At 60.3% G+C, this 461,373-nt stretch carries 372 protein-coding genes, 7 tRNA genes, 6 pseudogenes and 1 riboswitch (2 of these 386 running past the window's edge); of the genes and pseudogenes, 192 read left to right on the forward strand and 193 right to left on the reverse strand.

Features of this window, described 5'->3' with window-relative positions:
- The 11 genes and pseudogenes from ACWKWE_RS18835 to ubiE form a co-directional block, all read right to left on the reverse strand.
- On the reverse strand, positions 1-808 hold the 5' portion of the coding sequence (locus tag ACWKWE_RS18835; RefSeq protein WP_483851621.1) for a methyl-accepting chemotaxis protein. Its footprint begins 56 nt before the window's first position; the window shows 808 of its 864 coding nt (coding positions 1-808); it begins with the start codon at positions 806-808; its stop codon lies off the left edge, out of view.
- Positions 800-1,861, reverse strand: a pseudogene (locus ACWKWE_RS18840) (methyl-accepting chemotaxis protein); the annotation flags it as partial. The gene ACWKWE_RS18835 and the pseudogene ACWKWE_RS18840, both read right to left, overlap by 9 nt.
- A 180-nt stretch (positions 1,862-2,041) precedes the next feature.
- Positions 2,042-2,749, reverse strand: coding sequence for a 16S rRNA (uracil(1498)-N(3))-methyltransferase (locus tag ACWKWE_RS18845; RefSeq protein ID WP_483851370.1), 708 nt, complete (start codon positions 2,747-2,749; stop codon positions 2,042-2,044).
- Positions 2,746-3,540 carry a twin-arginine translocase subunit TatC gene (tatC, locus tag ACWKWE_RS18850; protein ID WP_483851371.1) on the reverse strand — a complete coding sequence of 265 codons (795 nt, stop codon included), beginning with the start codon at positions 3,538-3,540 and terminating at the stop codon, positions 2,746-2,748. The genes ACWKWE_RS18845 and tatC overlap by 4 nt, the downstream gene beginning before the upstream one ends.
- A complete protein-coding gene (gene tatB, locus ACWKWE_RS18855; RefSeq protein WP_483851372.1) occupies positions 3,537-4,049 on the reverse strand; it encodes a Sec-independent protein translocase protein TatB in 513 nt (170 codons plus the stop codon). The genes tatC and tatB overlap by 4 nt, the downstream gene beginning before the upstream one ends.
- A 10-nt stretch (positions 4,050-4,059) precedes the next feature.
- Positions 4,060-4,332: a twin-arginine translocase TatA/TatE family subunit gene (locus ACWKWE_RS18860; protein WP_166598150.1), complete on the reverse strand. Its 273-nt coding sequence runs from the start codon at positions 4,330-4,332 to the stop codon at positions 4,060-4,062.
- A gap of 42 nt (positions 4,333-4,374) precedes the next feature.
- Positions 4,375-4,707 carry a phosphoribosyl-ATP diphosphatase gene (locus tag ACWKWE_RS18865; protein WP_166598151.1) on the reverse strand — a complete coding sequence of 111 codons (333 nt, stop codon included), beginning with the start codon at positions 4,705-4,707 and terminating at the stop codon, positions 4,375-4,377.
- 2 nt (positions 4,708-4,709) lie between these two features.
- The gene (hisI, locus tag ACWKWE_RS18870; protein ID WP_166598152.1) at positions 4,710-5,114 is read right to left on the reverse strand and encodes a phosphoribosyl-AMP cyclohydrolase; all 405 of its coding nucleotides are present in this window, start codon (positions 5,112-5,114) and stop codon (positions 4,710-4,712) included.
- A 56-nt stretch (positions 5,115-5,170) separates the two neighbouring features.
- Positions 5,171-6,790: a ubiquinone biosynthesis regulatory protein kinase UbiB gene (gene ubiB / locus ACWKWE_RS18875; RefSeq protein ID WP_483851373.1), complete on the reverse strand. Its 1,620-nt coding sequence runs from the start codon at positions 6,788-6,790 to the stop codon at positions 5,171-5,173.
- Positions 6,787-7,410, reverse strand: coding sequence for a ubiquinone biosynthesis accessory factor UbiJ (locus ACWKWE_RS18880; RefSeq protein WP_483851374.1), 624 nt, complete (start codon positions 7,408-7,410; stop codon positions 6,787-6,789). Before ACWKWE_RS18880 ends, ubiB begins: the two co-directional genes overlap by 4 nt.
- Complete coding sequence (ubiE, locus tag ACWKWE_RS18885; protein ID WP_110951120.1) at positions 7,410-8,180, reverse strand: bifunctional demethylmenaquinone methyltransferase/2-methoxy-6-polyprenyl-1,4-benzoquinol methylase UbiE; 771 nt, start codon at positions 8,178-8,180, stop codon at positions 7,410-7,412. Before ubiE ends, ACWKWE_RS18880 begins: the two co-directional genes overlap by 1 nt.
- A gap of 141 nt (positions 8,181-8,321) precedes the next feature.
- On the opposite strand from ubiE, the gene ACWKWE_RS18890 reads away from it, so the two are divergent.
- From ACWKWE_RS18890 to ACWKWE_RS18900, 3 genes are all read left to right on the forward strand, one after another.
- Complete coding sequence (locus ACWKWE_RS18890) at positions 8,322-8,600, forward strand: polyhydroxyalkanoic acid system family protein (protein WP_166598156.1); 279 nt, start codon at positions 8,322-8,324, stop codon at positions 8,598-8,600.
- A gap of 263 nt (positions 8,601-8,863) precedes the next feature.
- Positions 8,864-9,301 carry a phasin family protein gene (locus ACWKWE_RS18895; RefSeq protein ID WP_483851375.1) on the forward strand — a complete coding sequence of 146 codons (438 nt, stop codon included), beginning with the start codon at positions 8,864-8,866 and terminating at the stop codon, positions 9,299-9,301.
- A gap of 10 nt (positions 9,302-9,311) precedes the next feature.
- Positions 9,312-10,235: a phasin family protein gene (locus ACWKWE_RS18900; RefSeq protein ID WP_483851376.1), complete on the forward strand. Its 924-nt coding sequence runs from the start codon at positions 9,312-9,314 to the stop codon at positions 10,233-10,235.
- A 127-nt stretch (positions 10,236-10,362) separates the two neighbouring features.
- On the opposite strand, the gene ACWKWE_RS18905 is transcribed toward ACWKWE_RS18900, so the two are convergent.
- The 10 genes from ACWKWE_RS18905 to ACWKWE_RS18950 all read right to left on the reverse strand — a co-directional run bounded on the left by ACWKWE_RS18905 (position 10,363) and on the right by ACWKWE_RS18950 (position 23,888).
- Entirely contained in the window at positions 10,363-10,977 is a 615-nt protein-coding gene (locus ACWKWE_RS18905) for a TetR/AcrR family transcriptional regulator (RefSeq protein WP_401147190.1), read from the reverse strand.
- Positions 10,978-11,138: 161 nt separating this feature from the next.
- Positions 11,139-12,821 carry a class II poly(R)-hydroxyalkanoic acid synthase gene (gene phaC, locus ACWKWE_RS18910; RefSeq protein WP_483851377.1) on the reverse strand — a complete coding sequence of 561 codons (1,683 nt, stop codon included), beginning with the start codon at positions 12,819-12,821 and terminating at the stop codon, positions 11,139-11,141.
- A 162-nt stretch (positions 12,822-12,983) separates the two neighbouring features.
- Positions 12,984-13,838, reverse strand: coding sequence for a poly(3-hydroxyalkanoate) depolymerase (phaZ, locus tag ACWKWE_RS18915; protein ID WP_166598161.1), 855 nt, complete (start codon positions 13,836-13,838; stop codon positions 12,984-12,986).
- A gap of 242 nt (positions 13,839-14,080) precedes the next feature.
- Positions 14,081-15,760 (reverse strand): class II poly(R)-hydroxyalkanoic acid synthase, encoded by a 1,680-nt coding sequence (gene phaC / locus ACWKWE_RS18920; RefSeq protein ID WP_341960492.1) that lies wholly within the window; start codon positions 15,758-15,760, stop codon positions 14,081-14,083.
- A 532-nt stretch (positions 15,761-16,292) separates the two neighbouring features.
- Positions 16,293-16,670 (reverse strand): gamma-butyrobetaine hydroxylase family protein, encoded by a 378-nt coding sequence (locus ACWKWE_RS18925; RefSeq protein WP_166598163.1) that lies wholly within the window; start codon positions 16,668-16,670, stop codon positions 16,293-16,295.
- Positions 16,671-16,802: 132 nt separating this feature from the next.
- On the reverse strand, positions 16,803-18,140 hold the full coding sequence (hslU, locus tag ACWKWE_RS18930; RefSeq protein ID WP_166598164.1) for an ATP-dependent protease ATPase subunit HslU: 1,338 nt from the start codon (positions 18,138-18,140) through the stop codon (positions 16,803-16,805).
- 66 nt (positions 18,141-18,206) lie between these two features.
- Positions 18,207-18,737, reverse strand: coding sequence for an ATP-dependent protease subunit HslV (hslV, locus tag ACWKWE_RS18935; protein WP_037016051.1), 531 nt, complete (start codon positions 18,735-18,737; stop codon positions 18,207-18,209).
- A 263-nt stretch (positions 18,738-19,000) separates the two neighbouring features.
- Entirely contained in the window at positions 19,001-19,693 is a 693-nt protein-coding gene (locus ACWKWE_RS18940; RefSeq protein WP_166596137.1) for an SPOR domain-containing protein, read from the reverse strand.
- Between the two features lies 1 nt (position 19,694).
- Positions 19,695-21,431 carry an arginine--tRNA ligase gene (gene argS / locus ACWKWE_RS18945; RefSeq protein ID WP_483851622.1) on the reverse strand — a complete coding sequence of 579 codons (1,737 nt, stop codon included), beginning with the start codon at positions 21,429-21,431 and terminating at the stop codon, positions 19,695-19,697.
- A gap of 237 nt (positions 21,432-21,668) precedes the next feature.
- On the reverse strand, positions 21,669-23,888 hold the full coding sequence (locus ACWKWE_RS18950) for a primosomal protein N' (protein ID WP_483851378.1): 2,220 nt from the start codon (positions 23,886-23,888) through the stop codon (positions 21,669-21,671).
- Between the two features lie 168 nt (positions 23,889-24,056).
- Here ACWKWE_RS18950 and rpmE point away from each other — a divergent pair, with 168 nt between their 5' ends.
- The 3 genes from rpmE to ACWKWE_RS18965 all read left to right on the forward strand — a co-directional run bounded on the left by rpmE (position 24,057) and on the right by ACWKWE_RS18965 (position 26,554).
- The gene (gene rpmE / locus ACWKWE_RS18955) at positions 24,057-24,278 is read left to right on the forward strand and encodes a 50S ribosomal protein L31 (RefSeq protein WP_062379238.1); all 222 of its coding nucleotides are present in this window, start codon (positions 24,057-24,059) and stop codon (positions 24,276-24,278) included.
- Between the two features lie 11 nt (positions 24,279-24,289).
- On the forward strand, positions 24,290-25,105 hold the full coding sequence (locus tag ACWKWE_RS18960) for a thermonuclease family protein (RefSeq protein WP_483851623.1): 816 nt from the start codon (positions 24,290-24,292) through the stop codon (positions 25,103-25,105).
- A gap of 180 nt (positions 25,106-25,285) precedes the next feature.
- The gene (locus tag ACWKWE_RS18965; RefSeq protein WP_166596133.1) at positions 25,286-26,554 is read left to right on the forward strand and encodes a malic enzyme-like NAD(P)-binding protein; all 1,269 of its coding nucleotides are present in this window, start codon (positions 25,286-25,288) and stop codon (positions 26,552-26,554) included.
- A gap of 187 nt (positions 26,555-26,741) precedes the next feature.
- Here the strand turns inward: ACWKWE_RS18965 and ACWKWE_RS18970 are convergent, their stop codons facing one another.
- A complete protein-coding gene (locus ACWKWE_RS18970) occupies positions 26,742-29,216 on the reverse strand; it encodes a penicillin-binding protein 1A (protein ID WP_483851624.1) in 2,475 nt (824 codons plus the stop codon).
- 209 nt (positions 29,217-29,425) lie between these two features.
- Between ACWKWE_RS18970 and ACWKWE_RS18975 the strand changes: the two genes are divergently transcribed.
- From ACWKWE_RS18975 to hemE, 11 genes are all read left to right on the forward strand, one after another.
- Positions 29,426-30,490, forward strand: coding sequence for a type IV pilus assembly protein PilM (locus tag ACWKWE_RS18975; RefSeq protein WP_166596131.1), 1,065 nt, complete (start codon positions 29,426-29,428; stop codon positions 30,488-30,490).
- Positions 30,490-31,077 (forward strand): PilN domain-containing protein, encoded by a 588-nt coding sequence (locus tag ACWKWE_RS18980; protein ID WP_166596130.1) that lies wholly within the window; start codon positions 30,490-30,492, stop codon positions 31,075-31,077. Before ACWKWE_RS18975 ends, ACWKWE_RS18980 begins: the two co-directional genes overlap by 1 nt.
- Positions 31,074-31,721 carry a type 4a pilus biogenesis protein PilO gene (pilO, locus tag ACWKWE_RS18985; protein ID WP_166596129.1) on the forward strand — a complete coding sequence of 216 codons (648 nt, stop codon included), beginning with the start codon at positions 31,074-31,076 and terminating at the stop codon, positions 31,719-31,721. The genes ACWKWE_RS18980 and pilO overlap by 4 nt, the downstream gene beginning before the upstream one ends.
- Positions 31,718-32,245: a type 4a pilus biogenesis lipoprotein PilP gene (gene pilP / locus ACWKWE_RS18990; protein ID WP_166596128.1), complete on the forward strand. Its 528-nt coding sequence runs from the start codon at positions 31,718-31,720 to the stop codon at positions 32,243-32,245. Before pilO ends, pilP begins: the two co-directional genes overlap by 4 nt.
- Before the next feature lie 53 nt (positions 32,246-32,298).
- Complete coding sequence (locus ACWKWE_RS18995; RefSeq protein ID WP_166596127.1) at positions 32,299-34,389, forward strand: type IV pilus secretin PilQ; 2,091 nt, start codon at positions 32,299-32,301, stop codon at positions 34,387-34,389.
- 4 nt (positions 34,390-34,393) lie between these two features.
- A complete protein-coding gene (gene aroK / locus ACWKWE_RS19000) occupies positions 34,394-34,912 on the forward strand; it encodes a shikimate kinase AroK (RefSeq protein WP_110950932.1) in 519 nt (172 codons plus the stop codon).
- Between the two features lie 130 nt (positions 34,913-35,042).
- Positions 35,043-36,146: a 3-dehydroquinate synthase gene (gene aroB / locus ACWKWE_RS19005; RefSeq protein ID WP_166596126.1), complete on the forward strand. Its 1,104-nt coding sequence runs from the start codon at positions 35,043-35,045 to the stop codon at positions 36,144-36,146.
- A 10-nt stretch (positions 36,147-36,156) separates the two neighbouring features.
- Positions 36,157-37,791, forward strand: a complete 1,635-nt coding sequence (locus ACWKWE_RS19010) for an AAA family ATPase (protein ID WP_483851379.1) — start codon at positions 36,157-36,159, stop codon at positions 37,789-37,791.
- Between the two features lie 357 nt (positions 37,792-38,148).
- Positions 38,149-42,594: a glutamate synthase large subunit gene (gene gltB, locus ACWKWE_RS19015; protein WP_483851380.1), complete on the forward strand. Its 4,446-nt coding sequence runs from the start codon at positions 38,149-38,151 to the stop codon at positions 42,592-42,594.
- A 119-nt stretch (positions 42,595-42,713) separates the two neighbouring features.
- Positions 42,714-44,132, forward strand: coding sequence for an FAD-dependent oxidoreductase (locus ACWKWE_RS19020; protein WP_483851381.1), 1,419 nt, complete (start codon positions 42,714-42,716; stop codon positions 44,130-44,132).
- A gap of 271 nt (positions 44,133-44,403) precedes the next feature.
- A complete protein-coding gene (gene hemE / locus ACWKWE_RS19025) occupies positions 44,404-45,468 on the forward strand; it encodes a uroporphyrinogen decarboxylase (protein ID WP_166596122.1) in 1,065 nt (354 codons plus the stop codon).
- A 57-nt stretch (positions 45,469-45,525) separates the two neighbouring features.
- Here hemE and ACWKWE_RS19030 read toward each other — a convergent pair whose 3' ends face one another.
- The 3 genes and pseudogenes from ACWKWE_RS19030 to ACWKWE_RS19040 all read right to left on the reverse strand — a co-directional run bounded on the left by ACWKWE_RS19030 (position 45,526) and on the right by ACWKWE_RS19040 (position 47,485).
- The gene (locus ACWKWE_RS19030) at positions 45,526-45,825 is read right to left on the reverse strand and encodes a HigA family addiction module antitoxin (RefSeq protein ID WP_166596121.1); all 300 of its coding nucleotides are present in this window, start codon (positions 45,823-45,825) and stop codon (positions 45,526-45,528) included.
- Positions 45,826-45,839: 14 nt separating this feature from the next.
- Positions 45,840-46,118: pseudogene (locus tag ACWKWE_RS19035) on the reverse strand (type II toxin-antitoxin system RelE/ParE family toxin).
- Positions 46,119-46,219: 101 nt separating this feature from the next.
- Positions 46,220-47,485 carry an MFS transporter gene (locus ACWKWE_RS19040; protein WP_483851382.1) on the reverse strand — a complete coding sequence of 422 codons (1,266 nt, stop codon included), beginning with the start codon at positions 47,483-47,485 and terminating at the stop codon, positions 46,220-46,222.
- A gap of 115 nt (positions 47,486-47,600) precedes the next feature.
- Here ACWKWE_RS19040 and ACWKWE_RS19045 point away from each other — a divergent pair, with 115 nt between their 5' ends.
- On the forward strand, positions 47,601-48,491 hold the full coding sequence (locus tag ACWKWE_RS19045; protein WP_483851383.1) for a LysR family transcriptional regulator: 891 nt from the start codon (positions 47,601-47,603) through the stop codon (positions 48,489-48,491).
- Positions 48,492-48,662: 171 nt separating this feature from the next.
- On the opposite strand, the gene ACWKWE_RS19050 is transcribed toward ACWKWE_RS19045, so the two are convergent.
- The 20 genes from ACWKWE_RS19050 to ACWKWE_RS19145 all read right to left on the reverse strand — a co-directional run bounded on the left by ACWKWE_RS19050 (position 48,663) and on the right by ACWKWE_RS19145 (position 66,313).
- The gene (locus ACWKWE_RS19050) at positions 48,663-49,109 is read right to left on the reverse strand and encodes an excinuclease (protein ID WP_166596117.1); all 447 of its coding nucleotides are present in this window, start codon (positions 49,107-49,109) and stop codon (positions 48,663-48,665) included.
- 34 nt (positions 49,110-49,143) lie between these two features.
- Positions 49,144-50,370: a beta-ketoacyl-ACP synthase gene (locus ACWKWE_RS19055; protein WP_483851384.1), complete on the reverse strand. Its 1,227-nt coding sequence runs from the start codon at positions 50,368-50,370 to the stop codon at positions 49,144-49,146.
- Complete coding sequence (fabG, locus tag ACWKWE_RS19060) at positions 50,370-51,098, reverse strand: 3-oxoacyl-ACP reductase FabG (RefSeq protein ID WP_483851385.1); 729 nt, start codon at positions 51,096-51,098, stop codon at positions 50,370-50,372. Before fabG ends, ACWKWE_RS19055 begins: the two co-directional genes overlap by 1 nt.
- A complete protein-coding gene (locus ACWKWE_RS19065; RefSeq protein WP_483851625.1) occupies positions 51,091-51,555 on the reverse strand; it encodes a hotdog family protein in 465 nt (154 codons plus the stop codon). Before ACWKWE_RS19065 ends, fabG begins: the two co-directional genes overlap by 8 nt.
- A gap of 5 nt (positions 51,556-51,560) precedes the next feature.
- Entirely contained in the window at positions 51,561-52,757 is a 1,197-nt protein-coding gene (locus tag ACWKWE_RS19070) for a beta-ketoacyl-[acyl-carrier-protein] synthase family protein (RefSeq protein WP_483851386.1), read from the reverse strand.
- Complete coding sequence (locus ACWKWE_RS19075) at positions 52,754-53,242, reverse strand: hypothetical protein (RefSeq protein ID WP_341960442.1); 489 nt, start codon at positions 53,240-53,242, stop codon at positions 52,754-52,756. Before ACWKWE_RS19075 ends, ACWKWE_RS19070 begins: the two co-directional genes overlap by 4 nt.
- On the reverse strand, positions 53,239-53,985 hold the full coding sequence (locus ACWKWE_RS19080; RefSeq protein ID WP_166596112.1) for a class I SAM-dependent methyltransferase: 747 nt from the start codon (positions 53,983-53,985) through the stop codon (positions 53,239-53,241). Before ACWKWE_RS19080 ends, ACWKWE_RS19075 begins: the two co-directional genes overlap by 4 nt.
- Positions 53,982-55,229: an NAD(P)/FAD-dependent oxidoreductase gene (locus ACWKWE_RS19085; protein ID WP_483851387.1), complete on the reverse strand. Its 1,248-nt coding sequence runs from the start codon at positions 55,227-55,229 to the stop codon at positions 53,982-53,984. Before ACWKWE_RS19085 ends, ACWKWE_RS19080 begins: the two co-directional genes overlap by 4 nt.
- The gene (locus tag ACWKWE_RS19090) at positions 55,216-57,597 is read right to left on the reverse strand and encodes an MMPL family transporter (protein WP_483851388.1); all 2,382 of its coding nucleotides are present in this window, start codon (positions 57,595-57,597) and stop codon (positions 55,216-55,218) included. The genes ACWKWE_RS19085 and ACWKWE_RS19090 overlap by 14 nt, the downstream gene beginning before the upstream one ends.
- Complete coding sequence (locus tag ACWKWE_RS19095; RefSeq protein ID WP_483851389.1) at positions 57,587-58,207, reverse strand: outer membrane lipoprotein carrier protein LolA; 621 nt, start codon at positions 58,205-58,207, stop codon at positions 57,587-57,589. The genes ACWKWE_RS19090 and ACWKWE_RS19095 overlap by 11 nt, the downstream gene beginning before the upstream one ends.
- A 59-nt stretch (positions 58,208-58,266) precedes the next feature.
- Positions 58,267-58,695 (reverse strand): acyl-CoA thioesterase, encoded by a 429-nt coding sequence (locus ACWKWE_RS19100; protein WP_166596109.1) that lies wholly within the window; start codon positions 58,693-58,695, stop codon positions 58,267-58,269.
- Complete coding sequence (locus tag ACWKWE_RS19105; RefSeq protein ID WP_483851390.1) at positions 58,688-60,232, reverse strand: HAL/PAL/TAL family ammonia-lyase; 1,545 nt, start codon at positions 60,230-60,232, stop codon at positions 58,688-58,690. Before ACWKWE_RS19105 ends, ACWKWE_RS19100 begins: the two co-directional genes overlap by 8 nt.
- On the reverse strand, positions 60,213-61,094 hold the full coding sequence (locus ACWKWE_RS19110) for an LpxL/LpxP family acyltransferase (RefSeq protein WP_483851626.1): 882 nt from the start codon (positions 61,092-61,094) through the stop codon (positions 60,213-60,215). The genes ACWKWE_RS19105 and ACWKWE_RS19110 overlap by 20 nt, the downstream gene beginning before the upstream one ends.
- A gap of 59 nt (positions 61,095-61,153) precedes the next feature.
- The gene (locus ACWKWE_RS19115) at positions 61,154-61,888 is read right to left on the reverse strand and encodes a glycosyltransferase family 2 protein (protein WP_483851391.1); all 735 of its coding nucleotides are present in this window, start codon (positions 61,886-61,888) and stop codon (positions 61,154-61,156) included.
- A 191-nt stretch (positions 61,889-62,079) separates the two neighbouring features.
- Positions 62,080-63,759 (reverse strand): ApeI family dehydratase, encoded by a 1,680-nt coding sequence (locus tag ACWKWE_RS19120; RefSeq protein WP_483851392.1) that lies wholly within the window; start codon positions 63,757-63,759, stop codon positions 62,080-62,082.
- Positions 63,756-64,301 (reverse strand): COG4648 family protein, encoded by a 546-nt coding sequence (locus ACWKWE_RS19125; protein WP_483851393.1) that lies wholly within the window; start codon positions 64,299-64,301, stop codon positions 63,756-63,758. The genes ACWKWE_RS19120 and ACWKWE_RS19125 overlap by 4 nt, the downstream gene beginning before the upstream one ends.
- A complete protein-coding gene (locus tag ACWKWE_RS19130; RefSeq protein WP_166596104.1) occupies positions 64,298-64,552 on the reverse strand; it encodes an acyl carrier protein in 255 nt (84 codons plus the stop codon). The genes ACWKWE_RS19125 and ACWKWE_RS19130 overlap by 4 nt, the downstream gene beginning before the upstream one ends.
- Positions 64,553-64,561: 9 nt before the next feature.
- The gene (locus tag ACWKWE_RS19135; protein ID WP_166596103.1) at positions 64,562-64,822 is read right to left on the reverse strand and encodes a phosphopantetheine-binding protein; all 261 of its coding nucleotides are present in this window, start codon (positions 64,820-64,822) and stop codon (positions 64,562-64,564) included.
- Complete coding sequence (locus ACWKWE_RS19140) at positions 64,797-65,609, reverse strand: lysophospholipid acyltransferase family protein (protein WP_166596102.1); 813 nt, start codon at positions 65,607-65,609, stop codon at positions 64,797-64,799. Before ACWKWE_RS19140 ends, ACWKWE_RS19135 begins: the two co-directional genes overlap by 26 nt.
- Complete coding sequence (locus ACWKWE_RS19145; RefSeq protein ID WP_483851394.1) at positions 65,585-66,313, reverse strand: beta-ketoacyl synthase chain length factor; 729 nt, start codon at positions 66,311-66,313, stop codon at positions 65,585-65,587. The genes ACWKWE_RS19140 and ACWKWE_RS19145 overlap by 25 nt, the downstream gene beginning before the upstream one ends.
- Positions 66,314-66,662: 349 nt before the next feature.
- Between ACWKWE_RS19145 and ACWKWE_RS19150 the strand changes: the two genes are divergently transcribed.
- Positions 66,663-67,442 carry a ParA family protein gene (locus ACWKWE_RS19150; protein ID WP_166596100.1) on the forward strand — a complete coding sequence of 260 codons (780 nt, stop codon included), beginning with the start codon at positions 66,663-66,665 and terminating at the stop codon, positions 67,440-67,442.
- A gap of 46 nt (positions 67,443-67,488) precedes the next feature.
- On the opposite strand, the pseudogene ACWKWE_RS19155 reads toward ACWKWE_RS19150, so the two are convergent.
- Positions 67,489-67,851: pseudogene (locus ACWKWE_RS19155) on the reverse strand (PAAR domain-containing protein); the annotation flags it as partial.
- A gap of 137 nt (positions 67,852-67,988) precedes the next feature.
- A complete protein-coding gene (trxC, locus tag ACWKWE_RS19160; RefSeq protein ID WP_166596098.1) occupies positions 67,989-68,423 on the reverse strand; it encodes a thioredoxin TrxC in 435 nt (144 codons plus the stop codon).
- A gap of 360 nt (positions 68,424-68,783) precedes the next feature.
- Between trxC and ACWKWE_RS19165 the strand changes: the two genes are divergently transcribed.
- From ACWKWE_RS19165 to ACWKWE_RS19175, 3 genes are all read left to right on the forward strand, one after another.
- Entirely contained in the window at positions 68,784-69,722 is a 939-nt protein-coding gene (locus ACWKWE_RS19165) for a hypothetical protein (RefSeq protein ID WP_483851395.1), read from the forward strand.
- A 157-nt stretch (positions 69,723-69,879) separates the two neighbouring features.
- A complete protein-coding gene (locus tag ACWKWE_RS19170) occupies positions 69,880-70,167 on the forward strand; it encodes a type II toxin-antitoxin system HigB family toxin (RefSeq protein ID WP_401147308.1) in 288 nt (95 codons plus the stop codon).
- Positions 70,168-70,171: 4 nt separating this feature from the next.
- Positions 70,172-70,573 carry a helix-turn-helix domain-containing protein gene (locus ACWKWE_RS19175; RefSeq protein WP_401147310.1) on the forward strand — a complete coding sequence of 134 codons (402 nt, stop codon included), beginning with the start codon at positions 70,172-70,174 and terminating at the stop codon, positions 70,571-70,573.
- A gap of 18 nt (positions 70,574-70,591) precedes the next feature.
- Here the strand turns inward: ACWKWE_RS19175 and selO are convergent, their stop codons facing one another.
- The 3 genes from selO to ACWKWE_RS19190 are packed head-to-tail and all read right to left on the reverse strand — an operon-like array spanning position 70,592 to position 77,251.
- Positions 70,592-72,055 (reverse strand): protein adenylyltransferase SelO, encoded by a 1,464-nt coding sequence (gene selO / locus ACWKWE_RS19180; protein WP_483851396.1) that lies wholly within the window; start codon positions 72,053-72,055, stop codon positions 70,592-70,594.
- 48 nt (positions 72,056-72,103) lie between these two features.
- The gene (mscK, locus tag ACWKWE_RS19185; RefSeq protein ID WP_483851627.1) at positions 72,104-75,472 is read right to left on the reverse strand and encodes a mechanosensitive channel MscK; all 3,369 of its coding nucleotides are present in this window, start codon (positions 75,470-75,472) and stop codon (positions 72,104-72,106) included.
- A 36-nt stretch (positions 75,473-75,508) separates the two neighbouring features.
- Positions 75,509-77,251 carry a potassium/proton antiporter gene (locus ACWKWE_RS19190; protein WP_166596094.1) on the reverse strand — a complete coding sequence of 581 codons (1,743 nt, stop codon included), beginning with the start codon at positions 77,249-77,251 and terminating at the stop codon, positions 75,509-75,511.
- Between the two features lie 264 nt (positions 77,252-77,515).
- Here ACWKWE_RS19190 and ACWKWE_RS19195 point away from each other — a divergent pair, with 264 nt between their 5' ends.
- Positions 77,516-80,890, forward strand: a complete 3,375-nt coding sequence (locus ACWKWE_RS19195; protein WP_483851397.1) for a dermonecrotic toxin domain-containing protein — start codon at positions 77,516-77,518, stop codon at positions 80,888-80,890.
- Between the two features lie 51 nt (positions 80,891-80,941).
- Here the strand turns inward: ACWKWE_RS19195 and ACWKWE_RS19200 are convergent, their stop codons facing one another.
- Entirely contained in the window at positions 80,942-82,744 is a 1,803-nt protein-coding gene (locus ACWKWE_RS19200) for an acyl-CoA dehydrogenase (RefSeq protein ID WP_483851398.1), read from the reverse strand.
- Positions 82,745-82,990: 246 nt separating this feature from the next.
- A complete protein-coding gene (gene putA, locus ACWKWE_RS19205) occupies positions 82,991-86,944 on the reverse strand; it encodes a trifunctional transcriptional regulator/proline dehydrogenase/L-glutamate gamma-semialdehyde dehydrogenase (protein WP_483851399.1) in 3,954 nt (1,317 codons plus the stop codon).
- A gap of 344 nt (positions 86,945-87,288) precedes the next feature.
- Here putA and putP point away from each other — a divergent pair, with 344 nt between their 5' ends.
- Positions 87,289-88,773 carry a sodium/proline symporter PutP gene (putP, locus tag ACWKWE_RS19210; RefSeq protein WP_166596090.1) on the forward strand — a complete coding sequence of 495 codons (1,485 nt, stop codon included), beginning with the start codon at positions 87,289-87,291 and terminating at the stop codon, positions 88,771-88,773.
- 108 nt (positions 88,774-88,881) lie between these two features.
- On the opposite strand, the gene ACWKWE_RS19215 is transcribed toward putP, so the two are convergent.
- On the reverse strand, positions 88,882-89,553 hold the full coding sequence (locus ACWKWE_RS19215; protein WP_483851400.1) for a polysaccharide lyase family 7 protein: 672 nt from the start codon (positions 89,551-89,553) through the stop codon (positions 88,882-88,884).
- 315 nt (positions 89,554-89,868) lie between these two features.
- Here ACWKWE_RS19215 and ACWKWE_RS19220 point away from each other — a divergent pair, with 315 nt between their 5' ends.
- From ACWKWE_RS19220 to ACWKWE_RS19230, 3 genes are all read left to right on the forward strand, one after another.
- The gene (locus ACWKWE_RS19220; RefSeq protein WP_483851401.1) at positions 89,869-92,010 is read left to right on the forward strand and encodes a putative bifunctional diguanylate cyclase/phosphodiesterase; all 2,142 of its coding nucleotides are present in this window, start codon (positions 89,869-89,871) and stop codon (positions 92,008-92,010) included.
- Positions 92,011-92,068: 58 nt separating this feature from the next.
- Positions 92,069-92,560 carry a M48 metallopeptidase family protein gene (locus ACWKWE_RS19225; RefSeq protein WP_371928554.1) on the forward strand — a complete coding sequence of 164 codons (492 nt, stop codon included), beginning with the start codon at positions 92,069-92,071 and terminating at the stop codon, positions 92,558-92,560.
- A gap of 71 nt (positions 92,561-92,631) precedes the next feature.
- Positions 92,632-92,928 carry a winged helix-turn-helix domain-containing protein gene (locus ACWKWE_RS19230; RefSeq protein WP_483851628.1) on the forward strand — a complete coding sequence of 99 codons (297 nt, stop codon included), beginning with the start codon at positions 92,632-92,634 and terminating at the stop codon, positions 92,926-92,928.
- A 137-nt stretch (positions 92,929-93,065) separates the two neighbouring features.
- Here the strand turns inward: ACWKWE_RS19230 and ACWKWE_RS19235 are convergent, their stop codons facing one another.
- Entirely contained in the window at positions 93,066-93,524 is a 459-nt protein-coding gene (locus tag ACWKWE_RS19235; RefSeq protein WP_483851402.1) for a GNAT family N-acetyltransferase, read from the reverse strand.
- Between the two features lie 312 nt (positions 93,525-93,836).
- Here ACWKWE_RS19235 and ACWKWE_RS19240 point away from each other — a divergent pair, with 312 nt between their 5' ends.
- Positions 93,837-94,574: a substrate-binding periplasmic protein gene (locus ACWKWE_RS19240; RefSeq protein WP_483851403.1), complete on the forward strand. Its 738-nt coding sequence runs from the start codon at positions 93,837-93,839 to the stop codon at positions 94,572-94,574.
- Here ACWKWE_RS19240 and yccS read toward each other — a convergent pair.
- The 12 genes from yccS to ACWKWE_RS19300 form a co-directional block, all read right to left on the reverse strand.
- Positions 94,555-96,765: a YccS family putative transporter gene (yccS, locus tag ACWKWE_RS19245; RefSeq protein WP_483851404.1), complete on the reverse strand. Its 2,211-nt coding sequence runs from the start codon at positions 96,763-96,765 to the stop codon at positions 94,555-94,557. The two genes, ACWKWE_RS19240 and yccS, sit on opposite strands and share 20 nt — an antisense overlap.
- A gap of 261 nt (positions 96,766-97,026) precedes the next feature.
- Entirely contained in the window at positions 97,027-98,205 is a 1,179-nt protein-coding gene (locus tag ACWKWE_RS19250) for a BaiN/RdsA family NAD(P)/FAD-dependent oxidoreductase (RefSeq protein ID WP_483851405.1), read from the reverse strand.
- A gap of 141 nt (positions 98,206-98,346) precedes the next feature.
- Positions 98,347-99,726: an ATP-dependent RNA helicase DbpA gene (gene dbpA, locus ACWKWE_RS19255; RefSeq protein ID WP_166596082.1), complete on the reverse strand. Its 1,380-nt coding sequence runs from the start codon at positions 99,724-99,726 to the stop codon at positions 98,347-98,349.
- Between the two features lie 283 nt (positions 99,727-100,009).
- Positions 100,010-101,452 carry a multidrug transporter subunit MdtD gene (mdtD, locus tag ACWKWE_RS19260; protein ID WP_166596081.1) on the reverse strand — a complete coding sequence of 481 codons (1,443 nt, stop codon included), beginning with the start codon at positions 101,450-101,452 and terminating at the stop codon, positions 100,010-100,012.
- A 60-nt stretch (positions 101,453-101,512) separates the two neighbouring features.
- Positions 101,513-102,838, reverse strand: a complete 1,326-nt coding sequence (locus tag ACWKWE_RS19265; protein ID WP_483851406.1) for a TldD/PmbA family protein — start codon at positions 102,836-102,838, stop codon at positions 101,513-101,515.
- On the reverse strand, positions 102,838-104,280 hold the full coding sequence (locus ACWKWE_RS19270) for a TldD/PmbA family protein (RefSeq protein WP_483851407.1): 1,443 nt from the start codon (positions 104,278-104,280) through the stop codon (positions 102,838-102,840). The genes ACWKWE_RS19265 and ACWKWE_RS19270 overlap by 1 nt, the downstream gene beginning before the upstream one ends.
- Before the next feature lie 190 nt (positions 104,281-104,470).
- On the reverse strand, positions 104,471-106,174 hold the full coding sequence (gene betA / locus ACWKWE_RS19275) for a choline dehydrogenase (protein ID WP_483851408.1): 1,704 nt from the start codon (positions 106,172-106,174) through the stop codon (positions 104,471-104,473).
- Between the two features lie 230 nt (positions 106,175-106,404).
- Entirely contained in the window at positions 106,405-107,877 is a 1,473-nt protein-coding gene (gene betB / locus ACWKWE_RS19280) for a betaine-aldehyde dehydrogenase (protein ID WP_483851409.1), read from the reverse strand.
- Between the two features lie 91 nt (positions 107,878-107,968).
- On the reverse strand, positions 107,969-108,562 hold the full coding sequence (gene betI / locus ACWKWE_RS19285) for a transcriptional regulator BetI (RefSeq protein ID WP_401147355.1): 594 nt from the start codon (positions 108,560-108,562) through the stop codon (positions 107,969-107,971).
- 266 nt (positions 108,563-108,828) lie between these two features.
- Positions 108,829-110,010 carry a choline ABC transporter ATP-binding protein gene (choV, locus tag ACWKWE_RS19290; protein WP_483851410.1) on the reverse strand — a complete coding sequence of 394 codons (1,182 nt, stop codon included), beginning with the start codon at positions 110,008-110,010 and terminating at the stop codon, positions 108,829-108,831.
- Complete coding sequence (choW, locus tag ACWKWE_RS19295; RefSeq protein WP_178115732.1) at positions 110,007-110,855, reverse strand: choline ABC transporter permease subunit; 849 nt, start codon at positions 110,853-110,855, stop codon at positions 110,007-110,009. Before choW ends, choV begins: the two co-directional genes overlap by 4 nt.
- Before the next feature lie 64 nt (positions 110,856-110,919).
- Positions 110,920-111,867 (reverse strand): choline ABC transporter substrate-binding protein, encoded by a 948-nt coding sequence (locus tag ACWKWE_RS19300; RefSeq protein ID WP_401147359.1) that lies wholly within the window; start codon positions 111,865-111,867, stop codon positions 110,920-110,922.
- Between the two features lie 478 nt (positions 111,868-112,345).
- Between ACWKWE_RS19300 and ACWKWE_RS19305 the strand changes: the two genes are divergently transcribed.
- On the forward strand, positions 112,346-113,722 hold the full coding sequence (locus ACWKWE_RS19305; protein ID WP_483851411.1) for an L-serine ammonia-lyase: 1,377 nt from the start codon (positions 112,346-112,348) through the stop codon (positions 113,720-113,722).
- A 425-nt stretch (positions 113,723-114,147) separates the two neighbouring features.
- On the forward strand, positions 114,148-115,251 hold the full coding sequence (gene gbdR, locus ACWKWE_RS19310) for a choline metabolism transcriptional regulator GbdR (protein WP_166596071.1): 1,104 nt from the start codon (positions 114,148-114,150) through the stop codon (positions 115,249-115,251).
- A gap of 152 nt (positions 115,252-115,403) precedes the next feature.
- On the opposite strand, the gene ACWKWE_RS19315 is transcribed toward gbdR, so the two are convergent.
- Positions 115,404-115,670, reverse strand: a complete 267-nt coding sequence (locus ACWKWE_RS19315; RefSeq protein ID WP_483851412.1) for a hypothetical protein — start codon at positions 115,668-115,670, stop codon at positions 115,404-115,406.
- Positions 115,671-115,998: 328 nt separating this feature from the next.
- On the opposite strand from ACWKWE_RS19315, the gene ACWKWE_RS19320 reads away from it, so the two are divergent.
- Positions 115,999-116,841: a 23S rRNA (adenine(2030)-N(6))-methyltransferase RlmJ gene (locus ACWKWE_RS19320; RefSeq protein WP_341960390.1), complete on the forward strand. Its 843-nt coding sequence runs from the start codon at positions 115,999-116,001 to the stop codon at positions 116,839-116,841.
- A gap of 130 nt (positions 116,842-116,971) precedes the next feature.
- Here ACWKWE_RS19320 and msrA read toward each other — a convergent pair whose 3' ends face one another.
- The 4 genes from msrA to aceE form a co-directional block, all read right to left on the reverse strand.
- Positions 116,972-117,631, reverse strand: coding sequence for a peptide-methionine (S)-S-oxide reductase MsrA (gene msrA, locus ACWKWE_RS19325; protein WP_166596068.1), 660 nt, complete (start codon positions 117,629-117,631; stop codon positions 116,972-116,974).
- A gap of 135 nt (positions 117,632-117,766) precedes the next feature.
- Positions 117,767-120,460: a putative bifunctional diguanylate cyclase/phosphodiesterase gene (locus ACWKWE_RS19330; RefSeq protein WP_166596067.1), complete on the reverse strand. Its 2,694-nt coding sequence runs from the start codon at positions 120,458-120,460 to the stop codon at positions 117,767-117,769.
- Positions 120,461-120,832: 372 nt separating this feature from the next.
- Positions 120,833-122,488 carry a dihydrolipoyllysine-residue acetyltransferase gene (aceF, locus tag ACWKWE_RS19335; RefSeq protein ID WP_166596066.1) on the reverse strand — a complete coding sequence of 552 codons (1,656 nt, stop codon included), beginning with the start codon at positions 122,486-122,488 and terminating at the stop codon, positions 120,833-120,835.
- Between the two features lie 151 nt (positions 122,489-122,639).
- Positions 122,640-125,288, reverse strand: a complete 2,649-nt coding sequence (gene aceE / locus ACWKWE_RS19340; RefSeq protein ID WP_341960388.1) for a pyruvate dehydrogenase (acetyl-transferring), homodimeric type — start codon at positions 125,286-125,288, stop codon at positions 122,640-122,642.
- A 386-nt stretch (positions 125,289-125,674) separates the two neighbouring features.
- On the opposite strand from aceE, the gene glnE reads away from it, so the two are divergent.
- The 8 genes from glnE to ACWKWE_RS19380 all read left to right on the forward strand — a co-directional run bounded on the left by glnE (position 125,675) and on the right by ACWKWE_RS19380 (position 135,990).
- Positions 125,675-128,626: a bifunctional [glutamate--ammonia ligase]-adenylyl-L-tyrosine phosphorylase/[glutamate--ammonia-ligase] adenylyltransferase gene (gene glnE / locus ACWKWE_RS19345; protein ID WP_483851413.1), complete on the forward strand. Its 2,952-nt coding sequence runs from the start codon at positions 125,675-125,677 to the stop codon at positions 128,624-128,626.
- Positions 128,627-128,859: 233 nt separating this feature from the next.
- Positions 128,860-129,894 (forward strand): lipopolysaccharide heptosyltransferase II, encoded by a 1,035-nt coding sequence (gene waaF, locus ACWKWE_RS19350; RefSeq protein ID WP_166596063.1) that lies wholly within the window; start codon positions 128,860-128,862, stop codon positions 129,892-129,894.
- Between the two features lies 1 nt (position 129,895).
- A complete protein-coding gene (gene waaC / locus ACWKWE_RS19355) occupies positions 129,896-130,960 on the forward strand; it encodes a lipopolysaccharide heptosyltransferase I (protein ID WP_483851414.1) in 1,065 nt (354 codons plus the stop codon).
- Positions 130,960-132,084 carry a glycosyltransferase family 4 protein gene (locus tag ACWKWE_RS19360; RefSeq protein ID WP_166596061.1) on the forward strand — a complete coding sequence of 375 codons (1,125 nt, stop codon included), beginning with the start codon at positions 130,960-130,962 and terminating at the stop codon, positions 132,082-132,084. The genes waaC and ACWKWE_RS19360 overlap by 1 nt, the downstream gene beginning before the upstream one ends.
- A complete protein-coding gene (rfaP, locus tag ACWKWE_RS19365) occupies positions 132,081-132,887 on the forward strand; it encodes a lipopolysaccharide core heptose(I) kinase RfaP (RefSeq protein WP_483851415.1) in 807 nt (268 codons plus the stop codon). The genes ACWKWE_RS19360 and rfaP overlap by 4 nt, the downstream gene beginning before the upstream one ends.
- Positions 132,887-133,621 (forward strand): lipopolysaccharide kinase InaA family protein, encoded by a 735-nt coding sequence (locus ACWKWE_RS19370; RefSeq protein WP_483851416.1) that lies wholly within the window; start codon positions 132,887-132,889, stop codon positions 133,619-133,621. Before rfaP ends, ACWKWE_RS19370 begins: the two co-directional genes overlap by 1 nt.
- Positions 133,618-134,373 carry a lipopolysaccharide kinase InaA family protein gene (locus tag ACWKWE_RS19375; RefSeq protein WP_166596058.1) on the forward strand — a complete coding sequence of 252 codons (756 nt, stop codon included), beginning with the start codon at positions 133,618-133,620 and terminating at the stop codon, positions 134,371-134,373. Before ACWKWE_RS19370 ends, ACWKWE_RS19375 begins: the two co-directional genes overlap by 4 nt.
- A gap of 177 nt (positions 134,374-134,550) precedes the next feature.
- On the forward strand, positions 134,551-135,990 hold the full coding sequence (locus ACWKWE_RS19380; RefSeq protein ID WP_483851417.1) for a lipopolysaccharide kinase InaA family protein: 1,440 nt from the start codon (positions 134,551-134,553) through the stop codon (positions 135,988-135,990).
- Between the two features lie 106 nt (positions 135,991-136,096).
- Here the strand turns inward: ACWKWE_RS19380 and ACWKWE_RS19385 are convergent, their stop codons facing one another.
- Positions 136,097-142,186 carry a dermonecrotic toxin domain-containing protein gene (locus tag ACWKWE_RS19385; RefSeq protein WP_483851418.1) on the reverse strand — a complete coding sequence of 2,030 codons (6,090 nt, stop codon included), beginning with the start codon at positions 142,184-142,186 and terminating at the stop codon, positions 136,097-136,099.
- A gap of 340 nt (positions 142,187-142,526) precedes the next feature.
- Between ACWKWE_RS19385 and ACWKWE_RS19390 the strand changes: the two genes are divergently transcribed.
- The 7 genes from ACWKWE_RS19390 to ACWKWE_RS19420 all read left to right on the forward strand — a co-directional run bounded on the left by ACWKWE_RS19390 (position 142,527) and on the right by ACWKWE_RS19420 (position 150,980).
- Positions 142,527-144,284, forward strand: a complete 1,758-nt coding sequence (locus ACWKWE_RS19390; protein WP_166596055.1) for a carbamoyltransferase family protein — start codon at positions 142,527-142,529, stop codon at positions 144,282-144,284.
- On the forward strand, positions 144,268-145,398 hold the full coding sequence (locus ACWKWE_RS19395) for a glycosyltransferase (protein WP_483851419.1): 1,131 nt from the start codon (positions 144,268-144,270) through the stop codon (positions 145,396-145,398). The genes ACWKWE_RS19390 and ACWKWE_RS19395 overlap by 17 nt, the downstream gene beginning before the upstream one ends.
- The gene (locus tag ACWKWE_RS19400) at positions 145,398-146,294 is read left to right on the forward strand and encodes an antimicrobial resistance protein Mig-14 (RefSeq protein ID WP_341960370.1); all 897 of its coding nucleotides are present in this window, start codon (positions 145,398-145,400) and stop codon (positions 146,292-146,294) included. Before ACWKWE_RS19395 ends, ACWKWE_RS19400 begins: the two co-directional genes overlap by 1 nt.
- On the forward strand, positions 146,291-147,700 hold the full coding sequence (locus ACWKWE_RS19405; protein WP_483851629.1) for a PIG-L deacetylase family protein: 1,410 nt from the start codon (positions 146,291-146,293) through the stop codon (positions 147,698-147,700). Before ACWKWE_RS19400 ends, ACWKWE_RS19405 begins: the two co-directional genes overlap by 4 nt.
- Before the next feature lie 68 nt (positions 147,701-147,768).
- On the forward strand, positions 147,769-148,725 hold the full coding sequence (locus tag ACWKWE_RS19410; protein ID WP_166596052.1) for a glycosyltransferase family protein: 957 nt from the start codon (positions 147,769-147,771) through the stop codon (positions 148,723-148,725).
- 159 nt (positions 148,726-148,884) lie between these two features.
- A complete protein-coding gene (locus tag ACWKWE_RS19415) occupies positions 148,885-149,769 on the forward strand; it encodes a glycosyltransferase family 2 protein (RefSeq protein ID WP_166596051.1) in 885 nt (294 codons plus the stop codon).
- On the forward strand, positions 149,766-150,980 hold the full coding sequence (locus ACWKWE_RS19420) for an O-antigen ligase family protein (protein WP_483851420.1): 1,215 nt from the start codon (positions 149,766-149,768) through the stop codon (positions 150,978-150,980). Before ACWKWE_RS19415 ends, ACWKWE_RS19420 begins: the two co-directional genes overlap by 4 nt.
- 11 nt (positions 150,981-150,991) lie before the next feature.
- Here the strand turns inward: ACWKWE_RS19420 and ACWKWE_RS19425 are convergent, their stop codons facing one another.
- A complete protein-coding gene (locus ACWKWE_RS19425; protein ID WP_166596049.1) occupies positions 150,992-151,651 on the reverse strand; it encodes a protein kinase family protein in 660 nt (219 codons plus the stop codon).
- Between the two features lie 106 nt (positions 151,652-151,757).
- Here ACWKWE_RS19425 and msbA point away from each other — a divergent pair, with 106 nt between their 5' ends.
- Entirely contained in the window at positions 151,758-153,560 is a 1,803-nt protein-coding gene (msbA, locus tag ACWKWE_RS19430; RefSeq protein WP_483851421.1) for a lipid A export permease/ATP-binding protein MsbA, read from the forward strand.
- A 317-nt stretch (positions 153,561-153,877) separates the two neighbouring features.
- Positions 153,878-155,299, forward strand: coding sequence for a bifunctional D-glycero-beta-D-manno-heptose-7-phosphate kinase/D-glycero-beta-D-manno-heptose 1-phosphate adenylyltransferase HldE (gene hldE / locus ACWKWE_RS19435; RefSeq protein ID WP_483851422.1), 1,422 nt, complete (start codon positions 153,878-153,880; stop codon positions 155,297-155,299).
- 183 nt (positions 155,300-155,482) lie between these two features.
- Here the strand turns inward: hldE and ACWKWE_RS19440 are convergent, their stop codons facing one another.
- From ACWKWE_RS19440 to ACWKWE_RS19455, 4 genes are all read right to left on the reverse strand, one after another.
- A complete protein-coding gene (locus tag ACWKWE_RS19440; protein WP_166596046.1) occupies positions 155,483-156,454 on the reverse strand; it encodes a metal ABC transporter ATPase in 972 nt (323 codons plus the stop codon).
- Between the two features lie 37 nt (positions 156,455-156,491).
- On the reverse strand, positions 156,492-157,313 hold the full coding sequence (locus tag ACWKWE_RS19445; RefSeq protein ID WP_483851423.1) for an aldo/keto reductase: 822 nt from the start codon (positions 157,311-157,313) through the stop codon (positions 156,492-156,494).
- Positions 157,310-158,485 carry an NAD(P)/FAD-dependent oxidoreductase gene (locus ACWKWE_RS19450; protein WP_483851424.1) on the reverse strand — a complete coding sequence of 392 codons (1,176 nt, stop codon included), beginning with the start codon at positions 158,483-158,485 and terminating at the stop codon, positions 157,310-157,312. Before ACWKWE_RS19450 ends, ACWKWE_RS19445 begins: the two co-directional genes overlap by 4 nt.
- Positions 158,486-158,561: 76 nt before the next feature.
- Positions 158,562-158,894, reverse strand: a complete 333-nt coding sequence (locus tag ACWKWE_RS19455) for a DMT family transporter (RefSeq protein WP_166596043.1) — start codon at positions 158,892-158,894, stop codon at positions 158,562-158,564.
- Positions 158,895-159,001: 107 nt separating this feature from the next.
- Here ACWKWE_RS19455 and ACWKWE_RS19460 point away from each other — a divergent pair, with 107 nt between their 5' ends.
- Both ACWKWE_RS19460 and waaA read left to right on the forward strand, forming a co-directional pair.
- Entirely contained in the window at positions 159,002-159,886 is an 885-nt protein-coding gene (locus tag ACWKWE_RS19460) for a LysR family transcriptional regulator (protein WP_166596042.1), read from the forward strand.
- Between the two features lie 14 nt (positions 159,887-159,900).
- Positions 159,901-161,172, forward strand: a complete 1,272-nt coding sequence (waaA, locus tag ACWKWE_RS19465; protein ID WP_483851425.1) for a lipid IV(A) 3-deoxy-D-manno-octulosonic acid transferase — start codon at positions 159,901-159,903, stop codon at positions 161,170-161,172.
- Positions 161,173-161,329: 157 nt separating this feature from the next.
- Here the strand turns inward: waaA and ACWKWE_RS19470 are convergent, their stop codons facing one another.
- Positions 161,330-162,769, reverse strand: coding sequence for a TolC family outer membrane protein (locus tag ACWKWE_RS19470; protein WP_166596040.1), 1,440 nt, complete (start codon positions 162,767-162,769; stop codon positions 161,330-161,332).
- Between the two features lie 166 nt (positions 162,770-162,935).
- Positions 162,936-163,040, forward strand: a riboswitch (TPP riboswitch).
- A 170-nt stretch (positions 163,041-163,210) separates the two neighbouring features.
- On the opposite strand from ACWKWE_RS19470, the gene thiC reads away from it, so the two are divergent.
- Together thiC and cytX are read left to right on the forward strand one after the other, a co-directional pair.
- Positions 163,211-165,097 (forward strand): phosphomethylpyrimidine synthase ThiC, encoded by a 1,887-nt coding sequence (thiC, locus tag ACWKWE_RS19475; protein WP_483851426.1) that lies wholly within the window; start codon positions 163,211-163,213, stop codon positions 165,095-165,097.
- A 212-nt stretch (positions 165,098-165,309) separates the two neighbouring features.
- Entirely contained in the window at positions 165,310-166,599 is a 1,290-nt protein-coding gene (cytX, locus tag ACWKWE_RS19480; protein ID WP_166596038.1) for a putative hydroxymethylpyrimidine transporter CytX, read from the forward strand.
- Here the strand turns inward: cytX and ACWKWE_RS19485 are convergent.
- Positions 166,568-167,314, reverse strand: a complete 747-nt coding sequence (locus ACWKWE_RS19485) for an RsiV family protein (protein ID WP_166596037.1) — start codon at positions 167,312-167,314, stop codon at positions 166,568-166,570. The two genes, cytX and ACWKWE_RS19485, sit on opposite strands and share 32 nt — an antisense overlap.
- Positions 167,315-167,545: 231 nt before the next feature.
- Here ACWKWE_RS19485 and ACWKWE_RS19490 point away from each other — a divergent pair, with 231 nt between their 5' ends.
- The 9 genes from ACWKWE_RS19490 (at position 167,546) to ACWKWE_RS19530 (ending at position 176,981) form a co-directional block, all read left to right on the forward strand.
- Complete coding sequence (locus ACWKWE_RS19490) at positions 167,546-168,163, forward strand: NUDIX domain-containing protein (RefSeq protein ID WP_166596036.1); 618 nt, start codon at positions 167,546-167,548, stop codon at positions 168,161-168,163.
- On the forward strand, positions 168,154-168,606 hold the full coding sequence (locus ACWKWE_RS19495) for a DUF1249 domain-containing protein (protein WP_081563841.1): 453 nt from the start codon (positions 168,154-168,156) through the stop codon (positions 168,604-168,606). The genes ACWKWE_RS19490 and ACWKWE_RS19495 overlap by 10 nt, the downstream gene beginning before the upstream one ends.
- A gap of 143 nt (positions 168,607-168,749) precedes the next feature.
- Complete coding sequence (gene cpdA, locus ACWKWE_RS19500) at positions 168,750-169,559, forward strand: 3',5'-cyclic-AMP phosphodiesterase (protein WP_483851427.1); 810 nt, start codon at positions 168,750-168,752, stop codon at positions 169,557-169,559.
- Between the two features lie 191 nt (positions 169,560-169,750).
- Entirely contained in the window at positions 169,751-170,317 is a 567-nt protein-coding gene (locus tag ACWKWE_RS19505; protein ID WP_218576238.1) for a YqiA/YcfP family alpha/beta fold hydrolase, read from the forward strand.
- 90 nt (positions 170,318-170,407) lie between these two features.
- The gene (gene parE, locus ACWKWE_RS19510) at positions 170,408-172,312 is read left to right on the forward strand and encodes a DNA topoisomerase IV subunit B (protein WP_166596033.1); all 1,905 of its coding nucleotides are present in this window, start codon (positions 170,408-170,410) and stop codon (positions 172,310-172,312) included.
- Positions 172,309-173,307 (forward strand): esterase-like activity of phytase family protein, encoded by a 999-nt coding sequence (locus tag ACWKWE_RS19515; RefSeq protein ID WP_371928549.1) that lies wholly within the window; start codon positions 172,309-172,311, stop codon positions 173,305-173,307. Before parE ends, ACWKWE_RS19515 begins: the two co-directional genes overlap by 4 nt.
- On the forward strand, positions 173,304-173,825 hold the full coding sequence (locus ACWKWE_RS19520; RefSeq protein ID WP_166596032.1) for a retropepsin-like aspartic protease family protein: 522 nt from the start codon (positions 173,304-173,306) through the stop codon (positions 173,823-173,825). The genes ACWKWE_RS19515 and ACWKWE_RS19520 overlap by 4 nt, the downstream gene beginning before the upstream one ends.
- A gap of 10 nt (positions 173,826-173,835) precedes the next feature.
- Positions 173,836-176,094 (forward strand): DNA topoisomerase IV subunit A, encoded by a 2,259-nt coding sequence (gene parC / locus ACWKWE_RS19525; protein WP_166596031.1) that lies wholly within the window; start codon positions 173,836-173,838, stop codon positions 176,092-176,094.
- A 179-nt stretch (positions 176,095-176,273) separates the two neighbouring features.
- Positions 176,274-176,981 carry a PqiC family protein gene (locus ACWKWE_RS19530; RefSeq protein ID WP_166596030.1) on the forward strand — a complete coding sequence of 236 codons (708 nt, stop codon included), beginning with the start codon at positions 176,274-176,276 and terminating at the stop codon, positions 176,979-176,981.
- Positions 176,982-177,210: 229 nt separating this feature from the next.
- Here the strand turns inward: ACWKWE_RS19530 and ACWKWE_RS19535 are convergent.
- Positions 177,211-177,939 (reverse strand): annotated as a pseudogene (locus ACWKWE_RS19535) (histidine kinase); the annotation flags it as partial.
- A 74-nt stretch (positions 177,940-178,013) separates the two neighbouring features.
- Positions 178,014-178,743, reverse strand: a pseudogene (locus tag ACWKWE_RS19540) (histidine kinase); the annotation flags it as partial.
- 131 nt (positions 178,744-178,874) lie between these two features.
- Here ACWKWE_RS19540 and serB point away from each other — a divergent pair.
- Positions 178,875-180,092 carry a phosphoserine phosphatase SerB gene (serB, locus tag ACWKWE_RS19545; protein WP_483851428.1) on the forward strand — a complete coding sequence of 406 codons (1,218 nt, stop codon included), beginning with the start codon at positions 178,875-178,877 and terminating at the stop codon, positions 180,090-180,092.
- Between the two features lie 129 nt (positions 180,093-180,221).
- Here serB and ACWKWE_RS19550 read toward each other — a convergent pair whose 3' ends face one another.
- The 4 genes from ACWKWE_RS19550 to ACWKWE_RS19565 all read right to left on the reverse strand — a co-directional run bounded on the left by ACWKWE_RS19550 (position 180,222) and on the right by ACWKWE_RS19565 (position 185,614).
- On the reverse strand, positions 180,222-182,009 hold the full coding sequence (locus ACWKWE_RS19550) for a molecular chaperone (protein ID WP_483851429.1): 1,788 nt from the start codon (positions 182,007-182,009) through the stop codon (positions 180,222-180,224).
- A gap of 281 nt (positions 182,010-182,290) precedes the next feature.
- Complete coding sequence (gene asd / locus ACWKWE_RS19555; RefSeq protein WP_483851430.1) at positions 182,291-183,154, reverse strand: archaetidylserine decarboxylase; 864 nt, start codon at positions 183,152-183,154, stop codon at positions 182,291-182,293.
- Between the two features lie 64 nt (positions 183,155-183,218).
- The gene (locus ACWKWE_RS19560; RefSeq protein WP_166596025.1) at positions 183,219-184,034 is read right to left on the reverse strand and encodes a rhodanese-like domain-containing protein; all 816 of its coding nucleotides are present in this window, start codon (positions 184,032-184,034) and stop codon (positions 183,219-183,221) included.
- 44 nt (positions 184,035-184,078) lie between these two features.
- Positions 184,079-185,614 (reverse strand): HDOD domain-containing protein, encoded by a 1,536-nt coding sequence (locus ACWKWE_RS19565; protein ID WP_483851431.1) that lies wholly within the window; start codon positions 185,612-185,614, stop codon positions 184,079-184,081.
- Between the two features lie 211 nt (positions 185,615-185,825).
- Here ACWKWE_RS19565 and motA point away from each other — a divergent pair, with 211 nt between their 5' ends.
- Together motA and motB are read left to right on the forward strand one after the other, a co-directional pair.
- Entirely contained in the window at positions 185,826-186,677 is an 852-nt protein-coding gene (gene motA / locus ACWKWE_RS19570) for a flagellar motor stator protein MotA (RefSeq protein WP_166596023.1), read from the forward strand.
- 3 nt (positions 186,678-186,680) lie between these two features.
- Positions 186,681-187,718, forward strand: a complete 1,038-nt coding sequence (gene motB, locus ACWKWE_RS19575) for a flagellar motor protein MotB (RefSeq protein WP_166596022.1) — start codon at positions 186,681-186,683, stop codon at positions 187,716-187,718.
- Between the two features lie 59 nt (positions 187,719-187,777).
- On the opposite strand, the gene rsgA is transcribed toward motB, so the two are convergent.
- Positions 187,778-188,809, reverse strand: coding sequence for a small ribosomal subunit biogenesis GTPase RsgA (rsgA, locus tag ACWKWE_RS19580; protein WP_166596021.1), 1,032 nt, complete (start codon positions 188,807-188,809; stop codon positions 187,778-187,780).
- 107 nt (positions 188,810-188,916) lie between these two features.
- Here rsgA and orn point away from each other — a divergent pair, with 107 nt between their 5' ends.
- Both orn and ACWKWE_RS19590 read left to right on the forward strand, forming a co-directional pair.
- Positions 188,917-189,453, forward strand: coding sequence for an oligoribonuclease (gene orn / locus ACWKWE_RS19585; protein WP_166596020.1), 537 nt, complete (start codon positions 188,917-188,919; stop codon positions 189,451-189,453).
- Positions 189,454-189,557: 104 nt separating this feature from the next.
- Positions 189,558-190,169 (forward strand): trimeric intracellular cation channel family protein, encoded by a 612-nt coding sequence (locus tag ACWKWE_RS19590; RefSeq protein ID WP_166596019.1) that lies wholly within the window; start codon positions 189,558-189,560, stop codon positions 190,167-190,169.
- A 106-nt stretch (positions 190,170-190,275) separates the two neighbouring features.
- On the opposite strand, the gene queG is transcribed toward ACWKWE_RS19590, so the two are convergent.
- Positions 190,276-191,394 carry a tRNA epoxyqueuosine(34) reductase QueG gene (gene queG, locus ACWKWE_RS19595; protein WP_483851432.1) on the reverse strand — a complete coding sequence of 373 codons (1,119 nt, stop codon included), beginning with the start codon at positions 191,392-191,394 and terminating at the stop codon, positions 190,276-190,278.
- A 62-nt stretch (positions 191,395-191,456) separates the two neighbouring features.
- Between queG and ACWKWE_RS19600 the strand changes: the two genes are divergently transcribed.
- The 12 genes from ACWKWE_RS19600 (at position 191,457) to ACWKWE_RS19655 (ending at position 206,543) form a co-directional block, all read left to right on the forward strand.
- Complete coding sequence (locus tag ACWKWE_RS19600) at positions 191,457-192,953, forward strand: NAD(P)H-hydrate dehydratase (RefSeq protein WP_483851433.1); 1,497 nt, start codon at positions 191,457-191,459, stop codon at positions 192,951-192,953.
- Positions 192,941-193,411 (forward strand): tRNA (adenosine(37)-N6)-threonylcarbamoyltransferase complex ATPase subunit type 1 TsaE, encoded by a 471-nt coding sequence (gene tsaE / locus ACWKWE_RS19605; protein WP_166596017.1) that lies wholly within the window; start codon positions 192,941-192,943, stop codon positions 193,409-193,411. The genes ACWKWE_RS19600 and tsaE overlap by 13 nt, the downstream gene beginning before the upstream one ends.
- 2 nt (positions 193,412-193,413) lie before the next feature.
- The gene (locus tag ACWKWE_RS19610; protein WP_218576229.1) at positions 193,414-194,853 is read left to right on the forward strand and encodes an N-acetylmuramoyl-L-alanine amidase; all 1,440 of its coding nucleotides are present in this window, start codon (positions 193,414-193,416) and stop codon (positions 194,851-194,853) included.
- Positions 194,854-194,879: 26 nt separating this feature from the next.
- Positions 194,880-196,850 carry a DNA mismatch repair endonuclease MutL gene (gene mutL, locus ACWKWE_RS19615; RefSeq protein WP_483851630.1) on the forward strand — a complete coding sequence of 657 codons (1,971 nt, stop codon included), beginning with the start codon at positions 194,880-194,882 and terminating at the stop codon, positions 196,848-196,850.
- Complete coding sequence (gene miaA, locus ACWKWE_RS19620) at positions 196,850-197,821, forward strand: tRNA (adenosine(37)-N6)-dimethylallyltransferase MiaA (protein WP_483851434.1); 972 nt, start codon at positions 196,850-196,852, stop codon at positions 197,819-197,821. The genes mutL and miaA overlap by 1 nt, the downstream gene beginning before the upstream one ends.
- An 89-nt stretch (positions 197,822-197,910) precedes the next feature.
- Positions 197,911-198,171 (forward strand): RNA chaperone Hfq, encoded by a 261-nt coding sequence (gene hfq, locus ACWKWE_RS19625; RefSeq protein WP_010221594.1) that lies wholly within the window; start codon positions 197,911-197,913, stop codon positions 198,169-198,171.
- A 12-nt stretch (positions 198,172-198,183) separates the two neighbouring features.
- Complete coding sequence (gene hflX / locus ACWKWE_RS19630) at positions 198,184-199,485, forward strand: ribosome rescue GTPase HflX (RefSeq protein ID WP_166596014.1); 1,302 nt, start codon at positions 198,184-198,186, stop codon at positions 199,483-199,485.
- A 96-nt stretch (positions 199,486-199,581) separates the two neighbouring features.
- Positions 199,582-200,760, forward strand: coding sequence for an FtsH protease activity modulator HflK (hflK, locus tag ACWKWE_RS19635; RefSeq protein WP_166596013.1), 1,179 nt, complete (start codon positions 199,582-199,584; stop codon positions 200,758-200,760).
- Positions 200,760-201,629 carry a protease modulator HflC gene (hflC, locus tag ACWKWE_RS19640; protein WP_166596012.1) on the forward strand — a complete coding sequence of 290 codons (870 nt, stop codon included), beginning with the start codon at positions 200,760-200,762 and terminating at the stop codon, positions 201,627-201,629. The genes hflK and hflC overlap by 1 nt, the downstream gene beginning before the upstream one ends.
- Positions 201,630-201,923: 294 nt before the next feature.
- Positions 201,924-203,111, forward strand: coding sequence for an ATP phosphoribosyltransferase regulatory subunit (locus ACWKWE_RS19645; protein ID WP_166596011.1), 1,188 nt, complete (start codon positions 201,924-201,926; stop codon positions 203,109-203,111).
- Positions 203,112-203,165: 54 nt separating this feature from the next.
- Positions 203,166-204,458, forward strand: a complete 1,293-nt coding sequence (locus ACWKWE_RS19650; RefSeq protein ID WP_166596010.1) for an adenylosuccinate synthase — start codon at positions 203,166-203,168, stop codon at positions 204,456-204,458.
- Positions 204,459-204,608: 150 nt separating this feature from the next.
- Entirely contained in the window at positions 204,609-206,543 is a 1,935-nt protein-coding gene (locus ACWKWE_RS19655; RefSeq protein WP_483851435.1) for a methyl-accepting chemotaxis protein, read from the forward strand.
- 159 nt (positions 206,544-206,702) lie between these two features.
- Here the strand turns inward: ACWKWE_RS19655 and ACWKWE_RS19660 are convergent.
- Both ACWKWE_RS19660 and ACWKWE_RS19665 read right to left on the reverse strand, forming a co-directional pair.
- Positions 206,703-206,789: transfer RNA gene (locus tag ACWKWE_RS19660), tRNA-Leu, on the reverse strand.
- A gap of 219 nt (positions 206,790-207,008) precedes the next feature.
- Positions 207,009-207,095 (reverse strand) — tRNA-Leu (locus ACWKWE_RS19665).
- Between the two features lie 226 nt (positions 207,096-207,321).
- On the opposite strand from ACWKWE_RS19665, the gene rnr reads away from it, so the two are divergent.
- The 8 genes from rnr to ACWKWE_RS19705 all read left to right on the forward strand — a co-directional run bounded on the left by rnr (position 207,322) and on the right by ACWKWE_RS19705 (position 217,078).
- Entirely contained in the window at positions 207,322-209,955 is a 2,634-nt protein-coding gene (gene rnr, locus ACWKWE_RS19670; RefSeq protein WP_483851436.1) for a ribonuclease R, read from the forward strand.
- Complete coding sequence (gene rlmB / locus ACWKWE_RS19675; RefSeq protein WP_166596007.1) at positions 209,952-210,713, forward strand: 23S rRNA (guanosine(2251)-2'-O)-methyltransferase RlmB; 762 nt, start codon at positions 209,952-209,954, stop codon at positions 210,711-210,713. Before rnr ends, rlmB begins: the two co-directional genes overlap by 4 nt.
- Positions 210,714-210,964: 251 nt before the next feature.
- On the forward strand, positions 210,965-211,387 hold the full coding sequence (gene rpsF / locus ACWKWE_RS19680; protein ID WP_062379020.1) for a 30S ribosomal protein S6: 423 nt from the start codon (positions 210,965-210,967) through the stop codon (positions 211,385-211,387).
- A 28-nt stretch (positions 211,388-211,415) separates the two neighbouring features.
- Entirely contained in the window at positions 211,416-211,646 is a 231-nt protein-coding gene (gene rpsR, locus ACWKWE_RS19685; protein WP_037015707.1) for a 30S ribosomal protein S18, read from the forward strand.
- 42 nt (positions 211,647-211,688) lie between these two features.
- Positions 211,689-212,585 (forward strand): hypothetical protein, encoded by an 897-nt coding sequence (locus ACWKWE_RS19690; RefSeq protein WP_483851437.1) that lies wholly within the window; start codon positions 211,689-211,691, stop codon positions 212,583-212,585.
- 20 nt (positions 212,586-212,605) lie between these two features.
- Positions 212,606-213,052 carry a 50S ribosomal protein L9 gene (gene rplI / locus ACWKWE_RS19695; protein WP_166596005.1) on the forward strand — a complete coding sequence of 149 codons (447 nt, stop codon included), beginning with the start codon at positions 212,606-212,608 and terminating at the stop codon, positions 213,050-213,052.
- A gap of 160 nt (positions 213,053-213,212) precedes the next feature.
- Positions 213,213-214,610 (forward strand): replicative DNA helicase, encoded by a 1,398-nt coding sequence (gene dnaB / locus ACWKWE_RS19700; RefSeq protein ID WP_166596004.1) that lies wholly within the window; start codon positions 213,213-213,215, stop codon positions 214,608-214,610.
- 164 nt (positions 214,611-214,774) lie between these two features.
- Entirely contained in the window at positions 214,775-217,078 is a 2,304-nt protein-coding gene (locus ACWKWE_RS19705) for a YgiQ family radical SAM protein (protein WP_483851438.1), read from the forward strand.
- 50 nt (positions 217,079-217,128) lie between these two features.
- On the opposite strand, the gene ACWKWE_RS19710 is transcribed toward ACWKWE_RS19705, so the two are convergent.
- Positions 217,129-217,617 (reverse strand): Hcp family type VI secretion system effector, encoded by a 489-nt coding sequence (locus tag ACWKWE_RS19710; protein ID WP_166596002.1) that lies wholly within the window; start codon positions 217,615-217,617, stop codon positions 217,129-217,131.
- 363 nt (positions 217,618-217,980) lie between these two features.
- On the opposite strand from ACWKWE_RS19710, the gene ACWKWE_RS19715 reads away from it, so the two are divergent.
- The 4 genes from ACWKWE_RS19715 to azu all read left to right on the forward strand — a co-directional run bounded on the left by ACWKWE_RS19715 (position 217,981) and on the right by azu (position 225,568).
- Positions 217,981-221,274, forward strand: coding sequence for a transglutaminase family protein (locus ACWKWE_RS19715; protein WP_483851439.1), 3,294 nt, complete (start codon positions 217,981-217,983; stop codon positions 221,272-221,274).
- Positions 221,275-221,407: 133 nt separating this feature from the next.
- Positions 221,408-223,909 carry a circularly permuted type 2 ATP-grasp protein gene (locus ACWKWE_RS19720; protein WP_483851440.1) on the forward strand — a complete coding sequence of 834 codons (2,502 nt, stop codon included), beginning with the start codon at positions 221,408-221,410 and terminating at the stop codon, positions 223,907-223,909.
- A complete protein-coding gene (locus tag ACWKWE_RS19725; RefSeq protein WP_166595999.1) occupies positions 223,909-224,805 on the forward strand; it encodes a transglutaminase family protein in 897 nt (298 codons plus the stop codon). The genes ACWKWE_RS19720 and ACWKWE_RS19725 overlap by 1 nt, the downstream gene beginning before the upstream one ends.
- Positions 224,806-225,121: 316 nt before the next feature.
- Complete coding sequence (gene azu, locus ACWKWE_RS19730; protein ID WP_483851441.1) at positions 225,122-225,568, forward strand: azurin; 447 nt, start codon at positions 225,122-225,124, stop codon at positions 225,566-225,568.
- 123 nt (positions 225,569-225,691) lie between these two features.
- On the opposite strand, the gene ACWKWE_RS19735 is transcribed toward azu, so the two are convergent.
- The 4 genes from ACWKWE_RS19735 to ACWKWE_RS19750 all read right to left on the reverse strand — a co-directional run bounded on the left by ACWKWE_RS19735 (position 225,692) and on the right by ACWKWE_RS19750 (position 230,264).
- Positions 225,692-226,714 carry a 2-oxoadipate dioxygenase/decarboxylase family protein gene (locus tag ACWKWE_RS19735; RefSeq protein ID WP_483851442.1) on the reverse strand — a complete coding sequence of 341 codons (1,023 nt, stop codon included), beginning with the start codon at positions 226,712-226,714 and terminating at the stop codon, positions 225,692-225,694.
- Between the two features lie 223 nt (positions 226,715-226,937).
- The gene (nadE, locus tag ACWKWE_RS19740; RefSeq protein ID WP_166595996.1) at positions 226,938-227,765 is read right to left on the reverse strand and encodes an NAD(+) synthase; all 828 of its coding nucleotides are present in this window, start codon (positions 227,763-227,765) and stop codon (positions 226,938-226,940) included.
- Positions 227,766-227,828: 63 nt separating this feature from the next.
- Positions 227,829-229,028: a nicotinate phosphoribosyltransferase gene (pncB, locus tag ACWKWE_RS19745; protein ID WP_166595995.1), complete on the reverse strand. Its 1,200-nt coding sequence runs from the start codon at positions 229,026-229,028 to the stop codon at positions 227,829-227,831.
- Positions 229,029-229,358: 330 nt separating this feature from the next.
- A complete protein-coding gene (locus tag ACWKWE_RS19750) occupies positions 229,359-230,264 on the reverse strand; it encodes a LysR family transcriptional regulator (RefSeq protein ID WP_483851443.1) in 906 nt (301 codons plus the stop codon).
- Positions 230,265-230,427: 163 nt separating this feature from the next.
- Here ACWKWE_RS19750 and amaB point away from each other — a divergent pair, with 163 nt between their 5' ends.
- The 8 genes from amaB to ACWKWE_RS19790 all read left to right on the forward strand — a co-directional run bounded on the left by amaB (position 230,428) and on the right by ACWKWE_RS19790 (position 240,634).
- On the forward strand, positions 230,428-231,918 hold the full coding sequence (amaB, locus tag ACWKWE_RS19755; RefSeq protein ID WP_483851444.1) for an L-piperidine-6-carboxylate dehydrogenase: 1,491 nt from the start codon (positions 230,428-230,430) through the stop codon (positions 231,916-231,918).
- Between the two features lie 159 nt (positions 231,919-232,077).
- Positions 232,078-233,361, forward strand: coding sequence for an L-pipecolate oxidase (gene amaA, locus ACWKWE_RS19760; RefSeq protein WP_483851445.1), 1,284 nt, complete (start codon positions 232,078-232,080; stop codon positions 233,359-233,361).
- A 357-nt stretch (positions 233,362-233,718) separates the two neighbouring features.
- Positions 233,719-234,852, forward strand: coding sequence for a branched-chain amino acid ABC transporter substrate-binding protein (locus tag ACWKWE_RS19765; protein ID WP_483851446.1), 1,134 nt, complete (start codon positions 233,719-233,721; stop codon positions 234,850-234,852).
- Between the two features lie 183 nt (positions 234,853-235,035).
- Positions 235,036-235,950 (forward strand): ABC transporter permease subunit, encoded by a 915-nt coding sequence (locus ACWKWE_RS19770; RefSeq protein WP_166595990.1) that lies wholly within the window; start codon positions 235,036-235,038, stop codon positions 235,948-235,950.
- A 2-nt stretch (positions 235,951-235,952) separates the two neighbouring features.
- Positions 235,953-237,248, forward strand: a complete 1,296-nt coding sequence (gene livM / locus ACWKWE_RS19775) for a high-affinity branched-chain amino acid ABC transporter permease LivM (RefSeq protein WP_166595989.1) — start codon at positions 235,953-235,955, stop codon at positions 237,246-237,248.
- On the forward strand, positions 237,248-238,123 hold the full coding sequence (locus ACWKWE_RS19780) for an ABC transporter ATP-binding protein (RefSeq protein ID WP_166595988.1): 876 nt from the start codon (positions 237,248-237,250) through the stop codon (positions 238,121-238,123). The genes livM and ACWKWE_RS19780 overlap by 1 nt, the downstream gene beginning before the upstream one ends.
- Positions 238,120-238,836 (forward strand): ABC transporter ATP-binding protein, encoded by a 717-nt coding sequence (locus tag ACWKWE_RS19785; protein WP_166595987.1) that lies wholly within the window; start codon positions 238,120-238,122, stop codon positions 238,834-238,836. The genes ACWKWE_RS19780 and ACWKWE_RS19785 overlap by 4 nt, the downstream gene beginning before the upstream one ends.
- Positions 238,837-239,860: 1,024 nt before the next feature.
- On the forward strand, positions 239,861-240,634 hold the full coding sequence (locus ACWKWE_RS19790) for an SDR family oxidoreductase (RefSeq protein ID WP_483851447.1): 774 nt from the start codon (positions 239,861-239,863) through the stop codon (positions 240,632-240,634).
- A gap of 135 nt (positions 240,635-240,769) precedes the next feature.
- On the opposite strand, the gene ACWKWE_RS19795 is transcribed toward ACWKWE_RS19790, so the two are convergent.
- From ACWKWE_RS19795 to ACWKWE_RS19825, 7 genes are all read right to left on the reverse strand, one after another.
- Positions 240,770-241,906, reverse strand: a complete 1,137-nt coding sequence (locus ACWKWE_RS19795; RefSeq protein ID WP_483851448.1) for an AGE family epimerase/isomerase — start codon at positions 241,904-241,906, stop codon at positions 240,770-240,772.
- 225 nt (positions 241,907-242,131) lie between these two features.
- A complete protein-coding gene (locus tag ACWKWE_RS19800) occupies positions 242,132-242,719 on the reverse strand; it encodes a HupE/UreJ family protein (protein WP_166595984.1) in 588 nt (195 codons plus the stop codon).
- 25 nt (positions 242,720-242,744) lie between these two features.
- A complete protein-coding gene (gene ureG, locus ACWKWE_RS19805; RefSeq protein WP_062378949.1) occupies positions 242,745-243,359 on the reverse strand; it encodes an urease accessory protein UreG in 615 nt (204 codons plus the stop codon).
- Positions 243,360-243,415: 56 nt separating this feature from the next.
- Entirely contained in the window at positions 243,416-244,090 is a 675-nt protein-coding gene (locus tag ACWKWE_RS19810) for an urease accessory protein UreF (protein WP_483851449.1), read from the reverse strand.
- 10 nt (positions 244,091-244,100) lie between these two features.
- Complete coding sequence (gene ureE / locus ACWKWE_RS19815; RefSeq protein WP_483851450.1) at positions 244,101-244,601, reverse strand: urease accessory protein UreE; 501 nt, start codon at positions 244,599-244,601, stop codon at positions 244,101-244,103.
- Between the two features lie 296 nt (positions 244,602-244,897).
- On the reverse strand, positions 244,898-245,530 hold the full coding sequence (locus ACWKWE_RS19820; RefSeq protein ID WP_166595981.1) for a TetR family transcriptional regulator: 633 nt from the start codon (positions 245,528-245,530) through the stop codon (positions 244,898-244,900).
- A 141-nt stretch (positions 245,531-245,671) separates the two neighbouring features.
- Positions 245,672-245,941, reverse strand: coding sequence for a hypothetical protein (locus ACWKWE_RS19825; RefSeq protein ID WP_483851451.1), 270 nt, complete (start codon positions 245,939-245,941; stop codon positions 245,672-245,674).
- A gap of 317 nt (positions 245,942-246,258) precedes the next feature.
- On the opposite strand from ACWKWE_RS19825, the gene ACWKWE_RS19830 reads away from it, so the two are divergent.
- On the forward strand, positions 246,259-248,325 hold the full coding sequence (locus tag ACWKWE_RS19830) for an AsmA family protein (protein ID WP_483851452.1): 2,067 nt from the start codon (positions 246,259-246,261) through the stop codon (positions 248,323-248,325).
- A gap of 224 nt (positions 248,326-248,549) precedes the next feature.
- Here the strand turns inward: ACWKWE_RS19830 and ACWKWE_RS19835 are convergent, their stop codons facing one another.
- Together ACWKWE_RS19835 and osmE are read right to left on the reverse strand one after the other, a co-directional pair.
- The gene (locus ACWKWE_RS19835; RefSeq protein ID WP_166595978.1) at positions 248,550-249,083 is read right to left on the reverse strand and encodes a ferritin-like domain-containing protein; all 534 of its coding nucleotides are present in this window, start codon (positions 249,081-249,083) and stop codon (positions 248,550-248,552) included.
- A 272-nt stretch (positions 249,084-249,355) separates the two neighbouring features.
- Entirely contained in the window at positions 249,356-249,694 is a 339-nt protein-coding gene (osmE, locus tag ACWKWE_RS19840; RefSeq protein ID WP_166595977.1) for an osmotically-inducible lipoprotein OsmE, read from the reverse strand.
- Between the two features lie 308 nt (positions 249,695-250,002).
- Between osmE and ACWKWE_RS19845 the strand changes: the two genes are divergently transcribed.
- Together ACWKWE_RS19845 and ACWKWE_RS19850 are read left to right on the forward strand one after the other, a co-directional pair.
- Positions 250,003-250,893 carry an esterase/lipase family protein gene (locus tag ACWKWE_RS19845; RefSeq protein ID WP_166595976.1) on the forward strand — a complete coding sequence of 297 codons (891 nt, stop codon included), beginning with the start codon at positions 250,003-250,005 and terminating at the stop codon, positions 250,891-250,893.
- 59 nt (positions 250,894-250,952) lie between these two features.
- Complete coding sequence (locus ACWKWE_RS19850; RefSeq protein ID WP_166595975.1) at positions 250,953-251,189, forward strand: hypothetical protein; 237 nt, start codon at positions 250,953-250,955, stop codon at positions 251,187-251,189.
- A gap of 3 nt (positions 251,190-251,192) precedes the next feature.
- On the opposite strand, the gene ACWKWE_RS19855 is transcribed toward ACWKWE_RS19850, so the two are convergent.
- A complete protein-coding gene (locus ACWKWE_RS19855; protein ID WP_341960269.1) occupies positions 251,193-252,077 on the reverse strand; it encodes a DMT family transporter in 885 nt (294 codons plus the stop codon).
- 149 nt (positions 252,078-252,226) lie between these two features.
- Between ACWKWE_RS19855 and ACWKWE_RS19860 the strand changes: the two genes are divergently transcribed.
- A complete protein-coding gene (locus tag ACWKWE_RS19860) occupies positions 252,227-252,517 on the forward strand; it encodes a PsiF family protein (protein ID WP_166595973.1) in 291 nt (96 codons plus the stop codon).
- Positions 252,518-252,766: 249 nt separating this feature from the next.
- Entirely contained in the window at positions 252,767-253,777 is a 1,011-nt protein-coding gene (locus ACWKWE_RS19865; RefSeq protein ID WP_166595972.1) for an AI-2E family transporter, read from the forward strand.
- A 214-nt stretch (positions 253,778-253,991) separates the two neighbouring features.
- On the opposite strand, the gene ACWKWE_RS19870 is transcribed toward ACWKWE_RS19865, so the two are convergent.
- A complete protein-coding gene (locus ACWKWE_RS19870) occupies positions 253,992-255,257 on the reverse strand; it encodes an Hsp70 family protein (protein ID WP_483851453.1) in 1,266 nt (421 codons plus the stop codon).
- Between the two features lie 296 nt (positions 255,258-255,553).
- Between ACWKWE_RS19870 and cbpA the strand changes: the two genes are divergently transcribed.
- Together cbpA and ACWKWE_RS19880 are read left to right on the forward strand one after the other, a co-directional pair.
- On the forward strand, positions 255,554-256,513 hold the full coding sequence (cbpA, locus tag ACWKWE_RS19875) for a curved DNA-binding protein (protein WP_166595970.1): 960 nt from the start codon (positions 255,554-255,556) through the stop codon (positions 256,511-256,513).
- A 2-nt stretch (positions 256,514-256,515) separates the two neighbouring features.
- Positions 256,516-256,815: a chaperone modulator CbpM gene (locus ACWKWE_RS19880; RefSeq protein WP_483851454.1), complete on the forward strand. Its 300-nt coding sequence runs from the start codon at positions 256,516-256,518 to the stop codon at positions 256,813-256,815.
- Between the two features lie 154 nt (positions 256,816-256,969).
- On the opposite strand, the gene ACWKWE_RS19885 is transcribed toward ACWKWE_RS19880, so the two are convergent.
- The 21 genes and pseudogenes from ACWKWE_RS19885 to cbiE form a co-directional block, all read right to left on the reverse strand.
- The gene (locus ACWKWE_RS19885; protein WP_483851455.1) at positions 256,970-258,103 is read right to left on the reverse strand and encodes a sensor histidine kinase; all 1,134 of its coding nucleotides are present in this window, start codon (positions 258,101-258,103) and stop codon (positions 256,970-256,972) included.
- A gap of 224 nt (positions 258,104-258,327) precedes the next feature.
- Positions 258,328-260,028: an urease subunit alpha gene (gene ureC, locus ACWKWE_RS19890; protein ID WP_483851456.1), complete on the reverse strand. Its 1,701-nt coding sequence runs from the start codon at positions 260,026-260,028 to the stop codon at positions 258,328-258,330.
- A 120-nt stretch (positions 260,029-260,148) separates the two neighbouring features.
- Positions 260,149-260,454 (reverse strand): urease subunit beta, encoded by a 306-nt coding sequence (locus ACWKWE_RS19895; RefSeq protein ID WP_401147570.1) that lies wholly within the window; start codon positions 260,452-260,454, stop codon positions 260,149-260,151.
- Positions 260,451-260,987, reverse strand: coding sequence for a GNAT family N-acetyltransferase (locus ACWKWE_RS19900; RefSeq protein WP_166595966.1), 537 nt, complete (start codon positions 260,985-260,987; stop codon positions 260,451-260,453). The genes ACWKWE_RS19895 and ACWKWE_RS19900 overlap by 4 nt, the downstream gene beginning before the upstream one ends.
- 51 nt (positions 260,988-261,038) lie before the next feature.
- Entirely contained in the window at positions 261,039-261,590 is a 552-nt protein-coding gene (locus tag ACWKWE_RS19905; RefSeq protein WP_483851457.1) for an N-acetyltransferase family protein, read from the reverse strand.
- A 31-nt stretch (positions 261,591-261,621) separates the two neighbouring features.
- Complete coding sequence (locus tag ACWKWE_RS19910; protein WP_081563993.1) at positions 261,622-261,924, reverse strand: urease subunit gamma; 303 nt, start codon at positions 261,922-261,924, stop codon at positions 261,622-261,624.
- A gap of 157 nt (positions 261,925-262,081) precedes the next feature.
- Positions 262,082-262,927, reverse strand: a complete 846-nt coding sequence (locus ACWKWE_RS19915) for an urease accessory protein UreD (protein ID WP_483851458.1) — start codon at positions 262,925-262,927, stop codon at positions 262,082-262,084.
- 49 nt (positions 262,928-262,976) lie between these two features.
- Entirely contained in the window at positions 262,977-263,675 is a 699-nt protein-coding gene (urtE, locus tag ACWKWE_RS19920; RefSeq protein WP_166595963.1) for an urea ABC transporter ATP-binding subunit UrtE, read from the reverse strand.
- Between the two features lie 129 nt (positions 263,676-263,804).
- Positions 263,805-264,659, reverse strand: coding sequence for an urea ABC transporter ATP-binding protein UrtD (gene urtD / locus ACWKWE_RS19925; RefSeq protein WP_483851459.1), 855 nt, complete (start codon positions 264,657-264,659; stop codon positions 263,805-263,807).
- Complete coding sequence (gene urtC / locus ACWKWE_RS19930) at positions 264,656-265,735, reverse strand: urea ABC transporter permease subunit UrtC (RefSeq protein WP_341960244.1); 1,080 nt, start codon at positions 265,733-265,735, stop codon at positions 264,656-264,658. Before urtC ends, urtD begins: the two co-directional genes overlap by 4 nt.
- Entirely contained in the window at positions 265,735-267,327 is a 1,593-nt protein-coding gene (gene urtB / locus ACWKWE_RS19935; RefSeq protein ID WP_483851460.1) for an urea ABC transporter permease subunit UrtB, read from the reverse strand. The genes urtC and urtB overlap by 1 nt, the downstream gene beginning before the upstream one ends.
- Before the next feature lie 213 nt (positions 267,328-267,540).
- Positions 267,541-268,806 (reverse strand): urea ABC transporter substrate-binding protein, encoded by a 1,266-nt coding sequence (gene urtA / locus ACWKWE_RS19940; RefSeq protein WP_166595959.1) that lies wholly within the window; start codon positions 268,804-268,806, stop codon positions 267,541-267,543.
- A gap of 352 nt (positions 268,807-269,158) precedes the next feature.
- Complete coding sequence (locus ACWKWE_RS19945; RefSeq protein WP_483851461.1) at positions 269,159-270,532, reverse strand: PepSY-associated TM helix domain-containing protein; 1,374 nt, start codon at positions 270,530-270,532, stop codon at positions 269,159-269,161.
- Positions 270,533-270,616: 84 nt separating this feature from the next.
- Positions 270,617-271,063, reverse strand: a complete 447-nt coding sequence (locus tag ACWKWE_RS19950; protein WP_483851631.1) for a DUF2946 domain-containing protein — start codon at positions 271,061-271,063, stop codon at positions 270,617-270,619.
- Positions 271,064-271,101: 38 nt separating this feature from the next.
- The gene (locus tag ACWKWE_RS19955; protein ID WP_341960239.1) at positions 271,102-271,578 is read right to left on the reverse strand and encodes a copper chaperone PCu(A)C; all 477 of its coding nucleotides are present in this window, start codon (positions 271,576-271,578) and stop codon (positions 271,102-271,104) included.
- Positions 271,579-271,632: 54 nt separating this feature from the next.
- The gene (locus ACWKWE_RS19960) at positions 271,633-272,049 is read right to left on the reverse strand and encodes a DUF2946 domain-containing protein (RefSeq protein WP_483851462.1); all 417 of its coding nucleotides are present in this window, start codon (positions 272,047-272,049) and stop codon (positions 271,633-271,635) included.
- Positions 272,050-272,119: 70 nt separating this feature from the next.
- A complete protein-coding gene (locus tag ACWKWE_RS19965; protein WP_483851463.1) occupies positions 272,120-272,443 on the reverse strand; it encodes a helix-turn-helix domain-containing transcriptional regulator in 324 nt (107 codons plus the stop codon).
- A pseudogene (locus ACWKWE_RS19970) lies at positions 272,443-272,783 on the reverse strand (type II toxin-antitoxin system RelE/ParE family toxin). Before ACWKWE_RS19970 ends, ACWKWE_RS19965 begins: the two are co-directional and overlap by 1 nt.
- A 95-nt stretch (positions 272,784-272,878) precedes the next feature.
- Positions 272,879-273,610 carry a cobalt-precorrin-6A reductase gene (locus tag ACWKWE_RS19975; RefSeq protein ID WP_483851464.1) on the reverse strand — a complete coding sequence of 244 codons (732 nt, stop codon included), beginning with the start codon at positions 273,608-273,610 and terminating at the stop codon, positions 272,879-272,881.
- Positions 273,607-274,704: a cobalt-precorrin-5B (C(1))-methyltransferase gene (locus ACWKWE_RS19980; RefSeq protein WP_483851465.1), complete on the reverse strand. Its 1,098-nt coding sequence runs from the start codon at positions 274,702-274,704 to the stop codon at positions 273,607-273,609. The genes ACWKWE_RS19975 and ACWKWE_RS19980 overlap by 4 nt, the downstream gene beginning before the upstream one ends.
- Positions 274,704-275,906 carry a precorrin-6y C5,15-methyltransferase (decarboxylating) subunit CbiE gene (gene cbiE / locus ACWKWE_RS19985; RefSeq protein WP_483851466.1) on the reverse strand — a complete coding sequence of 401 codons (1,203 nt, stop codon included), beginning with the start codon at positions 275,904-275,906 and terminating at the stop codon, positions 274,704-274,706. The genes ACWKWE_RS19980 and cbiE overlap by 1 nt, the downstream gene beginning before the upstream one ends.
- A gap of 414 nt (positions 275,907-276,320) precedes the next feature.
- On the opposite strand from cbiE, the gene ACWKWE_RS19990 reads away from it, so the two are divergent.
- The 9 genes from ACWKWE_RS19990 (at position 276,321) to ACWKWE_RS20030 (ending at position 285,576) form a co-directional block, all read left to right on the forward strand.
- Positions 276,321-277,295: a hypothetical protein gene (locus tag ACWKWE_RS19990; protein WP_483851467.1), complete on the forward strand. Its 975-nt coding sequence runs from the start codon at positions 276,321-276,323 to the stop codon at positions 277,293-277,295.
- A gap of 493 nt (positions 277,296-277,788) precedes the next feature.
- A complete protein-coding gene (locus ACWKWE_RS19995) occupies positions 277,789-278,163 on the forward strand; it encodes a hypothetical protein (protein WP_483851468.1) in 375 nt (124 codons plus the stop codon).
- Between the two features lie 397 nt (positions 278,164-278,560).
- Positions 278,561-279,997: a precorrin-3B synthase gene (gene cobG, locus ACWKWE_RS20000; RefSeq protein WP_483851469.1), complete on the forward strand. Its 1,437-nt coding sequence runs from the start codon at positions 278,561-278,563 to the stop codon at positions 279,995-279,997.
- A complete protein-coding gene (locus tag ACWKWE_RS20005) occupies positions 279,990-280,616 on the forward strand; it encodes a precorrin-8X methylmutase (RefSeq protein ID WP_166595946.1) in 627 nt (208 codons plus the stop codon). Before cobG ends, ACWKWE_RS20005 begins: the two co-directional genes overlap by 8 nt.
- Complete coding sequence (locus ACWKWE_RS20010; protein ID WP_401147624.1) at positions 280,613-281,347, forward strand: precorrin-2 C(20)-methyltransferase; 735 nt, start codon at positions 280,613-280,615, stop codon at positions 281,345-281,347. Before ACWKWE_RS20005 ends, ACWKWE_RS20010 begins: the two co-directional genes overlap by 4 nt.
- Positions 281,347-283,062, forward strand: coding sequence for a precorrin-3B C(17)-methyltransferase (gene cobJ / locus ACWKWE_RS20015; protein WP_483851470.1), 1,716 nt, complete (start codon positions 281,347-281,349; stop codon positions 283,060-283,062). The genes ACWKWE_RS20010 and cobJ overlap by 1 nt, the downstream gene beginning before the upstream one ends.
- A gap of 336 nt (positions 283,063-283,398) precedes the next feature.
- Positions 283,399-284,169: a hypothetical protein gene (locus ACWKWE_RS20020; protein WP_483851471.1), complete on the forward strand. Its 771-nt coding sequence runs from the start codon at positions 283,399-283,401 to the stop codon at positions 284,167-284,169.
- Between the two features lie 49 nt (positions 284,170-284,218).
- Positions 284,219-284,935, forward strand: a complete 717-nt coding sequence (locus ACWKWE_RS20025) for a hypothetical protein (protein WP_483851472.1) — start codon at positions 284,219-284,221, stop codon at positions 284,933-284,935.
- Entirely contained in the window at positions 284,932-285,576 is a 645-nt protein-coding gene (locus tag ACWKWE_RS20030; RefSeq protein WP_483851473.1) for a hypothetical protein, read from the forward strand. Before ACWKWE_RS20025 ends, ACWKWE_RS20030 begins: the two co-directional genes overlap by 4 nt.
- A gap of 3 nt (positions 285,577-285,579) precedes the next feature.
- Here the strand turns inward: ACWKWE_RS20030 and ACWKWE_RS20035 are convergent, their stop codons facing one another.
- The 12 genes from ACWKWE_RS20035 to ACWKWE_RS20090 all read right to left on the reverse strand — a co-directional run bounded on the left by ACWKWE_RS20035 (position 285,580) and on the right by ACWKWE_RS20090 (position 300,879).
- Positions 285,580-286,176 (reverse strand): MarC family protein, encoded by a 597-nt coding sequence (locus tag ACWKWE_RS20035; protein ID WP_166595941.1) that lies wholly within the window; start codon positions 286,174-286,176, stop codon positions 285,580-285,582.
- A gap of 66 nt (positions 286,177-286,242) precedes the next feature.
- A complete protein-coding gene (locus ACWKWE_RS20040; RefSeq protein ID WP_483851474.1) occupies positions 286,243-289,038 on the reverse strand; it encodes a response regulator in 2,796 nt (931 codons plus the stop codon).
- A gap of 94 nt (positions 289,039-289,132) precedes the next feature.
- Positions 289,133-290,428, reverse strand: coding sequence for a phosphoribosylamine--glycine ligase (gene purD, locus ACWKWE_RS20045; protein WP_483851475.1), 1,296 nt, complete (start codon positions 290,426-290,428; stop codon positions 289,133-289,135).
- A gap of 204 nt (positions 290,429-290,632) precedes the next feature.
- On the reverse strand, positions 290,633-292,240 hold the full coding sequence (gene purH, locus ACWKWE_RS20050; RefSeq protein WP_483851476.1) for a bifunctional phosphoribosylaminoimidazolecarboxamide formyltransferase/IMP cyclohydrolase: 1,608 nt from the start codon (positions 292,238-292,240) through the stop codon (positions 290,633-290,635).
- A 79-nt stretch (positions 292,241-292,319) separates the two neighbouring features.
- Positions 292,320-292,640, reverse strand: coding sequence for a DNA-binding transcriptional regulator Fis (gene fis / locus ACWKWE_RS20055; RefSeq protein WP_007907419.1), 321 nt, complete (start codon positions 292,638-292,640; stop codon positions 292,320-292,322).
- Complete coding sequence (gene dusB / locus ACWKWE_RS20060) at positions 292,637-293,650, reverse strand: tRNA dihydrouridine synthase DusB (RefSeq protein WP_166595937.1); 1,014 nt, start codon at positions 293,648-293,650, stop codon at positions 292,637-292,639. Before dusB ends, fis begins: the two co-directional genes overlap by 4 nt.
- A gap of 292 nt (positions 293,651-293,942) precedes the next feature.
- Positions 293,943-295,322: a DUF3426 domain-containing protein gene (locus ACWKWE_RS20065; protein WP_483851477.1), complete on the reverse strand. Its 1,380-nt coding sequence runs from the start codon at positions 295,320-295,322 to the stop codon at positions 293,943-293,945.
- A gap of 49 nt (positions 295,323-295,371) precedes the next feature.
- On the reverse strand, positions 295,372-296,250 hold the full coding sequence (gene prmA, locus ACWKWE_RS20070) for a 50S ribosomal protein L11 methyltransferase (protein WP_483851478.1): 879 nt from the start codon (positions 296,248-296,250) through the stop codon (positions 295,372-295,374).
- 279 nt (positions 296,251-296,529) lie between these two features.
- Entirely contained in the window at positions 296,530-297,894 is a 1,365-nt protein-coding gene (accC, locus tag ACWKWE_RS20075) for an acetyl-CoA carboxylase biotin carboxylase subunit (RefSeq protein WP_166595934.1), read from the reverse strand.
- Positions 297,895-297,911: 17 nt separating this feature from the next.
- The gene (gene accB / locus ACWKWE_RS20080; RefSeq protein ID WP_166595933.1) at positions 297,912-298,367 is read right to left on the reverse strand and encodes an acetyl-CoA carboxylase biotin carboxyl carrier protein; all 456 of its coding nucleotides are present in this window, start codon (positions 298,365-298,367) and stop codon (positions 297,912-297,914) included.
- Positions 298,368-298,447: 80 nt separating this feature from the next.
- Complete coding sequence (aroQ, locus tag ACWKWE_RS20085) at positions 298,448-298,900, reverse strand: type II 3-dehydroquinate dehydratase (RefSeq protein ID WP_166595932.1); 453 nt, start codon at positions 298,898-298,900, stop codon at positions 298,448-298,450.
- 164 nt (positions 298,901-299,064) lie between these two features.
- Positions 299,065-300,879, reverse strand: coding sequence for a protein-disulfide reductase DsbD (locus ACWKWE_RS20090; RefSeq protein ID WP_483851479.1), 1,815 nt, complete (start codon positions 300,877-300,879; stop codon positions 299,065-299,067).
- Between the two features lie 189 nt (positions 300,880-301,068).
- On the opposite strand from ACWKWE_RS20090, the gene ACWKWE_RS20095 reads away from it, so the two are divergent.
- On the forward strand, positions 301,069-302,040 hold the full coding sequence (locus ACWKWE_RS20095; protein WP_483851480.1) for a hypothetical protein: 972 nt from the start codon (positions 301,069-301,071) through the stop codon (positions 302,038-302,040).
- Positions 302,037-302,411: a hypothetical protein gene (locus tag ACWKWE_RS20100; RefSeq protein WP_483851481.1), complete on the forward strand. Its 375-nt coding sequence runs from the start codon at positions 302,037-302,039 to the stop codon at positions 302,409-302,411. The genes ACWKWE_RS20095 and ACWKWE_RS20100 overlap by 4 nt, the downstream gene beginning before the upstream one ends.
- Before the next feature lie 26 nt (positions 302,412-302,437).
- On the opposite strand, the gene ACWKWE_RS20105 is transcribed toward ACWKWE_RS20100, so the two are convergent.
- Complete coding sequence (locus tag ACWKWE_RS20105) at positions 302,438-303,031, reverse strand: HD domain-containing protein (protein ID WP_483851482.1); 594 nt, start codon at positions 303,029-303,031, stop codon at positions 302,438-302,440.
- A gap of 161 nt (positions 303,032-303,192) precedes the next feature.
- Here ACWKWE_RS20105 and gcvA point away from each other — a divergent pair, with 161 nt between their 5' ends.
- Together gcvA and ACWKWE_RS20115 are read left to right on the forward strand one after the other, a co-directional pair.
- The gene (gene gcvA / locus ACWKWE_RS20110; protein ID WP_483851483.1) at positions 303,193-304,107 is read left to right on the forward strand and encodes a transcriptional regulator GcvA; all 915 of its coding nucleotides are present in this window, start codon (positions 303,193-303,195) and stop codon (positions 304,105-304,107) included.
- A gap of 180 nt (positions 304,108-304,287) precedes the next feature.
- Positions 304,288-305,430 (forward strand): alpha/beta fold hydrolase, encoded by a 1,143-nt coding sequence (locus ACWKWE_RS20115; protein WP_483851484.1) that lies wholly within the window; start codon positions 304,288-304,290, stop codon positions 305,428-305,430.
- A 9-nt stretch (positions 305,431-305,439) separates the two neighbouring features.
- On the opposite strand, the gene ACWKWE_RS20120 is transcribed toward ACWKWE_RS20115, so the two are convergent.
- Positions 305,440-307,101 carry a diguanylate cyclase gene (locus tag ACWKWE_RS20120; protein ID WP_483851485.1) on the reverse strand — a complete coding sequence of 554 codons (1,662 nt, stop codon included), beginning with the start codon at positions 307,099-307,101 and terminating at the stop codon, positions 305,440-305,442.
- 424 nt (positions 307,102-307,525) lie between these two features.
- On the opposite strand from ACWKWE_RS20120, the gene ACWKWE_RS20125 reads away from it, so the two are divergent.
- The 6 genes from ACWKWE_RS20125 to ACWKWE_RS20150 all read left to right on the forward strand — a co-directional run bounded on the left by ACWKWE_RS20125 (position 307,526) and on the right by ACWKWE_RS20150 (position 314,287).
- Positions 307,526-308,629, forward strand: a complete 1,104-nt coding sequence (locus tag ACWKWE_RS20125; protein ID WP_166595924.1) for a DUF2333 family protein — start codon at positions 307,526-307,528, stop codon at positions 308,627-308,629.
- Between the two features lie 3 nt (positions 308,630-308,632).
- On the forward strand, positions 308,633-309,178 hold the full coding sequence (locus ACWKWE_RS20130) for an NUDIX hydrolase (protein WP_483851486.1): 546 nt from the start codon (positions 308,633-308,635) through the stop codon (positions 309,176-309,178).
- A 186-nt stretch (positions 309,179-309,364) separates the two neighbouring features.
- The gene (locus ACWKWE_RS20135; protein WP_092407562.1) at positions 309,365-309,736 is read left to right on the forward strand and encodes a translation initiation factor Sui1; all 372 of its coding nucleotides are present in this window, start codon (positions 309,365-309,367) and stop codon (positions 309,734-309,736) included.
- A 184-nt stretch (positions 309,737-309,920) separates the two neighbouring features.
- The gene (gene speA, locus ACWKWE_RS20140; RefSeq protein ID WP_166595922.1) at positions 309,921-311,834 is read left to right on the forward strand and encodes an arginine decarboxylase; all 1,914 of its coding nucleotides are present in this window, start codon (positions 309,921-309,923) and stop codon (positions 311,832-311,834) included.
- A gap of 296 nt (positions 311,835-312,130) precedes the next feature.
- On the forward strand, positions 312,131-313,378 hold the full coding sequence (locus ACWKWE_RS20145) for a contractile injection system protein, VgrG/Pvc8 family (RefSeq protein WP_483851487.1): 1,248 nt from the start codon (positions 312,131-312,133) through the stop codon (positions 313,376-313,378).
- Positions 313,379-313,417: 39 nt separating this feature from the next.
- Positions 313,418-314,287, forward strand: coding sequence for an alpha/beta hydrolase (locus ACWKWE_RS20150; protein ID WP_483851488.1), 870 nt, complete (start codon positions 313,418-313,420; stop codon positions 314,285-314,287).
- A gap of 44 nt (positions 314,288-314,331) precedes the next feature.
- Here ACWKWE_RS20150 and ACWKWE_RS20155 read toward each other — a convergent pair whose 3' ends face one another.
- Entirely contained in the window at positions 314,332-315,669 is a 1,338-nt protein-coding gene (locus ACWKWE_RS20155; RefSeq protein ID WP_483851489.1) for an MATE family efflux transporter, read from the reverse strand.
- A 284-nt stretch (positions 315,670-315,953) separates the two neighbouring features.
- Here ACWKWE_RS20155 and ACWKWE_RS20160 point away from each other — a divergent pair, with 284 nt between their 5' ends.
- Positions 315,954-320,876: an alpha-2-macroglobulin family protein gene (locus ACWKWE_RS20160; protein ID WP_483851490.1), complete on the forward strand. Its 4,923-nt coding sequence runs from the start codon at positions 315,954-315,956 to the stop codon at positions 320,874-320,876.
- 197 nt (positions 320,877-321,073) lie between these two features.
- Here ACWKWE_RS20160 and ACWKWE_RS20165 read toward each other — a convergent pair whose 3' ends face one another.
- Complete coding sequence (locus ACWKWE_RS20165; protein WP_166595917.1) at positions 321,074-321,367, reverse strand: hypothetical protein; 294 nt, start codon at positions 321,365-321,367, stop codon at positions 321,074-321,076.
- Positions 321,368-321,507: 140 nt separating this feature from the next.
- Here ACWKWE_RS20165 and pbpC point away from each other — a divergent pair, with 140 nt between their 5' ends.
- The 3 genes from pbpC (at position 321,508) to ACWKWE_RS20180 (ending at position 327,846) form a co-directional block, all read left to right on the forward strand.
- Positions 321,508-323,808 carry a peptidoglycan glycosyltransferase PbpC gene (gene pbpC, locus ACWKWE_RS20170; RefSeq protein WP_483851632.1) on the forward strand — a complete coding sequence of 767 codons (2,301 nt, stop codon included), beginning with the start codon at positions 321,508-321,510 and terminating at the stop codon, positions 323,806-323,808.
- A gap of 501 nt (positions 323,809-324,309) precedes the next feature.
- Complete coding sequence (locus ACWKWE_RS20175) at positions 324,310-325,986, forward strand: collagen-like triple helix repeat-containing protein (RefSeq protein ID WP_483851491.1); 1,677 nt, start codon at positions 324,310-324,312, stop codon at positions 325,984-325,986.
- A gap of 183 nt (positions 325,987-326,169) precedes the next feature.
- A complete protein-coding gene (locus ACWKWE_RS20180; RefSeq protein ID WP_483851492.1) occupies positions 326,170-327,846 on the forward strand; it encodes a ShlB/FhaC/HecB family hemolysin secretion/activation protein in 1,677 nt (558 codons plus the stop codon).
- Positions 327,847-327,932: 86 nt separating this feature from the next.
- On the opposite strand, the gene ACWKWE_RS20185 is transcribed toward ACWKWE_RS20180, so the two are convergent.
- Both ACWKWE_RS20185 and ACWKWE_RS20190 read right to left on the reverse strand, forming a co-directional pair.
- A complete protein-coding gene (locus ACWKWE_RS20185) occupies positions 327,933-328,340 on the reverse strand; it encodes a response regulator (protein ID WP_483851493.1) in 408 nt (135 codons plus the stop codon).
- A 60-nt stretch (positions 328,341-328,400) separates the two neighbouring features.
- Positions 328,401-328,610 (reverse strand): Flp family type IVb pilin, encoded by a 210-nt coding sequence (locus tag ACWKWE_RS20190; RefSeq protein ID WP_483851494.1) that lies wholly within the window; start codon positions 328,608-328,610, stop codon positions 328,401-328,403.
- A 331-nt stretch (positions 328,611-328,941) separates the two neighbouring features.
- On the opposite strand from ACWKWE_RS20190, the gene cpaB reads away from it, so the two are divergent.
- The 8 genes from cpaB (at position 328,942) to ACWKWE_RS20230 (ending at position 336,431) form a co-directional block, all read left to right on the forward strand.
- The gene (cpaB, locus tag ACWKWE_RS20195) at positions 328,942-329,889 is read left to right on the forward strand and encodes a Flp pilus assembly protein CpaB (RefSeq protein WP_483851495.1); all 948 of its coding nucleotides are present in this window, start codon (positions 328,942-328,944) and stop codon (positions 329,887-329,889) included.
- Positions 329,890-329,958: 69 nt separating this feature from the next.
- A complete protein-coding gene (locus tag ACWKWE_RS20200) occupies positions 329,959-331,167 on the forward strand; it encodes a type II and III secretion system protein family protein (RefSeq protein ID WP_256665235.1) in 1,209 nt (402 codons plus the stop codon).
- Positions 331,164-332,363 (forward strand): CpaE/TadZ family protein, encoded by a 1,200-nt coding sequence (locus ACWKWE_RS20205; protein ID WP_166595910.1) that lies wholly within the window; start codon positions 331,164-331,166, stop codon positions 332,361-332,363. Before ACWKWE_RS20200 ends, ACWKWE_RS20205 begins: the two co-directional genes overlap by 4 nt.
- On the forward strand, positions 332,360-333,622 hold the full coding sequence (locus tag ACWKWE_RS20210) for a TadA family conjugal transfer-associated ATPase (RefSeq protein WP_166595909.1): 1,263 nt from the start codon (positions 332,360-332,362) through the stop codon (positions 333,620-333,622). The genes ACWKWE_RS20205 and ACWKWE_RS20210 overlap by 4 nt, the downstream gene beginning before the upstream one ends.
- 20 nt (positions 333,623-333,642) lie before the next feature.
- Complete coding sequence (locus ACWKWE_RS20215; protein ID WP_483851496.1) at positions 333,643-334,527, forward strand: type II secretion system F family protein; 885 nt, start codon at positions 333,643-333,645, stop codon at positions 334,525-334,527.
- Between the two features lies 1 nt (position 334,528).
- Entirely contained in the window at positions 334,529-335,416 is an 888-nt protein-coding gene (locus ACWKWE_RS20220) for a type II secretion system F family protein (protein WP_483851497.1), read from the forward strand.
- Between the two features lie 8 nt (positions 335,417-335,424).
- Positions 335,425-336,153: a tetratricopeptide repeat protein gene (locus ACWKWE_RS20225; protein ID WP_483851498.1), complete on the forward strand. Its 729-nt coding sequence runs from the start codon at positions 335,425-335,427 to the stop codon at positions 336,151-336,153.
- Positions 336,150-336,431, forward strand: a complete 282-nt coding sequence (locus ACWKWE_RS20230; protein ID WP_483851499.1) for a DUF3613 domain-containing protein — start codon at positions 336,150-336,152, stop codon at positions 336,429-336,431. The genes ACWKWE_RS20225 and ACWKWE_RS20230 overlap by 4 nt, the downstream gene beginning before the upstream one ends.
- Before the next feature lie 160 nt (positions 336,432-336,591).
- Here ACWKWE_RS20230 and ACWKWE_RS20235 read toward each other — a convergent pair whose 3' ends face one another.
- Both ACWKWE_RS20235 and ACWKWE_RS20240 read right to left on the reverse strand, forming a co-directional pair.
- On the reverse strand, positions 336,592-337,353 hold the full coding sequence (locus ACWKWE_RS20235) for a response regulator (protein ID WP_483851500.1): 762 nt from the start codon (positions 337,351-337,353) through the stop codon (positions 336,592-336,594).
- Between the two features lie 151 nt (positions 337,354-337,504).
- On the reverse strand, positions 337,505-337,975 hold the full coding sequence (locus tag ACWKWE_RS20240) for a prepilin peptidase (RefSeq protein ID WP_483851501.1): 471 nt from the start codon (positions 337,973-337,975) through the stop codon (positions 337,505-337,507).
- Between the two features lie 75 nt (positions 337,976-338,050).
- Between ACWKWE_RS20240 and ACWKWE_RS20245 the strand changes: the two genes are divergently transcribed.
- Together ACWKWE_RS20245 and ACWKWE_RS20250 are read left to right on the forward strand one after the other, a co-directional pair.
- Positions 338,051-338,521: a TadE/TadG family type IV pilus assembly protein gene (locus ACWKWE_RS20245; RefSeq protein ID WP_166598345.1), complete on the forward strand. Its 471-nt coding sequence runs from the start codon at positions 338,051-338,053 to the stop codon at positions 338,519-338,521.
- Complete coding sequence (locus tag ACWKWE_RS20250) at positions 338,511-341,288, forward strand: PAS domain-containing sensor histidine kinase (RefSeq protein WP_483851502.1); 2,778 nt, start codon at positions 338,511-338,513, stop codon at positions 341,286-341,288. Before ACWKWE_RS20245 ends, ACWKWE_RS20250 begins: the two co-directional genes overlap by 11 nt.
- Before the next feature lie 10 nt (positions 341,289-341,298).
- Here ACWKWE_RS20250 and ACWKWE_RS20255 read toward each other — a convergent pair whose 3' ends face one another.
- The 7 genes from ACWKWE_RS20255 to ACWKWE_RS20285 form a co-directional block, all read right to left on the reverse strand.
- The gene (locus tag ACWKWE_RS20255; protein WP_483851503.1) at positions 341,299-343,308 is read right to left on the reverse strand and encodes a pilus assembly protein TadG-related protein; all 2,010 of its coding nucleotides are present in this window, start codon (positions 343,306-343,308) and stop codon (positions 341,299-341,301) included.
- Positions 343,309-343,549: 241 nt separating this feature from the next.
- Positions 343,550-344,116 carry a DUF4136 domain-containing protein gene (locus ACWKWE_RS20260; RefSeq protein ID WP_483851504.1) on the reverse strand — a complete coding sequence of 189 codons (567 nt, stop codon included), beginning with the start codon at positions 344,114-344,116 and terminating at the stop codon, positions 343,550-343,552.
- A 30-nt stretch (positions 344,117-344,146) separates the two neighbouring features.
- The gene (locus ACWKWE_RS20265) at positions 344,147-344,758 is read right to left on the reverse strand and encodes a DUF4136 domain-containing protein (RefSeq protein ID WP_166598349.1); all 612 of its coding nucleotides are present in this window, start codon (positions 344,756-344,758) and stop codon (positions 344,147-344,149) included.
- Between the two features lie 20 nt (positions 344,759-344,778).
- Positions 344,779-345,528, reverse strand: coding sequence for a methyltransferase (locus ACWKWE_RS20270; protein ID WP_483851505.1), 750 nt, complete (start codon positions 345,526-345,528; stop codon positions 344,779-344,781).
- Positions 345,525-345,830, reverse strand: a complete 306-nt coding sequence (locus ACWKWE_RS20275) for a nucleotide pyrophosphohydrolase (protein ID WP_166598351.1) — start codon at positions 345,828-345,830, stop codon at positions 345,525-345,527. The genes ACWKWE_RS20270 and ACWKWE_RS20275 overlap by 4 nt, the downstream gene beginning before the upstream one ends.
- A 203-nt stretch (positions 345,831-346,033) precedes the next feature.
- Positions 346,034-346,891: a MaoC family dehydratase gene (locus tag ACWKWE_RS20280; RefSeq protein WP_483851506.1), complete on the reverse strand. Its 858-nt coding sequence runs from the start codon at positions 346,889-346,891 to the stop codon at positions 346,034-346,036.
- Between the two features lie 19 nt (positions 346,892-346,910).
- Positions 346,911-348,266 carry a 3-oxoacyl-ACP reductase gene (locus tag ACWKWE_RS20285; RefSeq protein WP_483851507.1) on the reverse strand — a complete coding sequence of 452 codons (1,356 nt, stop codon included), beginning with the start codon at positions 348,264-348,266 and terminating at the stop codon, positions 346,911-346,913.
- A gap of 104 nt (positions 348,267-348,370) precedes the next feature.
- On the opposite strand from ACWKWE_RS20285, the gene ACWKWE_RS20290 reads away from it, so the two are divergent.
- Together ACWKWE_RS20290 and ACWKWE_RS20295 are read left to right on the forward strand one after the other, a co-directional pair.
- A complete protein-coding gene (locus tag ACWKWE_RS20290) occupies positions 348,371-349,648 on the forward strand; it encodes an acetyl-CoA C-acetyltransferase (RefSeq protein WP_166598354.1) in 1,278 nt (425 codons plus the stop codon).
- A 398-nt stretch (positions 349,649-350,046) separates the two neighbouring features.
- Positions 350,047-350,853, forward strand: coding sequence for an AraC family transcriptional regulator (locus tag ACWKWE_RS20295; protein WP_483851508.1), 807 nt, complete (start codon positions 350,047-350,049; stop codon positions 350,851-350,853).
- Positions 350,854-350,907: 54 nt separating this feature from the next.
- On the opposite strand, the gene ACWKWE_RS20300 is transcribed toward ACWKWE_RS20295, so the two are convergent.
- From ACWKWE_RS20300 to ACWKWE_RS20310, 3 genes are all read right to left on the reverse strand, one after another.
- Positions 350,908-351,771: a hypothetical protein gene (locus ACWKWE_RS20300; protein ID WP_483851509.1), complete on the reverse strand. Its 864-nt coding sequence runs from the start codon at positions 351,769-351,771 to the stop codon at positions 350,908-350,910.
- A gap of 41 nt (positions 351,772-351,812) precedes the next feature.
- Positions 351,813-354,083: a hypothetical protein gene (locus tag ACWKWE_RS20305; RefSeq protein ID WP_483851510.1), complete on the reverse strand. Its 2,271-nt coding sequence runs from the start codon at positions 354,081-354,083 to the stop codon at positions 351,813-351,815.
- 101 nt (positions 354,084-354,184) lie between these two features.
- Positions 354,185-356,212 carry a hypothetical protein gene (locus tag ACWKWE_RS20310; RefSeq protein ID WP_483851511.1) on the reverse strand — a complete coding sequence of 676 codons (2,028 nt, stop codon included), beginning with the start codon at positions 356,210-356,212 and terminating at the stop codon, positions 354,185-354,187.
- A gap of 524 nt (positions 356,213-356,736) precedes the next feature.
- Between ACWKWE_RS20310 and ACWKWE_RS20315 the strand changes: the two genes are divergently transcribed.
- Positions 356,737-359,289: an autotransporter outer membrane beta-barrel domain-containing protein gene (locus ACWKWE_RS20315; protein WP_483851512.1), complete on the forward strand. Its 2,553-nt coding sequence runs from the start codon at positions 356,737-356,739 to the stop codon at positions 359,287-359,289.
- Between the two features lie 304 nt (positions 359,290-359,593).
- On the forward strand, positions 359,594-360,487 hold the full coding sequence (locus ACWKWE_RS20320; protein ID WP_341960123.1) for a PA4780 family RIO1-like protein kinase: 894 nt from the start codon (positions 359,594-359,596) through the stop codon (positions 360,485-360,487).
- Between the two features lie 37 nt (positions 360,488-360,524).
- Here the strand turns inward: ACWKWE_RS20320 and cueR are convergent, their stop codons facing one another.
- From cueR to ACWKWE_RS20335, 3 genes are all read right to left on the reverse strand, one after another.
- Entirely contained in the window at positions 360,525-360,929 is a 405-nt protein-coding gene (gene cueR / locus ACWKWE_RS20325) for a Cu(I)-responsive transcriptional regulator (protein WP_166598361.1), read from the reverse strand.
- On the reverse strand, positions 360,926-363,124 hold the full coding sequence (locus ACWKWE_RS20330; RefSeq protein ID WP_483851513.1) for a heavy metal translocating P-type ATPase: 2,199 nt from the start codon (positions 363,122-363,124) through the stop codon (positions 360,926-360,928). The genes cueR and ACWKWE_RS20330 overlap by 4 nt, the downstream gene beginning before the upstream one ends.
- Before the next feature lie 102 nt (positions 363,125-363,226).
- Positions 363,227-363,607 carry a hypothetical protein gene (locus ACWKWE_RS20335; RefSeq protein WP_341960113.1) on the reverse strand — a complete coding sequence of 127 codons (381 nt, stop codon included), beginning with the start codon at positions 363,605-363,607 and terminating at the stop codon, positions 363,227-363,229.
- A 154-nt stretch (positions 363,608-363,761) separates the two neighbouring features.
- Here ACWKWE_RS20335 and ACWKWE_RS20340 point away from each other — a divergent pair, with 154 nt between their 5' ends.
- Positions 363,762-363,959 (forward strand): heavy-metal-associated domain-containing protein, encoded by a 198-nt coding sequence (locus tag ACWKWE_RS20340; RefSeq protein WP_483851514.1) that lies wholly within the window; start codon positions 363,762-363,764, stop codon positions 363,957-363,959.
- A 207-nt stretch (positions 363,960-364,166) separates the two neighbouring features.
- On the opposite strand, the gene ACWKWE_RS20345 is transcribed toward ACWKWE_RS20340, so the two are convergent.
- Together ACWKWE_RS20345 and ACWKWE_RS20350 are read right to left on the reverse strand one after the other, a co-directional pair.
- Positions 364,167-366,026 carry an Lnb N-terminal periplasmic domain-containing protein gene (locus ACWKWE_RS20345; RefSeq protein WP_483851515.1) on the reverse strand — a complete coding sequence of 620 codons (1,860 nt, stop codon included), beginning with the start codon at positions 366,024-366,026 and terminating at the stop codon, positions 364,167-364,169.
- Between the two features lie 75 nt (positions 366,027-366,101).
- The gene (locus tag ACWKWE_RS20350; RefSeq protein WP_166598365.1) at positions 366,102-366,590 is read right to left on the reverse strand and encodes a DUF3015 domain-containing protein; all 489 of its coding nucleotides are present in this window, start codon (positions 366,588-366,590) and stop codon (positions 366,102-366,104) included.
- Positions 366,591-366,872: 282 nt separating this feature from the next.
- Here ACWKWE_RS20350 and ACWKWE_RS20355 point away from each other — a divergent pair, with 282 nt between their 5' ends.
- The 5 genes from ACWKWE_RS20355 (at position 366,873) to bamJ (ending at position 371,647) form a co-directional block, all read left to right on the forward strand.
- The gene (locus ACWKWE_RS20355) at positions 366,873-369,305 is read left to right on the forward strand and encodes a Lon protease family protein (RefSeq protein ID WP_483851516.1); all 2,433 of its coding nucleotides are present in this window, start codon (positions 366,873-366,875) and stop codon (positions 369,303-369,305) included.
- Between the two features lie 185 nt (positions 369,306-369,490).
- Positions 369,491-369,823, forward strand: coding sequence for a PA4575 family protein (locus ACWKWE_RS20360; protein ID WP_483851633.1), 333 nt, complete (start codon positions 369,491-369,493; stop codon positions 369,821-369,823).
- A gap of 183 nt (positions 369,824-370,006) precedes the next feature.
- Positions 370,007-370,495 (forward strand): TIGR00645 family protein, encoded by a 489-nt coding sequence (locus ACWKWE_RS20365; protein WP_166598367.1) that lies wholly within the window; start codon positions 370,007-370,009, stop codon positions 370,493-370,495.
- A gap of 129 nt (positions 370,496-370,624) precedes the next feature.
- The gene (locus ACWKWE_RS20370; protein WP_483851517.1) at positions 370,625-370,930 is read left to right on the forward strand and encodes a DUF6482 family protein; all 306 of its coding nucleotides are present in this window, start codon (positions 370,625-370,627) and stop codon (positions 370,928-370,930) included.
- A gap of 99 nt (positions 370,931-371,029) precedes the next feature.
- Positions 371,030-371,647: a BamJ family beta-barrel-assembly machinery protein gene (gene bamJ, locus ACWKWE_RS20375; protein ID WP_166598369.1), complete on the forward strand. Its 618-nt coding sequence runs from the start codon at positions 371,030-371,032 to the stop codon at positions 371,645-371,647.
- A gap of 118 nt (positions 371,648-371,765) precedes the next feature.
- Here bamJ and ACWKWE_RS20380 read toward each other — a convergent pair whose 3' ends face one another.
- Both ACWKWE_RS20380 and ACWKWE_RS20385 read right to left on the reverse strand, forming a co-directional pair.
- Positions 371,766-372,008: a PA4570 family protein gene (locus ACWKWE_RS20380; protein WP_166598370.1), complete on the reverse strand. Its 243-nt coding sequence runs from the start codon at positions 372,006-372,008 to the stop codon at positions 371,766-371,768.
- 281 nt (positions 372,009-372,289) lie between these two features.
- Positions 372,290-373,258: a polyprenyl synthetase family protein gene (locus ACWKWE_RS20385; protein ID WP_166598371.1), complete on the reverse strand. Its 969-nt coding sequence runs from the start codon at positions 373,256-373,258 to the stop codon at positions 372,290-372,292.
- A 241-nt stretch (positions 373,259-373,499) separates the two neighbouring features.
- Between ACWKWE_RS20385 and rplU the strand changes: the two genes are divergently transcribed.
- The 5 genes from rplU (at position 373,500) to ACWKWE_RS20410 (ending at position 377,296) form a co-directional block, all read left to right on the forward strand.
- A complete protein-coding gene (gene rplU, locus ACWKWE_RS20390) occupies positions 373,500-373,814 on the forward strand; it encodes a 50S ribosomal protein L21 (protein WP_093464734.1) in 315 nt (104 codons plus the stop codon).
- Positions 373,815-373,850: 36 nt separating this feature from the next.
- Positions 373,851-374,123: a 50S ribosomal protein L27 gene (gene rpmA, locus ACWKWE_RS20395; protein ID WP_166598372.1), complete on the forward strand. Its 273-nt coding sequence runs from the start codon at positions 373,851-373,853 to the stop codon at positions 374,121-374,123.
- A 246-nt stretch (positions 374,124-374,369) separates the two neighbouring features.
- Positions 374,370-375,593, forward strand: a complete 1,224-nt coding sequence (cgtA, locus tag ACWKWE_RS20400) for an Obg family GTPase CgtA (protein WP_483851518.1) — start codon at positions 374,370-374,372, stop codon at positions 375,591-375,593.
- Between the two features lie 86 nt (positions 375,594-375,679).
- A complete protein-coding gene (proB, locus tag ACWKWE_RS20405) occupies positions 375,680-376,798 on the forward strand; it encodes a glutamate 5-kinase (RefSeq protein ID WP_483851519.1) in 1,119 nt (372 codons plus the stop codon).
- A gap of 27 nt (positions 376,799-376,825) precedes the next feature.
- Positions 376,826-377,296 (forward strand): CreA family protein, encoded by a 471-nt coding sequence (locus ACWKWE_RS20410; RefSeq protein ID WP_166598375.1) that lies wholly within the window; start codon positions 376,826-376,828, stop codon positions 377,294-377,296.
- Positions 377,297-377,420: 124 nt separating this feature from the next.
- On the opposite strand, the gene rpsT is transcribed toward ACWKWE_RS20410, so the two are convergent.
- A complete protein-coding gene (gene rpsT, locus ACWKWE_RS20415) occupies positions 377,421-377,696 on the reverse strand; it encodes a 30S ribosomal protein S20 (protein WP_166598376.1) in 276 nt (91 codons plus the stop codon).
- A gap of 250 nt (positions 377,697-377,946) precedes the next feature.
- On the opposite strand from rpsT, the gene murJ reads away from it, so the two are divergent.
- A complete protein-coding gene (gene murJ, locus ACWKWE_RS20420) occupies positions 377,947-379,491 on the forward strand; it encodes a murein biosynthesis integral membrane protein MurJ (RefSeq protein WP_483851520.1) in 1,545 nt (514 codons plus the stop codon).
- Here murJ and ACWKWE_RS20425 read toward each other — a convergent pair.
- Positions 379,484-379,702: a hypothetical protein gene (locus tag ACWKWE_RS20425; protein WP_166598341.1), complete on the reverse strand. Its 219-nt coding sequence runs from the start codon at positions 379,700-379,702 to the stop codon at positions 379,484-379,486. The two genes, murJ and ACWKWE_RS20425, sit on opposite strands and share 8 nt — an antisense overlap.
- Between ACWKWE_RS20425 and ribF the strand changes: the two genes are divergently transcribed.
- The 5 genes from ribF to ispH all read left to right on the forward strand — a co-directional run bounded on the left by ribF (position 379,610) and on the right by ispH (position 385,373).
- Positions 379,610-380,545, forward strand: a complete 936-nt coding sequence (gene ribF / locus ACWKWE_RS20430) for a bifunctional riboflavin kinase/FAD synthetase (RefSeq protein ID WP_166598378.1) — start codon at positions 379,610-379,612, stop codon at positions 380,543-380,545. The two genes, ACWKWE_RS20425 and ribF, sit on opposite strands and share 93 nt — an antisense overlap.
- A 13-nt stretch (positions 380,546-380,558) precedes the next feature.
- Positions 380,559-383,390 carry an isoleucine--tRNA ligase gene (gene ileS, locus ACWKWE_RS20435; RefSeq protein WP_483851521.1) on the forward strand — a complete coding sequence of 944 codons (2,832 nt, stop codon included), beginning with the start codon at positions 380,559-380,561 and terminating at the stop codon, positions 383,388-383,390.
- On the forward strand, positions 383,383-383,898 hold the full coding sequence (gene lspA, locus ACWKWE_RS20440) for a signal peptidase II (RefSeq protein ID WP_483851522.1): 516 nt from the start codon (positions 383,383-383,385) through the stop codon (positions 383,896-383,898). Before ileS ends, lspA begins: the two co-directional genes overlap by 8 nt.
- On the forward strand, positions 383,891-384,343 hold the full coding sequence (gene fkpB, locus ACWKWE_RS20445; protein WP_483851523.1) for an FKBP-type peptidyl-prolyl cis-trans isomerase: 453 nt from the start codon (positions 383,891-383,893) through the stop codon (positions 384,341-384,343). Before lspA ends, fkpB begins: the two co-directional genes overlap by 8 nt.
- A gap of 82 nt (positions 384,344-384,425) precedes the next feature.
- Positions 384,426-385,373: a 4-hydroxy-3-methylbut-2-enyl diphosphate reductase gene (gene ispH / locus ACWKWE_RS20450; RefSeq protein WP_341960087.1), complete on the forward strand. Its 948-nt coding sequence runs from the start codon at positions 384,426-384,428 to the stop codon at positions 385,371-385,373.
- A gap of 5 nt (positions 385,374-385,378) precedes the next feature.
- Here ispH and ACWKWE_RS20455 read toward each other — a convergent pair whose 3' ends face one another.
- Entirely contained in the window at positions 385,379-385,882 is a 504-nt protein-coding gene (locus tag ACWKWE_RS20455) for a GspH/FimT family pseudopilin (protein ID WP_483851524.1), read from the reverse strand.
- A 169-nt stretch (positions 385,883-386,051) separates the two neighbouring features.
- Here ACWKWE_RS20455 and pilV (ACWKWE_RS20460) point away from each other — a divergent pair, with 169 nt between their 5' ends.
- Genes pilV (ACWKWE_RS20460) through ACWKWE_RS20475 form a run of 4 tightly spaced genes read left to right on the forward strand, consistent with a single transcriptional unit; the run spans position 386,052 to position 388,132 of the window.
- Complete coding sequence (gene pilV, locus ACWKWE_RS20460) at positions 386,052-386,507, forward strand: type IV pilus modification protein PilV (protein ID WP_483851525.1); 456 nt, start codon at positions 386,052-386,054, stop codon at positions 386,505-386,507.
- Positions 386,504-387,205, forward strand: a complete 702-nt coding sequence (locus tag ACWKWE_RS20465) for a PilW family protein (protein WP_483851526.1) — start codon at positions 386,504-386,506, stop codon at positions 387,203-387,205. Before pilV (ACWKWE_RS20460) ends, ACWKWE_RS20465 begins: the two co-directional genes overlap by 4 nt.
- Positions 387,206-387,215: 10 nt before the next feature.
- Positions 387,216-387,704 carry a pilus assembly PilX family protein gene (locus ACWKWE_RS20470; protein ID WP_483851527.1) on the forward strand — a complete coding sequence of 163 codons (489 nt, stop codon included), beginning with the start codon at positions 387,216-387,218 and terminating at the stop codon, positions 387,702-387,704.
- An 11-nt stretch (positions 387,705-387,715) separates the two neighbouring features.
- Complete coding sequence (locus tag ACWKWE_RS20475; protein ID WP_483851528.1) at positions 387,716-388,132, forward strand: type IV pilin protein; 417 nt, start codon at positions 387,716-387,718, stop codon at positions 388,130-388,132.
- 2 nt (positions 388,133-388,134) lie between these two features.
- On the opposite strand, the gene ACWKWE_RS20480 is transcribed toward ACWKWE_RS20475, so the two are convergent.
- From ACWKWE_RS20480 to ACWKWE_RS20505, 6 genes are read right to left on the reverse strand one after another with little or no spacing between them, the layout of a single operon-like run.
- On the reverse strand, positions 388,135-388,563 hold the full coding sequence (locus ACWKWE_RS20480) for a type IV pilin protein (RefSeq protein WP_166597130.1): 429 nt from the start codon (positions 388,561-388,563) through the stop codon (positions 388,135-388,137).
- Between the two features lie 13 nt (positions 388,564-388,576).
- Positions 388,577-393,127, reverse strand: coding sequence for a pilus assembly protein (locus ACWKWE_RS20485; RefSeq protein WP_483851529.1), 4,551 nt, complete (start codon positions 393,125-393,127; stop codon positions 388,577-388,579).
- Complete coding sequence (locus ACWKWE_RS20490) at positions 393,127-393,696, reverse strand: pilus assembly PilX family protein (RefSeq protein WP_256665329.1); 570 nt, start codon at positions 393,694-393,696, stop codon at positions 393,127-393,129. Before ACWKWE_RS20490 ends, ACWKWE_RS20485 begins: the two co-directional genes overlap by 1 nt.
- Positions 393,693-394,478 (reverse strand): PilW family protein, encoded by a 786-nt coding sequence (locus ACWKWE_RS20495; RefSeq protein WP_166597129.1) that lies wholly within the window; start codon positions 394,476-394,478, stop codon positions 393,693-393,695. The genes ACWKWE_RS20490 and ACWKWE_RS20495 overlap by 4 nt, the downstream gene beginning before the upstream one ends.
- Positions 394,475-395,014, reverse strand: coding sequence for a type IV pilus modification protein PilV (gene pilV, locus ACWKWE_RS20500; protein ID WP_166597128.1), 540 nt, complete (start codon positions 395,012-395,014; stop codon positions 394,475-394,477). The genes ACWKWE_RS20495 and pilV (ACWKWE_RS20500) overlap by 4 nt, the downstream gene beginning before the upstream one ends.
- A complete protein-coding gene (locus ACWKWE_RS20505) occupies positions 395,014-395,547 on the reverse strand; it encodes a GspH/FimT family pseudopilin (protein ID WP_166597127.1) in 534 nt (177 codons plus the stop codon). The genes pilV (ACWKWE_RS20500) and ACWKWE_RS20505 overlap by 1 nt, the downstream gene beginning before the upstream one ends.
- Before the next feature lie 190 nt (positions 395,548-395,737).
- Between ACWKWE_RS20505 and thiO the strand changes: the two genes are divergently transcribed.
- Complete coding sequence (gene thiO, locus ACWKWE_RS20510) at positions 395,738-396,841, forward strand: glycine oxidase ThiO (RefSeq protein WP_483851634.1); 1,104 nt, start codon at positions 395,738-395,740, stop codon at positions 396,839-396,841.
- Positions 396,842-396,923: 82 nt separating this feature from the next.
- Here thiO and ACWKWE_RS20515 read toward each other — a convergent pair whose 3' ends face one another.
- The 4 genes from ACWKWE_RS20515 to ACWKWE_RS20530 form a co-directional block, all read right to left on the reverse strand.
- Positions 396,924-398,264: a sigma-54-dependent transcriptional regulator gene (locus ACWKWE_RS20515; protein ID WP_483851530.1), complete on the reverse strand. Its 1,341-nt coding sequence runs from the start codon at positions 398,262-398,264 to the stop codon at positions 396,924-396,926.
- A 2-nt stretch (positions 398,265-398,266) separates the two neighbouring features.
- A complete protein-coding gene (locus ACWKWE_RS20520; protein ID WP_166597125.1) occupies positions 398,267-399,859 on the reverse strand; it encodes an ATP-binding protein in 1,593 nt (530 codons plus the stop codon).
- Complete coding sequence (locus ACWKWE_RS20525) at positions 399,849-400,088, reverse strand: PP0621 family protein (protein WP_256665328.1); 240 nt, start codon at positions 400,086-400,088, stop codon at positions 399,849-399,851. The genes ACWKWE_RS20520 and ACWKWE_RS20525 overlap by 11 nt, the downstream gene beginning before the upstream one ends.
- 144 nt (positions 400,089-400,232) lie before the next feature.
- Positions 400,233-401,249 (reverse strand): outer membrane protein assembly factor BamD, encoded by a 1,017-nt coding sequence (locus ACWKWE_RS20530; protein WP_166597124.1) that lies wholly within the window; start codon positions 401,247-401,249, stop codon positions 400,233-400,235.
- Positions 401,250-401,400: 151 nt separating this feature from the next.
- Between ACWKWE_RS20530 and rluD the strand changes: the two genes are divergently transcribed.
- From rluD to ACWKWE_RS20575, 9 genes are all read left to right on the forward strand, one after another.
- Entirely contained in the window at positions 401,401-402,363 is a 963-nt protein-coding gene (gene rluD / locus ACWKWE_RS20535) for a 23S rRNA pseudouridine(1911/1915/1917) synthase RluD (RefSeq protein WP_166597123.1), read from the forward strand.
- A gap of 8 nt (positions 402,364-402,371) precedes the next feature.
- A complete protein-coding gene (pgeF, locus tag ACWKWE_RS20540; RefSeq protein WP_483851635.1) occupies positions 402,372-403,109 on the forward strand; it encodes a peptidoglycan editing factor PgeF in 738 nt (245 codons plus the stop codon).
- Positions 403,110-403,402: 293 nt separating this feature from the next.
- The gene (gene clpB / locus ACWKWE_RS20545; RefSeq protein WP_166597122.1) at positions 403,403-405,967 is read left to right on the forward strand and encodes an ATP-dependent chaperone ClpB; all 2,565 of its coding nucleotides are present in this window, start codon (positions 403,403-403,405) and stop codon (positions 405,965-405,967) included.
- A gap of 339 nt (positions 405,968-406,306) precedes the next feature.
- A tRNA-Asn gene (locus ACWKWE_RS20550) sits at positions 406,307-406,382 on the forward strand.
- 20 nt (positions 406,383-406,402) lie between these two features.
- Positions 406,403-406,479: transfer RNA gene (locus tag ACWKWE_RS20555), tRNA-Pro, on the forward strand.
- A 6-nt stretch (positions 406,480-406,485) separates the two neighbouring features.
- Positions 406,486-406,561: transfer RNA gene (locus ACWKWE_RS20560), tRNA-Lys, on the forward strand.
- Positions 406,562-406,656: 95 nt separating this feature from the next.
- A tRNA-Pro gene (locus tag ACWKWE_RS20565) sits at positions 406,657-406,733 on the forward strand.
- A 388-nt stretch (positions 406,734-407,121) separates the two neighbouring features.
- Positions 407,122-407,337 carry a hypothetical protein gene (locus tag ACWKWE_RS20570; RefSeq protein ID WP_166597121.1) on the forward strand — a complete coding sequence of 72 codons (216 nt, stop codon included), beginning with the start codon at positions 407,122-407,124 and terminating at the stop codon, positions 407,335-407,337.
- Between the two features lie 515 nt (positions 407,338-407,852).
- A complete protein-coding gene (locus ACWKWE_RS20575) occupies positions 407,853-424,208 on the forward strand; it encodes an autotransporter-associated beta strand repeat-containing protein (protein ID WP_483851531.1) in 16,356 nt (5,451 codons plus the stop codon).
- A gap of 63 nt (positions 424,209-424,271) precedes the next feature.
- Here the strand turns inward: ACWKWE_RS20575 and pstS are convergent, their stop codons facing one another.
- Entirely contained in the window at positions 424,272-425,291 is a 1,020-nt protein-coding gene (gene pstS / locus ACWKWE_RS20580) for a phosphate ABC transporter substrate-binding protein PstS (protein ID WP_483851532.1), read from the reverse strand.
- A gap of 170 nt (positions 425,292-425,461) precedes the next feature.
- On the opposite strand from pstS, the gene ACWKWE_RS20585 reads away from it, so the two are divergent.
- The gene (locus ACWKWE_RS20585) at positions 425,462-426,862 is read left to right on the forward strand and encodes a diguanylate cyclase domain-containing protein (protein ID WP_483851533.1); all 1,401 of its coding nucleotides are present in this window, start codon (positions 425,462-425,464) and stop codon (positions 426,860-426,862) included.
- Between the two features lie 305 nt (positions 426,863-427,167).
- Here the strand turns inward: ACWKWE_RS20585 and ACWKWE_RS20590 are convergent, their stop codons facing one another.
- From ACWKWE_RS20590 to ACWKWE_RS20605, 4 genes are all read right to left on the reverse strand, one after another.
- On the reverse strand, positions 427,168-428,466 hold the full coding sequence (locus ACWKWE_RS20590) for an NAD(P)/FAD-dependent oxidoreductase (protein ID WP_483851534.1): 1,299 nt from the start codon (positions 428,464-428,466) through the stop codon (positions 427,168-427,170).
- Between the two features lie 63 nt (positions 428,467-428,529).
- Positions 428,530-428,703: a DUF3094 family protein gene (locus ACWKWE_RS20595; protein ID WP_483851535.1), complete on the reverse strand. Its 174-nt coding sequence runs from the start codon at positions 428,701-428,703 to the stop codon at positions 428,530-428,532.
- 131 nt (positions 428,704-428,834) lie between these two features.
- The gene (locus ACWKWE_RS20600) at positions 428,835-429,464 is read right to left on the reverse strand and encodes a DUF1780 domain-containing protein (protein ID WP_081566644.1); all 630 of its coding nucleotides are present in this window, start codon (positions 429,462-429,464) and stop codon (positions 428,835-428,837) included.
- Between the two features lie 245 nt (positions 429,465-429,709).
- A complete protein-coding gene (locus ACWKWE_RS20605) occupies positions 429,710-430,612 on the reverse strand; it encodes a helix-turn-helix transcriptional regulator (RefSeq protein ID WP_483851536.1) in 903 nt (300 codons plus the stop codon).
- 322 nt (positions 430,613-430,934) lie between these two features.
- On the opposite strand from ACWKWE_RS20605, the gene ACWKWE_RS20610 reads away from it, so the two are divergent.
- The 4 genes from ACWKWE_RS20610 (at position 430,935) to ACWKWE_RS20625 (ending at position 435,069) form a co-directional block, all read left to right on the forward strand.
- Positions 430,935-432,278: an MFS transporter gene (locus ACWKWE_RS20610; RefSeq protein ID WP_166597114.1), complete on the forward strand. Its 1,344-nt coding sequence runs from the start codon at positions 430,935-430,937 to the stop codon at positions 432,276-432,278.
- A 297-nt stretch (positions 432,279-432,575) separates the two neighbouring features.
- Positions 432,576-433,277, forward strand: coding sequence for a fumarylacetoacetate hydrolase family protein (locus tag ACWKWE_RS20615; RefSeq protein ID WP_483851636.1), 702 nt, complete (start codon positions 432,576-432,578; stop codon positions 433,275-433,277).
- A 41-nt stretch (positions 433,278-433,318) separates the two neighbouring features.
- Positions 433,319-434,083, forward strand: a complete 765-nt coding sequence (locus ACWKWE_RS20620) for an SDR family oxidoreductase (protein ID WP_483851537.1) — start codon at positions 433,319-433,321, stop codon at positions 434,081-434,083.
- Positions 434,084-434,115: 32 nt separating this feature from the next.
- Complete coding sequence (locus ACWKWE_RS20625; RefSeq protein WP_483851538.1) at positions 434,116-435,069, forward strand: 2-hydroxyacid dehydrogenase; 954 nt, start codon at positions 434,116-434,118, stop codon at positions 435,067-435,069.
- Positions 435,070-435,129: 60 nt separating this feature from the next.
- Here ACWKWE_RS20625 and ACWKWE_RS20630 read toward each other — a convergent pair whose 3' ends face one another.
- Positions 435,130-436,029, reverse strand: coding sequence for a LysR family transcriptional regulator (locus ACWKWE_RS20630; RefSeq protein ID WP_166597111.1), 900 nt, complete (start codon positions 436,027-436,029; stop codon positions 435,130-435,132).
- A 155-nt stretch (positions 436,030-436,184) separates the two neighbouring features.
- Here ACWKWE_RS20630 and ACWKWE_RS20635 point away from each other — a divergent pair, with 155 nt between their 5' ends.
- The gene (locus ACWKWE_RS20635; RefSeq protein ID WP_166597110.1) at positions 436,185-436,829 is read left to right on the forward strand and encodes a hydrolase; all 645 of its coding nucleotides are present in this window, start codon (positions 436,185-436,187) and stop codon (positions 436,827-436,829) included.
- A gap of 111 nt (positions 436,830-436,940) precedes the next feature.
- Entirely contained in the window at positions 436,941-437,624 is a 684-nt protein-coding gene (locus ACWKWE_RS20640; RefSeq protein WP_483851539.1) for an energy-coupling factor ABC transporter permease, read from the forward strand.
- Between the two features lie 165 nt (positions 437,625-437,789).
- Here the strand turns inward: ACWKWE_RS20640 and yacG are convergent, their stop codons facing one another.
- Genes yacG through pilB form a run of 5 tightly spaced genes read right to left on the reverse strand, consistent with a single transcriptional unit; the run spans position 437,790 to position 442,411 of the window.
- Positions 437,790-437,993: a DNA gyrase inhibitor YacG gene (gene yacG / locus ACWKWE_RS20645; RefSeq protein WP_166597108.1), complete on the reverse strand. Its 204-nt coding sequence runs from the start codon at positions 437,991-437,993 to the stop codon at positions 437,790-437,792.
- Complete coding sequence (gene coaE, locus ACWKWE_RS20650) at positions 437,990-438,625, reverse strand: dephospho-CoA kinase (RefSeq protein WP_483851540.1); 636 nt, start codon at positions 438,623-438,625, stop codon at positions 437,990-437,992. The genes yacG and coaE overlap by 4 nt, the downstream gene beginning before the upstream one ends.
- On the reverse strand, positions 438,622-439,494 hold the full coding sequence (locus ACWKWE_RS20655) for a prepilin peptidase (RefSeq protein ID WP_483851541.1): 873 nt from the start codon (positions 439,492-439,494) through the stop codon (positions 438,622-438,624). Before ACWKWE_RS20655 ends, coaE begins: the two co-directional genes overlap by 4 nt.
- A gap of 2 nt (positions 439,495-439,496) precedes the next feature.
- Entirely contained in the window at positions 439,497-440,714 is a 1,218-nt protein-coding gene (locus ACWKWE_RS20660) for a type II secretion system F family protein (RefSeq protein WP_483851542.1), read from the reverse strand.
- A 2-nt stretch (positions 440,715-440,716) separates the two neighbouring features.
- Positions 440,717-442,411 (reverse strand): type IV-A pilus assembly ATPase PilB, encoded by a 1,695-nt coding sequence (pilB, locus tag ACWKWE_RS20665; RefSeq protein WP_483851543.1) that lies wholly within the window; start codon positions 442,409-442,411, stop codon positions 440,717-440,719.
- Positions 442,412-442,636: 225 nt separating this feature from the next.
- Between pilB and ACWKWE_RS20670 the strand changes: the two genes are divergently transcribed.
- The 5 genes from ACWKWE_RS20670 (at position 442,637) to ACWKWE_RS20690 (ending at position 447,067) form a co-directional block, all read left to right on the forward strand.
- The gene (locus ACWKWE_RS20670) at positions 442,637-443,053 is read left to right on the forward strand and encodes a pilin (RefSeq protein WP_483851544.1); all 417 of its coding nucleotides are present in this window, start codon (positions 442,637-442,639) and stop codon (positions 443,051-443,053) included.
- 146 nt (positions 443,054-443,199) lie between these two features.
- Entirely contained in the window at positions 443,200-444,585 is a 1,386-nt protein-coding gene (locus tag ACWKWE_RS20675; protein ID WP_483851545.1) for an O-antigen ligase family protein, read from the forward strand.
- Positions 444,586-444,628: 43 nt separating this feature from the next.
- A tRNA-Thr gene (locus ACWKWE_RS20680) sits at positions 444,629-444,704 on the forward strand.
- A 199-nt stretch (positions 444,705-444,903) separates the two neighbouring features.
- The gene (locus ACWKWE_RS20685) at positions 444,904-446,139 is read left to right on the forward strand and encodes an oligosaccharide flippase family protein (RefSeq protein ID WP_483851546.1); all 1,236 of its coding nucleotides are present in this window, start codon (positions 444,904-444,906) and stop codon (positions 446,137-446,139) included.
- 319 nt (positions 446,140-446,458) lie between these two features.
- Positions 446,459-447,067 (forward strand): hypothetical protein, encoded by a 609-nt coding sequence (locus tag ACWKWE_RS20690; RefSeq protein WP_483851547.1) that lies wholly within the window; start codon positions 446,459-446,461, stop codon positions 447,065-447,067.
- Between the two features lie 176 nt (positions 447,068-447,243).
- Here the strand turns inward: ACWKWE_RS20690 and ACWKWE_RS20695 are convergent, their stop codons facing one another.
- Together ACWKWE_RS20695 and nadC are read right to left on the reverse strand one after the other, a co-directional pair.
- Entirely contained in the window at positions 447,244-447,663 is a 420-nt protein-coding gene (locus tag ACWKWE_RS20695) for a hypothetical protein (protein ID WP_483851548.1), read from the reverse strand.
- Between the two features lie 217 nt (positions 447,664-447,880).
- Complete coding sequence (nadC, locus tag ACWKWE_RS20700) at positions 447,881-448,729, reverse strand: carboxylating nicotinate-nucleotide diphosphorylase (RefSeq protein WP_483851549.1); 849 nt, start codon at positions 448,727-448,729, stop codon at positions 447,881-447,883.
- 387 nt (positions 448,730-449,116) lie between these two features.
- Here nadC and ACWKWE_RS20705 point away from each other — a divergent pair, with 387 nt between their 5' ends.
- From ACWKWE_RS20705 to ACWKWE_RS20730, 6 genes are all read left to right on the forward strand, one after another.
- Positions 449,117-451,375 carry a DUF1631 domain-containing protein gene (locus ACWKWE_RS20705; protein WP_166597099.1) on the forward strand — a complete coding sequence of 753 codons (2,259 nt, stop codon included), beginning with the start codon at positions 449,117-449,119 and terminating at the stop codon, positions 451,373-451,375.
- Positions 451,376-451,591: 216 nt separating this feature from the next.
- On the forward strand, positions 451,592-452,140 hold the full coding sequence (ampD, locus tag ACWKWE_RS20710; RefSeq protein ID WP_483851550.1) for a 1,6-anhydro-N-acetylmuramyl-L-alanine amidase AmpD: 549 nt from the start codon (positions 451,592-451,594) through the stop codon (positions 452,138-452,140).
- Positions 452,141-452,155: 15 nt separating this feature from the next.
- Positions 452,156-452,992 (forward strand): regulatory signaling modulator protein AmpE, encoded by an 837-nt coding sequence (gene ampE / locus ACWKWE_RS20715; RefSeq protein ID WP_483851551.1) that lies wholly within the window; start codon positions 452,156-452,158, stop codon positions 452,990-452,992.
- Between the two features lie 193 nt (positions 452,993-453,185).
- Entirely contained in the window at positions 453,186-453,959 is a 774-nt protein-coding gene (surE, locus tag ACWKWE_RS20720) for a 5'/3'-nucleotidase SurE (RefSeq protein ID WP_483851552.1), read from the forward strand.
- Positions 453,960-454,221: 262 nt separating this feature from the next.
- Positions 454,222-455,646, forward strand: a complete 1,425-nt coding sequence (gene potE, locus ACWKWE_RS20725) for a putrescine-ornithine antiporter (protein WP_483851553.1) — start codon at positions 454,222-454,224, stop codon at positions 455,644-455,646.
- On the forward strand, positions 455,643-457,928 hold the full coding sequence (locus tag ACWKWE_RS20730) for an Orn/Lys/Arg family decarboxylase (RefSeq protein ID WP_483851554.1): 2,286 nt from the start codon (positions 455,643-455,645) through the stop codon (positions 457,926-457,928). The genes potE and ACWKWE_RS20730 overlap by 4 nt, the downstream gene beginning before the upstream one ends.
- A gap of 127 nt (positions 457,929-458,055) precedes the next feature.
- Here ACWKWE_RS20730 and ACWKWE_RS20735 read toward each other — a convergent pair whose 3' ends face one another.
- Positions 458,056-458,481 carry a hypothetical protein gene (locus tag ACWKWE_RS20735; protein WP_483851555.1) on the reverse strand — a complete coding sequence of 142 codons (426 nt, stop codon included), beginning with the start codon at positions 458,479-458,481 and terminating at the stop codon, positions 458,056-458,058.
- Positions 458,482-458,533: 52 nt separating this feature from the next.
- Between ACWKWE_RS20735 and ACWKWE_RS20740 the strand changes: the two genes are divergently transcribed.
- A complete protein-coding gene (locus tag ACWKWE_RS20740) occupies positions 458,534-459,397 on the forward strand; it encodes a LysR family transcriptional regulator (RefSeq protein ID WP_483851556.1) in 864 nt (287 codons plus the stop codon).
- 9 nt (positions 459,398-459,406) lie between these two features.
- On the opposite strand, the gene ACWKWE_RS20745 is transcribed toward ACWKWE_RS20740, so the two are convergent.
- The 3 genes from ACWKWE_RS20745 to ACWKWE_RS20755 all read right to left on the reverse strand — a co-directional run.
- Positions 459,407-460,252: an HPP family protein gene (locus ACWKWE_RS20745; RefSeq protein WP_483851557.1), complete on the reverse strand. Its 846-nt coding sequence runs from the start codon at positions 460,250-460,252 to the stop codon at positions 459,407-459,409.
- A 388-nt stretch (positions 460,253-460,640) separates the two neighbouring features.
- On the reverse strand, positions 460,641-460,922 hold the full coding sequence (locus ACWKWE_RS20750; RefSeq protein ID WP_483851558.1) for a hypothetical protein: 282 nt from the start codon (positions 460,920-460,922) through the stop codon (positions 460,641-460,643).
- A 433-nt stretch (positions 460,923-461,355) separates the two neighbouring features.
- Positions 461,356-461,373: the 3' end of a sugar transporter gene (locus tag ACWKWE_RS20755; RefSeq protein ID WP_483851559.1), read on the reverse strand. Its footprint extends 1,161 nt past the window's final position; the window shows 18 of its 1,179 coding nt (coding positions 1,162-1,179); the start codon falls outside the window, past its right edge; its stop codon occupies positions 461,356-461,358.

The raw sequence follows: 461,373 nt of genomic DNA on the forward strand, positions 1-461,373 counted from the left end.
CCACGCTGGATGCCGCGGTTTCTTCACTGGCCGCTGAGGTCTGTTCCGACACATCCCGCACGTTCAGCACACTGCGGTTGATCTCTTCGGCCGTTGCACTTTGCTGCTCGGCGGCCGCCGCAATCTGCTGGTTCATGGACTGGATCGCGGACACGGTTCGGGTAATGCTTTCCAGCGCGCCACCAGCCCGACGGGTCAGTTCCACGCTGCTGGTCGTTAATTCACGGCTGTTGTCCATGATCGTCGCCACCTGTTGCGTGCCGTTCTGCAAGCCCGCGATCAGGTCTTCTATCTCTTCGGTGGATTTCTGCGTGCGCTGGGCCAGGCTGCGCACTTCATCGGCCACTACGGCGAAGCCGCGACCCGCTTCACCGGCCCGGGCGGCTTCGATGGCCGCGTTGAGCGCCAGCAAGTTGGTCTGCTGCGCGACCGACTTGATCACGTCCAGCACGCTGCCGATTTTGTCGCTTTCGCGCTTGAGTTCACCCATGGCCTCGGTGGAATGCCCCACTTCGGTGGCCAGACGCTCGATTTGAGCGATGGCCTCGCTCACGACCTTGTCGCCTTCACGGGCCTGCTGATCGGCCGCCACAGCGGCTTCTGAAGCCTCCTCGGCATTCCGTGCGACTTCTTGCACCGTGGCCGTCATCTGGTGCATGGCCGTAGCGACCTGGTCCGTCTCGACTTTCTGATTGTTAACCCCGGCGCTGGTCTGCTCGGTCACCGCGGACAGCTGCTCAGCGGCGCTGGCGATTTGCGTGACACCGTCGCTGATGCCGCCGATCAGCTCGCGCAGGTTCACTGTCATGCGCTGAATGCCGCCTTGCAGCTGACCCAGTTCGTCACGGCGATCAATGCTCAAGTTGTGGGTCAAGTCGCCGGACGCGACGCGATCCACCGCGACGAGCGTGTGTTTCAACGGGAGGGTAATCTGGCGAGTAATGGCCCACGCCGCAAGGACCCCGAAAAACAGAGCCAGCGCTGTCGCCAGACTCAGCATCGATTGCGCCTGCGCACTGTCGGCGTCTCGCTTGGTATTTTGTGAGGTGGTCAATTTGTCACTCAGGTCGAGCAACTGCTGACCGAACCCCTCCATCTTCTGCAGCGCCTGGCGGCTCACCAGCTGGGCGTCGCGGTATTGTGCGACTGCAGCGCCGTAACTTTTGAGGGCCAGATTCGCCCGTTGCAGCTGAGGGATGTATTGGGACGAGACATCGCCCGCCAAGGTGTTCACGCCAACGATGGCTTCTTCGATGGCGGCTGTGGCGCTCTTTTCGAAATCTGGATTGCCGCTGAAGGTGTAGCCGCGTACTTGAAAACGCGCCTGCTGAATCAGCTTGCTCACGCCCACGGCGCTGTTGAATTGCAGAATGTTGTCGTGCTGGATCAACGCCTCTTCGATCTTGTTGACCTCGTCCACGGCGGCATCCGCGGCTGCGCCCAAGTTCACGCGGCTGGCTTCACGGGCCTGAATAGCTTTGGCCATGTCCTCGAATGCGCGACGGTAGTCAGTGGCGGCCTGGGTCTGAGCGTCCAGCAGCTTCAGATCGCTCCCGACCACGAGCTTGCCGTGGGCCGTCTTGAGCTCCGCGTCGAGATGGTCCAGCGCGGTCATGACGGCCTTCGCCGTATCAGGGCTGGCTTGGGTTTCGTAATTCATGCGTGCAATGCGTAGCGCCAGGGAATACTCATTGATCTGGGAGATCGTCGCGAGCTTCTCGCCGCGATCAATCAACGACCTCACGCCCGACCAGCCTGTTGCGGTGATGACCAGCGTCAACAGCAAAACCAGCCCGAACCCGATCCCGAGCTTACGACTGACACTGATATTTCCAAGACGTTGGGCGGTCCAGCGATACATGACGATTCCTTGCTGATTGTTTTTTGGGACGTCACGCTATCGGCAAGTGCGCACCAATCTGAAGCAGAGCGAGGATGGCATATCGGCCAAGAGTCGTTGCAATGGGAAGAGCCTGGAATCGAAGACGTTGGAATCGCGCCGCGATGCCGCCTCTGCCTTCGGCAGAAGCCTGAGCCCGGCTTAGAACAACCGGGCGAGGAGGGCAGTCACGGCGGTTTCGACCCGCAGGATGCGGTCGCCGAGCTGCACAGGGTTCAGGCCGGATTCGCGCAGCAGGTCGACTTCGTAGGGAATCCAGCCGCCTTCCGGGCCGATGGCCAAAGTGACCGGCTCATTGACCGCACGCGGGCAGGCCGGGTAATCGCCGGGATGCCCAACCAACCCAAGCGTCCCCTCAACGATGGCAGGCAGCCGGTCTTCGACGAACGGCTTGAAGCGTTTCTCGATGATGATCTCAGGCAACACGCTGTCCCGGGCCTGTTCCAACCCCAGGATCAGTTGCTCACGAATCGCCCCAGGCTCCAGAAACGGCGTCTGCCAGAAGCTTTTCTCGACGCGGTAACTGTTGACCAGAATGACCTTGGGCACGCCCATGGTGGCGACGGTCTGAAACACCCGGCGCAGCATTTTGGGGCGGGGCAGGGCGAGCACCAGGGTCAGCGGCAGTTTGGCGGGAGGCTCACGGTCGAAACTGACAGACAGTTCCGCCTCGCGGGGTTCGAGACGCAGTAACTGCGCGCTGCCGAGCAAACCGCCCACGCGTCCAACGCGCAGGCTGTCGCCGACCTCCGAACGATGCACCTCTTGCATGTGCTTGAGGCGTCGATCACGCAACACCACCCGATCAGCCGAGATGAAGTCGGCCTCTTCCAGAAGCAGCAGGTTCACGGCTGGGTCGCTGGCGGCTGGTCTTGCTCGTCTTCGGCTTTCTCGTCGTCTTCGTGGTCGCCGCGTTTGGTGACCATCGAGCTGCACAACACGCCGATTTCAAACAGCAGCCACATCGGCACGGCCAGCAGCGTCTGCGAGAAAATGTCCGGCGGGGTCAGGATCATGCCGACCACGAAGCACCCGATCACCACATAGGGGCGAATCTTCTTCAGGTACTTCACATCAACGATGCCGATCCACACCAGCAACACGACCGCGACCGGGATCTCAAACGCCACGCCGAACGCCAGGAACAGCGTCATGACGAAATCCAGATAACTGGAGATGTCCGTCATCATCGACACCCCTTCCGGGGTCACGCTGGCGAAGAAGTGAAAGATCAGCGGGAACACCAGCAAGTAGGCGAAGGCCATCCCGGCGTAGAACAGAATGATGCTGGAAATCAGCAGCGGCACCGCCACGCGTTTTTCGTGTTTGTACAGGCCTGGCGCGATGAAGCCCCAGATCTGGTACAGGATGACCGGCATTGCCAGGAACAGCGCCACCATCATCGTCAGCTTGAACGGGGTCAGAAACGGCGAGGCCACATCAGTGGCGATCATCGTCGCGCCTTCGGGCAAGAACTTGCGCAGTGGCGCCGAGACGAAGGTGTAGATCTTCTGCGTGAAGTAGAACAGCGCACCGAAGATCACGAAGATCGCCAGCACGCAACGCAACAGGCGCGAGCGCAGCTCAGTGAGGTGCGAGACCAGCGGCATTTGCTGGTCGTTTTCCGGGATTTCGCTCATGGGGCTCGTGGGGGCTGTGTCGAATCGTTGGCGGAGGGCGCGCCCGGCACGGCCGTGGGCGTAGTGGCCACCGGAGCGGGCGCAGGTGTCGCGACAGGCGGAGCAGGCTCGGGCTGCGCAGCGGGCGGCGTGACCGACGCGCTTTCAGCAGGCGCTGCCGGGCCAATGTCGGCGCTCGGTGGCGTAGGCGCGGCACCCATGATCGGCGCGGCGGGCTCGCTGACCGGCTGAACCGCTGGCGGCACGACGGGCGCCGCCGCTTGCTGCGGTTGCATGATTTTGCGCGCTTCTTCTTCCAGCGAAAGAATGTGCTCGTTGTGCAATTGACGACGAATTTCATCGGCGCCGATTTCGCGCTCAACTTCCTGTTTGATCGCGTTGAAGCTGCGTTTCAGACGCCCGATCCAAAGCCCGGCCGTCCGCGCCGCCCCCGGCAAACGCTCGGGGCCCAATACCAGCAGGGCAACGAGGCCGACCAGCAGCAGTTCAGAGAAGCTGATACCAAACATGCGTCACGACCTAGTCTTTGCGGATGGGCTCTTCGACTTTCTGCGCAGTGCCGTCGATGGTGTGCGGCTGATACGGCGGCTGAGTCGGTGGAACAGGCTGCGCGGTCGGCTGTGGCTGAACAGGCGGTTGTTCGGTCGGTTTTTCTTCGTCGTTCATGGCCTTGCGGAAGCCTTTGATCGACTCGCCAACGTCAGTGCCCAGGTTTTTCAGTTTCTTGGTGCCGAAGACCAATACGACGACCACAAGAATGACGATCCAGTGTTTCCAGTCAAAAATGCCCATGACGCGTTCCTCACAATGATTTCAGGGCTCGCAGGCCCGTGTTTAATCCGTCGAACGAGCAGCTTTTTCGACGTGTCCGGACAGGCCGAAGCGGCGGTCCAGTTCATCGAGTACGGCTTGCGGGTGCTGGCCCAGCGCTGCGAGCATCACCAGGCTATGAAACCACAAGTCTGCCGTTTCGTAGATGACATCGCTGCAGTCCCCGCTGACGGCGGCGTCCTTGGCAGCGATGATGGTTTCGACCGACTCTTCACCGACCTTCTCCAGAATCTTGTTCAGCCCCTTGTGATAGAGACTGGCGACGTAGGAGGAGTCGGCAGCCGCGCCTTTGCGCTCTTCGAGCACTTGGGCGAGGCGAGACAGGGTATCGGTCATGTTCAGTGTCCTGCGTGATAAATGGCGTGCGGGTCTTTGAGGACCGGGTCCGCGGTCTTCCAGCCAGCATCGTCGCCTGCACCGTCAAAAACCCGGTAGAAACAGCTTTCGCGGCCGGTGTGGCAGGCGATTCCGCCGATCTGCTCGACCATCAGAATGATGACGTCGGCGTCGCAGTCCAGACGGAGTTCGTGCAATTTCTGCACATGGCCCGATTCTTCGCCTTTGCGCCACAATTTGCCACGGGAGCGCGACCAGTAGATGGCGCGGTTCTCGGTGGCCGTCAGGCTCAGCGCTTCGCGGTTCATCCAGGCCATCATCAGGACGCGCCCGGTCTTGTGGTCCTGCGCAATCGCTGGCACCAAACCGTCACTGTCCCATTTAATCTCGTCCAGCCAGTCTTTCATCGTCGGCTCCGGCCGATGGGTGGGTGGGTTAGTGTGCCAGCGGCTTGCCCCGATGGCTATCGGCGCACGACCAGATAGAGCCCGGCGACCAGCATCAGCAGCGCGGGCCAGGCACTCAGGGCGATCAATTCTTCACCTGATTGAGTATGGGCCGTCGCCAGCACCACGCCACCGCCCAGCAATGCCGCGCCGATCAGACGCAACGCCCAGTGGTCGCCCTTGCGCGTGTACGGAGGCGCGGGATCGGAAGTGTGCGGCTGCGAGAGGCGCTCCAGCAGATCGCGTGTCATGTTCGCCAGATGTGGAATCTGTTCGACCTGGGATTGCAGGTTGCCGATCAGCGTTTTAGGACTGACGCGCTCGCGCATCCAGCGTTCCAGAAACGGCTGCGCGGTGCTCCACAAGTCCAGTTCCGGGTACAACTGACGGCCCAGGCCTTCGATGTTGAGCAGGGTTTTCTGCAACAGCACCAGTTGCGGCTGCACTTCCATGTTGAAGCGACGCGCGGTCTGGAACAGGCGCATCAGCACCTGACCGAAGGAAATGTCTTTGAGCGGTTTCTCGAAGATCGGCTCGCACACGGTACGAATCGCGGCTTCAAACTCGTTGAGTTTGGTCTCAGCGGGCACCCAGCCTGAGTCGATGTGGAGCTGTGCGACGCGGCGATAATCCCGCTTGAAGAACGCGAACAGGTTGCGCGCCAGATAGTCCTGGTCTTCCGGCGTGAGGCTGCCGACGATGCCACAGTCGATGGCGATGTATTGCGGGTCCCACGGCGAAACCGTGCTGACGAAAATGTTGCCAGGGTGCATGTCGGCGTGAAAGAAGCTGTCTCTGAACACTTGGGTGAAGAACAGCTCCACACCGCGCTCGGCGAGTTTCTTCATGTCGGTGCGCTGATCGGCGAGCGTCGCCAGATCGGTCACCTGAACGCCGTAAATCCGCTCCATGACCAGCACTTTCGGGCGGCACCAGTCCCAATAGACCTGAGGCACGTACAGCATCGTCGAGCCTTCGAAGTTGCGGCGCAGCTGGCTGGAGTTCGCCGCTTCGCGCAACAGGTCGAGTTCGTCGTAGATGGTCTTCTCGTAGTCGGCGACCACGTCCACCGGGTGCAGCAAGCGGGCGTCGGCAGACAAACGCTCGGCGATCTTGGCGAGGATGAATAGCCACGCCAGGTCCGAGCCGATGACCGGTTTGAGGCCCGGACGCACGACTTTCACGACGACTTCTTCGCCGGTCTTGAGGCGAGCGGCGTGAACCTGCGCCACCGACGCGGACGCCAACGGCGCAACATCGAAACGGCTGAACACGTCGTTGATTTTCGCGCCCAACTGCGACTCGATCAGGGCAATGGCCTTTTCGGATTCGAACGGAGGCACGCGGTCCTGCAGCATCATCAGCTCGTCGGCGATGTCTTCGGGCAGCAGGTCTCGGCGGGTCGAAAGCAACTGGCCGAACTTGATGAAGATCGGCCCCAGGTCCTGCAACGCCAAGCGAAGGCGCGCACCTCGGGTCAGCTCGCTTTTGCGTCGGGGAATCCAGCGCCACGGCAGCACGAAGCGCACGGCGAGCAGCCACCACGGCAGTGGCAGGGCGAACAAAAGATCATCGAGGCGGTAACGGATTACGACACGCTGGATGCGAAACAGGCGGCGGACGGCAAGCAGGCTCATGCGTTATCGCTGGATTTGAGGGAGTGGGCCAGACGCTCGAAGCGGGCTTCGAGGCGTTCCAGGTCTTGTTGGGTCTGATCCAGTTCGGCGAAGCGGGCTTCAGCCTCGCGTTTGCCGACCAGGGTGCGGGATTCTTCGGCCAGGTATTCGGCCAGGTTGTGGCTCAGGCTCGCCATGCTCTCGCGGGTCCAGCGTGCGCTGTTGCGCAGGTGGCCACCCATCAGCGGCGTGGCGACTGGGCCGAGCCAGCGTTGCAGCTCGTATTCCCAGTCGAGGTCGAGATCCTGCATTACGCCCACCAACTCCAGCAGCACGGCGCTTTCGCCATCCAGCTCGACCTCCGGGCTGTGCAGCACGGCGTTCTTGTCCTTGCTCAGCGCAAGGCGCATGAGGCTGGCAGCCGGGGCGCGCAGGGTCACGTCAGCGCCTGCTTCCCAGCGCGAGGCCAACATCAGGCCTTCGTCGCTGGGCAGAATGTGCAGGTGAAACGCCGGGCTTGTGCATTCGACCGCAATCACCTTTCCGCTCAGGCGCTCAAGGCGTGGCAGGGCGGTGCTGTCCATTTGCAGCACACGGTTGATGCCGTGCTCGGCACTGGCGAGCAAGCCGCTGATCAGCATCAGGGCTTGATACCACGGTGCAGGGCTACGATGCCGGACGTCATGTTGTGGTAGGTCACGCGGTCGAAACCGGCCTCTACCATCATTGACTTCAGGGTTTCCTGATCCGGGTGCATGCGGATCGATTCGGCCAGGTAACGATAGCTTTCCGAATCATTGGTGATCAGCTTGCCCGCCAACGGCATGAACGCGAACGAATAGGCGTCATAAACCTTGGACATGACTTTGTTGGTCGGCTTGGAGAATTCCAGCACCAGCAGGCGGCCACCCGGTTTAAGGACGCGCAGCATCGAGCGGATGGCGTCTTCCTTGTGCGTGACGTTGCGCAGGCCGAAGGCAATGGTCACGCAGTCGAAATGGTTGTCCGGGAACGGCAGCTTTTCAGCGTCGGCCTGGACGAACTTGATATTGCCCGCCACACCACGGTCGAGCAGGCGGTCGCGACCGACTTTCAGCATCGACGCGTTGATGTCGGCCAGCACCACTTCACCGGTCGGACCGACCAGGTGGGAGAATTTCTTGGCCAAATCGCCCGTACCGCCTGCGATGTCCAGCACGCGGTTGCCGGTGCGCACACCGGAAAGCTCGATGGTGAAGCGTTTCCAAAGACGGTGCATGCCGCCGGACAGCACGTCGTTCATCAGGTCGTACTTGGCCGCCACGGAATGGAAAACCTCGGCGACTTTCTCGGCCTTCTGGCTTTCAGCGACGGTTTTGTAACCGAAGTGGGTGGTGGGTTCGGCATCGCTGCCTTTGCGCGGATCGTTCATATCGCTGTCACCGGAATAAAGTGCCGCCATTCTAATCGTCGGGGCTGGCTTTGTCTTGACAAGGCTCACCGCCAACAGTTTCTTCGCCGAACGCCGCTGGTATAGTGGCCCGACGATTTACGCCGATGAAGGAGCCCGCCGATGGCCCGTATTACCGTGGAACGCCCGCATGCACTGGGCAAGGACAAGGCTCGCGAGAAAGCCGAGCTGCTGGCTGAGAAGCTGGGCGACAAATATGGCATCGAGCACAGCTGGAACGGCGACACCGTGTCGCTGGAAGGCAAGGGCGCCAAAGGCACCGTTGAGGTGGAAGACGCGCTGGTGCGGGTCAACATCGAGCTGAATTTCTTCCTGTCGGCGATGAGCACCACGATCCAGTCTGAGGTCGAGCGGCAGCTGGATAAAGCGCTTATTGCCTGACGGCCTATTTTTAGGAGCGTGGCTTGCGGGCGCTAGCGCTGTAACGTAGGCCGAAAGTCTGTAGGAGTGAGCTTGCTCGCGATAGCAGTTCGTCGGCCCTCGATGCGTCTACAGACATACCGCTATCGCGAGTAAGCTCACTCCTACAGTTGCTCGTCGTGCTCATCGTCTAGGGTGAGCTTTCTAATTTTTCTCTCTACTTTGTGCCCATGCCCCCGTCTGCGGGGTGGTTCCTCCTATCCCATTCGAGCGTGAGGTGCACCATGGCCAAAGTGATTCTGAAGAAAAAAATCGAAGCCGAAGATGCGAAGACGTTCTCCGAGGTTCGTCTCTACGCCCGCAAAATCTGGCTCGCAGGCCTGGGTGCCTACGTGAAGGCCGGGCAGGAAGGCGCTGAGTACGTCAAAGAGCTGATCAAGACCGGCGAGCAGACCGAAAAGAAAGCCAAGAAAGTCATCGACGAAAAAATCGAAGCCGCGAACAGCGAAATCGATTCGGCGAAGGATGAAGTCACCGGCGAAATCACCAAAGCCAAAGGCCGTGTGGAAGTGCAACTCGACAAAATCGAGAGCGCCTTCGACCGCCGTGTGGCCGGCGCCTTGAATCGCATTGGCATTCCGTCTAAACATGATGTTGAGACACTGTCTGCTAAGCTCGATGAGCTGACGGCATTGCTTGAACGTGTCGCGCGTAAACAATAAGGAGAGCGGGATGGCTGGCAAAAAGAAAACCGAAAAAGAAGGCGGCTCCTGGATTGGTGAAGTGGAGAAATACTCCCGCCAAATCTGGCTGGCTGGTTTAGGCGCTTACTCGAAGATCAGCAATGACGGCAGTAAGCTTTTCGAAACGCTGGTGAAAGACGGCGAAAAAGCCGAGAAAGAAACCAAGGCCACCGTCGGTAAAACCGTCGACACGGCCAAGGCTTCGACCAAGTCCCGCGTCGGTGACGTGAAGGACCTGGCGCTGGGCAAATGGGGCGAACTGGAGGGGGCTTTCGACAAGCGTCTGAACAGCGCGATTTCTCGCTTGGGTGTACCGAGCCGCAACGAAGTCAAAGCCCTGCACAGCAAAGTTGATCTGCTGACCAAGCAAATCGAAAAACTGACGGGCGCCTCGGTGCCTTCGGCGTCGAAAACGGCAACGGCGAAACCTGCCACTAAAACCGCCGCCAAACCCGCTGCCAAGCCGTTGGCGAAAGCTGCGGCTAAACCGGTCGCCAAAGCCGCAAGCGCCGCCGCCAGCAGAACCGCAGCGGCCAAGCCGGCGGTCGCAAAAACAGCGGCCAAGGCCGCCGCCAAGCCGGTAGCCGCTGCGTCGAAAGCCGCTGCGTCCACCGCCGCCAAGGCGAAAACCGTTGCTGCGAAACCGGCGGCCAAACCCGCCCCGAAAGCAGCGGCCAAGCCTGCTGCGGCAAAACCGGCAGCCAAGCCTGTCGCGGCCAAACCCGCCGCTGCGAAAAAGCCAGCCGCTGCCAAGAAACCCGCAGCACCGAAGCCCGCCGCAGCCGCCAAACCGGCCGCAGCATCCACTCCTGCTGCAACCACCAGCGCCGCGTCTGCCTCCCCGGCACCGTCCGCGCCCGCCGCTGCACCGTCGACCAATTCCGCCGCGTCGACCCCTTCCAGCCAGTCCTGATTCACGGCTGGTTGGACCGAAGCCCGATCTGTGAGAACAGGTCGGGTTTTTTATTGCGATAGAGGGGAGATAAATACCAAACATCTGTGCCATCCGACCGGCAGCGAAGGGGATGTTTCGGCTGACATCAATCCTCCAGATAATGCAAAGCCAACCGCTCTGCCGCATGCCTCGCGCCCGGTTTCAGGTGCGGCGCGACGAGCATCATGATCTGGTACACCACCACCCGAGTTTCACCCTCACGGTCGAGGATGCGTTGGTAATCCAGCGAGAACAGCAGCGTCATCGTGATCTGTTCGACCAGTTGCCCCAGCGCCTGCGTGTCGCTGGTGACTTGCCCTTCGGCCTTCAACCGCGCCAGCAGCGAGGCAAGGGTGCGTTTGATGGCGTTGAGCAGATTACGAATGCCCCGTGCGAGCTTCGGCAGGCGGCTGGCGAGGTTCGACAGGTCCTGGAACAGAAAGCGGTAATGGGACAAACGCTCGACGATCAGGTGCAGAAACAGCCAGTAATCCTCGGCGTCCAGGCGCGCATCGGCGGGTGGGTCGAGCAGCGGCGCGAGCTCGGACTGGAAGCGCTCGAACAGCTCCATCACCAACGGCTCCTTGCCGTGAAAGTGGTAGTAGAGGTTGCCGGGGCTGATCTCCAGCTCGTTGGCGATTTCCAGGGTTGAAACATTGGGCTCGCCTTGCTGATTGAACAGCAGCAGGGCGCATTCGAGTATTCGGTCGCGGGTCTTCATCCGGTCTTCTTAATTCGGCACTGAGGTATTCGAATGCTCCTGTAGGAGTGAGCTTGCTCGCGAAAGCGATTCGTCAGGTTTGAATGTGTTCAGAGACACACCGCTATCGCGAGCAAGCTCACTCCTACAGGAGCAACGTTCAGCAAGAGTCCGTGGTGCTTCTAGCGAACTCTGACATACGTCCCGGGCGCCGCCTCCATCGGCGGGTAATTCTGATTGCCCAGCGCCATCAGCGTTTCGCGCTGCGCGCCCGAGCGCTCTTGAATCCAGCTCAGCCAACTCGGCCACCAACTGCCGTCCGTGCGGTGGGCGTCGTAATACCAGGCGCGGGGATCACTGCTGAGCTTGCCGTTCTCAACGAAGTTCGCCTTGGGGTTGCCGGGCGGATTGAGAATGCTCTGCACGTGGCCACTGTTCGACAGCAGGAAGCGCCGGTTGCCGCCGAGCAGCAAGGTCGAGCGGTAGACCACGTCCCACGGCGTGATGTGGTCGTTGATGCCCGCGACGCTGAAACTGTCCACCGTCACTTTCTGCAGATCGATGGGTGTGCCGCACACTTCCAGTCCACCCGGACGGGTCAGCGGGTTGTGCTTGAAGAAGTCCAGCAGATCGCCGTGCAGCGCAGCGGGGAGACGCGTGCTGTCGTTGTTCCAGTAAAGGATGTCGAACGGCGGCGGCGCCTTGCCCAGCAGGTAATTGTTCACCCAGTACGTCCAGATCAGATCGTTGGGGCGCATCCACGCGAAGACCTTGGCCATCTCGCGACCGTCGAGCACGCCGCGCTGGTAAGAGCGGCGCTTGGCGGCTTCGAGGGTTTGTTCGTCGATGAACAACGTCGCTGGGCTTTCAATTTCGCTGTCCAGCAAGCTCACCAGGTAACTCGCGCTCGACACCCGCCTCAGTTGCCGCTTGGCCTGCAGATGGCCCTGCAGCGCCGCGATGGTCAGGCCGCCCGCGCAGGCGCCCATCAAGTTGACTTCCCGCGCGCCGGTGATCGCACGGCACACGTTCATCGCTTCTTCAACCGCCTGTACGTAACTGGAAAGCCCCCATTCCCGATGGCGGACGTCCGGATTGCGCCAACTGATGATGAAAGTCTGCACGCCGTTTTTCAGGGCGTACTGCACGAAGCTGTTGGTGGGGCTCAGGTCGAAAATGTAGAACTTGTTGATCTGCGGCGGCACGATCAGCAGCGGTCGGGCGTATTGCTTTTCGCTCATCGGCGAATACTGGATCAGCTCCAGCAGCTCGTTGCGAAACACCACGGCGCCGGGAGTGACGGCCAGGGTGCGACCGATCTCGAACGCGTCCTTGGTGGTCTGGCTCGGCAGGCCGTTGTTGTGCATGAAGTCGTCGAGCATGTGGCTCAGGCCCTTCACCACGCTGGTGCCGCCGGAGTTGAACAGCTCCTTCACTGCCAACGGGTTGAGCAGGGTGTTCGTCGGCGCCAGTGCATCGTTGAGCAGGGAGAAAATGAATTGCGCGCGAGAACGGTCGTCTTCGGGCAGGTCGCTGTGGTCGATCCAGGCGCGCACCTGATGCTGCCAGCTCAGATACGCCTGCAAGCCGCGACGGTACAGCGGATTGTGCGTCCAGGTCGGATCGTTAAAGCGGGCGTCATTCGGGTGTGGCTGGTGAGGCGTATCGCCCAGCATCACACGCCCCAACTGACCGCCGAGGGCAATCGCATGGCGCGCCGTGTAAACCGGGTGCTTGAGACCTTGCAAGGCCACGCTGCGCAAGGTCGACAGCAGATCCCGACCGCGCAGGCCGGTGATCGCGCTTTGCGCATTGATGTAGGTCGCTGGCGTCGGATAACTATTCTTCGCCGGTTTGTCTCGCATGGATCAACACTCCTTCGTCTGGCCATCAGCAAATACAGCGGCGCACCGCTCGACCTCCCCTGAGCAGTGCGCTGTTCCACGTCTGGCAATCCCGCCGATAACGCAGTCAGTGAAGCGATTTCTCTTTGATGTGAGGCACGAATGCGCCCCTTATTCCTTGGGTTATCGCACGGTCGGTGCAGGTTGTGGATGCATGACGGCGCGTTGCCGCTCCTGTTGCAGAAACTTCATGATGATGGGGGCCACGGCTTCGGCCCGGGTGATCAAAAACAAGTGACCATCGTCGATTATGTGTAGCTGGGCATTGGGGATACGCCAGGCCAGCAGTCGCATATTGATCAGCGGAATCAGCGGGTCGTCATCCCCTGCCAGCACCAGCGTCGGTTGCTGGATCTTGTGCAGCCAATGAATGCTGGTCCAGCCCATGCCCGCGAACAACTGCCAGTAATAGCCGAGCTTTCCGGATGAGCGGACTTTCGCCGCGTGGTTTGCGGCCAGGTTCGGATCACGACGAAAGGCGCCACCGTAGATGTCCGGCGCGATGCGGATCACGTGCGACGGCTGAATGTAACGACGCGGGCTCGCCATCATCCACAGCACTTTCGGTTTGCCCGGCACCATCACCGCGCCCGCCGCTGTGGCCGCGAGCACGAGTTTTTTGCAGCGCTCGGGGTAGTCGTGGGCGAACTGCTGGGCCAGCGCTCCGCCCCACGAAACGCCAATCGCGTTGACCTGTCCGTAGTCCAGATAATCCAGCATCCGTGCCGCAAGTTTCGCCAGACCAGGAAAGCGATAGGGACGGTTTGGCGTCGATGAACCGCCAACACCAGGCACGTCGAAGGCGATGACTTCGAGGTCAGGGTCCAGCGCATCGACGAACGGAAACACCAACTCCAGGTTGGCGCCGATGCCGTTGAAAATCAGCAGCGGCGTGAGATGGCTCTTGCCGGGGCGCACTGCGGTGCGGATGTTGTGACCATCCAGATCGATGGTGCGAAATACGAACGGTTGCGGCATGCGCGAAGCCCTGTTGGTTAAACGCCGGTAAAGCAGTCCTGCGCGTCTTCCGGTCCTGAAACCGCGTGGGCGGTTTCTGTGTGTTCGATGCTTGCCGTCAGTGGCGAATCAGAGCTCACAGTTGCCTGAAAAACCTGTAGGAGTGAGCTTGCTCGCGATTGCGATAGTTCAGTCAGTGTTATATCGACTATCCCGACGACATCGCGAGCATGCTCACTCCTACAGGTGGTAGTTAATCCAGATCAACGCTCATGCACATACGTGCCCGGAGACGCTTCGCCTGCGGGATACGCCTTGTTGCCCAATGTAGCGGGAGATTTTTTCAGTTTGCCGGAGCGCTCGGCTTGCCACGCCTGCCAGTGCAGCCACCACGAGTCAGTGTGTTTGCTGGCGTCCTCCTGCCAACGAGTGGCTTCTTCGGGCAGGTCCGGGTTGGTCATGTAGCGCGCCTTCGGGTTGCCCGGCGGGTTCAGAATGCTCTGGATATGCCCACTGTTGGACAGCACGAATTCGGTCTTGCCGCCGAACAGTCGAGCCGACTTGTAGCACGACACCCACGGCGTGATGTGGTCGTTGGTGCCTGCGAGACAGAAGATGTCACTTTTGACCTGTTTCAGATCAATCGGCGTACCGCAGACCTCCAGCGCGTTTGGACGAATCAGGGGATTGTTCTTGAACATCTCGATCAGATCGCCGTGAAACGCGGCGGGCAGGCGCGTGGTGTCGTTGTTCCAGAACAGGATGTCGAACACCGGCGGCTCGTTGCCCAGCAGGTAGTTGTTGACCCAGTAATTCCAGATCAAGTCGTTGGGGCGCATCCAGGCGAAGACCTTGGCCATGTCCTTGCCTTCCAGCACGCCCGCCTGATACGAATGGCGCTTGGCCGATTCCAGCGTCTGCTCATCCACGAACAGCGCGACCTGCGTGTCGAGGGTGGTGTCGAGCACGCTCACCAGCAGGGTCAGCGCGTTGACCTTCTGCTCGCCCAGCGCCGCATAGTGGCCGAGCAAGGCAGTGCAGGTGATCCCGCCGGAGCAAGCACCCAGCATGTTCACGTCCTTGCTGCCGGTGATCTTGCAGACCACGTCCACCGCTTCTTTAACGGCGTCGATGTAGGTCGACAGGCCCCATTCACGCTGGGCCTTGGTCGGGTTGCGCCAACTGATGATGAAGGTCTGCACGTTGTTGCGCAGGCAGAAGCGCGCCAGGCTTTTGTCCTGGCTGAGGTCGAACACATAGAATTTGTTGATCTGCGGGGGCACCACCAGCAGAGGGCGTTCGTGGACCTGCTCGGTGATCGGCTTGTACTGGATCAGTTCCAACAGGTCGTTGCGAAACACCACAGCGCCTTCGGTGGTGCCGAGGTTTTTGCCGACCTCGAAGGCGTCCATGTTGACCTGGCTCGGCATGCCGCCGTTGTTCACCAGATCTTTCGCCAGGTGCGAGAGCCCATCGAGGACGCTCTTGCCGCCCGTCTCAAAGAAGCGTTTGACCGCCGCCGGGTTGGCCGCGCCGTTGGTGGGCGACATGGCTTCGGTCATGAGGTTGATCACGAAGTGGCCGCGGCTGATGTCTTGTTGCGAAAGGCTGCTGTCGTCGATCCAGTCGTGCAACTCCTTGCGCCAGGCGAGGTAGGTTTGCAGGTAGCGACGATAGAGCGGGTTCTGGCTCCAGGCCGGGTCGGCGAAACGACGGTCGTCGCTGTCGGGCACCAGACTGGATTTGCCGAGCAGCACGTTTTTCAGTTCCAGCCCGAAATGGGCCACGTGCTTGGCGCTGTGGATCGGTTGCTTGATGGCCTGGGTCAAGACCATGCGTGCCGTGGTGAGCAAATCCTTGCGCCGCAAGCCGACGACGGGGTTCAACCCCAGGGTGTGTTCAGAGGCTTGACGCGGCAGATCATCATTACTCTTGTTACTCATCTACGACGCTCCATTGTCCTGAGACGAGCGCTGGCATCCCTGTGAAAACACGCCACGGGCAAACGCCAGCACTGCTCTCGGGTGACCGATGATTAACACAACGGGTGTGAATGCTCCTGCAAGGCGCCGTATTTTTCGATGGCGCTGCATGCGACTGCTGCGGTTCACACCGACAGGCTTCTGCTAAAACTCCGATGCAGATGGCTTGCCAGAATCATTGGTTACGCGAGATTTATAAAAATCGCAAGCAGGGCCAGTCATTGACCGCTGCGCGGAGCATTGAAGCAGATGGAATTAGAAAGTGCGTCCTAAAGTGCCCATCGGTCACCAAGGCGCGGACCAGACTGTTTAAAAACTACTGCAGGCTTTGCGCCTTCGGCGTTACGCACATGATGCTGCGTTAAAAACAGGCGAAAAATGCTCATTTAGAACACCTAGAGTCGGTCGCGACCCCGGCCGTTTTTCGCCTGTTTTTGCCTTGCCTCATCATCGCTCGTGACGTTTTTAAACACTCTGGGACTAGAGCGGCAGCTCAGAGCATGAGTCGGACGACTTGCTCGGAAGGGTCGCGGGATTTGCCCGCAGCTTTCAGTTCAGCCAGGTAATCGTCCCACAGGGCTTCCTGACGTTGTGCCAGTTGTTCGAGGTATTCCCACGTGAACAGACCGCTGTCATGACCGTCATCGAAGGTCAATTTCAGTGCGTACTGACCGGCCGGTTCAACTTTCGTCAAACCAACGCCCAGCTTGCCGAATTGCAGAATCGGCTTGCCGTGCCCCTGCACCTCAGCGGACGGCGAATGCACCCGCAGGAACTCGGCGGGAAGGTGGTATTCCTCACCAGGGCCGTATTTCAGCGTGAGGATTTTCGAGGCTTTGTGAAGCTGGATGGCGGAGGGAATGCGTGTCATCGACGGTATGCCTTGCGCGTTACATTGTGGGAGTGAGCTTGCTCGCGATAGGGTGGGGCAGGCAATGATGTGTTGACCTGATCCAATGCAATCGCGAGCAAGCTCACTCCTACAGGGGGGGGCGTGGGCTGATTAAAGAATGTAGCGAGACAGATCTTCGTCTTCCGCCAACTCGCCCAAGTGGCTGTTGACGTACGCCGCGTCGATCTGAATTGTGCCGCCATCCTGCGCGCCGGCCAGGTCGCCCGCACTGAAAGACACTTCTTCCAGCAGGCGTTCCAGCAGGGTGTGCAGACGACGGGCACCGATATTTTCGGTCTTCTCGTTCACTTGCCAAGCGATCTCGGCCAGGCGCTTGATGCCTTCCGGCAAGAATTCGATGTTCAGGCCTTCTGTCTTCAGCAGCTCGCGGTATTGCTCGGTCAGCGACGCGTGTGGCTCGCTCAGGATGCGTTCGAAATCCTGAGGGCTCAGGGCTTTCAGCTCGACGCGAATCGGCAGACGGCCTTGCAGCTCAGGCACCAGATCGCTCGGCTTGCTCAGGTGGAACGCACCGGATGCGATGAACAGGATGTGGTCGGTCTTGACCATTCCCAGTTTGGTGTTGACCGTGCAGCCTTCGATCAGCGGCAGCAGGTCGCGCTGCACACCCTCACGGGAGACGTCCGCGCCGCCGACGTTGCCGCGCTTGGCGACTTTGTCGATTTCATCGATGAACACGATGCCGTGCTGCTCGACTGCCTCCAGCGCCTTGCCCTTCAGCTCTTCGTCGTTGACCAGACGGCTCGCTTCTTCATCGCGGACCATCTTCAGCGCGTCCTTGACCTTCAGCTTGCGGCTCTTCTTCTTGCCCTTGCCCATATTGGCAAACAGGCTTTGCAACTGGTTGGTCATCTCTTCCATGCCCGGAGGCGCGGAGATATCGACGCCGCCCATTTCCGCGACTTCGATTTCGATTTCCTTGTCGTCCAGCTGGCCTTCACGCAGGCGTTTGCGGAACAACTGGCGGGTGTTGGAATCGGAGCCGCCCGCTGCGTCTTCGTTGAAACCCACGCGCGCAGGGGGCAGCAGGGCGTCGAGGATGCGATCTTCGGCGGCGTCTTCGGCGCGATGACGGACCTTGGTCATTTCCTGTTCGCGCAGCAGCTTCATGGCGGCGTCAGCCAGATCACGAATGATCGACTCGACGTCACGGCCCACGTAGCCGACTTCGGTGAACTTGGTGGCTTCGACCTTGATGAAAGGTGCGTTGGCCAGCTTGGCCAGACGACGGGCGATTTCGGTTTTACCGACGCCGGTCGGGCCGATCATCAGAATGTTTTTCGGGGTGACTTCAACGCGCAGCTCTTCAGGGAGCTGCATCCGGCGCCAGCGGTTACGCAGCGCGATGGCGACGGCGCGCTTGGCATCGTCCTGGCCGATGATATGGCGATTGAGTTCGTGGACGATTTCACGGGGAGTCATGGACATGGTTTTCAACGGTCCTCTTGAGCGAATGAGTCCGGCAGCCGCGATGAGTTGCGGCGCCTGTCGGGCTTATTCAGCGAGGTCCTGCTCCTCAATGGTGATGTTGTGGTTGGTGAACACGCAGATGTCGCCCGCGATGTGCAGCGCGGTTTCGGCGATTTCGCGCGCCGACAGTTCAGTTTTCAGCAACAGGGCGCGGGCAGCGGCTTGGGCGAACGCACCGCCGGAGCCCATAGCGATCAGGCCATCTTCAGGCTCAACGACGTCACCGTTGCCGGTGATGATCAGGGACGCGTCTTTGTTGGCGACGGCGAGCATGGCTTCAAGACGGCTCAGGGAACGGTCGGTCCGCCAGTCTTTGGCCAACTCGACGGCTGCGCGAACCAAATGCCCCTGGTGTTTTTCCAGCTGGGCTTCGAAACGTTCGAACAGGGTGAAGGCGTCAGCGGTGGCGCCCGCGAAACCGGCGATCACCTGGCCGTGGTAGAGGCGGCGGACTTTCTTGGCGTTACCTTTCATGACGGTATTGCCCAGGGAAACCTGGCCGTCACCGGCCATGACGACTTTGCCTTGGCGGCGCACTGAAACGATGGTGGTCAAGGGGAGAGTCTCCACGCGAGGGGGCGAAAATGCCCTGATGGAAACTCATATGGGGGTGGGGGCGGGTATTTCAACTGCGGGGGATGAATGGCAGGGGCTGCCGCGAATCAACTGTAGGAGCTGGCTTGTCCTGCGACCGGCGACGAAGTCGTCGTAAAACCTGTGAGCGCGGTGTACCTGAAACAACCGCGCCGCCTGATTTTACGACTGCTTCGCAGCCGGTCGCAGGACAAGCCACGCTCCTACAAGGGATTGTGTGAACGTTAGCGGGCCTGGCGTTGTTGCAACAGAAGGTTACTGAATCCACCACTCGCCAGTTGCTTCTGCGCGGTCGTCAGTTGTTCGCGGTTGCTGAACGGGCCGACCAATACGCGATACCACGTCTCGTCCTTCACCGTCCCGGATTCAACCGTCGCGGCTTGCCCCAACAGAATGATCTGCGCGCGGACCTTGTCAGCATCCGTCTGCTTGCGGAACGAGCCCGCCTGCAGGAAGAACGTCGTCACCGGCGCAGGTTTCGCCACCGGGGGCGCTGGTGGTGGTGTCAAGCCGCTAAGCGCTGCCTGGGCACGTGCGGTGTCGATCTTCGCGGCGACCTCAGGAGTAACCGGTGTGGTCGGTGCGGCCACGGACGGCGGCGTTTTCTCCGGCACGGCTTCGTTCGGCACGATGACTTCCGATTCCGGCAGCAGCGTGTAGAAATCGTACTTCGGCTTCACCGGCGCAGTCGGACTTGGCGGCGTCTTGTTCGCTTCGGCGATCTTCGCGGCCTTGGCTTCGGCCTTGTTCCGCTTGATGTCATCGCCGCTGCCAGGCTCCAGTTTCATCAGGAAGACGATGAATGCACCGACGGACAGGCCGACCGCCAGCCACACCCATCCCGGAATCGGCTTCTTTGCGGGGGCCTCGTACCGGCTGGCACCGCGCTTGGGAGCAGGTTTCTTTTTGACTGCCAAGTTACATACGCTCCAGAGTTTCCAGACCCAGCAGTTGCAGGCCTTGCTTGAGGGTGCGACCGGTCAGGTGCGCGAGGCGCAGACGGCTTTGCTGTTGCTCGGGGTTTTCCGCGTTCAGGATCGGGCAGTTCTCGTAGAAGCTGGAGAACAGACCGGCCAGATCGTACAGATAGGCGCACAACACGTGCGGCGTGCCTTTTTCGGCGACGTTGTTCACGGTTTCACCAAACTGAGCCAGACGCGCGGCCAGGTCCTGCTCTTGCGGCGCTTCGAGGATGATCTGGCCTTTGCTCGCATCGAACGCCTCGCCCAGCTTGCGGAACACGCCCACCACACGGGTGTAGGCGTACAGCAGGTACGGCGCAGTGTTGCCTTCGAAGCTGAGCATCTGATCGAAGTTGAAGCTGTAATCGCTGGCGCGGTGCTTGGACAGGTCGGCGTATTTCACCGCGCTGATGCCCACGGCCTTGGCGATGGTGCGCAATTCGTCTTCGGCGACTTCCGGGTTCTTTTCTTTTACCAGTACGTAGGCGCGCTCTTCGGCTTCATCCAGCAGGTCAACCAGCTTCACGGTGCCGCCATCGCGGGTCTTGAACGGGCGGCCATCGGCGCCGTTCATGGTGCCGAAGCCCATGTGTTCCATCTGCATGCCGTTGGTGACGAAACCGGCGCGGCGCGCCACTTCGAACACCTGCTGGAAGTGCAGGGCCTGACGCTGATCGACGAAATACAGCGCGCGATCAGCTTTCAACACGTTGCTGCGGTAGCGCACGGCAGCGAGGTCGGTGGTCGCATAGAGATAACCGCCACCGGCCTTTTGCACAATCACCGGCAGTGGCGTGCCTTCGGCAGTCTTGAATTCTTCGAGGAACACGCATTGTGCGCCATTGCTCTCAACCAGCAGACCGGCTTTTTTCAGGTCGGCGACGACGTTGGCGAGGTCGTCGTTGTAGGCGCTTTCGCCCATGACGTCTTTCGGCGTCAGTTTGACGTTCAGGCGCTCGTACACTTCCTGGCAGTGGGACAGGGAGATGTCTTTGAAACGGGTCCACAGCGTCAGGCACTCAGGGTCGCCTGCTTGCAGCTTCACCACCAGGCCACGTGCGCGCTCGGCAAACTCTTCGGACTCGTCGAAACGGCCCTTGGCAGCGCGGTAGAAGTTTTCCAGGTCCGACAGCTCGTCGCTGGTCGCCGGGGTTTCCTGCAGATAGGCCAGCAGCATGCCGAACTGGGTGCCCCAGTCGCCAACGTGGTTCTGACGAATGACGGTGTCGCCGAGGAACTCAAGCACGCTGGCCACGCCGTCGCCGATAATGGTTGAGCGCAGGTGGCCGACGTGCATTTCTTTGGCGAGGTTCGGCGCGGACAGGTCAACCACCACGCGTTGGGCGGGACCGTTCTTGCGCACCGACAGGGTGGCATCGGCCAGGGCTTCGTCGAGACGCGAAGCGAGGGCCTGAGTGTTCTGGAAGAAGTTGAGGAAGCCAGGACCTGCGATGTCGACTTTGGTGATCTGCTCGTCGGCGGGCAGCGCGGCGACGATCTTCTCGGCCAGGTCACGAGGTTTCAGGCCCGCAGGCTTGGCCAACATCATGGCGATATTGCTGGCGAAGTCGCCGTTTTTCTTGTCCTTGGCGTTTTCCACCTGAATCGCCGGCGTCAGCCCTTCCGGCAAGACGCCTTCGGTGACGAGTTGGCTCAGAGCTTGTTGGATCAGCTGGCGAATGGTGTCTTTCATGAGGCTCTCTTTCGACCGCAAGCGCGGCAGCGCTTCGATGCGCGGGTGGAAAAACTGGGCATTATCCGTTGCCGGAGCCACCTTGCCAACCGCGATGGATGCGCGGTTGTGTTTTGCATTGCTATCGGCGTTGCCTCTGTAGGAGTGAGCTTGCTCGCGATTGCGATGTGCCATTCAGCATTTTCGTCGCTGACACTCCCTAATCGCGAGCAAGCTCACTCCTACAGGGTATCTGTCTTAATACAAATCCACAGGGTCCACATCCAGCGACCATCTCACCTGCCGCCCGCTAGGCATGGCTTCCAGCGCCAGCAGCCAGGTTGTCAGCAGCTTGTGCAGCGGTGCCCGAGCGTTGGCCTGGACCAGCAGCTGGGCGCGGTATCGCCCTGCGCGGCGCTCCATGGGAGCCGGAACCGGGCCGAGCAGTTCAATGCCGCCCAGCGCCATCTCCTTGAGCAGGTGCTCGGCTTCGGTACAGGCCTCGTCGAGAAACCCTTCAGCCTGTCCCGGTTTATGCGCTTCAGCGCGCAACAGCGCCAGATGCGAAAACGGCGGCAGGCCCGCTGCGCGACGCTCGCTCAACGCCTGCTCGGCAAAAGCGAAATAGCCCTGCTCGGTGAGCTGGATCAGCAGCGGGTGCTCGGCCAGGTGCGTCTGGATGATCACCTTGCCCGGCTCTTCGGCACGCCCCGCACGGCCCGCGACCTGCACGATCAGCTGGGCCATGCGCTCGCTGGCGCGGAAGTCGCCTGAAAACAGCCCGCCGTCGGCGTCCAGAATCGACACCAGCGTCACGCGGGGGAAGTGGTGCCCTTTGGCGAGCATCTGCGTGCCGACCAGAATGCAGGGATGCCCTTTCTGGATCGTTGCGAACAGCTGATTCATCGCGTCCTTGCGCGAAGTGCTGTCGCGATCCACTCGCAGCACTGGATAGTCCGGAAACAGAATCGCCAGCCGCTCTTCGGCCCGTTCCGTCCCCGCACCGACGGGGCGAAGGTCGACCTTGCCGCAGGCCGGACAGTTGCGCGGCACGCGCTCAACGTGGCCGCAATGGTGGCAGCGCAGTTCGCCGGAACGCTGGTGAACGGTCATGCGCGCATCGCAGCGGGTGCATTCCGACAACCAGCCGCAGTCGTGACACAGCAACGTCGGCGCGAATCCTCGGCGATTGAGGAACACCAGCACCTGTTGTCCGGCCGCCAGTGTCTGTCCGATGGCTTGCTGCATCGGGCCGGAAATGCCGCTGTCCAGCGGACGGCTTTTCACGTCCAGGCGCAGGAAGCGTGGCTGTTGGGCGCCGCCTGCGCGTTGGTTCAGGCGTAGGAGGGCGTACCGGCCGGTGTAGGCATTGTGCAGGCTTTCCAGCGAAGGCGTGGCCGAGCCGAGCACGATCGGGATATCTTCCTGGCGGGCGCGGACCAGTGCCAGGTCCCGCGCGTGATAACGCAGGCCTTCTTGCTGCTTATAAGAACCGTCGTGTTCTTCGTCGATGATGATCAGGCCAGGGTTCTTCATGGGCGTGAACAGCGCCGAACGCGTACCGATGATGATGTCCGCTTCGCCGTCGCGGGCGGCGAGCCAAGCGTCCAGGCGGTCCCGGTCGTTGACCGCCGAATGCAACAACGCGATCCGCGCATTGAAACGCTGCTCGAAACGAGCAAGGGTCTGCGGGCCGAGATTGATTTCCGGAATCAGCACCAGCGCCTGTTTGCCTGCCTCCAGCGTCTCGCGGATCAGTTGCAGGTAAACCTCGGTCTTGCCGCTGCCGGTCACGCCTGCGAGCAAAGACGCATGGAAGCTGCCGAAGCCCGAGCGAATGGCTTCATACGCGGCGCGTTGTTCAATGTTCAGCGGCAGTTCCGGTTGCGCCAGCCAATGCTCATGCCGCGCCACCGGGGCATGGCCGCGCACTTCCACCGTCACCAACTCCTTGGCCAGCAACAGATTGAGGCTGTCACGGTTGAGCATCAGCTTGCTTAGCAGTTGATGGGCGACGCCGTGGGGGTGCTGGGCCAGGGTTTGCAACGCTTCTTTCTGTTTCGGTGCTCGGGCGATGCGCGGGTCATCGATGCTGGCGCCGGTCGCGATCTGCCAGAAGCGCTCTTGCCGGGCCTCGGCGGGCTCTCCTTGACGCAGCAAGACCGGCAACGCCCAGCTCAACGTGTCACCGAGGCTGTGCTGATAATACTGGGCCGTCCACAGACACAGCTTGAACAGGGCGGGTGGCAGCGGCGCTTCGTGGTCGAGCAGCGCAATCGCGGGCTTTAGTTTGTCCTCGGGCACATCGCTGTGATCGGTGATCTCAACCAGGATGCCGATCATCTCCCGACGCCCGAACGGCACCCGCAACCGCATGCCCGGTTGCAGCGCACTGCGCGCAATCCCGGCGGGGGCGCGGTAGTCGAACAGGCGGCGCAAGGGGGAGGGCAGGGCGAGGCGCAAAATGGCGTCGGGCACGCGGGGGATGTCCTGTTACGGAGTATGACCAAGGGCGCGATCTTAGCAGACGACCGGCGATAACGTTCTCTTGCGTGATCGGCATTGTCTGTTAATATGCGCGGCCTAATTCCGTGCGGTATTCAACAATAGTGTTGGGTGGCGGCACGCTAGCCTGAGGAAATACCGATGAAAGCTGATATCCATCCAGTTTACGAAGACGTCGTTGCAACCTGCAGCTGCGGCAACGTCATCCACACCCGTTCCAACCTGGCCAAGCCTCTGAGCCTGGACGTTTGCAACGAGTGCCACCCGTTCTACACCGGTAAGCAAAAGACTCTGGACGTTGGCGGTCGCGTCGACAAGTTCAAGTCGCGTTTCGGTGCGTTCGGCGCAACCAAAGCGAAGTAAGAGTGGATTTTCTGGATCGCTCCCCGAGCTTATCCAGGCTGCTCAAGAAGGCGTCCCTTGCGGGCGCCTTTTTTGTGCCTGCGATTTGGCTCTCTACCGCCCAGGCCTTGTGCCCGTCGCCTTCCAATTTGCCCACCGCGCAGGTTCAGCGCGTGGTGGATGGCGATACCCTTCGTTTGAGTGATGGACGCAGCGTGCGGATGGTTGGTCTCAATGCGCCGGAAACTGGCAAAAAAGGTCAGTCCGCCCAACCGTTTGCCGAAGCCGCCAAGCGCCGACTGCAAACGTTGGTAGATGAAAGCGACGGTCAGATCAGTCTGAGGATCGGTGAGCAGGCCGCTGATCATTACGGACGTACCCTGGCCAACGTCTATGGCCGCAATGGCGCCAACCTGGAAGCGCAGTTGCTCGCGGAAGGGCTGGGCTATCTGGTGGCGGTGTCTCCGAACGTGGCGCTGGTCGAATGCCAGCAGGCCGCGGAAAAGACCGCGCGCCAAGCGGGCGTTGGGATATGGCGCAATTCCCTGGTGCAATCCCCCGAGCAAATCAGCAGCGGTGGATTCGCCCTCGTGTCGGGGCGCGTGACGAATGTTCAGCGCAATGGCGGGGGTATCTGGATCGAGTTCGGCGATGCGCTGGTATTGCGTATTGCTCCCAATCTTGTAGGGCAGTTCGACAGTGCTGGCCTGCAACGTCTGAAAGGTCAGCAGGTAGAAGCGCGGGGTTGGGTCGTTGACCGATCCCGTCGAGGCGGTCTTAAGTCCGGTCAGCCACGTTGGATGATGCCGATCACGCATCCTGTCATGTTGAATACAACTTCAACCTAAAATTGTGAACATTTTTTCCATGAATTGTTTTTCTCTGGAGGCCTTTAAAGACGTGGCTCTACGCTGAAAGTCGTAGATGCGGCCTCTTGACACACCTGACCCGGTAGTCTTGTTAGGACTTTCTGACTTGCGTATGCTCGTTCGTCCGTCTGTCCAACAGCAAAAAAGCGGAATGCCCCCATGTCAGATTTGAAAACTGCCGCGCTCGACTATCACGCCAACCCTCGCCCTGGGAAATTGAGCGTAGAACTCACCAAAGCCACCGCCACTGCGCGTGACCTCTCTCTGGCCTACAGCCCGGGTGTGGCTGAGCCAGTGCGTGAAATCGGTCGCGACCCTGAGCTGGCGTACAAGTACACCGGCAAGGGCAACCTGGTTGCGGTCATCTCTGATGGCACCGCGATCCTCGGTCTGGGCAATCTTGGCCCGCTGGCGTCCAAGCCGGTCATGGAAGGCAAAGGCGTTCTGTTCAAGCGTTTCGCTGGCATCGACGTGTTCGACATCGAAGTCGATTCGGAAAGCCCGCAAGCATTCATCGACACCGTCAAGCGCATCTCTATCACGTTCGGTGGTATCAACCTTGAAGACATCAAGGCACCCGAGTGCTTCGAGATCGAAAAAGCGCTGATCGAACAGTGCGACATTCCGGTGTTCCACGATGACCAGCACGGCACGGCCATCGTGACCGCAGCGGGCATGATCAATGCCCTGGAAATCGCTGGCAAAACGCTGGAAGACGCGAAGATCGTCTGCCTCGGCGCTGGCGCCGCCGCCATCTCCTGCATGAAGCTGCTGGTGAGCATGGGCGCGAAGATCGAAAACATCTTCATGATTGACCGTAACGGCGTGGTGCACTCCGAGCGTTCCGATCTGAACCAGTACAAGGCGCAATTCGCTCACTCGACCGACAAGCGCACCCTGGCTGACGCACTGAACGGTGCTGACGTGTTCGTCGGCCTGTCGGGTCCGAACCTGCTGAGCCCGGAAGGCTTGAAGTCCATGGCTGCCAATCCGATCGTGTTCGCGTGCTCGAACCCTGATCCGGAAATCTCGCCGGAACTGGCTCACGCCACGCGCAGCGATGTGATCATGGCGACAGGCCGTTCGGACTACCCGAACCAGGTCAACAACGTCCTGGGCTTCCCGTTCATCTTCCGTGGTGCTCTGGACGTTCGCGCCAAGCGCATCAACGAAGAGATGAAAATCGCCGCGGCCAATGCTCTGCGTGAACTGGCCAAGCTGCCGGTGCCGCAGGAAGTCTGCGACGCCTACGGCGGTATCAAGCTGGAATTCGGCCGTGAATACATCATCCCGAAACCACTGGACGTGCGTCTGCTGACCGTTGTTTCCGATGCCGTTGCCAAGGCTGCTATCGAAAGCGGCGTCGCGACTCAGCCGTATCCGAAGCACTACCCACTGACCAACGTGGATCAAGTCTTCAACGGCTGATCACACAACGGCAAACAAAAAGCCCTGCAGCGACGTAGGGCTTTTTTGTGTCTTGGGTCGAGCGGACAACTGTAGGAGTGAGCTTGCTCGCGATAGCGACGTGTCTGCCGACGATGATGCTGACTGTTATGCCGCCATCGCGAGCAAGCTCACTCCTACAGGTCGACGTAATCCTTGAGCCGCCTCCTCAAAACAGATCGATCGGCGCCGACTCGTCCGCTGGCAACGGGCTGCCCGGTGCGGGGCCGCCGTTCAATTCGTTCACGCTCGGTGGAGTGTCTTCGCTTTTGAACAGTTCGAAGAACGCGCCTGCCGTGCTGGGTGTGGCGGAGCGGCCGCTCACCGGGTCGATGCGCAGGCTGAGGATGCCATCGGGCTCTGCCTGAACGTGCGGCGGCTTGTCCTTGAGCGCTGCACTCATGTAGTTCATCCAGATCGGCAACGCGACGGTGCCGCCGAACTCGTGACGACCGAGGCTTTCGGGCTGGTCGAAGCCGGTCCACACCGTAGTCACGTAATCGCCGTTGTAACCGGAGAACCAGGCGTCTTTCGAGTCGTTGGTCGTACCGGTCTTGCCTGCGATGTCCGGACGGTTCATCGACAAGGCGCGACGCCCGGTGCCGCGTTTGATCACGTCCTGCAGCATGCTATTGAGGATGTAGGTCGTCCGGCCATCGACAATGCGCGGGGCCACTGCCGGGGTCGGTGGTGCGCCACTGGTGTCGAGTGCGTTGGGTACGGTGTTCGCGGTCAATGCTGGCGTTTCAGGCGCCGCGTAGGTCGTGGCATTGCTGACCATGGCCTCGTTGACGGCTTTCGGGTTCGGGTCATTGGCCGGGACCGTCGGCGGGTTGGCGACGAACAGCGTCTTGCCTTCGCGGTCTTCGATCTTGTCGATCAGGTACGGGCTGACCTTGTAACCGCCGTTGGCGAACGTGCTCCAGCCGCTGACGATTTCCATCGGGGTCAAGGTTGCCGTGCCGAGGGCCAGCGACAGGTTCGGCGGCAGGTCCTGCTTGTTGAAGCCGAAGCGGGTGATGTAGTTGATCGCGGTGTTCACGCCCAGGCTTTGCAGCAGTCGGATCGACACAAGGTTGCGCGACTTGTACAACGCCTCACGCAAGCGAATCGGGCCGAGGAAGGTGCCGGTGTCGTTCTTCGGACGCCAGACCTTGTCCACCGCTTCGTCGACGAACACGATCGGCGCGTCGTTGACCAGGCTGGCGGCGGTGTAGCCGTTGTCCAGCGCGGCGGAGTACAGGAACGGCTTGAAGCTCGAACCTGGCTGACGCTTGGCCTGCATCGCACGGTTGTAATTGCTCTGCTCAAACGCGAAGCCACCCACCAGAGCACGGATTGCGCCGTTGTGCGGGTCCAGCGACACCAGCGCGCTTTGCGCCTGCGGGATCTGGCTGAATTTGAGCGAATTGTCGGGTTGCCGTTGCACACGCACCAGATCGCCGACGTGGGCGACGTCCGAGGGCTGTTTCGGGTTCGCGCCGACGCTGTTGGTGTTCAGGAACGCCTTCGCCCATTTCATGCTGTCCCAGGCGACGGTTTCTTCTTTCTCGCCGTTGCGGGTCAGGACGTGAATGCCGGTCTTGTCGACCTGGCTGACGATGGCCGGTTCGAGGGCACTGATCGGTCGCTGCTTGGTCAGCTCCTGTACCCAGCCGTCGCGGGTCAGGCCGGGGAAACGGCTTTCCGGACCACGGTAGCCATGACGCTGGTCGTATTCGATCAGGCCATCCTGCACGGCTTTATTGGCGTCTTCCTGAAGATTGCTCGGAACAGTAGTGGTGACGCGGAAGCCTTCTGTGTAGGCTTCGCTGCCGTAACGGCCGACCATCTCGGCGCGGGCCATTTCGGCGATGTACGGCGCGTTCACTTCAGGGCTCTGAACGTGATAGCTGGCGTTGATCGGCTCGGCCAGCGCGACCTGATAGGTGTTCTGATCGATTTTGCCGAGCTTGAACATGCGGCCCAGAATCCAGTCGCGACGCTCTTTGGCGCGCAACGGGTTGGCCAGTGGGTTGAATCGTGACGGTGCCTTGGGCAGACCGGCGATCATTGCCATCTGGGCGACGCTCAGGTCACGAATGGATTTGCCGTAATAAACCTGTGCTGCGGCCTCGATACCATAAGCCCTGTTGCCCAGGTAGATCTTGTTGACGTAGAGCTCCAGAATCTCGTCTTTTGTAAGTTGGCGCTCGATTTGCAAGGCCAAGAGAATCTCGGTGGTTTTGCGCGAAAAACTGCGCTCGCTGGTCAGGAAGTAGTTCTTCGCGACCTGCATGGTGATGGTCGAGCCGCCGGACTGAATGTGACCGCTCTTGACCAGTTGGCTGGCGGCGCGCATCAGGCTGCTGGGGTCAACGCCGTAGTGGTTGGCGAAGTTGTCGTCTTCGGCGGACAGCAAGGCGTGGATGAAATTGGGTGGAATGTCGGCGAAACGGATCGGGGAGCGGCGCATTTCGCCAAACTCTGCAATCAGCTTGCCGTCGCTGCTGAAGACGCGCAGCGGGATTTGCAGCTGAATGTTGCGCAGTGCGTCGACCGAAGGAAGATTCGGAGACAGGTAAAGGAAGGCACCGCTCAAGCCGAGCAGCAGCCCGCAGACGACAGCGACGATGGACCACCAGAAAAACTTCAGCAGGCGTATCAAGGCTTTTGGATTTCCAGAAAAAAGAATGGGTTAAGCGCAGGCATTCACAAATGAACACGCCTTGAAGCTTTGCTACACGAAAAAAACGCTGGGCATTATAAGCATTTTTCGTCGCCGAGCGTTATTTGCGCTACTGTCAAGGCTGCCGACAGTGGTGTTGGACAAAAAAATATCCGTAAGTGACGGAAACGCATAGGGAATCGGTTGTGTTCGAACTCTTCAGTAAGAAGGCCAATACCCTTCTAGGGATCGATATTAGCTCCACCTCGGTGAAACTCCTTGAACTGAGTCGTTCCGGCACCCGCTACAAGGTCGAGTCTTACGCGGTCGAGCCACTGCCCGCCAACGCGGTGGTGGAAAAAAACATTGCCGAACTGGAAGGGGTCGGCAATGCGTTGACGCGGGTGTTGGTAAAAGCCAAGACAAACGTCAAAATCGCGGCGGTTGCAGTGGCGGGTTCGGCGGTCATTACCAAGACCATCGAGATGGATGCCGGTCTTTCCGACGACGAGATGGAAAACCAGCTCAAGATCGAAGCCGACCAATACATTCCCTATCCGCTTGAAGAAGTCGCTATCGACTTCGAAGTGCAAGGCTATTCGGCACGCAATCCCGAGCGTGTCGATGTGCTGCTCGCTGCCTGCCGCAAGGAAAACGTCGAAGTCCGCGAAGCTGCGTTGGCGCTGGCCAACCTGACCGCGCGTGTGGTCGATGTTGAAGCCTACGCGCTGGAGCGCTCCTTCGGCCTGTTGTCCGCTCAGTTGGGTCAGGATCACGAACAACTGACCGTCGCGGTCATCGACATCGGCGCCACCATGACCACCCTCAGCGTGCTGCACAACGGCCGCATCATTTATACCCGCGAGCAACTGTTTGGCGGGCGTCAGCTCACTGAAGAAATTCAGCGCCGTTACGGCCTGTCCCTCGGCGAAGCCGGGCTTGCGAAGAAGCAGGGCGGCTTGCCGGACGACTACACGCTGGAAGTGCTGCAGCCGTTCAAGGACGCCGTGGTTCAGCAGGTTTCCCGCTCGTTGCAGTTCTTCTTCGCCGCCGGCCAGTACAACCGTGTCGACTACATCATGCTGGCAGGCGGGACGGCATCCATTGCCGGACTGGACCGTCTGATCCAGGAACGCCTGGGCACCCCGACCATGGTCGCCAACCCTTTTGCCGACATGGCGCTCAGCGCCAAGGTGAACGCGGGCGCGCTGGCGAGTGACGCCCCGGCTTTGATGATCGCGTGCGGTCTGGCGTTGAGGAGCTTCGATTAATGGCACGGATCAACTTACTTCCCTGGCGGGAACAGCTGCGCGAAGAGCGCAAGAAACGCTTTCTGCTTTCCTTGGCCGGCGTATTGGTAGCCGGTGTCGGCGCCATTTTCCTGGCTGATCAATATTTGAGCAGTGCGATCAGTCATCAAAACGCGCGCAACCAGTTCATCAAGACCGAAATCGTCCAGCTCGATGCAAAAATCAAAGAGATCAGCGAGCTGAAGGCCCGTCGCAAGCAGCTGCTGGAGCGGATGAAGATCATTCAGGACTTGCAAGGCAACCGGCCGATCATTGGCCGCGTCTTCGATCAACTGGCGCGTACGTTGCCGGACGGGGTGTATTTCAACGAAGTGAAAATGACGGACAAGCTGATCAGTATTTCCGGCGCGGCTGAATCCAACAACCGCGTCTCGGACCTGTTGCGTAACCTTGAAGCGTCCGACTGGCTGGAGTCGCCGAGCCTGACCGAAGTGAAGGCGAACAGCGCGGCGGGATCGGCTGATCAGTCCAATGCCTTCCAATTGACGGTGCGTCAGACGCAACCTCCTGCTGAGCCCACCACTCCGGCGAAGGGGGTCAAGCCATGAACATGAATGAATGGCTGGACAGCCTGCGCAAGATCGACATCAACGATCTGGACATCAATAACCTCGGTTCCTGGCCCGCAGCGGTCAAGACCATCGCGGGCGCCCTGTTGCTCGTGCTGGTGCTGGCCGGTGGCTACTTCTTCTACATTCAGGACATGCAGACCCAGCTGGACCAGGCACGCAATGACGAGACCGCGTTGAGAGAGCAGTTCTCCAACAAGGCTTATCAAGCGGCCAACCTGCCGGCTTACAAGTCGCAGATGGTCGACATGGAGAACACTTTCGGCGCGCTGCTGCGGCAACTGCCCAGCGACACCGAGGTCCCGGGCCTGCTGGAAGACATCACCCGCACCGGCCTGGGCAGCGGTCTGGAGTTCGAAGAGATCAAGCTTCTGCCTGAAGCGGCCCAGCAGTTCTACATCGAGCTGCCGATACAGATCACAGTCACTGGCGCTTATCACGATCTCGCCACCTTCGTCAGCGGCGTGGCCAGCCTGCCGCGGATCGTGACGCTGCATGATTTCGAAATCAAACCGGTGGACCCCAAGTCTCCTGGAAAACTGCGCATGAGCATTCTCGCCAAGACCTATCGCTATAACGACAAGGGACTTCAGAACATCGACAACAAGGGGCCCGCGAAATGAGGGCCGTGCATTGGTTGTGCCTCGGCGCCGCGCTGATGGGGTTGGCAGGTTGCGACAGTTCCAGTGATTTCGACGACTTGAAGCAGTTCATGGCCGAGGTCCGCGCGCGGCCGGTGGGCAATATCGAGCCGATGCCGAAGTTTCGGCCTTATGAAGCGTTCACCTACGCGGCTGCCAGTTTGCGCAGCCCGTTCCAGCCGCCGATCAAGGTCGATCTGATCGCCCGGCAGAAAGGCACGCATCTGGTCCAGCCAGACCCGACGCGGGTCAAGCAGTTCCTGGAAGGCTTCAACATCGACGGCTTTGAAATGGTCGGCACGTTGAGCAACGAAACCGGTACGTTCGCGTTGCTGCGTGGCGCGGGCGGGGTTCATCGGGTCAAGGTGGGCGATTATCTGGGCCGCAACGATGGCCGGATCGTCTCGATCACCGACTCCGAAGTGCAGGTGATCGAAATCGTGCCTGATGGAGAGGGGGCGTGGCTTGAGCGGCCGCGCAGCATATCCCTGAAAGAACGCTCATGAAGACGGCAAGCAAGCGAAACACCTTCGGATCTGCACAGTGGTGGAATGTGAACATGACTAGGATTCTTTCGATTATCGGCGTGTCGCTATGGATGGCGATGCTTTCACCGATTCTCCAGGCGGCCAACCTCAAGACGCTCGATGTCGCCGCATTGCCGGGGGATCGGGTCGAGTTGAAACTGTCCTTCGACGGCCCTGTGGCCGCCCCGCGCGGCTACACCACCGAGCAACCGGCGCGCATTGCGCTGGATTTGCCCGGCGTGACCAGCCAACTGGCGATCAAGAGCCGGGACCTGGGGTCGGGTAACGCCCACAGTGTCGTGGTGGTCGAAGCCAAGGATCGCACCCGTGTAATCATCAACCTGACCACGCTCGCGCCCTACAGCTCCCGCGTGGATGGCAACAACCTGTTCGTCGTCGTAGGTCAAGGTGCCGCCGCCGCGCAAGGTTCACAGCCAAGTACCGCCCAAGGCGCGCCGCGCGTGAGCGTGCCTCCTGCAACGGCCAGCGCCGCGCAAGCCAAACCGGCCCCGCGTTCCTTCGCGCCGGGCCCACGCTCGATCAAGAACGTCGATTTCCAGCGCGGCGAACTGGGTGAAGGCAACGTTGTGATCGAGCTGAGCGATGCAGGCATTGCGCCGGACATTCAGGAGCAGGGCGGCAAAATTCGTGTGGATTTTGCCAAGACTCAGCTGCCTGATCCGTTGCGCGTACGCCTCGACGTGAAGGATTTCGCCACACCGGTCCAGTTCGTCAATTCCAGCGTGAGCGGCGACAAGGCGAGCATCTCCATCGAGCCGTCCGGTGCGTTCGATTACTCGGCCTATCAAACCGAAAACAAACTGACCATCAGCGTGCGTCCGTTGACCAACGAAGACGTCGCTCGCCGCAATGCCGACAAACTGGTCTACACCGGCGAGAAACTGTCGCTGAACTTCCAGGACATTGACGTGCGCTCGGTGCTGCAATTGATCGCCGACTTCACCAATCTCAATCTGGTGGCCAGTGACACCGTTCAAGGCGGCATCACCCTGCGTCTGCAAAACGTGCCGTGGGACCAGGCGCTTGACCTGGTGCTCAAGACCAAAGGCCTGGACAAGCGCAAGATCGGCAACGTGTTGCTGGTCGCGCCTGCTGACGAGATTGCCGCTCGTGAACGTCAGGAGCTGGAATCGCTGAAGCAGATTGCCGAGCTGGCACCGCTGCGTCGTGAACTGCTGCAAGTGAACTATGCCAAGGCTGCGGACATCGCCAAGCTGTTCCAGTCGGTGACCAGCGCTGAGTCGAAGACCGACGAGCGCGGTTCGATCACCGTCGATGAGCGGACCAACAACATCATCGCCTATCAAACGCAGGACCGGCTCGATGAGCTGCGCCGTATCGTCTCGCAGTTGGACATTCCCGTGCGTCAGGTGATGATCGAGGCGCGCATCGTCGAAGCCAACGTCGACTACGACAAGGCGCTGGGCGTGCGTTGGGGTGGTTCAACTACCGGTGGCAAATACACCACAGGCGGCAATGGCACGGTGACGGGCGCTGGTAACACCAATGGCCCATACGTGGACATGGGAGTGGCCAACCCAACGTCTTCGATTGGTCTGGGCTTCCTGACCAACAACACGATTCTCGACCTTGAACTGACCGCCATGGAAAAAACCGGTAACGGTGAGGTGGTGTCGCAACCCAAGGTCGTCACTTCGGACAAGGAAACCGCGAAAATTCTGAAGGGTACGGAAGTGCCGTATCAGGAAGCGAGTTCCAGCGGTGCGACGTCGGTGTCGTTCAAAGAGGCGTCGTTGTCCCTGGAGGTGACCCCGCAGATCACCCCGGACAACCGCATCATCATGGAAGTGAAGGTGACCAAGGACGAACCTGACTACGTGAACACCGTGTTGGGCGTACCGCCGATCAAGAAAAACGAAGTCAACGCCAAGGTGCTGGTGGCCGACGGCGAAACCATCGTGATTGGTGGCGTGTTCTCCAATACACAGAATAAAGTCGTCGATAAGGTGCCATTTTTGGGCGATGTGCCGTATGTTGGCCGCCTTTTCCGGCGGGATGTTGTCTCGGAGAAAAAATCCGAGCTGTTGGTGTTCCTCACTCCGCGTATCATGAACAACCAGGCGATTGCTGTGAGTCGTTGATTCTGTGCGAAATTTAATACTTGTGGGACCGATGGGGGCTGGCAAAAGCACCATCGGTCGTCTGCTGGCCAAAGAGCTTCGACTGCCGTTCAAGGATTCCGACAAGGAAATCGAACTGCGAACGGGCGCCAATATCCCGTGGATCTTCGACAAGGAGGGTGAAGCGGGCTTTCGAGATCGCGAACAAGCCATGATTGCCGAGCTGTGCGCCTTTGATGGCGTGGTGCTTGCGACCGGTGGCGGCGCGGTCATGCGTGAAGAAAACCGTCGAGCCCTGCACGCGGGTGGGCGGGTGGTGTATCTGCACGCTTCCGTGGAACAGCAAGTCGGCCGTACGTCCCGTGATCGCAATCGGCCGCTTCTGCGCACCGCAGACCCGGCACGGGTGTTGCGCGAGCTATTGGCCATCCGCGATCCGTTCTATCGGGAAATTGCCGACGTCATTATTGAAACCGATGAGCGGCCTCCACGCATGGTGGTGCTTGACATCCTCGCCCTGTTGGCCGAGCTTCCTCCCCGTTAAAGCGCAGGCGGAAATGCGCTATCCTCGGCGACCATAAAAAGCAGGGTCGCCAAAAGGCCTTGCGCCATGGTCCGTATCGATGCGCTGGCGTCGAACAGGCATCCAATTGTTATAAAGAGTGTGGGGATACATGCAGACACTTAAGGTCGAGCTTGGCGAGCGGAGCTACCCGATTCACATTGGCGAAGGCTTGTTGGATCAACCTGAACTGCTCACGCCGTACATCGCAGGCAAACAGGTCGCGATCGTTTCCAACAGCACCGTCGCGCCGCTCTACATTGAGCGCCTGACCAAGACGCTGGCCGGTTACAACGTGCTGCCTATCGTGTTGCCCGATGGCGAGGCCTTCAAGAACTGGGAAACCCTGCAGCTCATCTTCGACGCCCTCCTGACCGCACGTCATGACCGCCGCACCACCGTGATTGCACTCGGTGGCGGTGTGATTGGTGACATGGCCGGTTTTGCTGCCGCGTGCTATCAGCGGGGCGTGGACTTCATCCAGGTGCCGACTACGCTGCTGTCGCAGGTCGATTCGTCCGTGGGTGGCAAGACCGGCATCAACCATCCGCTGGGCAAAAACATGGTTGGCGCGTTCTATCAGCCGAACGCCGTGCTGATCGACACCCTCTCGCTGAACACCCTGCCTGAACGCGAGCTGTCTGCCGGGCTTGCCGAGGTCATCAAATACGGTCTGATATGTGACGAGCCGTTCCTGACATGGCTCGAAGAGAATATGGACAAGCTGCGTGGTCTGGATCAGGCCACGTTGACCACCGCCATCGAGCGTTCCTGTGCGGCCAAGGCTGCCGTGGTCGGTGCCGATGAGCGAGAGTCGGGCGTGCGCGCCACGTTGAATCTGGGCCACACCTTCGGCCATGCCATCGAAACCCAAATGGGTTACGGCGTCTGGTTGCACGGTGAGGCGGTGGCAGCCGGTACGGTCATGGCGCTGGAGATGTCCTCGCGCCTGGGCTGGATCAGTGAACAGGAGCGGGATCGTGGTATCCGTCTGTTTCAGCGCGCCGGTTTGCCCGTGGTGCCCCCTGAAGACATGACGCCTGAGCATTTCCTTGAGCACATGGCGGTGGACAAGAAGGTGATCGATGGTCGTTTGCGCCTGGTGCTGTTGCGCCGGATGGGCGAAGCAGTGGTGACCGACGAATATCCAAGAGAAGTACTACAGGCCACACTGGTCGCGGACTACCGCGCCTTGGTGGATCAGCTTAGAGGTTAATGAGAAATCCATGACTAGCTTGCACGCCGATGAGGCCTTTCTCGGTCACTACCAATTGAGTCATGACCCCTTTGCCACTCGGGTCCCGGGCTTCAAGTTCTTCCCGGCCCAGCGCAAGCCCGTGCTGGGTCAACTGCACCACCTGGCCCGCTACAGCCAGTTGCTGCTGTTGGTCACCGGCCCACATGGCAGCGGCAAGACGCTGCTGCGTCAGGCGCTGGTCGCCAGCACTAACAAACAGTCCGTGCAGAGCGTTGTGGTGTCCGCCCGTGGCGCCGGTGATGCGTCGGGCGTGCTGCGTCAGGTGGCTCAGGCGCTGAACGTTGCTCAGCCGGAAATGCAGTCCATCCTGTCGCAGGTCGTGCAGTTGGGCCTGACCGGTCAGGAAGTCTACGTGTTGGTAGACGATGCCGAACAACTGGGCGAATCCGCACTCGAAGCGTTGTTGGGATTGGCGGCAGGCACCCCTGAGGGGCGTCCGCACGTCTTCCTGTTCGGCGAGGCTTCGATCATTGATCGTCTGGATCAGCTGTGCGCCGAGAGCGGTTCGGACGAAGAGCGTTTTCACGTCATCGAGCTGGCACCGTACACCGAAGAAGAAACCCGTGAGTATCTGGCTCAACGCCTCGAAGGCGCCGGTCAAGGCATTGAAGTGTTCAGTGCCGAGCAGATCACCGATATTCACGAACAGTCCAATGGATGGCCGGGCGCGATCAACCAGGTCGCGCGCGATTCGATGATCGAAGCCATGATCGCCAGCCGCTCTGCGGTCAAGCGTCCAAGTATGGGGTTCAAGATGCCTAAGAAACACGTGTTGGCTTTGGGTGGGGTTGTGGTCGCGGCAGTGCTCGCGGCGTGGTTGATTCCAGGGCGCAACACCGCGCCAACGGCTCCGGCCAGTTCCCAGGCACAACTGCCGCTGGGCCAAGGCAAAGCGCCTGCTCAGCAATCGAACAACGGTGGCCCGGCCATTGAGTTCGCCGGTAATTCGCAACCGATGCCGCTACCGTTGGTCGGTAACTCGCAGCCGGTGATGCGCGGTCCTTTGGCCGAAGCCGCGGGGTCAGGCGAAGGTGATGGCGAAGACGGTGGCCCGGCCGCCAATCAATCGCTGCAGCCGCCGACTGTGACGACGACCGCTCCACCGGCCGGTGCTGCTGCGGGCCCAGCGCCACAGATGGCGCAAACCCAGGTCCCGACGCCACGTCCTGCGCCGGCGCCTGCCGCCAAGCCGACACCGGCTCCTGTGCCCGCTGCCAAGCCCGCTCCAGCGCCTGCGCAGGTCGCGACGGCCAAGCCAGCGCCCAAGCCAGCCGAGAAGCCAGCAGCGCCTGCCGCTGCCGCGCCAGCTTCTGCAGGTGGCACGTGGTACGCCGGTCAGGCACCGACGCATTTCGTCGTGCAAATCCTCGGTACCAGCTCCGAAGCCACGGCCCAGAGCTACGTGAAAGAGCAGGGCGCCGAGTACCGTTATTTCAAGAAAACCCTGCAAGGCAAGCCGTTGTACGTGGTCACCTACGGCAGTTTTGCCGACCGCAATGCAGCACTCGCCGCTATCAAGAACTTGCCAGCGAAGGTTCAGGCTGGTAAACCTTGGCCTCGCACTGTCGGCAGTATCCAACAGGAACTCGCCGCAGCCCGCTGAAGACGCAGCGACCTTATCCGGGTCGCTCGCTTGGCTCCCCAATTTCAACGCATGAGCGTGCTGACAATGAGCAGCGCGCCTTGCGGTGTCTGCGTCTCAGACACGCATTGAACTTTGGGCTCTCTTTGGTCAGACTCGCAACAAAGCTCTGGCTAGCATGAGAATCGATAAAAACCTTTCACGAATGCGACATGAATTTGCGACATTTCGTCGCTAAATTTGTGAGGCTTTGTGTCGGTGTGTACAATGACCTCCCTTTTGCTCCCGCAAAGCCGGCGTACGTTCGGCGTGGATGGTAAATGGCTGAATTGAAAAGAAATTTGTCTCGATAAGAGGCAGCCTGGTGAGAATGTGTCTATGAAAGCAGGTCTGTACCAACCAGAAGAATTCAAGGATAACTGCGGCTTCGGCTTGATTGCCCATATGCAGGGCAAGCCCAGTCATCATCTGTTGCAGACGGCGATTGAAGCCCTGACCTGCATGACCCACCGTGGTGGGATCAACGCCGACGGCAAGACCGGTGACGGTTGCGGTCTGTTGATTCAAAAACCCGACACGTTCCTGCGTGCCGTGGCTCACGAGCACTTCGGTGTCGAGCTGCCGCGCCAGTATTGCGTGGGCATGGTGTTCCTCAACCAGAACGACGCCAAGGCCGAAGCCGCTCGCGAGAACATGAACCGCGAAATCCTTGCGGCCGGTCTGACCCTCGTGGGTTGGCGTCAGGTGCCGATCGACACCAGGGTCCTCGGCCGTCTGGCGCTGGAGCGTCTGCCGAAAATCGAGCAGGTGTTCATCGGCGGTGAAGGCCTGAGCGATCAGGAATTCGCGATCAAGCTGTTCACTGCGCGTCGCCGCTCGTCGGTCTCCAACGCCGCTGATACCGACCACTACATCTGCAGCTTCTCGCACAAGACCATCATCTATAAAGGCTTGATGATGCCGCGTGACCTCACGGCATTCTATCCAGACCTCAACGACGAACGCCTGCAAACCGCGATCTGCGTGTTCCACCAGCGCTTCTCGACCAACACCCTGCCGAAGTGGCCGCTGGCTCAGCCATTCCGCTTCCTCGCCCACAACGGCGAGATCAACACCATCACCGGTAACCGCAACTGGGCTCAGGCCCGTCGCACCAAGTTCACCAACGACCTGATGGACCTCGATGAGCTGGGGCCGTTGGTCAACCGCGTCGGCTCCGACTCTTCGAGCATGGATAACATGCTGGAGCTGATGGTGACTGGCGGGATCGACCTGTTCCGTGGCGTGCGCATGCTCGTGCCGCCAGCGTGGCAGAACGTCGAGACCATGGACCCGGATCTGCGTGCTTTCTACGAATTCAACTCCATGCACATGGAGCCGTGGGACGGCCCGGCCGGTATCGTGATGACCGAAGGTCGCCACGCAGTCTGCCTGCTCGACCGTAACGGCTTGCGCCCGGCGCGTTGGGTCACCACCAAGAACGGCTACATCACCCTCGCGTCGGAAATCGGCGTGTGGAACTACACCCCCGAAGACGTCATCGCCAAAGGCCGCGTCGGTCCGGGCCAGATCTTCGCCGTGGACACCGAAACCGGTCAGATCCTTGACACCGACGCCATCGACAGCCGTTTGAAGTCGCGCCATCCGTACAAGCAATGGCTGCGCAAGAACGCGCTGCGCATTCAGGCGACGCTGGAAGACCACGACCACGGTTCGGCGTTCTACAACCCGGATCAGCTCAAGCAGTACATGAAGATGTTCCAGGTCACGTTCGAAGAGCGTGATCAGGTGCTGCGTCCGCTGGGCGAGCAGGGCCAGGAAGCCGTGGGTTCCATGGGCGACGACACGCCAATGGCCGTGCTGTCCCGCCGTGTGCGCACGCCGTACGACTATTTCCGTCAGCAGTTCGCGCAGGTCACCAACCCGCCGATCGACCCGCTGCGTGAAGCCATCGTCATGTCGCTGGAAGTCTGCCTCGGTGCTGAGCGCAACATTTTCCAGGAGTCGCCTGAGCATGCGTCCCGCGTTATCCTCAGCTCGCCGGTCATTTCCCCGGCCAAGTGGCGTTCGCTGATGACGCTGGATCGCCCTGGCTTCGACCGCGCCATCATCGACCTGAACTACGACGAAGCCACCGGCCTTGAAGCCGCTGTGCGCAACGTCGCTGATCAGGCGGAAGAAGCTGTGCGCGCCGGTCGCACCCAGATCGTTCTGAGCGACCGCCATATTGCCCCCGGCAAACTGCCGATCCACGCCTCGCTGGCCACCGGTGCGGTACACCACCGCTTGACCGAAAAAGGCCTGCGCTGCGACAGCAACATCCTGGTTGAAACCGCGACAGCCCGCGATCCGCACCACTTTGCCGTGCTGATCGGGTTCGGTGCGTCGGCGGTCTATCCGTTCCTGGCCTATGAAGTGCTGGGCGACCTGATCCGCACCGGCGAAGTGCTGGGCGATCTGTACGAAGTCTTCAAGAATTACCGCAAAGGCATCACCAAGGGCCTGCTCAAGATATTGTCGAAGATGGGCATCTCGACCATCGCGTCGTATCGTGGCGCGCAACTGTTCGAAGCCATCGGCCTGTCCGAGGAAGTCTGCGACCTGAGTTTCCGTGGCGTCCCAAGCCGCATCAAAGGCGCGCGTTTTGTTGATATCGAAGACGAGCAGAAAGCACTGGCCGGTGAAGCCTGGAGTCCGCGCAAGCCGATCCAGCAAGGCGGTCTGCTGAAGTTCGTCTACGGCGGCGAATACCACGCCTACAACCCTGATGTGGTGGCGACGTTGCAAGCCGCCGTGCAGCAGGGCGACTACAGCAAATTCAAGGAATACACCGCGCTGGTCGACAACCGTCCGGTGTCGATGATCCGCGACCTGTTCAAGGTCAAGGAACTCGACACACCGCTGTCGATTGACGACATCGAGCCGCTGGAAGCGATCCTCAAGCGATTCGACTCGGCGGGCATCTCGCTGGGCGCACTGTCGCCTGAGGCTCACGAAGCGCTGGCCGAGGCGATGAACCGTCTGGGCGCACGCTCCAACTCCGGCGAAGGCGGCGAAGACCCGGCGCGCTACGGCACCATCCGCAGCTCCAAGATCAAGCAGATCGCAACGGGTCGTTTCGGCGTGACCCCTGAGTACCTGGTCAACGCTGACGTGTTGCAGATCAAAGTCGCTCAAGGCGCCAAGCCGGGCGAGGGCGGTCAACTGCCGGGTGGCAAGGTCAACGGTCTTATTGCCAAGCTGCGTTATGCAGTCCCAGGCGTGACCCTGATCTCGCCGCCGCCGCACCATGACATCTACTCGATTGAAGACTTGTCGCAGCTGATTTTCGACCTCAAGCAGGTCAACCCATCGGCGCTGGTCTCGGTCAAGCTGGTGGCAGAAGCGGGCGTTGGCACCATCGCCGCCGGTGTGGCCAAGGCCTATGCCGACCTGATCACCATTTCCGGTTACGACGGCGGTACCGGTGCATCGCCGCTGTCGTCGATCAAATACGCGGGCGCGCCGTGGGAAATCGGCCTGGCCGAAACCCACCAGACCCTGCGCGGCAACGACTTGCGCGGCAAGGTCCGGGTGCAGACCGACGGTGGTCTGAAAACCGGTCTGGACGTGATCAAGGCCGCAATCCTCGGCGCTGAGAGCTTCGGCTTCGGTACGGCGCCGATGATCGCGCTGGGCTGCAAATACCTGCGTATCTGCCACCTGAACAACTGCGCCACCGGCGTCGCGACTCAGAACGACAAGCTGCGCAAGGATCACTACATCGGCACCGTCGACATGGTGATCAACTTCTTCACCTACGTGGCGGAAGAAACCCGCGAGTGGCTGGCCAAGTTGGGCGTGCGTTCGCTGGAAGAGCTGATCGGCCGTACCGACCTGCTGGACATCCTGCCGGGCGAAACCGCCAAGCAGCAGCATTTGGACCTGACGCCTCTGCTGGGCAGCGATCACATCCCCGCAGACAAGCCTCAGTTCAGCCTCGTGGACCGCAACCCGCCGTTCGACAAGGGCCTGCTGGCCGAGAAAATGGTGGAGCTGGCCAAATCGGCCATCGAGTCCAAAGCCGGCGGCGAGTACGAACTCGACATCTGCAACTGCGACCGCTCCATCGGTGCTCGCATCTCCGGTGAAATCGCCAAGCTGTACGGCAACCAGGGCATGAAAGACGCCCCGGTGACCTTCCGCTTCAAGGGCACTGCCGGTCAGAGCTTCGGCGTATGGAACGCCGGTGGCCTGAACATGTACCTGGAAGGCGACGCCAACGACTACGTCGGCAAAGGCATGACCGCTGGCAAGCTGGTGATCGTGCCGCCGAAAGGCAGCCCGTTCAAAACCCAGGACAGCGCCATCATCGGCAACACCTGCCTATACGGCGCCACCGGTGGCAAGCTGTTTGCAGCGGGTACGGCAGGCGAGCGTTTCGCCGTGCGTAACTCGGGTGCCCACACCGTTGTGGAAGGCACGGGCGATCACTGCTGCGAGTACATGACCGGCGGTTTCGTCTGCGTTCTGGGCAAAACGGGTTACAACTTCGGCTCTGGCATGACCGGCGGTTTCGCCTACGTGCTCGACCAGGACAACACCTTCGTTGACCGGGTCAACCACGAACTGGTCGAGATCCAGCGCATCAGCGGCGAAGCGATGGAAGCCTATCGCAGCCACCTGGAGCGCGTCCTTGCCGAATACGTGACCGAGACGGATAGCGAATGGGGCCGTAATCTCTGGGAAAACCTGGATGACTACCTGCGCCGCTTCTGGCTGGTGAAGCCTAAGGCGGCCAACCTCAAGTCCTTGCTGTCGAGTACGCGCGCTAACCCGCAATAAAGCAGCTGCAAGCGGCGAAGCTTCAAGCCGCAAGCTAACGGCAGTGCGCGAGTGCCTGCGAAACATGATTCTTGCAGCTTGAAGCTCGTCGCTTGAAGCTGCGACCAGAGGTTTGAAAAATGGCTGAACGTCTGAGTAATGACTTCCAGTTCATCGATGTCGGGCGCAAAGATCCGAAGAAGAAACTGTTGCGTCAACGCAAGAAAGAGTTCGTGGAAATCTACGAACCCTTCAAACCCCAGCAATCGGCCGATCAGGCCCACCGCTGCCTGGGTTGCGGCAACCCGTACTGCGAATGGAAATGCCCTGTGCATAACTTCATTCCCAACTGGCTGAAGCTGGTGTCCGAGGGCAACATCCTCGCGGCCGCCGAGCTGTCGCACCAGACCAACACGCTGCCGGAAGTCTGCGGGCGTGTGTGCCCGCAGGATCGTCTGTGTGAAGGGGCGTGCACCCTGAACGACGGTTTCGGTGCGGTCACCATTGGTTCGGTGGAGAAGTACATCACCGACACCGCATTCGCCATGGGCTGGCGTCCGGACATGTCCCGCGTAGTGCCGACCGGCAAGCGCGTGGCAATCATTGGAGCAGGCCCGGCGGGTCTGGGCTGCGCCGACGTGCTGGTGCGCGGTGGTGTGACGCCGGTGGTGTTCGATAAAAACCCGGAAATCGGCGGTCTGCTGACCTTCGGTATCCCTGAGTTCAAGCTCGAAAAAAGCGTGCTGAGCCACCGTCGTGAAGTCTTCACCGGTATGGGTATCGAGTTCCGCCTCAATACCGAGATCGGCAAGGACATCACTGTCGAGCAACTGCTGCAGGAATACGATGCCGTGTTCATGGGCATGGGCACCTACACCTACATGAAAGGCGGCTTCCCGGGCGAAGACTTGCCGGGCGTGCACGACGCGCTCGACTTCCTGATCGCCAACGTCAACCGCAACCTGGGCTTTGAAAAAACGCCAGAAGATTTCGTCGACATGAAAGGCAAGAAGGTTGTGGTACTGGGCGGTGGTGACACCGCGATGGACTGCAACCGCACCTCGATCCGTCAGGGTGCCAAGGCTGTAACGTGCGCTTACCGTCGTGACGAAGAAAACATGCCGGGCTCGCGTAAGGAAGTGAAGAACGCCAAGGAAGAAGGCGTGAAATTCCTCTATAACCGCCAGCCAATCGCCATCGTGGGTGAGGACAAGGTCGAAGGCGTCAAAGTCGTCGAAACCCGTCTGGGCGAGCCTGATGCGCGCGGCCGTCGCAGCCCTGAGCCGATTCCAGGCTCCGAAGAAATCATCCCGGCCGACGCCGTGGTTATCGCTTTCGGCTTCCGCCCAAGCCCAGCGCCGTGGTTCGAGGAGCACAGCATCGAGACCGACAGCCAGGGCCGCGTCGTCGCGCCGGAACAAGGCAAGTTCAAGCACCAGACCAGCAACCCGAAAATCTTCGCGGGTGGCGACATGGTGCGCGGTTCCGACCTCGTCGTAACCGCGATCTTCGAAGGCCGTAATGCGGCTGAAGGGATTCTGGACTACCTGGGCGTCTGATTTCCGGATCGGGATGCGGTTCAAACTGTGGGAGCGAATTCATTCGCGAGACGCCGGTACATCCGACATATCTCTGTCGGCTGTACTCCCGCTTCGCGAATAAATTCGCTCCCACAGGGGTTGTATGCACCGCTGGCAAGCGGGTTTGCACATGGAATCCGGTGCGACATTTGCGCGACAAATTGACCCCATAGACAAAAGGCACGGTACTTACCGTGCCTTTTGCGTTGGTGTCTGAGAAAATGCCCGCACTTTTTTCCCGGATCCTGCCATGACTGCCCTGAAGAACGACCGTTTCCTTCGCGCCCTGCTCAAGCAACCCGTTGACGTCACGCCGGTATGGATGATGCGTCAGGCCGGTCGCTACCTCCCGGAATACCGCGCCAGTCGTGCCAAGGCCGGGGATTTCATGAGCCTGTGCATGAACCCGGCGTTCGCCTGTGAAGTCACCCTGCAACCGCTTGAGCGTTACCCGCTGGACGCCGCGATCCTGTTCTCCGACATCCTCACCGTGCCTGACGCCATGGGCCTTGGCCTGTACTTCGAGACCGGCGAAGGCCCGCGTTTCAAGAAGACCGTCAGCACCCTGGCCGACATCGAAGCGCTGCCGATCCCGGACGCGCAGAAGGACTTGGGCTACGTCATGGACGCAGTCAGCACCATCCGCCGCGAGCTGAATGGCCGCGTGCCGCTGATCGGCTTCTCCGGCAGCCCGTGGACCCTCGCGACTTATATGGTCGAAGGCGGCTCGTCCAAGGACTTCCGCAAATCCAAGGCGATGCTCTACGACAACCCGCAAGCCATGCACCTCTTATTGGATAAGCTAGCGCAGTCGGTTACGGCTTATCTGAATGGTCAGATTCTGGCGGGCGCTCAGGCCGTGCAGATCTTCGACAGTTGGGGCGGCAGCCTCTCGGCGGCGGCGTACCAGGAATTCTCCCTGGCCTACATGCGCAAGATCGTCAGCGGCCTGATCCGCGAACACGACGGTCGCAAAGTCCCGGTCATCCTCTTCACCAAAGGCGGCGGTCTGTGGCTGGAAAGTATCGCTGACGCCGGGGCTGACGCGCTGGGCCTGGACTGGACCTGCGACATCGGCGAAGCCCGCCGTCGCGTCGGTAGCAAAGTCGCCCTGCAAGGCAACATGGACCCCACCGTCCTCTACGCCAACCCCCAGGCCATTCGCCAGGAAGTCGCCAACATCCTCAAAAGCTACGGCAGCGGCACCGGCCACGTCTTCAACCTCGGCCACGGCATCACCCCTGAGGTCGACCCGGCCAATGCAGGCGCGTTCATCAACGCAGTGCATGAGTTGTCGGCGCAGTATCACCAGTAAGCGCTGAGCGTCAGACACAAGAACGCCCGGATTTACCGGGCGTTTTTGTGTGGGGTGTCATACCGCAGTAAATGTCGGGCGGGTATACATCGGGGTGATGGATGGCTGCTCACGGTGTTCCGCCTGCCATAGGTCATGGCTCATCTGCGCGGCAAGCCAAAAGCGTGCAGTACTCAACCCTGCTCGCTCCAGTCGGACCGCAAGATCCGGACTTATAGGGGCGCGGCCGTTGATGACGCGAGACAACATTTCTCGGGAGAAGTGAAGCCGACGTGCCATTTCGGCAATCTTGATATTCAACTCCGGCAGCATTTCCTGAATCACTTCGCCGGGGTGTGGAGGGTTATGCATTCTCATGCAAATGACTCCTGTCAGTGGTAATCGAGATAATCGACCAGCTCGACATCGTTCTTGATAAATCTAAAAATAATTCGCCAGTTCCCGCTCACCCAGACTTACCAGTACTGATCCAGATCGCCTTTCAGCGGATGCAACCTCAGGCCTGCCAAGCTCAATTCATCAGGGCACATGGCTATATCCAAAGCCAGCAAGATGGATCGAAGGCGCTTTGCATGGTCTGCGCGAATCCCTTTGGTTGTTCCCGTGTAGAAAAAGGCCCTGAGATCTTTGTGTTGGAATGTTCTGATCATAGCAGTAAAGCGTGAATTAATTGTTCACGCTTTACTGTCAGGCGATGTGGATACGAGAGATGTGAAACGAAGCCAGGTTTTGTATGAAAACGCCCGGACCATCAAACCTGCACGTTCACCGGCAGTGGCTTCACCTTCGCCAGCTTGAGCGCCGCACCTAACGCGGCGGCGAGCAGCAGCGCGATAAATACGCCGATCCCGTTCCACCCCGCGTAATGCCAGAAGAACCCGCCGCCGGTGCCCGCCACGCTAGAGCCAACGTAGTAGCTGAACAGGTACAGCGACGAGGCCTGGCCCTTGGCTTTGATGGCGCGGCGGCCGATCCAGCTGCTGGCCACCGAGTGGGCGCCGAAGAAGCCGAATGTGAACATGACGACGCCAATGACCAAGATGGCCAACGGGGTGAACATGGTCAGGGCAAGACCGGCGATCATCAGGACGATCACGGCCCAGAGCACGTTGCGACGCCCCAGTTTGTCGGCCAGAGCGCCGACTTTCGCCGAGCTGTAGATCCCGGACAGGTAGACCACCGAGAACAGGCCGACCACTGCCTGGCTGAGATTGTAGGGATCGGCCAACAGGCGATAACCGATGTAGTTGAACAGCGTGACGAAGGCGCCCATCAGCAGGAAGCCTTCCAGGAACAGCCACGGCAGACCGGCATCACGGAACTGCAACACGAAGCCGTCCAGCAGGCTGCGAGCGTTGAGCGGGCGAGGACGGAAGTTGCGCGAGGGGGGCAGGATCTTCCAGAACACGCAGGCGCCTGCCAGTGCGATGAGACCCATGATCGACAGCGCGATGTGCCAGCTCACGTAATCGCTGAGGACGCCGGTGATCAGCCGCCCGCTCATCCCGCCAATCGCGTTGCCGCCGATGTACAAGCCCATGGCCAGGCCGATGTGTTGCGGGTGGATCTCTTCGCTGAGGTACGTCATCGCTACCGCCGCCAAGCCACTCAGCGAAAGCCCGACAAAGGCCCGTGTCACCAACACGCCCTCCCAACTGGGCATGAACGCGCTGGCAATGGTGAACAAAGCGGCGGAGAACAAAGAAAAGACCATCACTGATTTGCGTCCCATACGGTCGGAAATCGGGCCGGTGATCAACAGGCCGATGGCGAGCATCGCCGTGGCCACCGAGAGAATCAGGCTGCTCTCGGCGGCGTTGATGGAGAACTCGCGGGACAGCACCGGCATCATGGGCTGTACGCAGTAGAGCAGGGAGAAGGTGGCGAAGCCGCCGGAAAACAGCGCGAGAACGGTGCGGATGAAGGCCGGGGTGTCTTTCTCGATGTAGGTATCACCCAGCGGGATTGCGACATTGATCTCGGGCGCAGACGTCGCGGGGGATGCAGCAGTATTCACGGGTAACCTCAAACGATGTGAAGCAGCGATGGGGAAAAGCATATAGCCAGCTAACGTTTTCCTCCAATATATTGTTCGACCTGTTTGATAGCTTTAACGACTCAATGGTGAGGCCATGGAATTACGTCATCTTCGCTACTTTATTGCGGTGGCTGAAGAGCTGCATTTTGGCAGGGCTGCGGAGTCACTCGGCATCTCTCAGCCTCCGTTGAGCCAGCAAATTCAGGCGCTGGAACATGAATTGGGTGCCCGACTGTTCGAGCGGACCAACCGACGAGTGGCATTGAGCGAGGCCGGGCGACTGTTCCTCGACGAAGCGCGGCTGGTGCTGGCGCAGGTCGAGAAAGCCTCCGACGTGGCACGCCGGGCGCAATTGGGGGAATTGGGCGAATTGAAGATCGGCTTTACGGCGTCAGCGCCGTTCACATCGAGCATTCCTCAGGCGATCTTTGCTTTTCGCCAACGTCATCCCGCCGTGCACTTGGCTTTACAGGAAATGAGCAGCAAGGAAGTGGCCGAGCGACTGGTGGAAGAGTCGATGCAAGTTGGCATCATGCGCCCCCTGCCGTTGCCGGATTCTTTGGTGGCGGTCGAGCTGTTACGTGAGCCGCTGGTGGCCGTTTTCCGCTCCGAACACCCGATGGCTCAGGGCAGCGAACAGGGGATTTACCTCAAAGAGCTGGCGACCGAGCCGTTTGTGTTCTTTCCACGAAGCTATGGCAGTGGCCTGTACGCGCAGCTGCTGAGCCTGGCGCGTGATGCGGGGTTCACGCCGTTGTTCGCCCAGGAAGCCGCCGAGGCTATGACGATCATCGGGCTGGTCGCGGCGGGGCTGGGCGTGACGGTGCTGCCTGCGTCGTACCAACGCATGCGGATCGATGGCGTGGTCTATCGCACCCTCTTGGACGAGGCCGCAACGTCGGCGGTGTGGCTGGTGCAGCGCAAGGACCAGAAGTCGCCCATGGCCAAGGCGTTCGTTGAGTTGGTGACGCGCAAGGCGGGCTAGTAAGGACGCACGAGATGCGCAATTCGAACTGTGGGAGCGAATTCATTCGCGAAAGATGCAACAGGCGATGCACCTCTATCGGCTGAAGTTTGTTCGCGAATGAATTCGCTCCCACAGGTGAACCGTTCGTGCCATCGGGCGCCGCAGAAAGCCTCGCCCCATTAGAAAGCTTTACTGCACCTTCGCCAGGTCACCTTTCAACGCAACGCCTGCCATGACGGCCCCGGCGTGGCATTCGTAGGTTGCAGGGTCTTTGCGTTCGATCTTCTTGTAGTAACTGGCGATGTTAACCACGGCATTTGCCCCTGCGCCTTTCGCCGCTTCGTTCAATTGCAGGATGGCTGATTGCAGCGCCCATTCGCAGGCGTCGTTGTCGCTTTTGTTGAAGGCGTTGGTTTTCTTGTTGGTCACAGCGTTCGGCGATAGCACCGACACTTTCCCTTTTGGCGTGACACCCGCCAGGTAGAACTTCACGCTGCCGTCCAGTTTCTTCTCTTGAAGCATTTGTGCAACGACCTTGTCGAACGGCAGATACAGCGCGGTATCCCGTGCCTGACTGATACCGGGCAGCGCGCCCAGAACGATTGCAGCGGTGGCCGCCCAGACTTTCAGTTTCATGCTTTCACTCCTTGAGGGATCAACTAAAAAACGCTCACGGCCAGCGACGGAAAATCAACGACGTGTTGACCCCGCCGAAGGCAAAATTGTTGTTCATCACGTACTCGTGGCTCATGGCGCGGGGCTCGCCGCGCAGGTAATCCAGCGCCCCGCAACGGGCATCGACGTCGTCCAGATTGAGGGTATGGATGTAGCGGTCGTGCTTCATCATTTCGATGGTGAACCACGACTCCAGCGCACCGCACGCACCCAGCGTGTGGCCGAGGAAACTCTTCTGCGAGCTGATCGGCATGCGCGCACCGAACAGGCTATGGGTGGCCAGGGTTTCAGCGATGTCCCCTTGCTCGGTTGCGGTGCCGTGGCCATTGACGTAACCGATGGCATCCGGAGAAAGGCCCGCGTCTTCCAGCGCCAGCTCCATCGCCCGGCGCATCGTGCTTTGCTCAGGGCGGGTGGTGTGTACGCCGTCTGCGTTGCTGCCGAAACCGACGATTTCGGCGTGGATGCGCGCGCCACGGGCCAGTGCATGTTCCAGCTCTTCAAGGACCAGCATGCCGCCGCCTTCACCAATCACCAGCCCGTCACGGCCACTGTCATAGGGACGCGGACTGGTGTGGGGCGCATCGTTTTTCAGGCTGGTCGCATACAGCGCGTCGAACACCATGGCTTCCGTTGGGCACAGCTCTTCTGCACCGCCCGCAAGCATCAACGGCAGGCGCCCGAACTTGATCGCTTCATAGGCATAGCCCACGCCCTGACTGCCGCTGGTGCACGCGCTGGACGTCGGAATGAGACGGCCCGTGAGGTTGAAGAAGATGCTGATATTCGCCGCCGTGGTGTGGGGCATCATGCGCACGTACGAGTTGGCGTTCAGCCCTTCGGCCACCGAATTGAGCAGCATGTTGCCGAACGCCTTGATCTCGTCGGTACTGCCGGTGGAAGACCCGCACGCCACCCCCATGCGCCCGTCACGGATGACCGGATCGCCCAGCAAACCAGCGTCGCGCAACGCCTCTTCCGAGGCGCCGACCGCCAGCCGTGACACGCGGCCCATGCTGCGCAGTTGTTTGCGCGTCCAGTGCGTGGGCACCGCGAAATCGTCGATGGGGCCGGCCAGACGAGTGTTCAATTCGCTGAAACGATCCCACTCATCCATGCGCCGGATGCCGCTGCGATTGGCGCTGAAATTGGCCTCAATGCTGGCCCAGTCGCTGCCCAGCGAGGTGATGCCGGCCATGCCGGTGACGACAACGCGCTTCATCAGCACAAGCCTCCGTTCACGGCCAGCACCTGTCGGGTGATGTACGACGCTTCCGCCGACATCAGGAAATTCACGGCACCGGCGACTTCTTCCGGGGTGCCCATGCGCTGCGCAGGAATCATTTTCAGCAACTCTTCCACCGGCACGTTTTCATCCAGCATCGCGGTGTCGATCAGGCCCGGCGCGACACAGTTGACCGTGATCTTGCGCTTGCCCAACTCGATGGCCAGCGCCTTGGCGGCCCCGATCACGCCCGCTTTCGAGGCGCTGTAATTGACCTGTCCGCGATTCCCGATCAGTCCGGAAACCGAGGTGATGCAGACAATCCGACCCGCCGCGCGGCGGCGGATCATCGGCATCATCACCGGGTGCAGCACGTTGTAGAAACCGTCCAGGTTGGTGCGCATGACCACGTCCCAATCCTCGTCGGTCAACGCCGGAAAGGCGCCATCGCGGGTCAGGCCCGCGTTGCAGACCACGCCGTAATAAGCCCCATGGGTTTCGACGTCCTCTTCAAGCACGGCTTTGCAGGCGGCGCGATCCGCCACGTCGAATTGCAGCACCCGTGCATCCCGGCCCAATGCACGAATCTCAGCCTGCACGGCCTCGGCTTCAGTGCGGCCGCTGCGGCAGTGCAACACGATGTCATAGCCGGACCGTGCGAGGCGCAGCGCGATGGCGCGACCAATGCCACGGCTGGAACCGGTGACCAGGATTGAATCAGTCATTCACGGCTCCTTCGGCCAGATAGCCCGCCGACTGGGGCGGACGGTAAACGTTCAGACGTGCGCTGGCGTGAATGCCGGGCCCGCTCAGGTGGCATTCGAAGACGCCCATGCCGTTGTCATCCTCTAACGATCGGAGGGCATGAATGATCAATTCGCTGCCCATTGGAAACCCTTCGACATTGCATTCGAATTTCCGGGTGCCCAACAAGAATCCCAGTTCGACAGGCTCACGCTTCACTCGGGCCTGACACCCCGCATAAGCGGCGACACTTTGAGCCATCAGCTCAATGCCAGCCCAGGCGGGCAAGCTGCCATCGGCGCGATTGAACAGTCCGCCAGCTCGTACGTTCAGGCGGGTTCGGATCTGCTCTTCGTCGAATTCGATCACCTCGTCGATGAGGATCATGTCGCCCGCATGGGGTACCAGTTCGGCGACGGGCCACTGGCAGGAAATCAGGGCGGTCACGGGGCGTCTCCGATGATCAGGCTGACGTTGTTGCCACCGAAGGCAAACGAATTGCTCATCAATCGGCGCGGTGTGCGAGGTGGCCATTCATCGCCGGGTTTGACCCACGCCAGCGCGGGCAGGCTTGTATCGGCCTGTTCGTCCCACACATGAGGCGGCAGCCGATGCCCGTCGTTTTCGGAGGAGAGCGTGAGCCAGCAAAACGCTGCTTCCAGCGCGCCGGCCGCGCCGAGGGTATGGCCGCTCATGGGCTTGGTCGACGAGCATGGCACGCCGTCCGGGAACAGGGCGTCTACAGCCAGGCACTCCATCGAATCATTGTGTGGAGTCGCGGTGCCGTGCAGGTTCAAGTAGCCGATGTCGGCGGCGTCCAGGTGCGCATTATTCAGCGCTTTTTGCATCGCAGCCATGGCGCCGCGCCCTGTGGGTTCCGGGGCGGAGATGTGATGCGCGTCCGAGCTGGCCCCCGCGCCGAGCAGGGCAATCCGATGGTCCGCGCTTGCTTCGCGGGTCATCAGAAACAGCACCGCTGCTTCGCCAATATTGATGCCGTTGCGATTGACGGAAAACGGATTGCAGCGCTCGCCGGACACGGCTTCGAGGGATGAAAAGCCGTTGAGTGTCAGCTTGCACAGGCTGTCGACGCCGCCGCACAACACGGCGTCGCACAAGCCCATGTCCAGCAGGCGACGGGCGCTGAGCAACGCGCGGGCGCTGGACGTGCACGCCGTGGAAATCACGTAGGCCGGGCCGCCTACGTCCAGCCAGGTCGCCAGAAAATCCGCAGGCGCGCCGAGCTCTTGCTGACGATAGTCGTAATCGCCGGGAAACGCGTCGTCACGAAGATAGCTGGCAATGCCCCGGCTGGCTTCATCGATCCCTGATGTGCTGGTGCCAAGAATCACGCCGACCCGCGCAGCGCCGTAATGCCCGATGGCTTCACGGATTTCGGGTTCGATCTGCAACGCCGCCGCCAGTAGCAATTGGTTGTTACGGCTCGACTGCCCGCGCAGCGCATCAGGAATCTCGGGAAGCAGGGCCTTCACGGACGCGACGGGCAGTGATCGTTCAGGCACCCAGCCGCTTTCAGTCCGCATGCCTGAGGTATCGCCCGCGAACAACGTCCGTGCCACGCTTGCGCGGTCATCGCCCAGCGAGCAGATAAGACCCAGTGCATTGAGGTAAGCGGTCATTTCGAGGCCTTGCCTTCGAGCGGGCTGACGACGTATTTCAACTCGCCGCTTTCCAGGGTGAGGCGGAAAACCCCTTCCGAGGCATAATCGACCCGCCAGCGCTCTTCGAGGGTGCGGCCGTGAGGCAATAACACGACGCCGGGATAGTCGAAGCGCGCCTCTTCATTGGAGGTCAGCGCGAACAACACGGCTGCAAACAGCTCCCGGGCTTCGGGATTGGGTGGCAGCAGCCCATCGGCTTTCCAGGTTTCCTCCTCCAGTTGCTGACGGGCGACGGGGATGCCCAGCGGGTCCATCAGCGAGAAACGCAGACCGTGGCGTTCCTTCTGGATCACCAGCAGCCAATCCTGTCGCTGGCCAGCCTGTTCACGCAGGACGTGCAACTGCTTGGGAAATTTGATGTGCGGAATTTGCGCGGGCAGTGGCGCGTGGCTGGTGCAAGCACTCAGCAGCACGACGCAAAACAGCAAAAGTGCGCGGATCATGGTGTCTCACCTTCGAATGGTGCCTGTAGCGGTTTACGTGCGACGGCATTCACCAGCGTCTCTTCACGTTCGCCAAAGGGCTTGGGTTTAACCAGCTTGAAACGCTCCAGCAGGCCGAAATCCCTGGCGCGGCTCCACCACAGGTAGGGGTAGGAGACGTTCTTCGCGGTAAATTGAAAACCTTGTCCGTGCAGCATGTCCAGATAATGCGCAGCGCTCTTCTGTACGTGCATCGGATGGCGGAAGAACCAGCGAATCACCCACGTGTCGATGTAGGCCTCGGTGGATTCCGCGAACAGCAAATAACCACCTGGCTTGAGCACGCGGTAGAACTCGGACAGCGCCTGTTCCTGCTCGACCAGATGATGGAAGGTTTGGTGGCAGAACACCATGTCAACGCTGGCGTCGGGCAGTTTAAGCGATGCGCAGTCGCTGCCGATCAATTCGACGTTCAAGCGTCGCCGCTCCGCTTCCTCAGCACTGAGACGCAGGCTGAGCGGATCGGCGTCGACACCCAGGATTTTTACCGGGTTGAATACGCTGTGCAGGTACTGGAAGGATTTTCCCTGACCGCAACCCGCGTCGAGAATCACCGGATTTTCGGGTGGGTGTTCGCTGAACAGGCCGCGCAGGTCGTTGATTGCTACCCGAAGGACGTGATGCTGCCAGGTGTGGCTGCGCAGGAACAGAAAACCCAGGCGAGTCTCTTCGACGTAGCTGGGAGAGAAAAACGGCTCGCTCATCGGCTGGCACCCCCGCAGATTTCCGCGAGCATGCGCAGGCGGCGGGAGGGTTCGGCCACGAAGGGGTTGCGTTCGTCCCACGCGTAACCGGCGAGGATCGAACAGATCATGCGGCGAATGTCATCGCTGCTGCCGGGGTAAAAAATGACGTCCTGAAAACTGCCGTCGTACCAGCCTTCGACATAGGCCCGGAAGGTATCGACGCCTTTCTTGAGCGGGACGGCGAATTCGTTTTCCCAGTCCACGGCTTCCCCCTGCAACTGACGATGCAGTACAGCGGCGGCCATGCTGGCCGAACGCATGGCGATGGTCACCCCGGAGGAGAACACCGGGTCCAGGAATTCCGCCGCGTTCCCCAACAGCGCGAAGCCTTTACCGTGAAGGGTTTTGACGTTGGCCGCGTAGCCGCCGATCGTCCTTGCCGGGGTGTCCCAGACCGCGTTTTGCAGGACGCGCTGAAGGCTGGGCGTTTCATCGATGAAGGCGCGCAGGCAGGCGTCGAGGTCGGTGGGTTTGTCCTTGAAACGTTCGGCAGAAGCCACCACGCCCACCGAGCAGCGCCCATTGCTGAACGGAATCGACCAGAACCACACGTCGCGCATCGTCGGATGTACGCTGACCAGAATTTTTTCTCGGTCGAAACCCGGATCGTCGATGCGGTCTTCGACGTGGGTGAACACGGCCTGACGCAGCGGGAAGTTTGAGGGTGCTTCAAGGTCGAGCAAACGAGGCAGGACGCGACCGTAGCCGCTGGCGTCGAGGACGAAGTCGGCTTGCAGGCGGTACTGACTGCCATCCTCGCGCTGCACGTCGAGCACAGGCTGTTCGGCCGTGAAGTCAGCCGCGATGAGGGTTTCCTGAAAGCGAACGTCCACGCCCTGACGCACCGCTTCGTCGGCCAGCAGTTGGTCGAAATCGGCTCGCTGAACCTGAAACGTCGTCGGCTTGCCGTTGCTGAACGTCTCGCTGAAATCGAACGCACTGTATTGCTCGCCGCACGCAAACGCCGCGCCGTTCTTCACCTGAAAGCCCGCCGCGTGCACCGCGTCGAGCATGCCCGCTTCTTCGACGAAGTCTAGGCAGTGCGACAACAGGCTTTCGCCGATGGAGAAGCGCGGAAAGGTCTGGCGTTCGATGATCAGCACGTCATGGCCGCGACGTTTGAGGAGCGCAGCGGCAATGGCCCCGGCGGGACCGGCGCCGATGACGACGATCTGGCGAGATTCCCTATCAGCTATTGGCACAGGATTTCCTTTTCGAGTGTTTGACGGCGTCGGCGTCTTGCCGGGCAGAGGGTTCGGAATGACTGCCCGCCCACGGCGCCAGGATGAAGCTGAAGGCAAGCCCCAGGCTTACCGACAGGCCAAAGTTGCTCACCGCTGGCGTGCTGGAGATGGCCAGCAGCCCGAACGATAACCACGTGGTCGCGGCGGCCAGCAACGTACCCAGCAGGCTGACCGCAGCACCGCCGATCTGCTCACGCATCAGGATCGCGTAATCGACGCTGATAGCCGTCACCAGCAGCAAGCCGAACAGGCTGAACAGCGTCAGCGGTTGGCCGAGCCAGCCCAGACTTGCCAGGCTGCACAGCGCCGCCAGCAACGGCAGGGCGACGACTCGGAGGGCACCGCGCAGGCCGAATGGCAGGATCAGCAGCAGGACGATCAGCACGCACGACAGCAGTTTCAACTCGGCAGCGCTGACCTGCGTGGCGGCGAACACTTTGTTCAAGTCGCCCAAGCGGTCCACCAACTGCACGCCGGGCAAACCCTCGGCCTGGGCTTGCAGCAACACAGCGTTGTTGAGCCCTTGCAGGCTGACGATGCCCGCGACACCCTCGGTATCACGTCCCATCCACAACAGTCGCCAGGGTTCACCGAGCGGGCCGGCCAGCACCTCATCGATGCCCTGATTCGGCAACGCGCGCAGCGTGGCCAGTTCGTTGTTTAACGCTTCAACCGGTACGCCGAGGTCCAGCAAGGGCTGCCACCGGGCAGGCAGGGCATCGAGCGCCTGACGCGTGGCGTCCTGTTCGGCGGGCGTCGCGACCAACTGGCTCAAGGACAGATAACCTTGCAGCGCCTTCTGATTCACCAACTGATCGAGGCGCTGACTCAGTGCGCTCTGACGCTCCAGCAATTGTTGCTGATCGGCGCCGCGCACCAGAAAGAACTGGCTGGTGGGCTGATAACCCGTAATGCGCGCAACGGTCCGGGCCTCATCGGTGAGACTCGGTGGTGCCGCGATCCATTGGCGAATGTCGTTCTTGGTCGTCAACTGCCATAAACCTGCCGCGCAGAACGCCAGCAACAGGCCCAGCAAGACGGGTGTGCCGACGCGTGCGATCAGTCGAGCCCGCAGATGAATCAGGCGTTCGGCAATCTTGAGCGGCCACTGCGCGGGGTATAGATCGACACCGTTCAGCAGCGCAGGCAGCAGGCACACTGCGCACAGATAGGCTCCGATCAAGCCAGCGGCGGAGAACACGGCAATTTGGGTCAGCGCCGGGAAGGGCGTCCAGGCCAAGGCGAGGTAACCGATGCAACTGGTGGCGAGGCTCAGGCTCAACCCCGACAGCGTCAGACGTAACGCTGGCCAACTGCGCCACGGCTTCAGGCTCCAGCCTTTGGAAAGATAGTGCAGCGGATAGTCCACGGCGACACCGATCAGGCTCGACCCCAATACCAGCGTCATCACGTGCATCTTGCCGAACAGCGCGATGCACGCCGTGGCGCCGAAGAGCATGCCGACGACCACCGGCAGGAACGCCAACAACACCCGCCAACGTTTGAACGCCAACAGCAGTAACAACAAAATGCCGAGGGTCGCGCCGCCGCCGACCCAGGTGATTTCCCGTGCAGCTTGCTGCTGGCCATGGGCGGCGTACAGAAGCCCGCTGGCGGCGAGCAATTGCGCATCGGTCTTGTCGGCTTCAGCGCGGGCGGCGTCGAGCAGAGCCGAGACCTTCAATGGCAGGCTCATGTCGAACGCGTCGGCCTGCGTGCGCGCCCGCAACAGCACCCAATGCTTGCCGTCAGCCTCGGCGATGAGGGCGCCGCTGCCTACGTCCAGTTGCACCGCGCCGTGAGTCGGCTGGTTGTTCTGGATACGCGCCGTCAGCCCCAGCCAATCGTCCTGACTGGCTACCAGACTGAAACCGCCAAAGGGGTCGAACAGGTTCTGCACGCGCTTCTGAATAAAGGCGTCCGGCTGGTCGATCAGCTCGGTGCGGTCGCTGTTCGAGAGCATCGACAGGCGGCCTTTCAACAACTGCTCACGCAAGGCCGGGAGATCAGCCTGAAGGTTCCACTGGACCTTCTCGAACAGACCGCTGGCTTGCCATTGCTCGCTGATCCTGCGGGCCAGCGCGATGGCCTGCTCTTGATCGGCGTGTCCCACCAGCACCAGCATTTCGCGATTCAACGGTTCCTGAATCCGCTGCTCGGCGCGCAATTCCAGCGCATCAGGACTGCTGCCGGGCACCAGTTCCATCAGGTTCGCCGACAGTGGCGCACCGCCACGCCATTGCCAGCCTGCCAGCGCGAGAATCGCCAGCAGCAGGATCAGGAACAGGCGGGGCAGCAGGCGCTGCAGTGTCGGGTCAGCGGGCAAAGTCGGCGCGCTCCGAGTCGCTCAGCGGCTGGGCGCTTGTGCTGTCGATCATCTTCAGCAGTGTTCGATCACCTTGAGTTTCCAGCAGCTCAATGCGCTCGACCAGTGCGCCGCCGTCGATGTTGATCTGCTTGAACACCTGTTGAAGCATCAGCGAACGTGGCACCAGCGTCAGTTGCCATGCCTTTGAATCGCCACTGACGTGCAGCTCAAAATCTCGCTCCAGCCCGCTGCTGTCGCCTTGCAACACGGCGAGGAACAGCCGGTTTTGTTGGGCGCCTGCGGTTTTGCCGGGGATGATTTGCCAACTGCCGTCGGCGTCACGACGGGCGATGCCCGCAGCGCTGATTCGGTAGTCCTGTTTGAGCGGCGTATTTAATAGCCACAGAAGACCGAAATCCTTGGCCAGCACGAAGTTGCCTTTGCTGGTCAGCGGCTGAGGCAAGGAACGCAGGTGTTTTTCCTGAATGAAGCTGCCGTGGATCACGCTCGGTTTGGCCAGTTGCTCGCTGAGCTGGTGCAGGTCGAAGGCGTGGGCATTGAAGCTCAACAACATCGCAACTGTAGGAGTGAGCTTGCTCGCGATGGATTGTTTCAGCCGCCTCATCATTGCCTGGCCAGCCCTCATCGCGAGTAAGCTCACTCCTACAGGGGTGTGTGATGTGGCTGTCAACATTGCAAGGCCCTCTCGACCGCTTCGACGAAGACCTTGGGCGAGGCCAATTGCATTTCACGCGTCTCTATCTCGACCGCAACTTGCACCGTGCTGGCGCGGGTCAGTCGTTCGCCAGTGGCTTTGTCGGTGATCAGGTAGTCGATTTTCAGGCGGTTTTCCCATTCCACCAGGCTGGCGCGCACGTTGATCCGCTGACCGAACACCGCGCCGCGCACGTAACGCAGTTGCAGGTCGATCACCGGCCACGCATAGCCCGAGTCGCGCATCTGGGTGTAGTTGTGGTTCAGCTTGTCGAGCAACGCGCAGCGCGCCACTTCCAGGTATTTTACGTAGTGCCCGTGCCAGACGACGTGCATCGTGTCGACGTCGAAAAACGGCACCAGCACTTCGGTGTCTTCATGGATCACGCCTTTGCTACGCATGCAGCCTCCAGTGTTGATCGGCGATGCGTTGCAGGCACAGGCGAAGTTCACCCTCCAGCGCGCGGTCTTCGATGACGGGGGGGAAGTCCTCGCGCAGTTGCTCGTGCATGGCGGCCAGCGCCGGCGGCAGCGGGCGGGCCTCGGGATCACGGCTGCGTAGCCATACCCCCTGGTTGGCGGCGATCAGCGTGGCGGCGGCGACCTGCTCGGTCAGCTCGAGCACACGAATCGCATCCCGCGCCGCGATGGTGCCCATGCTGACCTTGTCCTGGTTATGGCATTCGGTGGACCGCGAAAACACGCTGGCGGGCATGGTGTTTTTCAGGGCCTCGGCGGTCCAGGCGCTGGTGCCGATCTGCACGGCCTTGAAGCCGTGATTGATCATCGCGCGGTCTGCTGGCGAGCCAGACAGGTTACTGGGCAGGCCGTGGTTGTAACGTTCGTCCACCAGCAACGCGAGTTGGCGATCCAGCAGGTCGGCAACGTTGGCAACGAGGGTCTTCAGGCTGTCCATGACGAACGCGATGTGGCCGCCGTAGAAATGCCCGCCGTGCAGCACGCGCTCGGCTTCGGCGTCGATGACCGGATTATCGTTGGCGCTGTTCAGCTCTATTTCGATGAAGCCCCGCAGCCAGTTCAAGCTGTCAGCCAGCACGCCCAACACATGGGGGGCGCAGCGCAGGGAATAGCGATCCTGCAGGCGATGCAGCGGGGCGGTCGGCGCATTGATCGCCAGATCCTCGCGCAGCCACGCCGCGACCTGCATTTGGCCCGGATGAGGCTTGGCAGCGAACAGGCGCTCGTCGAAGTGTTCCGGATTGCCTTGCAGCGCGACAACGTTCAGCGCTGTGATGCGGGTCGCAAGCTTCAACAGGTAATCGGCGCGGGCGAAGGCCAGGCACGCGAGCCCGGTCATGACAGCCGTGCCGTTCATCAGCGCCAGCGCTTCTTTGGGACGCAGCACCAGTGGGTCCCAACCCAGCTCACGATGCACCTCGGCAGACGTGCGACGCTCGCCCTTGAACATCACGTCCCGCTCACCGGACAGGGTCGCTGCGACGTAGGAGAGCGGGGTCAGGTCGCCACTGGCGCCCACCGAACCCTCTTCCGGGATCAGCGGCAGGATGTCGTGTTCAAGAAAAGCTTGCAGGCGTTCCAGCAGTTCGACCCGCACGCCCGAGACGCCGTGGCACAACGAGCGCAAGCGGGCGGCCAGTACCGAGCGCGTCGCCTGTGCGTCGAGCAGTTTCCCGAGGCCGCACCCATGAAAGGTATACAGATGACGAGGCAAGGCTTCGACGTGTTGCAGCGGCACGGCCACCACACAGGAATCGCCATATCCGGTGGTCACGCCGTAGATGACGCCTTCTTTGTCCAGCAGCGAGTCGAGAAACTGCGCGCCTTTGGCAATGCGTTGACGATAGGCGTCATCGTTTTGCAGCGCGGTGGGCCGCTGGCGATTGGACAGGGCAAGGACGTCCTCGATGCTCAGGGGACGTTCGCCGAAGATGATCGGCTCAGGTGCTGGGTTCGTCATCGGATTTCCAGAACGGGTAGAAGTTGAACCACTGTTGCGGTGCTTGCAGGCAGTAGTGCGCCAGGCGATCGGCGTAACGTTGAGTCCACTGTGCGATCACCTGTTGGCGATCACTGCGCCGCCATTCGATGGCGCGGGCGAACGGCTCAAGCACCACGCGATAACCGCCGGGGCCCTTGAAGCAGAAAATCAGGTTGATGGGGCATTTCAGCAGCCCTGCCAGCAGCCACGGGCCTTGAGGAAATGCTGCCGAATGGCCGAGAAAGTTGACCCTGACGTTGCGTCCGCCGTGCAGCGGAACGCGGTCGCCAGCAATCGCCAGCCACTCGCCTTCATCGAGACGCTGGCTGAGTTGCAGCATGATCGCCGGGTCCAGTTCGCTGACCTGAATCAGCCGCAGATTGGTTGCGCCTGCCTCACCCAGGAGACGATTGAAACGCTCGGCGTGTTTAGTGTGCACCAGCACGTTCATCGTGACTTTTTCGCCAAGTTCGGCGAGCGCTCGACAGACTTCAAGATTGCCCAAGTGGGCGCCCACCAGCATCTGCCCGCGCTCGCCGCGCAACTGATCACGCAGATGAGCGTCGTCGACGATTTCAATCTGGTCCAGCCCCAGCTTGCCGTTCCACACGTCGAGCTTGTCGAGCAATGCGTCGGCGAACGCCATGAATTGCCGGAACACGCGCCAGGTTGTAGGGCGCAGTTCGGGGCGCTGGCTCCAGTCTGAAAGCCGGTGCTGGTATTGCCACGCACTGCGCCGTGCGCTGCGGCCAAACAGGAAGAAGTACAACACGATGCCGTGGAGGATCGGACTCAGCACCCGGCGCCCAAGGACCTTTACGCCCCAAGCGGTGAGTTTCATCAGCAGGAAACTGCCGCGCTCTTCATGCTCGGCCCAATGCTGCTTCTGGTCGGCGTCGCTCACGGCAGCCACCGTCGCCAGAGGATCAGCGGGAAGCGCCCAAGCATGCCGAAAAACAGCTTGGCGTGCATTTTCGAAATCAGCGCGTTGTCGTGAAACAAACGGAAATGGGAAAGGCCGTCCTGGGGGTAATGCACCTTGGTCGGCAACCAGCGCATCGGCTGGTTGCGCCACGACAGGCGCACGAGAATTTCGGGATCGAAGTCCATGCGTTTGCCGAGGTTTACGGTGTCGATCAGGTGAAGGACCGGCTTGAGCGGGTACACCCGGAAGCCACACATCGAGTCGGGAATCTGCAGCGACAGGCTGTTGATCCACACCCAAACGTGGGTCAGGTAGCGTGCGTACAGACGACCTTTCGGCACGCTGGCGTCGTATTGCGGGTAGCCACAGATCAACGATGTCGGGTGTTCGCGGGAGTGGTCGAGAAACACCTGAATGTCGTTCAAGTCGTGCTGGCCATCGGCGTCCACTTGCAGGGTGTGGCTAAAGCCCAGCCTTGCGGCCTCGCGCAGACCCGCCATCACGGCGCCGCCCTTGCCTTGGTTGACCGGGAGCTGGACCAGAAACACCTTGTCCTGCTCGGCAAGCGACCCGAGTACCGCCGCACAGGCCGGGCTGCTGGCGTCATCGACCAGCACGCACGGCAGGCCAGCGTTCAGCAGTTCCTGAACCACGGCAGGGACGGCCAGTTCATGGTTGTAGACCGGGATGACGGCACAGGGGTTATGCATAGGGAAGTCCTTTTCGAGCGCTGCGATACGTCACTGCCGACCGCAAATCCTGTGGGAGCGAATTCATTCGCGATACAGAGGTACATCCGATAGCGATGGGTGGACTGTACCGGCCTCTCGCGAATGGATTCGCTCCCACAGGGTTATCGCCAGACACATAATCCGTGTCGGGCATGGAGCTTGTGGTCTGCTCACGCATCGGCTTCACTCCACAAAATCCGCCCGCTGGAGCAGGCCGCATCGCCGTTGCGATAGGTGAAATACAACTTGCTGCGTTCCTGATCGAAGCGCAGGGTCAGCGTGATGCGGTCGCCCGGGCGCACCAGTTGCTGGAATTTCAGCACTTCCATTCCAGCAAAGCGCGGTGGCAGGTCCATCAGGCGCTGGCCGAGGGCGATGGCCCAGTCGACCTGTACCACGCCGGGCAGAATCGGCGTGGTGGGGAAGTGGCCACTGAAATGCGCCAGATCCAACGGGACGATCAGCTCCAGCCGAAGCCCTTCGTCGGTGTCTTGCTGATTGACCAACTCCGGCTCATGGACTCGCGGTGCCACGAGCAGCGCTTCAACCTGTACCTGAGGCAATTTGCCTTGGGTGTTCAGCGGCAATTGGCTCAGGATCCGCCAGCGGCGGGGCAGGGCGAGGGTTTCGCAATGAGGCACCAGATGCTGTCGGAGCGCGGCCGTTACCACGCGACGGCCCTGATTTCGCAGTGCATGCACGCCTTGGGCGCTAAGGACGACCAGCGCACCCAGTGACGCACGGTTTTCCCGGACAACACCTAACCGGGCTTCGCTGACCCATTCATGGGTGGCCAGCGCTTGCTCCAGCAGCGGCAGAGAGATGCGCTTTTCTTCCAGCTTGACGATGCGGTCCAGTCGTCCGAGCAGTTCAAAGCGGCCATCTTCAGTGAAACGTGCCGCGTCAGCGGTTTGTTCGACATGGCCCACGGGCAAGTAGGGGGACTCGATACGCAGCGCGCCGTCTTCGTTCTGACTGAGTTTCACGTCGTCGAACGCGCGCCACAACGGATCGCCCTGGCGCCAGGCGATACCGCCGGTTTCCGAGCTGCCAAGAACCTCCGTCGGCCACTGATCGAGACGCTGACGCAGGCTCTGTGCTGCGTCACTCGGCAAGGCGCCACCCGAAGAAAACACCCGGCGCACGGCGCTCAAGCTATCCCAGTCAAGGTTGTCGCCCATGCGCTTGAGCAACGCGGGGCTGGCGACCCATGCAAAGGCTTCATGCTCGCGACTGGCGCGTTGCAGGTCTTCTGGAAACGGGAGCTGCTTGCGCACGAAGCTACGTCCGGCACACAGAGGCCACAACACACGAAACAACAGGCCATAGATGTGCTGAGCGGCAACGCTGCCAATGATGCAGGCCCGGCCAAGGTCGGCGCCCCAGAGTCGTTCCAGTGCTGCGATTTCGTTGGCCAGCTGGCGCGCTGTTTTTTCGATCAATTTGGGCTCGCCGCTGGAGCCTGAGGTGCACAGGCTCAACAAGCACGTGTCCAGATTGAGAGGCATCGGCTTGAACGGTGGGGCGTTCAGCTCATCGAGACGGGTATCGCCTTCGGCGTCCGTCAACCAAAGCTCGGCGAGGGAAGCCCAGCGTTTGCGGCTCTGGGCCTGCAAGTCCGAGGGCAACAGCACACTGGCGCCCGCATGCCAGGCGGCGAACACGGCGATGGCCAGTTCCGCCGCGTCTTCGAGGTGAATCGCGACACAGGTCACGGCGCGTTGTTGCAGCGCCGCCGCGACTGACAATGCGCGCTCGCGCCATTCTGCGTGGTTCATCCCCGGGGCGTGAGTGATCGGGCGTTCAGGGTGTGGCGCCAGCAACAGCCGATCAATGCTCAGCCAACTCATGCACGCCCCCGCACACGTTGGCGCACGACCCATTCACCGGCGAACAGCAGGCCCATCAAACCGTAGGCAATCAGCCCGGTGTACAGCGCCCACCAGCTCAGCGGCGCCCAAAGGGTCAAGGCTGCGGCGACGATGCCATTGAACAGAAAAAACAGGCACCAGATCTGGGTCACGTGACGCGTGTAACGGACCGCGACGTCCGGCAGCTCGGGATCGGTCAGGCGTGCGAGGCGTTCGACCACAGGCATGCCGTGCATCAGGCTCAAGCCAAACAGTGCCAGCATGAAACCGCTGATCAACACCGGGTACCAGCGCAGCAATTGCGGGCTGTTCACGATGCCCAGCAGCAGGCAGAAGCCGATGGCGACCGACGCCATGCCAAGGCTGCCCGGACGACGCTCGGCCGTCAGCGCACGGGCAGCCCACAGCACGCCCAGCAGCAATGCGAATTGCCACGGCGAAAAGTGCCCCATGCCGAAATACACGGCGAAGGGGTACAGCACCCCTGCGAGCACCAATACCAGACCCATCAGGCGGTTCATGCGGCGGTGTTGACCAGCCGGTGTACCGCTTCGACGACGTCATTGACGGTGCGAACGGACTTGAATTCTTCGGCGGCGATTTTCTTGCCGGTCTTGCGCTTGATGTGGTCGATCAGATCGACCGCGTCGATGCTGTCGATTTCCAGATCCTGATACAGATTGGCATCCAGCGTGACCCGCTCGGGCTCCAGCTCGAACAGCTCGACCAATGCGGTGCGCAGGGTTTCGAAAATCTCTTCACGGGATTGCATGTTCAGTCCTCAGGCCACTTGGCGAGCGCTGACGAATGCCGCGAGGCTGTCGACGCTGGTGAAGTGGGTGCGTGTGTCTTTGGCGTCGGCGTCGATCTTGATGCCGTAGCGTTTCTGAATGGCCAGGCCCAACTCCAGGGCGTCCACCGAGTCCAGCCCGAGGCCTTCGCCGAACAGCGTCTGGTCATTGCCGATGTCGTGGGTGCTGATGTCTTCGAGGCCCAGGGCATCGATGATCAGCTGTTTAATTTCCAGATGCAGATCGCTCATCTGTGGCGAGCTCCTTGATGAAGTGGTGATGCAGATAGTCATTGAGCTTGCGCGATGCCACAGGGGCGGGACCGAGCAGGGCAAACGTCGCCGGGTCGATGTCGTTGCCCACTCGCAGGTGAAAGTGCGGACGACGCTGAGGGATGCGATACCAGGGCTCTGCCTTGGTCAGGGTGGTCGGTGAGACATGGATCGTGACCGGAGTAATGATCTTCGCGCCACGCAAGGCGATCGCCGCCGCGCCACGATGGAAGGCAGGGGCTTTGCCCGGGCAGGTGCGAGTGCCTTCGGGAAAGATGATCAGAGTCTGGCCGGTCTGGAGGAGATACGCGGCGTTTTCCAGCATGTCGGCGCTGCCATCGTTGCTGACGTAGCCAGTCGAACGAACGGGGCCTCGCGTGAACGGGTTCTGCCAGAGGCTTTCCTTGACCACGCAGTTGGCATCCCTGACGAGGCCGATCAGAAACACCACGTCGATGAGCGACGGATGGTTGGCGATGATCATCTGCCCAGGACGGCCCAGTCGCTCTGCACCTTGGACCTCGTAGGTGAGGACGCCTGCCCTGGCCATGAAGCGAATGAACGTCCAGAACAGGCGGCTGATGGTTCGACGCGCACGACGCTGATGACTGCACGAATCGCCGGGCAGCCATGCCAGTACGGGAAAAATGAACAGGCGCAGGCACAACCCGCCCAGCCCGAACAGGGCGAAGCTCAGGGCAGTGGTCAGCAACCGCCAATAGTAGGCGTTGCGACTTTTGCTCAGCGGTTGCGTTGCCAGTTCCATAGCCGATTCTTCCAGGGATGTTGCAAAGCGTTTTGTTGTGTCGACAGTGCGCGCAGCAGATTGAGGGCGTGCGGCCACTCGTGGGGTGATTTCGCGTCGTCCTTAGACTCGTTCACGCCCAAGGTCAGTTGCCATTCGTCGCCCGCTGTCAGCAACAGGCCGAGCGCGTAGGGAAATGGCACATCGTCGATCCAGGGCGCATAGGCCATGGGCGGGTTTTCCTCGGCAATGACCAGCAATACCGCTGGAGCCCCTTCGTTTAACAGGCCCGCCGCTTCCAGCACGCCATGCTCCAGACCGTCGCCTGCCGCTGCGAGGGCCGTCATTTCGCTGGTTTCGCCGCGCATGATCGACCACAGGCCGATGACCGCGTTATGCACGGACAGGCTGAATTGGGTCGGGGACAACGGCTGTTCGGCCGCCAGGTCGCTGAGAATGTCGAAGGTCCGGGGTGTTTCACCGTGTCTTGAAACGAATACCAGCGGCAGGTGTTCAAGCCGTTCTGCCAGCGGCCAGCCGACGCTGAAGGCCATACGCGCCAGGCGGCTCAGGCGCCTGCGTTGCATGGCGGGCAGGAACGAGACATCGGGGGCCTCATCCTGATGGCAGGGCACGACCGGTTTTTGGCTCCAGTGCCGCCAATCTTCGACCGTGGTCAATCCCGGCGCCCAAGCGCGCCACTGTGCAATGTTGAAATTGATCACGATTCTTTTCCCGCCCCTGCGGGCTTACTTCCTGGCTTCGAGTATCCGAAGTGACACCAACCATGGCGCGGCGCTATCACCGAGTGCCGGGCATTATCCCGGCGTAAAAGCACAGAGGCAAACGCTGAAACAAATAGTTTATTTACTTGGGATATTTCCTACTGTAACGGCAGTCGCTGTCTGGCAAAGGTCTGTAGGATGTTGCGACTTGATAAGCGCGGGGGTTTCGGGCCGACTATCGGAATTTTCCGAAGCGCTCGCCTGACATGTCTCGTTTGCCTAGACTCGATACCATTCATCGGGTCACGAGACGATCCATTCATTCAAGACAGCGACAGGGAGTTTTCAAATGCGGCGTGTGGTGTTCAATCAGAAGGGCGGGGTCGGGAAATCGAGCATCGCCTGCAATCTGGCAGCCGTCAGCGCCCACGAGGGCTACAGGACGCTCTTGATCGACCTTGATGCTCAGGCGAACTCGACGCAATACCTCACAGGCCTGACCGGCGAAGACATTCCCATGGGCATCGCCGATTTTTTCAAGCAGACGTTGTCTTCCGGGCCGTTCTCCAAGAAGAATCAGGTCGATATCTACGAAACACCCTTCGACAATCTTCACGTCGTCACCGCGACGGCCGAGCTGGCGGACCTGCAACCCAAGCTCGAAGCCAAGCACAAGATCAACAAGCTGCGTAAGTTGCTCGAAGAGCTGGACGAGGACTACGACCGCATCTATCTGGACACGCCACCCGCGCTGAATTTTTACGCCGTCTCAGCATTGATTGCGGCGGATCGGGTGTTGATCCCTTTTGACTGCGACAGCTTCTCCCGGCAGGCCTTGTATGGGCTGCTGAAGGAAATCGAAGAGCTGAAAGAAGACCACAACGAAGGTCTGGAGGTGGAAGGCATTATCGTCAACCAGTTCCAGTCACGTGCCAGCTTGCCGCAGCAGATCCTCGACGAGTTGATCGCCGAAGGCCTGCCGGTGCTCCCGGTGTACCTCAACAGCTCGGTCAAAATGCGCGAATCACATCAGGCGAACATGCCGCTGATTCACCTGGACGCTCGTCACAAGCTGAGCCAGCAATTCGTCGAGCTGCATCATTTGTTGGAAAACAATACGGCGCATTGATCGGCATCTCCCGAGCTGCGCTGGCCTCGTCATCCTGCGTCAGCGGACTTTCCTGACGCAGTGCCTTGGTGAGCTGTCTGGCCCGTTTGCGCGCCTTGCGAGCGAGGTCCTTGGGGATGTCGATGGCGGCGTTCATGTCCGCCTGTAAACCCTCCTGGCTCGCGATCAAACGATGATCTTCGTCCGGACATTCACACCGCACGCGTTGTCCGTTCGTCGCGACAGCCACAAGATCATCGATGTAGGTGGGGTTGCCTTGCGCGATGTACCCCACCTGCTCGCAGGCCGCGCACCAGACCAGATCGCCCATGCGTGCGAGCCGACGTTCTTCGTAGGTCTGCGTGCCGGAGGTTTGCAGCACCACGCCGCCTGTTGTGGTTGTGTCGCCTTCTCTGATTACTGATGCCATCGCTCATCGCCTCTGGATCAACCGTGAGAGTGGCTAACCCTAGGCGCTTTCTTTGAGCTCGGGATGTCCGCCAGGCGTTTTCAGACGCGTCTTACGAACATTGCAGCCGCGGGCTTCGACGTGAGGCGAATCCGCCCTCAAATCCCCTGACTGGCAAGCCAGGCGGTCAACTGCTGGAGCGGCATGGCCCCGCTTTGACGCGCCACTTCGCGACCGTTCTTGAACAGAATCAGACTCGGAATCGACCGGATACCCAGCTGTGCCGACAGCTGCGGGTGCGCTTCACTGTCCAGCTTCGCCAGACGCACCCGCCCGCTCAACTGCACAGCTGCTTGCTCGAACGTCGGCGCAAAGGATTTGCACGGCCCGCACCACTCCGCCCAGACATCCACCAGCAACGGCAGATCACCCTTGATCTGACTCGCATAATCGCCCTGAGTCAGCGTGAACGGTTTAGACAACAGCACCGGCTGCTTGCAACGCCCACACTTGGGCTGATCCCGCAGCCGCTCGGCGGGGATGCGATTGAGGCCGTTGCACTGAGGGCACGGGATGACGAGAGGTTCGGACATGGCGGATACCTGGAGGAAGGCTGATGCTCGGTAAGTGAGGCCGCGGGGTGGGTTTATCAAGTTGGGCGGGTTGGTCTAATTCCCTCGAACTCAGTGTGTAACCGTTCACGTTCCTGAACATGGGCGCGTCCGCTGGGCCATTCTTTTCACTGTACAAAGACACCCAGCATTTCTTTGGCGTCTCGATGAAGCGTCCATGCGCAGCGCTTTCCACGCATCCTGCCCCGCATTTTTATCCGAAAGAGCGACCCGTTTGGCCAGCTAGCACCTGGTAAAGCCTGCGCATAGCTTCTGCCCTGAAGGGGTGTCGATTCGTTGTGAGTCAGTGGCCCCTGTTCATTCATGGTCAGGGAGATGCCAATGATCAATCAGTTACAGGCTGCATTCTCAGCGATCACCTCCGGCAAAGTCCCGGCGACCGTTTCCTCCGAAACGAAAAAGGGTCCGGAGCTCGCCGTCGAGAGCCCTGAGAAGACCGAGAAGAAAGCAACGGACAAGGCGAGCTTTTCGACGCTGGCGAGCCAGTTGAATGAAAGCGCTGCCCGTGCTGCCAAGCGTGATGCGGGCATGACCCATGCGGAATTGGGGAAGTACGGCCTGAGCCGGATCAACGAGTTTTTGTCTGAAACCCCGAAAGCCAATAGCCACACACGGGCGATGGAAGTGCCGGATACGACCGACCCCGAATTGTTGGATCGCGCACGAGCCGCCACGGCTTTCGTCACCCAAACGCTGGCAGGGCATCAGAATGCGAAGAGTCCGTTCGATGCGCTGTCCCGCGAGCAACTGAACCTGGTCGCCTATGACGACAGTGGCTCGTTCACCCTTAACGAACGACGCGCCGCGTGGCACGGCATTCAGAAGATGGACGACGCCTGGCGCAAGGTGGCGATCCCCGAAGGGCTCATCGAACAAACCCGCACAGGCAAGGCGTCGAAGTTTTACCAAGAGGCCCTGAGCTACTTCAAATCGCTGCCGACCATCGAGAAGGCGGTGGACTATCCCAAGGATGCAGAAGCGATTCTGGAGGCGCGGATCAAGAGCAAGCCAACCTTGCCGGAGCCAGCGACTTTACCCGGCCTCGTAGAGCGACGCGCGGCCGACCGGAAGCTGACGCTGTACGACATCCTCGCAGGTATGGTCGATACACAGAAAGACAAAGTCGACCCGAACACCCCGGCCCGCACCAAGAAATTCAGCCCACGCACATCGCCGACGCCGATGACGTGGACGGAGTCGTACGCGAAGAGGGTTGAGGCGATGGAGACAGCCAAGCCTGCCGTGGCGGCAAAGGTTTAAGCGCGGTAGAAAGGGGCTGCTTGTGACCCGGTGATGTGCCGCTCACCTATAAACTCGTTCGCGATGTAAGGTTGGCCGGGCATGCTTTTATCGCAACTTGCGATTTTTCCCGTTTCTGACTAACATGCGTATCGCAAAGTGCGATATGGACTGTCAGATGCATGTGATTACTGAAAAGAGGATTTGGGAGGCCAAGGCTAAATGGCCTCACTCTGCAAAGGCCTTGGACGCGTGGTATCGGCTCGTCAAGGCTTGTAGGCCCTCGGATTTTGCGGCTATGAAGGCGATTTTTCCCGCTACGGATAAGGTAGGACCGTTTCACGTGTTTGATATTGGGGGCAACAAGATCAGGCTTATTGCTTCAGTCAATTATTCAGCCCATCGTCTTTTCATTAAGCACGTCCTGGATCACCGCGAATACGACAAAGGCAAATGGAAGGTGTAAGTCAATGAGCGCTCTCATCAAACACGCAACGGAGCACTGGCACCACGTAGCCCCCTTGCTTAACAAGCCAGAAACGGAAGACGAATACGATCTGTTGGTCAGTGGCCTGGATGAGTTACTGGAAATCATTGGCGAAGATGAAGGGCATCCGCTTAACCGTCTCGCCATCCTCATCGGCGACGCAATTGAGGCTTACGACCATGAGAATCGCCCGATGCCGGTTGCTTCGGGGGTCGAGGCATTGCGCTATCTCATGCGTGAACATGGTCTGAATCAGGGAGATCTTCCTGAGGTGGGTACTCAATCAGTGATTTCCGAAATTCTTTCAGGTAAGCGTCAGCTCAATTTGAGGCAGGTTCGCCAGCTCGCGGATCGCTTCGGGGTGCCTGTCGAGGTCTTCATCTGACCTCGATTTCAAAAATCCTCACGACGAACAACTGATCTCCAGATGCTTGCCCCAGTCCGGCGGCCGCTGGGCATAACTCTCCATGCCGTCCTGCGCTTCAAACGGTTTGCACAGCACCTGATGCAGCCGCCGAACCTCGCTGTAGTCGCCTTGTTCGGCGGCTTCGATGGCGCGTTGGGCGAGGTAGTTGCGCAGGATGTAGAGCGGGTTGACGGCGTGCATGCGGGTGTGGCGTTCGTCTTGAGTGCTGGCGGAGTCGCGGGTGATGCGGGCTTTGTAGGTCTCGGCCCAGGCGTCGAAGCCGAGCATGTCGACGAAGTCGTCGCGTAAATGACGTACGGCGATGTCGGCGGAATCTTCGCCCAAACGGCGAAAGAACAGGCTGTAGTCGACGCCGCTGTTTTGCATCAGTTGCAGCAGGCGTGCGATGAGGTCGGCATCGGCGTCTTCGGCCGTGGTCAGGCCCAAACGGCGGCGCATGAGGTCCAGATAGTGGGCCTGATACAGCGGCAGGAACAGGTCCAGCGCTTCGCGCAGCGCTTCGACACTGATGAAGGGGGTCAGCGCCTGGGCCAGTGCGCTGAGGTTCCACTGGCCAATCGGCACCTGATTGCTGAAGGAGTAACGGCCTTCGTGATCGGAGTGGTTGCAGACGAAGTGCTGGTCAAAATCGTCGAGGAAGGCGAACGGGCCGAAGTCGAAGGTGATGCCCAGGATCGACATGTTGTCGGTGTTCATCACGCCGTGGCAGAACCCATAGGCCTGCCATTTGGCGATCAACTCGGCCTGACGCTCGACGATGACGCGGAACATGGCCAGATAGGGTTCAGGCTGTTCGAGGCATTCGGCGTAGTGCAGCGACAGCACGTGATCGGCCAACTGTTTCAGCTCGTCGTGCTGTTTGGTGTAGTAGAAATATTCGAGGCTGCCGAAACGCACGTGGCTCTGGGCCAGACGCAGCACAATCGCCGCGCGTTCCTGGGTTTCCCGCCAGACCGGCGTGCTGGAGCCGATCACGCAGCCTGCCCGACTTGTTGGAATGCCTAGCGCATGAAGCGTTTCGGAGGCGAGAAATTCACGTATTGACGAACGCAACACGGCGCGACCATCGCCCATGCGGGAAAACGGCGTCTGCCCGGCGCCCTTGAGGTGCAAGTCCCAATGCTCGCCCGCCTCGTTATAGACCTCGCCCAGCAGCAAGCCACGGCCATCGCCGAGGCGCGGGTTATACGAGCCGAACTGGTGACCGGAATAGACCATCGCCCGCGGATCGGCGTCTTCCCACAGCTTGTGACCGCTGAACAGCTCGGCAAATACTGGCTCTTCGGCCTGCGCAGGGGCCAGGTCCAGCAACGCCAAGGCCGATTCGCTGGCGACCACGAGGCGCGGTTCGGCAATGGGTTCGGGCAATACGGACGTGGAAAACGTATCGCCGAGGCGGGCGAAACGGTTGTCGAAGGTCAGTTCGTCGAGGGCTTTCACAAGACAGCTCCAGCAGAATGTCCGAGCATTCTGCTGGGATTTGTCGCGTCAGTCGAGCTTGGCTTCCGGCGGCTCCGGGACATCCTTCGGCGCCGCAGGTACGGTGGTAGGCGTTGCGATCGTCTTCTGCTCTTGCTCGATCGGCACCATTTTGTACTCCTGCCCCTGCATGTTCTTGAGGTAAACCTCCATCTGCCGGAACGAGATGTTGATGTGCTGCTTCTTGAATTCCTTGTTGATGAACCGGTTGATCTCATCGAGCACCGGGTTGCGGTCGCCAAGGTCGCGCACGTGCATGCGCAGTTCGTGGTCGAGCGTGCTTTCGCCGAAATTCAGGAAGTAGACGATCGGCTCAGGCTCTTTCAGGACGCGAGGGTTTTCCCGAGCGGCCTTGAGCAAGAGGTTGCGAACCAAGTCCAGATCCGAGCCGTAATCCACGCCGAGCTTGAGCGTGACGCGAGTGATGGTATCGGTGAGCGACCAGTTGATCAGTTGCCCGGTGATGAACGTCTTGTTCGGGACAATGATGTCCTTGCGGTCGAAGTCGGTGATGGTGGTCGCGCGGATGCGGATTTTGCTGACTGTGCCCGACAGGTTGCCGATGGTGATGGTGTCGCCGATCCGCACCGGGCGTTCGAACAGGATCATGATGCCGGAGATGAAGTTCGCGAAGATCTCCTGCATCCCGAAACCCAGACCTACGGACAGCGCCGCCACCAGCCATTGCAGCTTGTCCCAGCTCACGCCGAGCGCGGACAGCGTCGAGACGAAACCGACACCAGCAATGATGTAGGACAGCAGGGTGGTGGTCGCGTAGGAACTACCCTGTTTGAGGTTCAGCTTTGACAGCACGAACACTTCCAGCAGGCCCGGCAAGTTACCGGCCAGCACAAAGGTGATGCCGATGATCACCAGCGCGCCGATCATGTCGCCGAGGCTGATCGGCACCATGCTCATGGTTGCGCCGGTGCCGCTGGTGTATTCGTACAGGGTGATGTTGTCGAGGTATGAGAACACCGTGATCAGGTCGGCCCAGACCAGATACAGCGCGCCGATGAACCCGGCGATCAGGGCCAGACGAATCAGGCGTAACGACTGTTGGTTGACCTGTTCGATGTCCAGCGTCGGCTCTTCGACCAGCGCCTCACCCTCGCCGGCTTCCTTGGCGGCGTTACGTTTCGCCAGAGCGCGCTGGTAGGCCAGGCGTCGGGCTGCGACGCCCAGGCCGCGAACGAACGTCGCTTCGATCACCAACCACAGCATCAGCAAATAGAGGGTGTCGATCAAGCGGTCGCTGAGTTTCAGCGCGGTGTAGTAGTAGCCGAAGCACACGGCGAGGAACAGCGCGACCGGCAGAGCGGTGAACGCCAAACCTACCGTGCGGCGGAACAGCGACGCACTTTCGTGGGTCGGGCTGGTCAGCAACAGGCGGGCGAGCAGCCAGGTCATCAGTGCGTAGCAGGTCAGGACGACGGCAATGCCGATCACATCGTCCGCCAGCGCGGACGGCTCATGCTCGGCCACGGCGACCACCGTCACCAGCGCCAGCACCACCAGCCCCAGGCGACGAATCCAGCCCCGCAGGAATTCCACCTGGGACTTCTCCCAGCGAAAATGCAGCTGTGCAACGCCACCCGGCGCCAATACCCGGTAAGCCGTGTAGAACACCAGCCAGGCCAGCGAGATTTGCATCAGCGCCGCGCCGAGATTGATGTTCTGTTCACGGGCGTCGATCTGCAGCGCGAGTGCACACGACGCCAAGGCCAACGACAACGGCATCGCCAGCAGGATGTTGATGAAGATTGCCAACGGCGTCTGCCACTGCCGGTCACGCTTGAAGTGGCCGATGTCGGCGTGCAGGCGGTTGAGCTTGTCGTACAGGGCCTTGCGCTTCCACATCAGGCCGCCGATCACCAGCAACAGCGGCAGGAATATCAGCGGGCGCTGGGTCAGGCCATCACCCAGTTCGCTGAATGTCGAGGTCCACGGCAGGGTGGTGACTTGTTTTGTCAGGCGCGGTTTGATGCGCTCGAACCACTCCAGGTCCAGCGGCTTGTTGCTGGGAATCCAGAACATCTGCTCATCCAGCGTCTGGCGCAGGCTGATGGCCGTGCTGACCAGCTGTTTCTGGTTGAGCTGCAAGGTGATGGATTCGTTGAGCAGCGCGCTCAGCTCGCGGTTCAACCGCTCCAGCAGGTCGGTGCGGGTGGTGGCGAGGTCCAGCAAGGTTTTGCGCAAGGCTGGGGTGACGTCTTCCGGCTTTTGAGTCGCGAGCAACGTGTCGACGTAATTCGCCGGGTTGCTCATCTGTTCGCGTTGCTGATTGACCTCGAACTGGTACAGGCGAATATCGGCGATTTCGTCCGCCAGGCCGCTGTCGAGCTTGAGCTTGGGCAGCGATTGCTTCTGCTTGTAGAGAATCTTGGAGAGCAACAGGCTGCCGCTCAACACGTTGATCTGCTCGTCCAGCGCCGCATCGGTCTGGGTGATGGCGTCGAGCTGGGTTTTGGTCTTGAGGTTCTGCTGGGTCAGTTCGTTCAGGCGATCGGTGCCGCGCAGCAGGTAGTCGGATAACTTGAGATTGGCCGCGCTTTCGGTGGCGAGCAGGCTGCTGCCTCCGGCTTTCTGCGCTTCGATCGACAGCTGCGTCACGGTTTCCTGGGACTGTGCGCGGCGTTTGTCGTTGATCAGCGTTTGCAGATCCTGGATTTCCTGATCCTGACGGGCCACTTTCTCGGTCAGCAGATCACGCTGGCTGCCGCCCAAGTCCTGCAATTGACTGTTGCCTGCCAATTCCTGACGACGCAGGGCAATCAACGCGTTGATCGACGCCAGCTCAGCGTTCAACTGATTGCGCTGGTCGCTGCTGATCGCCTTGCCCCCGTCCTTGCCGGATTTGAGGATGCCGTTGATCGTTTGAATGCGGGTCTGGCTGGTACTGATCTCGGCCTGAGCGCGCTCCGGGCGAGTCTGTGCCGTGATCGTCATGCTGTTGGCGTCGTTCAGCGCCTTCTGCAAGTCAGCCTGTTGCGCGCTGCGTTGGCTCAGCATCCCCTCAAGCTGAGGCACGTCCTGATTGGTGTAGCGCTGGGCAACCGGAACCGTTTTGCTGGCTTTGAGCTTGGCCAGTTCACGCTGGTTCTCGCCGGTCTGCTTCGGCGCATCGGCCAGTTGCTTCTTCAGGTCCTCCAGCTTTTGCTGGTTGTCCTTTTGGCTGGCGATGAAAGCGAGCGTCTGTTCCAGCACCTGTTGCAGGGCTTTCTGGTCATCAGCCGACAGTTTGCGGTCGGCGATCCGGTCCAGGCTCTGCTGAACGGCGTCGCTGCTCGGTGGGGGAGTGTCAGCGGCAAATGCCGGGACGTTGGAAAGGCAAAGCCCGAGCAAGGCTGAGGCAAAAAAGGTACGCAGCGAGAACATAGACACCGGGTTGCACGATCAGGAAAGAGGAGCAGTTTAGAGGAACAACCCGGGACCCGGGCGGCTTCCTTCGGGGAATCTGACGCCCACTTTGAGGATCTTGTTCCCTTCCATAACCGCAACTGTCCAAATAGTTCCGTTCCATTCGATCTGGTCGCCGACAATTGGCGCACCGCGATTCTTCTGAATGATGAACTGGCTCAGCGGCATGTTCGAATCCAGGCCGTCGAGTTTCAAACCGTACAATGCCGCGACAGCCCCGAGCTGAGCGTCTCCCTCAAGGACGAAGTCACCGAAAAAGCGCAGATCCAGACCCCGTTGCGGCGCCTGGCTGAACAGCTTGCCAAGGGCGGGAAGGTCGTGTTCGTGGCCGATGACGCACAGCAGGTCGCCCGTCTCCAACACCGTACTACCCGACGGATGGAGCAGTTGCTGACCCCGAAACAGGGCCGCGATCCGGGTGCCTTCCGGCATTTTCAGCTCGCGAAGGGCCGCACCGATGCACCATTTCTCGGCACCGAGTCGGTAAACGAACAGCTCCCACTCGCTGGTCACGTGCACTTCGAGCGCTGCGCGAGAGATGGGTGCAGGATCAGGCGGAACCGTCACCTTCAGCCATTTCGCCATCCACGGCAGGCTCGTGCCCTGCACCAGCAGCGACACCAACACGATAAAGAAGGCGAGGTTGAAGAACAGCTGCGCCTGCGGCAGACCCGCCATCAGCGGGAACACCGCCAGAATGATCGGGACCGCCCCGCGCAGGCCGACCCACGCGATGAAGGCTTTTTCGCGACCATGAAACACGCGGAACGGCAGCAGGCCTGCGAGGACTGACAGCGGGCGCGCCACCAGAATCATCCACAGCGCCAGGCCCAAGGCCGGCAGCGCGATGGGCAGCAAATCATGGGGCGTGACCAGCAGGCCCAACACCAGGAACATACCGATCTGGGCGAGCCACGCCATGCCGTCGAGCATGTGCAGGATGCCGTGGCGGCTACGAATCGGCTTGTTGCCGAGCACCAGACCGCACAAGTAGACCGCCAGAAAGCCGCTGCCGTGGATGGCGTTGGTCAGCGCAAACACGGCCAGGCCCCCCGCGATCACCAGAATCGGGTACAGGCCGTTGGCCAGGTTGATGCGGTTGACCAGCTGCAGCATCAGCCAGCCACCGCCGAGACCGAGGATAGCGCCGATGCCGAATTCCTGGATCAGATGACCCAACAGGCTCCAGTGCAGGCCGGTCTGGCCGCTAGACAGCATGTCGATCAGCGTGACGGTCAGGAACACCGCCATCGGGTCGTTGCTGCCGGATTCGATTTCGAGGCTGGCCGTGACCCGCTCGTTGAGGCCCTTGCCGCCCAGCAGCGAAAACACCGCTGCGGCGTCCGTGGAGCCGACGATGGCGCCGATCAAAAGGCCTTGAATGATGTTCAGGTCGAACAGCCAGGCCGCGATCATGCCGGTCAGACCCGTGGTGATCAGTACCCCGACCGTGGCCAGCGACAAGGCCGGCCAGAGCGCAACCCGGAAACTCGCGACCCGGGTTCGCAGGCCGCCGTCGAGCAGAATCACCGCCAGCGCAAGGTTGCCGACCAGATAGGCCGTCGGGTAGTTGTCGAAGATGATGCCGCCACCATCCACGCCCGCCGCCATGCCGACCGCCAGGATGATGACCAGAATCGGGATGCCGAGCCGGGACGACAGCGAGCTGACCAGAATACTTGCGCCCACCAGCAACGCGCCGATCAGGAACAGGCTGTTGATGGTCGTCGCATCCAAGGGCGGTACTCCAGACAAAAGCAGAAATGAACGCGTGCGTGAACTGACATGCAGTCCACGTGCCAAGGGATTTAACCCGTTGAATTGGCACGCTGTCAAAGGCTTCTGCCAGCGGAAGGCTTAACGCTTGCTTCGGTGTGAGAGAACCAACAGCCGTGCACAATGCCATTAATAGGGTGTGCAGAGTGCGGTAATTATGTAGTGCATGTTCGGATCTTTAGTTGACTACTGTGGGGCTTCTGATCACTGACAAGGATGTCGACGATGAAAAAAAATCTGGAGTCCTCCACATACCCGATGCCGTCGGGCGTTCGGCCACGTAGCCTTGGTTCGATTTTTTATCCAGAGCCTGATCTTGAGGTAGATGAAGTTGCCGAAGGCATCGGCTACGAAGTCGGGCTACCCGAGGGGGAGGGGCCGGGAATCGTGCCGATTGAAGAAGGAGGGCGTGACCCACATCACGCCTTGCTGCTGACAGAGTTCCTGGCCAGCAAGGATTTAAGCTTTCCGTCCCCCAAAGACTTCGCTCACGACAAGGCCAAGGCCTACGTTCTGGAGCATCTGGAGCTGGACATCGATCCCGATGACCTGATCATTGCCACGCTCTACATCGACGCCGTGGACCACGGCGATCAGCGTGCGAACCTTGCCTACTCGATGACGCTGACTGAAGCCTTGATGCGCAATTGGCAACAGGAGGGCGATGGCCACTTCTACGATCATCTCGGAACGCTGGAGGACTGGCGGCTTGAAGGGTATCCCGCGGTCATTTCGGAAGAACCTCTGTCGCTCGACCAGTGTTTTGCCTATGAAGCGATCTACCGTAAAACCACCCCCCAACACTTCGACGGTTCCGCTCAGGTCCATCTGGACCCCAAGCCGTTCAAGCGCTTCATTTGGGAGGCTGATCTCCAGTCCCACTACGAGGAGCTGCTCAACGATTTCTGGGCCGCGCACCGGGATGACTATCACTTGTTCATCAAGGCTTCGCTTCTGCGGGCGGCCTATGTTCAGCATGAGGAAGGCTCGCTCAGTGACGAGGATAAGGCGCTTGTCCTCGACGCTGTAGGCCTGAAGCCTGAACAGCCGTGGGAAACGTTGGCGTTCGAGGCATTTCGGGATGCGCCGCTGAATCCTCAGAATGTGACAATTCGCGAGCTCGACATTTATTGCTACACCGCCACCGACATCATTGTGCTCAAAGATGAGCGCACTGAAAGGCTCGTGATGTACATCCCCGGCAACTCTTCGCCGCTGCACGGTTTCGACGACATGGCCGCCTTGCGTGACTGGTTTGCGTTGCAATGTCGGTACACCGAGCGACGAACAGCGCTGGAAGGGCACTTTCGAGTCGAGGACGGACCTGATGGCATTTTTTACAGCGGCCTACGGTCGTCCCTCAAGGGTTTGGGTGCCTACCCGAACTGGTTCATCGGCAACACGCATTACTGGAATCCCGCCACGGAAATCAACTTGGGCCCCGCGCTCTCCCCATGGCCGTTTTCTCACTTCAGGAAAAGTCTTCAGCGTCGGCTGAAATCCGATGCAAACCGTTTGATCCGCAGTCGTGCGGATTACAACAAGGAAACGGCGGCGGAGATCCTGTCTGCCGCGATCAACGTCACCGGCGTTATCGCGATGGTGGTGCCAGGTTTGTGGGCGCCCCTCGCGGTGATGTCTGTGGCGCTGATCGGCTTGGGAGCCGATCAGGTGATCGAGGGGACTGTCGAAGAACAGCATGAGGGCGCTGGCCGAATCGTCTTTGGTGTTCTCAATGCTGTACCGGCACTCGCCGAGGGCGCTGGAAAAGTATTGGGCGCGGCAGCGGTGAAAGGGGAGCCAGTTGCCGCAGGTGCGGCCGACGAGATTGGACAGAAAATCAGCAGTGCAACTGAAGAAGAGCAGACTGCAGCCTCGGCCGAAGCGGAACGCGCAGAAGCGCATGCGGCGGAAGAGAAGCAAGCGCGAGCGATTGAGTCCGAAGATGAACGCGAGGCGCGACGGGATCAGGAGGAGCAGCGTCGAGCAGACCTGAGAGCGCATCACGCGGCCCACTTCGACGCCGTGAAAGCCTTTGGTGTGGAGCCTGCGGGGTTGCGCTCGCTGAGTCCGGGGCTGAGGGCGGATCTCGCCAGCTTCGAATATGTCGATGAACTGCCTGCTGGCGGAGAGTGGAAAAGTCTGGATGAAGGAAACGTCTACAGCGTTCTTGACGACGCCTCCGGAAAGGACATCCATTTCACTCGTGTCCACGCAAAAATCTACCGTGTGGAGTTTGTTGAAAATGCTCGCCAGTATCGGATCATTTCGACGAGCGATTCGACGCTCAAGGGACCGTACGTCAAAAAGCTGAAAGGCTTTTATTCCGACATTGATGTCAGGCCTGGACTGAGGGGTGGCGACAGCTACGTACCTGGGGGCGAACCTGTTCCCGAGATCGCGCCGGTCAAAGAGGACATTCCACTGGTGCGCGCGCAGCCGCCCTTGTTCGTGGAGATCCCGCTGGACGGTATCGAGGTACGGCCGGTGGTGGGCGATGACGGTCAGGAAATCGATCAGTTCTTCATTCCCAATCCACCGAAAGACGTCCGGGTGTCCTATGACGTGGATCTGGGTTGCTGGAAAAAGAACGCCGTCGAGTTCCGATGGATGGACAACAACGGCGTCTGGAAATCGGGGAGCGAAGACAAGTTTCTCAAAGTGAGGAGCAGACTGCTGCCGCCGGTGAAAAGCGAGATTTACAAGTTTCCGCGCGTGCCGGGGCTGGCAGAAGACACACAGGCGGTGAACCGCACCGTTCACCACGTCTGGCTAGGCAGCAGGCTTCCGGATGAACATTTGATCGCCGGGATGAAAGCCAACATGGAGACCAGCCCGGACCTCAGCTTCACTCTGCATATCCAGATCGATGACACTGCCATCGTTGACGGAGTCAGCCCTCAGGAACAATTGCAGGCCGCGTTTGCGGGCCATCCGAACATGACCATTTCGAACCTCGAAGAAGAGCCGTTTTTTGCCCATTTCAGGGAAAGCCCATACACCGCCGAACCCTTCAATTATTTCCGGGAAGGCAGTGGCCAGAACTACGCAGCGGCGTCGGACGTGTTGCGCTATTCGCTGCTGCACGAGTACGGCGGTATTTACATGGATTGCGACGACGTGATCAAGGTGTCGTTCGAGGGGCAAGCGCTGAATGCGGGGCCGAACGATGTGTTGATGGGGGAGGCTGTTTCGTCTCCGCGCATGGATTTCTTCGGTCCTGGCAACAGTCATTTCGCCAGCCACGCCGGTAATCCAGTATTGCTGGAAGTGCAGAGCACGTTGTACGCGCGCTTCAAGGACGAGCTCGACGCGCTTGTCATCATGGAAGCAGACAAGTCTCAAGTGATCGACGGGAAAAATCCTTACATGACCAAGATATTTTTCGTGACAGGGCCGCGCCTGTTGCTGGACACATTGAAGAGCGTTCGCCCGGACTACGCGGCCTTGCTCGACAATTCCCTCCACGCAAAATCAGGCATTTCTTCGCTCACCTATCAGGAGTACGTGATAGAAGCTCAAGACTTTTATGTCCCATTTGGCCGACGGCTGAAAATCACAGCGGGTGCCGAAAACTCGTGGCACTCGGCGGCCAGTTGAGAAGGTGATCGATAGGCGGCGAAATGAGCCTCTGCTCACGCGCCGCTTATCTCAGAACCAGCTGTCCTGCATCGTCAGGCAGACGTCATCACGAGCCTGGAGAATCGCCAGTTCGTGATGACACGCCGGGACTTCCCACGTCAGGAAGAATCGTGCGGCCGCGAGTTTGCCGGTATAGAAATCCGTGTCGGCCGGCTGGTCTTTATTCAGGCCTTCTTGCGCCCGAATCGCCTGCTCCAGCCAGCGCCAGCCGATGACCGTGTGGCCGAACGCCTTGAGGTAAAGCGCGGAGTTAGCCAGCGTCGCGGTTACATTGCCTTGCGCCAAGTCCGTCAACAGCTCAATCGTCACCGCCTGCAAACGCGCTACCAGTTGTTCCAGTGGCTGGCGCAATGAACTCAACGACGCGTGTTCCTGCGCCCGTTGGCAGGTGTCTGCGATCAGACGGACCAATTGCTTGAGACCGGTGCCGCCGTTCTGCGCCAGTTTGCGTCCCAGAAGATCCAGCGACTGAATGCCGTGAGTGCCTTCGTGAATCGGGTTCAGGCGGTTGTCGCGGTAGTACTGCTCCACCGGATATTCGCGCGTGTAACCGTGGCCGCCGAGGATTTGAATCGCCAGCTCGTTGGCCTTCAAGCAAAACTCTGAAGGCCAGGATTTGACGATGGGGGTCAGCAGGTCCAGCAGTTCATGGGCCAGCTTGCGCGCTTCTTCGGTGTCGCCCGTTTGCGTGTCGTCGAACAGGCGAGCGGCGTAGAGCCCCAAATCGAACGCGCCCTCGACGTAGGCTTTTTGCGTCAGGAGCATGCGTTTCACGTCCGCGTGTTGAATGATCGACACCGGCGCGCTTTCGGGATTTTTGCTGTCGGGCAGGCGACCCTGAGGGCGTTCGCGGGCGTACTCCAACGAATACAGATAACCGGCGTAACCGAGCATCACGGCGCCCATGCCCACGCCAATCCGTGCCTCGTTCATCATCTGAAACATGTAGCTCAAGCCCTGATGGGGCTTGCCCACCAGATAGCCCACGCAGTTGCCGTTATCGCCGAAATTCAGCGCGGTGGAGGTGGTGCCGCGCCAGCCCATTTTGTGGAACAGCCCGGCGAGCAGCACGTCGTTGCGGGGTCCGAGACTGCCGTCTTCGTTGACCAGAAACTTCGGCACGATGAACAGCGAAATGCCCTTCACGCCGGGTGGCGCGTCCGGGAGTTTGGCCAGCACCAGATGCACGATGTTTTCGGACAGCGGATGGTCGCCGCCGGAAATGAAAATCTTGTTGCCGCGCAGGCGATAGCTGCCATCGGCAGCAGGTTCTGCGCGGGTTCGAATGTCCGACAGCGACGATCCGGCGTGAGGTTCGGTCAACGCCATAGTGCCGAAAAAACGCCCCTCGATCATTGGTTGCAGAAACCTCTGCTTTTGTTCTTCGCTGCCGAAGTTTTCGATCAGGTTCGCCGCGCCCATCGTCAAGAACGGATACGACGTCGACGCCGCGTTGGCAGACTGAAAGTGAGCGAAGCAGGCCTGCGACAGCAGCGTCGGCAACTGCATGCCACCCGCTTCGAAATCCCGCGCCGCGTTCAAAAAGCCTGCTTCAAGAAACGCATCGACAGCGGGTTTCACCTCGGGGATCAACACCGCTTCGCCGTTCTCAAAGCGCGGCTCGTTATCGTCGTTCTTGCGGTTGTGGGGCGCGAAGTATTTCTCCGCAATCGCCCGCGCCGTGCCAATGGCGGCATCAAACGTCTCACGACTGTGCTCGGCAAACCGCGCACGCTGAGTCAATGCCTCGGCGTCCAGCACCTCGTACAGCTCGAAAGCCAGATTGCGGGAACTGAGCAGCGTCTCGGACATGGCGGCGTACCTTTTGTTGGATTGCCGAGGAGTCTAGGGGCGAGGGGAAGGGGTGAACAGGAAGATTGATGTGGGTGATGGAGGGCTAGAACACAGGGTGAATGCAGGCCGGGTAGAGAGCGTCGCACGGTTTCCGACCGTGGGAGCGAATTCATTCGCGATGAGAAGGTATACCCGACGAAGGTCATCGGGTGTACAGACGTCTCGCGAATGAATTCCCCCCTACAGGAGGGACGTAGCGCCGGCTTACCCGATCGTCATCAGACTCGCATTACCCCCTGCTGCGGCGGTGTTCACGCTCAATGCACGTTCGATCACCAAACGCTCCAGCGCAATGCCGGTTTCGCCTTTGGACAAGCCGTGAACGCCGATGATGGCGCCAGCACGCTGAGCGACTTGCTCGCAGATGGCGCGCAGCTGGTCGGAGTCGCCGTGGTGCAGGACGGCTTCGATGGCGATGTCGTCCTTGCTCCAGTCACTCACCAGCTTGATGCGCGCCTGCACGTCTTTCGGCAGGCGCTTGTACAGCGGCTTGCTGAGTTCGGTGTCAGGCACGATAGCGGTGCTCCCAACGGCCAGTACGGCAGCCAGTTGCGTCAGCAGGTCGGCTTCGTCTTCGGCCAGGCACAGCACGTGCTCACGGGGCAGGATGGTGTAGCTGTTGCGCTCGCCGGTTGGGCCTGCCAGCAGTCGTGAAATACCGCTTTGCGATTGTTCGGCGAACTGATCACAGGTCGCTTCCAATTCCGCTTGTTGCTGGCTCGACGCCCAGGCTTTCAACGCGGTCAGCGGTTTGAGCAGGTTGTCGCGCAGGCGCACGTCAGGCTTCGTCGCGGCGTCACCTTGAGCGAACGATTTCTGCACGGCGTCGGCAGGGCGAGTCGAGAGCAGGCGATACAGGTACAGCGGGCCGCCCGCTTTCGGACCGGTGCCTGACAGGCCTTCGCCGCCGAACGGTTGAACCCCGACCACGGCACCCACGATGTTGCGGTTGACGTACATGTTGCCGGCGTTCACCGAGTCGATCACCTTGGCGATGGTTTCGTCGATGCGGGTGTGAACACCCAGCGTCAGGCCGTAGCCCGACGCGTTGATCTGGCCAATCAGCTGATCCAGTTCCTTGCGCTTGTAGCGAACGACGTGCAGCACCGGGCCGAAGATCTCGCGTTGCAGTTCGTCGAAGCTTTCCAGTTCGATCAGGGTTGGCATTACGTAGGTGCCGCGCTTGATTTCGTCGCTGTCGGCGATCGCCACCTGATACACGTTACGGCCTTTGTCACGCATGGCCTGGATGTGTTTCTCGATGCCTGCCTTGGCTTCGGCGTCGATCACCGGACCAATGTCTACGGACAGGCGCTCCGGGTTGCCCAGACGGCTTTCGGCCATGGCGCCTTTGAGCATTTCGATGACGCGGTCGGCGGAGTCTTCCTGCAGGCACAAAACGCGCAATGCAGAGCAGCGTTGGCCTGCACTGTCGAACGCCGAGGACACCACGTCGATCACCACCTGTTCGGTCAGGGCTGACGAATCGACGATCATCGCATTCTGGCCGCCGGTTTCGGCGATCAGCGGGATCGGACGGCCCTGCGAGTCGAGACGACCGGCGATGTTGCGTTGCAGCAGGCGGGCGACTTCGGTGGAGCCGGTGAACATCACGCCTTTGACGCGATCGTCGCCGACCAGGCGGGCCCCGACGGTTTCGCCACGGCCTGGCAGCAGTTGCACCACGCCCTCAGGAATACCGGCTTCCAGCAAAATGCGCACGGCTTGAGCCGCGACCAGCGGGGTTTGCTCGGCCGGCTTGGCCAATACCGGGTTACCTGCGGCCAACGCTGCGGCGACCTGACCACTGAAAATCGCCAGCGGGAAGTTCCACGGGCTGATGCAGACCACCGGACCCAGTGGACGGTGAGCGTCGTTGGTGAAATCGTTGCGAGCCTGCACAGCGTAGTAACGCAGGAAGTCCACGGCTTCACGCACCTCGGCGATGGCGTTGGCGTAGGTCTTGCCTGCTTCGCGAGCCAGCAGGCCCATCAACGGCTGGATGTCGGCTTCCATCAGATCAGCGGCCCGTTCCAGTATCGCGGCGCGCTCGGCCGGTGGCGTCGCTTGCCAGATCGGGCCTGCGCTCAGGGCGCTCAGAAGGGCGTTATCGACGTCTTCCAGACTGGCTTCCTGAACATGGCCCACCACGTCACGCAAGTCGGATGGGTTCAGCACAGGGTTTGCAGCGCCTGCGCTGACCGGGCTGCCCAGCATCGGCAGGGCTTTCCAGTCGTTGTGTGCGGTGGCCAAGAGTGCGGACGACAACGACGCCAGACGGTGTTCGTTGGCCATGTCGATGCCGGCCGAGTTGGCGCGCTCGCTGCCATACAAATCGCGAGGCAGCGGAATGCGTGGGTGAGGCAGACCAAAGCCGCCTTCCTGCGTGGCCATGCGCTCGATGCTGGAAACGGGGTCGGCCACCAGTTCCTGAATCGAAATGGACTGGTCGGCGATGCGGTTGACGAACGAAGTGTTGGCGCCGTTTTCCAACAGGCGACGAACCAGATACGCCAGCAGCGTTTCGTGTGTGCCAACCGGAGCGTACACGCGGCACGGTCGATTCAGCTTGCCGTCAGCGACCTTGCCCACGACTTGTTCGTAAAGAGGTTCGCCCATGCCATGGAGGCACTGGAATTCGTACTGGCCGGGGTAATAGTTCTGACCGGCGATGTGATAAATCGCCGACAACGTGTGGGCGTTGTGCGTGGCGAATTGCGGGTAAATGACTTCCGGCACCGACAGCAATTTGCGGGCGCAGGCGATGTAGGACACGTCGGTGTACACCTTGCGGGTGTAGACCGGATAGCCTTCCAGGCCTTCGACCTGGGCGCGCTTGATTTCGCTGTCCCAGTACGCGCCCTTCACCAGGCGGATCATCAAGCGATGACGGCTGCGGCGGGCCAGATCGATCACGTAGTCGATCACGTATGGGCAGCGCTTTTGATAGGCCTGAATGACGAAGCCGATGCCGTTCCAGCCGGTCAGTTGCGGTTCGAAGCACAGGCGTTCGAGCAGGTCCAGTGACAGCTCAAGACGGTCCGCTTCTTCGGCGTCGATGTTCAGGCCGATGTCGTACTGCTTGGCCAGCAGCGTCAAGGACAGCAAGCGCGGGTACAGCTCTTCCATCACGCGCTCGTATTGCGCGCGGCTGTAGCGCGGGTGCAGGGCGGAGAGCTTGATCGAGATGCCCGGGCCTTCGTAAATGCCGCGACCGTGGGAGGCTTTGCCGATGGAGTGGATTGCTTGTTCGTACGACGCCAGGTATTTCTGCGCATCGTGTTCGGTTAGCGCCGCTTCGCCGAGCATGTCGTAGGAATAGCGGAAGCCTTTGGATTCGAAACGGCTGGCGTTGGCGAGGGCTTCTGCAATGGTCTCGCCTGTCACGAACTGCTCGCCCATCAGGCGCATGGCCATGTCGACGCCCTTGCGGATCATCGGTTCGCCGGACTTTCCGATAATGCGGCTCAGCGAAGAGGTCAGGCCTGCTTCGTTGTGAGTGCTGACCAGCTTGCCAGTCAGCAGCAGCCCCCAGGTCGCGGCGTTGACGAACAGCGACGGGCTGTTACCCAAGTGCGGGTGCCAATTGCCGGTGCTGATCTTGTCGCGGATCAGTGCATCGCGGGTGCCTTTGTCCGGAATGCGCAGCAGCGCTTCGGCCAGGCACATCAGCGCCACGCCTTCTTGGGACGACAGCGAGAACTCTTGCAGCAGGCCCTGCACGATGCCCGCGCGGCCCCCGGCGCTTTTTTGATTGCGCAGTTTTTCGGCAATCGACGCGGCCAGCTTGTGGGTGGCGTCTGCCATGGCTACTGGCAGGCGGGCCTGTTCCAGCAGCATTGGCACGACTTCAGGCTCAGGGCGACGATAAGCCGACGTGATCGCGGCGCGCAGCACTGACTGAGGCAGGATGCTTTCAGCGAATTCAAGAAACGCCTGATGGCCGTTATCCGCAGGCAGTTCACCGTGGTCGTCGGCGTCTTTGCTGACCAGCCCATTGAGCTCGTTGAGGGTGGCGCCAGCTTCGAGCTTCTCCAGGTAATTGAAAATCGCCTGTTTGATAAGCCAGTGGGGAGTCCGGTCAATGGACTGCGCAGCTGCTTTCAATCGCTCGCGGGTCGGGTCGTCGAGTTTGACACCGAGGGTGGTGGTCGCCATGTCTTGTCCTCATCAGAGCCACATTGGGCGTGGCTGTCACTGCGGGCAAGATTAGCCTGTGGTCGGGGCTGGGTGCAACCGGGTGCAACCCGTTTTTTCAAGATATTTCCAAAGGTATCGTCAATGCACGATGCCCCTCAAAAAAGGGTTTGAGCACCGTCATTTGGTGGGATTTCGGCTATCAATGGTTCAAAAAAGCGCATAAAAACCAATGGGATACATTTTGACTCAGAAAAAGAGCGGCTCAGTGTTCCGAAAGGTTGCACCTTTTCCGTTCTGTTCCCTAGGATGCCCGCCTTTGGTGCAACCCGTTGTGCCTCCTTTCACCAAGGCATGGACAGACGATGAACATTAGCAACCCTACGTTGATCACTTTTGTGATCTACATCGCTGCCATGGTCCTGATCGGACTCATGGCTTATCGCTCCACCAATAACCTTTCGGATTACATACTCGGCGGTCGAAGCCTGGGCAGCGTTGTGACCGCGCTGTCGGCGGGGGCCTCGGACATGAGTGGCTGGCTGCTGATGGGGCTTCCAGGCGCGATTTACATGTCCGGCCTGTCGGAAAGCTGGATCGCCATCGGCCTGATCGTCGGCGCCTACCTGAACTGGCTGTTCGTGGCCGGTCGCCTGCGGGTGCAGACCGAGCATAACGGCGACGCACTCACACTCCCGGATTACTTCTCCAGCCGCTTCGAAGATACCAGCGGCGTGCTGCGGATCATTTCGGCGATCGTGATCCTCGTGTTCTTCACGATCTATTGCGCCTCGGGCATCGTGGCCGGCGCGCGTCTGTTCGAAAGCACGTTTGGCATGCCTTATGAAACCGCGCTGTGGGCCGGAGCCGCCGCGACCATCGCGTACACATTCATCGGCGGTTTCCTCGCCGTGAGCTGGACCGACACTGTGCAGGCCACGTTGATGATCTTTGCGCTCATCCTGACGCCCATCATCGTCCTGCTGGCCACGGGTGGCGTCGATACCACGTTTCTGGCCATTGAAGCCAAAGACCCGGCTCACTTCGACATGCTCAAGAACACTACCTTCATCGGCATCATTTCTTTGATGGGCTGGGGCCTGGGGTATTTCGGGCAGCCGCATATCCTGGCGCGTTTCATGGCGGCCGATTCGGTGAAGTCGATCGCCAAGGCCCGTCGCATCTCCATGGCGTGGATGATCCTGTGCCTGGGCGGCACCGTGGCCGTCGGCTTCTTCGGTATCGCCTATTTCTCCGCGCATCCTGAAGTCGCCGGGCCGGTGACGGAAAACCCCGAGCGCGTGTTCATCGAGCTGGCAAAGCTGCTGTTCAATCCGTGGGTGGCCGGCGTGCTGCTGTCGGCGATCCTGGCAGCTGTCATGAGTACGTTGAGTTGTCAGTTGCTGGTGTGTTCCAGCGCGTTGACGGAAGACTTCTACAAGGCATTCCTGCGCAAACGTGCCTCGCAACTTGAACTGGTCTGGGTTGGACGTGCAATGGTGCTGCTGGTGGCCCTGATCGCCATCGCCATGGCCGCGAATCCTGAGAACCGAGTCCTGGGTCTGGTGAGCTACGCGTGGGCAGGTTTCGGCGCGGCATTCGGCCCCGTGGTGCTGATTTCCGTTCTATGGAAAGGCATGACCCGCAACGGTGCGCTGGCAGGAATTCTGGTGGGGGCCGTCACGGTCGTCGTCTGGAAGCACTTCGAGTTGCTGGGCCTGTACGAAATCATTCCGGGTTTCATCTTCGCCAGCCTCGCCATTGTGCTCTTCAGTGCGCTGGGCAAAGGACCGACGGCGGGCATGTTGCAGCGTTTCGAAGCGGCGGAGAAAGAGTACAAGGCTGTGTAATGTCGCTGTAGCAGCCGGCCTGCTGGTGAAGACGGTGGGTCCGATGCATTGGGATGTCTGCCGGAACGCTTTCGCCGGCAGGCTCGCCGCTACAGTCGCATGGCAAGCTCAACCCTTGTTGTGATCCACATCGAGGTTGAAGAACATCACCTTGCCGCCTTCGCTGGTGTAACCGGTATTGTCTTGGGTATAAACGCCTGCCTTGAAGTACAGCTGCTGTTTGCTCCACATAGCGCTGATGCGATCGTTCCAGTACATGTTGTTGGCCCTCACACTGAGCAAACCGGCTTTGTTCAGATGAATCTGATACTTGAAGGTTTCGTTGAGTGGTACGCCTTCGGCGACCGTGAAGATGCGCGCTTTCTTGTCGGTGGGATGAAACCTGACCTTCGCAACGATGATGCCGTCCTTGGTCGCGTCCTGATATTGGTACTCGACTTTGAGTAACGGCTGGGTGCTCTCATATACATGGATCTGACCAATCACGACGCGGCCGGATGAAGGCACCTGAATGACCTTGAGCTTGGCCGTGAGGAAATTGTCGGCGTCAGGATAGAACCAGTTATGCAGGGTGCCGTTCGACCAGGTCTCCCGCAATTCTGTGCGAGGGTACTTGGCGTTGGCGGTCTTGGTGCCGGTGACCGGCGCCCAGAAGGTGACATTGGAAGCACTGGAGGTGAAGTACTTGCCGTCGTAGCCTTGAAGCAGTTGGCGGGTTTCAATGGTGGCGGGGGGCGAGCCCACAGGAATGCTCAGATTCCAGGTTCCCAAATCAATCATTGTTCAGTTCGTCCGAGGTGTCTCATTGCCAGTCAAACATCTGGCGCAAGGCGGAAAGGGGCGATTCTTATACGTTCCAAGTCCCTGCCTGTTAACGTGAAACCGTCGAACGGGTAGCGTCAATGTGCCGCTAATTTCCACGCAGGCCAGCGCAGGACTGCACCTCAGGGCTGATACCGTTAGTCGGTTCGATTACACTTTTGAGATGGCATAACGGTGGCCCAGCTTCACTTTTCCCTATTCGGGTCTAGAGTAAGGGCCATTCGGATCATGGGCGGAGCCCTCTCACCGGGCAGTGAAGTAATGAGTAGCAGCATGGAATGCGTGCAACCCCTGCCACCTAATGGCAAATCGGTTCTGTTGGTAGTCGATGACTACCCGGAAAATCTCGTCACGATGAGAGCGGTCCTGCAGCGACAGGACTGGGAAATCGTCACGGCCAGTTCCGGCATGGAAGCGCTGGGCCTGCTTCTGGATGTGGACGTCGACATCGTCCTGCTGGATGTGCAGATGCCGGAAATGGACGGCTTCGAAGTCGCGCGACTGATGCGCGGCAGCCAACGAACGCGCCTGACCCCCATCATTTTCCTGACCGCCAACGAGCAGTCCCGAGATGCCGTGCATAAAGGCTATGCCAGCGGCGCGGTGGATTATCTTTTCAAACCCTTTGACCCGAACATCCTCAAACCCAAGGTTCAGGCGCTACTGGAGCAGCAGCATAACCGTCGTGCTCTGCAGAAACTCAGCCGGGAGCTGGAGTCGGCAAGGGCGTTCAATGCGTCGGTGCTGGCGAACGTTGCCGAAGGCATTCTGGTGGTCAACGAAGACGGCATCATCAGTTTCGCCAACCCGGCGATCTGTCGGCTGCTGGGCATGATCGATGGCGAGCTGCGAGGCACCGAGCTGTGCTGTTATCTCGAAGAGCCGTGTGTCGCTGAGTGGACAGAGTCCGGGTTTTATCACCACTACCGACGTGCCGATACCTATCGCATTCATGACGCCATCATGCGCACCCCTGAAGGGCGGCAAGTGCCGGTGGCGCTGTCTTGCGCGCCATTACCTGAAGAGCAGAAGGCGATGGTGTTGAGCGTGCTCGACATGTCGGTGGTGCGAGACCTTTATAGCCAACTTGAACATCAGGCCGTCACGGATTCGTTGACCGGGTTGCTCAACCGCCGAGGCTTTTACCAAACGGTTGAAGGCATGCTGCTGCGCAATGAGAATGCCGGGAAATACCTGGTGGTCCTCTATCTGGATCTCGACGGCTTCAAGCACGTCAACGATTCGCTGGGGCATGACGCGGGTGATCAGGTGTTGATCTGGGTCGCCGAGCAATTGAAGGAATGCTTGCGGCCGTATGACGTGCTGGCGCGGATGGGTGGCGACGAATTCGTCGTTGTGGTCGATGGGCTGGACTTCCCCGAACACGCCGCCAAAGTCGCCGAAAAGCTCATCGAACGGGTATCGGTGCGACGTCAGGTCGACGGGATCGAAGCCACGTTGGGCGCGAGCATCGGCATTGCGATTTACCCGGATTGCGGCACCAATCTCGATGGCCTGCTGCGTGCCGCCGACATCGCGATGTACGAAGCCAAGCGCGCGGGTCGCCATCAATACCGTTTCTACGACCAGTACATGAATGGCCGTGCGCGTTCTCGATTGATGCTCGAAGAAAGCGTGCGCACCGCCATTGAGGGCAAGGATTTCTCTATCGTCTATCAGCCGCAGATCAACGTGTTGACGGGGCGTACCCGAGGTTTTGAAGCCTTGCTGCGCTGGAACCACCCGGATGCGGGCGACGTGCCGTCCAGCCTGTTCATCCCGTTGCTGGAAGAAACGCGGCTGATCAACAAACTGGGCAGTTGGATCTACGAGCAAGGCGCCGCGCAGCGCCAGCGTTGGGAGGGGGTGTTCCCGGATGACCTGGTGATCAGCGTGAGCGTGAGTCCGGCGCAGTTCAGCATGCCGAATCTCGCTGCCGAGCTGCAGCGGGCGATCCAGATTCACGGGCTGAAACCGCGACAGTTGGAGGTGGAAATCACCGAGCCGTCGCTGGTCCACAACCTTGTTCACAGTCGTAAACAGCTGCAAAGCCTGCACGACATTGGCGTTCGGGTGTCGCTGGATGATTTCGGCGCAGGCGACAGTTCACTGGCGCACCTGCGAAACCTGGATCTGGACACGCTCAAGATCGACCGGCATTTCATCAGCGGCATGATGAATTCCCCACGTGATCTGGCCGTAGCACGCAGCATCATCGATCTGTGCCGACTGCTGGATATCGAAGTGATCGCTGAGGGGGTCGAGAATCTGGAGCAATATCACTGGCTCGTCGACAGTGGCTGCGAAATCATCCAGGGGTTCCTGCTGGCGCATCCGATGACGCCGGACGAAGCCTTGAGTTTCGTCGCGCCAATCACGTTGCCGAGTCGTGAGTCGCTGCTGGGCAAAGGCTGACGCGGTAGACTGATGCCTTTTCGAGCCACACGATCAGACCATGACCGCCAACGCGCCAATGATGCTCAAGTACCTGCAGGCCTACCCGGCCTCTTTGCAGGATCAGGTCCGCCACCTGATTGCCCAGGACAAACTCGGCGATTATCTGGAGCAGCGCTACCCCGGACGCCATGACGTGCAGAGCGACAAAGCGCTCTACGCCTACGCGCTCGCCCTCAAGCAGGAACACCTTCGCAACGCGCCGACCATCGATAAAGTGCTGTTCGACAACCGCCTGGACCTCACCCATCGCGCCCTTGGCCTGCACACCACGGTTTCACGCGTGCAAGGCGGCAAGCTCAAGGCCAAGAAAGAAATCCGCGTGGCCTCGCTGTTCAAAGAGGCGGCGCCTGAGTTCCTCAAGATGATCGTCGTGCATGAACTGGCGCACTTCAAAGAGAGCGACCACAACAAGGCCTTCTACAACCTGTGTGAGCACATGCAGCCGGGGTATCACCAGCTGGAATTCGACCTGCGCGTGTACCTGACGTGGCGGGACATGCAGGGCTGAGGGCGTGATGGTTGGTCGTTATCGGAATTGGTGAGAGCATGGGCGCACCTCTCATCGACAAGGACCTGACGATGGACGTCAGCAAAACCAAAAGCAGCTTTTACCGCCGCTTGTATGTGGCGTATTTGATCGACAGTGGCATCGCCAGCAGCGTCCCGGCCCTCACCGACGTCACCGGCATGCCCCGTCGGACGGCGCAAGACACTATCGCTGCGTTGGCGGATCTGGACATCGTGTGTGAGTTCGAACAGGAAGAGGGCGCGCGCAATCACGCGGGGTCGTACCGGATTCGCGAGTGGGGCGCGATCGACAAGCGCTGGATTGCGAAGCATCTGGCGCAGATCAAATCGGTGCTGGGTTATCCCTGAGTCGGGCGACTGACGCTGAACACCTGTGGGAGCGAATTCATTCGCGAAAGTAGATCAGGCGACAGAGATGTATCGGCTGTACTGGCCAATCGCGAATAAATTCGCTCCCACAGTTCGACCGCGGAGTGCCCCAAGGCTCAATCCAGGTCCCGACGCATCCCGATGTGCGGAATGCCGTCCTCGACGTACACCTCACCCACCGGGTTGAACCCGTAACGGCTGTAGTAGCCCTGCAAATGCGCCTGCGCCGACAGATAGATCGGTTGATCGGGCCAGTTGCGTTCGGCGTGTTCCAGCGCTTGCACCATCAATTCGTTGCCCATGCCTTTGTTGCGCATTGATGGGGCAGTCACCACGCGTCCGATGGTCACGTCGCCGTCCTGCTGGATCGGGTCGAGCAGGCGCAGATAAGCCACCAGTTCATCGTCTTGCCAAGCCATCAGATGGCGCGTATCGCCCAGCAAGTCCTGGCCATCGACATCCTGATAAAAGCATTTCTGTTCGACCACGAACACCTGCGCGCGCAGCTGCAAAATGGCGTACAACTGTTCCTTGCTCAGGGCGGTATGGTGTTTGCAAATCCAGTTGATAGACATGAAGCCGGCTCGCGAAAAGAAGTCGATCCCGGATACTAAACGCATATTGCTGTAAGCCCAACGTCAACGCGTGGTGACAGTTGTGACAACGATCAGGGCATCGCGCGATTTCTTGAACTGCGGCACAAACATTGGCCACTTATGTGTTGTGGAAAAACAGCAACCGGTCTTCAATGAAGGCCACTTGCTACCCCAGAAAATCGTCTCCATTCGGGTCATGCAATGACCTTTTGCTCGCACCAGGGATGTCACAGTGTCGCTTGATTGCCGCTGAAAAATCGCAGGCCATCCACCTGCCTAAGGATCTTGAGCATGCCGCGTTTGCTTCGAGCCATGGCTTTGCTGGGAATGCTGTTGATTGCGCAAGGCGCGTCGGCGCAGAAACTGCGTATCGCCGGTGACGCCTGGGCCCCTTATTCGGATCTGACGTTGATCAATGGTGGGCTGTCCACCGACCTGATTCGCACAGCGCTGGGCCGCGCCGGTTACACCACTGAATACGATCAGGTGCCGTGGGCCAGAGCCGTTCATGGGGTCAGTGAAGGGCGTTATGACATCCTGATCAACGCGTGGTACAGCAAAGATCGCACAGAGATTGGCGAGTTTTCCGGCGAGTACCTGGTTAACCGTTTGCGGTTTCTCAAGCGCAAAACGTCGGACATCCAGTACAAAAGCCTGCCTCAGTTACACCCCTATTCCATTGCCATCGTCCGCAGCTATGCCTACTCCCCCGAGTTCGATAACGATCCCGATCTGAAAAAAATACCGGTCGCGAGCTTTTCGACGGCGGTCCGGATGTTGGCGGCGGGGAGGGTGGAGCTGACCGTCGAGGACGAATACGCGGCGCGTTTCGCCCTTAGTCACGAGCCGGAAGACGTGCGAGACAGCGTCGACTTTTTGCCCCAGTCATTGAGCGAAAACAGCCTGCACATTCTGGTCAGCCTGAAGAACCCCGATCACGCGAAAATCGTCGCCGATTTCGACAATGCCATCGCCGCCATGAAAGCCGATGGCACCTACGACAAGTTGTTCAAGCTGCACGGTCTGTAACGGCTGTCTCGTCCTTGGATGGCTCTTTGATCAAGTGAGCCGCCAAGGTGCGCAGCGGCCCCAGCTGACGGCAGATCAGCGCCAGTTGTGTTTGCACCAGACGCTGCCCTTCATCGATCTCTTCCGGCATCTGCTCAAGGTCCGCCGCCAGGGCTTCCTCGGCATCGCTTTGTACCGCCACGGGGTGACGGGTGGCCAGGCTCTGGGCGATCTCATCGATGCTCGACGCCAGATTGGCGCCCGCACCTTCGATCAACTGCTCGCGCACTTCGTTAGGGAGCTGGGTCTCGCGGTGGGCGCCGAGCCCTGACAAATAGCTCAGCAATGTGTGCGAGAGCACCAGGAAGCGGAAGCCCACGTCGGCCTCTTTGCGGAAATGGCCGGGCTCCATCAGCATGTTCGCCAGCGTCGTGGACAGCGCGGCGTCGGCGTTGTGGGCGTTGCGTCGGGCCAAGCGATAAGCGAGGTCGTCGCTCTTGCCTTGGGCGTACTGCTGCATGATCTGGCGCAGATAAATGCTGTTGCAGGACAGCGTGTTCGCCAGCACTTTGTTCAGGCGTCGGCCCTGCCAGTCCGGCAGGAACAGGAACACCGCCAGGCCCGCGATCAAGCTGCCGAGCAGCGTGTCCATCAGGCGCGGCAGGAACAGCCCGTAGCCGTTGCCGACCTGATTGAAGCAGAACAGGATCATCACCGTGATCGCTGCCGTGGACAGTGTGTAACGCGTGGTGCGGTTGACGAAGAACACAACCCCCGCGAGCACTGCGCACATCGATTGCAGCACCGGCGTGGTGATCAGGTCGAACAGAATCCAGCCCGCCGTCAGGCCAATGGCCGTGCCGATGATCCGCTGCCCCAGCTTGCGCCGGGTGGCGCCGTAGCTCGGCTGGCAGACGAAAACCGTGGTCAGAATGATCCAGTAGCCTTGCGACGGGTGGATCAGGTGAACCATGAGATAACCGATCACCAGCGCCAGCGGCAGACGCAGGGCGTGGCGGAACAGCAGCGAGGTCGGGGTCAGTTGCAGGCGCAAGCGGGTCCAGACGTCTTTCAGGTTACGCGGAGAACGGTCCAGCAGGCTGCTGTCGGAGGCGTCGGCCAGCGCGTCGGGATTGCTCGCGTCGCTGAGCAGTCGGTCCAATGTGCCGAGGTTATTCGCCAGTGCGCGCAGGGAGCGCAGCAGGCCACGCCACGCCGGGTTGCTCTGGATGCGCAGGTGTTCGAGGGACGCGCGCAGGTCGTCCAGCGCATGGGCGAAGCTGTCGTCGTAAACGAACGGTTGGCGCAACTGGATCGACACTGACAGGTCGCGGCAGGCGTTGCCCTGCTGACGCAGCAAGCGTTGGCAGCGGAACAATACGTCGCTGTGGAAGAACGCTTCGGCCAGCGAGTTGTAGGGATAGTGCGAGGAGCTGGCGCGTTCGTGGATGTCCTGAGCGAGAAAGTACAGCTTCAGGTAGCGACTGACCTTCGAACCGGGTCGACCGCTGCCGACGCGGTTGAGGATGATTTCCTTGGTCACGTTCAGCGCGGCGACGACCTTGCCGTTCTGCTTGGCCAGCTCCAGACGCTTGGCTTCGATGTCCAGCGTGCGAATCGGCTCAAACAGCTCGGACTTCAGTTTCAGGTACAGGCCCAGTTCCCGGAACAGTCGCGCCAACGCCTGCTGCACCGGCTGGTTGGAAAACAGCATCTGCCACAGCACTGACAGCAGTCCGTACCACGCGGCGCCGGCCACCAGAAGCATGGGCTCGTGCCAGAAATCCGTGACCTCGCCACCGCGCTGGTCCACGCCGATCATGGTGTAGACCGAGAGAATGAGCGTCGCGTAAGCGATGGCGCCGTATCGTTCGCCCAAGGCGCCGAGCATCGTCAGGCAGAACGCCGCGAGGGCGAAGGCGCTGATGAACAGCACGGGGTAGGGGAACAGCAATTCAACGGAGAGCGCCGCGATACTGAAACACACCAGCGTCACGGCCAGTGCATTGAGGCGGCCCTGCCAGCTGTCGTCGGTTTCGGAGAGGGCGCTGGCGATAATCCCGAGGAACAGCGGGATGACCAGCGACATTTCGTTTTGATACCAGCACAGCGCCATGCTGCCGGTCAGCGCGATAAACACCCGCACGCTGTAGGAAAATTTGTCCAGCGCCCACAGGCGGCGGAAGGTATTGCGCAACGATTTCGATGCCATGAACGCGGACGGCCTTTTTCGCGACTGATTCTGCTGATGGATATGTACAGCGCCTGATGCGCGCTGTACATCTGATTAGCAAAATTTATTCCGAGAGAGCCAGATGGCACTGATCTTCAGGGGGAGAGCAGTTCAAACTGTGGGAGCGAATTCATTCGCGAAAGGCCGATACATCCGACGCATCTCTATCGCTCATACCTACGCATCGCGAATGAATTCGCTCCTACAGGGGTTCTGCGTCGTCAGCCAAATAGATGAACGTTAGACAAACTGCGCTGCCGCATACGCCGACGCCCAAGCCCACTGGAAGTTGAAACCGCCCAAATGCCCGCTGACGTCCAACACTTCGCCGATGAAATACAGCCCCGGTGACTTCAGCGATTCCATCGTTTTCGAGGACACTTCCCGCGTATCGATGCCGCCCAGCGTTACCTCCGCCGTGCGATAACCCTCGGTGCCCGCCGGAACCACCTTCCAGCTCGCGAGTTTCTCGGCGATGTCGGCCAGTTCGGCGTGGGTGTATTGCTTCATCGGCTTGGAGACGAACCACTGATCGGCGATCAGGTTGGCCATTTTCTTGGTGAAGATCTCGCCCAGCAGGGTCTTGAGTTCGCTGTTCGGGCGCTCGGCCTGGTGCTCGGTCAGCCAGCCGTGGGCGTCGTGGTCGGGCAGCAGGTTGATCTCAACCGTGTCACCGGGGTGCCAGAACGAGGAAATCTGCAGGATCGCCGGCCCGCTCAGCCCGCGATGGGTGAACAGGATGTTCTCGCGGAAGCTCGTGTCGTTGCAGCTCACCAGGCAATCCACCGACGTGCCCGACAGCTCGGTGCACAGCTCTTTCAACTGATCGGTGATGGTGAACGGCACAAGGCCGGCGCGGGTCGGCAGCAGGGTGTGACCGAACTGCTTGCCCACCTGATAACCAAAACCGGTAGCGCCCAGCGTCGGAATCGACAGGCCGCCCGTAGCGATCACCAGCGAGGTGCAGTTGATGTTGCCCAAGGTGGTTTGCAGCAGGTAGCCGGATTCGATTTTCTCGATGGCCTGCACCGAGGTGTCCATATGCAGGGCAACGCCCGCGTCATCGCATTCGCTGAGCAGCAGGCCGAGGATGTCGCTGGACTTGTTGTCGCAGAACAGCTGGCCAAGCTTCTTCTCGTGGTACGGCACGCCGTGCTTGATCACCAGTTCGATGAAATCCCACTGGGTGTAGCGGGCCAGTGCCGATTTGCAGAAGTGTGGGTTCTGCGAGAGGAAGTTGGCGGGCTCGGTGTACATGTTGGTGAAATTGCAGCGCCCGCCGCCCGACATGAGGATTTTCTTGCCCGGCTTGTTGGCGTGATCGATCAGCATCACCTTGCGACCACGATTGGCGGCGATGGCGGCGCACATCAAACCTGCGGCGCCAGCGCCGATGATCACAACGTCAGTAACGGGCAAAGCGGTGTCCTCGGGTGTTCTGTGGTGTGTCAGAAGGTTTTGCGGTGTTTGTGAATACGTTTCGCGAATGAATTCGCTCCCACAGGTTGAGCGCGGTCAGTCTGTGAGAGCGAATTCATTCGCGATGCGGTTTGCGGGTTCTCAGAGAATCCGGACCCGCAACGATTTGCCCTTGATCTTGCCGTTGTTCAGACGATCCAGCGCCTGTTTGGCGATGCCACGTTCCACGGCGACGTAGGCCTGGAAATCGAAGATCGCAATCTTGCCCACCTGAGTGCCGGGAATGCCCGCTTCGCCGGTCAGCGCGCCGAGGATGTCGCCCGGACGCAGTTTGTCCTTGCGGCCCGAACCGATGCACAGGGTGGTCATCGGTGGCAGCAGCTTGCCGCCTTCCTTGCGAGTCAACTGGTCGTACTGCTGCCAGTTCAGTGGCGCTTTTTGCAGCTCTTCGACGGCGCGGGCGCGCTGGCTTTCGCCCGGGGCGACGAGGCTGACGGCGATGCCGGTTTCGCCCGCACGACCGGTCCGGCCCACGCGGTGAATGTGGATTTCCGAATCACGGGCCAGCTCGACGTTGATCACCATGTCCAAAGCGTCGATGTCGAGACCGCGCGCGGCAACGTCGGTGGCGACCAGCACTGAGGTGCTGCGGTTGGCGAACATCGCCAGCACTTGATCGCGATCACGCTGCTCCAGATCGCCATGCAGACCAACGGCCGACATGCCCTTGGCGGTCAGGTGGTCGACCACTTCTTGCACCTGCTGCTTGGTGAAGCAAAACGCCACGCAGGATTGCGGGCGGAAATGATCGAGGACTTTCACCACCGCTTCGAGGCGTTGCTCGGGCGAGATTTCGTAGAAAATCTGCTCGATCTGGCTATCGGCGTGCAGCGCTTCGACCTTCACGGTCTGTGGGTCGCGCATGAACTTGGAGGCCAGCTGTTTGATGCCGACCGGGTACGTGGCCGAGAACAGCAGGGTCTGACGACGCTCCGGGGTCTGCTCGATGATGTCGGCGATGGCGTCGTAGAAACCCATGTCGAGCATGCGGTCGGCTTCGTCGAGGACCAGCGTGTTCAGGCCGTCGAGGACCAGCGAGCCTTTGCGCAGGTGCTGCTGAATGCGGCCCGGCGTGCCGACGATGATGTGCGCGCCGTGTTCCAGCGAGGCGATTTGCGGGCCGAAGGACACGCCGCCGCACAGGGTCAGGACTTTGATGTTGTCTTCGGAACGCGCCAAACGACGGATTTCCTTGGCGACCTGATCCGCCAGCTCACGGGTCGGGCAAAGCACGAGTGCCTGGCAGCCGAAGTAGCGCGGGTTGATCGGGTTGAGCAGGCCGACGCCGAACGCGGCGGTCTTGCCAGAGCCGGTCTTGGCTTGAGCGATCAGGTCCATGCCCTTGAGCATCACCGGCAGGCTCTGCGCCTGAATCGGCGTCATCTCGGCATAACCAAGGGACTCCAGGTTAGCCAGCATGGCGGCGGAAAGGGGCAGCGAGTTGAAAGCGGTGTTAGTCACGGGACGGGCCTGCAAAACAAAATGTCGCGCAGTGTATCAGGTCGCGGCCCATGGCTTGGGGGTGGGGGCGATAAATGGTGGGGGTTGTCTGTCGTTGTTCGACGATGCTGGATGCGCGGCTGATCTCTCTGTTGGCACAGGGCCCACTGTGGGAGCGAATTCATTCGCGAATGGGCGGTCCATCCGACCCATCTCCACAAGCCGGACAATTTTTCGCGAATGAATTCGCTCCCACAGAGGGGTTTGCGTCCGGCAGGGAGTCCGGTGCGTGCCTCTCAGACGATCACGCCTCGATCTCAGGCTCCGTCTGCGGCTTGCGCGGTGGATTCTCGGGGGGCATGCGTGGCGAGAGTTGCAGGAAGATCGACGCTGCGAGCATCGCCAACACGCCCACGCACAGGAACGTCAGCTGGAACGCGCCCAGCACGCTGCTCACTTCGCCCGTCGACACATCATCGGTAAAGCCCCCCAACAATGCCGCCGCACACGCAACGCCCAAGCTCAACGACAACTGCGCCACCACCGACAACAGGCTATTGCCGCTCGCTGCGCTGGCATCGTCGAGGTCGATCAGCGTCACGGCATTCATCGCCGAGAACTGCAACGAGTTGACCCCGCCCAGGAACGCCAGGTGGATCAGCAGCAGCCAATACGGCGTGTCGGCGTCCACCAACGCCATGCTCGCCAGCAGCGCGCCGAGCAGGAGGGTGTTGCCGGTCAGCACGATGCGATAGCCCAGACGCTCGATGGCGCGGGTGGCCAACGGCTTGGCGAACATCGCGGCCAAGGCCAGCGGAATCATGCTCATCCCGGCGTGGGACGGCGAATAACCCAGCGCCACTTGCAGCATCAGCGGCACCAGAAACGGCAACGCGCCGCTGCCCAGACGGGCGAACAAGTTGCCCATGATCCCGACCGCGAAACTGCGGGTGCGGAACAGCGATGCAGAAAACAGCGGGGATTCGACATGCCCGGCCCGCAGCCAATACGCCGCCAGACAGGCCATGCCGCCAAACAGCAGCATCACCACACGCAGGTGCGGCAGGTGCAGTTCGCCCAAGCCTTCCAACGCGATGGTGATCAGAACCATCGAAGCGCCGAACAGCGAGAACCCCACCAGATCGAAACGCGTGCGTCCGCCGCCCACGAGATCAGGGATGAACTTGCGCACCGCAAAGCAGCCCAGAATCCCCACGGGAATGTTGATCAGGAAGATCCAGTGCCAGCTCAGGTATTCCACCAGCCAGCCGCCAACCGTAGGCCCCATCAGCGGACCGAGCAGGGCGGGCATGGTGATGAAACTGAGGATGCGCACCAGCTCCGTCCGCGGATAGGCCCGCAGCACGATCAGCCTGCCGACCGGCATCATCAACGCGCCGCCCAAACCCTGAATCACCCGGGCCGCGACCAGCATGCCAAGGGTGTTGGCCGCTGCGCACAGCAATGAGCCGAAGCTGAACAACAGAATCGCGCTGAAGAAAATCCGCTTGATCCCGAAACGGTCAGAGATCCAGCCCGACGCCGGAATCAGCAGGGCGATGGTCAGCATGTAGGCGATAATCACCGACTGCATGCGCAACGGGTCTTCGGACAGCGAACGGGCCATGGACGGCAGCGCGGTGTTGAGGATCGTGCCGTCCAGGCTTTGCATGAAAAAGGCGATGGCAATGACCCAAGGCATCCAGCGCAGAGTTCTGGCGTCCAGTTGCGGCGTGTTGGTCGGCATGTGGATCGTGGGTCCTTTTGGTTTTGTTGGTTGGCGCACTGCGTTCGGGTGTTTGCCGCGCTACAAAGTCAACGTCAACCTACTGATCAGCGCCCCCGGCAGCAGATTCGACGCCGTCTGACGTTGACTGTAGGTGCTTGCCGACAAGATGAGTTCCCTTTCCTTCGTCAATTGCTCCAACGCCCCTCCCAGCAAACTGAAAATGCTGTCGTCGAAACGCATGGTGCTGACTGGGGCCTTGATTTGGCCGTCCTCGACCCAGAAGGTCGCGAAGCGGGTCATCCCGGTGATGCGCCCGGCGGTGCGGTCGGAGAAGTTCAGGTACCAGAGGTTGCTGATGTACAACCCCGTGCCCAACGCCTTCAACACCTCGTCCAGAGCCAGTGCCCCGCCGCTCATGCTCAGCGCGCCAGGCGCTTCACCCCAACCGGCACCGTTGGCGGTGAGGCCGTATTCGGCGGCGCTGCGCGAGTCGATCAGCCGGTCTTTCGCGAGGCCCTCGACCACCAACGACAGGTCCGAGCGCGGATAGCCTTCGCCCGAAAACGCCGGAGACAGGGAGCCGGTCACCTGTTCGTCCAGGCTCACCAAGGGATTCAGCGTCGCGTGACCGTCGTACAGACGTTGCAACGGACTGGTTTTGTCCGCCAGCGATTGCGCCGAAAACCCGCCCCAGCACAGCATGCTCATCACTTCTTCCAGTGCCGCTGGTGCCAAGTACGCGCGGTATTGTCCAGGCGCCAGGGTGTGCGACGGCTGACCCAAAAACGCCAGTTGCTCGCGGGCCAAGGCAAAGCGCTTGGCGAACGCCTCATCGCTCCATTCGTGGCCGGCGTAGTTGGCCTTTACCGCCTGACCGTTCTCGTGAAACAGGCTCCAGTCGAAGTTGAAGCTGTTCGCCTGGTGCCAGCCCAGCGCGCCGTTGGAGCTGGCGAAACCGCGATAGATCGGCCCTGCGGCGTAGATCCCGACCAGATCCAGCCCTTCGCCCAGTTGCGCGATTTGCTCGACCACATGGGCGCTGTCCGGCAGCGGCGCATCCTGCAGGTTGCTGCTCTGCCAGGCGTCGTCGTTGAGCAGCAGATAGGGATCGGCAGGCAGCAGCGTCAGGGTTTCGCGCAGTTGTTGCAGCGCTTCGCCCAGGCGCTGGCGATCAACGGCTTCATCACCCGACAGCGTCAGGTTGAGGTCCGCGTGGCGGCCGTAGTCGATCAGCTTGAAGTACACGCTAGCCTGCTGCACATGCCCGGCCTGACGGACCTTGGCGTGGTTGAAGCGAATGAAATCCGAGGCCTCGGCGTTGTAGCTGAGGGTGAAGCGCTCCTTCGGTGTGATCGCGCTCTGCAGCCAGTCGACCAGCGCCGTGAATTGGGCTTGATGGGACATCAGGCGTCACCTCCGAAAACATCGACGTTGGCGAACACGCAGGCGGGCGAGGCATGGCCCACACGCACCACCTGATTGGGTTCGCCCTTGCCGCAGTTCGGCGTGCCCAGCACTTTGAAGGTGCTGGCGTCGCCAACCGCGCTGAGGTTGCGCCAGAACTGCGCGGAGATCGCCCGGTAGTTCGGGTTTTTCACCACGCCCTTGAGTTCGCCGTTCTCAATCAACTGGCCCCACTCGCAGCCGAACTGGAATTTGTTGCGTGCGTCGTCAATCGACCACGAGCGGTTGGTGCTCATCAGAATGCCGTGCTCGATGCCGCCAATCAGCTGCGGCAGGGTCTTGTCGCCGGGCTCGATGTTGAGGTTGGCCATGCGGTCGATCGGTGCGCGGTTCCAGCTGCAGGCGCGGCTGTTGGCGACGCCTTCCATGCCGCTGCGGAACTGCGACAGCGCGCCGCCCAGCGGACGCTCGAGCACGCCATCCTTGATCAGGAACTGCTTGCTGGCCGGGGTGCCGTCGTCGTCGAAAGCGTAGCTGGCCAGTTGCTCGGGGATCTCCGGGTCGAAGGTCACGTTGAGCAGATTCGAGCCGTATTGCAGGCTGCCGAAGTCGCTCGCCTTCACAAAACTGGTGCCCGCGTAATTGCGCTCGTCGCCCAGGATGCGGTCCAGCTCCAGCGGGTGGCCGATGGATTCGTGGATCTGCAGGATCATCTGGTCCGGCGTCAGCAACAGGTCGCGCGGCCCGGTCGGGGTGTTGGGCGCCATGATCAGTTGCAGCGCCTGATCGGCGACGTTGGCCGCAGCGCCGATGATGCCGCAAGAGGTGATGACTTCCGCGCCGCCCTGCTGGCCGAAGTTCTCGCGGCCCAGGCTGCGGGTCTGGCTGTCCTGACCGTCGTAGGCGGTGACACTCAGGCCGGGAAAGACGAAGCGCTGCGCCTGACGGATCTCGGCGCCTGCGTTGTTGAGGTAGATCTGCTCGACGTTCTCAAGCCCCAGGCTGACCTGCCAGTTCACCAGCCGCTCGTCCCTGGGCACCGACGCGGATTCCTGACCGAGCAGGGCGTAGCAGTCGCAGAGGGAGGGGAAGGCGTTGGTGAGGTTCGGCGACAGGTAATCGGCGCGGCTGGTGGCCACGGCGTGGTCGCGCAGGTCGAGCAGGGAATGCCCGGCGAGCAAGCGTGCCTGGGCTTCGGCCCGTTCAAGGGCGGCCTGCAGGCCTCGTTGCGAAATGTCGTTGGTGGCCGCGTAGGCTTCGACGCCGTCGATGCGCACGGTCAGCATGGCGCCTTCGTCGGTGCTCAGTTGCGGCGGTTCAGGGACGTTCTTGCGTACGGACAGGTGTTGGCTGGTCTGTTTGACATAGCGCAGGGAGAAAAACCGGGCGCTGCTCTGCAGGGCGGCGAAGCGCTGCTTGAGTTGAGTGGAGAAGTCGAACATGCAGGAAAGCTCCTTGGCCATTCGCAGAGGCAATGCTGCGAATCATAGCGCGGAAGGACTCTGCGGCGGGGGAGAGATGTCCGATGACTTTTTGGGTGGGGCGAGGCACCTGTAGCAGTACGGCTTGCCGGCGGCGGTGTCCTTGTGATCGCTACCGCCGGCAAGCCGGACTGCTACAGGTCAGCACACATCAGTGGGCGGTTGGGCTGATCTCACGCATCGGCTTGCCACGCACTGGAGTATCACCTGCCACGAAATACTTGGCGGTGCTGCGCGGCAACGGGGTGCGGCCACGGATCTTGTCGGCGATTTTCTCGGCGATCATGATCGTCGGCGCGTTGAGGTTGCCGGTGGTGATGATCGGCATGATCGACGCATCGACCACCCGCAGACCCTGCATCCCATGCACGCGACCTTCAGCATCGACCACCGCCATCTCGTCGGTGCCCATCTTGCACGAGCACGACGGGTGGAACGCGGTCTCGGCATGCTCGCGCACGAACTGGTCCAGCTGCTCGTCGGTCTGCACCTCAACGCCAGGGCTGATCTCGCGACCCCGGTATGGGTCCAGCGCAGGCTGTTGCATGATCTCGCGGGTCAGGCGGATGCCGTCGCGGAATTCCTGCCAGTCTTGCTCGGTGGCCATGTAGTTGAAGAGGATGCTCGGGTACTCGCGCGGGTTCTTCGATTTCAACTGCACGCGGCCACGGCTCGGCGAGCGCATCGAACCGACGTGGGCCTGGAAACCGTGCTCTTTCACGCCATTGCTGCCGTTGTAATTAATCGCCACCGGCAGGAAGTGGTACTGAATGTTCGGCCACTCGAACTCCTCGCGGGAGCGGATGAAACCACCGGCTTCGAATTGGTTGCTGGCGCCGATGCCTTTGCCGAGGAACATCCACTCGGCGCCGATTGCCGGCTGGTTCCACCAGAGCAGCGACGGGTACAGCGAGACCGGTTCTTTGCAGGCGTATTGCAGGTACATCTCCAAGTGGTCTTGCAGATTTTCACCGACGCCGGGCAGGTCGTGGACCACCGGGATGTCGAGCTTTTTCAGCAGCTCAGCGGGGCCGACGCCGGAGCGTTGCAGCAGTTGCGGCGAGGCAATCGCGCCGCTGCTGACGATGACTTCCTTGCGAGCGCGGGCTTCGATGCGGGTGTCGCTGTCGCCGACCAGATAGGCCACGCCGACGGCGCGTTTGTTGTCGAACAGGATGCGGTCGGTCAGTGCGTGGGTGACGATGGTCAACGTCGAGCGCTGCTTGGCTTCGTCCAAGTAGCCGCGAGCGGTGCTGGCGCGACGGCCATTCGGCGTGACAGTGCGGTCCATCGGACCGAAGCCTTCCTGCTGATAACCGTTGAGGTCTTCGGTGCGCGGATAGCCCGCTTGCACACCGGCCTCGACCATCGCGTGGAACAGCGGGTTGTTGCCCGCTTTCGGCGTGGTCACGCTGACCGGGCCGTCGCCGCCGTGGTAATCGTTAGGGCCGATGTCGCGGGTTTCGGCCTTGCGGAAATAGGGCAAGCAGTCGAGATAGGTCCAGTTTTCCAGCCCTGGCAGTTTCGCCCAACCGTCGTAGTCCATCGCGTTGCCGCGGATGTAGCACATGCCGTTGATCAGCGACGAACCGCCCAGGCCCTTGCCACGACCGCACTCCATGCGACGGTTGTCCATGTGCGGTTCAGGGTCGGTTTCGTACGCCCAGTTGTAGCGCCGGCCTTGCAGCGGGAAGGCGAGGGCGGCGGGCATTTGCGTGCGGAAGTCAGCGCGGTAATCCGGGCCACCGGCTTCAAGCAAAAGGACCGTGACACCAGCGTCTTCGGTGAGACGGGCGGCCAGGGTGTTACCGGCCGAGCCTGCGCCGATGATGATGTAGTCGAATTCCTGGGACATTGAAGAACTCCCTCTGGAGAAAATGGCCAATGAGAGAGGGGAGGGGGAGCGGTGTGGCTGCTCTACCCCTAGCACCCCATGCTAGTGCGCTAGCCGAAGCGAGATCTGGACCTGTAGGAGTGAGCTTGCTCGCGATAGCGGCGGGTCAGCCGGCAAAGATGCAAATTGTGCCAACGTCATCGCGAGCAAGCTCACTCCTGCAGAGATCGGGTCATGGCGTAAGGCCGGGTTCAGAACACCGAAACGTAATCGCCCAGCTCGACCTGCACCGATTTGATCCGGGTGTACTGCGCCAACGAGCTGATCCCGTTTTCGCGACCGACGCCCGATTGCTTGTAGCCACCGACCGGCATTTTCGCGTCGGATTCGCCCCAGGCGTTGATCCAGCAAATGCCTGCTTCAAGCTGATGAATCACGCGGTGGGCGCGGGTGATGTCGCGGGTGACGATACCGGCGGCGAGGCCGAACTCGGTATCGTTGGCGCGGCGGATCACTTCTTCTTCGGTCTCGTAGCTGAGGATGCTCATGACCGGGCCAAAGATTTCCTCTTTGACGATGGTCATGTCGTCGCTGCAATCGGTGAACACGGTGGGTGCCACGAAGGCGCCGTGAGCGAATTCACCCTCGGTCAGGCGGTCGCCGCCGATCAGCAGGCGCGCACCTTCTTCCTTGCCCTTGGCGATGTAGCCCAGCACGCTTTCCATGTGGGCGAAGCTGACCAGCGGACCGAAGTTGGTGTTGTCGTCCTGCGGGTTGCCGACGCGGATGCGCTTCACACGCTCGACGATCTTGGCTTCGAACGCAGCCTTCAACGCGCTCGGCACGAACACGCGGGTGCCGTTGGTGCAGACCTGACCCGAGCTGTAAAAGTTGGCCATCATCGCGATGTCGGCGGCGCGGTCCAGATCGGCGTCGTCGAAGATGATCAGCGGCGACTTGCCGCCCAGTTCCATGGTCACTTCCTTGAGCGACGAACTCGACGCGCTGGCCATGACTTTCTTGCCAGTGTCGGTGCCTCCGGTGAACGAGACCTTCTCGATGCGCGGGTGCTCGGTCAGCCAGGTGCCGACTTCACGGCCGCTGCCGGTCAGTACGTTGAACACGCCATTCGGCACGCCCGCTTGGGTGTAGATTTCGGCAAGTTTCAGGGTGGTCAGTGAGGTGACTTCGCTCGGCTTGAAGATCATCGCGTTACCGGCGGCGAGGGCTGGGGCGGACTTCCACAGGGCGATCTGGATCGGGTAGTTCCACGCGCCGATGCCGACGGTCACGCCCAGCGGCTCGCGGCGGGTGTAGACGAACGCGGTGTCGCGCAGCGGGATCTGTTCGCCTTCGATGGCAGGGACCAGACCTGCGTAATATTCCAGCACGTCGGCGCCGGTGACGATGTCGACGTATTTGGTTTCGGAGATCGCTTTACCGGTGTCGAGGGTTTCCAGTTCGGCGAGTTCGTCGTTGCGCTCGCGCAGGATATCGACGGCGCGGCGCAGGATGCGTGAACGCTCCATGGCGGTCATCGCGGCCCAGATTTTCTGGCCCTTTTCAGCGCTGGTCACGGCACGTTCGACGTCTGCCTGAGTGGCCCGCTGGACCTTGGCGAGCACTTCGCCGTTGGCCGGGTTGATGGCTTCGAAGGTCGCATCGCCGCTGGCGTCGACGTAACCACCGTCAATGTAGAGTTTTTGCAATTCGAAACGGGCCATAAAGTCCTCGCAGTTGTCTGTGATGGGCGTTGACCGGATGCGCCGAGCGCAGTGCCAATCGTTGTCGGGCCGCTTGCCGTCCCTATCAGGATCAGCGCGCCGCTTTTGCCAGTTGGAAATCCATGTATTCGTAGGCGATCTGTTGCGCCTGTTCGGTATCGAAGGCGTCACCCGAAAGCGCGCCACGCAGCCACAAGCCGTCAATCAAGGCCGCCTGACCGCGAGCGGCGGTGCGCGCCTGCTCCAGCGGCAAGACGCGGCGGAACTGGCAGCACAGGTTCGAATACAGGCGGTGATCGTTGATCCGCTGTAAGCGATGCAGCGTCGGCGAATGCATGCTGGTGGCCCAGAAGGCCAGCCAGGTTTTCATTGCCGGGCCGTTGACCTGGCTGGCGTCGAAGTTGCCCTCGATGATCACTTTCAGATGCGCGCGCGGGCTGTCATCGGTCAGCGCCTGACGCCGCTCGGCGACGTTGACGATCAGCGCGTTCATCAAGTGGCGCATGGTTGCGGCGATCAGGCCGTTCTTGTCCTGAAAGTAGTGACTGATGATGCCGTTGGAGACCCCTGCCAGTTTGGCGATCAACGCAATGCTGGCGTCGCCCATGCCGACCTGGTCCACCGCCGTGAGCGTGGCCTGGATCAGTTGTTGGCGCCGAATGGGTTGCATACCGACCTTGGGCATCTGTGAGTCTCCTTGGCTCGCCGAGTGATCGTTAAGGACTGAAAAACGGCCTCCAGTCTATTGCTTTTTAATTGAACGTTCAATCAACAAAAAAGGATGGGCGCGCGGAAAGGGCACGAAATATGCCGAATCAGCTTGTTGAAACGATCAATTGTAGGAGTGAGCTTGCTCGCGATTGCGTTCTGTCAGTCACTCCATTTGTTGGATCTACTGACGTTTCGCGAGCAAGCTCACTCCTACAGGTTTTGCGTGAAGCGTTTGTGCGGTCAGCCGTGATTCTTGCCCAGCAACGCGTGATACAGCTCGCTGTCGCCGAGGATGCCGACCAACTGGTTGTTCTCTTGCAGCACCAGCTTGTTGCCGGTGTGGTAACGGATCTGTAGGGCTTCGCGCATGCCGATGTCCGAGTGCACGACGGTCGGTCTGCGGCCCAGGTTCTCTACCGACTGACCCGGTTCCCAGCTTTGCAGGTCAACCGGCGCGCCGTGTTGATGCAGGCCTTTGATGGTGTTGCCGTCGGCCAGATCGATCCACGAATCGTTGCCCGGGTCCAGGCACACTTGGGAGCCGTTGATGCGGGTGCAATCGTTGATCGAACGCATCAGGCTGCGACCGCACAGCACGTTCAGCGGGTTGGTGTGGGCCACGAAGGTCCGCACGTATTCGTCCGCCGGGTTGAGCACGATTTCTTCCGGCACGCTGTACTGGATGATCCGGCCGTCTTTCATGATCGCGATGCGGGTGCCGAGCTTGAGGGCTTCGTCCAGGTCGTGACTCACGAACACGATGGTCTTGCTGAGTTTCTTCTGCAGGGCCAGCAGTTCGTCTTGCAGGCCTTGGCGAATCAGAGGGTCGAGCGCCGAGAACGGTTCGTCCATCAGCAGAATGTCGGCGTCCATCGCCAGCGCACGGGCCAGGCCCACACGTTGCTGCATGCCGCCGGACAGTTCGTCGGGCTTCTTGTTGCGCCATTGGGTCAGGCCGACCAATTCGAGCTTCTCGTCTACCAATTGGCGACGTTCTTTCTCGGGACGACCCTGCATTTCCAGACCGAAGCTGATGTTCTCGCGAACGGTCAGCCAGGGCATCAGGGCGAACTTCTGGAACACCATCGCGATGCGCTTGGTGCGCATCATTTTCAGCTCGGCGGGCGTGCAGTTGGCGATGTTGATCTGCTTGCCTTCGTGCTCGACGAACAGCGAGCCACGGCTCACGGTGTTCAGGCCGTTGATGCAGCGCAGCAGACTGGATTTGCCCGAACCGGACAGGCCCATCAGCACGCAGATCTCGCCTTTGTTGATTTCCAGACTGGCTTTTTCAACACCGACGATCTGGCCGGTTTTCTTCAGGATTTCCGGCCGCGCAAGGCCTTGGTCCAGCAGCTTGAGAGCCTCACGCGGGTCTTTGGAGAAGACGACGTCTACCTGGTCGAATTTGATGATGCTCATGCGTCGGCCCTCACTTTAGCGTCGGGTTGTTTGCAGATACGGTCGAGCATGATCGCCAGCAGTACGATCGCAAGGCCCGCTTCGAAGCCCAGTGCGATATCAGCAGTGTTCAGTGCGTTGACCACGGGTTTGCCCAGGCCGTCGGCGCCCACCAGTGCCGCAATCACCACCATCGACAACGACAGCATGATGCACTGGGTGATACCGGCCGCGATGCTTGGCATGGCGTGGGGCAGTTCAATACGGGACAGCAGTTGACGGCGGGAGCAGCCGAAGGCTTTACCGGCGTCGAGCAGTTCTTGCGGGACATCGCAGATGCCCAGATAGGTCAGACGGATAGGCGCGGCAATCGCGAACACCACCGTCGAAATCAGACCCGGCACCACGCCCAGCCCGAAGAGGGTCAGGGTTGGAATCAGGTAAACGAAAGTCGGGACCGTCTGCATCAGGTCGAGGACCGGGCGCATCGCGGTGTAGAACCACGGTTTATGTGCGGCGACGATGCCCAGCGGCACACCAATGACCACGCAGACCAGGGTGGCGAACAGCACTTGCGCCAGGGTCTCCATGGTTTCCTGCCAATAGCCCAGGTTCAGGATCAGCAGAAAGGAAATCACGACAAAGGCGGTCAGGCCCCACTTGCGCTGAATGAAGTGAGCAAGCAGAGCAATCAAGCCGATCAGAACGAAAGGGTTAAACCAGGTCAGACCACCGGTAAGCCCATGAATCATGGATTCCAGCGACGAAGCGATGGCGTCGAAGGTGCTGGCGCCGTGTTGCGTCAGCCATTCGACAAAGCCTGCGATGTACTGGCCTAGGGGGATTTTATGATCAGTCAGCATGATATCGATTGTCCGCGTGCGGGATGAAAAGAGGACAACAGGCGGGCGCGCCCGCCTGCGTGTCGAGTTACTTCGTCAGCTCGGCTTTAGCGGCATCCAGGCCAGGTTTACCGTCCACTGTGGTGACACCCGCCAGCCAGGTGTCGAGTACTTTCGGATTCTTTTTGATCCACGCCTTGGCGGCGGCTTCAGGCTTCATCTTGTCGTCGAGGATGTTGCCCATCAGCTCGCTTTCCATGTCGACGGTGAATTCCAGGTTCTTCAGCAACTGACCCACGTTGCTGCATTCCTGGCTGTAACCCTTGCGTGTGTTGGTCGCGACGGTTGCAGCGCCGAAGTCAGGTCCGAAGAAGTCGTCGCCGCCGGTCAGGTACTGGATCTTGAAGCGCTTGTTCATCGGGTGCGGTGCCCAGCCAAGGAACACCACGGCGGTGTCGCGTTTGGAGGCGCGGTCCACTTGCGACAGCATGCCGGCTTCGCTCGATTCGACGACTTTGAAGCCTGCGTCTTTCAGGCCGAAGGCGTTCTTGTCGATCATGCTCTGGATCAGGCGGTTGCCGTCGTTGCCAGGCTCGATGCCGTAGATTTTGCCGTCGAGGTCTTTCTTGAATTTGGCGATGTCGGCGAAATCGTGCAGGCCCTTGTCATAGAGCGCTTGCGGGACCGCCAGGGTGTATTTGGCGCCCTTTAGGTTGGTGCGCACCACTTCGACAGTGCCTGCGTCACGGTAAGCCTTGATGTCGTTTTCCATGGTCGGCATCCAGTTACCGAGGAACACGTCCATGTTCTTGCCATCGGCCAGCGATTTGTAGGTCACGGGCACGGAAATCATCGTGGTCTTGGTTTTGTAGCCCAGCGACTGGAGGACAACGCTGGTAGTGGCCGTGGTGGCCGTGATGTCGGTCCAGCCGACATCAGAGAAATTGACCGTCTGGCAAGCGGCGGGCTCTGCGGCCTGGGCCAGCATCGGCAGACTCAACGCAACGCCTAGCAATAGCTTATGTGAACCTTTCATGGTTGGACTCCTTAGGTGCTTTCTTCTCGTCATCAGTCAGGGCTGACGCGTTTTTTTGGTGTCGGCGAGTCAAGTGGAAAAACAGCTCTATCACTGCGTCTGGCGATTGAGTCGACAACGATCATGTAACAGCCAAAATCAAACGCCTACAGGGTGCGTCGTAACCAGTACAGAGGGGGTCGTATCCAGTGTCAGTGACGTCGCTTACAGATTTTTTCCCCGTCCGCCGAACGCTTTTCGAGTGTCCTTGCGGCAAAAAGTGTCGAAAACAGTGGCACTTTCTCCACGCACAGTGCTGCCCCCTGCGGATCATCAGCCGCGGCGTTCGTGGACAAGAGTGAGTCGGTGTGAGACGCCGTCCCTCCAGATAAAAGGCTGATGATGCCGACATCTCGATGGACTGCAGCTAGAAGCGTAGCAGCTCCGTCGCCGGCCGCTTGGCGCGCCGGAAGCCCTGTTCTTCGGAGGTTTGCGGTAAATGGCTATCAGCGTGTTCGACCTGTTCAAGATCGGTATCGGCCCATCCAGTTCTCACACCGTGGGGCCGATGCGCGCCGCCGCGTTGTTCGTTCAGGGCCTGCGTGAAAGCGACAAGCTGGCGCACGTGGAACGCATCGAAGTGCGCCTCTATGGCTCGCTGTCGGCAACCGGTATCGGACACGGCAGCGACAACGCCGTGATCATGGGCCTGATGGGCGAATGGCCGGACGCAATCGACCCGACCACCATCGGCCGTCGCATCGCCGAGTTGCGCGAAACCGACACCCTGAAGCTCAACGGCGATCATCCGATCGCATTCGTCTGGCAGCGGGACATGTTGCTTATCGACGAAAACCTCCCTTATCACCCGAACGCCATGACGCTGATCGCCTTCGATGCCAGTGGCGAACTTCATCGCGACACCTATTACTCGGTGGGCGGCGGTTTTGTGGTGGACGAGGCTCAGGCCGCGAGCGGCGTGCTCGATGCCGATAGCACTGTTTTGCCTTATGACTTTTCCAGCGCCGAAGAACTGCTGCGTCTGTGCGAGAAGCACAACCTGCGCGTCTCGGAACTGATGCTGGAAAACGAAAAAGTCTGGCGCAGCGAAGAAGAGATTCGCGCCGGGCTCATGCGACTTTGGAAAGCGATGCAGGATTGCGTCGAGCACGGCCTCAAAGAAGAGGGCGTGTTGCCAGGCGGCTTGAACGTGCGCCGTCGTGCGGCGCGTTTGCATCGCAGCCTTCAGGAATTGGGTAAGCCCAACGTCATCGGCTCGACCCTGAGCGCAATGGAGTGGGTCAACCTCTTCGCCCTCGCGGTCAACGAGGAAAACGCAGCGGGCGGGCGCATGGTGACGGCGCCGACCAATGGTGCGGCGGGGATCATTCCTGCGGTGCTGCATTACTTCGTGAAATTCAGCGATGAAGTCAGCGAAGCCAACGTCGTGGATTATTTCCTCGGTGCGGCATCGATCGGCATCCTCTGCAAAAAGAACGCGTCGATTTCGGGCGCCGAAGTGGGGTGTCAGGGCGAAGTCGGTTCGGCGTGCGCCATGGCCGCTGCGGGTCTGGCCGACATTCTGGGGGCTACGCCTGAGCAGCTGTGCAACGCCGCCGAAATCGGCCTCGAACACAACCTGGGTCTCACCTGCGATCCAGTGGGCGGTCTGGTGCAAGTGCCGTGCATCGAACGCAACGCGATCGCAGCGGTGAAAGCCATCAACGCTGCGCAAATGGCGCTTCGTGGCGACGGCCAGCACTTTATCTCGCTGGACCGCGTAATTCGCACCATGCGCGATACCGGCGCTGACATGCACGACAAATACAAAGAGACGTCGCGCGGAGGGTTGGCAGTCAGCGCGGTGGAGTGCTGACGCTAAATCGGTTCTGCTCGCTTTTCGCTCACGCGCTCAACCCGCCGCTACCTTTTGGCGCGTGAAGTGTGGGGACGTGGCGCAACGCCACGCTTCACCCACCTGGCTGACCTACCGCCGGTCAGCCGTGCACTGGGTGACACTCCCTCAGCGTCTGATCTCGGGGTTTTTCACACAAGTGATACCGATTTGCTCATCCCGCCCAATGTTCTCAAGGCTCCCGAATCGATAGGTCGCTAACGGAACACCCATGTCGCTCCCGAATAGACGCATCGCGACGTCGCTATCAGAAGTTATTGAATGCCCATTCAACTTTAGGCATGGCATTTGCGTTGCAATAGACAAAGCTCTCCACTGACGAGGGCAAAACAACAAGAGCCTCTAATTGGGGCCATCAACCGCTTTTCGTGTGAGGAGATACCGTGATGACTTCGTTCAACTCCGGGGCTCAACCCCAGAACCGTGCGCCTCAATCCATCGGCTTTCTGCTGTTGGACAATTTCACACTCATCTCTCTCGCATCTGCGGTTGAGCCACTGCGTATGGCCAACCAGTTGTCTGGCCGTGAGCTGTATCGCTGGACCACATTGAGCGTCGACGGCGGCCAGGTCTGGGCCAGCGACGGTCTGCAAATTACCCCCGACGCGGCCATGCACAAGGCCCCGGCCCTCGACACCGTGATTGTCTGCGGCGGCGTCGGCATTCAACGCACGGTGACTCGCGAACACGTGAGCTGGTTGCAAAGCCAGGCGCGTCAGTCCCGCCGTCTGGGTGCGGTCTGCACCGGCAGTTGGGCGTTGGCGTGCGCCGGTCTGCTCGACGGTTTCGATTGCAGCGTGCACTGGGAATGTCTGGCCGCGATGCAGGAAGCCTTCCCGCGCGTTGCCATGAGCACCCGTCTGTTCACCCTCGACCGTAACCGCTTCACCAGCTCCGGTGGCACCGCGCCGCTGGACATGATGCTGCACCTGATCAGCCGCGATCACGGGCGTGAACTGTCCGCCGCGATCTCGGAAATGTTCGTCTACGAGCGCATCCGCAACGAGCAGGATCACCAGCGCGTGCCGCTCAAGCACATGCTCGGCACCAACCAGCCGAAGCTGCAGGAAATCGTCGCGCTGATGGAAGCCAATCTCGAAGAGCCGATCGACCTCGACGAACTGGCGGTCTACGTCTCGGTGTCGCGACGTCAGCTGGAAAGGCTGTTCCAGAAATACCTGCACTGCTCGCCGTCGCGTTACTACTTGAAGCTGCGCCTGATTCGCGCGCGTCAGCTGCTCAAGCAAACGCCGATGTCGATCATTGAAGTGGCGTCGGTCTGCGGCTTCGTCTCCACGCCGCACTTCTCCAAGTGCTACCGCGAATACTTTGGCATTCCGCCGCGTGACGAGCGCGTGGGTTCCAACACCGCACAGCAAGTGGCGATGATGCCGATTCCGCAAGCCATGGTGCTGGCGCCGCTGTCCGGCCCGTTGTCGGCTTTGAGCCAAGCGCGTAATGAATCGACGTTTGCGAGTGTGAGGCTGTAAAAGCAGGCGGGACAATATTGGGGTCAGGTGCCGGGCGCATGACCCCTTGTGGGAGCGAATTCATTCGCGATCGGCCAGTACATCCGACAGATTTCTATCAGCTGTACGATCTTTCGCGAATGAATTCGCTCCCACAGGTTTCCAGGGCGTGCTCAGGCCTGCGCGCGCCCTTTGTTGCACGTCGCCAGCGCGGGCAACAACTGCTGATCGATCGCCTGGCGCACAGCTGGCAGGATGGTCGCGCTGCCGCTGAGCATCTTCTCCACCAACTGACGCAACGCACGGGCGCGGTCTTCCGTCAGGCCGCAGACCGCTTGGGCGCAGGCTTGTTCGGCGGTGGCGCCTGATGGCATTTCAAAGCCGATGGATCTGAGTTGACCGAGAAGATCGTCCTGGTCGATCAGGTCTGCATGCATCATGACGCTCGCTCCTTTTATTGAGGTTGAGCCGATTCTGGTAGTGCGCCGCACGCTCGGCAATACCTGTCGTCGGCAATGTCTGGCATGCACATCACTGTGTCGGTTTCAGCTATGTAACCATTTAGTTAATTCGGCATAATGGCGTTATTCAACATTGCTCGGGCCACGGTTTGGTCACCCTCTAGCCCGCGCAAGTCCCTCAACCCCGGTTTTGTAACGGCTTAACCGGGGCTTTTTTTGCCTGTCGTTTGGTCACCCCCGTTCGGCTACGGGCGGTCTGCGCAACGTCGACGGTTTTGGTAAACTCCGCAGCCTTCCAGGAGCCGCCATGAACTACCGTCACGCCTTCCACGCTGGCAACCACGCCGACGTCTTGAAACACATCGTCCTGACTCGCTTGATCGCGCTGATGTCGCGCAAGGAGCAGCCGCTCGCCTACCTCGACACCCACGCAGGCCTCGGGCTGTATGACCTGCAAGGCGATCAGGCGACTCGCACCGGCGAGTGGATCGAGGGCATCGGTCGTTTGTGGGAAGCGGATGACATTCCCGCCGCCGCTGCCGGTTACATGGACGTCATCCGTCACATGAACCGCAAGACCGGCGAGTTGCGCTACTACCCCGGTTCGCCCGAGCTGGCCCGGCGCGTCACCCGCGAGCAGGACCGCGTGCTGCTCAACGAGAAGCACCCCGAAGACGGCGCCCTGCTCAAAGACAACATGAAATACGACCGCCGCGTTGCTGTGCACCTTGGTGAAGGCTGGCACGTGCCGAGGGCGCTGCTGCCGGTGCAGGAAAAGCGCGCCGTGATGCTGATCGATCCACCGTTCGAACAACTGGACGAGATGAAGCGCTGTTCCGTGGCGTTGAAAGAAACGATCAGCCGCATGCGCCAGACCGTTGCGGCGATCTGGTATCCGATCAAGGATCAGCGTGCGCTCAAGCGTTTTTATCAGGAACTGGCCGAAACCGGCGCGCCGAAGCTGCTGCGCGTGGAGTTGCTGGTGCACCCGCTGGACACGCCGAACAGCCTGAACGGCTCGGGCCTGGCGATTGCCAACCCGCCGTGGGGGCTGGAAGAGGAATTGCGCGAGTTGCTGCCGTGGCTGGCCAGCAAGTTGGGGCAGACCCAGGGTGATTGGCGGATAGATTGGTTGATTGCCGAATCCTGAGTGGTTTCCCGGGTGTCCCCGATCCTTGTAGGAGTGAGCTTGCTCGCGATTGCGGTCTGTCAGGTTGGTCAAGCGTGACTGATACGCCGCATCGCGAGCAAGCTCACTCCTACAGGGGATGTGTCGAGCCTTAAGGATTCAAGCTCGCCGGCATGCACACCCCGGTCCCGCCAATCCCGCAGTAACCCTGTGGGTTCTTCGCCAAGTATTGCTGGTGATAGGCCTCGGCGAAGTACACGGTCGGCGCCTGGTCGATTTCGGTGGTGATCTCGCCCAAACCGGCCTTGGTCAGTTCAGCCTGGAACACCTTGGCGCTCGCCTGCGCCGCGTCCAGTTGCTCGGGCGTGGTGGCGTAAATCACCGAGCGGTATTGAGTGCCGATGTCATTGCCCTGGCGCATGCCCTGAGTCGGGTTGTGCAATTCCCAGAACATCGCCAGCAATTCGTCGTAGCTGACTTTCGCAGGCTCGTACACCACCAAAACAACTTCGCTGTGGCCGGTCAGGCCCGAGCAGACTTCTTCATAAGTCGGGTTCGGCGTGAAGCCGCCCGCGTAGCCCACGACTGTGCTGATCACGCCATCACGTTGCCAGAAACGACGCTCAGCGCCCCAGAAGCAACCCAGGCCGAAAATCGCGAATTCCACGTCTTCAAAGAACGGCCCGAGCAGCGGACGACCATTCACGAAGTGGGTTTCAGGCAGGGCCATTGGTGTTTCACGACCCGGCAGCGCTTGCTGGGCGGTAGGCATTTCGTTTTTGTTCACAAGAATTTCCGAACGCAGAGCCATGAGGTCAATCCTCTCTGGACAGGTGACTGCCGTTAGTGGGGTCAGAATGTTCTGATTCAACTGTAGGCGACAAGTTTGCCGCACAACGTCAGGAGGGGAAAGTGTCGACGGGAGGCGTCGGCCGGGGGAGGCGACTCAGGCCAATGGCCCGCGAGGGTAGCGGCGCAGGGCTTCGATCAGGTTTTCGCCGGGGATCGGCTTGTCGAACAGATAGCCCTGACCCACGTCGCAACGGTGGCGGCGCAGGAAGGCCAGTTGTTCGGCGGTCTCGATGCCTTCGGCGACCACAGTCAGCTTGAGGTTGTGCGCCATGGCGATGACGGCCGAGGTGATTTCCATGTCGTCCTGATCATCCGGAATGTCGCGGATGAAGCTGCGGTCGATCTTGATCACATCGATGGGGAATTTTTTGAGGTAGCTGAACGACGAATAGCCGGTCCCGAAATCGTCCATGGCCAAGGTCAGGCCCAGGGTTTTCAGGGATTCCAGCTGCAAGCGGGTGTCCTCTGTCGCTTCCAGCAACAGGCCTTCGGTCAGCTCAAGCTCCAGCAGAGAAGGGTCGAGCTGCTCTTCGCGCAGGATGCTGGCCAGCGAACTGACGAGATCCGGGTCGGAGAACTGCTTGGGCGAGACGTTGATCGCCACGTGCAGCTTGCCGTAACCGGCAGCAGTCAGTTGCTTGCTCATGCGGCACGACTGGCGCGCCACCCACTTGCCAATCGGGATGATCAGGCCGGTTTCCTCGGCCACGCTGATGAACTGGTCCGGGCGGATCATGCCCTTCTCAGGGTGATTCCAGCGCAGCAGCGCCTCCATGCCCAACAACCGGCCGGTGCGCAGGCACAGCTTGGGTTGGTAGAAGACTTCCAGCTCGTTCTGAGTCAGGGCGCGGCGCAGGTTGTTCTCGACGAACAGTTTGTAGCTGGCCTCTGCGTTCAGCGCTTCAGTGAACACCTGTACCTGATGCTTGCCGTTGGCCTTGGCCTTGTGCAGCGCCAGGCCTGCGTTCTTCATCAGGGTCTGAGGATCGCGGCCATGCAACGGCGCGCAGGCCAGGCCCACGGAGCCGGTGACGCTGATCAACTGGTTGTCGACGAACATCGGCTTGTCCAGCGTCGTCAGCACCTGGCTGGCGATGCGCTGACCTTCGTCAGGGCCGGTGTCGTCCAGCAAAACGGCGAATTCGTTACTGGCAAACCGCGCCAGAATGCCGGTCGGGCTGAGGCTGTTGCGCAGACGACGGGCGAGGCTGATCAGCAGTTTGTCGCCGGTCTGGTGGCCGAGGCTGTCGTTGATGCGCTTGAAGTTGTCGATGTCCACCAGCAACAGGCTGATCGGCGTCTCGATGTCCCGGGCGAAATGCTCGTCAAGGGTACGAATGAACGCCGGGCGGTTGCCCAGATTGGTCAGGTTGTCGGTGTAGGCCAGGCGCTCGATCCGCTGTTGGGAGAGCTTGGCCTGAGTAATGTCTTCGTAGATGCCGATGTAGTGCGTCAGTTCGCGGTTGTCGCCATAGACCTTGGAGATCGACAACTGGCCCCAGTACGGTTCCAGGTTCTTGCGACGGCTCTTGAATTCGCCCTGCCAGCTGTTGCTGGTGGCCAGGCTTGAGTTGGCGTCGAGCAGCAGAGAGTTCAGATTCTCCAGCGCTGGCAGTTCCGACAGGCGGTGGCCGTGGACTTCATCCGCGGAGTACTGAGTGATTTCCGTGAAGCTCGGGTTAACGTACTCAACCACGCCGTCACAGTTCACCAGCAGAAACGCGTTGGCACTTTGCTCGACCGCACGCTGAAACAGGTGCAGGGCATTGGTGGCGGTGCGCCGGTTGTGGTTGTTGATGGCGTGGGCGAATTGATCGGCCAGCTCTCCCGCGAACGCGATTTCATCGGATTGCCACTCGCGACCTATTTCGGTGTGCTCCAGGCAGAGCACGCCGACCACCTGTCCGTCGATGCGCACGCTGGCGTCGAGGATCGCGCTGATCTGGCGCGGCAATAGGCTTTCGGCCAGTTCCTTCGTGCGCGGGTCTTGCTCGAAGTCATTCGCATCAATGGCGCGGCTGGTGTGCAACGCTTCCAGATAACTGGGGAAGCGACTGATGTCGATGGGCCGGGCGGTGAGGTATTCGTCGGTGTCGCGGCGGTATTCCGCGATGGGCTCCAGCGTTTGGCCGTTCAGGTTCCAGATTGCGGCGCGGGCGATGTCGTAGATTTCACAGGCGCTTTTGGTGATCAGCTCGGCGGCTTCCTGCAACGAGTTGCTGGAGCTGTAGCGGTGTTTCGCCAGACGCAGGATCAGGCTTTGCTGAGCGCGAACACGCTCCAGGTGCTGCAACTGCTCGTGTTGCGCACGCTGATTGAGTTCCAGCGCGATTTGCAGCCTTGAGTTCTGCACTTCCAGATCGGGGCTGAACGTCAGCTCGCTGGCGTCGAACACTTCGTCGACCACCATCAGATAGCCCCGCAGCAGCTCGCGGTTGTGCTGTCGATAGCCCTCGCCGACTTCCAGCAGACCCAATGGGCCGCGTGTGGTGTGGAGGGTATAGCGAATGACGTAATGCGAGTTGCTGGCCATCTGCATCTGGATGGCGTCGTGCAGCTGATAGCGCGCTTCCGGCTCCATCAGGCTCGCGTAGGGCGCGCCGATGAGGGCACACAGCTCCACGGCGGGCATGTCGAATTGCTTTTCGCAGCTGGGGTCCAGGTACAGCATCGCCCAGCTGGCTTCATTCAGCCGCTCGAAACGCAGCATGCCGAGCCGCGAGGGCACCGGCAATTGCGTCACGACCTCGGCTGCCGATCGGGCGGCAGCATCAGGTTGGCTTTTCATGAAGGAACTCGCTTTAAGAGTACTGTCGCGCATGGGCAGGCGCCCATTGTGAAATCGCGTGTCGCAAGGTTGCATCATGGCGAACGGGCTGACAAGTGAGCGCGATGGCTTAGTGCTATAAATCTGTCGGCAAATCGCACATTAACTGAAGGTTGTTGGTCGGATTTGTCGGAAAGAAGGGGTAAGTGGTTGTTATTCGTGATTCTGAGGCGCTTCCAGGTCTGCTAATACCCGATTTCCCGGGGGATATCTGCACGACAGACTTTTCCCGCGCCCAAAAAAAGCCCCGCCAAATGGGCGGGGTTGAGGTACGAGCGTGGCAGCTCGAAAAACAGCGATGGCCCGTCTCGCGAGAGGCGGGCCTTGTACGGCTTACAGCAGGATGGTGCGGATGTCGGCAAGCACATCGCCCAGACGCTTGGTGAAGCGTGCAGCTGCGGCGCCGTTGATCACGCGGTGATCGTAAGACAGCGACAGCGGCAGCATCAGGCGTGGCTGGAAGGCTTTGCCGTCCCAGACCGGTTGCATGGTGGCCTTGGAGACACCCAGGATGGCGACTTCCGGCGCGTTGACGATCGGCGTGAAGCCGGTGCCGCCAATGTGACCCAGGCTCGAAATGGTGAAGCAGGCGCCTTGCATGTCGTTGGCCGACAGCTTTTTGGAGCGCGCTTTTTCAGCCAGCTCAGCCGCTTCAGCAGCCAGTTGCAGCAGGTTCTTCTGATCAACGTTCTTGATCACAGGGACCAGCAGGCCGTCCGGCGTATCCACCGCGAAACCGATGTGGAAATACTTCTTGCGGATGACCGCTTTGCCGCTTGGGGCCAGCGAGCTGTTGAAGTCCGGCAGTTCCTTGAGCAGGTGCGCGATGGACTTGAGCAGCAGTGGCAGCACGGTCAGCTTCACGCCCGCTTTCTCGGCGACGGCTTTCTGCGCAACGCGGAAAGCTTCCAGGTCGGTGATGTCGGCCTGGTCGAACTGAGTGACGTGCGGGATGTTCAGCCAGCTGCGGTGCAGGCCGGATGCGCCCAGTTGCATCAGACGGGTCATCGGCACTTCTTCGATTTCGCCGAAACGGCTGAAATCGACTTCCGGGATCGGAGGAATGCCTGCGCCGCCGGTTGCGCCGCCAGCAGCAGGCGCTTCCTTGGACTTGGTCATGATGGATTTGACGTACGCCTGCACGTCTTCCTTCAGGACACGGCCGTGTGGACCGGTGGCAGCCACGGCGCTCAGCTCAACGCCAAACTCGCGGGCCAATTGACGAACAGCCGGACCAGCGTGGACCTTCGCGCCGCTGGCCGCTGGGGCCGCAGCCGGAGCAGGTGCTGCTTCAGCTTTCGGTGCAGGAGCCGACGCGGGTGCCGCAGCCGGTGCGTCAGCCTTGGCCGGAGCCGGTGCAGCCGCCTGGGCAGGAGCAGCGGCAGGCGCTGCGCCCGCGACTTTCAGTTTCAGGATCAGATCGCCAGTGCCGACTTCGTCTTCGACCTTGACGCTGATGCTCTCGACTACGCCAGCGGCGGGAGAAGGAATCTCCATCGAGGCTTTGTCGGATTCCAGGGTGATCAGCGATTGATCAGCTTCGATGCTGTCGCCCACCTTGACCAGCAGCTCGATGATGCGAGCCTTGCCCGACGAACCAATGTCCGGGACGTGGATGTCCTGAACGGTTGCTTCGGCGGCAGGTGCAGGCGCAGCGGCCGGTGCTGGGGCAGCCGCTTCCGCAGGCTTTTCAGCGGCAGCAGGGGCAGCAGCCGGAGCAGCAGCAGGCTCGGCGGCAGGCGCAGCAGCGGCGTCGCCTTCCACTTCCAGCTCCAGCAGTTCGTCGCCTTCTTTCAGGCGGTCGCCCAGCTTCACTTTCAGGCTTTTGACCACACCGGCTTTCGGCGCAGGGATTTCCATGCTCGCCTTGTCCGACTCCAGCGTCAGCAGGCTCTGGTCGGCCTCGATGCGGTCGCCAACCTTGACGAACAACTCAATGACTTCACCGTCACCGCTGCCGATGTCGGGTACACGAATTAGCTCACTCACAATGTCTCTCCTCAGGAGAACCTGTTCACTCGACTGCGCCGGTCCAGTAGCAACGAAACAGCCCTGGATGCTCATTTACCCGAAGTAAATTCCGCATCGTCGGCTGTTTCGCGCAATCTGTCAGCGCTCTATACGATCTTCAGCGCAGACCTTAGCAGTCCAGCGGGTTGCGTTTTTCCGGGTCGATGCCGAACTTGGTGATGGCTTCCGCCACGACTTTCGGTTCGATATCGCCACGGTCTGCCAAGGCTTCCAGAGCCGCCAGCACGACGAACTTGCGATCGACTTCAAAGAAGTGACGCAGTTTCTTACGGCTGTCGGAACGGCCGTAGCCGTCGGTGCCCAGGACTTTGTATTCCTTGGTCGGAACCCACTGACGGATCTGGTCAGCGAACAGTTTCATGTAGTCGGTCGATGCGATGACCGGGCCTTTGCGACCATTGAGGCACTCTTCAACGTAGCTCAATTGTGGCTTCTGGCCTGGCTTCAGGCGGTTGCTGCGTTCGGCGGCCAGGCCGTTGCGACGCAGTTCGTTGAAGCTGGTGACGCTCCAGACATCGGCGCCGATGTTGAACTCTTCGCGCAGGATCTTCGCCGCTTCACGCACTTCGTTGAGGATCGTGCCACTGCCCAACAGTTGGACGTGGTGAGCCGCTTCGCGCTTGTCTTCTTCCAGCAGGTACATGCCCTTGATGATGCCTTGCTCTACACCGGCCGGCATTGCTGGCTGATGGTAGTTCTCGTTCATCACGGTGATGTAGTAGTAGACGTTTTCCTGCAGCGTCATCATGCGATGCGTGCCTTCCTGCATGATCACTGCCAGCTCGTAGGCATAGGCAGGGTCATAACTGCGCACGTTCGGGATGGTGCTGGCCAGAATGTGGCTGTGACCGTCTTCGTGTTGCAGGCCTTCACCGTTGAGCGTGGTACGCCCGGAGGTGCCGCCCAGCAGGAAGCCACGAGTCTGAGCATCGCCAGCGGCCCATGCCAGGTCGCCGATACGCTGGAAGCCGAACATCGAGTAGAAGATGTAGACCGGCAGCATCGGGGTGTTGTAGTTGCTGTAGGCCGTACCCGCCGCGATGAACGAGGAGAACGCGCCTGCCTCGTTGAGGCCCTCCTGCAGGATCTGGCCGTCTTTCTCTTCGCGGTAGTACATGACCTGGTCGCGGTCGACTGGCTCGTACAGCTGGCCGACTGGCGAGTAGATACCCAACTGACGGAACATGCCTTCCATACCGAAGGTACGGGCTTCGTCGGCGAGGATCGGAACGATGCGCTTGCCCAGTTCCTTGTCTTTCACCATCGAGGCGAGGATACGACCGAACGCCATGGTGGTAGAGATTTCGCGGTCGCCCGAACCATCGAGCACCGACTTCAGCGTGTCCAGCGACGGCGTCGGGATGCTGATGTTGCCGCGGTTGCGCTGAGGCAGGGAGCCGCCCAGTTTCTCGCGGCACTTGCGCAGGTATTTCATTTCCGCGCTGTCTTCGGCCGGACGGTAGAACGGCAGCGATTCGAGTTCGGAATCGTTCAGCGGAATGTCGAAGCGATCACGGAATTTCTTCAGCGACTCGATATCGACTTTCTTGGTGTTGTGCGCGGTGTTCTTCGCTTCGCCCGCACCGGTGCCGTAGCCCTTGATGGTCTTGGCGAGGATGACGGTAGGCTGGCCTTTGTGGTTGACCGCCTGGTGGTACGCCGCGTAGACCTTGTACGGGTCGTGGCCGCCACGGTTGAGTTTCCAGATCTCGTCGTCGGACAGGTTCTCGACGCGCTTGAGCAGTTCTGGATCGTCGCCGAAGAAGTGCTTACGAACGTACGCGCCGTCTTTGGCCTTGTAGTTCTGGTACTCGCCGTCGATGGCTTTGTCCATGCGACGCTGCATGAGGCCGTCTTCGTCCTGGGCGAACAGGGGGTCCCACATGCGGCCCCAGATGACCTTGTTGACGTTCCAGGCGGCGCCACGGAAAACGCCTTCCAGTTCCTGGATGATCTTGGCGTTGCCGCGAACCGGGCCATCGAGGCGCTGCAGGTTGCAGTTGATGACGAAGATCAGGTTGTCGAGGTTTTCACGACCGGCCAGGGAGATGGCGCCCAGGGTTTCCGGCTCGTCGCACTCGCCGTCACCGATGAAGCACCAGACTTTTTGCTTGCCGGCCGGGATGAAGCCACGGTTTTCCAGGTACTTCATGAAGCGTGCCTGGTAGATCGCGGTGATCGGACCCAGACCCATGGAAACGGTCGGGAACTGCCAGAAGTCAGGCATCAGGTGCGGGTGCGGATACGACGACAGGCCGCCACCGTCCACTTCCTGACGGAATTTCAGCATCTGCTCTTCGCTCAAGCGACCTTCGAGGAAGGCGCGAGCGTAGATGCCTGGCGAGGCGTGGCCCTGGTAGTAGATCAGGTCGCCGCCGTGTTCTTCGGTCGGGGCCTGGAAGAAGTAGTTGAAGCCGATGTCATACAGGGTCGCACTGGAAGCGAAGGTGGAGATGTGGCCACCCAGATCTGGGTCTTGCATGTTGGCGCGCATCACCATCGCCAGGGCGTTCCAGCGAACGATCGAACGGATGCGGCGTTCCATGAACAGGTCGCCGGGCATGCGTGCTTCGCGGGTAACAGGGATGGTGTTGCGGTATGGCGTGGTGATGGAGTACGGCAGCTGCGAACCACTACGTGTGGCCAGCTCGCCCATACGGGTCATCAAATAATGAGCACGGTCTTCGCCTTCTTTGTCGAGAACCGATTCCAGGGCGTCCAGCCATTCCTGGGTTTCGACGGGATCGAGGTCTTGCATGGCTTGCTCCAGGGCGGAAAGGCTTCCAGAATCGGTTGCCTGAGTTTGTTGCGACTGGCCTTGTGGGCAGACGACGTAAAAATTCTTGGAGACCGGAGTGGTACCCGGCGTTGTGTAGTTTTACTACAAATCTCCAGCCGTTTCAGCTTTTTGACTTGTATATACAGTAGTAAAACTACAGCTGAACGATGTTTTCGCTCATGTATTGCGATGAATCAAATGAAAAATGTTGGTAGAAACCATAAAAAGATCAGCTGACTAATCATGCTGGCAACCAATAACAGGCAAATGCCAGCAATTTTTAACCTTTGTTCGACAGTCCAGTCCGTTTTGTAGGGGGAAACCCCTCGGCGGGTAGCCTTTTGAACGCCGATCAAGGATAGACCATGAGCCTTCCCTCGCTGGCCAATCTGCCGGCCGTCCTTCTGCCGTTGGTTTCTCGCGCGCAGCAATCCTTTCGCGCTGCACTCACCGCTCTGACCGAGGGTGGGCAGGCCACTTTCGAGGCCTGGCCCGCTGAACGTCTGGCCGCATTTGATCGCGTGTGCGCGTCCAGCGACTTTGTCGCCGAACAGATCATGCGCGACCCGCAGATGCTGCTCGACCTCGCTGAATCCGGCGAGCTGGAGCGCAGCTTTGCGGCCAATGAACTGCGTGAGCACATCGCCAACGCGGTGGCCGAAGCGACCACCGACGATGAGCTGGGGCGTAATCTACGTCGTCAAAGGACGCGTCAGCAAGTCCGAATTATCTGGCGCGACCTTACACGCCAAGCCGATCTGATCGAAACCTGCCGCGACCTTTCCGACATGGCGGATGGCAGTATCGACCTCGCATACCGATGGTTGTATGACAGACATTGCCAACAGTTCGGCCTCCCGACGGGCCGTCGTACGGGCGAAGCCCAGCAAATGGTCATCCTGGGCATGGGCAAGCTGGGCGCCGTCGAGCTGAACCTCTCTTCTGACATCGACCTGATCTTCGCCTACCCCGAAGGCGGTGAAACGGTGGGCGTGAAGCGTCCGCTGGACAACCAGGAGTTTTTCATTCGCCTCGGTCAGCGCTTGATCAAGGCGCTGGACCCGGTGACCGTCGACGGATTTGTGTTCCGCGTCGACATGCGCCTGCGGCCTTACGGTTCGTCCGGCGCGTTGGTCTTGAGCTTCAACGCGCTGGAGCAGTATTACCAGGATCAGGGCCGCGATTGGGAACGATACGCCATGATCAAGGCGCGGGTCGTCGGTGGCGATCAGGCCAAGGGCAGCGAGTTGCTGGAAATGCTGCGACCGTTCGTCTATCGCCGCTACCTCGATTTCTCCGCCATTGAAGCACTGCGCACCATGAAGCAGCTGATTCAGCAGGAAGTGCGGCGCAAGGGCATGGCCGCGAACATCAAGCTGGGTTCCGGGGGCATTCGCGAAGTGGAGTTCATCGCTCAGGCGTTTCAGCTGATCCACGGCGGACGCGACCTGAGCCTGCAACAGCGGCCACTGCTCAAAGTGCTGCGCACGCTCGAAGGGCAGGGCTATCTGCCCACGGCGGTCATCACTGAGCTGCGTGAAGGCTACGAATTCCTGCGCTACACCGAGCACGCCATTCAGGCGATTGCTGACCGCCAGACGCAAATGCTCCCTGAAGACGACCGCGATCAGGCGCGCATTGCTTTCATCATGGGCTTTGCCGATTGGGATGCCTTCCACGCGCAACTGATGTACTGGCGCGGACGGGTCGATTGGCATTTCCGCCAAGTGATTGCCGACCCTGACGAGGAAGAGGGTCAGGAGGACGGTGGCAAAGAGATTGTCGGCGGCGAGTGGTTGCCGCTGTGGGAAGAGTCGCAAAACGAGGAAGCTGCTTGCCGTCAGTTGCAGGAAGGCGGTTTCGTCGATGCGCAGAAAGCCCTGAAACATCTGAATAACCTGCGCAACAGCTCGCAATTGCGCTCGATGCAGCGACTGGGGCGCGAACGGCTCGATGCATTCATTCCGCGACTGTTGGCTCAGGCGGTCGAACACGCCAACCCCGATCTGGTGTTGGAACGGGTATTGCCGCTGGTCGAAGCCGTCGCCCGGCGTTCAGCGTATCTGGTGCTGCTCACTGAAAACCCCGGCGCGCTTCGGCGTTTGTTGACGTTGTGCGCCGCCAGTCCTTGGATCGCCGAGCAGATCGCCCGCTTCCCGCTGCTGCTCGATGAGCTGCTCAACGAAGGTCGTTTGTTCAGCCCGCCCCAGGCATTGGAGCTCGCCGCCGAGCTCCGCGAGCGTCTGACGCGCATCCCCGAGGATGATCTGGAGCAACAAATGGAGGCACTGCGTCACTTTAAACTGGCGCACCGGCTGCGCGTGGCCGCGTCGGAAATCACCGGCAGCCTGCCATTGATGAAAGTCAGCGATTACCTGACCTGGCTCGCCGAGGCGATTCTCGAACAAGTGCTGGCACTGGCTTGGCGGCACACCGTTGCGCGTCATGGTGCGCCGCGCCGCCCTGATGGCACGTTGTGCGATCCGGGGTTCGTGATTGTCGGTTATGGGAAAGTCGGCGGCATTGAACTGGGGCATGGTTCGGACCTGGACCTGGTGTTCATCCATGATGGCGACCCCCAGGCGGAAACCGACGGACCGAAGCCGATCGACGGCGCGCAATTCTTCACACGACTGGGTCAGCGGATCATTCACCTGATCACCACGCAGACCAACTCCGGCCAGTTGTACGAAGTGGACATGCGCCTGCGGCCCTCGGGCGCGGCGGGTCTGCTGGTCAGTTCGCTGGGGGCGTTTTCGCGCTATCAGGAGAACGAAGCCTGGACCTGGGAGCATCAGGCGCTGGTTCGTGCACGGGTGCTGGTGGGCAGTGTGGATGTGGGCAATGGATTCGAAGGCGTGCGCGCGTCGGTGCTGGGGCGCGAGCGTGATCTGGCGACGTTGCGACAGGAAGTCAGCGACATGCGCGCCAAGATGCGCGACAACCTCGGAACCAAGGGCACGCTGGCCGGGAAGGGGGCAAATGCCTTCGAACCCACGTCGTCGTTCGATCTCAAGCAGGACGCCGGTGGTATCGTCGATATCGAATTTATGGTGCAATACGCGGCCTTGGCGTGGTCCAGAGAGCACCCCGCGCTGCTTCGATACACCGATAACATCCGCATTCTCGAAGGTCTGGAAGAGGCAGGGCTGATGCCCGCCGCCGACGCGAGCCTCTTGCGCGAGGTGTATAAAGCGTACCGTTCCGCCGCACACCGACAGGCCCTGCAGAAAGAGGCGGGCGCGGTCAGCGGTGATCAGTTCGCCAGCGAGCGGCGTGAAGTGATGCGGGTCTGGGGGCAGTTGGGGTTGAGTTGAGTCGTCTGAAAAGTTGAGATGACTGCTGGCCCTATCGCGAGCAAGCTCACTCCTACAGGTACGCTCGTTTCTTGTAGGAGTGAGCTTGCTCGCGATAGGGCCAGCCCAAACACTGCAAGTCCGGATGTTTGCGGACCTATATAAAGCTATGACAGGGAGGCGTCAGGCTGTGTGGAAGCGTCACGCAGTCTGATGGGCCTCCCTGCTCGTTTCTGGTCGTTTTTGGATTGAGCATGAGAATTCTGATCGTAGGGCCCAGCTGGGTCGGTGACATGGTGATGGCGCAAACGCTGTTCCAGTGCCTGAAACAGCGTCACCCGCAGTGCGAAATCGATGTGCTGGCCCCCGAGTGGAGTCGGCCGATTCTTGAGCGCATGCCCGAAGTGCGCACGGCCTTGAGCTTTCCGCTCGGCCACGGCGCGCTGGAACTGGCGACCCGTCGTCGCATCGGCAAATCGCTGAAAGGCCAGTACGACCAGGCTATTCTGCTGCCCAACTCGCTGAAATCGGCGCTGGTGCCGTTCTTCGCCGGTATCCCGAAACGCACTGGCTGGCGTGGCGAGTTCCGCTACGGCCTGCTCAACGACGTGCGCGTGCTGGATAAGCAGAAATACCCGCTGATGATCGAGCGTTTCATGGCCCTGGCTTACGACAAGGACGCGGAAATCCCGCGTCCGTATCCGAAACCGAGCCTGCAAATCGAAGCCGTCAGCCGCGACGCCGCGCTCGCCAAATTCGGTTTGACCCTTGACCGCCCGGTGCTGGCGCTGTGCCCCGGTGCCGAGTTCGGCGAATCCAAGCGCTGGCCGTCCGAGCACTACGCCAAGGTCGCCGAGACCAAGATTCGCGAGGGCTGGCAGGTCTGGCTGTTCGGCTCAAAGAACGATCACGCGGTGGGCGAAAGCATCCGCGAACGACTGATTCCCGGCCTGCGCGAAGAGTCCGCCAACCTCAGCGGCGGCACGTCCCTGGCCGAGGCCATCGATTTGCTGTCCTGCGCCGATGCGGTCGTCTCCAACGACTCCGGCCTGATGCACGTCGCAGCTGCGCTGAATCGCCCGTTGGTGGCGGTGTACGGCTCGACCTCGCCGGGCTTCACGCCACCGCTGGCCGATCAGGTCGAAATCGTACAACTGGGCATCGAATGCAGCCCGTGTTTCGAGCGCACCTGCCGTTTCGGACATTACAACTGCCTGCGCCTGCTGGAGCCCGAGTCGGTCATCACGTCGTTGAGCCACTTGGGCGGCACGCCGGTCGAGGTCGCCTGACTTGCGGGTACTGCTGATCAAGACCTCGTCGCTGGGTGACGTCATTCATACCCTGCCTGCGCTGACCGATGCGGCCAAGGCCATCCCCGGCATCCAGTTCGACTGGGTCGTGGAGGAAGGCTTTGCGGAAATCCCGACCTGGCACCCGGCGGTGTCCGGCGTGATTCCGGTGGCAATCCGGCGTTGGCGCAAGAACCTGTGGCAGACCTTCAAGAACGGCCAATGGCGCCAGTTCAAGCAACGCCTTCGCGACACCCGTTACGACCTGGTGATCGATGCGCAGGGCCTGCTGAAAAGCGCGTTTCTGACGCGCTACGTCAAAGCGCCGATTGCCGGTCTGGACAGGCTCTCCGCACGTGAGCCCTTGGCCGCACGTTTCTACGACAAGGCCTACCCGGTTGCTCGCGGGCAGCATGCCGTCGAGCGTTTGCGGCAATTGTTCGGTCAAGCGCTGGGTTATCAAGTTCCGGCGGGCCTGGGGGATTACGGGCTGGATCGCAGTCGTCTGCTGAACAGCGAAAGTGGCGCACCCTTTGTGCTGTTTCTGCATGGCACGACCTGGGACACCAAGCATTGGCCCGAGCTGTACTGGCGCCAGTTGGCCGAGCGCATGATCGGTCAGGGTCTGGAAGTGCACCTGCCGTGGGGCAACCCTGCCGAGAAAGCGCGCGCTGAGCGTATCGCCGAGGGACTTGATAAAGCCGTTGTGCTGCCCAAATTGAATCTGGCAGGCGTCGCTAAAGTGCTGGCTGGCGCGCAAGGCTGCGTGGCAGTGGACACCGGTCTTGGGCATCTGGCAGCGGCGCTGGACGTGCCGACCCTGTCGCTGTTCGGCCCGACCAACCCCGGCCTGACCGGTGCCTACGGCAAGTCACAGGTTCACCTCGCAGGCGATTACCCGGCCTGTGCGCCGTGCCTGCAAAAGAAATGCACCTATCGACCGACCCCTGAAGATCAGCGTCAGGTCGATACCGAACGCGAGTGGCCGATGTGCTTCACTCGCCTGAATCCCGAGCGAGTAGCGGGCCAGTTGGGCTCGCTGTTGCTGGCAAAGGAACATCCGTGATGCAACTGGCATTCGTGCTCTATAAATACTTTCCCTTCGGCGGCTTGCAGCGCGATTTCATGCGCATCGCGCTGGAGTGTCAGCAGCGTGGGCATTCGATCCGCGTCTACACGCTGATCTGGGAAGGTGACGTGCCGCCCGGCTTCGAAGTGCTGGTGGCGCCGGTCAAGGCGATCTTCAATCATCGCCGCAATGAAAAGCTCACCGACTGGATGAACGCCGACCTGGCCAAGCGTCCGGTGGATCGTCTGATCGGTTTTAACAAAATGCCCGGTCTGGACGTGTATTACGCCGCCGACGGCTGTTATGAAGACAAGGCGCAGAACCTGCGTCACGGCCTGTACAAATACTGGGGCCGTTATCGCCACTTCGCCGAATACGAGCGCTCGGTGTTCGCCAAAGACGCGAAAACCGAAGTGCTGATGATTTCCGAAGTGCAGCAGCCGCTGTTCATCAAGCACTACGACACGCCGCTCAAGCGCTTTCACCTGCTGCCGCCGGGCATCTCCCAGGACCGCCGCGCACCGGCCAATGCCGCCGAGATCCGCGCCGAATTCCGTCGCGAGTTCAAGCTGGGCGATGACGACCTGCTGCTGGTGCAGATCGGCTCCGGCTTCAAGACCAAGGGTGTTGACCGTAGCCTGAAAGCCCTCGCGGCCTTGCCGTCGGCGTTGCGCAAACGCACGCGCCTGTTCGTCATCGGTCAGGACGACCCCAAAGTCTTCCAGTTGCAGAGCACGACGTTGGGCCTGAGCGACAACGTGACCTTCATGAAAGGCCGCAGCGACATTCCGCGCTTCTTGCTGGGCGCCGACCTGTTGATTCACCCGGCGTACAACGAGAACACCGGCACGGTGCTGCTCGAAGCGTTGGTCGCAGGCCTGCCGGTGCTGGTCAGCGCGGTGTGTGGCTATGCCCATTACATCGCCGAAGCCGACAGCGGGTTGGTCCTCGATGAGCCGTTCGAGCAGCGTCAGCTCAATCAATACCTGAGCCGCATGCTCGAAGACGATGCCGCTCGCTCGGCCTGGGGCAAGAACGGGCTGGTGTTCGCTGACACGGCTGACCTTTACAGCATGCCGCAGCACGCTGCGGATGTGATTCTGGCGGAGCACCACGGATGAAATTGATCCTTGCTGAACCCTTCAAGACCCTCTGGGCCGGGCGCGACGCGTTCGAGGCCGTCGAGGCGTTGCAAGGTCAGGTGTACCGCGAGCTGGAAAACCGCCGCACGCTGCGCACCGAAGTCGATGGCCGCGGCTATTTCGTCAAGATCCATCGCGGCATCGGCTGGGGGGAAGTGGCGAAGAATCTGCTGACCGCCAAACTGCCGGTGCTGGGCGCGGGCAAGGAATTCGACGCGATCAACCGCCTCAAGGAAGTCGGCGTCCCGACCATGACCTCCGTGGCCTATGGCGAGCGCGGCAGCAACCCGGCCGCGCAGCATTCGTTCATCGTCACCGAAGAGCTGGCGCCGACCGAGAGCATGGAAGACGTCAGCATCAACTGGGTGAAACAGCCGCCCAAGCCGCGCATGAAGTGGGCGTATATTGCTGAAGTCGCGCGGCTGGTCGGCATGATGCACCGCGCCGGGGTCAACCATCGCGACTGCTACCTGTGCCACTTCCTGTTGCACACCGACACGCCAGTCACCCCGGAAAGCTTCAAGCTGTCGGTGATCGACCTGCACCGTGCGCAGACGCGGGATCAGATCACTCAACGTTGGCGCAACAAGGACCTGGCCGCGCTGTACTTCTCGGCGCTGGACATCGGCCTCACCCGTCGCGACAAAATGCGTTTCCTCAAAGACTATTTCCAGCAGCCGCTGCGCCAGATTCTGGCTGAAGAGTCGGCGTTGTTGGTGTGGCTGGAGGCCAAGGCCGAGAAGCTCTATCAGCGCAAATTGCGGTACGGGGATGCGCTCTGATGGCGGGGTGGAACCTTGAACCGGAATACGCCGAGCTGGCCGCTGACTTTGGATCGCTGGACGCCGTGTTTGCCTTGCAAGGCGAGCGGCTGACCCGCGATCCGCTGTCGGAAGTGATCCGCGTGGAGCGTGGTGGCGTGAATTACTACGTCAAACGTTACGTCGCGGCGGGCAAAGGGCTGCGCCGTTATCTGGGGCGGCCTCGCGTGAAGTCCGAGTGGCAGAACCTCAAGCGTTTCGCCAAGTGGGGGATTCCGACAGCCGAGGTGATCGCCTGGGGCCTTGAGCGCCGGGGCGCCGCGTATGATCGCGGCGCGTTGATCACCCGCGAACTGCCGCGCACCGAGGATTTGTCGGAGCTGGCGCGGGTCCACGACGAGCGTCTGGACAACCGTTCCTGGGTGGACCGAATCAGCCAGCAGGTCGCGCGCTACACCCGGACCATGCACGATCATCGTTTTACCCATAACGATCTGAAGTGGCGCAACCTGTTGGTGGACGACCGCTCGACCGTGTTTCTGATCGATTGCCCGAACGGCGCATTCTGGATCAGTTTCATGCTGCGTTATCGGATCACCAAGGACTTGGCGTGTCTGGACAAGGTGGCCAAATATCACCTGTCCGCGACCCAGCGCCTGCGTTTCTATCTGCAATACCGTGGGCGCGAGCGCCTGAACGCATCGGACAAGAAGCGCATTCGACACATCGTCAGCTTTTTCGAGGGACGGGAATGAGTGTTTTCATCGCTGACGCCGACCGTGGCTTGCTGGAGCGCCACGGTCTGGCCGATTTCGATTCGCTGTGGGACGTGCAGCTCGACGCCGTGGACGAACCCAACACCGGGCGCGGCGGCTGGAGCAGCGTGTTTCGCCTGGAGCTTGAAGGCTCCGGTTATTACCTCAAGCGCCAGAGCAATTACCTGACCCACACCCTGCATCACCCGTTTGGCGAGCCGTCGTTTTCTCGCGAGTTTCGCAACATCAGCCTCTATCAGAAGCTCGGCATTCCGGCGCTGCATGCGGTGTTTTATGGCGAGAAAAAGGTCGATGGCGAGCGTCGGGCCATTCTGATGACTCGGGCGCTGGATGGCTGGAGCGATCTGGACACGTTGTTGAGCGAGTGGGACGCGCTGGCTGCGACTCAGCGCCTGGCGATTCTGCAAGCCTGCGGTCAACTGGCGCGCACGTTGCACAAGGCTGGTCAGGTGCATGGCTGTTTTTACCCCAAGCACATTTTCATGAAAGCCAAAGGCAGCGCCTATCAAGCGCAGTTGATCGACCTTGAGAAAACCCGCAAGTCAATCTTCGGCCAACGGGATCGGGTCAAGGACATCGAGCCTTTGCTACGGCGCGCACCGATGTGGAACGAAGCCGAAATCCGCGAACTGCTCGCCGCCTACTTACAGGCGCCGGGTGACAGTGGGCTGGTGGATTCCTGGTGGCAGCGGTTGGCGAAGCGCGGCAGTCATAAGCGCAGCGGTCGGTAAGCGGTGCAATGTCGATGAACACCGTCCTCTGTAGGAGCGAATTAATTCGCGAGAGGCTGGTACATCCGGCGTACTTGCGTGAGCCGAACCATTTTTCGCGAATAAATTCGCTCCTACAGGTTCATCATCGTTCGCAGGGTCTGCGTTTCATTTCATGTTTGATCGAAGAGGGCGCCGATGCGTTTGTCTGAACTGAAAAACGCCGGTCGTACCCCGACGCTGCCGATGAGCATTGCGTTGGCGGATGCGGCAGGACCTGCCGAATTGCAGCTGTTGAGCCTGGTGCGTGTGCTGCCGGGTCAACGTTACGTAGGCGCGGGCATATGGCGTGGGCGTCCGGTGCTCGCCAAATTGCTGGTGGGCAGCAAGGCGCCCCGGCATTTTCAGCGTGAGCGCGCCGGGGTGCAGCTCCTTGCCGAGCAAGGCTTGACCACGCCATTGCTGCTGGCCGAAGGGCTGAACGAAGGCGAAGGCGGCTGGCTCCTTTTCGAATTCCTCGATCAGGCCGAAAGCCTCGGCGAAGCCTGGAAAGCCGTCGAGCACCTGCCGCCGCTGGCCGACGAGCAAACCACCGTGCTGAGCGAAGCCCTCGCCGCCGTTGGCCAGATGCACGCCAAGGGGCTGTGGCAAGAAGACCTGCACCTCGACAATCTGCTGCGACAGAACGGCCAGCTGTACCTGATCGACGGCGCCGGAATTCGGGTCGAAGAAGCGGGCAAGCCGCTGTCCCGCCCAAAAGTCCTGGAAAACCTCGGCGTGTTTTTCGCTCAGTTGCCCAAGTCCCTGGCGCCGTTCACTGAAGAACTGCTGGTCTACTACCTTCTGAGCAATGGCGAGCACGCGCTGCCGGTCGAAGCGCTGCAAAAGCAGATCGACAAAGTCAGCGACTGGCGACTGCGGGATTACCTGATCAAGATCGGGCGCGAGTGCAGCCTGTTCAGCGTATCGGACGGCCCATTTGGTCTGCGGGCAATTCGTCGCGAGGAAGAGGCGGCGATGCTGCCGGTGCTGGACAAGGCCTACACCCTGATCGACAGCGGCCACCTCTACAAGACCGGCGGCGCCGCCAGTGTGGCCAAAACTGAGGTTGATGGCCGACCGTTGGTAATCAAACGCTACAACATCAAGAACTTCGCCCACTGGCTCAAGCGCTTCTGGCGCCCCAGCCGCGCCTGGCATTCATGGCGCGAGGGCAATCGCCTGATGTTCCTCGGCATTGCCACGCCCAAGCCGTTGGCCTTGCTGGAACAGCGTTTTTTCTGGCTGCGACGCAAGGCGTATCTGGTCACCGAATACCTGCCGGGCCCGGACGTCATCGAACGTTTCGCGCCTTACGTGGCATCGGGGGATGCGCCGGAAAACGAACTGCAGGCGCTGGACGCACTGTTCGAGCAATTGATTCGCGAGCGCATCAGCCATGGCGACCTCAAGGGCCATAACGTGTTCTGGCACCAGGACCGCTGGGCGCTGATCGACCTCGACGCCATGTGCCAGCACAATTCGCGAAGCGCGTTTGCTGCCGCGTTCGCCAAGGACCGCGCGCGTTTCATGCGCAACTGGCCCGCCGACAGCGCGCTGCACCAGTTGCTGGAACAGCGCTTGCCAAAAGCGGTGTGAGGGAGTCGGGCAGACGTACTAACGACATCCGTCCCTGTAGCAGTCCGACTTGCCGGCGGCAGCGATTTCAATGGCGCCACCGCCGGCCCACCGTGCTGCTAAAGGCTTACCCCACTCGCGTCAGGTTGATGTCTTCAAGCGCCAGAATCAGGGCATCAAGGTCGTCATAGGGTTGCAGATGTACCGCTGGCCACGCCGGACGATCCACGAACACCTTGCCGGCCTCATCGACCTGCACCGGCGTGCGCAAGATTTCGCCCGTTCTTGTCCTGTGGACAATCACGTACACATCATCCAGTTCCAGTTCGGTCACGAACATGCCCGGCCGTGCCAGACGTTGCTCCAGTGACAGTGGTTGTGGCGCCAGAATGCGGGTGGGGCTGACTTGATTGATCCTGCCCGGCACCTCCACTTCGAGCTTGAAATCCCCCTTCACGAATGCGTTTGCTCGGGTCATTGACGCCCGGGCGCTTTCGCCCGGATCTCGAACGATGCCCTGCGAGGTGCCCGGTGCCACGTCATCGACCCGCACGCCGATGGCGCCTTCCAGTTCGGCCACCCCCGGAACTTGGTTGTAACGGTTGGAATGGCTGTTGCCGACCAGCGCGACCCAGCGGTGCCGCCCGACAACCGCCTGATGTCGACGAATCGTCCGGGACGCAAAATAATTCATCATCTCCTGTCGAGTGGTCTTGGTCTCGCGCACGCCCTTGAGGTGATAGCTCGCTGCACAATCGATGGCGCGGACCTCAATACCGTGCTCTCGCGCCTTGATCACTAGCATCTCGAAATTGTAAGCCTTGGCCGGATCCGTCAACTGACCTCGATCCAGATGCTGGAGGCTGTTCAAAAGCTCATTGCTCATTTGACCCGTTTCATGAAACCGGTCCAGATGCAGTTGGTGCAGGTCGGTCAGCAGATGCTCCATGTACAGGGTTTTCACCTGTTGTTCCGCCAGCAGTGACAGGTTGTCGATGAGGAATTTTTTGCTGCCCACGGACGCATGAAACTCCCCGACGACCATTCCATCGGTGTGCTCGTACAGGCGCTGAATGAACTGTGGGGCGCTCAGCGCCGGTTCCACCGAAGGCATCGTCGGGCGCGGGGGGAGATCGGCTGTCAGAATTTCGCGCGCGTCGTGGCGCAGTTTCGTCCGCAGGCCAAAGAAAACGTCCTCCACGTCATTCAGGCGTTCATTGAAGAAAAAATACTCGCTGTTTAGCCCTCGATGCTCCTTATACGCCAGCTCATACAAGATGGCGTGCGACTCGAATGGCATGTCGTAGCGCGCGTCGGCGAGCGACTGCTGAAGCGCGGTCGGCGGCGTCTCTGGCAGCCATTGCTCAGGGTCGATGTGCTGCCAGCCGGTAGCTTCGTCCCACTGAAATCCAAGGCTGGCTCCTGAGGCGTGCGCCCCGGAGGACTGAGGGATAGCAGCCGGAGGCGACGCCGCAATCACGGGAGCCGTTGCAGGTTCTGCCAGGCTGGAAGAGGGGAACTCGATCTTGAAATCGCTCGACGCCATGTTCGTCTCGGTATTGACCAGCGTGGCTTCCTGACTGATTTTCGTTGCCCGGCCTGCAGGTACGTCTTCGATACGCACACTAATGGCGCCTTCCAGCTCAGCGATGCCGAGGACGTGCTCATGGGTCGTGGCGAGCTTCTGATCGACCAAGGCCACCCAGCGTCGGGTCGGTTCGGCGGCCGCGTCACTGCCGATCACTTTGTGGCCGAAGAAATTGCTCATTTTTTGAGCAGCAGCGCTATCCCCGGCGGCCCCGGACACCGGGAACGCCATGACCGGATAACTCACCGACGAATTCAAGGGGCGCACCTCGATCCCGTGACGATGGGCCTCTTTGATGAGGTGGTAATAGTCGAATTCGCGACTCATGTTATCCAGCGCCTTGTTGTTCAGGTACCTGAGATGAGCCTTGATCTCATGGGATCCGGCGCGAACCCGGCTGCCCTTGGCGCGATACTTCGCCAGCTTGCGCAGGTGCTTGTCCGTGAACACATGTTCGATGTACAGCACCTCGACTCGCTGCTCGGCGAGGGGCTTCATGTTTGTCATCAGCAGGCGTTTGCTGGCGATGGATTTGGGGGCTTCACCGAACACCAGACCGTTGCTGTTGGCAAAGACACTCTCCAGAAAGTCGCCGACCGTGGTCGAGGCATCGACGGCGGGAAGGGCGGGACGCGCCGGGAGTGCGATCGGTTCGGCGAAGAACGCCCGAGCGTCGCGATACAGTGTTTCCCTGAGCTCGCTATAGGTTCGGCGCATATCGCCGTAGTAGGCCGCGAAGAAATCCTCCAGACCCAACGCCACGGGGTCCATGGACGTGCCGGTCAAAATCTCTTCCATGTGCGGTTGCAGATTGGCAGGTAACTCCCACGCTTGCAGCCCTGCATCTGGGGTGCCTGCATGGGTGTCTTCGCGCAGAGGGTTGAACGTGCCGGGAGTGTCATTCCCGCCGCGCAAGCCCGAGCGTGAAATGCGTTGCCACTGCCCCTGTTCGTTCAGGCGCACCGGCTGACGACCGAAGAACGCGAACGGGTTCTGCGGATCGACGATGTGCCAGCAATGCAGGCTGGCGTCGTAGTGCACTTGATACACCTCGCCGTTCATCTCGATGTAATGCTTGCCCTGGCCGAGGCTCACGCCGTTGGCATGGCCTTCGGTCACTCGCGGCAGATCCTGCAGGGACACGCCGGTGACGCGGTAGTCATTGACTGCGCTGGAAGGCGAGGACGCAGAGGGTTGATCCAGTGGCTGCCAGACGCCGTCGTCATTCTTGCTGGCGTAGTGACCGGTCGGGAAGGCGTCATCCGGTTCGAAGCCGGCGTTGTCATACACCTGCGCCTGCCCCTTGGCATTGGGCGGGCCGAGGAGAAAGTGTTCGTCTTCGAGCTTCACCGGATGCAGCTTCATCCGTGTGCGTGACGGTTTTTTCAGCGCTGCGGGACGTGCCCCCTGTTTCGAGCGCTCGGCCAGCTTGCGTGCAACGCCGCCAAAGCCTTTCAGTCCTTGTTTCAAGTCGCCGTAAGCCCCCAGCAGGTTCAACCCTGCCGCGAGAAACAGACCCGACGCCGATTCCGGCTCATGCCCGGCCAGTGCCTGAACCGCCTTGCCCGCATCGCGTAACGCGAGGGCCACACCCACGGCAAAACTCAGTGGTGGAAAGGGCGCCGTCACTACGGTGGCGATGATGTCCACGCTGTTCCAGATCACCTGGCTCAGCATGTCATGGCGATTGGTGGAGGTTTCTTCGGCGTCGCGCAGTTTGCGTTCGATCTTTCGGTTGAAGCAAACCTGCGCGAAGTCGGCGATAGGCTCGGCAGGCAGCACCGGTCGTTTATTGCCATTGCCTGTTTTCATGTCATTCAGAAAAAACGACAGCACGCGGCGGGCGTTGATGCGACAGCGGTCCTTGTAGTAATCGATCATCCCCGGCGCACCGAGGGAATCAACGAACGAACTGAAGGCCCTGAACTCCAGACCGTCCGGCGCATTTGGCGTGTACAGCAGCGCCGCCAGTCTGACTTCCGTCGGCATCAGTGCATAGCAACCCTGAACGGTTTCGATGTGGATCAAGTTCGTGTCGGTGACCACCAACTGACTGATCCCGCCCATGTGCAGCGCGATGAAGGGCTTGTCGATGTGGATCTGCAATGGATAGACGGGGTGGTGAGCGCGAACCTCGGGCGTCGCGTCGTTCAGATGGCGGATGCTCTGTTGCAGCCACTCATACTGCGTTTCGTCGATGTGCCCCTTCAGCAGGCTGCGCAGGGCGGCGGCCTGCATGTTCAGGCGTGTGATCAGCGCGCGGGTCTGGCGCCGGTAGCCGTAGCCTTCGGACTGCGGATCAAGCAGCGTGCGTTTCACCAGATCGCGATAAGCGTCGGCGAGCCATTTTCCCCGAACCGACCCGGCAACGGAGGCGGGCGTCAACGGGCTGAGGTCGATGCCCTGCGGACCGCTGAACGTGGCCGTCGTGTCGGCCGTGGGTTTAAACACGCCAAAACTGTCGTCGTAGCCGTTTCGCATCATTGCGGTGTAGCTCAGCGCTTCACGCTCGGTCTTCACGATGATGTGATCAGGATCGACCGTTCCCGTCGGCACCTTCAGTAACTGACAAATCTTCTCGCTGGCGCGCTGATGAACATAGTCTTCGAAATCCTGAACCCGTGTGTGCGGCTGCGCGGCATAGTTCGTGATAGCCCCGTTGGCCGCGTCCTCCAGCGCCAGCAGCTGCTGACGCTGTTCACTGCTGGCGCGGATGTACCAGTTCGGGGTGTGGGCCTCATTCTGCGAGCGCACCACGTTCATCCCTTGGATGACGAGGGTTTGCAGCGCGTTGTCGTAGCTTTCCTGAGTGACAAGGCGCAAAAAATCGGCGCGAGGAAACGGCTTCTCACGCAGTGCGTCGAGGGTTGAATTGAGCGCGGGACGATCAGCCACATTCAGTTGGTCGATGAGGTAGCGGGTCATTTCCGGGCTGGCGGTCCAGGCCACCAGTTCGTGGAGCATTTGCGTCTCGCTGTTGAAACTCTGGAACAGCTGAGGGCGAGGGGCGTCCGAGGCGAACATGATCAGCCGTTGCAGTTCGCCCGCCGCGTTTTCCTTTCGGAACACCAGGGTGCGACTCAGCGTGGCCCGGTTATTGATCCTGATGTGCTGAATGCGTAACACCTGGTCGGTGGCGGTGAGCACGCCCTCAGTCACTGCGGTTACCACGTTGAAGTCGTCAAGCGAGAGGTGCCCCTGCATTTTGGCGACATACGCGGATTCGGCGATTTGCAGGTCGAGCAGTTCACGCATCAGTTTCTGGTTGGCCGGCTTTCCGTAGGCTTCGCGCTGGTACTCAGCAAAGCTCAAGCGCAGTTTCAGTTCATCGACCACTCGGCCGGCATACGCTGGAGTCAGCGAGGCATGGGTAGCTCCGACGGGGCGGCCGTCGATATTCACGGTGGTATGGGTCAGGAATTCCGAGCCTTCGCTCAGGTCATTCGGGTGCAGACCGTACAACGCCAGTTCCGGGAGTGTGCGGGTGACGGTGTAGGTCTCACGCGTCACCGGAAGGGTCCGACGGGTGCTGACTGTGATCGATTCGGGCGCCAGATCATAACCAAGGTCGCTGGCCAGGCGTGCGCGCAAGCTCACCTTCGCGTATTGCTCCGCTGATGCCGCACCGTTCAGCGCGCTTGCCAATGCGGTATGCCCGTCCTCAAAACGTTTCAGACGCTGACGGTATTCGTCCAGGTCTTCGCCCGAGGCCAGTTTGATCCAGTCGGGCAGCGCCATTCGCGCCTTGCGCTCGGCCAGAGTCAGCTCGCGTCGCTCCAGCATCGCCCGGGGGCCGAACACGCCTGACAGGCTCACCGCGCCTTCGATCTGATTCGCGTGCAGGGTCGAGTCCGGGTTTCGTCCCTCGCCGCAGACGTACAACACGTCTGCGCGCTGTTTCTCGATTAAGCGCTGGATGGCGTGGCGATAAGGGTTTCCGGTGACGAGGCGCAGTTGCACATCGTTTGAGTCGAAAGGCTCCAGATACACGTCCGGATCGTCCGTGGCCGCAAACAGGGCATCCTGATGACGCTGTTCGGCGTTGATGAGCAAGCCCCACCGCAATGCGTTGTCGTTGAGCCAGTGCGCGACCGTGTCGAGCATGGATCGCTGTGTCGCGAACTCCGACACGCCGCTGCCCGGCAGCGCGAGCAGAGTGCGGCCCGACGCGAGGCTCATGACCAGCGCACCATGGATTTCCGCCAGGGCGTGCGCGTCGATGGCAATGTGCAGTGCGCAGACCGTAGGTTGGTCCTGTGCGTCTGTGTCCAGCGAGCCGGGCAGACACTCCAGGGCGTTCGGCAGCAAGTCATTTTCATGGGACTTGAGCGCGACCTCGTCCCGTAATGCTTTTTCGAACAAGGTGGTGAACAGTTTGCGTCGGCTTTGACCTTGGGCGCTTTTGGTGCGCCAGTAGGTGTCCAGCGTCTCGAGCAGCGTGCCGGTTTCTTGCTCGATGGCGGTTTGTTCGCCGGTTTTCAGGGCGTCGAGCAGCGCGGCGTGTGGAGAGGAAAGCTGCAACAGCTCAGTCGTCAGCGTTTCGCAGGACTCGGTCAGACGCTTGAGCGCACTGGCAGCGGCAGGGTGGGTGAGTGCGGGCGAGGGCCGCGTGGGAGTAAACGTCTGCATGATGTGGGGTTCCTGATTCGCCCTGTCCGGCAGGGCATCCATGGCGCGGGCAGGCCGCTTGATTCATGGAGCGAATCAATCACGAGTCGATCAGGAAATGGCGGTAGATATGTAGTGCACGGCATCAAGCCGGGTTTTCGATAATGGCCCCTGATGCTGAGTCATATTGAGCCAGGTCAGCGTCGTCGCGTGTCCTGAAGCGGTTTTGTTCGGGCTGCGCCATATCGCAGTTCATTACGCTATAATCCCGCCCTTTAGCTGCCCGCCGCACCCGCGCCAGGCGCACCTTATTTGTCAGGCGCACGACGCCTGCTTGCAGACTTTAAGAGGCTAGACCCTAGTGGCATTGACGATCCTTGGCCTGTCCGGCGCCCTTAGCCATGATCCTTCCGCAGCCCTTTACATCGACGGCAAGCTGATTGCAGCCGCCGAGGAAGAGCGCTTCGTTCGCGACAAGCACGCAAAGAACCGCATGCCGTACGAGTCTGCGAAGTTCTGTCTTGAGCAGGCTGGCATCAAACCGTCTGATGTCGATGTGGTGGCCATCCCGTTTGCCCCGATCAGCCTGTTCGGCGAAGCGCGTTGGCACTACGCCAAGCGTTACTGGTACGCCCCGGACCGCGCGCTCGACGCCATCCTGATGGGCAACCGTCGCTACAAGCGCTATCGCAACAAGATCGTCTGGTGCCTCGAACAACTGGGCTTCGACCCGAAAAAAGTCAAGATCGAGCCGGTCGAGCACCACTTGGCTCACGCCTCCAGCGCTTATCACTGCTCCGGTTTCAAAGAGAAAACCGCGATTCTGGGCATCGACGGCAAGGGCGAGTACGCCACGACCTTTTTCGGTTATGGCGAGAACGGCAAGATCCACAAGATCAAGGAATTCTACGACCCGGACTCCCTCGGTGGCCTGTATGGTGCGATCACTGAGTTCCTCGGCTTTGAAATGCTCGACGGCGAGTTCAAGGTCATGGGCATGGCGCCATACGGCGATGCGTCCAAATACGATTTCTCGCGTCTGGCGAGCTTCGAAAACGGCGAATTGGTGATCAACACCGAATACGCCAACGTCATCGGTCTGCGCCGTTATAAAGAGAAAGGCAAAGGCTTCTATTTCTCGCCGAAGCTGATCGAATGGCTGGGTCCGAAGCGCGAAGGCGACATCGCCGATGAGCCGTACATCCACTACGCGGCGAGCATGCAGGCGCTGTTCGAGAAGCTGGCGCTGCAAATGATGGATCACTACCTGGGCGACATCCTCAAGGAAACCGGCAAGATTGCCTTCGCCGGTGGCTGCGCGCTGAACGTCAAGCTGAACCAGAAGATCATCGCGCGTCCGGAAGTGAAAGAGCTGTTCGTTCAGCCCGCGTCCGGTGACGCCGGTACAGCGGTCGGTGCAGCGGCCTATGTTTCTCACGCCCGTGGTGTGCCGGTCGAGAAGATGGAACACGTCTACCTCGGCCCTTCGTACAGCAACGAAGACGTTATCGCCGCCTGTGCCCGTCACCCGAGCGCGCCTGCATGGCGCAAGCTCGACAACATGCCGGAGCAGATCGCCAAAATCATGGTCGACGGCAACCCTGTCGCCTGGTTCCAGGGACGCATGGAGTTCGGTCCACGTGCGTTGGGCGGTCGTTCGATCATCGGTTGCCCGAGCGTGGCCGGTGTGGCCGACCGCATCAACCACCAGATCAAGTTCCGCGAGCGCTGGAGGCCTTTCTGCCCGTCGATGCTCGACACCGTGGCGCCGCAGATGATCAAGATCGATCACCCTGCGCCGTTCATGACCTTCACCTTCGAAGTCGCCGAAGAGTGGAAGACCCGCGTGCCGGAAGTCGTCCACGAAGACGGTACGTCCCGTGCCCAGGTCCTGAAGCGCGAATACAACCCGCGTTACTACGACATGATGAAGGCGCTGGAAAACCTGACCGGCAACGGCGTGTCGCTGAACACCTCGCTCAACCGTCGCGGCGAACCGATGATCTGCTCGCCAACCGACGCGCTGAACATGTTCTTCGGCTCGGACCTGCAGTACCTGATCATGGAAGACATCCTGGTAGTCAAAGACGGCGCGGACGCTTATGACACGCTCGGCTGAGCGCCATGTGTTGCAGTTCTGCCACGGCTATGACGGGCCGTTCCTCGACTGTGCCCGTCAATACGCCAGCCTGTTCGCGGGCAAGGGATACCGGGTCACTACGGTATTCCTGACGGGCGCTGCCGACCCTGATGTCGCAGCGGGCTGCTCGTCGGATGAAGTCCTGTTCATGGAATACAGCTCCAAGGCCATTCGTGGCCTGAAGCTGGGCGCCATCCGCGACTTGCGCAAAATCGCCGCCTCCCGGGATTTCGCGTTCTGCATCGCCCATCGTTTCAAGCCCATCTACATCGCTTTACTGGCCACGCGCTTGCCGGTGATCGGTGTGCATCACGCCTTTGGCGACTATGAGCGCCGCAGCCGAAAACTGTTCGCTCACCTGTTTCGCATGCGTTTGAGCCTGCTCGGCGTGTCCGATGCGGTGCGGGACGATATGCGCAAGTGTCTGCCGAAATGGCCGACCGGACGTATTCAAACGCTTTATAACCGCATTGACATCGATCAACTCGCCGCAACCCAAGCGTCACGCGAAGAGGCTCGCGAAGCGTTGGGCTTGCCGCAAGGCTCGTGGGTCGTGGGAAACGTCGGTCGTCTTCACCCTGACAAGGATCAGGCCACGCTGCTGCGCGGTTTTGCGCAGGCACTTCCCAACCTGCCTGCTGACAGCCAACTGGTGATTTTGGGCAAGGGGCGTCTTGAGCAGGACCTGAAAGAGCTGGCGATGGAGCTGGGCATCGGTCGGCAGGTCATGCTGCTAGGTCAGGTGCCCCTGGCCAGCCGCTATTTCAAGGCGTTCGATGCGTTCGCCCTCAGTTCCGATCACGAACCCTTCGGCATGGTCCTGCTGGAAGCCATGGTCGCGGGCGTGCCGGTGATTGCCACGGCGGCGGGCGGTGCCAAGGAAGTGGTCGAAAGCGTGGGTATTCTCTTCCCGCTGGGCGACGCCGAGCACTTGGCCCAAGGCCTGGCGCACCTGTCGCGACTGGATGCCGAACAGCGAAATGCCTGTGCCGAGATGATGCTGGATCGTGTGCGTGAACGGTTCTCAGACGACGCCGTTCGCAACGTCTTCTGGCGTTTGCCGCAAGTCACCGACCTGACTGCGGAGTCCTGATGCTCAATCGTTTTCAAGCCTGGCGAGAACGTGGCTGGACACCCATCGACGCGGCTGCGTATCAGGGCGCCTGGGACCGATTTGGCGGCAGTGTCGCCACGCATCCTCTGGTGGTTGAGCGATTGGCCGGGTTGGCTGACATCCCCGTGCGTTATCTGGGCTGGTCGCAAGGCGGTGAGTTGAAGGCCGCGATCCCGACGTGGGGGCGTTCGCTGGCGCTGTCCAAAGACGTGCTGAAAAGCCGCGGCAAAAAAGGCCTGTTCGATCTGGGCAATGCTGAGCTGATTCTGCCCGCCGCTGCCGATACCCAAGCCCCGTTGCGTCATCGCGGCCGTTATCTTTCGGAGCTGAATCAGGGGCGTTTTGCCGAACTCCTGCCGCAGACCGAGTCTTTGGCGATGGCCCGCGCACCCGAAGACCTCTCCAAGAAGTTTCGCTACAACCAGCGCCGCGAGCTGCGTCTGCTGGAAGAGGCGGGCGGCGTGGTGCGTCCTATCACCGACTTCAACAGCGCCGACATTGCCCGCATGTACTGCGATCTGTTTCAGCGCCGGTGGGGGTTCGCTGCCACGGGCGCCGAGCGCATGGCCGAGGTGGTCGAGCTGCTGCGCGATCTGCTGATCGGCTCGGTGATCTTTCTGAATGACGCGCCCATTGCCATTCAACTGATCTACCGCGTCGAAGCGCCGGAGTGGATCAGCATCGAATACGTCAACGGCGGCGTTGACCCCGAAACCCGCGATTTCAGTCCTGGCAGCGTGTTGAGCTTTCTCAACACACAGAGCGCCTGGGAAGAAGCACGGGCGCGGGGCAAGGCCTTGCGTTTCTCGTTTGGTCGCGCCGATCGTGAGTATAAGGATCGTTGGTGCAACCCCGTTCCGGTATTTCAACGTTGAGCCGCAAACAGGCATTGCTCAAGCGCCACCGCCGCAACAAGCGTGTGGCGCTGCTGGTGGCATTGGCGATTCTGGTGCTGTTCGGTGTACTCGTCGCCTGGTGGCTGCCACCGGTGTTGGCGCTACTGGGGTGGGTCGCTCATGAGGCCTGGTTTTCCGATCATCTGTTCTACGCGCCGAGCGACGACTATCAGTATCGGCTGCCCGCGCAGAACGAGGTGGCAGGGGTCTGCGTTCAGGGTGATCGGTTGCTGGTCGATCAACTGCCCCCGCTGAGCGGCGATGAAACCCTGATTCTGGCGTTGCGCATCAAGAGCTCATGGCTGGGGCGCTTCTTCGACCCATCGGTTGAGTTGATCGGCGGCGATCTGCACGACAGTCAAGCTTTCGAGCGCGGTGTGAAAGGGCTTCGCTATCTGAATCTCACGGGGCTCAGCGCGGCGCTCACCGCCAACGAACTGCGTATTCGCGGGCGCCGCTGCAGCATTCAGGGCGAGCCCCGGCTGTGGTCGTTTGCCCATCCCGACGCCCGCCGCCAGCGTGTGATGGTCATCGCGCCCCACGCCGATGACGCCGAACTGGCGGCATTTGGTCTGTACAGCCAGGCTGACGAAAGCTGGATCGTCACACTCACCGCGGGTGAAATCGAGGCCGAACACTATCAGGAGATGGGCATGGCCCCGGCCGAAGCGGCGCGGACAAAGGGCCGGCTGCGTGCGTGGGACAGCATCACCGTCCCGCGCTGGGCTGGAGTGCCCGAATCCCGCTGCGTTCAGCTGGGCTACTTCTGCCTTCAATTGCCTGCGATGCAGGCGGCCCCCGATCGACCGATCGCCTCCCGGGAAGCGGATCTGTGCGATACCCGACTGTTCAGGCAGTTCAATACGCTGACGTTGCCGGGCGATGCCGATGGCGCACCGACGTGGAATAACCTGATTGCCGATCTGCGCGCGCTGCTGTTGGAGGCCAGGCCTGAAGTGTTGGTCATGCCTCACGCCACCATCGACCCGCATCCAGACCACATCTGTTCGCAGGCGGCGGTGCTGGAAGCGTTGCAAGGACTGGCCTGGCAACCGAGCGTGATACTCGGTTACGCGAATCATCTTCATGACAATGATCGTTGGCCGATGGGCGATGTCTATAGCGGGGTCGCCTTGCCGCCGGTGTTCGATCCTGCGCAGGAATTAGTGCCTTACAGTATCGAGCTGGATACTGAACGGCAGCGAGACAAGGCCATGGCCTTGGGTATGATGCATGACCTGCAGCCGCCGGCGCCGCTCAAACGTCGCATTCGGCGCTGGTTGCAGAAAAAGCTGGCCGGTCGCCACTGGCCGGCGGAAGGCGAAAACGAATTTTTCAGAAAGGCCGTGCGCCGGCACGAACTGTTCTGGCGCAAGGAAATCTGATTGCCCTCTGCCCCGAAACGGGGATTGAGCGGCCGGGCGGGTAGTGATCTGGTTTTAAAAGGAAGCCCATGAAGGTTTTGTTTCTGGTCCAGAAAGAGCAACGTGCCATTCTGGATCGTCTTTACGAAGGCGTCGCAGCCCATTGCGAGTGTGACCTGCGTTGGCTGACCTCTGACGAGCAGCGCAACCTGCGCCGCTATTTCCGCCAGCATGTGGACGTCAAGAAATACGACCGTATCGTGTTCTTCCTGCGGTTCAAGCAGGAAATCCGTCAGGCGGGCTTCATCCGTACGGTCCCCAATCTGGTGATCCTTGAACACGATGCCTATCAGAACTACATCCCTTGCAAGTACACCGGCAAGTTCAGCGCGCATTACCGCAAGCTGCCGTGGGTGCGCGTTCTCAGTTCCGGTTTCGTGGTCAGCGAGCGCCTGAGAGAAGAAGGTTTTGACGCGGTGTTCGTGCCCAAGGGCTACGATCAGACGTTGCTCAGCGACCAAGGCCGTGAGCGGGACATCGAACTGGCATTCGTCGGCAGCACCAATAGCGTCGCCTACAGCGGTCGCAAGGCATTGCTTGACGAGCTTGGCCAGGTCGAGAAACTGGTGGTGACCCGCACCAAGTCCGGCCAGGAATACGGCGACACCCTGAACCGCATCCGTTTCTTCGTGAGTGCAGACGTCGGCATGGGCGAATTCATGATCAAGAATTTCGAGGCAATGGCCTGTGGTTGTGTGCTGTTTGCCTATGATCAAGGCGACGCCGAGAGCCGTGCGTTGGGCCTGCAAGACATGCACAACGTGGTGTTTTACAGCGACATACCCCAATTACAGAAAAAGCTCGCGATCCTGCGGGATGATCCGAGTCTTGCTGCGCGTATTGCGGTCAACGGGCGCGATCTGGCAGTGTCTCAGTTTGGATTCGGGGCGATTGGCGCACGCATCGTGCGTGAGCTTGAGCCGGCATTGCGCGAGCAGGCGCCAGTGAGCGGTGTCGAGAGGCTGCGGGCAGCATTAGGGATTTGATTTGAACGGTTCATGCGCTGAAAATAATGATATTAATTTGAAACCAGATAATCTCCGCATGCCATTTTTCACACTGTCAGGTTGCCAGGACATCCGTCGTCAGCCTTCAGAAATGTGGCCATTGAAGGCGCAGCCAGAAGCCAAGGATCGAGTGCGGGTATGAAATGGCCATTAGTCTCGATTTTAGTGCCGTGTTTCAACCATGAGCGTTACATCGAGGAGTCCCTGCTTAGCGTGCTGGAGCAGGACTACGACAATTTTGAGCTGATCGTCGTCAACGACGGCTCCACCGACGCCAGCGCGGAGAAAATCGAAGCGCTGCGCAAGGTTCATGATTTTCAGTTCTATCAGCAGGACAACCAGGGCGTCAGCGCCGCGCTCAACAACGCCTTGAGCCACGCCCGTGGCGATCTGGTGGTGACCCACGATTCCGATGACGTGATGCTGGCCGGACGAATTCGCCGCCAGGTCAGCTACATGCAAGAGCACCCGGAAGTCGGGTTGCTCGGTGCGAAGGTCATCTACATCGACTCCGTTGGCAATCCCCTCAAGCACAAGGTGGCCAGCCATGCGCCGGTCCAGCGCTGGAGCTTCGACGAGCTGTTGGCCGATGCCTATGCCGTCGGCGGCCCGGTCGCCATGTACCGGCGCGAAGCCATCGACAACGTGGGCGGCTATGACCCCACAATCAAGGTCCAGGATTTCCAGATGACCCTGCGCATCGCCAAGGCGGGCTATCAGGTGCATATTTTGCCGGACCGAGTCACGCTGTATCGACGCCACGACACCAACATCTCCAAGACGGCGTATAAGAGTCAGCTGATCTATGACCTGAAAGTGATCGAGGCCTACCAGGACAATCCTGCCTATGAAGCGGGCCGTCTGGCGATCATCAACAAGGCGTTGAAAGAGTCGGTCGTGGCGGACAAACCGTTCGCTCGCAGCCTGTTCGCCAGTGTGCCCGTGCACCGCTGGAACCGCGTGACATGGAAGCGGTTCCGACACTTCGTTTTCAAATACCGTAAGCCCAAGGGTGCACAGTGAGTCAGTCCCTACAGAATCAGCCATGGGTTAGCCGCGTTTTCACACAGGGTAGTGAGCAGCTTCGTACGGTCAGCGCGCATCTTGGCTTGGCCGGTGTGGTACTGGCCTTCGGTTTGTTCTGGAGTGTCGCGGGCGTTCTGCTGACACCCACGATGAAGTTCTACAGTTGGCTGCTGACTGCGTTCGTTTACTTGCCTTGCCTGTACCTGATCGCTCGTTATTTCCACGAATTTCGCCATACGGTACTCAACCGCCGCGAGCTCTGGCTGTTTCTGCTGTTGTTCGTCTGGTCACTGATTTCGCTCGCGTGGAGTGACGGGGCGGAGCGCTACTTGACCATCATCAAGCGCGAACTGTTCTTTCTCATGCTGATTCTGGGCTGGATCGTCTGGGGACGAACGTTCAACCGGCCCCTGCAAAGCATGCTGATTTTGTGGGGCGGGCTGGGGGGGCTGTATTCTCTGGCTGCGCTGATCGCCTACCCGATTCGTGGCATCGACCGGATGTACGGCTTCGGCGGTTTCATGGACAACCCCAATCCTGCGGGTTACACCATCGCCGCACTGGTGGTGCTCAGCTGTACGTGGTGGCCGCAAAAAAACAGTGGGCGCGTTCTATGGGCGCTGCTTCAGGCGTGTTCGGTCGCCTTCGTCATCCTGACCGGCAGCCGTGGCTCGATTGTTTCGCTGATGGCCGTGGCCGCCGTGGTCGTGTTGCTGGGTGGCGGGCGGTTCTATCGCACCCTCGCGATTCTGGCGCTGGTCGCCGCCGTCGCCCTGGCCATTTTTGAACCGTCGATCCTGCAGCGCGGCGATTCCGAGCGCATGGTGCTGATCAGGGGGGCCGTCGACTTGATTCACCAACGCCCTTGGCTGGGCATTGGTCTGAGCAGTGATTACGAAGTCTCGGCCGGCGGTGTCATCTTCGGCCATTGTCACAACCTGATACTCGACACGGCCGTGCAGTACGGCATTCCGTTTACGGTGCTGTGGATCGTCTTGTGGCTGTGGTTGGGCCTGCGTGCCTGGCGTCACCGCAACGAGGCGTTGGGCATGGCCATCCTGATGATCTGGGTATTCGCCACCGTCGCCGTGCAGTTTGACGTGTTCACCGTGTTTGGCCGGGCGCGCGCCATGTGGATGGTGGTGTGGATGCCGTTCGTGCTGTCGCTGTGCCTCGGTAAATCCGAGAAAAAGGCCGCGCTCAGCTAGCCATTCCCACGTTACGCCTTCGCCAACGCCAGGTGCTCGCTGAGCAGTTGGCGTTTCCACTGATGCGCGCTGTGCTCGATGTAACTCTCGAAGAACAGATCCCCATCCTGCTGAAGCAGCCACGCATGGTCGCTCTTGTAGCGACGCATGTGCTGGAAATTGCGCAGGCACAGGTTTTTGCGCAGCGGACGACGCAGGGTCTTCATGTCGGCGATGTCGATCAGCCCCAGTTCGTTTTCCGGGGTCATTACCACGTTGCCCAAGTGCAGCGAACGAAAGTAGATGCCCTGATTGTGCAATTCAGCCACGAAACGACCGAATGTGCGCAGCAGCGTGGCGTCCTGAAAATGCGCGGGGTCGGCGATCAGTTGACGCAGGGTCAGCCCCGGCAGCGGCTGGTAATGCACCACGTCGCGCGCAATATCCGCCACCCGGTAGGTGTCGAGCACGTCCGGGCACGGAATGCCGCGTTTGCGAAGGGTCAGCGCGTTTTTGGCGAAACGCTTGGCGTATGGAAAGAACGCTGCGGAGGAGATCAGGCGTTTGCGCCGGAACAGCTTCATGAAGTTGCCGTCGGTGAGGCGGAGCACCTTGTCTCCGAAGAAGTCGGCTTCAATGACTTCGGCATCTCTGCGTAAGGCTTGGTAGTCAGAGTAGGCGAGTGCGCGCATGCGGGCTCCTTCGAAAATGGCCGCCATCATACCCCAGCCTGCCGCCTGAGGCCCAACCCCCCGCCCATGTGTTAGTATTCCGGCTCTTTTTATCGTATCGATGACTATGAGCACGCCAGAGAACCGCGAATCCTCAAGCCTGAAAATCTATCTCCGACTGCTGACCTACGTGAAGCCTTACGTGGGCGTCTTCCTGCTCAGCATCGTCGGTTTCGTCATTTTCGCCTCGACCCAGCCCATGCTGGCCGGCATTCTCAAATATTTCGTCGATGGACTGACCAATCCCGAAGCGGCGCTGTTTCCCGACACGCCATACCTCAAGGACCTGCAATTGCTGCAGGCTGTGCCGTTGCTGATCGTCTTGATCGCGGCGTGGCAGGGCTTGGGGTCGTATCTGGGCAACTATTTCCTGGCCAAGGTCTCGCTGGGCCTGGTCCACGACCTGCGGGTCGAGTTGTTCAACAAACTGCTGGTCCTGCCCAATCGCTATTTCGACACCCACAATACCGGGCACCTGATTTCACGCATTACTTTCAACGTGACCATGGTCACCGGTGCGGCGACCGACGCGATCAAAGTGGTGATCCGCGAAGGCCTGACCATCGTGTTCCTGTTCTTCTATCTGGTGTGGATGAACTGGAAACTGACGATTGTCATGCTGGCGATCCTGCCGTTGATCGCCGTGATGGTCGGCAGCTCCAGCAAGAAATTCCGTAAGCAGAGCAAGAAAATCCAGGTGGCGATGGGGGATGTGACCCACGTCGCTTCCGAGACCATTCAGGGCTATCGCGTCGTTCGTAGCTTTGGCGGCGAGGCGTATGAAGAAGAGCGTTTCGCCAAGGCCTCCACCAGCAACACCGACAAACAGCTGCGCATGACCAAGACGGGGTCGATCTACACCCCGATGCTGCAACTGGTGATCTACACCGCCATGGCCGTGCTGATGTTTCTGGTGCTGTGGCTGCGTGGCGATGCGACGGCGGGCGATCTGGTGGCCTACATCACGGCGGCAGGCTTGCTGCCCAAGCCGATTCGTCAGCTTTCCGAAGTCAGCTCGACGATCCAGAAAGGTGTTGCGGGCGCGGAAAGCATTTTCGAACAGTTCGATGAAGAGCCGGAAGTGGACACCGGAACGGTGGAGCTGGATCGGGTGCAGGGGCATCTGGAAATCCGCAATTTAAGCTTCACCTACCCCGAGACCGAGCGTCAGGTTTTGCACGACATCAGTTTCTCGGCAGCACCGGGGCAGATGATTGCGCTGGTAGGCCGCTCAGGCAGCGGCAAGTCGACGCTGGCGAACCTGATTCCGCGCTTTTATCACCACACTTCGGGCGAGATCCTGCTCGATGGCGTCGAGATCGAGAACTATCGCTTGCGTAACCTTCGCAAGCATGTGGCTCAGGTGAATCAGAACGTAACCCTGTTCAACGACAGCGTTGCCAATAACATCGCCTACGGTGATCTGGCCGATGCGCCGCGTGCCGACATCGAAGCCGCTGCAGCGGACGCCTATGCCAGGGAGTTTGTCGATCAGCTCCCTGAAGGGTTCGATACACAGGTGGGTGAAAACGGTGTACTGCTGTCGGGTGGCCAACGTCAGCGTCTGGCCATTGCGCGCGCCTTGTTGAAAAACGCTCCGCTGCTGATTCTCGACGAAGCGACCTCGGCGCTGGACACCGAGTCCGAGCGGCACATTCAGGCCGCGCTGGACCACGTGATGAAAGGCCGTACCACGCTGGTCATCGCGCATCGGCTGTCCACCATTGAGCGGGCCGATCTGATTCTGGTCATGGATCAGGGCCGTATCGTCGAGCGCGGCACCCATGCACAACTGCTTGTGCAGAACGGCTACTACGCCCGCCTGCACGCCATGGGTCTGGACGAGCCTGCGCCGGTCGGTGCGGTGTAAACGACTGTCCTTGATTTTGCGTGGCCAGCCGTCATCGCGAGCAAGCTCGCTCCTACAACGAACCGTGTTGTCCCGACATGTCGGGGCGACCTTCGACCCTGTAGGAGTGAGCTTGCTCGCGATAGCGCCAGACCAGATACGCAAATACCGAATGACACAACCCAGTTCGCGGGCAAGCGCGCTCCTACATGGCGTTGTGTCGTTCCTACACCCGTGATCGGCACTGACTGTCACACCGAGTTTCCCTTCCTGCCTCAAGCCATTGAAACCCTGTGCTAAGATTCCGCCCCTGTTCATTCTTAGTTACGGGTTGTTCGATGAAGTTGTCCATGCCGCGTTTCGATCAGGCACCAGTTCTGGTAGTGGGCGATGTCATGCTCGACCGCTACTGGCATGGCGGTACCTCAAGGATTTCACCTGAGGCCCCGGTGCCAGTGGTCAAGGTCGATCAGATCGAAGACCGTCCCGGCGGCGCCGCCAACGTGGCGTTGAACATCGCCGCACTGGGGGCCAAAGCCTCGCTCGTTGGCGTGACTGGCCAGGACGAAGCCGCTGAAAGCTTGAGCAACAGCCTCAAGGCCGCAGGCGTGACTGCACGTTTCCAGCAGATCGCTCATCAGCCAACCATCGTCAAACTGCGCGTCATGAGCCGCCATCAGCAACTGCTGCGCATCGATTTCGAAGAACCGTTCGCCACCGACGCGCTCGCTTTGAGCGATGAAGTCGATTCCCTGCTTGAGGGCGTCAAGGTGCTGGTCCTGTCCGACTACGGCAAAGGCGCGCTAAAAAACCATCAAGTGCTGATCAAGGCCGCTCGCGACCGGGGCATTCCTGTGCTGGCGGACCCGAAAGGCAAGGATTTCGCGATCTACCGTGGCGCGAGTGTCATCACCCCGAACCTCAGCGAATTCGAAGCCATCGTCGGCCATTGCGTCGATGAAGCCGAACTGGTCGCGAAGGGCGCGCAATTGATGTCCGAGCTTGAGTTGGGTGCGTTGCTGGTCACCCGTGGCGAACACGGCATGACCCTGTTGCGTCCCGATCAGCAGGCGTTGCACCTGCCTGCCCGAGCCCGCGAAGTGTTCGACGTGACAGGCGCAGGCGACACCGTGATTTCCACGCTGGCCGCGGCCATCGCGGCCGGTGAGGAATTGCCCCATGCGGTGGCGCTGGCCAATCTGGCCGCCGGTATCGTGGTCGGCAAACTGGGTACGGCGGCCATCAGCGCACCTGAACTGCGCCGCGCCATTCAGCGCGCTGAAGGTTCCGAGCGCGGGGTGTTGAGCCTTGACCAGCTGCTGTTGGCCATCGACGACGCCCGTGCCCACGGCGAGACGATCGTGTTCACCAACGGTTGTTTCGACATTCTCCATGCGGGCCACGTAACCTACCTGGAGCAGGCTCGCGCCCAAGGCGATCGTTTGATCGTGGCGGTTAACGACGACGCATCAGTCAGCCGCCTTAAAGGCCCTGGACGCCCAATCAATAGCGTCGACCGTCGCATGGCGGTGCTGGCTGGTCTGGGGGCCGTGGACTGGGTCATCAGCTTCCCGGAAGGCACGCCCGAAAACCTGCTGACCCACGTCAAGCCGGACGTGCTGGTCAAAGGCGGGGATTACAGCGTGGATCAGGTCGTCGGTGCGTCGATTGTGCAGGCGTATGGCGGGGAGGTTCGGGTGCTGGGGCTGGTCGAGAACAGCTCGACCACGGCGATTGTCGAGAAGATTCGCGGGCAGTAGTTCAGTCGTCATCTATGCGTCGGCATTCGAAGCTCTGAAGGCGGACGCTTCTAACTGTGGGAGCGAATTTATTCGCGAACAATCGACCAGGCGACGCGTATGTGTTGAACGTCCTGGCCCTTCGCGAATAACTTCGCTCCCACAGGTTTTTGCTAACTCCAATAAGAATGCGGCGTCCTGGACCTATGACTTATGCAGCTTCTGCCGCGCAATGCGCAGCAGCTGCTTCGCCCCCACCTTCAACCGGCGCTTGATCCCGGTCTTTTTCGCTTTCGGCGGCACCATCCCTTGCTGCAACAGCCAGTCCTTCCAGCGAATCCGCTCTTCACGCACCACCCAGCCTTCCTGCGCCGCAAAGCTTTCGGCCAGGTACAGCCCCCGGGTTCCCGCAGGCGTGAGCTTGTCGTTCTTGAGCGTATACAACTCTGGCAGCGGTGATCCGTTCTCCAGAGGCATCAGGTACAGATCGGGTTTGCTGCGATTGAGGCGGGCGACGAGTTGATCGTTTTCCAGCGCCTCATCGACGTGAAACAGGCTCAGCGGACGGGCCTCTTTCGGCACTTCCAGGCGCATGTCGTAGATCAACTGCAACGAGGCTGTCGGCAGATGAACATAGGCGCGAGGGCGTTCGATCAGCGTCATGGCGCCGCAGCGCACCGGACGGGCAGCGCCAGACAGAGGGCTCAGGCGAAAGGGCATGGCCTCGCGATAATGCAACGCAGCCGCGTAAGGCGCGGGCAGCCAGGTATCGTTGAAACGCCCGCCCAGCCAGCCTTGCGGGGTTTCGATCAGGCATTCTTCGGCCACTTCCTGAATCGCCGTGTGCAATGGAAGATTCAGCTCATGGGCCGGGACGTAACCGGAAATCAGCTTCAGGACCACGTCACCCCGGTCCTGACGTCGTTGGCGCACCAGCACCCAATAGTCCCGATTCTGCCAATTCAGCGTCAGCCGTACCGAGACACCGAGGTTCGCCAGTTCAGTCGAAAACCGCTCGCTGTCCTCCACCTCGATCTTGCGACGGCGTTGCAGGGTCTGGGAGAAATTGAGCGGCATCCCCACGCTCTGGTAACTCAGGCTTTCGGGGGTGGCTTCGACGAACAGGGGCAGGGTCTTGAAGTTGCTGGGGTTCTTTCTTATCAGGGTTCGCGGCATATCGGCTCCTTCTTGCGTTGGGGTCGGCCGCCTGTCATCAGGAGCGACTAAGAAGCGGGTTATGTAGCACGGCAGCAGCAGTGGTCACGTTGTGGGACAGGTGCAGTGGATTGATCGTTCCGACGATAGCACCGGTGACGCCAGGATGCTCGAAGAGCAATTCGAAACTGGCCTGCACCGGATCGACGCCGGGACTCAGGCAGACGTGCCCGCTGGCCAGTGCCTTTTTGATCAGGATGCCTTTGCCGTGGACAGCAGCGTAGTCCAGCACAGGCTTTTCGCCCTGTTCATTGAGGTTGTACGTGACCATGGCGCAGTCGCCTTCCTGCAAAGCCAGCAACCCACCCTCGACAGTTTTGCCGGAAAAGCCGTAGCCGCGAATCTTGCCTTCGCGCTTCAGTTCAGCCAGCGTTTGATACACGTCGCATTCGTTGAGAACGTGCAGATCGTTGCCATCGGAGTGCACCAGCACTAAGTCGATGAAGTCGGTTTCCAGACGCTTGAGGCTGCGCTCCACTGACATCCGCGTGTGCGCGGCGCTGAAGTCATGACTCGATTGACCTGCTTCGAACTCTTCCCCCACCTTGCTGACAATCACCCAATCCTGACGCTGGCCGCGCAACAACGGGCCGAGGCGCTCTTCGCTCCGGCCATACGCCGGAGCGGTGTCGATCAGGTTGATGCCCAAGTCCCGTGCCAGCTTGAGCAGCATGCGCGCTTCGTCGTCGTCGGGAATGGTGAAACCGTTCGGGTATTTCACGCCCTGATCACGACCCAGCTTGACCGTGCCCAAGCCGATGGGAGACACGTCGATGCCGAGGCCGCCCAGTGGTCGATGCAGATCGTGCAGGGTCTTCATGGCAGCAGCTCATCCCACGCCGGTACGGCCAGTGGCGGTTTGGGCAGATTCGGAGACGGCGGCTGTGGGATCGGGTGAATGTCATCACGGGAGAGCGAAGCCAGCACGCGGTCCGCGAAATCAGGCGCGAGGGCGAGTTTGGTCGGCCAGCCCACCATCAGACGGCCCTGCACGTCGAGAAACGCATTGTCGGGGCGGACCAGTCCGGTCTGCTGAGGCTCGGCGCGGTCTACCCGCAACGTGGCGAATTGCGCCTGGCTCAGATCGACCCACGGCAGTAATTGCGCGAGCTCTTTCTTGGCAAAAGCAATCTGCTCGGCCGGTTCGCGAGCCACGCCATCGGCTTCGGAGATGTCCCCGCCCAGGTACCAGACCCACTCACCATTGGCAGCCGGGTGCGTGGTCACGGTGATGCGCGGTTTCGGCCCGCCGCCGAGGCAATGAGCGTACAGCGGCTTGAGTGTCGGCCCCTTGACCATGACCATGTGCAGCGGACGACGCTGCATGGCCGGGTGATTCACGTTCAGTGCCTTGAGCAGATCGGCCGTGCCGCCGCCTGCGCTCAGCACCACGCGCTGGGCATTAATATCACGGTCGTCGACCCGCAAGCCCACCAGTTCGCCTTCGTGAAGCAACGGCTCGATTTTTTCGCCTGCCAGCAGGCTGTCTCCGGCGAGTTCAGCGAGTTTCTGCACCAGGCTCGGCACGTCGATCACCAGCTCGGCCAAGCGATAGACCTTGCCCTTGAAGCGTGGGTCTTGCAGAGCGGGAGGCAGATCGTTGCCCTTCACCTGATCCACACGACCGCGCACGGCCTTGCTGGCGAAAAAACTGGTGAGATTGCCGGCGATGGTGCCTGGCGACCAGAGGTAGTGGGCTTCGGACAGCAACCGAACCCCCGACAGATTCAGTTCACCCTTGCCGTCCAGCGCCTCGCGCCAGCGGCGGGGCATGTCGGCGATGGCCTCGGAGGCACCGGACAGTGCACCGTGCAGCGCGTACTTGGCGCCGCCGTGAATGATCCCTTGCGACTTGAACGTCTGCCCGCCACCGAGGCTGGCGTTCTCCACCACCACTGTCGAAAACCCCTGGCGACGCAGCCGCGCATTGAGCCAGAGACCGGCAACGCCCGCGCCGACAATCAGGACGTCAGTGGAGATAGCAGATGGCATGGAGACCTCAGGTGACGAAACGAATCGCGCCATTATAAGGGAAGCAGCTTCTCCATCACCCGCTTTTCATGCCCTCTTAATGGCCAGCCGTTTTGGAGAACAGCTGAATCACCACCACGCCCGCCACGATCATGGCCATGCCGCCGATGGCAGGGAGGTCGAGTTTCTGGCCGTAGATGATCAGCGCCGCAATACTCACCATGACGATGCCCATTCCGGCCCAGACCGCGTAGGCAACGCCCACCGGAATCGTGCGCACCACCAGCGTCAGCATCCAGAACGCCACGGCGTAACCGACGATCACCAACAGCAGCGGCAGCGGGGTGCTCAGGCCTTTGACGGCTTTCATGGAAACAGTGCCGATCACTTCGGCGCAGATGGCGATGGCGAGCAGGTAGTAGGCGGACATGGCGATAACCCTCAGGGCAGATGCATTCTTCAATGACGGCGATTTTAGCCGTTGCTCAGATGGGGTAAAGTCATTACCTATCTCAAAGGCTGATAGGTTGGCAGGTCATGGAATGGAGCCTCGAACAGATCCGTCTGTTTGTCAGTGTGGCTGAGCAGCGTTCGTTTTCCGCCGTGGCGAGGGAGTCGCGGCGTGCGCAGTCGGCGGTCAGCAGCGCGATCGCGATGCTGGAAACCGACCTCGGGGTGAGCCTGTTCGATCGCAGCAGCGGACGCCAGCCTCGCCTGACAGAAGCGGGGAGTGCCTTGCTCGAAGAGGCGCGGGAATTGTTGCGGCAATGCGACCGGCTCGACGGCCGTGCCATGGCCCTGATGCGCGGGCAAGAAGCACGTTTGCGGCTGGCCCTGGATGAAGCAATGCCCTATCAGCCGGTGCTGGACAGTCTCGAAGCGCTAGACGAGCGTTTCCCCAGCGTTGAGGTTCAACTGGCCAGCGGTGCTCAGGGCGATGTGGCGCGCAAGCTGTTGGAGCGAAAGGCCGACCTCGGTCTGCTGTTCCATCACGAGCAAATGCCCGAAGCCCTCGAACGGCGCGTGCTCGGCAGCGTGGAGATGGTCACGGTTTGTGCGATTACGCATCCGTTAGCCAGCGAAACCGCCATCACCCGACAGAAACTGGCGCGGCATCGGCAGTTGCTGATCACCCCGCAACAAAGCGGCTACCCCGGCGGCGAACAGATCAGCCCGCAGGTCTGGCGCGCTGACAGTTTTTACGCCATGGCCGAGCTGTTGATGCGCGGCCTGGGCTGGGCCTGGCTGCCGCGCCATGTGGTGCAATACCCGACCTACCAAAATCAGATGCTCGAACTGAGCAGTGAATGGACGCCACCCGCGCTGGTCGTTGAAATGGTCTGGCGCCGCGACGAGCCACTGGGGCCAGCCGCACGCTGGCTCGCTGAATGTTTCACCCATCATTTGAAGGCCATTGGCTGATAAACTCCGCGCCCATGAATAGAACTCTCTACACATTCCTGTTTCACCTCGGCCTGCCTTTGATCGCGTTGCGCTTGTGGCTTCGGGCGCGCAAAGCCCCGGCGTATGCGCAACGTGTGGGCGAGCGTTTTGCCCATGGATTGCCGCCGATGCAGAAGGGTGGCATCTGGGTCCACGCAGTCTCAGTGGGCGAAAGCATTGCCGCCGCGCCGATGATTCGCGCCTTGCTGACGCGCTATCCCGAATTGCCGATCACCATCACTTGCATGACGCCGACCGGCTCCGAGCGCATCCAGTCGATGTTCGCCAACGAGCCTCGGGTTCAGCATTGCTACCTGCCGTACGATTTTCCGTGGGCAGCGGGGCGGTTTCTCGACCATGTCCAGCCAAAGATCGGTGTGATCATGGAAACCGAGCTGTGGCCCAACCACATTCACCAGTGTGCGAAACGGGGTATTCCGACGGTATTGGCGAACGCTCGGTTGTCAGAGCGTTCGGCGCGAGGCTACGGAAAATTCGCCAAACTGACCCGTCCAATGCTTGCCGAAATGAGCCTGATCGCTGTGCAGACAGAAACGGAAGCCCAGCGCTTTCGTGACCTCGGCGCTCGCCCGGAATGCGTGACTGTCACCGGCTCGATCAAATTCGACCTGACCATCGACCCGCAATTGCTGGGGCGGGCGGCGCAGCAGCGGGCGGATTGGCAGACCACGAACCGCCCGGTATGGATCGCGGCCAGTACACACGCCGGTGAGGACGAGGTGGTGTTGTCAGCCCATCGCCAATTGCTGAAAACCCGGCCCGACGCGCTGCTGATATTGGTGCCCCGTCACCCCGAACGCTTCAACAGCGTGTTCGAAATGAGCCAGCAGCAGGGCTTTTCCAGCGTTCGGCGTTCGACGTCCGAGCCTGTGACGAATACGACATCGGTGTTGGTGGGCGACACCATGGGCGAGCTGCTGTTTCTGTATGCCTTGGCTGACATCGCCTTCGTCGGCGGCAGCCTCGTGCCCAACGGCGGGCATAACCTGCTGGAACCTGCAGCACTGGATAAACCTGTCCTGAGCGGCCCCCACCTGTTCAACTTCCTCGAAATAGCCGCCCTGTTGCGTAATGCCGGGGCGTTGGAAGAGGTGAGCGATGCAGCGGGATTGGCAGCGGTGGTGCAGCGGTTGATCGAGCAGCCTGAGCAGGCAAAATCGATGGCCGATGCGGGATTGGCGGTGATGAAGGCTAATCAGGGGGCGCTGCAGAAGTTATTGGATGGGATCGGGCGGTTGATCTGATTCCAACCTGATTCTTCAGACCTGGGCATGATCTGTAGGAGCCGGCTTGCTGGCGAATGCGGTGGAGCAGACACATTTGTGCTGAATGACACACCGGGTTCGCCAGCAAGCCGGCTCCTACAAGAATGTGTGTTACCCGCCCGAAAGGGTGGGCAACTTACCGCTCCGACGGCCTTTCAAAATTCTTCGCCGCCTCTTTCGCCAAGTCCGGTGGCAGGAAGTCTTTGTCCGGGTTGTAGTCCGGTTTGAGGAAGCGCGACAGATCTTGCAAATCCCCCGGGCTCAACGTGCCCGCCGCCTGTTTCAAGCGCAGGTTGTCGAGGATGTAGTCGTAGCGGGTGTTGTTGTAATCGCGCACCGAGGCGTACAGCTGGCGTTGCGCGTCCAGCACGTCAACGATGTTACGTGTGCCCACCTGATACCCGATTTCCGTGGCTTCCAGCGCGCTCTGGTTGGAGATGATCGACTGCTTGCGTGCCTGGACCTGCTCGACGTCGGTGTTCACGGCGCGGTGCAGGTTGCGGGTGTTTTCCACCACCTGACGGCGCAGGCCTTCACGTTGCTGCTCGGTCTGGCCGAGGCGGGCGTAGGCTTCGCGCACTTGCGAGCTGGTCAGGCCGCCGCTGTAGATCGGGATGTTCACTTGCAGGCCGATGGTGCGTTGTTCGACGCTGCCGTGAAAACTCTGACCGGTGTAGTTCGGGTTGGTGAAACCGAGCGGGTCGTTGTCGCCTTTTTCGTATTGGGCGACGGCATCGACGGTCGGTGCATGACCGGCCTTGCGTTGGCGCAGGGTTTCTTCGGCGGCGCTGACAGCGTAGTTGCTGGCCAGCAGGTTGAGGTTCTGTTGCGAGGCGGTATCGACCCACGACTTGGCATCGTTCGGCGTCGGCGCGAGTACCGGCAGCGTGTGCACGATGCCTTCGATGGCGTTGTATTCGCGGTTGGTCAGGGTCACCAAGGCCTGAAACGCATCGTCCACCTGACGCTTGGCGACAATGCGTGCAGCGCGAGCGGTGTCATAGCTGGCCTGGGCTTGCAGCACGTCGGTCTTGTCCGAAAGGCCGACGTCAAAGCGCTCATTGGCCTGATCCAGCTGGCGCTTGAATGCCGCTTCTTCCGCCTTGGTCGAGGCCAGATTGTCCTGAGCGCGCAGTACCGTGAAGTAATCTTCGGCGCTCTGCAGGATCAGGTTCTGCTCGGTGGCCGAGAGTTGCAGGATCGCCTGTTCGTTGACGTCCTTGGCGGCCTTGAGCTGGAACCAACGGTCAGCGCGGAAAATCGGCTGGCTCAGGGTCGCGCGATAAACCGTGCCGCTGCGATTGATCACGGCAGACGGCTCGTCGATCTTGGTGCGCGTGTTGTTCACGTCGGCACCGCCGGAAATGTTCGGCAGCAGACCCGCGCGGGCCTGGGGCACGATTTCTTTCTGCGCGTCATAGCTGGCGCGGGCCGCAGCCAGGTCGGCGTTATTGTTGACGGCTTCCTGGTAGACGCTGACCAGTCCGGTCTTGGTCGGCAGAGGCAAGTCCGCTGCCCCGGCCATTGCATTCGACGCACACGACACGGCAATGGCCAGTGAAAAGTTGCGCAGCATAGACATTCCCTAGTAGTTGTTGTCGCTGATTCAGTGCAGACGGCTTTTGGCGTCGCGTAGCGAGTGTAGTTCCGCGCGATCCCTACAACAATCCGCCATATCGGCCATTTAACAAGCGTTTGAATTCCTCGCTTGGCGTTTGCCCCGTCACGCGTCTAGACTGGCGCCGTTCTTGTCGGGGTGCCTTGCTATGAGGCTGAGATCGGATAATCCGGATCCCGTTGAACCTGATCAGGTTAGCGCCTGCGTAGGGAACAAGATTTCTCGTCTCCCGGCGAGTCCTCTTGAGCGTCGTTCGGGGTCGTCTTTGTTCAATTTTTGAACAGTCCTCGTGTTTCGATTCTCAGCATCCGTGTCATCCCAGGGTGCATCCGTCCGTTCGAATCAGGCTCACGCTCCGACAAATCAATCCGCCGCTGGATGATGTCTGGAGAGCCCGTGATGAGTACAACACTAAAAAACGCCAATCTGAGTGAATCCGCCCAAGTCGATTCGGGGTCGGTGCAGCCGTTCACCCGCTCGCAAAAAATCTACGTTCAAGGCTCCCGCCCGGACATCCGCGTGCCGATGCGTGAAATCAGTCTCGATGTGACACCTACAGACTTCGGCGGCGAGATCAACGCGCCGGTCTGCGTGTACGACACCTCGGGCCCGTACACCGATCCCAACGTCGTCATTGACGTACGCAAAGGCCTGGGCGACGTGCGTTCGGCCTGGATCAACGATCGCGGTGACACCGAACGCCTCGACGGCCTGAGCTCCCACTTCGGGCAACAACGACTGGCCGATGCCGAGCTGACCAAGCTGCGCTTCGCCCACGTGCGCAACCCGCGCCGCGCAAAAGCCGGGGCCAACGTCAGCCAGATGCATTACGCGCGTCAGGGCATCATCACCGCCGAGATGGAATACGTCGCCATCCGCGAAAACATGAAGCTGCAAGAGGCCCGCGCCGCTGGCCTGTTGAAGCAGCAACACGCGGGCCACAGCTTCGGCGCGAGCATCCCGAAAGAGATCACCGCCGAATTCGTGCGCGAAGAAATCGCCCGTGGCCGTGCCATCATTCCGGCCAACATCAACCACGTCGAACTGGAACCGATGATCATCGGCCGTAACTTTCTGGTGAAGATCAACGGCAACATCGGCAACAGCGCGCTGGGTTCGTCCATCGAAGAAGAAGTGGCGAAGCTGACGTGGGGCATTCGGTGGGGTTCGGACACCGTCATGGACCTGTCCACCGGCAAACACATTCACGAAACCCGCGAGTGGATCATCCGCAACTCGCCGGTGCCGATTGGCACTGTGCCGATTTATCAGGCGCTGGAGAAAGTGAACGGCGTCGCTGAAGACCTGACCTGGGAGCTGTTCCGCGACACGCTGATCGAGCAGGCAGAGCAGGGCGTCGATTACTTCACCATCCACGCAGGCGTGCTGTTGCGCTACGTGCCGCTGACGGCCAAGCGCGTCACCGGCATCGTGTCACGGGGCGGTTCGATCATGGCCAAGTGGTGTCTGGCGCATCACAAGGAAAACTTCCTCTACACCCACTTCGACGAAATCTGCGAAATCATGAAGGCCTACGACGTCAGCTTCTCGCTGGGCGATGGCCTGCGTCCGGGCTCGATTGCCGACGCCAACGACGAAGCGCAGTTCGGCGAGCTGGAAACCCTTGGCGAGCTGACCAAGATCGCGTGGAAACACGACGTGCAGTGCATGATCGAAGGCCCCGGCCATGTGCCAATGCAACTGATCAAAGAGAACATGGACAAGCAGCTGGAGTGCTGCAACGAGGCGCCGTTCTACACCCTCGGCCCGCTGACCACGGACATTGCGCCGGGCTACGATCACATCACTTCGGGCATTGGCGCGGCGATGATCGGCTGGTTCGGTTGCGCGATGCTCTGCTACGTCACGCCGAAAGAACACCTGGGCCTGCCGAACAAAGACGACGTGAAGACCGGGATCATTACCTACAAGATCGCCGCCCACGCAGCCGACCTCGCGAAAGGCCATCCGGGCGCGCAGATTCGCGACAACGCCTTGAGCAAGGCGCGCTTCGAATTCCGTTGGGAAGACCAGTTCAACCTCGGTCTGGACCCGGACACCGCGCGTTCGTACCACGACGAAACCCTGCCGAAAGACTCGGCCAAAGTCGCGCATTTCTGCTCCATGTGCGGGCCGAAATTCTGCTCGATGAAAATCACCCAGGAAGTCCGCGAGTACGCGGCCAACCAGAAAATCGAAGCGGTGGACCTGTCGGTGGCCGAAGGCATGCGCGAGCAGGCCGAGCGGTTCAAGCAGGAAGGCAGCCAGCTTTACAAGAAAGTCTAGCCACGAGCGGCGAGCGGCGAGCTGCAAGCTAGACGCCAAAGCAGATCTGCTTTGGCTTCAAACGTGTAGCTTGCCGCTTGAGGCTTTCCACTGCTTCTTTTGATCTGGCCGCGAACGGCAATCTACAAGCCGCCGCAGATCCGCTTTTGCTCTTACTTGCAGCTTGTAGCTTGAAGCTTGAAGCTCATCACTGCTTTTCCAGGGATCTTAATGTGAACACACCCAGCACCTATTCACCCGACATCCCCGTCCCCGCCAGCAAGCGGGTCTTCGGCGGGCGTGATCTGTTTTCCCTGTGGTTCTCCCTCGGCATCGGCCTGATGGTCTTGCAAACCGGCGCGTTGCTGGCACCGGGTTTGGGCATGTCCGGCTCGATGCTGGCGATCTTCCTCGGCACCCTGGTCGGCGTTCTGCTGCTGGCCGCCGTGGGCGTGATTGGCAGCGACACCGGGCTATCTTCGATGGCCGCGCTCAAGCTCAGCCTTGGCACCAAAGGCGCGGGCGTGCCAGCGATTCTCAACCTGTTGCAGCTGGTGGGTTGGGGTTCTTTCGAGATCATCGTCATGCGCGACGCCGCTAGTCTGCTCGCTGCGGGGGCATTCAATGAAGGCAGCCTGTGGACAAGCCCGCTGCTCTGGACGCTGCTGTTCGGCGGCTTGGCAACCCTGCTGGCGGTCAGTGGCCCGCTCACCTTTGTGCGGCAGATCCTGCGCAAGTGGGGCATCTGGCTGTTGCTGGCGGCGTGCGTCTGGCTGACCTGGAACCTGTTCGCCAAGGCTGATCTCGCCGCACTCTGGTCGCGAGCGGGCGATGGCTCGCTGCCGTTTGCCGTGGGTTTCGACATCGCCATCGCCATGCCGCTGTCGTGGCTGCCTCTGATCGCCGACTATTCACGCTTCGGCAAACGCGGCACCGGCGTGTTCGGCGGCACGGTGTTGGGCTTCTTTATCGGCAACTTCTGGCTGATGACCCTGGGCGTCGCCTACACCCTCGCGTTCGCGCCGAGCGGTGAAGCGAATGCGCTGCTGTTGGCACTGGCCGGGGCAGGGATGGGCATTCCGCTGCTGCTGATCTTGCTCGACGAGTCCGAAAACGCCTTCGCCGACATTCACTCGGCCGCAGTTTCAAGCGGGATTCTGTTGAAAGCCAAGGTTGAGCATCTGGCGCTGGCTATCGGCGTCATCTGCACGCTGATCGCCTGCTTCGCACCCTTGGCGCAGTACCAGAACTTCCTGCTGCTGATCGGCTCTGTGTTCGCGCCGCTGTTTGGCGTAGTGCTGGTGGATCACTTCATCCTGCGCCGCCGCAGCCATGGCACCGCGACGGTGGGTTTGCGCTGGATGACGCTGCTGGCGTGGGTCGGCGGCATCGCGACTTACCACGTATTGGCGAACCTTTACCCCAACGTCGGTGCAACACTGCCAGCCCTCATCGTGGCTGGCGTGCTGCAACTGGCGCTGAGCAAGGCGATCAACTCCGACCGGGGAACAGTTCCGGTTTGAGGATGCCGTTGAGCTGCGGATACGGAATCTTCAGCTCGATGTGGCCCATGGCGTACGGAGCGATGGTGGTGACCGGGTATTTCAGGATCACGGCACCGTACGTCAGGGCGACGTTGGAAGTGCGCTTGAATGGCCACATCTTCTGGAACTCGGTGTCCTTGTCCAGCTTGACGCTGATTTGCCAGGCCTGGTGTGCCAGCTCCGCTTTAGCCCAGAAGGCCGCTTCCTGGCCTGGCACCAGCATGTCGGCCAGCGTCAGCACGCGTTGCTGTTGACGGGAATAGTTGATGAACGCGCGGCCCGGGTCGCCATGGGCGCCGCCAGCGTCGAGGTAGCTCGACAGCTCAACCACCACAAGACCGTCATGCTGCTCGCGTACCTTCGCCTGCAAATAGCTGGCGTTGCGCGCCGGGGCGCGGGCGAGGAACTGCTCCTGATAGGCCTTGAGCGTCGGCGGCACAGGGCCGTCGGTGTCGCTGCGGGTCAATTGCAGCAGGGTGCGCTGCACGATGCCGTCCAGCTTCGGTTCATCCGGAAAGTGCACGGTGTCGATGTTCACCAACGGGCAGTCATCCGTGGTGCAGCCCGGCTTGATCAGCTCGGACGCGTCGCGCTGAACGGTCAGCGGCTTTCGCATGTTGGGTTCGAAAAAGCTCTGGCAGGCACCCAGTATCAGGGCCAGGCAGGCCATTGAAACGATTTTCAGAAACGACATGGTGATCCTTGGCGTTGGCATATAAGGGCCATAAAGGGCCATCACAGAGGGGTAACGGCAACAGGCTTCGACTGTCTGTGGCGCAATCAGTTCGCCATTGGGCGGATTAGAGTGCCATTCCCCTGCCTTCGTCTACCCTGAGTGCCGGATTTGCCAAGTCCGGGGGCTGCATCCCGCGTGGCAGCACGTTAGGATGGCGCGAAGTCACAAGTGCTTTGCAGTGAGAAATCTATGACCGATACCGCTAAATCGACACCCACGAAGCACGAGATCGTCCACCGCGAAACCTGCTTTAAGGGCTTCTACCAACTGGACCGTCTGCACCTGCGCCATGAGCTGTTCGACGGCGGCATGGGGCCGGAAATCAAGCGCGAGCTGTTCGTGCGTCATGATGCGGTGTGCGTGCTGCCCTACGATGCCAAGCGCGACGAAGTGGTTCTGCTTGAGCAGTTCCGGGTCGGCGTCGTCGGCAAGCATCCCAACCCTTGGCTGATCGAAATGGTCGCCGGGCTGATCGATAAAAAAGAGCAGCCCGAGGAGGTTGCTCACCGCGAAGGAGAAGAGGAAGCTGGGCTTGTCTTCAGCGCGTTGTGGCCGATCACCAAATACTTTCCGTCGCCCGGTGGCAGCAATGAATTCGTTCACCTCTACTTGGGCAAATGCGAAAGCGCGGGGGCAGGTGGGGTGCATGGGCTGGAGGAAGAGGCCGAAGACATCCGTGTGTCGGTCTGGTCGTTCGATGACGCGATGCAAGCCGTAAAAGACGGACGCATCGTCAATGCGGCAACTATCATCGCAATACAGTGGCTGGCGCTGAATCGCGCCGAAATCAGGGGGCTGTGGTCGTGAATCTTCTGCGCGAGCGCTACCGTGTCGACCTCGCCGGGCTGCAAGCAGCCTGTGAGGCGAACTACGCGCGCTTGATGCGTCTGTTACCTGACATGCGCAATGAACAACGCTCTCGCCGGGTGGCTGTTACTCAAGGCGATCAAATGCTGGGCGTGCTGGCGGTTGAAGTGGTGCAGAACTGCCCGTACACCTCGACCTTGCTCGTGCGCCAGGAGCACAGCTTGCCTTGGCTGCCCGTGCCCGTCCTAGAGGTGCAGGTCTACCACGACGCCCGCATGGCCGAAGTCATCGGCGCCGAACATGCGCGCCGTTTCCGGGGGATCTATCCGTACCCCAACGCTGACATGCACCAGCCGGACGAAAAGGCCCAGTTGAATCTGTTCTTGGGTGAATGGCTGAGTCATTGTCTGGCGTGCGGTCATGAGTTTGAGGCGGTTCGCTAAGTCCGGGCGTACGGCGAGCCTGCAGGGGAGGCGCTGGTTTCCCGTAGTCTGTTGCGCAAATGAGAACTGCCACGCTGTTCCGGGTTTGCCGTCGTAACAATCAGACACCATAATCCGGCCATACCTGCTCAAGGAGATGGCCATTGCCGAGCGCACCTTCAAACCCGTCCTCCGTGTTGGTGGTTCAACTGTCCGACAGTCACCTGTTCGCTGAAGCGGGCGGCCAACTGCTGGGCATGCAAACCCGCGACAGCCTCAAGGCTGTGGTCGATCTGGTGCTCGCCGAGCAACCCGACATCGATCTGGTGCTCGCCACCGGCGACTTGTCGCAGGATGGCTCGGTCGAGTCTTATCAGGCGTTTCGGACTGAAAGCGACCGACTGGATGCGCCGAAGCGCTGGATTCCCGGCAATCACGACGAACTTCGCGAGATGGCGATAGGAGCTCAGGGCAGCGAACTCCTGGACCCGGTCGTCGATGTCGGTAACTGGCGCATCACGATGCTGGACTCGGCGGTTTCAGGCTCCGTTCCCGGCTATCTGGAGGACAAGCAGCTGCAATTGCTCGCGCAGGCCCTGAGCGAAGCGCCGGAGCGTCATCATCTGATCTGCTTGCATCACCACCCAGTACCCATTGGCGCGGCATGGATGGCGCCAATCGGCCTGCGCAATCCCGATGCGCTGTTTGCCGTGCTGGAGCGTTTTCCACAGACGCGCGCAGTGCTCTGGGGCCATGTGCATCAAGAGTTCGATCAGCTTCGCCAAGGCGTCCGTCTAATGGCTTCACCTTCCACTTGCATTCAATTCGCACCGAACAGCATGGATTTCGCCCTTGATTCGCTGGCCCCCGGTTACCGCTGGCTGCGCCTGCTCGACGATGGGCAGATCGAAACGGGGGTGTCGCGCATCGATCCGAATCTGTTTGAGGTGGACCTCAGTGGCGCTGGCTATTGAAGGAAACGTCCTGAATTCGCGGTAAATCATCATCGAACGAGTCTTCACGCTGTTGTCCCTGTAAACTGCGTGGCTTTGCCCTGTGAGAGCCAGAACGTCGGCTTTCACCCCGACTCGCAGCTTCTGGAGGCCACGGCGTGAATCACGATCACTCGACACTGCTTTATATACATGGCCTGAACAGCTCGGCGATGTCGAAGAAGGCCACGCAGCTGTCCGGGCTGATGAACCGTCTCGGTCTGAGTGAGCAACTGCGCGTGCCGGAGCTGCATCATCATCCGCGCCAGGCCATCGCCCAGCTTGAAGCGGCCATCGACGAACTGGGCGGGCGGCCATTACTGGTCGGCAGCTCCCTCGGCGGCTACTATGCGACTCACTTGGCTGAGCGACATGGCCTCAAGGCTGTGTTGATCAATCCAGCAGTGAATCCGCACCAGCTGTTCGACGGTTTTCTGGGCACCCAAACGAACCTCTACACCGGCGAAAGCTGGGAGCTGACGCACGATCACGTGGATGCGCTGGCAGAGCTTGAAGTGCCCGCGCCACAGGATCCGCAGCGCATTCAGGTGTGGCTGCAAACCGGTGACGAGACGCTGGATTACAAACGGGCGCAGGCGTTTTATCGGGCCTGTGCCTTGCGCATCGAGGCCGGCGGCGATCACAGCTTTCAGGGGTTCGCAGAAAAAATGCCGACCCTGTTGAGCATTGCCGGATTTGCCCCCGAGCTGTTGCAGGCGATCGATCTGTCGACGCTCTGAATGAAGCGCCAGAATCGAAGCGCTGACTGAAACAAACCTGTAGAACAGTGTCATTCCGACATTTCATGAACGACTTGATGACGAGACCCCATGGCCAATCCCAGCGCTAGCTCTTATAACGCAGACGCCATCGAAGTCCTCTCGGGCCTCGACCCGGTCCGCAAGCGGCCGGGCATGTACACCGACACTTCTCGGCCGAACCACCTCGCCCAGGAAGTCATCGACAACAGCGTCGACGAAGCCCTGGCAGGCCACGCCAAATCGGTGCAAGTGATTCTCCACGCCGACAACTCCCTGGAAGTGGCCGACGACGGTCGCGGCATGCCGGTGGACATTCACCCGGAAGAGGGCGTCTCGGGCGTCGAGCTAATCCTCACCAAGCTCCACGCGGGCGGCAAATTCTCCAACAAGAACTACCAGTTCTCCGGCGGTTTGCACGGCGTGGGGATTTCCGTGGTCAACGCGCTCTCCACCCAAGTGCGGGTGCGGGTCAAGCGCGACGGCAACGAATATGAAATGACCTTCGCCGACGGCTTCAAGGCCACCGAGCTGGCCGTGGTCGGCACCGTCGGCAAGCGTAACACTGGCACCAGCGTGTATTTCGCGCCGGACCCGAAGTATTTCGACAGCCCCAAATTCTCGGTCAGCCGCCTCAAGCACGTGCTCAAGGCCAAGGCCGTATTGTGCCCAGGGCTGCTGGTCAGCTTTGAAGACAAAAGCACTGGCGAAAAAGTCGAGTGGCATTACGAAGACGGCCTGCGCTCCTACTTGCAGGACTCGGTCAACGATTTCCTGCGCTTGCCGGAAGAGCCATTCTGCGGCGCCTTCGCCGGTAACAAGGAAGCCGTGGACTGGGCGCTGCTGTGGCTGCCGGAAGGGGGCGACAGTGTTCAGGAAAGCTACGTCAACCTGATCCCCACCGCGCAGGGCGGCACCCACGTCAACGGTTTGCGTCAGGGCCTGCTCGACGCGATGCGCGAGTTCTGCGAGTTCCGCAACCTGCTGCCGCGTGGCGTGAAGCTGGCCCCGGAAGACGTCTGGGAGCGCATCGCGTTCGTTCTGTCGATGAAGATGCAGGAGCCGCAATTCTCCGGCCAGACCAAGGAGCGGCTGTCGTCCCGTGAAGCGGCGGCCTTTGTGTCCGGTGTGGTCAAGGACGCGTTCAGCCTCTGGCTCAATGCGCACCCGGAAATGGGCATGCAACTGGCCGAGCTGGCCATCAACAACGCCGGCCGTCGCCTGAAAGCGAGCAAAAAGGTCGAGCGCAAGCGCATCACCCAAGGTCCGGCATTGCCGGGCAAATTGGCGGATTGCGCGGGTCAGGACCCCATGCGCGCCGAGCTGTTTCTGGTCGAGGGTGACTCTGCAGGCGGCTCCGCCAAACAGGCGCGAGACAAGGAATTCCAGGCCATCCTGCCGTTGCGCGGCAAGATCCTGAACACGTGGGAAGTCGATGGCGGCGAAGTCCTTGCCAGCCAGGAAGTGCACAACATCGCGGTCGCTATCGGCGTCGATCCGGGCGCGGCGGACATGAGTCAACTGCGCTACGGCAAGATCTGCATCCTTGCCGACGCCGACTCCGACGGCCTGCACATTGCCACGCTGCTCTGCGCGCTGTTCGTCCAGCATTTCCGTCCGCTGGTGGACGCTGGCCATGTGTACGTCGCCATGCCGCCGCTGTACCGCATCGATCTGGGCAAGGAGATTTACTACGCGCTCGACGAAGCCGAGCGCGACGGCATCCTTGACCGGCTGGTGGCCGAAAAGAAACGCGGCAAGCCGCAAGTCACGCGATTCAAAGGCCTGGGTGAAATGAACCCACCGCAACTGCGCGAAACCACCATGGACCCGAACACTCGTCGTCTGGTGCAACTGACGCTGGACGATTTCGAAGCGACGTCCGAGATGATGGACATGCTGCTGGCCAAGAAGCGCGCAGGTGATCGCAAGACCTGGCTGGAATCCAAGGGCAATCTGGCCGAGGTGCTGGTTTGATCCGAGGGTGGCTGGCAGCGCTGATGCTGACCGCCATGCCGATATTCGCTGCGCAACCGGCGGCGCAGAAGCCGCTGCCCGAGCTCACGCTGGAATCCGAGCACGCAGTCGACGACATGATCGGCGGCAACCTGTCCGGGCTGGCCTCGTGCAATGGCGTTCTGTGGACGGTATCCGACCGCGACGACGAGATTCTGTACAGCCTCGACACGTCAGCGACGGTCTGGAAAGCCAAGGCGCTGAAGCTTGAGATTCCGCCGATTCCGGACAGCGGTTTGTCGGGCACGCTGCGCAACATGGCCAAGGCCGCGTCGCTGCTACGGGGCGGCGACCTGGATTTCGAAGGCGTGACCTGTGATGCGGCGGGCAATCGTTATCTGGTCAGCGAAGGATTCGCGACGGTGCTGAAAGTGCCCGTCGAGGGCGCGGCAAGCTGGTTGCCCCTGCCGAAGAAGCTGGTCGTGGAAGCCCAGGCGGCGGGCATGCTTCAGCATTTCAACGCTATTTTTGAAGGCATCGCCATCAGCCCGGCAGGCGACCAGATCTGGCTCGCCGCCGAGCGCGAAAAGCGTGGGCTGCTGACCGCGAAGCTTGGCAAGGACGGTTGGGCATGCGGCACCAGTTGCATCCTGCGTATGGAGTCCGGCAATGACACCTTGCCGCCACAGCTGGGGGGCAAATCCGTCGCCAAGGACTTTTCCGATATCTCACTGTACAAAGGCAAACTCTACACCCTGGAGCGCGCGGCTTATCGCATCTGTCGTCGGACGCTGGAGACCGGGAAACTAGAGACCTGCTGGTCGTTTGCCAGAGAGGCCTTGCTGCCAAACAGGCTCTACGATCAGAAATACGGCCTCACCGAAGCGCTGATCATCGATGACACCGGCGCCTGGGTAGGCATCGACAACAATTTCGGTGCCCGGGCCGATGGCGAAAAACGGCCCATTGTCTGGCGTTTCGATGCGCCGGAGGGTGGCTGGAGCAGCAAGCCTTGACGCAAGGGCCTCCCGGCAAACGCGCCGGGCGCCTGATGCTGATCATTGTCTGGGCGGCAGGGCTGTTTCTGGCGACACGGTTTTTTGGTCAGTGGGAGCAGCATCAGGAAAATCCGAATACGGCGGTCACCTCGGAACACGGTGATGGCTATGTCGAAGTGCGACTGGCGAGCAATCGTCAGGGGCATTTCGTCATGACGGGGCAGATCAATGCACACCCCGTCGAATTCATGCTCGACACGGGCGCGACCCATGTCGCGATTCCCGAAGGTGTCGCGCAGACACTGCGACTTGAGCGCGGCGCCAGGGTGGAAGTCAGCACGGCCAATGGCCGGACTGACGCCTTCCGGACCACGCTGAAGCGGCTGCAAATCGGCGATATCGTCCTGAACGATGTGCGCGCCCTCGTGGTGCCCGGTCTGGACGGTGATCAGGTGCTGCTGGGTATGAGCGCCATCCAACAACTCGAATTCACACAGCGCGGCGGCACCTTGCTGCTGCGTCAGACGACAAAATGATGAGGCCCGCATGAGCGACTCCCTTGACCTCAGCCTGGACGGCGTAGAACGCCGGTCGCTGGCTGACTTCACCGAACAGGCCTATCTCAACTACTCCATGTACGTGATCATGGACCGCGCTTTGCCGCATATCGGCGACGGCCTGAAGCCTGTGCAGCGGCGCATTGTCTACGCCATGAGCGAGCTGGGTCTGGATGCCGACGCCAAGCACAAGAAATCGGCGCGTACCGTCGGTGATGTGCTGGGTAAATTCCATCCCCACGGCGATTCGGCCTGCTACGAAGCCATGGTGTTGATGGCCCAGTCTTTCAGCTATCGCTACACGCTGGTGGACGGCCAGGGGAACTGGGGTGCGCCGGACGATCCCAAGTCGTTCGCCGCCATGCGTTACACCGAAGCGCGTTTGTCCCGCTATTCCGAAGTGTTGCTCACCGAACTGGGCCAAGGCACGGCGGACTGGGTGCCGAACTTCGACGGCACGCTGGACGAGCCGGCGGTGTTGCCAGCCCGTTTACCGAACATCCTGCTCAACGGCACTACCGGTATCGCCGTGGGCATGGCCACCGACGTGCCGCCGCACAACCTGCGTGAAGTTGCGTCGGCCTGTGTCCGTCTGCTGGATGAGCCCAAGGCCACCATCGAACAGCTGTGTGAGCACATACAGGGTCCGGATTACCCGACCGAAGCGGAAATCATCACCCCGCGCGCCGACCTGCTGAAAATCTACGAAACCGGCCGTGGCTCGGTGCGCATGCGTGCGGTGTACCGCGTCGAAGATGGCGACATCGTGGTCACCGCGCTGCCTCACCAGGTCTCCGGCGCCAAGGTGCTGGAACAGATCGCCGCGCAGATGCAGGCCAAGAAACTGCCGATGGTCGCTGACCTGCGCGATGAGTCGGACCACGAGCACCCTTGCCGCATCGTGATCATTCCGCGCTCCAACCGCGTCGATCCCGAAGAGCTGATGCAACACCTGTTCGCCACCACCGAGCTGGAATCCAGCTACCGGGTGAACATCAATATCATCGGCCTCGACGGTAAGCCGCAGCTGAAAAACCTCAAGACGCTGCTGTCCGAATGGCTGCAATTCCGTCTCACCACCGTGCGCCGCCGCTTGCAGTTCCGTCTGGACAAGGTCGAGAAGCGTCTGCACCTGTTGGAAGGTTTGCTCACTGCGTACCTGAACCTGGATGAAGTGATCCACATCATCCGCACCGCCGAGCACCCGAAAGCCGAGCTGATCGCGCGTTTCGACCTGTCTGAAATCCAGGCCGACTACATCCTCGACACCCGGTTGCGTCAGTTGGCGCGTCTGGAAGAGATGAAGCTGCGTGGCGAACAAGACGAATTGCTTAAGGAACAAGCCAAGCTTCAGGCCCTGCTGGGCAGTGAAACCAAGCTGCGCAAGCTGGTCCGCAGCGAACTGATTGCCGACGCACAAACCTATGGCGATGACCGTCGCTCGCCAATCGTCGAGCGCGCCGAAGCCAAGGCGTTGTCCGAAAACGAACTGATGCCGACCGAACCGGTGACCGTCGTGCTGTCGGAAAAAGGCTGGGTGCGCTGCGCCAAGGGCCACGACATCGATGCGACCGGGCTTTCCTATAAAGCGGGCGACGGCTTCAAAGCGGCAGCGGCGGGGCGCTCGAACCAGTTCGCCGTGTTCATCGACTCCACCGGCCGCAGCTACTCGCTGGCGGCGCATACCTTGCCGTCTGCGCGAGGGCAGGGCGATCCGTTGACGGGCCGTCTGACACCGCCGCCTGCCGCCACCTTCGAGTGCGTGCTGCTGCCGGACGACGACGCGCTATACGTGATCGCATCGGACGCCGGTTACGGTTTCGTGGTCAAGGGCGAGGATCTGCAAGCCAAGAACAAGGCAGGCAAGGCGCTGTTGAGCTTGCCGTCGGGCGCGAAGGTTATCCTGCCGCGGCCCGTGCCAGATCGTGAGCAGAACTGGCTGGCGGCGGTCACGACCGAAGGTCGCCTGCTGGTGTTCAAAATCAGCGATCTGCCGCAGCTGGGCAAAGGCAAGGGCAACAAGATCATCGGTATTCCGGGTGAGCGCGTCGCCAGCCGTGAAGAGTATGTGACCGACTTGGCTGTCATTCCTGAAGGCGCCACTTTGGTGCTGCAAGCGGGCAAGCGTACGCTTTCGCTGAAGCCGGATGACCTTGAACATTACAAAGGTGAACGTGGCCGTCGTGGCAATAAGCTACCGCGTGGCTTCCAGCGCGTAGACGCTTTGTTGGTGGAAAGCGCTACTTAAACCGGTGATTTCAGCTGCCGATCTTCGTTTCGTCACGAAGATCGACGCAGAATCGCTGGAGTCATCGCGCATATTCACGGATGATATGTCGTCTTGAGGTGCGGGCGTGGCTGTGTGCCTTCATGTTTTCTTGAGTATTTGACAGTGTGGCCGCCGTGCGGGGCCACTTGGACGGAATGATGAATTTTCTACGCGTTCCTTTTGTTCTGTTGTTGACCGGCGTTCTAGGTTTGGCCGGGTGCAGCGTTCATCAGCCCCAATCGCTCTATCAGCTGGACAGTGGCGAACCTGGGCAACCGAAACAAAGTGCCGGAGTCGCTGTTTTGCTGGGTCCGGTTTCCGTTGCTGACTATCTGCAACGCGAGACATTACTGCAACGCCAACCCGACGGCAGCCTGACGGCCTCGGCTGACGGGCGCTGGGCGGGCAGTCTGTCCTCTGATATCGATCAATTGCTGCTGCGCCAGTTGGCGTGGAAGCTGGACAGCCAGCGGGTGGTCATGGCACCTGCGGCCGCGAATTTCACCCCGGATGTGCAGGTCGTACTGTCGATCACCCGTCTGGATTCTGGTGTGAATCAACCCGCCGTGCTCGACGCTCAGTGGCGTTTACTGGACCGTCGCGGGACCGTGCGCGACAGCAAGCTGGTTCACCTGGAAGAGCCTCACGCGGGTACCTCTGCGGCGCAGGTCAAGGCTCAAGGCGTGCTGTTACAGCGTCTGGCCGATCAGCTGAGCGTGGCAGTCAAACCGGTGGCCAGTCAGCCGTTGGTCGCGGAAGAGCCCAAGAAAGCCGCTCAACCCGCCAAGACCCGCGTCGATCAGGACAAACCAAAGATCCCGATGGCATCGCCAATTCGCACAGACCTGGAAATCTACCGGTTCTGAGTCAGTTACAAACAAAAGAGCCCGCAGCGATGCGGGCTTTTTTGTGGGTAATGGTTGGTGACGGGATGAACACAGGCTTCCTGATCGTTCCTCACGCTCCGTGTGGGAATGCATCTCCCCGACGGTCCGCGTCAGCCTGAACAATGGACGCGAAGCGCCCAAGGCTGCGTTCCCACGCGGAGCGCGGGAACGATCAGGCACGCGTCTTCAGGAGCGCGAAGGGAAGCGGTCAGGCCTTGCGCGCCTCATGCATGCGGGCCAACTGGCGCTCCAGCATCGACGGATACGGTTCCATCAGGCGCTCGACACAGCTGGCGCCTTCAGGGCTGGCGATGGGGCGAATGCGGGCGCGTTGGCGGATGGTGTGGTCTTCGCTGATCTTGCGCTCGACCAGCAGCAAGTTACGGCTGTGTTGCGACAGAGCCAACGCGTCTTGCGCGGTTTCGGTCAGCAGCAGGTCGATCTGATTCATGCCGTGCAAGCCTTCGCCCAGCGTCAGACCCAGTTGCAATTGCAGCGTGATGCCGCTGTCCGCGACTTCGATCTGCAAGGCGTGGCTCAGGGCGCGTAGCAATTCGCCGCAGCAGATGGCGTTGGTCAGGTAATCGTCACCGCTGTCCTGGGTGCTGAACACCATCAGTGAGCTGCCGTCGTTCAGTGTGTGCAACTCGCTGTCATAGAGCGATGCTGCCTGATCGATGCAGTCGCGATAACGCTCCAACAGTTCGGTCAAACGAGCGCGAGGCAAACGGCGCAATTGCTCCTGCGAACCCAGCTGAACGGCCAGCACCGCGCTGTATTGCGGCTGCGACGGAGCCACTGGCAGAACAGGGCGTGGCGCAGGTTTTTGAACCACGGGCGTGTTGTCACGCAGATCGGCGAACGGGTCTTCTTCGTCCTCCTCATCTTCCTCGGCCATGATGCGTCGCGCCGGGATCGCCGTGGCGCGGGGCTTCGGCGCTTCGTCGAACTCAGGGTCGCTCAGGTCGCTGGCGTCGAACTCAGGCGAGTTGTCGTCGTCCGCTTCCGCCACAGGCTGGGGCTCGGGAATGGGTTGCGGCTCAGGCTCCGGCGGTGCATAAGACGCCTTGAGCTGACGGGCCAGATCACCGATTTCGTCCTGACGATCAGTCGCCGGGGTGTATGGATCGATGTAACGCAGCCACATGCGCAGTTGCAGCATCGGCGTGGAGATATGCCGCCCCAGACGCAGGCTCAAGGCGAGCGCCAGTGCCAACAGAATACCGGCCAGGATCCCCATGCTTTGCAGGCTGATCAGCAAAGGCTGCTGGAACTGGGACATGTCCAGGCTGATGCGCAAGGTGCCCGCAACCACGTCCTGGAACGTCACTTTGATTTCGTAGAGGCCCTCGGCTTCGCCCAACAGCCCGTTTTTCGGACGCTGACCGGCTTCGGCAAGGATGCGGTTATCAACGCTGTAGATCGCCGCGTGGGCCACCAGCGGGTTCTTCACCAGATTGCCCAGCAACACGTTGAGGCTGAGGATGTCGTTGGACACCAGCAGCTCAGTGGCGGAGGTCGCAGTTTGCGTGGTCAGGGCCTGGCCCAGCGCATCTGCCTGTTCGTGCATGGCTTGCTTGAACTGCAAACCCATCACGCAGGCATAGATCACCAGCGCCAGCGCGACGAGGATCACGTTGTGGCTGGCGATGCGCAAAGCAATCGGAACGCGTCGATGACGCAGAGCCCGGAAGATCAGCAAGAAGAAATTATCGGTTTTTACTGGCGTGGGCCGGTTCACTGAGCACGGCTCTCTTGGAGAAGTTGGGGCGCAGTATAGCGAGCGACCCAGAGACGGCAAAGCGCTCACTGTGCCCGGTGGTCACTGAAAGTGAGTAGAATGCCGTTTTTTTCCACCTGCGGGGGTGCGCCTTGCGCGAAATTGTCCTGATAAACATCACTGGCGAAGACAGTCCGGGTCTGACGGCGGCCATTACTGGCGTACTGGCTCGCGGCGGCGCCGATGTTCTGGATATTGGTCAGGCGGTGATCCACGACACGCTTTCGTTTGGCATTCTGGTCCAGATTCCGGACACCGAGAACGGCTCGAAGGTGTTGGATGGGGTGCAGTCGAAGGTCGATGAACTGGGCTTACAGGTGCTGTTCACCCACGTCAGCGAAGACGACTACCAGCACTGGGTCGACGATCAGGGCAAAGACCGGCACATCGTGACGTTGCTGACCCGCAAGGTCACGGCCGAGCAATTGCAAACCGTGAGTGCGATCACCGCCAAATACGGCTTGAACATTGATCGCATCGACCGTCTGTCCGGGCGCATGCCGCTGGACATGCCAAGTGACAAGGGCAAGGGCTGCATCGAGTTTTCCGTGCGCGGCGAACCCGCTGATGCGCAGGAGATGCGCGCCGAGTTCCTGCACGTGGCGCAAGAGCTGAACGTTGATATCGCGTTCCAGCAGGATTCCCTGTTCCGCCGCAATCGTCGTCTGGCCGTGTTCGACATGGACTCGACGCTGATCGAGGCTGAAGTCATCGACGAACTGGCCAAGGCCCACGGCGTGGGTGAGCGCGTGTCGGAAATCACCGAGCGTGCGATGCGGGGCGAGCTGGATTTCCGCGCCAGCTTCAAAGAGCGTCTCGCGTTGCTCAAAGGCCTCGATATCAAAGTGCTGGATGAAATCGGCGCCTCGCTGCGTTTGACCGAAGGCGCTGAAAACCTGTTCGCCGAACTCAAGCGCCTAGGCTACAAGACCGCGATTCTGTCAGGCGGCTTCACCTACTTCGCCCGTCAGTTGCAGGCGAAACTGGGTATCGACTACATCTTCGCCAACGAGCTGGAAGTGGTGGACGGCCAATGCACCGGCGTGGCCGTCGAGCCGATTGTCGATGCGCAGCGCAAGGCTGACCTGTTGCGCGAGCTGGCGATCAAGGAAGGCTTGAGTCTGGAGCAGACCATCGCCGTTGGCGACGGCGCGAACGATTTGCCGATGCTGGCCATTGCCGGTCTAGGCGTTGCGTTCCGTGCCAAGCCGCTGGTTAAACAGTCTGCCAAGCAGGCGATTTCGACGCTGGGTCTGGACGGGGTGCTGTATCTGCTGGGGTTCCGCGATCGGGAAGGGCGGAGTCTGTAAAACACCGCCTCTGGATGGAGCGTTTTCTGTAGGAGTGAGCTTGCTCGCGATGCGTGGAACCAGCAAAGCATGAGGTGACTGAAATAGCCTATCGCGAGCAAGCTCACTCCTACAGGGAAGGGCTTAGGCTTACAACACGGTCCACAACGAATCGAATTCCTGCTCTGGCCCCGCTTCCGGCGTCGGTTTTTTCGGCCCTTCCAGAATTTCGTATTCGAACTGGTTGTAGCTGCCTGTCGTCGCCTTGCGATTGCTCAGGGTCGCACGACGTTCGTCGCCGCTGCTGTTGATCATCACTTTATTGCCGTCGTCGAATGGCAAGCGAGGCGCAATGACGGTGGCAGGCACATCAATGGCGCGCACTTCGGGCAGCAACAGCACTCGCAGGTACTGACTGCTCTGTTCGGCACGCAGCAACTGCATGCCGCACGCCTGTGCGAACGGGGCGATCAGCTCAACCCCCATCTGCGTACCGCCGCTGCGCACCTGACGCACCCAGCGCACCACTGCGATACTCCAGCCGTGGCCGTGATCCTGAATGCCGATCATCTCGCCTGCCTGCAGCTGATCGGGAACGTCTTTAGGCCAGGCCAGGCAATAGCCGCCGGGGCTGTGGTTGACGATGTTCAGGTTGTAGGTAGGAAAGCTCTTCTGACCATCCAGGGCAGAGGCGCCGCCGTCCGCTTCCTCGCGCTGATACTCAATCTCTTCGAACGGCAGCATTGAAGTCGACGACCCTGTGCGCTGAACGTCCATCGCCTGCGCCCATGGGTCGTGGCGCGCTGGCTCAAGTGGCTGCAAGCTGTATTCGGCGACTTTGCTCACGGTCACCGTAGGCACCAGCAGCAGATCGCTGAAGCATTTTTTGCCACCGACGAAATAGTGCAGGGCGCTCATGCCGACACAGACGGTCAACGTGCCTTGCCCGACCGTGCGCTGGAAAGCACGCTCAGACACATCGCCCCACGCGGCGGCGAGATGTTGCAACACGTCGAGGGAAAGGCCTGGCGGTACGTGCAGGTAAGACTGCGAGCGCTGCTCAATGGGCATTTCGATGTAGCGCTGCAAGGCTGCCGAAAGCGGGCGAGGGTTGATGCCCAGCAGATTGCCGCGCTGATCGTCGGTGTACAGCGTGGTGTAGCGCGGCGCGGTATCGGTGCCATGGGCCACGGCGTACAGGCTGGCGTCATCGACCGGCTGTTGCAGCGTGACCATCGAGCTCCAGGCATCCAGTGCATCGGCCAGTTTGCCGATGTTGTGCTGACGCATCTGGTTGCAGCGGGAGCACCCCATCAGCAACGCCACGACGTACGTCTGTTCGACGGTCAGCGTGCGAGTGTGGTGCGCTTGATTGTCAGCCACTGGAACGTTGTGCAACTGATTCTGGCGAGCAATCTGGTAGATCTGATGCAGTTCGAGCCACAGACCGTCTTGCACCGGGCAATAAAGCTGGTTGGCGCGGATCAGCGGGCCATTGAGGCAATGCAGCGCGCGTTGGAGGGCAGTGGTCAGCAGCGTGGTGCGGTCGCGAGTGAGTTTGGGCGCGACTCGGGCGATGATTTGCTTGTAGCCAATGGCCAGGTGGTTTTGCAGGGCCTGGCACAGATTGGCGACTTTGCGCGGGCGTTCTTCAAGCACGACCGACTGATTGAGGAAGTGACGTTCAAGGTGTTTGCACACGAAGAAGACTTCGGGACGCAGCAGCTCCAACAGTTGCAGCCGGTTTTCGCTGGGGGTCAGCAGCTGGTTGAGTTCGCCCAGGCCCTGATACAGCTGGCGAGCCATTTCACCGAGGTTGGCTTTGGGGAGCGTGGCGATCCAGCGCTTCAGGTCTTTCGGCGTCGCGTCACAGAACGACAGGCTCGACTGCGTCGGCACAGGGGCGCGCAACAACAGTGGGAGGCTTAAGTTACTCATGTGACAGGCAAACTCCAACAACTACTGGCTCAGATGACTACAAGCGATCGCATGCATGACACGCGTGACCGAGCTAAACGAGCAAGTTTACGTCAATTGAAAGCGAAGTTTCCTACAAGACTGACGAGAGACTGTACCAGCATTGGGCCATGAGGGCAGCCCTTAATGTCAATGTGACACCGTATCAATACGGATACAAAGGCGCCTGGCTGACCAGCGGCGGGCTGTGCTCTCGATCCCAGGCCCGCCAATAAACCGTTTCAGAGTTTGTCAGGCAAGAATCAGGCCTGAGAAGGGGTTGCCAGCAATTGACCCATTCGAGTCGGCGAACCGGCTGCCAAGTCCGCTGCCCAGTTCACCTGATTCGGGCCAAACAGCACGATGGCGGTCGAGCCTAGCTTGAAGCGCCCCAACTCGGCGCCCTTCTCCAGATGGATGGGTGCGCGTGCGGCTTCATCATAGCGGAAGGTTTTCAGTTCACGTTTTGGAGGGGTTACCAGACCCGCCCAGACGGTTTCGATGGAGGCCACGATCATCGCGCCCACCAACACCACGGCCATTGGGCCGCGCTCGGTGTCGAACAGGCAGGCCACGCGTTCGTTGCGGGCGAACAGTTCCGGGACGTTTTCCGCTGTGGTCTGGTTCACCGAAAACAAGCGACCCGGAACGTAGACCATCTCGCGCAACGTGCCTGCCAATGGCATGTGAACGCGGTGATAGTCCTTCGGCGACAGGTAAATAGTGGCGAACTCGCCGCCCATGAACGGCGCGGACAAGCGTGCATCGCCACCCAGCAGCTCAAGTGCGCTGTAGCTGTGGCCCTTCGCCTGGAAAATCCGGCCGTGGTCGATAGGGCCCAACTGGCTCACCGCGCCATCGGCAGGGCATAGAATCCCGCCCGGTGTTTCGTCCAGCGGGCGTGCCCCCGGCTTGAGGGCTCGGGTAAAGAAGTCGTTGAAATGCGGGTACGCCGTGATGTCTTCCACCAGGGCCTGGGACATGTCGACGTTATAGCGGCGTGCGAACCACTGAGTGAAGGCGTTCTTGAACCAGCGCACGCGGCACTCGGCAACGCAGCCCGCCAGACGTGACAGCAGATGGTGGGGAAGCAAGTATTGGAAAAGGATAAACAGACGCTGTTTCATCAAGGTTCCTAAAGCGTTCAAAAGGGCTTTTCAAAGGTCGAGACAGGGAATGCCGGGTGAGCAATTACTTCTCAATGGGCGTATCCGGGTGATTGCCCCATTCGCCCCACGAACCGGCGTAACCCTTGATTCGCGGGTAACCCAGCGCCTTGGCGACCAGGTAGGTGAAGCCTGAGCGATGGTGTGTCTGGCAATGGGTGATGACTTCCTTGTCCGGGGTGATGCCCAGGCTCTCCAGAATCTGCGGCATGTCCTTGCGGATGCGCAGACTGCGGGCCTGATCCATGCCTGCCGTCCATTCGAAGTTCACAGCGCCTGGAATATGGCCGCCGCGTGCTGCCACGACCTTTTCGCCTGAATATTCGGTAGGACCACGTGCGTCCCAGATGGCGAGGTCGTCAGCGCCCAGTCGGCTTTGCAGGTATTCGCGGGTGGCGGTGGGTTCGTCGTGAATCGTCACTGGCACCGGGCCGCCAGCAGGGGCGGGCACTTCTGTAGACAGCGGCAAACCTTCCGCCTGCCAGGACAACAGGCCGCCGTCCAGATAGTGGTATTTCGAATGGCCGATGACGTCCAGCAGCCAGATAAAGCGCCCGGCCCAGCCGCCGCCCTCGTCGTCGTACACCACATAAACGGCATTCGGGTTGTGACCGAGTTCGCCAAACAGCGCTTCCAGCTGCGGCTGTGTCGGCAGCAGGCCTGGCGCGGGAGGTTGGCCGAGTTGGGTACGTTTCGGGTCGACGAAACGAGCGCCGGGGAGATGACCGGCTTCATAGCGGGCGGCGCTGGTCAGGTCGACCAGGATCAGTTCTGAAGCGCCGAGGCGTGCCTGCAGGTCTGCGGGCTCGATGACCAGCGGCAAGCTTGAGAAGGCAGACATGGGTGTCTCCAGATCATGAAAAGAGGCGAATTGTAGCTCAGCCGTCAGCCATTGCGATGGCTAAAGGTTGTCAGCGCTTTCTCTATGCATTGCCCGGTTTTTCCGAAGGCTTGCACCGTCACTTCCGAGAAAGGCCCACCCCCCTGATCGGCGACGATCACCATGATGACCCGGCCATTGCTGGCCAGTGATCGGATCAACAGGTTTTCACCCGAAAACAGATTGCGCAGTTGCGGGGGCAGCAAGGCCGAAAACTGGGCGTTGTTGCTGGCGTTCAGACGCAACTGTGTGGCTTGGGCCAACAGGCGTTGCAGGACCGTGCTGTCTTTATAAGGGATGAGCAGCGCGGCGGCGGATTTGTCCACGCCGGCGATTTGATGCACTCGCAGGGTGTCGGTTTTACGGTCGATCATCAGCAGCACGGCCCGTTGCATGCCCGAAGCGATCAGAGCGTCTCGCGCCGTGGTCGTCAGGTGCATGGCATTGGTGAAGGCGCTGGGTTCTTTCAGCAGCTCGCCGCAGTGCTTGCGCCAGACTTGCAGCGCTTCAGCGGACGGCGGTGGCGCAGGCAGCAAGCCTTTGTGCACCCGCCGAGTGTCCCAAGGCCACAACAAGGCTTCGGCCGGATGCCAAACGCCGGGCGCTGCGTGTTGACGAGCGCTGGCAGCGGCGTTCTGGTGCACCTGTTGTTGAAGGTCATCGAAGGGCTGTTGCAAATAAAGGCTGGTCAGCAATTGCCAGCGCAGATTGTGCGGCGAGTCCCACGCTTGTTGTGCCGATAGCGCCAGGCCATTGGCCAGAAGAATGGTGTTGGCGGGCTGATTGAACCAGCGGCGCAAAGGCAGATCGGCATCCAGCGCTTGCTGTTGTTTGAGCGGATCATCGCTCTCGTGGGCGATGCGCAACACCTTCACCAGACTGCGCTGTTCGCGCATTAGCAGGTGATAGCCCTGTGTGACCCAGATCGGCAGTTGCCAACGCTCCGCCAATGCCTGGCACAGTTGCACCAGGCGCACGCCGAACAAGGCTTTTTCCACAGTCTTGGCGCACTCTCCTTTGTGGATAACCCGCAATTCCCACTCTTCCAGCAACTTGGGATGGGCCAGTGCCATGGGCCACAGTGGCGCGAGGAACAGCAGGCTCCCCAAATGAATGTCTTGCCATAGACGCGCCAACTGATTCGCAAACAGCCCGTACGCCTGTTGTGTGGCGTGCTGGCTGATCAGTTGCAGTTGGCGCAGTGCGACCGGGATTTGTTGCAGTTCCACGCTCGGCAATCGCGCAAGCAAAGTGCCGGTGCGGGCAAGCCCCAGTCTATTCAGCGCCACTTCAAGGCTTTCGGCCGGTTCGGTCAGGCCGCCGCTGTGCACATTGGCTTCGCGCAGCACGCTGAGGACCAGTGCCGGGCTGTCCTGCATCAACTCAGCAATCTCGCGCAGCGATCTGCGGCTGTCGTTCAGCGCGGCATTGACCTTCGCATGCGCGACGGCGGGAACAGGCAGGGCGAGACTGTCTAGCTGCTTGACCCAGGCATCGAGTGTCTGCGGAACGAGGAGCGGGGAGGCTTTATCTGATTGCATTCACAAGGCCCGTACGGCTGGGAGGTTTTGATCGGCGTCGAATGATGGCATCATGCTGGCCTTCGTGCTGCTAGACCCGGGCCAGACGCCAGGCAGGATTTTCGCTTGATTTCACTATAGTCTGGCGCACTCATGCCGATAAGTAGAACAAGAGTTTTGAACGCTTCTCGCACAATGACCATGAACCCGACTCAGTAAGTATTCTTTATCTATGGCAAAAATTATCGGCATCATCGTCGTTTTCGCGAGCGTCCTCGGCGGCTACGTACTTTCCCATGGTCAAATTGCTGCGTTGATTCAGCCTTTCGAGGTGTTGATCATCGGTGGTGCCGCGTTCGGTGCATTTTTGCAGGCGAACCCGGGCTATATGACCATGCACGTGATCAAGAAGTCCGTGAAGATGTTCGGTTCACGCTTCACTCACGCCTTCTATCTGGAGGTGCTGGGGCTGATCTACGAGATCCTCAACAAGAGCCGCCGCGAAGGCATGATGGCCATCGAGGGCGATATCGAAGAGCCTGAAAACAGTCCGATCTTCGCCAAATACCCCAGCGTGCTCAAAGACACCAAGATGATCGCGTTCATCTGCGATTACCTGCGCATCATGTCGTCCGGCAACATGGCTCCCCACGAGCTGGAAGGCCTGTTCGACATGGAACTGCTGAGCATGAAGGAAGAGCTGGAGCATCCTTCTCACGCCGTCACCGGCGTGGCGGACGGTATGCCCGGTTTCGGTATCGTGGCGGCGGTACTTGGTATCGTGGTGACCATGGCGTCCCTGGGTTCTGGTGACAAGGCCGCGATCGGTATGCACGTCGGTGCGGCGCTCGTCGGTACGTTCTTCGGTATTCTCGCGGCATACGGCTTCTTCGGCCCACTGGCTCAGTGCCTGGCCCACGACGCCAAAGAAGAAATGAACGTGTTCGAGTCGATCAAGGCATCGCTGGTGGCGTCGGCCTCAGGCGTGCCGCCTTCACTGGCTGTCGAATTCGGTCGCAAGGTTCTCTATCCAGCGCACCGCCCCAGCTTCAGCGAGCTGGAACAAGCTGTTCGCGGTCGTTGATTCATGGAAAATAATCAGCCCATTATCGTCAAGCGCGTAAAGCGCTTCGGCGGCGGCCACCACGGCGGCGCCTGGAAAATTGCCTTCGCCGACTTCGCGACGGCGATGATGGCGTTCTTCCTCGTGCTGTGGCTGATGTCCTCGGCCACGCCCGAGCAGTTGATCGCCATTGCCGGTTACTTCAAAGACCCGGTCGGGTTTTCTGACAGTGGCTCGCCTTACGTGATCGACCTGGGCGGTTCGCCCGAGATGTCGCCCGACCAGACGCTCAACCCTGAAGTGAAATCCACCCCGGCGCCGGACAAGGTGCCTGTGGACGCCGACAAGGAAGACGCAGCGGCCGAGCAGGTCGAGCAAGAGCGGCTGGAGATGCTGTTGCAGGAGCTGCAGACCAAGGTCAACGAGAACCCGCAACTGGCGAAGTTCAAGGATCAGATCCTGTTTGAGATCACTCAGGACGGCCTGCGTATCCAGATCATGGACGCTGAAAACCGGCCTATGTTCGACATCGGCAGCGCGCGTCTGAAGCCGTATTTCGAAGACATTCTGCTGGCCATGGCCGACACCATCAAAGCGGTGCCGAACAAGATCAGCGTGAGTGGTCACACCGATGCGACGCCTTTCGTGGGCAACAACGGTTTCGGTAACTGGGAGCTGTCGGCCAACCGCGCCAACGCTGCTCGCCGTGCATTGACGGCGGGTGGCTATCCAGACCCGCAAGTCGCTCGTGTGGTGGGTTATGCGTCGTCGGCGCTTTATGACAAGGACAGCCCCACCAACCCGATCAACCGTCGTATCGATATCGTGGTCCTGACCAAAAAGGCCCAGCAGCGTATTGAGGGTGCACAAGGGACGGGGGACGCGCCTAAATCGGATGCTGCTCCCGCTCCAACCTCGCCGACGGCGCCGGGCGCCAAACCGGGGGCATCGACCGCCGCGCCTGCCGTCGATCCCCAGGCCTACGCCCAGCCCCATGAGATTCGGCAGAAGCTGAACCTCTTCGATCAGGGGCAACTGAAGATCGACGAGACCAAGAACTGATACCCGGTTCGAGCAAAAAAACGCCGCGATGATCGCGGCGTTTTTGTGTGCGGCAGGTTTTAGTAACTGCTATCCGGCAAACTCGCGATGATCGAGCGATAGCTGTTCATCCGCTGTTGCTGCACGCGGCCATCTTCCAAACCCTTGAGCAGCGCACACCCCGGTTCGCGATCATGTTTGCAATCGCGGAAGCGGCAGCGGCCCAGCAGGTCGTTGAATTCGATGAAGCCCGCTTCGACGTCGGCGCGGCTCACATGACCCAGGCCGAATTCACGAATGCCGGGGGAGTCGATCAGATCGCCGCCACGGGGGAAGTGGAACAGGCGGGCGGTGGTCGTGGTGTGAGTCCCTTGGCCGGAATACTCCGACAAAGGCCCGACCCGCGTGCCGACTTCCGGCAACAAGCTGTTGACCAGGGACGATTTGCCCACGCCCGACTGACCAACGAACACACTGATGTGGCTGTCGAGCAAGTCTTGCAACTGTTGCATGCCGTTGCCGTGATGAGCCGACACTTCCAGCACCGGGTAGCCCAATGTCCGATAGACCGCCAGCAGCGCATTCAGCGCCGGGGCATTCTCGTCGTTGATCAGGTCGAATTTGTTCAGCAGCAACAGCGGGCGAATCCCGGCGTGTTCCGCAGCCACCAGATACCGGTCGATCAAGTTGGCATGAGGTTCAGGCGCGGGGGCGAACACGATGACAATCATGTCGACGTTGGCGGCCACCGGCTTGAGCTGGCCCCGGGTGTCCGGGCGGCACAGCTCGGTGTTGCGCGGCAATTGGGCGACGATCACACCAATGCCCTGATTGCCTGCCCGCCAGACGACTCTATCGCCGGTTACCAGCGCTGGCAGGTTGGCCCGCAAATGGCAGCGGAACACCTGACCGCTCAGTTCGCCTTCCTGTGCCTCGACTTCCACCTGAACGCCGAAGTGAGCGATGACCAGCCCCGTCTGCTCGGGACCCAGGTCGCCGCCTTCCAGCGTTTCCAGTGCTTGGGATTCACGTTTGGCGGCACGGGCAGCGCGCTCGCCTTGAATCTTTTCGATGCGCCAGTTTTGGCGGCGGTTGAGTTGGCGTTTGGCCATGGGTGTTCTGAGATCCGGAATGCAAAAGCTGCTAATTGGGTAAAGCGCGGGGGAGTCTAGCACGCTCGGCTACGCTAAACTGCGCGCCTACGCTGAGGAGCCGACATATGCAGAACAAGCAGAATCTGATCTGGATCGACCTGGAAATGACCGGTCTGGACCCTGACAACGACGTCATCATCGAGATGGCGACCATCATCACCGACAGCGAGCTGAACACTCTGGCCGAAGGTCCGGTCATCGCCGTGCATCAAAGCGATGACCTGTTGAATGGCATGGACGAGTGGAACACCCGTCAGCACGGCGGTTCAGGCCTGACCCAGCGCGTGCGCGAAAGCACCATTTCCACTGCCGAGGCGGAAGCCATGACTCTGGATTTCATCAAACAGTGGGTGCCGGAACGCAGCTCGCCGATCTGCGGCAACAGCATCTGCCAGGATCGCCGCTTCCTTTATAAGCGCATGCCGACCCTGGAAAACTACTTCCATTACCGCAACCTCGATGTTTCGACGCTCAAGGAGCTGGCGGCACGCTGGTCGCCGGAGCTGAAATTCAAGAAGGGCAGCACCCACCTGGCGCTGGACGACATTCGTGAATCCATCGCCGAGTTGCGTTTTTATCGCGAGCATTTCATCAAAGTCTGATGCGTCGAGTAGGCGTTTGCTTGCCCGTGACAGGAACACCGTAACCGCGGGCAAGCGCTTCTAAGCGTTTCAAACTGCGTCCCTCTTTCGCACGGATCGCCACCATGCTGTTGATGCTTTACCTGATCGCCATCACTGCCGAGGCCATGACTGGCGCGCTGTCTGCCGGACGTCGCGGCATGGACTGGTTTGGCGTGGTGCTGATTGCCTGCATCACGGCGCTGGGAGGCGGTTCGGCGCGCGACGTGCTGTTGGGCCACTATCCGCTGACGTGGGTGAAACATCCGGAATACTTGATTCTCACCACTTTGGCCGCTTTGGTGACGATCTTTATTGCACCGCTGATGCGCCACCTCCGCTCGCTGTTCCTGGTGCTCGACGCCTTGGGTCTGGTGGCGTTTACGATCATCGGCTGCACGACGGCGTTGGACATGGGGCTGGGCATGCTGGTGGCGGCGGTCAGCGGGGTGATCACCGGGACTTTTGGCGGCATCCTGCGAGACATCTTCTGCAACGACATCCCGCTGATCTTCCGGCGCGAGCTGTACGCCAGTGTCTCGTTCGCTGCCGCCTGGTGCTTTTTGCTGTGCCAGTGGGCGGGGTTGCCGATCGAGCAGGGCACGCTGATTACCTTGTCGGGCGGGCTGTTGCTGCGTCTGCTGGCGATCAAGTACCACTGGGAAATGCCCAAGTTCGTGTACAAGGATGGGCATTGAATTTGAGACTGGGTGGAGACTTTTGTAGGAGTGAGCTTGCTCGCGATTCTCCAGCACATTCAAAGATGCAGCGTCTGAAAGAACCCTGTCGCGAGCAAGCTCACTCCTACAGGTTTTGAGTTGGCTGGTTAACGCCATGCTGCCGCAATGCCCATTCCACATGCTCGCGCACCATCTCTGACGGATCGCTCAGACGCGATTTCAACGCTTCGATCACCGGAATGGTAGAAGGCGCATTGCCCAGCCCCACCGCTAGATTCCTCAGCCACCGTTCATACCCCGCACGCCGCAATGGCGAGCCTTCGGTATTGCTGAGAAACGTCGTCTCATCCCACAAAAACAGCGTCGTCAGTTCGGCGTTATCGAGGCCGTGGCGGGGTTTGAAGTCGTTTTGATCGGTGGGCCGGGCGAAGCGATTCCAGGGGCAGACGATCTGACAATCGTCGCAGCCGAACACTCGATTGCCGATCATCGAGCGCAACTCTTCGGGAATCGACGTTTTCAATTCGATGGTCAGGTAAGAAATGCAGCGCCGGGCGTCCAGCACGTACGGCCCGACGAACGCGTTGGTCGGGCACACGTCCAGACAGGCTGTGCAACGGCCGCAATGTTCGGTGGCATGAGGGGCGTCGGTCGGCAGCGGCAAATCGACGAACAGCTCGCTCAGGAAGAAATAGCTGCCCGCTTTGCGATTCAGCACCAGCGTGTTCTTGCCAATCCAGCCCAGACCGGCCTGTTCGGCGATGGCCTTTTCCAGTACCGGCGCACTGTCGACGAACGCCCTGAAGCCGAAGGGGCCGATGGCTTGCTGGATACGCTCGGCCAGTTGCTGCACGCGCTTGCGAATCAGCTTGTGATAATCGCGGCCCAAGGCATAACGCGAGACATAGGCTTTTTCCGGCTGAGCCAGCAATTGCGCCATCTGCGTTTCGCCCGGCAGATAGTCCATACGCAGCGACACCACTCGCAGCGTGCCCGGCACCAATTCCTCCGGGTGCGAACGTTTGCTGCCGTGCGCTGCCATATAGTCCATCTCGCCGTGATACCCGGCTTCGAGCCAGCGCTCCAGATGCTGCTCATGTTCCGCCAGATCCAGCCCCGAGATGCCCACTTGTTGGAAGCCGAGTTCGCGCCCCCAGTCCTTGATCGATTGGGCAAGCTCGGACAGCGCCGCAGCCGACAAGGGCGCGGATTGTGTGGCTGGATCTACAGTAATCGCGGACATGCAAGGAGGACACCGGGGCGCAGGTGCGTATAATTCTGCCAGACATCGGAGCCCAAAGACGCATGTTGCACAGCAAACCCCCATTTCCCGACGCACTGTACAGCGCCGCGCAGGTCCGCGACCTCGACGCACGCCTGATTGCAGCAGGCACGCCCGGCTTCGAACTCATGCAGCGCGCAGCCCACGCCGCCTGGCGCGCGATCCGTCGCCACTGGCCTGACGGTCAGCGACTGACAGTGCTGGCAGGCCATGGCAATAACGCGGGCGATGGCTATTTGATTGCGGCCTTAGCCAAGCGAGCAGGCTGGCAGGTGACGGTGCTGGCTGTGGGCGATTGCTCGGCGCTGAAGGGCGATGCCGAGACCGCTTATAAAGAAGCGGCGGGCGATCAGGTCGACATCCAGCCGTGGCAGCAACAAGTGCTGAGCGGGATCGTCGTCGATGCGCTGCTCGGGACGGGTCTCAAGGGCGATGTGCGCGACCCCTACACGTCCGCCATTCACGCCATAAACGACAGTCGTTTGCCGGTCATGGCAGTCGACATCCCGTCGGGGCTGTGCGCGGACACGGGCCACACCCTGGGCGTGGCGGTGCGTGCCGATCTGACGGTGACCTTCATTGGTCTCAAGGTCGGCCTGTTCACCGGTGATGCGCCTGATCGTGTCGGTGAGCTGGTGTTCGACGATTTACAGGCTGATCCGGCCATCGTCGGGCAAGCGCCCGTCAGCGTTAAACGTCTCGATACATTTAATCTGCCCGTCCTCAAGGCTCGTCCTCGCACGGCCCATAAAGGCCAGTTTGGTCGCGTGTTGGTCATTGGCGGCGACCTTGGCTTCGGCGGCGCGGCCCTGCTGTCCACGGAAAGCACGTTGCGCAGCGGCGCGGGGATGGTCACGCTGGCGACCCGTCCCGAACACGTTACCGCTGCGTTGACGCGGTTTCCCGGAGTCATGAGCGCAGGCGTCAGCTCGGCGAATCAACTGATGGCGCTGATCGAGCCCGCCAGCGTGTTGGTCGTCGGGCCAGGATTGGGGCAGCACAGTTGGGGCCGCAGCCTGTTGTCTGCCGCCGCCAATGCCGAACGGCCTCAAGTCTGGGACGCTGACGCGCTGAATCAGTTGGCCGCCGGTCTGGTGCGGTTGCCCAAGGATTGCGTGATCACGCCGCACCCTGGGGAAGCGGCGCGTTTGCTGGGCGTTGGCACTCAGGAAATTCAAGCCGATCGGCCCGCTGCGGCGCGAGCGCTGGCCCGGAAATTCAACGCTGTCTGTGTTCTCAAGGGCAGCGGCAGCCTGATCGCTAACCCTGCTGGGGATCTGGCGCTGGCCAATCACGGTCATCCGGCGATGGCGACGGGCGGTTTGGGCGATGTGCTGGCGGGCGTCATTGGCGCGTTGATGGCGCAAAAAATGCCCGCTTTCGAGGCCGCCTGCCTCGGCGTCTGGCTGCACGCGCTGGCCGGAGAACAATGTGGCGCCAGTGGGCGCGGGATGGCTGCCGCTGATCTGATTCCTGTTATTCGTAGGCTTCTGGAGGAGCAACAACCGTGTCTGAGTTAACCCTGCACCTGATGGGTGAAGAGGCGATGACCGACTTTGGCGCACGGATTGCCCAAGTCACTGAAAGCAATGGAATTATTTTTCTTGAAGGCGATCTGGGGGCTGGCAAGACCACCCTGTCGCGGGGAATCATCCGTGGGCTGGGCCATGTCGGCGCGGTGAAAAGCCCGACGTTCACCCTCGTGGAACCTTACGAGATTGGGAGAAATCGCGCGTATCACTTTGATCTTTACCGACTTGTTGATCCAGAAGAGCTAGAATTCCTCGGCATACGGGATTACTTCGAAGGGGAGGCCCTTTGCCTGATCGAGTGGCCCAATCTTGGTGCGGGCTTTTTGCCAAAGCCTGACCTGATCATTACCATTAGGCCGCACGCGGAAGGTCGAGCGCTGACTCTGAGCCCTGAAAGCTCGCGCGGTGAGAAATGGTGTGCCGCTTTGGCTTTGGAATTCAAATAGATATGGGGTTAGGTATGCGCATGCGCGCGCTGGTTACTGTGATTGGACTGCTGCTGACGACGCTGGCCGTCGACGCGTTGGCCGCTTCACAGGTACGAAGTGTCCGCTTATGGCGTGCTCCGGATAACACTCGACTGGTTTTCGACCTGTCTGGCCCGGTTCAGCACAGCGTCTTTACCCTTCAGTCTCCGGACCGTCTGGTCATCGACATCAACGGCGCGACGCTGGGCGGTGCGCTGAACATCCCCACCGCCAACACGCCGATCACCAGCATGCGTTCAGCGCAACGCACGCCGGACGACCTGCGCGTGGTCATCGACCTGAAAAAGGCCGTGACCCCGAAAAGCTTCACGCTGGCGCCGAATCAGCAGTACGGCAATCGTCTGGTAGTCGATCTCTACGACAACCCTGCCGACGCCAACCCGCCGCCGACCGTCGCCGACACCCCGGCCACCGTAGCCCCGGCAACGCCAGCGGTGCCGGTCAGCCCGTCGAAGCCTGAAATCAAGCTCACGCCTGTGCCGAACGGCAAGCGCGACATTGTGGTGGTCATCGATGCCGGACACGGCGGTGAAGACCCGGGTGCATCAGGCAGCCGAGGCGAGAAAGAAAAGAACGTCGTGCTGTCGATCGCCAAGGAATTGCAGCGCCAGATCAACGCCGAGAAGGGCTATCGCGCCGAGCTGACCCGTACTGGCGATTACTTCATCCCGTTGCGTAAACGCACGGAAATCGCCCGCGCCAAAGGGGCCGACCTTTTCGTGTCGATTCACGCTGACGCCGCGCCGTCTTCGGCGGCGTTCGGTGCATCGGTGTTTGCGTTGTCCGAACGGGGTGCCACCTCCGAGACCGCGCGTTGGCTGGCAGACAGTGAAAACCGCTCCGACTTGATCGGCGGGGCGGGTGCTGTGAGCCTGGACGACAAAGACCGCATGCTCGCGGGCGTATTGCTCGACCTGTCGATGACCGCGTCGCTGACGTCGAGCCTCAACGTCGGCCAGAAAGTCCTCACCAACATTGGCCGCGTGACCTCGCTGCACAAGGCGCGAGTCGAGCAGGCAGGCTTTATGGTGCTCAAATCGCCCGACATCCCATCGATCCTCGTGGAAACCGGCTTTATCTCCAACTCGGCCGAAGCCAGCAAATTGCAAGGTGCCAGCCACCAGCAGGCTTTGGCGCGTTCGATCACGGCAGGCGTGAAGCAGTTCTTCCAGCAGAATCCGCCACAAGGCACGTACATCGCCTGGCTGAGGGACAACGGCAAGCTGGCCATGGGGCCGCGTGAGCATATGGTGCGTCCGGGTGAGTCGCTGAGCATGCTCTCGGCCCGTTACGACATGAGTATGGCAACGTTGCGTTCGGCGAATAATCTCAGCTCCGATGAATTGAAAGTCGGTCAGCAATTGAAGATTCCGAGCGCGGAACTGGCGGGTGAGCCGTGACGGGTCTGCTGCTCGATGAAGAAGGCCTGGACGTCAGCGTAAGCGTTGACGGCCCGGCCGCCGAAGCTGCGCGCATTCAATTGCTCAGTCCGCGACTGGCAAACCAGATCGCGGCAGGTGAGGTGGTCGAGCGTCCGGCGTCGGTCATCAAGGAATTGCTGGAAAACAGCCTCGATTCCGGAGCCCGTCGAATCGATGTCGATGTCGAACAAGCGGGCATCAAGCTGCTGCGCGTGCGCGACGACGGTGGTGGCATCTCGTCCGACGACCTGCCGCTGGCGTTGGCGCGACATGCCACCAGCAAGATTCGCGAACTGGAAGACCTCGAACGTGTGATGAGCCTCGGGTTTCGTGGCGAGGCGCTGGCGTCGATCAGTTCCGTGGCCCGCCTGACGCTGACGTCCCGCACCCGCGATGCCGATCAGGCCTGGCAAGTGGAAACCGAGGGGCGTGATATGGCCTCTCGCGTTCAGCCTGCCGCGCACCCGGTGGGCACATCGGTCGAAGTGCGTGATCTGTTCTTCAATACTCCGGCGCGCCGCAAATTCCTCAAGGCCGAAAAAACTGAATTCGATCACCTTCAAGAAGTGATCAAACGCATGGCGCTGGCGCGTTTCGACGTCGCCTTCCATCTGCGTCATAACGGCAAGACCATTCTCAGCCTTCATGAAGCCCGCGATGACGTGGCTCGGGCGCGACGCGTCTCGGCGGTCTGCGGTCCGGGCTTTCTGGAGCAGGCGCTGCCGATCGAGGTCGAGCGCAACGGCCTGAAACTCTGGGGCTGGGTGGGGTTGCCGACCTTCTCTCGCAGCCAGGCGGACTTGCAGTATTTCTTCGTCAACGGCCGGGCGGTCCGCGACAAGCTGGTGGCCCACGCGGTGCGCCAAGCCTATCGCGACGTGTTGTTCAATGGTCGTCATCCGACGTTCGTGCTGTTCTTTGAGGTCGACCCTGCGGTGGTCGACGTCAACGTGCACCCGACCAAGCACGAAGTCCGTTTCCGCGACGGGCGCATGGTGCATGACTTCCTGTACGGCACGTTGCATCGGGCTTTGGGCGATGTCCGCCCGGAAGACCAGCTTGCTGGCACGACCTCGGTCACGGCGCTGGTACGTCCGACCGGGCCGGAAGCGGGCGAGTTCGGCCCGCAAGGCGAGATGCGTCTGGCCAACAATGTGTTGGAAACCCCGCAAGGCTCGGCGTGGAGCACCCCAAACACCGCTGGCGATGGCTCAGCAGCGGGTTCCGGCGCTGGCGCGGGTTATCAGTATCAGTACACGCCGCGCCCTTCTTCTGTGTTGCCTGCCGAAGAAGCGCGAGCGGCTTACAGCGCGTTCTTTGCTCCGCTTCCGGGGGCGCAGGTGACGCCGGGCAATGCAGTCAGCGTTCCGTTGCCGGAATCTCAAGGGGATATCCCGCCGTTGGGCTACGCGCTGGCGCAACTCAAAGGCATTTATATCCTCGCTGAGAACGCTCACGGGCTGGTGCTGGTGGACATGCACGCCGCCCACGAGCGGATCATGTACGAGCGCCTGAAAATCGCCATGGCCAGCGAGGGTTTGAGTGGGCAGCCGCTGCTGGTGCCAGAGTCGATTGCCGTCAGCCAGCGTGAAGCTGACTGCGCCGAAGAGCACATGGCGACCTTCCAGCAACTGGGGTTCGAGTTGCAGCGGCTGGGGCCCGAAAGCCTGGCGATCCGACAGATTCCCGCATTGCTCAAACAGGCCGAAGCCAACCGTCTTGTGCATGACGTGTTGTCCGATCTGATGGAGTACGGCACCAGCGACAGGGTGCAAGCGCACATGAACGAGCTGCTTGGCACCATGGCCTGTCACGGCGCGGTGAGGGCGAACCGGCGTCTGGCGATTCCGGAAATGAACGGCCTGTTGCGCGACATGGAAAACACCGAGCGCAGCGGCCAGTGCAACCATGGCCGACCGACCTGGACCCAGCTGGGTCTGGATGACCTCGACAAACTGTTCTTGCGCGGTCGCTGATGAGTGCACTTCCTCCGGCCATCTTTCTGATGGGGCCGACCGCCGCCGGCAAGACCGACCTGGCCATCGAGCTGACCAAGGTGCTGCCCTGCGAGCTGATCAGTGTCGATTCGGCGCTGGTCTATCGTGGCATGGACATCGGCACCGCCAAACCGTCAAAAGCGCTTTTGGACAAGTATCCCCACCGGCTGATCGATATTCTCGACCCGTCGGAGAGCTATTCCGCGGCGGATTTTCGCACTGACGCGTTGGAGGCCATGGCTGAAATCACTCGCAAAGGAAAAATTCCCCTGCTGGTCGGTGGCACCATGTTGTATTTCAAGGCTCTATTAGAGGGCCTTGCCGATATGCCAGCGGCTGACGCAAAGGTCCGGGCGCAACTCGAAGCCGAAGCGGCCAGCCGCGGCTGGCAGGCGCTACACGATGAGTTGGCAAGTGTCGATCCGGTGTCGGCGGCGAGGATTCATCCCAATGACCCACAGCGGCTGGTCAGAGCGCTTGAGGTTTATCGGGTCAGTGGTATGAGCATGACCGCACACCGTGAGCAACAAAGTGCGCAAACTGCTCAAGCTGGCGGTTCGGGGCGACATCAATTGCCCTATACTGTCGCAAATCTCGCGATCGCTCCGCAGGATCGCAAGGTATTGCATGACCGGATCGCATTGCGTTTCAGGCAAATGCTTGATGAAGGATTCGTTGAAGAAGTCGTAGCGTTACGTTCGAGGGGTGATCTGCACTCGAATTTACCGTCTATAAGAGCTGTAGGGTATCGCCAGGTCTGGGACCATCTCGACGGCAATCTGACGCGGGACGAGATGCAGGAACGCGGCATCATCGCCACGCGCCAATTGGCCAAGAGACAGTTCACCTGGTTACGAAGCTGGGAAAATTTACACTGGTTGGACAGCCTGGCTTGCGACAATCTGCCACGCACCTTGAAATACCTGGGATCGGTCTCCATATTGAGCTGAGTCCTTGCAATAGCCGTCTATCCTTGGGGGGTAACGGCCCAAGCCAATGTTTTCGAATTATTCTATTGATCCTTAAAGGAGTGCGGCACATGTCAAAAGGGCATTCGCTACAAGACCCTTACCTGAACACTTTGCGTAAAGAAAAGGTTGGGGTTTCGATCTATCTGGTCAACGGTATCAAGCTGCAAGGCACCATCGAGTCCTTCGACCAGTTCGTTATTTTGCTGAAGAACACTGTCAGCCAAATGGTTTACAAGCACGCCATCTCTACCGTCGTTCCAGTTCGTCCAATTCGTCTGCCTAGCGCTACCGAATCCGAACAGGGTGATGCTGAGCCAGGTAACGCCTGATAGGAGTCTGCCTTGTTCTTTGAGCGCCACGGTGGTGGTGAGCGGGCAATCCTCGTTCATTTGGATGGCCAGGACCCTGAGGCGCGCGAAGATCCGCAGGAGTTCCGGGAGTTGGCCCTTTCGGCGGGTGCCGATATCGTTGCGTTCATCAACGTGCCACGGCATCGGCCCACGGCCAAATATCTGGTAGGCAGCGGCAAGGTCGAGGAGTTACGCGACCTGGTCCACGCCGAAAAGACAGATATCGTCATTTTTAATCATGTCCTTACACCCAGTCAGGAACGTAACCTCGAACGCGTTTTCGAGTGTCGCGTGCTTGACCGTACGGGTTTGATTCTCGACATCTTCGCCCAGCGCGCACGAACCCATGAAGGTAAGTTGCAGGTCGAGTTGGCGCAGCTCGAACACATGAGTACGCGCCTGGTCCGTGGGTGGACTCACCTTGAGCGTCAGGGCGGTGGTATCGGTCTGCGCGGCCCGGGTGAAACCCAGCTGGAGACGGACCGTCGTCTGCTGCGGGTGCGCCTGCGTCAAATCAAGAGCCGTCTGGAAAAGGTACGCAGTCAGCGTGATCAGGCCCGTCGCGGCCGTTCCCGTGCCGACATTCCGACCGTTTCCATCGTGGGCTACACCAACGCCGGTAAATCGACGTTGTTCAATGCGGTGACCCATTCCGACGTCTACGCTGCTGATCAGTTGTTCGCCACACTTGACCCAACCCTGCGCCGTCTGGAAATCGACGATTTGGGGCCGATCGTGCTCGCTGATACGGTGGGGTTCATTCGTCACCTGCCGCACAAGCTGGTTGAGGCTTTCAGGGCAACGCTCGAAGAGTCGAGCAACTCGGACCTTCTGCTGCATGTGATCGATGCGCATGAGCCGGATCGCCTGGAGCAGATCGAACAGGTCATGGCGGTGCTGGGCGAGATCGGTGCCCAAGACTTGCCGATACTGGAGGTCTATAACAAACTCGATTTGCTTGAGGGTGTCGAGCCTCAGATCCAGCGCGATCCCGACGGCAAGCCTCAGCGTGTCTGGGTCTCTGCTCGTGACGGTCGCGGTCTGGACTTGATCAAACAGGCTGTTGCCGAGCTCTTGGGAAGCGACCTGTTCGTTGGCACGCTGTGTTTGTCGCAACGCTTCGCCCGGCTTCGTGCCCAGTTCTTCCAACTCGGCGCGGTGCAGAGTGAAGAGCACGACGAAGAAGGTCAAAGCCTGTTAGCGGTACGTTTACCCCGAATTGAATTCAATCGCCTGGTGAGTCGCGAAGGACTGCAGCCGCTGGAATTCATCGAGCAACACACTTTGCAATAAAAGCCTGAAGAAGCGGTTGTGCTGCTTTGATGGGCATTCTGTAGCATTGGTCGGCGCGCCGCGGGCGCGTCTTTGCTTTATCAGATGGAGAGCGCTATGGCTTGGAATGAGCCGGGTGGCAACTCGAATAATCAGGATCCTTGGGGTGGTAAGCGCAAGGGCGGCGACCGCAAGGGGCCACCAGATCTCGACGAGGCCTTCCGAAAGCTGCAGGAAAGCCTGAATGGGTTGTTCGGTGGTGGTAAGAAACGCAGTGGTGATGGCGGCGGCAGTGGCGGTGGTTCGGGCAAAGGCGGTGGTTTTGGCCTGCTCGGCATCGGCCTCGTCGTGCTGCTCGCGATATGGCTGTACAACGCGATTTATGTGGTGGACGAGCAAGAGCAGGCGGTCGTTCTGCGTTTCGGCAAATACTACGAAACCGTCGGTTCGGGTTTGAACATCTATTTCCCGCCGTTTGATCGCAAGTATCTCGAAAACGTGACCCGCGAGCGTGCGTATAGCAAGCAGGGCCAGATGCTCACCGAAGACGAGAACATCGTCGAAGTGCCGCTGACCGTGCAGTACAAGATCACCAACCTGCAGGATTTCGTGCTGAACGTCGATCAGCCTGAAGTCAGCCTGCAACACGCTACCGAAAGTGCTCTGCGCCATGTGGTCGGTTCGACTGCCATGGACCAGGTGCTGACCGAAGGCCGTGAGCTGATGGCCAGTGAGATCAAGGATCGCCTGCAGCGTTTCCTCGATACCTACCGCACCGGTATTACCGTGACTCAGGTGAACGTGCAGAGCGCAGCCGCGCCTCGTGAAGTTCAGGAAGCCTTTGATGACGTGATCCGTGCCCGTGAAGACGAGCAGCGTTCGCGCAACCAGGCCGAAACCTACGCCAACGGTGTGATTCCGGAAGCCCGTGGTCAGGCACAGCGTATCGTCGAAGACGCCAATGGCTACCGCGACGAAGTCGTCTCGCGTGCCAAGGGTGAGGCCGACCGCTTCACCAAGCTTGTCGCCGAGTACCGCAAGGCACCGGAAGTCACTCGCGAGCGTCTGTACCTGGACACTATGCAAGAAGTCTTCAGCAACACCAGCAAGGTGCTCGTGACCGGCGACAAAGGTCAGAACAACCTGCTTTACCTGCCATTGGACAAAATGATCGAAAGCAGTCGTAACGGTTCGACACCGTCGTCGAGCGGGGCTTCGGCCACCGCTGTGGATCCGGGTTCTCGGGCTGCGGACCTGCAACAGCAACGCGACACGCGCACTAGGGAGACTCGCTGATGAGCAATAAATCTCTGGTCGCCCTGATTGTCTGTGTCGTGCTGGCGGTTGTCGCCTGGAACAGCTTCTACATTGTCGCTCAGACCGAGCGCGCGGTGCTGCTGCAATTCGGTCGTGTGGTTCAGGCCGATGTTCCGCCGGGCCTGCACGTGAAGGTTCCTTATGTGAACCAGGTGCGCAAGTTCGACGGTCGTCTGCTGACGCTGGATGCGCCGACCCAGCGCTTCCTGACGCTGGAAAAGAAAGCCGTGATGGTCGATGCCTATGCCAAATGGCGCGTGAAGGACGCTGAGCGTTTCTACACCGCGACGTCGGGCCTGAAGCAGATCGCCGACGAGCGTCTGTCCCGTCGTCTGGAGTCGGGCCTGCGTGACCAGTTCGGCAAGCGCACCCTGCACGAAGCTGTGTCGGGCGAACGTGACGCGCTGATGGCTGACATCACCGCTTCGCTGAACAGGATGGCCGAAAAAGAACTGGGCATCGAAGTCATCGACGTCCGGGTCAAGGCCATCGACTTGCCGAAGGAAGTGAACCGCAGCGTATTCGAGCGGATGAGCACCGAACGTGAGCGTGAAGCTCGCGAGCACCGCGCCAAGGGTAACGAGTTGGCTGAAGGCATTCGTGCCGACGCCGATCGTCAACGCCGCGTATTGCTGGCCGAAGCCTATCGTGAGTCTGAAGAGGCACGCGGTGATGGCGATGCACAAGCCGCTGCGATCTACTCCAAGGCCTACGGTCAGGATCAGGAGTTCTATGCGTTCTACCGCAGCCTGCGCGCCTACCGTGAAAGCTTCGCCAACAAAAGTGACGTGATGGTGCTTGATCCGGGGAGCGAATTCTTTCGCTATCTGGAGAAAGCCAAACCGTAATCGCACACCGTGATCGATGACTCCGCCGGGCGGCAAAACGGCTCGGCGGGGTGATCACGCGGCAAAACGTGTGTATGATGCGGCAGCCGGGAAATTCCCGGCTTTTTTGCGTCTACACGATTGATTGGCCGTGGCGTATTTCGTGCGCGGCAGTTTTTTCGAGGACAGTGCCGCTCAAGTTGCGGCTCGCTTTGTATAGGGATAACGAATCTCCGTACAGGGTTCGCAGGCGCTGTCTGCTTCACTCAAGGCTTGCCCAAGGGTTGGCCGCCCGGATCATAGGGGAAAGGCGTAATGGCAACGGTTGACCGCTGGCTGCTGCCGGATGGCATCGAAGAAGTACTGCCGCCGGAAGCTGCGCGCATAGAAGTGGCGCGTCGTCAGGTGTTGGATCTGTTTCAGAGCTGGGGCTATGAGTTCGTCGTTACCCCGCACATCGAATACCTTGAATCACTGCTCACAGGTGCTGGCCAGGATCTGGACCTGCGCACCTTCAAAGTGGTCGATCCGCAGTCGGGTCGGCAAATGGGCTTCCGGGCGGACATCACGCCTCAGGTCGCCCGTATCGACGCACATACCTTGCGCCGCGAAGGCCCGAGCCGTCTGTGCTACGCCGGTAGCGTGCTGCATGCCCAGCCCCGCGCCCTGTCGTCCTCGCGCAGCCCGATTCAACTGGGCGCCGAGTTGTATGGCGATGCCAGTCCGAGCAGCGACGTCGAAGTGATCAGCCTGATGCTGGCTATGCTTAAACTCGCGGATGTGCCTGACGTCCACATGGACTTGGGTCATGTTGGCATTTATCGCGGTCTGGCTCGTGCGGCAGGGTTGTCGGGTGAAGTCGAGCAACAGCTTTTTGATGCTTTGCAGCGCAAAGCCATCGACGAAGTCATCACGCTGACCGAGAACCTGCCAACTGATCTGGCCGCCATGTTGCGGGCCCTGGTGGATCTGTGCGGTGGCCGCGATGTGCTGGCTGCTGCCCGCGAGCGTCTGGCCAAGGCACCTGCGCCGGTCATCGAAGCGTTGGACGACCTAGTGGAAATCGCCGAACGTCTGTCGGCTCGTTTCCCTGATTTGCCGTTGTACTTCGACCTCGGCGAGCTTCGCGGCTATCACTACCATACGGGTGTGGTGTTTGCGGTGTTCGTGCCGGGTGTCGGCCAGTCGATCGCCCAAGGCGGTCGTTACGATGACATCGGTGCCGATTTCGGGCGTGCGCGTCCGGCAACGGGTTTCTCCACCGATTTGAAAACCCTGGTCACGCTGGGGCAGGCGCCGATCGAGCTACCGTCTGGCGGTATCTGGATGCCTGACAGCACCGACGCCGCACTCTGGCAGACCGTCTGCCAACTGCGCAGCGAAGGTCAGCGCGTGGTTCAGGCATTGCCTGGCCAATCGGTCGCGGCAGCGAAAGAAGCCGATTGCGATCGGCAATTGATTCAGCACGGCGAGCACTGGCAGGTACTGCCGCTGGCCTCTTGAGTTTTCCAGTCGGCGGCAGCCGGCACCCAGTTTGCGTGAATGAGGACAAGTGTTATGGGTAAGAATGTCGTAGTCCTGGGCACCCAATGGGGTGATGAGGGCAAAGGCAAGATCGTTGATCTGCTGACCGAACATGCTACCGCGGTAGTTCGCTATCAAGGCGGCCACAACGCCGGTCACACTCTGGTGATCGATGGCGAGAAAACCGTTCTGCACCTGATTCCGTCCGGTGTACTGCGCGAAGGCGTGCAGTGCCTGATCGGTAACGGTGTGGTCGTGGCACCTGACGCGCTCATGCGTGAAATTACCAAGCTGGAAGAGAAGGGCATTCCGGTGCGCGAGCGCCTGCGCATCAGCCCGTCCTGCCCGCTGATCCTGTCCTACCACGTTGCGCTGGATCAGGCCCGCGAGAAAGCCCGTGGCGAGCACAAGATCGGCACCACCGGTCGTGGCATCGGCCCGGCTTACGAAGACAAGGTGGCACGTCGTGGCCTGCGCATCGGTGACCTGTTCCACCGCGAGCGCTTCGCCGCCAAGCTGGGCGAGTTGCTGGATTACCACAACTTCGTGCTGGTCAATTACTACAAAGAGCCAGCCATCGACTTCCAGAAGACACTCGACGAGTGCATGGAATACGCCGAACAGCTCAAACCAATGATGCTGGACGTCACCGCCGCGCTGCATGAAATGCGTCGCGCTGGCAAAGACATCATGTTCGAAGGCGCTCAAGGTTCGTTGCTGGACATCGACCACGGTACCTACCCGTACGTGACCAGCTCCAACACCACTGCTGGCGGTATCGCCACCGGTTCGGGTGTCGGTCCGATGTTCATCGACTACATCCTGGGCATCACCAAGGCGTACACCACGCGCGTCGGTTCCGGTCCGTTCCCGACCGAACTCTTCGACGACGTCGGTGCCTTCCTGGCCAAGCGTGGTCATGAGTTCGGCGCGACTACCGGCCGTGCCCGTCGTTGCGGCTGGTTCGATGCCGTCATCCTGCGTCGCGCCATCGACGTCAACAGCATCTCGGGCATCTGCCTGACCAAGCTGGACGTGCTGGACGGTCTTGAAACCATCAACATCTGCGTAGGTTACAAGAACGAAAACGGTGCCGTGATTGAAGCGCCGACCGACGCCGACAGTTACATCGGCTTGGAGCCGGTGTACGAGCAGGTGCCTGGCTGGTCGGAATCGACCCTGGGCGCGAAGACGCTGGAAGAGCTGCCTGCCAACGCTCGTGCGTACATCAAGCGCCTCGAAGAGCTGGTCGGCGCGCCGATCGACATTATTTCGACAGGTCCGGACCGCAACGAAACCATCGTTCTGCGTCACCCGTTCGGTTGATAACCCGTTGATACGAAAGAAAAGGGTCGCTCAGGCGGCCCTTTCTTTTGCCTGCCTGATTCCCGTCATGAGAACGGCACGGCCCTTGCTGTAAATACTGTCATTAGAAATGCCATCATTTTAATGGCGTTTGTGGTGGGGGAATTTCCAGTGTCAGCCGTCCTTTCGCTTCTCCGCAGTCGCTTGCTGCGGCCCGTATTCATTGCTCTCGGCATTGCCCTATTGGTGCAAGTGCTGGTGGCGGTCGCCCTGACCCGGAGCACGGTCACTGCGCTCGAAGCCGATCTGGCCACGCGGCTGGGTGTAGATTCGCAACACTTGTCCGGCGAACTGGAGCAGGCGAGCCGTGATGTAACGTCCAGTCTCGACAGCCTTTCGCAAAACACCCGACAGCGTTTGAGTGCAGGATTGTCGACCCGTCTGAAGGATGAGCAGAAGCAACTGCGTGCGACCCTGGAGACGGACTTGAAGGATTCCGCCACCGACATGGCAGAGCTGCTCGCGGCTGTCGCTCCCCGTGCGATGTGGGATGGCGACACCCCGACTCTGTCTGAATTCGCACGACGCGCCCAGCGCAATCCTAACGTGCTGTTCGTTGTTTACGACGACGCCCAGGGCGAGCACCTGACGCGCTACCTCAACCGCGAGAACGAATCGATCAAGGCGCTGTTGGCCAAGGGCGAGGGTGAGCGGGCGATGGACAAGGTCTTGAATGCTGCGCAGAAAGACCCATCGGTGTATTACGTCGAGGCCTCCATCAGCCCGAATGGCGTTGAAATCGGCAAGGTGCGGATGGGCGTTTCAACCGCAGCGGTCGAGACGAATCTGGTGGCGCTCGACAAACGTTTCACGGCGCTGATCGGCAATGGCGAGCAGTTGGTCTCTGAAAGTCTCGGCAGCGCGGCGGCGGAAAGCTCTGCGGCGCTGCGTTCGCGTCTACAGACCGCGCAGGGCGCTGCGTCGGCGATGGCTACCAATACCAGTTCCACCGTTCAGGCGGCGGCTGAAACATTGCGCTGGAGGATCGGTGTCGGCCTGGCGCTGGTGGGTCTGATTGTGTTGATCGTGCTGGCGGTGGTGCTGGGGCGTCGTGTCGTGCTGCGTCTGCAATTGCTCAATCGTGCGCTGGATGATCTGGCGGCGGGCGAGGGCGACCTGACCAAGCGGGTCAAGCTCAACAGCAATGACGAAATTGGCGACATGGCGGCGGCGGTCAATCGTTTTGTGGACAAGCTGCAACCCATCGTTCGAGAGGCGGGTGATGTCGCTCAGCAAACGGGCGTTGAGATCGGTGCCATGAGCAAGCGCAACGCCGGTGCCAACGCGGCTGCCGAGTTGCAGCGAGACGAAGTGGCCGCGAGCCTCCACGCTTTGGCCCAGATGGCAGACGAGGCGCAAGCCGAGAGTCAGGCGATGCAGGCTGCACTGCGGCAGGTGGTCGACATTCGCCAGGCCACGGATGAGAACACGCGGACGTCGACCCAGGTCGGCAATCTGATCGAAGCACTGGCAGGGCAGGTCGAGACCGGCGCGCAGGTCATTGAGCGTTTGGCGCAGCAGAGCGAGCAGATCGAGGTGGTGCTGGAAGTGATTCACGGCATCGCCGAGCAAACCAACTTGCTGGCGCTTAATGCCGCCATTGAAGCGGCGCGTGCGGGTGAGACGGGGCGCGGCTTCGCAGTCGTGGCCGATGAGGTTCGCGCGCTGGCCAGCAAAACTCAAAGCTCCACTGGCGATATTCAGGAACACATCACCAAGCTGCAATCGGGTGCTAAAGAAGCGGTCGCGACCATCGGTCTGGCAGGCCGCAAAGCGAAGGAAGGGCTGGAAGTGCTGCGCGACAGTGCCCGCCTGCAGAAAACCGTTCAGGACTCCGTTGAGCAGGTTCATGCGGCGATAGGTTTGGCGACCCGCGCAGCAGAGCATCAGGCGCAAGGGGCGCAGGCGGTGCGTGGCCGCGTGGAAGTGATTCATGCCCAGGCCGAGAAAGCTGCCCAGGCTGTTGTCGAGACAACGGCCAGTGGCAAGACGCTGGATAAACTGGCCGCACAGTTGAAAGCGAGTCTTGGGCAGTTCCGGGCGTAGGCGGGTTATAGGTCGTAGCGTATTTATGTAGCGGGCTGGCTTGGCGGAGGTGGCAATCGGGAGATTGCCTTCGCCGGCATGCCAGGCTTTTGCGGAGGAGGGGAATTATCAAACCCCGAAAAGCACAAAACCGAGCACTTGGCTCGGTTTTGTTTTGTTTGGTGCCCAGGAGAAGACTCGAACTTCCACGACCGTAAGGTCACCAGCACCTGAAGCTGGCGTGTCTACCAATTTCACCACCTGGGCATGGCGCTGATTTAATTAGATTTTTCGTATTAGTGCAACATAATTTTGAGAAATTTTAGCGGGAGAGGAGGTTTTGATTGCGAGCGCGATAAGCTCGCAGGTTTGTCAAAGGCAGGAAGGACAGGGGAGGGGAACTGATCTACCCTCAGAGCTGCTCGGAAAAGAATTTTCAAACCCCAGAAAGCACAAAACCGAGCACTTGGCTCGGTTTCGTTGAATTGGTGCCCAGAAGAAGACTCGAACTTCCACGACCGTAAGGTCACCAGCACCTGAAGCTGGCGTGTCTACCAATTTCACCATCTGGGCAATTCGTTGATTTCATTCGACTTATTTTTCAAAAAGCCGCTTGATTTCAACTACAACGTGGCAGTGCCGTCGTTGTGGGGCGCATCTTACGGATGAGGATAGAAGCTGTAAACCCCCGGCGTGAAATTTTTTTTGAAATAGCGAAAAGCCTCAACAAACGCTGCCTTCGCGTTTCAATCGGGTATATGCCAAACTAATTGCATACAGATAAGGTGAACTCATTCTAATGGCCGATTGGCAGTCCCTCGATCCCGAGGCCGCTCGTGAAGCGGAAAAATACGAAAACCCCATTCCTAGCCGTGAGCTGATTCTGGCGCATCTCTCCGAGCGCGGTTCGCCCGCTGCCCGTGAAGAGCTGGTCGCAGAGTTTGGTCTGACGACTGAAGATCAGATCGAGGCCCTGCGCCGTCGCCTTCGTGCGATGGAACGCGACGCGCAGTTGATCTACACCCGCCGCGGCACCTACGCGCCGGTCGACAAGCTGGACCTGATCCTCGGTCGCATCAGTGGTCATCGCGACGGTTTTGGCTTCCTCGTGCCTGACGACGGCTCCGACGACCTGTTCATGAGCCCAGCCCAGATGCGTCTGGTGTTCGATGGCGACCGTGCCTTGGCCCGCGTTTCCGGCCTGGACCGTCGCGGTCGTCGCGAAGGCGTCATCGTTGAAGTCGTTTCCCGCGCTCACGAAACCGTGGTGGGTCGTTACTTCGAAGAGAGCGGCATTGGTTTCGTCGTTCCCGACAATCCAAAGATTCAGCAGGAAGTGCTGATCACGCCAGGTCGCAATGCCGACGCCCGCGTGGGTCAGTTCGTCGAAGTGAAGATTACTCACTGGCCGACTCCGCGCTTCCAGCCGCAGGGAGACGTGGTCGAAGTCGTGGGCAACTACATGGCGCCGGGCATGGAAATCGACGTTGCGCTGCGCACGTACGACATTCCGCATGTCTGGCCTGAAGCCGTGCTCAAAGAAGCCGCCAAGCTCAAACCGGAAGTCGAGGAAAAAGACAAAGAGCACCGCGTTGACCTGCGCCACCTCCCGTTCGTGACCATCGACGGCGAAGACGCTCGCGACTTCGACGATGCGGTTTACTGCGAAGCCAAGCCGGGCAAGCTACGTCTGTTCTCGGGTGGCTGGAAACTGTACGTCGCGATTGCGGACGTCTCCAGCTACGTGAAGATCGGCTCCGCGCTCGATGCCGAATCCCAGGTTCGCGGCAACTCGGTGTACTTCCCCGAGCGTGTCGTACCGATGCTGCCTGAGCAGTTGTCCAACGGCCTTTGCTCGCTGAATCCGCTGGTCGACCGTCTGGCGATGGTCTGCGAGATGACTATCTCCAAATCCGGCGAAATGACGGACTACGTGTTCTACGAAGCCGTGATCCACTCCCACGCGCGGCTGACTTACAACAAGGTCAGTTCGATTCTGGAACACCCGAAAACCAGCGAAGCCCGGCAGTTGCGCGGCGATTACAAAGAGGTCATCCCGGACCTCAAGCAGCTTTACGCGCTGTACAAGGTGCTGTTGGCCGCTCGCCACACGCGTGGCGCCATCGATTTCGAAACGCAGGAAACCCGGATCATCTTCGGTTCCGAGCGCAAGATCGCCGAGATTCGCCCGACGACCCGCAACGATGCGCACAAGCTGATCGAGGAATGCATGCTGGCCGCCAACGTGGCCACTGCCGAGTTCCTCAAGAAGCATGAAATCCCTGCGCTGTACCGCGTCCACGACGGTCCGCCGCCTGAGCGCCTGGAAAAACTGCGCGCATTCCTGGGTGAGCTGGGTCTGTCCTTGCACAAAGGCAAGGACGGCCCGACGCCGAAGGATTATCAGGCACTGCTGGAAACCATCAAGGACCGTCCGGATTACCACCTGATCCAGACCGTCATGCTGCGCTCGCTGAGCCAGGCAGTGTACAGCTCGGATAACAACGGCCACTTCGGCCTGAATTACGAGGCCTACACGCACTTCACCTCGCCGATTCGTCGTTACCCGGACCTGCTGACGCACCGCGCCATTCGCAGCGTCATCCGTTCCAAGCAAGACACGCCGCACGTGCGTCGTGCAGGCGCGGCGTCGATCCCGAAAGCGCGCATCTACCCGTACGACGAAGCGGGACTGGAGCAGTTGGGCGAGCAATGCTCGATGAGCGAGCGCCGGGCCGACGAAGCCACCCGTGACGTGGTGAACTGGCTCAAGTGCGAGTTCATGAAAGACCGCGTGGGTGAATCGTTCCCGGGCGTTATCACAGCGGTGACCGGTTTCGGGCTGTTCGTCGAGCTGACCGACATTTACGTGGAAGGCTTGGTGCACGTGACCGCGTTGCCAGGCGACTACTACCACTTCGATCCGGTTCACCACCGTTTGGCGGGTGAGCGCACGGGCCGTAGCTTCCGCCTGGGCGACACCGTTGAAGTGCGGGTCATGCGCGTCGATCTCGACGAGCGCAAGATCGATTTCGAAATGTCGGAAAAAACCACCAGCGCGCCGGTGGGTCGCAAACGCAAGGCTGCCGAGCCCGCAGCTGCGGAAAAGCCAAAAGATAAAGAGCAGGACAAGGCCACGGCGTCTCGCCCAAGCCGTCGCAGCGCCACCAAAGAACCGGTTGTGGAGGCGTATCGCCCGAGCGATGCGGCCGCAAAAAATGCCGAAGTCCGCAAAAGCCGCGAGATGAAGAAAGCGCTTCTGGCAGAAGCGAAGGGTGGTAGCAAGGCGTCGTCGGGAAAGTCGTCGCGGAGTGATTCCGCGCCGTCCGGCAAGTCCGCAAAACCGAGTAAACACCGCAAGGGCCCGCCAAAGTCCGGCTCGGCGCCCGATGCAAAGGGCAGCAGTGTGCGTAAACCTAAGGCGAAGTCATGAGTCAGCTGGAAAAAATCTACGGCGTTCACGCGGTAGAAGCGTTGTTGCGTCACCATCCCAAGCGGGTCAAGCAGATCTGGCTGGCGGAGGGTCGCAGCGATCCCCGCGTTCAGGTGTTGATCGACCTCGCCGCGCAAAATCGTGTGGCGGTGGGGCAGGCCGAACGTCGCGAAATGGACGCATGGGTTGAAGGTGTCCATCAGGGCGTTGTCGCGGATGTCAGTCCGAGCCAGGTCTGGGGCGAAGCGATGCTCGACGAACTGCTGGATCGCACCGAAGGCGCGCCGCTGATCCTGGTTCTCGACGGCGTGACCGACCCGCACAACCTCGGCGCTTGCCTGCGTACTGCTGATGCGGCGGGTGCGCTTGCGGTAATCGTGCCGAAAGACAAATCGGCGACGTTGACACCGACTGTACGAAAAGTGGCCTGTGGCGCTGCGGAAGTGATTCCGCTGGTTGCGGTCACCAACCTTGCCCGTACGCTGGAAAAACTCCAGCAGCGCGGGTTGTGGGTTGTCGGTACGGCGGGTGAGGCCGAGCAAGAGCTGTATCAGCAGGACCTGACTGGCCCGACCATCCTGATCATGGGCGCAGAAGGCAAGGGCATGCGTCGCCTGACCCGCGAACATTGCGACTATCTGGTTCGCCTGCCGATGGCAGGCAGCGTCAGCAGCTTGAACGTCTCCGTTGCGACGGGCGTGTGCCTATTCGAAGCAATGCGCCAGCGCAGCGCGAAGGCTGCTGTTTCGCGGAAATAACAACCTTCAAGCTGCAAGCATCAAGCTTAAGCCTGCCCACGGTCAGCTTGTAGCTTGTAGCTTGCGGCTTGAAGCTGCTCCTGTTCAAATATTCACCAATTGCCTTGCGCCCTCCCCAGCCCTTCTCTACAATTGCGCCCCTTGCTGTCATGGCAGGCGCTCACGTGCCTGTTCCTGTGCAAGATAAACCAGTGTTATTCACTCCTTGTCTGACCGCTTTGGCGGCAGGCTACAACCCGTAAGGAGCATTCATGCGTCATTACGAAATCATCTTTCTGGTTCACCCGGACCAGAGCGAGCAAGTCGGCGGCATGGTTGAGCGTTATACCAAGCTGATCGAAGAAGACGGCGGCAAGATCCACCGTCTGGAAGATTGGGGCCGTCGTCAACTGGCCTACGCAATCAACAATGTTCACAAGGCTCACTACGTGATGCTGAACGTTGAGTGCACTGGCAAGGCCCTGGCCGAGCTGGAAGACAACTTCCGTTACAACGATGCCGTGATCCGTAACCTTGTCATCCGTCGCGACGAAGCCGTTACTGGCCAGTCCGAAATGCTCAAGGCTGAAGAGAACCGCAGTGAGCGCCGTGAGCGTCGCGACCGTCCTGAGCACTCCGACGCCGAAGGCGTTGACAGTGATGACAGCGACAACAGCGATAACGCTGACGAGTAATCCACGGACCTTTTGAGGAGCCTATTACATGGCACGTTTCTTCCGTCGTCGTAAATTCTGCCGCTTCACAGCTGAAAATGTGAAGGAGATCGATTACAAAGATCTCAACACCCTGAAAGCCTACGTATCTGAAACCGGCAAGATCGTTCCTAGCCGCATTACCGGTACCAAAGCTCGTTATCAGCGTCAGCTGGCTACCGCTATCAAGCGCGCCCGCTTCCTGGCCCTGCTGGCCTACACCGACAGCCACGGCCGCTGAGACCAGGTTCAGTCGACAAAAACGCAGTAAGGGATAAATCGCATGCGCGCCATGGCTGACTTCATCATGCGCGGCCGCGTGCAGGCCACTCTGGTAGTGGTTGGATGTGCGGCGTTGCCGCTGTTGTTCTGGTTGAGTGCCGCCGCGGGTTGCCTTGTGCTTCTGCGGCGTGGGTTGAGTGGCGCTTCGAGCGTTCTCGCCTGGGCTCTGCTGCCGGCTTTGGTCTGGTGGTATTTCGGTGATCCCCGCACCCTGATGGTGTTGCTGGGTTCATGGGGGTTGGCGGCCGTGTTGCGCGCCAGCGAGTCGTGGGTCCGTGTGCTGCTGGTCAGCATCGGACTGGGATTGTTGTATGGCGTGATCCTGGGGGCGGTTTTCCGCGAGCCCATCGAAGCCATGGCGGGGGAGTTGCAGAAACTCTTGCCCCACGTCTTCGGTGATGTCTACCAACAGATGTCGGTAGCAGAGCGAGCGCGTCTGGGGGCACTGATTACACCGGTCCTGAACGGCCTGATTGCGGCGGTGTTGCAGATCGTCAGTGTGGTATGCCTGATCCTTGGGCGGTACTGGCAGGCGTTGTTGTATAACCCGGGCGGTTTCGGACGCGAATTTCGCAGTTTGAGACTCCCGCGGGCACCGATGCTGGTGCTGCTGGTGTGCATGTTGGTGGGGCCGAATTTCGGTCCTCAACTGGCGATGCTGACACCGTTGTGCAGCGTACCGCTCATGTTCGCGGGACTGGCCCTGATTCACGGTCTGGTGGCTACGAAGCGCCTGACCCGGTTTTGGCTGGTGGGTTTGTACGTCACGCTGGTGCTGTTCATGCAGCTGATTTATCCGTTGCTGGTGGTGTTTGCCATTGTCGACAGCCTGATTGATTTTCGCGGCCGTCTGGCGTCGAAAGATGCCGATAACGGTTCTGCGAACGGTGAAGGTTAAAGTTAAGAGGTTATTACCAAATGGAACTCATCCTGCTGGAAAAAATCGCCAACCTGGGCAACCTGGGCGATAAAGTAAACGTTAAGGCTGGTTACGGCCGTAACTACCTGCTGCCTTTCGGCAAAGCCACCGCTGCAACCGCTGCCAACCTGGCCGCGTTTGAAGAGCGTCGTGCTGAGCTGGAAAAAGCCGCTGCTGACAAGAAAGCTTCGGCTGAAAGTCGCGCTGCTCAACTGGCTGAGCTGGAAGTGACTATCACTGCCACCGCTGGTGACGAAGGCAAGCTGTTCGGTTCGATCGGTACTCACGACATCGCTGATGCACTGACCGCCTCTGGCGTTGAAGTCGCTAAAGCTGAAGTTCGTCTGCCGAACGGCACCATCCGTAACGTTGGCGAATACGACGTAGCCGTGCACCTGCACAGCGACGTTGAAGCCACCGTTCGTGTGGTCGTCGTAGCTGCCTAAGCTGCTTGATGCCGGTGCTTCGGTGCTGGTGTCCGACCAGTTGGCGACTCGTGCGCTAGCCGGTCAATAAAGGGCGCGATCCATTTCTTGGGTCGTGCCCTTTGTCATTTCTAGGTATTGTTGATCAACTTCTGATTCAAACCCCTGATTTCGTGTGGCCATGAACGATATTTCTGCTCCCGAGCAATACGACCTGCAAACCGCAGCCCTGAAGGTGCCGCCGCATTCCATCGAGGCCGAACAGGCTGTACTCGGTGGTCTGATGCTGGATAACCAGGCGTGGGAGCGCGTGCTGGATCAAGTCTCGGACGGCGACTTCTACCGCCATGACCACCGCCTGATTTTCCGCGCCATCGCCAAGCTGGCCGATCAGAACCTGCCCATCGACGTCGTAACCCTGTCCGAGCAGTTGGACAAGGAAGGCCAGACCTCACAGGTCGGCGGTCTGGGCTATCTGTCGGAGTTGGCAAAAAACATCCCGTCTGTTGCCAACATCAAGGCCTACGCCCAGATCGTGCGGCAGCGGGCGACCTTGCGGCAGTTGATTGGCATCAGTAACGATATTGCCGACAGCGCGTTCAACCCGGAAGGGCGGACTGCTGAGGAGATTCTCGACGAAGCCGAGCGCCAGATTTTCCAGATTGCCGAAGCGCGCCCGAAGACGGGCGGGCCGGTGGGCGTCAATGACCTGCTGACCAAAGCCATCGACCGCATCGACACCCTGTTCAACCTGGGTGAGGGCATCACCGGCCTGTCCACGGGCTATACCGACCTGGACGAAAAAACCAGCGGTTTGCAGCCTTCCGACTTGATCATCGTCGCGGGCCGTCCGTCGATGGGTAAAACCACCTTCGCGATGAACCTTGTGGAAAACGCGGTGCTGCGCAGCGAAAAAGCGGTGCTGGTGTTCTCGCTGGAGATGCCAGGCGAATCGCTGATCATGCGTATGCTGTCGTCTCTCGGGCGTATCGATCAGACCAAGGTGCGTTCCGGTCAACTGGATGATGACGACTGGCCGCGTCTGACCTCTGCCGTGAATTTGCTCAATGATCGCAAACTGTTCATCGACGATACTGCCGGTATCAGCCCTTCGGAGATGCGTGCGCGTACTCGACGTCTCGTGAGAGAGCATGGTGATGTCGGCTTGATCATGATCGACTACCTGCAGTTGATGCAGATTCCGGGTTCCAGCGGCGATAACCGGACCAACGAAATCTCCGAGATTTCTCGGTCCCTGAAAGCGCTGGCCAAAGAATTCAACTGCCCGGTGGTTGCCCTCTCTCAGCTCAACCGCTCCTTGGAACAACGTCCCAACAAACGCCCCGTGAACTCCGACTTGCGGGAATCCGGAGCGATCGAGCAGGACGCCGACGTCATCATGTTCGTGTACCGGGACGAGGTGTATCACCCGGAAACCGAGCACAAAGGCATCGCGGAAATCATCATCGGTAAACAGCGGAACGGCCCGATTGGCTTCGTGCGTCTGGCGTTTATCGGCAAGTACACCCGCTTCGAGAACCTGGCGCCGGGCAGCTACAACTTCGACGATGACGAATAGTTGAGATCCACGCTTTGAGGTCCTGAGAGCGTCAACGCTACGATTCAATGCCAACCACAAATCCGACCTGTGCCGTCGGATTTGATCAAAATTTGTGCTATTCTCCGCGCCCGCGAATTTCCACAAGAAACTCGCCTCCCCGATTACGAACACTGGTCATCGACATGCAAGCAGCCAAGCCGTTATTTGACTATCCGAAGTACTGGGCCGAATGTTTCGGGCCCGCGCCTTTCCTGCCCATGAGCCGGGAAGAAATGGATCAGCTTGGCTGGGATTCCTGCGACATCATCATCGTGACCGGTGATGCGTACGTCGATCACCCGTCGTTCGGCATGGCGATCATTGGCCGGCTGCTGGAGTCGCAAGGCTTCCGCGTCGGGATCATTGCTCAGCCGGACTGGAAATCGAAAGACGACTTCATGAAGCTTGGCGAGCCGAACCTGTTCTTCGGTGTCGCAGCGGGCAACATGGACTCGATGATCAACCGCTACACCGCGGACAAGAAAATCCGTTCCGACGACGCGTATACCCCCGGCGGCATGGCGGGCAAGCGCCCGGATCGCGCGAGCCTGGTCTACAGCCAGCGTTGCAAGGAAGCCTACAAGAACGTCCCTATCGTGCTGGGCGGGATCGAAGCGTCGCTGCGCCGCATCGCGCATTACGACTACTGGCAGGACAAGGTTCGCAATTCGATTCTGATCGACGCCTGCGCCGACATTCTGCTGTATGGCAACGCCGAGCGCGCCATCGTTGAAGTCGCCACCCGTCTGTCTTATGGCGAAACCATTGAAAGCATCACCGACGTTCGCGGCACCGCGTTCATTCGGCGCGACACGCCTGAAGGCTGGTACGAAGTCGATTCCACGCGTATCGACCGCCCGGGCAAGGTCGACAAGATCATCAACCCATACGTGAATACTCAGGACACCCAGGCCTGCGCTATCGAGCAGGAAAAAGGGCCGACTGAAGATCCGAACGAAGCCAAGGTCGTGCAGATTCTGGCCAGCCCGCGCATGACCCGTGACAAGACAGTCATTCGTCTGCCGTCCATGGAAAAAGTGCGTAACGACCCGGTGTTGTACGCCCATGCCAACCGGGTTCTGCACCTGGAGACCAATCCCGGCAACGCCCGTGCGCTGGTTCAGAAGCATGGCGACGTCGATGTCTGGTTCAACGCGCCTCCGATTCCGATGACCACTGAAGAAATGGACTACGTGTTCGGCATGCCGTACGCACGTATCCCGCATCCTGCGTACGGCAAGGAAAAGATCCCTGCCTACGACATGATTCGCTTCTCGGTGAACATCATGCGTGGCTGCTTTGGCGGCTGCACCTTCTGCTCGATCACTGAACACGAAGGCCGCATCATTCAGAACCGCTCGCACGATTCGATCATTCGTGAAATCGAAGAGATTCGCGACAAAGTCCCAGGATTTACCGGCGTCATTTCCGACCTCGGTGGTCCGACTGCAAACATGTACCGTATTGCTTGCAAGAGCCCGGAAATCGAATCCGCGTGCCGCAAGCCGTCCTGCGTATTCCCTGGTATCTGCCCGAACCTGAACACCGACCACTCGGCGCTGATTCAGCTGTACCGCAGTGCGCGTGATCTGCCGGGCGTGAAGAAGATCCTGATCGCTTCCGGCCTGCGCTACGACCTCGCGGTCGAGTCGCCGGAATACGTCAAAGAGCTGGTTACCCACCACGTCGGTGGCTATCTGAAGATCGCCCCGGAACACACCGAGGAGGGTCCGCTCAACCAGATGATGAAGCCGGGCATTGGCAGCTATGACAAGTTCAAGCGCATGTTCGAGAAGTACTCGAAAGAGGCGGGCAAAGAGCAGTACCTGATCCCGTACTTCATTGCGGCCCACCCCGGCACGACCGATGAAGACATGATGAACCTGGCGCTGTGGCTCAAGGGCAATGGCTTCCGGGCGGACCAGGTGCAGGCGTTCTACCCGTCGCCGATGGCCAGTGCGACGGCCATGTATCACTCGGGCAAGAACCCGTTGCGCAAGGTCACGTACAAGAGCGACGCGGTCACCATCGTCAAGAGCGAAGAGCAGCGCCGTCTGCATAAGGCGTTTCTGCGCTATCACGACCCGAAAGGCTGGCCGATGCTGCGCGAGGCGCTGGAGCACATGGGGCGTTCGGACCTCATCGGTTCGGGCAAGAACCAGTTGATTCCGTTGCACCAGCCGGAAACCGACAGCTACCAGAGCGCTCGCCGCAAGAACTCGACGCCCGCTGGCAGCCACAAAGTGGCCAAAACCACCAAGATCCTCACGCAACACACCGGCCTGCCACAACGGGGCAGCGACGGCAGCAAGCCGTGGGACAAACGCGAGGAGGCCAAGGCCGCTGCAGCCGCCCGCAATAAGCAGGCTGCCAAGGATCGCGCTGATGCCGCCAAAGGCGGGAAGGGTGGCAAGAAACCGTCCCGTCAGCCTGTCTTTCCGCGCTGAGTGACGCCGTTGTAAAAAAAACGCCAGCTTTCGAGCTGGCGTTTTGCATTTCAGATCTTCACGTTTTCGCGGATGTTCCAGCCGTACTTGATCACCCCGCCATCCTTGCTGCCGTCGGCCTTTTGCGGTTGGTAGCTGACTTCGACCTTGCCGAAGTTGAGGGTGAAATCTTCCTTGATGATTTCATCGCTATTTCCGGCATTGGCGTTGTATGACGCGACCATCACCTCTTTCAGCGTAATGATCATGTATTCCACCGGGCTGCTGCCGCCCGCCTTGCGGATGGTCAGTGTGGCTTCGGGGTAATGCTTGCCGCTGGAGCACGCCATCATTAGGTTGGGGGAAGATTTGTCCAGCGACTTGGTGAAACTCAGGTTGTGAATGTTGACCTTGCCCGCGCCTCCGCCACCCCCCTGATGCATGGACCCGGACTGCGTCATACCCCATTGGAAGGTATGAATGTCGATCTCTTCCTGGTGAGCGCTGTCCTTGGACTCACCCTTGATATCGCCCAACTTCAAAAACATATCGATAGCCACGAACTCTCCCTGAAACAGTCGTCGACGAATTGTCGAGGCGCACCTTTTCTTACTGAAGCGCTGGCCACAAGACGTCGGGAGCACAACCAGACCGTTCACACAGAAGAATGGAAAATCTCCTACAGTTTCGCTGCCAATAGCAGCTGATTTTGATTCGTCTGTGGTCAAACTCAGGCGCTCGGGAAGCAAATAACCCCACCCGCCTCATTTCCGTGCGACCCTTGCACCATCCGCCGAAGCTGGCGCGATTTTGGTGCTGTGCTTAGCTCAGCGGGCATCATGAACGCCGAAGGCGCCTGACTTGCCGGGGTGGCATAAGTCTTGCGCGGTTCCGCTACCGTCCAGGCTCGCAGGAGGCACGCCGTGTCGATTCACATTGCCTTGCACCACGTCACGCATTACCGCTACGAACGAGCGGTCGAGTTGGGTCCGCAGATCGTGCGCTTGCGCCCGGCGGCGCACAGCCGTACGCGTGTCTTGTCCTATTCGTTGAAAGTCCTGCCTGAGAACCATTTCATCAATTGGCAGCAGGACCCGCAGGGTAATTACCTGGCGCGTCTGGTGTTCCCCGAGAAGACCGACGAGTTGCGCATTGAGGTTGATCTGGTCGCCGAAATGGCGGTGTTCAACCCGTTCGACTTTTTCCTTGAGCCTTACGCCGAGAAGATTCCGTTCACGTACGCCAGAGAAGAGCACCACGAGCTCTTGCCGTATCTGGAAAAGCTGCCGCTGACGCCGAAGTTTCAGGCGTATCTGGACAGCATCGACCGCACGCCGATTCCGGCCATCGACTTTCTGGTGAACCTCAACCAGCGGCTGGCCAACGACATCAATTACCTGATCCGTATGGAGCCGGGGATTCAGACCCCTGAATTCACGCTGGACAGCGCATCCGGGTCTTGCCGAGATTCCGCGTGGCTGTTGGTGCAATTGCTGCGGCATTTGGGGCTGGCAGCGCGTTTTGTGTCGGGCTATCTGATTCAGCTCAAGGCCGACGTCGAGGCGCTGGACGGGCCGTCGGGCACTGACGTGGATTTCACAGACCTGCACGCGTGGTGCGAGGTGTATCTGCCCGGCGCTGGCTGGGTCGGATTGGATGCGACCTCGGGTCTGTTTGCTGGCGAGGGGCATATTCCGTTGGCCTGCAGCCCAGAGCCTTCCTCGGCGGCGCCGATCAGCGGACTGGTCGAGCCGTGCGAAACCGAGTTCAGCCACGAGATGTCGGTGGAGCGCATTTGGGAGGCGCCGCGCGTCACCAAGCCTTATACCGAGGAGCAGTGGTCGGACATTCAGGCGTTGGGCCGACAGATCGACAAGGATCTGATCGCCGAAGACGTGCGCCTGACCATGGGCGGTGAGCCGACATTCGTGTCCATCGACGACCGCGACGGCGGCGAGTGGAACACCGCTGCGCTGGGGCCGAAGAAACGCGTGTTGTCTGCCGAACTGTATCAGCGCATGCGCAAGCACTACGCGCCGCAGGGCATCGTGCATTTTGGGCAGGGCAAGTGGTATCCGGGCGAGCAACTGCCGCGCTGGTCGCTGAACTGTTTCTGGCGTCGCGACGGCGAGCCGGTCTGGCGCAATAACGCGCTGATCGCAGACGAAGCCGAGGATTACGGCACCGATGGCGAGATGGCCGGGCGTTTTCTGCGCAGCGTAGCCGAGCGTCTGAAACTGCCGACGCGCTACGTGTTCCCTGCCTACGAAGACCATTTTTATTACCTCTGGCGCGAAGGCGCGTTGCCGAAAAACGTCAGCGCCGAGGATTCACGTCTCGGCGATGAGCTGGAACGGGCACGGCTGACCAAGGTGTTTTCTCAGGGCCTGGACAAGGTGATTGGCCATGTCCTGCCGTTAGCACGCACTGCCGCCGATGATCATTGGCAGAGCGGGCGCTGGTTCCTGCGGGACGAGCATTGTCGGTTGGTGCCGGGTGATTCGCCCTTGGGCTATCGACTGCCGCTAGCCTCGCAGCCATGGGTCAAGGCTGCGGAATACCCGTACATCCACCCGACCGATTACAACCAGGATTTCCCCGACCTGCCGGATCGGGCAGAGGTCGACAGCGCGCTTGGCAGTCTCACCGAACAGACAAATGCTGGTGCCGAGCGTGTGCCGAAGATTGACGAGTCGGCGGACTGGCTGACCCGCACCGCGCTGAGCGCCGAAGCGCGTGGCGGGCGGCTGTATCTGTTCATGCCGCCGCTGCAATCCCTCGAAGCGTATCTGGAGCTGGTCGCTGCCATCGAAGCCACGGCTGAAGAGCTGCGTTGCCCGGTGTTGCTGGAAGGCTACGAGCCGCCGAGCGACCCGCGTCTGGCCAACTTCCGTATCACGCCGGACCCTGGCGTGATCGAAGTCAACGTGCAGCCTTCATCCTCGTGGGACGAGTTGGTCGAGCGCACCGAGTTTCTGTATGAGCAGGCGCGCCTGACCCGGCTGACCACCGAAAAATTCATGATCGACGGGCGACACACGGGCACCGGCGGCGGCAACCACTTCGTGCTGGGCGGCGCGACGCCGGGGGATTCGCCGTTCCTGCGCAGGCCCGATCTGCTGCGCAGCTTGCTCAGCTATTGGCACAACCACCCGTCGCTGTCGTACCTGTTTTCCGGGCTGTTCATTGGCCCGACGTCTCAGGCGCCGCGTGTCGATGAGGCGCGCAACGACTCGCTGTACGAGCTGGAAATCGCCTTTTCGCAAATGCCTGCACCGGGTGAGGAATGCCCGCCGTGGCTGGTGGACCGCCTCCTGCGCAACCTGCTGATCGACGTCACGGGCAACACCCACCGCGCCGAGTTCTGCATCGACAAGCTGTATTCACCGGATGGCGCGACGGGGCGTCTGGGGCTGCTGGAATTGCGCGCGTTCGAGATGCCGCCTCATGCCCGGATGAGCCTGGCGCAGCAACTGCTGCTGCGCGCACTGGTGGCGCGGTTCTGGCGTGAGCCTTACGCACCGGCCAAGCTGGCGCGCTGGGGCACTGAGCTGCACGACCGTTTCATGCTGCCGCATTTCATCGAGCAGGATTTCGCCGACGTCATTGTCGAACTCAACGCCGCCGGTTACCCGGTGCGCGCCGAGTGGTTCGCGGCGCACCTGGAGTTTCGTTTTCCAAAGGTCGGCGACTACGCGGTCAGCGGCATCGAGTTGGAACTGCGTCAGGCGCTGGAGCCTTGGCACGTGCTGGGCGAGGAGGGCGCGGCTGGCGGTGCGGTGCGTTACGTGGACTCGTCTCTGGAGCGTTTGCAGCTGAAAGTCACGGGTCTGCCGCCGCAGCGCTACATGCTCACGTGCAACGGTGTACCCGTGCCGCTGCAACCGACCGGACGTGTTGGCGAATTCGTCGCGGGCGTGCGGTATCGCGCCTGGCAGCCGTTCAACGCCTTGCAGCCGACGATTCCGGTGCATGCGCCGCTGGTTTTCGACATTCTTGATACGTGGATGCAGCGCTCGCTGGGCGGCTGCGAGTATCATGTCGCGCATCCTGGGGGGCGCAATTACGAAACCCTGCCGGTCAACGCCAACGAAGCCGAAAGTCGGCGCCTGTCGCGGTTTTTCCGCGTCGGCCACAGCCCCGGCAAACTGGCAGTGCCTGCGCTGACCCTCAATGATGAATTGCCCATGACGCTGGATTTGCGTCTGCACCGATAAAAATGGCCCGGACGGCCAGCCTGATCTCATGAATCGGGCTGGCTGGCTCAGAAAGCGGCCGCAGGGAAGCGAGCCACATCGTGTCACGTTGTCTGCGCTAATCTGACCTCTTTAGTTGTCTGCCGAGCCTTCCATGCCCGACCTGCTTGACCGATACCCGCTCTCTGCGGGCACCTATCACGAGATGCTAGATGCCAGCGGCGCCATTCGCCCGCACTGGCTGCGTTTCTACGAGCAGCTGCAACGCAGCACTCCCGCACAGTTGATCCAGCGGCAGGCGTTGCTGGCCAGGCAAATTCAGGAAAACGGCGTCACCTACAACGTCTATGCCGACCCCAAAGGGGCCGATCGTCCTTGGGAACTGGACCTGTTGCCGCATTTGATTCCGGTCGAGGAATGGCAGCAACTGGCGGCGGGTATCGCCCAACGTGCGCGATTGCTCAACGCGGTGTTGGCCGACCTTTATGGCCCGCAAAACCTGATCGCCGAGGGCTTGCTGCCTGCGGAACTGGTCTTTGGCCACAACAATTTTCTCTGGCCCTGCCAAGGCGTAACGCCGCCGGAAGGCACCTTTTTGCACGTGTACGCCGTTGATCTGGCGCGCACCCCCGATGGCCGCTGGTGGGTCACCGCTGACCGAACGCAAGCGCCGTCCGGTGCGGGTTATGCGCTGGAAAACCGGCTGATCGTGTCTCGCGCTTTCCCCGAGCTGTATCGCGATCTGGAAGTGCAGCACCTCTCGGGTTTCTTCCGCTCGTTGCAGGAAACACTGGCGCGACAGGCGCCGAGCAGCAACGAAGTGCCGCTGGTCGTGCTGCTGACGCCGGGTCGCTTCAACGAGAGCTATTTCGAACATCTGTATCTCGCCGGGCAATTGGGTTATCCGCTCGTCGAAGGCAGCGACCTCACGGTCCGCGACGCCACGGTGTACCTGAAAACCCTCAGCGGCCTGCGTCGGGTGCACGCGATCATGCGGCGTCTGGACGACGACTTCTGCGACCCGCTGGAGCTGCGCACCGATTCCGCCCTTGGCGTGCCGGGGCTGCTGGAAGCCGTGCGTCAGGGCCGCGTGCTGGTGGCCAATGCCTTGGGCAGCGGTGTGCTGGAATCGCCGGGCCTGTTGGGTTTCCTGCCGAAGATCAACGAGCACCTGTTTGGCGAAGAGCTGATCCTGCCGTCCATCGCGACTTGGTGGTGCGGCGAGCCTCCCGTTCTGGCCCAAGCGCTGGAAAAAATGCCGGAATTGCTGATCAAACCGGCCTTTCCTTCTCAGAGCTTTGTCCCGGTTTTTGGCCGTGATCTGGACGATGAGCAGCGTCAGGCGCTGGCGGCTCGGATGCAGGCGCGGCCTTACGCCTATGTCGCTCAGGAACTGGCGCAGCTGTCTCACGCGCCGGTCTGGCAGGGCGCCGACGCGCAGCTTCAACCCCGTGCTATTGGCATGCGGGTGTACGCCGTTGCCACCGCCGATGGCTATCGCGTGCTGCCGGGCGGCCTCACGCGGGTGGCCGCCGATGCCGATGCCGATGTGGTGTCAATGCAGCGCGGCGGGGCCAGCAAGGACACGTGGATTCTGGGCGAGCGCACGTTGGGCAGCGAGCCGTGGAAAGGCCGTCACTCGTTGGGCGTGCATGACCTGATCCGCCGCGACCCGTATCTGCCGTCCCGCGTGGTGGAGAACCTGTTCTGGTTCGGGCGCTATTGCGAGCGTTGCGACGACAGTGCTCGCCTGCTGCGGATCATGCTGGCGCGCTACGTCGATGGCGATGACCCGCTGGCGCTGCAAGCGGCGGTCGAGCTGGGCGAGCGCCTGAATCTGGTGCCACGCGAGGACGAAGACGAGCCGAGCGAACTGCATGACCGCTTGCTGGCAGCGTTGCTGGGTGAGGACTGGCCGTTCAGTCTGCGCTCCAACCTGCAGCGTTTGCAGTGGGCTGCCTCTCAAGTTCGCGGCAAGCTGTCTCGGGAGAACTGGCAAGCGTTGGTCGAATTGCAGCGCGAAGCCGCGAACCTGGACACCGACGCTCCCGACTTCGGCGAGCTGCTGGATTTTCTCAACCGCTTGGTGATGTCTCTCGCGGCGCTGTCCGGTTTTGCGCTGGACGACATGACCCGCGACGAAGGCTGGCGTTTCCTGATGATCGGGCGGCGCATCGAGCGTTTGCAGTTCCTCAGCACCAGTCTGGCCGCATTCCTGCGCAGCGACGCGGTGTTCGATCAGGACGCGCTGGACTGGTTGCTGGAACTGGGCAACAGCAGCATCACTTACCGTTCGCGGTATCTGGCGTTGCCGCAGTTGATTCCGGTCCTCGATTTGTTACTGCTTGACGAGCAAAACCCCCACGCCGTGCTGTTCCAGCTCAAGCTGGTGACGCGTTCGGTGAAGCGTTTGAACGACGATTTTGGCGTGCCCCAGGACAATAGCCTCGCGGTCTTGCGCCAGCGGTTGGCAGCGTTCGACCTGGGTTGTCTGGAAAACGGGCTGTTCGGTCAGAGCAGCGTCAAGGCTGCGCTGCACGGCCTGGCGGACTTGCTGCAAAGCATCGGCGACACCAGCGGCCAGGTCTCTGACCGCTTGGCCCTGCGCCATTTCGCCCACGTCGATGATGTCAGCCAGCGCACGGTGTCCGTCTGATGAGCAGCGCTTTCTACCAGATCCTTCACGATACCCACTACAAGTACGACAGCCCGGTGTCGCTGGCCCAGCAACTGGCGCATTTATGGCCTCGGTGCAGCCCTTGGCAGCGTTGCCTTGAGCAGCACTTGGAGATCAGCCCGGCGCCGACCACGCGCCGGGATGAGCTGGACGTGTTCGGCAATCCGCTGACCCGGCTGGCGTTCGAACGGCCCCACGATGAATTGCAGGTCAACGCCCGTCTGCAGATCGAAGTGCTGGAGCGACCGGCGCTGGATTTCCGGCAGTCACCGGCCTGGGAGTTGACCCGCAGCACGTTGACCTACAGCGCGACGAAGATGTCGCCAGACATTCTGGAAGCCTGCCGCTACCGTTTCGAATCGCCCTACGTGCACCTCAAGCAATCGTTCGTCGAGTTTTCGGCCGGTTGTTTTCCGGAAGGGGAGCCTTTGCTGCTGTGTGCTCAGGCACTGATGGAAAAGATTTTCGACGAGTTCACGTTCGACGGCGAAGCGACACAAGTGGCGACGCCGTTGGTGGAGGTGCTGGAGACCCGGCGTGGTGTCTGCCAGGACTTTGCGCATTTGATGCTTGCCTGCCTGCGCTCGCGTGGGCTGGCGGCGCGGTACGTCAGCGGCTATCTGCTGACTCAACCGCCACCCGGCCAGCCGCGATTGATCGGTGCCGATGCATCCCACGCTTGGGTCTCGGTGTTCTGTCCGGTGCTGGGGTGGGTGGATTTCGACCCCACCAACAACATCCAGCCTGCGCTTGAACACATCAGTCTGGCGTGGGGGCGCGATTTTTCCGACGTCTCACCCTTGCGCGGCGTCATCCTCGGCGGCGGCAATCACGACCCGGAAGTGCGTGTGACGGTCATGCCGCTGGATGAGTGAATCTCCGGATACCAGAACTCACGCGTGACGGTAGTCGTTGTAATCCTGAGCGACGCGGTCGTAGCTCCCGCTGGCGCCACAGGCGTAGGCGGCGAGCAAACTGCGGAAAAGGCTGTTGAGTTGCATGATGGTCGTCCTGATGGATGAGTGACGGGCTCATCTTAGAAAGACCCTGTATGGTTGGCTGCTTGATTGTCTCGATGGGCCTGATAGAGCCCGCCCAGAGATGTTTCATAATCTTGGGTTGATAAATTGTTTAGGATTGAGGCAATCTTTGTATACAAAAAACAGAGCAACCCCATTCAGGAGACTCACCATGATTCGCAAGCTCGTTGCTGCCTCCCTGCTGACCCTGGCCAGCGGCCATCTGCTGGCCGCCGAATGTTCGGTGACCGTGGACTCAACCGACCAGATGTCCTTCGACAAGAAGGTCATCGAAATCGACAAGAGCTGCAAGGAATTCACCGTCAATCTGGCGCACTCCGGCAGCCTGCCAAAGAACGTGATGGGCCATAACCTGGTGGTCAGCAAAGAAGCCGACATGCAGCCCATTGCCACTGACGGCCTGAGCGCTGGCATCGACAAGGATTACGTGAAAGAAGGCGACGCGCGCGTCATTGCTCACACCAAGATCATTGGCGCGGGCGAGACCGATTCGCTGAAAATCGATGTGTCGAAGCTGGACCCGGCAGAGAAATACGGTTTCTTCTGCTCGTTTCCAGGCCACATCAGCATGATGAAGGGTACGATTACCCTGAAGTAACGCAGCTTCAGGTGCCCAAAAACTGTAGGAGTGAGCTTGCTCGCGACAGGGGTGTGTCAGCCATCACTGCTTCGAATGACGCACCGCTATCGCGAGCAAGCTCACTCCTACAACGCTATAGCCTCAATTCTTTGACGCGGTCATCTTGAAAATCCCCTGTGCATTACTGCTGTCGAAATTCAGGTCGATCTTGCCGTTTTCCGGGTCGATCTTGCGTTGGATGAACTCGACGAACGACCCCGGCACCTGATGCGTCTTGAGCACGCCTTCGGCATTCAGCAGCTCGCGACTCACCGTGCACGCCTTGTAGGCGGTCTGCATCACGCGACCTGACGTAGACACCTCGATGCTGTCCTTCATCGGGCGCTCCAGACGAATCTGCTCTTCCACCGTGGCTTCCAGATTGTCGACCCGATCTGTCAGGTGGTTGAAGCTGTTGCCTTCCGTAGAAATCCACGCCATTTCCGCGCTTTCGCCGAGCAGCTGACGATAGTCGGCTTCCTGCACCACCCCATGCTGACGACCAAATGCGCGATACAGCCCCGGCAGCAGGCGTGTGGCTTCTTCGAGGCTGCAATGACGCGTCGTGCGCAGACGCTGGAGGATGCTCAGGTCGTCAGGCGTCAGCGGGTCGCGGCTGGAACTCACCACGCGGCTGACAGCGTCCTGAAACGCCTGGCTCAAACGCCCCGGATGCAGCTCCGACACGAAGAACTGCGCGATGTCTTCCGGCAGGTCCATCTGGCGATAGCCCCAGCCGGTCATGTTCAGTTTGGTGAGTGGATAAGTGCGCACGTCAGTGAAGCCCAGTGGCTCCAGCAGGCGCGAGAACGCTTGACGACCCCGGGGCAATTCGCCGTTTTGCGCCCAGTCCACGGTCCGGATGGCGCCGTGATCGAACACCACTTTGCGACCGCTTTCGAACTGTTCGTCAACGTAACGCAGGCCGTCCGGCACCGCTTGCACCAGTTTATGGAACAGGCACAGGTTCAGCGCCTCCGCGAGCCAGACGCGATGGACGCCTTCGTCGGACCAGGAGAAATCATGCAGCGCTTGCGGGACGTCGACACGACGTTCGAGCCAGTCAGCAGCGGGCTGGCCGACCGTGGAGGCGACGAGGGAAAAGAGGCCTTGGAAAGCAGTCATGGTTAGCGTCTCTGAGCGAGAAAGTCAGGCCGCTATGAAAGCCTTGATGACGGACGCCATCAAGCGAAAAAAAACGACGGGTTCATTCCGTTTTCGAATGCTGGGCGATGGGCCTGGCGCGACCCTGTAGGAGTGAGCTTGCTCGCGAATGCGGTGTATCAGCAACAGGTGATGTTTCTGACAGATTGCAATCGCGAGCAAGCTCACTCCTACAGGTTTTTCACTATGGCGCGTAAGGCAGGTCGCGCTTGTGCTGGGTCTTGCGGTAGGTGTTGGCGATGATGTCGAACGCTTCCTGGCGCAGCGGTTGGCCGTGCAGGAAGGCGTCGATCTCGGCGTAAGTCACGCCGTGGGAGGCTTCGTCGGGTTTGCCCGGCACCAGGTCTTCGAGGTCAGCAGTCGGAATTTTCTCGACCAGATACTCCGGGGCACCAAAGCTGCGGGCGATGGCGCGGACCTGATTCTTCACCAGACCGCTCAACGGGGCGAGGTCGCAGGCGCCGTCGCCGAACTTGGTGAAGAAGCCCATCACCGCTTCCGCCGCGTGGTCGGTGCCGATCACCAGGCCGCCGCGAACGCCCGCGATGGTGTACTGCGCGACCATCCGCGTGCGTGCCTTGACGTTGCCTTTGACGAAATCCACCGCCGCATCGGACTGGCCTTCGAAGGCTTTGACTTGCTCAACCAACGCCTTGACCGACGGGGCGATGTCCACAGTGTGGCGCTCGTCCGGGTTGATGAAATCCACCGATGCTGTGGCTTCGTGTTCGTCGTGCTGAATGTGATACGGCAGGCGCACGGCTATGAACTGGTAGGCGTTGTCGCCGGTGCTGTCGCGCAATTCCTTCACGGCGCGCTGGGCGAGCAGGCCAGCGGTCAGCGAATCGACGCCGCCGCTGATGCCCAGTACCAGCACTTTCAGGCGGGCGTTGTGCAGGCAGTCCTTGATGAACTGGATTCGGCGTGCGACCTCGGTTTCAAGCTCGCCCTGATTGGCGAAGGGGGCCTGAACCTTGAGCTCCTTGGCGATCTCGAGCTGTACGGCTTGCATGATTGACTCCTTATGAAGAAGAAAAAGAGGCATGTAAAAAAGTGGGGCAGTACGGTGCTCGGGTCAGGCTGGCACCTTGAATACGTGGCGCAGGTAGGACACGAATTCCGGGTCCTTGCATTGCGTCTTGCCGGGCTCGTCGGAAATCTTCGCCACCGGCTGACCGGCGCAGGCGGTCATCTTAAGCACGATGCTCATCGGCTGGACCCCCGGCACATCAGCCGTGAGGTTGGTGCCGATGCCGAAGCTGACATTGATCCGACCACGCAGCGCCCGGAATATTTCCAGCGCTTTGGGCAGGTTCAGGCCGTCTGAGAACACCAGCGTCTTGCTCATCGGATCGATGCCCAGCTTTTGGTAGTGGGTAATACACTTTTCAGCCCACTGAACCGGATCGCCCGAATCGTGGCGCAGGCCGTCGAAAAGCTTGGCGAAGAACAGATCGAAATCGTTCAGGAAGGCGTCGGTGGTGATGCAGTCGGTGAGGGCGATACCCAGCAGACCGCGGTACTCGCGCACCCAACAATCAAGGGCGGCACTCTGGCTGTCGATCAGTCGAGGGCCCAATTGCTGGTGCGCCATGATCCATTCGTGAGCCATGGTGCCGAGGGGTTTGAGGTCGAACTTGCGCGCCAGGTGCACGTTGCTGGTGCCGACGAACTGGCCGGGGAAATCTTTTTTCAGCACTGAAACGACGTCTTCCTGAACCGCGAAAGAGAAGCGGCGGCGGGTGCCGAAATCGGCGACTTTCAGTTCGGCCAACTCGTCAGGCGTGGCGGTGGCGGTCAGCCAGTCGAACTTGCGGTAGAGCTGGTCGCGCGCCTGAATCAACAGCGTGTTGGGGTTGCGATAACGGTTCCGCACTTCGCTGACGATGGCCAGGATCGGCACTTCGAACAGGATCACGTGCAGCCAGGGGCCGCAGAGGCGGATGCACAACTCGTCATTCTCAATGCTGGTCTGCACGTAGCGCAGGTTGAAGCGGAACAGACCGAGGAAGCGCAGGAAATCGGGCTTCATGAAACTGATGCGTTCGAGAAAGCCGATGTCTTCGACGCTCAGGGACAGGTCGCACAGCTGCTCGATCTGGTGCCGGATCTCCATCAGATAAGGCCGCAAGTCCTCGCCGTTGCGGCAGCGAAACTCCCACTCAACGTCGACGTTGGGGTAGTTGTGAAGGACGGCCTGCATCATGGTCAGCTTGTAGAGGTCGGTATCGAGCAGGTTCTGAACGATGCGATCTGCGAAAGCGCTCTCACTCATTGTGTCGCTCCAGCCAGCAGTGGCCGCAAACATGCGGCTCGTGGAAATCGAGTCGGTGTCGCATACAACCTTGTGGTAGCTGGGCTGATGGCTTCAGGCCGCTACGTCCGGCGTGTTATTGACGATGACGGACATAATGCCAGTCGTCGCCGGCTTGGGGCAGAAATGTTTCAGCTGTTGGATGTTGTCACCGAGCGTTGGGCAAGAAGTTTGAGCCCTGTGGGAGCGAATTCATTCGCGAAAGGCCGGTACATTCGACGCAGCTCTATTGCCCATACCGACGCATCGCAAATGAATTCGCTCCCACAGGGGGGGGGAGAGTCTGATCACTTATTGCGGTGTCGGTTGATCCAGTTGCTCCAGCATCCATTCCACAAACCCCCGGATTTTCGGCACTTCTGCCGCGTGTTCCGGGTAGGCGAGGTAATAGGCGTCGTGGCTGGGGAGGGCATGAGGCCAGGGAATGACCAACTTGCCGTCGGCCAACTCTTCTTCAACCAGAAAGCGCGGCAGCAATGCCACGCCGCACCCCACTTGCGCTGCGCGGATGCACATGTAGAACGTTTCGAAACGCGGGCCGTGATAGCTGTGTTCGGTCTGATAACCCTGACTTTCGAACCACTCATGCCAGCCCTGTGGTCGATGGGCGTTTTGCAGCAAGACCAGGTCGGCGAGTTGAGTGGGATCGGTGAAAGATTTGTCGGGAAGGCTGTCGGGCGAACAGACCGGTACCAGTTCTTCGCCAAACAGCTTCACACTTTCCGCGCCGGGTCGGGCCCCCTGACCGAAATAGAACGACAGGTCGCAACGGCTCTGGGCGAGGTCATCGCTTTCCTGTTCGTTCACCAGGTCCAGATGAATGTGCGGATACCGAAGACGCCAGCCTTTCAGACGTGGGACCAGCCACCGGGCGCCGAAGGTCGAGGGCGTCGAAACGCGCAGGACTTCGGTTTCGCCGCCGTAGGAACGCAGGAAGTGCGTGGACATCTCCATCTGCGTGAGGATTTTTCGCACCTCCGCCAAATATAAAGCCCCGGCTGGCGTGAGCTGTAGACGACGGCGCACGCGTCTGAATAGCAGGTGCTGGACGAGCTCTTCAAGTTGCGCGACCTGTTTGCTGACCGCACTTTGGGTCAGATTCAGTTCTTCGGCGGCACGGGTGAAACTCAGGTGCCGGGTCACCGCTTCGAAACATTGCAGCGCGGTGATGGACGGCAGATGGCGTCTGTTCAGCATATTCAGGCCTGCTCGGCGTCAGCATGAAAAAACGGAATGATATCTCGCTTAATCGTCGTTTGTTGCATGACGTCACGCCAGCTATTACTAGAAGCTGACGAAACACCTCAATCCCAGTATTCCGCAATCGCGTTTTACGGCTCATCCGAATCCAGGAGAAATCATGCTCAACGATCTGCTAACCCGTCTCGGTGTCGACCCTGCTCTTTACCAGAAGGGCGACAAGCCTGTTCACACGCCGATCGATGGCAGTCAGGTGGCTTCGGTCAGTTGGGAAGGGGCGGCCGAAGTCGAGCAGCGCATCACCCGTGCCGAGCACGCGTTCGACGCCTGGCGCAAAGTTCCGGCGCCTCGCCGTGGCGAATTGGTGCGCCTGTTCGGTGAAGCGCTGCGCAAACACAAGGCTGACCTCGGCGAGCTGGTGTCGTGGGAAGCGGGCAAGATCACTCAGGAAGGTCTGGGTGAAGTCCAGGAGATGATCGACATCTGCGATTTCGCCGTCGGCCTGTCCCGCCAAATGTACGGCCTGACCATCGCCTCCGAGCGTCCGGGTCACCACATGCGTGAAACCTGGCACCCGCTGGGCGTCGTCGGTGTGATCAGCGCGTTCAACTTCCCGGTGGCGGTCTGGTCGTGGAACACCGCGTTGGCGCTGGTGTGCGGCAACTCGGTGATCTGGAAGCCGTCGGAAAAGACGCCGCTGACCGCCTTGGCGTGCCAGGCCCTGTTCGACCGCGTCGCCGCTGAGTTCTCGGACGCCCCGCAATTCCTCGCACAATGTGTGATCGGTGGCCGCGACGCTGGCGAAGCGCTCGTGGATGACGAACGTGTCGCCCTGATCAGCGCCACGGGCAGCACCCGCATGGGCCGTGAAGTGGCGCCGAAAATCGCCGCGCGTTTCGCTCGCAGCATTCTGGAACTGGGCGGCAACAACGCCATGATCCTGACCCCAAGCGCCGATCTGGACCTGGCCGTTCGCGCCGTGCTGTTCAGCGCCGTCGGCACCGCCGGTCAGCGCTGCACCACCCTGCGTCGCCTGATCGCGCATAACTCGGTCAAAGCTGAGTTTGTCGAGCGCCTGAAAGCCGCTTACGCCAAAGTGCGCATCGGCCACCCGCTGGAAGGCAACCTGGTCGGTCCGTTGATCGACAAGCAAAGCTTCGAAAACATGCAGGAAGCGCTGGAACAGGCGTTGAGCGAAGGCGGCACCGTGTTTGGCGGCAAGCGTCAATTGGCCGACAAATTCCCGAACGCGTTCTACGTGTCGCCTGCCATCGTCGACATGCCTGAGCAAAGCGACGTGGTGCGCAGCGAGACCTTCGCGCCGATTCTGTACGTGGTCGGTTACGACGATTTCGCCGATGCGGTGCGCTTGAACAACGACGTGCCACAAGGCCTGTCTTCGTGCATCTTCACCACAGATGTGCGTGAGGCCGAACAGTTCATCTCGGCGCTGGGCAGCGACTGCGGCATCGCCAACGTCAACATTGGCCCGAGTGGTGCAGAGATCGGCGGCGCGTTCGGCGGCGAGAAGGAAACCGGCGGCGGCCGTGAATCCGGCTCGGATTCGTGGAAGGGCTATATGCGTCGCCAGACTGCGACCGTCAACTACTCCCGCGAGCTGCCGTTGGCGCAGGGCATTACGTTTGATTGATGCCTGTGACGCGGTGTAGCAACTGCACCGCGTCAACCTGATCGCGAGCAAGCACTCCTGCAGGGTAGCGTTGATTCTGTAGGAGTGAGCTTGCTCGCGATAGCGTAAGAATAAGCAATATTGAATTGAATCATCGTTTGTCCTTTTCGAGGTTTTGCGATGCCGCTACGCGAAGAATGTCTGTGGGAAACGCTGACGCCGCAGAGGCCTGAGGCGCCGGCGTTGAAGGGGGAAGTGACCGTCGATGTGTGCGTGATCGGCGCAGGCATCACGGGGTTGTCGGCAGCGCTGCATTTGCTTGAACAGGGCAAGAACGTCGCCATCGTCGAAGCCCATCGCACCGGCCAAGGCGGCTCGGGGCGTAACGTGGGATTGGTCAACGCCGGGCTGTGGATTCCGCCCGACGAGATTGAAGCCGGTTTCGGCGAGAAAATCGGCAGCCAGCTCAACACCATGCTCGGCAACGCGCCGTCGCTGGTGTTCAGCCTCATTGAAAAATACAACATCGATTGCCAGGCCACGCGCACAGGCACGCTGCACATGGCGCACAACGCCAAGGGCGAGCTGGATCTGCGCAGCCGCGAAGAACAATGGAAACGCCGTGGCGCGCCCATCGAACTGCTGACCGGCAAAGCCTGCCAGGAAGCCACCGGCACTCGGGAAATCACCGCCGCGCTGCTCGACCACCGCGCAGGCACCATCAACCCGATGGCCTACACCAGCGGTCTGGCTGCAGCGGTTACCTCGCTGGGAGGCCAGCGTTACGATCACTCGCCGGTCAAGCGGCTGGAGCGTCAGGGCCAACGTTGGTGCGTGATCACCGACAACGGCTCGGTCATCGCCGATCAAGTCGTCATCGCGTCCAACGCCTACACCGAAGGCGACTGGACTGAAGTCCGCCGCAGCTTTTTCCCTGGCTATTACTATCAAGTGGCCTCCGCGCCGCTGACGGAAGAGGCTGCCCAGCAGATTCTTCCCGGTGGACAGGGCTCCTGGGACACCCGCCAAGTGCTGAGCAGCATCCGTCGCGACGCGGATGGGCGCCTGTTGCTGGGCAGCCTGGGCAACGGCAATCAGAAGCCGACGTGGTTCCTCAAGGCCTGGGCAGACCGCATTCAGCAGCACTATTTCCCGTACCTGAAAAAGGTCGAGTGGGAATGCACTTGGACGGGCTGCATCGATTTCACGCCCGATCATTTGCTGCGCATGTATGAGCCTGCACCAGGACTGGTCGCGATGACCGGATACAACGGCCGAGGCAACACGACCGGCACAGTGGTCGGTAAAGCCTTCGCCGATTACCTGTGCGGTGGCAACCCGAATGTGCTGCCGATCCCGTTTGCTCCCATGCAGCCGCTCTCGGCCATTGCTTTACGCAGCTCTTTATACGAAGCTGGCTTTTCGCTATACCATGCGGGGCAATGTCTCAGGGTTGTGATCTGAGGCGAAATGTTTGTCATAAATCAACGCTTTTGCGCATATCCACTACCCTGAAATGGTGCGTCCCGTAGCGGTCCCGCACCGCCGGTGTGCAGTTCGGTGACGCAAGCTGTAACAACAGGGTTGTACAGGTCAGGGCAGTGCGGTTGCGCGCGTTATTCGGGAGGGTTGCTCTACAAAAGTCGCAGGGTTGCACCTTGCGCGGTTTAGACGGTTGCACGCCCAATAAAAAAGGGCTCAAAACAGTCGAATAACAACAAAACGACGACTTTTTTCAGAATAAAAAACCGATGGCACGCCACTTGCTCAGAGCATCTCTGTGGTCGCAGTGCTAATTAAAAAACCTAGGAGCACCAACTCATGTCGCAGACGTTTTACAGGAAAGGCTTTCTGGCACTCGCAGTCGCTACTGCAATGGGTGTGGCTACTTTTGCACAGGCTGACGTCAAGATCGGCGTTTCTGGTCCAATGACCGGCGCCAACGCCTCGTTTGGTTTGCAGTTCTGGAAAGGCGCTCAGGCTGCGGCTGACGCTATCAACGCTGCGGGCGGCGTCAACGGGGAGAAAATCTCGCTGACTCAATACGACGATGCGTGCGAGCCTAAACAGGCCGTGGCCGTCGCCAACAAAGCTGCGTCCGACAAGATCGTGGGCATCGTGGGTCACTTCTGCTCGTCTTCGACCATCCCTGCGTCGGAAGTCTATGACGAAGCCGGCATCATCACGATCACCCCTGCGTCGACCAACCCGAACGTGACTGAACGTGGCCTGGGCGCGATGTTCCGTATGTGCGGCCGTGACGACCAGCAAGGTATCGTCGCTGGCGATTACATCGTCGACGTGCTGAAAGGCAAGAAAGTCGCGGTCATCAACGACAAAGACACTTACGGTAAAGGCCTGGCTGACGCCACCGCCAAGCAACTGACCGCTCGCGGCGTGAAGCCGGTACTCGAAGAAGGCCTGACCCGTGGCGAGAAAGACTTCAGCGCCCTGGTGACCAAGATCCGTGGCGCCGGTGCCGACGTGGTTTACTTCGGTGGTCTGCACCCGGAGGCCGGTCCTCTGGTTCGCCAAATGCGTGAGCAAGGCCTGAAAGACGTCAAGTTCATGTCCGACGACGGCGTTGTGACCGACGAACTGGTCACCACCGCTGGCGGCGCTCAGTACGTCGATGGCGTGTACATGACCTTCGGCGCCGACCCACGCCTGCTCCCAGACAGCAAGGCTGTTGTGGATCAGTTCCGCAAAGGCGGCTACGAGCCTGAAGGCTACACCCTGTATTCCTACGCTTCGGTTCAGGCCCTGGCTGCTGCATTCACTGGCGCCAAGTCCACCAAAGGCGAGGAAGCGGCCAAGTGGCTGAAAGCTCACCCGGTGAAAACCGTCATGGGTGAGAAAAACTGGGACACCAAAGGCGACTTGAAAGTCTCCGACTACGTGGTTTACCAGTGGGACAAGGATGGCAAATATCACCAGCTCGAAAAGCAGAAGTAAGTTGAGCGCCTAGTCGAGTCAGCCGTTTTGCGGGCTTGGAACCTCGAAACGGCCTGACCCGGTAATCGATGCCGCCTTGCGCGGCGTCGGATTCTTCTGTTGCCATCGTGCGCGTCCCGTTATTCCTCACGAGGGAGTTTCCGGTCCGCGCCGGGTTGGCCTTCAAGTTCGTGAGCGTGCGTGATGGATGGTATTTTCCTGCAACAAATGGTCAACGGCCTGACCCTGGGTTCGGTCTACGGCCTGATCGCCATCGGTTACACGATGGTTTACGGCATCATCGGCATGATCAACTTCGCCCACGGCGACGTGTACATGATTTCCGCCTACCTCGCAGCCATCGGCCTGGCCGTGCTGTCGTTCTTCGGTATCGAGTCGTTCCCTTTCCTGATTCTCGGCACGCTGATCTTCACCATCGTGGTGACCGGTGTGTATGGCTTCGTCATCGAGCGCGTGGCCTACAAGCCACTACGTAACTCGACACGTCTGGCACCGCTGATCAGTGCCATTGGTATCTCCCTGATCCTGCAAAACTACGCGCAAATCGCACAGGGCCCACGTCAGCAAGGTGTTCCGACCCTGCTCGAAGGTGCCATGCGGTTTGAAGTCGGCCATGGTTTTGTGCAGATCACTTACACCAAGATATTTATCCTGATCGCCGCGTTTGTCGGCATGGGCGTACTGACCTACATCATCAAGTACACCAAGCTGGGCCGCATGTGCCGCGCCACGCAGCAGGATCGCAAGATGGCTTCGATTCTGGGGATCAACACCGACCGGATCATTTCCTACGTGTTCGTCATCGGTGCTGCCATGGCGGCACTCGCAGGCGTTCTGATCACCATGAACTACGGCACGTTCGACTTCTTCGCCGGGTTCGTCATCGGCATCAAGGCCTTCACCGCAGCGGTACTCGGCGGTATCGGTTCATTGCCGGGCGCGATGCTTGGTGGATTGATCCTGGGGGTTGCCGAGTCGCAATTCTCCGGTCTGATCAACTCCGACTATAAAGACGTGTTCAGTTTCGGCCTGCTGGTAGTGATTCTGATCTTCCGTCCTCAAGGCCTGCTGGGTCGCCCACTCGTGGCGAAGGTGTAACCATGTCTGCTCCTGTCAAACCCATCGATATCAAACAAAGTCTGATCGACGCGGTGGTTGCCGGCTTGCTGGCGCTGATCGTGTTCGGCCCCATCGTCGGCATCGTGCTGGACGGCTATGGCTTCAACATGCAACCGGGTCGCGTCGCGGCGCTGGTCGGTGTGGTGGTGGTCGGTCGCTTCCTGATGAGCCTGTTCCTGCAAACCCCGAAAGGTGTGGCCATCGCCCAGAGTTTCGAAAGCACCGGCTCTGGCGTCCACGTGCTGCCACCGGGTTACAAGACTCGCCTGCGTTTCATCATTCCGCTGATGATCCTGATCGCCGTGATCTTCCCGGTGTTCGCTGACAAATACGTCCTGACCGTCGTCATTCTCGGCCTGATCTACGTGTTGCTGGGCCTGGGCCTGAACATCGTGGTCGGCCTGGCCGGGCTGCTCGACCTGGGTTACGTGGCGTTCTACGCCATCGGTGCTTACGGTCTGGCGCTGGGTTATCAGTATCTTGGCCTGGGTTTCTGGTCGGCGTTGCCACTGGCGGCCATCGCTGCGGCGTTTGCCGGTTGCATCCTGGGCTTCCCGGTCCTGCGCATGCACGGCGACTACCTGGCCATCGTGACCCTGGGCTTCGGTGAAATCATTCGTCTGGTGCTCAACAACTGGCTGTCGTTCACTGGCGGCCCGAACGGCGTGCCGGTGCCTTCGCCAACGTTCTTCGGCTTGGAATTCGGGCGTCGGGCCAGAGATGGCGGGATTCCGATCCACGAATATTTCGGCTTCGAATACAACCCGGACCTGAAATTCATCTTCATCTATGCCGTGCTGTTCCTGGTCGTGCTGGCGGTGCTGTACATCAAGCACCGTCTGACCCGTATGCCGGTCGGCCGGGCCTGGGAAGCGTTGCGTGAAGACGAAATCGCCTGCCGTTCCATGGGCCTGAACCACGTGCTGGTCAAGCTCTCGGCGTTCACCATCGGTGCCTCGACGGCAGGCTTGGCGGGTGTGTTCTTCGCCAGCTACCAAGGCTTCGTCAACCCGACCTCGTTCACCTTCTTCGAATCCGCGCTGATCCTGGCCATCGTTGTCCTCGGCGGCATGGGTTCGACCGTGGGCGTGGTGATTGCCGCATTCGTGCTGACCGTTGCCCCTGAAATGCTGCGCAGCTTCGCGGAATACCGCGTGCTGCTGTTCGGCATCCTGATGGTGCTGATGATGATCTGGCGCCCACGTGGCCTGATTCGCATCAGCCGCAGCGGCGTACAACCACGCAAAGGCGTGCTGGCAAAAGTGGAGGGCGCGTGATGAGCGACGAAATCGTTCTGTCCGTCGAGAACCTGATGATGCACTTCGGCGGTATCAAGGCCCTCAGCGACGTGAGCCTGGAAGTGCGCCGCAACTCGATCTTCGCCCTGATCGGCCCTAACGGCGCAGGCAAGACCACCGTGTTCAACTGCCTGACCGGCTTCTATAAAGCCACCGGCGGCAAGATCGAGCTGAACGCGCGCGGCAAGAAAACCAACGTGATCCAGCTGCTCGGCGAGCAGTTCCGGGTCAGCGACTTCGCCTCGCCCAAGCGTTTCGGCAGCCGTCTGTTCTACAAAATGTTCGGCGGCACGCATCTGGTGAACCGTGCAGGCCTGGCGCGTACGTTCCAGAACATTCGCCTGTTCAAGGAAATGTCCGTTGTCGAGAACCTGCTGGTCGCCCAGCATATGTGGGTCAACCGCAACATGATCGCGGGCATTCTCAACACCAAGGGCTACCGCAAGGCCGAGGAAGACGCGCTGAACACCGCCTTCTACTGGCTGGAAGTGGTGGATTTGGTGGACTGCGCCAACCGTCTCGCCGGTGAGCTGTCCTACGGGCAGCAGCGTCGTCTGGAAATCGCCCGCGCCATGTGCACCCGCCCACAGGTCATCTGCCTGGACGAACCGGCCGCAGGGCTCAACCCACAGGAAACCGAAGCGCTGAGCGGCATGATCCGCCACCTGCGCGACGACCACGACATGACCATCGTGCTGATCGAGCACGACATGGGCATGGTCATGGGCATTTCCGACGATATCGTCGTGCTCGACCACGGTAACGTGATTGCCAAGGGCAAGCCGGAGCAGATTCGCAACGATCCGAAGGTGATCGCGGCGTACCTGGGTGCTGATGAAGAGGAGCTGGTATGAGTAAGCCGATCCTCGAACTGAAAGAGATCGACGTGTATTACGGGCCGATTCAGGCTCTGAAGAAAGTCTCGATGCACATCAACGAAGGCGAAACGGTCAGCCTGATCGGCTCCAACGGCGCGGGCAAATCCACGCTGCTGATGTCGATCTTCGGCCAGCCTCGCGCGGCCAGTGGCCAGATCATCTATCAGGGCACCGACATCACCCAGAAGTCGTCGCACTACATCGCGTCCAATGGCATTGCGCAGTCGCCGGAAGGCCGCCGTGTGTTCCCCGACATGTCGGTGGAAGAGAACCTGATGATGGGCACGATTCCGATTGGGGATAAGTACGCAAGCGAAGACATGCAGCGCATGTTCGAGCTGTTCCCGCGCCTCAAGGAGCGTCGTAATCAGCGCGCCATGACCATGTCCGGTGGCGAACAGCAAATGCTCGCCATCGCCCGCGCCCTGATGAGCCGCCCGAAACTGTTGCTGCTGGACGAGCCGAGCCTTGGCCTGGCGCCGATCATCGTGAAGCAGATTTTCTCCACCCTGCGTGAACTGGCGAAAACCGGTATGACGATCTTCCTCGTCGAGCAGAACGCCAACCACGCCCTGAAGCTGTCAGACCGCGCCTACGTGATGGTCAACGGCGAGATTCGTCTCACAGGCACCGGGCAGGAGCTCCTGACCAACGAGGAAGTGCGCAACGCCTATCTTGGCGGGCATTGAGTCCTCCAGTACTTCGGCAATAACCAACGCCTTGAGTGTTATTCACTCGGGGCGTTTTGCATTCTGCGTGGCGCGTCGAGCGTTCCTGGTAATGGAATAAGCGGCCTACCCCTGTGGGAGCGAATTCATTCGCGAGAGGGCGGTACAACCGATAGGGATGTGTCGGATGTACCTACCCATCGCGAATAAATTCGCTCCCACAGGTTTGTCGTCGGCTCATCCGTAGGAGTCCGGCGTGCTGGCGCAGGGATTTTTCGGACGCCACCGCCGCCAAGCCGTGCTGCTAAAGAGGAATGCAAGGCTGATGATGCCAATTGTGGAAAACAATTTTGAAGAGCTGCCAAAGCGCGACACTTAGCCGCTGCAAATGGTTGTTTTGTCACGTTTTTGACTTGTTCAGTTTTACTGTGGAGGTGACTGTGAATAAGTTGGTGGCAGTTGGCTACAGGCCTTTGTTTATAAGGCTTACAGAGGGTTGGTCAATTATTGATCAGTAGGTTTGGCCGTTATTTCTGCTGAGTTTGTCAACGCTTTAGAGGCTGGTTTTTTATCCAGTTTTTTGCTTTGATCCTCCTGTGGATAACTCTGTGTGCAACCCTTGGAAAGACCGCCGCAGATAGCGCAATCCCTGAGGTTGGACGAGCGATCCTGTCCGTTCGTACAACCTGAGCGCTCGACAGGCGGCAGATCCGTTTCAGCAGGTCAAGGGAAAATCCCTTTTAAATTGCCCACAGGCCCCGCATGCCGTGACGTGTAGCCCTGCGAGTTGCGCACCGATTTTGTGTGTCTGGCTGTGGATAAGGTGGGCAAAACTGCGCCCAGCCCTGATGGCATAAGGCTTTGGCGTGTTTGGTTGTTTTTTATACAGTTGGAACGTATCCACAATGCAGTGCGAGGTTTGTTACGCGCAGACTTGATCCCGAGCCGCCCGCGCGGGCATTCTCCAGAACTTTCCTACACGTAGCCGCTGCGCTGCGTTCACCCGAGCTTATTCCAAAGCCGAAACCCCCGTCAGGAGAACGACATGACTTCTACCGTGTTCATTACCGGTGCTACATCCGGGTTTGGCGAAGCCTGCGCACGCCGCTTTGCAGAAGCAGGCTGGTCGCTGGTGTTGACCGGCCGCCGCGAAGAGCGTTTGCAGGCGTTGAGCGCCGAACTGTCGAAGCAGACCAAGGTGCACACCTTGACGCTGGACGTCCGCGATCGTGCGGCTGTGGAAAAGGCCGTAGAGGGTCTGCCTGCCGAGTTCGCGAAAATTCGTGGCCTGATCAACAACGCCGGTCTGGCACTGGGCATCGACCCTGCGCCGAAGTGCGACCTGGACGACTGGGACACCATGATCGACACCAACGTCAAAGGGCTGGTCTACACCACTCGCACGCTGCTGTCGCGCCTGATCGCCTACGGCCGTGGTGCGAGCATCGTCAACCTGGGTTCGGTCGCGGGCAATTATCCGTATCCGGGCGGTAACGTGTATGGCGGTACCAAGGCCTTCGTCGGACAGTTCTCGCTGAACCTTCGCAACGATCTGATCGGCACCGGCGTGCGGGTGACCAACCTTGAGCCCGGCCTGTGTGAAAGCGAGTTCTCTCTGGTGCGTTTCGGAGGTGATCAGTCGAAGTACGACGCCACTTACGCGGGCGCTGAGCCGATCCAGCCGCAAGACATCGCCGAGACGATTTTCTGGATCATGAACACCCCGGCGCACGTCAACGTCAACAACCTGGAGCTGATGCCTGTGAGCCAGACCTGGGCCGGATTTGCGATTGATCGTACGCGTGGTGAAACGAAGTAACACAGGACAATGATCGTTCCCATGCGCCGCGTGGGAATGCCGCCCTCGACGCGCTGCGACGGCCGTTGAGGTGGCGCAGAGCGCCAAGGGATGCGTCCCCACGCAGAGTGTAGGGACGATCATCAAGTAGGGGATTCAGGCGCCGAAGTATTCAGCCAAGCCGATATAGCACGTCGCCAGGTGATAGGGCGTGGTCGACGGCATGTCGCTGCGGCTAATCTGTCCCTGGCTATCCAGGCACTCATTCCAGCCGCCTGCATGCAAAAACCGCTGCTGCAAGGCGTTCAACTGACGCGCCAGCAACGCCTGGCTATCAGGGCGCAACGTCAACGCCCGCAGGTACTCGGCCTGCGCCCAGATGCGCTGAGTGCCATCTTTCACCAAGCCTTCCACATCCAGTGTCGCGACCACAGCCCCTGTGACCGGATCGACCCCTTGCGCCTCAGCGTGGCCAAACGCAGTGGTCAGCGAGCGATGCAGCGGGGTGCCACGCAGGTGTGCCGACGACTCCAGCAGGTAGAACCATTCGAACTGATGCCCCGGCTCGGACCAGTTATCCACAGCGCCGAGGGGCTTCTCCAGCATCACCCCGTGCTCGACATCGACAAAGCGCCGCTGCATGGCTTCCGCCAAGGCGTCGAGGGCAGCGAGCGTGTCGGCGTCTTCGCGCACTTCCAGCGTCGCCAGAAACGCTTCAGCCAGATGCATCAACGGGTTCTGCAGAGGCCCGGCGTCCAGCGAGGACCAGTCTTCGTTCAGCACGGACTCGTACAAGCCATCGCCATCGGCAAAACGCTCGGCGACGACGTGCAGCGCGGCATTGAGTACCGATTCCACCAACGGCTCGCGCACCTTCGCCCAGTAATGCGCGCAGGCGAAGACGATGAACGCGTGGGTGTAGAGGTCTTTTCGACGGTCCAGCGGCGCGCCCTGTGGGTCGATGCTGTAAAACCAGCCGCCGTGTTCGGCATCATGGAAATGCCGTTGCAGCGAGCGGAACAGCGCCGCCGCACGAGTTTCGGCATCAGGCACTTGCGGGTTGCCCATGAAACTGGAAAACAGAAACAGCTGCCGCGCACAGGCCATGGCCCGGTAACGCTGAGGGGGCAACGGTTGGTGTTGAGCGTCCAGCGCCTCATACGGCAGCGCCATCTCGGCATTCCAGCCCGGCCCCTGCCAAAGCGGGACGATCACCGCCATGAAATGCTGCTGCACAGTGGCGAACACAGCGAACAGTTCAGGCTTGGAGGCGGGCAGAGAAACGTCAGGCATCGGATGGCGTCGCGGCAGAGGTCAAATTGCGCGACATGGTAGCAGGAGGCGGGGATGGCGGGGTAAACGGGTGGATCAAATGAGGGGCCGTCCTGCGCAGAGCCCCTGTGGGAGCGAATTCATTCGCGATTGGCCGGTACATCCGACATAGTCTCTATCGGCTGTACGGGCGTATCGCGAATGAATTTGCTCCCACAGGGTATGAGGTGCGTCAGGGAGAAGATTTTAGCCTGCGAACAACCACACACCTGTCGCAGCTGAAAGTGCCCCGGCCACTCGCACCATAGGCGTAGCCGCCGCTGGCAGGAAGCGCACCACGGCGTAACCGGCGGTGTGCAGCGCAGCGGTGGCGCCGACGAAGCCCAATGCGTATCCCCAAGGGCTGGACATCTCCGGCAGCTCAAGGCCATGGGCCACGCCATGGAACATCGCGAACAGCGCGGTCGCCGTCACAGCCACGAACAGCGGCGGACGCACCGCCAGTGCCACGGCCAGACCCAGTGCAAACACCGACGCCGCAATCCCGCTTTCCAGCCCAGGCAATGCCAGGCCTTCAAAGCCCATCAACCCACCCATCAGCATGGTGCCGACAAACGTCATCGGCAGCGCCCAGCGAGCGGCGCCTTTCTGTTGAGCGGCCCACAACCCGACGGCCACCATCGCCAACAGGTGATCGATGCCGCTCAGTGGGTGGCTGATACCCGCCACCAGACCGCTTTCATCGTGGCCGGGGTGTGCGAACGCCAAGGCCGGAACCAACAGCAGCGCCAGTGCGCCGAGGATTTTGGTGCGCGATAAGGTTTTGCGATTCATCAATGATCGTCCTTAGTGAATGAAATCAGGCAGCGGTCAGCAGGCCTTGGCGCTCGATGAAGGCGATGATGTCCTCCAGGCCATGGCCGGTTTTCTGGTTGCTGAACACGAACGGTTTGTCACCGCGCATTTTTTTGGTGTCGCGATCCATCATCTCGAGCGACGCGCCCACCAGCGGTGCCAGGTCGATCTTGTTGATCACCAGCAGGTCGGATTTGCAGATGCCCGGCCCGCCTTTGCGCGGCAGCTTGTCGCCTGCCGACACGTCGATCACGTAGATGGTCAGGTCCGACAATTCAGGGCTGAACGTCGCGGACAAGTTGTCGCCGCCCGATTCGACGATGATCAGGTCCAGGCCTTCGAAGCGACGGTTCAACTGATCCACGGCTTCCAGATTGATCGACGCGTCTTCGCGGATCGCAGTGTGTGGGCAGCCGCCGGTTTCCACGCCAATGATGCGCTCAGGCGCCAAGGCCTCGTTGCGCACCAGAAAATCGGCGTCTTCGCGGGTATAGATGTCGTTGGTGACCACGGCGAGGTTGTAGCGCTCGCGCAACGCCAGGCAGAGGGCGAGGGTCAGCGCAGTCTTGCCGGACCCGACCGGGCCGCCAATACCGACGCGCAAAGGTTGGCTGTTCATAAAGTGTTCTCCGTTGATCTTTTTTTGTGCAGTTCGTAGGGGGGGCCAATAAAGGGTCACGATCGAAACAGTCGGCTGTACTGGCGCTCATGGGCCATGCTTGCCAACGCCAGGCCAAACGGCGCGCTGCCCATGTGTTCAGGATCAAGTTCAGTGGCACGTAGCTGCGCGGTCTGCAGCAAAGGCGTCAACTCGCTGGTCAGACGTTGCGCGGCCTGTTGCCCCAGCGGCAGGGTTTTCATCAACACGGCCAGTTGGTTCTCCAGCCAGCTCCACAGCCAGGCGGCGAGGGCGTCCTGCGGGTCGATGTGCCAGGCGCGTGCGGCGAGCGCCCAGCCCAGGGCCAGATGCGGCTCGTCGGTCTGACGCAAGAAATCCCGGGCAGGCTGATCGAGCTCAGGCAGACCGATGAGCAACTGCTGCAACGAGTAACCCATCTGCCGACTTTCCAGATGCAGCTCACGGGTTTCCCGGCTGGCGCGATGCTCTTCGCTCAGTTGCAGCAACGTGGCCCAGTCCTCGTCGGCCGCCGCCGTGCAATGGGCCAATAAAAGCGGGGCTTCGAAGCGGCACAGATTCAGCAACAGTTGATCGCCGATCCAGCGCGCGGCGCTGGGCGGGTCGCGGACGATGGATCGCTCCACGGCCATTTCCAGCCCCTGGGAATAGCTGTAGCCGCCAATCGGCAGTTGCGGGCTGGCCAGACGCAACAGCGCCCACGCCTTGTTCATGGGCGCGGGCTCATTTGCGGACGCCGAACTGATGAATGCGCGGCGCGTAGTTGAAGTCCTCTTCCCCCGCACGCGAATGGTGATGCCCCCCGCCATACGCGCCGTGTTCCGGCTGGAAGGGCGCTTCAATGGACTCGGTGGTCGCGCCCAGTTGATCGAGCATGGCCTTGAGCACGTAGTCGTCGAGCAAACGCAGCCAGCCATCGCCGACTTGCAGTGCGACGTGTCGGTTACCGAGATGATAAGCGGCGCGGGTCAGCTCGTAAGCGCTGCTGCAGGTGACGTGCATCAGTTGCTCCGACCGAGCGCAGACGCGCACGATGCGGCCGTCTTCCGCCTTGAGAAAATCCCCATCCCGCAGCGGCGGCTGCCCGCGTTCGAGGAACAGCCCCACGTCTTCGCCCTCGGCACTGAAACAGCGCAGACGGCTTTTACTCCGCGCTTCGAAATTCAAATGCAGCTCAGCGGCCCATTCAGCTTGGGGTTCGATTCGTTGATGAATCACCAGCATCGGAAAACTTCCAGCAATGTGCGATGCAATAGGCAGAGCAAGGGGCTTGCCAACTGACAGGTCAGTCAGGAATGGGGCGGCTGGGCGTGAGGAGGTGATAGAAGGTGGGGCGCTAGTGCGGGTTATGTTGGTGCGTGGTTGAAGACGATGCACTGGTTTGGGTCGATCGTTGGATAAATTGTAGGAGTGGGCTTGCTCGCGATAGCGCAGTGTCAGTGCCGTCGATATTGACTGGCACACCCTTATCGCGAGCAAGCTCACTCCTACAGGAAATCGGATAGCCAAAAGTGCAGGAGCTACTCCGTACTGCCCAGGCCCTGCCAGCGTTTGGCGCCGATGAAGATGAAACGCAGTTGCTGCGTGATCTTGGCCCGAGGCGTCATGTGCTCCGCCAACGTCACGGGTGGCGGGTCGATGAGTTCGGGGAGCATGGCGAACACGCTTTTGACTACCAGGTCGGCCATCACCGCGAGGTCATCGGGATTGAGGTGGTGAAATTTGGGCATCGACGCCAGGTCGGTCGCGAGGTCGGCGATGATCGCCTCACGCAAGGCGCCCAGCGCCTGACGCACCTTCAGCGAGCCACCGTACTGCTCGCGGGCCAGAAACAGAAACTGCGAGCGATTGGCCGCGACCACTTCAAGAAAAATCCGCACCGAAGCATCGATGATCCCGGTGTTGATGTCGCTGTTATGCCGCACCCGGCGAATGGTTTCGCGAAAGGTCTGACCGACTTCGCTCACCAACGCCAGGCCCAGATGGTCCATGTCGTCGAAATGGCGATAAAAGCCAGTGGGCACGATTCCCGCCGTTTTCGCCACTTCCCGCAGGCTCAGACTGCCAAAGCCGCGACCGCTCTCCATCAACCCCCGGGCTGCATCGAGCAGGGCGTGACGGGTCTGCTGTTTCTGTTCGGCGCGGGGCAGCATGGAGTAGGCAATATCTGAAGGAGAAGTGGGCAGCACTCTAGCAAATGCGTTTGCGCGGCGTCGAACCCGGTTTTCCGCAATGGGCAGTCGACACGAAAAAGCCCGGCATCAGGGCCGGGCTTTGGCATTTGAACATCGGGATCAGGAAACGCGCTGATACTGCTGGACCAGACGGTCAGGGCCGTTGTCGGCAACACGCTGGTAGCGGTGCGCGAGGTTGTCGCAATTTTCTTCGATAGCAACGCGCTGGTACTGATGGATGACACGATCAGTCCCTTCCTGCGCCAAGGTGGGCAGACCGGCTTCCTGGGACAGTTTCACTTCGCCGAGCATCGGTTGTCCGCTGGCAGGCATCGCGAACGCGCTGGAGGCGAGAAGGGAAAGGGTCAGTGCGATCAATTGGCGTTTCATGGTGGTTGCTCTTGGAAAGGGCGTGTTGTGAACGTGAGGACAATTTTACTGGCGGAGCGGGGATAAAGAAGTTCAAAGGGCTGATGGTGACCATCGACAGAATTGATTCGGCGGCGCGGGCCTTTATTTACGGGGCTTGTAGCTCGATTGGTCGGCTTGCTCAGCACGCCAGGGAGTGTCTGCGACAGGCCGGTGCGGAACTTTTCCGAAGCTCATTTCCCGATTTCATCAAACCCACGGCGCTTTTGTCAGTCAGAGGGGTATGACGTGCAAGACGCGCCCAGGAAGGGCCGTCTGTAGATTGGGGAGAAAACGCAATGACGCGAGGCCGCAAGATTTTCGCCTGGACAGTCGGCATTCTGCTGCTGTTGCTGGCTGTACTGATTATCGTGATCGCAACGTTCGACTGGAACCGGCTCAAGCCGACCATCAACGAAAAAGTGTCGGCCGAGTTGCACCGACCGTTCGCCATCAACGGCAATCTGGCCGTGCAATGGCGCCGCGAGCCCGACGAAGGCGGCTGGCGCGCTTGGGTACCATGGCCGCACATGTCGGCTGAAGACATCGCGCTGGGTAACCCTGAATGGTCGAAAGTCCCTCAAATGGTGACCCTCAAACGTGTTGAAATGCGTTTGTCGCCGCTGCCATTATTAGCGCAGCGCGTCGTTATTCCACGCATTGACCTGACCGAACCTAACGCCAAGATTGAACGTCTGGCGGATGGTCGCGCCAACTGGGTGTTCGACCTGCCCAAGAGCGACCCCAACGCCAAACCGTCGAACTGGGTGGTGGACATCGGCTCGATCGGCTTCGACAAAGGCTTCGTGAGTTACAACGACCAGAAAATCAACACCGCCGTGGAAGTGGTCATCGACCCGCTTGGTAAGCCGATTCCGTTCAGTGACATCGTCGGCAGCGGCGAAGCGAAGAAAGTGAAAGACAAAGGCGCATCGGCTCAGGACTACGCGTTCGGCTTCAAGGCGAAAGGCCAATATCACGGCCAGGCCCTTAACGGCACCGGTAAAGTCGGTGGCTTGCTGGCGTTGAAAGATGCGGCGCTGCCGTTTCCGGTTCAGGCGGATGTCAGTGCGGGCAACACGCGGGTGGCGGTTGCAGGCACGGTCACCGACCCGCAGAACCTGGGCGAGCTGGACCTGAGCCTGAAACTGTCCGGCGACAGCCTGGGCAATCTCTACCCGCTGACCGGCGTAACGCTGCCGGACTCGCCGCCATACTCCACCGATGGCCGACTGATCGCCAAACTCCATGATCCGGCAGGGGCCTCGTTCCAATACAAAGGCTTCAACGGCAAGATCGGCAACAGCGACATCCACGGCGATCTGGGTTTTGTCGCCAGCGAGCCGCGTCCAAAGTTGAGCGGTGCGCTGGTCTCCAATCAATTGCTGATGGCTGACCTCAAGCCGCTGATTGGCGCCGATTCAAACGCCGAACAGAAATCCCGAGGCGGCGAGAGCAAACAGCCTGCCGACAAAGTCCTGCCGGTGGAGGAATTCAAAACCGACCGCTGGAGCGCGATGGACGCGGACGTCGAGTTCACGGGCAAGAAAATCGTCCAGAGCGCCGAGCTGCCGTTTACCGATCTCTACACCCATGTGGTGCTGAACGATGGTCAATTGAGCCTCGAACCTCTGCGATTTGGCGTGGCGGGCGGCAAACTGGACGCAGACATCAAGCTCAATGGCCACTCCCAACCGTTGGAAGGACGCGCGAAGTTGACCGCGCGCGGCTTCAAGCTCAAGCAACTGTTCCCGACCTTTGAACCGATGAAAACCAGCTTTGGTGAGCTGAACGGCGACGCTGACATTGCTGGCAAAGGTAACTCCGTGGCGGCATTGCTGGGTACGGCCAATGGCGAGATGAAGCTGCTAGTGAACGACGGTGCGATCAGCCGTGACCTGATGGAAATTGCCGGTCTGAACGTCGGTAACTACGTCGTGGGTACGCTGTTCGGCGACAAGAACGTGAAGATCAACTGCGCGGCCTCCGACTTCGGGTTCAAAGACGGGCTGGCGACCAGCAAGCTGTCGGTGTTCGACACTGAGAACGCGATCATCTACATCGACGGCACGGCGAACATGAAGGCCGAGCAGTTGGACTTGAAGGTTACGCCGGAATCCAAGGGTTTCCGCGTCTTCTCCCTGCGGTCGCCGCTGTACGTGCGCGGGCCGTTCGTCAAGCCGAGTGCGGGTGTGCAATCTGGTCCCCTGCTACTGCGGGGCGCCGGGATGGTGCTGCTGGGCGCGGCGGTTGGACCTGCGGCGGGGTTGCTGGCTTTGGTTGCGCCGAGTGGTGGCGAGCCAAACCAATGTGCGCCGCTGTTGGAGCAGATGCGCGCGGGCAAGGCGCCGAAGACCGTTCAATAACTGATGAATAACTAGTTGTAGGAGCGTGGCTTGTCTCGCGACCGGCCGCGCAGCAGTCGTCAATTCACATGCCCTGATGGCGTCAGATAAACCGTGTATGCAGGTTTTACGACGACTTCGTCGCCGTTCGCGGGACGAGCCACGCTCCTACAGATTTCAGCACGCAAGTCGCCCACAAAAAAGCCAGGGCACATGCCCTGGCTTTTCGCATTCCCGCTCTGGCATCACAGCCCGTCGAGGATGTCCGCCATGTCGTCGGCGTGTTCTTCTTCCTGCGCCAGGATCTCTTCGAAGATGCGGCGGGTGGTCGGGTCCTTGTCGCCAATGTACTGAATGATCTCGCGATAGCTGTCGATGGCAATGCGCTCGGCGATCAGGTCTTCAGTGACCATCTCTTTCAGCGTATTACCGGCCACGTACTGCGCGTGGGAGTTTTTCGACAGCAGGTCGGGGTTCAGTTCCGGCTCGCCGCCCAGTTGCACGATACGCTCGGCCAGCTTGTCGGCGTGCTCGGCTTCCTGTTCGGCGTGTTCCAGAAATTCGGCCGCCGCGACCTGAGCTTTCACGCCTTTGGCCATGTAGTAGTGGCGCTTGTAACGCAGGACGCACACCCATTCTGTGGCCAGCGAGGCGTTGAGCAGGCGAATGATCTCTTCGCGGTCGCCGTCATAGCCTTCGGTCACTGCACCGTTTTCAACGTTGTGACGCGCACGTTCGCGCAGGGTGCTGACATCGGTTAATTGCTGCACATCGCTCATCATTCATCTCCAGGGCTAATCCGGTTTTTTGCCGTCTCGCTCTTGATGCGCTGGTCGTGAAAAGCCTGACCGGCGCCCGGTGAGATCGGGTCTTAAGGTGTGAGTGTCGAGCGCGGGGAAAAGTTTTATTTGTTTTGTCGTCGTCCGCACGGGACACAGGAACCTTGTAGGAGTGAGCTTGCTCGCGATCAGGGTGTGTTAGCCGGTATCAATTTATGAGACAGACCGCCATCGCGAGCAAGCTCACTCCTACAGTTCAGATTGTGTGTGGATCACATCGCCTTTTCATTCGCCTCACGCTGTTCGCAGGTCATGAAACCTTTGCTGTCCACGCGGTCGTTGGCGCCAAAGGTCACGTAATACGCCTGTTGATGGCCATCCTTATTCAAGATGTAGTTGTTGCACGTGCCAGGGTGAACCTTGCGATGCACACGGGTGGAAGGCTCGCCGCCGAGGGTCAGCACTTGCTGTTCGGTCATGCCCGTGTCGACCTGCTTGACCAGTGGCTCGTTGCGATACGTCGCGTAGTCCACCGGGTTTTGAAGGGTTGTCGATGTACAGCCCGCCAGCGCGGCCATTGCGAACACTACTGCCAAGGATTGCTTGTACATAACCGGTCACTCCAGAGAAAGGCCATTGGTGGCCCGTTGCAGTTATGAGCGTTGGCCGATTGAAAGAGTTCGATCAAAAGATGGCGATGGGGCATTACCTCGTTTTGTCATCATTGATGAATGGTTTGCGGCTAGGGTTTAGATTCCGGGCCGCGCTGAGGAGGCGGCTGGACGCGGATTCTGTGGGAGCGAACTCATTCGCGAACAATCGTACATCCAGCGGAAATGTTTTGGCTGGACTGACCCATCGCGAATGAAGTCGCTCCCACAGAGGGATTGTCATTCGACATCAGGAGATTCAACCGCCCATGACGCAAGAACAGGCCACGCGTTATCCGATTGTGCTGGTGCCGGGGTTATTGGGCTTTGTGAAGCTGATCGTCTATCCGTACTGGTACGGCATCGTCCCGGCGTTGCGACGGGGTGGGGCGACGGTGATTCCGGTGATGGTCTCGGCGGTGAACTCCACCGAAATTCGCGGCGAACAATTGCTTGCGCGAATCGAAGAAATCCTCAGGGACACGGGGGCCGCCAAGGTCAACCTCATCGGCCACAGCCAGGGCGCGCTGACCATTCGCTACGTCGCGGGCGTGCGGCCGGACTTGGTGGCTTCCGTTACTTCAGTCGCCGGTCCCAATCACGGCTCGGAACTGGCTGACTATCTCGAAGAACATTACCCGCAAACGACGGTGCGTGGTCGGGCGGTGAACGCAGGCATCCGCTTGACCACGCTGGCGCTTGCTCTGCTCGACACGGGTTATCGCGGTACGCGGCTGCCGACCGACGTCGACGCTGCTCACCATTCGCTGACCACCCGTGGCGTTGCACGTTTCAATCGGCTGTTCCCGCAAGGCCTGCCTGAAAGCTGGGGCGGGCAGGGCGAAGAACTGGTCAACGGCGTGCGGTATTACTCGTGGTCCGGCACCTTGCAGCCGGGGCGCACGGACCGGGGAAAAAACCGCCTCGATGCCGCTAATCTCACCTGCCGAATATTCGCTCGCACGTTCACGAAAGAGCGAGGTCAATCTGATGGCATGGTCGGGCGATTCAGTTCGCACCTGGGCACAGTCATCGGTGACGACTTCCCGCTCGACCATTTCGACATCGTCAACCAGCACTTCGGGCTGGTCGGCAAAGGGGCTGATCCCGTGGGGCTGTTTCTCGAACACGCCTCGCGATTGAAAGCCGCTGGCCTCTGACTTTTTTAGCCGTAGTTCGTGATCTGCCGGCCCAAATGGGCCGCAAAGGAAGTGATGCGATGAGCGATAAAGAGCTTTATGAGATTGAGTACACCCTCGCTGGCGAACATCACGTCGATGTGATCGAAAACCTGGATGTGCCGATCATTGAGGTCGTCCACGAGTTGGCGCACAAGCACCACGTTGCGGTGGATGACGATCCCCTCGATGCGGGCAATCCACACGTCGGTCTGCCCCATGTCGCGGGCATTACCGACGTGTCGATTCACAGCGCGGAAGATCGCGAAGAGGCGTAGACCCTAACGGGTTGCGGCTTTGCGCAGCGGGGTGGTCCAGCGTTCAGCGAGGATCACGCCGCCCAGCGTCAATGCGCCGCCGATGAAGTGATAGGACGCCAGTTGCTCGCCCAACGCCAAGGCAGCGACCAAGGCCGTCAGAATCGGCACTAGGTTGAAGAACAGCGTCGTGCGGCTGGGGCCAAGGATGCTGATGGCCTTCATCCACAGCAGAGGCGCGATCATCGACGTCGGGATGCATGCGTACAGCACCAGCGGGATGTTGCTGCCGTTCAGCCCGGTTTTCGGCGAGAGCAGGAACAGCGGAAACAGCGCGATGATCGCCACCAGAATCTGCAAATACAGCAATTGCAGCGGCGGCATGCGCAGCTGCCATTTCTTCAGCAGCGTGCTGTAAGTCGCGTAGGCCAGCGTCGCGACCAGCATCATCAAGTCCCCGAAGTTGACGCCATGGGCGATCAGCACGGCCCAACTGCCTTGCGACACCACCAACAGCACGCCCGCGAACGACACGAGTGCGCCGACCAACGCGCCTGCCGTCAGCGCAGTGCCAAGACTCGCAATCGACATGCCCAGCGTCATCACCGGCACCAGCGACAGGATGATGCCCATGTTGGTCGCGGTTGTGATGTTTGCCGCGTAGTACGCGAGGCTCTGATAAATCGCCATTCCCAGCACGCCCAGCACCACGACTTTGCCGACGATGGGCCGAATCGCCGCCCGATTGCGCAGCACCGGACCAAGCAGGAATGGCGTGAACAGCAAGCCCGCCAGCAGCCAGCGATAGAAGCCGATCTCGGCAGGGAAAATACGCCCGGCGGCCGCTTTGGTGATGACGTTGTTTCCCGCCCAGATCATGACGGTGAGCAGGGGATACAGGTATTGCATGGGAAAACCGGCAGAAGAATGAGGCATCATTATCGGCTTGTCAGCACTGGCGTCTACCTCGCTGGCCGGTTTCGCGGAAATATGTCGCAACATTCTTTGACTACACTGCGTTCAACGCTGCGTCTGTGCGGCCATCCCGGAGAAAGTCGATGAAAATGCTGCGTGTTCCTCTGTTGGTCATGGGCTTGTTGATGTGCGCTCAAGGTTTCGCTGCCACGGCACAGCAAAACAAAATGACCACCTGCAATGCCGATGCGTCGGCCAAATCCTTGAAGGGCGACGACCGCAAGGCGTTCATGAGCACCTGCCTGAAAGCCGCGCCCGCTCCGGCTGCCACGCAGCAGGAAAAGATGAAAACCTGCAACGCGACGGCCTCGACCCAGGCGCTGAAAGGCGATGCGCGCAAGACGTTCATGAGTGACTGCCTGAAGAAAAAATAAGGCATTTGTTACCAGAGTTATCGAGATGAAACGGACCTGTGGGAGCGAATTCATTCGCGAAACGGCAGCGAAGACGATGCAGATGTATCGCCGTAGTGGCCAATTGTCAGATCACCGCCCGGAGTGAATTCGGTCCCACAGGTATTTGCGTGACAGTTAGAGCGACTAACGACACTTCTAGGCGCTGGTCCTTAACAGGGAACGCTGGCAGACTGCCCATCTTTTCAGGCCGTTCGTTTTTGAGGCTGTATGCCAACGTTTTCGCCGCGTCATGTGTACATCGCCAGCTGCATTCTCGTGTTCGGCGGTCTGCTGCTGGTGTTACCGCTCAAGCTCCTGCCCAGTCTGCTCGCGGGTCTGCTGGTTTACGAACTGGTCGACATGCTCACTCCACAACTGCAACGCCTGATCGCCGGTGAGCGCGCGCGCTGGTTAGCGGTGGCCTTGCTCGGGACGTTAGTCGTGAGCGTCCTTGCGCTGCTGTTCGCGGGCGCGATCAGTTTCATCCTGCACGAAGCCGAGAATCCCGGCGCGTCGCTGGATAAATTCATGATTCTGGTGGAGCGTGCCCGTGGCCAGTTGCCGCCGTTCATCGACGGCTATTTGCCCGCCAGCGCTTCTGAATTTCAGGCCTCCCTCAGCGCGTGGCTGACCAAGCACATCGGCGAGCTGCAATTGCTCGGCAAAGGTGCCGCACACATGTTCGTGACCCTGCTGATCGGCATGGTCCTGGGTGCGATCATTGCGCTGCAACGCATTCCCGACGTCACCAAGCGCAAGCCCTTGGCCGCCGCGCTGTTCGAGCGTCTGCACCTGCTGAGTCAGGCGTTCCGCAACATCGTGTTCGCGCAGATCAAGATATCGCTGCTGAACACGGCGTTCACCTCGGTGTTCCTCGCGGTGATCCTGCCGTTGTGCGGCGTGCACCTGCCGCTGACCAAAACGCTGATCGTTCTGACATTCTTGCTGGGGCTGTTGCCGGTGGTGGGCAATCTCATGTCCAACACGCTGATCTTCATTGTCGGCATGTCGCTGTCGATCTGGGTCGCGTTGGCGGCGCTGGGGTACCTGATCGTGATCCATAAGGTCGAATACTTCCTCAACGCCCGGATCGTCGGCGGGCAGATCAGCGCGAAATCGTGGGAATTGCTGCTGGCGATGCTGATCTTCGAAGCCGCATTCGGCCTGCCCGGCGTGGTGGCAGGGCCGATTTATTACGCGTATTTGAAGAGCGAGTTGCGCAAGGTGGAGTTGGTATAGCCGTCTCGCTGCGGTTTTCGGTTCGACGCTGATTGCTTCTGGCCGAAGGCCGTGGGAGCTGGCTTGCCTGCGATCTGTTGGGCAGCAACAGCAAACCCGGCGAATGCGGTTCTGCTGATACAACCGGGTTTTCTGCATTTGCTGCCGGTTCCCGGCAGATCGCAGGCAAGCCAGCTCCTACGCCTCCGGCAGAAGCGGATCGGTGTGATGCCGCTTAGCCGTACCGCTTCTTCGCCTCGATCGCCAGCCCGCTGCCGATGCTGCCAAAGATGTTCCCTTCGACGTGCCGCGCGTTCGGCAGCATCGCCGCGACGCTGTTGCGCAGGGCGGGGATGCCGCTGGAACCGCCGGTGAAGAACACGGTGTCCACGTCGGTCACGCCCACCCCTGCATCGTTCAGCAGGCTCGTCACGCTTTGTCGAACACGCTCCAGCAGCGCATCGATCGACGCCTCGAACAGCTCGCGGCTCAGGTCAGCCTTCAAACCGGCCTCGATGCGGTCCATTGGCACCACGCGGTTGTGGGCATGGGTCAGCTGGATCTTGGTTTCTTCCACTTCCATCGCCAGCCAGTGCCCGGCGCGCTGCTCGATCAGCTTGAACAGGCGATCGATGCCTAAGGTGTCTTCGATGTCGTAGCGCATGCTGCCCAGCGCCAGTTGCGACTTCTGCGAGTACACCGAGTTGATGGTGTGCCAGGTCGCCAGGTTCATGTGGGTGCTGGTGGGCATGTAGGCGCCGCTTTTCATCCGGCTGCCGTAGCCGAACAGCGGCATCACGCCTTGCAGGCTGAGCTGCTTGTCGAAGTCGGTGCCGCCGATGTGCACGCCGCCGGTGGCGAGGATGTCGCTTTGGCGGTCATCGACCCGACGACGCTCCGGCGAGAGACGCACCAGCGAGAAGTCCGACGTACCCCCGCCGATGTCGACGATCAGTACCAGTTCTTCACGCGCCAGCGTCGACTCGTAGTCGAAGGCCGCCGCAATCGGTTCGAACTGAAACGACACGTCCTTGAAGCCGATTTTGCGCGCCACTTCGGCCAGGGTGTCTTCAGCCTCCTGGTCGGCGGCGGCATCGTCATCGACGAAATGCACCGGTCGGCCCAGCACCACGTGTTCGAATGAATGACCGGCGGCGGCTTCGGCGCGCTTTTTCAGCTCGCCGATGAACAGCCCGAGCAGGTCCTTGAACGGCATCGCCGTGCCCAGCACGCTGGTGTCGTGCTTGATCAGCTTGGAACCCAACAGGCTCTTGAGCGATCGCATCAGGCGGCCTTCATAGCCTTCCAGGTATTCGTGCAACGCCAGACGGCCGTAGACCGGGCGACGCTCTTCCATGTTGAAAAAGACCACCGAGGGCAGGGTGATCTTGTCGTCCTCCAGCGCGATCAGGGTTTTCGTTCCGGGGCGCAGCCAGCCGACCGTGGAGTTGGAGGTGCCGAAATCGATGCCTACGGCACGGGCTGGGGATGGGGTGCTCATGTCTGTACGTTCCGGTCAAAAAAACGGCCGCGCAGTGTATGCGACAAAGCGCCAGATTCGTAGCGCGCACGTCGGTTTTTCTTTTCGTAGGCGTCTATTTCACGCGGGCCGCTTGAATCAGCGCACATCACCCCCAATCTCCAAGGCAACTCTCAATGCATACGGTCGGTTTGGACCTTGTTTCAAGCTCGCGAGGCCGTGTGCCGATAACCTTGCAACATTCAGCGCGGTCGACGTTCTCATTTGATAACGCGGTACGGAACTGTGCTGGAGACTCCGGAATGGGTGACCGTTAGATGGACTTCAAAGATTATTACAAGATCCTTGGCGTTGAGCCGACGGCGGACGAGAAGACGATCAAGACCGCTTACCGCAAGCTCGCGCGCAAGTATCACCCTGACGTCAGCAAAGAGCCTGGCGCGGAAGACAAATTCAAAGAGGCGTCCGAGGCCTATGAAGCGCTGAGCGACCCTGAAAAGCGCGCCGAATACGACGACATCCGCAAATACGGCCAACAGGGCCGTTTCCAGCCGCCTCCGGGCTGGCAGGGCCGTGGTGGCGCGGGCGCAGGCCCGGGGTTTGGCGGTGGCGGTTTCGAGGGCGGGGATTTCTCCGACTTCTTCAGTTCTATTTTTGGCAATCGTGGCGGTCAGCCGGGCGGACGTCCGCGCAGCACGGGACGTAGAGGGCAAGACGTGGAACTGGACCTGGCGATTTTCCTGGAAGAAACCCTCTCCACCGAGTCAAAGAAGATCAGCTTCAAGGTGCCGCAGCACAGCGCCAACGGCCAGCGCATGGCGGATATCACCAAAAACCTCAATGTGAAGATTCCGGCGGGCGTTAGCGACGGCGAGCGCATTCGTCTTAAAGGACAAGGCGCGCCGGGCATTGCCGGGGGCGAAAATGGCGATCTGTTCCTGACCATTCGTCTGGCGCCGCATCCGCGCTTCGACGTTGAAGGCCATGACCTGATCATCACCGTGCCGCTGGCCCCGTGGGAGGCTGCGCTGGGTACGAAGGTTGCGGTGCCGACCCTGACCGGCAAGATCAACCTGACCATTCGTCCGGACAGTCAAAGCGGGCAGCGATTGCGGGTTAAAGGTAATGGTCTGTTGAACAAGCAGGGCGAGCGTGGCGATCTCTTCGCACAGTTGAAAATCGTCATGCCAAAGTCCACCGATGACGCCACCAAAGCGCTGTGGGAGAAACTGGCCGAGAAGGCCGCTTTCGATCCGAGGGCTCAATGGAGTAACTGATCATGCGCAATACCCTGGTCGTAGACATGAAGGAGTTCTGCCAGGTGGTCGATGTGCCGGCCGCCTACGTCATCGAGATTGTCGAACACGGCATCGTCGAACCCCAGGGACTCAAGCCGGACGATTGGCTGTTCGACACGTACTCGCTGTCGATCGCCAAGCGTGCGGCCAAATTGCACCATGATCTGGAAATGGAATGGGACGGCGTCGCCCTGGCGTTGAACCTGCTGGATGAGCTTGAGCAGGTGCGGGCCGAAAACCGCATGCTCAAGCAGCGGTTGGGCAGGTTTTTGCAGGATTGAGCAGGATGCAATGCCCGCGACGACGGACCTTTGTAGGAGCGAATTCATTCGCGAGGCGCCGGTACATCCGATGCATTTTTATCGCCAGAGCGAACCCATCGCGAATGAATTTGCCCCCACAGGGGAATGCGTACATCCGATGATTTGACGCCGTTCACCCCCTCTTCGGCAATACCACCGTAAACGTGGTCCCATCCCCGACATTCGACGTCACGGTGATACTCCCGCCGTGGGCGTTGACAACCTCTTTAACGATGAACAACCCCAGCCCCAGGCTGGTTGAAGGGTTGTGCGTGCCGGCTTCTTCATTAAGGGCACGCACCATCGGGTCGAAAATACTGCCGATGGCTTCCTGCGCAATCGGCTCGCCTTCGTTGTGCACCGACAGACTGATGTGATGCTCGCTGCCCGTGAGCGTCACGCTGATCTTGTGCGGCGAGGCACCATGTTGCAGGGCATTGCCGATCAGGTTTTGCAGCAGTTGGTCAATTCGCGCGCGGTCCCACTCGCCCTGCGTCTCGCCGTGAGAGGTGAACGCCGGGTCGCAGTCGGGATGGCCAGCGATGGCGGCATCAATGGCCTCACGACAGGCCACGGTCATCTCCATCGGCTTGCGCTCGACCGGCAGACTTGAACCGAGACGGCTGCGCACGAACTCCAGCAAATCTCCGACCATGGTCGCCATGTGCCGACCGCTGCTTTTGATGGCCTTGATGTAAGCCATGTCCGCATCGTTGATGGTGGTCTTGCGCATCAGGATTTCGGACGACATGCCAATGGCTTGCAACGGCGCGCGCAGGTCGTGACCCAGAATCGCCAGGAAAATATCCCGCGAACGGGTAACACGTTCGGCGTAAGCCGCCGTTGACTCAGCCAGCGCTTCATCGATGGCTTCGTTGAAGCGGATCATGTCCGTAAAGTACGCGATCTCCGGCGAAGTCAGGCTTTCGACCCAAAATCGGATCACCGTTGCGCGCAGGTGACGAAACTCCGACGTCATCTGCACCAGGTCGAAGCCGACCGTGTGCCGCAATTCGCCATGGCTGGCGGCGGCCTCATCCAGCGTCGGGGTCTTACCGACCTCTTCACCCTGCGATTTGGCGATCTGCTCGAACTTGGTCTGTGCCGTGTTCATGTCCCGCGCGGCCGCCAGCAGAATGGCCTTGGCGTGATCGCGCAGTTCCACACTGTTCATCGAATCCGCCGCAGGCGTCAGCGTCGCCGCGAATTTTTCCCATTCGTCGACGATGCGGTCCACGTGCTGAACGATGAAGTCGGAAAGACGCATGGGGGTACAACCTTGCTGGCGAAGCGCTGAGTGAAAGTGGGGCCATATTAGCGCCATGTCGTGGCGGGAAGAACAACGGATTCATCAGAAGCACCGCAGCCCCTGTAGGAGTGAGCTTGCTCGCGATAGCGGTCTGCCTGCAGCACTCAGGTGACTGACCTAACGAGATCGCGAGCAAGCTCACTCCTACAAGGCGGCGTCATCCCGCGTGAGGAGTGCGCTCATCAGAACAGAAAATACCGCTGCGCCATCGGCAATACGTCCGCAGGTTCGCACCACAGCAGCACGCCGTCGGCCTTGACCTGATAGGTCTGCGGATCGACGTCGATCTTCGGCAGGTAGTCGTTGTGGATAAGGTCCGCCTTGGTCACGCTGCGGCAGCCTTTGACTACGCCGATCTGTTTCTTCAGGCCTAGTTGTTTCGGCACGCCCGCGTCGAAGGCGGCCTGGCTGATGAAGGTCAGGCTGCTGGCGTGCAGGGCGCTGCCGTAGCTCGCGAACATCGGGCGGTAGTGCACGGGTTGTGGGGTCGGGATCGAGGCGTTGGCATCGCCCATCAGGCTGGCAGCGATTGAGCCCCCTTTGAGGATCAGCGTCGGCTTCACGCCGAAGAACGCCGGGCGCCAGAGCACCAGGTCCGCCCATTTGCCCACTTCCACCGAACCGACTTCGTGGCTGATGCCGTGGGTGATCGACGGGTTGATGGTGTATTTGGCGATGTAGCGTTTAACCCGGAAATTGTCATTACCTTCGCCGTCACCCGGCAGAGCGCCGCGTTGGCGTTTCATTTTGTCGGCGGTCTGCCAGGTGCGCATGATCACCTCCCCAACACGGCCCATGGCCTGGCTGTCGGAACTCAGCATCGAGAACGCGCCCAAGTCGTGAAGGATGTCTTCGGCGGCGATGGTCTCGCGACGGATGCGGCTCTCGGCGAAGGCCACGTCTTCGGCGATGCTCGGGTCCAGGTGATGGCAGACCATGAGCATGTCCAGGTGCTCGTCGATGGTGTTGCGCGTGAATGGCCGTGTCGGGTTGGTCGAGCTCGGCAGCACGTTGGGGAAGCCGCAGGCCTTGATGATGTCCGGCGCGTGGCCGCCCCCAGCCCCTTCGGTGTGATAGGTGTGAATCGTGCGGTTCTTGAACGCGCCGAGGGTCGTTTCGACAAAGCCGGACTCGTTCAGGGTGTCGGTGTGGATCGCCACCTGCACGTCGTACTGATCGGCGACGCTCAGGCAGTTGTCGATGGCCGCAGGGGTGGTGCCCCAGTCTTCGTGCAGCTTGAGGCCAATGGCGCCGGCCTTGACCTGTTCGATCAATGGCTCTGGCACGCTGACGTTGCCTTTACCGGTGAAGCCGATGTTCATCGGGAAGGCTTCGGCGGCCTGCAGCATGCGCATCATGTGCCATTTGCCGGGGGTGACCGTGGTGGCGTTGGTGCCCGTCGCAGGGCCGGTGCCGCCACCGATCATCGTGGTCACGCCGCTCATCAGCGCTTCTTCGATCTGCTGCGGGCAGATGAAGTGGATGTGCGTGTCGACGCCGCCTGCAGTGAGGATCATGCCTTCGCCCGCAATCACCTCTGTGGCCGCGCCGATGGCGATGGTGACGTCCGGCTGAATGTCCGGATTGCCCGCCTTGCCGATGGCGGCGATGCGCCCGTTCTTGAGGCCCACGTCGGCCTTGACGATGCCCCAGTGGTCGATGATCAGCGCGTTGGTGATCAGCGTGTCGACCACGTCGTCGGCTGACAGCTGGCCTTGGCCCATGCCATCACGAATGACCTTGCCGCCACCGAATTTCACTTCTTCGCCGTAGGTGGTGAAGTCCTTCTCGACTTCGACCCACAGCTCGGTGTCGGCCAGACGCACGCGGTCACCGACGGTGGGGCCGAACATGTCGGCGTAGGCTTGTCGGCTGATCTTCATTCTCGTTCCTCGAATCCAATTTGAGCTGCGAGCTTCAAGCTGCAAGCCTCAAGTAAAAGCGGAAGTGTGTACGCCGCGGACTGCTGTTTCTTGCCGCTTGTGGCTTGAAGCTCGGCGCTGCTACAAATCGCCCATGACTCTGCCTGCGAATCCAAATACTCGCCTCAGCCCTGCCAGGTCCACCAGCTCAACCTCTCGCGCCTGGCCCGGTTCGAAGCGCACGGCAGTGCCGGCCGGGATGTTCAGGCGCATGCCGCGGCTGGCGGCGCGGTCGAAGGTGAGGGCGTCGTTGGTTTCGAAAAAATGGAAATGCGAGCCGACCTGAATAGGCCGGTCGCCGCTGTTGGCGACGCTGAGGGTGATCGTCCGGCGTCCGACATTGAGCTCGATGTCACCGGGCTGGATCTGGTATTCACCAGGAATCATGCGCTCTTCCTCGACAGTAACTTGTAGTAAATGGCGGTGGCGTGGTACTCGCCGTCAGGGTTGCAGGCGTAGTCCGGCAGTTGGCCGCACAGCTCGTAACCCAGCGCGCGGTAAAAATCTTCGGCAGGCGAACCGGCCAGGGTGTCCAGATAGAGCAGCCCGCGTTTCTGCTGTGCAGCGGCCTGTTCGACCGCCTGCATCAATTGCGTGGCCAGCCCGCGACGGCGGGCGTGGTGCAGCACCAGCAGCTTTTGCACCTCGGCGCGGTTCAGGCCGTTGGCCTTCTGGCACAGCGCCAATTGCACGGTCGCCAGCACCTGCTCGTCCTGCACCACGACCCACATCAGCACCTTGCCCTGCTCGACCTCGGTCTTGATGCTCTCCCACCAGCTATACGCCTCGTCGGCGCTCAGATCGGCCATGAAACCGATGGACGCGCCCCGGTGCACAGCGTCCAGCAACAACGCCACCAGACCGTGGCGGTAATGCGCAAAGCTTTCACCGGTGACACGTCGCAACTGAGCAGCATTCATGACTTGGCTTCCTTCAAAGAGAGAAATCAGGGCATAGGGTTGGCTATCGGATTATGGGTTTGAACCCTGCGACGGCGCCTGAGACGGCGGGGCCTTAGCCCCCGGCGACAGGTCCAGTTGCATGAAGGTCAGGTCCAGCCAGCGGCCGAATTTGGTGCCGACTTGCGGCATCTGGCCGGTGGTGATGAAGCCTTGCCGTTCGTGCAGGTGAATCGAGGCGGCATTTCCGCTTTCGATGGCCGCGACCATCATGTGCTTGTCGCAGGTTTTCGCGCGTTCGATCAGCGCTTTCATCAACAAAGGACCGAGGCCATTGCCGCGCTGGTCGGCGCGCACGTAGACCGAATGTTCGACGGTGTGGCGGAAGCCCTCAAAGGGCCGCCAGTCGCCGAACGAGGAGTAGCCGAGCACCTGACCGGCGTTATCGACGACCACGAGGATCGGGTAGGCCTGGGTCTGGCGCGCGGCGAACCACGCTTCGCGATTGGCCAGGTCCACCGGCTGTTCGTTCCAGATCGCCGTGGTGTTGAGGACGGCGTCGTTGTAGATGTCCAGCACGGCAGGCATGTCAGTCAGCAGCGCGTCACGAATCGTATACGTCATGTTCGTTTTCACTTGTTCAAAAAGGGGTGCTTCAGGCAATCGGTTGATGCACGGTGACCAGCTTGGTGCCGTCAGGGAACGTGGCCTCGACCTGGATCTCCGGGATCATTTCCGGGATGCCTTCCATCACTTGTTCCCGGGTCAGGAGGGTGGTGCCGTAGTGCATGAGTTCCGCAACGGTCTGGCCATCGCGCGCGCCTTCCAGCAGCGCGGCGGAGATGAAGGCCATGGCTTCCGGGTAGTTGAGCTTCAAGCCCCGGGCCAGTCGCCGCTCGGCCACCAGGCCGGCGGTGAAGATCAGCATCTTGTCTTTTTCGCGTGGCGTCAGGTCCATGTTTCTTCCGTTTCAAAAAGCCAAATAAGTTGTGACCGCCACAAATCCTGTAGGAGTGAGCTTGCTCGCGATAGCGGTGTGTCAGACACATATCCTTTTCTGACAAACCGCTATCGCGAGCAAGTTCACTCCCACAGAGATGTGTGAATCCGCAAAATCAGGTACTCCAGATTCTCGGCGCGACAGCCTCTCTGCCAAACAGCGCAGGCCGCAGCACTTTCCACAATTCAATCAACCACGCCCGCGCATGCAGCGCTTCATCGGCCAGGCAGCGCGCGACGATCAGCCCTGGCAACTGACTCACATCCCCGCGCACCGGCGACTGTTCAGCCAGTTCGCGGCAACGCTCCATCAACGCCGCGTCAATCTCGCCGGTCACGATCAGCGTCGCGAACACGGGTTTGCCGCACAGGCCCACTGGCGAATCCAGCAGCCCGTCGTTACCCATGATGCGTTGGCGCTCATGCCACAGCAGTTTGCCGTCGCGACGAATGTCCAGGTGCGCCTGAAAATGCCCTTGTTCAAAACGCTCGCCACTGGCCGGCCGCCCGAGCGCCACGACGTCCCAGTACAACAGCCGCGCATCGCCTTCAAGCTCGATACGCGTGGTCAATTCAGCCTTGGCCTCGCTGAAGACGATCGTCTCCTGCGGCAGCCATTCCAGCGTAGCGCCTGCGGCAACCTTCAACTCAAGCTGTTGATAAGCGGGACCCGCCGCGCGATACCACTTGGCCGCGCCGGGGCTAGTCAGTTGTGCCCACGCATTGGGGCCGACGCTGGCGTTGATGTCCAGCCGATCCCCGCCCGCAATCCCGCCCGGTGGGTGAACGATGATGTGCTGACAGACTTGCGGGCCTTCGGGGTACAGGTGCTTTTGCACCCGCAACGGACCTTTGTGGCGGCGTTGGGTCGGGCGCGTAGTGTCGTCGAAACGCCCATAGCCCAGCTCCAGCTCGGCGTGCCAGCTGGGTGTGAACAGGGCGGTGTGGGCAGGCAGGTTCATAGTGTTCGGTGTCTTTCTTTGAAGGCGTCTACCTTAGCCGATCGGTGCATCAAATGGTGACCAGACCACGTACGCCTTCGGCCTCCATGTTTTCGCCGCGACCTTGCTGAACGATCTCGCCACGGGACATGACGATGTACTGATCCGCCAGCTCGGCAGCGAAGTCGTAGAACTGCTCGACCAGCAGAATCGCCATGTCGCCACGGGCTGCGAGTTTCTTGATCACCGCACCGATTTCCTTGATCACCGAGGGCTGAATGCCTTCGGTGGGCTCGTCCAGAATCAGCAGGCGAGGGCGGCTTGCCAGGGCGCGGCCGATGGCCAGTTGTTGCTGCTGACCACCCGACAGGTCGCCGCCACGGCGATGCTTCATCTGCAGCAGCACGGGGAACAGCTCGTAGATGAACGCCGGCACTTCCTTGGCCTCTGAGCCGGGAAAACGGGACAGGCCCATCAGCAGGTTTTCTTCCACCGTCAGACGCCCGAAAATCTCGCGTCCCTGGGGCACGTAAGCGATGCCGGAATGCACGCGTTGGTGCGGCTTGAAACCGGTGATCGGCTTGCCTTCCCACTGCACCACGCCTTCTTTGGCGGGCAGCAGGCCCATCAGGACTTTTAGCAGGGTGGTCTTGCCCACGCCGTTACGGCCCAACAGGCACGTGACTTCGCCGATCTTCACGTCAAAAGACAGGCCGCGCAGGATGTGGCTGCCGCCGTAGAACTGATGAAGCTTTTCAACCTGGAGCATGGCGTCATTTCCCAAATATTTAGGCAGGACCTGTAGGAGTGAGCTTGCTCGCGATAGCAGAGTGTCAGGCGATGAGATGCCGACTTCAGAATCGCAATCGCGAGCAAGCTCACTCCTACAGGGTCGGCGTTATCTGCCGAGATAAACCTCAATCACCCGCTCATCCGCCTGCACTTCTTCCAGCGACCCCTCCGCCAGCACACTGCCTTGGTGCAGCACGGTGACGTGGTCGGCGATGGTGCCGACGAAGCCCATGTCGTGCTCGACCACCATCAGCGAATGCTTGCCCGCGAGGCTCTTGAACAGTTCGGCGGTGAATTCGGTTTCGGCGTCGGTCATCCCCGCCACAGGCTCGTCGAGTAGCAGCAGCTGCGGGTCCTGGACCAGCAACATGCCGATCTCCAGAAACTGCTTCTGCCCGTGGGACAGCAAACCCGCAGGCCGCGCCATCGATGAGGTCAGGCGAATGGTTTCCAGCACGTCGCTGATGCGATCGCGTTGCTCGCCGTTGAGCTTGGCCCGCAGGCTGGCCCAGACCGATTTGTCGGTCTTCTGCGCCAGCTCCAGGTTCTCGAATACGCTCAGCGCTTCGAACACGGTCGGCTTCTGAAACTTGCGCCCGATCCCGGCCTGAGCAATCTGCACTTCGCTCATCTTGGTCAAATCCAGCGTCTCGCCGAACCAGGCGGTGCCGTGACTGGGGCGGGTCTTGCCGGTGATCACGTCCATCAGCGTGGTTTTGCCTGCGCCGTTAGGGCCGATAATGCAGCGCAGTTCGCCCACACCGATGTACAGATTCAGATCGTTCAGCGCCTTGAAACCGTCAAAACTGACGCTGATGCTTTCCAGCGTGAGAATGGTGCCGTGTCGGGTGTTCAGCCCTTTACCGGCGATCTGGCCCAAGCCGATGGCGTCGCGGCTGGTGCCTGCGTCGCTGTTCGGGTCCAGCACGGGATCGAATGCGGGAGTCGGCGTGCTTTTCATTGTTCGCCCCTTTTTTTCATCAGGCCAATCACGCCTTTGGGCAGGTACAGCGTCACCACGATGAACAGCGCGCCGAGGAAGAACAGCCAGTATTCCGGGAAGGCCACGGTGAACCAGCTCTTCATGCCGTTGACCAGACCGGCCCCCAACAGCGGGCCGATCAGGGTGCCGCGCCCGCCCAAGGCGACCCAAACAGCAGCCTCGATGGAGTTGGTCGGCGACATTTCGCTGGGGTTGATGATGCCCACTTGTGGCACATACAGCGCGCCCGCCAAGCCGCACAAAACAGCGCTCAGCACCCAGACGAACAGCTTGAAACCGCGCGGGTCGTAGCCACAGAACATCAGGCGGTTTTCTGCGTCCCGCACAGCGGTCAGCACCCGGCCGAACTTGCTGCGCGCCAGGCGCCAGCCGACGAACAGGCTGCCGACCAGCAAGGTCACGGTGAGCAAAAACAGCACCGCCCGTGTGCCTTGGGAGGTGATGCTGAAACCCAGAATGCTGCGGAAGTTGGTGAAGCCGTTGTTGCCGCCGAAACCGGTTTCGTTGCGGAAAAACAGCAGCATCCCGGCGAAGGTCAGTGCCTGGGTCATGATCGAGAAATACACGCCCTTGATCCGCGAACGGAAGGCGAAAAAGCCGAACACCAGCGCCAGCAGTCCTGGCGCCAACACCACCAGGCACATGGCCCAGAGGAAGTGTTGCGTGCCGACCCAATACCACGGCAGCTCGGTCCACGACAGGAAGGTCATGAACGCAGGCAGGCTGTCGCCCGAGGCTTCGCGCATCAGGTACATGCCCATCGCGTAACCGCCCAGCGCGAAGAACAGGCCATGGCCCAGGGACAACAGGCCCGCGTAGCCCCAGACCAGATCCAGCGCCAGGGCGACAATGGCGTAACACAGAATCTTGCCCACCAGCGTCAGGGTGTAGGCCGACACTTGCAGGCTGTTGCTTTCGGGCAGCAGCGAGAGCAACGGCAGGGCGATCAGCAGGGCGAGGATGACCACGCCCACCGCGAGCGTGACTTTGGTGCCAGCGCGTTGCGCGGCGGTAACCATCAATGGCTGGTTCATCAGTCGATCACCCGTCCTTTGAGCGCGAACAGCCCTTGCGGACGTTTCTGGATAAACAGAATGATCAGCGCCAGGATCAGGATCTTGCCCAGCACTGCGCCGATTTGCGGTTCGAGAATCTTGTTGGCGATGCCAAGGCCAAAGGCCGCCGTGACGCTGCCAGCCAATTGCCCGACGCCGCCGAGCACCACCACCAGGAACGAGTCGATGATGTAGCTCTGGCCCAGGTCAGGACCGACGTTGCCGATCTGGCTCAGCGCCACGCCGCCCAGCCCGGCGATGCCGGAGCCGAGCCCGAAGGCCATCATGTCGATGCGCCCGGTGGGCACGCCGCAGCAGGCGGCCATGTTGCGGTTCTGGGTCACGGCGCGCACGTTCAGACCCAGGCGGGTCTTGTTCAGCAGCAGCCAGGTCAGCACCACCACGAACAGCGCGAAGCCAATGATGATGATCCGGTTGTACGGCAGCACCAGGTTCGGCAGCACTTGAATGCCACCGGACAGCCATTCGGGGTTGGCGACTTCGACGTTCTGAGCGCCGAACACCACGCGGATCAGCTGAATCAGCATCAGGCTGATGCCCCAGGTCGCGAGCAGGGTTTCCAGCGGGCGACCGTACAGGTGACGAATCACGGTGCGCTCCAGCGCCATGCCGATGCAGGCGGTGACGAAGAACGCCACCGGCAGCGCCACCAGCGGATACAACTCGATGGCGCCGGGTGCGTAGCGCTGGAACATGATCTGCACAACGTACGTCGCGTAGGCGCCGAGCATCAGCATCTCGCCGTGGGCCATGTTGATCACGCCCAACAGGCCAAAGGTGATCGCCAGCCCCAGTGCCGCGAGCAGCAGGATGGACCCCAGGGAAATACCGCTGAACACTTGGCCGATCACTTCACCCACCATCAGCTTGCGTTTGACTTGCGCCAGGCTGGTTTCGGCTGCAAGGCGCACGGTGGGGTCGGTTTCAACGTTCGGTTCGAGCAGGTTCTGAAGACGGGTGCGGGCCAGTGGGTCGCCGGTTTCACCGAGCAAACGCACAGCGGCGAGGCGCACGGTCGGGCTGGTGTCGACCAGTTGCAGATTGGCCAGCGCGAGGTTCAGGGCCGAATGAACGGTGTCGTCTTTTTCGCTGGCGACTTGCTGCATCAGCAGTTGCAGTTGCGCAGGGCGGGCGCTTTTCTGCAGGGTCAGCGCGGCGGCCAGACGCAATTTGGCGTCGGCGGCGAGTAATTGGTGACTGGCCAGCGCTGTTTCCACCAGACCGCGCAGACGGTTGTTCAGGCTGATGGCCTGGGGCTCGTCAGGATTGGGCGCATCGGCTGAGGCCGGGGCATTCGGGTCGACGGCGGCGTAGGTGTCGCCGTTCTGGATGAAGGCGCGGTTGCTGCTGTCGGCGGCCACCCGGCCTTCCTGCATGGCAACCAGCAACTCGACGCGCGCAGGGTCGGGCTTGGCGGCCCAGGCTTCCAGCAATTCAGCGCGTTCGGAGGATTCGGCCGCGACAAAGTCACCGGCATCGCTGGCGTGGGCTGCGAAAGGCAGCAACAGGCTCAGGGCGATAATGAGGCGGTAGAGAAGAGATCTGGGCATATCGTTTGGCCTTGGTGTCGGCGTACAGCAGAGAAACCGCGTTGAGGCATTTCGCGAATGAATTCGCTCCCACAGAAGATCGCGATCAACTGTAGGCCTTCGCTTGCTCGCGATAGCGGTTTGCCTGTGGTCTTTGCGCCGTCTGACACACCGCCATCGCGAGCAAGCTCACTCCTACAGGGACGGTCTTTTCTGGCCATCCCCTGAGCTTGCTTAGTTACTCTTCACCGCATAATCAGGCTTCTTGTCGTTGCCCGGAATGAACGGACTCCAAGGCTGAGCACGGATCGGCTCCTTGGTTTTCCAGACCACGTTGAACTGACCGTCGGCCTTGATCTCGCCGATCATCACTGGCTTGTGCAGGTGGTGGTTGGTCTTGTCCATGGTCAGGGTGAAGCCCGACGGCGCGGCGAAGGTCTGGCCGGCCATGGCTTCGCGGACTTTATCCACATCGGTGGACTTGGCTTTCTCGACCGCCTGCGCCCACATGTGGATGCCCACGTAGGTGGCTTCCATAGGGTCGTTGGTCACGGCCTTGTCGGCGTTCGGCAGGTTGTGGGCCTTGGCGTAGGCTTTCCAGTCCGCGACGAACTTGGTGTTGACCGGGTTCTTCACCGACTCGAAGTAGTTCCAGGCGGCCAGGTTGCCCACCAGCGGTTTGGTGTCGACGCCGCGCAGTTCTTCTTCGCCCACCGAGAATGCAACGACCGGTACGTCGGTGGCCTTCAGGCCCTGATTGCCCAGTTCCTTGTAGAACGGCACGTTGGAGTCGCCGTTGACGGTGGAGATCACCGCAGTCTTGCCGCCAGCGGAGAACTTCTTGATGTTGGCCACGATGGTCTGGTAATCGCTGTGACCGAACGGGGTGTAGACCTCTTCGATGTCGCTGTCCTTCACGCCTTTGGAGTGCAAGAACGAACGCAGAATCTTGTTGGTGGTGCGTGGGTAAACATAGTCGGTGCCCAGCAGGAAGAAGCGCTTGGCCGCGCCGCCGTCTTCGCTCATCAGGTACTCGACCGCAGGAATCGCCTGCTGGTTAGGTGCAGCGCCGGTGTAGAACACGTTCGGCGACATCTCTTCGCCTTCGTATTGCACCGGGTAGAACAGCAGGCCGTTCAGCTCTTCGAAGACCGGCAATACCGATTTACGCGACACCGACGTCCAGCAACCGAACACCACAGACACCTTGTCCTGAGTGATCAACTGACGTGCCTTTTCAGCGAACAGCGGCCAATTGGACGCAGGGTCAACGACCACGGCTTCCAGCTTCTTGCCGTTGACGCCGCCTTTGGCGTTGATTTCGTCGATGGTCATCAGCGCCATGTCTTTGAGCGACGTTTCAGAGATGGCCATGGTCCCGGACAAAGAATGAAGAATGCCGACCTTGATGGTGTCGGCGGCCTGGGCGGTCCACGTCAAACCCATAGCGGCGATCGATGCGGACAAGGTGAACGCTTTAAGCAAACTACGACGCTTCATTGGCTAGCTCCATTCTTTGATTTTTTTAGGAAAGGCTGTTGGCGGTGCAGAGGTTGTGTCTGCTTAGGCTTTAGCAAAGGCTGGGCCAACGCCGTAAACGTCGCAGAATCGAATGAAAGCGTCGCGACCGAGAGAGGGGGTGCACCAATGTGGGGTGGCGCGGGAGCCGTGGTGCGGTGGGTGCGCTGATGTGGTGCGGATGTTGTCTGGGTCGACAGGTTTTTGGTGGGGCGCGCTCAAACGGCGCTGCACATGTCGGACAGAAAAAAAAAGACGGGGCCTGAAACCGGAAATGAGGAGGAATTCATCACTAAACCACCCAAAAAAGGTTCCAGGCCCCGCAGGACGCAATCTAAGCTGTTGTCGTCGATTTGGCAAAGCGCGAAAGGGCTATCCGATCGAGTAACCATATTGCCACCATGGAAATCCCGACGAGCGGAAAGGCAACCCCCAGCGCAATCATCACCACTGTCGCCATTTTCCAGCGCGGCAAGTCATGACGCAGCGGCGGAACACCCCAGCCGTTTTGCGGCCGACGTTTCCACCAGATCACAATCCCGCTCACCGAACTGAGCAGCACCATCAGGCAGATGAACAGGATGATCAGCTGATTGATCCAGCCGAACATCTTGCCTTCGTGCAGCATCACGCCCAACTCGGTGGCTCGCGACACCACGCTGTAATCGGCGTAGCGGACGTCCGCCAGCACCTTGCCGCTGTGCTGATCGACATGCAGTGTGGCGTCGTTGTGAGGATCGTCTGCAAACACCGACACTGTGAACACGCCGTCGGCGGTTTTGGGTGACGTGATGCTGTAGCCAGGTTCGATCTTCCGCTCCTTGGCGATGTCCACGACCCGTTGCAACGTGATCTTGGGCGCGGCAGATGCGCTGGACATGGCGCTGTGATTCATGTGCTCCGCGTGATCGCCGGACGACACCGGCATCGGTGTGTTTTCCATGGCCCACGGCACGGTCTGCACGGCGGCGGTGTTCAGGTCGCCCGCCTGTTTGTCGGACTTCGGCACGTCATTCCACATCGCCGCAGGAAACGTGTTCCACACATCGGCATAGACCTTGCCCCACATCCCCGTCCACGTCATGCCGCTCAAGAGCATGAACAACAACGCCACCGAACCCCAAAAGCCGGTCACCGCATGCAGGTCGCGCCACAGCACTCGGCCTTTGGCGCTGATCCGCGGCCATAGCACGCCTGCCGATGAACGCCCTCGCGGCCACCACAGATAAAGGCCGGACACCACCAGCACGATGCCCCAACCCGCTGCGAGCTCGACAAGACGATCGCCGACCGTGCCAATCATCAGTTCGCCGTGCAGCTCGCGGGCCATCGCTTGCAGGTTGCTCTTCGCATCCTGGGTGCCGAGGATCTGGCCGTTATAGGGATCGATGAACAGGTTCACGTCGCGGCCGTCTTGTTTCACCACGAACTGCGCGCTGCTCTCCGCGTTCACAGGCGGCAGGTATTTGCTGATCAACACGTTGGGGTAGGCCGCGAGCACACGCTGTTGCTGCTCGTCGGCGCTCAGCAGGTGATGGGCCGGTTTGACCGTCAGCAGGTCGCTGTACATCAGCGAATCGAGCTGCGGTTTGAACAGATAAACCATCCCGGTCAACGACAGCAGGATCATGAACGGCGCCACGAACAGCCCGGCATAGAAATGCCAGCGCCACGCCAGGTTGTAGAAAGACACGTTGGGTCTGGACACGGTAAAACGCTCCCGTCAGGGATAAGCACGGCGCAACCTGCTGACGGCTGCATGGCCGTCAGCGGGTGCGGATGTTCTGAATGTTCAAGCGACGGAAGCGAAGGGCGGAGCGCGACTGCGTGCGTTGGGGAAGACATGCCGCTGAGCGTGCCCCTGTTGCGGGGTCGCGTTGTAGAAGTCGGCAGGTTTCGGCGGTACAGGCGCAATGACCGCCAGCGTCTGGGTCAGCGCGGGGCAACTGAACAGCAGGGTGCAATAGCCGCACTTGGCCCAGATCACATGATCCACGCCTGCCCCGTCAGCCGCCTTTGCGTGGTGTCCGCTGTGATCGGCAGACGACATGTCCATCGGCATGGACATGTCCATGTCGGCAGCCATCGACGCCGACATCGGCATGCCCGCGTGATGCTCCATCGGCATCGATTGGGAGATCAGTGGGCCGACGAAAATCATCAGCATCGCGAACAGGCTCAGCCACGCACCCGACGTTTTGCGGGGGGCGTCAGCGTGACGACTGCGGATCGCGGACAAGCGGCTCAAGGGCGTTAAGCTTCGATGATCAGGGGCGATTAATGGGCATGGGCAGGCGCCGAATCGTCAGGCGCGTCCTTTTGCACCACCACCTCGACCGCCAGGTCTCCGGCCTTTTCGAAGTGAAGGGTCAACGGGAAGCGCTGGCCAGTCGTCAGCTTCGAGCGGTCCTTCAGGTCCAGCAGCATGACGTGGTAGGCCATTGGGGCGAAGGTCACCGTGCCACCTGCCGGAATGTCTACCGACTCGACCTGCTGCATCTTCATGAGGCCGTCCTGATGCACATGCTGGTGCAATTGAGCCGTGCCCGCGATGGGGCTGTCGACGCTGACCAGACGATCGGCGTCCGAACCGCCATTTTTGATCACAAAGTAGGCGGCAACGGTGGGCGAGTTCGGTGGCAGCTCCATTGACCACGGGTGAGCGATGGACAGTGGGCCTTTTTCATATTCGTGAGCATCCACCACGCAGGTAGACAGCAGCAAAGCTGCCAGCAGCAGAACTTTTTTCAACATGGGGCAGGCCTCTTCAGGTCATTCAGATACGCGATGTAAAGCGTGAACGAACGATCAGACGCGCGGAGAGGCTCGGGGATTGAGGTTGGGCCATAACACCCGAGGTGGCGCGTGGAACACCAAAATGGCATCCGGCAGGCGGACAGGCTGGACGAACACGATGAAACCTGGCTGATTGTCGGCGGGAATCGCCACCATCGACAGAACGCCGGAGCAGCACGGGCAATGCTCCATCAGGGCGTGGTCGTTACGCTCCGGGCTGCGTTGATCGGCAGACGAAATGGGCGTGGCCACCAAACGCGTGCCGCTGCCGGTACAGAAACTGCCCCATACCACCCGCTCGCCTTGCGTACGCGGCATCGTCGGCGTCATGGGCATCGCCAACATGCCGAACAGCAGCGCAAAGCACGCAACCCAGGCAAAGGCCCGGCGCCGCTTGAGGCTGATGAGGGTACATTCTTGTTTTTTCATGTCGGCCATTTAGCCTGAATGGGCGCGAGATGTAAAAAGTGTGGGTGCGGCGATGTGTCGCGGGGCGCGATCAATGAACTGGAACAGCCGTCACCTGAATGTCTACCTTTAGCCAAACCCGCATGGCGCTGAAAATGGCAGCCAGATTGTCCATGCTGGGATTGCCGTGTGCTGACAGCATTCGATGCAGGCTTTTGCTGGGTTTATCTGTTTTTCGCGATAACGTTTCAAATCCAATGGTTGCATTGATCAGGTCTCGGAGAATGATGCGAGCAACCTCAGGCTCACCATTGAGAAACACAGTGGCAGCCTCATCCAGCAACCCCTGCGCAAACGCGGGATCATTCTGTATTCGCTCGGTGATCGTATGTTTGTAGCTGCGGGTAAGTGCCATCAGGCGCCTCGCTCATGTCTTTGCTTCTTCTGGGCTTTGTAGTCGGCGATCAGCGTTCTGGCCCCCGCTTGATGTCTGCTGTCCGGTTTGATTTCGTGCCGCCACCAAACAGGATGATCAACTTTCCGCCTTCTTGAACCAGATAGATCCGGTACCCCGGTCCCCAGTTGATTCGGTACTCCCCCAAACCGTCGAACCACTTGATATTCGAGGTGTTACCGGATTCCATCCTTGCCAGCGCCGTGCTGACTTTCCAGGCCGCTGCGGCCGGTAGGGTGTTGAACCACGCGTTGAACGGGCTTTTCTGATCTTCGGTTAAATATTCTTGAAAGGTGATTATTGGGGAGTGATGGTAACTCTAGCGTTACCATTGATGCCATCAGTTGTTGAGACGTGCATTGTCCCCCTGACGAGGCGGTGGAGTGCGTTACATATTTAGGGGTACGCTAAAAGCTCGCCTAGCGCCTGCGATAGCGTTCTCACGTCAAAAAACTCCCGATCAACCTCCGCCAACTTCGGCCGTTTCAACACCAACACCGGCACCCCACGCTCCCGCGCCACTTCCAGCTTGGGCTCTGTCGCACTGCTCCCGCTGTTCTTGCTGATCAACACATCGATCTGGCGACGCTCGAACAACTCACGCTCGTCCTCAAGGTGAAACGGCCCGCGCGCACCGATGACTTCGCAGCGTGCGTTGCCGGGGTAGACGTCGAGGGCGCGGAGGGTCCAGAACTGGTGGTCGGGGATTTCGTGCAGGTGTTGCAGCGGCTCGCGGCCCAGTGTGAAGAGTGGGCGTTTGAAGGGGGCGAGTGCCGTGATGAGTTCTGCCCAGTCCGAGACCTCTCGCCAATTGTCGTCGGGACCGGCTTGCCAGGCAGGGCGACGCAGGCCCCAGCAGGGAATGCCTGTCAGGATGGCGGCAGTGACGGCGTTCTGACTGATCTGCGCGGCGTAGGGATGCGTCGCATCAAGGATCAGACCAATCCCTTCATCGCGTACGAATTGCGCCAGGCCTTCCGCGCCGCCGTAACCGCCGACCCGCACCTCGCATTGCAAGTCGCTTGGCACGCGGCCCACGCCCGCAAGGCTATAGATGTGGTGTGGCCCCAGCGTTCGGGCGATGGCAAGCGCTTCCGTCACACCGCCCAACAACAAGATGCGCCTCATTGGAACGCACCCGCGTGACCCACGATGCCACCTTGCCGGTCAATGGCAAACACCTCGACCTGCACTTGGGAAGGCACCACGCTGCGGGCGAAATCCAGCGCGTGCTGACACACCGCATCCCCCAATGCCACGCCGACCGCCGCCGCCATGGCCAGCGCCTGCTGGCTGGTGTTGGCCTCGCGAATCCGCTGCTGCAATTCGGCGTCAGCCCCTACGTCGGCGGCCCATTGCGCCAGTTGGTCCAGATTGATGCTGGAATGTCGGCTGTGCAGGTCCATGTGTCCGGCGGCGAGCTTGCTGATCTTGCCAAAGCCGCCGCACAGGCTGAGTTTATCCACAGGCACCTTGCGCAGATGCTTGAGGACAGCGCCGACGAAATCGCCCATCTCGATCAGTGCGATGTCGGGCAGGTCATAGACCCTTCGCATGGTGTCTTCGCTGGCGTTGCCGGTGCAGGCGGCGATGTGCTGGTAGCCGTTGGTCTTGGCGACGTCGATGCCTTGATGAATCGACGCGATGTAGGCCGCGCAGGAAAATGGCCGGACGATGCCGCTGGTGCCGAGGATCGAGATCCCGCCCAGAATCCCCAGACGCGGGTTCATGGTTTTGAGCGCCAGCTCGCTGCCTTTTTCCACGCAGACCGTGACTTCGAAGCCGCCGGCATAACTCAGGTCAGCCGCCAACTGAGTCAGATGCTCGGTCATCATGCGCCGGGGGACGGGGTTAATGGCCGGCTCGCCGACGCCCAGCACCAGGCCTGGGCGGGTCACGGTGCCGACGCCGGGGCCTGCGACGAATCGCACACCGGGTTCGGACATCAGCCGCACCTGCGAGTACAACAACGCACCGTGGGTGACGTCCGGATCATCGCCCGCATCCTTGATCGTGCCCGCTTCCGCGCCACCTTCGATTGCCCGGCAAAACTCCAGCCGCATCTGCACCTGCTTGCCCTTGGGCAGCGTGATGTCGATGGCGTCGTTCATCTCACCTGCCAAGAGCAATCGCGCCGCCGCGAGGGAGGTCGCCGTGGCGCAGCTGCCCGTGGTCAGGCCGCTGCGCAGGGGAGCGGGTTGCTCGGCGGTTTCGTCGCGCATCAGGGCTTGATCGCTTCGAGCAGGGTGATCGGCAGTGCCTGACGCCACGTGTCGAATTTGCCGAGCGGCTTGGAGTGGGCGATATGAATGCGCGTCAGCTCGCCGCCATGCCGTTCACGCCAGTTCACCAGCATCGCTTCGCTTTGCAGCGTGACGGCGTTGGCGATCAAACGGCCACCTGAACGCAATTGCTCCCAGCAGCCGTCCAGCACGCCGGGTCGTGTCACGCCGCCGCCAATGAAAATCGCGTCGGGGCGTTCCAGCCCTTCAAGCGCGTCGGGCGCGCGGCCGCGCACCAATTGCAGACCGGGAACCCCAAGCGCGTCGCGGTTGAATTCGATCAGTTGATGGCGATCTTCATTGGACTCAATGGCGATGGCGCGGCAGGTGGGGTGGGCACGCATCCACTCGATGCCGATGGAACCGCAGCCCGCACCGACGTCCCACAACAGCTCGCCAGGCACGGGCGCGAGACGGGCGAGGGTGATGGCGCGCACGTCGCGTTTGGTCAACTGGCCGTCGTGACGAAACGCGTCATCGGGGAGTCCGCCGAGGGGCGACAGTCGCAGGGTATTCGGCGCGGCGCGGCAGTCGATGGCCACCAGATTCAGGGGCGCGATGTCTGGGTCCGACCAGTCCTGAGCGGTGCCGTCCACACGGCGTTCCGCCGGGCCGCCCAAGTGTTCGAGGACGGTCATGTGGCTGGGCCCGAAACCCCGCTCGCGCAGCAAGGCCGCCACCGCGGCGGGGCTGTGTCCGTCATTGCTCAGCACCAGCAGGCGCAAACCGTGATGCAGTTGCGCGTTCAATGCCGCCAAGGGGCGAGCGACCACCGACAGTGTCACCACATCCTGCAACGCCCAGCCCAAGCGGGCGGCAGCCAGCGAATAGGAGGAGGGGGCGGGGATCACGCGCATCTGCTCGATGGGCACCTGGCGTGTCAGGCTGACGCCGACGCCAAACAGCATCGGGTCGCCGCTGGCAATCACACAGATCGGCTCACCGCGCTGATCCAGCACGGGCTGCAAGGAAAACGGGCTAGGCCACTGACGGCGTTCAGCCTGGATGCACGGCGGCAACAGGTCCAGCTGGCGCGAGCTGCCGAACACCTGACGCGCCTGCAACAGCGCATGCCGCGCATTTTTGCCCAGCCCCTTGTAGCCGTCCTCACCGATTCCCACGACTGTCAGCCACGGCGACATGTATTGCCCTCAGACCCAATGCTTGCGACAGACCGATTTGAAAGGCCTGTGGATAAAGGTGGGCATGATAGCGCGCTGGCAGAGCGTCGTCGTCCATGGGCCTGTCGCAAAGATGGGCGCAATCCTCTGTGGAGCGAATTCATTCGCGAGACGACGGTGCAATCTATACATCTCTGTTGGTTGGAATATTTTTCGCGAATGAATTCGCTCCCACAGATTCAGGCGCCAGCGGTCGTACTGGCTGTCAGAAGATTTCTGGCGCTCACGTCTGTTTCGTAAGGTTTTTGAAGACGACAGGTAGGGCATTTCTGAAACTTCCGTAGTCACGCCCAAATCCCCGCGGCATCTACTGACAACCCCCAAAACCGACCCCTATCGTCCTTGCCTTCTTCAGACGACTAGGACGATCCCCCCATGTCCACGCCTTACGCGTTCATCAATGACGGAAAACGCAGTCTCTCCTGGTATCGAGAGGGTCTCGTGATGGGTGGGCGCGCCCACCAGAAATTCGACCGGGTCAACGCTCACCTCGGCTTGGGGGGCATGGGCAAGCCGGGAGAGTTAATCATCGTCGGTGACGACTCAACGGAGATGTGCACACCGGACGAGGAAATGCTCATGTTCCATGCTCGAAACGTCCATCAGACCCTCTTGGGCAGCAACAACGCCAGCGCACACCTGCAGACTCACAATTACGACTTGCTGCAAAGCATCATGACCTACGGCTCCATCGGCGTCGGCAGTGCGACCTCGGCATGGGCAACGCACCTGAATCAGGTGCAGGACACGCTGAAAGACATCGGTACGGCATATCAGAAATGGCGCTTCGGAGTGTTCACCAAAGATCAGTTTCTCGCACAGCGCCAAGCGCTTTTCAGCACACTCGACGGCCAGCTACGGGGGATTGGACGCTGGGGAACTGGGTTCAAGAACAACTCATCGATCAAGAAAATGCTGGGGATCTCCAGTAAGCGATACCTGCACACCGGCGAGATCGCCAACTATGCGAAGAACGTCAAACGCATGGGCAACGTCGCGCGTCATCTGAGTTCGGGAACGGTCGTGGGCGTGATGCTGGACCTTGGCGCCGGAGGATTGGAAATCAAGGAGGCCTGCTCGACGGGGCGCGAACAGCAATGCACGAAGGCGAAGTTTGTGGAGGTGGGGAAGATGATGCTTGGGATTCCGGTGGCGTGGAAAGGTGGAGCTGTCGCGGGCCCCGCTGCAGCCCAACTGTGTCTGAGGATGGCGGGACCGTCTCGTGGCGCGAGTGTTGTCGTATGCGGGATCGCGGGAGGTGCGCTGGCTGGCTGGGGGGCTGGCAAGGGCGGTTCGGTTGCTGGAGAGGTGTTAAGTACGATGTTGTATGAGGTCATTGAAGGTGAATGATCTTTTCTTATTGTGGGTTGCTCTTATCTCAGCCGGTTTTTTACTCATTGGACATTGCCTCGCGCTCTATGCCGCGTACCGTGTCCTCCCTGAGATTGAACGACGGTTGTACAACTGCAAAATCGTTACAGATGCCATTAGATTTTGGGGCCCGTACAGCCATCCGGGAAGGATATATCGCTACTCGATGCTCAGCTTGGTACTGACGTCTCCCCGGCTTTTGCACAAGCATGGCCTGATTGATCTCGAACAAGTGCGCAGCCTTTCTGTAAAGCATCGACGTTGGATAAGCATTCCGTCGAGGATCGGAGGCATCGGCCTTATCACAATGTTGACGGCGCTGGCGCTTACAGGACGGCTTTGGTAGCCCTCACTGTGTTCATAGGCGGAGCTGGCTCGTAACTTTTGGCTAGCGTCTTATACGGCTCATTCCGTAGGTCTGCGGCGGTTATAACTGAGGCGGGTGGAGCGATGCTCTACGAGTTGATTGGCGATGAGTGACCGTTTTTTGGAATGGATCGCTTTGATATCAGGCGTGATTGTGGTTGTGAGTTTTTGCATTGATGTCTACGTCAAATACTTCGTATTGGAAAAAGTTGAAGCCCAACTAAAAAGTTGCAAAATCGTCGAAGACGCACGCTTGCTGTGGAGCGGCAGTGGCTTCGTAGGTAGACGACACAGATTGGTGGCAGTCAACCTTGCGCTGACATCCCCCGAGCTTCTACTTGAGAATGGGCTGGTGGATGTCGGCGAGCTCAAGCAGGTGCCCTCTCACCTGAAGCGGTGGATTTGCATACCTGACACGATCGGGCTGGGAGGTTTCGTCGTTGGGATGATTGCTTTGGCGCTGCTGGGCAAACTTTGGTAACGCTATTGATGTGGACGGGCATTACGGCTGCGGTAGTGCAACTCATCGGGTTTCTCTTCATGGTCTACGCCGCTTATTTCATCCTCCCCGAGATTGAACGGCATTTGTACAGCTGCAAACTGGTCACTGACGCTAGAAAATTCTGGGGGCCGTACAGTCATGCCGGGAGAATGTACCGGTATTCAATGCTCAGGCTGGTGCTGGGGTCTCCTCTGCTTCTTGAACGAAAAGGCTTGATCGATGTTGAGCAAGTGAACAGCCTTTCCCTTCGGCATAGGCGATGGGTGTACCTCCCGATGCGGTTCACAGGCGTGGGGTTCTTTGGTGTGCTCACAGTCGGGGCTCTCCTCGGCGCATTCGGGTAACGCGCATTTCCCATCCGACAGACCGCCTTTTCATGCCTGCCGCCAAAGCAGGCATAATACCGCCCTCACAGATCCCGCGATCTGCACTTCCCGACCCGATCACGTCAGGTGACCCTTTGGCCGAGCCGCTGTCTGCTCGTATTCCCGTTGCGCCCCTACGCCCCTCGGCTTGTCCGGGGTTGTTGCGTATCGTCCCGGCGCTGGATGGGGGTATCTGTCGGATCAAGTTGCCCGGCGGCGTGATCACGGCTGGGCAGGCGTTCGCCGTGGCTGATGCTGCCGAGCACTTCGCTGGCGGAGTAATTGAGGCGACGAATCGCGGCAACGTGCAGATTCGTGGCATCGGTGCCGATCACGAGGGTTTGATCACGACGTTGATCGATGCGGGCCTCGGCCCAAAAAATCCCGCCAGCGATGACGTGCGCAACCTCATGCTGAGCCCCACGGCGGGTGTCGATCCCGAGCAACTGTTCGACGTGCGTCCGCTGGCTGCACAGCTCCTGAACACGCTGGAAACCCATCCCCGCTTTCACGAGCTGTCGCCGAAGTTCGCCGTGTCGCTGGACGCGGCCGAAGGCGTGGCGATGCTCGAACACCCTCACGATCTGTGGCTGTCAGCGCTGAACGTGGAGGACGAGACGCTGCTGGGCTTTGGCCTGGCGGGTTGTCCTGCGACCGGCTCGCCGCTGGCGGCGGTGTCGCTGGATGCCGGGCATGATCTGGTGGTGGCGGTTCTGGAGCTGTTTCTCGAACACGCGCGTCCCGATCAGACCCGCATGCGCCATCTGCTGGCCGACATGCCTGCCGATCAGTTCCTCGCACAGCTCTCGGAGCGTTTGCCGCATTCCGTGCGGCATGATCAAAAAGTAACCACGTGGCGTCGCTCGCCGATCAGACTCAATGCGCACATCGGGTTTTATCCACAGCGCCATCCGGATTTCACCTCGGTGGGTGCTGTCGTGCCTTTAGGGCGCTTGAATCCGTCCATGTTGCGCAGCGCTGCGACGCTCGCCGTTGAACTGGGCGACGGCACCGTGGCAATGACCCCGTGGCAGAGCCTGATGTTGCGCAATGTCCGCACTGAAAACGGTTCGCGTGCTGTCGACGGTTTACGTAAGGCGGGCCTGCTGTGCGACGCCGATCAAGCCCTGTCGCAGGTGATTGCCTGCACCGGCTCCGCCGCCTGCGGCAAAGGGTTGGCCGACACTAAGGCCGATGCGCTGCAACTGGCGGCCTGCCTGCAACGCGAGGGTGTCAGCCAGGCTGTGCACCTGTCGGGTTGCGACCGGTCCTGCGCCGCCGCTCATGTCGCGCCGATTACGTTGCTGGCGGTGTCCGCTGGCCGTTACGACCTGTATTTTCGCCACGCAGAACAGCCGGGTTTTGGCGAGCTGCGAGGGCGTGATCTCACTATAGAAGCAGTCGGTGCGTTGTTGACCGCCGACTCACGGAGCAACACCGATGATTGATTACATCCGCGACGGCCAGGAGATTTATCGCAACTCCTTCGCGATCATTCGCGCCGAAGCCCGTCTCGACACCATTCCGGCCGACCTGGAAAAGCTCGCTGTGCGCGTGATCCACGCCTGCGGCATGGTCGACGCGGTCGAAGGGCTGCGCTTCTCGCCCGGTGCTGGCACCGCAGGGCGTCAGGCCCTGGCGGCTGGCGCGCCGATTCTGTGTGACGCGCATATGGTGGCCGAGGGCGTGACCCGCGCCCGTCTGCCCGCCAACAATCAGGTCATTTGCACCCTGAAAAACGAAGGCGTGCCCGAGCTGGCCCGTGAGCTGGGCAACACCCGCTCTGCCGCCGCGCTGGAACTGTGGCGCCCGCATCTTGAAGGCGCGGTCGTGGTCATCGGCAACGCGCCGACCGCGCTGTTTTACCTGTTGGAGATGATCGACGCGGGTGCACCGAAACCTGCATTGATCCTCGGTTTTCCAGTGGGGTTCGTCGGCGCGGCAGAATCCAAGGACATGCTCGCCGCTGACAGCCGAGGCGTGCCGTACGTGATCATGCAGGGCCGTCGTGGCGGCAGTGCCATGGCTGCCGCTGCGGTCAATGCCCTCGCCACGGAGGTTGAATGATGCAGGCTCGCGGTCGTCTGATAGGTCTGGGCGTGGGGCCCGGAGATCCTGAGCTGATCACCGTCAAGGCGCTTCGCCTGTTGCGCGAGTCGCCGGTGGTGGCTTACTTCGTCGCCAAGGGCAAGAAGGGCAATGCGTTCGGCATCATCGAAGCGCATCTGCAAGACGCTCAAACGATGATGCCACTGGTGTATCCGGTGACCACCGAAGTGCTGCCCGCGCCGATGTCCTACGAGCAGATCATCAGCGATTTTTACGACACCGCCAGCCTCGACGTTGCCGCGCATCTGGATGCCGGTCGTGACGTGGCGGTCATCTGTGAGGGTGACCCGTTCTTCTACGGCTCCTACATGTACCTGCACGACCGGCTGGCTGAACGCTACGAAGCTGAAGTGGTGCCGGGTGTCTGCTCGATGCTCGGCGGCGCTTCGGTGTTGGGCGCGCCGTTGGTGTATCGCAACCAGAGTCTGTCAGTGCTGTCGGGTGTGCTCTCGGCTGACGAGCTCAAACGCAAACTGGTGGACGCCGACGCGGCGGTCATCATGAAGCTGGGCCGCAACCTGCCGAAAGTGCGCCAGGTATTGGTGGAAACGGGCTTGGCGGAACGCGCGCTGTATGTCGAGCGCGCCACCATGAGCAATCAGAAAATCGTGCCGTTGGCCGAGGTCGATCCGATGTCGTCGCCGTATTTCTCGCTGATCATCGTACCCGGCGAAAGGTGGCAAGGCTGATGGGAGATTCCAGTCATAAAGCCCCTGCCATCGTCATTTTGGGCAAGGGCGCGCTGAACACGGCGCGGCGTATTCAACAGTTGTACCCGGATGCGTTGATTCACGGGTTGGTCGAGCGCGTTGAAGGGGTTGACCAAAGCTATTCCGATTTTGGCGCGACGCTTCGTCAGCTGTATCAACAGGACACGCCGATCATCGCCCTGTGTGCGGCGGGCATTGTCATCCGCACCCTTGCGCCGATGTTGCTGGAGAAAGGCGCCGAGCCGCCCGTTCTTGCCGTTGCCGAAGACGGCAGCGCGGTGGTGCCGCTTTTGGGTGGACTGGGTGGCGTCAACGTCATGGCTCGCGAGATTGCTGCGGGCTTGAACACAGCTGCCGCGATCACCACCAGCGGCGAGCTGCGTTTCGGAACCTGCTTGCTCAATCCACCCTCCGGCTACGCGCTGGGCGACCTGGAGTTGGGCAAGCGTTTCGTCTCTGATTTGCTCTCCGGTGAAAGCGTGCGCATTGAAGGTGCGGCGCCTTGGCTGGCGCAAGCGCAATTGCCGGAGGACGATCACGCGCATCTGGCGATTCATGTCGGGTATGCCGAGCGTGAGCCGTCGGCCAACGAACTGCTGATCTACCCGCGCAATGTGTTGGTGGCGGTCGAGGCATCGGTCGAGAACATCGCCGACGTTGTGAAGGCCACGCTGCACGAATCGCGCATCGCGTTGCCATCGCTTGCCTGCTTGCTGGCGGGTGAAAGCGACATGGCTCGCCCGCAATTGCATGCCGCCGCCGATGCTTTGGGTGTACCCGTGCGCTTTACCTCGACAGCGTCGCCGAGCGACATGGCACAGCAGGTCTTGCCCCAGTTACTACTGCCCCCGGTTACGCCCATTGAAGGCCTCGCCATTGCCGTCGCACCGCAACCGCTGGACATCGAAAAGATCGGTCGCGGACGCGGTCGGCTCGCCGTCATCGGCCTTGGCCCCGGTGCTGCCGAGTTCATGATTCCCGCCGTCAAGGCTGAGCTGGCGCGGGCCAACGATGTGCTGGGTTACGAAACCTACGTGCGCATGGCTGGGCCGTTTCGGACCGATCAAGTGCTGCATTGCACCGATAATCGGGAGGAAATGCAGCGCGCTCGCCACGCCTTCGAACTGGCCGCCCAAGGGCGCTCGGTGGTGGTCGTGTCATCGGGTGATCCGGGCGTGTTCGCCATGGCGGCGGCGGTGCTGGAAGCATTGCATGAGTCCGATGATCCACTGTGGCATTCGGTGGATCTGGAGATCCTGCCAGGGGTTTCAGCTTCACTGGCAACGGCCGCTCAAGCCGGCGCGCCACTGGGGCATGACTTCTGCGTGATGTCCCTGTCGGACAACCTCAAATCGTGGGAAATCATCGAAAAGCGTCTGGACCTCGCCTGTCAGGCAGACCTGGCGCTGGCGTTCTACAACCCGATCTCCCGCTCCCGCCCATGGCAGTTGGGGCGTGCGTTGGAGATTGTCCGTCAACATCGCACGCCAGAAACGCCGGTGACCTTGGGGCGTGACATTGGCCGACCGGGCCAGACCTTGCGCGTGATCACGCTGGGCGAACTCACCCCCGAGCAGGTCGACATGCGGACCATGGTGTTGATCGGCTCATCGCTGACCACGACCTTTCCTCGCTCGGAGGGAGGGCAGTGGGTGTACACGCCGCGTTGGTACTGCGCCAAGCCCACTCACTGATACGCAGGCATGAAGGAGGGAGACTTCGGAATCCCTCCTTATCTGCGTCGGAAAGGGCATTTCTGCGATGGGAAAGATCCTTCCCTGAAGTCTGGAAAAATCATCCAGCCGAGCGCGCATCTTTTCCACGGTGTTAACCCCTCATTGTCAGTCCGATCACTCTATGGTCAGAAGCTCCCGGCGTGCGGGCGCTTCAGGTCGTGGTACGCATTTGCTCACGTTTATTTCGACGCTCAATCGTGAGCGCATGTAACGGCTGGTACAGCGTTCCAATCCTCCGTTTGCGCTAGGGTGCTCACGTCCACGACGGACAACTTTTCTTAAAAGGACTTAGCAATGAACAACCAAGAGTTTCTGGATCACCTGGCCTGCGTGCCTTCCCTGGACTCCATCCCTCCTGCCATCACTGCGCGCACTGCACGCACCGACCTGATCGATCCGGCCAGCGGCGCTGTGGTAGGTCAGGCGGTCCTCGGCTTTGTCGCAGGCATGAGCCAGCAAGCCCGTGAGGACGTGCTGGACACCTTCACCTACGCCACCCTGGCGGCGGACAAGCGTTACAACGTCGTGAGCGACAATGGCGAGTGGTACAAGACCTTCCGTTCAGCCATGACCCGCGCGTTGAACTGGGCGCCTCAAGACATCGCGTTCGTCAGCCACTCCAGCCGCGAACGTGTCTTGACCATGGACAAGATCGGTCTGGAACTCATCGCTTCTTCCATCGCCGCTGTCGGCACTGGTGGGGCGGCAGGACCGCTGATGCTGCAAATCGCCGGTGACGCTGTCGAGGCGCTGAAACAAGGGGATGAGCCGGTCCGTCTGTTCAACAGCCGCACCAAAAAACCGGGTGGCGCCCGTTTCATGGTGGGCGGGTGCAACGAAAGCGCAGACGGTGTCATCACGCTGGCCGTGGCCGCAGTCGAGGCGAAAACCCGGATCAACGTCACTAACGTTCTGTTCGTCAACTGGAACTCGGTGGCTGTCGACCTGAACAAAAGCGCCGACGTCTTTATCTTCAATCAGTCGCTGTACGCCCACCGTCGCGAGCTCGTTCGTCAAAAGCTGCTCGAAGCGTCCGACGCGGCCTTCATGGAATTCCCGATTTAAGGGACAGGGCCGCAGCCTGTTCTGCGGCCCTTTTTTCACAGGAGTGAGCATGATGACTCAGGACATCGTGGAAACGTATTTGAATGATGGCGTGTTGATGATGTTTGCCGCGCCCGTGGATCAGGCTTTCAAGCGCGATGTGATGGATTCCAGCCTTTACGCGCAACTGGCCGCGAGCAAGCAGCACGACAGATTCACCCACTACCGCGAGTGGCAGACGACGCTTTTAAAAGCCATGACAACATTCGGCTGGTTGCGGCTGGACCTCTCGGACAAACACGGGATCACGGACGAGACGTTTGTGGTGGCCGACCGGCTTCGGGAGCTATTGCCCGATTCGTTTGCCTTTTTGCGCGGGAAGAAGCTGGACACTTTTTTAGCGTCTCTGTGCGTCACCCACGCCAGCAAGATTGCCCAGGTGATGGTGGCGCAAGACGCTCAGGTAGCAGCAAGCCCGTCAGGCTCTAAAGCCGGAAACGCGTCGTGTGCTGAACCCGTATCGTCTGTCGTACTCCAGGTCGCCTTCGTGCTGCCTTCGCGACAAAAGTTCTTGCTCTGTGTGGCATTCGAAACCCTGGAACCCGTCGCGGCCAACCCATTCGCACAGCGCTTGACGAAGAGCCGGTTGGTGGGGGAAGTCAGGTCGTTTGGTTTCGTCGGTACGCTGGATGACCTGCGCTATGCGCAATTTCGAGAGCGGGTGGACGCGGCACTCGCGGGCAAACGCGCTGGGTTGTCGCACGCCATCCAGGGGGTGGAGCCATGAAGGGGGCGAAGGGTGCAATCGTCGGCTCCAGCATGGTTTCGCTGTACAACGGGATCGACGCGCAAGACCGCGACGATATTTTCGACTGCCTGCTGTATGCCGATGTGTTCGCAAGCCGTTTTCACGACCAGAGAAAGGACTATTCCAACTGGCTGTTTCGCTACCGCAGACGGTTGGAAACCCGAGGCTGGCTGCTGGAAAACCCGATCAGGCATACGCCTCACGTCATTTTTCGAGCTTCGGACCTTGATGCGGCCACGTTCCACGTCATCGACTCGACGGGGGCGAGGGCACTCGCGGATCTGGCGCATGCCACATGGCGATCGACAAGGATCAATCATCATGCGGATCATTTTTTCAGCCGAAGCTCACAGGACGGTGAACTGGCCCGCTTTCAAATGGTGCCGTGCATGAGCGATGCCGACGGGACGGTTTTGATGTTGATCTGCGCCATCCGACTCACCGGCTCGGTCGACATCCGGGACTTCGAGTTCTGGACCGAAACCCGCCGTGAAATGCTCCTGCGCATCAGTGGCGGGGTGTACCGCTTTGATCGGGCGGTTTACGAGAAATACCGGGAGGACGTCCGCACACAACTGATTGGCAGCTCCGACCGGGCGATCGAGGAATTCCCCATCTGACCGTCACGGCACCAGATAGCCCTTGATGCCTGTGAAAATGATCTGAGCCGCCAGCGCGCAAACGAACAGCCCCATCAAGCGGCTGACGATCTGCAAGCCCTGATCACCCAGAATACGTTCGATGCTGTGGGAGAGATAAAGCACCACACCCACCGTGAAGCTCGCCAGCGCAATGCTCACGATCGCGGTGAGTTTGTCGTCCCAGTGGGGCTGGCTGACGCCCATCACCAGCAATGCGCCGATGGTGCCAGGACCGACGGTGATAGGGATAGTCAGGGGGACGATGGCAACGTCCTGCTGCACGTTGTCGGTCTGCACGCCGGACTTGCCTTGCGCCATGCCCAACGCCGAAATGAACAGCACGCTGCCGGCGCCGATACGGAAGGCGTCGGCGGTGATGCCGAACACCCCGAAGATCACCCGACCGAACAGGTACAGCAACACGCTGGACACCAATGTAGCGAAGGCAATTTTCCACGCCAGATAGCGGCGCTCTTTACGCGAATAACCGCGGCTCAGACTGATAAAACACGACAGGACGAAGAACGGGCTGTAAAGCACCAGCATCTTCAGATAAACGCTGAACAGCACATGAAGCATGGTTTGAGCTCGTGGCGGCAGACTCGGACGGGAAGAAGTCTATCAGGCGTTGAGCGAGGAGGCGGGTCAGTTTTGCTGATAGCGGTCTTGATCGTCAGTGTCGTCGCCACTCTGACGGCGCGCCCGTTGCTCGACCCAGTGTTCCACCAGTTCCCGCAGCTGCGAGAGCTCTACCGGTTTGGACATGTGGCCGTCCATGCCGGACTGGCGGGCGCGGTCTTTGTGCTCGGTCAGAATGTGCGCGGTCAATGCCACCACAGGGGTGCGGAGCCGCTGGTTACCCAGCTCCCAGGCGCGCAACTGCTGGGTGGCAGAGAAACCGTCGAGGATCGGCATTTCGCAATCCATCAGCACCAGGTCGTAGCGCTGGGCTTTCATGGCTTGCAGGGCTTCTTCGCCGTTGCTGGCCGTATCCGGTTGCAGGTTAAGCTTGCCGAGCATGCCACGAATCACCTTCGTGGAAATGCTGTTGTCTTCGGCCACCAGAATCCGGAAGTCGCTGGGCACGTCCACTTCGCCGAGGACGGCTGGAGAAGGAGGGTAAGGCGCCTGGCCCTTGTTGCGTTGATTCAATTCGTCCGCCAGCGTGGTCTTGAGCGTGTAACCCGCGACGGGCTTGGCGAGGATGCGCTTGACCCCGGCGTTGCGTGCAATGACTTTACTCGGAGCGTTGCTGATGCCGGTCAGCATGATCAACAGGATGTCGTGGTTGAGGCTCGGGTCTTCCTTGATCTTGGCGGCCAACTGCATGCCGGTCATGCCAGGCATGTTCTGGTCCAGCAGCACGATATCGAAGTAATCACGCAGGTGGGCCTTGGTGCGCAGCAAGGCGAGTGCCTCTTTGCCAGACGGCACGGCGCTGACGTTCAACCCCCAGGCGCTGCACTGCTGCACCAGCACTTTGCGGCAAGTGTCGTTGTCGTCCACCACCAGCACTCGCGCACCCTTGAGCGGGCTGTCGAGGTCAGCCGGTGGTTGCTCCAGGCGTTCAGGGTCCAGCGGCAGGCTCAGCCACAAGGTGCTGCCTTGGTTGCTGCCGCTCTGAATGCCGAATTCCCCGTTCATCAACAGGATCAACTGGCGGGCGATTACCAACCCCAAATGCCCACCGACCTTGCTGGCCGCGAGGAAATTCTTGCTGTGCAGTTCCGCGTGGAGCAGGGCGTCGCGCTCCTTGGCGGTCAGCGGCGTGCCGCTGTCCTGAACGGCGATGCGCAGCCGCGGTTTGCCGCCCCGAGAATCGAGCGCGACGACCAGCAGAATCTCGCCCTCGTCAGTTTTCTTGAGGGCGTTTTCCAGCAGGCTCAGCAGGGTTTGACGCAAGCGGGTCGGGTCGCCGCTGATCACGCGGGGCACCTGCGGCTGAATGAAGCTGATCAGCTCGACGCTTTGCTGTTCGGCTTTCGCCCGAAAAATACTCAGGCAGTCCTCGATCATGGCGTTGAGGTCGAATTGCACATCGTCCAGCTCGATCTGCCCGGATTCCAGCTTGGTGATGTCGAGAATCTCGTTGATCAGCGTCAGCAGCTCATTGCCCGCGCTGTGGATCGTCTGCACGTAATCGCGCTGTTTGACCGACAGGGGTGTGCCTAATAGCAGCTCGGTCATGCCCAGCACGCCGTTCATGGGCGTGCGGATTTCATGGCTGATCTTCGCCAGGAATTCCGCCTTGGCGTTGATTTCGGCCGTGCTGGCCGCAAGTTCTCGGCTGATGCTGAAGTTGTCTTCGGTGATGCTGCGATGGCGCTCGCTCAGGGCAATGCTCATCAGCAGGCCGCACAGGCAGAACATGCCCAGGACGGCGATGATCAGGGTCTGCGCAGCGATGGTCGTGAGCCACAGCATCGCAGGCAGAACGACCAGATTGCCGAGATTGAACACGATCATCGCGATCACGAACGGTCGTGCCGGTCGGTAGCCTTTTTGCAGGTGATAGATCGACACCAGCGTGATGGTCAGCGTGGTCAGCGCCACCAGCAAGAACGTCATGATGTTCAGCGGCAGGGTATCGACGAACAGCACCAGCAGACCGCCGAAGCCGACGATCAGCAGTACGCTCATCAGCAGGCGATTGAGTGTTTCGGCGCCTCGCTGAATGAAGAAACAGTAGGCGTACATCAGTCCCGTGGCAGCCGCCATCAGCAAGGCGAGGTGAGCGCTCGGGGTTTGTGCGAGGTGCCAATGGGGCAGCCATGACGCTTGCAGGTTCAGCAGCAACAGCGCGCTGAGCCCGAGAAAACCTTCACACGCCGCCAGCCATAGACTGCTCACCGAGCGCGATTGAGCGTAGCGGGTGATGTTCTGCACGATCAGCATGATCAGCGAACCGAAGAACAGCCCGAGCAACAGTGGACGGCGCTCGTCGGCCGCACTGGCTACGGCAGATTCCAGCGAAATGTTCGGGCGCAGCTCTTGCTCGGATTTCAGACGCAGATAAAGGTCCAGCGGCCTGTCGCTTTGCGGCACGGGGAGCAGAAAGTCGATAGAGGGCAACGGTTGTGCCGCCCGTGGGACTTTGTTGCCGGAGCGCGAGTGATCGATCAGGGCTTCGCCGTCGATGACGTACATGTCGACGGTGGCAAGATCGGGCGCGAAGATGCGCATCAGTTGTTCGTGATCGGTCGGGGGGAGGCGATAGTGCAGCCACAACGCGGCTTCACGGCTGATGGCGCGAACCTGGTCGAGTTCGACCGGGCTGAACTGAGTGTCGTAATGGGGGGAGCGGATGTCGCTGAGTTGCAGATTGGCCTGGTCGTCGACAAGCGTTGACCACCCCGCGCTGACCTCGGCCGAAGCCGTGGGCACACAGAGGAGGGTCATCATCGCGATGATCGAACAAGCGGCAATCCTGAGCCAGCGCACGGCGAAATCCCTTCGTGAATGAAGCCAGTTACCCTGGTGCGGCCCAGAATGATCGGACAGTCGCCTGGTTTCAGGCGACTGTCCGGCCTCGGACTTACTCCAGGTGTTCGCCGCGTTCCCGGGCAATGGCGCGGTAGCCAATGTCCTTGCGGTAGAAACAGCCTTCCCAGTCAATCTTTGCAGCCAGTTCATACGCCTGCTTTTGCGCGTAGCCAACGGTGTCGCCCAGTGCAGTGGCACACAGGACGCGGCCACCGGAGGTCACGATCTGACCGTCTTTCAACGCAGTGCCCGCATGGAACACTTTGCCCGGCAACGCTGCAGCAGCGTCCAGGCCGTTGATTGCGGCGCCCTTGGCGTAATCGCCAGGGTATCCGCCTGCCGCCAGCACGATGCCCAGGCTCGGACGTGGGTCCCACTGGGCTTCCACTTTGTCCAGAGCTTGCGCCAAAGCGGCCTCGACCAGCAAGACCAGGCTCGATTGCAGACGCAGCATCACCGGTTGGGTTTCCGGATCGCCGAAGCGGCAGTTGAATTCGATGACCTTCGGATTGCCTGCCTTGTCGATCATGAGACCAGCATAGAGGAAGCCGGTGTAAACGTTACCTTCGTCGGCCATGCCTCGGACGGTCGGCCATATGACCAGATCCATCACGCGCTGGTGCACGTCAGCGGTCACGACGGGAGCAGGGGAGTACGCACCCATGCCACCGGTGTTCGGGCCGCTGTCGCCGTCGCCGACGCGTTTGTGGTCCTGGCTGGTGGCCATCGGCAACACGTTCTTGCCGTCAACCATGACGATGAAGCTCGCTTCTTCGCCGTCCAGGAATTCTTCGATCACGACGCGGGAACCGGCATCACCGAAGGCATTGCCCGCGAGCATGTCGCGCACGGCTTCTTCAGCCTCTTCCAGCGTCATCGCGACGATCACGCCTTTACCGGCGGCCAGGCCGTCGGCCTTGATCACGATCGGCGCGCCTTTCTCGCGCAGGTACGTCAGCGCAGGCTCGATCTCGGTGAAGTTCTGGTAATCGGCCGTCGGGATTTTATGGCGTGCCAGGAAATCCTTGGTGAAGGCCTTGGAGCCTTCCAACTGGGCGGCACCCTTCGTCGGACCGAAACAGTCCAGGCCACGGGAGCGGAACAGGTCCACGACACCGGCGACCAGCGGGACTTCAGGGCCGACGATGGTCAGCGAAACGTTCTTCTCGGCGAAGTCGGCCAGTTGTTCCAGGGCCAGCACGTCGATGGCGACGTTCTCGCACTTGGCTTCGATGGCGGTCCCGGCGTTACCCGGCGCGACGAAGACCTTCTGCACGCGAGGGTCCTGCGCGACCTTCCAGGCCAGCGCGTGTTCACGGCCACCGCTGCCGATGATGAGTACGTTCATTTTAAAAACCTCGATGACGCTAATGCTGTGGGTGTCGCCTGGTATCTGCGGTTCGCAGATCCTGTAGGAGTGAGCTTGCTCGCGATCGGACGGTACAGCCGACGTGGATCCGGCGTCAGGAACATCGCATCGCGAGCAAGCTCACTCCTACAGGAGATGGCGTGCAATCCGGCAGCCGCGTGTATTAACGCAGCTGACGTCGTATCAATGCCTAAAGTGGCGCATGCCCGTAAAGACCATCGCGATGCCTGCTTCGTCAGCGGCAGCAATGACTTCTGCATCACGCATCGAACCACCTGGCTGGATCACCGCCGTGATGCCGACCTTGGCCGCGTTGTCCAGACCGTCGCGGAACGGGAAGAACGCGTCCGATGCCATTACCGAACCTGCGACCTGCAGGCCAGCGTGTTCAGCCTTGATGGCAGCAATACGGGCAGAGTTCACGCGGCTCATCTGGCCTGCGCCGACACCGATGGTCTGACGGTTCTTGGCGTAGACGATGGCGTTGGATTTCACGTATTTGGCGACTTTCCAGGCGAAGATCAGGTCGTGGATTTCCTGCTCGGTCGGGGCGCGTTTGGTCACGACTTTCAGGTCGTCGGCGCTGATCATGCCGATGTCGCGGCTCTGCACCAGCAGGCCACCGTTGACGCGTTTGTAGTCCCACGCCGGTGCACGTTCCGCATCCCACTGGCCGCTGGTCAGCAGGCGCACGTTGGCTTTGCTGGCGACAATGGCCTGGGCTTCGGCGCTGACGCTCGGGGCGATGATCACTTCGACGAACTGACGCTCGACGATCGCTTTGGCGGTCTCGGCATCCAGCTCACGGTTAAACGCGATGATGCCGCCAAAGGCGGATTCGCTGTCGGTGGCGTAGGCCAGTTCGTACGCCTGGCGAATGCCGCCTTCGGCGTCCGGGCTGACAGCAACGCCGCACGGGTTGGCGTGCTTGACGATGACGCAGGCCGGTTTGACGAAGCTCTTCACACATTCCAGCGCGGCGTCGGTGTCGGCCACGTTGTTGTAGGACAGTTCTTTGCCCTGCAGTTGGGTCGCGGTGGCGATGCCCACTTCGGCAGGCTTCGCTTCCACGTAGAACGCCGCGCTCTGGTGCGGGTTCTCGCCGTAGCGCATTTCCTGCGCCTTGATGAACTGGGTGTTAAAGGTGCGCGGGAATTGGCTGCGGCCTTCAGTCGAAAGCGTTTCGGCGCCTTGATCGACGCTGCCCAGGTAGTTGGCGATCATGCCGTCGTAGGCGGCAGTGTGTTCGAACGCCTTGAGCATCAGGTCGAAGCGCTGGGCGTAGGTCAGGCCACCGGCCTTGAGGCTTTCCAGCACCTGGCCGTAGTCGCTGGCGTTGACCACGATGGCCACGTCTTTGTGGTTTTTCGCGGCCGAACGGACCATGGTCGGGCCGCCGATGTCGATGTTCTCGATGGCGGTCGGCAGGTCGCAGCCAGGCTTGGAAACCGTGGCTTCGAACGGGTACAGGTTCACGGCCACCAGGTCGATCGGCTTGATGCCGTGCTCGGTCATGATCGCGTCGTCGGTGCCGCGACGGCCCAGGATGCCGCCGTGGATTTTCGGGTGCAGGGTCTTGACCCGGCCGTCCATCATTTCTGCGAAGCCGGTGTAATCCGCGACTTCTACCGCTGCGACGCCGTTGTCCTTGAGCAGCTTGAACGTACCGCCGGTGGACAGAATCTCGACGCCAAGGGCTTCGAGTTCACGGGCGAACTCAAGGATACCGGTCTTGTCGGAAACGCTGATCAAGGCGCGGCGGATCGGCAGGCGGGTCGTCTGGTCGGTCATCTCAACTTCCATCAAAAGCAAAAGAATTCAGCAAAAAAAACGACCGCATCAACGTGGGTCGTTTTTCTGTTTTGGAGGCTTACAGCAAGTCGTACTGCTTGAGTTTCTTGCGCAGCGTGCCACGGTTCAGACCGAGCAGTTCGGAGGCCTTGGTCTGGTTGCCCTTGACGTAATTCATCACGCACTCAAGCAACGGCGCCTCGACTTCCGAGAGCACCAGGTTGTAGACATCAGTGACGGCAGCACCTTCCAGGTGAGCGAAATAATTGTGCAGCGCCTTTTCGACGCTTCCGCGCAGGGTCTGACCCTCTTCGCTCGGCGTGTTGAGGTGCTGTTTCAAATTGACGTTGTCGCTCACGGGTGTTGTTCCACTCACTAAAGTCTCTGTCATCATCGTCATGCGGCCACCTCTTGTTCGGTCCCTGACTGCGGGCTTTTTATGCGTTCGGCAAAAAAATCCCGAACGTTGGCGCACTGTGCTTCCGTATCTTCCAAACGATTGAAAAGGGCGCGAAACTCCCTGGCGCCCGGCAAGGTTGCGAGGTACCAGCCGACGTGTTTCCGGGCGATCCGCACGCCCATCACGTCGCCATAGAACGTGTGAAGCGCGGCCAGATGCTCTAGCAGAATGCGTTCCACTTCTCCCAGCGCCAGGGCGGGGAGTTTTTCCCCGGTGCGCAGGTAGTGTTCTATCTCGCGAAAAATCCATGGGCGCCCTTGAGCAGCCCGGCCAATCAACAAACCGTCGGCACCGGTCGCGTCCAGGACGTGCCGTGCTTTCTCCGGTGAAACGATGTCGCCATTGGCAAACACCGGGATCGACACCGCCTGTTTTATCGCGGCAATCGTGTCGTATTCGGCTTCGCCGGTGTAAAGGTCCGCCCGGGTTCTGCCGTGCACCGCGAGCGCCTGAATGCCCGCTTGCTCGGCAATTTTGGCGACGGTCAGACCGTTCTTGTTTTCACGGTCCCAGCCGGTGCGAATCTTCAGGGTGACCGGTACCTCGACTGCCGCGACCACCGCATGCAGGATTTCGGTCACCAACTGCTCATCTTTCAACAGCGCGGAACCGGCAGCCTTGTTACAGACTTTCTTGGCCGGACAGCCCATGTTGATGTCGATGATCTGCGCGCCAAGTTCGACGTTGGCGCGTGCCGCATCCGCAAGCATCTGCGGATCTCCACCGGCGATCTGTACCGAGCGCGGCTCGGGATCGCCTTCATGAATCATGCGCAACCGCGACTTGCGGCTGTTCCACAGGCTCATGTCACTGGTGACCATTTCCGAGACCACCAGGCCTGCGCCGAGTTGGCGACAGAGCTGTCGGAAGGGCTGGTCGGTGACGCCCGCCATGGGGGCGAGGATCAAGCCGTTCTGCAATGTATAGGGGCCGATGCGTACCGCCGACATAGGGTGACCTGTTGTGGGGCCGTATCACGAAGCCTGGTCCGAAAAGTGCTTTCGCAGCCATTCAGACGGGACCCAGAGTATGAAAAAGGGTGGGCATGATACCCGCTCTCGATGACTGGATAAAGGCTGAATTGGATAAAATCTGAACAGTTGCTTTCTTATCGCGAACGGTTAGGTATTGGTTCGCATTGTCATAAAACCGTCGTCAGCTTTCTGATGACGGCGTGCCGCATTTGAGTGCGACAGCACGCGCTGGATAGCCCGGTGCGCGCGGCCTGTCAGGAAGGTGAGTTTACTCCGGCGAGCGAAAACTCAAACTGTAATTCACGGCCTTGGGTCCCGGATCGAGAATGTCCAGGGCGATGTGAATAGGCGTCTGTGGCGGCATTTCGTCCTTTCCGGCGAGTTCGCCGCTCAGGTATTCGCCCGGCTTGAACCGACGACTGGCAATCAGCTGACCACTGGTATCGGCGAAGCGCAATTCCAGGAGTGGGAACGGTTGGGAGAACGAGGCACGGTTGTAGATGATCGCGTCGACCACCAGTGCGCCCTGAAATTCGGGATGACTGCGCACCACAAGATTGCTGCTTTTCAGGAGCTTGATATCGACCTTCGACGGCAATTTGCAGCCGACTTGCGGGCAGATGTCCTGGAACCAGGAGCGGTACTGGTCCTGACGCGCCAGTTCATCAAAGTGATACCAGACGTACTGCCCTGCCAGCCCCAGTAAGGCAATCAATGCCAATAGCAGCCAAAGCACGCGGCGTCCCCAGCGTGGCTTGGGTTTTTGCCAGGCGAGTTGCAGCGGGTCATCGGTGAGGTCGAGCAGTGCCGGGTCGCGTAGACCGGGTTCGTTACGCCCGCGCTTCCCTTTCGTCGGGGGAAGGTCGTCTTCGTCGTCGAGTTCATTCGGATGGCGCCGATCATGGGCGTCGTCACCGTCCAGTGCCGAGAAACGTTCGGATGACGAATGCTCCTCGGGTTCTGCTTCGGCGTGCATGCGGTTTACGGCGTGCGGCTCGTCGTCCAGATCGGCGGGAGCCGAAGAGAAGGACGGCTCGGTGCGGTGGTCATCGTGCCCGATTTCGTCGCGGTCGAGGGGTTCGATCAGCGAATCCGGTTCGTGGTGAACCTCAGTTTCTTCGATGACCTCGGCGCGCAGTTCCGGTAACTGGCTCACGTCGTCGTGGCTCAGGCCCTGATCCCACGCCTCGCTGGCGACCTCAGGCTCATCGCGACGGGCGCTGAAGGATTCCACTTCGTCATGATCGCGATGGCCGCGCGCTTGACCGAAAGATTCCGGCAGCTGGATTTCCCGTTGTTCCAACCGGGCAAGTTCGACATCCAGGTCATCGAGGTCAAGGCTGTCCAGGTCCACTGAACGACGTTCGGACGGCACCGGCAAAGGTGCAGGCTGAGCGGCGACCACGGACTGAGGCGCGAGGACTTCGACGACCGGCGCTGGAACGGGCTGCGCTGGTTCCAGGGGCTGGGCTGCGGCTTGAGCGGCGGCCCGTGCCTCGGCGCTTTTTTCCAACAGTTGTTTCGCGGCATTGAACACTTGCAGGCAAGAGCCGCAGCGCACCATGCCTCGGGCAACGCTCAGTTGAGCGTGGCTGACGCGGAAACTGGTCTGGCAGTGAGGGCACTGGGTGACGAAACTGTCGGTCATGCGGGTATCCGGGGTAAACGAGCGCCTAAAGGGTTGTGATCAATGGCTATCAGCGACGGCGACCGGTGATCCGGACCCAGCCGTCGCGGTTGGCGATCGGGTCCAGCTCGAACGTGTCGGCGTACGCAGCAGCAACCTCTTCGCCTTGTTCGGCCAAAATGCCGGACAACGCCAGGCGGCCACCGGGTTTGACCAGGCTTGCAAGCTGAGGTGCCAGCGAAACCAACGGTCCAGCCAGAATATTAGCCACCAATACGTCGGCTGGCTCTTTTGGCAGGTCTTCCGGCAGGTACAACGGGAATTTCTCCGCCGGTACATGGTTGCGACCGGCGTTATCGCGCGAGGCTTCCAGGGCCTGCACGTCGATGTCGGTACCCACTGCATGTTTCGCGCCTAGCAGCAGGGCAGCGATGGCAAGGATGCCCGAGCCGCACCCGAAATCCAGCACATTGGCGTCGGTCAGGTCCTGGCCATCCAGCCACTCCAGGCACAGGGCGGTGGTCGGGTGGGTGCCGGTGCCGAAGGCCAGACCCGGATCGAGCAGCAGATTGACGGCGTTCGGCTCTGGCGCGGCGTGCCAGCTTGGCACGATCCACAGGCGCTGTCCGAAACGCATGGGCTGGAAATTGTCCATCCAGCTGCGTTCCCAATCCTGGTCTTCGATGACTTCGTGGGTGTGTTCAGGCAGCGGTGCGCCGGTCAGCAGCGTCAGGTGAGCGAGAACCTGGTCGGCGTTGGTGTCGGCCTCGAACAGTGCGAGCAAATGCGTGTGGGACCACAGCGGCGTGGTGTTCAGGTCAGGTTCGAAGATGGGCTGATCTTCAGCGTCCATGAAGGTCACGGACACGGCACCGACTTCAAGAAGCGCGTCTTCGTAGGTTTCGGCTTGTTCTGGGCTGATGGCGAGACGGACTTGCAGCCAAGGCATGGCGGATTACCTTCGAATTGAAAATTGACAGAGCGACTCAGTGCCGCGAAAGACCGGCAAGTTTACGGGGTTCGGGGGGAAACAACAAAGAGCAGACTTGTGCGTGTCTCTGTAGGAGTGAGCTTGCTCGCGATCGCGTCCGGTCAGTCCCTATAGCGTCTACAGGCAGATAGCGATCGCGAGCAAGCTCACTCCTACAGAATTTGCAGCGTTTGATCCGGGAGAAACAACAAAGCCGCTCGAAAGCGGCTTTGTCGTTCTGTCGCACAATCTGACCGATCAGTGTTTCTCGGCGGCCAGTTTGTGTTCCAGGTAGTGGATGTTGACGCCGCCTTTGCAGAAACCTTCATCGCGGGTCAGATCACGGTGCAGCGGGATGTTGGTCTTGATCCCGTCAACCACGATTTCGTCCAGGGCGTTGCGCATGCGAGCCATGGCTTCTTCGCGGGTCGCGCCCCAGGTGATCAGCTTGCCGATCAGTGAGTCGTAGTTCGGCGGAACGGCATAACCACTGTACAGGTGCGAGTCGACGCGAACGCCGTTGCCGCCCGGGGCGTGGAAATGCTTGACCGTGCCTGGGCTCGGCATGAAGGTTTTCGGGTCTTCGGCGTTGATCCGGCACTCAAGGGCATGACCGTGAATCTTCACGTCGTCCTGGGTGTACGACAATTTGTTGCCAGCGGCGATGCTCAGCATCTCCTTGACGATGTCGATGCCCGTGACCATTTCCGAAACCGGGTGCTCGACCTGCACGCGGGTATTCATTTCGATGAAATAGAACGCACCGTTTTCGTACAGGAATTCGAACGTACCGGCACCGCGATAACCGATGTCGATGCACGCCTTGACACAGCGGGCCAGCACTTCGGCGCGGGCTTTTTCGTCGATACCTGGCGCTGGTGCTTCTTCCAGCACCTTCTGGTGACGGCGTTGCAGCGAGCAGTCACGGTCGCCCAGGTGGATCGCCTGGCCTTGACCGTCGGACAGCACCTGAACCTCCACGTGACGCGGGTTGGTCAGGAACTTCTCCAGGTACACCATCGGGTTGCCGAAGGCGGCACCCGCTTCCGAACGTGTCAGTTTGGCCGAGGAAATCAGGTCCTCTTCCTTGTGCACGACGCGCATGCCGCGACCACCGCCGCCGCCAGCGGCCTTGATGATCACCGGATAACCGACCTGACGGCCGATGCGCAGCGCTTCTTCTTCGTCTTCGGGCAGCGGGCCGTCGGAGCCCGGTACGGTCGGAACGCCCGCCTGAATCATCGCGTCCTTGGCCGACACCTTGTCGCCCATCAGGCGAATGGTGTCAGCGTTCGGGCCGATGAACGCAAAACCGGACTTCTCGACCTGCTCGGCGAAATCGGCGTTTTCCGCCAGAAAGCCATAGCCTGGGTGGATGGCCGTGGCGCCAGTCACTTCGGCTGCCGCGATGATCGCCGGAATGTGCAGGTAAGACTGAGAGGCCGATGCCGGACCGATGCAGACGGATTCGTCGGCCAGACCCAGATGCATCAGTTCCTTGTCGGCCTTGGAGTAAACGGCGACGGTCTTGATGTCCAGCTCTTTGCAAGCCCGCAGAATCCGCAGAGCGATTTCACCGCGGTTGGCGATCAGCACTTTTTCCAACTTCGCAGGATTCGTCATCAAAGGCACTCCGCGGTTCAAACGATGGTGAACAGCGGCTGGTCGTACTCAACCGGCTGGCCGTCTTCGACGAGGATGGACTCGATCACGCCGCTGGTTTCGGCTTCGATGTGGTTCATCATTTTCATCGCTTCGACGATGCACAGGGTGTCGCCTTTCTTCACGGTCTGGCCGACTTCAGCGAAGGCTGGCGAGGTTGGCGAAGCTTTGCGGTAGAAGGTACCGACCATTGGCGAACGCGCAACGGTGCCGTTCAGTTTGGGTGCCGATGGCGCTTCTGCTGCGGCGGGAGCGGCAACAGGTGCAGGTGCTGCGGCAGGCGCGGCAACCGGGGCTGGCGCGTAGTACTGCTGTGCTGGAGTCTTGCTGTGACGGCTGATTCGTACGGACTCTTCGCCTTCACGGATTTCCAATTCGTCGATGCCGGACTCTTCCAGCAATTCGATCAGTTTCTTGACTTTACGGATATCCATTAATCATCAACTCCCAAGGGTCGGTCAGGGGTATTTGGTGGCCGGTTCAGGTCATGGGGCTCAGTGCGAAACTGCGCCGGTCATGCTTTCGAACGGGTGGCCAGTTGTTCCAGGGCGGCCTCCAGGGCCAGTCGGTATCCGCTGGCGCCAAGGCCGCAGATCACACCTACAGCAACATCTGAAAAGTAGGAGTGATGGCGGAAAGGTTCGCGTTTGTGCACGTTCGAGAGGTGCACTTCGATGAATGGGATGCTCACTCCCAGCAATGCGTCACGTATTGCGACACTTGTGTGAGTGAAAGCAGCCGGATTGATCAGAATGAAGTCCACGCCTTCATCGCGTGCAGCGTGAATGCGGTCGATCAATTCATACTCGGCATTGCTTTGCAGGTACATCAGATGGTGGCCGGCTTCGCGCGCGCGCTTTTCCAGATCCTGGTTGATGTCGGCCAACGTGATCGAGCCGTAGATACCCGGTTCACGGGTGCCCAGCAAGTTCAGGTTAGGTCCGTGAAGAACCAGTAAGGTCGCCATCGTGTGTTCCTTGTTGGGTGCTTTTTCGACGCTCACCGCAGGTGCGAGCCATTGATGCGGAGCGACTATGCCGGAAAGCGTATTGGACTGTCCAGTTACCGACCCAGATATCGACAATGTTCAGCACGATGACCGATGTTCGCGCAAAATTTGTGACTAAGAGGCTAAATTTGGTCATTTGCTCTAGAAAGCCGCTCGGAGAAGGCTTCCACGTCGATTTCGCCGACGACGCGCACATTTGTCAGCTCGTTCCCGTCTTTTCCAAAAAACAACAGAGCGGGCGGACCGAACAGTTTGTAAGTGTCGAGCAGGGCGCGCTGCTCGGCATTGCTGTCGGTCATGTCGAAGCGAATCAGACGAAAGCCTTTGAGTTGGCTGACAATTTTCGGATCGGGCAACACTTCATGCTCGATGACCTTACAGCTGATGCACCAGTCCGCGTACCAATCCACCAGCACCGGTTTTTCGGCGCTTTTTGCCTCAGCCAGAATCTGTTTAAGCGTCGAAACTTCGGTGACGGTCTGCCATTGCTGCGCGCTGCTGCTTTCTCCCGAGATTTGCGTGTTAGATACACGGCCCAATGGCCGCATTGGATCGGTCTGGCCGCTGAAGGCCCCGTACCAGCAGCAGAGAGCGTAGACCAACAGGAAAACCCCGAGTAGCTGAGCGAGGCGGCCCCGGGTGGTTTTGACGGTGAACTCCAGCGCGCCGAGAAACACCGCGACCCCTGCCCACAGCAGTCCGATCAGCAGCAACGTGGCTTCCCCAGGGATCACCCGACTTAGCAGGCCAATGGCCAACGCCAGCAGCAACACGCCAATCGCATTTTTGACGGTGACCAGCCACGGTCCGCTCTTCGGCAGCCATGCCGCGCCGCCCGTCGCCACCAGCACCAGTGGCGCGCCCATGCCGAGTCCGAGGGCGAAGAGTTTCAGCGCGCCGCCCACGGTGTCTCCGCTGGCGCTTATATAAAGGAGGGCACCGGCCAAGGGCGCTGATACGCAGGGCGACACCAGCAGGCTTGATACAACGCCCAGGACGGCAGCGCCCCACAGCGATCCGCCTTCGGTGTTGCCAGCGATGCGGTCGAGCCTGTCATTCAAGGCGCGAGGCAGGCGAAGTTCGAACACCCCGAACATCGCGATGGCAAACACCACGAAAAACAGCGCGAACGGCACCAGCACCCAGGCCGATTGCAGCCGGGCCTGGAGATTGAGGCTGGCGCCGAACATCCCCATCAGTGCGCCGAGCATCGCGAAACAGATCGCCATCGGCAGCACATAGGCAAGGGACAGAGAGAAACCGCGCAGTCCACCGATCTGCCCGCGCAGCACCACGCCGGAGAGGATCGGCAGCATCGGCAGTACGCACGGCGTGAACGTCAGGCCTATCCCCGCGAGGAAAAACAGCGCCAGTTGTTTCCAGCTGAAAGGCGTTTGGCTCGGCGTGGTCGTGGCTACCGCGATGTCAGCGACGGAGGCCGTGTCGCCAATGCTCAAACGCTGGGTTTCAGGGGGGTAGCAGAGGCCTTTATCCGCGCAACCTTGGTACGTCACGACCAGCGTGAAGGGCCGCGTGTCGCCCGCTTTGCGCGGCAGGTTGATGTCGAGAATCCCGTGATACACCTCGACATCGCCGAAGTACTCGTCGTGTTTTTTCTCGCCGTCCGGGAGCTGTGCGGCGCCCAAGATATCCGCAGGTTCTGTACGGAACTGGAAGCGGTGGCGATACAGGTAATAGCCTTCAGCAGCGACGAATTGCAATTTGATCGAGTCGGGGGGCGTATCGATCAGGTTCAGTTGGAACGCTTGGCGAACGGGCAGGAAGTCCTTGCTGTTGTCGATGCTGGAGCTGCCCAGTGCCGAGCTGCTGCCCAGCGTCGGACTCCCGAGCCCCGAACTGGGCCGGCTGTCCAACAGGCTCGCGCTGAAAGCAGGCAGGGCGAGGGTCAGAAAAATCAGACAAAGCAGGCGGCGCATGGCGGTCTCGCATCACAAAAGTCGCCGCATGATAACGCAGGGTGGGAGGGGATGCAGAGACGGGCGAGGAGGCTGTAGGTTCTTTCTGAAAACACTGTAATCAGTGCATATTCAACGCGCTGTTTACTGACAGCGCGTTCATTCCGAACCAATGTTCTTCCCTCATACCTGCACCTGAGAGGGAGCCCATTGTCCAGGCCCTATGCGTTCATCAATGACGAAGTCCGAGACTATTACCAGTTCCGGGATTACACGCTGAAGGTTCCCGCCAGCGCCCGCGCGAAATTCGATCAGCTCAATGCCCACCTCCGCCCCCATCCGATCCTGCCCGGCCAGGTCGTGGTGATGACGGATGGGCCTTCGCACCTGTGTACCCCCGAAGAAAACGAGCTGATGATGCTGGCCAGGAATGTCCGCCTGTCGATGGTGGGGCATGATCCGCAGAGCAGTCGGGTGATGGTCCAGAATTACGACGTGCTGCAAAGCATCATGGGTTACGGGTCCATCGGTCTTGGCAGCGCGACCGGTGCATGGAGCGGGCATTTACGAGAACTGGAAAAGCTGCTCAAGGAAGTCGAAAACCTGATGCAGCGCTGGCGATCAGGCGCCCTCACCAATGATCAGTTCTTCGCCCAGCGACAGGTGCTGTTTTCAAAGATCGAGACCCGTTTACAGAACATTGGCCGCCTCGGTTCCGGACTCGGCAATCAAGGCAAAATCAAAGACATCCTCGGCATTTCCACTAAACGCTTCCTCCACACCGGGGAACTGAGGGGGTACGCGTACAACGTGAGACGGATTTCCGCGACGGCCAAGGTGTTGAGTCGAGGCACCTATGTGGGCGTTGCGCTGGATGTTGGGGTTGGAGCGCTGGAGATTCAGGAGGCGTGTGCGTTGGGGAAGGAAGATGTTTGCACCAAGGCGAAGTATGTGGAGAGTGGGAGGGCTGCTGGGGGTATCGTCGGCTCTTTGGCGGGCGGCACCGTCGGCGTCTCTGCCTCAGGAGGTATTTGCGCTGCACTCGCTCTGCCTTCGGGTGGGATGGTTGCGGTTGGGTGTGCATTGGTGTTTGGTGTCGCTGGTGCTATCGGGGGCGGAGAGGCACTTAGCCCTTTGGGTGCCGTAGCGGGAAATCAACTTTTTTCGTGGTTTGAACAATGAAGCTGCAAGCCATCGACGGCGTCTTCCTAGCCTGTGCTGCGACGTGTTTAGTTGCCACCGGTTTTATGATTTATGCCATGTTCGGCAAGCTTGTAAAAATGGAGGGCTACCTGAGCAGAAGCTCAGTTATTCACGACGTAAATCGTCGCTTCTCGGATGTAGGATTGTTGGGGCGGCAGATTCGACTGGGAGTGATTGCCGGATGTCTGCTTCAGCCAAAGCTTTATATAAAGCGTGGACTGCTCGAACCCGCTGATCTCGCAAACTTTCCCACGGGTTTGAAGCGGCTGGTCACGCTGCCGATGTTTTTTTTCGTAGGCTCGGTAGTAGCGATGTGGATGCTGAAACCCTATGTCGCCTTACCAGAATGATATGCCGCCTCCACCCCGGATACTCCTCACGCAAACGCCTTCTCACCCCCAAACGCCGGACGGGCGAAAACCCGTCGCACCATCGGTTCGAAATACTCCAGTGGCAGGGTGTCGTAATCGGGATCGAACGCGGTCTGGTCCCAGCGTTCGCAGAACATCGCCGAGCGCTGGAAGGCCGGGTGGTCTCGGTATTTATCGCGTTCGTTGCGATCACGGCCAATGTGATGGAAGTAGTAGTAACCCTGAAAAATCGCGTGTTTGGACAGCATCCAGTGGTTGTCGGCCGAGATGTAGGGCTTGAGGATCGCCGCGACCAACTCGCCGTGGTTGTAAGGCGCGATGTCATCGCCGATGTCGTGCAGCAAGACGCACACCACGGTTTCCTCATCGGCCCCGTCGCGCACGGCGCGGGTCGCGGCTTGCAGCGAATGCTCGTAGCGGTCGACCGGGAAACCCAGTGTACTGCCTTTCAGCGTTTCGAGGTTTTTCAGCACGCGGTCTGCCAAGCCACGCTCATAGACGTCGCACAGGTGTTCGATGTGCTTCCAGTCCTCGGCCGTTGATTCAGTGAAGCTCGTAAAAGCAGGTGCCGGGCGATCCTGATGAAGAGTGTGCTGCATGTCGAACTCATCCTTTCGGTGATAAGGCTCACGTCATGGGGATCGCCATTGCTATCACTTGACTTGCCCCGATGGATCAATTTTTATCCCGTTTCGTGGGGCGTGACAAACAACCAATGCTCACGGGATGCATCAATGCACATAATCCATGAGGTCAAGCCATGCAGTCGCGTCTTCCACCGTTGAATCTTCTGCGAGGCTTCGAGGCGTCTGCGCGGCACCTGAGCTTCACGCGGGCGGCGGATGAGTTGCATATCACGCAAGCCGCCATCAGCCACCAAATCAAGCAACTGGAAGAGCACCTGGGCGTCCTGCTGTTTCATCGGATGATTCGCAAACTCCGTTTGACGGACGAGGGACGACTGCTGTTTCCCGTCGTGCAAACCGCGTTCGAGCAAATCGGCGAAGCCGTCACCACGCTTCGCGCCAGCCAGGGCACTCACTCCCTGACAGTGGGCCTGGAGCCTTCGTTTGGTGCGAGCTGGATGTCCCCTCGGCTTGGGCGTTTTTGGGCCCGCCATCCGGGTGTCGATTTACGCTTGCACCATTCGGTGCAAAGAACGCTATTCGCCCACGAAGAGCTGGATTTGGCCGTGCGCTGGGGGAGCGATGACTGGCCGGGTCTAACGGCCGAGCGTTTGATGGGGCTTGCGTTTGCGCCCGTGTGCAGCCCCGCTCTACTGACGGGATCATCTCCGCTGCGCACCCCGTCGGATCTGACTCACCACACACTGCTCCATGATTACGACCGTGAAGGCTGGCGCGAGTGGCTGGCCAGTGCCGGTGCCGAAGGCGTGAAGCCGGAAAGCGGTGTGGTCATCGATGACACCAACGTGGTGACGCAAGCCGCCATCGACGGGCAAGGCGTGGCGTTGTGCGGGCTCGCGCTGGTTGCCGGGCATCTGGCGGCAGGGCGTCTGGTCAAGCCGTTTGGGCACTCCGTCGAAACGAACTCGGCGTATTACGTGATCTACCCGCCCGTCGCGATCAAGCGCCCACACATCCGCGAGTTCATCGCCTGGCTGCACGAAGAGGCCGAGCGGGATCGTTCAACGGATTCCCACCCTTGGGAATGACTCATGAGTGGACGCGTAAAACCGTGCATGCATTAGTTAAGCTTATTCATTCGGCGATAAATATTCGTTTGTCGTTCCCATCCGGCGCTGGCTAGGATTCAGGCAATTGACGTTGCCCGTTGTGTCATGAACGGATGACGATCCCGGCTGATCTGCTCTTTCGCCTGAAGGTTTTACGCGATGACTGACACGGAGTATCTCGACGAGATGCCACTGCCGGAGGGCATCCGCTCCCGCCAGATCGAGGGCGTAAACGGCCTGAGCATGCATGTGCTGGAGGCCGGGTATTCCAATCCTGAGCGGCCTTGCATCCTGCTGCTCCATGGTTTTCCGGAGCTGGCCTACAGCTGGCGAAATACTCTGCTTGGATTGTCGCGGCAGGGGTATCACGTCATCGCGCCCGACCAGCGAGGTTATGGCCGAACGACAGGATGGGAGGCGGAGTACGAGACGGATCTGCGGCCTTTTTTCATGTTGAATCTGGTAAGCGATTCTATTGCGTTGCTGGCGGCCACGGGGCGTGACTCCGTTGCCGCCGTAGTAGGGCACGACTTCGGCTCACCCGTCGCGGCTTATTGCGCGTTGGTCAGGCCGGATATCTTTCGCGCTGTTGTGTTGATGAGCGCGCCGTTCAGTGGGCCTCCGCTGTTGGCGAGCGCCGTCGATGGGCCCGACATGAGCGAGCTGCTTGCGGCTTTAACTCCGCCGAAAAAACACTACCAGCACTATTACTGCACCCGGAGCGCCAATCGCGACATGACCGAGCCGGAAGGAGGCCTCGCTCGTTTTTTACGAACGTATTTCCACGTCAAAAGCGGCGACTGGTCAGGCAATTCGCCTTTTCCGTTACTCGCATGGTCAGCCGATGAGCTCGTGAAGATGCCGCCGTACTACATCATGGGGCTGGATGACAGCATGCCCGCCGCTATCAATGCCGATGCGCCGGATGCCACGGAGGCCAAACGGTGCGAGTGGTTGACTGGATCGGACCTTGCGTTCTTCACCGCGGAATTTCAACGGACTGGCTTTCAAGGCGGGCTCAACTGGTATCGATGCAGCTTCTTGGCCGATCACGATCATGAGTTGAGCATGTTTGCGGGGCGCACGATCAACGTGCCTTCGTGCTTTATCTATGGCGAGAAAGATTGGGGGGCCTTTCAAGCCCCTGGCGCGCTGGAAACGATGCAAAACACGGCGTGCACCGACATGCGGTTCATCGAGTCGATACCGGGTGCAGGGCACTGGGTTCAGCAGGAGCAACCGGAGCGCGTGGTCAGCGCCATGATGAGGTTTCTTCAATCAGCTGAGGGATTGTCTCGTTGACGATCCTCGTCAGTTCACGACGTCCAGCGGCGAATGCTTTTTGGCAAGCATGATGTCTTCACGCAACGTGTGGACCTGATTGCGTCCGGCCTTTTTCGCGCGATACAACGCGTCATCCGCCTGAGACGCCAGCATCAGCGCATCATCGCCTTCTTCCAGTTCCACCACGCCTGCGCTGAAGGTGCAGAAAAGGTCCACCGGTTGCGCCGGGTAATGAATTTCCGCGAAGCGGCGACGAATCTCGTCCAGCACGCCGAAGGCCGATTTGAGGTCGGTGTCAGGCATGACCACGGCAAACTCCTCACCACCGTAGCGGCCAATGTAATCGGTCTTGCGCAGGCGTTGCTTGAGGAACAGCGCGAGGCTCTTGATCACGCGGTCGCCCATGGGGTGGCCGTGACCGTCGTTGACCTTCTTGAAGTGGTCGATGTCCAGCATCACGAAGCTCAGCGGCTTGTTTTCCCGGCGTGCGCGGAAGCTGCAATCTTCCAGCAACTGCAGGATATGCGTGTGGTTGTACAGGCCGGTCAGGCTGTCACGCACCATTCGCGCTTTGAGGTTTCGCGCCCGAGCGGCGCGGTTGCGCACCGTCGTGATCAGATGGCGCGGCTTGATCGGCTTGGTCAGGAAGTCGTCACCGCCCTCGCTCATCGCGTCCAGCTGTTTGTCCAGGTCGTCTTCGGCGGACAGGTAAATGATCGGCACGCTGACGTAACGGTCGTTGTGACGAATGACCTTCGCCAGCTCGGTGCCGGTGCAGCCGGGCATATACATGTCGAGAATGATCAGGTCCGGCTGAAAGTCAGCCAGCTCAGCCATCGTCTGAATCGGGTCGAACAGTGTGCGCGTCACGATACCGGCATTGTTCAACAGCCGTTCGGTGTGCGTGGCCTGGGCACGAGAGTCGTCGATGATCAGCACTTTATACGGCTCGTACTGCGCGACCCGCGTCAGAATCTCGATTTTTTCCAGCAGGCTTGAGGCCTCCAGCGTGCCGGTCAAAAACTCTTCGCCACCGGCACGTACGGCGGCCAGCCGCGTCGGGGTATCGGTTTCGTGATGGCTGAAAAACAGCAAGGGCAGTTTCTGTTCCAGACCTTCCTGCATTTTGGCAGCGAGCTTCAACCCTTCGCCCACGCCACCGAAATCCACGTCCATCACCACGGCGGCGGGCAAGCGCTCGGCCAGGGTGGCGTGGAAGGCCTGCGGACTTTCCATGGATTGCGCGCTCAGACCGAAAAACTCCAGCTGTTTGGCCAGGCGTTCAGCGCGTTCGTGATTTTGCAGCATCACGTAAATCGGCTTGCGCAGCGGTGGCAGCGACGTGTGTTCCAGCCGATCGCCATGACGCAAGCCCGTGCGGGAAAGGCGCTGCATCAGGCGGTTCAGGTCGGTGATCAACGCGCTGCTCAAGCGGCCGCGATTGGCTTCCACTTCCAGCAAGGATTGGGCGATGCCACGCGCCAGATGCGCGTGTTCTTCCTGTTCGAAGCGCTCGGCGAACCGCAGCAGGCGCTGGTTGGAGTCGCTGAGTTCTTCCAGATCCGCAGCCGTCCATTCGCTTTGTTGCAGGCGTTGCCAGACCTCCAGGATCTGACGGGCCTGGTGGATCACGCGCTGGGCGAAATGGTGCTTGAGACGGTCTCGGCTCGGATCTTCTGCTTCGGTCATGTCCTGACTACTTCTAGGGGAAACCCTGATACGGATGCTGGCGCTATGCTAGCACTACTTATCTCACACAGGTGCGCCGTAAGTCATTTTGTTGTCATTTATTCACGTCAACTTTCTGTCTTTGTAAGCCAAATGCGTGCCAAGGCCACTGGCGTTGTGTAGGGGTATGGATGAGGCACTCAGGCGCGTTGCATGTGACAGTCGTGAGCAGATTTGTTGCATGACAATTCACGTTTCCAGGCTGAAACCCGATAGCGACCACCGTCTTCGGCCATCCTGGCCCGCAAATCCTGACAGCGCCTCGCATGACGCACACGGACCCGTCGATTACGCATTTGAGCCATCCTCCACGTTCCTGCCAAACGCACCTTGCTGTAAGGTTGCGGTCAGAAGCACTGAATTCCGTGATTGAAAGGACAAGGCCATGCTGGATTGGAAGAAGCGCTCGGGCGCTGCGGGCGGGAGTGAGCGTGTTGAGGAAAAGCCAGTAGGCAAAGAATCGCGCGCGCCTCGTGGGTACTTGAGTGGATTGCTGTTCAGCCGTGCCGTGGGCGCGGTGGTCGGCATTTACCTGGTCGTTACCGTGGCGCTCGGTATCTGGTGGAGCAGCGAGCCCCCACTGTTCCCGGTCCAGCAACAGGCGCAGGCTGCTGCCGAGCGTGAAGGCAAGCAGATGGTGATCGGCTACACCACCGTCGAAACCCTCAAGACCGTCGCGTCGACCCTCCTCGACAAACCCGGCGGCTACATTTCCAACGACCGTTTCCCGCCAGGCCTTTGGCTGGATAACACCCCGAGCTGGGAATACGGCGTGCTGGTCCAGGTCCGCGACCTGAGCCGTGCACTGCGTAAAGACTTCGCTCGCTCGCAGTCCCAGTCGGCTGAAGATGGCGATCTGGCCCGCGCCGAGCCGCTGTTCAACTTCGACAACAAGAGCTGGATACTCCCGTCCAGCGAGTCTCAATACCGCGAAGGCATTGCCGCGCTGAGCCGTTATCAGGCGCGCCTGTCCGACCCGAATCAGAAGGGCGCGCTGTTCTACACCCGCGCTGACAACCTCAACAACTGGCTGGGCGACGTCGGCACCCGTCTGGGCTCGCTGTCCCAGCGCCTGTCCGCCAGCGTTGGTCGCGTGAAGCTCAATAGCACATTGAAAACGGAAGCGCAGTCCACCGTGACTGTGAAGCCGGGCGAAGTGCCGCAGGTCGATGAAGAAATCGTCGAAACCCCGTGGATGCAGATCGACAACGTGTTCTACGAGGCCCGTGGTCAGGCGTGGGCGCTGTCTCACTTGCTGCGCGCCATCGAAGTCGACTTCGCAGACGTGCTGGCCAAGAAAAACGCCACCGTGAGCGTGCGTCAGATCATTCGCGAGCTGGAAGCCTCGCAAGAGCCGATGTGGAGCCCGGTCATTCTCAACGGCAGCCCGTTCGGCGTGTTCGCCAACCACTCGCTGGTCATGGCCAACTATTTGTCGCGGGCCAACGCAGCGGTCATCGACCTGCGTCAGCTGCTGTCTCAGGGTTGATCGGTGTCAGTCTCTGAAAACGAAGTCGCGCACCGCGCGGCTTCCGACGCCGAACTCATTGCCTGGGTCGACCGTCAGGATCGATTGCTGGGTTCCTTGCCTCGCGCCGAGCTGCGCGAGCGTGGCCTGATCGGTCGCGGCACCTACATTCTGCTGTTCAACTCATCAGGCGAACTCTGTGTGCACCGCCGCACCCTCAGCAAAGCGATCTATCCCGGATTCTGGGATGTCGCGGCAGGAGGCATGGTTCAGGCGGACGAGAGCTACGTCGAATCGGCTGCGCGAGAACTGGAAGAAGAGTTGGGTGTGGCGGGCGTCGAGCTGATCGCTCATGAAGAGTTTTTTTTCGATCAGCCGGGTAACCGACTCTGGTGTGCCGTGTTCTCGGCGGTCTGGGACGGGCCGCTGAAACTGCAACCGGAAGAAGTGCTCGAAGCGCGTTTCATCGGCATCGAACAGGTGCTGCGCGAAACCACCGAAAAGCCTTATTGCCCGGACTCTCTGGCGGCGTTGAAGCGCTATTTGGGCGACGTCGCAAATGTCCCGTAAATTGGCGCATATTTGCACTTAGCATCTGCGCTTTTTGCCGTTACACTGCGCGACTTTTCACGCCGGACTGGCTTCACGGTCCGGTTGCGCTGCCCCTGCCTGAGTGGGGCTTCGCGGTCGGTTCCGTAGACTCGGGTTTAACCGTTCTGCCCGACCAGACTTTGGTCCTCAAGAAGAGGATTCCCGGTGGCCAAAAAAGCCGCATCCTTCGCTGCCCTCGGTGGCCTGGTGTTTTCGACCGACGCTGGACGCCACTGTCCAGACTGCCGTCAGCCCGTCGATGCCTGTATCTGCAAGAAATCCGTTATCCCCGAAGGTGATGGCATTGCCCGTGTGCGCCGCGAGAGCAAAGGCCGGGGCGGTAAAACCGTGACCACCATCACCGGGGTGCCGCTGGCCGAGGATGCACTCAAGGAACTGGCGACTACGCTCAAACGTCGTTGCGGAACCGGTGGTGCGCTCAAGGATGGCGTGATCGAAATTCAGGGTGATCACGTCGAGACACTGCTGGCGGAACTGGTCAAGCAAGGCTTCAAGGCGAAAAAGTCAGGCGGTTGAACCGTCCTGTCGGATCGTCTCTGGTTTCGTTTTCGGTCGGGCGTCTGTTTTCAAAAAACAAACTCTGGTTCGTGTCATGGGTCTACAGAGCCATGCGGGCTGGCGCCAAACCGTCATTTCCACTCTATACACTGCGCCCAGCCGGTCAGGCCGGGGCTTTATGACTTTTATATAGGGGACTTCGATGTCCGTACGACGCACACGCAAAGACGATGGCAGCCAATGGACCGTGGCGGACAGCCGCAGTGTCTACGGGATTCGTCATTGGGGGGCTGGTTATTTTGCAATCAACGAAGCCGGCCGTGTTGAAGTCCGCCCCAATGGGCCGGGCAGTTCGCCCATCGACCTTTATGAGCAAGTCGACCAGCTGCGCAAGAGCGGCTTGTCCTTGCCGTTGCTGGTGCGTTTCCCCGACATTCTCCAAGACCGCGTGCGCCAGCTGACGGGCGCCTTCGACGAGAACATCGCGCGCCTGGAATACCAGAGCCAATACACCGCGCTGTACCCGATCAAGGTGAACCAGCAGGAAGCGGTGGTGGAGAACATCATCGCCACGCAAAACGTCTCCATCGGTCTAGAAGCCGGCTCCAAGCCCGAGCTGATGGCCGTGCTGGCGTTGGCCCCGAAAGGCGGCACCATCGTCTGCAACGGTTACAAGGACCGCGAATTCATTCGACTGGCGCTGATGGGCCAGAAGCTCGGCCATAACGTCTTCATCGTCATCGAGAAAGAATCCGAAGTCGAACTGGTCATTGAAGAAGCCGCCGAGCTGAAAGTCGCGCCGCAGGTGGGCCTGCGGGTTCGTCTGTCGTCGCTGGCGTCGAGCAAATGGGCCGACACCGGGGGCGAGAAGTCCAAGTTCGGTCTGTCTGCCGCGCAATTGCTGTCGGTGGTCGAGCGTTTCACCAAGGCCGGTCTGGATCAAGGCATCCGCCTGCTGCACTTCCACATGGGCTCGCAGATCGCCAACCTGGCCGACTACCAGCACGGCTTCAAAGAAGCGATTCGTTACTACGGCGAGCTGCGCAATCTGGGCCTGCCGGTCGACCACATCGACGTCGGCGGCGGTCTGGGCGTCGATTACGACGGCACGCATTCCCGCAACGCCAGCTCCATCAACTACGACATGGACGATTACGCCGGTGTCGTGGTTGGCATGCTCAAGGAATTCTGCGATGCGCAAAGCCTGCCGCATCCGCACATCTTCTCGGAAAGTGGCCGTTCGCTGACCGCGCACCACGCGATGCTGGTGATTCAGGTCACCGACGTCGAGCGTCACAACGACGAAGTGCCGGTGATCGACGACAAGGAAAGCCTGCCGGAAACCCTGCAATGGCTGATCGACCTGCTCGGCCCTACCGACATCGAGATGGTCACCGAAACCTACTGGCGCGCGACGCACTACATGAGCGACATCGCCACCCAGTATTCGGACGGCAAGATCACCCTGGCCCAGAAAGCCTTGGGTGAGCAGTGCTATTTCGCCGTGTGCCGCCGCCTGCACAACTCGTTGAAAGCGCGTCAGCGTTCTCATCGCCAAGTGCTGGACGAACTCAACGACAAGCTGGCCGACAAGTACATCTGCAACTTCTCGGTGTTCCAGAGCCTGCCGGACACCTGGGCGATTGACCAAGTGTTGCCGATCATCCCGCTGCACCGTCTGGACGAAGAGCCGAACCGTCGTGCCGTATTGCAAGACCTGACCTGCGACTCCGACGGCAAGATCAACCAGTACGTCGACGAGCAGAGCATTGAAACCAGCCTGCCGGTCCATGCCCTGAACGAAGGCGAGGACTATCTGCTGGGCGTATTTCTGGTCGGCGCGTACCAGGAAATCCTGGGCGACATGCACAACCTGTTCGGTGACACCGACTCGGTGAACATTTACCAGAATCAGGACGGCAGCGCGTACTCAGCGGGTATCGAAACCCACGACACCATCGAAGACATGCTGCGTTACGTGCACTTGTCGCCCGAAGAGTTGATGACGCACTACCGCGACAAGGTCGCCGGCGCGCGCATCACCCCGCGCGAGCGCACGCAGTTTCTGGACGCGCTGCGCCTGGGCCTGACGAGGTCTTCGTACCTGTCGTCGTAAGGCATGCGCCGGTACGTTCGATGACGTAAACCTGTAACCGCACGGCTTGTCGACGGTGGCGATTTCAACACCGCCACCACCGACAAACCGTGCTGTACAGAGATGCGTGCCCCCTTTCGAGGCGTTTTTTGACGCGATAAATACCTTCAAAATCCTTCGCTCCTACAGATTCTCAATCGCCTGCTGTCCCTGCGTGTAGGCCATTTCCTGTTCTGCGTTTACCCCCTCTACTTGACGCATCTTCTGTTACAGAATCCCCGGCCGCCTGAAACCGCTCGCCGAGGACATCCCGCGCCATGCACCCGTTTAACGACATACCCCACTTGCGTCTGGACATCAGTCGCCACAAACGCTCATTCGAGGTGTTGACCTGCGAAGGGCACGAATTTGCCGACCAACCCTATAGCTTTCAACTTGAAATTCTCAGCCCGAACGGCGCGGTGGATGCCCATGAACTGCTGTTCGGTGCCTGCTTTCTGTATCCGGCGGGATCGAGGTCGGGTATTCACGGCCATGTCCAGAGCATCATGCGCAGTAGCAGCAGCGAACGCGCCTCCAGTGACCTCAACCAGCGCACGCCCTCGCGTTACTTGATCACCGTGGGCCCTCGGCTCGGACTGATGGCTTATCGTCACAACCAACGGATCTTCCAGGGGATGTGCGCCGAGCAGATCATTACGCAGGTGCTGAGTGAGCACGGGATCGATGACTCGGGTTTCTTCTGGCGTCGCAAACAACCGAGTGTGACACGCGATTATTGTGCCCAGTACTGCGAGACCGACCTGCAACTGGTACAGCGATTATGCGAAGAAGAAAACATGCACTACCACTTCCTGCATGCTCGAACCGGGCATGTCGTTGTCTTTTCCGAAGAACTCCCGGAAGGCGTGAGCCTTCAGCCACCCGAATGGGTTGTCCGGGAGCCGAGTCACAGCCTGCAAGCACGGATACCGCCCCTGGCACCCAAGATGTGCATGCAGCAGGCCTGCGTCGTCGGTGGCTTGTTCGAACCTGCCCGGCGTGACGACCGGGGCCGGATTCAGGTGCGGTTTGAGTGGAGCAATCAAGGGGATGGCGCTCGATTCAACGATTGCTGGATTCCCGTCGATCCGGCGCTGAACCAACGTGATCAGCCGTGGTGGGGTGGCATGGAAGTGGTGGTCAATTTTCGTGATGGTAACCCCAACTTGCCTTATATCAGCGACCGGTTATGGGACCCGGACATCAACCCGCGTGCCCGTCCGGACCCCGCCTCGGTGACTCGCCGGGTGTTGACCACCCGGATCGACACGTCGGCGTTTCTCGACGACTCCCGGCAATTTTCTGTCGACGATCAAATGGTCATGCGGCTGGCCGCGCACCATGAAATGCATTTCAGGGTGGGCACGAGTCTCGTGACCATCGATTCGAAAAGCGTTTCATTGAGCGGGCTGAAAGTGATGCTGTCTTCCATTGCCGAGGCTGAGGCCGAAGCGAAAATCGAAGCGCAAGGTGAGGGTGGAGGCACAGATGTTCTGAATTCAGCGGGCGGGGCGGAGTCGTAAGCTGTACCGACTCTTTGTCTCACGCCCTGGCAAGCCTCAATGATCAGAATTGCATGTCGACTGTTGCTCGCGGGCGGATTGTTAGGCCTGTTGATGGGCTGTTCGCCGCTGAAGGTCCTCAACGCATTCACGCCAGGGGGCACGTTCACCAGGACGGCGGACCTTGGCTACGGCAGTGACCCGCGCAATCGGCTGGATATCTACACGCCGGTCGATGCACCCGCCGATGCGCCGGTGGTGGTGTTTTTTTATGGCGGCAGCTGGAACAGCGGTTCGCGCACCGATTACAGCTTTGTCGGAGAGGCGCTGGCTTCGAGGGGCATCGTGGCAGTGCTGGCGGATTACCGGCTTTATCCACAGGTGCATTACCAAGGCTTTCTCGATGACAGCGCGCGAGCGGTGGGCTGGACTCGCCAACACATTCGCGAATATGGCGGCGATCCAGATCGGCTTTACGTGATGGGGCACAGCGCGGGAGGGTACAACGCGGCGATGCTGGCATTGGACCCGAAATGGTTGGCGACGGTGGGCATGAAACCGTCGATGCTCAGCGGTTGGATCGGCTTGGCGGGGCCCTATGATTTCCTGCCGATTGAGAACCCTGAGGTGAAGCCGGTGTTTTATTTTCCGAATTCGCCACCCGACTCGCAGCCCATTAACCACGTCAGCGCCGAGTCGCCCCCCGCGCTGTTGATGGCGGCGAAGGACGACACCCTCGTCAATCCCGAGCGCAACACCGGCGGCATGGCCAAACGGATGCGGGAACTGGGGGTGCCGGTGCGTGAGCTGTACTTCTCCAAGCCGGGGCATGCGACGTTGGTGGCCGCGTTTTCACGGCCAATGCGCGGGCTGGCGCCGGTGCTGGATGAGGTGGTTCGGTTTGTTCATGGGCAAGATCGAACTCACTAGGTCATCAGGGCTAGGGCCTGCGCCCGCAGGCTGCCTACTTGGACCTACAGAAACCACCCACCCGTCTGGTTCAACCGCCGCGCAATGACGCCCAACGTCACTGCCCGCAACGCCATGAACAGCAGAAACGCCACCCACAGCCCATGGTTGCCAAAACCGTGGGCCAGCCATGCAAAGGGCGCGGAGATCAGCGCGGTGACGACCATCGCGTTGCGCATTTCCGTTGCGCGGGTCGCGCCGATGAACAGGCCATCGAGCAAGTAGCTCCAGACCGCTACCAGCGGCAGCACGGCGAGGTAAGGCAAATAAACGAAGGCAATCTCGCGGACTTCCACGATATCGGTCTGCATCTCGACGAACAGATACCCGGCCAACAGAAAAAACACCGCAAACGCCACGCTGCAGATCAAAGACCAGCCTGTCGCCACATTCAACGAGCGACGCAGGGCTTCGCGGTCCCGAGCACCAATCGCATGGCCGCACAACGCTTCCACGGCATGAGCCAGACCGTCCAGTGCGTTGGCGGTCAGCAGCAAGCCGTTGAGCAACAGCGCGTTGGCGGCCACCGTTGCATCCCCCAACCGTGCGCCCTGAACCGTGATAAAGAAAAACACCGATTGCAGCACCAGGCTGCGAATGAAGATGTCGCGGTTGACCCCGAGCAGCGGCCGCCAGTTGTGCCAGCGCCTGAGCGCCGACACGATCAATTGGCCGGGGTAATCACGAAGCCCTTTGCGAGTCAGCGCCAACCCCAGCAGCGCGCCGACCCATTCCGCGATGACCGACGCGCGGGCGCAGCCAACGACGCCCCAGTCGAGTCCGAGCACGAACCACAGGTTGAGCGCGACGTTCACAAGATTGGTCGTCAGCAGAATCGCCAGCGGCGCCCGGGCGTTTTGCAGACCGAGAAACCAGCCCACCAGCGCGTAGCTCGCCAACGCGGCAGGCAGCCCCAGCAGGCGGGTGTGGAAGAAGTCTTGCGTCAAGTCGTTGAGGTCGGGGGAGGGCTGCATGATCTGCAACGCGAGATGCTGGAACGGCAGGCCGATCAGGCCCAGCAGCACCGCAAACCCGAGCGCCAGCAAGAGGCCCTGAAGCAGCACCTGACGCAACGCCGAGCCGTCATTGCGCCCCGCCGCCTGCGCAGCGAATCCCGTGGTGCCCATGCGCAGAAAGCTCATCGCCCACGCCAGAAAACTGTACAGCGTGCCACCGACCGCCACCGCGCCGAGCTGATGGGCATGGGGCAAATGGCCAATCACTGTGCTGTCCACCAGCGAAACCAGCGGAACAGAGAGGTTCGACAGAATCATCGGCGCGGCCAGCGCCCACACCTGTCGATGGGTGACGCGCTGACGCCAGTCTGCAAAGAAATTGGACATAAGGCTCCCGGGGAAGGGCGGCATTGTAGCGGGTACCGGGCACTTGTAGGAGTGAGCTTGCTCGCGATTGCGTTCGGTCTGTCGCTGCAGAGTTGTCTGGCACGCCGCTCTCGCGAGCAAGCTCACTCCTACAAGTTTTGCGTGCGTAAGGAGATTGTGACCAGCGCCGCGCCGATGCGAACAAACGCACAAACCCACGGTCTATCTCGGCGCCGCGCTGTACGTTCACGATTGCGGTGCTATAACTGCTGCTCCCCACACCAACTGCTGCCAATGAGTGCCTCATGCTTAACAAAGGATTGTTCCTGGCCTGCGCGCTGGTACTGCTCAGTGCCTGCGATTCCTCCACCTCCGACAAACCCGCTCCAGCCCCCGCGCAACCTGCCGCGCCTCAAGCGGCGGCGGTGGACACGGCCAAGCCCAAACCTGCGGTCGACCTGCCTGCGCTGAGCAAGCGTTACGCCGGGCGTGAGCTGACGGTGGTGGACGTGTCGGAAGTCCAGCTCGACGGCGCCAGCACGCTGTCGCTGAGCTTTTCCGTCCCACTGAATCCCGACCAGAAATTCGCCGAAAAAGTGCACGTGGTGGACAGCGTGAACGGCAAGGTCGATGGCGCGTGGGAGCTGTCGGACAATCTCATGGAGCTGCGCCTGCGCCACCTTGAGCCCAAGCGCAAGCTGGTCTTGACCATCGACTCTGGCCTCGTGGCAGTGAACAGCAACACGCTGGCGGCGGAATATTCGGCCCGTCTGGAAACCTCCGACCTGCAAGCCACAGTGGGCTTCGCCAGCCGAGGCAGCCTGTTGCCGACGCGTCTGGCCGAAGGCCTGCCGGTGATCGCGCTGAACGTCGACAAAGTCGATGTCGAATTCTTTCGCATCAAGCCCGACTCGCTGCCCGCGTTCCTCAGTTCGTGGGAAGGCGCGTCCAGCCTGCAAAGCTATGAATCCAAAGAGCTGCTGCCCATGGCCGATCTGGTCTACGGCGGCCGTTTCGACCTGAACCCTGCGCGCAACACCCGGGAAACCGTGCTGCTGCCGATTGCGGGCCTCAAGCAGCTGCAACAGCCGGGCGTGTACCTGGCCGTGATGCGCGCTTCGGGCACTTACAACTATTCGCAGCCGGCAACGCTGTTCACCCTCAGCGACATCGGTCTTTCGGTGCACCGCTACAGCAATCGTCTGGACGTCTTCACCCAAGCGCTTGAAGGTGGCAAGGCCCTGAGCGGCGTCGATCTGGAACTGTATGACGACAAGGGCCGCGTGGTCGGCCAAGGCAAGACCGACAACGCCGGTCACGCCGAACTGCCGTTGCCCGCCAAGGCCGAGGTGCTGCTGGCCAAGCAGGCCGAACAGACCAGCATGCTGCGCCTCAACAGCGCCGCGCTGGACCTGGCCGAGTTCGACATCACCGGCCCCCAGGCGCATCCGTTGCAGTTCTTCATCTTCGGCCCGCGCGATCTGTATCGCCCCGGCGAAGTCGTGCTGCTGAATGGCCTGCTGCGGGACAACGACGGCAAGCGAGTGAAAGCTCAGCCGATCACCGTGGAAGTGCGCCGTCCGGATGAGCAGGTCAGTCGCAAATTCGTGTGGGACGCCGACGCCACCGGGCTGTATCAATATCAACTGCAGCTGTCGGACGAGGCCCCGACCGGGCGCTGGCAATTGGTGTTCGACCTGGGTGATGGCAAGCCGCAGCTGTATGAATTTCAGGTCGAGGATTTCCTGCCCGAGCGCATGGCCCTCGAACTCAAAGGCAGCGACACGCCATTGGCGCCTGACGCAGCGTTCGACATTTCCATCAATGGTCGTTACCTCTACGGTGCACCTGCGTCGGGCAACCGCCTGACCGGTCAGCTGTACGTGCGTCCTCTGCGTGAAGCGGTGCCGGGGTTGCCGGGGTATCAATTCGGTTCGGTCACCGAAGAAGACCTGAAGCAGGACCTGGAAATCGAAGACAGCACCCTCGACGCCAACGGTCAGTTGGATCTGAGCATCGACAGCCAATGGGCCAAGGCCCGTTCGCCGCTGCAATTGGTGCTGCAAGCCAGCCTGCAGGAGTCGGGTGGACGTCCGATTACCCGCCGTCTGACCCAGCCGGTCTGGCCTGCGGATACGATGCCGGGCCTGCGTGGCCTGTTCGACGGAGAAGCCACCGATGGCGATGGCCCGGTCGAATTCGAAGTGCTGATGGCCGACGCCGAAGGCCACAAGCTGGCCGCCGACAACCTCAAGGTGCGGCTGATTCGTGAGCGTCGCGACTACTACTGGAACTACTCGGACAGCGACGGCTGGAGCTATCACTACAACGAGAAGTACCTGAACCTGTCCGAAGAAACCGTGAGCGTGAAGAAGGATTCCACCGCCAAGGTCAGCTTCCCGGTGGAGTGGGGTCCGTATCGCGTCGAGGTCGAAGACCCGGCCACCGGCATCGTCAGCAGCGTGCGTTTCTGGGCGGGTTACCGCTGGCAGGACAACGCCGAAGGCGGCGCGGTGCGTCCCGATCAGGTCAAGCTGGCGCTGGACAAAAAGGCCTACGCCGATGGCGACACGGCCAAGGTCACGGTGACGCCGCCGTCAGCGGGCAAGGGTTATCTGCTGGTGGAATCCAGCGAAGGGCCGCTGTGGTGGCAAGAGATCGACGTGCCTGCCGAGGGCAAGACCTTCGACGTGCCGGTGGACAAGAAGTGGGCGCGTCACGATCTGTACGTCAGCGCGCTGGTGATCCGTCCCGGTGAGCGCAAGGCCAACGTCACGCCGAAACGCGCGGTCGGTGTGCTGCACCTGCCGCTGGACCGCTCGCAGCGTAAGCTGGCGCTGACCGTCACGGCGCCGGAGAAGATGCGTCCCAAGCAGCCGCTCAAGCTCAAGGTCAACGCCAAGAATGCTGACGGTTCGATTCCGAAAGACGTGCACGTGCTGGTCGCGGCGGTGGACGTGGGCATCCTCAATATCACCGAATACGCCACGCCAGACCCGTTCGCCAGCCTGTTCGGTCGCAAGGAGTACGGTGCCGATCAGCTCGACATCTATGGGCAGTTGATCGAAGCCGGACGTAATCGTCTGGCCAGCCTCGCCTTCGGTGGTGACGCGGCGTTGGCCAAGGGCGGCAAACGCCCTGAAACCAGCGTGACCATCGTCGCCCTGCAAAGCGCGCCGGTGACGTTGAACGAACAGGGCGACGCCGAAGTCAGCGTCGACATTCCGGACTTCAACGGCGAGCTGCGCATCATGGCCCAGGCCTGGACCGACGAGCGCTACGGCATGGCCGAAGCGAAAACCGTCGTGGCCGCGCCGCTGATTGCCGAGTTGTCCGCGCCGCGTTTCCTGGCCGGTGGCGACCAGACCAAAGTGGCGCTGGACCTGTCGAACCTCTCCGGCAAGCCGCAGAAGCTCAACGTGCAGGTCACGGCCGATGGGCAACTGAGCCTGGGTGAAGGCGATGGCAGCAAAGCCGTCAGCCTGAATCAGGGGCAGCGCACCACGTTGCAGATTCCGGTGAAGGCTCAGGGCGGTTTCGGCAAGGGCGTAATCCGAGTGACCGTCAACGGTCTTGACCTGCCGGGTGAGAACCTGCCGGCATTCAGCCGCGAGTGGACCATCGGCGTGCGCCCCGCCTACCCGGCGATGCTGCGTCAGTACCGCGCTGTGCTCAAGGATCAGGCCTGGAGCCTGCCAGACGGCGCGCTCGACGCCTTCGAACCGGCGGGACGGGAAGCGTTGCTGGCGGTGTCGAGCCGTCCGCCATTGAACCTTGGCGAGCAGATTCGCGCGCTCAAAGCCTACCCGTATGGTTGCCTGGAACAGACCACCAGCGGGCTGTACCCGTCGCTCTACGCCGACGCTGCGACCCTCAAGCGTCTGGGTCTGGAAGGTGAGTCGGACGCGGAGCGCAAACGCAAGATCGAGATTGGCATCGAGCGTCTGCTGGGCATGCAGCGCTATAACGGCAGCTTCGGCCTGTGGGGGGCGGACGGCGAGGAAGAGTATTGGCTGACGGCGTACGTCACCGACTTCCTGCTGCGCGCCCGCGATCAGGGCTTTGCAGTACCGCCGGATGCGCTGAAAAAGGCCAACGAGCGTCTGCTGCGTTACCTGCAGGAGCGCAATCAGATCGAGGTGAACTACAGCGAAAACGCCGAGCACACCCGCTTTGCCGTGCAGGCCTATGCGGGGCTGGTGTTGTCGCGCAGCCAGCAGGCGCCGTTGGGGGCGTTGCGCAGTCTGTTTGATCGCCGCACCGATGCGCGTTCGGGCCTGCCGCTGGTGCAGCTGTCCATCGCGCTGGAAAAAATGGGCGACAAGCCGCGTGCCGATCAGGCGTTGCTGGCAGGACTTGCTGCAAGTCGCAAAGCCAACGACTGGCTGGCGGATTACGGCAGCCCGTTGCGCGATCAGGCGCTGATTCTGTCGTTGCTGGAAGAGAACAAGCTGGCGTCGGACAAGGTCGAGGAGCGGCTGTTTGCGCTGTCCGATCAGGTCGCGGCCAGCCGTTATCTTTCGACGCAAGAGCGCAACTCACTGTTCCTTGCCGGACGTGATTTGCTCGGCAAACCTGAGGCGAAGTGGGCCGCGACGTTGAACAGCGGCAGCAACAACCGCGAGCTGAGCAACGACCAGCCGGGCGTGAAGCTCGACAGCTCGGTGTTGGCGTCGCCACTGACCGTTCAAAGCACGAATGGCGAGACCTTGTATCAACAGCTGACGATTTCCGGGTATCCGTCGCAGCCACCCGTGGCGGGGGGCGAGAACCTGGCGATTCGTCGCGAATACCTCGGAATGGATGGCGAGGCCCTGAACCTCAACGCTTTGAAAAGCGGCGAACTGGTGCTGGTACACCTGGAACTGAAATCCAAGGAGCGCGTGCCGGATGCATTGGTGGTGGACCTGCTGCCAGCCGGTCTTGAGATCGAAAACCAGAACCTGGCGCAGAGTGCCGCGAGTCTGGAAGACGCCAGCGAGTCGGTGAAGCAGTGGCGCGAGTCGATGGAAAACGCCGGGTTGAAACACCAGGAATTCCGAGGCGACCGTTATGTGGCGGCAGTGGATTTGCAGGGGTTCAACACTGTGCACCTGCTGTACCTGGCGCGTGCGGTGACACCGGGTACTTATCGCGTCCCGCCGCCGCAAGTGGAATCGATGTACCGGCCGAACTGGCAGGCATTGGGCGACGCGCCTGCTCAGTTGGTGGTGAAAGGTAAGAAGTAAAGGGGGGCCGCGCGTCATCCGGTCGCGGTTGACCGGATGTATGCGGTTTGACTGTAGGAGCGAATTCATTCGCGAAGCGGTGGTACAGCCGAAAAATCCGCATCGGATGTACCGTCCTTTCGCGAATGAATTCGATCCCACAGGGGGTGTTGCGGTGTGTCAGATGAAGTCTGTGAATGCGTCCGACCACACGCCGATCAATGAATAATCCAGCTCAACAACCACAACCCCAGAAACAGCCAGATGATCCCGAGGATGATCGAGGCGCGCATGAAGGCGCGGATCGCGGAGTACAGGAACATCAGGCCAATGATCAGGGCGATGATGCTGATCAGTGAAGTGTCCATCCCCAGCGTGCGCGACAATCCGTCGACGAAATTGCCACCGGCATGAGTGAACATGTTGAACAACCAGCTTAACCCGTCGACGACGAAGCGGATCACCGCCCCAATGACCTGGCCCAGCCATTCGAAAACGCTTTCTACCTGCATGTCTGCTTCCTGATGAAAGGGGTGAAACGGAAAAGGGCGTGTTCGCTTTGGCTACGGATGGGCGGGGCGAGTTCCCTAGAGCATAAAGGCTCTTTGGCATGAGGCGAGGAAAACTTGCCCTGCGCCTGTTGCGCGGATTCATGGTCGGCGCTTTGGGCCTGTGCTTGCTGCTCTGGCTCGCGGACCGAATCTGGCCGTTGCCCCTGCCCAAGGACGATCTGGCCCGCGTGGTGCTGGCCGAAGACGGCACGCCGCTCTGGCGCTTCGCCGATGCCAACGGCGTGTGGCGCTACCCGGTCACGGTGGATCAGGTGTCGCCCTATTACCTTGAAGCGCTGCTGACCTACGAAGACCGCTGGTTCTACCAGCATCCCGGCGTGAACCCGATGGCGCTGGTCCGTGCCACGTGGCAAAACCTCAGCGGCGGGCACGTGGTCTCGGGGGGCAGCACGCTGTCGATGCAGGTCGCCCGGTTGCTCGATCCTCACGCCCGAACCTTGCCCGGCAAGCTGCGCCAGTTGTGGCGAACGATGCAACTGGAGTGGCATCTGTCCAAGCAGGAAATCCTCGGTTTGTATCTCAATCGCGCGCCGTTCGGTGGCACGTTGCAAGGTGTGGCGGCGGCGAGCTGGGCGTACCTCGGCAAGTCGCCGCAACAACTGACCCGCGCCGACGCCGCATTGCTAGCGGTACTACCACAGGCGCCGAGCCGCTTGCGTCCGGATCGTCATCCGCAACGCGCTCAGGCCGCTCGCGACAAGGTTCTCAGGCGCTTGGCCGAGTTCGGCGAATGGCCGCAGCAGTCGGTCAACGAAGCGCTGGAAGAACCGCTGCTGCTCGCCCCGCGTCAGGAACCGACCCTCGCGCCACTCTTGGCGCGGCGCTTGAACCGACCGAACAGCCCGCCGTTGATTCGCACGACACTGGACGCCGGTTTGCAGCGTCGCCTCGAAGACCTGCTGCTGGGCTGGCGCGCGCGTTTGCCCGAGCGCACGTCGGCGGCGATTCTGGTGGTCGAGGCGGAGAACATGGCGACGCGGGCCTACGTCGGCTCAGTGGACATCGGCGATGACAAACGCTTCGGCCACGTGGACATGGTCAATGCGCTGCGCTCTCCGGGTTCGACGCTGAAACCCTTTTTGTACGGCAAGGCGATGGACGCGGGGCTGATCCATTCCGAATCGTTGATGCAGGACGTGCCGCGTCGTTACGGCGATTACCGTCCGGGGAATTTCTCGTCCGGTTTCAACGGCGCGGTGGCGGCGAGTTCTGCATTGTCGATGTCGCTCAATCTGCCCGCCGTGCAACTGCTGGAGGCTTACGGCCCGAAACGCTTTGCTGCCGAACTGCGCAATGGCGGGGTGCCGTTGACCTTGCCTCCGTTGGCTGAACCGAACCTGGCGCTGATCCTCGGTGGCGCGGGCAGTCGGTTGGAAGATCTGGTGGGCGGCTACAGCGCGTTCGCGCGGGGAGGGCGCAGCGCCGACATTCGCTTGCAACCGGAAGATCGCCTGCGTGATCGGCCGATGATGTCCCCCGGCGCGGCGTGGATCATCCGGCGGATTCTGAGCGGCCAGTCGCGCCCCGATCTCGACCCTCACGCTGATCTGGTGCAGCGCCCGCAACTGGCGTGGAAAACCGGCACCAGTTATGGCTTTCGCGATGCCTGGTCGATTGGGGTGGGGCCACGATTCCTGATAGGCGTGTGGATCGGCAGGCCCGACGGCACGCCGGTGCCGGGGCAGTTCGGTCTGGCCTCGGCGGCGCCGCTGATGTTGCAGGTACACGACCTGTTGGTGAACCGCGATGCCCAGCGCAACATCCTGCCGCCCGTGCAACCGGTGCCGCTCAGCGTGGGCGTGGCCGCGATCTGCTGGCCGCTCGGGCAGATCATGAACAAGAGCGACCCCAACTGCCGACGTCAGCGCTTTGCCTGGACGCTGGACGGCACCACGCCCCCGACCTTGCAAGCCACCGATCAGCCGTTGGGACTGGGGCTGCTGGAGAAAGTCTGGATCAACGACAAGGGGCTGCGCGTCGGCGCCAGTTGTCCACAGGCTGAAGCCCGTGACATCGCGCTCTGGCCTGCGCCATTGGAACCGTGGTTGCCGAAGGGTGAGCGGCGTGAGGCGCGCTTGCCTGCCATCGATCCCTCTTGCCCACCTCAGGGCTTGAGCCTGGCCGCGCCGATTTCAATCGTGGGCGTGCGCGAAGGCGATCAACTGCGATTGCCCACCGGCAGCCAGCAGCAGTTGCGATTGAAGCTGTCGGCATTGGGCGGCAACGGTCGCCGCTGGTGGTTCATCGACGGCGCGCCGGTGGGGGATACCGCCAATCAGGATAGCTACACTCACACCTTCAACCGCTTGGGGCGCTATCAACTGAGCGTGCTGGACGAAAGCGGGCAGACGGCGCGGGTGGAGTTCAGTGTGGTGGATTAGAGCGTGCATCCGCTAATGCCGCAGCGAATGTGCGATCGCATCGCGAATGAATTCGCTCCCACAGGTCCGGTGTTGAACCCAACTCCCAGTCTCGCCGCCATATCTAATGGGCTGACCTCAAAAATCGGCACGCTGAAGGCCCTGTGGGAGACGCGGAGGTTACGACGGCAGGGAACGCGGTGTGCCAGACAGCACATGCATTTCTGATCCTCCGCCTCGGCAGGACGCGAGATTTTTTGAGCGCCTCGGACCTGTCAATTACGACTATATAACTTTCGTCTGCGCAGGCTGCGGCGGTTATTTGCGTCGCTACTAACATCCTGATTCAAAACACGATTTTCACACCTTCAGTCACCCTTTCTCGCAGGTATATAAGGCGTTAATACCAAGTTGTGAGTTGCCCAATCCCCTTCCAAAGCCTGTCATGGCGTCATGGACAAGTGCTTTTCGGCTCAAGCCGGGAGGCCAATAAAACAATCGTGTTTTGGAAGGATTCTCCCCATGAAAACCCAGATGTTTTTCGCATCATCGGCATTGGCACTTGTTCTGGCAGTCAGCTTGGGTGGGTGCAGCAGTGGCGGTGGCGGTTCGAAAAGTCATGTCGATGGTTCCTCATCCACAGCGGGTACATCGGGAGGGTCAGCCAGCGGCGGAACCACCGATGGCAGCGGTTCGGGCGGCACCGGTAATACGGGTGGGACAGGAGGCACAGGCGATACCGGAACGGGTGGCACAGGCGGAACAGGCGGAACCGGTGGTGGCGTGGTTGACGGCGGCACCGGAGGCACGGGCGGAACAGGTGGTACAGGCGGTACAGGCGGCACTGATGGTGGAACCGGCGGAAACGGTGGCGGCACTCCGGTGATCCGGACACGCAGCACGACCGCACAGACCAGCGTCGATCTCGGCAGCGTCCTCGGTCAGGTGGGCGATGCGGTCGTGGGCGTAGGGGATGCCGTGTCGTCGGTGCCGATTGCGGGCAACACCGATCTGACCTCCGGCGCGGGTGGCCTGGTTTCATCCCTTGGCTTCGCGGCGAACAGCGTCAGCGGCGGTTTGGTCGATGGCCTCGGCACACTTGGCACCGACAGTAATTCCCTCGGCATGACGCTTTCCAGCGTCGGCATGGCGACCGGCGACCTCGGCACTGGCGTCTCTTCCCTCGGCACTGGCGTGTCGAAATTCGCCCGATCCTCGGCCATCGAACAGGTGCCGTTGGTGGGCACCGTGGTCGGCGGCGCAGGCGATCTGGTCGACGGCGTAGGCCAGAAGGTCACCATGCTCGGTGACACCCTCAGCGCCGCCACCACCAGTGGTCCGCTCGGCTCAGCCACGCAAGCCATCGGCGACAAGCTGGTGCCAGTGGTGGCGATGCTCGAATCGACCACCAACAAAGTCGGCAGCGCGACAGGGCTGGGTCAGCCAGTGAACGGCTTGCTGCAGAACGTCAAAGGCACGCTCAACAACGTCGGCAGCAGCCTGCAAAACGGCGCACAGAACAATCCGCTTACCGCAGGGTTGGGCGGCTCGCTCGGCGGCCTGGGTGATGTGGCGGGCACGGCAGCCGGTTACCTGCAGGCCAATGCCGGCACGGGTGGCGGCACCACGTTGCCTGGCCTGCCGGGGCTGCCCAGCGTTCCGGGCTTGAACGGCGGCTTGCTTGAAAACGTCGGTGGCGTGGTCGCCGCCGCAGGTTCGGGGCTGACCGCAGGTTCTGGCGGCGGTCTGCTGGGCGCCGCAGGTCTGAATGGCACCGGCGTCGGCACGACGGTCGCGTCCCTTGGTCCGATCCTCGGTGGCAATGGGGTCGCCAATACGGCGCTCGGCGCACCGGTCGCTGCGTTGACCAATAACGTCGCCTCCGCGATTACGCCCGTCGTGACCAACGTCGCCAGCGTCACGCAGAACATCGGCGGGGCCACGGGCATCGGCGCACCGGTCAACGGCCTGCTCACGCAAGCGGGCGGTGCAGTCAGCAGTCTGGGTAGCCAGATTGCCGCGACCAACGCCAACCCGGTCACCACGGCGGTTGGCGGCACGGTCTCGACACTGGGCAATACGGTCGCTCAGGTGGGTGGTCTGGTGAATGCAAATGGCAACGCGTCGAACGGTGGCGTCGGCGGGCTGCTCAACGGGGTTACAAGCGTCCTCGGCGGTGGGTTGGCTACGCGTAAGTAAGAAGTGCTGGGCAGTGTGAGAACTATCGCGAGTCGGTTGTCCGCGATGCCGTGTTCTTTCTCCAGCTTGCTTCGCTAGCGACTTCTCCCACAACGCCTACGCTTGTTTCAGACAGGGGAGTCGGAAGATCCCCTGTCTTTTTTTTGCCCGTGCACCGCTGCTGTTGGCCAATGGAGTGTCCTTATGCGTGCTTGTATCCCTGTCTTCGTGCTGGGTGTTTCTGTTTCTCCTTTCTTCGCGAACGCTGAACCGCTTCCCAGCTTCCTCAACAGCAACGACCGCGAGCGCACGCTCCCGGTGCCCAACCTTCCCGCTGATGCCTACCGTCCTGCGACGCCCGCCCTGCAGGTACCTGCACCGCCGTCCGACGCCACGCCCTTGATGATGAGCACCAAGGTCGGCGTGCGCAAAATTCGTATCGAAGGCGGCACGGTGTACCCGCTGGAACAGCTCGGCGCTGCGTATGAACCCTTGATCGGCCGCGACGCCACACTCGCCGAATTGATCGAGGCCACGCGCGGCATCACCCGGCGTTATCAGGATGACGGCTATCTGTTGTCCTACGCGTTCCTGCCGCCGCAAAACTTCGATCAGGGGCTGGTGCGCGTGGTGCTGGTGGAAGGTTACGTGCGGGATTATCGGCTTGAAGGTGACATTGGCACCGTGTCGGCGTACCTGCAAAAGCTCGTCGACAAGATCAAGCAGGAGCGTCCGCTGACCCGCAAGACGTTCGAGCGCTACACCTCGCTGATGAGCCGGTTGCCGGGCGTGACCTTGCAGGCTCAAGTGCCGCCACCGGGCACCACGGACGGCGCGACCACGTTGATCGCCCAAGCCTCGCGCAAACCTTTCACCAGCACCCTGAGCACCACGGACGATAACCGCGATGGCCTGCAAGCGTTGCTCGGTTTGAGCAGCAACGCGCAGACCGCCATGGCCGAGCAACTGACCTTCAGCGGCCTGTTCCCGCCAGGAGACGACAAAGAGCATTACTACCGTCTGGATTACAGCGAGTACCTCAATACCGAGGGCACCCAGCTGAATCTCTCGGCGTCTCACTACCGCAGCGAGCCGGGCACCAACGTGGCGTTGGACAATGGATTGGAGTTGAAGCAACGGCGCGACAACGACCGGTTTTCCATTGGCTTCACCCATCCGCTGATCGCGGCTCAGAACGAATGGCTGAGCGCGGGGGCGCGGCTGTACGCGGTGAATGACAAGACGCGTTACGACGTGATTGGCTTTCCCTTGAGCGTGCAAAGTCGCACCGACATCCGCGCTGTGGCGGTGGAAGGCGATTGGCGTAAATCGACCGACCGGCAACTGCGGATTCTCAGCGCCGGGGTGTACCAGGGCATCGACGGCATGGGCGCGAAGACCGACGACAGCACATACGACCTGGACTTCTTTCGGGCGCGGTTGTCGGGGGTGCAAAGCGACAAGTTTTTCGAGCATTGGCAGGGGGTGTTTTCCGCTGCGTTGTACTGGAGCGACGACACCTTGCCAGACAGTGAGCGGGCGCAGTTTGGCGGGCAGAATTTCGGCCGAGGCTATCCGACCGATCAAGCGTCCGGCGACAAGGGCTGGGGCGTGGCGTATGAGGTCAACTACAGCTTCACCCGTGACGGCAACTGGGTGAAAGTGCTGCAACCGTACGTAGTGTTCGACGCGGCGCGGACGTGGTTCAACGAACTGCCGGTCAAGGATTCGAAACTGTCCTCAGCGGCGGGCGGACTCAGGTTTGGCGATGGCCGTTATTACAACATCGCATTGGAAGCGGCCAAGCCGATGTCAGACGTCGGGCTGGACAGTTTCAACCGCAATCCCAGGTTCACGTTGAGCTTCAGTTATCAGCTTTGAGAGAGGGAGGCGGTGTGCCCGGCGACGGATAGGCCGACGGGCATACCCCCTTGATGGTCATTGGGAATCCCGGTCGAAAGGAAGGCTCAAGGCCCGACCTGATAGACCTTCGGTTTCGGAAACAGGTTGTCGAGGGTTTCCAGCAGCCGGACGTGGTAGATGGGTTTGCGGAACAGGTCGAGCACGTGCAGGCGCAGCAGGTCGCTGACGTCTTCCATGTCAGCGTGGCCTGAGGTGACGATGACCGGCAGGTGTTGGCGCGACGTATGCTCGCGCAGGCGTTTGATCAGCGAGATGCCGCTTTCCTCCGGCATCCGCAGATCAGTGATCACCAGCGCAATGTCCGGGTGCTCGGTCAGCAGCTTCAGCGCCACCTTGACAGAGGGCGCCGTGAAGCAGCAAAAACCCTCGCCTTCGAGCAACTCGGCAAGCTCTTCGTTGGCGTCCTCTTCGTCGTCAACCAGCAGTAATTGTTGGCGGGTAGGCGCGGGCATTGACTCGTCCCTTAAGTCTTAGGCATTCAAATTCTATTTGCAGGTGGGTGAACGCTATCATCAGGAACCCCCGGAACTGACTGGTTTAGCCGTTCCGAGTTTGTCTTGTAAGTTGGTGAAGATTTCAGTCACGCGTGACCCAATTGGCGTCATGAACGCAACCAGGACGACAGCCACCATCGCCACCACAATCGCATATTCAATCCCGGAGGCAGCCTCTTCGTTCTTGACGAACTTACGCAACAGTGCAGAAAAATACATCAGGTACATCTCACTTCTCCTCAGCGCATGAAGCGCGTTACTGCACGCAAAAAGCGTTTGCCAATCCTTCGTACCCACAGCATTGACCCCATTTCCACACTCCACAATCGCAAGAAAGCATTAATCCGAAAGTAATAATGCCAGGCGGCCCACAGGCCGTGGCCCGGCCCCTCCGAACGGATGAAGTTGTGCGAAATTTCCGACGAATGATGGCGTTTTGAATGACCTCGTCTACCTTCATAAGGCGAAAAGGAAGAATGTTCACAGCCAACTGACTGATCAGTTGTCTCGAACCGTTTTCGAAGTTATCCGCAGAGCGGTAAGGCACAGGAGGGCCGTCATGAGCAGTCGCGTCACACTAGGGCTCGCTGTACTTTTTCTGCTGGGTGCGCTGTTTGCCGGGTATTGGGGATTGGTCTTGAGCCGCCAACCCGCGCCTGCACCTCAAGCGCCTGTCGCACAGACCGTTACCCCGGTCGCCGCCCCCGTTGTCGAAGAAAAACCCTCTGAAGACCCGACCCGCCAATCCGTGCTGGTGCTGGCGCGCGATCTTCCCGCCTATGAGCCCATCAAGGCTGACGACCTGATTGTCGAACGCCTCAAGGTCGCGCCTGCCGGAAGCTTCAGCAAACCGGATGAGGCCATCGGCCGCCTGTCGTGGCGCCCCCTCCCCGCAGGTACCTGGCTGACCGACAGCAGTTTCGAAGCCGGTGGCTCATTGGCTCGAATGATCCGCTCCGGCGAGCGAGCACTGGCGCTGTCCATTGACGAAATCATCGGTGCCGGAGGGCAGTTGAGCCCCGGTGATTACGTGGATGTCTTGCTGTATCTGCCTCCGGACCAGGCCAATAACGACCGCAGCGCGCAAACCGTCGTTCCAGCGTTACGCGTGCTCAGTGTGGGGGCGTTGATGGGGCCGGTGAATCAGGGCCAGGACGATCAAGGCATCAGCCGCGAAGAACGCGCCCAACAGCAAAAAGGCAGGGTCAATGCACGGAGCGTGGTCGTCGCGGTGCCGGAAAAGCTGCTCAACCGTTTGATGCTGGCCTCGCAAGCCGGTCCTCTGCGCTTGGCTGTGCGCAGCGCTGACGAGAAAAATCTTGAGCGGTACTGGGCGGGCGACAGCGACATAGCCCTGCAGCTGGACACCACGAATCGCAACGTCACCCACTTCAACCAACTGAGTCTGCAGTCCAACGTTGCGGTTCGCGCCAGCGGTGGTGCCCCGCGCGGACCGCGGCCGGTGGAAGTCATTCGTGGCAATCAGATCACGCAGCAAACCCCCTGATTCGAGCAAGGATTGCACTTGATGAGCAGCCGTTCCAAACCGGTGTTGAACCGTATCGTGTTGGCCTTTATGTCTCTCGGTCTGTATCAGGGCATCGCGGTGGCCGCGCCGACCGGGTGTTCGGGACTCGCCGCCATGCCAGCGGCCACGGAGATCGGCCAGGGCGTGCAGCAAGCTATCCGCTCGCCTGTCGCCATTACGCGTCTGGCAGTGGGCGATCCGAAGATTGCGGATGTTCATGTGAACGGCGACGACAACGGCGGCTTCCTGCTGACCGGTGTGGGACCGGGCACCACCAGCCTGATGATCTGGACGGCGTGTTCCACCTCGCCGCGGCAGAGCATGGTGTTCGTGCGTGGCACCGCGAAGACGGCGATGACTGACACCCTGCTGCCACCTTCCGAAGACCCGCTGCTCCCCAGTCAGGTGCAAACCGACATCCGTTTCGTCGAGGTCAGCCGTACCAAGTTGAAAGAAGCCAGCACCTCGATCTTTGGCAGAGGCTCGAACAATTTCCTCTTCGGCTCCCCCGGCACCGTACCGGGCGTGACGGTGACGCCGGGCACCGTGGGCGGCACGCGACCGGCGATCCCGCTCAGCAACAACAACTTCAACATCGTCTGGGGCGGCGGCAGCAGCAAAGTGCTGGGCATGCTCAATGCCATGGAAACCAGCGGTTTCGCCTACACCCTCGCCCGGCCAAGCCTGGTGGCATTAAGCGGGCAGAGCGCGAGTTTCCTGGCCGGTGGCGAATTCCCGGTGCCAGTGCCTAACGGCGAAGGCAACGGCATTTCCATCGAATATAAAGAGTACGGCGTGCGCTTGACGCTGACGCCGACCGTGGTAGGCCGCAACCGTATATCGCTGAAAGTCGCGCCCGAAGTCAGCGAGCTGGATTTCACGGCGGGGGTGACCATCGCGGGCACCACCGTACCGGCGCTGAACGTCCGCCGCACCGACACCAGCGTCTCGTTGGCCGATGGTGAGAGCTTCGTGATCAGTGGCCTGATCAACACCAGCAACATCGCCTCGGTGGATAAATTTCCGGGGCTCGGGGACATCCCGATCCTCGGCGCGTTGTTTCGCAGTTCGCAGATCAACCGCGATGAACGTGAGCTGCTGATGATCGTCACCCCGCACCTGGTTCAGCCGATGGCAGTGAACGCGCCGTTGCCGTCTCTGCCGGGTGAAGGGCTGCGCAATTACGACCCGAGTTTCCTCAAGATGTACTTCCTCGAAAACGGCAGCTTTGATCGCCGCAGTGGGTTATCGCAATGAGCCAGGGACCGAGCCTCAGCCAGACCTTTCTGGCCATCACCCGCAACAGCACCGACCTCGAATGGCTGCAGGGTGCGCTGGCCCCGTTAGGCCAGGTGGTCAGCGCGGGCACCGGCAGCCTGGATGAACTGCTGGCGCTGGTGGATGTGACCTTCGCCAGCGTGGTGTTCGTCGGCCTCGACCGCGAGCATTTGATGAACCAGAGCGCGTTGATCGAAGGCGCACTGGAGGCGAAGCCGATGCTGGCCATCGTCGCGCTGGGCGACGGCATGGACAACCAGCTCGTGCTCAATGCCATGCGGGCCGGGGCGCGGGATTTCGTGGCCTACGGTTCGCGCTCCAGTGAGGTGGCCGGTCTGGTGCGGCGCCTGAGCAAACGCCTGCCGCCCGTGGCGCCGAACCCCAACATGGGTGGCCTGACCGTGATCTACGGCGCCCAATGCGATGGCGATGGCGCGCTGGTGTCGGCGCATCTGGCACTCGTCGCGCAACAGAAGGAACAGCGCACCTTGCTGTTGGATTTGGGCATGCCTCGCGGCGACAGCCTGGCCATGTTGAGCCTCGAATCCTCGTTCAATTTTGGCGATGCCGTGCGCCATTTGCGTCGTCTTGACTCCACCCTGATCGACAGCGCCTTCACGGTCCACCCGACTCAACTGCGCATTCTCGCGTATGGCGAGGACGACATGTCGCTGGAGCACACCAGTGCCGCCGAGCTGTACATGTTGCTCAGTGCGTTGCGTCAGCACTTTCAGCATGTCGTGGTGAATCTGGTGGGCCAGCCTGACAGCGAGTCGCTGCGGACCTTCGTCACTCATTGCGATCAGCTGCTGTGGTACGTCGATCAGAACGTCATCGAATGCCGTCGCAACCTGGCGATCCTCAATCTGTGGCGCGAGAAAGGCCTGAAGTTGCAACAGGGCGGGTTGCTGGTGGACAAGTACCTGCGCCAGGTCACGCCCAACGCCGAGGCGCTGGAGAAGACCTTCGGGCTGCCCGCCATGGCCGTTTTGCCGCTCAGCCCTGAGTTGCGCCTGAACGCGAAAAATCAGGGCCTGTCGCTGTTCGAGCTGTCGCCCCGAGAGTCCTTGAGCACCGGCTTGAAAAACCTGGGCGAGCGGATGGCCAGTCAGAACCAGACGCCGGACAAACCTCGTGACGGTTGGCTCGGACGTCTGCTGGGAGCGCGTAAATGAAAGGCGAAAAACTGTTCGGGGTGTCGTCGCGTCCTCAGGATGCGGGCGGCGACGGTCAGGGTCTGAAGCTCGTCCTGCACCGCTACATCATCGATGCCATCGAAGAAAGCGGACGCAACCTGCTGGAAGGCACGCGCCCGGCGCTGGCTCAGTTCGTCACCGACAAAGTGGCCGAATACGTGGCGCGGCTGCGGCTGGCGATTTCCCGTTACGAGATGGAGCGGCTTGCGGAGGAGTTGGTGGATGAACTCACCGGTTTCGGTCCGCTGGAGGTGCTGCTGCGGGACAAGTCAGTGACGGAAATTCTGGTCAACGGCCCGAACAAAGTGTTCATCGAGCGCGAAGGCGTGTTGCACCATTCGGACCTGCGCTTCATCGATTCCCACCACGTCGAGCGTGTGATTCAGCGGATTCTCGCGCCGCTGGGGCGTCGTCTGGACGAATCCTCGCCGATGGTCGATGCGCGTTTGCCCGATGGCAGCCGGGTCAACGCGATCATCCCGCCCATTGCGCTGGACGGGCCGTGCGTGTCGATCCGGAAATTCCGCAAGGACATGCTCAAGAGCGCCGACCTGGTGGCGATGCAGACCATCGACCAGTCTATCTACGACTTTCTTGAAACCGCCGTGAGCAAGCGCTGCAACATCCTCATCAGCGGCGGTACGGGCACTGGCAAGACCACCATGCTCAACGTCATGAGTCAGATGATCCAGACCCAGCAGCGGCTGGTGACCATCGAAGACGTCGCCGAATTGCAGCTTGGCCACCCCCACGTCGTGCGCCTGGAAACCCGCCCCCCCAATGCCGAGGGCCACGGTGAGGTGCGCGCCAGCGACCTGATTCGCAACGCTCTGCGGATGCGCCCCGACCGGATCATCCTCGGCGAGATTCGAGGCGTTGAAGTGCTCGACGTGCTGACCGCGATGAACACCGGGCACGACGGCTCCATGAGCACCGTGCACGCCAACAACGCGCAGGATGCCTTGCTGCGGCTGGAGACGCTGGTGGGGTTGACGGGCCGGCAAATCGCCGAGAAAACCTTGCGGCAGATGATCTGCGCGGCGCTGGACGTGATCATCCAGCTGACGCGCATGCCCGATGGGCGACGCTGCGTCAGCGAGGTGGTGGAAGTGGTGGGCGTGCGGGACGACGTGTACGTCACCAATACGTTGTTCCGCCTGGATCGGCGGACCGGCTTCGGTTTCTTGCGCGAGGCCATGAACCCCGCCGGGGACAAACTGCGGCAGATGGACTATTAGGCAGGGTCAGGGAGGTTCAGGTGAAAGGCGCGATTATCCTCGGGCTCGTCTTCATGTTGCTGATGCTGCTGTCGTTCTACCTGTTTTATCGCGGGCTGAACCAGGGCGCTCATGACCGCGTCATGGCGCGCCTGTCATTGGGGCAGCCTGAACCCGATGTCGCGAAACCGGGTCTGGCGCGAATAGAACGTGCCTTTCTGCGGGCAGGGTTGGGGCGGCCCACCGAGCGCTTGCCGCTGGCCCTCACCGTCTGGGCGATGGCGATGTTGCTGGGCTATCTGCTGCACGACGGGTTTGGTCTGATGCTGGGCATTTTGCTGCCGGTCATCGTGTTGCGTTTTTACGTCAGCTTTCGCTATCGGCGTCGGGTGCGGCGCATGATCGAGCAATTGCCGCAGTTGCTCGATCACGCCGTGCGCAGCCTGAAATCCGGCCGCACGTTGGGTGATGCCATTCTGCACAGCATCGACTCGGCGAGTTATCCCCTGAACGACGCCATGTCGCGCATCAAGCGCAACGTGCAGATGGGCGTTTCATTACCAGACGCCGTGCAGGACTTCGCTGAGCTGTACGAGCGCGATGAGTTCCAGCTGTTCGCCATGGGCCTGCGGGTCAATCACCGTTACGGCGGCAATGCCAGCGAATTGCTCGACAACCTGATTCGCTTGATCCGTGAGCGCGAGCAGGGCGCACGGCAGTTGCGGGCGATGACCGGCGAAACCCGCATGACCGCCGTGGTGCTGGCGCTGCTGCCGGTGGGCATGGTGGCGTACTTTCTGGCAGTGAACCCGAACTACCTGCTGCACATGTGGAACGACGGTTCGGGGAAGACCATGCTGATGGTCGCGTTTGGCATGCAGACGGCGGGCTGTCTGGCGCTGTGGCGCATGTTGCGGAGCGTGTGAGATGGCCTTGTTGCTCAGCGCATTGATGTTCTTCATCGCCGGATTCTTCCTGCTGCTGACCGTGGCCCGCCAGCGCCGCAATGAACGCCTGGTGATGTCGCGATTGCAAGGGGTGGTCGCCCGCGACAGTCGGGTGAGCACGTTATTACGCTTGCTGGGTGACAGCCGATTCGGCCAGCGTTCGGTCAGCCTGGACAGCGAAACTCAAATCCTGTTGAACCGCATCGGCTGGCGGCGGGCGAGCCAGCGTTCGTTGTTCGCGGCCTGCCAGGTCGGCACGCCCATTGTGGCGGTGTGCATCGTGATGCTGGTGCAGGCGCTGTTCTTCAGTGACGTCGAATACCCGCTGCTGGCGCCGATGTTCGCGCTGGGCCTCGGCTATCTCGCGCCCAAACGCATTCTCGCCACGGCAGCCGCGCGCCGGCAAAAACAGGCGGTCGCGGAAATCGCCACATTCATTCCACTGCTTCGCATCCTGTTCGAATCGGGCATGGCGGTGGAACAGGCGCTGCGGGTGTTGAGCAACGAGGGGCGAAGCCTGCTGCCGGTGCTGTCGTCGGAGCTTCGGGTGATGCTGGTGCGTATCGACTCAGGTCTGGAACTGGGTGATGAGCTGAACAAGATGGCCGCCGTCCTGGCGGTGGATGAGTTCAGCGACACCTGCGTCATTCTCAATCAGTTGATTCACCAGGGCGGCGGGGCGATGAAGTCGCTGCTGGCGCTCAAGCAGTTGATCGATGACCGCCGTTTGACGCGGTTGCAGGAATACATTTCCAAGCTGTCGGCGAAGATGTCGATCGTGATGATGGTGTTTCTGTTTCCCGCGTTATTGATCGTATTGGCCGGGCCAGGCTTCGTCGCCATTGGCAAGGCATTGGGTTCGCATTAGGAGATCGAATGAAAGCGCTCATCGCAGTAATAGGCCTGGCGTTGCTCAGTGGTTGCGCCGCTGACGGCACGGCACCCTGGCTGGCGCAGGCTACGGCGGGCAGCTGTGCGAAGCCGACGTCGGATCAGGAGCTGGCGTTGAACATGGCGCAGGACATGGCCGATGAAGGCCGCTTGCACGCGAGCCTGGCCCATCTGGAAAGCTTGCCGCCGACGTTGCCGGATGTGCGGCTGCGCAAGGCCCGAGTGCTGCGTCTGTTGGGTAGCAACGAGGCCGAGCCGCTGTACAAGAGCCTGATCGGCACCTGCCGCGCCGCCGAGGGCGAGCATGGACTTGGCCAGCTCGCCGCTGCGCGGGGGGACAACAATCAAGCGCTGATGTACTTGCAGACGGCGGTGAAGCTGTCGCCCACTGACGAGAAAATTCGCAATGACCTGGGTGTCGTTTACCTCAATCAGCGCAAGCTCGACCTGGCACGCTTTCAGTTCCTCACGGCGATGGAGCTGAAACAGCCCGACACGCTTGCGGCGCTGAACATGGTCACGTTGCTGATTTATCAGGATGACTGGACCCAAGCGGCGGAGCTGGTGTCGCGCACCGGGTTGACACCTGAGCAGGTGAACGACGCCCAGGCACGCGCCGAGACACTCAAAAAAACCCCGGCAGGCACGCCACTCAAGGCCGACAAAGTCGCCGCCGTCATCGAGGCTCCGTCGATCGCAGGGAGACAACCATGAAACGCCTATTGTTGACGGGTTTGTGCATGCTGACGCTCAGCGGCACCGCCTTCGCCATCGAACCTGGCCCGTCCTCGGCTTCGCAAAAACAGACGGAAGACTGGCTGCAACTCCAGGCCAGCGGCAGGGCCGCGTCCCCCATTCCCCAACCCCAAGCCCCTATCGAACGCGACCTGACGATGCAGCGCTGGCTCAACACCTACCAGCATCCGATCCCGGATTTTTATGAACAGAAAAAAGGCGGCAGCGTGTCGGGGAGCAGTTCGGGGAGTAATTGAGCGGTAGCGCGCTGACCCCGAATCTGACGCAGACCTGTAGGAGTGAGCTTGCTCGCGAGGCGTACGAACAGTTACATCCAGGGCGACTGACATAACGCAATCGCGAGCAAGCTCACTCCTACAATCCGGCGCCAAGTCCAGATATCAGACGCTTGGACGCTCAATGCGCCGTCACCCGCCCGCGTGCGGTACTGGGTGACAGGGCCAGGGCCAGTTGGGTGCGGTTGTGCATGTGGGTCAGGCGCAGCACCTGCGACACATAGAGCTTCACCGTGTTTTCGGTGATGCCCAGTTCGCAGGCGATCTGGTAGTTGGTCTGGCCTTTGCTCACCAGCCTTGCGACGTCGAGCTGGCGTGGGGAAAGCTGTTCGAAGATGGCGGGCATCTCGAAGTCGCCGTCGCTTTCAGCCTGTGCGGGCTGGGCGATCTGGCGGGATTTGTCGAGGTCCTGGCAGAGGTCGTCGATGGACGCGGCGAGGAACTGCAACTTGTCGTTGAGATGGCCCAGGTGCTGGACGTTCTTGACCCGTTCTTCCAGCGAATCTTCCTGCCGCCGTACGCCTTCGAGCAGCTCGTTCAGGTCGACGGGTTTTTGGTAGTAATCGGCGATCCCCGCACGCAGGGCCTTGATAACGTCCTGTTTCTCGGCGCGGCCCGTGAGCATGATGGACTCGAAGATGCGCTTCTTGCCCGCCAGCAGTTTCAGGGCCTCCACCAGTTCGATGCCATTAAGCCCCGGCATGTCCAGATCGCACAGGACGATGGCGATGGCGCTGTCGTCGCGGAACCGTTCCAGCGCCTCACGGCTGGAGTAACAAGGCACGCAACGGTAACCGCTGCCCTCCAGAAACTCGCTGATCTCATCGACGATGAGCGGTTGATCGTCGACCACTAGAACCTTTATTGCCGATTGCTTGTTCACGCGCTACTCCCTGCTGCGACTACGGCTGAACCGGGCCCGGTGCCTTGCCTATCCTTTATGGCAACCACTGTAGGACAGTTCTCTGCCCGGACGTAGGAACAAACCTAGACTCACTTTCGGACTATGTACATAGCGTGTGATGGCAATTCGACTAGTGGACCCAAATGAGGGTAGCGATGCACCCCAAAAACAGGAAAGGCACGAAGGGCTGCTTTGTTGACGTTTCGGGCGACAGCTGTGGATAACGCGTCCTGACCCGTTGACCCACATGGCGCCATATGCTCTGGCGCACGAGCAACCAGGCCACGCTGGTCACGCCCGCACCGATGAATGTGCCCAGCACCAGCGCCGTGTCGCTGGCGAGTGCCAGGGCACTCAACAGTTTCACATCCCCTGCGCCGAGCCTGCCCAGCGCGTACCCCGGCAACGTCAGCAGCAACGTCAGCAGCAACGCCCACCAAGGCTGCGGTGACGGTGCACCCAGCCAGCTTTCACCGTTCATCACCAGATAGAACACCGCGGTCAGCCCGGCGCCGAAGGTCAGAACGTTGGAAACCCGCCTGGCGCGAGCGTCCTGATCCGCGCATACGGCAAACCACACCAGTAGGAAAAGTAAATTCATTGGGTAAAAAACGTCCTGTTTTCCGTAAAGAATCTATGCTCCAAGCACGGTAGCACTGTCAGGGTAGACGTCGGCATGCGCAGGATCGCTCGCAATTTTTCCCCCATCAGGCAACGTGGCGCCGCCGCCATCGAATTTGCCCTCGTGTTCGTGATTTTCTTCGCGATTTTCTACGCGTTGGTGACCTACAGCCTGCCCTTGCTGATGATGCAATCGTTCAACAACGCCACCGCCGAAGCGGTGCGCCAGAGCGTGGCCATCAGCCCCGGCAGCGCCACCACACCCGCCGCTTACGCCACCTTGGTCACGACTCAGGCCAAGTCGGCATTGACGACACAATTGGCCTGGATTCCGTCGGCGCTCGGCTTCAATCCCACCTCGGATGCCACTGTCAGCTTCGACGGCAAATTGCTCAAAGTCCGGATCGATTACCCCAAAAGCAAGCTGACTCAGGTCATGCCGGTGCTGACGCTACCCGGAATCGGTGACGTGCCGAATCTGCCGACCTACCTTTCTGCTGAAGCGAGCCTGCAACTTGCCCCTTAAAAATGAAATCCTCAACCGTTGGCTCGGGCGCGGCGATGCACCTTCCGGGCGCGAACCGGAATCCCTGAGTGTCGAGCCGACGTCAGTCAGTGCGGACTGGCACATGCAGCTGGATCAGGACGGGCATGTCACCAGCATCAGCAAGCCGTTGCGCAGCGCGTTGGGGATGGGGGCGTCGACGGCGCCGCCGCAGCGTCTGTTGAGCTTTCTGATGCCGAGCAGCGCGCTGGTGGTGGAAGGTTCGCCGCAGGAGTGGCTGGGGCACATGCTCGATCTGGATTTCAAACGACCGGGCGGCCAGGTGCTGCACACGCGCGGCTGGGTCCAGGCACAGTCGACGAACCTGCCCGGCAGTTGGTTGCTGCAATTGCTCGACATTGGCGACCTGATGGAAGAAGCCAACGTCGCGCAAAGCCGTCAGCAGTGCTTGCGGGTGGCCGGGCAGATTGCAGAGAAAGTCCGGGGATGCCACATCGACCGGTTGCAAGCGGTCACCGCCGAGCAACTGGAAGAGCTGGCGCAGAATTATCGGGTGCCGTGTCTGGCGCTGGCGCTCGCAGAACCCAGTGGTCTGGGCTGGCGCATCTTCGCCCATTACAACGCTCACACCGCGCCGCAGCTGTGGCAGGACGGACAGCGCCTGGGCACCGACCTCGACTCACTGAACGGCACGGTCACGCACCAGATTGACTTCGACGCTCCCAGCCACCTCGTGCATCTGCAAAGCGCGTTTGGCAACGCCGAGGGGTTTCTGTTGCCGCACCACAAAGAGGGCTCTGTGAAGGCGTGGATGTTGTTCGGGTTCTACGATGCCGCGCAACAGGCGCCTGAGCTGGGGGATCGGGAGTGGATGAACCTCTGCTCGGCACTTGCCGGGCCCATCCTCTATCGCCATGCCGATCAGGTGCACCGCCATCAACTGGAACGGCTGGCGGTGTTGCAGGACCTGCTAGGCACCGGCTGGTGGGAATTGTTGCCCGACACCGACGAAGTGCAGCTTGCTCCTCAGTTGGCGAGAACGCTGGGTCTGCCGGAGACCAGCGACGTGCTGCCCCTTAGCCAGTGGCTACAACTGATCCATCCCGCCGACCGTCATGAGCTGGAAAGCCGCCTTGGCGGGTTGCGTGAGCATGGGACGCCGATGTTGTCCTGCGTCCGGTTGCGTGACGATGAGGGCGCTCACCCGCCGGTCTGGCTGCGGATTCAGGGGCAGGAACTGGTCAGCGGGCAGGCGCGGCGGGTGCTGGGCTTCATGCTCGACGTCAGCGATATCAAGAATCAGGAAACCCAGGCCGCGGCTGCTCACGCCCGGCTGGACAACCTCATCGCCAGCTCGCCCGCGGTGATCTACGTGCTGAGCTACGATCGGGGCAGCCTTGAACCGACGTTCTTCAGCGCCAGCCTGACGCCGGTGTTGGGCTGGTCCCAGGCGGAATGCAGCGACGGCTTGCTCACCCAATACATTCACCCCGACGACCGCGACGTCTGGTTTCAGCGCACACGCCAGTTGTTGCGGGAGGGTGTGGTCAGCTGTCGGTATCGCCTGCGGGACAAAAAAGGCGAGTACCACTGGCTGCTGGATGAGGCGCGGTTATTGCGCGATGACTTGGGCATGCCGGTGGAGGCGGTCGGGCTTTGGCTGGACGTCACGGAAGCGACACAGGCCACCGAGCGCGTTAGGGAAAGCGAAGAGCGTTACCGGATTCTGGTGGAAGATTCTCCTGCGATGATCTGTCGCTACACGCCGGACCTGGTGCTGAATTTCGGCAACCGGCCATTGGCGGATTATCTCGAATGCACCCCTGCGCAACTGCCGGGTGTGAACCTCGGGGAATGGTTTTCGGCCGAGCAGAAAGAAGCGTTCGTGAAGCGCATCGAAGAGCTGACCCCGGAATCACCCATGAGCACGTCGGAAATCTGTCTGGAGCTGCCGGGACGCGAGCACGCGTGGTGGGTCTGGGCCGACCGGGGCGTGTTCGACGACAGCGGTAAGCTGATCGAGATTCAGGCGGTGGGCCGCGACAACACCGAGATCCGTCGCACCCGGATGCAACTCAACCAGAGCGCCAAAATGGCGACCCTCGGCGAGATGGCCACGGGGCTCGCGCATGAGATCAACCAACCGCTCAACGTGATGCGCATGGCCGTGGTCAACGTCCTCAAGCGCTTGAGCAACGGCGAGGTGGAAATCGATTACCTCACCGACAAGCTCAACCGCATCGACACCCAGGTCCAGCGTGCAGCACGGGTGGTCAACCACATGCGGGTTTTCGGGCGTCGTTCGGAAATCGAGCAGCAACTGTTCGACCCGATCGATGCGGTGGATGGCACGCTGAATATGCTCAGCGAAGGCATGAAGGGCAAAGGCGTCGACCTGCGCATCGGTGAACCGGGAGCGCGGGTAAGAGTGCGAGGGCACGTCGATCAACTGGAGCAAGTACTGATCAACCTGATGGTCAACGCCCGGGATGCGCTGCTTTCCAAGCGCGAAAAAGACCGCGATTTCGAGCCCTGGATCGCCCTGCATGTCGAACTGGACGAGCAGACGCTTTGGTTGATCGTCGAAGACAACGGCGGCGGCATCGACCCGCGTCTGCTGGAGCGGATTTTCGAACCGTTCTTCACCACCAAACCGGTGGGCGTGGGAACGGGCCTGGGGCTGTCGGTGAGTTACGGGATCGTTGAGCAGATGGGCGGCCGTCTGAGTGTCAGCAACTCCAGCGAGGGCGCGTGTTTCCGGATCGCGTTGCCGATTGTGCGGGAGTGAGGTTTTTCGCTCAGATCACCAACTTCGCCTGCCCCAGATTGCAGCTGAGGTTGGCGCCGACGTCCACGGCGTTGAGGTTGACGCCGAGGCCTTTGAGCAAGGGGTCGATCAAGCCGCTGATCAGCGGGGTCAGCGTGCTGGCCAGCACCTGGTCCAGGGCCGTCGTGATCCCGCTGAGCACCGTCCCCAGATTGCTAAGCAAATCCCCCAATCCATTGCTGACAGTGGGTTTGTACATGTTGACCTGAATCCCCGACAGCGCATTCGACAACAAGGCGCTGGTCGGCGTCGTCAGGACGGGGGAGGGAGGAAAGTACGCCGCCTGATTGATCTCCGGCAGGTTGGGTGAGATGTACGTAAACGGCGTGCCCGTGACGCCCAGCGAAGTATTCAGGCTCACACCGATGCCGCCCCCCGCAAACGCGGTTCGCGCGCCGCACGTGCCGATACCCAGAACCAGATGGCAGGTCTTGATGCCGATATCCAGCACTGGCAATGGGCCGGGAACCATCGTGGCCGGATTGGTGCTCGCCGGAAATGCCGCAGCCGGGTCAATCTTGCCGACTTTCAAATCCACGATGGCGGACTGGGTCTGAGTGGTCAGTGATTTATTGGTATTGGTGGTGCAGGTGTACCCGGTCACATAGCTTTCGGCACTGGTGGCGGTGAGCGCGATGTCGAGGCTGACGCTGTTGCTGCTGTCAGAGAGCCATTTAAGATCGAGCGTCTGGCACCCGGCACCCAAGAGGCAGGTCACTGAATTGACGACGCCCACAAGATCCAGGTGCAGCAGGCTGCTGACCGTCGGCGTCAGTGGGGCGATGAGGTTGGTGGCGGCATTGGCCAGGGAGGCGACCCCATCCAGCGCCGGCAGTTTCACGTTCAGCAGTGTCTTGACCTGCGCTGTGCGCACGTAAATGCGGTTGGGGCCGGTTCTGGGGTTGGGGTCTTTTATCGCGAGTTTGGGGTTGCCTATGGCAGACAGCTGGCCAGGTTCAATCACTTGTACGCGAGCGTTGACCTGAGCCAGCCCTGCGAGATTGATCGGAAAGTTGGCCACCAGGCCATTCTGTTTGTTCGCCAACTGGGCGAAGCCTTCCACGAGGTCCATCAGATTGACCTTGGTGTTGAGCGCGGCGATGTCGGTCCCGCCCTGAACCTGAAGGAGATTGCCCAGCACCACTTGCGTCGAGCCTACCGCCACCTTGAGCGCCTTCAACCCGAGCACGGTTGCAGTGGCGCCGAGGGTGCCGTTGGGGTCGAGCACGTTGATTGCCGATTGCAGGAGTTGGCTGACCGCAATGTTGCTGCTCAACAGTTGCGTGTAATCGAGGGCCGACAGTTTGATGTCGCTCTTCAACTGATCCAGGTAGCCGAGCAGGCTGATGTTGCTGTTGGCCAGCCCCTGCCAGCCTGCGACATCCAGATTGACACTGCTGCCCAGAAAACCGCCGATCAGCGGGTTGAGGATGCTCGCGTTGGCGGAATTCAATTGCAGCGTGGTGTTGCGAATGCTCAGAGCTGCGATCGGTGGAACGCCGGCCGCCACCGCCACCGCACTCAGTTGAACATCGGGTGGCGACGGCGTGGTGTCGAACATCGCACTGACACCGGCCGCGATGCTGCGTGGCACGCTGTGGCTGACCGTGACCTGAATGGCGTCAGAACGGGTGGCGTCGACCGCGAAGGTGCGTCGACTGTCAGTGCCGACGATCAGGATGCCGCAGCGCGTGGCCAAGGTACGGGTGTTGTCGGAAACCGTGAAACCGTTGCGGGTCGCACTTTGGGTGGCGTACGTGCTGGCGGTGTTACTGCCGGTGCAATCGCCGCCGCGACTGGCAGCCTCCAGCGCCGCCACATCCGCCACGCGCTGCAACGAGCGTTTTTCCATGTAGAGTCGCCCGCTGTCGACCACCACCAGGGTGCACAGCAGAGCCAGAGCCAGGGTCAGCGCGGCCATCAATCCTATGGCGCCACGCTGCCGGTCCCGACGTGCGTAGGGGTACATCAGGGGAGACATCCAGCACTCCTTCGGCAAAGCCGTCGCTACTCACCCGAGATGCGGGGAGTGTAGCCGGGGGTTGAGAAGTGTGCCGGGTGATGGACGGAATCGGACGTTATGTCGACACGAATGCCGAATCGGAGTGAAATCCCTGTGGGAGCGAATTCATTCGCGAAACGTCCGTACATGCGACGCATCTGTAGCGTCTGAACGATTTTTCGCGAATGAATTCGCTCCCACAGAGTTAGTTACCCGCACATCAATGGGGCGGGTATTGCTGGAGGATTTTCTGTACGGTCTGACGCAGCGCCAATTCCCGCGCGGCCGGGTTGGCGTTGTTGTCGTTCACCACCTGTTCGGTGCTGCCGCGCCAGACCAGTTTGCCGTCCTTGCCGTCCAGCATGTCGATTTGCAGGGTCGAGACCTTGTAGTCGACGCTGCGCGTTTCACTGCCGATCGGGCCGCCCCAGTAACCGCCCCACGGGTTGCCCCAATAGCCGCCACCGCCGTAGTGGGTGGTGACCAGTTGTTGGCGGTCTTCGACGATCAGCCAGGCTTGCACTTGGACGTCGGCCTTTGCACCCGACGCCGCCATGCGCAGGCCACGTTGGTCAAGCTGCTCACCGACCGACTGCCGAATGCGCTGCTCAGTCAGGTCGCTTTTGATGCGAGGGTCGTTGGGCTGATATTGCAGAGCCGGTTCTTTCCAAGCCCAGGTTCGATACCCACCGAAATCGCGCTGCGCGTCGAAGTCACGATTGACCCGATCGGTCTGGCACGCGGCGAGCAGCAGGGCAACACACACGACAGCGATGCAGCGGAACATGACGGTTCTCCAGAAAGAAAACAGGAAAGATTACGACGGCGGATAAGCGGTCAGCGCGTGCTGCACGGCCTGGCGCAACGCCTTCGCCCGCGCCGACTGATCGCCGCCGCTGCCGGTTTCGGCGCTGGCGCTCCAAACGGGCTGACCGCTGCGACCGTCGAACAGGCTGATGCGCACCACCACGACTTGCTCCTGATAGGTTCGCACGACCGGCACCGTGGCGTAGCCGCCATAGCCGTTGCGATACCCGTTGTAATAACCACCGCCGTAGTACGGGTCGTAATAATCGTCACGCACCTGACGAATACGGGTTTCCGTGTGGGTGTCGGCCGCGACGCGCAAATCAGCGGTCTGCGGGTTCTGCGAAGGCCGCAAGCCCCGCTGGTCGAGACCGTTGCTCACCGCTTCTGCGACCTGCGCCGACTCCGCCCATTGCGTGCCCGGCGGCAACTGACCGTTGAGCCACGTCCAGTTGCGATAACGCCCGAAATCACGGGGCGCAGCGGGGTAGGCGCTCATGTCGATGGCGTTGGCCGCTTGCGGCGGAGCAGGCGGAATGGCGGCGGAAACAGCCGTGTACGGGTTGGGGCTCTGACACGCGGCCAAAGCCAGGAAGAGGGGCAGCAAAGCGAGGCGTTTCATGATGGTCTCCGCAGGTAGCCTCAAACAGGTCGGCACATCCAGTGCAGATAACGTCCCAATCCGGCAAAGCTTGGGTGGCGACGGTGGGCGAGTTCCATTTCCAGCAGGTCGGCCAGCTCGGCTTTCGCCTGGAATTCGACCGGCATGTAATCGTGGAATACCCGAACGCCACTCTGGGTTTCGACCCGCCACAGACCCTCAAGTTGCGCCGCTAATTCGCGCGGATCAAGGGGTTCTTGCGGGGTCAGGCTCTGCTTTTCACCGGCCAGCGTATTTCGACGCATTTTGCGGAAATGGCCCTTGAGCAGATTGCGATAAATCAACGCATCCCGGTTGTAGAACGCCAACGACAGCCAGCCATCGGCTTGGGTGAGCTGGCGCAAGACCGGCAGGATGGTGAAGGGTTCGGCAAGCCATTCAAGCACGGCGTGGCAAATCACCAGATCGTACGGCTCGCTCAGTTGCTCAGGGAGCGCCTGCCATGGGGCTTGAATGAATGTGCCCGTTTGTCCGGCGTCTGCGAAGCGCTGGCGTGCGCCTTCCAGCATCGGTTCAGCAGGCTCGGCCAGGGTGACGTCATGCCCCTGTTCAGCGAGCCAGAGCGACATGTGGCCCAGCCCGGCGCCGATGTCGAGGACGCGCAGGGGGCGGTCCGGCAGGCTTTCTTTCAGGTCTGCCTGCAACACCGCCAGACGGATCGCGCCCTTGGCGCCGCCGTAAATCTTCTCGGCGAAGCGCGTGGCCAACTGGTCGAAATGACGGTCGCTCATTTGCTGAACCGCCGCTCGCTGTCGGCCAGCTTGGCGCGTACCACTTCGTTCATGTCCAGCCCCAGTTCGCTGCACATCAGCAGCAGATACAGCACGATGTCACCCACTTCCTGACCCGCGTGGGCGAGTTCATCGGCGGGTAGCTGACGTGACTGGTCCTCGGTTTTCCACTGAAAAATCTCCACCAGCTCGGCCATTTCCACACTGGCGGCCATGGCGAGATTTTTAGGGCTGTGAAATTGCCGCCAGTCATTGGTATCGCGGATGCGATGCAGGCGTTGGGTGATTTCGTCGAGGTTCATGGGGCGGGTCTCCTGAAGGTGGGTAGCTTCAGGGGGATGCGGGGCGGAATCAAGTGAAGCCGATGGAAATTCGGTGCGTTAGTCACTGTAGGAGTGAGCTTGCTCGCGATGGCGGCGTGCCAGATTCGGAATGGTGACTGACAGACCGTCATCGCGAGCAAGCTCACTCCTACAAGGGTGAGAGGTGAAATCTGAAGCTGTAGTCACTCCGCCGCAGGTTGCCACGTCCCGATCATGTGCACGATCCCTTCCTTGCCCTGGACCTTCAACTGACCATGAGACCCCGCCGCGCTGGCGGACAGCGTCACCTCGCTCGGCAGGTGAACGGGCTTCTGAAACTCCACCGAGATATCCACATTTGACGCAGGCAAATGATCATCCAGCGCGGCCAGCGTCCGGCTTTTCATCCACAGGCCATGGGCGATGGCCGTAGGGAAGCCGAACAGCTTGGCGCTGCTGTCGCTCAGGTGGATCGGGTTGTAATCGCCGCTGACTTTCGCGTATTGCCGACCGATATCGGCGGGGACGTACCACGTCGCCAGCTCGGTCATCGGCAGCGGTGCCGGTTCGTAGGCACTTTCAATTTCACCTTCGATCTTCGCGCCTTTGCACAGCATGGTGCTGTCCTCTTCCCACAGCAGCCCCAGCGCGTCTTCGAACTGCGTGATCAGGCTGAACGTCGCGCCTTTTGCGTGGGGTTTGAGGTTAGCGACGCGCACGCTGACTTGCGCCTTGATCACACTGCCGAGCGGGCGGCGAATGCTGATGCGGTTATGCAAATGCACCAGCCCCAACAGCGGAAACGGGAAGTCCTTGTCGGTCAGCAGTTTCATTTGCAGCGGGAACGCCAGCACGTGGGGGTACGTGGGCGGCAACAGGCTACCGGGGATGAACCCGCAGACCTTGGAGAAGGCGTTGACTTTGTCGGGGTCCACCGAGACCCAGCAGCGCAGCCCCTGATCCGGCAGCTGTGAGCCGCTGATCTTGCGCCGCAACGCCGCCTGCATGAACAAGCCCGGCAGCGATGGAGGGGTGTCCAGATAGCGCCAATGTGCACTCATCGATTCTCTCCCGTATTCGTTAAGCCCCAATCACGCTTTGCCCGCAGACTCTCAGCACTTGCCCGGTGACCGAGCCGGTGCCCGGCTGACCCAACCATGCCACCGCTTCCGCGACGTCCTGGGGCAAGCCGCCCTGGCCGAGCGAACTCATGCGTCGGCCTGCTTCACGCAAAGCGAAGGGCATGTGCGCGGTCATGCTGGTTTCGATGAAGCCCGGTGCCACTGCGTTGATGCTGATACCGCGTTCTTTCAACGAGGGTGCCAACGCTCGCGCCAGCCCGATCAAACCGGCCTTGCTGGTGGTGTAATTCGTTTGCCCACGATTGCCGGCCAATCCGCTGATTGAGGCCATCAGAATCACGCTGCCGTTGTCGCGCAGGGTGCCTGCATCGAGGAGTGCCTGCGTCAGTAGTTGCGGGGCGTTGAGGTTGACGTTGAGCACCGAATCCCAGAAGTCGGCAGTCATGTTGGCAAGGGTTTTATCGCGAGTGATGCCCGCGTTGTGCACGAGGATGTCGAGTCCGTCGGGCAGGTGTTCGATCAACTGGGCTGCGGCATCCGGTGCGCAGATATCCAGCACCAGCGGTTGACCGCCAAGCCGCGCGGCCAAGGCTTCAAGGTCGGACTTGGCTTGTGGCACATCCAGTAACACAACATCTGCGCCATCTCGGGCCAGGGTTTCCGCGATGGCCGCACCGATGCCGCGAGCAGCGCCGGTCACCAATGCCTTGCGTCCGGCCAGTGGGCGACTCCAGTCCTGCACGTGGGCTGTTGAGGCGCTGAGGCGAATGACCTGGCCGGAGATGAACGCGCTCTTTGGCGACAGGAAAAAACGCAAGGCGCCTTCCAGTTGATCTTCCGCGCCGTCTTCGATTTGCAGCAGTTGAACCGTGCCGCCGTTGCGCATTTCTTTCGCCAGCGAGCGGCTGAAGCCTTCGATCGCCTGCTGTGTGCTGGCGGCCAGTGGATCGGTCTGGGTGTCGGGCGTGCGGGCGAGGATCACGATGTGCGCGCTGTTTTCCAGATGGCGGATCACCGGCTGGAAAAAGTCGCGCAGCTCAGAGAGTTGGGAGGTATGCAAAAGGGGGCTGGCGTCGAACACGACCGCTTTTATCTTCGAGCCCTGATCGGGTGCCCACGGATGCGCGCCGCTGACGTCACTCGCGAAGCTGAACAGCAAGTCGGTCATGCGCGGGGCAAACTCGCTGACGCGCTCCGCCAACGGGCCGCCGCTCAACAGCAGCGCACCTTCTACCGGACGCAGGCGCCCGGCCTGCCAGCGTTCCAGTCGCGCTGGCGCGGGAAGGCCCACGGCTCCGACCAGTCGGCGACCGATGTCCGAGTTGGCGAAGTCAATGTAGCGATCAGATGCCATGGAACACTCTCCTTGAGTCGGGGTTCAAAGAAGTGGACCACATCAATGGCTAATAAGTCCTACGCTTTCGGGCTGATCAGCGCACACAGGACAGGGAGATTTCAATGAACCAGATACGCCGCGTCGCCATCGTCGGAGGCAATCGCATTCCGTTCGCCCGCTCCAATGGCGCGTACGCCACCGCCAGCAATCAGGACATGCTCACCGCCGCGCTGGAAGGCCTGATCGAACGCTTCAACCTGCACGGCCTGCGCATGGGCGAAGTGGCGGCGGGTGCAGTGCTCAAGCACTCCCGGGATTTCAACCTGACGCGCGAGTGTGTCCTGGGTTCGCGTCTGTCTCCGCAGACCCCGGCCTACGACGTTCAGCAGGCCTGTGGCACCGGGCTGGAAGCGGCGTTGCTGGTGGCCAATAAAATCGCCCTGGGGCAAATCGAGTGCGGCATCGCGGGCGGCGTGGACACGGCATCCGATGCGCCGATCGGGGTGAACGAAGACTTGCGACGCATCCTGTTGCAGGTCAACCGCGCCAAGAGCACGGGCGACAAACTCAAGGTGCTGACCCAACTGAGGCCGCACAACCTCAAGCCCGAATTGCCCCGCAACGGCGAGCCTCGCACAGGGCTGTCGATGGGGCAGCACTGCGAGCTGATGGCGCAGACCTGGCAGATACCTCGGGAGGCCCAGGACCAACTGGCGTTGGAAAGCCATCAGAAAATGGCGGCTGCCTATGACTCGGATTGGCAGGATGATCTGCTGACACCGTTTCGAAACCTGACCCGGGACAACAATCTACGCGTCGACGCCAGCCTCGAAAAAATGGCATCACTCAAACCGGCCTACGAGCGCAGCCCTCGTGGCACGTTGACGGCGGGAAACTCTACGCCGTTGACCGATGGCGCGTCGGTGGTGTTGCTGGCCAGTGAGGAATGGGCCAATGCGCGTGGCCTGCCGATCCTGGCGTATCTGCGCGATGGCGAGGCGGCAGCGGTGGATTTCGTGCGGGGCGACGAAGGGCTGCTGATGGCGCCTGTCTATGCCGTGCCACGGCTGCTGGCACGCAATGGTTTGACGTTGCAGGACTTCGATTACTACGAAATCCACGAGGCATTCGCCGCGCAGGTGCTGTGCACGCTTAAAGCCTGGGAAGACCCGGAATACTGCAAAAACCGTCTGGGCCTCGATGCGCCGTTGGGGGCCATCGACCGCAGCAAGCTCAACGTCAAAGGCAGCTCGCTGGCAGCAGGACACCCCTTCGCCGCGACCGGCGGGCGCATCGTCGCCAACCTCGCGAAACTGCTCAGCGTGGCGGGGCAAGGGCGCGGGCTGATCTCGATTTGTGCAGCGGGCGGGCAGGGCGTTACGGCGATTCTGGAGCGGTGAATGAGCGTCCTGCCTGACACACCGCGCGCCGGATTCACTGCCGGTGCCCGGCAGATCGTAGGCAAGGTGGAGCGCCACCCCGGCACTCCCACGCCTTCGGCAGATGCAGATTGTAGGCGGGTGAAGCTTTTGATTCTGGCCGCAGGCCGTAGGAGCAAGCTTGCTCGCGATCTGGCGCGGAGCGGCAGTAAAACCCGACGACGCTATTTGCCTGACACACCGCGCGCGCCGGATTCACTGCCGGTCCCCGGCAGATCGTAGGCAAGCCAACTCCGCCTTCGTCAGAGGCGCAGGCGTAAACCGAGGCAGAAGTGGAAAGCGCTGAGTCTGAACTGTATTGCTGGAATAGCCTATTGATGGCCCCGTAAACTGCCCGCTTCACGACAGAAGGCGCGCCCATGCCGAGCAAAGGACATTCAACCTCCCGCAGCCCCGACACGCTGCGGCAGATCCCCGCCCTGACCGACCTGCCTCGTCCCGTTTACGCCCGTGCCGAAAGTTTGAGTGCGGGCTCATGGACACCCACCCATCGCCACGACTGGGTGCAGTTTTCCTACGCCATCAGCGGCGTTCTCGGCGTTCACACCGAGCAGGGCAGCTTCTTCGCGCCGCCGCAGTGGGGCGTGTGGATTCCCGCCGGGCTGGGTCATGAAGTGGTCACCTCGACCCGGGCAGAAATGCGCAGCCTGTACGTTCGCACTCAGGATTCTTTATGGGCGCCAGATCGCTGCCGGGTGCTGGAAGTCACGCCGCTGGCCCGTGAACTCATCAAAGCTTTCTGCCTGTTGCCCCCGGATTATCCCGAACGCGACAGCCACGAGTCCCGACTGGTGCAGGTGCTGCTCGATCAACTGGCGCAACTGCCTGAGGTCGGCTTTTCCCTGCCGTTGCCCCGTCATGCCCGCTTGCTGGCGCTGTGCAATGAACTGGTCGAAGACCCCGGCCAGACCATCACGCTCACCGATTGGGCCGCGCGCCTGAACATGTCGGAAAAGACCCTGATGCGCCTGTTCCAGCGCGAGACCGGTTTGAGTTTCAGAGGGTGGCGACAACGAGCGCGATTGCTCGCGTCGCTCGATGCATTGGAGGAGGGCGACAGCGTGACCAGCACCGCCCTGAATTGCGGGTATGACTCAACGTCAGCGTTCATCGCAGCGTTCAAAGGCCTGTTCGGCTTCACGCCGGGTGAGCTGTTTCGCGCGTGACATCTGCGCGTATGGTCAACGGCCCCGCTGCCCACTGCGCAGGCATGATTTTGATCACGCCACCGAGCCATAGATCGTCACACTGGTGTCTGTGGTGGTGCCTTCGTGGGGGATATCGACGCCCTTAGAGTCGGTCACTCGGTCGATGGTGACGGAGGTAATGGGCGGCACGGCCGTGATGGCATATGTCGTCAACGGAAATGCCTGGCGCGTGGCCCCCCCATCGAACGACACTTCCAACACCAGCTTCAGTGAAGAGCCGTCGGTCAGGCCTTTCAGAAAGCTTTGCGGAATCTTAGTGCTTTGAACGCCTGTGCTGGTGATCGCAAAGCCCTGCCATGCGGGCAAATCCAGCGCGGTCGAGCCTTCCAGCTTTAGCCAAAGACGTTGCCCGACGGCGATTAAAGGCCATGCCGACACCGTGACATCGGCGTCGGCCGTCAAGGCGGTCACATCAAGTGTGCCCCCAGTGGCTTGTGTGATCTGCGGGCCCGCGAGCTGGTTTTCCGGGATCGGGGTCACGGTGAGTTTCAAGAACTCGGAAATTGAAGTGCCGGCTGGGCGGACCACCGCGTAGATGACATCGACGGTCTTGCCGATCGCTTTGGCAACGTCCGCGACTTGCACGGCGAACGTCACCTTGCCGAACATGCTGCCGTTCTGCGCTTCGAATGTGTCATTACCGTTGAACGACAGCCCGATGATGTCTGAGACGTTCATCTCGGGGTAGGCAACCTCGACGCGTACGCCAGATGTACCGAGTATGGGATTCAGGGTGCCTGAAGGTGCTTCGGTCACCGTCGGTGCGGGGAAGGTGTTCTGTTGAGTGCTGCTGAACGTGCTCACGCCAGGGGTCTTACCCACTGAGGAGAAGGCTTCGGCCAGTTTTTTTTTGTCGTCGTCTGTGATCTTGCTCATGATGTTCATCCTTGTTGAGCGTAAATGCGCTTTGGCGCGTTTCAGATTTTCATAACGAAGTGGTCCCAAAGGGTCCAGTCAGCGTTGCTGGTGATTTCCAGATACCGAATGCGACTCGTTGGGCTCGTGTAAGTCACGGTCTGGTTGAGTTGCGATGGCAACACCTGTGTGCGTAGCTCCGTTCTGGAGGCGTCCAGGTAGCGGATCGCGGTGGCATTGGAAGCCACGCCATGAACGTTGAAGCTCAGGGTGGTGCAGTCGGTGTCGCACTGAAGCTCAATCACCTGACTGCCGTTTTCTCGATAACTGACTTGCAGGACCGGATTGGTGAAAAGCCCGGTATCAGCTTCGGGATGGAGGACATAGCGCCCATCGAAGCCGGCGGCACCTGTCCCCGATACGAACCGGATCGTCATGTTCCGGGTCTTGATCAATCCCCCCGCGCTGATCAAATCGGCGTCATGCTCGTCGAAGTCGTCAATGAGCTCGCTTGGCCCTGCGGCCTGTATGAGCAGCGCTTTGCTGGCAGAGGTGCGGGTCGCTCCGTTCAAAACCACCGTGTAGTACACCTGCACCGTTTTGCCGAAGTTGGCGTCGACGTACGTCTTCGCCAGATCGAAAGGAATTTCTTTGCCGTTCCAGTTCGATGGCACCACGAACGTGTCTGTGAAAGGCGAATCTGTCGCCCAGACGACGGTGACGGTTTCCCCCGCCTGCATGGGGGTGTAATTGACCCGGATGGTGGTGCCGTTAGCCGGTACTTTTGCGGGGTCCAGCAAATCGCCTTCGGAATGATCCACGACCGGAGCGGGCAACTGCGCGCCTGCCTGGCGAATCTGGAACGTGCTAACCGGTGAAACAATGACTGGCCCGTCACCCTTGTACAACGTGTAGCTGAGGTCCACCTTGCCATTGACCAAGGGGTCGACGAAGGTTTTGCTCACTGAGCGCGTAATGGGTTTCCCGACAACGCTTCCCGTGACGAGGACGTTGATCGTATGCACCAAAGGTGTCCCGTTGGCCGCGGTGCCGCTCCAGGAGACTTGCAATTGGTCGCCGATGGCAATCATTTCGGAGGCGTCGATATGAACCGTCGCCCCGCTCGCAGGGAGTGCGTCAGGGTCCAGAATGCTGCCAGTCGCCTCGAGTATGCTGGGCGGTGGCAAGTTTTGTACGTCGCCAATTACCTGCACATTGGCCCTTCGGGAATACTTGGAAGGTCCTGTTGCAGGCGTGACTGTATAGCGCATGGTCGCGTAGCCCTTCGCAATCAGTTTCACCTGCGCGTTAGGCACGCTCAGGGCGATGGGCCAGCCAATGTCGTTCTCCGTAACTTTGTAGTTGAGAAGCACGTCGGGCAGCAAAGTACCGTCTGCGGTGTGTCCGCTCCAGGCCAGTTGCACCTGGTCGTCGCGCTCCATGAACGGCTGTGGCGTATCAGCCGAGGATTGAACCTGCGCATATTCTGCAGTCCCCGCTCTAAGGGTGTAGACAGGAATCTCCACCTGCACGTCGCTGTTGCCCAACAGTTTCAGGTCTATCTTGCCATCGACCACGCCAGTGCCGCTGACTCTTGGAGCCTGCAGAAAACTGTTGCCCACCTCGACGTCGGTGTCGCGCTGAAGGGACCATTTTGACCAGTTGTTGACCAGATCCCGGATCTGGTAGCGTACGATTACCTTGCCTGCGCTGGCTTCCAGCACCGCGCGCGTGACATCGAACCTGACAGGGTTGCCAACGATGACAGGTGGACTGGGAAGAATGCGTTGGCCGCCCCAGTCAAGCGTGACGTTGTCATGTGAATCCATGTTTTCGTAGGGCGCAATGGTCACCGTCAGGCTCTGAGTCGGCTCTTCGATGAGCTCTGGAATGCCCTGAATTTCAGGCAGGTCCTCATTGATGTAGGGCGTCCCTGCGTCCGGGTCTGTTCCGCCAGGGACCAGGGTTTTTACCAGCACTAATCGGACAGGCGAGCGATCAGTCGAACCGCCAATGGCTGAGGTGACCTCGTAGGCCACCTTATGTTCACCGTCGCCAAACTGAATGATGTCGGTTGCTTTGACCAGAAAGCTGACCAGACGGGTTTCCAGTGCCTTGTCATCGACGAGGGTTGAAAGAAGGCCCTGCTCTTGCCAAAAGAGGTCGATGCGGTCCCCCGGCCCTATTTCGTTCCCGATGGGAAGCACCACTTGCACCACGATGCTGGCTTCGGGGTCTTCGTACAAATCTGTCCAGTTCAATCCGCCTTTGGCTTCCGTCGAGGGAACCCTTGGGCTGGACAGTGCTAGCGGAGTAATCGTTGAGTTGCCCACAGAACGCTCCTTGTGCCGTGAAGAGTGAATCGTGTGTATTGAAATGATGGGCGCGGGCCGGAACCGACTCCGGCCGCGCCATTCGCGATTGCACTAGCGGCCTAAGGCACGTAGCTGGAGCAATCAGGATCGTTCGGGCGTTTCACGTCGCAATACGCCGACGCTGAGTTGGATTGTGATGAACCCTTGGCGTTGGTGAACACAACGTACGCCTGCACATGGCCCCTGCTGCACACCGCGAAGTGGTACAGCGCCGAGACGTTGAAGGTGTAAGTGCCTGCGGAGATGTCTGCTGGCGTCAGGGTGTAAACCGGTTCATAAGCCGCACCGGGGACCAGCGATCCGCCTGTGAGCCTGTCATACCCGCTGAAGAACAACTGCACGGTGTCGCCAGCGGCAACGTTGGCGTAGTTGACTCGGGTGCGAACCGGGTTATAGCGGCCTCCCGTCGGGCCGATCAGTTGATCCTGCCCAATCGCGTCGTCTTCATTCAGGACAGTGAACACAGGCACAGCGATGGTCCCACTGCCGGGCAGCTCGTCCGGCCCGACGACCTTGACCCGTGCAGACGGGGCAATGGCACGGTTCCCGTTTGGCGGTGCAACGGTCAAGCGCGTGATGGTGTAGAACACCAGAATATCAATGCCCGACCCCTCTGCCTGGACTGTGGCAGTAGGAACGGTCACGACCAGGTCGATCGCATCGTCGAGGTCTTGCTGCACAATCGTGCGTGTGATGGTCGTGGTGGTTTGAGAACCCCATGTCACTTCAATTTCGTCGTCCACTTCGTAGATGTCACCACCGGCGACATCCAGCCAAGAGATGATGACGCGCGCGTCCTGATCGAAGTCTTCCGGCGGAATGACGTTGTCTTCTCCCGGCGGTGGCGGGTCTCCGGCGCTGGCGCTTCGTGCGATCAGCGGCTTCAGGTTTTCGTTGATGGGGGTCGTGGGGTCCGGGTCCGGGCCGCCGGGAATTCTCAGGTCCACCTTGACGGTGTTGATGTTGGACATCCCGACGGAAACCCCATTTCTGAATACTTCGAATGTGACATCGACGGTCCCTTGTTCGGTCTCTGCAATCACCAGACTGTAAGCGAGATCAATCGTAATGAACGGGTCATTCCCTAAATCGGCATCGGTCAGCGGGAATCTCGCTGAAGTCTGGCTGCCCCAGTGAACCATGATCTCGTCCCCGGCCTGAGCCAGATCGAATTTGGTAATGCCCACCTTTGTCCCGGAGCGCGCTTCTGCTTCATCCAGCAAACCCGAATTCGGGTCGGCGCCGAAATCCGGCTCTGCTTGGGGGACGGTGGGTGCTGGAATCACGGATGGTGTGGTATGCAACTGGATGTCAAACACCTGGCTATTTGAACCTGCGAAATTTCCAGATTTGTCCGTCACTTTATAAAAGAAAGAGGCGGGCCCGTTGCCAGCGGCTTCAAGCTCGGTCTCCAGGTAGGCGAGCCGAATAAACCCCTCGACCGGGTCTGGATCAACCGTCAGTTCATCCGAATGACAAGGTGTTGTGTTGATCCACAGCTCGATGGTGTCGCCTCTGGCGATGCCTTCATAGTGGGCCAATTGCACGGGGAGTTGGCCGTCCTGGATGTTGGCATCGACGATCAGTTTGCTTGTCTCGACTTCCGGCGGGAACGTCAGCAAGGGCAGTGCGCCACCGCCCGGCTTCTCGGTATCGACGCGCACAGTGTGCCGAAGCGTCCAGTCGCTCACGCCCCCTGGGAATGATCTGGCCCTCACCCGGATGATGTAGACGCCATGAACCAGAAGCGCCTTGGGGACATAAAGTTTGAACACGGTAGTGGTATCAGCGGCCTCTGCATCCGTTACGACGTGCCGTGTGCCGATGAGATTAGCGTCACCAGGATCGTTCGGATCATCCTCGACAAACGGCTTCCAGGCGATTTGCAGACGCATGTCTTGCTCGACACCGTTCCACCAGGGCAAATTGATTTCCAGGTCATTTTCGAGCGTCTTTATGTGCAGTAACCCGTTGTAACCCGGGATAGCTTCCGGAATTGTGAGTGATGGGGCGTTCAGGTCGTTTGCAGTAAATGGATCGATCCTGCAAGCGCCTTGCCTGAGTACACGACTTTGCAAAATGGTCATATGTATCTCCTGCTTCCATTGATTAACTGGCTGACATTCCGTTATCGCGTGAGCCACACCGTGCGTGAAATGTGCGCTTCCAGTACCTCGTGCCGAAACGTGATAGTCCGCTCCGCTAGCTGTTGGATAAGCGCGGTTCGAGACAAGCGATGTATTGAGTCAATAAGGCCGGTTGACGGGTCTACCCAAGCAGGGCATTGCATTCGGCCTTGTTGTCAGCGTAGCAGCGGGCCGACGCTGAACAGAGGGTGGGGATATGATCTTTCGCGATAACCCGGATGACTAAGATTGCGAGCCTGTTTCATTAAGTATTCGCGATAAAAGCACGGTTTGTAATCGCGAAAAAATCGATGGTTATAACTACCCGTTTATATTTCCTGCGCTTAAATAAGAAATGTCCTACAAGCATGATTTCATTGTCTTCTCATAATGTGTGCCACTTCTTAAAAGATAAGGCAGGACAGCGAATGTCTGTACATTTTCCAAAATCAACGATGGCACTCTCAATTGGTTTGGCATTATTCATGGTTCAACAGCAGGCCACGGCACGCACGCTCAATGGCTCAATTGAAACGATTGAGAGCGGCGCCCCAGTCGAAAGCTGGACCCTTCTCAATCAGGCCATACTGACCGTCAACGGCGCGACGACGGGGGGCATTAACGCGTCGAGCGGATCAGTGGTCAATCTGAATCCCAAGGCGCTGGTTCAATCGGGTGGCGTTGGCGTCGCCTTGAACCAGGCCACCGGTGTTTTCAACGGAGCGCGTATCGAGAGTACCGGCGACTTCGGCCTCTTTCTGAATACCAACCTGGCGGGCACCCGCGGCACGGTTGCCAATGTCACGGACAGCACGATCATCGGTCAGGAGCGCGGAGTCAGCGTCGCGGCAGGCGATGTCACCCTTTCGGGCAGCACCGTCCAGGGAAACAGCGCAGGCGGAACGGGGTTTCTCAATGGCGGTATCGGGATAGCGCTCTTCAACGGGAACGCCACGATCACCGATCAAAGCTCCATCACGGGTGAACAGAACGGCATTCTGGTCAGCCCTGATGCGTCACTGCCCAGCCAGCAGAGCACCATCATCGTCGACAACTCCTCGGTCACCGGGACCAACGGCAGCGCCATCATTGTCGGGTCATTCCGCAACACCCTGGCCTCGTCGGCCGATATCACCCTCCGCAATGGCTCGACGCTGAGCGGTGGCAATGGCGTGATTCTCGAAGTCGCCAACAACTCCAGCGCAACGATCCTCGTCGATGACAGCCTGCTCACCGGGGATGTGCTGATCGGCGATGGCTCGACGGGCGCGTTGACGCTGCAAAACAACGCTGGCATCACGGGGAATATCACCAATGTCGCGAACTTGAACCTCAACAACAACGCTTCGGTGACGGGAAACATTACGCGGGCCAATACGCTCAACGTTCTCAATGGGTCGCGCATCGAAGGCGATGTCAGCGACGTAACGACGCTCACTGCCAACGGGAACGTCTCAACCGCCGGGACGATCAGCCGTGTCGCCACATTCGATGCGCTGAACGGCGCCCGGATTGCCAGTGACGTTGCGGACGTCACGAATCTGAGCGTGACGGCCAATTCGTCGGCGACGGGCAACATTACCCGTGTCCAGACGTTCAACGTCGACGGCAACTCCAGCGTCTCTGGGGATGTAAGCGATGTTCAGACCTTCAATCTTTCCGGCAACTCGCAGCTCGGCGGCAAGCTTGAGAATGTCGCCCAGCTGAATTTGAACAACTCCACGTGGACCACGCCTGACGGCCAGGGTGTCAGCCACCTGAACATGAACGCAGGCACGGTGAAGCTGGGAGCAGGGGAGGGTACGTTCCAGACCCTGAATCTCGATTCGTTGTCGGGTAATGGCCGGTTCATCATGGACACCAACCTCGGCGGTCGTGAGGGCGACCTCGTCAACGTTTCCGGGCAGGCGAGCGGGGACTACGAGTTGCTGGTGAAGAACACCGGGATTGACCCGATCAAGGGCGATCCGGATCAGCAGGTTGTGCACACCGGCACCGGAAGCACGGCGGGTTTCAGTCTGGTCGGCGGCCAGGTCGACTTCGGTACGTTCGCCTACCAGCTCGAACAGCGTGAAGGCACGGATTGGTACCTGGTGCAGAAATTCGACGATGACGGCAACCCGATCGTGACGCCGGGTACCGAATCCGTGATTGGTCTGTTCAGCGCTGCCCCCACCGTCTGGTATGGCGAACTGAGCACCTTGCGCAGTCGCATGGGGGAGCTTCGCTACGGTGAGGCCCAGGGTGGCGCGTGGACGCGGGCATACGGCAACAAATACAACATGTCGGCAGCCGGCGGCACGGCGTATCAACAGAATCAGCACGGCGTTTCGTTCGGTGTCGATGCACCGTTGCCGGTTTCTAGCGGGCAGTGGCTGATTGGCCTGTTGGCGGGCTACAGCCGTTCGGACCTGGACATCGCGGCCGGCACGTCCGGGCATGTTGACAGCTACTACGTTGGCGCTTACACCACGTGGCTGTCAGACAGCGGTTATTACGTCGACGCAGTGCTCAAGGCCAACCGCTTCAAAAACTCATCTGACGTGCGCATGAGCGACGGGACCAAGACCGACGGCGACTACAACACCAATGGCATCGGGACATCGGTCGAAGTCGGCAAGCACATCAAGCTGCAAGACAATTGGTTCGTCGAGCCTTTCGGCCAGATTTCATCCCTGTGGGTGCAGGGTGAAAGCTACTCGCTGGACAACGGCATGCACGCCAGCAGCAACAAGGCGGATTCGTTTCTCGGCAAAGTCGGGACGACCGTTGGGCGTAATTTCCCGATGGAAAATGGCGGATACGTCCAGCCTTATATGAAGGTCGCCTTGGCTCACGAGTTCGCCAACGCCAATCGGGTGAAGGTGAACGACAACAGCTTCAGCAATGACCTGTCGGGCAGCCGAGGAGAAATGGGCGCCGGTGTGGCCGCTCAATTGACCGAGGTTCTGCAACTGCACGCCGACATCGATTACAGCAACGGACAAAACATCGAGCAGCCTTGGGGTGTGAACGTGGGCCTGCGCTACAGCTGGTAACGAAGACGCAAACATTTGGTGTCATGGCAGGGGTCTTCAAGGCCCCTTTTTTCTTGTTCTGGCACAACTTCCCATGACCGAATCGGTGGAGAGCGTCAGGAACCATTTTCTTGCGCCAGGATACGAAGCCTCAGGGGCGACAGTCCGACACCCGGCATGAAAGCTGCTTGCCATGATTCAGGGAACGTATGGTTGGCAATTGAATCCATGACTCAATCCACATGCCCCTACTCGCTGGCAGAGGATTGCCGTATAACGAGCAACAATCGCGTGTTTGGCAACGAAGGACCCACAATAAAAGCTGATGAAGACTCCAAAACGCATTGAACCCCTGATCGAAGACGGTCTGGTAGACGAGGTGCTGCGCCCGCTGATGAGCGGTAAAGAGGCAGCTGTTTATGTGGTGCGCTGCGGCAAAGAACTGCGCTGCGCAAAGGTTTACAAGGAGGCGAACAAACGCAGTTTCCGTCAGGCGGCGGAATATCAGGAGGGCCGCAAGGTCCGCAACAGCCGGGATGCCCGGGCGATGGCCAAGGGCTCAAAGTTCGGGCGCAAGGAAACCGAGGATGCCTGGCAGAACGCCGAAGTGGCGGCGCTGTTTCGTCTGGCGGGCGCGGGCGTCAGAGTGCCCAAGCCTTACGACTTCCTTGATGGCGTGTTGCTGATGGAGATGGTCTCGGACGAGTACGGCGATGCGGCCCCGCGTCTGAACGACGTCACCCTCGAACCCGATCAGGCCCGCGAGTATCACGCGTTCCTGATCCAACAAATCGTGCTGATGCTGTGTACCGGTCTGGTGCACGGCGACCTGTCCGAGTTCAACGTGCTGCTTTCACCGGACGGCCCGGTCATCATCGACTTGCCCCAGGCGGTGGATGCGGCGGGCAACAACCATGCGTTCAGCATGCTCGAACGCGACGTGGGCAACATGGCTTCGTACTTCGGACGTTTCGCACCGGAGCTGAAGAAAACCCGCTTTGCCAAAGAAATGTGGGCTTACTATCAGGCGGGCACTTTGTCGCCAGCGACTGTGCTGACCGGCGAGTTCGACGACCCGGACGAAGAGGCTGACGTTGGCAGCGTGCTGCGTGAAATCGAGGCGGCGCAACGTGATGAAGCACGGCGTCAGGCGGCAAGGGCGGCGGACGATGCACCACCGAACAAAGCTGAAGAACCGCCTCCGCCGTGGATGCAGTGAACGGTTGATGTGATAGCCCGACCCAGGTCGGGCTTTTTCATGCTCGGCAACACCCACCCGATTCCAGATCTTTGAGAATCGGGCAATCCGGCCGGTCATCGCCGTGGCAGTGTTTGACCAGGTCTTGCAGCGTATCGCGCAAACCCGCCAGCTCGGCGATCTTCTGATTCAGCTCGGCGATGTGCTGCCGCGCAAGGGCTTTGACATCCGCGCTGGCGCGACCCCGGTCCTGCCACAGTGTCAGCAGTTTGCCGACCTCTTCCAGCGAAAACCCCAGATCCCGCGAGCGTTTGATGAAAGCGAGGGTATGCAGGTCGTCCTTGCCGTATAACCGGTAGCCGGTGTCGGTGCGATGGGCGGCCTGTAGCAGGCCGATGGATTCGTAGTAGCGAATCATTTTGGCGCTGAGGCCGCTGCTTTTCGCGGCTTGGCCGATGTTCATGATGCGTCTCCTTCAACGTCGGGTTTCCAGGTTTTCAACAGCAGGGCGTTGCTTACGACGCTGACGCTGGACAGCGCCATGGCTGCTCCCGCCAGCACGGGATTGAGTAGGCCGAACGCCGCCAGCGGAATACCGATCAGGTTGTAAACGAAGGCCCAGAACAGGTTTTGCCGGATTTTCGCGTAGGTCTTGCGGCTGATGTCGAGCGCAGCAGGGATCAACCGAGGATCGCCGCGCATCAAGGTGATGCCCGAGGCATGCATCGCGACGTCGGTGCCGCCGCCCATGGCGATGCCGACGTCGGCCGCAGCAAGGGCAGGGGCGTCGTTGATGCCGTCGCCGACCATCGCCACGACACCCGTCTTTTTGAGTTCGATCACGGTGGCGGCTTTGTCTGCAGGCAGCACTTCGGCGTGCACGTCCGAGATGCCCAGCGCTTCAGCCACCACACGGGCGCTGCCGCGATTGTCGCCGGTCAACAAGTGGCTGCTGATGTTTCGCTTGCTTAGCGTCTTAACGGCCTGCGCGGCGCCCGGTTTGAGGGTGTCACCAAAAGCGAACAGGCCAAGCACGCGGCGTTGCGGACTCAGTTCGATGAGCCAGGACAATGTTCGACCTTCCGCTTCCCAGGCCTGAGCGGTTTCGGCGAGGACGTCGGGCGTGAGATCGCTTTCGTCCAGCAGACGCCGATTGCCCAGCGCCAGCTCACGACCTTGCAAGGTGCCTGCGATGCCGCGCCCGGCGAGGGAGCGGCTTTGGGTGATGTCTTCCAACGTCAGGCCCTGTTCGCGTGCGGCGTCCAGAACGGCATTGGCCAGCGGATGCTCGCTTCCTCGCTGGAGCGCACCGGCCTGCTGCAGCAATGCGTTCACGTCGCCATCAACGGCGATCATGTGGGCAATGCGCGGTGTGCCGGAGGTTAGCGTTCCGGTCTTGTCGAACACGACGGCAGTCACTTCATGAGCGCGCTCCAGCGCTTCGGCGTCCTTGATCAAAATGCCGTGGCGCGCCGCGACGCCGGTGCCCGCCATGATCGCAGTGGGTGTCGCCAGGCCCAGGGCGCACGGGCAGGCGATGACCAGCACGGCGACCGCGTTGATGAGCGCCGTTTCCGTGGCGGTACCTGTCAGCAGCCAGCCAATCAGGGTCGCAAGCGCCAAGAGTAGGACGACAGGCACGAACACCTGACTCACCTTGTCGACCAGCTTTTGAATGGGCGCTTTGGCGGACTGCGCGTCTTCGACAAGCCGAATGATGCGTGCAAGAACGGTTTCGGCCCCCAGCGCCTGAGTGCTGACCAGCAGGCGGCCTTCGCCATTGATCGCGCCGCCGGTGACCCTGTCGCCGGGCTGTTTGGCGATAGGCAGGCTTTCACCGCTGATCAGCGCTTCGTCTGCATGGCTTTGGCCTTCGACGACTTCGCCGTCCACCGGGAAGCGCTCGCCGGGTTTGACGAGCACGAGATCGCCGATTTTTAACGCGCTGATCGCGACTTCGGCTTCTTGCCCGTCGACCACCCGAACCGCGCGTTCAGGCCGCAGCGCTTCGAGCGCCCGAATCGCGCTGGCGGTCTGGCGCTTGGCGCTGCTTTCCAGGTATTTGCCCAGCAAAACTAGGGCGATGACCACCGCCGAAGCTTCGAAATACAGGTGCGGCATGGCACCGGCTGGCGTGACAAGCCACTGATAAACGCTCAGTCCGTAACCTGCGCTGGTGCCCAGCGCGACCAGCAGGTCCATGTTCCCCGCCATCGCCCGCACAGCCTTGAATGCCGCAATATAGAAGCGCGCGCCAAGGAAGAATTGCACAGGGGTGGCCAGCAGAAGCTGGACCCAGGCGGGGAGCATCCAATGCACGCCAAATGGCTGCAGCAGCATCGGAAGCACCAGCGGCAGAGCGAGCACGATGGCCAGAATCAGGTGCCAGCGTTCGCTGTCATGACGTTTCAGCTGATCGGCTTGCTGAACACCACGATCCTGCTCAAGGCTGGCGCCATAACCGGCTTTGTCCACCGCCGCGATGAGGTTCGCAGGGTCGATCTTGTCGAGGACTTCGACGTGGGCGCGCTCGTTGGCGAGGTTGACGGTGGCGCTCTTCACGCCAGGGACTTTGCGCAACGCCCGCTCGACACGTCCCGCGCAGCTGGCGCAGGTCATGCCGGTGATGGGCAGGTCGAACGTATCGGGACTGGACATCCTGAGGACTCCTTGAAGGCGATTGCCGACAAGGATCAACCTTGCCACGTGGGCAAGGTCAAGTCTCGATTTTTGAGCGAAGGAGGGTGTGCTTTTTCAGGCTTAGTAATTCAACTCGGCGCGCTTGAGGTACATCCCGTTCGGCCCTGACGCGATACGGTACTTCAGAACGTCGCCAGCGTTGATGTGCAGGGCGGTGTTGTTCTGCGCTTCAATGCCGGGTGAGCAACCGGGCATCTGGCCGGGCAGCACACGCAGGCGCACAGAGATGTTACCGGCGGGCAGGTTGAACGAGCGGGACTCTTCCTGGAACAGGCGGCCGACGAGTTGATCCTGCATGTAGATGCCAATTTCACAGGACGTGGCGACTTCCAGCCGTTCGCGGGAAATGATGAGCACGCCATAATCTTCGTCCGCCTGAGCCCAGGATGCGGAGGCCAGCAGACCAATGAAACCTGCGATGCGAAAGGCAGACCCGCCCATGGCCGATTCTCCTGATGTACGTTGATGAAACACTTTGGCTCAGAGCACGACCGAATACCAGCCCGGCAGATTCAATCAAAACTTGACCTTGCCCCGATGGGAAGGTCGAACATGCCGACATTCATTGCTTTTCACTCAACCGAGGAGTCACGACATGCAAACCTTCAACGTTCAAGGCATGACCTGCGGCCACTGCGTGCGCGCCGTCACCAGCGCGATCAAAGGCGAAGATCCGAGTGCCGACGTGCAGATCGACCTGGCCAAAGGTGAGGTGGTCGTGCAAAGCCAACTGCCGGCCGATCAGATCATCGGGTTGATTGTGGAGGAGGGGTATACCGCGAAGGTGGCGTGAGTGCTGAGTCCCCGCAGGTGGCCCCAGTCAGACTCACGCGTCGGGGCGCCATCGGGCTTCTGTGGGAGCGAATTCATTCGCGAAAAAGGGGCAGTCGATAGAGATGTGTCGGATGTAATGATGCTTCGCGAATGAATTCGCTCCCACAGGGCGCTTGTACGCGGGCATCTACCTGTAACCGCACGGCCAGGTCGTGCGGTTATCAGATCAATAGTGATACCACTTCAACTCCAGCATCACTTCATTCACCGGCGACGTCAGCTCGCTGAACTCGCGCTGGGCGCTCAACCGCAAGCCCAGGTTTCGGGACAATTCCCACTGTTGGTTCAGACTGATCGTGCGTCGCACTTCGCCGTTGGTGAAGTAATCGCCCTTGCCCTCAAGGCTCAAATTGCCCAGCGGATTGCGCCACAGCACCCCGCTGTCAAAGCCCGCAGCAGGCGAAACGAACGCGTCAAAATCATTGTTGTGCTCGACGCGCACCGTGCCCAGCGCAAAGCCCAGCACGTCATCCCCCAGCTTCCATGTCCCGCCCGCGCCACCGTTCACGTGACTCACCAGATTTTCGTCGCCATGCTTGCCCAACACGCGCTCCAGACCGCCCGCGACCTGCCACGACCAAGGCTGCAACAGCTCGTTGCGCGGCGTGAGTGAGCGAATGGTCGCGAGGTCCAGTTGCTGCACCTGCCACTTATTGTTTTCGTACTGGCGCAGCTTCAACTGAAGAATCTCGATCTGCGCGCCGAGCGGGAAGCCGTAAGCGTTGTCGTTCAGGTCGTGATAGGCCATGCGCAACCCATATTCCGCGAAAGCCTTGTCGTCCCGCGTACCTGCGCCTAACTGCCAGGTGCGCGATTCGTGGCCGTCTTCAGGCAAACCCGGACGCTCGATATCAAGCGCAGGCGGCGGGTTGGTGCTGATTGCCCGCAGCAGGTCGTAGCTGCGTTGCGACCTTGCAGAGTCGCGCTCCTCGCCGTTAGCGCGGTAACGCTCCAGTCGATAGGCTGCGTCCTGAATCAACGCCCGGCGCTCTTTTGGCACCGCGAGGTATTCCGCCGTCTGCATTTGCTTCTGGTCGGCGCTCACCTTCAGCACCCACTGTTTCTCATCGTGATTCAACGGTTCGGCGCGGCTCAGCAGTTCGCGCTCCTTGGAGGGGCGATAGTCGATTTTTTCGACCAGACCGGCTTCTTTAACAGCCCGCACAGTGTCGGTGGGAATGGCCGTGAGCTGAAATTGCGGCGTCAGGTTCAGGCTCGGGCGCGCGACCTGCAACAGCTCCAGCAGCCGGTACGAACAGTTTTCATCGAAGAAGAAATAGCCGAAGCGAATCTGTTTGAGTTCCCACACGTGCTCGACCATGCGCCGCGTTTCTTCCGGCGTCAGGTTCAGGCGGTATTCCCACAGGTCGCGGTTTTCGAGACTACGGTACTCGGAGAGTTTTTCCTGATACGGCACTAGCGCGAACAGGCCGGGGTAGCCGCCCATCAGGCCTTTCCAGGCGTAGAGAATGCTGTTGTCGGAGCCTTCGATGTAGGCGCCGAAGTTGATAGCGTAACTGAGCAGGGCAGTCTTGTTCGCCTGCACATTGGCCTGGTCGATACGCAGCAGCGTGTGGCCGAACATCGACGACGGGCTGTTGAGGTATGCGGCGGGGAAGATCATGACCGTGCTGTCCGGCGCCACATCGGAGAACCACTTGTTGAACGCTTTGCAGTCCACGGCGGGCAGGTCAGTGAGCTTCAGCTCGTCCCGCAGAAAACGCGTGCGCGAGGGATAGACGCATTGCGGGTGCAGGTCTTCCTTGCCTTGCACGACCGGGCGATAGATCGCTTCGAGGGTCGCGGCCAGTTCGGCTTTCGGGTCATGGGCACCATGGGTGGCCAGGAAGAATTTGGGGTCATCGACATAACTGCGCCAGCCACCCAGCTTGCCGGATTCATAGTGGCCGATCGCGATCCAGAACCTGGAATCGGCGAGGTGCTGCAAACGTTCGTTATCGACGTGAGGCGCGGCGGACAGCGGGGCGCAGACACAGAGCACCAGCCAGGCAAGGCGTTTGAGCATAGAGTGGCAACTAATCAAAAAGAGGCGGAAGGCGTTAAAAGCCTGCCTCCCGACGGGGAGGCAGGTGGCACGACTTTAGGCTTGGGTTGCGTATTTGGCCAGAGTCGGATCGTTCTTCAGGACGTCGATGGTGTTGGTGTGCACGTCTTCAGCGGTGGCGTCGGCCTTGTTGAAGATTTGGGTGTAGTGCTCGTGGGTGACGGCGGCGAAATGCGCACGGTCTTCCGGTGCAACGCCCAGCACGACCGCGTAGGTGGTCAGTGCTTCGCCTTGGCCCATCGCCATGTCTTTGGAGAGCTCGTCCATCATGCCGTTCATGGCAAACCAGGATTTGCCGCCGTACGTCAGCGCGCTGTTGGTGGAGCAGCCGTTGGTGCCCGAGGTCATGCCGAAGGTGGCGTTACCAGAGGTGCCGTTGGTGGTGGAAGCCAGGAAGTGGGCCGGGGTGCCGCGTTGCCCTTCGAACAGCATGTTGCCCCAGCCGCAATCTGGGCCACCAGGAGCTTGAGCCATGGCGTTCAGGGATGCAGCGGCGAGGAGAGTACCAAGAAGAATCCGTTTCATAGCGTTAGTCTCTGTTGTTTCAACCAAGGGTCGGAGTCCTGACCGATACGGGCGTCAGGTCGGGCCGGCTATTCGATTTGTTACCGACCGCGCAGCTTGGAGTTTAGGCACGATATGAACGTTCCGTGGTTTATTGCAGTTTGTTGTCTGTAGCCCCCGGCCTTTGGGGCTTGTAGGTCGCTTCCTCAACAAGAAAACGATTGCGCGAGTTCTTGCCTTGCCAGTCTGGTGCGGCGAGCGCCAGAATGCCCCCATCTGCCCCGCCTGATGTAAGGATGTCCGATGCCCGATTCTGTAGCTGCCAGCCTGCGACTTGCGCCCGAGGCGCTGACCCGCCCCTTTTCCGCTGAACAGTTCAGCTTCACGACAACCAACGATCTGGAACCCTTTCGCGGCGTACTCGGCCAGGAGCGAGCAGTCGAGGCCTTGCAATTCGGGGTCGCCATGCCGCGCCCCGGCTACAACGTATTCGTCATGGGTGAGCCCGGCACCGGCCGCTTCTCATTCGTCAAGCGCTACCTCAAGGCCGAGGGCAAGCGCATGCAGACCCCGTCGGACTGGGTCTACGTCAACAACTTCGACGAGCCGCGCGAGCCTCGCGCCGTGGAGTTGCCACCGGGCAGCGCCAGTTCGTTCATCGCCGACATAAACGGACTGATCGACAACTTGCTGTCGACTTTTCCTGCAGTCTTTGAGCATCCGTCCTACCAGCAGAAGAAAAGCGCCATCGACCGTGCCTTCAATCAGCGCTACGACAAGGCACTGGACGTGATCGAGCGCTTGGCGCTGGAAAAGGACATCGCCCTGTATCGCGACAGCACCAACATCGCCTTCACGCCCATGCTGGAAGGCAAGGCATTGGACGAGGCCGAGTTTTCACAATTGCCGGAAGCCGAGCGCGAGCGTTTTCACACCGATATTTCGGCGCTGGAAGAACGTTTGAATGAAGAGCTCGCCAGCCTGCCGCAGTGGAAGCGCGAGTCCAACAACCAGATGCGTCAGCTAAATGAAGAGACGATCATTCTGGCCCTGCAACCGCTGCTGGCGCCGCTCTCGGAGCAGTACGCCGAGAATGCCGCCGTTTGCGCGTACCTGCAGGCTGTGCAGGTCAACCTGCTGAAAACAGTGGTCGAGCAACTGGTCGACGACAGCAAGACCGACGCTCAGGCGCGCAAGCTGCTGGAAGAGCAATACTGCCCGAGCCTGGTGGTCGGTCATTCAGCCAGCGGCGGGGCGCCTGTGGTGTTCGAGCCGCACCCGACCTACGACAACCTGTTCGGGCGTATCGAATACAGCACCGACCAAGGCGCGCTGTACACCACCTACCGCCAACTGCGTCCGGGGGCTTTTCACCGGGCCAATGGCGGTTTCCTGATTCTCGAAGCCGAGAAGATGCTCAGCGAGCCGTTCGTGTGGGATGCCCTCAAACGCTCGCTGCAATCGCGCAAGCTCAAGATGGAGTCACCGCTGGGCGAGCTGGGACGTATCGCGACCGTGACCCTGACGCCGCAGACCATTCCGTTGCAGGTCAAAGTCATCATCATCGGCGCCCGCTCAGTGTATTACACGCTGCAAGACCTCGATCCGGACTTCCAGGAGATGTTCCGGGTGCTGGTGGATTTCGACGAAGACATCCCGATGGTCGACGAAAGCCTGGAGCAGTTCGCGCAGTTGCTGAAAACGCGCACCTCGGAAGAAGGCATGGCGCCGTTGACCGCCGATGCCGTGGCGCGTCTGGCGACCTACAGCGCTCGGCTGGCGGAGCATCAGGGGCGTTTGTCGGCGCGTATCGGTGATCTGTTTCAGTTGGTCAGCGAGGCGGATTTCATTCGCAGCCTGGCCAACGACGAGCGCACGGATGCGGGCCATATCGAGCGCGCACTCAAGGCCAAAGCCACACGCACCGGTCGCGTCTCGGCACGGATTCTCGACGACATGCTTGCCGGGATCATCCTGATCGACACCACAGGCGCAGCGGTCGGCAAATGCAACGGGTTGACCGTACTGGAAGTCGGCGACTCGGCCTTCGGTGTGCCAGCGCGTATTTCCGCGACGGTCTATCCGGGCGGCAGCGGCATCGTCGACATCGAGCGTGAGGTCAACCTCGGTCAGCCGATTCACTCCAAGGGTGTGATGATTCTCACCGGGTATCTGGGCAGCCGTTATGCGCAGGAATTCCCGCTGGCGATTTCCGCGAGCATCGCCCTCGAACAGTCCTACGGTTACGTGGATGGCGACAGCGCTTCGCTGGGCGAGGTCTGCACGCTGATCTCGGCGTTGTCGAAAACGCCGCTCAAGCAATGTTTCGCGATTACCGGCTCCATCAACCAATTCGGTGAAGTGCAGGCCGTGGGTGGCGTCAACGAGAAGATCGAAGGCTTTTTCCGACTCTGTGAAGCCCGGGGTCTGACAGGCGATCAAGGCGCAATCATCCCGCAGGCCAACGTCGCCACGCTGATGCTCGACGAGCGTGTGCTGCAAGCCGTGCGTGCGGGGCAGTTCCATGTCTATGCCGTGCGTCAGGTGGACGAGGCGCTGAGCCTGCTTGTCGGAGAAGAGGTGGGCGAGGCGGATGAAGAGGGGCAGTTCCCGGAAAATTCGGTCAATGGCCGGGTGGTGGATCGTCTGCGCGATATCGCAGAAATGCTCAGCGAAGAAGACCTGAAAGAGCTCGAAAAAGAGGCGCCACAATTACAACCCGAACTGAAAAGTTGACGGTTTGACGTCAATGAAACAGGGCGTTTGATGGCAAAATGACCATTCGGCGCCCTTTTTGTTTTTACGCTTTTCCTGTGGGGTATTTCTTCGATATTGTCGTGTTGCAGCAGTTGTCAAAGGGACTGACGCGTTTCCTTCGCTGTTCCAAGGGAATGAATACTGCAATCAATGAGGAGCTCGCCATGCCGCGCAGCCTCTGTCTTACTCGCCAATGTCTGGGTCTTGAGACCCGTATCGAATGTATGGTTCGCCCTCTGTCCGGCGATAACGGTATGTGGACTTTGCTGTTCGCCGCCGGGATGTCCGGAGAACAACCTTCCGCGTTAAAGGCTCAGGGCCCGTTTCATGGCCCGGTCGCCGCCGAGTCCGTATTGGACGCGATTGCCGAAAGCCTGACCCTTCATGGTTATCAGACTGCGGAAGAAATACCGATCTGGAGTCTTCATCTGCAGGGTGAGTTACGACGGATCAACGGTGACACTGCTCACGGTCAGCGAACCTCTCCGGTCAACTGACACGCTCTGACACATCGACGAACGCCCCGTGGTATGCCTGATCATCAGGGTTGTAGCGTGGAGTTCGCCGATGGCTATTGGCGCAAGCTCACTCCAGTTAATTGTTTCATTTCTTGTCCTCAACGCTTGTGTCGACAAACCTTGACCCTATACTCGCGGGCTTTCAATTACCTGTGAGCTTCAATGGAACGGTTTATCGAAAATGCCATGTACGCGTCGCGCTGGTTGTTGGCGCCGATCTACTTTGGCCTGTCTCTGGGACTTTTGGCGCTGGCGCTCAAGTTCTTTCAGGAAATCTTTCACGTCATCCCCAATGTGTTTTCCCTGGCAGAGTCCGACCTGATTCTGGTGCTGCTGTCGCTGATCGACATGGCGCTGGTGGGCGGTCTGCTGGTCATGGTGATGATCTCGGGTTACGAGAACTTCGTGTCCCAGCTCGACATCGACGAAGACAAGGAAAAGCTCAACTGGCTCGGCAAAATGGACTCGTCTTCCCTGAAGATGAAAGTCGCCGCGTCCATCGTCGCGATCTCTTCCATTCATCTGCTGCGGGTGTTCATGGACGCCAAAAACATCGAAACCCAATACCTGATGTGGTACGTGATCATTCACATGACCTTCGTGGTATCGGCGTTTGCGATGGGCTATCTGGACAAGCTGACCAAGCACTGATCCCAGGCCGCTGGCATTTTCAACTGAACAGAAAATGACCAGCGGCGCCTTCTGTTCCTTGTACTTCAGCCAGACTGGGCAAGACTTCTTTTTCGCTCACTCAACGCCTGCATCAACGAGGACTCTCTCATGAATCTTCAGGAACTCACGGCTCACGCCAGTGCCGGCCACATCGACGAACTCAACCTTATCTCCATGGAAGGCGGCATTTACCTGCTCGAAGCGCGCATGCACGGCGCTGCGCATCCGCTGAACGATGCCCAGGGAAAAACTCTGCACCTGCGCTCGGTCGAACACGCGAGGGACGTGCTGCAACCGGTCTCGCGTATGCCATTCAATCTGGTGCACGCCGTGGTTCACGACGAGATGTGTGGCATCCGCGACACCGAGGAACAGGTCGTGCGCGTTCCCATCTCTATTCGCTCGGCCTGGTAGCCGCGGGTTGGCTGCCTAGGGTGCGGAGGGCAGATGTGCTAGGCTGCTCGGCCTTTTAGTTCAGGGCGCCTGCGGGCGTTCATCAAGCGGAGCAGCAGCATGTCCGAAGTCAATCTGTCCACCGACGAAACCCGCGTCAGCTACGGCATTGGCCGCCAACTGGGCGACCAACTGCGTGACAACCCGCCACCGGGCGTCAATCTGGACGCCATCCTGGCCGGTCTGACCGATGCGTTCGCTGGTCAGCCAAGCCGTGTCAGCCAGGAAGAAATGGCGGCCAGCTTCAAAGTCATTCGTGAAATCATGCAAGCTGAAGCCGCCGCCAAAGCCGAAGCCGCTGCAGGCGCTGGCAAGGAATACCTGGCCGAAAACGCCAAGCGTGAAGGCGTCACGACGTTGGATTCCGGTTTGCAGTTCGAAGTGATCACCCAAGGCGATGGCGCTCAGCCAACCCGCGAAAGCAACGTGCGTACTCATTACCACGGCATGCTGATCGACGGCACCGTCTTCGACAGCTCCTACGATCGTGGCGAGCCGGCCGAATTCCCGGTTGGCGGCGTAATCGCTGGCTGGACCGAAGCCCTTCAATTGATGAAAGCCGGCAGCAAATGGCGCCTGCACGTGCCGAGCGAACTGGCTTACGGCGCTCAAGGCGTTGGCAGCATCCCGCCGCACAGCGTGCTGGTGTTCGACGTCGAACTGCTCGACGTCCTCTAAAACAGCGGCAAGCTGCAAGTGCTGAGCTTCACGTTAAAAGCAGTGCGTCGTTGACTGGCCCTGATCGTACAGTCGACGACGAAGAGCTTGCGGCTTGTCGCTTGCCACTTGCAGCTGATCAATGAAGTTCGCACGCCGGGCGCAACGCTCGTGCATAGCAGAACAGGAACAGGCTGCGCACCATCTCCTTTTGAATCCCCGGTTCGCATGAGCTGAGGCTGTTCACGTCCAGATCTCCTTGATCTCGCAATTCATCCAGCGCGTCTTCTTCCAGCACGGCGCACACCTCCCCGGTTTCGCGATGCAGGATACGCAGGTAAGGGTGTGGCCGATCCAGCCATGCGTCGATCAGATAGGTCATGTTCGTTCTCCTTGAAATGATTCAATGAGAATAATTCCTATCTGAAGAATAGCAAGGATCTATTTGAGATTAATTCGCATTTTGGTGGCGGGTGGATTCAGGGCATTCTTTCCGGCGAGCGGGAAACCTGTAGGGGTGAGCTTGCTCGCGCTGGCGCTGAGTCCGTTGATGAATACGTGATTGGCATTCCCTATCGCGAGCAAGCTCACTCCTGCAGGGATCTCTACCGGGCATGAAAAAGCCCGTCACGAGGACGGGCTTCTGGTGAGGCGGTGCGCGCGTCAGTGCGTGCGGGCGACGGCGAATTCGCTCAGTTCGATCAGCGCATCGCGGTACTCGCTGGCAGGCAGCACATCCAGGCAGGCGATAGCGCGAGCCACATAGTCACGGGCCAATTGTGCCGTGTAGTCCAGCGAGCCGGATTGCTCGACCGCTTCACGGATGGCATCCAGGTCTTCCAGGCCGCCTTTCTGAATCGCCTTGCGCACCAATGCTGCTTGCTCAGGCGTGCCTTCGCGCATGGTGTAGATCAGGGGCAGGGTCGGTTTGCCTTCTGCCAGGTCGTCACCAATGTTCTTGCCCATGGTCTCGGCGTCGCCGCGGTAGTCGAGCAGGTCGTCGACCAACTGGAACGCGATGCCCAGATGGTCGCCGAACGTGCGTAACGCTTCACTCTGGTCATGGTTTGCATTGGCCAGGGCGGCGGCGCTGTGGGTCGAGGCTTCGAACAGCATGGCCGTCTTGCCGCGAATCACTTCCATGTAGGTTTCTTCGGTGGTGCTGGCGTCCCGAACCTTGGACAGTTGCAGCACTTCGCCTTCCGCAATGACGCGAGTGGCTTTCGAAAGGATCTTCATGACCGGCATCGAACCCAGCTCGACCATCATTTCGAACGAGCGGGAATAAAGGAAGTCGCCGACCAGAACGCTGGGTGCGTTGCCCCACATGGCGTTGGCAGTCGAACGGCCACGGCGCATACCGGACATGTCAACGACATCGTCGTGCAACAGGGTCGCGGTGTGCAGGAATTCGATGGTGGCCGCCAGCAGGCGCAGGTTGTCGCCACCGCTGCCGAGTGCCTTGCCGCACAGGAGCACCAACAACGGACGCAGACGTTTGCCGCCAGCTGAGGTAATGTAGTCGCCGATTTTCGAGACCAGCGGCACGCGCGATGTCAGCTGCTTCTTGATAATGTGGTCGACGGCTGTAAAGTCGTCCGCCACAGCGCGGTAGAAGGCTTGGGGTTGCATCAGCGAGACGTGCTCCAGAAGGGTTGCGCGGCATGCTAGGTCGCAGGCCCCACCCTGTCAAGGCGTGACGTAACGCCGCTTGCAAGGCGTTCGCGGCTTGCGTACAATCGCGCACCCTAACTTTCCTGGGCAGCACCTGCCTTACGCAATTGCATGACGAGCCTTTCCAGCCCCATGCAGCCATGCCAGCCGATACTCTTCTTATAAAGCGCTGGGTGAGCAGGATTTTCGGAGAAATACCATGTCGTACGCAGTAATCGTTACCGGTGGCAAGCAGTACAAAGTCGCCCCAGGTGAATACCTGAAAATTGAAAAGCTGGAAGTCGCTACTGGCGAAACCGTGACCTTCGACCGCGTTCTGCTGGTTGCCAACGGTGACGACGTCAATATCGGTGCTCCAGTTGTTGCCGGTGCTACCGTTGTGGCTGAAGTGATCTCCCAAGGTCGTCACGATAAAGTCCGCATCATCAAGTTCCGTCGCCGTAAGCACCACATGAAGCGTATGGGCCACCGCCAGTGGTTCACCGAGATCAAAATCACCGGTATCCAGGCCTGAATTTCAGCCTGATACCCTAATAGGAGTATTGAACTCATGGCACACAAAAAAGCTGGTGGTAGTACCCGTAACGGTCGCGACTCAGAAGCCAAACGTCTTGGCGTCAAGATGTACGGTGGCCAGGTAATCATTCCGGGTAACATCATCGTGCGTCAGCGCGGCACCCAATTCCACGCTGGTTACGGCGTTGGCATGGGCAAAGATCACACTCTGTTCGCTAAAGTCGAAGGCGTGATCAAGTTCGAAGTCAAAGGCGCCTTCGGTCGTCGCTATGTAAGCATCGTGCCTAAGGCTCAAGCCGCGGCATAATCTTGCAGTCTCGGGTGGTTCGGGTGCGTTCTCGCGCTCTCGCCGTCCGAGCAAAAAAGCCCTGTCGATGACAGGGCTTTTTCGTTTGTAGAAGCTTTGGTTTTTGGTGAGTCTCTTGCAAAGCTGTTTGTGTGGGCCGTTGTGGTGTGAAGTCGCTGGTTTTTGATCGGTATCGCAACGCTCATCTTTGCAAGAGCCTTATGAATTTATGTTGTTTGCTCGTCTTTGTGACGGGAGGCGTGCGTTATGAAATTTGTTGATGAAGTATCCATTCGGGTGAAGGCCGGTGACGGCGGCAACGGTTGCATGAGCTTCCGTCGCGAAAAATTCATCGAAAACGGTGGTCCCAACGGTGGTGATGGCGGTGATGGCGGCTCGATCTACATGATCGCCGACGAAAACCTCAACACCCTGGTCGACTATCGCTACACCCGTCATTTCGATGCCGAGCGTGGTTCGAATGGCGGCAGCACGGATTGCACCGGCCGCAAGGGTGAAGATCTGGTCCTGCGCGTCCCGGTCGGCACCACTGTGATCGACGCCAGCACCCAGGAAATCATCGGTGACCTGACCAAGGCCGGTCAGCGCCTGTTAGTGGCTCATGGCGGCTGGCACGGTCTGGGCAACACCCGCTTCAAATCCAGTACCAACCGTGCACCGCGTCAAACGACGCCGGGCAAGCCGGGTGAGCAGCGTGACCTGAAGCTGGAAATGAAAGTGCTGGCGGACGTCGGTCTGCTGGGCTTGCCGAACGCGGGCAAGAGCACCTTCATTCGCTCGGTGTCGGCCGCCAAGCCGAAAGTCGCCGATTACCCCTTCACCACGCTGGTGCCGAACCTGGGCGTGGTCAGTGTTGACCGCTGGAAGAGCTTCGTCGTCGCCGACATCCCGGGCCTGATCGAAGGCGCATCCGATGGCGCGGGGCTTGGCATTCGCTTCCTCAAGCACTTGGCGCGTACTCGCCTGCTGCTGCACCTCGTCGACATGGCGCCGCTGGATGAAAGTGATCCTGCCGACGCGGCGGAAGTGATCGTCAACGAACTGGTCAAGTTCAGCCCGGCGCTGTCGGATCGCGATCGCTGGCTGGTGCTGAACAAGTGCGACATGCTGTCGGAAGATCAGCATGAAGCGGTCAAGGTGCAGATTGTCGAGCGTCTGAACTGGACCGGCCCGGTGTACATGATCGCGGCCATTGCCAAGCAGGGCACTGAGCGTCTGAGCCACGACATCATGCGTTATCTGGAGGATCGTGCTGATCGTCTGGCCAATGACCCGGCCTATGCCGAAGAGCTGGCTGAGCTGGATCAGCGCATTGAAGACGAGGCCCGCGCACAGTTGCAGGCGCTGGACGACAAGCGTGCACTGCGCCGCAGTGGCGTCAAGAGCGTGCATGACATGGGCGATGATGATTGGGATGAAGATTTCGAGGACGATGAAGACGGTCCGGAAATCATTTACGTCCGTGAGTGATCGACTGAAGTAAACTACAACGCCGCTGAAATCAGCGGCGTTTTAGTATCTTGGATTTGTACTCTCTGGCTTAAGGTTGAAAGATCATGCGGAGCAAGGTGACAGGTGCCCAGCGTTGGGTTGTGAAGATCGGAAGTGCGCTGCTCACGGCGGACGGCAAGGGTCTTGATCGCAACGCGATGGGTGTTTGGGTCGAGCAGATGGTGGCGCTGCATGAAGCGGGCGTCGAGCTGGTTCTGGTTTCGTCTGGCGCGGTAGCGGCCGGGATGAGTCGACTGGGCTGGGCTGCGCGACCGAGTGCCATGCATGAGCTTCAAGCGGCGGCGGCGATTGGTCAGATGGGTCTGGTGCAGGCTTGGGAATCGAGCTTCGCTGAGCATGACCGTCATACCGCGCAAATTCTGCTGACCCATGACGACCTGTCCGACCGCAAGCGCTACCTCAATGCGCGGAGCACCCTGCGCACGCTGGTCGAACTGGGTGTTGTGCCGGTCATCAACGAAAACGACACGGTCGTGACCGACGAAATCCGCTTCGGTGACAACGACACGCTGGCAGCGCTGGTAGCCAACCTGGTCGAAGCCGATCTGCTGGTCATTCTCACGGATCGTGACGGTATGTTCGACGCCGACCCACGCAATAATCCTGAAGCCCAATTGATCTACGAAGCCCGTGCCGATGATCCGGCGCTGGATGCCGTAGCGGGCGGTACGGGCGGGGCGCTGGGGCGCGGTGGCATGCAGACGAAGCTGCGTGCGGCGCGTCTGGCGGCGCGTTCGGGTGCGCACACGGTGATCGTCGGTGGCCGCATCGAGCGCGTGCTGGCACGCCTCAAGGCGGGTGAGCGGTTGGGTACGCTGCTGTCGCCCGAGCGCGAGATGTTGGCGGCGCGCAAGCAGTGGCTGGCCGGGCATTTGCAGACTCGCGGCACGCTGGTGCTGGATGATGGAGCGGTCAAGGCCCTCACTGAAAGCCACAAGAGCCTGCTGCCTGTAGGGGTGAAGGTGGTGCAGGGCAGTTTCCGTCGTGGCGAGATGGTGGTGTGTGTTGCGGCGGACGGTCGCGAAGTCGCTCGCGGGCTGAGCAACTACAGCGCGCTTGAAGCGCAGAAAATTATCGGTCTGTCCTCCGACTCCATCGTGAGGGAGTTGGGTTATATAGCTGAGCCTGAGTTGGTTCATCGCGACAACCTGATTCTGGTGTGAGTCAGGCTCTCTGAACAGGAAGCTGCAATGCGATTCGTAAAAGGAATGCTGGGTGCGCTGCTGATGTTGCCCGTGCTGGCGTCGGCTGAAGAGATTGGTCAAGTTTCGACGGTGTTCAAATTCGTCGGCCCCAATGACCGGATTGTAGTCGAGGCGTTTGACGATCCCAAGGTCGATGGCGTGACCTGCTATCTGTCGCGCGCCAAGACCGGTGGCCTGAAGGGTGGGTTAGGGTTGGCAGAGGATCGCGCGGAAGCGTCGATTGCCTGTCGCCAGGTTGGGCCTATCCACTTCAAGGGTGAGCTCAAGGATGGCGATGAGGTGTTCAAGGAGCGCACATCGCTGGTGTTCAAGACCATGCAAGTCGTGCGTTTCCTCGACAAGAAGCGCAATACGCTCGTGTATCTGGTCTACAGCGATCGTGTGATTGAGGGCAGCCCGCAGAATGCGGTGACCGCGATTCCGATCCTGCCTTGGGCGCCCGCGCCAGCGCCGTGACGAGACTGCGTCAACTCGGTAGGAGCGAATTCATTTGCTCTTGCCGTTGTTTTGGTCAGGATGTGCTGCCAAATCGCAGGCAATAAAAAACCGACCTGAGGTCGGTTTTTTAACAAACAGTCGCTTAGGCTGCAGCTTGGTTCAGAGCCTTGACGTGACCGTTCAGGCGGCTCTTATGGCGAGCAGCTTTGTTCTTGTGGATGATGCCTTTATCGGCCATACGGTCGATAACTGGCACGGCCAGAACATAAGCAGCTTGCGCTTTAGCAGCGTCTTTGGCGTCGATGGCTTTCACTACGTTCTTGATGTAGGTACGAACCATGGAACGCAGGCTGGCGTTGTGGCTGCGACGCTTCTCAGCCTGTTTTGCACGTTTTTTGGCGGAAGGTGTGTTGGCCACCGTCGAGCTCCTCGAAAGACTTGGGAAATAGCTAACAAAATAGGCCGCGAATCATGCCGATGAGTTTGATGCTTGTCAAGGGCAGTTGATGCGTTCCGCTGAGTGGTCGCCGTGTGATGCCGAGGTGATTTCTTTCCGGCGTGCGACCTGTAAACTCGCGGGTTTTGGCTCAGTGCTGTTTTGCGGCGCGGAGTATCGCATAAATGGAACGCGCTATGGCGCTTCCTTTGGTCGGGCGCACAACCTTTCGATGAATCTACTCAAGTCACTCGCCGCCGTAAGCTCTATCACAATGCTTTCGCGGGTTCTGGGCTTTATCCGCGACACCATCATTGCCCGTGCTTTCGGGGCAGGAATGGCAACAGATGCCTTCTTCATCGCCTTCAAGTTGCCCAACCTTCTGCGCCGGATTTTCGCCGAGGGTGCGTTCTCTCAAGCGTTCGTCCCGATCCTTGCGGAATATAAAAGTCAGCAGGGAGAGGAGGCGACCCGCACATTTGTCGCTTATGTCACGGGATTGCTGACCCTGGCGCTTGCTTTGGTCACGGTGCTGGGCATCCTTTTCGCACCGTGGGTGATCTGGGCGACTGCGCCAGGCTTTGCCGACACGCCGGAAAAATTCCAGCTGACCTCCGATCTGCTGCGGGTGACCTTTCCTTATATATTGCTGATCTCGCTGTCGTCGCTGGCGGGGGCCATCCTCAACACCTGGAACCGGTTCTCTGTTCCGGCCTTCGTGCCGACGCTGCTTAACCTGGCGATGATCTTCTTCGCACTGTTCCTGACCCCGTATTTTCATCCGCCGGTCATGGCCTTGGGATGGGCCGTGCTGGCGGGCGGCTTGCTGCAGCTGCTGTATCAACTGCCGCACCTCAAGAAGATTGGCATGCTGGTATTGCCAAGGCTGAACCTGAAGGACGCAGGCGTCTGGCGCGTGATGAAACAGATGCTGCCGGCGATGCTGGGTGTGTCGGTCAGCCAGATCTCCCTGATCATCAACACTATTTTTGCGTCGTTTCTGGCCGCCGGTTCGGTGTCGTGGATGTACTACGCCGACCGCCTGATGGAGTTGCCGTCGGGCGTGTTGGGTGTGGCGTTGGGGACGATCCTGCTGCCGATTCTCTCCAAGACGTACGCCAGCCGGGACCGTCAAGAGTATTCGCGCATTCTGGACTGGGGCCTGCGCCTGTGTTTCGTGCTGGTACTGCCTTGCACCCTGGCGCTGGGATTGCTGTCCGAGCCGCTGACCATCTCGTTGTTCCAGTACGGCAAGTTCGATGGCCACGATGCCGCCATGACTCAGCGTGCGCTGATTGGTTACGCCGTCGGGCTGCTCGGCATCATCGTGATCAAGGTGCTGGCCCCCGGCTTCTACGCTCAACAAAATATTCGCACGCCGGTGAAAATCGCTGTCTTCACCCTCATAGTGACTCAGGCGTTCAACGTTTTATTCGTCTACGGCGTGCACTTGGCCCATGCGGGACTGGCGCTGGCGATCAGCATGGGCGCGTGTCTGAACGCGCTGCTTCTTTATTGGCAGCTGCGCAAACAGGATTTGTATCAGCCGCAGCCGGGCTGGCCGGTGTTTCTGGTCAAGCTGCTCGTGGCTGTTTCCGTGATGTCTGCGGTCCTGCTGGGCCTGATGCATGTCATGCCGTCGTGGTCCGATGGGCAGATGCTCGAACGTTTCATCCGGTTAGGCGGGCTGGTTGCAGCCGGAGTCGTCGCTTATTTCGGGATGTTGCTGCTGTTGGGTTTTCGCCTCAAGGATTTCGCCCGCAAGGCGATCATGTAGGATCAATCGTCGGTTTTTGCCGGTTAACGCCGATTGTTGCTGTTTGGCTGAATGTGTCGCCTGTCGTTGACGGCAGTGTGTGGTTATAATCGGCCACTTTATGAGCAAGAAGCGCGTTATGCAGCTGGTTCGAGGCCTTCACAACTTGCGCCCCCAGCATCGGGGCTGCGTCGCCACCATTGGCAATTTCGACGGCGTTCATCGTGGTCACCAGGCTATCCTGGCGCGACTGCGCGAGCGCGCCGTGGAATTGAGCCTGCCCAGTTGCGTCGTGATTTTCGAGCCGCAGCCGCGTGAGTTCTTCGCGCCGGAGACGGCCCCCGCGCGCCTGGCTCGTCTACGAGACAAGCTTGATCTGCTGGCAGCCGAGGGCGTTGACCTGGTGCTTTGCCTGCCATTCAACCAGCGATTGAGCAAATTGAGCGCTGCCGAGTTTGTCGACACCGTGTTGATCGGCGGTCTGAACGTCAAGCATCTGGAGGTCGGTGACGATTTCCGGTTTGGCTGCGACCGGGTAGGCGATTTCGCGTTCCTGCAAAAGGTCGGTGCCGAAAAAGGCTTCACGGTCGAAGCGGCGCAGACGGTAGAGATCGAAGGCGAACGCGTCAGCAGCACCAAGGTGCGTAATGCCCTGGCTGCCGGCGATTTTGCCCTTGCCGAACGTTTGCTTGGTCGTCCATTCGAGATCACCGGCCGTGTCCTGCATGGCCAGAAGCTGGCGCGTCAGTTGGGTACGCCCACTGCCAACGTGCAGCTCAAGCGCCGCCGCGTGCCGTTGACCGGGGTTTACCTGGTCAGTGCGCACATCGACGGCAAGGTCTGGCCGGGTGTTGCCAATATTGGCGTGCGGCCAACCGTGGCGGGGGATGGACGCCCTCACCTTGAAATACATCTTCTGGATTTTGCCGGTGATATCTATGGCCGGCGCCTGACGGTGGTCTTCCACCAAAAGCTGCGTGATGAGCAGCGTTTCGCCTCGCTTGAGGCGCTTAAGACGGCGATCAATGCGGACGTCGCTGCCGCCCGTGCCCATTGGGGCATGGTCAACCGCTAACCTAGAGCCTGAAATGACCGATTACAAAGCCACGCTTAATCTTCCGGACACCGCCTTCCCGATGAAGGCCGGCCTGCCCCAGCGCGAGCCGCAAACTCTGCAGCGCTGGGACAGCATTGGCCTGTACCAGAAGCTGCGTGAAATTGGCAAGGATCGTCCAAAGTTCGTACTGCACGACGGTCCTCCGTACGCCAACGGCAATATTCACATCGGTCACGCGGTCAACAAGATTCTCAAGGACATGATCGTCCGTTCGAAGACGCTCTCGGGCTTTGACGCGCCTTACGTTCCGGGCTGGGACTGCCACGGTCTGCCGATCGAACACAAGGTCGAAGTCACCCACGGCAAGAACCTGCCCGCAGACAAGACCCGCGAACTGTGCCGCGCCTACGCTGCCGAGCAGATCGAAGGCCAGAAAGCCGAGTTCATTCGTCTGGGCGTGCTGGGCGATTGGGCCAACCCGTACCGCACCATGGACTTCGCCAACGAAGCCGGAGAAATCCGTGCGCTGGCTGAAATGGTCAAGAACGGTTTCGTGTTCAAGGGGCTCAAACCCGTGAACTGGTGCTTCGATTGCGGTTCGGCGCTGGCTGAAGCGGAAGTTGAATACCAGGACAAGAAGTCGTCGACCATCGACGTGGCCTTTCCGGCCGCCGATGCTGACAAGCTCGCTGCCGCTTTCGGCCTGTCCAGCCTGAGCAAACCTGCCGCTATCGTGATCTGGACCACCACCCCGTGGACCATTCCGGCGAACCAGGCGCTCAACGTTCACCCTGAGTTCACCTACTCGCTGGTCGACACCGGCGAGCGTCTGCTCGTGCTGGCCGAAGAGTTGGTGGAAGCCAGCCTCAAACGCTGGAACCTCGAAGGCACAGTGCTGGCCACTGCGCCGGGCGCGGCGCTGGAGTTGATCAACTTCCGTCATCCGTTCTATGACCGTCTGTCTCCGGTTTACCTGGCTGACTACGTCGAGTTGGGCGCGGGCACGGGCGTGGTCCACTCCGCTCCGGCTTACGGCGAAGACGACTTCGTGACGTGCAAGCGTTACGGCATGACCAACGATGACATCCTGACCCCGGTTCAGAGCAACGGCGTGTACGCGCAGTCGCTGGAGTTCTTTGGCGGTCAGTTCATCTGGAAGGCCAACCCGGCCGTCGTCGAAAAGCTTCAGGAAGTCGGCGCGCTGCTGCACACCGAAACCATCACCCACAGCTACATGCACTGCTGGCGCCACAAGACTCCGCTGATCTACCGCGCCACCGCGCAGTGGTTCGTCGGCATGGACAAGCAGCCTGTGTCGGGCGATACCCTGCGTAATCGCGCCGTCAAAGCCATCGAAGAGACGAAGTTCGTACCGACATGGGGGCAGGCTCGTCTGCACTCGATGATCGCCAACCGTCCTGACTGGTGCATCTCTCGTCAGCGCAACTGGGGCGTGCCGATCCCGTTCTTCCTGAACAAGGAAAGCGGCGAGCTGCATCCACGCACCGTCGAGCTGATGGAAGAAGTGGCCAAACGCGTCGAAAACGAAGGCATCGAAGCCTGGTTCAAGATGGACGCGGCTGAATTGCTGGGCGACGAAGCGTCGCTGTACGACAAGATTTCGGACACGTTGGACGTCTGGTTCGATTCGGGCACCACGCACTGGCACGTCCTGCGCGGTTCGCATCCGATGGGCCACGACCAGGGTCCACGCGCCGACCTGTACCTGGAAGGTTCCGACCAGCATCGCGGCTGGTTCCATTCGTCCCTGCTGACGGGCAGCGCCATCGATGGCCACGCTCCGTATCGCGAGCTGCTGACCCACGGCTTCACCGTGGACGAGAACGGTCGCAAGATGTCCAAATCCCTGGGCAACGTGATCGCGCCGCAGAAAGTGAATGACACGCTGGGCGCCGACATCATGCGTCTGTGGGTGTCGGCCACCGACTACTCGGGCGAGATGGCCGTTTCTGAAACCATCCTGCAACGCAGCGCTGACGCGTACCGTCGTATCCGTAACACGGCGCGTTTCCTCCTCTCCAACCTGAGCGGTTTCAACCCGGCCACTGACATCCTGCCGGCCGATGAAATGCTCGCACTGGACCGTTGGGCCGTGGACCGCGCATTGCTGCTGCAACGCGAGCTCGAAGAGCATTACGGCGAATACCGTTTCTGGAACGTCTACTCGAAAGTGCACAACTTCTGCGTGCAGGAGCTGGGCGGTTTCTACCTGGACATCATCAAGGATCGCCAGTACACCACCGGCGCCAACAGCAAGGCCCGTCGTTCGTGCCAGACTGCCTTGTTCCACATCTCCGAAGCGCTGGTGCGCTGGATCGCGCCGATCCTGGCGTTTACCGCTGACGAGCTGTGGCAATACATGCCGGGCGAGCGTAACGAGTCGGTCATGCTCAACACCTGGTACGAAGGCCTGAGCGAGTTGCCGGAAGGCTTCGAGCTGGACCGCGCCTACTGGGAGCGGGTCATGGCGGTCAAGACAGCCGTCAACAAAGAACTAGAGAACCAGCGTGCGGCGAAAGCCATCGGTGGCAACCTGCAGGCTGAAGTGACGCTGTACGCCGAAGACGACCTGACCGGTGATCTGGCCAAGTTGGGCGATGAGCTGCGTTTCGTGTTGATCACGTCCAAAGCCAGCGTGGCGCCGTTTATCAGCGCTCCTGCTGATGCCGTCGTGACTGAAGTCGCGGGCTTGAAGCTGAAAGTGGTCAAATCCGGCTACACCAAGTGCGCCCGTTGCTGGCACTTCCGTGAAGACGTTGGCGTGCACGCCGAGCATCCGGAAATCTGCGGTCGTTGTGTGGACAACATCAGCGGCGCGGGCGAGGTTCGTCACTATGCCTAATGCGTCGGCTGGCCGTCTGGGCCGCTTGAGCTGGCTGTGGTTGAGCGTGCTGGTGGTGGTCATTGACCAGGCCAGCAAGTTCTACTTCGAGAACGCGCTTAGCCTTTATCAACAGATCGTGGTCATCCCCAGCTATTTCAGCTGGACCCTGGCCTACAACACCGGCGCGGCGTTCAGCTTTCTGGCCGACAGCTCCGGCTGGCAGCGCTGGCTGTTCGCCCTGATCGCCGTGGTGGTCAGTGCCGTACTGGTGGTCTGGCTCAAGCGGTTGGGTCGCCACGAGACCTGGCTCGCGATTGCGCTGGCATTGGTGCTGGGTGGTGCATTGGGCAACCTCTATGACCGTATCGCCATCGGTCACGTCATCGACTTCGTGTTGGTGCACTGGGATACCCGCTGGTACTTCCCGGCCTTCAACTTTGCTGACAGTGCGATCACTGTCGGCGCGATCATGCTTGCTCTGGACATGTTCAAGAGCAAGAAAACCGGAGAACCCGTTCATGACTGAACACGCCATTCAAGAAACACGCATCGGTCAGAACACGGAAGTTACGCTGCATTTCGCTCTGCATCTGGAAGACGGCAACACCGTCGACAGCACCTTCGACAAAGCCCCGGCAACCTTCAAGGTCGGCGACGGCAACCTGCTGCCAGGTTTCGAGGCGCTGATTTTCGGCTTCAGGGCGGGTGACAAGCGCAAGGTCGAAGTGCCGCCGGAAAACGCTTTCGGTCAGCCCAATCCGCAGAACGTGCAGATCATGCCGCGCTCGCAGTTCCAGAACATGGAGCTCTCCGAGGGTTTGCTGGTGATCTTCAATGATGCGGCCAATACTGAATTGCCGGGTGTGGTGAAGGCGTTTGACGACGAGCAGGTAACCGTCGACTTCAACCATCCGTTGTCGGGCAAGACGCTGACGTTCGAGGTCGAAATCCTTGAGGTGAAGGCGCTCTGAGCATCGCCAGAGCGTCCGGCCCCGACCCCGTTCGGGGCCTTTTCGTTTTTATGTTTCATTGCGCGTAGACACGAGGCACATCATGCAAATCAAACTCGCCAACCCACGTGGCTTCTGTGCCGGAGTGGACCGTGCGATCGAAATCGTCAATCGCGCGCTGGAAGTGTTTGGCCCGCCGATTTACGTGCGCCATGAAGTGGTTCATAACAAATTTGTCGTCGAAGACCTGCGCAGCCGTGGCGCGATCTTCGTCGAAGAGCTGGATCAAGTGCCGGACGACGTGATCGTCATCTTCAGTGCCCACGGGGTTTCCCAAGCCGTGCGCAGCGAAGCGGCGGGCCGTGGCTTGAAAGTCTTCGACGCCACTTGCCCACTGGTGACCAAGGTGCACATCGAAGTCGCTCGTTACAGCCGTGACGGCCGCGAGTGCATTCTGATCGGCCACGAAGGCCACCCGGAAGTCGAAGGCACCATGGGCCAGTACGACGCCAGCAATGGTGGGGCGATTTATCTGGTCGAGGACGAAGAAGACGTTGCCAATCTGCAGGTGGTCAACCCGGAGAAACTGGCATTCGTGACCCAGACGACGTTGTCCATGGATGACACCAGCCGGGTGATCGACGCCCTGCGCGCGCGCTTTCCGGCCATTGGCGGTCCGCGCAAAGACGATATCTGCTACGCCACGCAAAACCGTCAGGATGCGGTCAAGCAACTGGCTGACGAATGCGACGTGGTGTTGGTGGTGGGCAGCCCGAACAGCTCCAACTCTAACCGTCTGCGCGAGTTGGCCGAGCGCATGGCGACCCCGGCTTACCTGATTGACGGGGCCGAAGACATGCAGCGCAGCTGGTTCGATGGCGTTGAGCGCATTGGCATTACGGCCGGGGCGTCCGCACCCGAGGTGCTGGTGCGCGGCGTGATTCAGCAGTTGCAGGCCTGGGGTGCAGTGGGCGCGGATGAACTCTCGGGGCGCGAAGAAAACATTACGTTCTCGATGCCCAAGGAACTGCGGGTCAAACAGATTCAGTAATACGGTCAGGCGCAGGGTTCGGTGGTGAAACCGCTGCTGCGGAGCGTCACGCGCCCGGTGACGGCAATCGCGATCTGGTAGTGACTGGCGGCGGTGTCTCTCAGGCACACCCCCAGCGTGCCATTGGTGTTGTTGAGCAGCCTCCCCGAGCTGTCGAATCCTATGCGTCGGGACACCCGTCCATTGCCCACCACCGTTACGTTCCTATGCCCGCTGCGCTCGGCCACTATCACCTCATCGTCATCCCGGAACTGGTTACGGTTAGTGTCCACGAACACCTGCCAGCCTTCACCCCACGAGCGGTGTTGCGCCTGCATGATCACGGGCTGACTCCGTAGAATCGCCTCGACCCTGGCCAGACGCAGGCCGCTGACCAACTGTTGGGCAGTGTCGTGACGACGCTGTGAGTCCACCAGGGCGCTAAACGAGGGAGCGGCCAGCGCCGCCGCGATGCCGATCAACGCCAGCCCAATCAGCAGCTCAATCAACGTCAGTCCTGCCTGCCGCATAGTCGTCTCTCCCTGACCCCATCGCGCCCTAGGAAACCCCCATTCCAGATGCCTGGCAAGTTCATCGATTGTCAGTCGGTGTGTCAGCAAACAGGCGTTACACACCCGTCGGGCAGCCTTCAAATGATCGGCTTCACTGGTGGCTGCGCACGAGTGATAGGGGTGTTCGATGAGTCGCGTTTCGAGGCAAGCGGGTATGACGTTGACTGAGGTGCTGGTCGCGCTGTTGGTGCTGTCCATTGGCATTCTCGGCGCGGCGATCGTGCAACTCAACGCGCTGAAGCAGACTGACAGCGCGATGCGCAGCAGCCAGGCCAGCTTTGTCGTCAACGACCTGTTAGAGCGGGTCCGCGCCAATTCCGATGTTGATTACGGTCTGGGTTCACTCAGCCAAGCCCCCAGTTCGGGGGACCTCAACAACCCCCGTGATCAGGATTTGTTTGATTTTGCCGATCAGTTGCGCCGCATGCTGGGCGACGATGTCGAGGCAACTGTCGTCCATGCCGGTGCCCGACTCAGGGTCGCGGTGGACTGGAATGATTCGCGAGCCCAGGGCGAAGACGCAGTGCGACGCACCTTGACCCTGGACAGTTTGGTCCGACCCGCTCGGAGCGCAGGACCATGATCGCGCAGACTAAAGGATTCGGGCTGGTCGAAATCATGCTGGCGCTGTTGATCAGCTTGGTGATGTCCTTGGCGCTGGCGCAAGTATTCACCACCGCCAAAAGCACAAACCTCAGTCAGAACGCGTCCGCCAGCCTGCAGGAAGACGCCCGTTTCGTTCTCGCCAAAATGGTCCGGGAGATTCGTTTGGTCGGGATGTTCGGCTGTCTGGGTCGCGTGCAGGATTTCAGTGTCGGCGGCAGGTTTTCCGACGCTTTCAACACCCCCGTTCAGTGGGACGCCCGGCAGAAATCTCTTACGGTGATGACCGCTCCCGTGGGCGCGGATAGCCCGTGGCATGAGTGGATCGTGCACACCGACTGCCTCACCTCGGCCACGGCATGGTCCCGCGGCCATGCCCCGTCGCTTCAAGCTGGGGAAATCGCGTTGCCGGTTCAGCGGCATGTGTATCGACTCAACGAACAGCGCCACGAACTGACCCTCGATGGTCAACCATTGTTGAGCAACATTCGCGCATTCAGCGTGCTGTTCGGCGTGGCGGACTCGGCGAGTGAGCCGGGTATCGCTCGCTATACCCATCAGCCTGACCCCGCACGCATTCGCAGCGTGCGCCTGACGTTAACCCTGTTCGATCCCGCTGACCGGACGCAGGAGCAGACCTTCAATCTGGTGGCTGCTATTCGCAACCGCCTCGGCTAAGGAACGGGCCATGAACACACAGCGCGGAGTGGTGTTAATCGTCAGCCTGGTCTTCCTGCTCCTGCTGACATTATTGGGCACCTCGTCCATGCAGAACGCCACACTGCAGGAAAAAGTCGCAGGTGGTCTGGCATTGCGCGATGCCTCATTTCAAGCGGCAGAGGCGGTGTTGCGAACGGCCGAGGCGAGCGTGCTGGCGCCCGGATTCTCCCAGCCCGAATGCCCTACGCCTGCAGCCTGCCTGCCGCCCTCGGAAGCATTGACGCTCTTGGCCGCAGGTGAAGGAGGGGCATCCGGGGTGAGATGGATTGCTAGCGAAGGCGGCTTCTTCGGCATCCAGCATCTCGGCGAAACCGAAGACCCCATCGGCATGCCGCCCCCCGATCAACCCCAAAAACTCTACCGTGTCACGGCCATCGGTCTGCACGGCACCTCGCGAACCGTACTGGAAAGCGTCCACACCCACGAGCGCCGCATCCTGTGGCGCCAACGGCAATGAAGGGCGCACGAATGACCGAACGAGGCTTCACCCTGATCGAACTGCTGATCGCCGTCGCCCTGATCGCGATTCTGGCCGCCATCGCCTACCCGTCCTACACCGAACACCTGCGCAAAACCCGCCGGGCCGAAATCGCAGCCTTGCTGGTTGAAGAGGCCCATCGGCTGGAACGGTTTTATTCACGGGCAGGGCAATACACCAACACCCAAGGCCCTCCGGTGCGGGAGCATGAGGTGTCGGTGGGAAATGGGTTTTATGCGATTGAGGCTGAGCGTTCGGAGCAGGGGTTCAAGTTGGTGGCGACCCCGATGGCCGGGACGCTGATGGCGGGGGATAAGTGTGGCGGGTTTGTGCTGGAGAACACTGGCAAACGCGACAATGTGGGGATGTCGGGGGATGCCAGTGTGCAGGGGTGTTGGGGGCGGTGATGTTATTTCCAGCATTCAGCGGTGGTTGGGGTTTTGGTTCCCGCCTGATCAATTGTCATCGTGCCGCATGTGTCATTGGTTTGCGTGCCTTGCGGCGCAATCTGCAAGGTATAAGTCGTTGAAGAGGATGAAGCCGTCACGAAGGTGAGCTGGTATTTCGCGTTCGTGGAGTTCAATACCGTGGTTTTATCGTCGGCCACTAGCCCGATCGTTTTGAGCGTCGCGCCAGCGTACGTGTTGTTCTGAGCGTAAAACCGCTCGGTCCTCGCCACCGCATCGTTAAGCATGGCAAGCCCTTCGGACCGATACCCCCGCTGTACGTATTTGGTGTACGACGGATAGGCGATAGCTGCCAGGATTCCGACGATAGCAACGGTAATCATCAGCTCTATCAGGGTAAAACCGCGCTGTTTTGAAGAACTATTAGTCATAATCCATCGTTTCTTATGGTGAAGGAATCACACGCCAGGTTTGGCGGCCGTTGTACTGAAAGCCGGTAAACATATCGATAGCGCTGCTCGCGCCATCACTGCGGTACATCGTAGAAAGCCCCGACGGTCCGACTCCGGAGATGATGCTGAATCCTCCTGCAACGGTATCGAATCCGGCGATGATAGTGCCGCCCACAGTGTCTCCACTGTCAATGACGCCATTGCGATTGAAGTCAAAGACGGAGTACGGATTCAACCCGCCAGTATTAGGGTCCAGACTGAGTGTCTTACCCTGAACACCCGCTTCGCAGACACCAGAGATGGGAGTGCGCGTGGTAACCGATAACACGCTACCCTTGATTACCAACGGGTCTACCACTCGCTCACCCGTCGCCGCAGTGCCTGTTTGCAAGTCAAGGTACCAACCGTACTTGCTGGTCCAGTCGACACCATTACGAGTGATCGTCCGCAAGTTAGTCGCGGTGCCAATAGTGCCGTTGACAGCAGACACAGTCTGGGCCTGTAAGCTGGCTCTGCTCAACGGTTTACTCGCAGTCGCTCCCGCAGGCGTGGTTGCTGTTTGCCCTTGGTTCAGCGGATCCCAGATACCGTAGACCGACTGAAGATCGGTGGTGGACTTGTCACCTGACGTGAAGTAACGGCCTGTTCCGAAAATGACCAGGGCGCCATCGCTCGTGGGATGAGGTGCAACCAGCGGCTGAGTGGTGATCGACTGAGCTGCTGCGCCTGCAGTGGGTGCGGCCGCGGTGAATAAAGGTTTGCCACTGAACGAAACTTTATAGCTGCTCGCCGACGTGTCCTCTGTCAACGAACCTGGTTTGATCAGATCGAAGCGCCAGAGATTACCCAGCAGATCCCCCGCGTACGCGTAGTCCGCGATACCGTCTGAATTCGTATCGAGGATGACAGGGGTGGAAAGGCCATTATCGACCTTAGGATCGCTGTCGGGCACCTTGAGTTTGGCAATTTGAACCCCTGTCTGCGCATTAAGGATAAATAGACTGGCGTTGCCGTTATTGCCGTTGTATCCGCTGCCAAACACTGCGCCCCATTCACCGGAGTGCAGTTTTACGATGGAGGGCGTCGAGAACGTGTACCCCAGGTCCGTGTCGGACTGGGCTGTAAACTCCCAAAGCAGTTTGATGCTGTCCGGGTCAGTCACGTCGAGCGCAAATACCTCTTTACCACCTGCGCCGAGCGTGCCAATCAGTACGGTATGCCAGCTTGTGTCACTTTTGAAGTAGACGTCCGATGTGACCATGCTGCCATCAACAAAGAAACGGTGCTGGGAGGAGTCAGTGTTGTACGTTTTATTCGTTAATGCGGGGAGGTTTTCCACGACGGCAGAAGGAATGAAGGCAAACGTCTCTGCGCCAGTGGCGGCGTCAAACGCATGCAGCATACCGTCGTTGGCACCGACATAGACTTGTGGGCGTCGGCTGCTCGCTTTGGTCTGAAAAGCTGCGTAACTGGTGGCCCCGCTCAAAAAGTCTCCCATCGTTGTAATGAAGGTAGATGAGTCGACCACCAGAGGGGCGGAATCTACGATGTCCCCCAGCAGTTTAAAGCGTCTACGGAAAGTACTCCCTTCCAGAGAGCGGTCACCCCTGAGGAATGATACCTGGCTACTGGAGAGCAATCCGTTAGCCGTGGTTGTCGTTGAAGAGTTCTGCCAGTTTTTACTTGCGAAGCTGCGATTGGCAAGGTTGGCGTAGCTAAAGTCCACCAAGTCGTTTCCGGCGGCGTTGGCTATCTTGATATTCCGTTTGTCCGCCGTCGGAACGTTATCCGCAGCCGTCCACTCCAGTGTGGTGCCTCTGGTGTTATTGGTTGAATCATAGGTGCTTGTCGATTTGGTAAGGTCGCCACTCCAGAGAGTGACGTTGAAACTTCCGTTGTACGTGACAGCTGAGCCGGAGTTGGATAGCGGTGCAGCAGATGGCGGCGCTACAGAGCTGTTTTTTTGCAGAATCTGGCTGAACGCTGCCTGCAATTGAGCTTTGAGCGTTGAGGCACTGCTCACAAGGAAGTAATTGTCAGGTGTACCGGCTTTGTTCGAGTCCCATTGGCCCGCAACGGGTACGCTGTCTTTTGTATTATTTTTATCGCCGAATCCACCCCATTTAGCGGCATACCAGAGGGGGTCCAAAAGGTTCGTCACTGATCGTGAAGAGGACGGCGTGAAGTTACGAGTCTTGAAAGTCGCGCCGTTCACCACGGTGCTGCCCGATTTCATGCCAGGGAGCAGTGTGCCTGTACCTGTGCAACCCGCCGAACAGGAGTTTGGCAACTGACTGTTTGGAGTATCCAATGCGTAATGCTGGTTTCCGCTGCCTCCGCCCGTGACCTCCAGGTAGATACCGTCTTGCGTCGTGCCGGAAATGGTGTAGCCCATGTGCGATTCGTATCCCGCTTGGGCATAAACCGTTTCCAGCCTGACATCCAGTGTGTCGACTGTTCCTGTTCTAACGACAGACACGGTATAGAGCACAATGGCGTCCATGTCGTAGTCGCCGCCTTGTCCGCTGTCGTCGAACACGACGCGGAAGACAGCCTGGGCGCGCCCCCCGTTCACGTTGGGATTAGCAGGTTGTCCCGGCATGTTGTAAAGGGAGTCGATATAAAAGCCAGTGATCTGCTCGGTGACGCCATTTGTATTGACCACCTTGCCATAAGGCAGGACTGTGATCGTGCCGCTTCCCACGGGCATTTGAATACGAGGAAGTGTTGAGGACAGTGCGATTGAGAACGTCTGGACTTTCTGGCTACCCAGCGAAGTAATTGGGTAGGTGTTTCCAAAGTAGGCGACTGCACCCGCGTTGAACGTGCCCTGTTTGGCGGGCTCTTCTGGCAGGCCGCGAATGTTGCCAAAGCTGGAAGCGCTCTTGGCGGTTGGCGCCAGGTCGTCATAGGTCGGGTTTGGTAGAAGCGGGTTGGTGCCGCTGTCATAGCTGCTTGGCGTCTGCCCGATGTTTATGTTTTTGTTTCCAGCACCGACGTCACTGTTCCAGATCTTTTGTCCAAGCGTACCGGCCTTGAAGTCTTGCAAAACAGGGGTAGCGGACGGGGGGCTGACGGTAGGGTATGCACTGCCCGGGAGATCAGAATCGTAGGTAGGGTTGATGTCGCTAAACAGCGTCATGAACGGCTTGGAGCAGCTGGGATAAGTCGGGTTGGTTGCGTTTTGGTCTGGAGTCGCAGAATAGGGGTCGAACCAGCTGCTCAGGCCGCTGAGACCCAAGGTTCCATCGCTCAGCCCTGACAAATATCCGGAAGTGGGTGGAACTGCCTTACCGTCACTGCCCACTCCGCTGAAATAGCGAAGGGTTTCGAACATCATTTCGGCCAACGGGTTACCCCAATCTTGGCAAGTGCCATTCGTGATGGAGTTACCTTGTGTCGAGCACGCCCCTTTTGAAATCTTCAGGTTATCGAGCGTGCCAATAATCCCGCCCTTGGTGTAGCCGGAGCCTACAGAGTTTTTCGTGCCGAAGATGCCAGTCGATGTATCGACTTCGTTGGCAAAACTGCTGATAGCCTTGCGAACCGCGCCGCCCTGAAGGTTGTTCGAGTAGGTGCCTGTCATCAAGCCAAAGTACATCTGGTTCCCTTCACCGTAATCGTGAAGGATGCCGGTCGGCTTGTAGTTGCCATTAGGGTAAAGCTTGCAGTTGCTCTCCAAGGGTATTTTTTTATCGGAGGTGTCTTTTTTGCACACTTCGACCCGAACGATGAAGTCCTGTATCTGACTGGTGAGATCGACTTCCTTGAACGCCGTGTCATTCGCCTTGGCGCCACCCTGAGTCACCTCTCGCGAAACCCAGCCGGATATTCGAAGGTTGGCAACGCTTGGGACAACTCGCAGGAGTGGTCCGGTCGACGTCGACTGCGTGTTATTGGCGAACAGTGCCCGACTGCCAGTGGGGGGATTGGAAAACGGCGTGTAGTCATTCAAGTTGTAGCCATCAGCGTCGGCGCTTGAACCGTTGTATTCCTTACCCCATGTGTGAGCGTCGGTCGGAATGTAGGCGCGCTCCAGGATGGTCTGGCTGCTCGTATCGGTGCTCCGATAACCGCCGTACAGTACTTTTCGCAATGCATCGGCACGCGAGGTGGTCAGGTAGTTGAGGTAGTTCCCGCTCCATGCCCCAGCCTTGCCTGTGCACTTTTTAGTGTTGCCGGCGGCGTCGGAAACCACTATATCGGCAGCGCTGAAATAAGAACCGCCGTAGCTGTAGCACACATTGGAGTCGAAGTAGCCCAGATAAGTAATCGAAGGCTTGTAGCGAATTTCAATTGAGCCGTCGCCGTCCAGATCGGACGCATCGTTATACGCAGGAAAAAACAATTTGTGGTCGCGCCCCACGATCAACATGTTCAGCGGCGGCACTGAGTCGTTGACGAACAACGGAACCTGCGCGGGCACCTGGCTCACGGCCGCCTGGGCCGAAGGACTGGACAGGCCCAAAGCTGCCATCAAGGCTGCAACCAGCTTCACTGCGTTGGCCGACTTCTTGACGGCCAGGGACTGGCGAATGTTCATTAGTAATACCGTGCAATGACAGTGCGCAGGATGACGCGTTGATCGGTTGTGTTCTCGGTGCAATAACTGGTGGCGGACGCGCATGCATTGATTTCGTAGTGGTGCGGACCGCAACCCATGGCAGCACAAGTACCTTGGCTGTAACCCACCAGGTTGCCCAGATCGACTACATACCATTGCACCTTGACGTCGTAGTTGGTCACCAGCTTGGTCGTATTTGTGCCGTTATCGGCTGTTCCGAAACGTGTGACGGTGTCTTTGCCATCGGTTACCGCCAGATCTTTCAGGCTCCAGCGCAAGCACGAGGTCTTGATACAGGCGGCATCGAGGGAAGGCGCTTTGGTTGTGCTGATACTGTTTTCGCCGATCCTTAAAGCACCTTCCGCCGCATTGAACAGCGTTTTCTGATTTTTAAGATTGCCAGTGATGCGTGACTCCAGCGATACACCGCGCATGCTGGACAGCGCCAGCAGGGTGATGATCAACAGCATCATGATCGCAACGAGCAATGTTGCCCCGGCTTGATGGCAGCGGATTGTCGCCGGTGCACTCCCCATAAAAAGTCTCATTGCATCTGATTCCTGATCATGGTCGTACCCTGGACGATCTGGTAGATCTGATTGGTCTCAACGGGGCTTGAGCCAAATCTGTTTTTCCACTCCGTTAAGGCTTGTGATGCAGCCGCTGTGTCTCTCAGAGAAGAACTCCCGGGGCTCATCATCAGAATCGTGTAGCGCACTGCGCCAATCGTCCCGCCCGGCGTCGTGCTATAGCCGCTGACTGTCTTGAGATCTGACTGGCCCGAGCCATAGTCGAAATTCAACGCCGCGACTCCTGTCACCAATTGTTGAGGCGTGCTTCCCGATGAACACAGGATTGAGCTGCTCCCTGAGTCGTACGAAATCTTCTCAACGACAATTGGGTTGTTCTGACCGTAAGGGGTAATGATCGTGTCTTGGTCTCCGCCTGCGAGGGCCGTGCCCTGGCAATTCACATCGCCTTTGTTGGCCGCCTGGTAGCGAATGCACAGTGCGTTCGCGCCTGCAGCGACCACCGCTGCACCTTCGGGAAAGGTGCAGCCTTGCCCGGAGCCAGCAGGGAAGGTTCTGATCGGCTTGCTGCGGTAGCCAGCCTTGGAGAGCTCCTGGTTCAGCAGTGCCAGCGCAAAGCGACTGTTTTCCTGATTACCCATCTGGCCTTGTTGGAACAGATAGCTCTTCTGATTGTTAATGAAGATCTGCGTCACGCCCAGAATCAGAATCAAGCCGATCACCATCGCGACCATCAGCTCGATGAGTGACAGGCCGCGTTGTGTGCCGCGCGAGGGGGATAAGTTGGCACTACATCTCATGGCAGACGGGTCCTGATGCGGTAGGTACACGTTGTATTCGTACCCGATACGTCCTTGTCCATGCACTCGGCTGCATTTTTCACAGTCCAGGCCAGTTGAATTTCGATTTCACTGTTGGCGGCAGTACCGCACGCGGAAGTGTCGCGAGGGGAAGCGCTGCGACAAATATAAAAAGAAGTATTAAGCAGTTTGTCGGCACCTGGTAATGCGCGGCTTGCTTGGTCTTGCCAGCATCCGATTTGACCCGCGAGTGTCGCCGGTGTTGGATTGCAACTACCCGGCTTGGCCGGAAAGTCGGAGCCAGGCGCAGTCACGCAACTGTTCGCCGTAGTACAGCTGCCAGACGTGCGAATGATGTCCACCAAATCATCCGCTAGCATCATGGCGGTATTCCGCTGCACCGAGTCTTGTGTGTACGGAATGGCCTTACTTTGTAGACCCACCATGCCCAGAACGCCGATTGCCGTGATGAGCAGACTTACCAGCACTTCGATCAGGCTGAATCCGGCGCTACGACGGGGAAGGAAAGCGTTCATCAGCATCCTCCCGGTTTGGCCGTGACCGGAGGGTTCACGCGTCCACTGCTCAACAACGTCACATACTGCGCTGCGACAGCGGTGTCGGTCGGGTAGAGCACCTGAAAGCAAGCCGTCGTCGACGCCGTGCCAGTCGGGGAGAAGTAGAGACTGTTAACGGTTGAGTTGATGGTGGTCCCAGCCTGAAGTCCCGTTGAGCCAACTTGCCTTAGCTTGGTGCCTTTTCCATCTGATCCCAATGCCACGATGATGTTGGTCGTGCCTGTAGCAGCACTTATATTCACGAAAGTGCCTCGGGTAACCGCCTCGGCCCGGGCGTACTGCAGCAAATCATAGAATTCGTCGGAGGCAGCTCTGACGCTGTTGCGATGCAGCACTCCTGAAAAACTCGGCACCGCAATCGCAGCAAAAATCCCCATGATCACAACGACCACCATCAATTCGATCAAGGTAAACCCGCCGCTTTTGCCCCCAAGAGGACCTTGCCAGCTGCGACGCGAATTCGGGCGCGTAATGCCAGAGCTGAAATCCATCGAGGAAATTCCATTTTTCGTTTGAAATATGGTGATACTACTAAGGTTCGAAGTCGCTATGTAGTGGATGGTCGGAGATATTCGGCGGACCAGTGGCACGGTGGTGTTTTCGAGCCTTTATGGAGTCGGTTTGTCTGCACCATGGCAGGCGGAAACCGGCGTTTATTTTCTCTTGATGATCGGGTTCTGCATGTCCGGGCAACACGTGGTAATCGTCGGTGGTGGTGTCATTGGTCTATTGACTGCCTTCAATCTCGCCGCCAAGGCGCAAAGCGTCGTGGTGCTGGAGCGGGCTGGGGTTGGGCAGGAGTCTTCGTGGGCGGGTGGCGGCATCGTTTCGCCGCTTTATCCCTGGCGCTACAGTCCGGCAGTGACGGCGCTGGCGCATTGGTCTCAGGATTTTTATCCACGTCTGGCCGAGCGCCTGTTGGCGGCCACCGGCATCGACCCGGAAGTCCACATGACCGGCCTGTACTGGCTGGACCTGGACGACGAGCCGCAAGCGCTTGAGTGGGCGCAACGCTTGAACCGGCCTCTGCGCCCGGTGGACATCTCGGCGGTCTACGATGCGGTGCCGGTGCTGGGCGGCGGATACTCACGCGCCATTCACATGGCCGACATCGCCAACGTGCGCAATCCTCGGCTGGTGAAGTCGCTCAAAGCCGCTTTGCAGGCCCTGCCTAACGTGACGATCCATGAGCAATGCGAAGTCAGCGATTTCGTGCGCGATGCCGACCGGATCATCGGCGTGAGCACCTCTGCAGGCGATATCCTGGGTGATAGCGTGGTCTTGGCGGCAGGCGCCTGGAGCGGCGATCTACTGGGCAAACTCGGTCTGGAGCTGCCTGTTGAGCCTGTGAAAGGCCAGATGATTTTGTACAAGTGCGACGCGGATTTTCTGCCGAGCATGATCCTCGCCAAAGGCCGCTACGCGATCCCCCGCCGCGACGGGCATATCCTGATCGGCAGCACGCTGGAATATGAAGGCTATGATAAGACGCCGACCAACACCGCGCTCGAAAGTCTGAAAGCCTCGGCGGTGGAGTTGATCCCGGCCTTGGCCGACGCTGAAGTAATGGGGCATTGGGCGGGCCTGCGACCGGGCTCGCCGGAGGGCATCCCGTTCATTGGGCGAGTGCCGAATCATGAAGGGCTGTGGCTGAACTGCGGGCATTTCCGCAACGGCCTGGTGCTGGCGCCTGCATCGTGTCAGCTGCTGGCCGACTTGCTGACGGGCAATGCGCCGATCATTGATCCTGCGCCATATGCGCCTGAGGGACGCCTGTCCCGCTAACCTTTTCACGACAGTTGTTGCATCAAGAACGATCATTCCCACATTGGGAATGATCGGACCCAATTTGGGACCTTTCTCAGCGTTACTCCAACCCCAGCTTCTTCAATCGATACCGCATCGACCTGAACGTCAGGTTCAACCGCTGCGCCGCTGCCGTTCTGTTCCAGCGCGTCTCTTCCAGCGCCTGAAGGATGAGCTTGCGTTCGATGCTTTCCAGGTAGTCTTCCAGATTGTCGATGTCGGCGAGGCTCGGGCCGTCTTGTTCCGAGGTGCTGACCGGCTCGGCGAGGCGCAGGTCGTCGGCGTTGATCTGGTCGTTTTCGCAAAGGGTGTAAGCCCGTTCGAGCATGTTTTCCAGTTCGCGGACGTTGCCGGGAAAGCGGTAGCTCCTCAGCGCGCTCAACGCCTGAGGCGCCAGGCGGGCAGGGGGCAGGGTGGCGTTTTCAGCGAGACGACGAAGGACGTTATTGGCGATGTCTTCAATGTCTTCGCGGCGTTCGCGCAGTGGGGGGACGCGAAGTTCGATGACGTTGAGGCGGTAGTAGAGGTCCTGTCGGAAACGCTGGGCCGCCACTTCGACGCTGAGGTCTTTGTGGGTGGCGCACAGAACGCGAACATCCACCACTTGTTCCTGCTGGCCCCCGACCGGGCGTACGGATTTTTCCTGGATCGCGCGCAGCAGCTTGACCTGCATGGCCAATGGCAAGTCAGCCACTTCGTCCAGAAACAAGGTGCCGCCGTTGGCCACCTGAAACAGTCCCGGCTTGTCTTCGTGGGCGCCAGTGAAGCTGCCTTTTCGATGGCCGAAGAATTCGCTTTCCATCAATTCGCTTGGAATCGCGCCGCAGTTGACCGGCACGAACGGCTTGTCGATGCGCGGGCCTTGTTCATGGATCAGGCGCGCCACCAGTTCTTTACCGCTGCCGGATTCGCCGCTGATGTAAATCGGCGCCTGACTGCGTGCCAGCTTGCTGATCTGTTTGCGCAGCGCCTGCATCGGCGGGGAAGTGCCAAGCAGTCGGTTGTCGATGCTGTTTTCATTGAGCGGCGATTTGTGCAGACGCAACGCGCTGCCCACCAGTTCGCGCAGTCGTCCCAAATCCACGGGTTTGGTGAGGAAGTCGAAGGCACCGGCCTTGAGCGCATGAATCGCGGTGTCGAGGCTGCCGAAAGCGGTGATCATCGCCACGGGCACCTGCGCGTGACGTTTCTGAATGTGTTGCACGAGTTCCAGGCCGTTGCCGTCGGGCAGGCGCATGTCGGTCAGGCACAGGTCGAAGGGCTCGCGGGCCAACCAGTCTTGTGCTTCCTTGACGTTCCGCGCGCTGCGGGTGTCCAGTTTCATCCGGCCCAGCGTGATTTCCAGCAGTTCACGAATGTCGGGCTCGTCATCGACGATCAGGATTTTTTGCCGTTGGCTCATGTTCAACTCAATTTGAACGGATGGGCGAAGGTGACCCGCATACAACTGCCGCCACCTTCCCGTGGTGTGTAATCCAGGTTCGCCTGATTGCTTTCGCACAATTCTCGCGAAAGGTACAGCCCCAGCCCCGTGCCTTTGCTTTCCGTGGTGAAAAACGGCTCGAAGATTTTCGACAGGTGCTCGGCCGCGACGCCGGGGCCATCGTCCAGCACTTCAAGGCTTGGCAGGTCGCTGTGGGCATCATGAAACAGCCTCAGCCAGACCTGCGCACGCTCATGCAATTGGCCGCTGTAGCGCAGGCCGTTCTGCACGAGGTTGGTCATGACCTGCTGGAGTTGTTCGGCGTCCATGCGGGTAGTGAGGGTGCCGAAACCGATCTCGACATGCAGGGACTGATCGGTCGGCAGTCGACTGCGGAAGTCGGCGACGAAGTGTTCGAGCCACTGCCGGAGGTCGAGCAGGTGCGGTTCGGTCTGACGTCGGCGGGACAGCTGCAAGACGTTCTCGATCACCAGATTCATCCGTCGCGATTGATCTTGAATGATCTGACTGAGACGCCGGTCCGGCGCCGCCAGTTCCTCGGATTCATGCAGCAGCTGGGCGGCGTGGCTGATCGCGCCCAGGGGGTTGCGAATTTCATGGGCAATGCCAGCCGTCAGCCGACCCAGGGCGGCGAGCTTGAGTTGCTGGGCCTGCTGGGATATTTGCGAAAGATCGTCGAGAAACACCAGGGTGTGGCGCTGGTGCCCGCGAGTCAGGGCGATGAAGCCGGGGCGCAACACGGGGCCGATCGCCGACGTGGTCATGCTGCGCGGGATCATCGACGAGTTGATTTGCCATTGCCGCAGCCGCTCCACCAGTTGGGGCGAGTACAGATCGATGGCCTCCCCCAGCAGGCGCTCGTGACCCAACAACGTGAGCGCGCTGTGATTGGCCAGCAGCACCTTGTGATCGGCGTCCAGCACCAGAATGCCCGTGCGCATGCGTTCAAGGATGAGCGCGTTGAGCTCTTCAAGGTTGTCGACATCGGCGGCACGTTGTTCGGCGATGTCTTCGCTTACCTGCAAGCGTCTGGCCAGGGTCTGCACCAACAGGGCTGCCGCGAAACACAGCGCACCCAGGGAGCCGGCCTGAACGAAGTGATTGGCCGCAGCAGGCTTGTGATAGCTGATGTAGAAGGTCAGGTAAATGATGCCAATCGCGGAAATGGCGGCGATCAGCAGGCCTGTGCGCTTGCGCAGCAAGACATTACTGATCGCGACCGACGCGACGATCAGGTTGCCAATTCCACTCGGCGCGCCACCGCCCGCGTAGAACAGCGCGCAGAGCATGATCGCGTCGGTTGTGGCCAGTGTGAACAGTTGCCCTTGACGGGTCGGTCGTTCAAGCAGCACCACCACCAGGATGTTGAACACCAGATACAGCCAGCAGCCGGTGCGAAACAGTTCGATATCCGCCAGCTCCAGCAGTTCGGCGTCCAGGCTGCTGGAAATCAGCAGCACCAGCAGGATGCCAATGCTCAGGCGATAGAGGTGATACAACCGCAGGATGCGCTGGGCCTGAGGGGTGGCCAGCGAAAGGGTTTCAGCGGTCACGGGCGGCAGGGCCCTGAAGCCGATGGGCTTCGGTGCAATACCATTGCTGACCTTGGCTCAACGCGCGATCGCGAGGAACGTGAACGCCACATTGCGCGCAACGCACCATCGGCGCCGCGTCGATTTCAGGCGCGGCGGGTTTCGGGCGAGGGGCCGGACCTTTGGTCAAGCGTTTGAAGAACCAGATCGCCGCCATGATCAGGGCGACCCACATAATCAAGCGAATCATGTTTACCAGCTTAGTCAGTGAAGATGTCGCAGTGTAGCCAAGGCGCTGGCGGGCGCACAGTGAGCAACACCGTTCCAGTGTGTCGGAAATGAAAAAGAGGTCCCGTAGGACCTCTCTTTGTGTGACGCAAACGCCGCGACTGAATCAGTCGAACAAGCCAAAGGTCATGTAGCTGAAGATCGAGCGGCTTTTCGGGGTGCCGTCATCGTCAGTGTTTTTCTTCTCTTCGCTCTGGTTCTCAGGCAACAGCTCTGGCGGAATGGCGTCCTTCGCGTCCTGGTACTGCTTGATCACGTCCTGGTTGGCGCGGGTCTCTCCCGGTGGAAGCGGCGGACGGCTTTCGATCAGGCCCAGCGTTGCTTTCGACAGCCACGAACGGTTGTCCGGATCGGGGGTGCGAGCGCTGAATTTGCCATCGGCCAGCTGTGGGTGGTCCGGGTAGTTGGCTTTCAGGACTTGCAGGCTGGTGTCGGCCAGATCGTCCAGGTGCAGGCGCTGATAGCCTTCGACCATCACCGCCAGGCCGTCGCCGACCGATGGGGTTTCCTGGAAGTTTTCCACCACGTAGCGGCCACGGTTCACCGCAGCGACGTACGCTTGACGAGTCAGGTAGTAGTCGGCCACGTGGATTTCATAGGCGGCCAGCAGGTTGCGCAGATAAATCATGCGCTGCTTGGCGTCCGGCGCGTAGCGGCTGTTCGGGTAGCGGCTGGTCAGCTGGGCGAACTCGTTGTAAGAGTCGCGAGCGGCGCCAGGGTCGCGCTTGGTCTGGTCCAGCGGCAGGAAGCGCGCAATGATGCCCACGTCCTGGTCGAACGAGGTCAGGCCTTTCAGGTAGTAGGCGTAGTCGACGTTCGGGTGCTGCGGGTGCAGACGAATGAAGCGCTCGGCGGCGGATTTCGCAGCCTCGGGCTCACCATTCTTATAGTTGGCGTAGATCAGTTCCAGCTGGGCCTGGTCGGCATAACGACCAAACGGGTAGCGGGATTCCAGCGCCTTGAGTTTTTCGCTCGCGCTGTTGTAGCTGTTGTTGTCCAGATCGGCCTGCGCCTGCTGGTACAGCTCGACTTCGCTGAGGTTTTCGTCGATGACTTCTTTCTTCGAAGAACAGGCAGCGGTAAGTCCGAGGATGGCTATCAGCAGCAGGTGTTTCACTTGCATGGCGGCTTGCGTCCCTATAACGGCCTGCTGTCTTGCGCAGGACCGTCCTGTTATGATGGGCGCCCCGTGGAACCCCCGGGACAAAAGACGCCGTATTTAACCACAAGCGCACAGCCGAAACCAAAGGCCAGTGCCACCTCCTAGTTTGAGCATGTCTGAGATCATTGAACTTCGCGCAGAGGTGCCGTCCGAATTGGGCGGTCAACGCCTCGACCAAGTCGCCGCCCAACTCTTCGCCGAGCATTCGCGCTCGCGCCTTTCCGCCTGGATCAAAGACGGCCGCCTGACTGTGGACGGAGGCGTACTGCGCCCGCGTGACATCGTGCATGGCGGCGCCGAATTGGTCCTCAAGGCCGAGCAAGAGGCCCAAGGTGAATGGGTGGCCCAGGACATCGAACTGGACATCGTCTATGAAGACGACCAGATTCTGGTGATCAACAAACCGGCCGGGCTGGTTGTGCACCCGGCGGCAGGCCATGCCGACGGCACCCTGCTCAACGCGCTGCTGCACCATGTGCCGGACATCATCAATGTCCCGCGTGCGGGCATCGTGCACCGTCTGGACAAGGACACCACCGGTTTGATGGTGGTGGCCAAGACCATTCAGGCACAGACCCAACTGGTCACCCAATTGCAGAAGCGCTCGGTCAGCCGGATCTACGAGTGCATCGTGATCGGCGTGGTCACCGCTGGCGGCAAGATCAACGCCCCGATCGGGCGCCATGGCCAGCAGCGTCAGCGCATGGCCGTGATGGAAGGCGGCAAGCCTGCGGTCAGTCATTACCGCGTGCTGGAGCGTTTCCGGTCCCACACCCACGTGCGGGTCAAGCTGGAAACCGGTCGTACTCACCAGATTCGCGTGCACATGGCGCACATCAACTTCCCGTTGGTGGGCGATCCGGCCTACGGCGGTCGCTTCCGCATTCCGCCAGCGGCCAGCCAGACCATGGTTGAATCGTTGAAGCATTTCCCGCGTCAGGCCCTGCACGCGCGCTTCCTGGAGCTGGATCATCCGACGACCGGTCAGCGCATGGGCTGGGAGTCGCCACTGCCAGAGGACTTCAACTGGCTGCTGTCGCTGTTGAAGCAGGATCGTGAGGCGTTCATCGGATGAGTGAGTTCGTGGCGGACTGGCTGATTCCCGACTGGCCTGCGCCGGTGGGGATAAAAGCGTGCGTCACCACTCGATCGGGCGGCGTCAGCGTGGCGCCGTTCGACAGTTTCAACCTTGGGGATCATGTCGATGACGATCCTGATGCCGTTGCGCAGAATCGTTCGACACTCACGACCGCTTTGAACATCCAGCCCGCATGGCTCAAGCAAGTGCATGGCATCAACGTGGTCGAGGCTTCGGCTGCTCATGTGATGCAAGCGGATGCCAGCTGGAGCAAGACGCCAGGTATCGCCTGCACGATCATGACGGCTGACTGCCTGCCTGGGCTGTTTTGTAATCGACAGGGTACGCAAGTTGCGGCGGCCCATGCGGGTTGGCGCGGCTTGGCGGCGGGTGTGCTGGAAGCGGCGGTCGACAGTTTCGTCGATGCGCCTGCTGACATCCTTGTCTGGCTAGGGCCAGCCATCGGTCCTCAAGCGTTCGAGGTCGGCCCGGAAGTGCGCGAAGCCTTTATGGCGTCGCACCCCGAAACGGCCGAAGCCTTCGTGCCGAGCGTCAACGACGGCAAGTTCATGGCCGACATCTACCAACTGGCGCGCCTGCGTTTGGCGGCCCATGGTGTGACGGCGGTGTATGGCGGCGGGTTGTCGACCTACAACGACGAGCGTTTTTTCTCCTATCGTCGCGGCGCACGCACAGGTCGGTTTGCGTCGCTAGTGTGGATCGAATCCCCGCCGTCTGCCTGACTCACTTCTGATTCATTCTGTGGGAGCGAATTTATTCGCGATAAGGTTGTATGGCCTACGCATCTCCGTTGCCTGACCGACCTTCGCGAATAAATTCGCTCCCACAGGTTTTGTATTCCAGTCCGACCATCTTCGATTTCCTCTCCTAAACCCTTCTCGCCAGCTAATGTTGTTCTGTGTCAAGCGCCCGCCGCTTGAATCCTGTTAAATCGGCCACATCTAAGGGCTATCTGGCAGGTTTTCTTTATTAAGGTGTGTTCATTGCTCCGGCCTGCCCATTAGGAAGGTGACCAATGCGTATTGACCGTTTAACCAGCAAACTTCAGCTCGCTTTATCCGATTCCCAATCGTTGGCGGTGGGCATGGACCATCCCGCCATCGAGCCCGCGCACTTGATGCAGGCGTTGCTCGAACAGCAGGGTGGTTCGATCAAACCCCTGCTGCTGCAAGTCGGCTTCGACATCAACAGCCTGCGCAAGGCGTTGAGCAAAGAACTCGACCAACTGCCGAAAATTCAAAACCCGACGGGCGACGTGAACATGTCGCAGGACTTGGCGCGTCTGCTCAATCAAGCGGACCGTCTGGCCCAACAGAAAGGTGATCAGTTCATTTCCAGCGAACTGGTACTGCTCGCCGCAATGGACGAAAACAGCAAGCTCGGCAAGTTGCTGCTTGGCCAGGGCGTGAGCAAAAAAGCGTTGGAAAACGCCATCAGCAACCTGCGCGGCGGTGATGCGGTCAACGACCCGAATGCCGAAGAGTCGCGTCAGGCGCTGGATAAATTTACCGTCGATCTGACCAAGCGCGCCGAAGAAGGCAAGCTCGATCCTGTCATTGGCCGTGACGACGAAATTCGTCGGACGATTCAGGTCCTGCAACGCCGCACCAAGAACAACCCGGTGCTGATCGGCGAGCCAGGCGTGGGTAAAACCGCGATTGCCGAAGGTCTCGCTCAACGCATCATCAACGGCGAGGTGCCGGATGGCCTGCGTGGCAAGCGTTTGCTGTCGCTCGACATGGGCGCGCTGATTGCCGGTGCCAAATTTCGCGGCGAGTTCGAAGAGCGCCTGAAAGCCGTACTGAACGAGCTGTCCAAGCAGGAAGGCCAGATCATTCTGTTCATCGACGAGCTGCACACCATGGTCGGTGCGGGCAAGGCCGAGGGCTCGATGGACGCCGGCAATATGCTCAAGCCAGCGTTGGCGCGAGGCGAGTTGCACTGCGTGGGCGCGACGACCCTCAATGAATACCGCCAATATATTGAGAAGGATGCGGCCCTCGAACGGCGCTTCCAGAAAGTGTTGGTGGATGAGCCGAGCGAAGAAGACACCATCGCGATCCTGCGCGGCCTGAAAGAGCGCTACGAGGTTCACCATAAAGTGGCGATCACCGACGGCGCGATCATCGCGGCGGCCAAGCTCAGTCACCGTTACATCACGGATCGTCAGTTGCCCGACAAAGCCATTGACCTGATCGACGAAGCCGCCAGCCGCATTCGCATGGAAATCGACTCCAAGCCCGAAGTGCTGGATCGCCTGGAGCGCCGCCTGATTCAGCTGAAGGTTGAGTCTCAGGCACTGAAGAAGGAAGACGATGACGCCGCGATCAAGCGTCTGGAAAAACTTCAGGAAGAGATCGTCCGACTGGAGCGCGAGTACGCTGATCTCGAAGAAATCTGGACCTCCGAAAAAGCCGAGGTCACCGGTTCTGCGCAGATTCAGCAGAAGATCGAGCAGTCGCGTCAGGAACTGGAAGCCGCGCGTCGTCGGGGCGATCTCAACCGTATGGCTGAATTGCAATACGGCGTGATTCCCGATCTGGAACGCAGCCTGCAAATGGTCGATCAGCACGGCAAGCCGGAAAACCAGCTCCTGCGCAGCAAAGTAACCGAGGAAGAAATCGCCGAGGTCGTGTCGAAGTGGACCGGGATTCCCGTGTCGAAAATGCTCGAAGGCGAGCGCGACAAGCTGCTGAAAATGGAAAGCCTGCTGCACCAGCGCGTGATCGGGCAGAACGAAGCGGTGGTGGCCGTGGCCAATGCCGTGCGGCGGTCGCGCGCTGGGTTGTCTGACCCGAATCGCCCAAGCGGCTCGTTCATGTTCCTCGGCCCGACCGGCGTGGGTAAGACCGAACTGTGCAAGGCGTTGGCCGAGTTCCTGTTCGACACCGAAGAGGCAATGGTCCGCATCGATATGTCCGAGTTCATGGAGAAACATTCCGTGGCTCGCCTCATTGGTGCGCCACCGGGCTACGTCGGCTATGAAGAGGGCGGCTACCTGACCGAGGCTGTGCGTCGCAAGCCGTATTCGGTGATCCTGCTGGACGAAGTCGAGAAGGCCCATCCGGATGTTTTCAACATCCTGCTGCAGGTGCTGGAAGACGGACGCCTGACCGACAGCCACGGTCGCACTGTCGATTTCCGCAACACGGTGATCGTCATGACCTCCAACCTGGGGTCGGCGCGCATTCAGGAGTTGGTGGGTGACCGCGAGGCGCAACGTGCGGCGGTGATGGACGCCATCAGCACGCACTTCCGTCCGGAGTTCATCAACCGGGTCGACGAGGTGGTGATTTTCGAGCCGTTGGGTCATGACCAGATTGCCGGTATCACCGACATTCAGCTTGGCCGCCTGCGTCAGCGTCTGGCAGAGCGCGACCTGAGCCTGGAGTTGACGCCGGAAGCCCTGGAGAAACTGATCGCGGTCGGTTACGACCCGGTGTATGGCGCACGGCCACTGAAGCGTGCGATTCAGCGCTGGATCGAAAACCCGCTGGCTCAGTTGATCCTGTCCGGAGGTTTCATGCCAGGCACCAGCATCAAGGGCACGGTGGAGAACGACGAAATCGCATTCGTCTGATCGCCTGCTTCTATATAGAAGGGGATGGGAGGGCGCGCCAAGAGGTGCGCCCTTTTTCATGCGCGCCCGGAAACAGGCTCGATCCCGCGATTTTCGGCCCTCGAAGGCCTTCTCGAAAAAAAGTCGCAAATCATTGTCTTAAAAGCAATTTAGAGGGTTGACACCTGTTTCTGGGAATGTAGAATAGCGCGCCTCAGAGACGTGAACGCAGCGATGCAGACAGGTCGAAGAGGCTGAAAATGCAGTAGATTCAGGGTTGTAGATGCGAGATTCGTTTCGCAAAGAAGTACTGAATTTGTTGTGTCGAAGCGCGTCAAACGCTGCATCTGAAATTGAAATTCCGTGATAGCTCAGTCGGTAGAGCAAATGACTGTTAATCATTGGGTCCCAGGTTCGAGTCCTGGTCACGGAGCCAATTTCCAGAGGTAGTACCGTCGGGGTATAGCGCAGTCCGGTAGCGCGCCTGCTTTGGGAGCAGGATGTCAGGAGTTCGAATCCCCTTACCCCGACCATTTTTTGGGTCGTTAGCTCAGTTGGTAGAGCAGTTGGCTTTTAACCAATTGGTCGTAGGTTCGAATCCCACACGACCCACCATTTTTGGCCTGGCTTCATCGGGTTGAATCTTAGGGAGTGACGTCAGTTACGTCACCCGCTTCAGGAACACCTTACGGGGTGTTTCTCTGTTTCATCGGGGTATAGCGCAGTCCGGTAGCGCGCCTGCTTTGGGAGCAGGATGTCAGGAGTTCGAATCCCCTTACCCCGACCATTTTCGCCCCAGCAGTACCCGGGCAGAAAATACAGGCTCTGGCGTCATTCGCGTCTAGCCAACAAAAAAGCGTCCTTCGGGGCGCTTTTTTCGTTTCTGGCATTCCTGTTTCCCTCTCCATTCTTGATGACGAAGCATCATCTGATGATGGCGGCTGAATGGCCGATTTGAGCGCTTGTACGTTTACGCTATATGAAAATATATACAGCGATCGGTATCATGGGCGCTCGTGTGACGTTGGGTGATCAAGGCCCTCGCTCATGTTGAAAAGTGCGACGTGGATCGTCTGCGCCCTGCACACACCTCATAGAGAGACTGAGCCATGAGGCCGAACCCTAACGAGCGCATTTACCCCTACACCGCCTGGGTGCTAACCCGGAGCTTTGCTGTGCTTGAAGTCGAGCTCGCGGGTCCGACGGCTGACGGGCAGTACGAGCGAACGATCAAGGGCAAGTGGTACGCCCCAGACACACTTTTTGAGTCTCACGAGGCTGCGGTGGAAGCGGGACGTGCTCGTATTGACACGGCCCGCGCAGAAATTGCTCGCCGGGCTGCAGTGCTGGAAGAAAAGAGCGCGCTGCTCGATAAGATGTCCGGTCGCTGATCGTTGTCTGCCGCAGGCCTGGCGCAATGCCAGGCCAGGTTCGACATAAAGTCGATCGCTCTTGCAGCCCATTATATAGGTTCAGATTGATTACGCCCCGGGCGATGAGTGGCAATAAGCTGCTCTTGAATCTGTATGAGAGGGCGTAGCATACAAGGTGGCTTAATGTTTTTTAAATACCTAAGCCAAAATGCGTCTCTGCTTATCTATCTGATTTATTGAGGAATTTATATAGTTTTTATTCATGTTTGTAATGCGCGTGAAACACTGCACACGAAAGTATTAATGCTATTTAAATACTGTCCCGCTTTGACATGAACTTGCTGGTCAACTAAATCTAACTGCGGACGCGGTGAGGATTCGCTTTTGTTGTTATGGGAAAGGCAGTTCCCATATAAAAGGATGTTGACGTGAATAATCGGTATGTTTCTGCAGTAGGGAATCGGTCCGGCCTTTGGGTTATTGGGGGATTAAGCGCGGCAGGGCTGGCGCTGGGGCTTATTTCAAGTCCGGTCATGGCGGCATGCACTCCGGTGTTTCCTTCAGCAGGTGCAACGATCACCTGCACCGGCGCTAACGGTGGCTACTCCTCCTCTCTGAACAACATCACCTTCGTGATCAATGCCGGGGGCTCGGTCAACAGTCCGCTGCTGGGCATTGGCACGGCGCTCCAACTCTCCGGCAACAATGTCACCTTCAATAACGCTGGCACAGTCGACCCATCATTGCTTGGCCTGCTGTCGGTGCTGAGTTCAGGGGTGAAAGTCGGCAACTCGGGCACCAACGCCATCAATATCTCCAACGCCACCGGCGGGGTATTGAGGGGCACGACCGGTTTGCTGGGCCTCAGTTTGCTCTCCCTCGATGGCATGGCGCTGAACGTGCAGAACGGCGCGGGCACGACCACCATCAACAACGCGGGCACCATCAGCTCAAGTGGGTTATTGGGCGTGACGTTACTGGGCGGTGACGCGCCGGTCGTGGCGGCCTGGGGTGGTGCGCAGATCAGTATGACCAACGCTGCCACGGGGAAAATCATCGGCCGAGTCGCCTTCGAAAAACCGACGACGGGCGGCAATACGTTCTACAACGCGGGCGAAATCGTCGGCAGCGTATCAATGGGGCAAAACAGCACCAACCTATTCACGGCCGTCACGGGGTCCAGCGTCAGCTCAGGTGGCGGTGTCGGGCTGAATCTGGCGGGCCTGGTGGGCGTGAACCTGGGGTTCGCGGCGACCGGCATCATCGACGGCGGCGCCGGGGGCAACAACACGCTGGTGTTGAATAACCCGACGAATACTGGCAGCAGCGGCACAGGCACGATCAGCAGCGCGAATTACATCAACTTCAACAGATTGACCCTCAACAGCGGCACATGGACCTTGCAAGGGCCGGTGGTCAGCAACACTTCCATTCTCAACGGCGGCCTCGCTCAGTTCGACAACGCGGCGGCATTCGGCAGCGGGCTGCTGACGTCCAATGGCGGGTCGATACTGGCGCTAAACAACGGTTTGACGCTGGGCAATCAAGTCACCCTCGGAACGGGCGGTCTGACCGTGCAGGGTGCCAACAATCTCACGCTGGGCGGCGTGGTTGGCGGGACCGGTCCTTTGACCAAATCCGGCACCGGGACGTTGAGCCTGAGCGGCACCAACACTTACACCGGCGGGACGTCGTTGGGCGGCGGTGGATTGTCGCTTGGCAATGGCGCCGCGTTGGGCACCGGCCTGTTGACGGTAACGGGCGCCAGCAGCCTCGACAGCAGCACGGCACTGACCGTCGGCAACAACATCAGTCTTGGGGCCAACTTGTCCGTTGCAGGCACCAATGCGCTGGCGCTGGGCGGCATCCTCTCGGGCACGGGCCAACTCACCAAGAACGGCGCCGCGAACCTCACGCTCAGCGGCGCCAATACGTGGCAGGGCGGCACGCAGCTCAACGGCGGAAGCCTGAAGCTCGGCAACGCCACGGCCTTGGGAACGGGCGCATTGACGGTCAGCGGCGCAGCGACCCTGGATAACGCGGCTGCCTACTCCTTGAACAACGCCGTGCATCTGGGCGCGGACCTGAGCATCGCGGGCCTTCAAGCGCTGACCTTGGGCGGTGTGATCGACGGCACCAGTGCACTGATCAAAAACGGCGCGGCCAACCTGACCCTCAGTGGCAACAATGCGGGCTTCACCGGGCCGCTGAGTATTCTCGCCGGGACCGTCACCACCGCCAGTACAGGCGCCTTGGGCAACAGCGCTGGGGCGAACATCGCGACGGGCGCGGCGCTCAACCTCGGCAACAACGCCAGCCTCGGTTCGCTGACCGGTACCGGTGGCGTGAACATTGGCACAGGCAATACGTTGACACTCGGCGGAACCAGCGCGAGCAGTACGTTCGGCGGTGTCATCAGCGGCGCGGGTGGGCTGACCAAATCCGGCTCCGGCGTTTTGGGCCTGACCGGTGCAAACACCCTCACCGGCACCACGCTGGTGAGCGGCGGCACCCTGAACGTGGGCGGCAGTCTGGCCAGCGACAACGTCATCGTAAACAGTGGCGCGACCCTCGCCGGTACAGGTTTGTTGACCGGGGCGGTGAACATCGCCAATGGTGCGCACCTCGCCGCGACCTCGGGCGGCACCTTGAACGTGGGTTCGCTGGTGCTGGGCAGTTCGGCGAATCTGGATGCCGGATTAGGCGCGCCTTCCAGCACCGGGCTGATCAAGGTCAACGGCAGCCTGACCCTCGACGGCAACCTCAACGTGACCGATGTCGGCGGGTTTGGCACCGGGGTGTATCGGCTGATCGACTACACAGGCTCGTTGAGCGATCTGGGGCTGAACATCAATTCCATCCCGGCCAACGTCAATCTGGCAGACCTGACGGTACAGACCGGGGCGAACGGACAGGTCAACCTGGTCGTCGCGGGTTCGAACAGTAGCGTCCGATTCTGGGACGGCGCGCAAATCACCGCCAACGGCATCGTCGATGGCGGCGCCGGAACATGGGCGGCGGGCACTACCAACTGGACGAGCGTCAACGGTACTCAGAACCAGGCGTGGGCGAGCGATTTCGGTGTGTTTCAGGGCACGGCGGGCGCGGTCTCGGTGGTGGGGAATCAGAGCTTCAACGGTCTGCAATTCGTCACCGATGGCTACAGCCTCAATGCGGGCACGGGTGGGCGGCTCACGGCGGTCAACGGCAGCACCGGCAATACCTCGATTCGGGTCGATCCGAACGTCACGGCCACAGTGGGCGTCGGCATCGTGGGGTCGGGCACGCTGAACAAACAGGACGCCGGGACACTGGTGCTCAATGGCGCCAATACCTACACCGGTGGCACGCTGCTCAACGGCGGCAAACTGGTGGTCGGCAACACGACGGCGCTCGGTACAGGACAACTGACAGCCGCCACGGGAACGACGCTGGACAGCAACACCGCGATCAGCCTCGGCAACGCGATCAATCTGGCCGGTAATCTGGCAGTCGGCGGCACCAACAATCTCAACTTGAGCGGCGTCATCAGCGGCGCCGGTGGCCTGATCAAAAACGGCCTGGCCAACCTGACGCTGGCAGGCAACAACACCTTCAGCGGCTTGCTCGACGTGCAGGCCGGGAGCGTGACGACCCAAAGCGCGAACGCCCTGGCGAATGTGTCAGGCGCGAACGTCGCCTCCGGCGCTCAATTGAATCTGGGCAATAGCACCAGCCTCAACGGCATCAGCGGCGCGGGTTCGGTGCAAATGGGCGCGGGCAACGCGTTAACCATCGGCGCCACCAATCTGGACAGCGTTTTCAGCGGCGTACTCACGGGCGCGGGCACGTTGATCAAGGCAGGCACCGGCACGCTGGCACTTTCCGGCAGCAACACGATGAGCGGGGCCGTGCAGGTTAACGCCGGGACCTTGAACGTCAACGGCTCGTTGGGGAACAGCACCGTCGCGGTGGCCAACGGCGCGACGCTGGGTGGCACGGGTTCATTGTCAGGGGCGGTCAACGTTGCCGACGGCGGGCATTTGAAAGGCTCGACCGGCAGCGCGTTGTCCCTTGGCTCTCTGGTGCTGAGCAACAACGCCAACCTCGACGTTGGTCTCGCTGCACCCGTCAACGGCGGCGGCACCCGGCTGTTCAATGTCGGCGGCAATCTGACCCTGGACGGCAAACTCAACGTCACGGACATCGGCGGTTTTGGCGTCGGCGTGTATCGGTTGATCGATTACAACGGCAGCCTGACCAGCCTCGGCCTGGACATCGGCAGCTTGCCGGTCGGCGTCAATCTGGGCGATCTGGCGGTGCAGACGGGCGTCAATGGCCAGATCAATCTGGTGGTCTCGACAGGCACCACGCCCGGCACGATCCGGTTTTGGGACGGCAGCAACACCACTGGCAACGGTTCGGTGGACGGCGGCAGCGGCACGTGGAGCAGTGCGGGCAATAACTGGACCTCCGCCAATGGTGCACTCAACCAGCTATGGGCCAGCGACTTCGCGGTGTTTCAAGGCACGGCGGGCACGGTCACGGTCGCAGGCCCCCAGACCTTCAACGGCCTGCAATTTTTAACCGACGGCTACGTCCTGAACGCTGGCGCCCTCGGCGAACTGGCGGCGGTGAACGGCAGCAGCGGCTACACCGCCGTGCGCGTCGATCCCAACGTGACAGCGACCCTCAATGTCGGCATCACCGGCGCCGCCACGCTCAATAAACTCGACAGCGGCACCTTGGTGCTCAACGGCCTCAGCACCTACGCGGGCGGCACACAACTCACAGGCGGCACGTTGGTGGTCGGCAACGACGGCGCACTCGGCGTCGGCGCGCTGACGGCCGAGGCGGGCACGAACCTCAACAGCGTCAACGCCGTCACCCTGAACAACGTCGTCAACCTGAATGGCAATCTGGGCATCGGCACGCCCTCCAGCCTGACGCTCAATGGCCTGATCGGCGGCGCAGGCGGCCTGACCAAAAATGACACCGGCGTGCTGACCCTCAACGGCCTGAACACCTTCAGCGGCGGCACCACCCTGAACAGCGGCACGCTGGTGGTGGGCAACGGCGTGGCGCTGGGAACGGGTGCGCTGTCGGTGGTCGGCAACGCGACACTGGACAACAGCGCAGCGCTGGCCCTCGGCAACGCCATGAACCTCGGCGCCAACCTGACCGTGGCTGGCAGCAACGACCTGACCCTCGGCGGCGCCCTCAATGGCACCGGCAGCCTGATCAAAAACGGCGGCAGCCTGTTGCGTTTGACGGGCACCAATGGCCTGACCGGCAACACGCAAGTCAACGCAGGTACGCTCAACGTGACCGGCTCGCTGGCCAGCGCCAATGTCGGTGTCGCCAGTGGCGCGACCCTGACCGGCAATGGCGCGTTGCTGGGTGCCGTGAACATTGCGGACGGCGGCCATTTGAGCGCCAGCAGCGGCAACACTTTGTCGGTCGGTTCGTTGCTCTTGAACGGCAATTCCAATCTGGATGTGGGCCTCGGCGCGCCTTCCACCGGCGGCACCCGGCTGATCAACGTCAACGGCAACCTGACCCTCGACGGCAAGCTCAACGTCACCGACGTTGGCGGCTTCGGCGTCGGCGTCTATCGGCTGATCGACTACAGCGGCAGCCTCACCGACCTGGGGATCGACATCAGCAGCATCCCGGCGAACGTGAACCTGGCAGACCTCGCCGTGCAGACCGGTGTCAACGGCCAGGTGAATCTGGTAGTGAACGGTGACACCGGCACCATTCGCTTCTGGGACGGCAGCCAGACCGTGGCCAACGCGGCGGTGGATGGTGGTAGCGGCGTCTGGGGTTCGGGCACCAACTGGACCTCGGCCAACGGCTTGCTCAATCAAACCTGGTCGAGCGACTTCGGTGTATTTCAGGGCACAGCGGGCACCGTCACCGTTGAGGGCAATCAGAGCTTCACCGGCCTGCAATTCGTCACCGATGGGTACAACCTGGTTTCTGGCACCAATGGCCAGTTGACCGCGCTCAACGGCGCGAACGGCAACACAGCGATCCGGGTCGATCCCAACGTCACGGCGACCCTCGGTGTCGGTATCGGTGGCGCAGGCACGCTGAACAAACTCGACAGCGGCACGCTGGTCCTCAACGGCGCCAACGGCTACAGCGGTGGCACGCAACTGAATGGCGGCACGCTTGTCGTCGGCAGCAACACCGCGCTTGGGGTCAGCCGACTGACCGCTGCGGACGGCACCACGCTGGACAGCAACACCTCGGTGGCGCTGGGCAACGCGATCACGCTGTCAGGCAACCTCACCGTCGCCGGCAGCCAGGCGCTGGCCTTGAACGGCGACATCAGCGGCGCGGGCGGCCTGATCAAAAACGGCTTGTCCAACCTGAGCCTGGGCGGCAATAACAGCTACCTAGGGCCCATCGCGCTGAATGCCGGTGGCCTGATTCTCGCCTCAAACACGGCACTGGGCAGCGGTGCCCTGAACGTGTCCGGCAACGCAACGCTGGACACGGCCAACCCGACCACGGCGATCACCGCGAATAATGCGATCACGCTGGCAGGCAATCTCGGCATTGGCGGCACCTCGGACCTCACCCTCAACGGCGTGGTCAGCGGCTCCGGCAGTCTGACGAAGAATGGCGCGGCGCAGTTGATCCTCGACCGTAGCAACACGTACAGCGGCGGCACGAACCTGAATGCCGGGGGCCTGCTCCTTGGCAATGGGGCCGCCCTAGGCACCGATGCGTTGACCGTCGGCGGGACATCCACGCTCGATACCCTCGCCGCGGTGACGGTGAACAACGCCATCAACCTGAACAGCAACCTCAGCCTGGTCGGCAGCAATGACCTGAATCTGGCAGGTGTCGTCAGTGGCGCGGGCGGGCTGATCAAGTCCGGCAACAACACGCTGACCCTCAGCGGCACCAACACCTTCAGCGGCCCGCTGGACATTCATTCGGGCACGCTCAGCACCACCAACGCGGCCAGTCTGGGCAACACCTCCAGCGCCAACGTCGCGTCCGGCGCGTTGTTGGACCTCGGCAGCAGCCTCAGCCTCAACAGCCTGTCGGGCGCAGGTGGCGTGCAGCTGGGCAGCGGCAACACCCTGAGCCTCGGCGGGAACAACGCTACCTCGACGTTCGATGGCGTGATCAACGGCGGCGGCAACCTGATCAAAGCGGGCAGCGGCAGCCTCAACCTGACCGGCGTGAACGGCCTCAGCGGCGATGCGCAAGTCAACGGCGGCACGCTGAACGTGGGAGGCTCGCTGGCCAGTGCCAACGTGGCCGTCGGCAGCGGCGCGACACTCACCGGCGTGGGCTCGCTGGCGGGCGCGGTGTCGGTGGCCAACGGCGGGCATCTTGCGGGGTCGACGGGCAACACCTTGTCGATGGGCGCACTGACCCTCGCCAGCGGTTCGCAAATGGACGTCGCACTGGGCGCACCGACTGCAACCGGCGGCCCGGGCCTGTTCCGCGTCGGCGGCAATCTGGTGCTGGACGGCGACCTCAACGTCACCGACGCAGGCGGGTTCGGCGTCGGCGTGTACCGGTTGATCGACTACACCGGCAGTCTCAGCGATCTGGGGCTGAACATCGCGACCCTCCCTGCAGGCGTCAACCTCGCGGACCTGTCGGTGCAGACCGGCGTGAACGGGCAGGTCAACCTCGTGCTGTCCTCGCAGTCCAGCAACCTGCTGTTCTGGGATGGCAGCAACACGGTTGCCAACAACGCCGTGGATGGCGGCAATGGCACCTGGAGCGCGACGAATACCAACTGGACCTCGGCCAACGGCACGGTCAATCAGGCGTGGGGCAATGACTTCGCGGTGTTCCAGGGCGCGGCGGGTACGGTCACGGTAGACGGCAACCAAAATTTCGGCGGTTTGCAGTTCTCGTCGAACTACAGCCTGATTAACGGCACGAACGGGCAACTGACCACCGCCGATACCGGAAACGGCTACGCGGCGGTGCGGGTCGATCCCAACGTTACCGCCACTTTGGGCGTGAACCTCGCAGGCACCGTCGCGCTGAACAAACTCGACAGCGGCACACTGGTCCTCAGCGGCAACAACAGCCACAGCGGTGGCACATTACTCAACGGCGGCACGTTGGTCGTTGGCAGCGACAGCGCCCTCGGCAGCGGCGGACTAACGGCGGTCACTGGCACCACGCTGGACAGCAACGCGCCTGTCACGCTCGGCAATGCGGTGAACCTGAACGGCGACCTGGCCATTGGTGGCAGCAACGGGTTGACCCTCAACGGCATCGTCAGCGGCGCCGGAGGCCTGATCAAAAACGGCCTGGCAAACCTGACCCTCGGCGGCAACAACAGCTACCTCGGGCCGACCGCGCTGAATGCCGGTGGGCTGATTCTGGCGTCCAACACGGCCCTGAGCAGCGGACCATTGAACGCAGCGGCGAACACCACGCTGGATGCGAGCACCAACGTCATTGCAGCCAACGACGTGACGTTGGCCGGTAGCCTCAACATTGGCGGCACGGCAGATCTGGCGCTCGGCGGCATCGTCAGTGGCGCGGGCGGTCTGACCAAAAACGGCGCCGCGCAACTGACGCTGAACGGCGTCAACACTTACACGGGTGGCACCACTCTCAACAGCGGAGCGCTGAACCTGGGCAATGGGGCCGCATTGGGCACGGGGGCGCTGAACGTCGCGGGTGCTTCGACCCTCGACAACAGCAGCGCCATGAGCGTCGGCAACGGGATCAATCTCGGCGCCGATCTGACGGTCCTCGGCAGCCATAACCTGACCCTGACCGGGCCGATCAACAACGGCCTCAATAGCATCGGCAACCTGATCAAAGACGGCACCAGCACACTGGCTCTGGCGGGGGCTAATGGCTTCACCGGCAACACCCAAGTCACCGGCGGAACACTGGACGTCACCGGCTCGCTGGACAGCAGCAACGTGGCCGTCGGCAGCGGCGCGACGCTCACTGGCACTGGCTCGCTGCTGGGCGGGGTGAACGTTGCCAGCGGCGGTCACCTGAACGCGCAGAGCAACCAGACGCTGAATGTCGGGTCATTGAACCTTAACTCGGGGTCGAATCTGGACGTCGGCCTGGCCGCGCCTTCCACGGGTGGCACACGGCTGATCAACGTCAACGGCGACCTGAGCCTGAACGGCAATCTGAACGTTGTCGACATCGGCGGGTTTGGGCTGGGTGTTTATCGCCTGATCGATTACAGCGGTGTCTTCAGCGGCGCGGGCCTGAACATTGGCAGCATCCCCGGCAACGTCAATGCGTCCGACTTGCTGGTGCAGACCGGCGTCAATGGCCAGGTCAATCTGGTCGTCTCCGGCGCTGGCGGCAACCTGCAGTTCTGGGATGGCAGCCAATTGACCGGCAATGGAGCCGTCGACGGCGGCGCAGGCACGTGGGATGCCACGAACACCAACTGGACCAACGCCAATGGCAACGTGAACACCGGCTGGGGCGGCGGTTTCGCGGTGTTCCAGGGCAGCGCAGGCACCGTCACGGTGAACGGCACGCAGAACGTGACCGGGCTGCAATTTCTCACCAACGGCTACGCGCTGGTCTCGGGCACCAACGGCCAGCTCAATGCGGGCAGCGGCACATTCGCTGTTCGAGTCGATCCGAACGTGACCGCGACCCTGGGACTCGGCATCGACGGCGCAGCGACCTTGAACAAACTGGATGCGGGCACGCTGGTGCTCAACGGCGCCAACACCTACAGCGGCGGCACCTCGCTTGACGGCGGCACGCTGGTGGTGGGCAACAACGGGGCATTAGGCACCGGCACGCTCACGGCAGCTGACGGCACCACACTGGGCAATAACGGCAACGTAACGCTGGGCAACGACGTCGAATCGAACGGCGCGCTGAGCGTGGACGCGACTAACACCTTTGTCCTCAACGGCGATATCAGCGGCACGGGCAGCCTGATCAAAAACGGCGCCGGGTCGCTCTTGCTCAATGGCAATAACGCCTATCAGGGCGGCACCACCCTCAACGTCGGGACCTTGGTGGCCGGTAGTGACAGTGCGCTGGGCATCGGCGCGCTGACGGTGGCGGGCGCTTCGACCCTCAGCAACATCGGCGGTGTGAACCTCGCCAACGACGTCTCGCTGCTGGCGGACTTGATGATCGCGGGCAGCGGCAACCTGACCTTGAGCGGGACCGTCGACGGCGCTGGCACACTCATCAAGAACGGCACTTCTGATCTGAGCCTCGGAGGCAACAACACCTGGACTGGCGGCACCGACCTGAACGCGGGCCGCTTGATCGTGAACAACGCTCAGGCCCTGGGCACTGGCGCGCTCACTGTCGGCGGCGTGTCGACCCTCATCAACAACGCAAGTGCGCCTGCCACTGCTTTGGCCAATAACGTCAACCTGGGCGCCAATCTCACGGTGGACGGGGTCAACGACCTGGCATTGTCCGGGGTGATTTCCGGCGTGGGCGGGTTGATCAAAGAAAGCCTCAACGACCTGACCCTGAGCGGCACCAACACTTTCACCGGTCCGCTGAGTGTCGTCGCGGGCAATGTCTTCACGGTGGGCAACAGCGCACTCGGCAACGCGTCCGGCGTGAATGTGGCGGCGGGCGCGGGCCTGAATCTCGGGGGCGATGCCAGCGTCGGTGGGCTTGCCGGTGCGGGCGATGTCACCATTGGCAACGGCGCGACGTTGACGGTGGGCAACCACAACCTCGCCAGCGTGTTCGATGGTAGCCTGAACGGTGCAGGTCAGTTCACCAAATCCGGTCTCGACACCCTGACACTGACCGGCATCAACAGCCTGACCGGCGACACCCTCGTCAACGGCGGCACGCTCAACGTCAGCGGTTCGCTGGCCAGTGGCAGCGTGCAAGTCAGCAACGGCGCGGCGCTGGCGGGCACTGGCTCGTTGGGCGGTGCGGTCAACATCGGCAGTGGCGGGCATCTCGAAGCAGCGCAGGGCGGCACCTTGTCAGTCGGTTCGCTGATCATGGCCGCGAACTCGAATTTTGATGTCGGGCTCGGCGCGCCATCCCCCACCGGGTTGGTGAGCGTCGGCGGCAACCTTACGCTGGACGGCAACCTCAACGTGACGGACGTCGGCGGCTTCGGCGTGGGTGTGTACCGTTTGATCGACTACACCGGCAGCCTGACAGACCTCGGTCTGGACATCGCCCGTATTCCCGCGGGCGTGAGCCTGGCCGATCTGCAAGTGCAAACCTCGGTCGGTAATCAGGTGAACCTGGTGTACGGCAACGCCACCGCCAACATCAATTTCTGGGACGGCGTGCAGACCGCTCCCAACAACAGTGTCGATGGCGGGGCGGGCATCTGGGGCGCCGGAAACACCAACTGGACCACCGCTGATGGCAGCCAAAATGGCCCGTGGGCCGGTGAGTTCGCCGTGTTCCAGGGCACCGCAGGCGATGTCACCGTGCAGGGCAATCAGACCTTCAACGGCATGCAGTTTTCCACGGACGGTTATCACCTGCTCGGCGGACAGGGCAACAGCTTGACGGCGGTCGCTGCACTGAATGGCAACACGTCCATTCGCGTCGATCCGGGCGTGACCGCGATCATCGACACCCTGATCGACGGCACCAGTCCCATCGCCAAACTCGACACCGGCACCCTCGTTCTCAACGGCGCCAACACCTACAGCGGTGGCACCTCGCTGCAGGGCGGCACGTTGGTCGTGGGCAACGACAGCGCACTGGGCAGTGGCGTGTTGATTGCCGCCAACGGCACCACGCTGGACAACAACACCGCTGCGGCGCTCGGCAACGGGATCACGCTCAACGGCGGCCTGAACCTCGGCGGCAGCGACGACCTGACCCTCAATGGCGCAATTTCCGGCACGGGCGGCTTGATCAAAAACGGCCCTGCCGCGTTGACCCTTAACGGCGACAATCTGTACCAGGGCGCAACCACGCTAAAAGCAGGTTCGTTGATCGTCGGCAGCGACTCCGCATTGGGCAGCGGCCCATTGAATACCGCTGACGGCACGACGCTGGACAGCTCGACGGCAGTCATTCTGGCCAACGACGTGAACCTGGGCGGCGGGTTGACCGTCGCGGGCACCTCTGACCTGACGCTGTCAGGTGTCGTGGGCGGCAACGGCCGGCTGATCAAGAACGGCGTTTCCCGACTCGTCCTCAATCGTCTCAACACGTACACCGGTGGCACCCGGCTGAACGGTGGCACGCTCGTATTGGGCAACGCAGGCGCATTGGGAAGCGGGGCGCTCACCGTGGGCGCGGCCTCCACGCTGGACAACACGACACCGCTGAGCCTCGCCAATGACGTCGCCCTGGCCGACAACCTGACCGTCGGCGGGAGCCAGAACCTGACCCTCGCCGGTGTGATCAGCGGCGCCGGTTCGTTGATCAAGACCGGTCTCGCCGACCTGACCCTCAGCGGCAACAACACCTTCACCGGCCTCATCAATATCCTGTCGGGCAGCCTGACCACCGTGGGTGCTGGCGCGCTCGGCAATAACGCGGGAATCAATCTGGCGAGCGGCGCGGCGCTGAACCTGAGTGGCTCCGCCAACCTCGGCGGGCTGAGCGGCGATGGCAGCGTCGATGTGGCCAGCGGCAACACGCTGACCGTCGGCGGTGGCAACGCCAGCAGTGTGTTCGACGGCGTGCTGAGTGGCCCGGGCACCTTCGTCAAGGACGGCGCTGGCACCCTCAGCCTGACCGGCGCCAACACCCACAGCGGCGATGCCGTGATCAAAGGTGGCACCCTCAACATTCGTAATCTGCTGGCCAGCCGCACCGTCGCGGTGAAGAACGGCGGCACGCTGAGCGGTACCGGGTCCGTCCTCGGCGACGTCACCGTCGAAGACGGCGGGCACTTGGCGGCGAGTACCCCCGATACGCTCACGCTGGGTTCGCTGGCCTTGGCGCCGAACGCGCTTTTCGATGTGAGCCTCGGCGCACCGGTCGCCGGTGGCGGCAATGCACTGGTCAACATCAATGGCAACCTGACGCTGGACGGCACCCTGAACGTGACGGACATCGGCGGGTTTGGCAGCGGTGTCTACCGTCTGATGCGCTACAACGGCGCGCTGACCAACTACGGTCTGGCGATCGGTACGCTGCCCAGCGGTGTGAGCCAGAACGACCTGCAAGTGCAAACGGCCGTGGCCAATCAAGTCAATCTGCTGGTAGCGACGTCCGGCACCACGGTGCAATTCTGGGATGGCGGCCAGACCACGCCCAATGGCACGGTGGATGGTGGCAGCGGCGTTTGGAATGCCGGGTCGAGCAACTGGACGTCCGTGGACGGTCTGGATAACAACACCTGGAAAAACAGCTTTGCGGTGTTCATGGGCGCACCCGGCACCGTGACCGTCGAAGGCAGCCAATCCATCACCGGTTTGCAGTTCGTGACCGACGGCTACGTCCTCGATCAAGGGGCGGGAGGCGAGTTGAACGCCGTGAATGGCAGCACTGGCACGACAGCGGTGCGTGTCGATCCGAACGTCACGGCGACCCTCAACACCGTGATCAATGGCAACGGCACGCTGAACAAGCTCGACAGCGGCACGTTGGTGTTGAACGGCGCCAATGGCTACACCGGTGGCACTTCTCTCGACGGTGGCGCGTTGGTTGTAGGCAATGACACTGCGTTGGGTTCCGGCGTACTGACGGCGGCGGACGGCACTGCGTTGGGCAACAACGCTGCAGTCACGCTGGGCAACGGCATCGTGCTCAAGGGTGCGCTGGCGGTGGGAGGGCTCAGCCCGTTCACCCTCGCGGGCAACATCAGTGGCGCGGGTAGCCTCATCAAAAATGATGCAAATACCCTGACGCTGACGGGCACCAACAGCTGGCAAGGCGGCACGCAACTGAACGCCGGGGCGCTGCTATTGGGCAACGACGGCGCTTTGGGTTCGGGCGCTCTGAATGTCGCCGGTGCCGGGACACTGGACAGCAGCGGGGCATTGAATCTGGCCAACGGGATTCAATTGGGCGAATCGCTGACACTTGCAGGCAACCAGGCGACCACACTGAACGGGGTGATCAGCGGCACCGGCAGCCTCATCAAAAATGGCACGGGTGCGTTGCTGCTGAGCGGCGCCAACACTTACAGCGGCGGTACAACGCTCAACGGCGGCAGCACCACCGGCGACACCACCAGCCTGCAGGGTTCGATCCTCAATAACGCCGCGCTGACCTTCGCTCAAAACGCCAATGGCACCTACGCGGGCAGCCTGTCCGGCAACGGCTCGCTGATCAAAAGCGGCACCGGCGAACTCCTGCTGACCGGCAACAGCGGCTTCACCGGCACCACCGACGTGCAAGCCGGTGCGCTGCGGGTCGACGGCAGCCTGAACAGCGCCAGTGTCAACGTCGCCAGCGGCGCGACCCTGGGCGGCGGCGGGCAAATCAACGGCGCCGTTCAGGTCAATTCGGGCGCGACACTGACGGCAGGCAGCAGCGCGACGCCGTTGTACCTCGGCTCCCTCGCATTGGCGTCCGGCAGCACGCTGGACTTTGCCTTGGGTCTGCCCGGCAGCTCGACCACTGCTGTCAATGTGGGCGGTGATCTGACCCTCGGCGGCACCCTGAACATCAGCAACGCGGGCGGATTCGGCACCGGGGTCTATCGGCTGTTTCGCTACGGCGGCAACCTGACCAACAACGGCCTGAATTACGGCACGTTGCCAATGGGCACGGCTGCCGGGGACCTTAGCCTGCAAACGTCAATGGCCAACCAGGTGAACCTGCTGGTGGCCAGCGACGCCAGTGAGCTTCAGTTCTGGAACGGCACCAAAACCAGCGCGGACGGTGCCATTGGCGGCGGCGACGGCGTGTGGGGTGCCGACACCAACTGGACCGATGCCACGGGTACGCTGAGTCTGCCCACCAATGCGCGCTTCGCCGTGTTTGGCGGTTGGGGCGGCGTGGTGACCGTCGAGGGCAATCAGAACTTCACCGGCCTGCAGTTTCTGGAGGATGGCTACACCCTCACCTCAGGAAGCGGCGGCACGCTTACACCGACCAATGGGACCGATGGCAGCCCGGCACCGGTGCGCGTGGATTCGGGCGTAACCACGCAGATTGCCGCGTCGCTGGTGGGCGCTGCCGGTATCGAAAAACTCGACGCCGGTACGTTGTGGCTGACGGGGCCCAACACGTATAGCGGCGGGACCACGGTCAGCGGCGGGATGCTGGCGGGTAACACCAGCAGCTTGCAGGGCACCATCCGCAACAACGCGCGGCTGCTGTTCGCTCAGGTGGCGAATGGCCGATTCAATGGCACCCTCAGCGGCACCGGCGAGTTGATCAAGCAGGGCGCGGGCACCTTATTGCTGACCGGCGCGCAGCCATTCAGCGGCTCGGTTGCCGTGAACGAAGGCACGTTGCAAGTGGGCGCCTCTGACAGCCCTGCGACACTCGGCGGGCAGGTGGCCGTTGCCGATGGCGCGGCGTTAGTGGGCAATGGCAGCGTCGCGGGCCTGAGCAACAACGGTCTCGTGCAATCGGGTGGCGAGACCGGCAATCTCGGTGTGACCGGCAACTTCACCAATGGTCCGACCGGCCGCCTGCGTCTGTTGGTCAACGCTGCGTCGTTCAGTCCGTTGGCGGTCGGCGGCGTTACAACGTTGGGCGGTACGTTGCAGGTTGTGCCGCTGGCACCGTTCACCGGCAACACCCGCTACACGCTGCTGACCTCCGCAGGTGGTATCAACGGCACCTTCAACACACTGGACCTGCCGAATTACGCGTTCCTCGACACCTCCGTCAGCTACGCGCCAAACGCCGTGAATCTGGACGTCACCCGCAATCAGACCCCTTTCACAGACGTGGCCGATACCCCTAACCAACAAGGTGTCGCTGGTGCGGTGGGCGGCCCTCGGGGTAACAGCTTGCAGAACGAAATCCTCAACATGAGCAGCAGCGGTGCCCGGGCGGCCTTCGACAATTTGTCCGGCGAGATTTTTGCCAGCACCACCAGCGCGATGATCGAGGACTCACACTACGTTCGCGACGCCCTCACGGAGCGTATGCGCCAACCCGGCTGCTATCGCGAGGACGATCCGCGTAACGCGCTGGTGACCAGCGAAAATCGCCTGAGCAGCGCGGGGTGTCAAAACGAAATGGTCGGCTGGATGCGCGTGTTGGGATCGTGGGGCGAGGCGAAGGGTGACAGCAACACGGCCAAACTCGATCACAACGTGTCAGGCTTCATGCTCGGCACCGACAAACAGATCGATGATCAATGGCGCGTCGGGGCGGCCGCCGGTTACACCCGCAGCGACCTGAATGCCCATGATCGCCACTCCACCGCGAGCGTCGACAGCTACCACCTCGCCGCCTACATGAACTACCAGCTCGACGCACTGGCTGCGCGCTTCGGCGCGGTTTACAGCTGGCATGACATCGAGAGCAAACGCGACGTCAGCGTGGGCAATTACAGCGATCGCCTGAAAGCGAAATACGATGCGCGTACGGCTCAGGTGTTTGGTGAGGTCGGCTATACGATTCAAGCGGGCGGTGTCTCGTTCGAGCCGTTCGCGGGCCTGGCCCATGTCGATTACGACAGCGACAGGGCGAAAGAGAAGGGCGGCATGGCGCGGCTGAGCGCTGACTCCGATCAGAACATGACCTTCTCCACCGTCGGCGTGCGTGCGGGCAAACGCATTCAGTTGGGCAAGGATTCGGAAATCACCCCTCGTGGCAGCATCGGCTGGCGACATGCGTACGGCGATACCAAACCCGACGCCGACCTGACTTTTATCAACGGCGGCGCCTCCTTCAGCACCCAAGGCGTGCCGATTGCGCGGGATGCAGCGGTGGTCGAAGCCGGGCTGGACTTCCAGGTAGGCGAAGACAGCAAATTGGGGATTGGCTATTCAGGGCAGCTTTCGAAAGAAAACAAAGACCACGCCATGACCATCAGCTTCAGCATGGGGTTTTGAATCCGGGGGTGGCCCCGTCAAACGCTCTCCAACGGGTCCACCCCATTTATCGTGTCTCTGTTTTCACTGACCCCAAGACGCTTCGATCTGCGCTTTCAGATCGTTAGGGATCGGGGCGAAGTCCAGCTTGCGCGCCTGTTCCTGGCCGTTCTCCAGCGTCCAGCGGAAGAACTCTTTTACGGTCGTCTGGCGATCGGCGTCTTTGGGGTGCTTGTACATCACGATGAATGTGGCGGCGGTGATGGGGTAGGCGTTGTCACCCGGCGCGTTGATCATCGACAGGTCGAAGTCCTTCGCATTCTTCCAGTCCGCAGTGTCGGCGGCTGCCTGGAACGACTCGGTGCTCGGCGCCACGAACTTTCCGGCGGCGTTCTGCAAGAGGCCGAAATTCATCCCTTGCTGCTTGATGTAGGCGTACTCGACATAGCCAATCGAGTTCGGCATTTTCTTCACGTACGACGCCACGCCTTCACTGCCTTTGCTGCCAATCCCGACCGGCCATTTGACGGACGTTCCCGCACCGATCTTGCCTTTCCATTCAGGGCTCACCGTGGACAGATAAGTCGCCCAATTGAACGTGGTCCCCGAATCGTCCGAGCGGTATACGACGTTGATCGCACTGTCCGGCAGCTTCAAATCCGCGTTCAGTGCCGCGAGGGCCGGGTCGTTCCACTTCTTGATCTTGCCCAGGTAAATGTCTGCCAGCACCGGGCCGCTCAGCTTCAGCGCGCCGGTCTTGATCGACGCCACGTTGATCACCGGCACCACGCCGCCAATCACCGACGGGAATTGTTGCAGACCCAATTTTTCCAGCTCGGCGGAATTGATCGGCATGTCGGTCGCGCCGAAATCCACGGCGCCTTCCTTGATCTGCGCGATGCCAGCGCCCGAGCCGACGCTTTGGTAGTTAACCTTTACACCAGTCTTCTGATCGTAATCGGTCGCCCATTTGAACAGGACCGGGTAGATGAACGTGGAACCGGCGCCAGTGACTTCCTGGACGGCGCCAGCAGTGCCTGGCATGGAGAGGGTCAGTGCAATGCCAAGACCTGCGGCCAGCATCATTCGGGAAAGTTGCAACATGGATGACTTCCTGTGATCGAGCGACATCGGGGTGTGATGTCTTAATGGGATCACAGTCATCCGCACATTTTTATGACAGGGCGTTACCGAAGACGGTGATGGCATTCGAGATGCGCATTTCCAAGACCCGGTATAGACTCCAGACAGTCTTTTCAGGGTCGGCCGGTCATATGAAAGCGCCAATTCCTCCATACGAAAAAGAGCGCCTTGAGGCGCTGCAGCAACTGGAAATACTCGACACCCCGGCCGAGGCCTCCCTCGACCGGATCACCCGACTGGTGGCGCGTGTTCTCGACGTGCCCATCGCGCTGGTGTCGTTGGTGGACGCAGACCGGCAGTGGTTCAAATCCCGAGCGGGCCTCGACGCCACGCAAACCCCCAGAGAAATGGCTTTTTGCGCCCACGCCATTCTGCAAACCACGCCCTTGGTGGTGCCGGACGCCGCCCAGGACGAGCGCTTCTGCGACAACCAGTTGGTCACCGGCGCCCCCCATATCCGTTTCTACGCAGGCGTGCCCATTCGCACCAGCAAGGGCTTCGCTGTCGGCACCCTCTGCGCGATCGACGAGCGCCCGCGGCAGCTCACTCAAGACGAGCTGGACACCCTGCGTGACCTTGCCGACATCGTCAGCCGTGAGGTGCAGTTGCGGGAAAACCTGATGATGGCGCGCTTGCAGAAAACCCGTTCGGACGCGCTGATGAAAGCCAGCGAAGCCGGGTATCGTTCGATGTTCGAACTGGCCTCGGTGGGCATCGCGCTGGTGGCGCCCGACGGCGGCTGGATCAGCGTCAACTCGGCGTTGTGCGACATCATCGGCTACACCCCGGATGAGCTGAAACGCCTGACGTTCCAGGACATTACCCACCCTGATGACTTGAACACCGACCTCGAATTGCTGACCCAATTGATCGACAACAAAATCGATCGCTATCAATTGGAGAAGCGCTATCTGCACAACGACGGCCACCCCGTCTGGATTAACTTAAGCGTCACTAAAAAGCTGTCCGAAAAAGGGCACCTGGAATATTTCATCTCGATCATCCAGAGCATTCAGGCGCGCAAGGAGCTGGAACAGGAGGCGCGCCACGATGCGCTCACCGGCCTGTTCAACCGTCGTGCGCTGGACGCCATTCTCCCCATCGCCCAGGCCCGCTCAGATCGTTCAGGCTTGCAGCTGGCGTTGATGTTCATCGACCTCGATGGCTTCAAAGGCGTCAACGACACCTACGGCCACGACGCGGGGGATGACCTGCTGCGCACCGTCTCGGCACGCCTGCAAAGCTGCGTGCGTCGCACTGACAGCTTGATCCGTCTGGCGGGTGACGAATTCATCGTGATTCTGGAAGGGATTGTCCCGGGCGTGGATGAAGCGAGGGAAGTGGCGAAAAAACTGATTGCCGCGATTGCCGAGCCGATTCTGCTGAAAGGGGGCGTGATCCGCACCAACGCCAGCGTGGGTTTCTCCATGTACGAACCCGGCTCTGGCAAAGCCCCTGACGAACTGATGCGCGAAGCGGACCGCTGGATGTACAAGGCCAAACATTCGGGGAAAGGTCGGGTGATGCCGTGAGTCGGTATCTGCTTGCCCAAGGTTTGGAACATTGGCACAACGCGATGTGCCTTTGATTCTGGCCGAGGGCCGTGGGAGCTGGCTTGCCTGCGATCTGTCGCGCAGCGGCAGCAAAACCTGCTGGCTCGATTTTCCTGAAACACCGCATCGACCGGATTGACGACTGCTTCGCAGCCGATCGCAGGCAAGCCAGCTCCCACGGCCTTCGGCCAGAATCAAAAGCTCTGATCGCGCCACCTTGGCAGCTTCTACGCCTTTGGCAGAAGCGGGTCCGCCGCATATGCGCGGCAGACACCAGACAAAAATCAATGCAACTTCATCCTCGGCTCGGTCCCGCGCCCGATCCGGCTGCCGAGCATCAGCATCAGCGTACGGAACATCCCGTACAGCGCCATTTGGTGCATCCGGTACAGCGACACATAAAACATCCGTGCCAGCCAGCCTTCCAGCATCACGCTACCGGTCAGGTTGCCCATGAGATTGCCCACCGCCGAAAACTTCGACAGCGAAATCAGCGAGCCGTAGTCCTTGTAGCGATACTCCGGAAGCTCACCGCCTTCGATGCGCAACTTCAGCGACTTCACCAGCAACGACGCCTGCTGATGCGCCGCTTGAGCCCGTGGCGGGACGTTGCGATCCGTGCCTTTCTGCGGACAGGCCGCGCAGTCACCGAACGCAAAGATGCTGTCATCGCGCGTGGTTTGCAGGGTCGGCCGCACTTGCAGCTGATTGATGCGATTGGTCTCAAGTCCGGCGATGCCTTCCAGAAATGCCGGAGCACGAATGCCCGCTGCCCAGACCTTCAACGTCGCCGGAATCACCTGACCCGTTGCTGTCACCAGACCCTCCGCCGTCACTTCGCTCACGGCCGAGTTGGTCAGCACCGTCACGCCCAGCTTTTCCAGCGTCTTGTGCACCGGGCCACCGATACGTTCCGGCAGCGCAGGCAGTACGCGAGGGCCGGCTTCGATCACCGTGATGCGCAGGTTTTCCGGCTTGATCTGACCCAAGCCATAAGCGGCCAATTCGTGAGCGGCGTTGTGGAGCTCAGCGGCCAGTTCAACCCCTGTCGCACCGGCGCCGACAATCGCTACGTTGATTTCTTCGGTGGCGGCCAGTTCGTTGGCGTGGGCGCGCAGATAGCGGTTCAACAGCTGCTGGTGGAAGCGTTCGGCTTGCTTACGGGTGTCGAGAAAAAGGCAATGTTCTGCCGCACCCTTGGTGCCGAAGTCATTCGTCGTGCTGCCGACAGAAATCACCAGTGAGTCGTAATCCAGGCTGCGCGCCGGGACCAGTTCGTTGCCGTTTTCGTCCTGTGTGGCCGCCAGATGAATCTGCTTGTTCTCGCGGTCCAGGCCCATCATCCGACCCAGTTGAAACTGGAAGTGGTTCCACTTAGCCTGCGCCACGTAGTTCAGCTCGTCCTCGTAAGAATTGAGCGAACCGGCCGCGACTTCGTGCAGCAGCGGTTTCCAGATGTGGGTCAGATTGGCGTCCACCAGCGTGACGCTGGCCGTGCCTTTCTTGCCGAGGGTTTTACCCAGACGGGTAGCCAGCTCCAGACCACCGGCGCCTCCGCCGACGATCACGATACGATGAGTCATGGGGATATCTCATAAGGCTTAAGGAATTCTCTTGTGGCTCTATCCGAGCGAGCGCCAGGCAGCTCATAGCGTCAGATAGCTCAGTAAACGGCTCAACAGGCCCAGCCCGATCACCACGACAAGCACCACCCCAAGGAGCAGCCAGGGCCGAAAAGGCCGGCGCTCGACTTGGTGCTGAGGCGCTTGAAGGTACTCTTCGACACGCTTCTGGTCGTCAGGGTTCAGGCGGCTGGTCATAAAGCCTCGTCAGAACGTTGACCGGCGTCATGCGACGACGGCCTGCCATGCGGTAACTTCGTCGAAGGCGCCTCGCAAGCCGACATCAACGAGCAATGGCTCTTTGTAACATTCGCGTGGGAATTGCGCTATTACAGGCTGATGCCCACGTCGAACACGACGCTGCGGCCCAGATTCGTGCGCAGGAAATCCGGTGCGTCAGGGTGCGCGAACAGCACCCGCGCGAACGTCGGACCCACCAGCGAGAGCGAGCGCCACCCTTGTCGCAGGTATTCGGTCGGGGGAGGGAAGTGGCTGTTGAGGTCGAGCACTTCGCGTTTTAGGCTGGCGAACGCGATGATGTCCAACTCACTCAGATCCAGCCCGCGTTCCTTGTAATTGTGGGCCTTCTTGCGCAAGGTCGGCGCCAGGCGTCGCAGCAGTTCCGACGCCGGAATGCGCTTGGGCTTCGCCTCGCGCCGCACCAGTTGGCTCAAGGAAAACGCACTGCGCCGCCGCTGCAATTCCTCGCGCCACTCATCATTGAGCCGCCGCCCCTCATCGAGTACGAAAAACACCTCAAAACACGCATCGCGAAACAGTACGTCCGGCGGTTCTTGCCCGGCGGGCAGGAAATCGTCGGTGCGGTGAGGAATGTTCAGACCTTGCAGCAAACGCTGGCACACCCAGCGCTCACGTTCCCATTTACGCGCATTGGACAGGAACGCATTGGCCTGCTCGGCCTGGATCGTCAGTAGACGGAGGTAATCAGAGTCGTCCATGGGGGAGAGCTTAGCGCTCTGGTGTGAAGATGAAACGTCCTGTGGAACATAAAGTTGAGGGCGCTGGCTCTGGTTTTTGATTCTGGCCGAAGGCCGTAGGAGCAAGCTTGCTCGCGATCTGGCGCGCAGCGGCAGCAAATTCGGTATACACGGTGTGTCAGTCCGTTCGGGGTGCTCAGGTTTTACTGCCGCTTCGGTCGGACGCGACCCGGGCAGAGGCCTATCGCGTGGGCTTGAAATCAGGACTACAAATCCCGCTGCTTCCTGAACTGCCCCGGCGGCATCCCGTGGGCGTGACGAAACCGCCGTGAAAAATACGCCTCGTCTGCAAACCCGCACAGCCGGGCCACTTCGCCCACAGGCTTGCTGCCGTTCAGCAACAGGCTGCGGGCCAAGTGCATGCGGCGTTCCAGCACCAGTTCGCTGAAGGTCTTGCCGACTTCCTTGCGCAGCCAGTGGGTCAAGTAGTTGGGCGACAGGAACGCCGCTGAGGCCGCTTTTTTCAGGCTCAGGTCCGGGTCGCTCAGGTTTTTGCGCACGTATTCGGACATCCGCGCCAGCGCATCGCGACGGCTGCGTTCGGCGGCGTTGTCGTCTGCCAGCAGCTTGATCGGTTCGGCGTACAGCGCGCAGACGGTCCCGATCAGTTGCAGCAAACAGCCCTTGAGCATCTCCCGCGTGCCGAACTGACGGTTCTGGTCCAGGTCGCGCATGCGGTCAAGCAGACGTTGTATCTCGGCGAAATCTTCTGCATCGAGGGTGAAATCCAGATGCTCCTGAAACCGGAAGGGCGACAGTTCAGGCGCCAGCGCAATGGCCACGTCTTCCAGGTCCAGCGGGTCGCATTGCAACTGCGGCAGCAGGAAGGTCTGGGCGAAGTTGATCAGCAGGAAATTGCCCTCGGGCGGGTGCGGGATGAGGTGCAGTTTGTGCGGCAGGATGAACGCCAGCGTGTTGCGCGGAAAGGGCCGGACGACACCGCCGATGTGCTGCACCGTATCGCCACCCAGATTGATCTGAATCTGGAAATACTCATGCCGGTGAGGCGCGGTTTCCGGTTTGCCCTCGGTCTTGCCACGGATATAGAAATCCGGCCGCTCGCTGCGTTGCTGCATGCCGAAAGTGGGGACGCGATTGGCAGAGTCCATCGGGGTGTTCCTCAGTCGTCTATTTTTATTGTCAGTTGTCCTACGACACGATTCAAAACCTTTCTGTTTTCGCTGGCCAGTTTTTTTGTCCAAAAAGAACGCAATACGTCAGAAAAGTGAAAAGGCTCTATCTCGGTATTTTCCGGCGCATACCCTCCAACATTTACCTTATCTGACTCCTCAAGGTTTCTTGGACTAATAATTAGGGACACTCTCTGAAATCCGAAAACGTTCTAAGCAGCGTCTTGTTTAAAACCAGTCGTACGATAAGTTAAAGGCACGCTTCATCACTCGATTCCAATAAAAACAACGAGGAATTCTCATGTCGAGCCACCCTGACATTCAGGCGATCGATGCTGCCGCGACGGCGCCTATGGCTGCCGCACCCGCACGTCCCGCCTCCCATCGCCGCTGGTTCATGCTGTCATTGTTGTTGATCGCGACGATCATCAACTACGTGGACCGGGTCAACATTTCCATCGCCGCGCCGTTCATGGCCAAGGACCTGGGCCTCGATAAAGTCCAGATGGGCCTGATCTTCTCGGCCTTCGCCTGGACCTACGCCTTCGCTCTGGTGCCCGCCGGTTTCATCGCCGACCGTTTCGGTTCGCGACTGACGTACGGTGCGTCGCTGATTTCCTGGTCTGCTGTCACCGTGTGCCAAGGGATGGCGGGGGGATTTGCGTCGCTGTTCGGATTGCGTCTGGCGATCGGCGCCATGGAAGCACCGGCGTTCCCGGCCAACAGTCGTGCCGTCACGGTCTGGTTTCCGGCGCGGGAGCGGGGGCTGGCCAGCAGCATCTACGTGTGTGGCCAGTATCTCGGCACCGCGTTGTTCACCGGTTTGCTGCTGTGGCTCGCAACCACCTACGACTGGCGCCACGTGTTCTACAGCACCGGCATCGTCGGCATCCTGTTCGGCGTTGCCTGGCTCTACCTGTACCGCGATCCGCTGAGCTGCAAGAAGGTCAGTCAGCAAGAACTCGACTACATCGAGGCAGGCGGTGGCCTGGTCAAAAGCAGTCAGGACAAAAATAAATTCAAGTGGGGGCAGATCGCGGAGCTGTTTCAGTATCGCCAGGTCTGGGCGATCTGCATCGGCAAATTCGCCAACACGTCGGTGCTGTATTTCTTCCTGACCTGGTTCCCGACGTACCTGATCGAAGAACGTCATTTGACCATGGTCAAAGTCGGGATCTTCGCGGTACTGCCATTCATTGGCGCTACGGTCGGCGTGTTACTGGCGGGGTTCGTTTCCGACTGGCTCATCCGTCGCGGGATTTCATTGTCGTTTGCCCGCAAACTGCCGCTGGTGGTGGGCTCAGCGCTGGGCATGTCGATCATGCTCGTTAACTTCACTGACTCCAATGAAGTCTGCATCGCGTTGCTGACCATCGCCTTCTTCGCACAGGGCATCGCATCGGCGTCCTGGGCTGCCGTCTCGGAAATCGCACCGAAAGAACTGATCGGCCTGACCGGCGGCGTCACCAGCCTGGCGGCGAATATTGGCGGCATCGTGACCCCCATCGTCATCGGTCAAATTCTGCATGTCACGGGCGGTTTCGCCTGGGCATTCTGGTTCATCGGCGGGCTCGCCTGCATGGGCACGCTGTCTTACTCGCTGTTGCTGGGCCGGATTTACCGCATCCAACTCAAGGCCAGCTAACCGCTACGAATGTGTGTGTGACCTTCTGCCGAACTAGGCAAGGGCGTGCGCGAGTACGCCTTTTTTATGCCCGCGACATTGAGTTTTTTAGTCCAGCGCCAACACGGTTTTGTCCAACTTCCGGACGTTTTGATCCCGTAGTCTCTGGTTCAAACGGTTATCCCTGTAGGAGTGAGCTTGCTCGCGATAGCGGCGTATCAGTCGATGCGGATGACACCGTCAGAGGGCATCGCGAGCAAGCTCACTCCTACAGGGGGTCATAAAAACCGACGATCACGCCCCTCCGGGCCCAAGGGAATCTCCATGAGCAATTTTGTCTTCGAACCCGCCCGCATCCCTAGCTTGCCTGTCAGTGGCAGCGACGCGCGCTTCCCTGTCGCGCGCGTGTTTTGCCTGGGGCGCAATTATTACTGGGGCGATGCGCTGAATGCTGTGCGTGAAGTTCCGGCTTTCTTCATGAAGCCCGCGACCTCGGTCATCGATGCGACCGGCGAGCTGGATTTCCCGACCCAGACCGAGCAGTTCTGCCACGAGATCGAACTGGTGGTTGCCATCGGCAAGGACGGTTTCGAGATCAGCGAAGCACAGGCCCTCGACCACGTATGGGGTTATGCCGCAGGCCTGGACCTGACCCGCCGCGACCTGCAAATGGCCGCAAAAGCCGTGGGCAATCCGTGGGAACCCGCCAAGGCATTCGACGGTTCGGCACCCATCACCCCGATTCGCCCGGCGAGCCCTGACAGCCACCCGAAGCAGGGCGCGATCTGGCTCAGCGTCAATGGCGTGGAGCGTCAGCGCTCGGACCTGGACAGCCAGATCTGGTCGGTAAGCGAAATCATCAGCCAGCTTTCCCACTCCGTCGGCCTGCGCGCCGGGGACCTGATCATGACCGGCACCCCGCCCGGCGTCGCAGCACTCCAGGCGGGTGATGTGATCAACGCGGGCATCAGTGGCATCGGCGAGTTGGAAATGCGCGTCGGCAGCCGTCGCGCTGACTGACCCGCTCTACGAGCATCCAGACGAGCAACAGGAGAACAACAATGACTGCACAATCCCCCTCGAAAATTGCCTTGGTCACCGGCGCAGGCAGCGGCATCGGTCGCGTTGTGGCGTTGGGCCTGCTGGAAGATGGCTACAAAGTGGTGGTGACCGGACGCCGCCTTGAACCCCTGGAAGCCTTTGTGGCGCAGGCCCGCGAGCAGGGCGGCGAAGCGCTGGCGGTGTCCACTGATGTGCGCGATCCGGCCAGCGTCGACGCGCTGTTCGCGACCATCGAAGAGGTCTACGGCCGACTTGATGTTGTATTCAACAACGCGGGTGTTAACGCACCCGCCGTGCCGATGGACGAGTTGCCGGTCGAGACGTGGCTGAGTGTGATCGACACCAACGTGACCGGGGTTTTCCTGTGCAGTCGCGGGGCGTTCGGCCTGATGCGCAAACAATCGCCGCAGGGTGGCCGAATCATCAACAACGGCTCGATTTCCGCCCACGTTCCGCGCCCGTTCACCGCGCCATATACCGCCAGCAAACACGCGGTTCTGGGTCTGACCAAAAGCCTCGCGCTGGACGGTCGTGAATTCAACATCGCGTGCAGCCAGATCGACATCGGCAATGCGCTGACCGAGCTGTCGGTGCGCATGACCAAAGGCGTGCGCCAGGCGAATGGGTCTATCGCCGTGGAGCCGATGATCGACGTCAAACACATCGCCGATGCCGTGCGTTACATCTCCGCACTGCCGCTGTCGGCCAACGTGCTGAACATGACCGTCATGGCCACCAATATGCCTTTCGTGGGCCGTGGTTGATCCTTTTGCCTCCCGTTGCGAGCGAGACTTCGATGAAACCTGAAATCCTGCAACTCAGCCCGATCCTGATTCCCGACATCAACGCGCGGCTAAACGCGCTGTACACCGTGCGCCCGTATTTTCAGCAGTCCGACAAGGCCGCCTACCTCGCCGAACACGGCGCTAACATTCGCGGCGTCGTCACGGGCGGCCACACCGGCATCACCCGTGCGGTGATGGAGCAGTTGCCGAAGGTGGAAGTGATCGCGGTCAATGGCGTCGGCACCGACGCGGTAGACCTGGCCTATGCCCGTGATCGCGGGATTCGGGTCACGGCCACCATTGGTGCGCTGACCGAGGACGTCGCGGACCTCGCCATTGGCCTGTTGATTTCGGCCTGTCGCGGATTGGGCACTGGCGACCGCTACGTGCGGTCCGGCGAATGGGCCAGAACCGCCACGCCGCTGGTGCCGCTGCCTCTGGCCCGCCAGTTCAGCGGCATGCGTGTGGGCATCGTCGGCCTGGGCCGGGTAGGGCGTGCCGTCGCCACGCGGGCTGCGGCGTTCGGATGCCCCATCCGTTACACCGACCTCAACCCGATGAGCGACGTGTCCTACACCTTCGTCAGTGATCTGGTGGAACTGGCCCGCCAAAGCGATGCGCTGATCGTCGCTGCGGCGGCGGACAAGGCCAAGGGCATCATCAATGCTCAAGTGCTGGAGGCGCTGGGCGCGGAGGGGTATTTGATCAACGTCGCGCGGGGCAGCCTGGTGAACGAGCCGGACCTGATCGCCGCGCTGCAAGCGGGTTCGATTGCCGGGGCTGGGCTGGACGTGTTCGTCGACGAGCCCAACGTGCCCGACGTGCTGTTCGGCCTGGAAACCGTGATTCTGCAACCCCACCGCGCCAGCGCGACCGTGCAGACGCGGACGAAGATGGGCGAGATGGTGTTGGCCAGTCTGGCGGCGGTGCTGGAAGGCCGTGAGCCCGTGGGCGCGGTCGCCTGAGTTTGCGTCCCCCCCCTGTAGCAATCCGGCAAGCCGGACTGCTACAGAACCCGCCTGAAATCAAAAACCCGCCGTGCCCAACGCCAGTTCCGCCACCAGAAAATCAATGAACGCCCGGGTCTTCATCGGCACGCGGCGCGCTGACGGGTACACCGCGTTCACTGAAATTGCCGGGGCTTCCCACTCGCACAACACCGCCTTCAATCGCCCATCCGCCACGGCCCTTTCGACGATGAAATTCGGCAGCAACGCGATGCCCATTCCCCCCACCGCCGCCTGCGCAAGAATGTCGCCGTTGTTCGCGTGCAACGGCCCACTGACCGTGACGCGCTGGGTTTCCTTGCCGTTGCACAGTTGCAGGCTGATCCCGCTTTGCAGGTAGCCGTAACTGAGGAACTGATGATTCGCCAGATCCTTCGGCGATTGCGGCACGCCGTGTTTCGCGAGGTAGTCAGGCGAGGCCACCATGAGTCGCGGCGCCGGAGCCAGCGAGCGGGCCACCATCGACGAATCCGGCAGGCTGGCAATCCGGATGGTCACGTCAAAGCCGCCTTTCACCGGATCGACCTGCTGGTCGCTGAGCACGACTTGCAGCTCGACATTCGGGTGCAGTTGATTGAACAAAGGGATCAGTGGCCCGAGCCGACTCAAGCCGAACGACATCGGCGCGTTGACCCGCAACACCCCGCGTATTTCACCCATTCCCGTGCGTGCACGCTGCTCCGCCTCGTCCAGCGAGGCGATGACATCGCGACAGGCGTCGTAGTACTCGGCGCCAGCTTCTGTCAGGTGCAGGCTGCGGGTGGTGCGTTGCAGCAGTTGCACACCAATCGCCTCCTCCAAGGCCTGAATCTGTTTGCTGACTTTTGAGCGCGGTACATCCAGCGCCCGGGCCGCTGCCGCAAAACCGTTGGCGCCGACGGTGGCGACAAACGCGCGCATGCATTCGATGCGATCCATGAGTGTCCCTGATATGGAAACAATGAGTCTCGATTCTATGGGATTGTTCCGAAGTCAGCCAGTCCGTAAATTTACTCCCAAGCCAGCAAGCACACAGCGCCAAGCGCTTCAGCGGCTAACCCAACAGACCATTATCGAATCCAAAGGAAAACGCCATGTCTATCCGCGAACTGCTGAACCCAACCAATTCCGCATTGATCCTGATCGACCACCAGCCACAGATGGCATTCGGCGTGCAGTCGATCGATCGTCAAACCCTGAAGAACAACACCGTGGGCCTGGCCAAGGCGGCCAAGATTTTCAACGTGCCGACCATTTATACCTCGGTCGAAACACAGAGCTTCAGCGGCTACATCTGGCCGGAACTACTGGCGGTACACCCGGACCAACAGCCCATCGAGCGCACGTCGATGAACTCCTGGGAAGACAAGAAGCTGGTCGAAGCCGTGAAGGCGACCGGTCGCAAGAAGCTGATCATCGCGGCGCTGTGGACTGAAGTCTGCCTCAACTTCCCGACCCTCGACGCGCTGGCCGAAGGCTATGAGGTCTACATCGTCACTGACGCTTCAGGCGGCACCACCAAAGAAGCCCACGACATGTCCGTACAGCGCATGATTCAGGCCGGCGCGGTCCCGGTGACCTGGCAACAAGTCTTGCTCGAATTCCAACGCGACTGGGCGCACAAAGAAACCTACGACGCCGTCATGCAACTGGTGCTCGAACACAGTGGCGCCTACGGCATGGGTGTTGATTACGCCTACACCATGGTTCACGGCGCGCCACAGCGTAAAGCCAGCTAACTCAAACAACTCGGTAAGTCTTCCCACCCGATGGCGCGAATCAACCCGCGCCATCGGGTGTTTTTGCGTCGGACTAGACTGTTGTTATCCGAACGTACAAGAGCAACGGAGATGATCGGAGCACAGGTCCTCACCGCGCAGACCATGATCCTCGCCTGGTTGTTTTATCTGCCGGTGCTGGGGTGGGCGATCTGGCGCTGTCCCTGGCTCGAACTCTTCACCGACGCACGACGTCAGCACCTGCTGTTCGGCACAGTCTTCGCGCTGTTTTTACTGTGGCTGATGCGCCGCGATTTCGACACCGGCGTCTCCTTTCACTTCCTCGGCATGACGGCGGTGACGTTGCTGCTGGACTGGCCACTGGCGATCGTCGGCGGGTTCATTGCGCAGCTTGGCTTGTTGGCGTTGGGACGACAGGAACTGGCGCCGCTGGGGGTGAACGGCCTAGTGCTGATCGGGCTGCCGGTGCTGATCACTGAAGGCTGCTCGCTGATCGTCGAACGTGCCCAACCGAAAAGCCCATTCACCTACATCTTCTGCTCCGGCTTCTTCGCCGCCGGACTGGCCGCGCTCGCTTGCCTGCTGGTCGCGATGGGACTGCTCTGGTACGACGGCCTGTTCGCCATGCCCGAGTGGCTGGAGGATTTCATCGGCTACATCTGGCTGATCGTCTTTCCCGAAGCGTTCATCAACGGCGTGATCATCACAGCGCTGGTCGTGTTCTGCCCGGAATGGCTGGAGACGTTCAACCGCACGCGCTATCTGTCCCCGCCGTCAAAGGGCGACGACCGCTAACGCGGATGCAGCGGTGTTCTTGATTCTGGCCGAAGGTCGTAGGGGCTGGCTTGCCTGCGATCTGACGCGCAGCGGCAGCTAATCCTGCGAGCACGTTGGAACTGGCACAACCGAACATCTGAAACCCTTGTTGGAGGCCAGAAACACTCCGGTGTTGAGGCGGGCTCAATGCTGCTTAGGATCAAACTCACCGGAAAACAACTCATCCTCCGCATCCGGCGCCACCGGAATCGCATGCTCTTCCGACGCCCACGCGCCCAGGTCGATCAACTTGCAACGGTCCGAACAGAACGGCCGAAACGTGTTCTCGGGCTTCCACTCGACAGGGGCCCCGCAGGTTGGACAATCGACGGTCATTGGTTGGCTCATGATTGGCCTCCACGCAAAGTTAGGTAAAAGTGATGCAGTCGCTCGACCTCGCTTTTCAGCCAGGCCGGGTCTCGGTCATTGACGATCACATCATCCGCGCGACTCAGCCGTTCTTCACGACTCGCCTGCGCCTTGAGGATTGCCCGGACCTGCTCTTCATTGGTCTTGTCGCGCAACACCGTGCGCTCGATCTGCACCGCTTCCGGCACATCGATCACCAACACCCGCTGCACCATCTGATGCTGCGTCGTCTCCAGCAACAAGGGCGACACCAGAATCGCGTAAGGCGATTCGGCACGGGCCAGGTATTGACGGATTTCCTCACGGATCAGCGGATGCAACAGACCTTCAAGCCAGACACGCTGCTGCGGCTCCTTGAAAATCAGCGCCCGCAGCGCGCCTCGGTTCAGCGTGCCGTCGGCTTGCAAAACACCTTCACCGAAGTGCTCGGCAATCTGCGCCAGCGCAGGACGCCCCGGCTCGACCACCCAGCGAGCGGCGTTATCGGCATCCACCAAATGAATGCCCAGATCCGCGAAGCACTGCGCTGCCGCGCTCTTGCCGCTGCCGATGCCGCCCGTCAGGCCAAGAATCCAGGGTGTCGCGGGTTGCTGCGCGTGAGGAGAAGTCATCTGAAACCGGCGATCTGCAAATACGAAGACGTTATTTGATCACCCCACAGCAACGCGATCCACCCCGCGATGGCGAGATACGGCCCAAACGGGATCGGCGTGCTCGTCTCGACATTGCGCACACGCAGCAAAATCAGGCCCAGCACCGCGCCGACAATCGACGACAACAAAATCGTCAACGGCAAAATCTGCCAACCACCCCAAGCGCCCAACATCGACAGCAACTTGAAATCGCCATAGCCCATGCCTTCCTTGCCCGTGATCAGCTTGAACAGCCAAAACACCGTCCACAACACCAAGTACCCCGCGACCGCACCCCATACCGCATCGCTCAGCGAAGCAAACAGCCCGAACGCATTGACGATCAACCCCAGCCACAACAACGGCAACACAATCGCATCCGGCAACAACTGGTGATCGGCGTCGATCAAACTCATCGACAACAACCCCCAACTCAACACCAACACCGCCCCCGCTTGCCAACCGAAGCCGAAGTGCCAGGCGATAAACGCCGACATCACACCGCACGCCAGCTCGACCAAAGGATAACGTTTACTGATCGGCGCCTTGCAGCTCGAACACTTTCCGCCGAGGGCGAGATAGCTCACGACAGGCAGGTTTTCCCATGCGCGGATCTTGTGGGAACAATGCGGGCACCGGGAGTGGGGGAGCAGGAGGTTGAAGGTTTCCGGGGTGGGTTCTGGAGGGAGTTCCAGGACCTCACGGGCTTGGGTTTTCCAGTCGCGGAGCATCATTTTTGGGAGGCGGTAGACGACGACGTTGAGGAAACTGCCGACGAGTAGGCCCAGGATTAACGCGCAAACGGCGAAGGCCAGCGGAGAGCTGGCCAGGAGGTTGGGGAGGGACATGGTTAGACGACTTGTCCGAGCTGGAAGATTGGTAGGTACATTGCGATTACGAGGCCGCCGACGATTACACCTAGAAACGCCATGATCAGCGGTTCCATAAGACTGGTGAGACTATCGACCATGTTGTCGACCTCCTCTTCGTAGTAGGTCGCCACTTTATCAAGCATTGAGTCCAGAGCACCGGACTCTTCACCGATGGCAGTCATCTGCACCGCAAGTGTCGGGAATACGCCAGTGGAGCGCATCGAAAAATTCAACTGCATACCCGTTGATACATCTTGTTTGATTTTGTTGACGGCATCTCTGAAAATGACGTTGCCCGTCGCGCCTGAAACTGAATCCAATGCCTCGACCAACGGTACTCCTGCGGAGAATGTGGTCGACAATGTTCGGGCATACCGGGCAACAGCTGACTTATACAGCAGAGGTCCAATTACTGGGATTTTCAGCAACACTTTGTCCAGCCAGTTTCGAAACCTCTCGGAGCTTTTGTACGCTTTCTTGAAAGCAAAAAAGAGAGCAATAATAGCGCACAGTACTACATACCAATACTCCTGAACGAACTCGGAGAGATGGACCACCATTAAGGTAAAGGCAGGTAGTTGTGCGCCAAATCCTTCAAAAATCGACTGGAATTGCGGGACAACCTTGATCAGTAGAATTGCGGTTACGACAAAAGCCACGATCACTACCGCAATTGGATAGCTCATGGCTTTTCTTATCTTTGATTTCAACGATTCTGTTTTTTCTTTGTACGTAGCTACCCGATCCAGCAATGACTCAAGCGCACCCGCCTGCTCACCAGCATCGACTAGACTGCAATAAAGATCATCAAAGTATTCAGGCCTTTGTCTGAGGGATATAGCAAGGCTATGACCCGACGCCACGCTCTGCTTTACGTCATCAACTAGTTTTCGCATGCGAGGGTTTTCTGAGCCATCGCTGATAATGTCGAATGATTGTAGTAAGGGCACGCCGGCTTTCATCATTGTTGCCATTTGACGAGTGAAAAAAGCGATATCCAGAGGCTTGATTCGTTTTCCGGAGCCGAATATAGAAACGCTTTTTTTACGAACTTTAAGCGGATTTATTCCTTGTTTTCGTAGCTGGGCTTTGACCAAAGCAGGGTTGTGGCCGTTAAGCTCTCCGCTAACCTTAGTGCCTTTCTTGTCAACGCCTTCCCAAGAATAAACACTGACCTTTACTGCTTTAGCTGCCATGGTTAATCCTTGGTTACTCGGTTGATTTCCTCAAGGCTCGTCAGCCCTTGCATGGCTTTTAAGAGCCCAGAGGTGCGCAGGTCTTTGAATCCGTCCTTACGCATTTGCTGTGAAATGTCAATCGAGTTTCCTTCTTCCATAATTATGCGTTCAAGTGCTGGCGTATTCTTGACGACTTCGTAAATTCCGACCCTTCCTTTATACCCAGCATTGCAATGCTCGCACCCCACAGGTGAATAAAGCGTAAATTTTCCTATCTCTTCTGCTGGGAACCCTTCAGCGATCAATGTTTCTTTTGGAACTGTGATTTCTTTCTTGCAAAATGTGCACAGCTTACGTGCCAGCCGTTGAGCAATAATAAGGTTAATGGCGGTGGCGATGTTAAAAGCAGCGACGCCCATATGGTGCAAGCGCGTTAGTGTTTCTGCGGCGCTGTTTGTGTGTAATGTTGAAAGGACCATATGCCCCGTTTGGGAGGCTTTGATGGCTATCTCCGCCGTTTCCAGGTCACGGATCTCGCCCACCATGATGACGTCAGGGTCTTGGCGCAAAAATGCACGCAATGCCTGCGAAAAGTCCATACCTTGGCGAGGGTTCACGTTGACTTGGTTGATGCCCTCCAGATTGATCTCTACTGGATCCTCTGCGGTCGAAATATTTATGTCTGGAGTATTCAAAATATTCAGGCCCGTATAGAGCGACACCGTTTTGCCAGAGCCAGTCGGGCCCGTTACCAAAATCATCCCCTGCGGCTTACTCAAGGCCTCGAGGTAAAGCGCTTTTTGGTCTGGTTCATACCCCAAAGCATCAATCCCCATCTGCGCACTAGTGGGGTCAAGTATCCGCATCACAATTTTTTCGCCCCACAGTGTGGGAAGCGTGTTCACTCGAAAGTCGATGGCGCGGTTTCGCGAGATCCGAAGCTTGATACGACCGTCTTGGGGCTTTCGGCGCTCAGAAATATCCAGCCCAGCCATTACCTTGAGGCGAGCAGCAATCCGACCTGCAAGTTGTGTGGGTGGTTTCGCAACCTCATGGAGAATGCCGTCCGTACGCAACCGAACTCTGAAAATCTTTTCGTAAGGCTCGAAGTGAAGATCAGAAGACCCTAAGCGAATAGCATCCATCAACATCTTATTGACGAACCTCACCACCGGAGCGTCTTCGGCATCGACGTCTCCCAGCATCGTTTCCTTTGTTTCTGTGTCGTTCTCCACCTCCATGCTGAGATCGACGTCCGCCATTTCTCCTAGGCCAGCATGGGTATCAAACAATTTGTCGATGGCAACGGTGAGCTTGTCATCCTCAACGAGGATGGCTTCAGTATTCAGGCCAGTACTGAACTGAATGTCCGTGATGGCTTGATGATTGGTGGGATCTGAAACTCCTACGAACAGCTTGTTTCCGCGGCGCCAGAGGGGCAAAGCGCAATGTTGGCGAACGAGCTTCTCGCTCACGAGCCCCTTAGGCTGGCCTTCCCTATCTAGGGTCGATAAGTCTAAAAAAGGGAGCCCAAACTGGTCTGATGCCATCTCGGCCAGCAGCAAGCTATTAACCAGCTTGTTCTGGACCAGATAGCTAACCAGCGAAAGCTTGTCCTTTCGCGCTTGCTGATAGGCCTGCTGGGCAGTCTTTTCATTGAGCAACTCAGCGACAACGAGTTGTTTGGCCAAACCAGTTAGGACGACATCAGTCATTAAAGCCACCAGACACTTACAGTGAGTGGTTTATAGCGTAGTCGGGCTTGGCTGCCAAATGAATGGCAGCCAAGTGACAAAAAATGTCACATAGTGCTTAAAAAGGGAGAGCGAGGACGCCGGCTTGGCTGTCTCGAGCTAGTCTATGCGTCTGTCCTTTAGCTGGCACGCCTTGTGCTTAACAAATGGGTGGCATCTGATCAATTGACGCTTGGAGAAGTCGTGATGAATTCACAGAAAGGTTTTACACTGATCGAGCTTATGATTGTGGTTGCAATCATCGGTATTCTAGCCGCCATCGCTCTGCCTGCTTATCAGGACTATACTGGGAAATCTCAACTGGGCGCTGCTCTGGCTGAAATTACCCCGGGCAAGACCCTTGCAGAAACCAAAATTAACGAAGGTTCATTGACTGCTACATCTACAAACCCTGCAGACTTTGGCTTGACTGCTTCTACTACTCGTTGCGCTACAACCGTATCTGTTGCTGCCGATGGCACGGCAACCCTCGTCTGTGCCATTAAAGGTAACCCGGCTGTAAACAGTAAAACCGTTACGCTTACTCGCACCACTGCTGGTGTTTGGAGCTGTGGTAACACCACTAAGTATTCCGTTTCTGGCTGTACCGGTAGCGGTAGCTGATACGACTGCGTTCAGCGGTTAGCCTGAGCAGATTTCGGTATCGTATTCAAAAACCCGATCCTCACCGGTCGGGTTTTTTGTCGTTCGCACGAACGTTCTTATGAGAGAGCCGTTTAGGCATGGCAACAAGTCGGATCTCACGGAGTATGTTTTTTTTATTTTGGTTGTTAATGGTGTTGTCCGTCACGTTGCCTGTGTTTGGAACCCATGACAGGCAGCGTGCTTTTCAGTGCATGATCGCTGTTTTTTTATCAATAGTGCTGTTGATTCACCGTAAATCTCTCTCTCTCTTGACTACCAATGGCGTTAGGGGACACGGCATCGCCCTTCTTCTAATGGCGCTGGCAATTGCCTCGGTTATGGGTTCGCATCAACCAGCCTGGGCACTCGCCGAGTTGGCGTTGGTCGTCTCCTGTGTGGGGATCTGCCTGGCCGTGGGGCTCGAACGACAACATAATGGCCCCTCGCTGGACAAGCGTTTGATAGGGCTGGTGTTGGCGATTTGTGCATTCAAGTGTGTTCAGTTTGCAGCCGCCTCGCTTGCGGGGTTGTCGAGCGACCTTTCAACGATCGATGTCGACATGCTACTGGAGGGTTTCGCCAATCGGCGCTTCTACGGGCAGTTCCAGACGTTCACGTTGCCGCTTTTGGCATTGCCTCTGCTTGCCGGTGAGTACGGGAGCAAGTCGCGCGTGTGGATATTTACGCTGCTGGTGGCTTGGTGGATGATCGCAATCACGGGCGCCACCCGAGGAACCTGGCTGGGCATGGCCGCCGCGGGCTTCGTCATGTTTTGGTGCGGCGCACAGGGGCGTCGCTGGCTACGCTGGCAGGGGCTGACGATGCTGGCGGGGCTTGTGCTCTATTACCTTGTATTCGTCGTGCTGTGTAAGTGGCTGGGTATCACGGTGATTAACTCTGCGTCAGAGCGTATGACCACTTCACTGTCTGCCCGCGACATTATTTGGCTGCAGGCTTGGGAAATGATCAAAGCCCAGCCGCTGTTGGGCGCAGGTCCAATGCAGTTTGCCGATCTCTACAACCCGGTTGCGGCCCACCCCCATCAGGCCATTTTGCAGTGGGCCAGTGAGTGGGGCATTCCTTCGACGCTTTTGGTGGTGGGGCTGGTCGCTCGCGGATTGATAGCAACATTTGTTCTAATCAGACAAAAGTGCTCTCCAGAGATGCCTGTTCATCTTCTACGCTTATGCCTGTTCGCCAGCCTAATCGGTGCGCTGACGCAATCGATGGTCGATGGTGTGATTGTCATGCCTTACTCGCAGTTGTGTCTGGCCATCGCCGCCGGGTGGCTGCTGGCGATTCACGAAAGGCCCGCGCAACCTCAAGGTGCTTTCAAGTTTTACGGGCTTTGGGTGACGGGCGTCATGATGGCTGTGAGTTTTTTTGCCTTTACGGTGATACGCGACTTTCCTCATCTTGAAGATCGTAAGGAACAATTTCGCCACGATTTTGGAGGTAATTACCAGCCACGATTTTGGCAACAAGGCGTAATCGCCAGCCAGCCTCAGTAGCGGTTGCCGCGAAATGAGAGTCCTGCTAGCTTTCTGTCCCAACGCCGAAATAGCTCAGTCGGTAGAGCAGCGCACTCGTAACGCGAAGGTCGCAGGTTCGATTCCTGTTTTCGGCACCATCTTTCCGCCATCCTGCTGGATGGCGATGCTCAGCTCGGAATGCGTGAAGTTCTCGCTTACTGCCGCTATGGTCTTACGACCTTTTTCAGCCGTTAAAAAAGAAGGTCGAGTGGATTTTTTCTCTAGATTGATGTTTTTGCCATCGTTGGTCTGTGTACCGACCCCATTCCAACTTTCCATCCGCCAGGTTCAAGCGTAATGGATCTGGTGCAGCGTCAGGTCTTATTTAAGCGTTTCACGCCTTTGATGATGCAGTGGGGCGTCACCGGGTACTCGGCTGCCGTCTCCTTAGGGCTCTCTGTACTGTTTGCCCGGAGCATGGGGTCTAGTGCTTTCGGTCACTACACCTACATCTATGTGTTGGCGAGTGTTCTTTTCCTGGCCCAGGATGCAGGATTTAACACGCTTTTACTGCGTGAGCGTGCTGCGCCTTCCGCGGCCCTTCAATCTCGTTGCGATCAGCTCCCCACTATCGCGTTGTTGCATTTGGTGGTGACGACGTCATTGCTCATTGTCATGACTGGCGCCTTTTACGGCTGGAGTGACGCTCTATCGTTGATGTCCGGTATCTTGTGCTTTGCGGCGATCACGCTGATGCAGTGGCAGTCATCGTGGTTCAAGGGCGCGGGGAAGTTTGAGCGGGACGCGTTGTTTCTTTTCATTAGCCGCAGTGTCAGTGCGGTATTTGTGTTAATTGCCGTACTGATGCTAGGAGCGTCTCCGGTGGTTATTTTCCTTGCTTGGAGCGCAGGCTTGCTGCTGACATTGGCGTTTCATTTCAGACACTTTCCCTCACTGGTGAGCATCGATTGGACATTCCCGACGTGGGCTTATCGCAGCGCATTGAGTTTTTTTGCAGTGGGGCTTGCTTCTACACTTTACCACCAGATCGATATCATCATTTTGAGAAGCCTTCTGGGCGAGATTCCAGCGATCGGTCACTACGCAGTCGCAACGCGGATTCATGATGGGCTCTTGTTACTTGCAATGCCTGTTGTGTTGATGTTGTTTCGACGTATGAGAGTGTTGGCCATGCAGTCCGGAGCCGCCACTCGATTTAGCCGAAATGCCGTTGTCGGCGCATTGCTGATCGGGATTGTGTTGGCGACGGCTGGATGGATCGTTGGACCCTGGATTGTCGGAATGCTGTTCGGGAATGTATATGCCGACGGTGCTAACAAATTGATTCAATTGTTGTTTCTAGCACTGGTCTTCGCATTGCCGAACTACGTTCTTGAGCAGAATGCGATCGCGACGCAACATGAGCGGCTGCTCGCGATTAGTTTCTTTTTTGCTATTGCTGTTAATGTTGCTCTGAACTTTTATTTGATCCCTAACATGGGCGTGGAAGGGGCCGCGTGGGCGACAATTTTGACAGAAGTGTTACTTTGCGGACTCTTGACCTACGGGCTAAGACGAGAAGTGTTCGCTTGAAACCCCTTCATATTGAGCTACGAGAGGTTTCGGTTCGCCCTTTCTGGAATGCGTTGCCAGAAGGGAGGTATCTGGCATCGGATTCTTTAGGAGCCGCGGGTTGAGCTCAAATGCTTAAGTGAATAGCATTACCCTCAGGCGACTTTTTTATTGCTCCCAATTTCTTATCGTTTCGATCTTCTTATAGCCCGGTTAGCAGGTTTCTCTGTGCATCTGCGCCCCCGCTCCTTCATTAGAAAGGGTTGTGCTGGTGTGTTACGCGCGAATACGATCCGCATCTCCTGCTGCGATTTTTTAAACGGAACTGAGCGCGGACTGTATGGACATCTTTGATTTGATCGTCGGGGTCGGGATGGCCGGTGCCTTTAGCCCTATTCTCATGGAAACCCACCGCAGCGAAGGCCCTCCCTCTTGGATTCGACGTCACCGAATCATGGTCCGCATCGTGATGCTCATATTCATGAGTCCGATGTTTGCCTTGTGTGCTGTGGGCATTCTCGAGTGGCTGAACACACCTGGCCATTCTGTTCAGCGGTGGCACGTCTTGGAGATAGTGGGTGCAATCTACTTAGCTTGCCTGTTATTGGCCTTTTGCCTCAGGGATCGAATAGCGAAGAACGCTATGTTGGTGGAGATAGATGAAGTCGCCAAGGTTAGCCATCCAACAGCTTTGGATACTCATGCGCTGAAGGCATCGATAGCTCACGACTGGATCGTTTGCTTCAGGTGTGATGAGTATTCTCATGATCGCCTAATGGAAAGAGCTGCGATCCACAAGCTCAAGGTGCATGTGAACGCGCCAGACATCGTAGCGCTCGGCCCATTTGAATCGGAACAGCACGCTGAAGAAATCATCCGCCGCTTTCGAGAAAATTACGGAATGACGGGCGAAAAAATATACGTTTCAGATACAACCGAAGTCAGCTAGGCGCTGCGATCGGGCGGGAGGGGCTGAGGTGCGGTGTTAGCTTTGACCAGTCTGAAAGGCATTTGCAGACATGAAAAGCCCGATCTTCAGACCGGGCTTTTCTCGTTACGGCGTCAGTAAGGGTCGTGAAGTTCGTGGTCACCGTAGAAGCTGGCGGCCAAACTCGGAATCGGACCTTAAAGCGTCCAGTAGCTCAAAACCCTGTCCTTGCCGAAATGAATGCTCAAGCTATTCCCGTGGTTCTCGACGTCGCCATTCACCTTGCCGGCGGCGGTTGACGCGGCGTTGGAGGCTTGGTTGGCGGAGCTGGCCACGCCCAGTGCACTGCCGACGGCACCTGCGCCAGGGATGTAGCCGACCAGGTTCGAGGCGGCGCTCAGGTTGCCGGTTTTATCGTAACTCCAGCGGTAGCTGCCATCTGAGTAGGTGGTCTGGTTGTCGGGCACGCCGTAGATGGCCTGGACTTGGGCCTGGGTGGTCTTGTGCGGAATGAGGTGGCTTTGGACGTAAGAGGCGCTGAATTTGTCTTCGCCGCCCATGGAGGCGCAACCGGAGATGAGGGTGATGGCCAGCGCGCACAGCAGTTTTGTTTTCACAGAAATTCTCCTTCCCTGAGTGGTAATCCAATTATTAGAATTTGTTACAAATTTGAATAATTCGCGATTCTAGCGAGAGAAGTGGGTTTTTCAACTGAGAAAAGGTGCGGCAGTTCGCATTTTCTGCCGTGCAGCGGGCCGTTCGTCTTGAACATGATGCTTGGGGGATGCAGGGCGCCGGTGGGGGCGACGCCCGATGGCGACGTTATTGCTTCAGTCAAATGCTCAAGCGCATCGACAAATCCACCGCCTTTATATCCTTCGTCAACGTCCCGATGGAGATGTAATCCACACCCGTTTCCGCAATCGTGCGCAAGGTCGCGTCCGTGATCCCGCCGCTGGCTTCAAGCTTGGCGCGACCCGCTGTCAGGCGTACGGCTTCGCGCATGTCGTCGAGGCTCAGTTCGTCGAGCATGACGATGTCGGCGCCGCCCTCCAGCGCCTGCTTCAACTCATCAAGGCTTTCGACTTCGATTTCCACGGGTTTGCCGGGGGCGATTTTGTGGGCGGCCGCGATGGCTTGGGCGATGCCGCCGCAGGCTGCAATGTGGTTTTCCTTGATGAGGAACGCGTCGTACAGGCCGATGCGGTGGTTGTGGCAGCCGCCGCAGGTGACGGCGTATTTCTGGGCCAGGCGCAGGCCGGGGAGGGTTTTGCGGGTGTCGAAGAGTTTGACCTGGGTGTCGGCCACCATGTCCGCATAGTGCTGGGCGCGGGTTGCGACGCCGGAGAGCATTTGCAGGAAGTTGAGCGCGCTGCGTTCGCCAGTCAGCAGCGAGCGGGCAGGGCCTTCGAGGTGGAAGAGGGCCTGGTTGGGTTTGACCCGATCGCCGTCGGCGACTTGCCAATGCACCGCGACGCGCTGGTCCAGCTGACGAAACACGCTGTCGACCCACGCTGTACCCGCGATCACTGCGTCGTCGCGGGAGATGATGGTGGCCTTGGCCAGTCGCTCGGCGGGAATCAGTTGGGCGGTGATGTCGCCACTGCCCACGTCTTCGAGCAACGCACGGCGCACGTTGGCTTCGATTTCGGCGGTCAGCGAGGCAAGACGTAGATTCGGCATATCGGACTCCACTTACTAAGTGCCCGGAGTATAAGGCAGTCGTCTGTACCAACCCACCTGTCTCTCACCCCTCAAATGAATGCATGACCTGCACTTTGTCGGTTTTTTCGCCGTTGATGCGATGGAACGGGATTTCCGTGGTCTATCGGCTCACGTAAGCCTTTGCCCACACCTATATTCCTGGAAGGGCGAAGACACCGCTGGCTAGCGGGCAAATTTTGAAAGATACTTCGCCTTGTATTTGACGTCATAGGTTTGACGTTCTGCCTGTACACCCCAGGGACTACACATTGCGCGATCCGTCCATGTGGAGGTTAAGCCTCCACTGGCGATCAGGTTATGGCTGTTGCAGTGGCTGATTTGGTTGAGTTTGACGAGGGGTCCTTGATGCAGAACGACGGTAAAGTAGTGCCTTTGAGCAAGTCGGGTCCGGATCAGCCGGGGTCTTCGCCTGTCGCTCGGCTGCCCGTCGTCCTCCTGCAAGTGCGCGACAAGGCCGCGCAGCAGCTGAAAGAAAGCCTGCAAACCCTGTTCGATAACGCCGACGACACGCTGTTCGAGATGGCTGATCGGGCGCATAACAATGCCGAGCAGAACATCTTCTTCGAGGCCATGCGCGACCTGCGGCTCAAGCGAAAGAGCATCGAGCGCAATTTCCTCGACAAATTCTTCGAATCATTTCTGCGCCTTGGCCAGTACGAAATCTCTGAGCCGATCCTCAACGAGCCTGTGTCCTTCGACAAACTTGCGCTGGTCCACAATGACGACCTTGAGCGTACGGTGGCCGTCGATGCGATGGTGACCAAGGTGGTCAACCGCGACGGCGTGGCCCTGAGTCAGTTGACCACGCGCCTCAACGAGCTGATTCCTCAGCCGGTCACCGACGAAACCAACCCGCTGGGTCCTACACTGCTGTGCGATTTCTTCTTGCAGGCGGGTCGGAATCTGGGCGTTGAAATCAAGGTCAAGCTGATCATCCTCAAGCTGTTCGAGAAGTACGCGCTGGCCGACGCCGATCAGTTGTACGAAGCCGCCAACCAATTGTTGATCGCCGCCGGTGTGTTGCCGGATTTGAAAGTGCTGCCGTCGCGTCGCTCGACGGACCGTTCTTCCAGCGCTGCGCCGACGGGCGAGGCGCAACGGGCTGACAGTGCCGCGCTGGTTCAGGCTGCCGAAAAGCTCGACAAGAGCGTGCAGGAAGTGTTTTCGGCGTTGCAGGAATTGCTGGTGCATGTGCGTGGCAACCTGACGCCGCGCCCTGCCAATGCCTCCGCCGACAGTCGGCCGATTTCCAGCCCGGACCTGCTGCGTCTGCTGTCCCATTTGCAGCAGCACGTGCCGCGCGCCGAGGTGCCGGATGATTTTGATCTGCGTGCTCAACTGGAGCAGTTGATCAGCCGCGTCAGTGCGCGCAGTGGCAAATTCCGCACCGTGGGCACGGTCGATGAGGACGTGATCAACCTGGTGTCGATGCTGTTCGAATTCATTCTCGACGACCGCAATCTGCCGAGTTCGCTGCGCGCACTGATTGGCCGCTTGCAGATTCCGATGCTCAAAGTCGCCGTCATCGACAAGAGCTTTTTCAGCCGTGGCAGCCACCCGGCGCGCCGTCTGCTCAACGAAATCGCCTCGGCGGCGTTGGGCTGGGGCGGGCGTGACGACAGCCAGCGGGACTCGCTCTACACCCGTATCGATCAAATCGTGCAGCGCCTGTTGCATGACTTCGTTGACGATCCGGCGATCTTCACCGAGCTGTTGGTGGATTTTCTCGCCTTCACCAGCGACGAGCGTCGTCGCAGCGAATTGCTCGAACAGCGTACCCGCGATGCCGAAGAGGGCCGGGCGCTGGCAGAGTTGGCGCGTCAGCGGGTGCAGCAAGCGCTCAATGATCGTCTGCTCGGCAAGACCCTGCCTGAAGTGGTCGTGCGGCTGTTGCAGGAGGCCTGGAGCAAAGTGCTGCTGCTGACGTGCCTCAAGCACGGCGAGCAATCCGGCGAGTGGAAGGCCGGTTTGCAGGCGATGGACGATCTGATCTGGAGTGTCGAGCCTCACGACGAAGCCGATGCTCGTCAGAAGCTGTTGGAGCTCGTGCCGGGGCTGCTCAAGTCGTTGCGCGATGGCCTCAGCAGTGCGGCGTTTGACCCGTTCGCCACCAGTGAGTTTTTCAGTCAACTCGAAGCGTTGCATGTGCAGGCGTTCAATCACGTTGCGCGTACGCCGGAAGAAATTGCAGCCGCCGAGCAGCTTGAACCTGTCTATGACGAATCCTCCGACGGGCCTTCGATGATGGCGGTGGTCGAAGAAATCGTGCTGGTCGCGCCGGGCGAGCAAGTGCTGAGCGAGCCTTCACTGCATTTGCCGGAGAACGACGAAGGCTTGTTGCAGGTCGACAAGCTGCGTCTGGGCAGTTGGGTCGAGATTCAGGAAGACGAAGACCACAAGCTGCGCTGCAAGCTCGCGGCTATCGTGGAGCCGAGCGGGCGTTACGTGTTCGTCAACCGGACCGGCATGAAAGTGCTGGAGAAGACGCGCATGGGGCTGGCGGTCGAGTTTCGTCGCGGGACCATTCGTGTGCTGGATGACTCGCTGTTGTTCGACCGGGCGCTGGAGTCGGTGCTGGGGAATCTGCGCAAGCTCAAGGGCTGATGAGGCGGACTTGTCCCTGTAGGAGTGAGCTTGCTCGCGATGACGGATCTTCTGACGCTAAAGCTACTGCGGATGTAAGTGCCTCTTCGCGAGCAAGCTCACTCCTACAAGGGGGCAGGTGATTCATTCGGATGCATGTTGCCTGTTCCCGACTCCCACATCCCCTCTCATCGCGGGCATACTGGCCGCTGTCGATTCACGCTTTAAGGACCCTCCATGCAATTGGACCCCGCCACGGGCTGGTGCCACGGCGCGCACTTTTGTCCTTCGCCGAATTTCAATGCTCGCCCCGAAGCGGAAATCTCGCTGCTGGTGATCCACAACATCAGCCTGCCGCCTGCTCAGTTCAAGACGGGCAAGGTTCAGCAATTCTTTCAAAACCGGCTGGATGTCACAGAGCACCCTTACTTTGAGGGCATCGCCGAACTGCGGGTTTCTGCGCATTTTCTGATCGAGCGTGATGGCGAGCTGACCCAGTTCGTCTCTTGCCTTGATCGTGCCTGGCACGCTGGGGTTTCCGTGTTCGAGGGCCGCGAGACGTGCAACGATTTCTCCATCGGCATCGAGCTTGAAGGCACTGACGATCAGCCTTTCACCGATGCGCAATACGAAACGCTGAGCGCGTTGACCCGGCAGTTGCAGCTGGCCTGGCCTGCGATCACGACGCAACGGATTACGGGGCACAGCGACATTGCGCCGGGGCGCAAAACCGATCCGGGCCCGTGTTTTGACTGGTCGCGTTTTCGTTCGGCATTGCAGGACTGAATCAAGGAGCAGGTGATGAGTTTTCTGGTGTTGCTGTTGGCCGTGTGGATCGAGAAGTTTTCTGCGCTGCGGCAGCGTGTTCAGCGTGATGCCTCCTGGCTTAATCAGTTGGGGCGGCTTGAATCCAATCCCCGTACGGCTAAACGTCCTTGGTGGATTCTGACGCTGACGGTGCTGCTGCCGTGCCTCGTGTTGGCGCTGGTGCTGGTGATTGTCAGCTCGGTGGCCTACGGCTGGCTGGCACTGCCGATTCATCTGTGGGTGCTGATCTACAGCCTGGGGCGCGGCGATATCAAAGCCAACCTCGGATCGTTCCGCGACGCTTGCCGGCGAGGGGACCAAGAGGCTGCGGTGCTGGTCGCGGATCGTGACTTGGGCGTGCAGGCCGAGAATGAAGAAGATCTGCTCGGCGGCGTGCAAACCTATTTGCTGTGGCAGGTCTATCAGGGCTTTTTCGCCGTCATCTTCTGGTATTTCGTGCTGGGGCCTGTGGCGGCTTTGGCATACCGGCTGCTGGCACTGGCCTCCGAGCGCGGCAAGACGCCTGCGCTGATTGAAACGGCCACGCAGTTGCGCCACGCCTTCGATTGGGTGCCGGTGCGTTTACTGGCCGCGAGCTTTGCGTTGGTGGGGAATTTCGTCGCGGTCAGTCGCGTGATGCTCAGCGAATTGCTGAACTGGAATATCAGCGCATCGGCCCTGATCACAAAGGTCGGTTGCGTGGCGGGCGAAGTGCCTGCGCCGGTGGTGGGCGTAGAGGGGGTGAACAGCCTGGACGTGCTCTGGGAATTGCTGATCCGAGCGGCCATCGTCTGGTACGCCGGATTTGCGCTGTTCACGTTGTTTGTTTGAAGTTTTTGCAAAAAATGTCGTCTGACACCGAATCCTGTAGGAGCGAATTCATTCGCGAAGATGTTTCAGGCGACAGAGTTGCGCCGAATGTAACGGTCAATCGCGAATAAATTCGCTCCTGCAGGTGCTCACATCGTTGTCTGAAAGTTGTGACCTCTTTCGAAACATCCATCCTCTGCCAAGGAGACCCCGCATGTCCCATCCGCGTATCGCAAGCATCCTGATCACCAACGACGACGGCATTGACGCACCGGGGCTTGAAGTCCTGGAAGCGGTGGCGCGGGAGTTGGCCGATGAAGTCTGGGTCGTCGCACCGGAGCAGGATCAGAGCGGGATCTCCCATGCCCTCAGCCTTCATCATCCCTTGCGAGTGAAAGCCCGAGGCGAGCGACGTTTTTCGGTGTCAGGCACACCGGCGGATTGCGTGGCCATTGGTATCCGTCAGTTGATGGAAAAACCGCCGCAGCTGCTGCTCTCGGGCATCAACAAAGGCGCGAACCTCGGCGTCGAAACCATGTTCTCCGGCACCGTCGGCGCGGCGATGGCCGGCCTGCTGATGGGGGTGCCGTCGATTGCCCTGAGCCAGTTTTTCACCCGTCGCGATGCGGTGAAGTGGGGCACTGCCCGCGCGTTGGCGCCTGACGTGATTCGCCGATTGATCAGCCTGGAATGGGCCGCTGACGTTTGTATCAACGTCAATTTCCCGGACGTCGAGCCGCAAGAGGCCGGGTCGTTGCAGATCACCCGCCAAGGCATCGGCCGCATGGACGGCCTGAACATCACCCAGCGCACCGACATGCGCGAGCAGGGTTACTACTGGCTCAACATCGACCGTCACGAACGGTCCGATTTCGACGACAGCGAAACCTTCGTCGTGACCCATGGCGGGATCTCCGCCACGCCGTTGCGTTTCGAGCGCACCGATCACGATGTAATGGAACGCTTGAAAGACAGCCTTCCTCAATAGTGCGCAGTTTGCTGGCGGCAGCGATCTTGAAATCGCTGCCGTCGGCAAGCCGGACCCAGACAGCCCGTTCACTCCGTCTGGATAATCGATCCATTCGAGCGATTTCTGTCCTATTCAAACACGGCCATTCACGTCGCTACTTATTGCGAAGTTATGTAATAGATGGCTCTTCGCTACTTGCTGATAAAGTCTGACTTTCTTGCTTAGTAACAAACCTTTGCTATAGCTAAAGCCTCTCAGTTCATCTTAATGAGGCAACGGAATGTCAGTCGCAAAGAAAATGAGCGTGGGACAACTGACCATGTTGACGGCCGTCAACATGTTGGGTTCCGGCATTGTGTTATTGCCCACCAAACTCGCCGAAGTCGGCGGTATTTCAATTCTCTCCTGGCTGATCACGGCCACCGGCTCACTGGCGCTGGCGTATGCGTTCGCGCGTTGCGGCATGCTCAGTCGCAAGACGGGGGGCATGGGCGGGTATGCCGAGTACACGTTTGGTAAATCCGGGAACTACATCACAAATTACACTTACGGCCTCTCATTACTGATTGCCAATGTGGCCATCAGTATTACGGCGGTGGGGTATATCCAGACGCTGTTCGATATAAAGCTGGGCGCGGTGCAAGTCGGCCTCGCGACGATCGCATTGTTGTGGATTACCACTTTTGCCAACTTCGGCGGCGCGAGCATTACCGGCAAGATTGGCGCTGTGACGGTGTGGGGCGTCATCGCCCCGGTGGTGCTGGTCTCGACCATCGGCTGGTTCTGGTTCGACAGCAGCATCTACGCGGCGGGCTGGAACCCTCACGACAAAACCTGGTACGAGGCCGCGGGCGCATCGGTGGCAATCACACTGTGGGCGTTCCTCGGGCTGGAGTCGGCGTGCGCCAACGGTGACGCTGTGGAAAACCCCGAGAAGAACGTACCCATTGCCGTGCTGGGCGGAACGCTGGGCGCAGCGGTGATCTACATCGTGTCCACCAACGTCATTGCGGGCATCGTCGAAAACGCCGAGCTGGTCTCCTCCACCGCGCCTTTCGGTCTTGTGTTCGCCAAGATGTTCAACCCGCTGATCGGCAACGTGGTCATGGGTCTGATGGTGCTGGCCTGCATCGGTTCGCTGCTGGGCTGGCAGTTCACCGTCGCGCAGGTGTTCAAGAGTTCGGCAGACACCGGTTACTTCCTGCCGATCTTCGCCAAGGCCAACAAACACGGCGTGCCGATCATCAGCATGCTGATCCTGCTGGCAATGCAGACGGCCATGGCCCTGCTGACCATCAGCCCCGACCTGGCCAAGCAGTTCGACACCCTCGTGAACCTCGCGGTGGTCACCAATCTGGTGCCGTACATCCTGTCCATGGCGACGCTGATGACCCTGCAAAAAGTCTCGAACGTGCCCGCCAACAAGGCACTTATCACCAACATCGTTGCCTACATCGCTGCGGCCTACAGTTACCTCGCGCTCTACAGTTCCGGCGAGCAGGCGCTGATGCTCGGCGGCGTGGCGACCATCGTCGGCTACACGCTGTTCGGTTTCGTCAACACGCGACTGATCAAACTGGAGGCCCTCAACAATAGCGTTCCGACCCAGACCGTGTCGGCGCAGCACATCGTAGGCGAGCCGATCCCCGTGAACAGCTTGCCGCTTAACACCGTAAATCAGGCCACATTGGAGACTCAACCATGACGGAATACAGACACCTGCTCGGCATGCTGGCGCTCCTGGTTACCAAGCAGCCCGACAAACGCAGCGTGTTCGGCCGGGCCTTGATCCAGCTGATCAGCGATGTCGAAGAACGCTCCATCAGCGTGCTGACCTCGGAGAGCCTGAGCGACGCCAAGTCGATCCTCAGCACCGACCCGGCGATCCAGTGCGTTCTGCTCAGTTGGGAGATGGACGACAGCCCGGACCACCAGGAATGCATCGACCTGCTCACCACCCTGCGCGAGCGCAACACCCGGGTGCCGGTGTTTTTGATCAGCGACCGCAGCACCGCGTCCAGCGTGCCACTGATCGTCATGCAGCACGCCGACGACTTCATCTGGCTGCCGGAAGACACCAGCCGCTTCCTCAGCGGGCGCATCATGGCCGCCATCGAACGCTATCGTCAGGCGGTGTTGCCACCGATGTTCGGCGCGTTGCTCAAGTTCGCCCGCAGCTACGAATATTCCTGGCACACACCGGGGCATGCGGGCGGCACGGCGTTTCTGAAAAGCACTGCGGGCCGGGCGTTCTACGAGTTTTTCGGGGAAAACTTGCTGCGCTCTGACCTTTCGATTTCGGTCGGCGAACTCGGCTCGTTGCTCGACCACAGCGGCCCCATCGGCCAAGGTGAGCGCTATGCGGCCAAGGTTTTCGGCGCCCATCGCACGTACTACGTGACCAACGGGTCGTCGATGTCCAACCGCGTCATCCTCATGGCGAGCGTCACGCGTGATCAGATCGCTCTGTGCGACCGCAATTGCCACAAGTCCGCCGAGCACGCGATGACCCTGTCGGGTGCGATTCCGACCTATCTGGTGCCGACCCGCAACCGTTTCGGCATCATCGGCCCGATCCTGCCGCAGACCTTGAGTGCCGAGGGCGTAAAAGCCGCCATCGCTAACAACCCATTGGTAAAAAGCCACATCGACCCGACGCCGGTGCACGCCATCGTCACCAACTCCACCTACGACGGCCTGACCTACAACGTCACCCGCGTCGAAGAGCTACTGGGGCAGAGCGTCGATCGGCTGCATTTCGACGAGGCGTGGTACGGCTATGCGCGCTTCAACCCGCTGTACAAGGACCGCTTCGCGATGCACGGCAATCCGGACGATCACGACCCGACGAAGCCGACCGTGTTCGCCACGCAATCAACCCACAAGCTGCTGGCGGCGCTGTCTCAGGCGTCGATGATTCACGTGCGCAACGGGCGCAATCCGATTCCTCACGGGCGCTTCAATGAGTCCTACATGATGCACGCCTCGACCTCGCCCAATTACGCGATCATGGCTTCGTGCGACGTCAGCTCGGCGATGATGGAGGCTCCCAGCGGACAGATTCTGACCAACGAATCCATCGAAGAAGCCATCGCGTTCCGCCAGGTGATCTCGCGCATGCAGAGCGACATGCTCAGCAACGATGACTGGTTTTTCTCGTGCTGGCAGCCGCCGTCAGTGCCGGTCGGCGCGACCTCGATTCCGTTTCACGAAGTCGATCCGCTCAAGCTCAAGACCGACCCCAATTGCTGGGTGCTGCACCCGAATGAGGTGTGGCACGGCTTCGGCAACATCGAAGACGGCTACTGCATGCTTGACCCGATCAAAGTGTCGATCCTCAGCCCCGGCATGGGCGACGACGGCAACCTGCTCAATTTCGGCATCCCGGCGTGTGTGCTCAGCGCGTACCTCGGGCGGCAGGGGATCGTGGTCGAAAAAACCACTGATTTCACGATTCTGTTTTTGTTCTCCATCGGCATCACCAAAGGCAAGTGGGGCACGCTGGTGAACGCGCTGTTGGACTTCAAGCGCGACTACGACACCAACCTGGAACTGGAGCTGTGCTTGCCCGATTTGCTGACGGCCAACCAGCAGCGTTACACGGGGATGGGCTTGAAGGACTTGTCCGAAGAAATCTTCGCGGCCATGAAAAAGAACAAAACCACAGCGACCATGGCCCAGGCGTTCGGCACGCTGCCCAAGGCGGAGTTCAGCCCGGTGGAGGCGTACGAAAAACTGGTCAGAAACGAAGTCGAGCAAGTGACGCTGGAAGAGGCCGCCGGCCGCATCGCCGCGACAGGCATCGTGCCTTATCCGCCCGGCATTCCGCTGCTGATGCCGGGCGAGCACGTAGGGGCCACCGACGGACCGGTGCTGGCGTATCTCCGGGCGCTGGAGAGTTTCGACAAGTCGTTTCCGGGGTTCACTCATGACACCCATGGGATCGAGAGCGAGGCGGGGGTTTATCGGTTGTTGGTGTTGAAATAGAGGCTTGAATCTGTGGGAGCGAATTCATTCGCGATGGGGCGGTGCGAGCGACACATTTCCGTCGCCTGAATGATCGTCATCGCGAATGAATTCGCTCCCACAGTTGATTTGTTGTGCTACGACTACCTCAATTGCTTTGAATCTTCTGCAACGCCTGCTGGGTCAATGACACACACTCCCGCGCCCCGTCATCGTTATGCCGCGCCAGTGCCGATTCGGCGCGGTGGACGGTGGTGTCGACGTCGCTTCTCACGGCATCGCTGAGGTTGGGCTTGGCGACTTTTGCATCTCGAACTTTGCTCAGATTCATCTGGCACTGGCTGTTGTCATCGTTGGCAGTCGCCGTGAAGGGCAGGGCGAATGCAGTCAGGAGCAGGCCGGTGAGCAGGGAGTGTTTCATGTTGTTTTCCGCAGAAAGGTAGGTAAGGGGTTCGTGATCTGTACGAACCTGCTGCATGAGACAGCGGATTTCGGATTTCTGCCAGATGGCTAATCGCTTTAACTGCAAAACCCTCAGGACTTCCCGCTGGACGGCAAGCCACTGCGCTACCATGTCGCGGCGTCCTGATTCGTGACGCTCCGAAGCCAGCCGCCGAGCCGCCCCGATGGACATTGACCTCGCCCGTACCTTCCTCGAAATCGTTCGCCACGGCAGCCTGATGGCCGCCGCCGAAAAGCTGCATGTCACCCAGACAGCGATCACGGCGCGGGTGCAGAAACTGGAAAGTCACCTGAATTGCACGCTGTTCATCCGCAATCGTACCGGCGCCAAACTGACCCCCGACGGCGAAGCGTTCGTGGTGTTCGCCAATCAACTGGTTCAGACCTGGGACGCTGCACGGCGCGAGTTGCCCTTACCGGATGGCTACCGTCACGTGCTGCGGGTGGGCGCCGAAATGAGCCTGTGCAACCCGTTGATGCTCAGTTGGGTGCGCGAGATCAGGAGCTCGATCCCCGAGTACGCGCTGCATTCCGAAGTGAAGGACGGGGATGCGCTGATGAAAGACGTCGAGCGCGGGGTACTCGATGCGGCGCTGGTCTACCAGCCCGCGTATTGGCCGGGGTTGCAGGTCGAAGAGTTGCTTGAAGAAAAGCTGATTCTGGTGCGGGTCGTCGGCAAATCCGAGCCCTACGTGTACATCGACTGGGGCCCGGCGTTTCGTCAGCAACACGATGCCGCGATGCCGGAATATTCCCGAGCCGCTGTCGCCTTCAACCTGGGCCCATTCGCGTTGCAGTACATTCTGGACAATGGCGGCGCCGGTTACTTTCGGACACGGGTGGTGCAGTCCTACATTGATCGCGGAATCATGGAACGCGTGCCATTGGCCCCGGAGTTCAGCTATCCGACCTATCTGGTCTATTCGCGGGAAAACCCTTCATCGACGCTGCAAAAAGCGGTCGAATTGCTGCGAGAGATTGCGCGCGAGAAGGGTGATTGGTCCCAGCGCTGGGACCCGTTGATTTGAGGCCGTGCGTCAGTCGATCAGGCTGATGATGCCGATCACTTTGCGATCCGCGTCGAGGACCGGCAGGTACATGCGGCCTTGTCCGCCCAGCATCTTCATCACGTCGGCCACCGAATGCTCAAGCGACACGCCTTGCGTGCTGCGCTCGATGATCTGCGCTGTATCGATGTCGGTCCGGTTGCGGTGCTGCGCGTGAGCCTCGGTCTTGTGCAGAATCGCCTCAAGGTCCTCCCGCGACACGTCGACGAAGGTGCCGACGTCATCCAGCGCCTTGTCCAGATCGGCGCTGTTGAAGTGGCTGACTGACGACTCAGTGGATGGCGCGGGCGTCGCATTGGCCTGCGCGCGTGGGTAACGCATTCGCGTCAGGTTGTTGTAGACCAGCGCCGTCACCAACAGGCAACCGGCGTTGAGCATGATCGGCAGCAGCGCTTGCCAGTCCGGACCGGTAAGCGCCTGGCTCGATGTGACGACGCTGAACGCAACGCCTGCCGCCGGTGGATGCAGGCAGTGGCAGACGCACATGCTCAGGATCGCCAGAAAGATCGCCACGCCGATGGCGGTGATGCTGCCGCCAAACAGGTGAAAACACAGCAGCCCGACCAACGCCGATATCAAGTAGCTGCCCATGATCGCCCAAGGTTGCGCCAATGCACCGGTGGACACGGCAAACAGCAAAACCGCAGAAGCGCCGAGAGGCCCCAGCAGATGCAGCGTTGCCTCGATGCCGAACAGTTGGCGGCTGAGCAACACGGTGACGAGAATGCCAAGACCCGCACCCAACGCTGCACGGGACCATTCAGCAGGGTGGGTGTTGAGGGAGTGAGGGATGAAGCTGCGCAGAAGCGTTTTCAAAACGAGCGATTCCGGGGTGAAAAAGGAGTTCGCCGGTCGCGGCTGAACTCCTGCACAAAAGGGGCAAGTGCGATTGATTTTTCAAAGGGCGGCAGACAGTGGGGCATTGTTGCGGCAATGACCCGGTCGCCTTGAAGCGGGGTCGATTGTGGTCAGAAAACCCCACTTAGACAAATGCGAAATAATGCAGCTTCACTTCAGCAATTTTGAATTATTGGCGATTTTCATACGCGGATACGACCACGGCTCAAAGAAGTTGAACTGAAGCGGTGGGTGCAACCAGGGATGTCTGAGAGACGAGGGGAGGCGTGGGGGATAAAGCAACAGGCCATTGACCTGGCGGGCATCGAGGTTTGATCTCGTACCTGCCGGCATCAATGGCCTGTGGTTACAGACTGCGCGACTGAGCCTGTTGACGGGTTCGTTGGGCCGGGCGCGCGGCTTCGATTTCCAGCAAGTGGGTGTTCAACACGTTCGTCAAAAACCGGAACTGATCGTTGAACCCCACCACTTCGTTACTGAAGTGGTTTTCCGCTGCGGGCATCATGAAGGTATCGAAACGATTGTCTTCGACAAGGCCGTGGCGGTCTTTGCGGGTGATGACATGTTGTGAGTAGTAGTTCTTGCCGAACTTGGGAAAACTAACGTGCAAGGTGACGGCTCGGGTCATGTCGATAACTCCGCATCAAGCTGAAAAAGCAAAGGTAAAAGCTGCTGATAAGTGTCAGCTACTTGGCCTTAGTTGGCCGGTGCCATAACACGATTGACCTTTTCGTCCGCCGTGGCTTGCACGGGTTCCAGCGCGAAAAGTTTGAGGGCGACGACGTAGCTGGTGAAAGCTGTCAGCGTCAAGCAAGTCAGAAGATGAATAACCATTTTTCCTGCCCTCGGTCGTGTTTGGGTGTGAGGGCGATGTTACGCCCCTCAGTTTTGAGCGGAAGGCAATCGCGGGAATGTTGGTTATCGATGGGAATGATGGTTGGCGAAGGAACTTGGCCTGAGGCAGGCCCTGTGGGAGCAGTCGGAGGTTACGACGGCCGCGATGCGTCATGTCTGACACACCGCGTTCACTTATCTGCGGATCCCCGGCGCTTGATGGGCAATCAGGCTCGGATCGTCTC

This window comes from Pseudomonas salicis (genome assembly GCF_057128705.1).

Bases quoted from the DNA above. Each gene is read 5' to 3' on its own strand.
- tatC (WP_483851371.1), bottom strand. From the start codon at position 3,540: ATGAGCGAAATCCCGGAAAACGACCAGCAAATGCCGCTGGTCTCGCAC.
- tatB (WP_483851372.1), bottom strand. From the start codon at position 4,049: ATGTTTGGTATCAGCTTCTCTGAACTGCTGCTGGTCGGCCTCGTTGCC.
- ACWKWE_RS18860 (WP_166598150.1), bottom strand. From the start codon at position 4,332: ATGGGCATTTTTGACTGGAAACACTGGATCGTCATTCTTGTGGTCGTC.
- ACWKWE_RS18865 (WP_166598151.1), bottom strand. From the start codon at position 4,707: ATGACCGATACCCTGTCTCGCCTCGCCCAAGTGCTCGAAGAGCGCAAA.
- hisI (WP_166598152.1), bottom strand. From the start codon at position 5,114: ATGAAAGACTGGCTGGACGAGATTAAATGGGACAGTGACGGTTTGGTG.
- ubiB (WP_483851373.1), bottom strand. From the start codon at position 6,790: ATGAGCCTGCTTGCCGTCCGCCGCCTGTTTCGCATCCAGCGTGTCGTA.
- ACWKWE_RS18880 (WP_483851374.1), bottom strand. From the start codon at position 7,410: ATGCTGATCAGCGGCTTGCTCGCCAGTGCCGAGCACGGCATCAACCGT.
- ubiE (WP_110951120.1), bottom strand. From the start codon at position 8,180: ATGAACGATCCGCGCAAAGGCAGCGATGCCGAACCCACCACCCACTTC.
- ACWKWE_RS18890 (WP_166598156.1), top strand. From the start codon at position 8,322: ATGGCCCGTATTACCGTGGAACGCCCGCATGCACTGGGCAAGGACAAG.
- ACWKWE_RS18895 (WP_483851375.1), top strand. From the start codon at position 8,864: ATGGCCAAAGTGATTCTGAAGAAAAAAATCGAAGCCGAAGATGCGAAG.
- ACWKWE_RS18900 (WP_483851376.1), top strand. From the start codon at position 9,312: ATGGCTGGCAAAAAGAAAACCGAAAAAGAAGGCGGCTCCTGGATTGGT.
- ACWKWE_RS18905 (WP_401147190.1), bottom strand. From the start codon at position 10,977: ATGAAGACCCGCGACCGAATACTCGAATGCGCCCTGCTGCTGTTCAAT.
- phaC (WP_483851377.1), bottom strand. From the start codon at position 12,821: ATGCGAGACAAACCGGCGAAGAATAGTTATCCGACGCCAGCGACCTAC.
- phaZ (WP_166598161.1), bottom strand. From the start codon at position 13,838: ATGCCGCAACCGTTCGTATTTCGCACCATCGATCTGGATGGTCACAAC.
- phaC (WP_341960492.1), bottom strand. From the start codon at position 15,760: ATGAGTAACAAGAGTAATGATGATCTGCCGCGTCAAGCCTCTGAACAC.
- ACWKWE_RS18925 (WP_166598163.1), bottom strand. From the start codon at position 16,670: ATGACACGCATTCCCTCCGCCATCCAGCTTCACAAAGCCTCGAAAATC.
- hslU (WP_166598164.1), bottom strand. From the start codon at position 18,140: ATGTCCATGACTCCCCGTGAAATCGTCCACGAACTCAATCGCCATATC.
- argS (WP_483851622.1), bottom strand. From the start codon at position 21,431: ATGAAAGACACCATTCGCCAGCTGATCCAACAAGCTCTGAGCCAACTC.
- rpmE (WP_062379238.1), top strand. From the start codon at position 24,057: ATGAAAGCTGATATCCATCCAGTTTACGAAGACGTCGTTGCAACCTGC.
- ACWKWE_RS18965 (WP_166596133.1), top strand. From the start codon at position 25,286: ATGTCAGATTTGAAAACTGCCGCGCTCGACTATCACGCCAACCCTCGC.
- ACWKWE_RS18980 (WP_166596130.1), top strand. From the start codon at position 30,490: ATGGCACGGATCAACTTACTTCCCTGGCGGGAACAGCTGCGCGAAGAG.
- pilO (WP_166596129.1), top strand. From the start codon at position 31,074: ATGAACATGAATGAATGGCTGGACAGCCTGCGCAAGATCGACATCAAC.
- pilP (WP_166596128.1), top strand. From the start codon at position 31,718: ATGAGGGCCGTGCATTGGTTGTGCCTCGGCGCCGCGCTGATGGGGTTG.
- ACWKWE_RS18995 (WP_166596127.1), top strand. From the start codon at position 32,299: ATGACTAGGATTCTTTCGATTATCGGCGTGTCGCTATGGATGGCGATG.
- aroB (WP_166596126.1), top strand. From the start codon at position 35,043: ATGCAGACACTTAAGGTCGAGCTTGGCGAGCGGAGCTACCCGATTCAC.
- ACWKWE_RS19010 (WP_483851379.1), top strand. From the start codon at position 36,157: ATGACTAGCTTGCACGCCGATGAGGCCTTTCTCGGTCACTACCAATTG.
- gltB (WP_483851380.1), top strand. From the start codon at position 38,149: ATGAAAGCAGGTCTGTACCAACCAGAAGAATTCAAGGATAACTGCGGC.
- ACWKWE_RS19020 (WP_483851381.1), top strand. From the start codon at position 42,714: ATGGCTGAACGTCTGAGTAATGACTTCCAGTTCATCGATGTCGGGCGC.
- hemE (WP_166596122.1), top strand. From the start codon at position 44,404: ATGACTGCCCTGAAGAACGACCGTTTCCTTCGCGCCCTGCTCAAGCAA.
- ACWKWE_RS19030 (WP_166596121.1), bottom strand. From the start codon at position 45,825: ATGAGAATGCATAACCCTCCACACCCCGGCGAAGTGATTCAGGAAATG.
- ACWKWE_RS19045 (WP_483851383.1), top strand. From the start codon at position 47,601: ATGGAATTACGTCATCTTCGCTACTTTATTGCGGTGGCTGAAGAGCTG.
- ACWKWE_RS19050 (WP_166596117.1), bottom strand. From the start codon at position 49,109: ATGAAACTGAAAGTCTGGGCGGCCACCGCTGCAATCGTTCTGGGCGCG.
- ACWKWE_RS19055 (WP_483851384.1), bottom strand. From the start codon at position 50,370: ATGAAGCGCGTTGTCGTCACCGGCATGGCCGGCATCACCTCGCTGGGC.
- fabG (WP_483851385.1), bottom strand. From the start codon at position 51,098: ATGACTGATTCAATCCTGGTCACCGGTTCCAGCCGTGGCATTGGTCGC.
- ACWKWE_RS19070 (WP_483851386.1), bottom strand. From the start codon at position 52,757: ATGACCGCTTACCTCAATGCACTGGGTCTTATCTGCTCGCTGGGCGAT.
- ACWKWE_RS19075 (WP_341960442.1), bottom strand. From the start codon at position 53,242: ATGATCCGCGCACTTTTGCTGTTTTGCGTCGTGCTGCTGAGTGCTTGC.
- ACWKWE_RS19080 (WP_166596112.1), bottom strand. From the start codon at position 53,985: ATGAGCGAGCCGTTTTTCTCTCCCAGCTACGTCGAAGAGACTCGCCTG.
- ACWKWE_RS19095 (WP_483851389.1), bottom strand. From the start codon at position 58,207: ATGATGAGGCGGCTGAAACAATCCATCGCGAGCAAGCTCACTCCTACA.
- ACWKWE_RS19100 (WP_166596109.1), bottom strand. From the start codon at position 58,695: ATGCGTAGCAAAGGCGTGATCCATGAAGACACCGAAGTGCTGGTGCCG.
- ACWKWE_RS19105 (WP_483851390.1), bottom strand. From the start codon at position 60,232: ATGACGAACCCAGCACCTGAGCCGATCATCTTCGGCGAACGTCCCCTG.
- ACWKWE_RS19110 (WP_483851626.1), bottom strand. From the start codon at position 61,094: ATGAAACTCACCGCTTGGGGCGTAAAGGTCCTTGGGCGCCGGGTGCTG.
- ACWKWE_RS19115 (WP_483851391.1), bottom strand. From the start codon at position 61,888: ATGCATAACCCCTGTGCCGTCATCCCGGTCTACAACCATGAACTGGCC.
- ACWKWE_RS19120 (WP_483851392.1), bottom strand. From the start codon at position 63,759: ATGAGTTGGCTGAGCATTGATCGGCTGTTGCTGGCGCCACACCCTGAA.
- ACWKWE_RS19125 (WP_483851393.1), bottom strand. From the start codon at position 64,301: ATGAACCGCCTGATGGGTCTGGTATTGGTGCTCGCAGGGGTGCTGTAC.
- ACWKWE_RS19130 (WP_166596104.1), bottom strand. From the start codon at position 64,552: ATGCAATCCCGTGAAGAGATTTTCGAAACCCTGCGCACCGCATTGGTC.
- ACWKWE_RS19135 (WP_166596103.1), bottom strand. From the start codon at position 64,822: ATGAGCGATCTGCATCTGGAAATTAAACAGCTGATCATCGATGCCCTG.
- ACWKWE_RS19140 (WP_166596102.1), bottom strand. From the start codon at position 65,609: ATGGAACTGGCAACGCAACCGCTGAGCAAAAGTCGCAACGCCTACTAT.
- ACWKWE_RS19150 (WP_166596100.1), top strand. From the start codon at position 66,663: ATGCGGCGTGTGGTGTTCAATCAGAAGGGCGGGGTCGGGAAATCGAGC.
- trxC (WP_166596098.1), bottom strand. From the start codon at position 68,423: ATGTCCGAACCTCTCGTCATCCCGTGCCCTCAGTGCAACGGCCTCAAT.
- ACWKWE_RS19165 (WP_483851395.1), top strand. From the start codon at position 68,784: ATGATCAATCAGTTACAGGCTGCATTCTCAGCGATCACCTCCGGCAAA.
- ACWKWE_RS19170 (WP_401147308.1), top strand. From the start codon at position 69,880: ATGCATGTGATTACTGAAAAGAGGATTTGGGAGGCCAAGGCTAAATGG.
- ACWKWE_RS19175 (WP_401147310.1), top strand. From the start codon at position 70,172: ATGAGCGCTCTCATCAAACACGCAACGGAGCACTGGCACCACGTAGCC.
- mscK (WP_483851627.1), bottom strand. From the start codon at position 75,472: ATGTTCTCGCTGCGTACCTTTTTTGCCTCAGCCTTGCTCGGGCTTTGC.
- ACWKWE_RS19195 (WP_483851397.1), top strand. From the start codon at position 77,516: ATGAAAAAAAATCTGGAGTCCTCCACATACCCGATGCCGTCGGGCGTT.
- ACWKWE_RS19200 (WP_483851398.1), bottom strand. From the start codon at position 82,744: ATGTCCGAGACGCTGCTCAGTTCCCGCAATCTGGCTTTCGAGCTGTAC.
- putA (WP_483851399.1), bottom strand. From the start codon at position 86,944: ATGGCGACCACCACCCTCGGTGTCAAACTCGACGACCCGACCCGCGAG.
- putP (WP_166596090.1), top strand. From the start codon at position 87,289: ATGAACATTAGCAACCCTACGTTGATCACTTTTGTGATCTACATCGCT.
- ACWKWE_RS19215 (WP_483851400.1), bottom strand. From the start codon at position 89,553: ATGATTGATTTGGGAACCTGGAATCTGAGCATTCCTGTGGGCTCGCCC.
- ACWKWE_RS19220 (WP_483851401.1), top strand. From the start codon at position 89,869: ATGGAATGCGTGCAACCCCTGCCACCTAATGGCAAATCGGTTCTGTTG.
- ACWKWE_RS19225 (WP_371928554.1), top strand. From the start codon at position 92,069: ATGATGCTCAAGTACCTGCAGGCCTACCCGGCCTCTTTGCAGGATCAG.
- ACWKWE_RS19230 (WP_483851628.1), top strand. From the start codon at position 92,632: ATGGACGTCAGCAAAACCAAAAGCAGCTTTTACCGCCGCTTGTATGTG.
- ACWKWE_RS19235 (WP_483851402.1), bottom strand. From the start codon at position 93,524: ATGTCTATCAACTGGATTTGCAAACACCATACCGCCCTGAGCAAGGAA.
- ACWKWE_RS19240 (WP_483851403.1), top strand. From the start codon at position 93,837: ATGCCGCGTTTGCTTCGAGCCATGGCTTTGCTGGGAATGCTGTTGATT.
- yccS (WP_483851404.1), bottom strand. From the start codon at position 96,765: ATGGCATCGAAATCGTTGCGCAATACCTTCCGCCGCCTGTGGGCGCTG.
- mdtD (WP_166596081.1), bottom strand. From the start codon at position 101,452: ATGCCGACCAACACGCCGCAACTGGACGCCAGAACTCTGCGCTGGATG.
- ACWKWE_RS19265 (WP_483851406.1), bottom strand. From the start codon at position 102,838: ATGTCCCATCAAGCCCAATTCACGGCGCTGGTCGACTGGCTGCAGAGC.
- ACWKWE_RS19270 (WP_483851407.1), bottom strand. From the start codon at position 104,280: ATGTTCGACTTCTCCACTCAACTCAAGCAGCGCTTCGCCGCCCTGCAG.
- betA (WP_483851408.1), bottom strand. From the start codon at position 106,174: ATGTCCCAGGAATTCGACTACATCATCATCGGCGCAGGCTCGGCCGGT.
- betB (WP_483851409.1), bottom strand. From the start codon at position 107,877: ATGGCCCGTTTCGAATTGCAAAAACTCTACATTGACGGTGGTTACGTC.
- betI (WP_401147355.1), bottom strand. From the start codon at position 108,562: ATGCCCAAGGTCGGTATGCAACCCATTCGGCGCCAACAACTGATCCAG.
- choV (WP_483851410.1), bottom strand. From the start codon at position 110,010: ATGAGCATCATCAAATTCGACCAGGTAGACGTCGTCTTCTCCAAAGAC.
- ACWKWE_RS19300 (WP_401147359.1), bottom strand. From the start codon at position 111,867: ATGAAAGGTTCACATAAGCTATTGCTAGGCGTTGCGTTGAGTCTGCCG.
- ACWKWE_RS19305 (WP_483851411.1), top strand. From the start codon at position 112,346: ATGGCTATCAGCGTGTTCGACCTGTTCAAGATCGGTATCGGCCCATCC.
- gbdR (WP_166596071.1), top strand. From the start codon at position 114,148: ATGACTTCGTTCAACTCCGGGGCTCAACCCCAGAACCGTGCGCCTCAA.
- ACWKWE_RS19315 (WP_483851412.1), bottom strand. From the start codon at position 115,670: ATGATGCATGCAGACCTGATCGACCAGGACGATCTTCTCGGTCAACTC.
- ACWKWE_RS19320 (WP_341960390.1), top strand. From the start codon at position 115,999: ATGAACTACCGTCACGCCTTCCACGCTGGCAACCACGCCGACGTCTTG.
- msrA (WP_166596068.1), bottom strand. From the start codon at position 117,631: ATGGCTCTGCGTTCGGAAATTCTTGTGAACAAAAACGAAATGCCTACC.
- ACWKWE_RS19330 (WP_166596067.1), bottom strand. From the start codon at position 120,460: ATGAAAAGCCAACCTGATGCTGCCGCCCGATCGGCAGCCGAGGTCGTG.
- aceE (WP_341960388.1), bottom strand. From the start codon at position 125,288: ATGCAAGACCTCGATCCCGTCGAAACCCAGGAATGGCTGGACGCCCTG.
- glnE (WP_483851413.1), top strand. From the start codon at position 125,675: ATGAGCCTTCCCTCGCTGGCCAATCTGCCGGCCGTCCTTCTGCCGTTG.
- waaF (WP_166596063.1), top strand. From the start codon at position 128,860: ATGAGAATTCTGATCGTAGGGCCCAGCTGGGTCGGTGACATGGTGATG.
- ACWKWE_RS19360 (WP_166596061.1), top strand. From the start codon at position 130,960: ATGCAACTGGCATTCGTGCTCTATAAATACTTTCCCTTCGGCGGCTTG.
- rfaP (WP_483851415.1), top strand. From the start codon at position 132,081: ATGAAATTGATCCTTGCTGAACCCTTCAAGACCCTCTGGGCCGGGCGC.
- ACWKWE_RS19370 (WP_483851416.1), top strand. From the start codon at position 132,887: ATGGCGGGGTGGAACCTTGAACCGGAATACGCCGAGCTGGCCGCTGAC.
- ACWKWE_RS19375 (WP_166596058.1), top strand. From the start codon at position 133,618: ATGAGTGTTTTCATCGCTGACGCCGACCGTGGCTTGCTGGAGCGCCAC.
- ACWKWE_RS19380 (WP_483851417.1), top strand. From the start codon at position 134,551: ATGCGTTTGTCTGAACTGAAAAACGCCGGTCGTACCCCGACGCTGCCG.
- ACWKWE_RS19385 (WP_483851418.1), bottom strand. From the start codon at position 142,186: ATGCAGACGTTTACTCCCACGCGGCCCTCGCCCGCACTCACCCACCCT.
- ACWKWE_RS19395 (WP_483851419.1), top strand. From the start codon at position 144,268: ATGACACGCTCGGCTGAGCGCCATGTGTTGCAGTTCTGCCACGGCTAT.
- ACWKWE_RS19400 (WP_341960370.1), top strand. From the start codon at position 145,398: ATGCTCAATCGTTTTCAAGCCTGGCGAGAACGTGGCTGGACACCCATC.
- ACWKWE_RS19410 (WP_166596052.1), top strand. From the start codon at position 147,769: ATGAAGGTTTTGTTTCTGGTCCAGAAAGAGCAACGTGCCATTCTGGAT.
- ACWKWE_RS19415 (WP_166596051.1), top strand. From the start codon at position 148,885: ATGAAATGGCCATTAGTCTCGATTTTAGTGCCGTGTTTCAACCATGAG.
- ACWKWE_RS19425 (WP_166596049.1), bottom strand. From the start codon at position 151,651: ATGCGCGCACTCGCCTACTCTGACTACCAAGCCTTACGCAGAGATGCC.
- msbA (WP_483851421.1), top strand. From the start codon at position 151,758: ATGAGCACGCCAGAGAACCGCGAATCCTCAAGCCTGAAAATCTATCTC.
- hldE (WP_483851422.1), top strand. From the start codon at position 153,878: ATGAAGTTGTCCATGCCGCGTTTCGATCAGGCACCAGTTCTGGTAGTG.
- ACWKWE_RS19440 (WP_166596046.1), bottom strand. From the start codon at position 156,454: ATGCCGCGAACCCTGATAAGAAAGAACCCCAGCAACTTCAAGACCCTG.
- ACWKWE_RS19445 (WP_483851423.1), bottom strand. From the start codon at position 157,313: ATGAAGACCCTGCACGATCTGCATCGACCACTGGGCGGCCTCGGCATC.
- ACWKWE_RS19450 (WP_483851424.1), bottom strand. From the start codon at position 158,485: ATGCCATCTGCTATCTCCACTGACGTCCTGATTGTCGGCGCGGGCGTT.
- ACWKWE_RS19455 (WP_166596043.1), bottom strand. From the start codon at position 158,894: ATGTCCGCCTACTACCTGCTCGCCATCGCCATCTGCGCCGAAGTGATC.
- ACWKWE_RS19460 (WP_166596042.1), top strand. From the start codon at position 159,002: ATGGAATGGAGCCTCGAACAGATCCGTCTGTTTGTCAGTGTGGCTGAG.
- waaA (WP_483851425.1), top strand. From the start codon at position 159,901: ATGAATAGAACTCTCTACACATTCCTGTTTCACCTCGGCCTGCCTTTG.
- ACWKWE_RS19470 (WP_166596040.1), bottom strand. From the start codon at position 162,769: ATGCTGCGCAACTTTTCACTGGCCATTGCCGTGTCGTGTGCGTCGAAT.
- thiC (WP_483851426.1), top strand. From the start codon at position 163,211: ATGAGTACAACACTAAAAAACGCCAATCTGAGTGAATCCGCCCAAGTC.
- ACWKWE_RS19485 (WP_166596037.1), bottom strand. From the start codon at position 167,314: ATGTCGTTTCTGAAAATCGTTTCAATGGCCTGCCTGGCCCTGATACTG.
- ACWKWE_RS19490 (WP_166596036.1), top strand. From the start codon at position 167,546: ATGACCGATACCGCTAAATCGACACCCACGAAGCACGAGATCGTCCAC.
- ACWKWE_RS19505 (WP_218576238.1), top strand. From the start codon at position 169,751: ATGTCGAAGAAGGCCACGCAGCTGTCCGGGCTGATGAACCGTCTCGGT.
- parE (WP_166596033.1), top strand. From the start codon at position 170,408: ATGGCCAATCCCAGCGCTAGCTCTTATAACGCAGACGCCATCGAAGTC.
- parC (WP_166596031.1), top strand. From the start codon at position 173,836: ATGAGCGACTCCCTTGACCTCAGCCTGGACGGCGTAGAACGCCGGTCG.
- ACWKWE_RS19530 (WP_166596030.1), top strand. From the start codon at position 176,274: ATGAATTTTCTACGCGTTCCTTTTGTTCTGTTGTTGACCGGCGTTCTA.
- ACWKWE_RS19550 (WP_483851429.1), bottom strand. From the start codon at position 182,009: ATGAGTAACTTAAGCCTCCCACTGTTGTTGCGCGCCCCTGTGCCGACG.
- asd (WP_483851430.1), bottom strand. From the start codon at position 183,154: ATGAAACAGCGTCTGTTTATCCTTTTCCAATACTTGCTTCCCCACCAT.
- ACWKWE_RS19560 (WP_166596025.1), bottom strand. From the start codon at position 184,034: ATGTCTGCCTTCTCAAGCTTGCCGCTGGTCATCGAGCCCGCAGACCTG.
- ACWKWE_RS19565 (WP_483851431.1), bottom strand. From the start codon at position 185,614: ATGCAATCAGATAAAGCCTCCCCGCTCCTCGTTCCGCAGACACTCGAT.
- motA (WP_166596023.1), top strand. From the start codon at position 185,826: ATGGCAAAAATTATCGGCATCATCGTCGTTTTCGCGAGCGTCCTCGGC.
- motB (WP_166596022.1), top strand. From the start codon at position 186,681: ATGGAAAATAATCAGCCCATTATCGTCAAGCGCGTAAAGCGCTTCGGC.
- rsgA (WP_166596021.1), bottom strand. From the start codon at position 188,809: ATGGCCAAACGCCAACTCAACCGCCGCCAAAACTGGCGCATCGAAAAG.
- orn (WP_166596020.1), top strand. From the start codon at position 188,917: ATGCAGAACAAGCAGAATCTGATCTGGATCGACCTGGAAATGACCGGT.
- ACWKWE_RS19590 (WP_166596019.1), top strand. From the start codon at position 189,558: ATGCTGTTGATGCTTTACCTGATCGCCATCACTGCCGAGGCCATGACT.
- queG (WP_483851432.1), bottom strand. From the start codon at position 191,394: ATGTCCGCGATTACTGTAGATCCAGCCACACAATCCGCGCCCTTGTCG.
- ACWKWE_RS19600 (WP_483851433.1), top strand. From the start codon at position 191,457: ATGTTGCACAGCAAACCCCCATTTCCCGACGCACTGTACAGCGCCGCG.
- ACWKWE_RS19610 (WP_218576229.1), top strand. From the start codon at position 193,414: ATGGGGTTAGGTATGCGCATGCGCGCGCTGGTTACTGTGATTGGACTG.
- miaA (WP_483851434.1), top strand. From the start codon at position 196,850: ATGAGTGCACTTCCTCCGGCCATCTTTCTGATGGGGCCGACCGCCGCC.
- hfq (WP_010221594.1), top strand. From the start codon at position 197,911: ATGTCAAAAGGGCATTCGCTACAAGACCCTTACCTGAACACTTTGCGT.
- hflK (WP_166596013.1), top strand. From the start codon at position 199,582: ATGGCTTGGAATGAGCCGGGTGGCAACTCGAATAATCAGGATCCTTGG.
- hflC (WP_166596012.1), top strand. From the start codon at position 200,760: ATGAGCAATAAATCTCTGGTCGCCCTGATTGTCTGTGTCGTGCTGGCG.
- ACWKWE_RS19645 (WP_166596011.1), top strand. From the start codon at position 201,924: ATGGCAACGGTTGACCGCTGGCTGCTGCCGGATGGCATCGAAGAAGTA.
- ACWKWE_RS19650 (WP_166596010.1), top strand. From the start codon at position 203,166: ATGGGTAAGAATGTCGTAGTCCTGGGCACCCAATGGGGTGATGAGGGC.
- rnr (WP_483851436.1), top strand. From the start codon at position 207,322: ATGGCCGATTGGCAGTCCCTCGATCCCGAGGCCGCTCGTGAAGCGGAA.
- rlmB (WP_166596007.1), top strand. From the start codon at position 209,952: ATGAGTCAGCTGGAAAAAATCTACGGCGTTCACGCGGTAGAAGCGTTG.
- rpsF (WP_062379020.1), top strand. From the start codon at position 210,965: ATGCGTCATTACGAAATCATCTTTCTGGTTCACCCGGACCAGAGCGAG.
- rpsR (WP_037015707.1), top strand. From the start codon at position 211,416: ATGGCACGTTTCTTCCGTCGTCGTAAATTCTGCCGCTTCACAGCTGAA.
- ACWKWE_RS19690 (WP_483851437.1), top strand. From the start codon at position 211,689: ATGCGCGCCATGGCTGACTTCATCATGCGCGGCCGCGTGCAGGCCACT.
- rplI (WP_166596005.1), top strand. From the start codon at position 212,606: ATGGAACTCATCCTGCTGGAAAAAATCGCCAACCTGGGCAACCTGGGC.
- dnaB (WP_166596004.1), top strand. From the start codon at position 213,213: ATGAACGATATTTCTGCTCCCGAGCAATACGACCTGCAAACCGCAGCC.
- ACWKWE_RS19705 (WP_483851438.1), top strand. From the start codon at position 214,775: ATGCAAGCAGCCAAGCCGTTATTTGACTATCCGAAGTACTGGGCCGAA.
- ACWKWE_RS19720 (WP_483851440.1), top strand. From the start codon at position 221,408: ATGCCCGACCTGCTTGACCGATACCCGCTCTCTGCGGGCACCTATCAC.
- ACWKWE_RS19725 (WP_166595999.1), top strand. From the start codon at position 223,909: ATGAGCAGCGCTTTCTACCAGATCCTTCACGATACCCACTACAAGTAC.
- azu (WP_483851441.1), top strand. From the start codon at position 225,122: ATGATTCGCAAGCTCGTTGCTGCCTCCCTGCTGACCCTGGCCAGCGGC.
- ACWKWE_RS19735 (WP_483851442.1), bottom strand. From the start codon at position 226,714: ATGACTGCTTTCCAAGGCCTCTTTTCCCTCGTCGCCTCCACGGTCGGC.
- nadE (WP_166595996.1), bottom strand. From the start codon at position 227,765: ATGCAAGCCGTACAGCTCGAGATCGCCAAGGAGCTCAAGGTTCAGGCC.
- pncB (WP_166595995.1), bottom strand. From the start codon at position 229,028: ATGAGTGAGAGCGCTTTCGCAGATCGCATCGTTCAGAACCTGCTCGAT.
- ACWKWE_RS19750 (WP_483851443.1), bottom strand. From the start codon at position 230,264: ATGCTGAACAGACGCCATCTGCCGTCCATCACCGCGCTGCAATGTTTC.
- amaB (WP_483851444.1), top strand. From the start codon at position 230,428: ATGCTCAACGATCTGCTAACCCGTCTCGGTGTCGACCCTGCTCTTTAC.
- amaA (WP_483851445.1), top strand. From the start codon at position 232,078: ATGCCGCTACGCGAAGAATGTCTGTGGGAAACGCTGACGCCGCAGAGG.
- ACWKWE_RS19765 (WP_483851446.1), top strand. From the start codon at position 233,719: ATGTCGCAGACGTTTTACAGGAAAGGCTTTCTGGCACTCGCAGTCGCT.
- ACWKWE_RS19770 (WP_166595990.1), top strand. From the start codon at position 235,036: ATGGATGGTATTTTCCTGCAACAAATGGTCAACGGCCTGACCCTGGGT.
- livM (WP_166595989.1), top strand. From the start codon at position 235,953: ATGTCTGCTCCTGTCAAACCCATCGATATCAAACAAAGTCTGATCGAC.
- ACWKWE_RS19780 (WP_166595988.1), top strand. From the start codon at position 237,248: ATGAGCGACGAAATCGTTCTGTCCGTCGAGAACCTGATGATGCACTTC.
- ACWKWE_RS19785 (WP_166595987.1), top strand. From the start codon at position 238,120: ATGAGTAAGCCGATCCTCGAACTGAAAGAGATCGACGTGTATTACGGG.
- ACWKWE_RS19790 (WP_483851447.1), top strand. From the start codon at position 239,861: ATGACTTCTACCGTGTTCATTACCGGTGCTACATCCGGGTTTGGCGAA.
- ACWKWE_RS19795 (WP_483851448.1), bottom strand. From the start codon at position 241,906: ATGCCTGACGTTTCTCTGCCCGCCTCCAAGCCTGAACTGTTCGCTGTG.
- ACWKWE_RS19800 (WP_166595984.1), bottom strand. From the start codon at position 242,719: ATGAATCGCAAAACCTTATCGCGCACCAAAATCCTCGGCGCACTGGCG.
- ureG (WP_062378949.1), bottom strand. From the start codon at position 243,359: ATGAACAGCCAACCTTTGCGCGTCGGTATTGGCGGCCCGGTCGGGTCC.
- ACWKWE_RS19810 (WP_483851449.1), bottom strand. From the start codon at position 244,090: ATGAACAAGGCGTGGGCGCTGTTGCGTCTGGCCAGCCCGCAACTGCCG.
- ureE (WP_483851450.1), bottom strand. From the start codon at position 244,601: ATGCTGGTGATTCATCAACGAATCGAACCCCAAGCTGAATGGGCCGCT.
- ACWKWE_RS19820 (WP_166595981.1), bottom strand. From the start codon at position 245,530: ATGCTGCCCCGCGCCGAACAGAAACAGCAGACCCGTCACGCCCTGCTC.
- ACWKWE_RS19825 (WP_483851451.1), bottom strand. From the start codon at position 245,941: ATGAAACGCCAATTGATCGCACTGACCCTTTCCCTTCTCGCCTCCAGC.
- ACWKWE_RS19830 (WP_483851452.1), top strand. From the start codon at position 246,259: ATGACGCGAGGCCGCAAGATTTTCGCCTGGACAGTCGGCATTCTGCTG.
- ACWKWE_RS19835 (WP_166595978.1), bottom strand. From the start codon at position 249,083: ATGAGCGATGTGCAGCAATTAACCGATGTCAGCACCCTGCGCGAACGT.
- osmE (WP_166595977.1), bottom strand. From the start codon at position 249,694: ATGTACAAGCAATCCTTGGCAGTAGTGTTCGCAATGGCCGCGCTGGCG.
- ACWKWE_RS19845 (WP_166595976.1), top strand. From the start codon at position 250,003: ATGACGCAAGAACAGGCCACGCGTTATCCGATTGTGCTGGTGCCGGGG.
- ACWKWE_RS19850 (WP_166595975.1), top strand. From the start codon at position 250,953: ATGAGCGATAAAGAGCTTTATGAGATTGAGTACACCCTCGCTGGCGAA.
- ACWKWE_RS19855 (WP_341960269.1), bottom strand. From the start codon at position 252,077: ATGCAATACCTGTATCCCCTGCTCACCGTCATGATCTGGGCGGGAAAC.
- ACWKWE_RS19860 (WP_166595973.1), top strand. From the start codon at position 252,227: ATGAAAATGCTGCGTGTTCCTCTGTTGGTCATGGGCTTGTTGATGTGC.
- ACWKWE_RS19865 (WP_166595972.1), top strand. From the start codon at position 252,767: ATGCCAACGTTTTCGCCGCGTCATGTGTACATCGCCAGCTGCATTCTC.
- ACWKWE_RS19870 (WP_483851453.1), bottom strand. From the start codon at position 255,257: ATGAGCACCCCATCCCCAGCCCGTGCCGTAGGCATCGATTTCGGCACC.
- cbpA (WP_166595970.1), top strand. From the start codon at position 255,554: ATGGACTTCAAAGATTATTACAAGATCCTTGGCGTTGAGCCGACGGCG.
- ACWKWE_RS19880 (WP_483851454.1), top strand. From the start codon at position 256,516: ATGCGCAATACCCTGGTCGTAGACATGAAGGAGTTCTGCCAGGTGGTC.
- ACWKWE_RS19885 (WP_483851455.1), bottom strand. From the start codon at position 258,103: ATGCGTCTTTCCGACTTCATCGTTCAGCACGTGGACCGCATCGTCGAC.
- ureC (WP_483851456.1), bottom strand. From the start codon at position 260,028: ATGAAGATCAGCCGACAAGCCTACGCCGACATGTTCGGCCCCACCGTC.
- ACWKWE_RS19895 (WP_401147570.1), bottom strand. From the start codon at position 260,454: ATGATTCCTGGTGAATACCAGATCCAGCCCGGTGACATCGAGCTCAAT.
- ACWKWE_RS19900 (WP_166595966.1), bottom strand. From the start codon at position 260,987: ATGAATGCTGCTCAGTTGCGACGTGTCACCGGTGAAAGCTTTGCGCAT.
- ACWKWE_RS19905 (WP_483851457.1), bottom strand. From the start codon at position 261,590: ATGACGTATACGATTCGTGACGCGCTGCTGACTGACATGCCTGCCGTG.
- ACWKWE_RS19910 (WP_081563993.1), bottom strand. From the start codon at position 261,924: ATGGACCTGACGCCACGCGAAAAAGACAAGATGCTGATCTTCACCGCC.
- ACWKWE_RS19915 (WP_483851458.1), bottom strand. From the start codon at position 262,927: ATGAACCTGCCTGCCCACACCGCCCTGTTCACACCCAGCTGGCACGCC.
- urtE (WP_166595963.1), bottom strand. From the start codon at position 263,675: ATGCTCCAGGTTGAAAAGCTTCATCAGTTCTACGGCGGCAGCCACATC.
- urtD (WP_483851459.1), bottom strand. From the start codon at position 264,659: ATGAAAAGCACGCCGACTCCCGCATTCGATCCCGTGCTGGACCCGAAC.
- urtC (WP_341960244.1), bottom strand. From the start codon at position 265,735: ATGAACCAGCCATTGATGGTTACCGCCGCGCAACGCGCTGGCACCAAA.
- urtB (WP_483851460.1), bottom strand. From the start codon at position 267,327: ATGCCCAGATCTCTTCTCTACCGCCTCATTATCGCCCTGAGCCTGTTG.
- urtA (WP_166595959.1), bottom strand. From the start codon at position 268,806: ATGAAGCGTCGTAGTTTGCTTAAAGCGTTCACCTTGTCCGCATCGATC.
- ACWKWE_RS19955 (WP_341960239.1), bottom strand. From the start codon at position 271,578: ATGTTGAAAAAAGTTCTGCTGCTGGCAGCTTTGCTGCTGTCTACCTGC.
- ACWKWE_RS19960 (WP_483851462.1), bottom strand. From the start codon at position 272,049: ATGAAAAAACAAGAATGTACCCTCATCAGCCTCAAGCGGCGCCGGGCC.
- ACWKWE_RS19965 (WP_483851463.1), bottom strand. From the start codon at position 272,443: ATGGCACTTACCCGCAGCTACAAACATACGATCACCGAGCGAATACAG.
- ACWKWE_RS19975 (WP_483851464.1), bottom strand. From the start codon at position 273,610: ATGAGGCGCATCTTGTTGTTGGGCGGTGTGACGGAAGCGCTTGCCATC.
- ACWKWE_RS19980 (WP_483851465.1), bottom strand. From the start codon at position 274,704: ATGCGCGACGAAACCGCCGAGCAACCCGCTCCCCTGCGCAGCGGCCTG.
- cbiE (WP_483851466.1), bottom strand. From the start codon at position 275,906: ATGTCGCCGTGGCTGACAGTCGTGGGAATCGGTGAGGACGGCTACAAG.
- ACWKWE_RS19990 (WP_483851467.1), top strand. From the start codon at position 276,321: ATGTCCACGCCTTACGCGTTCATCAATGACGGAAAACGCAGTCTCTCC.
- ACWKWE_RS19995 (WP_483851468.1), top strand. From the start codon at position 277,789: ATGAGTGACCGTTTTTTGGAATGGATCGCTTTGATATCAGGCGTGATT.
- cobG (WP_483851469.1), top strand. From the start codon at position 278,561: ATGCCTGCCGCCAAAGCAGGCATAATACCGCCCTCACAGATCCCGCGA.
- ACWKWE_RS20005 (WP_166595946.1), top strand. From the start codon at position 279,990: ATGATTGATTACATCCGCGACGGCCAGGAGATTTATCGCAACTCCTTC.
- ACWKWE_RS20010 (WP_401147624.1), top strand. From the start codon at position 280,613: ATGATGCAGGCTCGCGGTCGTCTGATAGGTCTGGGCGTGGGGCCCGGA.
- cobJ (WP_483851470.1), top strand. From the start codon at position 281,347: ATGGGAGATTCCAGTCATAAAGCCCCTGCCATCGTCATTTTGGGCAAG.
- ACWKWE_RS20020 (WP_483851471.1), top strand. From the start codon at position 283,399: ATGAACAACCAAGAGTTTCTGGATCACCTGGCCTGCGTGCCTTCCCTG.
- ACWKWE_RS20025 (WP_483851472.1), top strand. From the start codon at position 284,219: ATGATGACTCAGGACATCGTGGAAACGTATTTGAATGATGGCGTGTTG.
- ACWKWE_RS20030 (WP_483851473.1), top strand. From the start codon at position 284,932: ATGAAGGGGGCGAAGGGTGCAATCGTCGGCTCCAGCATGGTTTCGCTG.
- ACWKWE_RS20035 (WP_166595941.1), bottom strand. From the start codon at position 286,176: ATGCTTCATGTGCTGTTCAGCGTTTATCTGAAGATGCTGGTGCTTTAC.
- purD (WP_483851475.1), bottom strand. From the start codon at position 290,428: ATGAACGTACTCATCATCGGCAGCGGTGGCCGTGAACACGCGCTGGCC.
- purH (WP_483851476.1), bottom strand. From the start codon at position 292,240: ATGACCGACCAGACGACCCGCCTGCCGATCCGCCGCGCCTTGATCAGC.
- fis (WP_007907419.1), bottom strand. From the start codon at position 292,640: ATGACGATGATGACAGAGACTTTAGTGAGTGGAACAACACCCGTGAGC.
- dusB (WP_166595937.1), bottom strand. From the start codon at position 293,650: ATGTCGGCGGTACGCATCGGCCCCTATACATTGCAGAACGGCTTGATC.
- ACWKWE_RS20065 (WP_483851477.1), bottom strand. From the start codon at position 295,322: ATGACCGACAGTTTCGTCACCCAGTGCCCTCACTGCCAGACCAGTTTC.
- prmA (WP_483851478.1), bottom strand. From the start codon at position 296,250: ATGCCTTGGCTGCAAGTCCGTCTCGCCATCAGCCCAGAACAAGCCGAA.
- accC (WP_166595934.1), bottom strand. From the start codon at position 297,894: ATGACGAATCCTGCGAAGTTGGAAAAAGTGCTGATCGCCAACCGCGGT.
- accB (WP_166595933.1), bottom strand. From the start codon at position 298,367: ATGGATATCCGTAAAGTCAAGAAACTGATCGAATTGCTGGAAGAGTCC.
- aroQ (WP_166595932.1), bottom strand. From the start codon at position 298,900: ATGGCGACCTTACTGGTTCTTCACGGACCTAACCTGAACTTGCTGGGC.
- ACWKWE_RS20090 (WP_483851479.1), bottom strand. From the start codon at position 300,879: ATGCGCCGCCTGCTTTGTCTGATTTTTCTGACCCTCGCCCTGCCTGCT.
- ACWKWE_RS20100 (WP_483851481.1), top strand. From the start codon at position 302,037: ATGAAGCTGCAAGCCATCGACGGCGTCTTCCTAGCCTGTGCTGCGACG.
- ACWKWE_RS20105 (WP_483851482.1), bottom strand. From the start codon at position 303,031: ATGCAGCACACTCTTCATCAGGATCGCCCGGCACCTGCTTTTACGAGC.
- gcvA (WP_483851483.1), top strand. From the start codon at position 303,193: ATGCAGTCGCGTCTTCCACCGTTGAATCTTCTGCGAGGCTTCGAGGCG.
- ACWKWE_RS20115 (WP_483851484.1), top strand. From the start codon at position 304,288: ATGACTGACACGGAGTATCTCGACGAGATGCCACTGCCGGAGGGCATC.
- ACWKWE_RS20120 (WP_483851485.1), bottom strand. From the start codon at position 307,101: ATGACCGAAGCAGAAGATCCGAGCCGAGACCGTCTCAAGCACCATTTC.
- ACWKWE_RS20125 (WP_166595924.1), top strand. From the start codon at position 307,526: ATGCTGGATTGGAAGAAGCGCTCGGGCGCTGCGGGCGGGAGTGAGCGT.
- speA (WP_166595922.1), top strand. From the start codon at position 309,921: ATGTCCGTACGACGCACACGCAAAGACGATGGCAGCCAATGGACCGTG.
- ACWKWE_RS20145 (WP_483851487.1), top strand. From the start codon at position 312,131: ATGCACCCGTTTAACGACATACCCCACTTGCGTCTGGACATCAGTCGC.
- ACWKWE_RS20150 (WP_483851488.1), top strand. From the start codon at position 313,418: ATGATCAGAATTGCATGTCGACTGTTGCTCGCGGGCGGATTGTTAGGC.
- ACWKWE_RS20155 (WP_483851489.1), bottom strand. From the start codon at position 315,669: ATGTCCAATTTCTTTGCAGACTGGCGTCAGCGCGTCACCCATCGACAG.
- ACWKWE_RS20160 (WP_483851490.1), top strand. From the start codon at position 315,954: ATGCTTAACAAAGGATTGTTCCTGGCCTGCGCGCTGGTACTGCTCAGT.
- ACWKWE_RS20165 (WP_166595917.1), bottom strand. From the start codon at position 321,367: ATGCAGGTAGAAAGCGTTTTCGAATGGCTGGGCCAGGTCATTGGGGCG.
- pbpC (WP_483851632.1), top strand. From the start codon at position 321,508: ATGGTCGGCGCTTTGGGCCTGTGCTTGCTGCTCTGGCTCGCGGACCGA.
- ACWKWE_RS20175 (WP_483851491.1), top strand. From the start codon at position 324,310: ATGAAAACCCAGATGTTTTTCGCATCATCGGCATTGGCACTTGTTCTG.
- ACWKWE_RS20180 (WP_483851492.1), top strand. From the start codon at position 326,170: ATGCGTGCTTGTATCCCTGTCTTCGTGCTGGGTGTTTCTGTTTCTCCT.
- ACWKWE_RS20185 (WP_483851493.1), bottom strand. From the start codon at position 328,340: ATGCCCGCGCCTACCCGCCAACAATTACTGCTGGTTGACGACGAAGAG.
- ACWKWE_RS20190 (WP_483851494.1), bottom strand. From the start codon at position 328,610: ATGTACCTGATGTATTTTTCTGCACTGTTGCGTAAGTTCGTCAAGAAC.
- cpaB (WP_483851495.1), top strand. From the start codon at position 328,942: ATGAGCAGTCGCGTCACACTAGGGCTCGCTGTACTTTTTCTGCTGGGT.
- ACWKWE_RS20200 (WP_256665235.1), top strand. From the start codon at position 329,959: ATGTCTCTCGGTCTGTATCAGGGCATCGCGGTGGCCGCGCCGACCGGG.
- ACWKWE_RS20205 (WP_166595910.1), top strand. From the start codon at position 331,164: ATGAGCCAGGGACCGAGCCTCAGCCAGACCTTTCTGGCCATCACCCGC.
- ACWKWE_RS20210 (WP_166595909.1), top strand. From the start codon at position 332,360: ATGAAAGGCGAAAAACTGTTCGGGGTGTCGTCGCGTCCTCAGGATGCG.
- ACWKWE_RS20220 (WP_483851497.1), top strand. From the start codon at position 334,529: ATGGCCTTGTTGCTCAGCGCATTGATGTTCTTCATCGCCGGATTCTTC.
- ACWKWE_RS20225 (WP_483851498.1), top strand. From the start codon at position 335,425: ATGAAAGCGCTCATCGCAGTAATAGGCCTGGCGTTGCTCAGTGGTTGC.
- ACWKWE_RS20230 (WP_483851499.1), top strand. From the start codon at position 336,150: ATGAAACGCCTATTGTTGACGGGTTTGTGCATGCTGACGCTCAGCGGC.
- ACWKWE_RS20240 (WP_483851501.1), bottom strand. From the start codon at position 337,975: ATGAATTTACTTTTCCTACTGGTGTGGTTTGCCGTATGCGCGGATCAG.
- ACWKWE_RS20245 (WP_166598345.1), top strand. From the start codon at position 338,051: ATGCGCAGGATCGCTCGCAATTTTTCCCCCATCAGGCAACGTGGCGCC.
- ACWKWE_RS20255 (WP_483851503.1), bottom strand. From the start codon at position 343,308: ATGTCTCCCCTGATGTACCCCTACGCACGTCGGGACCGGCAGCGTGGC.
- ACWKWE_RS20260 (WP_483851504.1), bottom strand. From the start codon at position 344,116: ATGTTCCGCTGCATCGCTGTCGTGTGTGTTGCCCTGCTGCTCGCCGCG.
- ACWKWE_RS20265 (WP_166598349.1), bottom strand. From the start codon at position 344,758: ATGAAACGCCTCGCTTTGCTGCCCCTCTTCCTGGCTTTGGCCGCGTGT.
- ACWKWE_RS20270 (WP_483851505.1), bottom strand. From the start codon at position 345,528: ATGAGCGACCGTCATTTCGACCAGTTGGCCACGCGCTTCGCCGAGAAG.
- ACWKWE_RS20275 (WP_166598351.1), bottom strand. From the start codon at position 345,830: ATGAACCTCGACGAAATCACCCAACGCCTGCATCGCATCCGCGATACC.
- ACWKWE_RS20280 (WP_483851506.1), bottom strand. From the start codon at position 346,891: ATGAGTGCACATTGGCGCTATCTGGACACCCCTCCATCGCTGCCGGGC.
- ACWKWE_RS20285 (WP_483851507.1), bottom strand. From the start codon at position 348,266: ATGGCATCTGATCGCTACATTGACTTCGCCAACTCGGACATCGGTCGC.
- ACWKWE_RS20290 (WP_166598354.1), top strand. From the start codon at position 348,371: ATGAACCAGATACGCCGCGTCGCCATCGTCGGAGGCAATCGCATTCCG.
- ACWKWE_RS20295 (WP_483851508.1), top strand. From the start codon at position 350,047: ATGCCGAGCAAAGGACATTCAACCTCCCGCAGCCCCGACACGCTGCGG.
- ACWKWE_RS20300 (WP_483851509.1), bottom strand. From the start codon at position 351,771: ATGAGCAAGATCACAGACGACGACAAAAAAAAACTGGCCGAAGCCTTC.
- ACWKWE_RS20310 (WP_483851511.1), bottom strand. From the start codon at position 356,212: ATGACCATTTTGCAAAGTCGTGTACTCAGGCAAGGCGCTTGCAGGATC.
- ACWKWE_RS20315 (WP_483851512.1), top strand. From the start codon at position 356,737: ATGGTTCAACAGCAGGCCACGGCACGCACGCTCAATGGCTCAATTGAA.
- ACWKWE_RS20320 (WP_341960123.1), top strand. From the start codon at position 359,594: ATGAAGACTCCAAAACGCATTGAACCCCTGATCGAAGACGGTCTGGTA.
- cueR (WP_166598361.1), bottom strand. From the start codon at position 360,929: ATGAACATCGGCCAAGCCGCGAAAAGCAGCGGCCTCAGCGCCAAAATG.
- ACWKWE_RS20330 (WP_483851513.1), bottom strand. From the start codon at position 363,124: ATGTCCAGTCCCGATACGTTCGACCTGCCCATCACCGGCATGACCTGC.
- ACWKWE_RS20335 (WP_341960113.1), bottom strand. From the start codon at position 363,607: ATGGGCGGGTCTGCCTTTCGCATCGCAGGTTTCATTGGTCTGCTGGCC.
- ACWKWE_RS20340 (WP_483851514.1), top strand. From the start codon at position 363,762: ATGCAAACCTTCAACGTTCAAGGCATGACCTGCGGCCACTGCGTGCGC.
- ACWKWE_RS20345 (WP_483851515.1), bottom strand. From the start codon at position 366,026: ATGCTCAAACGCCTTGCCTGGCTGGTGCTCTGTGTCTGCGCCCCGCTG.
- ACWKWE_RS20350 (WP_166598365.1), bottom strand. From the start codon at position 366,590: ATGAAACGGATTCTTCTTGGTACTCTCCTCGCCGCTGCATCCCTGAAC.
- ACWKWE_RS20355 (WP_483851516.1), top strand. From the start codon at position 366,873: ATGCCCGATTCTGTAGCTGCCAGCCTGCGACTTGCGCCCGAGGCGCTG.
- ACWKWE_RS20360 (WP_483851633.1), top strand. From the start codon at position 369,491: ATGCCGCGCAGCCTCTGTCTTACTCGCCAATGTCTGGGTCTTGAGACC.
- ACWKWE_RS20365 (WP_166598367.1), top strand. From the start codon at position 370,007: ATGGAACGGTTTATCGAAAATGCCATGTACGCGTCGCGCTGGTTGTTG.
- ACWKWE_RS20370 (WP_483851517.1), top strand. From the start codon at position 370,625: ATGAATCTTCAGGAACTCACGGCTCACGCCAGTGCCGGCCACATCGAC.
- bamJ (WP_166598369.1), top strand. From the start codon at position 371,030: ATGTCCGAAGTCAATCTGTCCACCGACGAAACCCGCGTCAGCTACGGC.
- ACWKWE_RS20380 (WP_166598370.1), bottom strand. From the start codon at position 372,008: ATGACCTATCTGATCGACGCATGGCTGGATCGGCCACACCCTTACCTG.
- ACWKWE_RS20385 (WP_166598371.1), bottom strand. From the start codon at position 373,258: ATGCAACCCCAAGCCTTCTACCGCGCTGTGGCGGACGACTTTACAGCC.
- rplU (WP_093464734.1), top strand. From the start codon at position 373,500: ATGTCGTACGCAGTAATCGTTACCGGTGGCAAGCAGTACAAAGTCGCC.
- rpmA (WP_166598372.1), top strand. From the start codon at position 373,851: ATGGCACACAAAAAAGCTGGTGGTAGTACCCGTAACGGTCGCGACTCA.
- cgtA (WP_483851518.1), top strand. From the start codon at position 374,370: ATGAAATTTGTTGATGAAGTATCCATTCGGGTGAAGGCCGGTGACGGC.
- proB (WP_483851519.1), top strand. From the start codon at position 375,680: ATGCGGAGCAAGGTGACAGGTGCCCAGCGTTGGGTTGTGAAGATCGGA.
- ACWKWE_RS20410 (WP_166598375.1), top strand. From the start codon at position 376,826: ATGCGATTCGTAAAAGGAATGCTGGGTGCGCTGCTGATGTTGCCCGTG.
- murJ (WP_483851520.1), top strand. From the start codon at position 377,947: ATGAATCTACTCAAGTCACTCGCCGCCGTAAGCTCTATCACAATGCTT.
- ribF (WP_166598378.1), top strand. From the start codon at position 379,610: ATGCAGCTGGTTCGAGGCCTTCACAACTTGCGCCCCCAGCATCGGGGC.
- ileS (WP_483851521.1), top strand. From the start codon at position 380,559: ATGACCGATTACAAAGCCACGCTTAATCTTCCGGACACCGCCTTCCCG.
- lspA (WP_483851522.1), top strand. From the start codon at position 383,383: ATGCCTAATGCGTCGGCTGGCCGTCTGGGCCGCTTGAGCTGGCTGTGG.
- fkpB (WP_483851523.1), top strand. From the start codon at position 383,891: ATGACTGAACACGCCATTCAAGAAACACGCATCGGTCAGAACACGGAA.
- ispH (WP_341960087.1), top strand. From the start codon at position 384,426: ATGCAAATCAAACTCGCCAACCCACGTGGCTTCTGTGCCGGAGTGGAC.
- ACWKWE_RS20455 (WP_483851524.1), bottom strand. From the start codon at position 385,882: ATGCGGCAGGCAGGACTGACGTTGATTGAGCTGCTGATTGGGCTGGCG.
- pilV (WP_483851525.1), top strand. From the start codon at position 386,052: ATGAGTCGCGTTTCGAGGCAAGCGGGTATGACGTTGACTGAGGTGCTG.
- ACWKWE_RS20465 (WP_483851526.1), top strand. From the start codon at position 386,504: ATGATCGCGCAGACTAAAGGATTCGGGCTGGTCGAAATCATGCTGGCG.
- ACWKWE_RS20470 (WP_483851527.1), top strand. From the start codon at position 387,216: ATGAACACACAGCGCGGAGTGGTGTTAATCGTCAGCCTGGTCTTCCTG.
- ACWKWE_RS20475 (WP_483851528.1), top strand. From the start codon at position 387,716: ATGACCGAACGAGGCTTCACCCTGATCGAACTGCTGATCGCCGTCGCC.
- ACWKWE_RS20480 (WP_166597130.1), bottom strand. From the start codon at position 388,563: ATGACTAATAGTTCTTCAAAACAGCGCGGTTTTACCCTGATAGAGCTG.
- ACWKWE_RS20485 (WP_483851529.1), bottom strand. From the start codon at position 393,127: ATGAACATTCGCCAGTCCCTGGCCGTCAAGAAGTCGGCCAACGCAGTG.
- ACWKWE_RS20490 (WP_256665329.1), bottom strand. From the start codon at position 393,696: ATGAGACTTTTTATGGGGAGTGCACCGGCGACAATCCGCTGCCATCAA.
- ACWKWE_RS20495 (WP_166597129.1), bottom strand. From the start codon at position 394,478: ATGAGATGTAGTGCCAACTTATCCCCCTCGCGCGGCACACAACGCGGC.
- pilV (WP_166597128.1), bottom strand. From the start codon at position 395,014: ATGAACGCTTTCCTTCCCCGTCGTAGCGCCGGATTCAGCCTGATCGAA.
- ACWKWE_RS20505 (WP_166597127.1), bottom strand. From the start codon at position 395,547: ATGGATTTCAGCTCTGGCATTACGCGCCCGAATTCGCGTCGCAGCTGG.
- thiO (WP_483851634.1), top strand. From the start codon at position 395,738: ATGTCCGGGCAACACGTGGTAATCGTCGGTGGTGGTGTCATTGGTCTA.
- ACWKWE_RS20515 (WP_483851530.1), bottom strand. From the start codon at position 398,264: ATGAGCCAACGGCAAAAAATCCTGATCGTCGATGACGAGCCCGACATT.
- ACWKWE_RS20525 (WP_256665328.1), bottom strand. From the start codon at position 400,088: ATGATTCGCTTGATTATGTGGGTCGCCCTGATCATGGCGGCGATCTGG.
- ACWKWE_RS20530 (WP_166597124.1), bottom strand. From the start codon at position 401,249: ATGCAAGTGAAACACCTGCTGCTGATAGCCATCCTCGGACTTACCGCT.
- rluD (WP_166597123.1), top strand. From the start codon at position 401,401: ATGTCTGAGATCATTGAACTTCGCGCAGAGGTGCCGTCCGAATTGGGC.
- clpB (WP_166597122.1), top strand. From the start codon at position 403,403: ATGCGTATTGACCGTTTAACCAGCAAACTTCAGCTCGCTTTATCCGAT.
- ACWKWE_RS20575 (WP_483851531.1), top strand. From the start codon at position 407,853: ATGGCGGCATGCACTCCGGTGTTTCCTTCAGCAGGTGCAACGATCACC.
- pstS (WP_483851532.1), bottom strand. From the start codon at position 425,291: ATGTTGCAACTTTCCCGAATGATGCTGGCCGCAGGTCTTGGCATTGCA.
- ACWKWE_RS20585 (WP_483851533.1), top strand. From the start codon at position 425,462: ATGAAAGCGCCAATTCCTCCATACGAAAAAGAGCGCCTTGAGGCGCTG.
- ACWKWE_RS20590 (WP_483851534.1), bottom strand. From the start codon at position 428,466: ATGACTCATCGTATCGTGATCGTCGGCGGAGGCGCCGGTGGTCTGGAG.
- ACWKWE_RS20595 (WP_483851535.1), bottom strand. From the start codon at position 428,703: ATGACCAGCCGCCTGAACCCTGACGACCAGAAGCGTGTCGAAGAGTAC.
- ACWKWE_RS20600 (WP_081566644.1), bottom strand. From the start codon at position 429,464: ATGGACGACTCTGATTACCTCCGTCTACTGACGATCCAGGCCGAGCAG.
- ACWKWE_RS20605 (WP_483851536.1), bottom strand. From the start codon at position 430,612: ATGGACTCTGCCAATCGCGTCCCCACTTTCGGCATGCAGCAACGCAGC.
- ACWKWE_RS20610 (WP_166597114.1), top strand. From the start codon at position 430,935: ATGTCGAGCCACCCTGACATTCAGGCGATCGATGCTGCCGCGACGGCG.
- ACWKWE_RS20620 (WP_483851537.1), top strand. From the start codon at position 433,319: ATGACTGCACAATCCCCCTCGAAAATTGCCTTGGTCACCGGCGCAGGC.
- ACWKWE_RS20625 (WP_483851538.1), top strand. From the start codon at position 434,116: ATGAAACCTGAAATCCTGCAACTCAGCCCGATCCTGATTCCCGACATC.
- ACWKWE_RS20630 (WP_166597111.1), bottom strand. From the start codon at position 436,029: ATGGATCGCATCGAATGCATGCGCGCGTTTGTCGCCACCGTCGGCGCC.
- ACWKWE_RS20635 (WP_166597110.1), top strand. From the start codon at position 436,185: ATGTCTATCCGCGAACTGCTGAACCCAACCAATTCCGCATTGATCCTG.
- ACWKWE_RS20640 (WP_483851539.1), top strand. From the start codon at position 436,941: ATGATCGGAGCACAGGTCCTCACCGCGCAGACCATGATCCTCGCCTGG.
- yacG (WP_166597108.1), bottom strand. From the start codon at position 437,993: ATGAGCCAACCAATGACCGTCGATTGTCCAACCTGCGGGGCCCCTGTC.
- coaE (WP_483851540.1), bottom strand. From the start codon at position 438,625: ATGACTTCTCCTCACGCGCAGCAACCCGCGACACCCTGGATTCTTGGC.
- ACWKWE_RS20655 (WP_483851541.1), bottom strand. From the start codon at position 439,494: ATGTCCCTCCCCAACCTCCTGGCCAGCTCTCCGCTGGCCTTCGCCGTT.
- ACWKWE_RS20660 (WP_483851542.1), bottom strand. From the start codon at position 440,714: ATGGCAGCTAAAGCAGTAAAGGTCAGTGTTTATTCTTGGGAAGGCGTT.
- pilB (WP_483851543.1), bottom strand. From the start codon at position 442,411: ATGACTGATGTCGTCCTAACTGGTTTGGCCAAACAACTCGTTGTCGCT.
- ACWKWE_RS20670 (WP_483851544.1), top strand. From the start codon at position 442,637: ATGAATTCACAGAAAGGTTTTACACTGATCGAGCTTATGATTGTGGTT.
- ACWKWE_RS20675 (WP_483851545.1), top strand. From the start codon at position 443,200: ATGTTTTTTTTATTTTGGTTGTTAATGGTGTTGTCCGTCACGTTGCCT.
- ACWKWE_RS20685 (WP_483851546.1), top strand. From the start codon at position 444,904: ATGGATCTGGTGCAGCGTCAGGTCTTATTTAAGCGTTTCACGCCTTTG.
- ACWKWE_RS20690 (WP_483851547.1), top strand. From the start codon at position 446,459: ATGGACATCTTTGATTTGATCGTCGGGGTCGGGATGGCCGGTGCCTTT.
- nadC (WP_483851549.1), bottom strand. From the start codon at position 448,729: ATGCCGAATCTACGTCTTGCCTCGCTGACCGCCGAAATCGAAGCCAAC.
- ACWKWE_RS20705 (WP_166597099.1), top strand. From the start codon at position 449,117: ATGCAGAACGACGGTAAAGTAGTGCCTTTGAGCAAGTCGGGTCCGGAT.
- ampD (WP_483851550.1), top strand. From the start codon at position 451,592: ATGCAATTGGACCCCGCCACGGGCTGGTGCCACGGCGCGCACTTTTGT.
- ampE (WP_483851551.1), top strand. From the start codon at position 452,156: ATGAGTTTTCTGGTGTTGCTGTTGGCCGTGTGGATCGAGAAGTTTTCT.
- surE (WP_483851552.1), top strand. From the start codon at position 453,186: ATGTCCCATCCGCGTATCGCAAGCATCCTGATCACCAACGACGACGGC.
- potE (WP_483851553.1), top strand. From the start codon at position 454,222: ATGTCAGTCGCAAAGAAAATGAGCGTGGGACAACTGACCATGTTGACG.
- ACWKWE_RS20730 (WP_483851554.1), top strand. From the start codon at position 455,643: ATGACGGAATACAGACACCTGCTCGGCATGCTGGCGCTCCTGGTTACC.
- ACWKWE_RS20735 (WP_483851555.1), bottom strand. From the start codon at position 458,481: ATGGTAGCGCAGTGGCTTGCCGTCCAGCGGGAAGTCCTGAGGGTTTTG.
- ACWKWE_RS20740 (WP_483851556.1), top strand. From the start codon at position 458,534: ATGGACATTGACCTCGCCCGTACCTTCCTCGAAATCGTTCGCCACGGC.
- ACWKWE_RS20750 (WP_483851558.1), bottom strand. From the start codon at position 460,922: ATGACCCGAGCCGTCACCTTGCACGTTAGTTTTCCCAAGTTCGGCAAG.